435 protein-coding genes, 7 tRNA genes, 1 other RNA gene, 8 pseudogenes and 1 riboswitch (2 of these 452 cut by a window edge) are annotated in these 432,159 nt (G+C 68.3%); of the genes and pseudogenes, 210 read left to right on the forward strand and 241 right to left on the reverse strand.

Translation table 11 applies throughout. The features are described 5' to 3' along the window. Both ACY5J6_RS02595 and ACY5J6_RS02600 read left to right on the forward strand, forming a co-directional pair. On the forward strand, nucleotides 1-74 hold the 3' end of the coding sequence (locus ACY5J6_RS02595) for a hypothetical protein (protein WP_462845813.1). The gene continues 421 nt to the left of window position 1, outside the view; 74 of the gene's 495 nt are visible here — the last part of the coding sequence; its start codon lies beyond the left edge, outside the window; the stop codon is at nucleotides 72-74. 25 nt (nucleotides 75-99) lie between these two features. Then, nucleotides 100-714 carry a TetR/AcrR family transcriptional regulator gene (locus tag ACY5J6_RS02600; RefSeq protein ID WP_462845814.1) on the forward strand — a complete coding sequence of 205 codons (615 nt, stop codon included), beginning with the start codon at nucleotides 100-102 and terminating at the stop codon, nucleotides 712-714. 133 nt (nucleotides 715-847) lie between these two features. Here ACY5J6_RS02600 and uvrA read toward each other — a convergent pair whose 3' ends face one another. From uvrA to ACY5J6_RS02615, 3 genes are read right to left on the reverse strand one after another with little or no spacing between them, the layout of a single operon-like run. After that, entirely contained in the window at nucleotides 848-3,706 is a 2,859-nt protein-coding gene (uvrA, locus tag ACY5J6_RS02605) for an excinuclease ABC subunit UvrA (RefSeq protein WP_462845815.1), read from the reverse strand. Between the two features lie 40 nt (nucleotides 3,707-3,746). Further along, nucleotides 3,747-4,145 (reverse strand): type II toxin-antitoxin system VapC family toxin, encoded by a 399-nt coding sequence (locus ACY5J6_RS02610; RefSeq protein WP_462845816.1) that lies wholly within the window; start codon nucleotides 4,143-4,145, stop codon nucleotides 3,747-3,749. Next, nucleotides 4,130-4,360 (reverse strand): toxin-antitoxin system HicB family antitoxin, encoded by a 231-nt coding sequence (locus tag ACY5J6_RS02615; protein ID WP_462845817.1) that lies wholly within the window; start codon nucleotides 4,358-4,360, stop codon nucleotides 4,130-4,132. The genes ACY5J6_RS02610 and ACY5J6_RS02615 overlap by 16 nt, the downstream gene beginning before the upstream one ends. 30 nt (nucleotides 4,361-4,390) lie before the next feature. On the opposite strand from ACY5J6_RS02615, the gene ACY5J6_RS02620 reads away from it, so the two are divergent. Then, a complete protein-coding gene (locus tag ACY5J6_RS02620) occupies nucleotides 4,391-5,422 on the forward strand; it encodes an SIS domain-containing protein (protein WP_462845818.1) in 1,032 nt (343 codons plus the stop codon). A gap of 191 nt (nucleotides 5,423-5,613) precedes the next feature. Here ACY5J6_RS02620 and ACY5J6_RS02625 read toward each other — a convergent pair whose 3' ends face one another. Then, entirely contained in the window at nucleotides 5,614-5,943 is a 330-nt protein-coding gene (locus ACY5J6_RS02625) for a tRNA-binding protein (protein WP_462845819.1), read from the reverse strand. Nucleotides 5,944-5,987: 44 nt separating this feature from the next. After that, nucleotides 5,988-6,064: transfer RNA gene (locus ACY5J6_RS02630), tRNA-Ile, on the reverse strand. Nucleotides 6,065-6,131: 67 nt separating this feature from the next. Between ACY5J6_RS02630 and ACY5J6_RS02635 the strand changes: the two genes are divergently transcribed. Then, nucleotides 6,132-6,323, forward strand: coding sequence for a YgaP-like transmembrane domain (locus ACY5J6_RS02635; RefSeq protein ID WP_054638380.1), 192 nt, complete (start codon nucleotides 6,132-6,134; stop codon nucleotides 6,321-6,323). Continuing rightward, complete coding sequence (locus ACY5J6_RS02640) at nucleotides 6,320-6,844, forward strand: DUF402 domain-containing protein (RefSeq protein WP_462845820.1); 525 nt, start codon at nucleotides 6,320-6,322, stop codon at nucleotides 6,842-6,844. The genes ACY5J6_RS02635 and ACY5J6_RS02640 overlap by 4 nt, the downstream gene beginning before the upstream one ends. On the opposite strand, the gene ACY5J6_RS02645 is transcribed toward ACY5J6_RS02640, so the two are convergent. The 4 genes from ACY5J6_RS02645 to ACY5J6_RS02660 form a co-directional block, all read right to left on the reverse strand. Further along, the gene (locus tag ACY5J6_RS02645; protein WP_462845821.1) at nucleotides 6,841-7,860 is read right to left on the reverse strand and encodes a hypothetical protein; all 1,020 of its coding nucleotides are present in this window, start codon (nucleotides 7,858-7,860) and stop codon (nucleotides 6,841-6,843) included. The two genes, ACY5J6_RS02640 and ACY5J6_RS02645, sit on opposite strands and share 4 nt — an antisense overlap. A 52-nt stretch (nucleotides 7,861-7,912) precedes the next feature. Continuing rightward, nucleotides 7,913-8,455: a LabA-like NYN domain-containing protein gene (locus ACY5J6_RS02650; protein ID WP_462845822.1), complete on the reverse strand. Its 543-nt coding sequence runs from the start codon at nucleotides 8,453-8,455 to the stop codon at nucleotides 7,913-7,915. Between the two features lie 186 nt (nucleotides 8,456-8,641). Beyond that, the gene (locus ACY5J6_RS02655; protein ID WP_462845823.1) at nucleotides 8,642-9,649 is read right to left on the reverse strand and encodes an NAD(P)/FAD-dependent oxidoreductase; all 1,008 of its coding nucleotides are present in this window, start codon (nucleotides 9,647-9,649) and stop codon (nucleotides 8,642-8,644) included. Between the two features lie 91 nt (nucleotides 9,650-9,740). Beyond that, nucleotides 9,741-10,772, reverse strand: coding sequence for a zinc-binding dehydrogenase (locus ACY5J6_RS02660; protein WP_462845824.1), 1,032 nt, complete (start codon nucleotides 10,770-10,772; stop codon nucleotides 9,741-9,743). Between the two features lie 116 nt (nucleotides 10,773-10,888). Here ACY5J6_RS02660 and ACY5J6_RS02665 point away from each other — a divergent pair, with 116 nt between their 5' ends. The 9 genes from ACY5J6_RS02665 to ttuA all read left to right on the forward strand — a co-directional run bounded on the left by ACY5J6_RS02665 (nucleotide 10,889) and on the right by ttuA (nucleotide 20,083). Further along, nucleotides 10,889-12,637 (forward strand): ABC transporter substrate-binding protein, encoded by a 1,749-nt coding sequence (locus ACY5J6_RS02665; RefSeq protein ID WP_462845825.1) that lies wholly within the window; start codon nucleotides 10,889-10,891, stop codon nucleotides 12,635-12,637. A gap of 53 nt (nucleotides 12,638-12,690) precedes the next feature. Next, a complete protein-coding gene (locus tag ACY5J6_RS02670) occupies nucleotides 12,691-13,674 on the forward strand; it encodes an ABC transporter permease (RefSeq protein WP_462845826.1) in 984 nt (327 codons plus the stop codon). Between the two features lie 6 nt (nucleotides 13,675-13,680). Continuing rightward, the gene (locus ACY5J6_RS02675; RefSeq protein ID WP_462845827.1) at nucleotides 13,681-15,027 is read left to right on the forward strand and encodes an ABC transporter permease; all 1,347 of its coding nucleotides are present in this window, start codon (nucleotides 13,681-13,683) and stop codon (nucleotides 15,025-15,027) included. 72 nt (nucleotides 15,028-15,099) lie between these two features. Beyond that, nucleotides 15,100-16,119, forward strand: coding sequence for an ABC transporter ATP-binding protein (locus tag ACY5J6_RS02680; protein WP_462845828.1), 1,020 nt, complete (start codon nucleotides 15,100-15,102; stop codon nucleotides 16,117-16,119). Beyond that, nucleotides 16,116-17,099 carry a dipeptide ABC transporter ATP-binding protein gene (locus ACY5J6_RS02685; protein WP_054638025.1) on the forward strand — a complete coding sequence of 328 codons (984 nt, stop codon included), beginning with the start codon at nucleotides 16,116-16,118 and terminating at the stop codon, nucleotides 17,097-17,099. Before ACY5J6_RS02680 ends, ACY5J6_RS02685 begins: the two co-directional genes overlap by 4 nt. 70 nt (nucleotides 17,100-17,169) lie before the next feature. After that, nucleotides 17,170-17,796: an acetoin utilization AcuB family protein gene (locus ACY5J6_RS02690; protein ID WP_462845829.1), complete on the forward strand. Its 627-nt coding sequence runs from the start codon at nucleotides 17,170-17,172 to the stop codon at nucleotides 17,794-17,796. Continuing rightward, entirely contained in the window at nucleotides 17,790-18,917 is a 1,128-nt protein-coding gene (locus tag ACY5J6_RS02695; RefSeq protein ID WP_462845830.1) for an acetoin utilization protein AcuC, read from the forward strand. Before ACY5J6_RS02690 ends, ACY5J6_RS02695 begins: the two co-directional genes overlap by 7 nt. Nucleotides 18,918-18,921: 4 nt before the next feature. Next, a complete protein-coding gene (gene ttuB, locus ACY5J6_RS02700) occupies nucleotides 18,922-19,119 on the forward strand; it encodes a sulfur carrier protein TtuB (protein ID WP_143584795.1) in 198 nt (65 codons plus the stop codon). A gap of 1 nt (nucleotide 19,120) precedes the next feature. Then, complete coding sequence (ttuA, locus tag ACY5J6_RS02705; RefSeq protein ID WP_462845831.1) at nucleotides 19,121-20,083, forward strand: tRNA-5-methyluridine(54) 2-sulfurtransferase; 963 nt, start codon at nucleotides 19,121-19,123, stop codon at nucleotides 20,081-20,083. A 25-nt stretch (nucleotides 20,084-20,108) separates the two neighbouring features. Here ttuA and treS read toward each other — a convergent pair whose 3' ends face one another. The 3 genes from treS to otsA are packed head-to-tail and all read right to left on the reverse strand — an operon-like array spanning nucleotide 20,109 to nucleotide 25,060. Next, entirely contained in the window at nucleotides 20,109-23,006 is a 2,898-nt protein-coding gene (gene treS, locus ACY5J6_RS02710; protein WP_462845832.1) for a maltose alpha-D-glucosyltransferase, read from the reverse strand. Between the two features lie 3 nt (nucleotides 23,007-23,009). Continuing rightward, nucleotides 23,010-23,714, reverse strand: a complete 705-nt coding sequence (gene otsB, locus ACY5J6_RS02715) for a trehalose-phosphatase (protein ID WP_462845833.1) — start codon at nucleotides 23,712-23,714, stop codon at nucleotides 23,010-23,012. After that, nucleotides 23,711-25,060, reverse strand: coding sequence for an alpha,alpha-trehalose-phosphate synthase (UDP-forming) (otsA, locus tag ACY5J6_RS02720; protein WP_462845834.1), 1,350 nt, complete (start codon nucleotides 25,058-25,060; stop codon nucleotides 23,711-23,713). The genes otsB and otsA overlap by 4 nt, the downstream gene beginning before the upstream one ends. Before the next feature lie 217 nt (nucleotides 25,061-25,277). Between otsA and ACY5J6_RS02725 the strand changes: the two genes are divergently transcribed. The 6 genes from ACY5J6_RS02725 (at nucleotide 25,278) to ACY5J6_RS02750 (ending at nucleotide 31,405) form a co-directional block, all read left to right on the forward strand. Continuing rightward, nucleotides 25,278-26,282 carry an ABC transporter substrate-binding protein gene (locus ACY5J6_RS02725; protein WP_462841374.1) on the forward strand — a complete coding sequence of 335 codons (1,005 nt, stop codon included), beginning with the start codon at nucleotides 25,278-25,280 and terminating at the stop codon, nucleotides 26,280-26,282. A gap of 91 nt (nucleotides 26,283-26,373) precedes the next feature. Continuing rightward, nucleotides 26,374-27,219 carry an ABC transporter permease gene (locus tag ACY5J6_RS02730; RefSeq protein WP_462843132.1) on the forward strand — a complete coding sequence of 282 codons (846 nt, stop codon included), beginning with the start codon at nucleotides 26,374-26,376 and terminating at the stop codon, nucleotides 27,217-27,219. Then, nucleotides 27,216-28,436 (forward strand): quaternary amine ABC transporter ATP-binding protein, encoded by a 1,221-nt coding sequence (locus ACY5J6_RS02735; RefSeq protein WP_462841376.1) that lies wholly within the window; start codon nucleotides 27,216-27,218, stop codon nucleotides 28,434-28,436. Before ACY5J6_RS02730 ends, ACY5J6_RS02735 begins: the two co-directional genes overlap by 4 nt. Then, nucleotides 28,433-30,022, forward strand: coding sequence for an alpha-amylase family glycosyl hydrolase (locus tag ACY5J6_RS02740; RefSeq protein ID WP_462845835.1), 1,590 nt, complete (start codon nucleotides 28,433-28,435; stop codon nucleotides 30,020-30,022). Before ACY5J6_RS02735 ends, ACY5J6_RS02740 begins: the two co-directional genes overlap by 4 nt. 4 nt (nucleotides 30,023-30,026) lie before the next feature. Continuing rightward, complete coding sequence (locus ACY5J6_RS02745) at nucleotides 30,027-30,665, forward strand: class I SAM-dependent methyltransferase (RefSeq protein ID WP_462845836.1); 639 nt, start codon at nucleotides 30,027-30,029, stop codon at nucleotides 30,663-30,665. Next, nucleotides 30,656-31,405, forward strand: a complete 750-nt coding sequence (locus ACY5J6_RS02750) for a methyltransferase domain-containing protein (protein ID WP_462845838.1) — start codon at nucleotides 30,656-30,658, stop codon at nucleotides 31,403-31,405. Before ACY5J6_RS02745 ends, ACY5J6_RS02750 begins: the two co-directional genes overlap by 10 nt. 19 nt (nucleotides 31,406-31,424) lie before the next feature. Here the strand turns inward: ACY5J6_RS02750 and ACY5J6_RS02755 are convergent. Beyond that, a tRNA-Leu gene (locus ACY5J6_RS02755) sits at nucleotides 31,425-31,511 on the reverse strand. Further along, entirely contained in the window at nucleotides 31,490-32,821 is a 1,332-nt protein-coding gene (gene lnt / locus ACY5J6_RS02760; RefSeq protein ID WP_462845840.1) for an apolipoprotein N-acyltransferase, read from the reverse strand. The genes ACY5J6_RS02755 and lnt overlap by 22 nt, the downstream gene beginning before the upstream one ends. Nucleotides 32,822-32,890: 69 nt before the next feature. Between lnt and ACY5J6_RS02765 the strand changes: the two genes are divergently transcribed. Then, nucleotides 32,891-33,592 (forward strand): metallophosphoesterase family protein, encoded by a 702-nt coding sequence (locus ACY5J6_RS02765; RefSeq protein ID WP_462845841.1) that lies wholly within the window; start codon nucleotides 32,891-32,893, stop codon nucleotides 33,590-33,592. Here ACY5J6_RS02765 and queG read toward each other — a convergent pair. From queG to ACY5J6_RS02780, 3 genes are read right to left on the reverse strand one after another with little or no spacing between them, the layout of a single operon-like run. Next, complete coding sequence (gene queG, locus ACY5J6_RS02770; RefSeq protein ID WP_462845842.1) at nucleotides 33,503-34,639, reverse strand: tRNA epoxyqueuosine(34) reductase QueG; 1,137 nt, start codon at nucleotides 34,637-34,639, stop codon at nucleotides 33,503-33,505. The two genes, ACY5J6_RS02765 and queG, sit on opposite strands and share 90 nt — an antisense overlap. Further along, nucleotides 34,633-35,025 carry a type II toxin-antitoxin system VapC family toxin gene (locus ACY5J6_RS02775; protein ID WP_462845843.1) on the reverse strand — a complete coding sequence of 131 codons (393 nt, stop codon included), beginning with the start codon at nucleotides 35,023-35,025 and terminating at the stop codon, nucleotides 34,633-34,635. The genes queG and ACY5J6_RS02775 overlap by 7 nt, the downstream gene beginning before the upstream one ends. After that, the gene (locus ACY5J6_RS02780) at nucleotides 35,004-35,234 is read right to left on the reverse strand and encodes a type II toxin-antitoxin system Phd/YefM family antitoxin (RefSeq protein ID WP_462845844.1); all 231 of its coding nucleotides are present in this window, start codon (nucleotides 35,232-35,234) and stop codon (nucleotides 35,004-35,006) included. Before ACY5J6_RS02780 ends, ACY5J6_RS02775 begins: the two co-directional genes overlap by 22 nt. Before the next feature lie 52 nt (nucleotides 35,235-35,286). Between ACY5J6_RS02780 and ACY5J6_RS02785 the strand changes: the two genes are divergently transcribed. Genes ACY5J6_RS02785 through ACY5J6_RS02805 form a run of 5 tightly spaced genes read left to right on the forward strand, consistent with a single transcriptional unit; the run spans nucleotide 35,287 to nucleotide 38,557 of the window. Beyond that, nucleotides 35,287-36,285 carry a homoserine dehydrogenase gene (locus ACY5J6_RS02785; protein WP_462845845.1) on the forward strand — a complete coding sequence of 333 codons (999 nt, stop codon included), beginning with the start codon at nucleotides 35,287-35,289 and terminating at the stop codon, nucleotides 36,283-36,285. A gap of 4 nt (nucleotides 36,286-36,289) precedes the next feature. Continuing rightward, the gene (locus ACY5J6_RS02790) at nucleotides 36,290-36,853 is read left to right on the forward strand and encodes a Uma2 family endonuclease (protein ID WP_462845846.1); all 564 of its coding nucleotides are present in this window, start codon (nucleotides 36,290-36,292) and stop codon (nucleotides 36,851-36,853) included. A 31-nt stretch (nucleotides 36,854-36,884) separates the two neighbouring features. Then, nucleotides 36,885-37,940, forward strand: a complete 1,056-nt coding sequence (thrC, locus tag ACY5J6_RS02795) for a threonine synthase (protein WP_462845847.1) — start codon at nucleotides 36,885-36,887, stop codon at nucleotides 37,938-37,940. 12 nt (nucleotides 37,941-37,952) lie between these two features. Further along, nucleotides 37,953-38,261, forward strand: a complete 309-nt coding sequence (locus ACY5J6_RS02800; RefSeq protein ID WP_462845848.1) for a hypothetical protein — start codon at nucleotides 37,953-37,955, stop codon at nucleotides 38,259-38,261. Next, nucleotides 38,261-38,557 (forward strand): hypothetical protein, encoded by a 297-nt coding sequence (locus tag ACY5J6_RS02805; RefSeq protein WP_462845849.1) that lies wholly within the window; start codon nucleotides 38,261-38,263, stop codon nucleotides 38,555-38,557. Before ACY5J6_RS02800 ends, ACY5J6_RS02805 begins: the two co-directional genes overlap by 1 nt. Here the strand turns inward: ACY5J6_RS02805 and ACY5J6_RS02810 are convergent. Continuing rightward, complete coding sequence (locus ACY5J6_RS02810) at nucleotides 38,530-38,868, reverse strand: hypothetical protein (RefSeq protein ID WP_462845850.1); 339 nt, start codon at nucleotides 38,866-38,868, stop codon at nucleotides 38,530-38,532. The genes ACY5J6_RS02805 and ACY5J6_RS02810 overlap by 28 nt on opposite strands. Beyond that, nucleotides 38,861-40,291: an ATP cone domain-containing protein gene (locus tag ACY5J6_RS02815; RefSeq protein WP_462845851.1), complete on the reverse strand. Its 1,431-nt coding sequence runs from the start codon at nucleotides 40,289-40,291 to the stop codon at nucleotides 38,861-38,863. Before ACY5J6_RS02815 ends, ACY5J6_RS02810 begins: the two co-directional genes overlap by 8 nt. An 83-nt stretch (nucleotides 40,292-40,374) precedes the next feature. Here ACY5J6_RS02815 and ACY5J6_RS02820 point away from each other — a divergent pair. Both ACY5J6_RS02820 and ACY5J6_RS02825 read left to right on the forward strand, forming a co-directional pair. Continuing rightward, nucleotides 40,375-40,449: transfer RNA gene (locus ACY5J6_RS02820), tRNA-Cys, on the forward strand. Nucleotides 40,450-40,456: 7 nt separating this feature from the next. Then, nucleotides 40,457-40,533 (forward strand) — tRNA-Val (locus ACY5J6_RS02825). 30 nt (nucleotides 40,534-40,563) lie between these two features. Here the strand turns inward: ACY5J6_RS02825 and ACY5J6_RS02830 are convergent. Beyond that, nucleotides 40,564-40,776, reverse strand: a complete 213-nt coding sequence (locus ACY5J6_RS02830) for a CDGSH iron-sulfur domain-containing protein (protein ID WP_462845852.1) — start codon at nucleotides 40,774-40,776, stop codon at nucleotides 40,564-40,566. Nucleotides 40,777-40,831: 55 nt separating this feature from the next. Between ACY5J6_RS02830 and tilS the strand changes: the two genes are divergently transcribed. Next, the gene (tilS, locus tag ACY5J6_RS02835) at nucleotides 40,832-42,370 is read left to right on the forward strand and encodes a tRNA lysidine(34) synthetase TilS (protein ID WP_462846483.1); all 1,539 of its coding nucleotides are present in this window, start codon (nucleotides 40,832-40,834) and stop codon (nucleotides 42,368-42,370) included. Further along, nucleotides 42,349-42,440, forward strand: a tRNA-Ser gene (locus ACY5J6_RS02840). Before tilS ends, ACY5J6_RS02840 begins: the two co-directional genes overlap by 22 nt. Before the next feature lie 132 nt (nucleotides 42,441-42,572). On the opposite strand, the gene ACY5J6_RS02845 is transcribed toward ACY5J6_RS02840, so the two are convergent. Further along, entirely contained in the window at nucleotides 42,573-43,178 is a 606-nt protein-coding gene (locus ACY5J6_RS02845) for a YkgJ family cysteine cluster protein (RefSeq protein WP_462845853.1), read from the reverse strand. Further along, nucleotides 43,175-43,375 (reverse strand): hypothetical protein, encoded by a 201-nt coding sequence (locus tag ACY5J6_RS02850; protein ID WP_462845854.1) that lies wholly within the window; start codon nucleotides 43,373-43,375, stop codon nucleotides 43,175-43,177. The genes ACY5J6_RS02845 and ACY5J6_RS02850 overlap by 4 nt, the downstream gene beginning before the upstream one ends. 36 nt (nucleotides 43,376-43,411) lie before the next feature. Between ACY5J6_RS02850 and ACY5J6_RS02855 the strand changes: the two genes are divergently transcribed. After that, nucleotides 43,412-43,927, forward strand: a complete 516-nt coding sequence (locus ACY5J6_RS02855) for a DinB family protein (RefSeq protein WP_462845855.1) — start codon at nucleotides 43,412-43,414, stop codon at nucleotides 43,925-43,927. 9 nt (nucleotides 43,928-43,936) lie between these two features. Beyond that, on the forward strand, nucleotides 43,937-44,332 hold the full coding sequence (locus ACY5J6_RS02860) for a DUF3197 domain-containing protein (RefSeq protein WP_462845856.1): 396 nt from the start codon (nucleotides 43,937-43,939) through the stop codon (nucleotides 44,330-44,332). Here ACY5J6_RS02860 and ACY5J6_RS02865 read toward each other — a convergent pair. From ACY5J6_RS02865 to ACY5J6_RS02880, 4 genes are read right to left on the reverse strand one after another with little or no spacing between them, the layout of a single operon-like run. Continuing rightward, complete coding sequence (locus ACY5J6_RS02865) at nucleotides 44,329-45,186, reverse strand: hydroxymethylglutaryl-CoA lyase (RefSeq protein WP_462845857.1); 858 nt, start codon at nucleotides 45,184-45,186, stop codon at nucleotides 44,329-44,331. The genes ACY5J6_RS02860 and ACY5J6_RS02865 overlap by 4 nt on opposite strands. A gap of 9 nt (nucleotides 45,187-45,195) precedes the next feature. Then, complete coding sequence (locus ACY5J6_RS02870; protein ID WP_462845858.1) at nucleotides 45,196-46,857, reverse strand: acyl-CoA carboxylase subunit beta; 1,662 nt, start codon at nucleotides 46,855-46,857, stop codon at nucleotides 45,196-45,198. An 18-nt stretch (nucleotides 46,858-46,875) separates the two neighbouring features. Further along, nucleotides 46,876-47,361, reverse strand: coding sequence for a ribonuclease HI (rnhA, locus tag ACY5J6_RS02875; RefSeq protein ID WP_462845859.1), 486 nt, complete (start codon nucleotides 47,359-47,361; stop codon nucleotides 46,876-46,878). Nucleotides 47,362-47,375: 14 nt separating this feature from the next. Next, on the reverse strand, nucleotides 47,376-47,786 hold the full coding sequence (locus ACY5J6_RS02880; RefSeq protein ID WP_462845860.1) for a disulfide bond formation protein B: 411 nt from the start codon (nucleotides 47,784-47,786) through the stop codon (nucleotides 47,376-47,378). Between the two features lie 30 nt (nucleotides 47,787-47,816). Here ACY5J6_RS02880 and ACY5J6_RS02885 point away from each other — a divergent pair, with 30 nt between their 5' ends. Next, nucleotides 47,817-47,972, forward strand: coding sequence for a DUF5522 domain-containing protein (locus ACY5J6_RS02885; RefSeq protein WP_462845861.1), 156 nt, complete (start codon nucleotides 47,817-47,819; stop codon nucleotides 47,970-47,972). A 173-nt stretch (nucleotides 47,973-48,145) separates the two neighbouring features. Here ACY5J6_RS02885 and ftsY read toward each other — a convergent pair whose 3' ends face one another. Genes ftsY through gltX form a run of 3 tightly spaced genes read right to left on the reverse strand, consistent with a single transcriptional unit; the run spans nucleotide 48,146 to nucleotide 50,946 of the window. Continuing rightward, nucleotides 48,146-49,063, reverse strand: coding sequence for a signal recognition particle-docking protein FtsY (gene ftsY / locus ACY5J6_RS02890; RefSeq protein WP_462845862.1), 918 nt, complete (start codon nucleotides 49,061-49,063; stop codon nucleotides 48,146-48,148). A 3-nt stretch (nucleotides 49,064-49,066) separates the two neighbouring features. Continuing rightward, complete coding sequence (locus ACY5J6_RS02895) at nucleotides 49,067-49,507, reverse strand: hypothetical protein (RefSeq protein WP_462845863.1); 441 nt, start codon at nucleotides 49,505-49,507, stop codon at nucleotides 49,067-49,069. A 32-nt stretch (nucleotides 49,508-49,539) separates the two neighbouring features. Next, complete coding sequence (gene gltX, locus ACY5J6_RS02900) at nucleotides 49,540-50,946, reverse strand: glutamate--tRNA ligase (protein WP_462845864.1); 1,407 nt, start codon at nucleotides 50,944-50,946, stop codon at nucleotides 49,540-49,542. Between the two features lie 54 nt (nucleotides 50,947-51,000). Between gltX and lptB the strand changes: the two genes are divergently transcribed. Both lptB and ACY5J6_RS02910 read left to right on the forward strand, forming a co-directional pair. Further along, entirely contained in the window at nucleotides 51,001-51,729 is a 729-nt protein-coding gene (gene lptB / locus ACY5J6_RS02905; RefSeq protein ID WP_462845865.1) for an LPS export ABC transporter ATP-binding protein, read from the forward strand. Further along, a complete protein-coding gene (locus ACY5J6_RS02910) occupies nucleotides 51,726-53,117 on the forward strand; it encodes a DUF3084 domain-containing protein (protein ID WP_462845866.1) in 1,392 nt (463 codons plus the stop codon). The genes lptB and ACY5J6_RS02910 overlap by 4 nt, the downstream gene beginning before the upstream one ends. Here ACY5J6_RS02910 and prmC read toward each other — a convergent pair. From prmC to rpmH, 6 genes are read right to left on the reverse strand one after another with little or no spacing between them, the layout of a single operon-like run. Beyond that, nucleotides 53,025-53,882, reverse strand: a complete 858-nt coding sequence (gene prmC, locus ACY5J6_RS02915) for a peptide chain release factor N(5)-glutamine methyltransferase (protein WP_462845867.1) — start codon at nucleotides 53,880-53,882, stop codon at nucleotides 53,025-53,027. The genes ACY5J6_RS02910 and prmC overlap by 93 nt on opposite strands. Continuing rightward, complete coding sequence (locus ACY5J6_RS02920; RefSeq protein ID WP_462845868.1) at nucleotides 53,845-54,432, reverse strand: Jag family protein; 588 nt, start codon at nucleotides 54,430-54,432, stop codon at nucleotides 53,845-53,847. Before ACY5J6_RS02920 ends, prmC begins: the two co-directional genes overlap by 38 nt. Before the next feature lie 9 nt (nucleotides 54,433-54,441). Next, complete coding sequence (locus ACY5J6_RS02925; RefSeq protein ID WP_462845869.1) at nucleotides 54,442-55,734, reverse strand: YidC/Oxa1 family membrane protein insertase; 1,293 nt, start codon at nucleotides 55,732-55,734, stop codon at nucleotides 54,442-54,444. Beyond that, entirely contained in the window at nucleotides 55,731-55,979 is a 249-nt protein-coding gene (yidD, locus tag ACY5J6_RS02930) for a membrane protein insertion efficiency factor YidD (RefSeq protein ID WP_462845870.1), read from the reverse strand. The genes ACY5J6_RS02925 and yidD overlap by 4 nt, the downstream gene beginning before the upstream one ends. Nucleotides 55,980-55,984: 5 nt before the next feature. Further along, on the reverse strand, nucleotides 55,985-56,356 hold the full coding sequence (gene rnpA / locus ACY5J6_RS02935) for a ribonuclease P protein component (RefSeq protein WP_462846484.1): 372 nt from the start codon (nucleotides 56,354-56,356) through the stop codon (nucleotides 55,985-55,987). Further along, nucleotides 56,323-56,472 (reverse strand): 50S ribosomal protein L34, encoded by a 150-nt coding sequence (gene rpmH, locus ACY5J6_RS02940; RefSeq protein ID WP_011227941.1) that lies wholly within the window; start codon nucleotides 56,470-56,472, stop codon nucleotides 56,323-56,325. The genes rnpA and rpmH overlap by 34 nt, the downstream gene beginning before the upstream one ends. Nucleotides 56,473-56,635: 163 nt before the next feature. On the opposite strand from rpmH, the gene ACY5J6_RS02945 reads away from it, so the two are divergent. The 7 genes from ACY5J6_RS02945 to ACY5J6_RS02975 are packed head-to-tail and all read left to right on the forward strand — an operon-like array spanning nucleotide 56,636 to nucleotide 64,412. Next, nucleotides 56,636-57,397, forward strand: coding sequence for an ABC transporter ATP-binding protein (locus ACY5J6_RS02945; RefSeq protein ID WP_462845871.1), 762 nt, complete (start codon nucleotides 56,636-56,638; stop codon nucleotides 57,395-57,397). Continuing rightward, on the forward strand, nucleotides 57,394-59,328 hold the full coding sequence (locus ACY5J6_RS02950) for an AMP-binding protein (RefSeq protein WP_462845872.1): 1,935 nt from the start codon (nucleotides 57,394-57,396) through the stop codon (nucleotides 59,326-59,328). Before ACY5J6_RS02945 ends, ACY5J6_RS02950 begins: the two co-directional genes overlap by 4 nt. Beyond that, nucleotides 59,325-60,218: a branched-chain amino acid ABC transporter permease gene (locus ACY5J6_RS02955; RefSeq protein WP_462845873.1), complete on the forward strand. Its 894-nt coding sequence runs from the start codon at nucleotides 59,325-59,327 to the stop codon at nucleotides 60,216-60,218. Before ACY5J6_RS02950 ends, ACY5J6_RS02955 begins: the two co-directional genes overlap by 4 nt. Next, nucleotides 60,215-61,282, forward strand: coding sequence for a branched-chain amino acid ABC transporter permease (locus ACY5J6_RS02960; RefSeq protein WP_462845874.1), 1,068 nt, complete (start codon nucleotides 60,215-60,217; stop codon nucleotides 61,280-61,282). Before ACY5J6_RS02955 ends, ACY5J6_RS02960 begins: the two co-directional genes overlap by 4 nt. A gap of 39 nt (nucleotides 61,283-61,321) precedes the next feature. After that, nucleotides 61,322-62,524 (forward strand): ABC transporter substrate-binding protein, encoded by a 1,203-nt coding sequence (locus ACY5J6_RS02965; RefSeq protein ID WP_462845875.1) that lies wholly within the window; start codon nucleotides 61,322-61,324, stop codon nucleotides 62,522-62,524. A 47-nt stretch (nucleotides 62,525-62,571) separates the two neighbouring features. After that, the gene (locus tag ACY5J6_RS02970; protein WP_462845876.1) at nucleotides 62,572-63,405 is read left to right on the forward strand and encodes an ABC transporter ATP-binding protein; all 834 of its coding nucleotides are present in this window, start codon (nucleotides 62,572-62,574) and stop codon (nucleotides 63,403-63,405) included. Between the two features lie 56 nt (nucleotides 63,406-63,461). Continuing rightward, nucleotides 63,462-64,412: an RluA family pseudouridine synthase gene (locus ACY5J6_RS02975; protein ID WP_462845877.1), complete on the forward strand. Its 951-nt coding sequence runs from the start codon at nucleotides 63,462-63,464 to the stop codon at nucleotides 64,410-64,412. On the opposite strand, the gene ACY5J6_RS02980 is transcribed toward ACY5J6_RS02975, so the two are convergent. The 10 genes from ACY5J6_RS02980 to ACY5J6_RS03025 all read right to left on the reverse strand — a co-directional run bounded on the left by ACY5J6_RS02980 (nucleotide 64,399) and on the right by ACY5J6_RS03025 (nucleotide 73,066). Beyond that, complete coding sequence (locus ACY5J6_RS02980) at nucleotides 64,399-65,526, reverse strand: hypothetical protein (protein ID WP_462845878.1); 1,128 nt, start codon at nucleotides 65,524-65,526, stop codon at nucleotides 64,399-64,401. The genes ACY5J6_RS02975 and ACY5J6_RS02980 overlap by 14 nt on opposite strands. 27 nt (nucleotides 65,527-65,553) lie before the next feature. Further along, nucleotides 65,554-66,771 (reverse strand): 2-aminoadipate transaminase, encoded by a 1,218-nt coding sequence (gene lysN, locus ACY5J6_RS02985; RefSeq protein WP_462845879.1) that lies wholly within the window; start codon nucleotides 66,769-66,771, stop codon nucleotides 65,554-65,556. A gap of 30 nt (nucleotides 66,772-66,801) precedes the next feature. After that, nucleotides 66,802-67,932: a deoxyguanosinetriphosphate triphosphohydrolase gene (locus tag ACY5J6_RS02990; RefSeq protein WP_462845880.1), complete on the reverse strand. Its 1,131-nt coding sequence runs from the start codon at nucleotides 67,930-67,932 to the stop codon at nucleotides 66,802-66,804. Next, the gene (gene fabF / locus ACY5J6_RS02995) at nucleotides 67,933-69,159 is read right to left on the reverse strand and encodes a beta-ketoacyl-ACP synthase II (RefSeq protein ID WP_462845881.1); all 1,227 of its coding nucleotides are present in this window, start codon (nucleotides 69,157-69,159) and stop codon (nucleotides 67,933-67,935) included. Nucleotides 69,160-69,224: 65 nt separating this feature from the next. Continuing rightward, nucleotides 69,225-69,467 (reverse strand): acyl carrier protein, encoded by a 243-nt coding sequence (acpP, locus tag ACY5J6_RS03000; protein WP_054637896.1) that lies wholly within the window; start codon nucleotides 69,465-69,467, stop codon nucleotides 69,225-69,227. A 33-nt stretch (nucleotides 69,468-69,500) separates the two neighbouring features. Continuing rightward, nucleotides 69,501-70,238: a 3-oxoacyl-[acyl-carrier-protein] reductase gene (gene fabG / locus ACY5J6_RS03005; RefSeq protein WP_462845882.1), complete on the reverse strand. Its 738-nt coding sequence runs from the start codon at nucleotides 70,236-70,238 to the stop codon at nucleotides 69,501-69,503. After that, a complete protein-coding gene (gene fabD, locus ACY5J6_RS03010; RefSeq protein ID WP_462845883.1) occupies nucleotides 70,231-71,148 on the reverse strand; it encodes an ACP S-malonyltransferase in 918 nt (305 codons plus the stop codon). The genes fabG and fabD overlap by 8 nt, the downstream gene beginning before the upstream one ends. Continuing rightward, a complete protein-coding gene (locus ACY5J6_RS03015) occupies nucleotides 71,148-72,116 on the reverse strand; it encodes a beta-ketoacyl-ACP synthase III (protein ID WP_462845884.1) in 969 nt (322 codons plus the stop codon). Before ACY5J6_RS03015 ends, fabD begins: the two co-directional genes overlap by 1 nt. Nucleotides 72,117-72,286: 170 nt before the next feature. Further along, a complete protein-coding gene (rpmF, locus tag ACY5J6_RS03020; protein ID WP_014515146.1) occupies nucleotides 72,287-72,469 on the reverse strand; it encodes a 50S ribosomal protein L32 in 183 nt (60 codons plus the stop codon). A gap of 60 nt (nucleotides 72,470-72,529) precedes the next feature. Further along, entirely contained in the window at nucleotides 72,530-73,066 is a 537-nt protein-coding gene (locus ACY5J6_RS03025; protein ID WP_462845886.1) for a YceD family protein, read from the reverse strand. Between the two features lie 87 nt (nucleotides 73,067-73,153). Here ACY5J6_RS03025 and rocF point away from each other — a divergent pair, with 87 nt between their 5' ends. After that, nucleotides 73,154-74,020: an arginase gene (gene rocF / locus ACY5J6_RS03030; RefSeq protein WP_462845887.1), complete on the forward strand. Its 867-nt coding sequence runs from the start codon at nucleotides 73,154-73,156 to the stop codon at nucleotides 74,018-74,020. Between the two features lie 113 nt (nucleotides 74,021-74,133). Here rocF and ACY5J6_RS03035 read toward each other — a convergent pair whose 3' ends face one another. The 18 genes from ACY5J6_RS03035 to ACY5J6_RS03120 form a co-directional block, all read right to left on the reverse strand. Continuing rightward, a complete protein-coding gene (locus ACY5J6_RS03035; RefSeq protein WP_462845888.1) occupies nucleotides 74,134-74,520 on the reverse strand; it encodes a hypothetical protein in 387 nt (128 codons plus the stop codon). Between the two features lie 191 nt (nucleotides 74,521-74,711). After that, nucleotides 74,712-75,995, reverse strand: coding sequence for an NADH-quinone oxidoreductase subunit N (locus ACY5J6_RS03040; RefSeq protein ID WP_462845889.1), 1,284 nt, complete (start codon nucleotides 75,993-75,995; stop codon nucleotides 74,712-74,714). Then, nucleotides 75,992-77,401 (reverse strand): complex I subunit 4 family protein, encoded by a 1,410-nt coding sequence (locus tag ACY5J6_RS03045; RefSeq protein ID WP_462845890.1) that lies wholly within the window; start codon nucleotides 77,399-77,401, stop codon nucleotides 75,992-75,994. The genes ACY5J6_RS03040 and ACY5J6_RS03045 overlap by 4 nt, the downstream gene beginning before the upstream one ends. After that, the gene (gene nuoL / locus ACY5J6_RS03050; protein WP_462845891.1) at nucleotides 77,395-79,215 is read right to left on the reverse strand and encodes an NADH-quinone oxidoreductase subunit L; all 1,821 of its coding nucleotides are present in this window, start codon (nucleotides 79,213-79,215) and stop codon (nucleotides 77,395-77,397) included. Before nuoL ends, ACY5J6_RS03045 begins: the two co-directional genes overlap by 7 nt. Nucleotides 79,216-79,217: 2 nt before the next feature. Continuing rightward, nucleotides 79,218-79,505 carry an NADH-quinone oxidoreductase subunit NuoK gene (gene nuoK / locus ACY5J6_RS03055; RefSeq protein WP_462845892.1) on the reverse strand — a complete coding sequence of 96 codons (288 nt, stop codon included), beginning with the start codon at nucleotides 79,503-79,505 and terminating at the stop codon, nucleotides 79,218-79,220. After that, entirely contained in the window at nucleotides 79,502-80,035 is a 534-nt protein-coding gene (locus ACY5J6_RS03060; protein WP_462845893.1) for an NADH-quinone oxidoreductase subunit J family protein, read from the reverse strand. The genes nuoK and ACY5J6_RS03060 overlap by 4 nt, the downstream gene beginning before the upstream one ends. Further along, nucleotides 80,032-80,580 (reverse strand): NADH-quinone oxidoreductase subunit NuoI, encoded by a 549-nt coding sequence (gene nuoI, locus ACY5J6_RS03065; RefSeq protein ID WP_054637898.1) that lies wholly within the window; start codon nucleotides 80,578-80,580, stop codon nucleotides 80,032-80,034. Before nuoI ends, ACY5J6_RS03060 begins: the two co-directional genes overlap by 4 nt. Beyond that, nucleotides 80,577-81,641: an NADH-quinone oxidoreductase subunit NuoH gene (nuoH, locus tag ACY5J6_RS03070; protein ID WP_462846485.1), complete on the reverse strand. Its 1,065-nt coding sequence runs from the start codon at nucleotides 81,639-81,641 to the stop codon at nucleotides 80,577-80,579. Before nuoH ends, nuoI begins: the two co-directional genes overlap by 4 nt. A gap of 23 nt (nucleotides 81,642-81,664) precedes the next feature. Then, nucleotides 81,665-84,016 carry an NADH-quinone oxidoreductase subunit NuoG gene (gene nuoG / locus ACY5J6_RS03075; protein WP_462845894.1) on the reverse strand — a complete coding sequence of 784 codons (2,352 nt, stop codon included), beginning with the start codon at nucleotides 84,014-84,016 and terminating at the stop codon, nucleotides 81,665-81,667. Between the two features lies 1 nt (nucleotide 84,017). Then, on the reverse strand, nucleotides 84,018-85,331 hold the full coding sequence (nuoF, locus tag ACY5J6_RS03080) for an NADH-quinone oxidoreductase subunit NuoF (RefSeq protein ID WP_462845895.1): 1,314 nt from the start codon (nucleotides 85,329-85,331) through the stop codon (nucleotides 84,018-84,020). Next, complete coding sequence (nuoE, locus tag ACY5J6_RS03085; RefSeq protein WP_462845896.1) at nucleotides 85,328-85,873, reverse strand: NADH-quinone oxidoreductase subunit NuoE; 546 nt, start codon at nucleotides 85,871-85,873, stop codon at nucleotides 85,328-85,330. Before nuoE ends, nuoF begins: the two co-directional genes overlap by 4 nt. 9 nt (nucleotides 85,874-85,882) lie before the next feature. Beyond that, nucleotides 85,883-87,100 (reverse strand): NADH dehydrogenase (quinone) subunit D, encoded by a 1,218-nt coding sequence (gene nuoD / locus ACY5J6_RS03090; RefSeq protein WP_243092749.1) that lies wholly within the window; start codon nucleotides 87,098-87,100, stop codon nucleotides 85,883-85,885. Then, complete coding sequence (locus ACY5J6_RS03095) at nucleotides 87,097-87,717, reverse strand: NADH-quinone oxidoreductase subunit C (protein WP_462845897.1); 621 nt, start codon at nucleotides 87,715-87,717, stop codon at nucleotides 87,097-87,099. The genes nuoD and ACY5J6_RS03095 overlap by 4 nt, the downstream gene beginning before the upstream one ends. Before the next feature lie 3 nt (nucleotides 87,718-87,720). After that, on the reverse strand, nucleotides 87,721-88,266 hold the full coding sequence (locus tag ACY5J6_RS03100; RefSeq protein ID WP_462845898.1) for a NuoB/complex I 20 kDa subunit family protein: 546 nt from the start codon (nucleotides 88,264-88,266) through the stop codon (nucleotides 87,721-87,723). After that, a complete protein-coding gene (locus tag ACY5J6_RS03105; protein ID WP_462845899.1) occupies nucleotides 88,257-88,616 on the reverse strand; it encodes an NADH-quinone oxidoreductase subunit A in 360 nt (119 codons plus the stop codon). The genes ACY5J6_RS03100 and ACY5J6_RS03105 overlap by 10 nt, the downstream gene beginning before the upstream one ends. A 209-nt stretch (nucleotides 88,617-88,825) precedes the next feature. After that, nucleotides 88,826-89,668: a 16S rRNA (adenine(1518)-N(6)/adenine(1519)-N(6))-dimethyltransferase RsmA gene (gene rsmA, locus ACY5J6_RS03110; protein WP_462845900.1), complete on the reverse strand. Its 843-nt coding sequence runs from the start codon at nucleotides 89,666-89,668 to the stop codon at nucleotides 88,826-88,828. Next, the gene (locus tag ACY5J6_RS03115) at nucleotides 89,661-90,404 is read right to left on the reverse strand and encodes a metallophosphoesterase (protein WP_462845901.1); all 744 of its coding nucleotides are present in this window, start codon (nucleotides 90,402-90,404) and stop codon (nucleotides 89,661-89,663) included. The genes rsmA and ACY5J6_RS03115 overlap by 8 nt, the downstream gene beginning before the upstream one ends. Further along, nucleotides 90,401-91,051, reverse strand: coding sequence for a Rad52/Rad22 family DNA repair protein (locus tag ACY5J6_RS03120; RefSeq protein ID WP_462845902.1), 651 nt, complete (start codon nucleotides 91,049-91,051; stop codon nucleotides 90,401-90,403). Before ACY5J6_RS03120 ends, ACY5J6_RS03115 begins: the two co-directional genes overlap by 4 nt. 63 nt (nucleotides 91,052-91,114) lie before the next feature. Here ACY5J6_RS03120 and ACY5J6_RS03125 point away from each other — a divergent pair, with 63 nt between their 5' ends. Beyond that, nucleotides 91,115-91,453: a hypothetical protein gene (locus ACY5J6_RS03125; RefSeq protein ID WP_462845903.1), complete on the forward strand. Its 339-nt coding sequence runs from the start codon at nucleotides 91,115-91,117 to the stop codon at nucleotides 91,451-91,453. A gap of 37 nt (nucleotides 91,454-91,490) precedes the next feature. Continuing rightward, a tRNA-Ala gene (locus ACY5J6_RS03130) sits at nucleotides 91,491-91,566 on the forward strand. Nucleotides 91,567-91,607: 41 nt separating this feature from the next. Here ACY5J6_RS03130 and ACY5J6_RS03135 read toward each other — a convergent pair. The 4 genes from ACY5J6_RS03135 to ACY5J6_RS03150 form a co-directional block, all read right to left on the reverse strand. Beyond that, a complete protein-coding gene (locus tag ACY5J6_RS03135; protein ID WP_462845904.1) occupies nucleotides 91,608-92,777 on the reverse strand; it encodes a motility-associated ABC transporter substrate-binding family protein in 1,170 nt (389 codons plus the stop codon). 168 nt (nucleotides 92,778-92,945) lie between these two features. Then, nucleotides 92,946-94,832, reverse strand: coding sequence for a tetratricopeptide repeat protein (locus ACY5J6_RS03140; protein ID WP_462845905.1), 1,887 nt, complete (start codon nucleotides 94,830-94,832; stop codon nucleotides 92,946-92,948). A gap of 9 nt (nucleotides 94,833-94,841) precedes the next feature. Beyond that, nucleotides 94,842-95,546 (reverse strand): WecB/TagA/CpsF family glycosyltransferase, encoded by a 705-nt coding sequence (locus tag ACY5J6_RS03145; RefSeq protein WP_462845906.1) that lies wholly within the window; start codon nucleotides 95,544-95,546, stop codon nucleotides 94,842-94,844. After that, on the reverse strand, nucleotides 95,534-96,250 hold the full coding sequence (locus ACY5J6_RS03150) for a 2-phosphosulfolactate phosphatase (protein ID WP_462845907.1): 717 nt from the start codon (nucleotides 96,248-96,250) through the stop codon (nucleotides 95,534-95,536). Before ACY5J6_RS03150 ends, ACY5J6_RS03145 begins: the two co-directional genes overlap by 13 nt. 27 nt (nucleotides 96,251-96,277) lie before the next feature. Here ACY5J6_RS03150 and ACY5J6_RS03155 point away from each other — a divergent pair, with 27 nt between their 5' ends. Next, on the forward strand, nucleotides 96,278-97,213 hold the full coding sequence (locus tag ACY5J6_RS03155; RefSeq protein ID WP_462845908.1) for a thiamine-phosphate kinase: 936 nt from the start codon (nucleotides 96,278-96,280) through the stop codon (nucleotides 97,211-97,213). 149 nt (nucleotides 97,214-97,362) lie between these two features. Here ACY5J6_RS03155 and ACY5J6_RS03160 read toward each other — a convergent pair whose 3' ends face one another. Both ACY5J6_RS03160 and ACY5J6_RS03165 read right to left on the reverse strand, forming a co-directional pair. Continuing rightward, nucleotides 97,363-97,722, reverse strand: coding sequence for a nucleotidyltransferase domain-containing protein (locus ACY5J6_RS03160; protein ID WP_462845909.1), 360 nt, complete (start codon nucleotides 97,720-97,722; stop codon nucleotides 97,363-97,365). Next, the gene (locus ACY5J6_RS03165; protein ID WP_462845911.1) at nucleotides 97,679-98,059 is read right to left on the reverse strand and encodes a HEPN domain-containing protein; all 381 of its coding nucleotides are present in this window, start codon (nucleotides 98,057-98,059) and stop codon (nucleotides 97,679-97,681) included. The genes ACY5J6_RS03160 and ACY5J6_RS03165 overlap by 44 nt, the downstream gene beginning before the upstream one ends. Before the next feature lie 28 nt (nucleotides 98,060-98,087). On the opposite strand from ACY5J6_RS03165, the gene ACY5J6_RS03170 reads away from it, so the two are divergent. The 3 genes from ACY5J6_RS03170 to hisH are packed head-to-tail and all read left to right on the forward strand — an operon-like array spanning nucleotide 98,088 to nucleotide 100,352. Next, a complete protein-coding gene (locus ACY5J6_RS03170) occupies nucleotides 98,088-99,131 on the forward strand; it encodes a pyridoxal phosphate-dependent aminotransferase (RefSeq protein ID WP_462845912.1) in 1,044 nt (347 codons plus the stop codon). Beyond that, the gene (gene hisB / locus ACY5J6_RS03175) at nucleotides 99,124-99,708 is read left to right on the forward strand and encodes an imidazoleglycerol-phosphate dehydratase HisB (RefSeq protein WP_462845913.1); all 585 of its coding nucleotides are present in this window, start codon (nucleotides 99,124-99,126) and stop codon (nucleotides 99,706-99,708) included. Before ACY5J6_RS03170 ends, hisB begins: the two co-directional genes overlap by 8 nt. Nucleotides 99,709-99,755: 47 nt before the next feature. Further along, nucleotides 99,756-100,352, forward strand: a complete 597-nt coding sequence (gene hisH / locus ACY5J6_RS03180; RefSeq protein WP_462845914.1) for an imidazole glycerol phosphate synthase subunit HisH — start codon at nucleotides 99,756-99,758, stop codon at nucleotides 100,350-100,352. On the opposite strand, the gene ACY5J6_RS03185 is transcribed toward hisH, so the two are convergent. The 4 genes from ACY5J6_RS03185 to purE all read right to left on the reverse strand — a co-directional run bounded on the left by ACY5J6_RS03185 (nucleotide 100,323) and on the right by purE (nucleotide 104,303). Then, nucleotides 100,323-101,243 carry a carbohydrate kinase family protein gene (locus tag ACY5J6_RS03185; RefSeq protein WP_462845915.1) on the reverse strand — a complete coding sequence of 307 codons (921 nt, stop codon included), beginning with the start codon at nucleotides 101,241-101,243 and terminating at the stop codon, nucleotides 100,323-100,325. The genes hisH and ACY5J6_RS03185 overlap by 30 nt on opposite strands. Nucleotides 101,244-101,420: 177 nt before the next feature. After that, the gene (locus tag ACY5J6_RS03190; RefSeq protein ID WP_462845916.1) at nucleotides 101,421-102,557 is read right to left on the reverse strand and encodes a phenylacetate--CoA ligase family protein; all 1,137 of its coding nucleotides are present in this window, start codon (nucleotides 102,555-102,557) and stop codon (nucleotides 101,421-101,423) included. Nucleotides 102,558-102,714: 157 nt separating this feature from the next. Continuing rightward, complete coding sequence (locus ACY5J6_RS03195; protein WP_462845917.1) at nucleotides 102,715-103,812, reverse strand: 5-(carboxyamino)imidazole ribonucleotide synthase; 1,098 nt, start codon at nucleotides 103,810-103,812, stop codon at nucleotides 102,715-102,717. After that, nucleotides 103,809-104,303, reverse strand: coding sequence for a 5-(carboxyamino)imidazole ribonucleotide mutase (gene purE, locus ACY5J6_RS03200; protein ID WP_462845918.1), 495 nt, complete (start codon nucleotides 104,301-104,303; stop codon nucleotides 103,809-103,811). Before purE ends, ACY5J6_RS03195 begins: the two co-directional genes overlap by 4 nt. Nucleotides 104,304-104,349: 46 nt before the next feature. On the opposite strand from purE, the gene ACY5J6_RS03205 reads away from it, so the two are divergent. Continuing rightward, nucleotides 104,350-105,306, forward strand: a complete 957-nt coding sequence (locus ACY5J6_RS03205) for a sodium-dependent bicarbonate transport family permease (protein ID WP_462845919.1) — start codon at nucleotides 104,350-104,352, stop codon at nucleotides 105,304-105,306. A 2-nt stretch (nucleotides 105,307-105,308) separates the two neighbouring features. Continuing rightward, entirely contained in the window at nucleotides 105,309-105,611 is a 303-nt protein-coding gene (locus tag ACY5J6_RS03210; RefSeq protein WP_462843152.1) for a P-II family nitrogen regulator, read from the forward strand. A 116-nt stretch (nucleotides 105,612-105,727) separates the two neighbouring features. Here ACY5J6_RS03210 and ACY5J6_RS03215 read toward each other — a convergent pair whose 3' ends face one another. Beyond that, nucleotides 105,728-106,420: a TerC family protein gene (locus ACY5J6_RS03215; RefSeq protein WP_462845920.1), complete on the reverse strand. Its 693-nt coding sequence runs from the start codon at nucleotides 106,418-106,420 to the stop codon at nucleotides 105,728-105,730. A gap of 198 nt (nucleotides 106,421-106,618) precedes the next feature. Between ACY5J6_RS03215 and ACY5J6_RS03220 the strand changes: the two genes are divergently transcribed. The 8 genes from ACY5J6_RS03220 to gcvPB all read left to right on the forward strand — a co-directional run bounded on the left by ACY5J6_RS03220 (nucleotide 106,619) and on the right by gcvPB (nucleotide 115,667). Then, nucleotides 106,619-106,969 carry an iron-sulfur cluster assembly protein gene (locus ACY5J6_RS03220; RefSeq protein WP_054638126.1) on the forward strand — a complete coding sequence of 117 codons (351 nt, stop codon included), beginning with the start codon at nucleotides 106,619-106,621 and terminating at the stop codon, nucleotides 106,967-106,969. A 51-nt stretch (nucleotides 106,970-107,020) separates the two neighbouring features. After that, nucleotides 107,021-108,751 carry an NAD-dependent malic enzyme gene (locus ACY5J6_RS03225; RefSeq protein ID WP_462845921.1) on the forward strand — a complete coding sequence of 577 codons (1,731 nt, stop codon included), beginning with the start codon at nucleotides 107,021-107,023 and terminating at the stop codon, nucleotides 108,749-108,751. Between the two features lie 4 nt (nucleotides 108,752-108,755). Further along, the gene (locus ACY5J6_RS03230; RefSeq protein ID WP_462845922.1) at nucleotides 108,756-109,637 is read left to right on the forward strand and encodes a nuclease; all 882 of its coding nucleotides are present in this window, start codon (nucleotides 108,756-108,758) and stop codon (nucleotides 109,635-109,637) included. Beyond that, nucleotides 109,634-111,358: an ATP-binding protein gene (locus tag ACY5J6_RS03235; protein ID WP_462845923.1), complete on the forward strand. Its 1,725-nt coding sequence runs from the start codon at nucleotides 109,634-109,636 to the stop codon at nucleotides 111,356-111,358. The genes ACY5J6_RS03230 and ACY5J6_RS03235 overlap by 4 nt, the downstream gene beginning before the upstream one ends. Before the next feature lie 20 nt (nucleotides 111,359-111,378). Further along, nucleotides 111,379-112,428, forward strand: coding sequence for a glycine cleavage system aminomethyltransferase GcvT (gene gcvT / locus ACY5J6_RS03240; RefSeq protein ID WP_462845924.1), 1,050 nt, complete (start codon nucleotides 111,379-111,381; stop codon nucleotides 112,426-112,428). An 18-nt stretch (nucleotides 112,429-112,446) separates the two neighbouring features. Beyond that, nucleotides 112,447-112,833 carry a glycine cleavage system protein GcvH gene (gene gcvH, locus ACY5J6_RS03245; protein WP_347241293.1) on the forward strand — a complete coding sequence of 129 codons (387 nt, stop codon included), beginning with the start codon at nucleotides 112,447-112,449 and terminating at the stop codon, nucleotides 112,831-112,833. 96 nt (nucleotides 112,834-112,929) lie between these two features. Then, entirely contained in the window at nucleotides 112,930-114,246 is a 1,317-nt protein-coding gene (gcvPA, locus tag ACY5J6_RS03250) for an aminomethyl-transferring glycine dehydrogenase subunit GcvPA (protein ID WP_462845925.1), read from the forward strand. Continuing rightward, entirely contained in the window at nucleotides 114,243-115,667 is a 1,425-nt protein-coding gene (gcvPB, locus tag ACY5J6_RS03255) for an aminomethyl-transferring glycine dehydrogenase subunit GcvPB (protein WP_462845926.1), read from the forward strand. The genes gcvPA and gcvPB overlap by 4 nt, the downstream gene beginning before the upstream one ends. Before the next feature lie 48 nt (nucleotides 115,668-115,715). On the opposite strand, the gene ribF is transcribed toward gcvPB, so the two are convergent. The 3 genes from ribF to ACY5J6_RS03270 form a co-directional block, all read right to left on the reverse strand. Beyond that, entirely contained in the window at nucleotides 115,716-116,600 is an 885-nt protein-coding gene (gene ribF, locus ACY5J6_RS03260) for a riboflavin biosynthesis protein RibF (RefSeq protein WP_462845927.1), read from the reverse strand. Further along, a complete protein-coding gene (gene ndx4, locus ACY5J6_RS03265; protein ID WP_462845928.1) occupies nucleotides 116,578-117,066 on the reverse strand; it encodes an ADP-ribose pyrophosphatase Ndx4 in 489 nt (162 codons plus the stop codon). The genes ribF and ndx4 overlap by 23 nt, the downstream gene beginning before the upstream one ends. Nucleotides 117,067-117,150: 84 nt before the next feature. Continuing rightward, nucleotides 117,151-118,266, reverse strand: coding sequence for a hypothetical protein (locus ACY5J6_RS03270; protein WP_462845929.1), 1,116 nt, complete (start codon nucleotides 118,264-118,266; stop codon nucleotides 117,151-117,153). Nucleotides 118,267-118,506: 240 nt separating this feature from the next. On the opposite strand from ACY5J6_RS03270, the gene ACY5J6_RS03275 reads away from it, so the two are divergent. After that, nucleotides 118,507-119,016 carry a 2'-5' RNA ligase family protein gene (locus tag ACY5J6_RS03275; RefSeq protein ID WP_462845930.1) on the forward strand — a complete coding sequence of 170 codons (510 nt, stop codon included), beginning with the start codon at nucleotides 118,507-118,509 and terminating at the stop codon, nucleotides 119,014-119,016. On the opposite strand, the gene ACY5J6_RS03280 is transcribed toward ACY5J6_RS03275, so the two are convergent. The 5 genes from ACY5J6_RS03280 to ACY5J6_RS03300 all read right to left on the reverse strand — a co-directional run bounded on the left by ACY5J6_RS03280 (nucleotide 119,000) and on the right by ACY5J6_RS03300 (nucleotide 122,683). Continuing rightward, nucleotides 119,000-119,272: an EamA family transporter gene (locus ACY5J6_RS03280; RefSeq protein WP_462846486.1), complete on the reverse strand. Its 273-nt coding sequence runs from the start codon at nucleotides 119,270-119,272 to the stop codon at nucleotides 119,000-119,002. The genes ACY5J6_RS03275 and ACY5J6_RS03280 overlap by 17 nt on opposite strands. Before the next feature lie 24 nt (nucleotides 119,273-119,296). Then, the gene (locus tag ACY5J6_RS03285) at nucleotides 119,297-119,554 is read right to left on the reverse strand and encodes a hypothetical protein (protein ID WP_462845931.1); all 258 of its coding nucleotides are present in this window, start codon (nucleotides 119,552-119,554) and stop codon (nucleotides 119,297-119,299) included. A 38-nt stretch (nucleotides 119,555-119,592) separates the two neighbouring features. Continuing rightward, complete coding sequence (locus tag ACY5J6_RS03290) at nucleotides 119,593-119,928, reverse strand: hypothetical protein (RefSeq protein ID WP_462845932.1); 336 nt, start codon at nucleotides 119,926-119,928, stop codon at nucleotides 119,593-119,595. Nucleotides 119,929-120,212: 284 nt separating this feature from the next. After that, complete coding sequence (gene rpoD, locus ACY5J6_RS03295) at nucleotides 120,213-121,493, reverse strand: RNA polymerase sigma factor RpoD (RefSeq protein ID WP_462846487.1); 1,281 nt, start codon at nucleotides 121,491-121,493, stop codon at nucleotides 120,213-120,215. Nucleotides 121,494-121,537: 44 nt separating this feature from the next. Beyond that, nucleotides 121,538-122,683 carry a methyltransferase gene (locus ACY5J6_RS03300; protein WP_462845933.1) on the reverse strand — a complete coding sequence of 382 codons (1,146 nt, stop codon included), beginning with the start codon at nucleotides 122,681-122,683 and terminating at the stop codon, nucleotides 121,538-121,540. Between the two features lie 16 nt (nucleotides 122,684-122,699). Here ACY5J6_RS03300 and ACY5J6_RS03305 point away from each other — a divergent pair, with 16 nt between their 5' ends. From ACY5J6_RS03305 to ACY5J6_RS03345, 9 genes and pseudogenes are all read left to right on the forward strand, one after another. Continuing rightward, nucleotides 122,700-124,034, forward strand: a complete 1,335-nt coding sequence (locus tag ACY5J6_RS03305; RefSeq protein ID WP_462845934.1) for a hypothetical protein — start codon at nucleotides 122,700-122,702, stop codon at nucleotides 124,032-124,034. A gap of 708 nt (nucleotides 124,035-124,742) precedes the next feature. Then, entirely contained in the window at nucleotides 124,743-124,964 is a 222-nt protein-coding gene (locus tag ACY5J6_RS03310) for a hypothetical protein (protein WP_462844538.1), read from the forward strand. 549 nt (nucleotides 124,965-125,513) lie between these two features. Next, nucleotides 125,514-126,671: an IS256-like element ISTth5 family transposase gene (locus ACY5J6_RS03315; protein ID WP_462844881.1), complete on the forward strand. Its 1,158-nt coding sequence runs from the start codon at nucleotides 125,514-125,516 to the stop codon at nucleotides 126,669-126,671. Nucleotides 126,672-126,767: 96 nt separating this feature from the next. Continuing rightward, a pseudogene (locus tag ACY5J6_RS03320) lies at nucleotides 126,768-127,253 on the forward strand (hypothetical protein); the annotation flags it as partial. 747 nt (nucleotides 127,254-128,000) lie between these two features. Then, nucleotides 128,001-128,429 (forward strand): hypothetical protein, encoded by a 429-nt coding sequence (locus ACY5J6_RS03325; RefSeq protein WP_462845935.1) that lies wholly within the window; start codon nucleotides 128,001-128,003, stop codon nucleotides 128,427-128,429. Further along, nucleotides 128,426-129,370 (forward strand): zonular occludens toxin domain-containing protein, encoded by a 945-nt coding sequence (locus ACY5J6_RS03330; RefSeq protein WP_462845936.1) that lies wholly within the window; start codon nucleotides 128,426-128,428, stop codon nucleotides 129,368-129,370. The genes ACY5J6_RS03325 and ACY5J6_RS03330 overlap by 4 nt, the downstream gene beginning before the upstream one ends. A 321-nt stretch (nucleotides 129,371-129,691) precedes the next feature. Then, complete coding sequence (locus tag ACY5J6_RS03335) at nucleotides 129,692-130,561, forward strand: IS110 family RNA-guided transposase (protein WP_462846488.1); 870 nt, start codon at nucleotides 129,692-129,694, stop codon at nucleotides 130,559-130,561. A gap of 119 nt (nucleotides 130,562-130,680) precedes the next feature. Next, complete coding sequence (locus ACY5J6_RS03340) at nucleotides 130,681-131,898, forward strand: aspartate kinase (RefSeq protein ID WP_462845937.1); 1,218 nt, start codon at nucleotides 130,681-130,683, stop codon at nucleotides 131,896-131,898. Beyond that, a complete protein-coding gene (locus tag ACY5J6_RS03345; RefSeq protein ID WP_462845938.1) occupies nucleotides 131,898-132,371 on the forward strand; it encodes a phosphoribosyltransferase in 474 nt (157 codons plus the stop codon). The genes ACY5J6_RS03340 and ACY5J6_RS03345 overlap by 1 nt, the downstream gene beginning before the upstream one ends. Before the next feature lie 20 nt (nucleotides 132,372-132,391). Here ACY5J6_RS03345 and ACY5J6_RS03350 read toward each other — a convergent pair whose 3' ends face one another. From ACY5J6_RS03350 to ACY5J6_RS03375, 6 genes are all read right to left on the reverse strand, one after another. Then, nucleotides 132,392-133,375, reverse strand: coding sequence for a malate dehydrogenase (locus ACY5J6_RS03350; RefSeq protein ID WP_462845939.1), 984 nt, complete (start codon nucleotides 133,373-133,375; stop codon nucleotides 132,392-132,394). A gap of 40 nt (nucleotides 133,376-133,415) precedes the next feature. After that, nucleotides 133,416-135,143, reverse strand: coding sequence for a DNA primase (gene dnaG / locus ACY5J6_RS03355; protein ID WP_462845940.1), 1,728 nt, complete (start codon nucleotides 135,141-135,143; stop codon nucleotides 133,416-133,418). Beyond that, a complete protein-coding gene (locus ACY5J6_RS03360) occupies nucleotides 135,125-137,710 on the reverse strand; it encodes an adenylate/guanylate cyclase domain-containing protein (protein ID WP_462845941.1) in 2,586 nt (861 codons plus the stop codon). The genes dnaG and ACY5J6_RS03360 overlap by 19 nt, the downstream gene beginning before the upstream one ends. A 1-nt stretch (nucleotide 137,711) precedes the next feature. Then, nucleotides 137,712-138,122: a hypothetical protein gene (locus tag ACY5J6_RS03365; RefSeq protein WP_462845942.1), complete on the reverse strand. Its 411-nt coding sequence runs from the start codon at nucleotides 138,120-138,122 to the stop codon at nucleotides 137,712-137,714. A gap of 86 nt (nucleotides 138,123-138,208) precedes the next feature. Further along, complete coding sequence (locus ACY5J6_RS03370; RefSeq protein ID WP_462845943.1) at nucleotides 138,209-140,410, reverse strand: DEAD/DEAH box helicase; 2,202 nt, start codon at nucleotides 140,408-140,410, stop codon at nucleotides 138,209-138,211. A gap of 23 nt (nucleotides 140,411-140,433) precedes the next feature. Further along, nucleotides 140,434-141,057, reverse strand: a complete 624-nt coding sequence (locus ACY5J6_RS03375) for an N-acetyltransferase family protein (protein ID WP_462845944.1) — start codon at nucleotides 141,055-141,057, stop codon at nucleotides 140,434-140,436. 23 nt (nucleotides 141,058-141,080) lie between these two features. Between ACY5J6_RS03375 and ACY5J6_RS03380 the strand changes: the two genes are divergently transcribed. Continuing rightward, nucleotides 141,081-142,160 (forward strand): PIG-L deacetylase family protein, encoded by a 1,080-nt coding sequence (locus tag ACY5J6_RS03380; protein WP_462845945.1) that lies wholly within the window; start codon nucleotides 141,081-141,083, stop codon nucleotides 142,158-142,160. Here the strand turns inward: ACY5J6_RS03380 and scpB are convergent. Together scpB and ACY5J6_RS03390 are read right to left on the reverse strand one after the other, a co-directional pair. Further along, complete coding sequence (gene scpB / locus ACY5J6_RS03385) at nucleotides 142,107-142,634, reverse strand: SMC-Scp complex subunit ScpB (protein WP_462845946.1); 528 nt, start codon at nucleotides 142,632-142,634, stop codon at nucleotides 142,107-142,109. The two genes, ACY5J6_RS03380 and scpB, sit on opposite strands and share 54 nt — an antisense overlap. Nucleotides 142,635-142,637: 3 nt before the next feature. Then, nucleotides 142,638-143,225 carry an L-threonylcarbamoyladenylate synthase gene (locus tag ACY5J6_RS03390; RefSeq protein ID WP_462845947.1) on the reverse strand — a complete coding sequence of 196 codons (588 nt, stop codon included), beginning with the start codon at nucleotides 143,223-143,225 and terminating at the stop codon, nucleotides 142,638-142,640. Here ACY5J6_RS03390 and pilC point away from each other — a divergent pair. Further along, nucleotides 143,224-144,444: a type IV pilus assembly protein PilC gene (gene pilC / locus ACY5J6_RS03395; RefSeq protein ID WP_462845948.1), complete on the forward strand. Its 1,221-nt coding sequence runs from the start codon at nucleotides 143,224-143,226 to the stop codon at nucleotides 144,442-144,444. The genes ACY5J6_RS03390 and pilC overlap by 2 nt on opposite strands. On the opposite strand, the gene ACY5J6_RS03400 is transcribed toward pilC, so the two are convergent. After that, entirely contained in the window at nucleotides 144,419-144,871 is a 453-nt protein-coding gene (locus ACY5J6_RS03400; protein ID WP_462845949.1) for an EVE domain-containing protein, read from the reverse strand. The genes pilC and ACY5J6_RS03400 overlap by 26 nt on opposite strands. A 135-nt stretch (nucleotides 144,872-145,006) precedes the next feature. Between ACY5J6_RS03400 and ACY5J6_RS03405 the strand changes: the two genes are divergently transcribed. The 3 genes from ACY5J6_RS03405 to ACY5J6_RS03415 all read left to right on the forward strand — a co-directional run bounded on the left by ACY5J6_RS03405 (nucleotide 145,007) and on the right by ACY5J6_RS03415 (nucleotide 147,876). Then, nucleotides 145,007-145,402, forward strand: a complete 396-nt coding sequence (locus tag ACY5J6_RS03405) for a hypothetical protein (protein WP_462845950.1) — start codon at nucleotides 145,007-145,009, stop codon at nucleotides 145,400-145,402. A 9-nt stretch (nucleotides 145,403-145,411) separates the two neighbouring features. After that, nucleotides 145,412-146,767 carry an FAD-binding oxidoreductase gene (locus ACY5J6_RS03410; protein WP_462845951.1) on the forward strand — a complete coding sequence of 452 codons (1,356 nt, stop codon included), beginning with the start codon at nucleotides 145,412-145,414 and terminating at the stop codon, nucleotides 146,765-146,767. 161 nt (nucleotides 146,768-146,928) lie between these two features. Then, nucleotides 146,929-147,876, forward strand: coding sequence for a GGDEF domain-containing protein (locus ACY5J6_RS03415; RefSeq protein WP_462845952.1), 948 nt, complete (start codon nucleotides 146,929-146,931; stop codon nucleotides 147,874-147,876). Here the strand turns inward: ACY5J6_RS03415 and ACY5J6_RS03420 are convergent. The 9 genes from ACY5J6_RS03420 to ACY5J6_RS03460 all read right to left on the reverse strand — a co-directional run bounded on the left by ACY5J6_RS03420 (nucleotide 147,868) and on the right by ACY5J6_RS03460 (nucleotide 155,637). Further along, nucleotides 147,868-148,947, reverse strand: coding sequence for a prephenate dehydrogenase/arogenate dehydrogenase family protein (locus ACY5J6_RS03420; protein WP_462845953.1), 1,080 nt, complete (start codon nucleotides 148,945-148,947; stop codon nucleotides 147,868-147,870). The two genes, ACY5J6_RS03415 and ACY5J6_RS03420, sit on opposite strands and share 9 nt — an antisense overlap. After that, the gene (gene aroF / locus ACY5J6_RS03425) at nucleotides 148,944-149,978 is read right to left on the reverse strand and encodes a 3-deoxy-7-phosphoheptulonate synthase (protein ID WP_462845954.1); all 1,035 of its coding nucleotides are present in this window, start codon (nucleotides 149,976-149,978) and stop codon (nucleotides 148,944-148,946) included. Before aroF ends, ACY5J6_RS03420 begins: the two co-directional genes overlap by 4 nt. A gap of 140 nt (nucleotides 149,979-150,118) precedes the next feature. Further along, complete coding sequence (locus ACY5J6_RS03430; RefSeq protein WP_462845955.1) at nucleotides 150,119-150,892, reverse strand: VOC family protein; 774 nt, start codon at nucleotides 150,890-150,892, stop codon at nucleotides 150,119-150,121. 2 nt (nucleotides 150,893-150,894) lie between these two features. Next, a complete protein-coding gene (locus tag ACY5J6_RS03435; protein WP_462845957.1) occupies nucleotides 150,895-151,428 on the reverse strand; it encodes a YceI family protein in 534 nt (177 codons plus the stop codon). Nucleotides 151,429-151,492: 64 nt separating this feature from the next. After that, nucleotides 151,493-152,308: a menaquinone biosynthetic enzyme MqnA/MqnD family protein gene (locus tag ACY5J6_RS03440; RefSeq protein WP_462845959.1), complete on the reverse strand. Its 816-nt coding sequence runs from the start codon at nucleotides 152,306-152,308 to the stop codon at nucleotides 151,493-151,495. Nucleotides 152,309-152,351: 43 nt separating this feature from the next. After that, nucleotides 152,352-153,470 (reverse strand): aminofutalosine synthase MqnE, encoded by a 1,119-nt coding sequence (mqnE, locus tag ACY5J6_RS03445; protein WP_462845961.1) that lies wholly within the window; start codon nucleotides 153,468-153,470, stop codon nucleotides 152,352-152,354. Nucleotides 153,471-153,480: 10 nt separating this feature from the next. Beyond that, nucleotides 153,481-154,146 (reverse strand): hypothetical protein, encoded by a 666-nt coding sequence (locus ACY5J6_RS03450; RefSeq protein WP_462845962.1) that lies wholly within the window; start codon nucleotides 154,144-154,146, stop codon nucleotides 153,481-153,483. After that, nucleotides 154,147-154,593 (reverse strand): YqhA family protein, encoded by a 447-nt coding sequence (locus ACY5J6_RS03455; protein ID WP_462845963.1) that lies wholly within the window; start codon nucleotides 154,591-154,593, stop codon nucleotides 154,147-154,149. A gap of 9 nt (nucleotides 154,594-154,602) precedes the next feature. After that, nucleotides 154,603-155,637, reverse strand: a complete 1,035-nt coding sequence (locus tag ACY5J6_RS03460; protein ID WP_462845964.1) for a substrate-binding domain-containing protein — start codon at nucleotides 155,635-155,637, stop codon at nucleotides 154,603-154,605. 75 nt (nucleotides 155,638-155,712) lie between these two features. Here ACY5J6_RS03460 and ACY5J6_RS03465 point away from each other — a divergent pair, with 75 nt between their 5' ends. From ACY5J6_RS03465 to purD, 5 genes are read left to right on the forward strand one after another with little or no spacing between them, the layout of a single operon-like run. After that, complete coding sequence (locus ACY5J6_RS03465; RefSeq protein WP_462845965.1) at nucleotides 155,713-156,246, forward strand: glycerol-3-phosphate acyltransferase; 534 nt, start codon at nucleotides 155,713-155,715, stop codon at nucleotides 156,244-156,246. A 9-nt stretch (nucleotides 156,247-156,255) separates the two neighbouring features. Further along, nucleotides 156,256-157,050 (forward strand): fumarylacetoacetate hydrolase family protein, encoded by a 795-nt coding sequence (locus ACY5J6_RS03470; RefSeq protein WP_462845966.1) that lies wholly within the window; start codon nucleotides 156,256-156,258, stop codon nucleotides 157,048-157,050. After that, a complete protein-coding gene (locus ACY5J6_RS03475; RefSeq protein ID WP_462845967.1) occupies nucleotides 157,044-157,943 on the forward strand; it encodes an MBL fold metallo-hydrolase in 900 nt (299 codons plus the stop codon). The genes ACY5J6_RS03470 and ACY5J6_RS03475 overlap by 7 nt, the downstream gene beginning before the upstream one ends. Next, entirely contained in the window at nucleotides 157,944-158,837 is an 894-nt protein-coding gene (gene purN / locus ACY5J6_RS03480) for a phosphoribosylglycinamide formyltransferase (RefSeq protein ID WP_462845968.1), read from the forward strand. It abuts the gene before it with no gap. Next, nucleotides 158,834-160,087 (forward strand): phosphoribosylamine--glycine ligase, encoded by a 1,254-nt coding sequence (gene purD, locus ACY5J6_RS03485; protein ID WP_462845969.1) that lies wholly within the window; start codon nucleotides 158,834-158,836, stop codon nucleotides 160,085-160,087. The genes purN and purD overlap by 4 nt, the downstream gene beginning before the upstream one ends. On the opposite strand, the gene ACY5J6_RS03490 is transcribed toward purD, so the two are convergent. From ACY5J6_RS03490 to ACY5J6_RS03535, 10 genes are all read right to left on the reverse strand, one after another. After that, on the reverse strand, nucleotides 160,077-161,963 hold the full coding sequence (locus tag ACY5J6_RS03490) for a 3'-5' exonuclease (RefSeq protein WP_462845970.1): 1,887 nt from the start codon (nucleotides 161,961-161,963) through the stop codon (nucleotides 160,077-160,079). The two genes, purD and ACY5J6_RS03490, sit on opposite strands and share 11 nt — an antisense overlap. Then, nucleotides 161,960-162,313 carry a response regulator gene (locus ACY5J6_RS03495; protein ID WP_054638702.1) on the reverse strand — a complete coding sequence of 118 codons (354 nt, stop codon included), beginning with the start codon at nucleotides 162,311-162,313 and terminating at the stop codon, nucleotides 161,960-161,962. Before ACY5J6_RS03495 ends, ACY5J6_RS03490 begins: the two co-directional genes overlap by 4 nt. Then, nucleotides 162,237-164,774 (reverse strand): ATP-binding protein, encoded by a 2,538-nt coding sequence (locus ACY5J6_RS03500; protein ID WP_462845971.1) that lies wholly within the window; start codon nucleotides 164,772-164,774, stop codon nucleotides 162,237-162,239. The genes ACY5J6_RS03495 and ACY5J6_RS03500 overlap by 77 nt, the downstream gene beginning before the upstream one ends. After that, nucleotides 164,771-164,947 (reverse strand): hypothetical protein, encoded by a 177-nt coding sequence (locus tag ACY5J6_RS03505; protein WP_462845972.1) that lies wholly within the window; start codon nucleotides 164,945-164,947, stop codon nucleotides 164,771-164,773. The genes ACY5J6_RS03500 and ACY5J6_RS03505 overlap by 4 nt, the downstream gene beginning before the upstream one ends. Then, nucleotides 164,944-166,689: a DUF294 nucleotidyltransferase-like domain-containing protein gene (locus tag ACY5J6_RS03510; protein WP_462845973.1), complete on the reverse strand. Its 1,746-nt coding sequence runs from the start codon at nucleotides 166,687-166,689 to the stop codon at nucleotides 164,944-164,946. Before ACY5J6_RS03510 ends, ACY5J6_RS03505 begins: the two co-directional genes overlap by 4 nt. Next, entirely contained in the window at nucleotides 166,649-167,014 is a 366-nt protein-coding gene (locus tag ACY5J6_RS03515) for a hypothetical protein (RefSeq protein WP_462845975.1), read from the reverse strand. The genes ACY5J6_RS03510 and ACY5J6_RS03515 overlap by 41 nt, the downstream gene beginning before the upstream one ends. A 139-nt stretch (nucleotides 167,015-167,153) precedes the next feature. After that, a complete protein-coding gene (locus ACY5J6_RS03520; RefSeq protein ID WP_462845976.1) occupies nucleotides 167,154-168,896 on the reverse strand; it encodes a sodium:solute symporter family protein in 1,743 nt (580 codons plus the stop codon). A gap of 9 nt (nucleotides 168,897-168,905) precedes the next feature. Further along, entirely contained in the window at nucleotides 168,906-169,154 is a 249-nt protein-coding gene (locus ACY5J6_RS03525) for a DUF4212 domain-containing protein (protein WP_428719574.1), read from the reverse strand. 207 nt (nucleotides 169,155-169,361) lie between these two features. After that, nucleotides 169,362-171,245, reverse strand: a complete 1,884-nt coding sequence (locus ACY5J6_RS03530; protein WP_462845977.1) for an acetate--CoA ligase — start codon at nucleotides 171,243-171,245, stop codon at nucleotides 169,362-169,364. After that, entirely contained in the window at nucleotides 171,223-173,754 is a 2,532-nt protein-coding gene (locus tag ACY5J6_RS03535; RefSeq protein WP_462845978.1) for an AMP-binding protein, read from the reverse strand. The genes ACY5J6_RS03530 and ACY5J6_RS03535 overlap by 23 nt, the downstream gene beginning before the upstream one ends. Before the next feature lie 127 nt (nucleotides 173,755-173,881). Here ACY5J6_RS03535 and acs point away from each other — a divergent pair, with 127 nt between their 5' ends. After that, nucleotides 173,882-175,828 (forward strand): acetate--CoA ligase, encoded by a 1,947-nt coding sequence (gene acs / locus ACY5J6_RS03540; RefSeq protein WP_462845979.1) that lies wholly within the window; start codon nucleotides 173,882-173,884, stop codon nucleotides 175,826-175,828. Between the two features lie 28 nt (nucleotides 175,829-175,856). Here the strand turns inward: acs and ACY5J6_RS03545 are convergent, their stop codons facing one another. The 3 genes from ACY5J6_RS03545 to ACY5J6_RS03555 are packed head-to-tail and all read right to left on the reverse strand — an operon-like array spanning nucleotide 175,857 to nucleotide 177,944. After that, entirely contained in the window at nucleotides 175,857-176,243 is a 387-nt protein-coding gene (locus ACY5J6_RS03545) for a nuclear transport factor 2 family protein (protein ID WP_462845980.1), read from the reverse strand. 9 nt (nucleotides 176,244-176,252) lie between these two features. Beyond that, on the reverse strand, nucleotides 176,253-177,797 hold the full coding sequence (locus ACY5J6_RS03550) for an acyl-CoA mutase large subunit family protein (RefSeq protein WP_462845981.1): 1,545 nt from the start codon (nucleotides 177,795-177,797) through the stop codon (nucleotides 176,253-176,255). 9 nt (nucleotides 177,798-177,806) lie between these two features. Beyond that, on the reverse strand, nucleotides 177,807-177,944 hold the full coding sequence (locus tag ACY5J6_RS03555) for a hypothetical protein (RefSeq protein ID WP_462845983.1): 138 nt from the start codon (nucleotides 177,942-177,944) through the stop codon (nucleotides 177,807-177,809). Nucleotides 177,945-178,026: 82 nt separating this feature from the next. On the opposite strand from ACY5J6_RS03555, the gene ACY5J6_RS03560 reads away from it, so the two are divergent. From ACY5J6_RS03560 to ACY5J6_RS03600, 9 genes are read left to right on the forward strand one after another with little or no spacing between them, the layout of a single operon-like run. Then, nucleotides 178,027-178,332, forward strand: coding sequence for a winged helix-turn-helix transcriptional regulator (locus ACY5J6_RS03560; RefSeq protein WP_462845984.1), 306 nt, complete (start codon nucleotides 178,027-178,029; stop codon nucleotides 178,330-178,332). Continuing rightward, entirely contained in the window at nucleotides 178,329-179,132 is an 804-nt protein-coding gene (gene minD, locus ACY5J6_RS03565) for a septum site-determining protein MinD (RefSeq protein ID WP_462845985.1), read from the forward strand. The genes ACY5J6_RS03560 and minD overlap by 4 nt, the downstream gene beginning before the upstream one ends. Beyond that, the gene (minE, locus tag ACY5J6_RS03570; protein WP_462845986.1) at nucleotides 179,132-179,353 is read left to right on the forward strand and encodes a cell division topological specificity factor MinE; all 222 of its coding nucleotides are present in this window, start codon (nucleotides 179,132-179,134) and stop codon (nucleotides 179,351-179,353) included. Before minD ends, minE begins: the two co-directional genes overlap by 1 nt. Nucleotides 179,354-179,363: 10 nt before the next feature. Beyond that, on the forward strand, nucleotides 179,364-180,443 hold the full coding sequence (gene rodA, locus ACY5J6_RS03575; RefSeq protein ID WP_462845987.1) for a rod shape-determining protein RodA: 1,080 nt from the start codon (nucleotides 179,364-179,366) through the stop codon (nucleotides 180,441-180,443). 28 nt (nucleotides 180,444-180,471) lie between these two features. After that, nucleotides 180,472-181,542 (forward strand): ABC transporter ATP-binding protein, encoded by a 1,071-nt coding sequence (locus ACY5J6_RS03580; RefSeq protein ID WP_462845988.1) that lies wholly within the window; start codon nucleotides 180,472-180,474, stop codon nucleotides 181,540-181,542. Next, nucleotides 181,535-182,395 (forward strand): ABC transporter permease, encoded by an 861-nt coding sequence (locus tag ACY5J6_RS03585; protein WP_462845989.1) that lies wholly within the window; start codon nucleotides 181,535-181,537, stop codon nucleotides 182,393-182,395. Before ACY5J6_RS03580 ends, ACY5J6_RS03585 begins: the two co-directional genes overlap by 8 nt. After that, on the forward strand, nucleotides 182,392-183,171 hold the full coding sequence (locus ACY5J6_RS03590) for an ABC transporter permease (protein ID WP_462845990.1): 780 nt from the start codon (nucleotides 182,392-182,394) through the stop codon (nucleotides 183,169-183,171). The genes ACY5J6_RS03585 and ACY5J6_RS03590 overlap by 4 nt, the downstream gene beginning before the upstream one ends. After that, entirely contained in the window at nucleotides 183,168-184,223 is a 1,056-nt protein-coding gene (locus ACY5J6_RS03595) for a polyamine ABC transporter substrate-binding protein (RefSeq protein WP_462845992.1), read from the forward strand. The genes ACY5J6_RS03590 and ACY5J6_RS03595 overlap by 4 nt, the downstream gene beginning before the upstream one ends. Nucleotides 184,224-184,258: 35 nt before the next feature. Further along, complete coding sequence (locus ACY5J6_RS03600; protein ID WP_462845993.1) at nucleotides 184,259-184,636, forward strand: c-type cytochrome; 378 nt, start codon at nucleotides 184,259-184,261, stop codon at nucleotides 184,634-184,636. On the opposite strand, the gene ilvD is transcribed toward ACY5J6_RS03600, so the two are convergent. Genes ilvD through leuC form a run of 7 tightly spaced genes read right to left on the reverse strand, consistent with a single transcriptional unit; the run spans nucleotide 184,633 to nucleotide 191,156 of the window. After that, nucleotides 184,633-186,300 (reverse strand): dihydroxy-acid dehydratase, encoded by a 1,668-nt coding sequence (gene ilvD / locus ACY5J6_RS03605; RefSeq protein WP_462845994.1) that lies wholly within the window; start codon nucleotides 186,298-186,300, stop codon nucleotides 184,633-184,635. The genes ACY5J6_RS03600 and ilvD overlap by 4 nt on opposite strands. Then, the gene (locus ACY5J6_RS03610; protein ID WP_462845995.1) at nucleotides 186,297-187,031 is read right to left on the reverse strand and encodes an SDR family NAD(P)-dependent oxidoreductase; all 735 of its coding nucleotides are present in this window, start codon (nucleotides 187,029-187,031) and stop codon (nucleotides 186,297-186,299) included. The genes ilvD and ACY5J6_RS03610 overlap by 4 nt, the downstream gene beginning before the upstream one ends. Next, on the reverse strand, nucleotides 187,028-187,561 hold the full coding sequence (locus ACY5J6_RS03615; protein WP_462845996.1) for a Uma2 family endonuclease: 534 nt from the start codon (nucleotides 187,559-187,561) through the stop codon (nucleotides 187,028-187,030). Before ACY5J6_RS03615 ends, ACY5J6_RS03610 begins: the two co-directional genes overlap by 4 nt. Further along, nucleotides 187,558-188,091 (reverse strand): Uma2 family endonuclease, encoded by a 534-nt coding sequence (locus ACY5J6_RS03620; RefSeq protein WP_462845997.1) that lies wholly within the window; start codon nucleotides 188,089-188,091, stop codon nucleotides 187,558-187,560. The genes ACY5J6_RS03615 and ACY5J6_RS03620 overlap by 4 nt, the downstream gene beginning before the upstream one ends. A gap of 9 nt (nucleotides 188,092-188,100) precedes the next feature. Beyond that, the gene (gene leuB / locus ACY5J6_RS03625; RefSeq protein WP_462845998.1) at nucleotides 188,101-189,138 is read right to left on the reverse strand and encodes a 3-isopropylmalate dehydrogenase; all 1,038 of its coding nucleotides are present in this window, start codon (nucleotides 189,136-189,138) and stop codon (nucleotides 188,101-188,103) included. Next, entirely contained in the window at nucleotides 189,135-189,740 is a 606-nt protein-coding gene (gene leuD / locus ACY5J6_RS03630) for a 3-isopropylmalate dehydratase small subunit (RefSeq protein WP_462845999.1), read from the reverse strand. Before leuD ends, leuB begins: the two co-directional genes overlap by 4 nt. A 3-nt stretch (nucleotides 189,741-189,743) precedes the next feature. Next, nucleotides 189,744-191,156 (reverse strand): 3-isopropylmalate dehydratase large subunit, encoded by a 1,413-nt coding sequence (leuC, locus tag ACY5J6_RS03635; RefSeq protein ID WP_462846000.1) that lies wholly within the window; start codon nucleotides 191,154-191,156, stop codon nucleotides 189,744-189,746. 198 nt (nucleotides 191,157-191,354) lie between these two features. On the opposite strand from leuC, the gene ACY5J6_RS03640 reads away from it, so the two are divergent. From ACY5J6_RS03640 to greA, 4 genes are all read left to right on the forward strand, one after another. Continuing rightward, nucleotides 191,355-192,365, forward strand: coding sequence for a transposase (locus tag ACY5J6_RS03640; protein ID WP_462844384.1), 1,011 nt, complete (start codon nucleotides 191,355-191,357; stop codon nucleotides 192,363-192,365). Between the two features lie 111 nt (nucleotides 192,366-192,476). Next, nucleotides 192,477-194,369, forward strand: coding sequence for a chorismate-binding protein (locus ACY5J6_RS03645; protein ID WP_462846001.1), 1,893 nt, complete (start codon nucleotides 192,477-192,479; stop codon nucleotides 194,367-194,369). Next, nucleotides 194,366-195,112 (forward strand): aminotransferase class IV, encoded by a 747-nt coding sequence (locus tag ACY5J6_RS03650; RefSeq protein ID WP_462846002.1) that lies wholly within the window; start codon nucleotides 194,366-194,368, stop codon nucleotides 195,110-195,112. The genes ACY5J6_RS03645 and ACY5J6_RS03650 overlap by 4 nt, the downstream gene beginning before the upstream one ends. A gap of 57 nt (nucleotides 195,113-195,169) precedes the next feature. After that, nucleotides 195,170-195,640, forward strand: coding sequence for a transcription elongation factor GreA (gene greA, locus ACY5J6_RS03655; protein ID WP_462846003.1), 471 nt, complete (start codon nucleotides 195,170-195,172; stop codon nucleotides 195,638-195,640). Here greA and recO read toward each other — a convergent pair. Continuing rightward, nucleotides 195,627-196,292: a DNA repair protein RecO gene (recO, locus tag ACY5J6_RS03660; protein ID WP_462846004.1), complete on the reverse strand. Its 666-nt coding sequence runs from the start codon at nucleotides 196,290-196,292 to the stop codon at nucleotides 195,627-195,629. The two genes, greA and recO, sit on opposite strands and share 14 nt — an antisense overlap. A gap of 23 nt (nucleotides 196,293-196,315) precedes the next feature. Between recO and ACY5J6_RS03665 the strand changes: the two genes are divergently transcribed. The 6 genes from ACY5J6_RS03665 (at nucleotide 196,316) to queA (ending at nucleotide 202,280) form a co-directional block, all read left to right on the forward strand. Next, entirely contained in the window at nucleotides 196,316-196,546 is a 231-nt protein-coding gene (locus tag ACY5J6_RS03665) for a hypothetical protein (RefSeq protein ID WP_462846005.1), read from the forward strand. Between the two features lie 82 nt (nucleotides 196,547-196,628). Next, a complete protein-coding gene (locus tag ACY5J6_RS03670; protein WP_462846006.1) occupies nucleotides 196,629-197,132 on the forward strand; it encodes a DsrE family protein in 504 nt (167 codons plus the stop codon). A gap of 42 nt (nucleotides 197,133-197,174) precedes the next feature. Further along, entirely contained in the window at nucleotides 197,175-197,933 is a 759-nt protein-coding gene (locus ACY5J6_RS03675) for a TIGR00282 family metallophosphoesterase (protein ID WP_462846007.1), read from the forward strand. After that, nucleotides 197,930-200,503 (forward strand): phosphoenolpyruvate carboxylase, encoded by a 2,574-nt coding sequence (locus tag ACY5J6_RS03680; protein WP_462846008.1) that lies wholly within the window; start codon nucleotides 197,930-197,932, stop codon nucleotides 200,501-200,503. The genes ACY5J6_RS03675 and ACY5J6_RS03680 overlap by 4 nt, the downstream gene beginning before the upstream one ends. A 109-nt stretch (nucleotides 200,504-200,612) precedes the next feature. Continuing rightward, entirely contained in the window at nucleotides 200,613-201,152 is a 540-nt protein-coding gene (locus ACY5J6_RS03685) for an NYN domain-containing protein (protein ID WP_054638704.1), read from the forward strand. Between the two features lie 90 nt (nucleotides 201,153-201,242). Continuing rightward, on the forward strand, nucleotides 201,243-202,280 hold the full coding sequence (gene queA, locus ACY5J6_RS03690; RefSeq protein ID WP_462846009.1) for a tRNA preQ1(34) S-adenosylmethionine ribosyltransferase-isomerase QueA: 1,038 nt from the start codon (nucleotides 201,243-201,245) through the stop codon (nucleotides 202,278-202,280). Nucleotides 202,281-202,527: 247 nt separating this feature from the next. Here queA and mgtE read toward each other — a convergent pair whose 3' ends face one another. Beyond that, nucleotides 202,528-203,877: a magnesium transporter gene (gene mgtE / locus ACY5J6_RS03695; protein WP_462846010.1), complete on the reverse strand. Its 1,350-nt coding sequence runs from the start codon at nucleotides 203,875-203,877 to the stop codon at nucleotides 202,528-202,530. 207 nt (nucleotides 203,878-204,084) lie between these two features. On the opposite strand from mgtE, the gene ffh reads away from it, so the two are divergent. Together ffh and rpsP are read left to right on the forward strand one after the other, a co-directional pair. Next, nucleotides 204,085-205,377 carry a signal recognition particle protein gene (gene ffh, locus ACY5J6_RS03700; protein WP_462846011.1) on the forward strand — a complete coding sequence of 431 codons (1,293 nt, stop codon included), beginning with the start codon at nucleotides 204,085-204,087 and terminating at the stop codon, nucleotides 205,375-205,377. Nucleotides 205,378-205,384: 7 nt separating this feature from the next. Beyond that, the gene (gene rpsP, locus ACY5J6_RS03705; RefSeq protein ID WP_462846012.1) at nucleotides 205,385-205,639 is read left to right on the forward strand and encodes a 30S ribosomal protein S16; all 255 of its coding nucleotides are present in this window, start codon (nucleotides 205,385-205,387) and stop codon (nucleotides 205,637-205,639) included. 162 nt (nucleotides 205,640-205,801) lie between these two features. Here the strand turns inward: rpsP and ACY5J6_RS03710 are convergent, their stop codons facing one another. After that, on the reverse strand, nucleotides 205,802-208,267 hold the full coding sequence (locus ACY5J6_RS03710) for a BamA/OMP85 family outer membrane protein (RefSeq protein ID WP_462846013.1): 2,466 nt from the start codon (nucleotides 208,265-208,267) through the stop codon (nucleotides 205,802-205,804). Nucleotides 208,268-208,322: 55 nt separating this feature from the next. Between ACY5J6_RS03710 and ACY5J6_RS03715 the strand changes: the two genes are divergently transcribed. The 3 genes from ACY5J6_RS03715 to ACY5J6_RS03725 are packed head-to-tail and all read left to right on the forward strand — an operon-like array spanning nucleotide 208,323 to nucleotide 210,221. Further along, nucleotides 208,323-209,141, forward strand: a complete 819-nt coding sequence (locus ACY5J6_RS03715) for a purine-nucleoside phosphorylase (protein ID WP_462846014.1) — start codon at nucleotides 208,323-208,325, stop codon at nucleotides 209,139-209,141. Further along, nucleotides 209,141-209,764 carry a YggS family pyridoxal phosphate-dependent enzyme gene (locus tag ACY5J6_RS03720; RefSeq protein ID WP_462846015.1) on the forward strand — a complete coding sequence of 208 codons (624 nt, stop codon included), beginning with the start codon at nucleotides 209,141-209,143 and terminating at the stop codon, nucleotides 209,762-209,764. Before ACY5J6_RS03715 ends, ACY5J6_RS03720 begins: the two co-directional genes overlap by 1 nt. 7 nt (nucleotides 209,765-209,771) lie before the next feature. Next, complete coding sequence (locus ACY5J6_RS03725) at nucleotides 209,772-210,221, forward strand: DivIVA domain-containing protein (RefSeq protein WP_462846016.1); 450 nt, start codon at nucleotides 209,772-209,774, stop codon at nucleotides 210,219-210,221. On the opposite strand, the gene ACY5J6_RS03730 is transcribed toward ACY5J6_RS03725, so the two are convergent. Continuing rightward, nucleotides 210,185-210,763: a YdcF family protein gene (locus ACY5J6_RS03730; RefSeq protein ID WP_462846017.1), complete on the reverse strand. Its 579-nt coding sequence runs from the start codon at nucleotides 210,761-210,763 to the stop codon at nucleotides 210,185-210,187. The genes ACY5J6_RS03725 and ACY5J6_RS03730 overlap by 37 nt on opposite strands. A gap of 48 nt (nucleotides 210,764-210,811) precedes the next feature. On the opposite strand from ACY5J6_RS03730, the gene hflX reads away from it, so the two are divergent. Then, entirely contained in the window at nucleotides 210,812-212,461 is a 1,650-nt protein-coding gene (gene hflX / locus ACY5J6_RS03735) for a GTPase HflX (RefSeq protein ID WP_462846018.1), read from the forward strand. Here the strand turns inward: hflX and ACY5J6_RS03740 are convergent. Beyond that, a complete protein-coding gene (locus tag ACY5J6_RS03740; RefSeq protein WP_054638834.1) occupies nucleotides 212,449-212,715 on the reverse strand; it encodes an acylphosphatase in 267 nt (88 codons plus the stop codon). The genes hflX and ACY5J6_RS03740 overlap by 13 nt on opposite strands. Nucleotides 212,716-212,797: 82 nt before the next feature. Here ACY5J6_RS03740 and ACY5J6_RS03745 point away from each other — a divergent pair, with 82 nt between their 5' ends. The 9 genes from ACY5J6_RS03745 (at nucleotide 212,798) to ACY5J6_RS03785 (ending at nucleotide 228,228) form a co-directional block, all read left to right on the forward strand. After that, the gene (locus tag ACY5J6_RS03745; protein WP_462846019.1) at nucleotides 212,798-220,828 is read left to right on the forward strand and encodes a translocation/assembly module TamB domain-containing protein; all 8,031 of its coding nucleotides are present in this window, start codon (nucleotides 212,798-212,800) and stop codon (nucleotides 220,826-220,828) included. 12 nt (nucleotides 220,829-220,840) lie between these two features. Beyond that, nucleotides 220,841-221,872 carry an L-threonine 3-dehydrogenase gene (gene tdh / locus ACY5J6_RS03750; protein ID WP_462846020.1) on the forward strand — a complete coding sequence of 344 codons (1,032 nt, stop codon included), beginning with the start codon at nucleotides 220,841-220,843 and terminating at the stop codon, nucleotides 221,870-221,872. Between the two features lie 122 nt (nucleotides 221,873-221,994). Continuing rightward, a complete protein-coding gene (locus ACY5J6_RS03755) occupies nucleotides 221,995-223,053 on the forward strand; it encodes a hypothetical protein (RefSeq protein ID WP_462846021.1) in 1,059 nt (352 codons plus the stop codon). Nucleotides 223,054-223,182: 129 nt separating this feature from the next. Then, nucleotides 223,183-224,376 (forward strand): hypothetical protein, encoded by a 1,194-nt coding sequence (locus ACY5J6_RS03760; RefSeq protein ID WP_462846022.1) that lies wholly within the window; start codon nucleotides 223,183-223,185, stop codon nucleotides 224,374-224,376. An 80-nt stretch (nucleotides 224,377-224,456) separates the two neighbouring features. After that, nucleotides 224,457-225,029, forward strand: coding sequence for a hypothetical protein (locus tag ACY5J6_RS03765; protein ID WP_462846023.1), 573 nt, complete (start codon nucleotides 224,457-224,459; stop codon nucleotides 225,027-225,029). A 77-nt stretch (nucleotides 225,030-225,106) separates the two neighbouring features. Beyond that, nucleotides 225,107-226,168, forward strand: coding sequence for a PQQ-dependent sugar dehydrogenase (locus tag ACY5J6_RS03770; RefSeq protein WP_462846024.1), 1,062 nt, complete (start codon nucleotides 225,107-225,109; stop codon nucleotides 226,166-226,168). A 10-nt stretch (nucleotides 226,169-226,178) separates the two neighbouring features. Then, nucleotides 226,179-227,171: an S-methyl-5-thioribose-1-phosphate isomerase gene (gene mtnA / locus ACY5J6_RS03775; RefSeq protein ID WP_462846025.1), complete on the forward strand. Its 993-nt coding sequence runs from the start codon at nucleotides 226,179-226,181 to the stop codon at nucleotides 227,169-227,171. After that, on the forward strand, nucleotides 227,152-227,766 hold the full coding sequence (locus ACY5J6_RS03780) for a ComF family protein (RefSeq protein ID WP_462846026.1): 615 nt from the start codon (nucleotides 227,152-227,154) through the stop codon (nucleotides 227,764-227,766). The genes mtnA and ACY5J6_RS03780 overlap by 20 nt, the downstream gene beginning before the upstream one ends. A 57-nt stretch (nucleotides 227,767-227,823) precedes the next feature. Next, nucleotides 227,824-228,228 (forward strand): hypothetical protein, encoded by a 405-nt coding sequence (locus ACY5J6_RS03785; RefSeq protein ID WP_054638669.1) that lies wholly within the window; start codon nucleotides 227,824-227,826, stop codon nucleotides 228,226-228,228. On the opposite strand, the gene ACY5J6_RS03790 is transcribed toward ACY5J6_RS03785, so the two are convergent. Next, nucleotides 228,210-228,587 (reverse strand): zinc uptake transcriptional regulator, encoded by a 378-nt coding sequence (locus ACY5J6_RS03790; protein WP_054638668.1) that lies wholly within the window; start codon nucleotides 228,585-228,587, stop codon nucleotides 228,210-228,212. The two genes, ACY5J6_RS03785 and ACY5J6_RS03790, sit on opposite strands and share 19 nt — an antisense overlap. A gap of 58 nt (nucleotides 228,588-228,645) precedes the next feature. Between ACY5J6_RS03790 and ACY5J6_RS03795 the strand changes: the two genes are divergently transcribed. The 5 genes and pseudogenes from ACY5J6_RS03795 (at nucleotide 228,646) to ACY5J6_RS03815 (ending at nucleotide 235,189) form a co-directional block, all read left to right on the forward strand. Continuing rightward, nucleotides 228,646-229,668 carry a YibE/F family protein gene (locus tag ACY5J6_RS03795; RefSeq protein ID WP_462846027.1) on the forward strand — a complete coding sequence of 341 codons (1,023 nt, stop codon included), beginning with the start codon at nucleotides 228,646-228,648 and terminating at the stop codon, nucleotides 229,666-229,668. A 32-nt stretch (nucleotides 229,669-229,700) separates the two neighbouring features. After that, a complete protein-coding gene (locus ACY5J6_RS03800) occupies nucleotides 229,701-230,819 on the forward strand; it encodes a metallophosphoesterase family protein (protein WP_462846028.1) in 1,119 nt (372 codons plus the stop codon). Next, nucleotides 230,794-233,631 (forward strand): AAA family ATPase, encoded by a 2,838-nt coding sequence (locus tag ACY5J6_RS03805; RefSeq protein ID WP_462846029.1) that lies wholly within the window; start codon nucleotides 230,794-230,796, stop codon nucleotides 233,629-233,631. The genes ACY5J6_RS03800 and ACY5J6_RS03805 overlap by 26 nt, the downstream gene beginning before the upstream one ends. 98 nt (nucleotides 233,632-233,729) lie before the next feature. After that, nucleotides 233,730-234,107: a CBS domain-containing protein gene (locus tag ACY5J6_RS03810; RefSeq protein WP_462846030.1), complete on the forward strand. Its 378-nt coding sequence runs from the start codon at nucleotides 233,730-233,732 to the stop codon at nucleotides 234,105-234,107. Nucleotides 234,108-234,199: 92 nt separating this feature from the next. Beyond that, nucleotides 234,200-235,189, forward strand: a pseudogene (locus ACY5J6_RS03815) (pectin acetylesterase-family hydrolase). Here the strand turns inward: ACY5J6_RS03815 and ACY5J6_RS03820 are convergent. Together ACY5J6_RS03820 and recG are read right to left on the reverse strand one after the other, a co-directional pair. Then, the gene (locus tag ACY5J6_RS03820) at nucleotides 235,143-235,919 is read right to left on the reverse strand and encodes a hypothetical protein (RefSeq protein ID WP_462846031.1); all 777 of its coding nucleotides are present in this window, start codon (nucleotides 235,917-235,919) and stop codon (nucleotides 235,143-235,145) included. The pseudogene ACY5J6_RS03815 and the gene ACY5J6_RS03820 overlap by 47 nt on opposite strands. Next, complete coding sequence (gene recG / locus ACY5J6_RS03825; RefSeq protein WP_462846032.1) at nucleotides 235,919-238,219, reverse strand: ATP-dependent DNA helicase RecG; 2,301 nt, start codon at nucleotides 238,217-238,219, stop codon at nucleotides 235,919-235,921. The genes ACY5J6_RS03820 and recG overlap by 1 nt, the downstream gene beginning before the upstream one ends. Before the next feature lie 15 nt (nucleotides 238,220-238,234). On the opposite strand from recG, the gene ACY5J6_RS03830 reads away from it, so the two are divergent. The 5 genes from ACY5J6_RS03830 (at nucleotide 238,235) to malQ (ending at nucleotide 243,971) form a co-directional block, all read left to right on the forward strand. After that, the gene (locus ACY5J6_RS03830) at nucleotides 238,235-239,446 is read left to right on the forward strand and encodes a M16 family metallopeptidase (RefSeq protein WP_462846033.1); all 1,212 of its coding nucleotides are present in this window, start codon (nucleotides 238,235-238,237) and stop codon (nucleotides 239,444-239,446) included. Next, nucleotides 239,439-240,659: a M16 family metallopeptidase gene (locus tag ACY5J6_RS03835; RefSeq protein WP_462846034.1), complete on the forward strand. Its 1,221-nt coding sequence runs from the start codon at nucleotides 239,439-239,441 to the stop codon at nucleotides 240,657-240,659. Before ACY5J6_RS03830 ends, ACY5J6_RS03835 begins: the two co-directional genes overlap by 8 nt. Then, nucleotides 240,649-241,503: a DMT family transporter gene (locus ACY5J6_RS03840; protein ID WP_462846035.1), complete on the forward strand. Its 855-nt coding sequence runs from the start codon at nucleotides 240,649-240,651 to the stop codon at nucleotides 241,501-241,503. Before ACY5J6_RS03835 ends, ACY5J6_RS03840 begins: the two co-directional genes overlap by 11 nt. A gap of 20 nt (nucleotides 241,504-241,523) precedes the next feature. Then, on the forward strand, nucleotides 241,524-242,396 hold the full coding sequence (locus tag ACY5J6_RS03845; RefSeq protein ID WP_462846489.1) for a 3-hydroxyacyl-CoA dehydrogenase family protein: 873 nt from the start codon (nucleotides 241,524-241,526) through the stop codon (nucleotides 242,394-242,396). A gap of 72 nt (nucleotides 242,397-242,468) precedes the next feature. Next, the gene (gene malQ, locus ACY5J6_RS03850) at nucleotides 242,469-243,971 is read left to right on the forward strand and encodes a 4-alpha-glucanotransferase (RefSeq protein WP_462846036.1); all 1,503 of its coding nucleotides are present in this window, start codon (nucleotides 242,469-242,471) and stop codon (nucleotides 243,969-243,971) included. A gap of 139 nt (nucleotides 243,972-244,110) precedes the next feature. Here malQ and sucD read toward each other — a convergent pair whose 3' ends face one another. From sucD to ACY5J6_RS03875, 5 genes are read right to left on the reverse strand one after another with little or no spacing between them, the layout of a single operon-like run. Further along, entirely contained in the window at nucleotides 244,111-244,977 is an 867-nt protein-coding gene (gene sucD, locus ACY5J6_RS03855; RefSeq protein ID WP_462846037.1) for a succinate--CoA ligase subunit alpha, read from the reverse strand. After that, complete coding sequence (gene sucC / locus ACY5J6_RS03860; protein WP_462846038.1) at nucleotides 244,974-246,110, reverse strand: ADP-forming succinate--CoA ligase subunit beta; 1,137 nt, start codon at nucleotides 246,108-246,110, stop codon at nucleotides 244,974-244,976. The genes sucD and sucC overlap by 4 nt, the downstream gene beginning before the upstream one ends. Before the next feature lie 43 nt (nucleotides 246,111-246,153). Continuing rightward, nucleotides 246,154-247,161 (reverse strand): PIN domain-containing protein, encoded by a 1,008-nt coding sequence (locus ACY5J6_RS03865; protein WP_462846039.1) that lies wholly within the window; start codon nucleotides 247,159-247,161, stop codon nucleotides 246,154-246,156. Continuing rightward, on the reverse strand, nucleotides 247,158-248,438 hold the full coding sequence (radA, locus tag ACY5J6_RS03870) for a DNA repair protein RadA (RefSeq protein ID WP_462846040.1): 1,281 nt from the start codon (nucleotides 248,436-248,438) through the stop codon (nucleotides 247,158-247,160). The genes ACY5J6_RS03865 and radA overlap by 4 nt, the downstream gene beginning before the upstream one ends. Nucleotides 248,439-248,451: 13 nt before the next feature. Next, on the reverse strand, nucleotides 248,452-250,656 hold the full coding sequence (locus tag ACY5J6_RS03875) for an ATP-dependent Clp protease ATP-binding subunit (protein ID WP_462846041.1): 2,205 nt from the start codon (nucleotides 250,654-250,656) through the stop codon (nucleotides 248,452-248,454). Between the two features lie 288 nt (nucleotides 250,657-250,944). Between ACY5J6_RS03875 and ACY5J6_RS03880 the strand changes: the two genes are divergently transcribed. The 3 genes from ACY5J6_RS03880 (at nucleotide 250,945) to ACY5J6_RS03890 (ending at nucleotide 253,862) form a co-directional block, all read left to right on the forward strand. Continuing rightward, the gene (locus ACY5J6_RS03880; RefSeq protein WP_462846042.1) at nucleotides 250,945-252,462 is read left to right on the forward strand and encodes a glycine--tRNA ligase; all 1,518 of its coding nucleotides are present in this window, start codon (nucleotides 250,945-250,947) and stop codon (nucleotides 252,460-252,462) included. 213 nt (nucleotides 252,463-252,675) lie between these two features. Continuing rightward, on the forward strand, nucleotides 252,676-252,870 hold the full coding sequence (locus tag ACY5J6_RS03885) for a hypothetical protein (RefSeq protein ID WP_462846043.1): 195 nt from the start codon (nucleotides 252,676-252,678) through the stop codon (nucleotides 252,868-252,870). Beyond that, a complete protein-coding gene (locus tag ACY5J6_RS03890; protein WP_462846044.1) occupies nucleotides 252,867-253,862 on the forward strand; it encodes an aspartate-semialdehyde dehydrogenase in 996 nt (331 codons plus the stop codon). The genes ACY5J6_RS03885 and ACY5J6_RS03890 overlap by 4 nt, the downstream gene beginning before the upstream one ends. Here ACY5J6_RS03890 and ACY5J6_RS03895 read toward each other — a convergent pair. Further along, on the reverse strand, nucleotides 253,849-254,556 hold the full coding sequence (locus ACY5J6_RS03895) for a TlyA family RNA methyltransferase (RefSeq protein ID WP_462846045.1): 708 nt from the start codon (nucleotides 254,554-254,556) through the stop codon (nucleotides 253,849-253,851). The genes ACY5J6_RS03890 and ACY5J6_RS03895 overlap by 14 nt on opposite strands. Nucleotides 254,557-254,573: 17 nt before the next feature. Here ACY5J6_RS03895 and ACY5J6_RS03900 point away from each other — a divergent pair, with 17 nt between their 5' ends. Next, complete coding sequence (locus ACY5J6_RS03900) at nucleotides 254,574-254,885, forward strand: DUF3234 domain-containing protein (protein WP_462846046.1); 312 nt, start codon at nucleotides 254,574-254,576, stop codon at nucleotides 254,883-254,885. Further along, a complete protein-coding gene (locus ACY5J6_RS03905; protein ID WP_462846047.1) occupies nucleotides 254,878-255,306 on the forward strand; it encodes a hypothetical protein in 429 nt (142 codons plus the stop codon). The genes ACY5J6_RS03900 and ACY5J6_RS03905 overlap by 8 nt, the downstream gene beginning before the upstream one ends. 115 nt (nucleotides 255,307-255,421) lie before the next feature. Here ACY5J6_RS03905 and ACY5J6_RS03910 read toward each other — a convergent pair whose 3' ends face one another. Continuing rightward, the gene (locus tag ACY5J6_RS03910; RefSeq protein ID WP_462846048.1) at nucleotides 255,422-257,068 is read right to left on the reverse strand and encodes a glutamine--tRNA ligase/YqeY domain fusion protein; all 1,647 of its coding nucleotides are present in this window, start codon (nucleotides 257,066-257,068) and stop codon (nucleotides 255,422-255,424) included. Nucleotides 257,069-257,126: 58 nt separating this feature from the next. Then, on the reverse strand, nucleotides 257,127-257,888 hold the full coding sequence (locus ACY5J6_RS03915) for an enoyl-CoA hydratase/isomerase family protein (protein ID WP_462846049.1): 762 nt from the start codon (nucleotides 257,886-257,888) through the stop codon (nucleotides 257,127-257,129). Nucleotides 257,889-257,980: 92 nt separating this feature from the next. On the opposite strand from ACY5J6_RS03915, the gene infC reads away from it, so the two are divergent. The 6 genes from infC (at nucleotide 257,981) to mqnB (ending at nucleotide 261,995) form a co-directional block, all read left to right on the forward strand. Beyond that, on the forward strand, nucleotides 257,981-258,496 hold the full coding sequence (infC, locus tag ACY5J6_RS03920; RefSeq protein ID WP_462846490.1) for a translation initiation factor IF-3: 516 nt from the start codon (nucleotides 257,981-257,983) through the stop codon (nucleotides 258,494-258,496). 88 nt (nucleotides 258,497-258,584) lie between these two features. Then, nucleotides 258,585-258,782, forward strand: coding sequence for a 50S ribosomal protein L35 (gene rpmI / locus ACY5J6_RS03925; RefSeq protein ID WP_054638350.1), 198 nt, complete (start codon nucleotides 258,585-258,587; stop codon nucleotides 258,780-258,782). A gap of 10 nt (nucleotides 258,783-258,792) precedes the next feature. Continuing rightward, complete coding sequence (gene rplT / locus ACY5J6_RS03930) at nucleotides 258,793-259,149, forward strand: 50S ribosomal protein L20 (RefSeq protein WP_462846050.1); 357 nt, start codon at nucleotides 258,793-258,795, stop codon at nucleotides 259,147-259,149. Nucleotides 259,150-259,210: 61 nt separating this feature from the next. Then, nucleotides 259,211-259,675, forward strand: a complete 465-nt coding sequence (locus ACY5J6_RS03935; protein ID WP_462846491.1) for a COG2426 family protein — start codon at nucleotides 259,211-259,213, stop codon at nucleotides 259,673-259,675. Further along, a complete protein-coding gene (locus ACY5J6_RS03940) occupies nucleotides 259,672-261,330 on the forward strand; it encodes a glycerol-3-phosphate acyltransferase (RefSeq protein ID WP_462846051.1) in 1,659 nt (552 codons plus the stop codon). Before ACY5J6_RS03935 ends, ACY5J6_RS03940 begins: the two co-directional genes overlap by 4 nt. Continuing rightward, nucleotides 261,330-261,995 (forward strand): futalosine hydrolase, encoded by a 666-nt coding sequence (gene mqnB / locus ACY5J6_RS03945; RefSeq protein ID WP_462846052.1) that lies wholly within the window; start codon nucleotides 261,330-261,332, stop codon nucleotides 261,993-261,995. The genes ACY5J6_RS03940 and mqnB overlap by 1 nt, the downstream gene beginning before the upstream one ends. A 23-nt stretch (nucleotides 261,996-262,018) precedes the next feature. Here mqnB and ACY5J6_RS03950 read toward each other — a convergent pair whose 3' ends face one another. From ACY5J6_RS03950 to ACY5J6_RS03960, 3 genes are all read right to left on the reverse strand, one after another. Further along, complete coding sequence (locus ACY5J6_RS03950) at nucleotides 262,019-262,633, reverse strand: superoxide dismutase (protein ID WP_462846053.1); 615 nt, start codon at nucleotides 262,631-262,633, stop codon at nucleotides 262,019-262,021. A gap of 74 nt (nucleotides 262,634-262,707) precedes the next feature. Beyond that, on the reverse strand, nucleotides 262,708-264,108 hold the full coding sequence (fumC, locus tag ACY5J6_RS03955; RefSeq protein ID WP_462846054.1) for a class II fumarate hydratase: 1,401 nt from the start codon (nucleotides 264,106-264,108) through the stop codon (nucleotides 262,708-262,710). A gap of 21 nt (nucleotides 264,109-264,129) precedes the next feature. Continuing rightward, nucleotides 264,130-264,867 carry a TerC family protein gene (locus ACY5J6_RS03960; protein ID WP_462846055.1) on the reverse strand — a complete coding sequence of 246 codons (738 nt, stop codon included), beginning with the start codon at nucleotides 264,865-264,867 and terminating at the stop codon, nucleotides 264,130-264,132. A gap of 33 nt (nucleotides 264,868-264,900) precedes the next feature. On the opposite strand from ACY5J6_RS03960, the gene ACY5J6_RS03965 reads away from it, so the two are divergent. The 6 genes from ACY5J6_RS03965 (at nucleotide 264,901) to cimA (ending at nucleotide 272,436) form a co-directional block, all read left to right on the forward strand. Further along, nucleotides 264,901-265,881, forward strand: coding sequence for a YpdA family putative bacillithiol disulfide reductase (locus tag ACY5J6_RS03965; RefSeq protein ID WP_462846056.1), 981 nt, complete (start codon nucleotides 264,901-264,903; stop codon nucleotides 265,879-265,881). A gap of 152 nt (nucleotides 265,882-266,033) precedes the next feature. Continuing rightward, nucleotides 266,034-267,722, forward strand: coding sequence for a biosynthetic-type acetolactate synthase large subunit (gene ilvB / locus ACY5J6_RS03970; protein WP_462846057.1), 1,689 nt, complete (start codon nucleotides 266,034-266,036; stop codon nucleotides 267,720-267,722). Further along, nucleotides 267,719-268,231, forward strand: a complete 513-nt coding sequence (ilvN, locus tag ACY5J6_RS03975) for an acetolactate synthase small subunit (protein ID WP_462846058.1) — start codon at nucleotides 267,719-267,721, stop codon at nucleotides 268,229-268,231. Before ilvB ends, ilvN begins: the two co-directional genes overlap by 4 nt. After that, nucleotides 268,228-269,241 carry a ketol-acid reductoisomerase gene (gene ilvC, locus ACY5J6_RS03980; protein ID WP_462846059.1) on the forward strand — a complete coding sequence of 338 codons (1,014 nt, stop codon included), beginning with the start codon at nucleotides 268,228-268,230 and terminating at the stop codon, nucleotides 269,239-269,241. Before ilvN ends, ilvC begins: the two co-directional genes overlap by 4 nt. 54 nt (nucleotides 269,242-269,295) lie before the next feature. Further along, the gene (locus ACY5J6_RS03985; RefSeq protein ID WP_462846060.1) at nucleotides 269,296-270,858 is read left to right on the forward strand and encodes a 2-isopropylmalate synthase; all 1,563 of its coding nucleotides are present in this window, start codon (nucleotides 269,296-269,298) and stop codon (nucleotides 270,856-270,858) included. A 3-nt stretch (nucleotides 270,859-270,861) separates the two neighbouring features. Further along, complete coding sequence (cimA, locus tag ACY5J6_RS03990; RefSeq protein ID WP_462846061.1) at nucleotides 270,862-272,436, forward strand: citramalate synthase; 1,575 nt, start codon at nucleotides 270,862-270,864, stop codon at nucleotides 272,434-272,436. Here the strand turns inward: cimA and ACY5J6_RS03995 are convergent. Genes ACY5J6_RS03995 through ACY5J6_RS04005 form a run of 3 tightly spaced genes read right to left on the reverse strand, consistent with a single transcriptional unit; the run spans nucleotide 272,417 to nucleotide 274,720 of the window. Continuing rightward, entirely contained in the window at nucleotides 272,417-272,941 is a 525-nt protein-coding gene (locus ACY5J6_RS03995; protein WP_462846062.1) for a Uma2 family endonuclease, read from the reverse strand. The genes cimA and ACY5J6_RS03995 overlap by 20 nt on opposite strands. Before the next feature lie 7 nt (nucleotides 272,942-272,948). Beyond that, the gene (locus tag ACY5J6_RS04000) at nucleotides 272,949-273,725 is read right to left on the reverse strand and encodes an ABC transporter permease (RefSeq protein ID WP_462846063.1); all 777 of its coding nucleotides are present in this window, start codon (nucleotides 273,723-273,725) and stop codon (nucleotides 272,949-272,951) included. Beyond that, on the reverse strand, nucleotides 273,722-274,720 hold the full coding sequence (locus ACY5J6_RS04005) for an ABC transporter ATP-binding protein (RefSeq protein ID WP_462846064.1): 999 nt from the start codon (nucleotides 274,718-274,720) through the stop codon (nucleotides 273,722-273,724). The genes ACY5J6_RS04000 and ACY5J6_RS04005 overlap by 4 nt, the downstream gene beginning before the upstream one ends. A gap of 23 nt (nucleotides 274,721-274,743) precedes the next feature. On the opposite strand from ACY5J6_RS04005, the gene ACY5J6_RS04010 reads away from it, so the two are divergent. After that, nucleotides 274,744-275,517: an ABC transporter permease gene (locus ACY5J6_RS04010; protein ID WP_462846065.1), complete on the forward strand. Its 774-nt coding sequence runs from the start codon at nucleotides 274,744-274,746 to the stop codon at nucleotides 275,515-275,517. Between the two features lie 86 nt (nucleotides 275,518-275,603). Here ACY5J6_RS04010 and ACY5J6_RS04015 read toward each other — a convergent pair whose 3' ends face one another. From ACY5J6_RS04015 to ACY5J6_RS04030, 4 genes are read right to left on the reverse strand one after another with little or no spacing between them, the layout of a single operon-like run. After that, nucleotides 275,604-277,484: a DUF4900 domain-containing protein gene (locus ACY5J6_RS04015; protein ID WP_462846066.1), complete on the reverse strand. Its 1,881-nt coding sequence runs from the start codon at nucleotides 277,482-277,484 to the stop codon at nucleotides 275,604-275,606. 18 nt (nucleotides 277,485-277,502) lie between these two features. Then, a complete protein-coding gene (locus ACY5J6_RS04020) occupies nucleotides 277,503-278,423 on the reverse strand; it encodes a prepilin-type N-terminal cleavage/methylation domain-containing protein (protein WP_462846067.1) in 921 nt (306 codons plus the stop codon). Between the two features lie 11 nt (nucleotides 278,424-278,434). Then, nucleotides 278,435-278,920: a type IV pilus modification PilV family protein gene (locus ACY5J6_RS04025; protein WP_462846068.1), complete on the reverse strand. Its 486-nt coding sequence runs from the start codon at nucleotides 278,918-278,920 to the stop codon at nucleotides 278,435-278,437. Next, nucleotides 278,917-279,351, reverse strand: coding sequence for a prepilin-type N-terminal cleavage/methylation domain-containing protein (locus tag ACY5J6_RS04030; protein ID WP_462846069.1), 435 nt, complete (start codon nucleotides 279,349-279,351; stop codon nucleotides 278,917-278,919). The genes ACY5J6_RS04025 and ACY5J6_RS04030 overlap by 4 nt, the downstream gene beginning before the upstream one ends. A 79-nt stretch (nucleotides 279,352-279,430) precedes the next feature. On the opposite strand from ACY5J6_RS04030, the gene plsY reads away from it, so the two are divergent. Next, nucleotides 279,431-280,036, forward strand: a complete 606-nt coding sequence (gene plsY / locus ACY5J6_RS04035) for a glycerol-3-phosphate 1-O-acyltransferase PlsY (RefSeq protein WP_462846070.1) — start codon at nucleotides 279,431-279,433, stop codon at nucleotides 280,034-280,036. After that, on the forward strand, nucleotides 280,029-280,712 hold the full coding sequence (bshB1, locus tag ACY5J6_RS04040) for a bacillithiol biosynthesis deacetylase BshB1 (RefSeq protein WP_462846071.1): 684 nt from the start codon (nucleotides 280,029-280,031) through the stop codon (nucleotides 280,710-280,712). Before plsY ends, bshB1 begins: the two co-directional genes overlap by 8 nt. Nucleotides 280,713-280,911: 199 nt before the next feature. Here bshB1 and ACY5J6_RS04045 read toward each other — a convergent pair whose 3' ends face one another. Both ACY5J6_RS04045 and ACY5J6_RS04050 read right to left on the reverse strand, forming a co-directional pair. Further along, entirely contained in the window at nucleotides 280,912-281,529 is a 618-nt protein-coding gene (locus ACY5J6_RS04045; protein WP_462846072.1) for a uracil-DNA glycosylase, read from the reverse strand. Beyond that, nucleotides 281,526-281,894 carry a hypothetical protein gene (locus ACY5J6_RS04050; RefSeq protein WP_462846073.1) on the reverse strand — a complete coding sequence of 123 codons (369 nt, stop codon included), beginning with the start codon at nucleotides 281,892-281,894 and terminating at the stop codon, nucleotides 281,526-281,528. Before ACY5J6_RS04050 ends, ACY5J6_RS04045 begins: the two co-directional genes overlap by 4 nt. Before the next feature lie 79 nt (nucleotides 281,895-281,973). Here ACY5J6_RS04050 and ACY5J6_RS04055 point away from each other — a divergent pair, with 79 nt between their 5' ends. From ACY5J6_RS04055 to murJ, 9 genes are all read left to right on the forward strand, one after another. After that, a complete protein-coding gene (locus tag ACY5J6_RS04055; protein WP_462846074.1) occupies nucleotides 281,974-283,014 on the forward strand; it encodes a hypothetical protein in 1,041 nt (346 codons plus the stop codon). A 4-nt stretch (nucleotides 283,015-283,018) separates the two neighbouring features. Further along, entirely contained in the window at nucleotides 283,019-283,615 is a 597-nt protein-coding gene (locus tag ACY5J6_RS04060; protein ID WP_462846075.1) for a hypothetical protein, read from the forward strand. A gap of 7 nt (nucleotides 283,616-283,622) precedes the next feature. Next, nucleotides 283,623-284,861 (forward strand): histidinol dehydrogenase, encoded by a 1,239-nt coding sequence (hisD, locus tag ACY5J6_RS04065; protein ID WP_462846076.1) that lies wholly within the window; start codon nucleotides 283,623-283,625, stop codon nucleotides 284,859-284,861. After that, nucleotides 284,858-285,655: an ABC transporter substrate-binding protein gene (locus tag ACY5J6_RS04070; RefSeq protein WP_462846077.1), complete on the forward strand. Its 798-nt coding sequence runs from the start codon at nucleotides 284,858-284,860 to the stop codon at nucleotides 285,653-285,655. The genes hisD and ACY5J6_RS04070 overlap by 4 nt, the downstream gene beginning before the upstream one ends. A 35-nt stretch (nucleotides 285,656-285,690) precedes the next feature. Further along, on the forward strand, nucleotides 285,691-287,085 hold the full coding sequence (locus ACY5J6_RS04075; RefSeq protein WP_462846078.1) for a S8 family serine peptidase: 1,395 nt from the start codon (nucleotides 285,691-285,693) through the stop codon (nucleotides 287,083-287,085). A gap of 35 nt (nucleotides 287,086-287,120) precedes the next feature. Continuing rightward, nucleotides 287,121-288,275 carry an LCP family protein gene (locus ACY5J6_RS04080; RefSeq protein WP_462846079.1) on the forward strand — a complete coding sequence of 385 codons (1,155 nt, stop codon included), beginning with the start codon at nucleotides 287,121-287,123 and terminating at the stop codon, nucleotides 288,273-288,275. A 14-nt stretch (nucleotides 288,276-288,289) separates the two neighbouring features. Beyond that, nucleotides 288,290-288,377: transfer RNA gene (locus ACY5J6_RS04085), tRNA-Leu, on the forward strand. 41 nt (nucleotides 288,378-288,418) lie between these two features. Then, entirely contained in the window at nucleotides 288,419-289,489 is a 1,071-nt protein-coding gene (locus ACY5J6_RS04090; protein WP_462846080.1) for a PDDEXK family nuclease, read from the forward strand. Continuing rightward, complete coding sequence (murJ, locus tag ACY5J6_RS04095; protein ID WP_462846081.1) at nucleotides 289,479-290,963, forward strand: murein biosynthesis integral membrane protein MurJ; 1,485 nt, start codon at nucleotides 289,479-289,481, stop codon at nucleotides 290,961-290,963. Before ACY5J6_RS04090 ends, murJ begins: the two co-directional genes overlap by 11 nt. On the opposite strand, the gene ACY5J6_RS04100 is transcribed toward murJ, so the two are convergent. Further along, on the reverse strand, nucleotides 290,917-292,833 hold the full coding sequence (locus ACY5J6_RS04100) for a hypothetical protein (RefSeq protein WP_462846082.1): 1,917 nt from the start codon (nucleotides 292,831-292,833) through the stop codon (nucleotides 290,917-290,919). The two genes, murJ and ACY5J6_RS04100, sit on opposite strands and share 47 nt — an antisense overlap. Nucleotides 292,834-292,967: 134 nt before the next feature. On the opposite strand from ACY5J6_RS04100, the gene ACY5J6_RS04105 reads away from it, so the two are divergent. Further along, on the forward strand, nucleotides 292,968-293,885 hold the full coding sequence (locus tag ACY5J6_RS04105; protein ID WP_462846083.1) for an integrase core domain-containing protein: 918 nt from the start codon (nucleotides 292,968-292,970) through the stop codon (nucleotides 293,883-293,885). Nucleotides 293,886-294,620: 735 nt separating this feature from the next. Here ACY5J6_RS04105 and ACY5J6_RS04110 read toward each other — a convergent pair. Next, nucleotides 294,621-295,289: a glucosaminidase domain-containing protein gene (locus tag ACY5J6_RS04110; protein WP_462846084.1), complete on the reverse strand. Its 669-nt coding sequence runs from the start codon at nucleotides 295,287-295,289 to the stop codon at nucleotides 294,621-294,623. A gap of 104 nt (nucleotides 295,290-295,393) precedes the next feature. Between ACY5J6_RS04110 and ACY5J6_RS04115 the strand changes: the two genes are divergently transcribed. Next, nucleotides 295,394-296,551 (forward strand): IS256-like element ISTth5 family transposase, encoded by a 1,158-nt coding sequence (locus tag ACY5J6_RS04115; protein WP_462844881.1) that lies wholly within the window; start codon nucleotides 295,394-295,396, stop codon nucleotides 296,549-296,551. Nucleotides 296,552-296,628: 77 nt separating this feature from the next. Here ACY5J6_RS04115 and ACY5J6_RS04120 read toward each other — a convergent pair whose 3' ends face one another. From ACY5J6_RS04120 to ACY5J6_RS04185, 14 genes are all read right to left on the reverse strand, one after another. Next, on the reverse strand, nucleotides 296,629-297,099 hold the full coding sequence (locus ACY5J6_RS04120) for a hypothetical protein (RefSeq protein ID WP_462846085.1): 471 nt from the start codon (nucleotides 297,097-297,099) through the stop codon (nucleotides 296,629-296,631). Nucleotides 297,100-297,111: 12 nt separating this feature from the next. After that, nucleotides 297,112-297,423, reverse strand: coding sequence for a hypothetical protein (locus ACY5J6_RS04125; RefSeq protein WP_462846086.1), 312 nt, complete (start codon nucleotides 297,421-297,423; stop codon nucleotides 297,112-297,114). Further along, nucleotides 297,420-297,599: a hypothetical protein gene (locus tag ACY5J6_RS04130; RefSeq protein ID WP_462846087.1), complete on the reverse strand. Its 180-nt coding sequence runs from the start codon at nucleotides 297,597-297,599 to the stop codon at nucleotides 297,420-297,422. Before ACY5J6_RS04130 ends, ACY5J6_RS04125 begins: the two co-directional genes overlap by 4 nt. A gap of 462 nt (nucleotides 297,600-298,061) precedes the next feature. Further along, nucleotides 298,062-298,340, reverse strand: coding sequence for a hypothetical protein (locus ACY5J6_RS04135; protein ID WP_462846088.1), 279 nt, complete (start codon nucleotides 298,338-298,340; stop codon nucleotides 298,062-298,064). A 9-nt stretch (nucleotides 298,341-298,349) separates the two neighbouring features. Beyond that, nucleotides 298,350-299,153 (reverse strand): hypothetical protein, encoded by an 804-nt coding sequence (locus ACY5J6_RS04140; protein WP_462846089.1) that lies wholly within the window; start codon nucleotides 299,151-299,153, stop codon nucleotides 298,350-298,352. A 9-nt stretch (nucleotides 299,154-299,162) separates the two neighbouring features. Further along, nucleotides 299,163-299,711, reverse strand: a complete 549-nt coding sequence (locus ACY5J6_RS04145) for a hypothetical protein (protein ID WP_462846090.1) — start codon at nucleotides 299,709-299,711, stop codon at nucleotides 299,163-299,165. Between the two features lie 9 nt (nucleotides 299,712-299,720). Next, nucleotides 299,721-300,491 (reverse strand): hypothetical protein, encoded by a 771-nt coding sequence (locus ACY5J6_RS04150; protein ID WP_462846091.1) that lies wholly within the window; start codon nucleotides 300,489-300,491, stop codon nucleotides 299,721-299,723. Between the two features lie 14 nt (nucleotides 300,492-300,505). Further along, complete coding sequence (locus tag ACY5J6_RS04155) at nucleotides 300,506-301,051, reverse strand: hypothetical protein (RefSeq protein WP_462846093.1); 546 nt, start codon at nucleotides 301,049-301,051, stop codon at nucleotides 300,506-300,508. Then, nucleotides 301,021-301,731: a P-loop NTPase family protein gene (locus tag ACY5J6_RS04160; RefSeq protein WP_462846094.1), complete on the reverse strand. Its 711-nt coding sequence runs from the start codon at nucleotides 301,729-301,731 to the stop codon at nucleotides 301,021-301,023. The genes ACY5J6_RS04155 and ACY5J6_RS04160 overlap by 31 nt, the downstream gene beginning before the upstream one ends. Before the next feature lie 12 nt (nucleotides 301,732-301,743). Next, nucleotides 301,744-302,697, reverse strand: a complete 954-nt coding sequence (locus tag ACY5J6_RS04165) for a hypothetical protein (RefSeq protein WP_462846095.1) — start codon at nucleotides 302,695-302,697, stop codon at nucleotides 301,744-301,746. Further along, entirely contained in the window at nucleotides 302,697-303,095 is a 399-nt protein-coding gene (locus ACY5J6_RS04170; protein WP_462846096.1) for a hypothetical protein, read from the reverse strand. The genes ACY5J6_RS04165 and ACY5J6_RS04170 overlap by 1 nt, the downstream gene beginning before the upstream one ends. Before the next feature lie 4 nt (nucleotides 303,096-303,099). Then, nucleotides 303,100-303,264 carry a hypothetical protein gene (locus tag ACY5J6_RS04175; protein ID WP_462846097.1) on the reverse strand — a complete coding sequence of 55 codons (165 nt, stop codon included), beginning with the start codon at nucleotides 303,262-303,264 and terminating at the stop codon, nucleotides 303,100-303,102. A gap of 238 nt (nucleotides 303,265-303,502) precedes the next feature. Continuing rightward, the gene (locus ACY5J6_RS04180; protein ID WP_462846098.1) at nucleotides 303,503-303,850 is read right to left on the reverse strand and encodes a hypothetical protein; all 348 of its coding nucleotides are present in this window, start codon (nucleotides 303,848-303,850) and stop codon (nucleotides 303,503-303,505) included. Next, on the reverse strand, nucleotides 303,825-304,349 hold the full coding sequence (locus tag ACY5J6_RS04185; RefSeq protein ID WP_462846100.1) for a hypothetical protein: 525 nt from the start codon (nucleotides 304,347-304,349) through the stop codon (nucleotides 303,825-303,827). Before ACY5J6_RS04185 ends, ACY5J6_RS04180 begins: the two co-directional genes overlap by 26 nt. Nucleotides 304,350-304,562: 213 nt before the next feature. Between ACY5J6_RS04185 and ACY5J6_RS04190 the strand changes: the two genes are divergently transcribed. Then, on the forward strand, nucleotides 304,563-305,516 hold the full coding sequence (locus tag ACY5J6_RS04190; RefSeq protein ID WP_462845240.1) for an IS110 family RNA-guided transposase: 954 nt from the start codon (nucleotides 304,563-304,565) through the stop codon (nucleotides 305,514-305,516). A gap of 14 nt (nucleotides 305,517-305,530) precedes the next feature. On the opposite strand, the gene ACY5J6_RS04195 is transcribed toward ACY5J6_RS04190, so the two are convergent. Genes ACY5J6_RS04195 through ACY5J6_RS04235 form a run of 9 tightly spaced genes read right to left on the reverse strand, consistent with a single transcriptional unit; the run spans nucleotide 305,531 to nucleotide 312,913 of the window. Next, nucleotides 305,531-306,016, reverse strand: a complete 486-nt coding sequence (locus tag ACY5J6_RS04195; RefSeq protein WP_462846101.1) for a hypothetical protein — start codon at nucleotides 306,014-306,016, stop codon at nucleotides 305,531-305,533. Next, nucleotides 306,006-307,196 carry a hypothetical protein gene (locus ACY5J6_RS04200; RefSeq protein WP_462846102.1) on the reverse strand — a complete coding sequence of 397 codons (1,191 nt, stop codon included), beginning with the start codon at nucleotides 307,194-307,196 and terminating at the stop codon, nucleotides 306,006-306,008. Before ACY5J6_RS04200 ends, ACY5J6_RS04195 begins: the two co-directional genes overlap by 11 nt. A 30-nt stretch (nucleotides 307,197-307,226) precedes the next feature. Then, nucleotides 307,227-307,769: a tetratricopeptide repeat protein gene (locus tag ACY5J6_RS04205; RefSeq protein ID WP_462846104.1), complete on the reverse strand. Its 543-nt coding sequence runs from the start codon at nucleotides 307,767-307,769 to the stop codon at nucleotides 307,227-307,229. Then, on the reverse strand, nucleotides 307,756-309,657 hold the full coding sequence (locus ACY5J6_RS04210; protein WP_462846105.1) for an AMP-binding protein: 1,902 nt from the start codon (nucleotides 309,655-309,657) through the stop codon (nucleotides 307,756-307,758). The genes ACY5J6_RS04205 and ACY5J6_RS04210 overlap by 14 nt, the downstream gene beginning before the upstream one ends. A 1-nt stretch (nucleotide 309,658) precedes the next feature. Beyond that, on the reverse strand, nucleotides 309,659-310,474 hold the full coding sequence (locus ACY5J6_RS04215) for a serine/threonine-protein kinase (protein WP_462846106.1): 816 nt from the start codon (nucleotides 310,472-310,474) through the stop codon (nucleotides 309,659-309,661). Continuing rightward, nucleotides 310,467-311,141, reverse strand: a complete 675-nt coding sequence (locus tag ACY5J6_RS04220; protein ID WP_462846107.1) for a metal-dependent hydrolase — start codon at nucleotides 311,139-311,141, stop codon at nucleotides 310,467-310,469. Before ACY5J6_RS04220 ends, ACY5J6_RS04215 begins: the two co-directional genes overlap by 8 nt. A 20-nt stretch (nucleotides 311,142-311,161) precedes the next feature. Beyond that, nucleotides 311,162-311,533 (reverse strand): DUF3809 family protein, encoded by a 372-nt coding sequence (locus ACY5J6_RS04225; protein ID WP_462846108.1) that lies wholly within the window; start codon nucleotides 311,531-311,533, stop codon nucleotides 311,162-311,164. Then, nucleotides 311,530-311,739 carry a DUF3248 domain-containing protein gene (locus ACY5J6_RS04230; RefSeq protein ID WP_462846109.1) on the reverse strand — a complete coding sequence of 70 codons (210 nt, stop codon included), beginning with the start codon at nucleotides 311,737-311,739 and terminating at the stop codon, nucleotides 311,530-311,532. Before ACY5J6_RS04230 ends, ACY5J6_RS04225 begins: the two co-directional genes overlap by 4 nt. 28 nt (nucleotides 311,740-311,767) lie before the next feature. Next, nucleotides 311,768-312,913 carry a class I SAM-dependent rRNA methyltransferase gene (locus ACY5J6_RS04235; protein WP_462846110.1) on the reverse strand — a complete coding sequence of 382 codons (1,146 nt, stop codon included), beginning with the start codon at nucleotides 312,911-312,913 and terminating at the stop codon, nucleotides 311,768-311,770. Between the two features lie 101 nt (nucleotides 312,914-313,014). On the opposite strand from ACY5J6_RS04235, the gene ACY5J6_RS04240 reads away from it, so the two are divergent. The 9 genes from ACY5J6_RS04240 to atpD are packed head-to-tail and all read left to right on the forward strand — an operon-like array spanning nucleotide 313,015 to nucleotide 321,385. Beyond that, a complete protein-coding gene (locus tag ACY5J6_RS04240; protein ID WP_462846111.1) occupies nucleotides 313,015-313,329 on the forward strand; it encodes a V-type ATPase subunit subunit G family protein in 315 nt (104 codons plus the stop codon). Then, a complete protein-coding gene (locus ACY5J6_RS04245) occupies nucleotides 313,326-315,284 on the forward strand; it encodes a V-type ATP synthase subunit I (RefSeq protein WP_462846112.1) in 1,959 nt (652 codons plus the stop codon). Before ACY5J6_RS04240 ends, ACY5J6_RS04245 begins: the two co-directional genes overlap by 4 nt. A gap of 12 nt (nucleotides 315,285-315,296) precedes the next feature. Then, entirely contained in the window at nucleotides 315,297-315,596 is a 300-nt protein-coding gene (locus ACY5J6_RS04250; protein WP_462846113.1) for a F0F1 ATP synthase subunit C, read from the forward strand. Between the two features lie 55 nt (nucleotides 315,597-315,651). Then, nucleotides 315,652-316,218 carry a V-type ATP synthase subunit E gene (locus ACY5J6_RS04255; RefSeq protein WP_462846114.1) on the forward strand — a complete coding sequence of 189 codons (567 nt, stop codon included), beginning with the start codon at nucleotides 315,652-315,654 and terminating at the stop codon, nucleotides 316,216-316,218. A 3-nt stretch (nucleotides 316,219-316,221) separates the two neighbouring features. Beyond that, the gene (locus ACY5J6_RS04260) at nucleotides 316,222-317,193 is read left to right on the forward strand and encodes a V-type ATPase subunit (RefSeq protein WP_462846115.1); all 972 of its coding nucleotides are present in this window, start codon (nucleotides 316,222-316,224) and stop codon (nucleotides 317,191-317,193) included. Between the two features lie 2 nt (nucleotides 317,194-317,195). Further along, on the forward strand, nucleotides 317,196-317,510 hold the full coding sequence (atpF, locus tag ACY5J6_RS04265) for a V-type ATP synthase subunit F (protein WP_462846492.1): 315 nt from the start codon (nucleotides 317,196-317,198) through the stop codon (nucleotides 317,508-317,510). 12 nt (nucleotides 317,511-317,522) lie between these two features. Then, the gene (locus tag ACY5J6_RS04270) at nucleotides 317,523-319,259 is read left to right on the forward strand and encodes a V-type ATP synthase subunit A (RefSeq protein WP_462846116.1); all 1,737 of its coding nucleotides are present in this window, start codon (nucleotides 317,523-317,525) and stop codon (nucleotides 319,257-319,259) included. Between the two features lie 10 nt (nucleotides 319,260-319,269). Then, nucleotides 319,270-320,706 carry a V-type ATP synthase subunit B gene (locus ACY5J6_RS04275; RefSeq protein WP_462846117.1) on the forward strand — a complete coding sequence of 479 codons (1,437 nt, stop codon included), beginning with the start codon at nucleotides 319,270-319,272 and terminating at the stop codon, nucleotides 320,704-320,706. A 10-nt stretch (nucleotides 320,707-320,716) separates the two neighbouring features. Then, complete coding sequence (gene atpD / locus ACY5J6_RS04280; protein ID WP_054638202.1) at nucleotides 320,717-321,385, forward strand: V-type ATP synthase subunit D; 669 nt, start codon at nucleotides 320,717-320,719, stop codon at nucleotides 321,383-321,385. Between the two features lie 140 nt (nucleotides 321,386-321,525). Here atpD and acnA read toward each other — a convergent pair whose 3' ends face one another. The 7 genes from acnA to ACY5J6_RS04315 all read right to left on the reverse strand — a co-directional run bounded on the left by acnA (nucleotide 321,526) and on the right by ACY5J6_RS04315 (nucleotide 332,233). Continuing rightward, on the reverse strand, nucleotides 321,526-324,231 hold the full coding sequence (gene acnA / locus ACY5J6_RS04285; protein WP_462846118.1) for an aconitate hydratase AcnA: 2,706 nt from the start codon (nucleotides 324,229-324,231) through the stop codon (nucleotides 321,526-321,528). Between the two features lie 101 nt (nucleotides 324,232-324,332). Further along, nucleotides 324,333-325,091: an alpha/beta hydrolase gene (locus ACY5J6_RS04290; protein WP_462846119.1), complete on the reverse strand. Its 759-nt coding sequence runs from the start codon at nucleotides 325,089-325,091 to the stop codon at nucleotides 324,333-324,335. Nucleotides 325,092-325,094: 3 nt separating this feature from the next. Beyond that, the gene (locus ACY5J6_RS04295) at nucleotides 325,095-328,400 is read right to left on the reverse strand and encodes an efflux RND transporter permease subunit (protein WP_462846120.1); all 3,306 of its coding nucleotides are present in this window, start codon (nucleotides 328,398-328,400) and stop codon (nucleotides 325,095-325,097) included. Next, on the reverse strand, nucleotides 328,397-329,578 hold the full coding sequence (locus tag ACY5J6_RS04300; protein WP_462846121.1) for an efflux RND transporter periplasmic adaptor subunit: 1,182 nt from the start codon (nucleotides 329,576-329,578) through the stop codon (nucleotides 328,397-328,399). Before ACY5J6_RS04300 ends, ACY5J6_RS04295 begins: the two co-directional genes overlap by 4 nt. Before the next feature lie 3 nt (nucleotides 329,579-329,581). After that, a complete protein-coding gene (locus ACY5J6_RS04305) occupies nucleotides 329,582-330,547 on the reverse strand; it encodes a TolC family protein (RefSeq protein WP_462846122.1) in 966 nt (321 codons plus the stop codon). Beyond that, nucleotides 330,544-331,806 carry a TolC family protein gene (locus ACY5J6_RS04310; RefSeq protein WP_462846123.1) on the reverse strand — a complete coding sequence of 421 codons (1,263 nt, stop codon included), beginning with the start codon at nucleotides 331,804-331,806 and terminating at the stop codon, nucleotides 330,544-330,546. Before ACY5J6_RS04310 ends, ACY5J6_RS04305 begins: the two co-directional genes overlap by 4 nt. Continuing rightward, nucleotides 331,799-332,233 carry a MarR family winged helix-turn-helix transcriptional regulator gene (locus tag ACY5J6_RS04315; RefSeq protein WP_462846124.1) on the reverse strand — a complete coding sequence of 145 codons (435 nt, stop codon included), beginning with the start codon at nucleotides 332,231-332,233 and terminating at the stop codon, nucleotides 331,799-331,801. Before ACY5J6_RS04315 ends, ACY5J6_RS04310 begins: the two co-directional genes overlap by 8 nt. 77 nt (nucleotides 332,234-332,310) lie before the next feature. On the opposite strand from ACY5J6_RS04315, the gene ACY5J6_RS04320 reads away from it, so the two are divergent. Both ACY5J6_RS04320 and cdd read left to right on the forward strand, forming a co-directional pair. After that, complete coding sequence (locus tag ACY5J6_RS04320; protein WP_462846125.1) at nucleotides 332,311-333,633, forward strand: hemolysin family protein; 1,323 nt, start codon at nucleotides 332,311-332,313, stop codon at nucleotides 333,631-333,633. After that, on the forward strand, nucleotides 333,623-333,988 hold the full coding sequence (gene cdd, locus ACY5J6_RS04325; RefSeq protein WP_462846126.1) for a cytidine deaminase: 366 nt from the start codon (nucleotides 333,623-333,625) through the stop codon (nucleotides 333,986-333,988). The genes ACY5J6_RS04320 and cdd overlap by 11 nt, the downstream gene beginning before the upstream one ends. Here the strand turns inward: cdd and ACY5J6_RS04330 are convergent. The 3 genes from ACY5J6_RS04330 to ACY5J6_RS04340 are packed head-to-tail and all read right to left on the reverse strand — an operon-like array spanning nucleotide 333,985 to nucleotide 337,405. Next, complete coding sequence (locus ACY5J6_RS04330; protein WP_462846127.1) at nucleotides 333,985-334,659, reverse strand: hypothetical protein; 675 nt, start codon at nucleotides 334,657-334,659, stop codon at nucleotides 333,985-333,987. The genes cdd and ACY5J6_RS04330 overlap by 4 nt on opposite strands. Further along, a complete protein-coding gene (locus ACY5J6_RS04335) occupies nucleotides 334,647-335,498 on the reverse strand; it encodes a dihydrodipicolinate synthase family protein (RefSeq protein WP_462846128.1) in 852 nt (283 codons plus the stop codon). The genes ACY5J6_RS04330 and ACY5J6_RS04335 overlap by 13 nt, the downstream gene beginning before the upstream one ends. Then, nucleotides 335,495-337,405 (reverse strand): hypothetical protein, encoded by a 1,911-nt coding sequence (locus ACY5J6_RS04340; protein WP_462846129.1) that lies wholly within the window; start codon nucleotides 337,403-337,405, stop codon nucleotides 335,495-335,497. Before ACY5J6_RS04340 ends, ACY5J6_RS04335 begins: the two co-directional genes overlap by 4 nt. A 17-nt stretch (nucleotides 337,406-337,422) precedes the next feature. On the opposite strand from ACY5J6_RS04340, the gene sdaAB reads away from it, so the two are divergent. After that, on the forward strand, nucleotides 337,423-338,085 hold the full coding sequence (gene sdaAB, locus ACY5J6_RS04345) for an L-serine ammonia-lyase, iron-sulfur-dependent subunit beta (protein WP_462846130.1): 663 nt from the start codon (nucleotides 337,423-337,425) through the stop codon (nucleotides 338,083-338,085). A 71-nt stretch (nucleotides 338,086-338,156) separates the two neighbouring features. On the opposite strand, the gene ACY5J6_RS04350 is transcribed toward sdaAB, so the two are convergent. Both ACY5J6_RS04350 and lepA read right to left on the reverse strand, forming a co-directional pair. Beyond that, nucleotides 338,157-339,140 carry a sensor histidine kinase gene (locus ACY5J6_RS04350; RefSeq protein WP_462846131.1) on the reverse strand — a complete coding sequence of 328 codons (984 nt, stop codon included), beginning with the start codon at nucleotides 339,138-339,140 and terminating at the stop codon, nucleotides 338,157-338,159. Then, nucleotides 339,124-340,956 (reverse strand): translation elongation factor 4, encoded by a 1,833-nt coding sequence (lepA, locus tag ACY5J6_RS04355; protein ID WP_462846132.1) that lies wholly within the window; start codon nucleotides 340,954-340,956, stop codon nucleotides 339,124-339,126. Before lepA ends, ACY5J6_RS04350 begins: the two co-directional genes overlap by 17 nt. 50 nt (nucleotides 340,957-341,006) lie before the next feature. Between lepA and ACY5J6_RS04360 the strand changes: the two genes are divergently transcribed. The 5 genes and pseudogenes from ACY5J6_RS04360 (at nucleotide 341,007) to ACY5J6_RS04380 (ending at nucleotide 345,769) form a co-directional block, all read left to right on the forward strand. Continuing rightward, entirely contained in the window at nucleotides 341,007-341,945 is a 939-nt protein-coding gene (locus tag ACY5J6_RS04360) for a GGDEF domain-containing protein (RefSeq protein ID WP_462846133.1), read from the forward strand. A 48-nt stretch (nucleotides 341,946-341,993) separates the two neighbouring features. Further along, the gene (locus ACY5J6_RS04365) at nucleotides 341,994-343,106 is read left to right on the forward strand and encodes an acyl-CoA dehydrogenase family protein (protein WP_462846134.1); all 1,113 of its coding nucleotides are present in this window, start codon (nucleotides 341,994-341,996) and stop codon (nucleotides 343,104-343,106) included. Continuing rightward, entirely contained in the window at nucleotides 343,091-344,245 is a 1,155-nt protein-coding gene (locus ACY5J6_RS04370; RefSeq protein ID WP_462846135.1) for a thiolase family protein, read from the forward strand. Before ACY5J6_RS04365 ends, ACY5J6_RS04370 begins: the two co-directional genes overlap by 16 nt. Before the next feature lie 9 nt (nucleotides 344,246-344,254). Beyond that, nucleotides 344,255-344,983 carry an SDR family NAD(P)-dependent oxidoreductase gene (locus ACY5J6_RS04375; protein ID WP_462846136.1) on the forward strand — a complete coding sequence of 243 codons (729 nt, stop codon included), beginning with the start codon at nucleotides 344,255-344,257 and terminating at the stop codon, nucleotides 344,981-344,983. Then, a pseudogene (locus ACY5J6_RS04380) lies at nucleotides 344,955-345,769 on the forward strand (CoA transferase). Before ACY5J6_RS04375 ends, ACY5J6_RS04380 begins: the two are co-directional and overlap by 29 nt. Here the strand turns inward: ACY5J6_RS04380 and ACY5J6_RS04385 are convergent. From ACY5J6_RS04385 to ACY5J6_RS04435, 11 genes are read right to left on the reverse strand one after another with little or no spacing between them, the layout of a single operon-like run. Continuing rightward, a complete protein-coding gene (locus ACY5J6_RS04385) occupies nucleotides 345,766-346,521 on the reverse strand; it encodes a 3-hydroxybutyrate dehydrogenase (RefSeq protein WP_462846137.1) in 756 nt (251 codons plus the stop codon). The pseudogene ACY5J6_RS04380 and the gene ACY5J6_RS04385 overlap by 4 nt on opposite strands. Before the next feature lie 9 nt (nucleotides 346,522-346,530). Next, nucleotides 346,531-347,235 (reverse strand): ABC transporter ATP-binding protein, encoded by a 705-nt coding sequence (locus tag ACY5J6_RS04390; RefSeq protein WP_462846139.1) that lies wholly within the window; start codon nucleotides 347,233-347,235, stop codon nucleotides 346,531-346,533. Further along, nucleotides 347,232-347,957, reverse strand: a complete 726-nt coding sequence (locus ACY5J6_RS04395; RefSeq protein ID WP_462846140.1) for an ABC transporter ATP-binding protein — start codon at nucleotides 347,955-347,957, stop codon at nucleotides 347,232-347,234. The genes ACY5J6_RS04390 and ACY5J6_RS04395 overlap by 4 nt, the downstream gene beginning before the upstream one ends. Next, on the reverse strand, nucleotides 347,950-348,849 hold the full coding sequence (locus tag ACY5J6_RS04400) for a branched-chain amino acid ABC transporter permease (RefSeq protein ID WP_462846141.1): 900 nt from the start codon (nucleotides 348,847-348,849) through the stop codon (nucleotides 347,950-347,952). The genes ACY5J6_RS04395 and ACY5J6_RS04400 overlap by 8 nt, the downstream gene beginning before the upstream one ends. Continuing rightward, nucleotides 348,846-349,703: a branched-chain amino acid ABC transporter permease gene (locus ACY5J6_RS04405; protein WP_462846142.1), complete on the reverse strand. Its 858-nt coding sequence runs from the start codon at nucleotides 349,701-349,703 to the stop codon at nucleotides 348,846-348,848. Before ACY5J6_RS04405 ends, ACY5J6_RS04400 begins: the two co-directional genes overlap by 4 nt. A gap of 24 nt (nucleotides 349,704-349,727) precedes the next feature. Next, nucleotides 349,728-350,903 carry an ABC transporter substrate-binding protein gene (locus tag ACY5J6_RS04410; RefSeq protein ID WP_462846143.1) on the reverse strand — a complete coding sequence of 392 codons (1,176 nt, stop codon included), beginning with the start codon at nucleotides 350,901-350,903 and terminating at the stop codon, nucleotides 349,728-349,730. A 21-nt stretch (nucleotides 350,904-350,924) separates the two neighbouring features. Further along, entirely contained in the window at nucleotides 350,925-351,350 is a 426-nt protein-coding gene (locus ACY5J6_RS04415) for a MaoC family dehydratase (RefSeq protein ID WP_462846145.1), read from the reverse strand. Continuing rightward, nucleotides 351,347-352,078, reverse strand: coding sequence for an alpha/beta fold hydrolase (locus ACY5J6_RS04420; protein ID WP_462846147.1), 732 nt, complete (start codon nucleotides 352,076-352,078; stop codon nucleotides 351,347-351,349). The genes ACY5J6_RS04415 and ACY5J6_RS04420 overlap by 4 nt, the downstream gene beginning before the upstream one ends. Continuing rightward, nucleotides 352,071-352,844, reverse strand: a complete 774-nt coding sequence (locus ACY5J6_RS04425; RefSeq protein WP_462846149.1) for an alpha/beta fold hydrolase — start codon at nucleotides 352,842-352,844, stop codon at nucleotides 352,071-352,073. Before ACY5J6_RS04425 ends, ACY5J6_RS04420 begins: the two co-directional genes overlap by 8 nt. Continuing rightward, entirely contained in the window at nucleotides 352,831-354,309 is a 1,479-nt protein-coding gene (locus ACY5J6_RS04430; protein ID WP_462846151.1) for a class I adenylate-forming enzyme family protein, read from the reverse strand. The genes ACY5J6_RS04425 and ACY5J6_RS04430 overlap by 14 nt, the downstream gene beginning before the upstream one ends. After that, complete coding sequence (locus ACY5J6_RS04435; RefSeq protein WP_462846152.1) at nucleotides 354,302-355,309, reverse strand: 3-oxoacyl-ACP synthase; 1,008 nt, start codon at nucleotides 355,307-355,309, stop codon at nucleotides 354,302-354,304. Before ACY5J6_RS04435 ends, ACY5J6_RS04430 begins: the two co-directional genes overlap by 8 nt. Nucleotides 355,310-355,387: 78 nt before the next feature. Here ACY5J6_RS04435 and ACY5J6_RS04440 point away from each other — a divergent pair, with 78 nt between their 5' ends. Further along, nucleotides 355,388-357,997: a hypothetical protein gene (locus ACY5J6_RS04440; RefSeq protein ID WP_462846153.1), complete on the forward strand. Its 2,610-nt coding sequence runs from the start codon at nucleotides 355,388-355,390 to the stop codon at nucleotides 357,995-357,997. Nucleotides 357,998-358,105: 108 nt separating this feature from the next. Here the strand turns inward: ACY5J6_RS04440 and secD are convergent, their stop codons facing one another. The 6 genes from secD to rimP all read right to left on the reverse strand — a co-directional run bounded on the left by secD (nucleotide 358,106) and on the right by rimP (nucleotide 364,403). Further along, entirely contained in the window at nucleotides 358,106-360,313 is a 2,208-nt protein-coding gene (secD, locus tag ACY5J6_RS04445; RefSeq protein WP_462846154.1) for a protein translocase subunit SecD, read from the reverse strand. A gap of 199 nt (nucleotides 360,314-360,512) precedes the next feature. Next, nucleotides 360,513-360,806, reverse strand: a complete 294-nt coding sequence (locus tag ACY5J6_RS04450; protein ID WP_462846155.1) for a hypothetical protein — start codon at nucleotides 360,804-360,806, stop codon at nucleotides 360,513-360,515. Between the two features lie 46 nt (nucleotides 360,807-360,852). Continuing rightward, nucleotides 360,853-362,568: a translation initiation factor IF-2 gene (gene infB, locus ACY5J6_RS04455; RefSeq protein WP_462846156.1), complete on the reverse strand. Its 1,716-nt coding sequence runs from the start codon at nucleotides 362,566-362,568 to the stop codon at nucleotides 360,853-360,855. Then, nucleotides 362,537-362,812: a YlxR family protein gene (locus ACY5J6_RS04460; protein WP_462846157.1), complete on the reverse strand. Its 276-nt coding sequence runs from the start codon at nucleotides 362,810-362,812 to the stop codon at nucleotides 362,537-362,539. Before ACY5J6_RS04460 ends, infB begins: the two co-directional genes overlap by 32 nt. Beyond that, nucleotides 362,809-363,969: a transcription termination factor NusA gene (nusA, locus tag ACY5J6_RS04465; protein WP_462846158.1), complete on the reverse strand. Its 1,161-nt coding sequence runs from the start codon at nucleotides 363,967-363,969 to the stop codon at nucleotides 362,809-362,811. Before nusA ends, ACY5J6_RS04460 begins: the two co-directional genes overlap by 4 nt. A gap of 8 nt (nucleotides 363,970-363,977) precedes the next feature. Further along, entirely contained in the window at nucleotides 363,978-364,403 is a 426-nt protein-coding gene (gene rimP / locus ACY5J6_RS04470) for a ribosome maturation factor RimP (RefSeq protein ID WP_462846493.1), read from the reverse strand. 157 nt (nucleotides 364,404-364,560) lie between these two features. Between rimP and ssrA the strand changes: the two genes are divergently transcribed. The 7 genes from ssrA (at nucleotide 364,561) to ACY5J6_RS04505 (ending at nucleotide 371,721) form a co-directional block, all read left to right on the forward strand. Continuing rightward, nucleotides 364,561-364,934: a transfer-messenger RNA gene (gene ssrA, locus ACY5J6_RS04475) on the forward strand. Nucleotides 364,935-365,043: 109 nt separating this feature from the next. Continuing rightward, nucleotides 365,044-365,165: riboswitch (FMN riboswitch) on the forward strand. Between the two features lie 3 nt (nucleotides 365,166-365,168). After that, on the forward strand, nucleotides 365,169-366,302 hold the full coding sequence (gene ribD / locus ACY5J6_RS04480) for a bifunctional diaminohydroxyphosphoribosylaminopyrimidine deaminase/5-amino-6-(5-phosphoribosylamino)uracil reductase RibD (RefSeq protein ID WP_462846159.1): 1,134 nt from the start codon (nucleotides 365,169-365,171) through the stop codon (nucleotides 366,300-366,302). Continuing rightward, nucleotides 366,303-366,887 (forward strand): riboflavin synthase, encoded by a 585-nt coding sequence (locus ACY5J6_RS04485; protein ID WP_462846160.1) that lies wholly within the window; start codon nucleotides 366,303-366,305, stop codon nucleotides 366,885-366,887. It abuts the gene before it with no gap. Further along, nucleotides 366,887-368,086, forward strand: a complete 1,200-nt coding sequence (locus ACY5J6_RS04490; protein ID WP_462846161.1) for a bifunctional 3,4-dihydroxy-2-butanone-4-phosphate synthase/GTP cyclohydrolase II — start codon at nucleotides 366,887-366,889, stop codon at nucleotides 368,084-368,086. The genes ACY5J6_RS04485 and ACY5J6_RS04490 overlap by 1 nt, the downstream gene beginning before the upstream one ends. A 111-nt stretch (nucleotides 368,087-368,197) precedes the next feature. Continuing rightward, the gene (locus ACY5J6_RS04495; RefSeq protein WP_462846162.1) at nucleotides 368,198-370,336 is read left to right on the forward strand and encodes a VWA domain-containing protein; all 2,139 of its coding nucleotides are present in this window, start codon (nucleotides 368,198-368,200) and stop codon (nucleotides 370,334-370,336) included. A 23-nt stretch (nucleotides 370,337-370,359) separates the two neighbouring features. Beyond that, entirely contained in the window at nucleotides 370,360-371,277 is a 918-nt protein-coding gene (locus ACY5J6_RS04500; protein ID WP_462846163.1) for an MBL fold metallo-hydrolase, read from the forward strand. 90 nt (nucleotides 371,278-371,367) lie between these two features. Then, the gene (locus ACY5J6_RS04505) at nucleotides 371,368-371,721 is read left to right on the forward strand and encodes a hypothetical protein (RefSeq protein ID WP_462846164.1); all 354 of its coding nucleotides are present in this window, start codon (nucleotides 371,368-371,370) and stop codon (nucleotides 371,719-371,721) included. Here the strand turns inward: ACY5J6_RS04505 and ACY5J6_RS04510 are convergent. The 15 genes and pseudogenes from ACY5J6_RS04510 to ACY5J6_RS04580 all read right to left on the reverse strand — a co-directional run bounded on the left by ACY5J6_RS04510 (nucleotide 371,642) and on the right by ACY5J6_RS04580 (nucleotide 383,169). After that, complete coding sequence (locus ACY5J6_RS04510; RefSeq protein ID WP_462846165.1) at nucleotides 371,642-372,130, reverse strand: PaaI family thioesterase; 489 nt, start codon at nucleotides 372,128-372,130, stop codon at nucleotides 371,642-371,644. The genes ACY5J6_RS04505 and ACY5J6_RS04510 overlap by 80 nt on opposite strands. After that, nucleotides 372,127-372,555, reverse strand: a complete 429-nt coding sequence (locus ACY5J6_RS04515; RefSeq protein ID WP_462846166.1) for a cobalamin B12-binding domain-containing protein — start codon at nucleotides 372,553-372,555, stop codon at nucleotides 372,127-372,129. Before ACY5J6_RS04515 ends, ACY5J6_RS04510 begins: the two co-directional genes overlap by 4 nt. A gap of 10 nt (nucleotides 372,556-372,565) precedes the next feature. Beyond that, nucleotides 372,566-374,221, reverse strand: a complete 1,656-nt coding sequence (locus ACY5J6_RS04520) for an acyl-CoA mutase large subunit family protein (RefSeq protein ID WP_462846167.1) — start codon at nucleotides 374,219-374,221, stop codon at nucleotides 372,566-372,568. A gap of 98 nt (nucleotides 374,222-374,319) precedes the next feature. Continuing rightward, nucleotides 374,320-375,186 (reverse strand): cation diffusion facilitator family transporter, encoded by an 867-nt coding sequence (locus tag ACY5J6_RS04525; protein WP_462846168.1) that lies wholly within the window; start codon nucleotides 375,184-375,186, stop codon nucleotides 374,320-374,322. 205 nt (nucleotides 375,187-375,391) lie between these two features. Next, complete coding sequence (gene lysS / locus ACY5J6_RS04530) at nucleotides 375,392-376,864, reverse strand: lysine--tRNA ligase (protein ID WP_462846169.1); 1,473 nt, start codon at nucleotides 376,862-376,864, stop codon at nucleotides 375,392-375,394. Between the two features lies 1 nt (nucleotide 376,865). Further along, nucleotides 376,866-377,336: a GreA/GreB family elongation factor gene (locus ACY5J6_RS04535; RefSeq protein WP_462846170.1), complete on the reverse strand. Its 471-nt coding sequence runs from the start codon at nucleotides 377,334-377,336 to the stop codon at nucleotides 376,866-376,868. Nucleotides 377,337-377,400: 64 nt separating this feature from the next. Next, the gene (locus ACY5J6_RS04540; RefSeq protein ID WP_462846171.1) at nucleotides 377,401-377,763 is read right to left on the reverse strand and encodes a hypothetical protein; all 363 of its coding nucleotides are present in this window, start codon (nucleotides 377,761-377,763) and stop codon (nucleotides 377,401-377,403) included. 4 nt (nucleotides 377,764-377,767) lie between these two features. Then, nucleotides 377,768-378,166, reverse strand: a complete 399-nt coding sequence (locus tag ACY5J6_RS04545) for a diacylglycerol kinase (protein ID WP_462846172.1) — start codon at nucleotides 378,164-378,166, stop codon at nucleotides 377,768-377,770. After that, nucleotides 378,121-378,540 carry an rRNA maturation RNase YbeY gene (gene ybeY, locus ACY5J6_RS04550; protein ID WP_462846173.1) on the reverse strand — a complete coding sequence of 140 codons (420 nt, stop codon included), beginning with the start codon at nucleotides 378,538-378,540 and terminating at the stop codon, nucleotides 378,121-378,123. The genes ACY5J6_RS04545 and ybeY overlap by 46 nt, the downstream gene beginning before the upstream one ends. Then, a pseudogene (locus tag ACY5J6_RS04555) lies at nucleotides 378,497-378,817 on the reverse strand (PhoH family protein); the annotation flags it as partial. The pseudogene ACY5J6_RS04555 and the gene ybeY, both read right to left, overlap by 44 nt. Before the next feature lie 273 nt (nucleotides 378,818-379,090). After that, nucleotides 379,091-379,897, reverse strand: a pseudogene (locus tag ACY5J6_RS04560) (LAGLIDADG family homing endonuclease); the annotation flags it as partial. Beyond that, a pseudogene (locus ACY5J6_RS04565) lies at nucleotides 379,886-380,581 on the reverse strand (PhoH family protein); the annotation flags it as partial. The pseudogenes ACY5J6_RS04560 and ACY5J6_RS04565, both read right to left, overlap by 12 nt. After that, nucleotides 380,545-380,925, reverse strand: a complete 381-nt coding sequence (locus ACY5J6_RS04570) for a hypothetical protein (RefSeq protein WP_462846174.1) — start codon at nucleotides 380,923-380,925, stop codon at nucleotides 380,545-380,547. The gene ACY5J6_RS04570 and the pseudogene ACY5J6_RS04565, both read right to left, overlap by 37 nt. Next, complete coding sequence (floA, locus tag ACY5J6_RS04575) at nucleotides 380,922-381,899, reverse strand: flotillin-like protein FloA (RefSeq protein ID WP_462846175.1); 978 nt, start codon at nucleotides 381,897-381,899, stop codon at nucleotides 380,922-380,924. The genes ACY5J6_RS04570 and floA overlap by 4 nt, the downstream gene beginning before the upstream one ends. Nucleotide 381,900: 1 nt before the next feature. Next, on the reverse strand, nucleotides 381,901-383,169 hold the full coding sequence (locus ACY5J6_RS04580; protein ID WP_462846176.1) for an NfeD family protein: 1,269 nt from the start codon (nucleotides 383,167-383,169) through the stop codon (nucleotides 381,901-381,903). A gap of 131 nt (nucleotides 383,170-383,300) precedes the next feature. Between ACY5J6_RS04580 and aroE the strand changes: the two genes are divergently transcribed. The 8 genes from aroE (at nucleotide 383,301) to rnr (ending at nucleotide 392,950) form a co-directional block, all read left to right on the forward strand. Then, the gene (aroE, locus tag ACY5J6_RS04585) at nucleotides 383,301-384,098 is read left to right on the forward strand and encodes a shikimate dehydrogenase (protein ID WP_462846177.1); all 798 of its coding nucleotides are present in this window, start codon (nucleotides 383,301-383,303) and stop codon (nucleotides 384,096-384,098) included. After that, entirely contained in the window at nucleotides 384,095-384,670 is a 576-nt protein-coding gene (locus ACY5J6_RS04590; protein WP_462846178.1) for an IMPACT family protein, read from the forward strand. Before aroE ends, ACY5J6_RS04590 begins: the two co-directional genes overlap by 4 nt. Before the next feature lies 1 nt (nucleotide 384,671). Continuing rightward, nucleotides 384,672-387,176, forward strand: a complete 2,505-nt coding sequence (gene polA / locus ACY5J6_RS04595) for a DNA polymerase I (protein WP_462846179.1) — start codon at nucleotides 384,672-384,674, stop codon at nucleotides 387,174-387,176. Nucleotides 387,177-387,484: 308 nt separating this feature from the next. Continuing rightward, a complete protein-coding gene (gene glmM / locus ACY5J6_RS04600; RefSeq protein ID WP_462846180.1) occupies nucleotides 387,485-388,798 on the forward strand; it encodes a phosphoglucosamine mutase in 1,314 nt (437 codons plus the stop codon). Between the two features lie 9 nt (nucleotides 388,799-388,807). After that, a complete protein-coding gene (locus ACY5J6_RS04605) occupies nucleotides 388,808-389,095 on the forward strand; it encodes a ribosome-binding factor A (protein WP_462846181.1) in 288 nt (95 codons plus the stop codon). Further along, nucleotides 389,074-389,472: a YbgC/FadM family acyl-CoA thioesterase gene (locus ACY5J6_RS04610; RefSeq protein ID WP_054638705.1), complete on the forward strand. Its 399-nt coding sequence runs from the start codon at nucleotides 389,074-389,076 to the stop codon at nucleotides 389,470-389,472. Before ACY5J6_RS04605 ends, ACY5J6_RS04610 begins: the two co-directional genes overlap by 22 nt. A 9-nt stretch (nucleotides 389,473-389,481) precedes the next feature. Next, entirely contained in the window at nucleotides 389,482-390,726 is a 1,245-nt protein-coding gene (locus ACY5J6_RS04615) for an aspartate aminotransferase family protein (RefSeq protein WP_462846182.1), read from the forward strand. Between the two features lies 1 nt (nucleotide 390,727). Beyond that, a complete protein-coding gene (gene rnr / locus ACY5J6_RS04620; protein WP_462846183.1) occupies nucleotides 390,728-392,950 on the forward strand; it encodes a ribonuclease R in 2,223 nt (740 codons plus the stop codon). Here rnr and amrB read toward each other — a convergent pair. Together amrB and ACY5J6_RS04630 are read right to left on the reverse strand one after the other, a co-directional pair. Next, complete coding sequence (gene amrB, locus ACY5J6_RS04625; RefSeq protein WP_462846184.1) at nucleotides 392,947-394,059, reverse strand: AmmeMemoRadiSam system protein B; 1,113 nt, start codon at nucleotides 394,057-394,059, stop codon at nucleotides 392,947-392,949. The two genes, rnr and amrB, sit on opposite strands and share 4 nt — an antisense overlap. After that, nucleotides 394,013-395,308 (reverse strand): HD domain-containing protein, encoded by a 1,296-nt coding sequence (locus ACY5J6_RS04630; protein WP_462846494.1) that lies wholly within the window; start codon nucleotides 395,306-395,308, stop codon nucleotides 394,013-394,015. Before ACY5J6_RS04630 ends, amrB begins: the two co-directional genes overlap by 47 nt. Here ACY5J6_RS04630 and coaE point away from each other — a divergent pair, their 5' ends adjacent. Genes coaE through ACY5J6_RS04650 form a run of 4 tightly spaced genes read left to right on the forward strand, consistent with a single transcriptional unit; the run spans nucleotide 395,309 to nucleotide 397,594 of the window. Beyond that, nucleotides 395,309-395,914: a dephospho-CoA kinase gene (coaE, locus tag ACY5J6_RS04635; RefSeq protein WP_462846185.1), complete on the forward strand. Its 606-nt coding sequence runs from the start codon at nucleotides 395,309-395,311 to the stop codon at nucleotides 395,912-395,914. Nucleotides 395,915-395,918: 4 nt separating this feature from the next. Further along, the gene (locus ACY5J6_RS04640; protein WP_462846186.1) at nucleotides 395,919-396,611 is read left to right on the forward strand and encodes an SDR family oxidoreductase; all 693 of its coding nucleotides are present in this window, start codon (nucleotides 395,919-395,921) and stop codon (nucleotides 396,609-396,611) included. A 9-nt stretch (nucleotides 396,612-396,620) separates the two neighbouring features. Beyond that, on the forward strand, nucleotides 396,621-397,028 hold the full coding sequence (locus ACY5J6_RS04645) for a SufE family protein (protein ID WP_462846187.1): 408 nt from the start codon (nucleotides 396,621-396,623) through the stop codon (nucleotides 397,026-397,028). Nucleotides 397,029-397,033: 5 nt separating this feature from the next. Continuing rightward, nucleotides 397,034-397,594: a glycerol-3-phosphate acyltransferase gene (locus tag ACY5J6_RS04650; RefSeq protein WP_462846188.1), complete on the forward strand. Its 561-nt coding sequence runs from the start codon at nucleotides 397,034-397,036 to the stop codon at nucleotides 397,592-397,594. On the opposite strand, the gene ACY5J6_RS04655 is transcribed toward ACY5J6_RS04650, so the two are convergent. The 7 genes and pseudogenes from ACY5J6_RS04655 to ACY5J6_RS04685 all read right to left on the reverse strand — a co-directional run bounded on the left by ACY5J6_RS04655 (nucleotide 397,588) and on the right by ACY5J6_RS04685 (nucleotide 404,121). Further along, nucleotides 397,588-398,655, reverse strand: a complete 1,068-nt coding sequence (locus tag ACY5J6_RS04655) for a branched-chain amino acid ABC transporter permease (protein WP_462846189.1) — start codon at nucleotides 398,653-398,655, stop codon at nucleotides 397,588-397,590. The genes ACY5J6_RS04650 and ACY5J6_RS04655 overlap by 7 nt on opposite strands. A 1-nt stretch (nucleotide 398,656) precedes the next feature. Next, complete coding sequence (locus tag ACY5J6_RS04660; RefSeq protein WP_462846190.1) at nucleotides 398,657-400,510, reverse strand: AMP-binding protein; 1,854 nt, start codon at nucleotides 400,508-400,510, stop codon at nucleotides 398,657-398,659. A gap of 6 nt (nucleotides 400,511-400,516) precedes the next feature. Continuing rightward, nucleotides 400,517-400,744: an ABC transporter ATP-binding protein C-terminal domain-containing protein gene (locus tag ACY5J6_RS04665; protein ID WP_462841841.1), complete on the reverse strand. Its 228-nt coding sequence runs from the start codon at nucleotides 400,742-400,744 to the stop codon at nucleotides 400,517-400,519. A 6-nt stretch (nucleotides 400,745-400,750) separates the two neighbouring features. Further along, nucleotides 400,751-401,266, reverse strand: a pseudogene (locus tag ACY5J6_RS04670) (ATP-binding cassette domain-containing protein); the annotation flags it as partial. Next, nucleotides 401,257-402,033 (reverse strand): ABC transporter ATP-binding protein, encoded by a 777-nt coding sequence (locus ACY5J6_RS04675; RefSeq protein WP_462846191.1) that lies wholly within the window; start codon nucleotides 402,031-402,033, stop codon nucleotides 401,257-401,259. The gene ACY5J6_RS04675 and the pseudogene ACY5J6_RS04670, both read right to left, overlap by 10 nt. Further along, nucleotides 402,033-402,908, reverse strand: coding sequence for a branched-chain amino acid ABC transporter permease (locus ACY5J6_RS04680; RefSeq protein WP_462846192.1), 876 nt, complete (start codon nucleotides 402,906-402,908; stop codon nucleotides 402,033-402,035). The genes ACY5J6_RS04675 and ACY5J6_RS04680 overlap by 1 nt, the downstream gene beginning before the upstream one ends. Nucleotides 402,909-402,936: 28 nt before the next feature. Continuing rightward, nucleotides 402,937-404,121: an ABC transporter substrate-binding protein gene (locus ACY5J6_RS04685; RefSeq protein WP_462846193.1), complete on the reverse strand. Its 1,185-nt coding sequence runs from the start codon at nucleotides 404,119-404,121 to the stop codon at nucleotides 402,937-402,939. A gap of 83 nt (nucleotides 404,122-404,204) precedes the next feature. Between ACY5J6_RS04685 and ACY5J6_RS04690 the strand changes: the two genes are divergently transcribed. Next, nucleotides 404,205-405,629 carry a lyase family protein gene (locus tag ACY5J6_RS04690; protein WP_462846194.1) on the forward strand — a complete coding sequence of 475 codons (1,425 nt, stop codon included), beginning with the start codon at nucleotides 404,205-404,207 and terminating at the stop codon, nucleotides 405,627-405,629. A 9-nt stretch (nucleotides 405,630-405,638) separates the two neighbouring features. Here ACY5J6_RS04690 and ACY5J6_RS04695 read toward each other — a convergent pair. The 3 genes and pseudogenes from ACY5J6_RS04695 to ACY5J6_RS04705 form a co-directional block, all read right to left on the reverse strand. Then, a pseudogene (locus ACY5J6_RS04695) lies at nucleotides 405,639-406,565 on the reverse strand (SLAC1 family transporter); the annotation flags it as partial. A 24-nt stretch (nucleotides 406,566-406,589) separates the two neighbouring features. Next, entirely contained in the window at nucleotides 406,590-407,522 is a 933-nt protein-coding gene (locus ACY5J6_RS04700) for an SDR family oxidoreductase (protein ID WP_462846195.1), read from the reverse strand. Between the two features lie 90 nt (nucleotides 407,523-407,612). Continuing rightward, nucleotides 407,613-408,179, reverse strand: coding sequence for a thioredoxin family protein (locus tag ACY5J6_RS04705; protein ID WP_462846196.1), 567 nt, complete (start codon nucleotides 408,177-408,179; stop codon nucleotides 407,613-407,615). Between the two features lie 68 nt (nucleotides 408,180-408,247). Here ACY5J6_RS04705 and ACY5J6_RS04710 point away from each other — a divergent pair, with 68 nt between their 5' ends. The 3 genes from ACY5J6_RS04710 to ACY5J6_RS04720 are packed head-to-tail and all read left to right on the forward strand — an operon-like array spanning nucleotide 408,248 to nucleotide 411,557. Next, on the forward strand, nucleotides 408,248-410,662 hold the full coding sequence (locus ACY5J6_RS04710) for a cation-translocating P-type ATPase (protein WP_462846197.1): 2,415 nt from the start codon (nucleotides 408,248-408,250) through the stop codon (nucleotides 410,660-410,662). Then, nucleotides 410,659-411,117, forward strand: coding sequence for a CBS domain-containing protein (locus ACY5J6_RS04715; RefSeq protein WP_462846199.1), 459 nt, complete (start codon nucleotides 410,659-410,661; stop codon nucleotides 411,115-411,117). Before ACY5J6_RS04710 ends, ACY5J6_RS04715 begins: the two co-directional genes overlap by 4 nt. Continuing rightward, entirely contained in the window at nucleotides 411,114-411,557 is a 444-nt protein-coding gene (locus tag ACY5J6_RS04720) for a hypothetical protein (protein ID WP_462846201.1), read from the forward strand. The genes ACY5J6_RS04715 and ACY5J6_RS04720 overlap by 4 nt, the downstream gene beginning before the upstream one ends. On the opposite strand, the gene ACY5J6_RS04725 is transcribed toward ACY5J6_RS04720, so the two are convergent. From ACY5J6_RS04725 to mglB, 11 genes are all read right to left on the reverse strand, one after another. Further along, the gene (locus ACY5J6_RS04725; protein ID WP_462846203.1) at nucleotides 411,520-411,957 is read right to left on the reverse strand and encodes a universal stress protein; all 438 of its coding nucleotides are present in this window, start codon (nucleotides 411,955-411,957) and stop codon (nucleotides 411,520-411,522) included. The two genes, ACY5J6_RS04720 and ACY5J6_RS04725, sit on opposite strands and share 38 nt — an antisense overlap. A 3-nt stretch (nucleotides 411,958-411,960) precedes the next feature. Then, nucleotides 411,961-413,685 carry a ribonuclease J gene (locus ACY5J6_RS04730; RefSeq protein WP_462846204.1) on the reverse strand — a complete coding sequence of 575 codons (1,725 nt, stop codon included), beginning with the start codon at nucleotides 413,683-413,685 and terminating at the stop codon, nucleotides 411,961-411,963. Nucleotides 413,686-413,779: 94 nt separating this feature from the next. After that, a complete protein-coding gene (gene pnp / locus ACY5J6_RS04735; protein WP_462846205.1) occupies nucleotides 413,780-415,921 on the reverse strand; it encodes a polyribonucleotide nucleotidyltransferase in 2,142 nt (713 codons plus the stop codon). Nucleotides 415,922-415,979: 58 nt separating this feature from the next. After that, nucleotides 415,980-416,249 (reverse strand): 30S ribosomal protein S15, encoded by a 270-nt coding sequence (rpsO, locus tag ACY5J6_RS04740; protein ID WP_462846207.1) that lies wholly within the window; start codon nucleotides 416,247-416,249, stop codon nucleotides 415,980-415,982. A 69-nt stretch (nucleotides 416,250-416,318) separates the two neighbouring features. Continuing rightward, nucleotides 416,319-417,464, reverse strand: coding sequence for an MFS transporter (locus ACY5J6_RS04745; RefSeq protein ID WP_462846209.1), 1,146 nt, complete (start codon nucleotides 417,462-417,464; stop codon nucleotides 416,319-416,321). Continuing rightward, nucleotides 417,461-417,907: a hypothetical protein gene (locus ACY5J6_RS04750; protein ID WP_462846495.1), complete on the reverse strand. Its 447-nt coding sequence runs from the start codon at nucleotides 417,905-417,907 to the stop codon at nucleotides 417,461-417,463. The genes ACY5J6_RS04745 and ACY5J6_RS04750 overlap by 4 nt, the downstream gene beginning before the upstream one ends. 103 nt (nucleotides 417,908-418,010) lie before the next feature. After that, the gene (locus ACY5J6_RS04755; RefSeq protein WP_462846210.1) at nucleotides 418,011-419,699 is read right to left on the reverse strand and encodes a b(o/a)3-type cytochrome-c oxidase subunit 1; all 1,689 of its coding nucleotides are present in this window, start codon (nucleotides 419,697-419,699) and stop codon (nucleotides 418,011-418,013) included. 3 nt (nucleotides 419,700-419,702) lie between these two features. Next, nucleotides 419,703-420,209 carry a ba3-type cytochrome C oxidase subunit II gene (cbaB, locus tag ACY5J6_RS04760; RefSeq protein WP_462846211.1) on the reverse strand — a complete coding sequence of 169 codons (507 nt, stop codon included), beginning with the start codon at nucleotides 420,207-420,209 and terminating at the stop codon, nucleotides 419,703-419,705. Nucleotides 420,210-420,212: 3 nt separating this feature from the next. Further along, nucleotides 420,213-420,317, reverse strand: coding sequence for a cytochrome c oxidase subunit 2A (locus ACY5J6_RS04765; protein ID WP_054647186.1), 105 nt, complete (start codon nucleotides 420,315-420,317; stop codon nucleotides 420,213-420,215). A gap of 162 nt (nucleotides 420,318-420,479) precedes the next feature. After that, nucleotides 420,480-421,070, reverse strand: coding sequence for a GTPase MglA (gene mglA / locus ACY5J6_RS04770; RefSeq protein ID WP_054638379.1), 591 nt, complete (start codon nucleotides 421,068-421,070; stop codon nucleotides 420,480-420,482). Between the two features lies 1 nt (nucleotide 421,071). Beyond that, on the reverse strand, nucleotides 421,072-421,560 hold the full coding sequence (gene mglB, locus ACY5J6_RS04775; protein WP_462846212.1) for a GTPase-activating protein MglB: 489 nt from the start codon (nucleotides 421,558-421,560) through the stop codon (nucleotides 421,072-421,074). 17 nt (nucleotides 421,561-421,577) lie between these two features. Here mglB and ACY5J6_RS04780 point away from each other — a divergent pair, with 17 nt between their 5' ends. The 12 genes from ACY5J6_RS04780 (at nucleotide 421,578) to ACY5J6_RS04835 (ending at nucleotide 430,463) form a co-directional block, all read left to right on the forward strand. Next, complete coding sequence (locus tag ACY5J6_RS04780) at nucleotides 421,578-422,903, forward strand: M20/M25/M40 family metallo-hydrolase (RefSeq protein WP_462846214.1); 1,326 nt, start codon at nucleotides 421,578-421,580, stop codon at nucleotides 422,901-422,903. 86 nt (nucleotides 422,904-422,989) lie between these two features. Next, the gene (speB, locus tag ACY5J6_RS04785; protein ID WP_462846216.1) at nucleotides 422,990-423,871 is read left to right on the forward strand and encodes an agmatinase; all 882 of its coding nucleotides are present in this window, start codon (nucleotides 422,990-422,992) and stop codon (nucleotides 423,869-423,871) included. 28 nt (nucleotides 423,872-423,899) lie between these two features. Next, nucleotides 423,900-424,787 (forward strand): alpha/beta hydrolase family protein, encoded by an 888-nt coding sequence (locus tag ACY5J6_RS04790; RefSeq protein WP_462846217.1) that lies wholly within the window; start codon nucleotides 423,900-423,902, stop codon nucleotides 424,785-424,787. A gap of 10 nt (nucleotides 424,788-424,797) precedes the next feature. Next, entirely contained in the window at nucleotides 424,798-424,962 is a 165-nt protein-coding gene (locus ACY5J6_RS04795; protein WP_462846218.1) for a hypothetical protein, read from the forward strand. Between the two features lie 6 nt (nucleotides 424,963-424,968). Then, nucleotides 424,969-425,883, forward strand: a complete 915-nt coding sequence (locus tag ACY5J6_RS04800; RefSeq protein WP_462846220.1) for a quinate 5-dehydrogenase — start codon at nucleotides 424,969-424,971, stop codon at nucleotides 425,881-425,883. After that, nucleotides 425,880-426,434, forward strand: coding sequence for an elongation factor P (efp, locus tag ACY5J6_RS04805; RefSeq protein ID WP_462846222.1), 555 nt, complete (start codon nucleotides 425,880-425,882; stop codon nucleotides 426,432-426,434). The genes ACY5J6_RS04800 and efp overlap by 4 nt, the downstream gene beginning before the upstream one ends. A 136-nt stretch (nucleotides 426,435-426,570) precedes the next feature. Then, nucleotides 426,571-427,047 (forward strand): acetyl-CoA carboxylase biotin carboxyl carrier protein, encoded by a 477-nt coding sequence (accB, locus tag ACY5J6_RS04810; protein ID WP_462846224.1) that lies wholly within the window; start codon nucleotides 426,571-426,573, stop codon nucleotides 427,045-427,047. Further along, nucleotides 427,044-428,381 (forward strand): acetyl-CoA carboxylase biotin carboxylase subunit, encoded by a 1,338-nt coding sequence (accC, locus tag ACY5J6_RS04815; protein WP_462846225.1) that lies wholly within the window; start codon nucleotides 427,044-427,046, stop codon nucleotides 428,379-428,381. The genes accB and accC overlap by 4 nt, the downstream gene beginning before the upstream one ends. Before the next feature lie 12 nt (nucleotides 428,382-428,393). Beyond that, the gene (locus ACY5J6_RS04820) at nucleotides 428,394-428,723 is read left to right on the forward strand and encodes an Asp23/Gls24 family envelope stress response protein (protein ID WP_462846496.1); all 330 of its coding nucleotides are present in this window, start codon (nucleotides 428,394-428,396) and stop codon (nucleotides 428,721-428,723) included. Then, nucleotides 428,716-429,171 carry a transcription antitermination factor NusB gene (gene nusB / locus ACY5J6_RS04825; RefSeq protein ID WP_054638216.1) on the forward strand — a complete coding sequence of 152 codons (456 nt, stop codon included), beginning with the start codon at nucleotides 428,716-428,718 and terminating at the stop codon, nucleotides 429,169-429,171. The genes ACY5J6_RS04820 and nusB overlap by 8 nt, the downstream gene beginning before the upstream one ends. A 1-nt stretch (nucleotide 429,172) precedes the next feature. Continuing rightward, the gene (locus ACY5J6_RS04830; RefSeq protein ID WP_462846228.1) at nucleotides 429,173-430,024 is read left to right on the forward strand and encodes a bifunctional methylenetetrahydrofolate dehydrogenase/methenyltetrahydrofolate cyclohydrolase; all 852 of its coding nucleotides are present in this window, start codon (nucleotides 429,173-429,175) and stop codon (nucleotides 430,022-430,024) included. Beyond that, nucleotides 430,008-430,463 (forward strand): divergent PAP2 family protein, encoded by a 456-nt coding sequence (locus ACY5J6_RS04835; RefSeq protein WP_462846230.1) that lies wholly within the window; start codon nucleotides 430,008-430,010, stop codon nucleotides 430,461-430,463. Before ACY5J6_RS04830 ends, ACY5J6_RS04835 begins: the two co-directional genes overlap by 17 nt. Here ACY5J6_RS04835 and ACY5J6_RS04840 read toward each other — a convergent pair. Beyond that, entirely contained in the window at nucleotides 430,442-430,642 is a 201-nt protein-coding gene (locus tag ACY5J6_RS04840; RefSeq protein WP_462846232.1) for a hypothetical protein, read from the reverse strand. The genes ACY5J6_RS04835 and ACY5J6_RS04840 overlap by 22 nt on opposite strands. A 128-nt stretch (nucleotides 430,643-430,770) precedes the next feature. Between ACY5J6_RS04840 and ACY5J6_RS04845 the strand changes: the two genes are divergently transcribed. Further along, nucleotides 430,771-432,159, forward strand: the 5' portion of a protein-coding gene (locus ACY5J6_RS04845; RefSeq protein ID WP_462846234.1) for a (Fe-S)-binding protein. It continues 597 nt past the right edge of the window; 1,389 of the gene's 1,986 nt are visible here — the first part of the coding sequence; it begins with the start codon at nucleotides 430,771-430,773; its stop codon lies beyond the right edge, outside the window.

Here is a 432,159-nt window from a genome sequence, read left to right on the forward strand (position 1 = left end):
TCTACGCCACCCAAGGCGGCCTCGCCCTGCTCCCAGCCCTCTCGGACTGGGTCGGCAAAGCGATTGAGCTTTGAGTTTGTACGGCAGTACACTGACCCCATGAGCGTCCGGGAGTACCAGAAAAGGCGTCGCCGCGACCGGATCTTCCAGGCGGCCATGAGCCTCTTCCGCGAGCGCGGTTTTCAGGCCACCACGGCCACGGACATCGCCAAGGCCGCCCACGTTTCCCGGGGGACCTTTTTCAACTACTACCCTTACAAGGAGGCGGTCCTTCTGGACTACGGAAGCCTCCTCCTCTCCGGGCTCAGGGAGGAGGTGCGCCGCCGCCTGGCCCAGGGGATGGACCCTTTGGCGGTGCTCCGCTTCCTCCTTCAGGAGGTGGCCAAGGCCACCGAAGAGGAGAAGGACCTTCTCCTTCCCCTTCTCTACGAGCTCTTGAACCCCGACCCCATCCGGGCCAGGGCCGCCTTTGAGGCCCTCCCCTTGGGAGACCTCATCGCCGAGGTCCTCAGGCCCTTGCGGGAAAAGGGGGCGGTGCGCCAGGACCTCTCCTTGGAGCGCATGGGGCGCACCCTGGCCGACCTCTACTTCCTTTCCGCCCTGCGCTGGGCGGCCTACACGCCCCACCGAAGCCTCTCCGAGGAGCTGGAGAAGTCCCTTACCTTGGCCCTGGAGGGCATCCTCACCCGGAGCCCCCAGGGGGCCCGGGCCTGAGCCTTCGCCCTTCCTTTCCCCCGGTCTGGGCTTAAGTACCCCACCGCGGCGAAAGCCGCGGTGGGGGCCCCAAAAAAACCCTCTCCTAGCCCCGTTTCGGGCATCCCGTGTTGCGAAACCAACGTGCAGGCGCTTAGTTCGCCGCCACCTTTAGCCTCTTGGCGATCTCCGGGATCCGGGCCAGGAAGACGCCGGTGGGGCTTCCCGTGAGGGCCACCTCTTCCGGGGTCCCCTCGGCCACGATCTCCCCGCCCCGGTCCCCCCCTTCGGGGCCCAGGTCGATGACCCAGTCCGCGGTCTTCACCACGTCCAGGTTGTGCTCGATGACCACCACCGTGTTCCCCGCGTCCACCAGGCGGTGGAGGACCGAGAGGAGCTTGGCCACGTCGTCGAAGTGGAGGCCCGTGGTGGGCTCGTCCAGGATGTAGAGGGTGCGGCCCGTGGACTTGCGGCCGAGCTCCGTGGCCAGCTTGATCCGCTGCGCCTCGCCCCCCGAGAGGGTGGGGGAGGGCTGGCCCAGGCGCATGTACCCCAGGCCCACATCCACCATGAGCTGGAGCTTGCGGGCGATGGTGGGGACGTTCTGGAAGAAGTCCAGGGCTTCCTCGGCGGTCATGTCCAGGACGTCGGCGATGCTCTTCCCCCTGAGCTTCACCTCCAGGGTTTCCTTGTTGTAGCGCTTGCCCTTGCACACCTCGCAGGGCACATAGAGGTCGGGGAGAAAGAGCATCTCGATCCTCACCGTGCCGTCCCCGCCGCAGGCCTCGCACCGCCCCCCCTTCACGTTGAAGGAGAAGCGGCCCGGGCCGTAGCCCCTTTTCCTCGCCTCCGGGGTCTTGGCGAAGAGGTCGCGGATCTCGTCGAAGATGCCGGTGTAGGTGGCGGGGTTGGAGCGGGGGGTGCGGCCGATGGGGGACTGGTCGATCTCGATGACCTTGTCCAGGTGCTCCACCCCCTCCAGGCTCTCGTAGGCCCCCGGGGTGGCCTTGGCCCGCATGAGCCTTTGGGCCAAGGCGGCGTAGAGGACGTCGTGGACGAGGGTGCTCTTGCCGCTTCCCGAGGGGCCGGTCACGGCCACGAAGCGGCCCAGGGGAATCCTCAGGGTGACGTTTTTCAGGTTGTGTTCCCGGGCCCCCTTGAGCACGAGCCACTTGCCGTTGCCCTTGCGGCGCTCCTTGGGCACCGGGATCTTCTTCTCCCCCCGCAGGTAGGCGGCCGTGAGGCTGTGCTCACTCTTTAGGATTTCTTCCAGAGTACCCTCCGCCACCACCTCCCCCCCGTGGATCCCCGCCCCCGGCCCCATGTCCACGATCCAGTCCGCGGCCCGCATGGTCTCCTCGTCGTGCTCCACCACGATGAGGGTGTTCCCCAGGGCCTGAAGGCGCTTCAGGGTGGCGATGAGGCGCTGGTTGTCCCGGGGGTGGAGGCCGATGCTGGGCTCGTCCAGCACGTAGAGCACCCCGGTGAGGCCCGAGCCCACCTGGGTGGCCAGGCGGATCCTCTGGGCCTCCCCCCCGGAGAGGGTGTTGGCCGCCCGGTCCAGGGTGAGGTAGTCCAGGCCCACGTCCACCAGAAACCCCAGCCGCTCCACGATTTCCCGCAGGATGGGCTGGGCGATCTGGGCCTGGAAGGGGGGAAGCTTCTCCTCCAGGGTGCGGAAGAACTCCAGGGCCTCCCGCACGGGGAGCGCGGAGACCTCGGCGATGTTCTTGTCCGCCACCTTCACCGAGAGCACCTCCTTCTTGTACCGGGTGCCCCCGCAGACCGGGCAGGGCTTCAGGGACATGAAGGCCTCGAGGGCCTCCCTCACCCCCTCGGAGTCCGCCTCCTGGTAGCGCTTTTCCAGCCAGGGAATGACCCCCTCGTAGTGCACCTCCACCCGGAAGGTCTCCTTGCCCCCCCGGCGGAAGACCACCTCAAAGGGCTCCGGCAGCCCGTAGAGCACGGCCTTCTTTGCGGCCTCCGGCAGGTCCTTGAAGGGGGTCTTGAGGTCAAAGCCCAGGTGCTCGGCCAGGGCCCGGAGGCGGTCCCAGAGGTAGCTCCGCCCCGTGTCCCTCCCCCGGGACCAGGGGAGGATGGCCCCCTCGGCCAGGGAGAGCTCGGGGTTCACGATGAGGGCCGGGTCAAACTCCTGCTTGTACCCAAGGCCCGAGCAGGCGGGGCAGGCGCCGTAGGGGGCGTTGAAGGAGAAGACGCGGGGCTCCAGCTCCTCCAGGACCGAGCCGTGCTCGGGGCAGGCAAACTTCTCGGAGAAGAGCTCCTCCTCCCCGGTGTCCGGGAAGAGGACCCGCATGAGCCCTTCCCCCCGGAGGAGGGCGAGCTCCACCGCCTCGGCGATGCGGGGGCGTTCCTCCTCTCTGAGGGCCACCCGGTCGATGACCAGGTCTATGTCGTGCTTCTCGTACTTCTCCAGGTTGAGGCCCTGGGCTTCCTCTAAGAGGTAGATGACCCCGTCCACCCGCACCCGGGCGTAGCCCTCCTTCATGAGCTGCTGGAAGAGCTTCTTGTACTCCCCCTTCCTTCCCCGCACCAGGGGGGCCATGAGGACGGCCCGGGTGCCCGGGGGGCGCCTGAGGAGGCGGTCGGTGATCTCGCTGGCCGACTGCTTCTCTATGGGGCGGCCGCACTCGGGGCAGTAGGCCTGGCCCACGCGGGCGAAGAGGAGGCGCAGGTAGTCGTGGATCTCCGTCACCGTGCCCACGGTGGAGCGAGGGTTGTGGCTGGTGGTCTTCTGGTCAATGGAGATGGCGGGGGAGAGCCCCTCGATGCTTTCCACCTCGGGCTTGTCCATGACCCCGAGGAACTGCCGGGCGTAGCTGGAGAGGCTTTCCACGTAGCGCCTTTGCCCCTCGGCGTAGAGGGTGTCAAAGGCCAGGGTGCTTTTCCCCGACCCCGAGACCCCGGTGATCACGATGAACTTGCCCCGGGGGAGCTCGAGGCTGATGTTCTTGAGGTTGTGCTCCCTCGCGCCCCGGATGACGATGCGGTCCATCCGTGGAAGTATACCACCCCTCCGATAGAGGGAGTAGGGCCTAGAGGCGGAGGTGGATGAGGGGCACCTCGAGGCCGGGGGTTCGGGCGAGGGGACCGTCTGCGGTGAGTAGGGGGGCGGAAAGCCTTCGGGCCAGGGCCACGTAGAAGGCGTCGTAGGCGGAGATACGCCCCCTTAGGGCCCAGACCTCGGCGAGGAGGGGAAGAAGGTCCACCCGGCGGAGAGGCCATTGGGCCAGGTCCTCCACCGCCTCCCGGGCCCGCTCCTCGGAGAGCCTACCCGAGAGGACGGCCTTCCTGAGCACCGCCAGCACCTCGGCGTCCAGGAGGGCGGGCGCGAAGAGAAGGGCCCCTTTCACGAGGGCCTCCACCTGGAGACCCAAAGGGGTGCGAAGGAGGTACTCCGAGGCGGCGGAGGCGTCCACTACAAAGCGCTCCACCGCTCCTCCCGCGCCTCTTCCAAGAGCCGTGCCGTGGGGGTGCCGAGGTCGGTGGGGGCCCGGCCCCTTAGCCTCTCCTCCCACTCCGCTTCCGCCAAGGCCCGTTCCAGGGCCTTGAGGACGAAGGCGCTCAGGGTCATGCCCCGGGCGCCCGCCTGGCGGAGAAGGCGGGCCTTGAGTTCGGGGGGGATGTTCTTCACCTGGAGGGTGCTCATGGCATGATTTTAGCATGCTACTATGGGCTCATGGCCTCCTGGACCCTTCGGGAAGCCGGGGAAGCCCCTAGGGTGGTGGAGCGCCTCCTCCGGGAGAACGAGGCCGAGGTGCGAAGCCTCGCCCGGTTCCTCCGGCGGAGGCCCCCCGCCTTGGTCCTCACCGCCGCCCGGGGGAGCTCGGACCACGCCGCCCTCTTCGCCAAGTACCTCCTCGAGGCCCGCCTCCTCTGGCCCGTCCTCTCCCTGGCCCCTTCCGTCCTCACCCTCTACGGGGCGAGGCCTAGGGTGCCTTTCCCGAGCCTCCTCCTGGCCTATAGCCAAAGCGGGGAAAGCCCCGACGTGGTGGAGGCGGTGCGGGCCTACCGGGGGCTTGGGGTCCTCACCGTGGCCCTGGTCAACCGGGAGGAGAGCCCCTTGGCCGCCTCTGCCGAGGTGGTCCTCCCCCTCCACGCCGGGGAGGAGCGGGCGGTGGCGGCCACCAAGACCTTCCTCGCCATGCTGGCGGCCACGGTCCAGCTCCTCGCCCATCTCCTGGAGGAGCCCCGCCTGCGGGAGGCCCTTCCCGCCCTGCCGGAGGCCTTGGGGAGGGCCTTGGAGGTGGAGGGAAGCCTGGAGTACCTGGAGGAGGCGGAGAACCTCTTCGCCCTGGGGCGGGGCTTCACCTACCCGGTGGCCCTCGAGGCCGCCCTCAAGCTCAAGGAGGTGGCGGGCCTCCACGCCGAGGGCTTTTCCGCCGCCGAGTTCCTCCACGGGCCCCAGGCCCTCTTGGAGCCGGGCTTTCCCGTGCTGGCCTTGGTCCAGAAGGACGAGGCCTTAGAGGGGGTCCTGGCCACCCTGGGGGGCCTCGAGGCCAGGGGGGCCCACCTTCTGGTCCTTTCCCCCGAGCCCGAGGCCCTGGCCCTGGCCGACACCCCCTTGCGCCTCCCGGTGGCCTTGGCCCCGGAGTTTACCCCCCTCCTCCTCGCTCAGGGCTTTTATCCCCTGGCCGAGGCCCTGGCCCGGGCCCGGGGCCTGGACCCGGACCGCCCGCGCCACCTCACCAAGGTGACCCGCACCCGCTAAGCGCCTGCGCCTTGGTTTCGCAGCATGGGATGACCGAACCGGGGCTAGGGGGAAGCCCTTCTGGGGCCCCCACTACGGCGAAAGCCCTATACCCTTTTGGCGTGAATCTTTCGCCCAAACCCAAGTACGGAAGCCCTGCGGGCCTTTTTGACCGGGGCCCCCATGCTGGCTTGGGCCAGCATGGGGTGGTATTAAAAGACCTTGCCCCCCAGGGGCACCTCCCGTTCGGGGGCGAGGAGGACCACCCGCCCCGCCTCGTCCGGTACCCCCAGGACCAGCACCTCCGAGGGAAATCCCCCGATGACCCGGGTGCCCAGGTTCACCGCCGCCACCACCAGGCGGCCCTCGAGGTCTTCCGGGCGGTAGAGCTCGGTGATCTGGGCCGAGCTCGTCCTCACCCCCAGGGGGCCAAAGTCTATCCAGAGCTTGTAGCTGGGCTTCCTGGCTTTCTCGTGGGGCTCGGCCCGGAGCACCCGGCCTACCCTCAGGTCCAAGAGCCCGAAGGCCTGCAAAGGTTCCATGCCCTAAGTGTGCGGAAAGGGAAAGCCCCCGGCAAGGGGGCCTTTGGTGGGCCGTGCAGGACTTGAACCTGCAACCAACCGGTTATGAGCCGGCCGCTCTGACCCATTGAGCTAACGGCCCGCGCCGAAGGCTTATTGTAGCACAAGGGCTTGCCTGGGGGAGTATACTTTGGGCTAGGGGGTGAACCATGACGGTCAACGAGAGCACCACCGATCGGGTGATCCGCTTTGTCCTGGCCCTGGTCCTCTTCTACTTCGCCTTCCAGTCCGCTTCTCCCTGGAACTGGATCCTGGGCATCGTGGCGGTGATCCTCCTCTTCACCGCCATCACTGGCTTCTGCGCCCTCTACCGGCTTCTCGGCATCAGCACCAAACGGTGAGCTTCCCCGTGGCCCCCGGGGAGCGGGTACGGGTGGAGTTTTACAAGTTCCCCGGGGATAGGCTCCACTACTTTTGGGAGGCCCAGGCGGTGGAGGTGCGCCCCGAAGGGGTCCTCACCCTTCTCCCCCGGGGTGGGGTCTTTCACCATGCGGCCAAGGGGAAGCGCGTGGTTCTGGACCACGACGCCTTTGTGGCCTTCTTCCCTGGGGCCTGGTACTCCGGGGGGCCCGACGTGCGGGAGGGGCGGGTCCTGGAGTACTACTGGAACGTGCAGACCCCGGCGGAGTGGACGGGGGAGGGCTTTCGCCAGTACGACCTGGAGCTGGACGTGAGGTGCCGTGCCGACCACACCTGCCAGGTCTTTGACCGGGAGGAGTTTTTGGCCAAGCGGGCCCTTTACCCCAAGGCCTGGGTGGAGGAGGCGGAGAGGGCCGTGGAGGCTATCCTCCGCCACATGCGGGAGGGGCGTTGGCCGGTCCTGCCCCCGGGGGAGCCCCTCCCCTGGATGGAGCGGCTTTAGGGGCCTAGCTCGGGAACGGGGGAGGGGTGGGGCTCGGGGGTTCCCGGGCCCCAGGCCCTAAGGGGAAGGAGGCGGTGGTCCTGGGGGGCCCAGCGCCCTTCCAGGACCACCTGGTAGAGGAGGCCCTTGAAGAAGCCGTGGAAGCTGTCTTCCCAGGTCTCCAGGTTCTGGGCCCTAAGGGGGTAGTTGTGCCAGGCGGGGCCCAGGTAGTAAAGCCAGGGGTCTTCCAGGGGGCGGGTGTCCTCTTGGGGGAGGGCGAGGAGGGCGTTGAAGTAGCCCCGCAGGCGGCTTGCGGTGAAGAGCAGGTTGAGGTAAGGGTCTTTGAGCGCCTCCCGGGCCTCGGCCTCGGTGCGGGGGAAGGGCCGAAGCGGGTCCCAGGCGCCGAAGCGGAGGAGGCGGGCCTCCTGTTTGAGGGCGTCTTCCCAGCTCATCTGGGCCAGGCCCAGGGTACGGCTTAGAGGGGCCTGCCCTTGGGCGTCGGCCAGCCCCTCGGCCAGGGTGTCCGCCACCTCCCGCACCCCCCGGGAAAGGCCCAGGGCCTTGTCTCCCCCGTACTGCTCGTTGTCCACGATGGCCGCCAGCACCCCATAGGGCAGGCGCAGGGCGGAAGCGGCGGCCCGGATCTCGCGGGCGTGGGGCAGCACGTGGTGGGGTGCGGTGGGTAAGCCCTCCAGGTGGACGGGTTCCTTCCGCACCGCCTGGCCTATGGCCAGGATCCAGCGGTGGGCGGCCCTCAGGGCCTCTTCCGGATGGGCGAAGGCCGAGCGCTTGCCCGAAAGCTGGTTGCGTAGCTCCAGGCGGAGGAGGCGGTCGTAGGCCCGGGCGGCCTCCTCCCCCAGGAGGAGGTGAAGGCTGGCCTTCTGGCTCAGGTGCCAGGCCACCCAGGCCTCCCGCTCCTTAAGGGGGTAGGGGAGGAGGTCCCGGAGGCTTGGGGAGGGGGGCGGAGGGGGGGTTTGGGGCAGAGCCAGAAAGAGAAGGAGGAGGAGCATGAGGGCGGGCCAGGGGCCTAGGGGCATGGGCGAAGGACCTGCTTCCGTTGCGGTGTGGGCCTCCGCCAGGGCGGGGCGCCTAGGCGTCGGTCTCCCCCGCCGGGGGCATCTCCACCGTGGCCTCGAGGGGATACCCGGCGTAGGTGCGCCGCCCCCCCATGGTCCTTTCCAGCACCTCCCGCCACTCGGGGAGGTTCAGGAAGCGGTCGGCCTGGTTGCGCAGTTCCAGGTCGGCGAGCTCGTGGAGCCCCAGGAGGTAGAGTTCCTTGCCCAGGGCCCTTAAGGCTTGGAAGGTGTGCACCAGGTCCCCGGAGCCGCTGGCCACGATGGCCCGGTCCCAACGGGGGGCGGTGGTGAGGAGGTCCGTGGCCATCATGGCCTCAAAGCGGGCCTCCCCCCGCACCAGGCGGCTCCGCACCGTGTAGCCCATGAAGACCAGGGCGTCAATGAAGCGCTGTTGGCGCTCGTCTTCAGGGTCGGTGATGGGCACGTAGTAGAAGGCGTTGTAAAGCTGCTCGGGGGTGGCGAACTGGGTAATCACCCGCCGGTGGTCCACGTTCCAGCCCAGGCGCTTGGCCGCCTGGTACATGTAGGACCCGTCAATGAAAAGGGCAACCCGCATATGCCCCTATCTTAAGGAACCCTTCACCTTTCCGCCAGGGATGGAAGGGGAAAGGCCGCCCCTTCTCGAGCCTCTTGGCCCGCACCTTGGTCTTCGCCCAGGCCCAGGCGGGGCACCGGGCCCCCAAAAAGCCCTTTCCTAGCCCCCTTTCGGGCATCCCATGTCGCCAAACCAAAGTGCGGGCACTTAGGCGGGGGCCTTCTCCTCGCTCTTCTCCGAGGAGTGGCCGGGGTTCACCTTCAGGGCGGGGTTGGCGTAGGCGGCGGCGTGGTTGGCGGCGATGGCCGCTTCCCCGAAGCCCAAGACGATGAGGGGAAGCTTTCCAGGGTAGCTCACGATGTCCCCGCAGGCGTAGACCCCGGGGAGGTTGGTGGCCATGGTGGTGTCCACCTTGATCTTGTTCTTCTCCAGCTCCAAACCCCAGCCCGCCAGGGGGCCGAGCTTGGTGAGGTAGCCTGCGAGGATCAAGACGGCGTCCACCTCCAGCTCCACCTCCTCCTGGGTCTGGTTCTGGAAGATGACCGCTTTCCTCACCCAGGTCTCCCCTTCTATGCGCCGGACCTCGTAGGGGGTGAGGACCTTAAGGCGTCCTTCCTCGTGGGCTTTCATGAGCTCCTTGACGCTCGCCTCGTGGGCCCGGAACTGGGGCCTGCGGTGGATGAGGGTGATCTCCTGGGCGGTGTCCAGGAGGTTTAAGGCCCAGTCCACGGCGCTATCCCCCCCGCCCACGATGAGGACCCGCTTCCCCTGGAACTCGGCCTTGCTCCTCACGGCGTAGTAAACGCCCTTACCCTCCAGCTCCCTCTCCCCCGGGGCCCCTAGACGCCGGGGCTCAAAGGCCCCCACCCCGGCGGCGATGATCACCGCCTTGGCGGTGTAGGTGTTCCCCTGGGAGGTGGTGACCTTGAAGAGGTCCCCCTCCTTCTCCAGGGTCTCGGCCCGTTCCCCGAGGCTGTAGATGGGGTGAAAGGGGGCCACCTGCTCCACCAGGCCCTTCACCAGGTCCTTGGCGTAGACCTTGGGGAAGCCCGCCACGTCGTAGATGTACTTTTCCGGGTAGAGGGCCGATAACTGCCCCCCGGGCTCGGGCAGGGGGTCCAGGAAGCGGAAGGAAAGCCCCCGCATGCCCACGTAGAAGCCTGCGAAAAGCCCCGCAGGCCCAGCGCCGATGATGATCACGTCCGTGTGCTCCATGGCCGTCCTCCCTGCATTCTAAAGGCCCCATCCCGGCCAAAGGGAACGGGGTCTTTTGAAGGGACAAACCTCACGGCCCCGGGGGCCGCCTTCACCCCACCCTTAGGACCACCTTGCCGAAGACCCGCCTCTCCTCCAGGAGGCGGTGGCCCTCGGCGGCCTCCTCCAGGGGGAGGACCTGGCCCACCACGGGCTTAAGCTTCCCTTGCTCCACCAGGCGCAGGATGGGGAAGAGGCGGCTTTTGGAAGCCATGGTGGAGCCCAGGATGGAGAGCTGGCGGAAGAAGACGTGGGCGAAGGGCAGGGTGCCCTCGTATCCCGAGGAGGCCCCGGCGATGGCGATTTTGCCTCCGTTCGCCGTGGCCCGGATGACCCCTTCAAAGTACAAGGCCCCGGTGTGGTCCACCACCTTGTCGGCGCCCTTGCCCCCGGTGAGGCGGCGCACCTCCTTGGGCCAGTCGGGGTGGGTGTAGTTCACCACCTCGTCCGCCCCCAGCTCCCGGGCCTTCCTTAGCTTTTCCTCGGAGCCCGCCGTGGCGATGACCCTTCCCCCGAAGAGCTTGGCGATCTGGATGGCGGCTACGCTCACCCCGCTTCCCGCGGCCATCACCAAGACGTCGTCCCCCGGGCGCACCTTAAGCTTATCCACCACCATCTGCCAGGCGGTGAGGAAGGTGAGGGGGATGGCGGCGGCTTCCTCAAAGGAGAGGTTTGGGGGCTTGGGCAGGAGGTTGGCCTCGGGGACCACCAGGTATTCGGCGTAGGCGCCAAAGCGGTGCTCCCCCAGGATCTCGTAGCGGGAGCAGAGGTTGTCCTCCCCGGCCAGGCACCGCTCGCAGCGCCCGCAGGAAAGCCCGGGGTTCACCACCACCTCGTCCCCCGGGGCGAAGGCCTCCACCCCCGGCCCCACGGCGTCCACCACCCCGCTGGCGTCCGCCCCCAGGATATGGGGCAGGGGGAGCTTTGGGCTCGCCACCCCTTTTCGCACCCACACGTCCAGGTGGTTGAGGGCGGCGGCCTTGACCCGGATGCGCACCTCCTTGGGGCCGGGTTCCGGGGTGGGCACCTCGGCCGGCTTTAGGACCTCGGGGCCGCCTCTTGCTTCCATCACCACGGCTTTCATGGCGCCTCCTTATGCCAGGGATTTTCCCACGGGAGGCTTTCTGGGTCAACTCCTTGACAAGCTCCTGGGAAGACAGGTACCCTTACCCGCGTAGGAGCTTAAGAGGAGGCGCATCTATGAGAAAAGCCCTGGTGGTTTTTGGTCTTGCGGCCCTTTTGGGGGCGGCCAGCGCCCAGACCTTCGTCTGGCCGCAGAAGTGGACGGTGGCCAAGCCCTCCGAGGTGAAGCGGGGAGGGACGCTGAGGGCGGCGGTGATCTCGGACTACCGCACCTTCAACCCCTTTCTCACCGCCGAGTCGGGCAACGTGCCGGACCTTATCTCGGGCGCGCGGGGCCTGGTGACCCGGGACCCCACCACCGGGGACTGGATCCCCTACATGGCGGAGTCCTTCACCGTGAGCCCCAACAAGCTGGAGATCACCTTCAAGATCCGCAAGGGGATGAAGTGGTCGGACGGCCGGCCCATCACCGCCGACGACTGGATCACCACCTGGCGCATCCACACCGACAAGGCGGTGGGCTCCAACAGCTACGATTCCTTCTTCATCGACGGCAAGCCCATCGTCCTCAAGAAGCTTGACGACTACACCCTCCGCTTCATCTACCCCAAGACGGACGCCGAGGCCTTCGCCGTGGCGAGCTTTGAGCCTTGGCCCGCCCACGTCTTCGGCCCCGTCTACCAGAAGGAGGGGGCGGAGGGCATCAAGAAGATGTGGACCCTGAACGAGAAGCCGGAGAACATTGTCTCCGGCGGGCCCTGGCTTATTGAGAGCTACCGCCCCGGGGAGCGCCTGGTCCTGAAGCGCAACCCCGCCTTCGGGGAGTGGAACAAGGACGAGGCGGGCAACCCCCTCCCCTACCTGGACCGCTACGAGATCAAGATCGTGAAGGACACCAACGCCCAGCTGGCCGAGTTCTTGGCGGGGAACATTGACCTCATGGCCCCCTCCACCGTGGACCACATCTCCCAGGTCCGCCAGGCCATCCAGCAGGGCCGCTTGGACGCCACCATCAAGGTGAACGCCTCCCCCGTGGCCTCCAGCCAGTTCATGGTCTTCAACTGGAACAAGGCCTCCGATCCCTTCAAGCAAAGCCTCTTCCGCTCGGACAAGTTCCGCCGGGCCATGAGCCATCTGGTGAACCGCCAGGCGGTGATCGACATCGTCTACGGGGGCCTGGGCACCCCCATGTACTCCAGCGTCTACCCCGTGCTCACCCAGTGGATCAACCCCAAGGTGCCCAAGTACGAGTACGACCCCAAGCAGGCGGCGAAGCTCCTTTCCGAGCTCGGCTTCACCAAGAAGGATAAGGAAGGCTACCTGGTGGACTCCCAGGGCCGGAGGCTGGAGTTCAACCTGGCCACCAACGCCGGCAACGCCCAGCGGGAGCAGATCGCCAAGCTCATTGTGGACGAGGCCAAGAAGGTGGGGGTGAAGGTCAACTTCCAGGCCATAGACTTCAACACCCTGGTGGGCCAGCTCCTTTCCTCCGGCCCCGACCGGCCCTTTGACGCCATCATCATCGGCCTCTCCGGCGGTGGTCTGGATTGGCCCTTCGGCTCCAACGTGGTCCCCTGCAAGGGGAACCTGCACATGTGGAACAAGTCCGGCCAGTGCCTGGACCCCAGGGAGACCCAGCTGGACGCCCTCTACTCCCGCGGCCGCACGGAGCTGGATTTCAAGAAGCGGGTGGAGATCGGCTACCGCATGCAGGAGATTGAGGCAAGCCTCCTCCCCGTCATCTACATCGCCGGGCCCAACTACCACCCCGCCTGGAACAACCGCCTGGGCGGGGAACACCCCGACGCCATCATCAGCGCCATCTGGGGCCAGCGGGAAGTGGAACTCACCTTCATTAAGAAGTAGCCGGGTGCTGGGGGTCCCCGGGGCCCAAGGCCCCGGGGCCTCTTTGGGAAGCCATGACCGCTTACATCCTCAGGCGCATCCTTTACCTGATCCCCACCTTCTTTGGGGCCACCTTCCTGGCCTTCCTCATCATCCAGATGGCCCCCGGGGATTACCTGACCCAGCTGGAGCTGGACCCAAAGATCACCCCGGAGACCATCGCCCGCCTGCGGGCCCAGTTCGGCCTAGACCGGCCCGTCTACGAGCAGTACCTCCTTTGGATGAACAACCTCCTTCATCTGAATCTGGGCTATTCCTTCGCCTTTCAGGCGCCGGTCCTCGAGGTCATCTGGCCCCGGGTGGTGAACTCCATGGTCATCGTCATCCCCTCCACCCTCCTCCTGTACCTGGTGGCCATCCCCATCGGGGTCTACGGGGCGGTGCGCCAGTACTCCCTGGGGGACCGGGTTCTCTCTTTCATGGCCTACGTGGGCCTTTCCGTGCCCAGCTTCTTCCTGGCCTTAATCGCCATCTACCTCCTCCTCCAGATCAAGTTCCAGACAGGCACCCTCCTCTTCCCGGTCTCCGGCATGACCTCCACGGGCTTTGAGCAGATGCCCCGGCTTAGGCAAGTCTTGGACATCGCCTGGCACGCCGTGGTTCCCGTCCTGGTGGCCACGGCCAACGACATTGCCGGGCTTTCCCGGCTTATGCGGGGGCAGATGCTGGAGGTCCTCTCCCAGGACTACATCCGCACCGCCCGGGCCAAGGGGCTTTCCCAAAGGGTGGTCCTCTACAAGCACGCCTTCCGCAACGCCGTGATCCCCTTCGTGGCCACCCTGGGCGGGCTTCTTCCCGGGCTCATCTCCGGGGCGGGGTTCGTGGAGGTGGTCATGGCCTGGCCAGGCATCACCCCCTTTTTCCTGGACGCCATCGCCAACCAGGACCTTTACGTCATCGCCGGTTTCCTCACCGTGAGCCTGGTCCTCCTCATGATCGGCAACCTGGTCTCCGACCTGCTTCTGGCCTGGGTGGACCCCAGGATCCGCTACGAGTAAGGGGCTATGGGAACCATTACCCGTACGAACCCCGTCTTGCACCGCTTCCGCAAGCACCGCCTGGCGGTGTGGGGTGGGCGCATCCTCTTGGGGCTTTACCTGATGGCGGCCTTCGCTGGGTTTTTCAGCCCCTACGATCCCAACCACTACGAGCTCTACCCTCCCAAGGGTCACCACCCGCCCACCCGCATCCACCTCATAGACCCGGAAACGGGAAGGCTCACCCGCCCCTTCGTCTACACCACCAAGCGGAGCATTGACCCCGTGTCCTTGCAGCCCCGCTACGAAGAAGACCCGAGCCAGGGCAAGTTTTACCTCCGCTTCTTCGTGCGCACCCCGGACCAACCCTACACCGTTTTCAAGGTCTTCCGCTCCGACCTCCGCCTCTTCGGGGTGGACCCCCCGGGGAAGATCTTCCTGATGGGCACCGATAACTTCGGCCGCGACCTCTTTAGCCGGGTGGTCTATGGGGGCCAGGTGTCCCTGACCATCGGCATCCTCTCGGCCCTGGTCTCCTTTGCCCTGGGGCTTCTTTTGGGAGGGATCGCCGGGTATTTCTCGGGGCGCCCCTTCGCCCTTTCCCTGCCTCCTTCCCGGTGGCGGGGCCTGGGCCTTCTTCTGGGGCCCCTGGCCCTCCTCCTCTGGCTCGGAGTGGCCGCTTCGGCCCTCTTCCTCGCCTTCTCCTTTACCCGCCTAAGCCCCGGTGATGACCTTTTCTCCCGGGGGCTGGACTTCCTGGTGGTCTACCTCGGGGCCCTGGCGGCGGGGGCCATCCTCTATAGGCTCTTCCGGGAGCCCATCCGCCTGGACCCCGACGACCTCATCATGCGCACGGTGGAGATCATCGCCGCCATCCCTTCCCTTTTCCTCCTCATCTCCTTGCGGGCGGTCTTCCCCACCAACATCGACCCCCTCCTCACCTTCTACCTGGTGGTGGGGCTTTTGGGCTTCATCGGCTGGGGAGGGCTAGCCCGGGTGGTGCGGGGGATCGTGCTTTCCGTGAGGGAGATGGACTACGTGCAGGCGGCCCGGGCCCTGGGGGCCTCGGACGGGCGCATCATCGCCCGGCACGTGCTTCCCGCCACGGCCAGCTACGTGATCGTGAGCCTTTCCCTCACCATCCCGGGCTTTATCCTGGGGGAAAGCGGGCTTTCCTTCCTGGGCCTGGGGGTGACGGAGCCCTACACCAGCTGGGGGCTTCTCCTGCAGGCGGCGCAGCAGGGCGGCTTCGCCTCCTTCACCGACCGTCCCTGGGTGCTTTGGCCGGGGTTTTTCATCTTCCTCTCGGTGCTTTCCTGGAACTTCCTGGGCGATGGCCTGAGGGACGCCTTGGACCCCAGACGAAGGACCTAGGCCCTTCTCTTTTGACCGGGTATGGCGTATAACGGGTGAGGTGTCGTTGGGGCAGTGCCCGAAGGAGTGCACATGGACGAAAAGCGCTTGCTGGAGGTGAGAGACCTCAAGGTCCACTTCTTCACCGACGACGGGGTGGTGAAGGCGGTGGACGGGGTTTCCTTCCACGTGGACAAAGGGGAGACCCTGGCGGTGGTGGGGGAGTCGGGGAGCGGGAAGAGCGTGACTTCCCTGGCCATCATGCGTTTGATTCCCACGCCTCCTGGGCGGATTGTTGGGGGGGAGGTGCTTTTCCGCGGGAAGGACGGGCAGGTGCGGGACCTGACCCGGCTTTCCGAGGCGGAGATGCGGCGGATTCGCGGGAACGACATCGCCATGATCTTTCAGGAGCCCATGACCTCCCTGAACCCGGTGTACACGGTGGGGGACCAGATCGCCGAGGCCATCATGCTCCACCAGGGGAAAAGCCGTAAGGAGGCCATGGAGCTGGCGGCGCACATGCTGGATTTGGTGGGGATTCCCGAACCCAAGAAGCGGCTCGCCAACTACCCGCACCAGATGTCGGGGGGGATGCGCCAACGCGTGATGATCGCCATGGCGCTTTCCTGCAATCCCTCGCTCCTCATCGCCGACGAGCCCACCACGGCCTTGGACGTGACCATCCAGGCGCAGATTCTGGAGCTCATGAAGAAGCTCCAGGAGGAGATTGGGATGAGCATCCTCTTCATCACCCACAACCTGGGGGTGGTGGCGGAGATGGCGGACCGGGTGGTGGTGATGTACGCGGGGCGGGCGGTGGAGGAGGCGGAGGTGGTGCCGCTTTTTAAAGAGCCCTTGCACCCCTATACCCGTGGGCTTCTGCACTCGGTGCCGCGGCTGGACCTGGCGGCGGAGCGGAAGGAGCGGCTGGAGGCCATCCCTGGGAACGTGCCGAACCCCCTTTACCTTCCTTCCGGGTGCGCCTTCCACCCCCGGTGCAAACACTACGTGGAGGGGCTTTGCGACCGGGAGGTGCCGCCTTTGGAGGAGACGGGGGACGGGCGGCGGGTCAGGTGCGTGCGCTGGCGGGAGATCCGGGAGGTTAGGGCATGAAGGGGAACGGGGTTCTTGTGGAGGTCAAGGACCTTAAGAAGCACTTTCCCATCCGCGGGGGGGTGCTTTCCCGGGTGGTGGCCAGCGTCAAGGCGGTGGACGGGGTTTCCTTCGCCATCAAGAGGGGTGAGGTTCTGGGGCTGGTGGGGGAGTCGGGAAGCGGGAAGACCACGGTGGGCCGGACCCTTCTTCGCCTCATTGAGCCCACGGGGGGCCGGATCCTTTTTGAGGGGCAGGACATCACGGATATCCCCAAGAACGCCCTGAGGCCTTTCCGGCGGCGGATGCAGATCATCTTCCAGGACCCCTTCAGCTCCCTGAACCCGCGGATGACGGTGGGGGACATCATCGCCGAACCCCTCATCATCCACGGGATCGGTAAGACGCCCCAGGAGCGGGCGGAGAGGGTGGCGGAGCTTCTCAAGCTCGTGGGGCTATCCCCGGACCACATGCGCCGTTATCCCCACGAGTTTTCCGGAGGGCAGCGTCAGAGGATCGGGATCGCCCGGGCCTTGGCGGTGGCCCCGGACTTCATCGTGGCGGACGAGCCGGTTTCGGCCCTGGACGTGTCCATTCAGGCGCAGGTGGTGAACCTCCTCCAGGACCTGAAGGAGGAGCTTGGGCTTACCCTGCTTTTCATCGCCCACGATCTGGCGGTGGTGGAGTACATCTCGGACCGGGTGGCGGTGATGTACCTGGGGAAGGTGATGGAGCTGGCCCCTGCCCGGGAGCTTTACCGCAACCCCAAGCACCCCTACACGGAGGCGCTGCTTTCGGCGGTGCCCATCCCCGACCCCACGGTGAAGCGGGAGCGGATCGTGCTGGAGGGGGACATCCCCTCGCCCATCAACCCGCCCTCGGGGTGCGTTTTCCGCACGCGGTGCCGCTACGCCTTGCCCGAGTGCGCCCACACCGTGCCCGAGCTCAAGGAGGTGGCCCCGGGCCACTACAAGGCCTGCATCCGGGACGATATCCTCTGATACCACCCCCAACAAGGCGCGAGCGGTTAGGGCCCCGGAAGCCGGGGCCCTTTCGCCGTATACTGGGCCCATGCTGGTAAGGGACGTGATGAAAAGCCCCGTCCTCGCCGTGGGGCCCGAGGTGACCCTCGAGGACGCCTACCGCTTCCTCCTGGAAAGGGGGATCCGGCACCTCCCCGTGGTGGAGGAGGGGAGGCTTGTGGGCATCATCACCGACCGGGACATCCGCCTGGCCACGAGCCACCTGAACCCCAAGGGCCCCTGCCCCGGGTGCACGCGGGTGGGGGAGGTGATGACCCGGGAGGTGGTCACCGCCCACCCCTTAGACCCCGTGGAGGAGGCGGCCCGGGTGATGCGGGAGCGGAAGATCGGGTGCCTGCCGGTCCTGGAAGACGGCGCCCTGGTGGGCATCGTCACGGGGATTGACCTCTTGGACGCCCTCCTCCGGCTCACCGGGGTCACGGAGCCCTCGGGCCGCCTCGAGGTGCGCCTGCCCGACCGCCCTGGGGAGCTCGCCCGCCTCACGGGGTTTTTGGCGGGGCGCGGGGTGAACATCCACTCCCTCCTCTCCTACCCCGAGGGGGAGGAGGCCGTGCGGGCGGTGGTGCGGGTGAACACCCTGGAGACCCACCTCCTGGCGGAGGACCTGAGGCGGGAGGGGTTCGCGGTCCTCTGGCCCCCCAAAAAGCCATGGTGATCTACCGGGAGGAGTACCGCCTCTACAACTTCGGGCCCGGCCATCCCTTCAGCCCCGTCCGCCTGGAGATGCTCACCTCCCTCCTGGAGGCCCTCGGGGTGTGGCGGGCGCCCCTTAGCCCCCCCGAGGCCTCGAGGGAGGAGGTGCTCACGGTCCACTCCGAGCGCCTGGTGAAGCGGGTGGAGGCGGCAAGCCGGGGGGAGCTTCACCCCGACCTGGAGCACTACGGCCTGGGCACGGGGGACACCCCCGTCTTCCCCGGCATGGACCGGGCGGCCCGGATCCTGGTGGGGGGAACCTTGGAGGGGGCGCGGCGCATCCTCTCGGGGGAGAGGCGGGTCTTGCAGCTTGGGGGCGGCCTGCACCACGCCCAGTACGACCGCGCCTCGGGGTTTTGCGTCTACAACGACCTCTCCGTGGCCATCCGCCACCTCACCCGCTCCGGGCTCCGCGTGGCCTACCTGGACATAGACGTCCACCACGGGGACGGGGTCCAGTGGATCCACTACGAGGAGGGGGAGGTCCTCACCCTAAGCCTCCACGAGTCGGGCCGCTACCTCTTCCCGGGGACCGGGCACGTCCACGAGACGGGCCGGGGCGAAGGCCTGGGGAAAAAGCTCAACCTCCCCCTGGAGCCCTTCACCGAGGACGCAAGCTACCTCGAGGTCTTTGAGGCCCTGGTGCCCTGGGCCCTTAAGGCCTTCCGCCCCGACGTCCTCGTGGTCCAGGCGGGGGCGGACGCCCACCACCTGGACCCCTTGGCCGACCTCCTCCTCACCACCCGGGCCTACGAAAGGCTTTTCCGCCTGGTCCTGGAGTACGCCGAGGCCTACGCAGGGGGAAGGGTCCTCGTCGCCTTAGGGGGCGGGTACAGCCTGGACGGGACGGTGAGGGTCTGGGCCCTCCTCTACCACCTCTTCCACGGCCTTCCCCTGCCCGAGCGCCTTCCCGAGGGGTGGCTTAGGACCTGGGAGGCGCGGCTCGGCAAGCCCCTCACCCCCACCCTCCACGACCCCGAGGGGGCCTACCCGGAGATCCCGAGGAGAGGCGAGATAGAAAAGCGGAACCGCCTGACCTTGCAGCGCCTCACGGAGCTCGTGGCCCCCCACCTGCTACACTAGCGGGGTGAGGGTCGTTCTGCGCCTGCCCGAGCGCAAGGAGGTGGAGGTCAAGGGGAACCGGCCCCTGAGGGAGGTTCTTGAGGAGCTCGGCCTGAACCCGGAGACCGTGGTGGCGGTGCGGGGCGAGGAGCTCCTCACCCTGGAGGATGAGGTGCGCGAGGAGGACGCCATAGAGGTCCTCTCCGCCATCTCGGGAGGGTAGCGTGGTCTGCAAGGTCTGCGGCAACAAGGCCCAGGTGGAGATCAAGTCCCGGGGGCTCGCCCTCTGCCGGGAGCACTACCTGGACTGGTTCGTCAAGGAGACGGACAGGGCCATCCGCCGCCACCGGATGCTCTTCCCCGGGGAAAGGGTTCTGGTGGCGGTCTCGGGGGGGAAGGACTCCCTGGCCCTTTGGGACGTGCTCCACCGTTTGGGCTACGAAGCGGTGGGTCTCCACATCCATCTCGGCATCGGGGAGTACTCCAAGAGGAGCCTCGAGGTCACCCAGGCCTTCGCCCGGGAAAGGGGCCTGGAGCTATGGGTGGTGGACCTGAAGGAGGCCTACGGCTTCGGGGTCCCGGAGCTTTCCCGGCTTTCCGGGCGGGTGGCCTGCTCCGCCTGCGGCCTCTCCAAGCGCTACATCCTCAACCAGGTGGCGGTGGAGGAGGGCTTCCGCGTGGTGGCCACGGGGCACAACCTGGACGACGAGGCCGCCGTCCTCTTCGGGAACCTCCTGAACCCCCAGGAGGAGACCCTTTCCCGCCAGGGGCCCGTCCTCCCGGAAAAGCCCGGCCTCGCCGCCCGGGTCAAGCCCTTCTACCGCTTTAGCGAGAGGGAGGTCCTCTCCTACACCCTCCTTAGGGGGATCCGCTACCTCCACGAGGAGTGTCCGAACGCCAAGGGGGCGAAAAGCCTCCTCTACAAGGAGGCCCTGAACCTGGTGGAGCGGTCCATGCCCGGGGCCAAGCTCCGCTTCCTCGAGGGCTTCCTGGAGAAGATCCGGCCCCGCCTGGACATGGGCGAGGAGGTGGCCCTGAGGGAGTGCGAGCGGTGCGGCTACCCCACCACGGGGGCGGTGTGCGCCTTCTGCCGCATGTGGGACGCCGTCTACCGCCGGGCCAAGAAGCGCCGCCTCCTCTCCGAGGAAGCCGCCTTCCACCCCAAGACCCCCGTGGCCCGGGGCTGAAGGCCGCAAAAGGGCTACCGGGCGCCTAGGCTTTCCCGGCCTTGGCCTGCCAGCGCTCGTGGATGCGCTTGCGGGCGGGCCTCTCCTCCCGGTGGAGGTGCTCCACCGCTACCTCGGCCATGTGCCGCGTCCAGCCCGCCTCCTCCAGGGCCTCTTCAGGGAGGGCGGAGCGGTAGGCCTGGAGGAAGGCGGCGTGGAGGTAGTCGGCCACCTCTTCGGCGAAGGCCCAAAGCTCCGCCTCCAGGGCCTCGAGGGCGAGGTGCACGGCTCGCTCCACGTCGTAGGCTAGGCGGGCCAGGTCCTCTTCCACCTTGCCCCGCTTCTCCGCTCCCAGGGCCACGAGGTACACCTCCCCCTCCAGCTCCAGGAAGGCCCCGAGGCCGCGGCCTAGGAGGGGGTGGCCCCCCTCCTCCCCCTCCACCTCCCCAAGGGCCCGGTGGAGGAGGGCGAGGCGCACCCCGAGGAGGCGGACCAGGGCCTCGGTCTCGTGCAGGGTCCCGGGAAGGAGGCCTGGGGTCCCGGGGGCGTGCCCCCGAAGGCGGGGAAGGCTTTCCAGGAGCCGGACCTCCAGGGCGGCGAAGAGGTCCTGGGGGCGGCCCGGGCGGAGGCTTCCCGTGAGGGCGAGGGCCCTTCTGGAGGCGCCCCGCTCCCAGAAGAGGCCCCCTTCGGGCCGGAGGACCCAGGGGAGGTCCAGGCGGGAGAGGACCCGCTCCGTGCGGTCCAGGCCGCCGTCCTGGACGAGGCCGAGCTGGACCCAGACCCCCTCCCCTGCCGCGAGGCCTGGCCGGAGGAGGTCCACGGCCTCGGGCACGGGACCCGGGTGGCGGCCGCGGTAATAGGCCCGGAGGCTCCGCCCCTCAAACCCCTCCTTAAGGCGGGCGAGGAGGAGGTGGTAGAAGCCCGGGTCCAGGGAGAGCTCGTAGAAGTAGCCGGGCTGGCCGTGGGTGCGGGCGAAGAGGCCGGGGCCGTCCCGCCTTATGGGGGACCAGAGGAGGGGGAGGAAGACCTGGAGGGTCCTGTGGTTTTCCAGCTGGAGCAGGGCGAGGTAAAGGGGCGGGTCCTTCTGGAAGCGGAGGGCGTCCAGGAGGGCCACTTTTTGCGGCTTGAGGGCGAGCCAGCTCTTTTCCTTCAGGGCCTGGGCGAGGGCCTTTAAGAGCTCCTCCCGCCCCTTCTCGTGGACCAAGGTGTCCACCAGGAGGACCTCCGGCCCCCCGGGCATGTGGACCCGGGGCAGCTCGGCCTCCTCGGGGGCGGGCTCCTCGGCCCAGTCGGGGGAGGGGAGGTGGAGCACCGCCTCCACGGGCTTCAGGGCGAAGAGGGCGAAGCCATGGGGGCCCAGGGTCAGGCGGTAGCGCCCCTCCACCGGGGGGAAGGGGTGTTGCGAGAAGAGCTCCACGGGGACGAGGCTCTGGTAGGCCTCCAAGGGGAGGTCAAAGGCCTGGGTGTAGCGGGAGAGGTTGGCCACCACCAGGATCCGCTCCCCTTCGTGCTCCCTCAGGTAGGCGAGGACGCGCCGGTTCTCCACGGGAAGAAGGGTGAGGCTCCCCCGGCCGAAGATCTTGGCGTGCTGGTTCCTCAGGGCGAGAAGGCGGCGGTTGAAGCTCAGGAGGGAGTGGGGGTTTTCCCGCTGGGCTTCCACGTTGACGAAGTGGTAGCTGTAGGGCCCCTCGCTCACGGGGGGGAGGAAGAGGGCGTGGTAGGGGGCGCGGGAGAAGCCGGCGTTGCGGTCTTGGGACCACTGCATGGGGGTCCTGACCCCGTTCCGGTCCCCGAGGAAGGGGTTGTCCCCCATGCCGATCTCGTCCCCGTAGTAGACGATGGGGGTGCCCTTCAGGGTGAGGAGGAGGGCGGTGAGGAGCTCGTACCGCCTGCGGTCGCCCCCAAGGAGGGGCATGAGGCGGCGGCGGATCCCCAGGTTGATGCGGAACTTGGGGTCGGGGGCGTAGGCCTCGTACATGAACTCCCGCTCCTCCTCCGTGACCTTCTCCAGGGTGAGCTCGTCGTGGTTGCGGAGGAAGAGGGCCCACTGGGCGGTCTCGGGGATCCCCTCCGTCTCCTTGAGCATGGTTTCAATGGGCCCCCGGTCCTCCCGCCTTAGGGCCATAAAGATCCGGGGCATCAGGGGAAAGTTGTAGGCCATGTGGACCCCGTCCCCGTCCCCGAAGTAGGGGAGGGTCTCCTCCGGCCACATGTTGGCCTCGGCGAGGAGGATCTTCCCGGGGCCGTAGCGCTCCTCCAGGGCCTTCCTCAGGCGCTTCACCGCCTCTATGGTCTCGGGGAGGTTCTCGCAGGAGGTCCCTTCCCGCTCGTAGAGGTAGGGGATGGCGTCCAGGCGGAAGCCGTCCACCCCCAGGTCGGCCCAGAAGAACATGACCTGGTGGATGGCCTTCTCCACCTCGGGGTTGTCCCAGTTGAGGTCGGGCTGGTGCCAGTAGAAGCGGTGCCAGTAGTAGGCCTTGGCCACGGGGTCAAAGGTCCAGTTGGAGGTTTCAAAGTCCTTGAAGATGACCCGGACCCCCTTGTACTTCTCCGGGGTGTCGCTCCACACGTACCAGTCCCGCATGGGGCTTCCCGGCTTCCTCGCCTCCTGGAACCAGGGGTGGTCAATGGAGGTGTGGTTCAGGACGAGCTCAATGATCACCTTCATCCCCCGGCCGTGGGCCTCGTCCAGGAAGCGCTTGAAGTCCTCCAGGGTCCCGTGGACGGGGAGGATCTGGTAGTAGTCGGAGATGTCGTACCCGTCGTCCCTCAGGGGGGACTGGAAGAAGGGCATGAGCCAGAGGGTGTTGACCCCGAGTTCCTCCAGGTAGGGAAGCTTCCGCCTCAGGCCCTCAAAGTCCCCGTAGCCGTCGTTGTTGGCGTCAAAGAAGGAGCGGACGTGGAGCTGGTAGATCACCGCGTCCTTGTACCAGAGGGGGTCCACGGCCTAAAGGCTAGTGGGTTGGAGGTAGGTTTGCAAGTAGACCAGGACTTCCTCCACGTCCTTGAACCGGCCTTGGGCCGCCGTGGGGCCTTCCCCCACCTTGAAGGTGAGGCCCCGGCCCCTTAAGGCGAGAAAGGCGGCCTCGTCGGTGGTGTCGTCCCCAATGTAAATGGGGGTGTGGCCCGGGTGGCGCCCGAGAAGCCTGAGGACCGCTTGGCCCTTGTCCACCCCCTTGGGCTTGAGCTCCAGGACCTTCTTGCCGGGGAGGGCCTCGAGGCCCTGGGCCTCAAGGAGCCTCTCCACCGCCTTAAGCCAGGCCTCGAGGCAGGCCCGGGCCTTCTCCTCGTCCTCCGCCCCCCGGTAGTGCAGGGCCAGGGCGAAGCCCTTGTCCTCCACCCGTACCCCAGGGCAGGAGGGAAGCCTTTCCCGCAAGGGGCCAAGGTCCACGGGGAAGAGGGGCCGCACCTCCCCGAAGAGCACCCCTTCCTCCAGGCCGTGCCCCCCCACCACGGGAAGGCCCGGGAGGGGGAGGAGGGGCTCGAGGTCCCTCACCCTTCTTCCCGTGACCACGTAGACGGGGTGGCGCTCCATGAGGGCCCGGAGGACCCGGGGGGCCTCGGGGTGGGGGAAGGCCTCCTCGGGCCTTTGGGCGATGGGGGCCAGGGTGCCGTCGTAGTCCAGGAAGAAGAGGGGGTTTTCCGCCCTCATCCCTCCTCCAAGGAGGCGAGGAAGCGCTCCGCCCAGCCCTGCACGTCCAAGGCCTCAATGCGGGCCTTCAAGGCGGCAAGCCGTTCCCGCCGCTCCCCCCCGGGCATGCGTAAGGCCCGGTCTAAGGCCTGGGCCATCCCGTCCAGGTCGTAGGGGTTGACCAAAAGGGCCTCCTTCAGGTACTCCGCCGCCCCCGCCAGGTTGGAGAGGACCAGGACCCCGTCCTCCGTGGTGTAGGCGTACTCCATGGCCACCAGGTTCATTCCGTCCCTCAAGGGGGTGATGAGGGCCACGTCCGCCGCCCGGTAAAAGGCGGCGAGCTCCTGTTGGGTGTAGGTCTGGTAGAAGTAGCGGAGGGGCACCCAGTCCTCCCTGAGGAAGCTCCCCATGATCCGCCCCACCACCTCGTCCACCCGGCGCTTGAGCTCCCGGTAGGCGTGGACGCCGGTGCGGCTAGGGGTGGCGATCTGGAAGAAGGCCACCCGGCCCCGCCACTGGGGGTAAGACTGGAGGAGGCGTTCGTAGGCGAGGAGCCTTTCCAGGATCCCCTTGGTGTAGTCCAGCCGGTCCACCCCGAGGATGAGCCGCTCCGCCCCCGCGAGCCGCTTGAGGGCCCGGGCGTGGAGGCCGATGTGGGGGTCCTGGGCGAGCTCCCCGAAACGCCCCGTGTCTATCCCCAGGGGGTGGGCCTCCACCCGCACCCACCTTTCCCCCACCCGCACCCGGTTTTCCTCCACCCGGTAGCCGTAGTGGGCGGCGGTCCTCAGAAAGTTCTCCACGTACTCCGGGGTGTGGAAGCCGATGAGGTCGGCCCCCAGAACCCCCTCCACCAAGGCCCTGCCCCAGGGCAGAATGCGGAAGACCCCGCTGGAGGGCCAAGGGATGTGGAAAAAGAACCCGATCTTCGCCGGGATCCTCTCCCGGAGGAGGCGGGGAAGGAGGAGCAGGTGGTAGTCCTGGACGAAGACCGTGTCCCCCTCGCGGAAGACCTCGGCCACCCGCTCGGCGAAGCGGCGGTTGGCCCGCTGGTAGTCCTGGTAGAAGTCTCGCCTAAGCTCAACTCGTTCCAGAAAATAGTGGCAGAGGGGCCAGAGCACCCGGTTGGAGAACCCACCGTAGTAGCCCTGCCACTCCTTCTCCGGCAAGAAGACCTGCTCCAGGCGGACGTGGCTTTCCCGGGGGGTGGCGGCTTGGCCCTTCTCCCGCCATTCCCCGGCCGCCACCCACACCCCCTTGCGCCTTTCCAGGACCGGAAGCAGGGCGGTGGCGAGTCCGCCCACCGCGGGGACGAGCCCCTCGGGGGTCAGGCGGAAGGGCGCCCGGTTGGCCACGATGATGAGCCCCATGTTGTCTCCAGCATAGGCTTTGGTCGGGGGGAAGGGTTTTGATGAGAACAAAATAAAGTAGATTTACTCGTTTCTAACAAAAGCCTTAATCCCTATGACGAGGCCATAGGGTGCGCCCTGGATACCCCGCCAGAGGCCCGTAGGGATGAGCCTCGCCCGCGCCGATCCTCACCCTCGCTTTAAAGACCTTCATAAAGTGGGGTACGGAGGTGATAGCGTGCACAAAGCTTTCGTGACCTTGGCGCTTCTGGCCTTGGCGGGCCTGGGCCTGGCCCAGAAGTGCGAGACCAACCGGACCATCGTCTTCGCCGACTACGACTGGGAGAGCGCCCGGGTCCACAACCGCATCGCCCAGTTCATCCTGGAGAAGGGCTACGGGTGCAAGACCGACGCCCTTCCGGGCACGTCCATCCCCCTCATCACGGGCCTGGGTCGCGGGGACATTGACGTCTCCATGGAGATCTGGTACAACCTGAGCCGCGACGTCGTTGACCAGCTGGAAAGCGAGGGCAAGATCCAGCGCATCGGCGTCAACTTCCCCGACGCCGTTCAGGGCTGGTTCGTGCCCACCTACGTCATCAAGGGGGACGAGAAGCGGGGCATCAAGCCCATGGCCCCCGACCTCAAGTCGGTCTTTGACCTGCCCAAGTACAAGGACCTTTTCCGCGACCCCGAGGAGCCCAGCAAGGGCCGGTTCTACAACGGGGTGCTGGGCTGGTTCGCCGAGAAGGTGAACACCAAGAAGCTCAAGGCTTACGGCCTGGATCAGTATTACACCAACTTCCGCCCCGGCACCTCGGACGCCCTGGTGGCGGCCATCGCCTCCGCCTACGAGCGGGGCCGGCCTATCCTCTTCTACTACTGGGGACCCACCTGGGTTTTGGGCAAGTACGACCTCACCATGCTGGAGGAGCCGCCCTACGACCCCGAGGTGTGGAACGCGCTCATTGAGCAGGAGAACCCCACCCGCGCCTGCGCCTACCCCTTGGAGACCGTCTACATCGCGGTGAACACCCGCCTCATCAAGGAGGCGCCCTCCGTGGTGGAGTTCCTGAAGCAGTACCGCACCTCCAACGAGCTCACCAGCAAGCTCCTCGCCTACATGCAGGACAACCGGGCGAGCGAGGAGGAGACCGCCCGCTACTTCCTGCGCCACTACCAGGACGTCTGGACGAAGTGGGTGCCCGCCGAGGTGGCGGAGCGGGTGAAGAAGGCCCTCTAGGCGGGGGCCTGGGTTAGGGGCGGGGCCCTTGGGGCCCTGCCCTTTCCCTGCGGAGAGCGTTAATCTGGTCCTTTAGAGAGGAGTAAGGCTTATGGAAATACCGCTTGGCGAATGGATCAACGTCTTCATCACCTGGCTGGTCCGGAACTACGGGGACTTCTTTGAGAGCCTCTCCAACGCCCTCCTCCAGTTCATCCTGGCCTTTGAGGGCTTCTTTCGGAGCCTCTCCTGGCCTTGGGTGGCGGGGGTGGCCGCGCTTCTCGGGTGGCTTTTCACCCGGAGGGCGTTCTTCGCCCTGGGGATGGGCTTCGCCGTGTGGCTGATAGAGGGCCTGGGCCTTTGGGACAAGGGGATGCAGACCCTGGCCTTGGTCCTGGCCTCCGTGGTCATCTCCGTGGCCCTGGGGCTCCCCTTGGGGATCCTCATGGGGCGGAGCGACCGCTTCCGCGGCGTCATGCTTCCCATCCTGGACGCCATGCAGACCATGCCCAGCTTCGTCTACCTGATCCCGGCCCTCCTCCTCTTCGGGCTTGGGAAGGTGCCCGCCCTCATCGCCACCGTGATCTACGCCGTGCCGCCCATGATCCGCCTCACGGACCTGGGCCTGAGGCTCGTGAGCCGGGAGGTGGTGGAGGCGGCGGAGGCCTTCGGGGCCACCTCGTGGCAGCGGCTCTTTAAGGTGGAGCTTCCCCTGGCTCTCCCCAACCTCATGGCGGGGGTGAACCAGACGACCATGATGGCCCTGGCCATGGTCGTCATCGCCTCCATGATCGGGGCCCGGGGCCTGGGGGAGGAGGTGCTCCTCGGCATCCAGCGGCTGGACGTGGGTAGGGGCGCGGAGGCCGGCGTGGCCATCGTGGCCCTGGCCATCGTCATGGACCGCCTGACCCAGGCGGCGGGCCAACGGGTGATGCGCCGCTACCGGGAGGAGGCATGAGCTACATCCGCATAGAGGGCGTTTACAAGATCTTCGGGCCCCGGGCGAAGGAGGTCCTCGAGGAGGTCCGCCGGGGGGGCAGGAAGGACGAGATCTTTCAGAAGACCCGGCACGTGGTGGGCCTGAAGAACGTCAACCTGGAGATCCATCAGGGGGAGCTTTTCGTCATCATGGGGCTTTCCGGCTCCGGGAAGTCCACGCTTTTGCGCGTGGTGAACCGCCTCATTGAGCCCACGGCGGGCCGGGTCTACGTGGGGGAAACCGAGGTCACGGCCTTGAAGCGCCGGGACCTCCTTCGCTTCCGCCAGGAGACCTTCGGCATGGTCTTCCAGCACTTCGCCCTGCTGCCCCACCGCACCGTGCTGCAGAACGTGGCCTTTCCCCTGGAGCTCAAGGGGGTCCCGAGGAAGGAGCGGGAGGAGCGGGCCCGGGTGTGGCTGGAGCGGGTGGGGCTGGCGGGTTACGAGCAGAACTACCCGGTGCAGCTTTCCGGCGGGCAGAAGCAGCGGGTGGGCCTCGCCCGGGCCCTTTGCGCCGACCCGCCCGTCCTTCTCATGGACGAGGCCTTTAGCGCTTTGGACCCCTTGATCCGCCGGGAGATGCAGGACGAGCTCCTCCGCCTCCAGGGGGAGCTGAAGAAGACCATCCTCTTCGTCACCCACGACCTGGACGAGGCCCTCCGCATCGGCGACCGCATCGCCATCATGAAGGACGGCGAGGTGGTCCAGGTGGGGGCCCCGGAGGAGATCCTCGCCCGCCCGGCCAACGAGTACGTGGCCGCCTTCGTGGAGGGGGTGAACCCGGCCATGGTCTACCGGGTGGAGGGGCTCATGCGGGAGGCGGTCACGGTCACCCTGGGCCGGGAGGGCCTGCGGGCCGCCTTGCGCAAGATGGGGCAGGCGGGGGTTTCCTCCGCCTACGTGGTGGACCGGAACCGGCGCTTCCTCGGGGTCGTACGCGCCGAGGTCCTGGCCGAGGCCCTGAAGAAGGGGGACGGCCAGGACCTCACCCCCTACCTCGAGCCCCTGCCCACCCTCCGGCCGGACCAGACCCTGGAGGAGGCCCTGCCCTTCTTCAGCGAGACTCCCTTGCCCCTCCCCGTGGTGGACGGGGAGGGGAGGCTCCTCGGCATCGTGACCCGGGGGAGGCTGCTCGCCGCCCTGGCGGGCCGCTACACGCCGGAGGTGCCCCAAAGCGGTGTAGACTCTGGGCCATGAGCTGGTGGCAAAGGGCGGTCATCTACCAGGTCTACCCCCGGAGCTTCCAGGACACCAACGGGGACGGGGTGGGGGACCTGGAGGGGGTGCGCAGGCGGCTTCCCTACCTCAAGTCCTTGGGGGTGGACGCCCTTTGGCTTTCCCCCTTCTACAAGAGCCCCATGAAGGACTTCGGCTACGACGTGGCCGACTACTGCGACGTGGACCCCGTCTTCGGGACCCTGGAGGACTTTGACCGCCTCCTAGGGGAGGCCCACGCCCTGGGGCTTAGGGTCCTCGTGGACCTGGTGCCGAACCACACCTCGGACCAGCACCCCTGGTTTTTGGAGTCCCGCGCCTCCCGCAATAGCCCCAAGCGGGACTGGTACGTCTGGAAAGACCCCGCTCCGGACGGCGGCCCTCCCAACAACTGGCAGAGCTTCTTTGGCGGCCCCGCCTGGACCCTGGACGAAAGGACGGGCCAGTACTACCTGCACCAGTTCCTCCCCGAGCAGCCCGACCTCAACTGGCGCAACCCCGAGGTGCGGGAGGCCATCAAGGAGGTCATGCGCTTCTGGCTTAGGCGGGGGGTGGACGGCTTCCGGGTGGACGTGCTCTGGCTTTTGGCGGAGGACCTGCTCTTGCGGGACGAGCCCGGCAACCCCGAATGGCGCCCGGGGATGTGGGACCGGGGCCGCCACCTCCACGTCTTCACCGAGGACCAGCCCGAGACCTACGCCTACGTGCGGGAGATGCGCCAGGTCCTGGACGAGTTCTCCGAGTCCGGGAGGGAGCGGGTGATGGTGGGGGAGATCTACCTGCCCTTGCCCCGCCTGGTGCGCTACTACGCCGCTGGGTGCCACCTGCCCTTCAACTTCAGCCTCGTCACCGAGGGGCTTTCCGACTGGCGGCCCGAGAACCTGGCCCGGATCGTGGAGACCTACGAGAGCCTCCTCACCCGCTGGGACTGGCCCAACTGGGTCCTCGGCAACCACGACCAGCCCCGCCTCGCCTCCCGCCTGGGGGAGAGGGGGGCCCGGGTTGCGGCCATGCTCCTCTTTACCCTGAGGGGCACCCCCACCTGGTACTATGGGGACGAGCTCGCCCTGCCCAACGGCCTCATCCCCCCGGAGAAGGTGCAGGACCCCGCGGCCCTGAGGCAGAGGGACCGGGAGCCCACCGCCTACCACACCCTGGGCCGGGACCCCGAGCGGACGCCCATGCCCTGGGACGCCTCCCCTTACGGGGGGTTTTCCACGGTGGAGCCCTGGCTTCCCCTGAACCCCGACTACCGGACGCGGAACGTGGCCGCCCAGGAGCAAGACCCCCGCTCCATGCTCCACCTGGTGCGTCGCCTCATCGCCTTGAGGAAGGACCCCGACCTTCTCTACGGGGCCTACCGCACCTACCGGGCGGGGGAGGGGGTCTACGCCTACCTCCGGGGGGAGGGGTGGCTTTTGGCCCTGAACCTCACGGAGAAGGAGAGGTCCCTGGAACTGCCGCGCGGGGGGAGGGTAGCCCTTTCCACCCACCTGGACCGGGAGGAGAGGGTGGGGGAGAGGCTTCTTTTGCGGCCCGAGGAGGGCGTGGCGGTGCGGCTAGACTAGGGGCGTGGACCCCTTCGCTTCCCTGGCCGAGGCTTACGAGTCTTGGTACGAGACCCCCTTGGGGGCTTTCGTCATCGCCGAGGAGGAGCGGGCCCTAAGGGGGCTTCTTCCCGAGGGGAGAAGCCTCCTGGAGGTGGAGGCGGGAACAGGCTACTGGCTTAGGCGGCTTCCCTACCCGAAGAAGGTGGGGGTGGAGCCCTCCGAGGCTATGCTCGCCGTGGGCAGGAGGCGGGCGCCCGAGGCCACCTGGGTGCGGGCTCGAGGCGAGGCCCTCCCCTTTCCCGGGGAGAGCTTTGACGTGGTCCTCCTCTTCACCGCCCTGGAGTTCGTGGAGGACGTGGAGCGGGTCCTCCTGGAGGCCCGGCGCGTCCTCCGCCCGGGCGGGGCCCTTTTGGTGGGGATTCTGGAGGCCCTCTCCCCCTGGGCCGCCCTCTACCGGAGGCTCGGGGAGAGGGGCGTCCTCCCCTGGGCCCGGGCCCGCTTCCTCGCCCGGGAGGACCTGAAGGCCCTCCTGGGACCCCCGGAAGCGGAGGGGGAAGCGGTGTTTCTCGCCCCCGAGGCTAAGCCTCCTTACAAGGAGGCCGACCGGGCGGGAAGGCGCGCCGGCAACCGCCCCGCCCTATACTTGGGAAGATGGCGGTGAAGGCCCTCTTCGCCCTTTACCCCCTCCTGCAGGGGGACTACAGGGCGGTGGAGAAAGCCCTCCTGGCCCTGGAGGAAAGCGGGGCCAGCTACCGCGTCTTCCCCACCCACTCGGAGGTTTCCGGAAGGGAGGAGGAGGTCTTCCTCACCCTGCAAAGGGCCTTTGAGAAGGCGGCGGAGGAGGGGCCTTTGGTGATGTGGGCCCTCTTCACCAACGCCTGCGAGGCCCAGGACCCCTTCCGCAAGGAGGAAAGGCTTAGGCGCTTTCCTCCCCTGGAGATCGCCCGCAAGGCCTTGGAGGGCCTCGAGGCGAAAAGCGTTTTGGACATCGGCACCGGCACCGGGGTCTTCGCCGAGGCCTTCGCCGCCTTGGGCCTCTTCGCCGTGGGGCTGGACCCCAGGGCGGACCGCCTGGAGGCGGCCCGGGCCAAGGTGAAGGAGGCCAGGTTCGTGGAGGGGCGGGCCGAGGCCCTGCCCTTCCCTGGGGGGAGCTTTGACCTCGCCTTTTTTGGCCTCGCCCTCCACCACCTGGACCCCGTTCCCGCCCTCCGGGAGGCCTCCCGGGTGGCGAGGAGGGTGGCCGTCTTGGAGTGGCCTTACCGGGAGGAGGAGGTGGGCCCGCCCCTTGGGCGGAGGCTCTCCTTGGAAGCCCTGGAGGGCCTCTTCCGGGAGGCTTTGGGAAGCCCGCCCCGCTTCTTGGTGGCGGAAGGCTACGTCCTCGCCCTTTGGGACAAGGAATAAGGCCCCTTTCGGGGCCCCTTGGTGCCGGGGGCGGGACTCGAACCCACACGTCCTTGCGGACAGCAGATTTTGAGTCTGCCGCGTCTACCGATTCCGCCACCCCGGCGGACGCACCCTAAGGATAAGGCCAAGGAGGAAGATGGTCAACGCCAGGCCCACCGCCCAGTCTCCCAGGCGCGCGTAGGGGGTGAGGCCCGTCCTTAAGGCGTAAGGGGCGAGGAGGAAGCCCTCTTGGTGGGCCGGGATTTCCGCCACCACCCGGCCGAAGGGGTCAATGCTTGCGGTGATCCCGTCGTTTCCCGCCCTAAGGAGCCAGCGCCCCGTTTCCACCGCCCTTAAGCGTCCCAGGGCGAAGTGCTGCCTGCCCCCGAAGGAGGGGCCGAACCAGGCGTCGTTGGTGAGGAGGACGAGGACCCTGGCCCCTTCCCGCGCCAGGCCTCGGGCCACGGAGGGAAAGACGGACTCGTAGCAGATGAGGACGCCGTAGGGCCCAATGGGGGCCACCTTCTCCCCGGGGGTGCGGTCGGCGAGGTCCCCAAGCCCCATGGCCCGGAAGAAGAAGGCGTAGACCCCGCCCAGAGCCACCCGGAAGGGAAAGCGCTCCCCGAAGGGGACGAGGCGGGTCTTGTCGTAGTGGCCAAGGACCCCGCCCTCCCGGTAGAGCACCGCCCGGTTGGGGCCGAAGAGGTTGAGGCCGGTGAGGAGGGGGCGGCCCTGGAGGAGGGCCTCCGCCTCTTGGGGGATCCGCCACACCGCGGTCTCGGGCCAGACCACGAGGTCCGCCTCGGGGTGGGCCTTTAGGCCGGCCTCCGTGAGCCTCAGGTAGACCCTTTCGTCCAGCTCCCCCTGGAACTTCCTTAAGGGGTTGATGTTCCCCTGGACCAAGAGGGCCTTTCCCTCGGGCCTGGCCTCGGGGAGGGGAAGGAGCCAGAGGAGGGCCCAGGGGAGGAGGACCCAAGGCCGCCTCGCCCATAGGCCCCAGGACACGAAGAGGACGAGGAGGGAGAGGAGGTAGACCCCGCCCCAGGCGGCGAGGATGCGGCCCGGGGCCTCCACCAGGGCATAGCCCAGAAACCCCCAGGGGAAGGCGAGCTCCCCTTGCTCCGTGAGCCACTCCAGGAGGACCCACCCCCCAATGCGCATGGGGGCATTGGGGGTGAGGGCGAAGAGGAGGCCGAAGGAGAGGGCCTTGACGAGGACGAGGGGCAGAAAGGGCACCGCCCCCCAGGGCCCGAAGTTCTGGGCGAAGCTCTGCGGGAGCCAGACCAGGTGAAGCCCCCAAAACCCGAGGCCCGCAAAGAACCCTTCCCGGAAGCCCCCTTTGAGGAGGAAGGCGAGGACGAAGGGGGCGAGGAAGCCCAGGGGGAAGGGGGGTAGGGTGAGGGCGAGGAGGAGGCCCAGGAGGAAGGCCCACACCCCTCCACCATAAGGTTTCCCCGGTCGCTTTTCACCGGGTTTCGGCGTCGGAGGTGGGAGAATGGACCCATGCGCCTCGGGGTTCTCTCGGACATCCACGCCAACCTGCCCGCCCTCGAGGCCGCCCTGGAGGCCCTACGGGCCGAAGGGGTGGACGAGATCCTGGTCCTCGGGGACCTGGTGGGCTACGGGCCCCACCCTAGGCAGGTGATCCACCGGATCTGGGAGGAAGGGCTTCCTGCCATCGCCGGGGCCTGGGACCTAAGGGTGGCCTACCCCTTCCCCGGGCCCCTGCCCGAGGGGGTGGGTAGGGCCACCCTGGAGTGGACCCGAAGCCAGCTTGGGGAGAAAGAGCTCGCCTACCTGCGCAGCCTCAGGCTCTCCCACCGCAGGGCCTATGGGGGGAGGCGCCTGGTGGCCTTCCACGGAAAGCCGGGAAACCCCGAGGCCCAGGTGGACCTTCTGGGGGAGGCCAGGGAGTTCCTGACCCTCTTGGAGCGCTACGGGGCGGAGGTCCTCCTCCTCGGGGGGCGGCACCTGCCCCTGGCCCGGCGGGTGGGGAGGGGGATGGTGGCGGACCCGGGGAGCGTGGGCCTAAGCCTCGCCGGGGAGCACGGGGCGGACGTCATGGTGCTGGACACGGAAACCCTCGAGGCCCGCTTCCTCAAGGTGCCCTACGACCTAGGTCCCCTCCTCTTTGACCTCAGGGCCTGGGGCCTCCCTCCCGTCCTGGAGCAGGTGTACCGCTTCGGGCGCTTCCAAAAGGAGTAGGGCTTCCCTCCGGACCTGGGGGTCGGGGTCCTTCAGGAAGGGGTCCAGGGGTTTCCCCATGGACTGGAGGCCCATTAGGGCGGTGCGCCGCACCAGGGGGCTGGGGTCCCTTGTCGCCTCCAGGAAGAGGGCCTCCCCCAGGCCCAGGTTGAAGAGGACGACGAGGGCGTTCCGGGCCATGCGGGCCCTTCCCGCCCGGAGGAAGGCGGTGCCCGCGTACTTCCTCCCGAAGGCCCGCCCCGAGAAGTGGAAGAAGTCCAGAAGGTCCGGGTGGGCGAGCTCGGGCTCGGGCCTTAAGGCCTTCCAGACCTTGCCGAACCGCTCCCAGGGGCAGGCCTCCCCGCAGAGGTCGCAGCCGAAAAGCCACTCCCCCACCCCCTTCCAAAGCCCCGGGGGGATGGGCCCCTTGTGCTCAATGGTGAGGTAGCTCACGCAGGTGCGGGCGTCCAGGGTGCCGTCCCCGAGGAGGGCTTCCGTGGGGCAGGCGGAAAGGCAGCGCACACAGCGGCCGCAGCGGCTAGGGTGGAGGGGGGCGGCCTCCACCTCCAGGGGGGTGAGGAGGACGCCGATAAAGGCGTGGACCCCGAAGGCCTGGGAGAGGAAGTAGCCGCTTTTTCCGATCCAGCCCGACCCGGAGAGGGCGGCGAGGGTCCTTTCGGGAAGGGGCCCGTGGTCCACGTAGCCCTTGGCCTCGAGGCCCAGGCCCCGCGCCGTCTCCTCCAGGGCCTTCAGCGCCTCCCCCAGGACCAGGTGGTAGTCCCGGGTCCAGGCGTAGCGGGCCACCCGGCCCACCCGCAGGCCCCCCCCGGGGACGCCGGGGTCGGGGTAGGCGTAAGGGGCGAAGAGGAGGAGGGCACTCCTCGCCCAGGGGAAGCGCTTTCTCGGTTGGAAGCGCTCTGGGGACTCCAGGTAGGCCATCCCCCCGTGGCGGCCCGCCTCTAGCCACGCCCGGTGGCGGGCCTCGGCCTTTTGGGGCAGGTCCAGGGGGGCCCAGGCGAAGAGGAGGCCGAGCTCCCGCGCCCGTTCCTCCAGGAGGTCCTTCACCACAGGGTCTCCACGCCGAAGGCGTGGAAGGCGCGGTCGGTGGTGAGGAGGACGAGGCCTTCCACCAGGCTCTGGGCGGCCAGGATGCGGTCAAAAAGGTCCTGGCGCTCCCCGGGAAGCCTTCCCGCCAGGAGGGCGTGGGCAAGCCTTATGGGAAGCTCCTCGGCCCCCAGGCGGGAGAGGTGGCCTTCCAGACCCTCCAAGACCGCCTCGGCGCCGGAAAGCTTGCCTAGGCGGTGCTTGGTGGCCATCTCCCAGGCGCTGGCCGAGGAGACGAGGAGGGGGGTGTCGGGGTCCTCCAGAAGCGACCGGACCCTAGGGCTCAGCCGCCCGGGTTCCGTGAGGGCCCAGACGAGGACGTGGGTGTCTAGGAGGTAGCGCCTTCCCACAGGGCGAGCTCCTCCTCGGGAAGCGGTTCAAAGAAGCTCTCGGGAAGCCTCCCCGGGACAAACCCCAGGGGGCGCTTCCCCTTGCGGTAGGGGACGAGCCTGGCCACGGGGGTTTTGCCCCTCAGGATCACCACTTCCTCCCCCTCTTCCACGGCCTTCAGGAGGCCGGAGAGGTGGGTCTTGGCCTGGTGCACGGTGAAGGCCTTCACGGACTTAGCTTAGCGAGCTTAGCTAACAAAGCGCAAGGGGTATAATCCCCCCATGGAGGCCTTAAAGATCGCCCTCTTGGGGGGCGGCACCGTGGGGAGTGCCTTCTATAGCCTTGTTCTGGAGAGAGGGGAGGAGCTTTCCGCCTTCGGGGTAACCCCCCGGTTCCTCGGCGTCTTGGTGCGGGACCCGAAGAAGCCCAGGGCCATCCCCCAGGAGCTCCTTCGCGCCGAGCCCTTTGACCTCCTGGAGGCCGATGTGGTGGTGGAGGCCATGGGGGGGGTGGAGGCGCCCCTTAGGCTCGTCCTTCCCGCCCTCGAGGCCGGCATCCCCCTCATCACCGCCAACAAGGCCCTCCTCGCCGAGGCCTGGGACCGCCTCCGCTCCTTCGCCGAGGAGGGGCTCATCTACCACGAGGCGAGCGTCATGGCGGGCACCCCCGCCCTCTCCTTCCTGGAAACCTTGAGGGGGAGCGAGCCCTTGGAGCTCCACGGCATCCTGAACGGCACCACCCTCTACATCCTCCAGGAGATGGAGCGGGGCCGGACCTACGCCGAGGCCCTTCTTGAGGCCCAGCGCCTGGGCTACGCCGAGGCCGACCCCACCCTGGACGTGGAGGGGATAGACGCCGCCCACAAGCTCACCCTCCTCGCCCGGCTCCTGGTGGACCCCGGCTTCCCCTTCGCCGGGGTGGAGGCCCAGGGCATCGCCCGCCTCACCCCAGAGGCCCTGCGGGAGGCCGAGGCCCGGGGGGAAAGGGTGCGCCTCGTGGCGAGCCTCTTCGGAGAAGGGGGGAGGTGGCGGGCGGTGGTGGCCCCAAGGCGCCTTCCCCAGGACCACCCCTTGGCAGGGGCCCGGGGAAACGCCCTCTGGGTCAGGACGCGGCCCTTGGGGGAGGCCTTCGTCACGGGGCCAGGGGCGGGGGGCGGGGCCACGGCCAGCGGGCTTTTCGCCGACCTCCTCCGCTTCCTCTCCGGGGCCCCGGGGCACCTGCCCGCGCCCCGGCCGAGGCCCCCCTTGGAAGAAGGAAGCCCCTGGCCGGGGGTAGAATGAGGGCGTGCCCCTTCTGGACCTTCTGCGCCCCGTGAGCGATGAGGAGCTCCGCCTCCTTTCCGAGAGAAACCCGGGCTGGCAGTTTGAGCGCTTGGCCGACGGGAGGCTCATCGTGTCCCCCACGGGCGGGGAAAGCGGGCGGATCAGCGCCGCCGTCCTAGGACAGCTTTACCGGTGGAACGAGGCGCGGGGCCTGGGGGTGGTCTTTGACGCCTCCACGGGGTTCAAACTCCCCGACGGTTCGGTCCTCGCCCCGGACGCCGCTTTCCTCCTGGGCGAGAGGTGGCAGGCCCTCTCCCAAGAAGCGCGGGAAGGGTTTCCTCCCCTGGCCCCGGACGCGGTGTTTGAGGTGCGCTCCAGAAGCCAGGGCCTCGAGGAGCTTCGGGAGAAGGCGGCCTGGTACCTGGCGAACGGGGTGCGCCTCGTGGTCCTCCTGGACCCTTACCTTCACCGGGTGGAGGTCTTCCGCCCGGGAGGGGTGGAGGGCCACCAGGGACCGGAACGGGTGCCCTTAGACCCCGAGCTTCCCGGTTTTGTCTTGGAAACCCGGGGCCTTTTCCTCCCTTGACGGCGAGGCCTTAAGGCCGGAGCATGGGGCCATGCGGCTTCCCCTCATAGAGCGCTACCGGGACCTCCTCCCGGTCTCGGAGAAAACGCCGGTCGTAAGCCTCCTCGAGGGCTCCACCCCCCTCATCCCCCTGAAGGGGCCGGAGGAGGCCAGGAGGAAGGGCATCCGCCTCTACGCCAAGTACGAGGGCCTGAACCCCACGGGAAGCTTCAAGGACCGGGGCATGACCCTCGCCGTCTCCAAGGCGGTGGAGGCTGGGGCGAAGGCCATCGCCTGCGCCAGCACCGGAAACACCGCCGCCAGCGCCGCCGCCTACGCCGCCAGGGCCGGGATTTTGGCCATCGTGGTCCTCCCCGCGGGGTACGTGGCCTTGGGCAAGGTGGCCCAGAGCCTGGTGCACGGGGCGAGGATCGTCCAGGTGGAGGGGAACTTTGACGACGCCCTGCGCCTCACCCAAAGGCTCACGGAGGCCTTCCCCGTGGCCCTGGTGAACTCCGTGAACCCCCACCGCCTGGAGGGCCAGAAGACCCTGGCCTTTGAGGTGGTGGACGAGCTCGGCGACGCCCCCCACTACCACGCCCTTCCTGTGGGGAACGCGGGGAACATCACCGCCCACTGGATGGGCTACAAGGAATACCGCGCCCTGGGGAAGGCCAGGAGGCTTCCCAGGATGCTCGGCTTCCAGGCGGCGGGGGCGGCCCCCTTGGTCCTGGGCCGCCCGGTGGAGCGCCCCGAGACCCTCGCCACCGCCATCCGCATCGGAAACCCCGCCAGCTGGCAAGGGGCCATCCGGGCCAAGGAGGAGTCGGGGGGGCTCATAGAGGCGGTGACGGACGAGGAAATCCTCTTCGCCTACCGCTACCTGGCCCGGGAGGAAGGGATCTTCTGCGAGCCCGCCAGCGCCGCCGCCATGGCGGGGATCTTCAAGCTGCTGCGGGAGGGTAGGCTTGAGCCGGAAAGCACCGTGGTCCTCACCCTCACCGGCCATGGCCTCAAGGACCCGGCCACCGCCGAGAGGGTGGCCGAGCTTGCCCCACCCGTGCCCGCCCGCCTCGAGGCGGTGGCCGCGGCCGCCGGGCTTTTGTGATAGCCTTGGGGCATGGCCGAGCGCGCCCGAAAGAAAGTCCCCGAGCCTTTTCCCGGGGCCTACTACCTGGCCGGGGCCATCACCGTGGCCCTCATGCTCCTCTTCCTGGCCCTGGGGGCGAGCCTTCCCCCGGGGGTGGCGGGGTTTCTCGTGGCCTTCGTCCTGGGCCTCACGGTGAGCCCCAGGTACGTGCCCTTTTTTCTGGTGGCCGGGGTCTTCTCGGCGGTCATGGGCTTTTTGGGGCGGGAGCCCCAGGTGGCCTGGGGGGGCGTGGCCCTGGTCCTCTCCCAGCTGCTGGTGGCCCGCTTCGTGAAGGCGTGATGGACCCCAACCGCTTGGCCCAGGCCCTTTCCCTCCTCGGGGTGGCGGGGTACGTGTACTTCCTCTGGCTTCGCCCCAACCCGGAGGGCATCGCCCTGGCCCTGGGCCTGGCCCTGGGGGGAGCGGGCCTGGCCTACGGGGAGAGGCCCTTCCCCGTGCCCCTCTTCCTCGGGCTTCTGGCCCTTTACCTCCTCCTCCAGGCCTTCTTCGGCCACCCCCTCCACGCCCTGCTGGGAGGGGCCGTGGGCCTGGGGCTGCCCTACCTGGCCTACCGCCTGCGGAAGCCCGCCAGGTAAAGGAGGGCTCCCAGGAGCAGGCCTTCCCCCATGGCGGGGAGGTAAAGGGCGAGCTCCCTTAGGTCCAGGTGCAGGTAGAGGAGAAGGGCCCAGGGGGTGAGGGCCCAGGCGAGGCCCGGCCTCCCGTAGCCCGCCGCCAGGAATAGGCCCGCTCCCAGGCCCCGCAGATAGGCCAGCCACCCCGAGCCCCACTGGTTTTGGTAAACGAACCACAGAACGTTGAGCCACACCCCCAGGGCCCAGAGGGGGAGGCGCTTTTCCAGCCGGAAGGCGAGGGCCAGGAGGAGGGGGAAGGCCAGGGCCTCAAGCACGGGCCACCCCCGGGCTTTGGGCCTCGAGGTAGGCCACCAGCACCTCCAGGGCCTTTTCCACCGCCTCGTCTAGGTCCTCCCCGGGGATGACGGGGGTCCCTTCCTCCTGGGCCAGGCGGAGGAGGTGGTCCTGGATGAGGCGGATCTCGGGGAAGTGCCGCAGGTACTTTTCCTGGGGGCGGGCGTGAGCCGTCTCCCGGTCCCGCAGGAGAAAGCGGTCCCGATGGAGCTTCTCGTCGTGGAGGACCACCAGCATGGGCACGGTGAGGACCCTTTCCCGGTGGGGGTGGTCCAGGTAGCGGGGCACCACGTGGACCCCTTCCAGGACGATGGAGGTGCCCTCCAGGGCGCTCCGCTCCTGGATCGCCCTAAGGCCCACCGCCACCCGGGCCACCTGGTCCAAAAACCCCCTCAGGACCCGGGCCTCGTGGCTCTCCTGGGTGAGGAGGCTTGGGGTGAGGGCCTTCCAGGCCTCAAAGGTGGAGAGGTGGAGGGTGGGGAGGAGGTCCTGGGAGAGGCTCGCCCGGAAGACCTCCCGCACCGCGTCGGAGGGCACGATGTGGGTGATGCCGAGCCGGTAGGCCAGGGCCGAGGCCAGGACGCTCTTCCCCACCCCCGTGACCCCTCCGATGAGGATGTGAACCGGCCGGGCGCTCCTCCGGAGGCTCCGCAGGAGAAGGTAGCGGCGGGCCTCTTCCTCCCCCACCTCCTTGAGGAGGGCCTGGTACACCCGTTCCCTGAGCTCCGTGCGCCCCACCACCCGCCTGCCCTCCTGGCGCAGGGCCCCCTCCATCTCCCGGGCCAGACGGTAGGCCTGCTCCGGGGAGAGGCCGATGCCCATGAGGGACTGGGCCAGGATGCCCTTGGAAAAGGGCATGCGGGGCTCGCCCCCCTCCTCCTCCACGAAGAGCTCCCCGGCGAAGGCCTGGCGCTCCAGGTAGCGCCTTCCCGCGCCCTTGCCCTTGGCCCGGGCCACCTCCTCCGCCACCACCTGCTCCAGGCGGCGGGCGGAGATCCTGCGCACCCCCTCTTCCCTCAGTCGGCGCTCCACCGCCTTGGCCAGGGCGTGGGCCTCCTTCAGGGGAAGCCCGGCTTCCTCCAGGCTCTGGGCCAGGAGCCCTTTGGAAAAGGGCCTCTGCCGCTTTCCTCGTAGGACGAGGATCTCTTCAAAGGGGAGGGTCTGCCGGGAGAGCCTTTCCGCCACCCCCTGGCCCAGGGCCTTGGCCACCTCCTCCAGGAAGACCTGCCGCAGGGCCTTGGGCCCCACCTCCTTGCGCCCTTCCTCCTTGAGGCGCTCCTCCACGGTGTGGGCCACGGCCTGGGCGGCCTCGAGGGGCACCCCTAAAGGCAGGAGGGCCTCCACCAAAAGCCCCTTGGAAAGGGGCCAGCGGCCCCGCCTTAGGCGCACGAAGACCTCGCCCATTGCCCCGCATCATAGCATTTCCCGCTTGGGAAAGGGCTTTCCTTGACAGGGCTCCTTTACCGTGTTACCATACCTTACGGCTTGGCGCCGTAGCCAAGGGGTAAGGCAGAGGTCTGCAAAACCTCCATTCGCCGGTTCGAATCCGGCCGGCGCCTCCAGAGGCAAGGGCGCGTAGCTCAGGTGGCCAGAGCACTACCTTGACACGGTAGGGGTCGGTGGTTCAAGTCCACTCGCGCCCACCAGGAAGCCCCGGGAATCCCGGGGCCTTGCCTTTACTGGACTTCTATCTGGATTTCCCCTGCCTCGGCCTGGAACCCCAGGGTCTTGTGGGTGCCGTCGCAAAAGGGCTTCTTATGGGAACCGCCACAGCGGCAAAGGGCCAGGTTACCCTTGGGCAGGGGGATTTCCTCCCCGCCAAGGCGCACCTTGGTTCCCGGGGGGAACTCCACCACGTAGGGTCCGTTTTCCCGAAAGCGGATCCGCATGCCCCCAGTATAGGGGTAGACTGGCCCCGTGGGGGGCCCGCCCTGGGGCTACGGAATGGTGGAGGCCTTTAAGCTAGAGCCCGCCTTCAGGGAGCGTCTAGACCGGCTCGCCCCCAAAGACCCCTTGGTCCTGGCCGTCTCGGGGGGCGGGGACTCGGTGGCCCTGGCCCACCTGGTCCGGCGGGCCGGGCGGAGGGCGGTGGTGGCCCACCTGGACCACGGCCTCCGCCCCGACAGCCCCGAGGACCTGGCCTTCGTGCGGGCCCTTTCGGAGAGGCTCGGTTTTCCCTTCTTCGCCGAGCGGGTGGAGGTGGGAAGGATCGCCGAGAGGCGGGGGGAGAACCTCGAGGCCCTGGCCCGGGAGGTGCGCTACGCCTTTTTGCACCGGGTGGCCAAGGAGGTGGGGGCCAAGGCCATCCTCACCGCCCACACCCTGGACGACCAGGCGGAAACCCTCCTCCTCAAGCTCCTCCAGGGCACGGCCAGGGGTCTTGGCATCCGGGAGAAGGAGGGGCTTCTGGCCCGCCCCCTCCTCCCCTTTCCCCGGGAGGACCTAAGGGCCTACCTCGAGGCCCTGGGGGAGGCCTGGCGGGAGGACCCCAGCAACCAGGACCTCTCCCTGGACCGGAACTACCTGCGCCTGGTGGTCTTCCCCCTCCTCCTGGAGCGCTTTCCCCGGGCCCGGGAGGCCTTCTTCCGCTTCGCCCAGGTGCGGGAGGCCGAGGACGCCCTCCTGGAGCGGGAGGCCCGGGCCCGCCTCCTTCCTGACCCCCGCTTTTTCGTCCCCGCCTACCGGGCGCCCCCCCTCCTCCACGCCCCCGAGGCCCTGCGCCACCGGGCCTTGCGCCAGGTGTTGGAGGCCTTGGACCTCCGCCCAGAACAGCGGCTCGTCCTCCTCCTGGAGGAGGCCCTAAAGGGGAAGGCCAGCACCCTTCCCGGCGGGTACACCGCCCGCAGGCAGGGGGGGACGCTTTTCCTCATCCCCCCCACCCCCAAGGTGCCCCTCCCCCCGGGCTTCCGCCGGGCGGCGCCCGGGGACTACCTGGCCCTGCCCTTCGGAAGGAAGCGCCTGGTGGAGTTCCTGGCGGAGAGGGGGGTGCCGAGGGAGCTCAGGCCCCTCTGGCCCGTGCGGGGGGAGGGGAAGAGGGTGGAGGAGGTCTTGGGCTTCTTCCCGCCCTCTGAGGAAGCCCAGCTCATGGGGCTCGCCCTGGAGGAGGCCAGGAGGGCCTTCGCCGAGGGGGAGGTGCCCGTGGGGGCCGTGCTGGTGGTGGGGGAGGAGGTCCACGCCGCCCACAACCGGGTGGAGGCCACGGGGGACCCCACGGCCCACGCGGAGATGCTCCTCCTCCGGAAGCTGGGCCCGGGGGCTCGAGGCGGGAGGCTTTACGTCACCCTGGAGCCCTGCCGCATGTGCCACCACGCCCTCCTCGAGGCCGGGGTGGAGGTGGTCTACGGAACGGAGAACCTCAAGGAAGGGGCCCTCACCCGCTTCGGGGACGGGCGGGGAATGGCGGGTGGCGTGCGGGAAGGGGAGTGTGCTAAGCTTTTAAGGGACTTCTTCGCCCGGCTCAGGGAGGGGTGCCGGAGCGGTTGAACGGGCCGGTCTCGAAAACCGGTAGGCCCCGCCAGGGGCCTCGCGGGTTCGAATCCCGCCCCCTCCGCCAAAGGGCGGCCTTCGGGCCGCCTCTTGCTTCGCACCTCTTTGGCGTGAATCCTTCGCCCAAGCCCAGGTACGGAAGCCCCGCGGGCCTTTTGGCCGGGGCCCCCATGCTGGCTTGGGCCAGCATGGGGTGGTATCACACCACCTGGTACCCCCACCTCCCCCCCAGGACCCCCAAGGCCTCCAGGGCCTTCTCCACCCTCTGCCGCTCCTCGGGGAGGCCCTGGAGGAGGAGGTAGAGGAGGCCGGCAAGCTCCCCCAGGAGGAGGAAGCCGTACCGCCTCTTCTCCTCCTCCCAGAGGGCCTCCATGCGCAGGCGGGCCATGCGCCAGGGCACGGGGAGGAAGTGGCCTTTGGGGGCCCTGGCCTCGGGGAGGCAGAGGTCGGGGCTTCCCGCGGTGAGCAGGCCCCGGCAGGCCAGGGGCCTATAGGGGTAGACCCCGCACAAGTTCCCCTCCAGGAGGGGGCAGGGGGTGCGGCCTTGGAAGAAGCGGCTTGGGAAGAGGGGGTCGTCCTTGCCCTGGCGCAGGAGGGCGAGCCGCCTCGGGCCTTCCTCCAGGAGGCGGGCCTTCTGGGCGGGGGTGAGGTGGGGGAGGAGGGCCAGGGCCTCGAGGCGGCTTAGGGTTACCCAGCCGAAGCAGCAGGCGGAGCACCCCGCCCGGCAGGAGGGCTTCAGCCCCTTCCTCTCCAGGTAGTCGGCGAGGTCCCGGTCAAAGCTCCGGTAGGCTTCCTCCACCCTCATCGGCGCTGGCGGTAAACCCCCCGCCTGGGGTCAAAGGGGCAGGCGCGGACGGCCACGCGGGGGCAAAAGCGCTGGTAACGGGCCACCTGTGCCGCCAAGGCCCGGGGGAGGCCGCAGGCGGGGCAGGCCCTGGCGGACCTCCGCCGAAGGAGGAAGGGGAGGGGCAGGAGGGCGAGGAGGAGGATCAGGCCTTCCATCCTTACCCAGTCTAGGGGTTGGGGTAGCATGGGAGTATGCCCGCGCCCTTTCTGGAGCCCCTGGTGCCGGGGGTGCCCCCGGCGGTCTCGGCCTGGATCCAGGGCCTAAAGGAGGTGTCCCTGCACCTGGAAAGGTGGGCCTTTGACCTCCCCGAGGAAGGTTTTTGGTGGCGGCCCAGGGAGGGGGCGAACCCCATCGGCGGCCTGGTGCGCCACATCGCGGGGAGCTCCCTGCGCCTGGCCCACTACGCCTTAGGCCTGGAGTTGCCCGAGTGGGCGAGGAAGGGGAGGGAGTGGGAGCTTTTGGGCGAGCCGGAGCCCAAGGAGGCGGTGGTGGCCCGCTTCCACGAGGCCTGGGAGGCCCTCCTTCCCGCCCTCCGGGAGCTCGAGGAGGAGGACCTGGGGAAGCCCGTCCTCGTGGGGAGCCAGGGGGTGGAGGCCCCCCGGGCCCACGTCCTCCACCACCTGGTGGAGCACGCCCAGCACCACGCCGGGCAGGTGATCTACGCCCGGAAGCTCCTGGGGAGTTTTGCCCCTACCCCGGGGGAATAAGATGGAGGCATGGAACGCGTGGGCATGCGCGCCGCGCCCCGGGTGAGCCTCGAGGCCCTGAAGGCGGCCCTGGGCGGGGTGAAGCTTTCCGAGACCCAGGTCTACCTCATCACCGACTGGCAGGACCGAAGGGATAAGGCCCGCTACGCCCTCCTCCTCCATGGAGGCAAAAAGGACCTCCTGGTGCCCGACGCCTTCGGGCCCGCCTTCCCCGGGGGGGAGGAGGCCCTTTCCGAGCTGGTGGGCCTGCTCCTGGAACGGGGGGCCCGGAGGTTCTACGAGGCCGTGGTCTCCCCGGGGGAGCTCACCGCCCTCCTGGGCTACCCCACGGAGGAGGTGCTCAAGCGGGTGAACGCCATCGCCAACCCCACGGACCCCGGGATCTACCTCAAGCGGGCGGCCTAGGCGTAAAGGGCCCTAAGCCTCGCCGCCTCCTCCGCCAGCTGAGGGAGGTGGTTTAGGTCCACCCCCGTGGCCAAGCCCTTCTTCTCCAGATAGGGGAGGACCACCTCGGTGGGGAGGTTCCCCACCAGCTCGTCCCCGGCGAAGGGGCACCCCCCTACCCCGGCCAGGGCCCCTTCCAGCCAGGCGATCCCGGCCTCCAAGACCGCCTCCACCTTTTTTGGCACCCCCTCGGGCCGGGCGTGGAGGTGGGCCCCTAAGCCCTCGGGGCCAAAGCGTTCCACGGCGGCCTTCAGGACCTCGAGGATGCGCCTTGCGTCCGCCACCCCGTAGGTGTCGGCGAGGGCGATCTCCCGCACGCCGAGGGCCTTGAGCCTGGCGAGGGCCTCGAGGACGGCCTCCACGCTCCAGGGGTCCCCGTAGGGGTTGCCGAAGGCCATGGAGAGGTAGACCACGAGGCCGAGCCTCCCCTGGGTCCTTTCCACCATGGCCTCCACCAGAGGCCAGGACTCCTCCAGGGAGCGGTTGGTGTTTTTGCGCTGGAAGGTCTCGGAAAGGGAGAAGGGGTAGCCCACGTGGGTGAGGTTGGGGGCGGAAAGGGCCCTTTCCAGGCCCTTTTCGTTGGCCACGATGGCGAGGTAGGTGCGCCCTTCCGGGGGCGGGAGGGCCTTAAGCACCTCCTCGGCGTCCGCCATCTGGGGCACCCACCTGGGGGAGACGAAGCTCGTGAGGTCCAGGTGGCGGAAGCCCGCTTCCAGAAGCCTTTTTAGGAAGGCCACCTTCTCCTGGGTGGGGATGAAGCGGGAAAACCCCTGCCAGGCGTCCCTGGGGCACTCCACCCACTTGGCCTCGGCCACCTTTCCCCCCTACACCTGGAAGACCCCCACCCGGAAGGGCTCCCGCTCGGGGTTCAGGGCGCAGGCCTCGAGGGCCTTGATGAGCCACTTCCGGGTCTCGTGGGGGAAGATGACGGCGTCCACCCAGAGCCTGGCGGCGGCGTACCGGGGGTCCAGGGTCTCCTCGTAGCGGCCCTTGATGCGCTCGTAAAGCTCCCTTAGCTCCTCGTCCGAGGGCTCCTGGCCTTGGCGCTTTAGCTTCTCCACCTCCAGCTCCAGAAGGGTCTTCGCCGCCTGGGCCCCGCCCATCACCGCGTACTTGGCGCTGGGCCAGGCGAAGAGGAAGCGGGGGGCGTAGGCCTTGCCCGAAAGGGCGTAGTTCCCCGCCCCGAAGGACCCCCCGAGGATCAGGGTGATCTTGGGCACCACCGAGTTAGAAACGGCGTTCACCAGCTTGGCTCCCCGCCTGATGATCCCCGCCTGCTCCGACTCCTTGCCCACCATGAAGCCCGTGACGTCCTGGAGGAAGAGGAGGGGGATATTCATCTGGTTGACCTCGAGGATGAACCGGGCCGCCTTGTCCGCCGCCTCGGCGTAGATGACCCCCCCCACCTCAATCCGCCCCCGCTTCTTGAGGACGAGGCGCTGGTTCCCCACGATGCCCACCGGGTACCCCCCGATCCGGGCGAAGCCCGTGACCAGGGTCTCGCCGTACCCCCCCTTGTGCTCCAGAAACTCCGAGCCGTCCACGATCCGGGCGATCACCTCCCGGAGGTCGTAGGGGCGGGAGCCATCGGGGGAGACCAGGCCGTAGAGGTCCTCCACGGGGTAGAGGGGCTCCCTGGGCGCCTTGCGCCCTTCCGCCCAAGGGGCGAGGCGGGGGGGCGGGTAGAGGGCGGCGAGCTCCCGGATGCGCTCCAAAGCCGCCTCGTCCGTGGGCTCGTAGAAGTCCACCGTCCCCGAGACCTCGTGGTGCATCCTCGCCCCCCCGAGCTCCTCGGAGGTGACCTCCTGGCCGATGGCCGCCTTCACCAGGGCGGGGCCCGCCAGGTAGAGGCCGCTCCCCTCGGTCATGATCAGGACATCGGTCATCACGGGCAGGTAGGCCCCCCCGGCCACGCAGTTCCCCATGATGGCGGAGATCTGGGGGATTCCCAGGGCGGACATGCGGGCGTTCAGGTAGAAGATGCGGCCGAAGTCGTCCTGGTCGGGGAAGACCTCGTCCTGAAGGGGGAGGAAGACCCCGGCGGAGTCCACCAGGTAGACCGTGGGGATGCGGTTTTCCAGGGCGATGGTCTGGGCCCGGATCACCTTCTTGGCGGTGATGGGGAAGAAGGCCCCGGCCTTCACCGTGGCGTCGTTGGCGACGATCATCCAGTCCCGCCCCGCGATGCGGCCGATCCCCGCCACCACCCCCCCCGCCGGGGCCCCGCCCCACTCCTCGTACATCCCCCACCCGGCGAAGGCCATGAGCTCGTAGAACTCCGTGCCGGGGTCTATGAGCCTCTGGATGCGCTCCCTGGCGGTGAGGCGGCCCTTTTTGTGCTGCCGCTCTATGGCCTTGGGGCCCCCTCCCTGGCGCACCCTTTCCAGGCTCTCCCTGAAGTCCCGCACCAGGGCCACCCAGGCGTCCTTGTTGGCCTTGAAGGTGGGGCTTTCCCGGTCCTCGGGGCGCAGGGCGGTTTCCAGCATGGCCCGATTATAACGCTTTTATGCCTCTTCGTGGAAAAGCGTGGGGGCCTGGGGCGGGCAGGGCACCTTGGCCTGGGCCCGGGCCTGGCGCCTGGCCTCCCGGTCCACCCGCTCGTTCTCCGGGTGGCCGGCGTGCCCCTTCACGAAGCGGAAGCGCACCCGGTGGGGGGCCATGGCGAGGAGGAGGGCTTCCCAGAGGTCGCGGTTTTTCACCGGCTTGCCCTCCGCCGTGCGCCAGCCCCTTTTTTGCCAGCTTTCCAGCCAGCCCTCGGTGAAGGCCTTCTTGAGGTAGTGGCTGTCGGTGTGGAGGTCCACCTGGCAGGGCTCCTCGAGGGCCTTTAGGCCCTCTATGGCCGCCTTGAGCTCCATGCGGTTGTTGGTGGTGCAGGGCTCCCCGCCGGAGAGGAGCTTTTCCTGGGCGTCAAAGCGGAGGAGGGCCGCCCACCCCCCGGGGCCGGGGTTGCCCAGGCAAGCCCCGTCGGTGAAGAGGTCTACCCGCTTCATGCCGGGCCCCCGGGTCAGGAAAGCCTGCGGGCCTCCTTGGACAGGAGGACCATGCTTAAGGCGATGAGGAGGAAGGCGATGAGGGCCTGCAAGGGAATGGGGAACTGGGGGATGTATTCCGTGCTGCAGGGTACGGGAGGCTTGCAGGCCAGGGTGAAGAGGTCGGGGAAGCGCTGTTCCAGGAGGTGGAGGGTGCTGAGGCTCCCGCCCATCAGGGAAAGGGCCAGGCTGTAAGGCCAGACCCCGAAGTCCTGCCGCCATAAGGCCATGGCCAGCAGAACCGCCTGGGGGTACATGAAGATCCGCTGGTACCAGCAGAGCTCGCAGGGCAGGAAGAGCCGCACCTCCGAGTAGTAGAGGCTCCCCAAGGTGGCCACCAGGGCCACCGCCCAGGCGAAGGCGAGGAGGAGGGAGGCACGCTGCATCGGGAAGAGCATACCCCTAAACTGGAGGCCATGGAGGAGGGAGCGCCTCAGGACCTCAAAGAGGGGGAGGACTTTTACCGGGAGGAGGGGCGGGTGGTCTTCACCGAGGCCTACCACCGCAAACGGGGCTACTGTTGCGGCTCTGGGTGCCGCCACTGCCCCTGGAGGGAGGAGGAAAGGGGTTAATACCACCCCATGCTGGCCCAAGCCAGCATGGGGGCCCCGGTCAAAAAGGCCCGCAGGGCTTCCGTACACGGGCTTAGGCGAAGGATTCACGCCAAAGGGGCATAAGTACCCCAAAGGGCCCGCTCCTGGCCCTGTTTCGGGTGTCCCATGTTGCGAAGGCAACGTGCGGGCGCTTAGGCCTCGAGAAGGGCCTCCACGAAGGCCTCGGGATCGAAGGGCTGGAGGTCTTCCGGGCCTTCCCCCACCCCGATGAACCGGATGGGCACCTTCAGGGTGCGCACGATGGGGATGAGGACCCCGCCCTTGGCGGTCCCGTCCAGCTTGGTGACGATGACCCCGGTGAGGCCCACGGCCTCGTGGAAGCGCCTGGCCTGCTCCAGGCCGTTTTGGCCGGTGACCGCGTCCAGCACCAGCCACACCTCCCCCGGCTCCCCGAGGTCGGCCTTGGCGATGGCCCGCTTCACCTTCTTCAGCTCCTCCATGAGGCCCTGCTTGGTGTGGAGCCTCCCGGCGGTGTCCACCAGGAGGAGGTCAAGGCCCCTGGCCTTCCTGGCCTGGGTGGCGTCAAAGGCGAGGGCGGCGGGGTCCGCTCCCTCGGGGCCCTGGATCACCGGGATTCCCAGGCGCTTCCCCCACTCGGCGAGCTGGGCGCTGCCGGCGGCCCGGAAGGTGTCCCCGGCGCAGAAGAGGACCTTCTTGCCCAGGCCCTGGTAGAGGCGGCCCAGCTTGGCGATGGTGGTGGTCTTGCCCACCCCGTTCACCCCCACCACCAGGATCACGTGGCCCTTGGGCTCTACCGCCTTCGGGGTTTGGGGGCGGAAGCCCAGCTTCCTCAAGGTGGCCCGCCGCTCCTCCGGTTCCAGCATCTGGACGAGCTTTTCCTTCACCGCCTCCTTCAGGTCCTTGCGGTCCGAGGCCCGCACCTCGGCCAGGAGCTCCTCGGTGGCCTCGAGGCCCACGTCGGCGGCGAGGAGGGCCATCTCCAGCTCCTCCAGCACCTCCTCGGGGTTGCCGCCCCAGGGGATGGCCTTAAGGAGCTTCTCCCGGGTCTTGGCAAGGCCCGCTTTCAGGCGATCGAAGAAGCCGGCCATCCCCTAGCGGAAGTTCACCCCCAAGGCCAGGCGCCAGACCTTGGGGAACTGGGCGAAGCCGTAGACGTAGGTGCCCTCGGCGAAGAGGCCGGTGTAGGGGTCCAGGAGCCCTTCCAGCCCTAGGCTGAAGCTCACCCCCAAGGTGGGCACCGGCCCCAGGAGGCCGCTTAAGCCCCCGCCGAAGTAGGGTAGGGTCCCGGCGAGGGTGGGGTCGTACTGGCCCAGGTCCGGTTTAAAGAGGAGGCTGGCCTCCAGGGCCACCCCGGGAGCCTCCGGGGAGAGCTCCGCCAGAAGGCGGCCCGAGAGGTTTTGCCGCAGGCGGTTTTCCACCCCGGCCCCGAAGGTGAGGCCCAGCCCTTCCCCGTAGCCAAAGCGCATCCCGATGGCGCTTTGGGCGCTGGCCAAGCCCAGGAGTAGGGTGAGGGAGAGGAGAAGCCGCTTCATCCCCTCCAGTATACGCGGGCTTGCGGCCTTTTTCACGAGAGGACCCGCTCCAGCCGGGCAAGGGCCCGCTCCTTTCCCAAAAGGGCCAGGATCTCAAAAAGCCCCGGGGTTTCCAGGCTCCCCGTGAGGGCGGCCCGGAGGGGTTGGGCCACTTGGCCGAGCTTTAGGCCCTTCTCCGCCGCGAAGCCCCGGAGTAGGGCCTCGAGGGCGGCCTCGCTCCACTCCTCCTGGGCCTTTAGGCGGGGGTAGAGCTCCTGGAGAACGGGAAGCCCTTCCTGAAGCTTGGCCAGGGCCTTCTCCGAGATGGGGTAGTCCTCGGCGAAGAAGTAGCGGGCCTTCTCGGGGAGCTCCTTCAGGGTGTCCAACCGGGGGCGCATGAGCTCCACCGCCCGCCGCAGGTAGGCCTCGTCGGGCCAGGCCAGGCCCGCTTCCCTCAGAAAAGGCTTCACCCTCTCGGCCACCTCCTCCAGGGAGAGCACCTCCCGGAGGTACTTCCCGTTCATCCAGCGGAGCTTCTCCAGGTCAAAGACCGGCCCTCCCAAGGAGACCCTCTCCCAGGTGAAGGCTTCTATGAACTCCTCCAGGGTGAAGATCTCCCGCCCGTCGGGCATGGAGAAGCCCATGAGGCACAGGTAGTTCCTAAGGGCCTCGGGAAGAAACCCCTCCGCCTTGTACCAGTCCAAGGAGGTGTGGCTCTTGCGCTTGGAGATCTTGGTCTTGTCGGGGTTGCGCAGGAGGGGCATGTGGTAAAACCGGGGCACCTCCCAGCCGAAGGCCCGGTAGAGGAGGACGTGGATGGGGGTGGAGACCAGCCACTCCTCGGCCCGGATCACGTCCGTGACCCCCATGAGGCGGTCGTCCACCACGTTGGCCAGGTGGTAGGTGGGGTAGCCGTCGGACTTCAGGAGGACCACGTCGGGGATCTCCCCGTTGTCGTAGACCACCACCCCGCGAAGCTCGTCCTTGACCTCGGTGGTCCCGGGGCGGGGGACTTTGAGGCGGATCACGTGGGGCTCGCCCCGCCTCGCCCGCTCCTCGGCCTCCTCGGGGGGAATGGACCGGGCCCTGCCGTCGTAGCCTCCCTTCTCCTTGCGGATCCTTTCCAGCTCCTCTGGGGTCTCAAAGGCCCGGTAGGCCCACCCTCGCCTCAAGAGCTCCTCGGCGTGCCTTTGGTAGAGGGGAAGCCTTTCCGACTGCCGGTAGGGCCCGTGGGGGCCGCCGATGTCGGGTCCCTCGTCGTAGGTGAGGCCGAGCCACTTTAGGGCGGCGAGGATCCTTTCCTCAGCCCCGGGGACGTAGCGCGCCCGGTCCGTGTCCTCTATGCGTACGATAAAGCGCCCCCCGTTTTTTCTGGCCCAGGCGTAGTTGAAAAGGGCGATGTAGGCCGTGCCCACGTGGGGGTCTCCCGTGGGGCTTGGGGCGATGCGGGTCACCACCATACCGTGCCCATTATCTCACCCAGGCCTAAAGGTTGGGCCTTAGGCTTGGGGGTAATGGACGGCGAGCTCTTGGCCCAGGGTTTGAGGAAGCGCTTCGGCCCCAAGGAGGTGGTGCGGGGGGTGGACCTCCACCTGAGGCGGGGGGAGATCGTGGCCCTCTTCGGCCCCAACGGGGCGGGGAAGACCACCACCTTCTACATGGTGGTGGGCTTCATCAAGCCCACGGCGGGGCGGATCTTCCTCAAAGGGCAGGAGATCGGCCGCCTGCCCATGTACAAGAGGGCCCGGCTGGGCCTCGGCTACCTTCCCCAGGAGCCCAGCGCCTTCCGGCGCATGACGGTGTGGGAGAACCTCCTGGCTATCCTGGAGTTCCAGCCCCTTTCCAAAAGGGAGCGGCTGGAGAAGGCCAAGGCCCTTCTGGAGGAGCTGGCCATCTACCACCTCAAAGACCGCATGGCCTACGCCCTTTCCGGGGGGGAAAGGAGGCGGCTGGAGATGGCCCGGGCCCTGGCCACCGACCCTGACTTCATCCTCCTGGACGAGCCCTTTACCGGGGTGGACCCAAAGAACGTCAAGGAGATCCAGAAGGTCATCGCCGAGCTCCGGGAAAGGCGGGGGGTGGGGGTCTTCATCACCGACCACGCCGTGCGGGAAACCCTGGCCATCACCGACCGGGTCTACGTGATGTACGACGGCCAGATCCTCTTCCACGGGGACCCGGAGACCTTCGCCAAGGACCAGGGGGTGCGGCGGCACTACCTGGGCGAGGACTACGAGCTGTGACCTTTTGGGCCCTCCTTACCCTCATTCTCCTCCTTGCAGCCCTGGTGGCCTACCTGGGGGACAGGGTGGCCAAGTGGGCGGGGAAGCGCCACTACCGCCTTTTGGGCCTCAGGCCCCGGCAGACGGCCACCCTGGTGGCGGTGTTCACCGGGGTGGGAATCGCCCTCTTCAGCTACCTGGGCTTCCTCCTGGTCTTCCGCGAGGCCCGGGAGACCATCCTGGAGGCCGAGGCCGTCCGCCAAGAAAGGGACCGGCTTAAGGAGGAGCGGGAGGCCCTGCTTCGCGCCAAGGAGGCCCTGGAGGCGGAAAGCGCCCGGGCCCTGGCCGAGGTGACGGCCCTAAGGGAGGACCGGAAAGAGCTGGCCCGGGCCCTGGGGGAGGCGGAGGCCCTGAGGAGGCGCCTCGAGGCCGAGGTGGCGGCCCTGGAGGCCCAGGTGGCGGCTCTGGAAGGGGAAAAGCAAAGGCTTACGGCCCTCCTGGGGGAAAGGGAAAAGGCTCTGGGGGAGAAGGAAGGGCTCCTCCGGGAAAGAAGCCAAGCCCTAAAGGCCCTGGAGGCGCGCCTCCAGGGGCTCAAGGAGGAAGGGCGGAGGGCGGAGGCGGAGCGGGACCGGCTTGGGAGGGAGAAGGCCCGCCTCGAGGCCGACTTGGCCCTCCTGCAGGCCAGGCTGGCGGAGGTCCAGAAGGAGCGCCAGGCCTTAAAGGCCGAGGCCGAAGCGGCGCGGGCCCGCCTGGAGGAGACCCGGGCCGAGCTCCACCGGGCGGAGGAGCGGGTGCGGGCCCTTCTGCAGCAGGCGGAGGTGCTCCAGGGGGAAAGGAGCCAGCTTTCGGCCCGCCTGGTCCGCCTGAGCCAAGGGCTTTACCTGGGGGAGGTCCGCCTGGGGGCCGAGGAAGGACGGGTGGCCCTGGAGCGGGCGGCGGAGCGCCGGGCCCTTTTGCAGGGCTTCCGGGGGGTGGAGCTCCTCCTGGAGAAGGAGGTGCGGGGGCCGGGGGTGGCGGTCCTGGAGGGAACGGGTTACCGGGAGGGGCAGCTTCTGGTGCGGGTGCGCTTCTACCCGGAGAGGAAGGCTTTTGCCGCCCGGGAGGTCCTGGCCAGCGCCACCTTTCGCCTCTCTGCCCCCGCCCGCCACCGGGAGGCGCTGGAGAACCTGGGGGAGGAGGCCCGCAAAAGGCTTTTAGAGGCAGGCTTCCCTCCGGAGTACGCCACCTTTCCCTCCCCCGAGGAGCTGGCCCGGGGCCTGGCCCTCCTGGAGGGGAGGAAGGGGGTGGTGCGGGTGGGGGTGGTGGCCGTCCAGGACCTACGGACCAGCGAGCGGCCCCTTCTCACCTACGAGCTCCTCGGCGGGCCTCCGGGCCCGGAGGTACCGGTCCCGACCCGCGAGGTCCGGTAGCACCTCCACCTCCTCCCAGCCCCCCTCCCGAAGCTCCTCCCCCAGGAGGCGGGCGTTCTCCGGGGCGAGCTCCAAGAGGAGGAAGCCCCCGGGCCTAAGGGCAAAAAAGGCCTCCCGGCTCAAGGGACGGGCCACGGAAAGGCCCTCAGGGCCCGCGTAGAGGGCCATGGGGTCTTCAAAGGAGAGCTCCTTGGGGGCCACCTCCCGGTAGGCCTCGGGCAGGTAGGGGGGGTTGGACACCACCAGGTCCAGGTCCTTAAGCCCCCCGGTCAGGGAGGAGGGGAGGCAGACCACGGAAAGCCCCAGGCGCCGGGCGTTCTCCTGGGCCAGGGCCAGGGCCTTGGGGTCCACCTCGGTGGCGTAGACCTCCGCTTCGGGCAGGTGCCGCTTCAGGGCCAGGGCGATGGCCCCCGTGCCCGTGCCCACGTCCAGGATGCGGGGCCTGGGAGGGAGGGGAAGGCTTAGGGCCAGCTCCACCAGGCCCTCCGTCTCCGGCCGGGGGATGAGCACGCCCTCGGCCACCTTCAAGGGCAGGCCGAAGAACTCCACCTCCCCCAGGAGGTACTGGAGGGGGTAGCCGGAGAGGCGCTTGGCCAGAAGCTCCCAGGCCCTTCCCTCGCTTCCCGGGGGCGGGGGTTCCTTGAGCCTGAGGAAAAGGGCTTTGCGGGGAAGGCCCGTGGCCAGGGCGAGAAGGTCCCAGGCCTCGCCCTTGGGGAGGCCCGCGGCCTCAAGCCTCCCTTCCAGTTCCCGGAGGAGCCTTATCACGGGGGTAGACCACCACGTGCCGCTCCTCCCCCTCCCCCTGGCTTTCCGTGGTGACCTTGGGGTGGTTTTTGAGGAGCATGTGCACGATGCGCCGCTCCGAGGGGCGCATAGGGGGGAGGGGCAGGGGCTCGCCCGTGAGCTCCACGGTGAGGGCGGCCTCCTCGGCCAGCTTGCGGATCTTCTCTTCTTGGCGCCTGCGGTAGCCGGCGGCGTCCAGCACCACCCGGTACTCCCCGCCAAAGTGCTTGGCCAGGACCACCCCGGCCAGGTACTCCACCGCCTTCAGGGTCCGCCCCTCCTTGCCGATGAAGCGGCCCAGGTCCCCGCCCTTCACCTCGGCCTTCAGGAGGTTGCCCTCCTGGCGCACCTCCACGTGGTGGGCCGGGTCCAGGCGCAGCAAAAGCCCCACCAGGAAGGCCTCTAGGACCTCCTTGGGGCCCTTGGGCTTCTCCTCCTTCCCCGCCTCCTTGAGCTCCACCTCCACCGGGGCCTCCTCCAGTACCCCGAGGTCGGCGAGGAGGTCGTCGATGTTCCTTTTCTTCTCGTCCATAAGCCCAGTTTACGCCGCCACCGGCTTCAGGCTCTTGTTGATGAGCCACTGCTGGAAGAGCCCGATGAGGTTGGAGAGCACCCAGTAGAGGGTGACCCCGGAGGGGAACTGCAGGACCAGGAAGATGAAGATGAGGTTCATGAAGAGGCTTTGGCGGATGAGGTCCTTGTTGCCGTGGGCGGAGAGCCAGGTGGAGAGGAAGGTGGTGGCCACGTAGAGGGCCGGGAGGACGTAGAAGGGGTCGGGAAGGGCGAGGTCGGGGATCCAGAGGAGGCCCTGGCCAAACTCGTAGTTGGCGATGACCTTCCAGAGGATGAAGAGGATGGGCATCTGGATGAAGAGGGGCAGGCATCCGGCCGCCGGGTTCACCCGGTGCTCCTGGTAGAGCTTCATGGTGGCCTCCGCCCGCTTGTTGGGGTCGTCCTTGTACTTCTCGTTGATCTTCTGGATGAGGGGTTGGAGGCGTTGCATCTCCGCCATGCTCTTGAACTGCTGGTGCATGAGAGGCCAGAGGAGGAGGCGGACCACCAGGGTGAGGAAGAGGATGGCCAGGCCCCAGCTTCCCGTGTAGCGGAAGGCCGTTTCCATGAGCCAGAGAAGACCCAGGGAGAGCTCTCCCCAGAGGTTGGGGGTGAAGAGGCCGGGCAGGGAGAGGAGGCCCTCCACGTGGAAGCGGACCAGCTCGTTCTGGCCCCCGTAGACCTTCAGGGCCTCCCCCGGATGGAGGAAGACCTCCCCCTCCTTCCCCAGGAGCTTGGCCCCGAAGGGTTTTTCGGCGAAGGCCACCAGGGCGTAGCCCGCCTTGGGCCGGGTCTGCCAGGCCAGGTAGCGGGCCTGGCCTTCTCCGCTGGGCAGGGGTTCCTTTTGGCCTTCCAGGAGGATCTTGGGGGTGCCCTGGGGGGCGAGTTTTAGGGTGAGGGGGAAGTCGGCGGCCACCTCCACGGTGTACCGTCCCTTGGCGATGCGGTAGGTGAGGGTGCCTGGAGGCCCCTGAAAGCGGGCCACGAGGCGGCCGTCCTCCACTTGGAACTCCGCCTTTACCGGGCGGAAGCCCAGGGGAGAGAGAAGGGGGCCGCCGGCCCCGAGGCTTGGGGCCCGGGTGTGGTCGCCGATCTGGGTGCCCTTGTAGGTCTTCACGTACCAGCCCACCACCTGGCCCTGGGCGTCAAAGGCTATGTCCATGAGGTTGGTGACGGCCAGCTTTTCCGGCCTGCCGTCCCCGTTGACGTCCAGGTCCTTGAAGGTGGCTTCCAGGGCCAAGGCGGGCACCAGGAGCAGGCAAAGGGCGAGGAACCGCCTCATCGGGCCCCCTCCTTCCCCCGCCTGGGCGGGAAGACCAGGGGCACCGGGTCCAGCCCCCCGGGGTGAAGGGGGTGGCACCGGAGGAGGCGCCTTGCCGCCAGGTAGCTACCCCAGAAGGCCCCGTGCCGTTCCAGGGCCTCGAGGGCGTAGGCCGAGCAGGTGGGGTGAAAGCGGCACGTCCTGGGCTTTAGGGGGGAGAGGAAGCGCCGGTAGGCCTTCACCAAAAGGATCAGGAAGCCACGCACGCCGCCTATTGTACCAGGCCGCTTTTCCTTAAGGCGCGCACCACGTCCTGGAAGAGGGCGGCGAAGTCCGCCTCCCGGGCCTCGGGGCTGGCCACCAGGAGGAGATGGGCCTTGGGGAGGTGGAGGCGGCGGAGGACCTCCCTAAGCCGCCTCTTGATGCGGTTGCGCACCACCGCCTTGCCCACCTTCTTGGAGACCACGATGCCCACCCGGACCTCCGGTGCGGGGAGCCACTTGACGCTCACGTACTTCCCCCGCCCCGCCCTTCCCTGGCGCAGGCGCCGGAAGGCCCGGTCGCCCTTTAGGGAAAGGAGCTTGCCCCCCGGGCCGGGGGGCTTGGGGCCTAGCGCTTCCGCACCGCGGGCGTGAGGCGCCAGCGGCCTTTCTGCCGCCTGCGCTTCAGCACCTTCCTGCCGCCTGGGGTCCGCATGCGGGCCCGGAAGCCGTGGGTCTTGGCCCGCTTCCTCCGGTTGGGCTGCCAGGTCCTTTTCATCCATTTCCCTCCCTGGGGCCCTTGGCCCCCAATACCCTAAAGAGTGTAGCACAAGGGAAGGGGAACCTGGTCTAACGGTTTTTTGCAGATAGGCAGCCTGGCGTTGACAGCCCCCGTCCCGTTCCCCTATACTCCCCGGTAAACGGTCGTTAGGGAGGGACCCGTGGCCCAACTGGCGGTGGAGAACATCACCCTAACCTTTGGCGGCGTGGCGGCCCTTTCGGGGGTCTCCCTACAGGTGACCCAAGGGGAGCTGGTCTCGGTGATCGGGCCCAACGGGGCGGGGAAGACGAGCCTCCTAAACTGCATCTCCGGCTTCTACCACCCGGAGCGAGGACGCATCCTCTTTGAGGGGCAGGACATCACCCGCTCGAGCCCCCACGAGATCACCCGGCGGGGGATCGCCCGCGCCTTCCAGAACATAGAGCTTTTCTCTGGCCTCACCCTGATGGAAAACCTCATGCTGGCCCGGCACACCCACCTGGCCTATGGCCTCCTTGCCGCCGGGGTCTTTTACGGCAGGGCCCTGGAGAAGGAGGTGGAGAACCGCCGGGCGGTGGAGGAGGTCATCGACTTCATGGAGCTGGAGCCCTACCGCAAGGCCCTGGTGGGGAACCTCCCCTACGGGGTGAGGAAGCGGGTGGAGGTGGCCCGGGCCCTGGCCCTTTCCCCCAGGCTCCTCCTCCTGGACGAGCCCATGGCGGGGATGACCCTGGAGGAGAAGGAGGACATGGTGCGCTTCATCCTGGAGATCCGGGCCCGGGGCACCACGGTCATCCTCATTGAGCACGACCTGGGGGTGGTCATGGACATCTCCGACCGGGTCTACGTCCTGGACTTCGGCCAGGTCATCGCCGAAGGCCGGCCCGAGGAGGTGGCGAGGAACCCCAGGGTGCAGGAGGCCTACCTGGGGGTGGAGGCGTGAAGGCCTTAAGACCCTCCTACGAGATGAAGCGCTACACCCTGCCCCAGCTCCTCAGGCTCCGAGCGGAGCACGAGGGGGACCGGGTGGCCTTAAGGGAGAAGGACTACGGCATCTGGAACGAGGTCACCTACGCCCAGTATTACGAGAAGGTCCTCCTCTTCGCCCACGGCCTCCTCTCCTTGAGCTTTGGGCCGGGGGAAAGGCTCGCCGTCATTGCCGACAACATTCCCGAGTGGCTCTACGCGGAGCTTGGGGCCCAGGCGGTGCGGGGCATCAGCGTGGGGGTCTACCAGAGTAGCCTCCCCCCCGAGATCGCCTACATGCTCCAGTACACGGGGGCCAGCGTGGTCCTCGCCGAGGACCAGGAGCAGGTGGACAAGCTCTACGAGATCCGGAAGGAGATCCCCCACGTGCGCCACGTGATCTACGAGGACGAGAAGGGGATGCGGGGCTACAAGGACCCCTGGCTCCTCTCCTTCGCCGAGGTCCTGGAGCGGGGGCGGGAGCACCGGAGGAAGCACCCGGACGCCGTGGAGAGGCTCCTCCTCGAGGCCAGCCCGGAGGAGGTCTGCCACCTTTCCTCCACCTCGGGGACCACGGGCAGACCCAAGGCGGCCATGCTCCGCCACCGCAACCTGATCCACATGGGGGTGGCCCTGCAGGAGGTGGACCCCCTCCTGCCCACGGACGACTACCTTTCCTTCCTGCCCCTGGCCTGGATCGGGGAGCAGATGATGTCCGTGGCCATGGCCCTCACCGGGGGGTTCGCCGTGAACTTCCCCGAGGCGGTGGAAACCGCCCTGCAGGACCTCAAGGAGATCGGCCCCCACGTGATGTTCAGCCCCCCCCGGGTCTGGGAAAGCATCCAGAGCCAGATCTGGGTGCGGATCTCGGAAAGCTACGCCTTCAACCGCTTCGTCTACGAGAGGCTCCTTAGGGTGGGCTACCGGGCGGCGGAGTACCGCATGCGGGGAAGGCCCATGCCCTTAGGGCTCCGCCTCGCCTACTGGCTCTCCGACCAGGTCCTCTTCAAGCCCTTAAGGGACCAGTTCGGCTTCCTCCGCCTCCGGCGGGCCTACACGGGGGGCGCCGCCTTGGGGCCCGATGTCTTCCGCTTCTTCCACGCCATCGGGGTCAACCTCAAGCAGATCTACGGCCAGACGGAGATCATCGGCATCGCCTTCGTCCACCGGGATGGGGACGTGCGCCACGACACCGTGGGCCTGCCCATCCCCGGCACCGAGGTGAGGATCAGCGAGGAGGGGGAGATCCTCCTCCGCTCCGACGCGGTCTCTGCTGGGTACTGGGAAAGGCCCGAGGCCACCGCCGAGACCTTCCGGGACGGCTGGCTCCACACCGGGGATGCGGGCTACCTCACGGAGGACGGGCACCTGGTGGTCATCGACCGCCTCTCCGACGTGATGCGCACCGAGAGGGGCACCGCCTTCAGCCCCCAGTTTGTGGAGAACAAGCTCAAGTTCTCCCCCTACATCAAGGAGGCCGTGGTCTTCGGGGACCGGAAGCCCTATCTGGCCGCCTTCCTCAACATAGACCCTCAGACCGTGGGCAAGTGGGCCGAGGACCGGGGCCTGGCCTACACCACCTACCTGGACCTCTCCCTGAAGCCCGAGGTGGCCGAGCTCATCCGCAAGGAGGTGGAGAAGGTGAACAAGGAGCTTCCCGAGGAGCTTAGGATCCGGCGCTTCGTCCTCCTCTATAAGCTTCTGGACGCCGACGACGAGGAGCTCACCCGCACGGGCAAGGTGCGGCGGGGGCACATCGCCAAAAAGTACGCCCCCCTGGTGGAGGCCCTCTACTCGGGGGCCAAGGAGGTGGAGGTGGAGGCGGAGTACCGCTACCAGGACGGCACCGTCCAGCGGGTGCGGGCCGGGGTGCCGGTGTGGGACCTGGAAGAGGGGGTGCTGGCGTGAGCTTCTTCCTACAGCTTTTCTTCTCCGGGGTGGTCCTGGGGCTGGTCTACGCCCTCGCCGCCTTGGGGTTTGTCCTCATCTACAAGGCGAGCCGGGTGGTGAACTTCGCCCAGGGGCAGTTCATCGCCATCGGGGCCTTTTTGGCCTACTGGGCCATGACGGCCCTGGGCGCCCCCTTTTTGCTGGCGGCGGCCTTGGCCCTGGCCTTAACCGCCCTCTTGGGCTTCGGGGTGGAGCGGGTGTTCCTGAAGCGCATGGTGGGGCAGCCCATCATCTCCGTCATCATGGCCACCATTGGCCTGGCCTCCTTGCTGGACGGGCTTATCCACCTCACCCCCTTTGGGGCGGGGAACTTCAGCTACCCCAGCTTCCTCCCCGCAGGGGGGGTGAGCCTTCTTGGGGTGCAGGTTTCCTACGCCCAGCTTCTGGCCATGGCCTTTACCCTGGGCTTTCTCGCCCTCTTCACCTGGTTCTTCCAGCGCTCCACCCTGGGCATCGCCATGCGCTCGGTGGCCGATGACCAGATGGCGGCCATGAGCCTCGGGGTTTCCGTGGAGCGGGTCTTCGCCTTGGCCTGGGCGGCCGCCGGGCTCACGGCGGCGGCGGCGGGGATGGTGGTGGGCACCATCTCCGGCCTTAACCTGGACGGGCTGGTGCACATCGGCCTTAGGGTTTTCCCCGTGGTGATCCTGGGGGGGCTGGACTCCGTTCCCGGAGCGGTGGTGGCGGGCATTTTGATCGGTGTTTTGGAAAACCTGGCGGCGGGCTACCTGGACCCCTTTGTGCCCGGGGGGGGTACCCGGGACGTCTTCCCCTTCCTGGTCCTCCTCTTGGTCCTCTGGTTTAAGCCCCACGGCCTTTTCGGCACGGAGGAGATCGAGCGCGTATGAGGAACCCTTGGGCGCAGACCGGCAACTACCGCACCAGCTACCGGCAGGACACCAGCCTCTTCGCCACCCACCGGGAGCTGGTTTCCCTGCTCCTCTTTCTGGCCTTTCTCCTGGTTCTTCTCCAGTTCCTTTCCCGCACCCAGGTGTTTATCCTGGACCTCATCCTGGTGTACAGCGTGGCGGTCCTGGGCCTCAACATCACCACCGGGTACGCCGGGCTCATCAACATCGGCCAGGCGGCCTTCATGGGGGTGGGGGCGTACACCGCAGCCCTTCTCGCCCCCCAGGGCCTGCCCTTTTGGCTGGTGATCCCCATAGGGGGCCTGGTGGCGGCCTTCTTCGGCTTCCTGGTGGGCATCCCCAGCCTCAGGGTGAAGCACCTCTACCTGGCCCTGGCCACCCTGGCCTTCCAGGTGGTCTTTGAGTGGGCGGTGGGGCACGCGCCCCTTCTCAAGCAGGGGGGGGCCATGGACATGCCCCGGGCGAGCCTTCTGGGCTACGAGGCGGGCTTTCGCAACCACTTCCACTTCTGGTACTACGTGGCCTTTTCCGTCCTGGTTCTCCTTGCCGTCTTTTGGCGGAACCTCTTGCGCACCCGCTACGGAAGGGCTTTGGTGGCCGTGCGGGACAACGACCGGGCGGCGGACGCCATGGGCATGGACCCGGGGCGCACCAAGCTCTTCGCCTTCGCCTTGGGCGCCTTCTACGCCGGGGTGGCGGGGGTGCTCTACGCCTACCTCTCCCGGGCGGTGGTGATAGAGGACTACACCTTCGCCGTCTCCATCAAGCTCCTGGCCATGGCCATCGTGGGTGGGCTTGGGACCCTGGTGGGAAGCTTCCTCGGGCCCGCCTTCTTGGAGCTCCTGGACGTGAACATGGAGGCCCTTTCCAACCTCATCAAGGCCCTGGGCTTCAGCGTGGCCGGGGTGGACGTGGCGAGCGCCCTAAGGCCCCTGGCCTTCGGCCTCGTCATCGTCCTTTTCCTGGTGTTTGAGCCCAGGGGGCTTTACAACTGGTGGCGTCTGGTGCGAAGCTACTTCCGCACCTGGCCCTTCAAGTACTAGGCAACTCCCCGTGCGGGGTTAGCGAAGGGAGGGAAGCGTATGAGGAGGACACTGGTAGGCATAGCGGCGGTTTTAGGGTTGGCCATGGGCCAGCAGCAGGTGACCCTCTTCTGGTCGGGGGCCATCACCGGGCCCACCTCGGACGCGGGGGCCCCTTACGGGGCGGCGGTGGAGGACTACTGCAAGTACGCCAACGAGCGGAAGCTGGTGCCGGGGGTGGTGTTCAACTGCGTGGTGCGGGACGACCAGTACAACAACGCCAACACCCAGCGCTTCTTTGAGGAGGCGGTGGACCGCTTCAAGATCCCCCTTTTCCTCTCCTACGCCACCGGGGCCAACCTGCAGCTCAAGGCCCTGATCCAGGAGCTCAAAATCCCCACCATTCCCGCCTCCATGCATGTGGAGCTCATCGATCCCCCTAACAACGATTACTTCTTCATCCCCACCTCCACCTACTCCGAGCAGGTGGTGGCCCTTCTGGAGTACATCGCCAAGGAGAAGAAGGGGGCCAAGGTGGCTCTGGTGGTGAACCCCTCCCCCTTCGGCCGGGCCCCGGTGGCGGACGCCAGGAAGGCCGCTCAGCAGCTTGGCCTGCAGATCGTGGACGTGCAGGAGGTGGGCTCGGGCAACCTGGACAACACCGCCCTGCTCAAGCGCTTTGAGCAGGCGGGGGTGGAGTACATCATCCACCAGAACGTGGCCGGCCCCGTGGCCAACATCCTCAAGGACGCCAAGCGCCTGGGCTTGGACAAGAAGTTCAAGCAGCTCGGGGCCCACTACACGGGTGGCCCCGACCTCATCAAGCTGGCGGGGGACGCGGCGGAGGGCTTCCTCTGGGCCACCAGCTTCTACATGTACCACGAGGACGCTCCGGGCATCCGCCTGCAGAAGGAGCTGGCCCAAAAGTACGGCCGTCCTCAGGCCATCGCCGAGAGCACCAACTACACCAACGGGATGCTGGCGGCGGCCATCGCTGTGGAGGCCGTCCGCCGGGCACAGGAGCGCTTCAAGCGGGTGAACAACGAGACGGTCTACCAGGCCATTATCGGCATGAACGGGCCCAATGCCTTCAAGCCGGGCTTCGCCGTCTCCACCAAGCAGGGTATTGAGATTGACTTCACCAAGAGCGAGCACACCGGGGCGGAGGGCCTCCGGATCCTCGAGGCCAAGGGGGGCCGTTTCGTGCCCATCACCGAGCCCTTCACCTCGGCCCTCTTCCGCAAGGTGCATTACGGCAAATAGCCCTCTCTCTGGGGCCCGGGACGCCCCGGGCCCCCTTTTCCTAGGCCATGGACACCCTGAACCCCACCCGCCCGGAGGACCTCGGTCCCATTCTCCTTTTGGTCAACAACATCGAGGTGGTCTACCACGACATCATCCAGGTGCTCCGCGGGGTCTCCCTCAAGGTCCCCGAAGGAAGGATCACCGCCCTCTTGGGCCCTAACGGGGCGGGGAAGACCACCACCTTAAGGGCCATCTCCGGCCTCCTCCTCCCCGAGGACGGGGAGGTGGTGCGGGGGGAGATCCTTTACCGGGGAAGGCCCATCCAAAACCGCCCCCCTGAGGAGATCGTCAAGGAGGGCATCGTGCAGGTGCTGGAGGGCCGGAGGGTCTTCAAGCACCTCACGGTGGAGGAAAACCTCAAGGTGGGGACCCTGACCCAGGGAAGCCGGCGTCTCAAGGAGGAGCTGGAGCGCATCTACCGCTACTTCCCCCGCCTGGCCGACCTCAGGCACCGGCTCGCGGGGTACTGTTCGGGCGGGGAGCAGCAGATGATCGCCATCGGGCGGGCCCTTCTCGCCAGGCCCCGGCTTCTCCTCCTGGACGAGCCCTCTTTGGGCCTTGCCCCCCTCCTCGTGCGGGAGATCTTTGACATCGTGGCTCGGGTGAACGCCGAGGAGGGGGTTACGGTGCTCGTGGTGGAGCAGAACGCCCGGATGGCCCTTTCCGTGGCCCACTACGGCTACATCATGGAGACGGGGAGGATCGTCTTGGAGGGGGACCGGGACAGCCTCCTGGAAAACCCCGACGTGCAGGAGTTTTACCTGGGGGTGGCCAAGGGAGGGGGGCGGAAGAGCTTCAAGGAGGTCAAGGCCTACAAGCGCAGGAAGCGGTTCATGTAGGGCGGGGCGTTCGGGAGGAAGCGGCCGCTGGCCCAGCCCGCTTCCGGGTGGGTATCATGGGGAGCGTGGTGCGCTTCCGCAAGGAGGGTCTTCGCCTGGACCAGGCCGTGGCCGAGGCCTTGGGGGTGAGCCGGGCCCGGGCCCAGGCTTGGATCGCCCAGGGCCGGGTGCGGGTGGGGGAGAAGGTGGTCTCCAAGCCCGCCTACCGCCTCAAGGGGGAGGAGGTGGTGGTGGCCCCCCCCGAGGAAAAGCCCTGGGTGGCGCCGGAGGACCTGGCCTTGCCCGTCCTCTACGAGGACGAGGACATGCTGGTTCTCAACAAACCCCCGGGCCTCCTCACCCACCCTGCCCCTGGGGTCTACACCGGCACGGTGGTGAACGCCCTTCTAGGCCGCTACTTTCCCCTGGAGGGGGCCATCGCCTCGGCCTTGCGGCCTGAGCTTTTTCGCCCCGGCATCGTCCACCGCCTGGACAAGGACACCAGCGGCGTCTTGGTGGTGGCCAAGCACCCGGGGGCCCTCGAGGCCCTCTCCCGGGCCTTCCGCGACCGCTTGGTGATGAAGCGCTACCTGGCCCTCACCGAGGGCCACCCCAGGGAGGGTACCCTCATCGCCCCCATCGGCCGCCACCCCGTGGAACGGCACAAGATGGACGTGGGGGGCATCGCCCCCCGCTACGCCGAGACGGACTTCGCCCTCCTGGCGGTTTCCGGCCCCTACGCCCTGGTGGAGGCCAGGCCCCACACGGGGCGCACCCACCAGATCCGGGTCCACCTCAAGCACCTCAAAGCCCCTATCCTGGGGGACGAGGTCTACGGGCGTAAAAGCCCCCATATTTCCCGCCAGGCCCTCCACGCCTACGAGCTTCGCCTTCCCCACCCCCGCACGGGGCGGATTCTGGAGTTCCTTGCCCCCGTGCCCCGGGACATGGTGGAGGCCTGGGAGGCCCTGGGGGGGAAGTGGCCGGAGATGCTAAGAAGGGAAGAGTTGACGTCTAAGGCAGAGTAAAGAGGTTGTCTTCGTATTCTACGCGGAAGGTTCCCGGAGGCAGGTTGAGCAGTACCAAGAGGTCCCGGATTTTCTTGCGTATGCGTTCCGCCGATAGGTGGACAAACAGGAATTCGCCAGACGCCAAGGGTTTGTAGGCACTGGCCTCATAGGGTTTCCCGTCCTTCTTGCGCCGGTCAAGTCTGGAAGCCACGATGTCCTTCTGTTTGCGTAATTCCTCCAAAATGTCACTTTGGCCTGTTTGTTCCAAAGCTTCTACCAGTGATGCGTAAAAATCGCGCCAACTGCGTATGGTATAGATAGGTTCCTCGTTGAGCCAGATACGCAAGCTTGGATGATCTGCCTCCGCTGGAGAACCCGTATGCCTGGTCAGAGCTTGCCTGAAAACGGTCAAAAAAGGCGGTAGGGAACTTGCAAGGGGTGTGGCCACGCCTAACAATCGGTGTACCAAGCGGTCAAAGTGGGCCAACGCCAATTCCTGCTCATTGACGTTTAGCTCCTTTTCAATCGCTTTTCGTAGGCCTTTTTCGTTGCGCTGATAGCCTTCGTCTAACACCGCTCTTAGCTTGTGCTCAATTTGGGTAAGACTCTGCTGAGTTTCTATTTCCTTCCGAATGTCCTCAACAATGCGAGCGAGTTTTGATGGCGCTTCCTTTGTTTCCCAAAAATCACGTTTGAGAGTGCGCTCCAAGTATCGGCTGGAAGAAGGGTTATCTAGCTCAAAGAGAAGGGAGCGTTTGTCGGGGGCCTTTGCCTGCAGGGTGTTGTCGAAAAACTCCCATTGCTTGCCGGTGGTGAGAATGGCCCACCGAATGTTTTGGGCATTCGCGTAGTTGACCACCTGGGTTCTGTCTTCGTTGGTGGGGGTGCGATCCAGCGCTTTTACTTCCAATACTATGAGCGGAGTGTTTCGTACAGACAAGATGTAGTCGGGGCGATACCCTTTTGCTGAAGCGTCCTGCGCGATGACTTCGTAAGGGTTCCAAATGTTCCATCCGAGGGCCTGAAGTAGGCGAAGGATAATGGCCTGAGCTGTTTGGGCTTCATTTAACCCTTTCCAACGCTCGAGATGGACTACCAACTCTTGAATCACCTCGGAAACCTGAGCACTCATTTGCTCTCATTTTACAAGCGAAGCAGGCTAAGCTAGCGGGGTGCTTGGATGCTGTAGGGACGCTATTAGTCCCTTCAGGGCTTTACCCAGGCGCCGCACGCCCTCCGCGATCCCCTCCCGGTCCAGGGTGGCGTAGGAGAGCCTTAGGGTGTTCTCCCCGCCCCCATTGGCAAAGAAAGGACTTCCCGGCACGAAGGCCACGTTCTCCTCGAGGGCCTTTCGGAAAAGGGCCTCGGCGGAAAGGCCCTTGGGGAGCTCCATCCAGACGAACATCCCCCCCTTGGGCCGGGTGTAGCGCACCTCCTTGGGCACCTCCCGGTCCAGGGCCTCCAGCATGGCCTCCGCCTTTTCCCGGTAGACCCGGCGCACCCGTTCCAGGCGCTCGGGGAAGCCCTCCTTCACCAGCTCGTGGACCAGCATCTGGTTGAGCATGGGGGTGTGGAGGTCGGCCCCCTGCTTGGCCTGGACCAGCTTCTGCAGGGCCTCCGGGTGGGCCACGGCGAAGGCCACGCGGAGCCCGGGGGAGAGGACCTTGGAGAAGCTCCCGAGGTAGATGACCCCGGGGTAGCCCGCCTCCCGGGCGAGCTCAAAGAGGCTTGGGAGGCGCCCCTCCCCGAAGTAGAGCTCCCGGTAGGCGTCGTCCTCCACCACCACGAGGCCCCGCTCCATGGCCCTCTCCAAAAGCCTCTCCCGGGCGGCAAGGGGCGTGAGGCCTCCCGTGGGGTTCTGGAAGGAGGGGATGAGGTAGAGGAAGCGGGGGCGCTCACGCTTTAGGATCTCTTCCAGGGCGTCTAGGTCCGGGCCTGCCTCCCCCGCGGGCACGGTGAGGAAGCGGGGGCCGTAGGCCCGGAAGGCCTGGATGGCCCCCAGGTAGCTGGGGGCCTCCAGGAGGAGGGGGCTTCCCTCGTCCAGGAAGACCTTGCCGAGAAGGTCCAGGCCCTGCTGGCTTCCCGTGGTGATGAGGACCTCCTCCGGGGCCACCCCGAGCCATTCCGCCACGAAGGCCCTTAAGGGAAAGTAACCCTCGGTGGGGCCGTACTGCAGGGCCACATGCCCCTTTTCCCGGAGGATCCTGACCGAAAGCTCCGCCGCCTCCTCCTTGGGGAAAAGCTCGGGGGCCGGAAGCCCCCCGGCGAAGCTCAGGATCCCGGGGCGCTGGGTGAGCTTAAGGAGCTCGCGGATGGTGGAGGCCTGGAGGCGCTCCGCTCGCTGGCCAAAAAGGGTACTCCAGTCCAGGGTTTTCACCTCACCATCTTACCCCTGGGCCCAAGGCCCTCAGGGAAAGAGCTTACGGTAGGCCTCGAGGGCGTAGCGGTCGGTCATCCCCGCCAGGTAGTCGCACACCGCCCGCTCCAGCCCCTCTTCCGGTAGCCGCCTTTGCACCCCTTTGGGGAGGAGCCGGGGGTCTTGGGTGTAGGTGCGAAAGAGTTCCTCCAGGACGGTTTCCGCCTTGCGCCTTTCCCTCAAGACCTCGGGGTGGCGGTAGAGCCTCTCCATGAGGAAGGCCTTGAGCTCCCGGTGGGCCTTCTCCGCCTCGGGGGAAAGGGCGGCGAGGCGCCTTGGGTGGCGGCGCACGGCCTCGGCGCTTTCTACCCCCGCCGCCTCCACCTGCCGATGGGTGGCCAGGATGGCCTCGGTGATGAGGTAGCCCAAGAGCTGGCGCACCAGGACCCTCCGCCCAAGCTCGTCAAGCCTTTCCAGGTCCAGGCCTTCCTCCCGGGCCAGGTCCTGGAGGAGGGGGACCTCGGCGAGCTCCCCCGGGCTTAGGAGCCCCGCGCGCAGGCCGTCGTCCAGGTCGTGGGCGGCGTAGGCGATGGCGTCGGAGAGGTCCACCACCTGGGCCTCGAGGGTCCCCTGCCCCTCGTAGAGGGGCTTGAAGCCTGGGCTGTAAGGGGTCTCGTGGGTGGCGATGCCCTCCAGGACCTCGTAGGTGAGGTTGAGGCCCTTGAAGCCCGGGTAGCGCTCCTCCAGCTGGGTGAGGATGCGCAGGGCCTGGGCGTTGTGCTCAAACCCCCCGTGGTCCCGCATGAGCTCGTCCAGGATCCGCTCCCCGGTGTGGCCGAAGGGAGGGTGGCCCAGGTCGTGGGAGAGGGCGATGGCCTCGGTGAGGTCCTCGTTGAGGCCTAGGGCGCGGGCGATGGACCGGGAGACCTGGGCCACCTCCAGGGTGTGGGTGAGGCGGGTGCGGTAGTAGTCCCCGGCCCAGTTGGGGAAGACCTGGGTCTTGTACTCCAGGCGGCGGAAGGCGGTGGTGTGGAGGATCCGGTCCCGGTCCTTCTGGTAGGGGGTGCGGTAGGAGGACTCGGGCTCGGGGTGGGCCCGCCCCCGGGTGTCCCGCGCCTTCTGGGCGTAGGGGGCGAGGCGGCCTGCCTCCAGCTCCAGAAGCCTTTCCCGGGGGAAGAGCATCTAGACCCTTTTGAAGAGGAGGACGGCGTTTTGCCCGCCGAAGGCGAAGGAGTTGGAAAGGGCGTAGTCCACCTTGGCCTCCCGGGGCTCGGGGACGAAGTCCAGGTCCAGCTCGGGGTCGGGGTCCTCGAGGTTGATGGTGGGGGGGATGACCCCGTGGTAGAGGGCCTGCACCGTGGCGATGGCCTCCACCGCCCCCGCCGCCCCCAGGAGGTGGCCGATCATGCTCTTGGTGCTGGAGACCATGAGCTTTTTGGCGTGCTCCCCGAAGACCCGCTTGATGGCCAGAACCTCCGCCCGGTCCCCCACGGGGGTGGAGGTGCCGTGGGCGTTGATGTAGCCCACGGCCTCCCTGGGAATCCCCGCGTCCTTCAGAGCCCTTTCCATGGCCAAAGCCGCTCCCCGGCCCTCGGGGTGGGGCTCGGTGATGTGGTGGGCGTCGGCGCTCCGGCCAAAGCCCATGAGCTCGGCGTAGATCCGGGCGCCCCGCCTCTTGGCGTGCTCGTAGGCTTCCAGGACCAAGACCCCGGCCCCCTCCCCCATGACGAACCCGTCCCGGCTTAGGGTGAAGGGGCGGCTCGCCTTGGTGGGCTCCTCGTTCCGGGTGGAAAGCGCCCGCATCACTGCGAAAGCGCCCACGGCCATGGGGGTGATGGCGGCCTCCGTCCCCCCGGCCAGGACGAGGTCGGCCTCCCCCAGCTGGATCATGCGCATGGCGTTTCCCAGGGCGTCCGAGCCCGTGGCGCAGGCGGTGACGGCGGTGGAGGAGGGCCCCATGAAGCCGTAGCGCATGGCGATGTGGGCCGAGGCCATGTTGGCGATCATCATGGGGATGAAGAAGGGGCTGATGCGGTTCGGGCCCCGCTCCAGGAAGACCTTGCTCTGGGCCTCCCAGGTTTCCATCCCGCCGATGCCCGTGCCCACCAGGGTGCCTACCCGTTCGGGGTCCAGCTCCTCGGGCCTTAGCCCCGCGTCCTCCAGGGCCAGGTGGGCGGCGATGAGGGCGTATTGGACGAAGCGGTCCAGGCGCCTGAGCTCCTTCCGGTCCAGGTAGGCCCCGGGGTCCACGTCCACCTCGGCGGCGATGCGCACCGGGAGGGCCGAGGCGTCAAAGCGGGTGATGGGCCTGACCCCGCTTTGGCCCGCGAGCTGGGCCTTGTGGAAGGCCTCCTGCCCCACGCCGATGGGGGTGAGGGCGCCTAGGCCGGTGACCACCACGCGTCGCATGGGGGTAGTATACCCGGGAAAAGGGAAGGCGGGGCTGCTTGCGCCCCACCCTTGCTCCCCATCCGCTAGCCCAGCTTGGCCTTGATGTACTCCACCGCGTCCTTGACGGTGCGGATCTTCTCGGCCTCCTCGTCGGAGATCTCCAGGCCGAACTCGTCCTCCAGGCCCATGATGAGCTCCACGGTGTCCAGGCTGTCGGCCCCCAGGTCCTCGATGAAGCGGGCCTCGAGGGTCACCTTGCCCGGTTCCACCTGGAGCTTGTCCGCGATAACCGCCTTGACCTTTTCAAAGATTTCCTGCTCCGTCATGGGAAACCTCCCTTTGGGATTTTAGCACCCCCTTTAGTGGGGGGTAAGCCCCCCGTCCACGCAGAGGGTTTGGCCGTTGATGTAGCCCGCCTTCTCCGAGACGAGGAAGGCCACGGCCTCGGCCACCTCCTCCGGGCGGCCGAAGCGCCCGGCGGGGATCTCTTTCAGGTAGGCCTCCTTGACCTCCTGGGGAAGCCTCTCCGTCATCTCCGTTTGGATGAACCCCGGGGCCACGGCGTTCACCGTGATGCCCCTTTGGGCGTACTCCCTGGCCACCGCCCGGGTGAAGCCGATGAGCCCCGCCTTGGAGGCCACGTAGTTGGCCTGGCCCGGGTTGCCCAGGATCCCCACCACGCTGGTGATGTTCACGATGCGCCCGAAGCGGGCCTTCATCATGAGCTTCACCGCCTCCCGGGTGGTGCGGAAGACGGCGGAGAGGTTGGCCTCCAAAACGGCCTCCCAGTCCTCGTCCTTCATGCGCACCAGGAGGGTGTCCCGGGTGATGCCGGCGTTGTTCACCAGGGTGTCCAAGCCCCCCAGGACCTCGGCGGCCTGGTGGACCAGGGCCGTGGCCGCCTCGGCCTCCAGCAGGTTGGCCTCGAGGACCGCCACCAGGGGGCTTCCCCGCTTCCTCGCTTCCTCCGCCACCTCCAGGGCCTTCTCCCGGTTCTGGCCGTAGTGGATGGCCAGGGCGAAGCCGTCCTCCGCAAGCCTTAAGGCGATGGCCCGTCCGATGCCGCGGCTGGCTCCGGTGATGAGGGCTTTACGCATGCGCCACCTCCAAGGCTTTCCTTAGGCTATCCGGGTCCTGGACGCTCAAGGCCTCTGCCTCCGTCAGGGTGCGGAGGACGAGGCCTTTGAGCACCTCCCCGCTTCCGAACTCCAAAAAGCGCCTTAGCCCCTTGGCCTCCATGTCCTTGAGGATCTCCACCCAGCGCACCGGGGCGGTGATCTGCTCCAGGAGGAGTTCCCGGATCCTCTCCGGGTCCTCCTCGGGCCTCGCCGTCACGTTGGAGTACACCGGAAACCGGGGTTTTCTGAGGGCGACCTGGGCCAGGTCTTGGGCGAGCCTTTCTTGGGCCTTGGCCATAAGGGAGGAATGGAAGGGAGCGGAAACGGGGAGGAAGACCACCCGGGCCCGCCTCTCCTTGAGCCTTTCCGCCGCCCGCTCCACCGCCTCCTTCCGCCCCGAGATCACCGTCTGTTCCGGGGCGTTGAGGTTGGCGATCTCCACCCCCTTAAGGTCCTCCAGGACCTTTTGGATCTCCTCCAGGGGAAGCTTCAGCACCGCGGCCATGGCCCCTTCCCCCACGGGGACGGCCTCCTGCATGTACCGGCCCCTAAGGCGCACGAGCCTTAAGGCGTCTTCCAGCTCCAGGGTGCCCGCGGCCACGTGGGCCGTCCACTCCCCTAAGGAGTGGCCTGCGGCGAGGGCAGGGGGCTTCCCGCCCGCCTCCAGGAAGGCCCGGTAGGCGGCGTAGCCTGCGGCGAGGAGGGCGGGCTGCTGGTTCTCCGTGAGGGTGAGGGCCTCCTCGGGGCCCTCCCACATGAGCTCGAGGAGGCCGGGGAGGGCGGCTTCGGCCCGGTCCAGGACCTCCTTGGCGGCGGGGGAGGCCTCGTAGAGGGCCCTGCCCATCCCCACTCGGTGGGAGCCCTGCCCGGGGAAGAGGGCGGCGTACATCAGGCACCCCCCCAGGTGAGGACGGCGGCGGCCCAGGTGAGCCCCGCCCCGAAGGAGACCAGAAGGACGTGGTCTCCCTCCCGGATCCGCCCCGCGTCCACCGCCTCCTTGAGGGCCAAGGGGATGGAGGCCGTGGAGGTGTTGCCGTAGCGGTCCACGTTCACCGCCACCCTTTCCCAGGGGAGGCCCAGGCGCTCCCGGGCGGCGTCGATGATCCTGAGGTTCGCCTGGTGGGGGACGAAGAGGCGGATGTCCTCGGGGGTGAGGCCCGCCTTCTCTATGGCCTCGAGGGTGGCGGTGTTCATCACCCGCACGGCGAACTTGAAGACCTCCCGCCCGTTCATGTGGAGGCGGTTTTGCATGGAGGTGCCGTCGGGAAGCCTCGGGGCCACGCAGGCGTGGAAGAGCTCCTTGGCCCCGGTGCCGTCCGCCCCTAGGACGAAGGAGCGGAAGCCGTACCCCTCCCGCACCCTGCCCACCACCGCGGCCCCGCCCCCATCGCCGAAGAGGACGGCGGTGGCGCGGTCGTTCCAGTCCAGGATCTTGGAAAGGGCCTCCGCTCCCACGGCGAGCACCTTCCGGGCCAGGCCCGCCTCCACCAGGGCGTGGGCCTGGGCCAGGGCGTAGATCCACCCGGGGCAGCCTGCCAGGAGGTCGTAGGCGAAGGCCTGAAGGCCGAAGCGGGCCTGCACCAGGGCGGCGGTGTCGGGGAAGAGGGCGTCCGGGGTGTTGGTGGCCACGATGACGGCGTCCACCCCTTCCAGGGCGCCGGGGTGCCTCCTTTGGAGGTCCTCCACCGCCTTAAAGGCCAGGTCCGAGGTGTACTCGTCCTCTGCGGCGATGCGCCTTTCCTTGATCCCGGTGCGGGTCACGATCCACTCGTCGGAGGTGTCCAGGTAGGCCTCAAACTCCTCGTTTTTCATGACCCTCTCGGGAACGTAAGCCCCCAGGGCCAGGATGCCGCTCATGCCTGACCTCCCGTCATGGGCCCCACTATACCTAGTGGGCCGGAAAAAGGGAAAGCCCCGGGGGCCGGGCCCTCGGAATAGGGTGAACCTTCTGCCGAAGCTGGGGCGTGGAAGCCTTGTGGGCCTTTTTTACCAGGCCCCCCATGCTGGCTTGGGCCAGCATGGGGGTATCAGACCTCCAGAACCTTCCGCCCATCGTAGTAGCCGCACTCTGGGCAGACGGTATGAGGGGGCCTCATCGCCTTGCACTCCGGGCAGGGGACCAGGGTGGGGGGGGTGAGGGCGTGGTGGCTCCTGCGGGCATCGCGCCGCGCCTTAGAGGTCTTCTTCTTGGGTACTGGGTGCTTGGCCATCTCCCATCCTCCGCGCGGGGCCTTGGGCCCCGCTAAACCCTTGGCAGTATAGCAGAAGGGCTAGAGTTCGGGAAGGAGGTTCTTGAGGGCCAGGAGGGGATGGGGGGTCTCCACCTCGTGGCCGCAGTCCACCAGGTTGCGGTCGGCCCCGCACACCGGGCAAAGCCCCTTGCACCCTTCCTCGCAGAGCACGGTGAAGGGCATCTCCGTGACGAAGGCCTCGGTGAGAAAGGGCAGAAGATCCAGGTCGGGCTCGCCGAAGGCGTAATACTCGTCCTCGTCCTCCTCGTGGAAGACCACCTCGGGAAGGCCCGGCTCGTAGCGGAGCATGTGCTGGAAGTGGGCCTGCACGTGGGTGGGGGTGGGCTTGAGGCAACGGCGGCACTCCATGTACACCACCCCTTCCACCTCTCCGGAAAGCCAGTACTCGTTCCCCCCCACGGAGGAAACGGCCACCTTCCAGGTGGCCTCCTTGGCTAGGGGGAACCGCTCCTCCCCCACCTGGAAGGCCTCCTCCACCACCCCCGAGGCGCGGGCGGTGCCCCCTTCCTTCAAAAGCCTGGCCAGGTTAATGCTCACCACCTTGCCGTGATCCATCCTTACAAGTATAGCGCGGAGGCCCCCGTTTTCCTAGGGCATAAACTTCCCGAGCAACGCATAGGGCTTTTTGCTACCCTCAGGCCCATGGAGCGCGTGGCCGTCTTGGGCATACCCATGGACCTTGGGGCGGGAAGGCGCGGCGTGGACATGGGGCCTTCTGCCCTGCGCTACGCCCGGCTTCTGGAGGGGCTGGAGGCCCTGGGGCTTTTCGTGGAGGACCTGGGGGACGTGCGGGTTCCCCTGGCCGAGACCCTGCGGGAAAAAAGGGGGCCCTACCTGGAGGAGATCCGCCAAGCGGCCCAGGAGCTCCAAGACCGGCTTAAGGCGTTGCCCGAGGGGGTGTTCCCCATCCTCCTCGGGGGGGACCACTCCCTTTCCATGGGCTCGGTCTCCGGGGTGGCCAGGGGGCGGACGGGGGTCATCTGGGTGGACGCCCACGCCGACTTCAACACCCCCGAGACCAGCCCCTCGGGCAACATCCACGGCATGCCCTTGGCGGTGCTTTGCGGCCTGGGCCACCCGCGGCTCACCGAAGCCTTCCGGGCGGTGAACCCAGAAGACGTGGTGCTGATCGGGGTGCGGAGCCTGGATCCGGGGGAGAAGCGCCTCCTTATGGAGATGGGGGTCCGGGTGTACACCATGCACGAGGTGGACCGCCTGGGGATCGCCCGCATCGCCGAGGAGGCCCTGGCCTACCTCGAGGGGCTTCCCCTGCACGTTTCCCTGGACGCCGATGTCCTGGACCCCACCCTGGCCCCGGGGGTGGGCACCCCGGTGCCCGGGGGGCTCACCTACCGGGAGGCCCACCTCCTCATGGAGGTGCTGGCCCAGTCGGGGCGGGTGCGAAGCCTGGACCTGGTGGAGGTGAACCCCATCCTGGACGAGAAGAACCGCACGGCGGAGATGATGGTGGGGCTTGCCTTGAGCCTTCTCGGGAAGCGGATCCTCTAATACCGCCCCGTGCAGGCCCAGGCCAGCATGGGGGCTCCGACAAAAGGCTCCTGGAAGGGTTCACGCCACCAGGGCTCGGAGCCCCCACCGCGGCTTTCGCCGCGGTGGGGTGCTTAGCCCTGGGGAAGCCCCTGGCGGACCCTCCTCCCCAGGGCGAGGCCCTGGGCGAAGGCCCCTTGCAAGGAGGGGTAGGGGGGAAGGCGCCTGCGGTGCAGGAGGGGCTCGAGGGCCTCCCGGGCCCACTCGCTCACCAGGAGGGGAAAGTCCAGACCCGTTTCCAGGAAGTACGCCTCCGCCTCCCGCCAGGCCCCCTCGAGGCGGCGGAAGAGGGCCTCGGGGTCCCGGGGGGGCGGGGCCTCGGGCCAGAGGAAGCCGCTGGCCACGCCGAGAAGCCAGCTTCCCCTGAGCTCCCGGCGCCACCCCTGGGCCCCCAGGCGCACGTAGGCCAGGGGGTCCCTGCGCAAAAGGGCCTTAGGGAGATGGGCCAGGGGATCTTCCATGGACTTGCCTCCACTTTAGGCCCCGGTGCCCTCCAAGGGCAAGGGGGGCCACAGGGCCCCCACTTGTAAACTGTTTCCTTCGGCCCGTCATACCCCTTTGGCGTGAATCCTTCGCCCAAGCCCAGGTACGGAAGCCCTGCCGGCCTTTTTGGCCGGGCCCCCATGCTGGCGCAAGCCAGCATGGGGTGGCCTTACCGCCCCGCCGCCAACGCGGGAAGAACGCTTCCCGGCAAGAGGCCCAGAAGGAGGAGGACCAAGGCCGCCAGGAGGGCCACGCTCCGGGCCAGGGGGTGGGGCCTGGCCTCGGCCTCTCCCCGCCCGAAGACGGCAAGCCCCAGGGCCAGGTAGTAGTAGGCGCTTACCGCGCTGGTGACCAGGGCCAGGACCAGAAGCCCCCACTGCCCCGCCTTGGCGGCTTCGGTGAAGACCAGGTACTTGCCCCAGAAGCCCGCCAGGGGCGGGAGGCCCAGGAGGGAAAGGGCGGCCAGAAAGAGGGCCAGGCCCAGCAGGGGGTCCCGGTGGAAGAGCCCCCGGAGGGCCTCCAGGGGGACCTGGTCAGGGGAGAGCTCCGAGAGCACGGCGAAGGCCAGGCCGGTGGCCAGGACGTAGGTGAGGAGGTAGAAGCCCAGGGCCTGGGCGTTCCCGGTGTAGAGGGCCAGGGCCATGTACCCGGCGTGGGCGATGGAGCTGTAGGCGAGAAGCCTTTTGGTTTCCTTCTGGACCAAGGCGGCCAGGTTCCCCACCACCACGGAAAGGGCGATGAGGAGGGCCAAGGCGTCGGGGGCCCCGGGGGCCACCACCCGGAGAAGGGCGGCGAAGGCCGCGGCCTTCACCGAGGTGGCCATGAAGAGGACCACCGGGGTGGGGCTTCCCTGGTAGACATCGGGGGTCCAGAAGTGGAAGGGGGCGAGGGCCACCTTAAATCCCAGTCCCACCAGGAGGAGGCCCAGGGCCAGGGTGTAGAGGGGCCCCTCCCCGGGGGTGCCCGCCAGGAGGCTTCCCGTGGCCCCGTAGTGCAAAGCCGCCCCGTAGAGGAAGAAGGCGGCGGCCAAGGCGCCCAGGAGGAAGTACTTGAGGGCGGCCTCGAGGCCCTGCCCCCTCCTCCAGGTGGCCAGGGCGTAGAGGGGGAGGGAGAGGGCCTCCAGGGCCACCAGCATCAGGATGAGGTTCCTGGTGGAGGCCAGGAGGTGCATCCCCAAGGCGGCATAGAGCACCAGGAGGTAAAACTCAAACCGCCCGCTTCGCACCAGGCCCACCGTCCACAAAGCCCCCAGGAGGGCCAGGAGGGTGAAGGTCTGGGAGAGGCCGTCCACCTGGTAGGGCCCAAAGGCGAAGGGCCTCCCCCAGGTGGCGAGGAGGGAGAGGAGGGCAAGGCTTAAGCCCAGGATGGTGAGCCGCTTGAAGAGGGCCGCGGACACGAAGAAACCCAGGAGGGTGAGGGCCACCGAGAACAGGGCGAAGACCAAGAGGGTCATGCGCCACCTCCGAGGATCTTGGCGAAGGCCTCCGCTAGGGGCCTAAGGCCCTGGAGGAAGTACCCGGGGAAAACCCCCATGAGGATCAAGGCCGCCACCACGAGGAGGGCGAAGCCCCACTCTCCGGCCTTCAGGTCCTCCACGGGCCGGACCTCCGCTTCCCAGAAGGCCTTCTGGAAGGCGGTGAGGGCGTAGGCCGCGGAGGCGATCACCGAGAGGAAGGCCAAAGCGGCGAGCCAGGGACTGGCCTTGTAGGTCCCGAGGAGGGTTAGAAACTCCCCGGGGAAGCCGGAAAGCCCAGGAAGCCCCACCATGGCGAGGAAGAGGAAAAGGGAGAGGGCGGCCAGGCCCGGGGCACTCTGGGCCAGGCCGCGGTAGCGCCCGATCTCCAGGGTGCCCGTCCGCTCGTAGAGCCTTCCCGCAAGGAGGAAAAGCCCCCCGGTGTAGACGCCGCTGGCCGCAAGGAGGTAAAGGCCCCCTAAGGCCCCCTCCGGCGTGCCCGAGAAGACCCCTAAGGCCGCCACCCCCATGTGGGAAACCCCGGCGTAGGCCAGGAGGGTCTTGAAGTCCTTGGCGGCGAAGGCCACCCAGGCCCCGTAGAGGGCGGAGAGGGCGGCGAGGAAGAGGAGGAGGCCCTGGACCTGGGCGAAGCCCTCGGGAGCCAGGGGGATGGCGTAGCGGAAGAAGGCGAAGACCCCCACCTTGTAGAGGGTGCCGAGGGCGTCGGCGAGGCCCGAGGGGTGGTTCTCCTGGTGGAAGAGGGGGAGCCAGGCGTGGAGGGGGAAGAGGGGCGTTTTGATGGCGAAGGCCAGGGCGAAGCCCAAAAACACCCAGAAGGCGGCTGGTCCCTGGACGGGGTGGGCCAGGAGGTCTTGGAGGAGGAAGCTCGGGCTCCCCCCCAGGGCCTTCGCCGCCAGGATGGCCGCCAGCATGGGCAGGCTCCCGGCCAGGGTGAAGAGAAGGAAGGTGTAAAGGGCCCGGAGGCGCCCTTCCCCCCCGTGGAGGAGGAGCATGAGGAGGGCGGGGATCAGGGCGGCCTCAAAGAAGAGGTAGAAGACCACCAGGTCCTGAGCGGCGAAGAGGCCTAAGAGGAGCCCCTCCATGAGGAGGGCGAGGCCCAGGAAACGCCCCTCCACCCTCGCCACCAGGGCCCCCAGGAAGACGGTGAGGGCGATGGTGAGGAAGAAGAGGGCGGAAAGCCCGTCCAGGCCGAAGGCCCAGTACACCCCCGCCCCGGGGAGGAGGGGAGCCTGGAAGGCGTGGGCCACCCCGCCCGGGTGGGTGAGGAAGAGGTAGAGGTGGAGGAGGAAGGAGAGCCCCGCCCCCAAAACCCCGAGGGCCCGGGGCAGGCCCAGGAGGAGCAGGGCCCCGAAGACCACCGGTAGAAGGACCGCCAGGACTACCACCGCATCACCCCCAGAAGCAGAAGCGCGCCCAGCACGAAGAGCAGGGCGTAAAGCCTGAGGTAGCCGGTCTGCAAGCGGGCGAGGCCCTGCCCTAGATTCCGCGCTGCCCCGCCCAGGCCGAGGTAGCCGCTTAGGAGGCCCCGGTCCCCGTAGAAGAGGGCTTCGGCCAGGGCCTTCAAGGGGTTGACCAGGAGGGCGTTGTAGATCTGGTCCACGTAAAAGCCCTCTCGGCTCCAGGCCTCAAAGGCCAGGTACCAGGCGGGAAGGGCTTTCCTTTGGAAGAAGGTGTAGCCGAACCAGAGCCCAAAGACCGCCACCGCCGCCGAGAGGGCGAGGAGGCCCCACTCCGCCCCCAGGGAGAGGTGGTGGGCTTCCACCTCCGCCAAGGCCGGCTTCAGGAAAGGCTCCAGGAGGTTGGGCAGGGGGTGGGGCAGGGCCAGGTAGCCGGCGAGGACCGCCCCTAAGGCCAGGAGGTGGTTGGGCCAGAGCATCACCGCCGGGGCCTCGTGGGGGTGGTGGTGGCCCCTCTCCTCCCCCAGGAAGACCATAACGAACCAGCGCATGGCGTACATGGCCGTGAGAGCCGCCACCAGGAGCGCCCCCACGTAGAACCCCACCCCCCCGAAGGGGTAGGTGAGGGTGGCGGCGAGGATGGCGTCCTTGGACCAGAAGCCGGAAAGCAGGGGGAGGCCCCCCAGGGCCAGGGCCCCGATGAGGGCGTGGTAGCGGGTTTGGGGGAGGTGCTTCCAGAGCCCCCCCATCTTGCGCACGTCCTGCTCGCCCCCCAGGGCGTGGATCACGCTCCCCGAGGCCAGGAAGAGGAGGGCCTTGAAGAAGGCGTGGGTGAAGACGTGGAAGAGGGCGGCCCAATAGGCTCCCACCCCCGCCGCCAGGAACATGTACCCGAGCTGGCTGATGGTGGAGTAGGCGACGATCTTCTTGATATCGTTTTGGCCGAAGGCGGAAAGGGCCCCGTAGGCCGCGGTGAGGAGCCCCATCACGGCGATGGCGTAGGAGACGTCGGGGAGGGCGCTGTAGAGGAAGGAGCTCCGGGCGATGAGGTAGACCCCCGCCGTCACCATGGTGGCCGCGTGGATCAGGGCGGAGACGGGGGTGGGGCCGGCCATGGCGTCGGGGAGCCAGACCATGAGGGGTACCTGGGCGCTTTTCCCCACCGCTCCCAGGAAGAGGAGGAAGCCCGCCAGGGCCAAGAGGCCGGGGTTCTTCAGGGGGCCTTCCAGGGCCTCTTTGAGCTCGCCGATGGAGAGGGTGCCGTAGAGGGCCCAGAGGATGGCCATGCCCAGCATGAAGCCCAGGTCGCCGATGCGGTTCACGATGAAGGCCTTGCGGGCGCTATCGGCGTACTGGGCGTTCTTGTACCAGAAGCCGATGAGGAGGAAGCTCGCCAGGCCCACCCCCTCCCAGCCGATGAACATCACCGGGTAGCTGTCGGCCAGGACCAGGGTGAGCATCATGGCGATGAAGAGGTTGAAGTAGGCGAAGAAGCGGCTGTAGCCGGGGTCCCCCCCCATGTAGCCTATGGCGTAGACGTGGATGAGGAAGCCCACCCCGGTGACGATGAGGAGCATGAAGCCGGAGAGGTTGTCCAGAAGGAGGCTGAAGGGGATGCCGGGAAGCCACTCCGCTTCAAAACGGGCCCCGCCCGAGAGGAGAAGCCCCACCCCCAGGAGGAAGGAGGCGAGGACGAGCCCCGAGGCCAGGACCCCGGGGAGGGGTTCCCGCATCCTTTTGCCGAAAAGCCCCAGGAGGGCGAAGCCCAAGAGGGGCAGGAGGATGGTGGAAAGGAGCGCCATGTTCACCCCCTAAGCTCGGAGAGGTCGTCCACCGCGGTGCTTTCCCGGTGGCGGAAGATGGCCACGATGAGCCCCAGGCCCACGGCCACCTCGGCGGCGGCGATGGCGATGACCACGAGGGCGGCCACCTGGCCCTCGAGCCCAAAGGCCCGGGCGAAGCCCACCAAGGAGAGGTTGGCGGCGTTGAGCATGAGCTCTATGGAGAGGAAGACCAAGATGGCGGTCCTCCGGGTGAGGACCCCGTAGACCCCGAGGGCGAAGAGGAGGGCGGAGGCCAAGAGGAAGCTCACCGCGCCACCTCCTTTTCCCGCCCTTCCCGGGGAAGGGCGTCCAAGGGACGGGAAGGCTGGACCAGGGCCACGGCCACCACCGTGGCGGCCATGAGGAGGAAGCCCACGGCCAGGAGCACGAAAAGCCAATCCCCGTAGAGGAGGGGCCCCAAGGCCTGGGGAAGCCCGCCCTTAAGGTCCTGGGTGAAGGCGAGGTTCAGGCCCCAAAGCCCCGAAAGGAGCATCCCCGCCACCCCTAAGGCGAGGAGGGCCGCCAGGGGCTTGGAGCGCACCAGGGGGTCAAAGCCCACCTCCCCCTGGGCGGCGAAGAGGAGCATGATGACGAAGAGGAAGAGGACCACGATGGCCCCGGCGTAGACGATGATCTGAATGAGGCCCAGGAAGCGGGCGTCCAGGGCGATGTAGACCCCGGCGAGGACCAGAAAGTTCAGGATGAGGGCCAAGGCGGCGTGGATGGCGTTCCTAAGGGTGACCACCAGCATCCCGCTTGCGAGGAGCAGGGCCACCGCTAGGCCTTCTAGGAGGCTCACGGCTTCCTCCTTTCCGTGGGGGCTTGGAAGCCCTCCAGCTCGGGGCGGACGTAGGGCACCACGTAGCCGGGCTTGACCGCCTTGCCGGTGATCTTGGCCTCCCGGCGCTGGGGCTTGGTGCCCACCACGTCCACCAGCATGTCCTCCTTGCCGTAGACGAGGTCGGAGTACTGGTAGTCCGCCATCTCAAAGTCGTACCCCAAGACGATGGCCCCCGTGGGGCAGGCCTCCTCGCAGAGGCCGCAGAAGATGCACCGGAGCATGTTGATCTCGTAGACCTTGGCGTACCGCTCCCCCGCGGAGACCGGGTTTTCCGGGTCGTTTTCCGCCGGCTCCACGTAGATGGCGTAGGCGGGGCAGGCGGCGGCGCAGAGGGAGCAGCCGATGCACTTCTCTAGGCCGTTCGGGTGCCGGGTGAGGACGTGCCGCCCGTGGAAGCGGGGCTTGAGGGCCACGGGGGCCTCGGGGTAGGGGACGGTCACCGGCTTGGAGAAGAGGTACTTGAGGGTGATGCCGAGGCTTTGGGCGAGGGCTTTGAGGGTCATGCGCCACCTCCTTTGCGGGCGGGCTTAGGGGAGTAGAGGACCGCTCCGAGAAGCCCCAGGAAGCTCAGGGCGGAGAGGTAGAGGAGGTAGGTCCTGGGGAGGTCCAGGGCCACCACGAGGGCGGTGACGAGGAACCAGAGGAGGGCCACCGGGAAGAGGAAGCCCCAGCCGAAGCGGAGGAGCTGGTCGTAGCGGAGCCGGAACCAGGTGGCCCGGATCCAGATGAAGAGGAAGAGGAAGAAGGCGATTTTGAGGAACATCCAGAGGTAGGGGACCTCGAGGACGGGCATGGTCCAGCCCCCCAGGAAGAGGGTGGGGATGAGGGCGCTGGCGGTGATGAAGTGGATGTACTCGGTCATCTGGAAGAGGGCCCACTTGATGGAGCTGTACTCGGTGTGGTAGCCCCCCACCAGCTCCTGCTCCGCCTCGGGGAGGTCAAAGGGGGTGCGGGCGGCCTCGGCCAGGGCGGCGATGGCGTAGATCAGGAAGGCGGGGAAGGCGTAGAGGAAGAGCCAGCCGTTTTCCTTCTGCCAGTTCACGATGTCGTTCAGGTTGAGGCTCCCCACCAGGAGCACCGGGGAGAGGAGGGCGATGCCGAGGCCAAGCTCGTAGGAGATGAGGCTCGCCGAGGAGCGAAGGGACCCTAGGAGGCTGTACTTGCTTCCCGAGGCCCAGCCTGCCAGGAAGATGCCGTAGATGGCCATCTCGCTCACGGCGAAGAGGTAGAGGAGGCCCAGGTCCAGGTTCAGCACCCAAGGTTGGTAGCCGAAGAAGCTTCCCGGCGGGCCGAAGGGGATGGCCCCGAAGGCCAGAAGGGCGAAGACCACGCCGATGAGGGGGGCCAGCACGAAGAGGGTCTTGTCGGCCCGCTCCACCACCAGGTCTTCCTTGAAGATGCTCTTGATGGCGTCGGCGATGGGCTGGAAGAGGCCCCAAGGCCCCACCCGGTTGGGCCCCATGCGCACCTGGAAGCGGGCGAGGAGCCTGCGCTCCACTAGGGTCATGAAGGCGAAGGCGGTGAGGAGGCCCACCACCACCAGAAAGGCCTTCAAGGCCACCATCCAATAGGGGTCCAGGGGGTAGTTCACGCTTCACCTCCTGCGGGAACCAGAACCCGGCCTTCCAAGAGGCGCCCGGCGGCGGCCCCCAGGCCCGAGAGGTAGAGGAACCCCTTGGGGAGGTCCTCCCGGTGGACCACCCGGGCCTTCACCCGGCCCAAGGGGGTTTCCACCTCCACCCGGGCCCCCTCGGGGAGGGCCTCGGACCTGGCGGTCTCCGGGTGGGCCCAAAGCTCGGGGCTTGCCGCCTCTTGGGCCTTGCCCACGGCCTGGTGGGCCTTCCACATGCTGGGCCGGAGGTAGAGCCCGCCCCCTTGGGGCCTGGGTCTCAGGGCCCGGGTACGGAAGGAAAGGAGGCCCATGGCCTCCGGCGCCTTGCGGGACCTAAGCTCCCGCTCGGCCTCGAGGTGGAGGCGGAAGGGGGGCTTCACCCCCAGGGCCTCGGCCAGGAGGGCCAGGACCTGGAGGGCGCCCTCCGCCTCCCCGTTTTCCACGGGGGCCGGGGAAAGGGCGAGGACCCGGCCCTCCAGGTTCACGAGGTGCCCCCGCTTCTCGTAGAAGGTGGGGGCGGGGAAGACCACGTGGGCGTAGCGCTCCGCCAGGGGGTGGAGGTGGCTTAGGTGCAGGGCCACGAAGCGCTTGCCCTTTAGGGCCTCTTCCGGGGGCACGAAGCCGTAGTAAGCGTAAAGCGCTCCGGGCTCGTCCCAGGAGGCCCCCTTCTCCCCCGGCCAGACCCCCATGGCCTCGAGGCCCCGGGCGTTGGCCGCCGGGGTCATGGCGAGGACCTTGGCCCCCTTGCGCTCGGCGAGAAGCCGGGCCCTTTCCGCGGCCACGGTGTCCTGGAGAACCGAGGCCCCGAGGAGGAGCACCGGGCTTTGCGCCTTCTCCCAGGCCTCCTTGGCCTTGCGCGCCGCCTCGCTCCCTTCCTTCTCCCCCAGGAGGGCGAGGAGGAGCTCCCGCTCCTCCCCGGGCCTGTGGACCTCGTGGAGGGCGGCCCACCGCATGAGGGGGGCGCGGTAGGGGGCGAAGAGGGCCATCTTGTCCGTGCGGCGGGGCATCCTTTCCTTGATCTGCAGGTCGGCGAAGGGGGTGCCGTGGTTATAGCGGTGGGGGGGCTTGAGGCCCCGCACGAACTCGGAAAGCCTCAGGTGGAGGATGGGGGCCTCCTCCGTGGGGTCGCCGAGGACCAGGGCGAAGTCCGCCTGGAGGAGGTCCTCCAGGGTGGCCGCCGGGAAGAGGCTCGCCGGGGCGGCGGTGCGGCCCTGGAAGTCCAGGTGGGGGGTCTTGAGGGCCTTGGCGAGCTCGGAGGCCATGAGGCCCTCCTCGAGGGTGGCGTCGTGGGCCAGGTAAAGCCCCACCTCCTCGCCCCTCGCCTCCTTAAGCCCCTCCTTCAGGGCCTGGAAGGCTTCCTCCCAGGTGGCCTCCACGAGCCTCCCCTCTTTCCGCACTAAGGGGGTCTTGAGGCGGTCCTGGTCCGCCCACTCGTGCCCGAAGCGGCCCGCGTCGCAAAGCCAGATCTCGTTGACCTCGGGGACCTCACGGGCCCGCACCCTGAGAAGCTCGCCGCTACGGGTGTCGGCGGTGATCCCGCACCCCACGGGGCAGAGGGCGCAATGGGTGGGGGTCTCCTCCATCTCCCAGTTCCGGGCGCGGAAGCGGGCGGTGAGGTCCAGAAGGGCTCCCACCGGGCAGATGTCGGTGATGTTTCCGGAGAAGCCCGAGGGGAGGCCGAAGTCCAGGGTGCCGATGAAGGTGTGCACCCCCCGCTCAATGAAGTCCAGGACCTCGTCCCCGGGGACCTCCTCAAAGTAGCGCACGCACCGCTTGCAGTGGATGCACCGTTCCCGGTCCAGGATGACGAAGGGAGAGAGGGGGTGGTGCTTGTCCACGTGGCGGCGGGTGAACTCAAAGCGGGTGTAGACGGGCAAGGAAAGGGGATCCTTCTGGTAGTACTTCTCGTAGAGCCCGTACTCCACGGTGCGGTCCTGGAGCTCGCAGGCCCCGCCCTTGTCGCAGGTGGGGCAGTCCAGGGGGTGGTTGAGGAGGGTGAACTCCACCATCCCCGCCTGGGCCTCCCGCACGGCGTCCGAGAGGGTGTCCACCACCATCCCGTCCGCCACGGCGGTGACGCAGCTTGCGGCGAGCTTGGGTTGCCACTGGATCTCGGGCTCGCCCCTTTCGTTGAGGAGAGGCTTCCCGTCGGGGCCTTTTTTGGGGAGGCCGATCCTGACCAGGCACATGCGGCAGGCCCCGATGGGGGAGAGGTGCTTTTCCGAGCAAAAGAGGGGAACGTCGTACCCCGCGTGGAAGACCGCGTCCATGACGCTCGTCCCCGGGGGCACCTCCACCGTGCGGTCGTTCACCTTGACCCTTACCATGTCACCTCCAAAGGGAAGGCCTGGGCACGGGGCGTTTCTCCCGCGCCAGGGCCAGGTACTGGTCCTTGAAGTGCTTCAACGAGCCCTTCACCGGCCACACCGCCGCGTCCGCCAAGGGGCAGAAGCTCCGGCCTTCGATGAGGGGGAGGAGGGCCTCCAGGTTCTCCACGTCCTTTTCCTCCCCCTGGCCGGTGCCGATCTTGGCGAAGAGGTTCACCATGAACCCCGCCACGCCCTCGCGGCAAGGGGTGCACTTGCCGCAGGACTCGTGGGCGTAGAAGCGGGTGACGTTCCACATGGCGTCCACCATGCTCACCCGCTCGGGGATGAGGATCACGCCCCCCGTCCCCAGCATGGAGCCCTGGGCCTGGAGGTGCTCGTAGCTCATGGGGGTGTCCAGGACCTCCTCGGTGAAGGGCAAAGGCGGGGTGGAGGACCCCCCGGGGATGATGGCCTGGATGGGTTCCAAAGGCCCGCCCGCCCACTCGTAGATGAGCTCGCGGAAGGTGGTGCCCATGGGGAGCTCGTACACCCCGGGGCGCTTCACCGGCCCCGAGACCTGGTAGAGCTTCATCCCCTTGGACCCCTCCGTGCCCATGCTGGCGAACCAGTCGGCACCCCGTTCCAGGATGGGCACCACGGAGGCCAGGGTCTCCACGTTGTTGATGGTGGTGGGCTTGCCCCAGAGGCCCGACTGGGCGGGGAAGGGGGGCTTGAGGCGGGGGTTGGCCCTGAGGCCCTCCAGGGAGTTCATGAGGGCGGTCTCCTCCCCGCAGATGTAGGCCCCGGCCCCCCGGTGGACGTGGAGGTCAAAGGAGAAGTCCGTGCCGAAGAGGTTCTTCCCCAGGTAGCCCCGGGCCCGGGCCTCCTTGATGGCGGCCTCCAAACGGTCCGCCGCCCTGCGGTACTCCCCGCGGACGTAGATGTACCCCACCGTGGCCCCGATGGCGTACCCCGCGAGGATCATGCCCTCCAAGAGGAGGTGGGGGACGTCCTCCAGGATGTAGCGGTCTTTGAAGCTCCCGGGCTCGGACTCGTCGGCGTTGCAGATGAGGTAGTGCTGCTTCCCGTCCTTGGGCATGAAGCTCCACTTGAGCCCCGTGGGGAAGCCCGCCCCGCCCCGGCCCCGTAGCCCCGAGCGCTTCACCTCCTCGATGACCTCGTCCGGGGTCTTCTCCTTGAGGACCCGCTTCGCCGTCTCGTACCCCCCGTGCCGGAGGTAGTAGTCCAGGGTCCAGGACCCCTCCTTTCCCACGTGGGCGTAGAGGGTTCTTTCAAACCTGGGGTCCAGTCCGGAGACGATGGGTCCGGTCATACCTCCACCTCGTGCACGTGGTGGCCGCACTTGCCGGGAAGCTCAATCTCCTCAAGCCGCTTCCCCGCCCTAAGGCCTGCGAGGAGGGCCTCAAGCCTCGCCCGGGTCACGCACTCCACGTAGGGCTCGTCGTTCACCTGGATCACGGGGGCGGTGTGGCAGCTTCCCAGGCACTCCACCTTCTGCACGCTGAAAAGCCCGTCCGGGGTCACCTCCCCGGGGCCGATGCCCAAGGTCTCGGTGAGGTAGTCCCAAAGCTCGTCCGCCCCGGCGAGCTTGCAGCTTAAGGTGGCGCAGACCTGGAGGTGGTATCTGCCGGTGGGCACGAACTGGTAGTAGGAGTAGAAGCTCGCCACCCCCATGACCTCCGTGGGGGTGGTGCCCACCAGGCGGGCGATCTCCTCTACCCGTTCGGGGCGGATCCAGCCCTCCTCCTGCTGCACCCGCCTTAAAAGGGGCATGATGGCCGCCCGCCGCCCCTCGGGCGGGTACTTGGCGAAGGTTTCCTCCAGGAAGTCCTGCTTGTCGTCAAAGAAGCCCATCTTCCCTCCTTAGCGGTCCACGTCGCCCATGACCGGGTCCAGGCTGGCGATGATGGCCACCAGGTCCGGCACCTGCTCGCCTTTGGAGGCGTAGGGCAGGCTTTGCAGGTTGACAAAGCTGGGGGCCCGCACCTTCACCCGGTAGGGCATGCTTCCGCCGTCGGAAACGATGTAGTAGCCGAGCTCCCCCCGGGCCGACTCCGTGGGGACGTACACCTCGCCCTTGGGGGGGTGGAAGCCTTCGGTGTAGTGCTTGAAGTGGTAGATGACCGCCTCCATGGAGGTTTCCAGGAGGTGGCGGGGGGGTGGGGTGATCTGGGGGTTGGGGTCGCGGACGGGCCCGGGCTCGAGGCGCTCCAGGGCCTGCCGGATGATCTTCACCGACTCCCGCATCTCCCGGATGCGGATGATCATCCGGTCAAACACGTCCCCATGCTCGCCCAGGGGCACGTCAAACTGGTAGGTCTCGTACCCGGCGTAGGGGTAGGCCTTCCGCACGTCGTAGTTCACCCCGCTCGCCCGCAAGGAGCCCCCGGTGAGGCCCAGGTTGATGGCCACCTCGGGGGGGATCACCCCCACGCCCCGCGCCCTTTCGTAGAAGATGGGGCTTTCGGCGAAGAGGGCCTCGTACTCGTCAATGCGGTGGGGCATGACCTCCAGGAACTTCTTGAGCTCGGGGACGAACTCCTCGGGCAGGTCCTCCTTGACCCCGCCGATGCGGATGTAGTTGTGGTGGAAGCGTTGGCCCGTGACCCACTCAAAGAGGTCCAGGATGGTTTCCCGCTCGCGGAAGGCGTAGAAGAAGGGGGTGAGGGCCCCGAGGTCCAAAAGGCCCGTGCCCAGGAAGACCAAGTGGCTCGCCAGGCGGGAAAGCTCGTTGAGGATGATGCGGATGGTCTGGGCCCGAGGGGGGACCACCGCCCCCACCAGCTTCTCCACCGCCAGGGCGTAGGCCAGGTCGTGGGCAAAGGAGTGGAGGTAGTCCATCCGGGGCGTATACGTGATGACCTGCGTATACGTCCGGTTCTCCATGTTCTTCTCAAAGCCCGTGTGGAGGTAGCCGATGTGGGGGACGAGGTCCAAGACCTCCTCGCCCGAGAGCGTCACCACCACCCGCAAGACCCCGTGGGTGGAGGGGTGCTGCGGGCCCACGTTCAGGGTCATGACCTCGGTGCGGAGCTCTTTGGGCTCCTCCAGGGTTTCCACCGGGTCCAGGTAGTCCTTCATTTGACCTCCTTGGCCTTGGTCAGGTCGGCCCAAAGGGACCGGTAGCCCTTGCGGCTACCCCCCTTGTAGAGGGTGAGGCCGGGGTTCTTGCCGGTGATGGCCGCCCGGAACTCGCTCGGCACGATGAAGCGCCCCTCGCGGAAGAGGGTGGGGGTTTCCCCCAGGGGGAAGTCCTTGCGCAAGGGGTGGCCCTCGAGGTCCTCCGGGGTGAGGATCTTGCGCAGGTCGGGGTGCCCCTCAAAGACGATGCCGAACATGTCGTAGACCTCCCTTTCCAGGAAGTTGGCGCTCCCCCAGAGGTCGGTCACCGTGGGCAGCCTGGGGTCCTTCTCCGGCACGTAGACCCGGACGAAGAAGCGGCTCCCATCCCCGTCCTTCCACCCCGGCAGGGAGACGAGCTCGTAGACCACGGCGAAGCGCTCGGGGCGGGGGTCGGGGTATTCCAGGTAGTCTATGCCCACGATGTCCGCCAGGTAGTTGAAGCCCATCTCCTTGTACCGGGCCATCTCCCCTTTGAAGGCCTCGCGGGGCAGGACCACCCAGAGGTTGCCGAGGCCGTTGTCCTCCACGGGGTAGCCCTTGGCCCGGGCCTCCTCCAAGACGCGCTCAAGCCGCATGCCTCACCCCCTCGCGCGCTTCCAGGCGGCCACAGGCGGAAGCTTGCGGCCGCTTTCGTCGTAGGCCTGGCCCCGTACCTTCTTCTGGAGCTGCATCACCGCATAGATCAGGGCCTCGGGCCTCGGGGGGCAGCCGGGGACGTAGACGTCCACGGGCACCACCGAGTCCACGTTCTGCACGATGGCGTAGTTGTTGAACATCCCGCCCGAGCTGGCGCAGGCCCCCATGGAGATCACCCACTTGGGGTCGGGCATCTGCTCCCAGACCCGGCGCATCACCGGGGCCATCTTCTTGGAGAGCCTCCCGGCCACGATCATCACGTCCGCCTGGCGGGGGCTTGCCCGGAAGACCTCGCTGCCGAAGCGGGCGAGGTCGTTGCGGGCGTCGGTGGAGGCCATCATCTCGATGGCGCAGCAGGCGAGGCCGAAGGTGGCAGGCCACAGGGAGTTGCTCCGGCCCCAGGCCACGAGCTTCTCCAGGGTGGTGAAGAGGATCCCCTCCCTTTCCAGCTCCTGAACGTCCCGCTCAAAGAAGTCCTTCAGTGCCACCGCATCACCCCCTTCCACCACTCGTAGAGGAAGCCCACGAAGAGGAGCAGGGTGAAGCCCAAGGCTCCCCAGAACCCATAGAGGCCAAGCCCCCCTGCGCTCACCGCGTAGGGCCAGAGGAAGGCCACCTCCACGTCGAAGAGGATGAAGAGCATGGCCACCACGTAGAAGTGGACGGGAAAGCGCTTCACCTCCCCGGCGGGGTCGTTCCCCGACTCGTAGGGCATGAGCTTGGCCCGTCCCGGCTTCTTGGGGCCCAGGACGGCCCCCACCGCCAAGGCGGCCACCCCGATGAAGAGGGCCACCCCCAGGTAGATCAGGATGTTCACGTACTCCGCTATGGGCGCCAAGGTACCCTCCTTTCGTGCCTCTCTTCACGAGCGGGGTCCCCTAAACCCCCAAGGACCCGCCCAGGTTCCTGCCCATCTTACTACCCCATCCCCGGGACAAAGGGGTAGGGCTACACCGTGAGGGGGGGCTATTGGTGTAACCCGCTTTCTTATGGGAAAGGCGCCCCTACACCCCGGTGTAGGCAATACCCCTTTGGCGAACAAGGGCCCTACGGGTCTTTTTTACCGGGGCCAGCATGGGGTGGTATAAGGGCTTCCCGCAGGCGGCGGAAGCCCTCGAGGTCCAGCTCCTCGGCCCGCACCTCCTGGGGAAGGTCCAGGGCCGCCAGGGCCTCCGCCACCCTTTCCCTGGGGTAGCCCGCGGCGGTGAGGGCGTTTAAGAGGGTCTTGCGCCGCTTGGAGAAGGCGGCCTCTATGAGGGCGAAAAGGTTGGGGTCGTCGGGAACCCCCCTAGGGGTGAGGCGCACCAGGCTGCTCCACACCTTGGGCGGGGGGAAGAAGGCCCCCGGGGGAAGGTCGAAAAGCCTCTCCGCCTGGGCGTGGTGGGCCACCCGGAGGGAGAGGAGGCCGTAGGCCGGGGTCTTGGGCCTGGCGGTCATGCGCTCGGCCACCTCCTTCTGCACCAGGAAGACCAGGCGGGCGAAGCGCCCGGTCTTGAGGAGCCTGGTGACCAGGGGGGTGGCGATGCGGTAGGGCAGGTTGGCCACCAGGAGGCTTCCCTCCGGCACCTCCTCCCAAGGGTAGAAGAGGGCGTCCTGGAAGACGAGGCGCACGGGGAGGCCCGCCAGGGTCTCCTCCAGAAGGGGCTTCAGGCGCAGATCCTTTTCTATGGCCGTGACCTCCGCCCCGGCCTGGGCCAGGGCCCGGGTGAGGACGCCCAGGCCCGGCCCCACTTCGAAGACCGGGCCAGCGAGGGGCCGGGCCGCCTCCACGATGCGGCGGAGGTGGGCCTCCGAGACCAGGAAGTTCTGGCCGAAGCGCTTGTCGGCAAAGAGGCCGTGGCGGGCCAGGAGTTCCCGCACCGCCTTGGGGGAGGTGAGGGGGTTAGTCATAAAGGCGCTTCACCCGGGGGACGAGGGGCTCTTCTTCTGGGACAAGCTCCAGGTATTCCCCCAGGTCCAGGGCGTCGATCAGGGCGAACCGCTCCTTGAGGAGCACGCCCTCCTTCATGGGCACGTGCCCGTACACCCCAAAGCGGTAGCCCATGCGCTCCACGTAGTCGGGGGTGCGGAACCACCAGGTCTTGGGCTCGCTCTGGGCGTAGAAGAGATCGTCGTACTCCTGGAGCCAGGGCACGGGGCCCACGTGGGCGAAGTGCACCCCCTCTAGCACCAGTTCCCGGGGGAAGGAGGCCATCCAGCGCTTCAGCCCCTCGGGCAGGGGCTTGCCCCCCCGCTCGGGGTGGAACTCCAGGTGCTGGAGGTGGCGGTTGCCCAGGATGGGGTCTCCTTTTAGCGCAGCCTCGTCGTGGTTGCCCAGGAGAATGGTCACGTGGCCTTCCGCTTCCTCCTGGAACCCTTTCAGGCGGAATAGCTCGCGGATCTGGGCCCCGGCGGCCAGGCGGAGGTGGGTGGGGTCTTCGGGGTCGTAGGGGGAAAGCCCGGTGAGGCGCTCGTAGTCCCGGAGGGTCTTGGGGTGGACCAGGTCGCCCAGGAGGACCAGGTGCACCTCCCCCGTCCGCAGGGCCGCCGTGGGGCGGAGGTGGGCGTCGGCCAGCCCCTCGGCCTTGAGGAGGCGCCAAAGGGCGGGGAAGTTGCCGTGGAGGTCCCCAACCGCGATGACCCTCATCCCTTGAGGAGCTTCCGAAGCTCCCCGTAAAGGCTCCGGGTTTCCTCGGGGGTCTTGCCGTAGCCGCCGTACTTGGTGATGATCCGGGCCGCCTCTTTCCCCAGGCCCTTTTCCTTCAGCCTTTCCAAAAGCTGATCGATGAGGCGGTAGGCCTCGGGCTTTTCCTCTTCCGGGGCGGTTTCGGGGAGGCCCTCCCCCTCGCCTTCGGGGAGGCTTGGGGGGGTGAAGCGGCCCTTCTCGGGGTCGTAGTCCACCCACTGCTTCTCCAGGCGGTAGAGGTACCGCCCCACGCCGAACTTCACCGCCGCCCGCTTTAGGGCATCGGAGAAGGCGGCCTTCAGGGAGTCCCCTTCCCCCACGTCCTCCTTGGTGACCTCGAGGACGGTGAGGCGGCACCTCACCTCCACCACCCGCTCGCGGCGCTCTCCTCGCTCGTCCTTCACCGTCCTTTCCGCATCGGCCAGCACCTCGTAGGCGTCGTGCCAGCCCTCGGGGCCCACCACCTTGTCCAGCCGGTCCAGTACAGTGCGGGCGTCCACGTAGGGGACCACGAGGGCGCGCCGTTTGTCCCGGGAAAGGGCCTCTATGCGCCACTGCACCTCCCCTTTGGGGAAGGGTTCGGCTAGCTTGCGCCAGACTTCGTCCATAGGTCCAAGTTTACTTTAGCCTTTTCTCACCCTAAAGCCCCCCAAGGAAGGGAAACTGGGAACATGAAGCGCTGGCTCTGGTTGCTGCCCTTTTTGGCCCTGGCCTGGGCCCTCGAGGTTCGCCTCACCGCCACCTTGGCCTTTGACCTTTTCCCCCAGGCGGTGGTGGTGGAGCGGGTGGCCGAGCCCCAGGGGATGGTGGTGGTCTACAGCTACTCCCGGCCGGAAGCCATCTTCCGCTACCATGACGAGGACCTCCGCCGCCGGGGCTGGGTGCGGGTGAAGTACGAGGTGAAAAAGAACGAGTGGAAGGCGGAGTACCGCAAGGGCAAGGCCAAGGCCACCCTCTCGGTCAAGGACAAGAAGGGCCGGGTGGAGGTGCGCCTTAAGGAAGGGGACTAGACAAGGCCCGGGCCCCTTGCTACCCTAAGGGGCGCGTGGGGCCGTGGCGCAGTTGGGAGCGCGCCTGAATCGCACTCAGGAGGTCACGGGTTCGAGTCCCGTCGGCTCCACCAGAAGGCCTCCCGCCCTGGGGCGGGAGGCCTAGGCTTCTTCCCTAGTAGCCCGTGGAAGAGCGGGGGTTCAGGAGGGGGACCAGGCTCTGAGGGGCGACGACCACCCGCTGGGGCCCTGTGTAGTTGAGAGGCAGGGGGGTGGTGTCTATGGTGGCCACCGCCGAGAGGACCTTGCTGTTGGTGGAGTCGTAGTAGAGAGGATAGTCGTTGGGCCCGGGCACCAGCACCGAGGAGCAGGCGATGGTCACGTTGGTCATGCCCTGGGTGATCTGATGGGGCCGCAGGGAGGCCTGGGGCAGCGTGTTGTAGCCGCAGTCCACCGCCTGGCCGGTGTTGGTCATCACCGCTCCCATCTTGCCCAGGAAGTCGTTTTCCAAGGTGATGGCGTCGTAGTAGCCCTGCCACTCGCCCACGAAGACCACGCGCCCCCCTTCATCGGCGAACTGCTTAAAGACGTTGATTTCGGCGTTGGTGAAGGTCTGGCGCGGGTTCCAGAGGAAGACCACCTTGACCTCAGGGGCTAAGGCGGTGATGGAACCCTGGGTGGAGTTCAGCTCCTCGATGGTGAAGCCCTCCCCCTGGATCGTTCCCCGGAAGGTGCTCAGGCTGCTGTCGCTACACTCCCCGGTCCCGCCGCAGGTGGAGTTGCGTCCCCGGTCAAAGAGCACCTTGGTGCCCGCGCCCCTGGGGCCCGAGGTGGCGTAGCTCACCAGGTTGCGGGCCATGAGCTGGTTGTTGGGGTTGCTCATGCCGGTGTTGTCAAAGGGGTTGATGTCGTTGAAGACCACGATGTCCTTCCCGGGCGGGGGTGGGGCGTTCTTGCAGGGCTGCACCTTGTACTCCAGCTGGCCCTGGACCTCGGCGAAGCTGTAGCTGGGGGTTAAGAGAAAGGCGTGGCCGGCCACCTGCAGGGTGTCCCCAGGGTTGGCGCCTAGGTCGGTCAGGGAAAAGGCGTAGGTAAAGCTGTCCACGTAAGGGTCGTGCACCGCTTGAGCAGGGAAGGTCCAGAAGCCTCCCGGGGCGGTGGTGCCTGCGTAGGCGTGGCTTTCCGTGAGCTGATAGGGGGAGTTGCCGGAAAGCCGCACGAAGAGGGTGTCGGCGGTGTTCCAGACCATCAGGCCTCCGTAGGAACCCATAGGGGCCTTGGCCACCTCTCCACAGGCCTGGGCCGGGTCGCCCCCGGCGTCGTCCCGGGGGCCTGGGACCACCATGTTGGGTTTAACGCCCTGGGGGCTGGAACAAGCTCCCAGCACCGCCACCAAAATCCACGCGCTCCAATGCCAATACCGAGAAATACCCATGCGAATCTGCCTCCCATCCGGTCTAATGAGACCAGGGTTAGTGTAAGCGCTTGGGGGCGTTACGGAGGCGTTACCCCGTTACGGGCCGAGGAGCCACTCTACGAAGGCGTTCACCACGTCGTTCTCCGCGAGGAGCTCGGGGGTTTCCAGAACCGCCAGGTAGAAGGCCCGGACGAGGTCTGGGGGCGGGTCCCTCAGAAGCTCCTGGACGCTTTTCCCAGGGTAAGGCCCTTTGTCCAGGGGGGTGGTCAGGCGGGGGGCGGTGGCCAGGGGGGCGGCCTCCTTCAGGGCCTCCAGGGTCCTTTCCAGGAGGAGGCGCTCCCCGTCCATCCCCAAGGCCTCCTTGGGGGTGAGGAGGGGGTTTCCCGAAAGATCCCGCGCCTCCAGGCCCAGGGCGTAGAGCCTGCGGGCGAGGCTTTCCGGGCCCACCTCCAGGGGAAGGAGGGCCTGGGCCTTCCCGTAGCGCACCTCGAGGGTGTACCTGCCCTCCTCCGGCAGGGTCACGGCGGGGGCCACCTCCTCCAGGGCCGCCGTGAGGGGGGGAAAGCCCAGGGGCTTGGACTCCTGGGCCACCAGGTTCCCTTCCCGCCACAGGAGGGTTTCCAGGGCCTCCCTGCCCAGGTAGGGGGTGCCCTCCAGGCGCACCACGGGGAAGACCGCTTCCCCCTTGCGGAAGGGCCGGGCGTCTTGGCCTTCGGGGATAAGGGTGAGCCTCAGGACCTGGAGGCGCACCTGAGGGGCCTCGAGGCGGGCCAGGGCCCTCCGGGCGGCGAAGGCGGCGGGGTGCCCCGGGTAGCCCTGCAGGAAGGCTCGGTAAAGCTCCTTTGCGGCGAGCCCCGCCCGCTCGGAGAGGTAGGCCCGGAAGAAGAGGGTGAGGGGTTCTTTCCTCCCTTCCAGGTCCTTCAGGGCTTCCCGGAAGTCCTCGCCCTCGTCCAGCCTGAGCGCCCGGTCGTAGGCGGCCTTGGCCCCGAGGAACTCCCCGTAGATGGCCTTGAAGAGGCCCAGGTTGTAGTAGGCGGTGGCGTTGGGGCTCAGGCGCACCGCCCTCTCCGAGGCCTGGATGGCCCGGGGGAGGTCCCCGGTGAGGTAGTAGGCCCAGCCCAGGTTGGTCCAGTAGAGCCAGTGGTCGGGGCGGAGGGCGAGGGCCTTGAGGAGGGCCTCCTTGGCCTCCTCCCCCTTGCCTTCCTGGAAGGCGGCGAAGCTCACCTCCTCCCAGGCCAGGGGAAGCTCGGGGAAGGCCTCCGCCAGCCTCCTCGCCGAGGCCTTCCAGCGCTCGTCCTCCAGGGCCCGGAAGAGGAGGTGGGCGGCGGTCCTTTCCACCACGTCCCCTTCCTCCATGGCTCCCGCCAAGGCCAGGGCCTCCTCCCTTTTTCCCTCGGCGAGGAGGCGGAAGGCCTCGTAGGCCCGGGGAAGCTTCCCCTGCCAGAGGAGGAGGAGCTTCTGGGGGAGGAGCCCCTCAAGAAGCCCGCTTCCCCGGCCTTCCTTCAGGTCCAGGGCCGATCGGTGCAGGGGGTCGGGGTCTTCCCCCTGGGCCAGGGCGCGAAGCCTTTCCTCCGGGAGGCCGGGGGTGGGGAGGGGGGAGAGCCTCGGGGCCAGCCCCTTGCCCTGGAGCCAGAGCCAGGCGAGCTCCGGGGTCTTGAAGAGCCGCTCCTCGGAGCCGTCTTCCCGGGCGAGGACGAGCCTGAGGCCCCCCTTCTCCTCCCTACCGAGGAGCACCCAGTCCGCCCCCGTGGCCGCCCGGGCGAGCCGGGCCCCTGCCTTGGTGTAGAGCCCCCCGGCGAGCTCGTAGCTTCCCCGCCAGGGGAGGTCGGGGAGGAGGAGGGCGAGGAGGGTGGGGGGTGGGGCTTTTAGCCCTTGGGCGAAGGCCTGGGCGAGGCTATACCCCTTGGGCCCCTCAAAGGGCAGGACGAGGCCCTGGGCGAGGGCGAGGCCGAGAAGCCAAAGGCCTGCGAGAAGGCGCCGCATGGGTCTACTTTAGCGCTTCTCCTTGAGCACCAGGTAAGCGAAGCGGAAAAGCCTGGGGGCCCTCCGCCAGCGCTTGGGGTCCAGGCCCACCCGGAGGAGCCACTCCAGGCCCAGGCGCTGCGCCCAGAGGGGCGGGCGCCGGGCCTCCCCCGCCAGGACGTCCAGGGTGCCCCCTACCCCCATGGCCACCCGCGCTCCCAGGTGGGGCTTGTGGCGGTGGATGAAGGTTTCCTGCCTTTCCCCCATGCCCACCAGGAGGAGGTCGGGGGCCTTTTGGCCGATCTGGGCCACCACCGGCTCCTCCTCCTGGAAGTAGCCGTGGTGGAGGCCCACCACCACGCCCCCCAGGCGTTCCACCTCCCGGGCGGCCCGCTCCGCCACCCCCGGCTTTCCCCCGAGGAGGTAGACCCGGACCCCGGGAAACCGGCGGAGGAGGGCGAGGGTGAGGTCGATCCCCGTGACCCGCTCCGTGAGGGCGGCCCCGCAGAGCCTGCGGGCGGCCCAGAGGATCCCCACCCCGTCCGGGGTGACGAGTTCGGCCTCGAGGACGGCCCGCCGCAGGGCCTCATCCTCCTGGGCCCGCACGGCGATTTCCGGGTTTAGGGTGACCACCTGGTGGGTCCTGGGCTCCTGGAGGAAGCCCCCGATGCGCCCTAAGGCCTCCTCCATGTTCACGGGGTCCAAGGGAAGTCCGAGAAGGGTCAGGCGCTCCATGCCACGAACCTTTGGGCGTAGCGGTCCTGGGTGAGGCCGAAGGCGGCCTTGGGGAAGAAGCGGACCTCGGCCAGCCTCGGCACCACGGGGTCCACCCCGATGAGGCTGGCCCGGGCCAGCTCCTCGGTGCGGCCCTGGCGGTGGAGGACCTGGCCCTCGGGGCTTTGGAAGAGGGCCTCTTGGGGGTCGGGGAAGGCCTTGAGGAGGGCGGTGGCCAGGGAAGGGGGGGCTTCGGGGGAGAGCCTCCGCTTGAGGAATCCGGTGGCCACCACCGCCGAAAGGAGAGGCTCGGGAGCCCCGGCCGGGCGCAGGGTGAGGCCGGAAAGGCCCTTGGCCAGGGCTAGGGCCGCCTTGGCGTTGCGGAGGTTGGCCACGTAGGCCTCCTTTTCCTGGGGAAGGAGGCTCCCGTTGAGGACAGGGGCCACCAGAATGGCGCTTTTCCCCCGAACCTCCGTCCTTTCCAGGTCCACCAGGGAAAGCCTCCCGTGAAACCCCTCCGGGGGGAAGCCTTCCACCTCCCCCAGGAGCAGGGCCTCCCCGCCCAGCTCCTCGGCGAGAAGCCGGGCCACCTTGGGCCCGGGGGCGACCCAGACCTCCTTGGCCCCCTGGGCCAGGAGGAAGGTGAGGACGCTTCCTGCGGGCAGGACCTCGAGGAGGAAAAGGGGGCCCGCTATGGGCCTCAGGCACAGGTCAACCCGGCACACCCCGCCATGATACCCTAGCCTGGGCGTATGCGGCTTAGGGACCTGGGCGAGCGGGCGCTTTTGCGGCGCCTCGCCCCCCTGGGTTACCCCGAGGAGGCACCCCTGCCCCCCGGGGACGACGCCGGGGGGGTGTGGGTAGAGGGGAGGGCCTGGCTCCTCAAGACCGACGGCTTCCTCTACCGGGAGGTGGCCCTGAAGGGCATGGGCCCCTTTGAGGTGGGGTTTAGGGGGGTGGCGGCCACGGCCTCGGACCTCCTCGCCAAGATGGGGCGGCCCTTGGGCTTCACCTTGGGCCTTTTCCTGCCCGAGGACCTGGAGGAGGGCTTCGTCTTGGAGCTCGTGCGGGGGGCGGCGGAGGCGGCAAAGCGGCTTGGGGCCTTCCTCCTCGGGGGGGACACGAACCGGGGGAGGGAGGTGGCCCTCACCGTCTCCGGCTACGCCCTGGCGGAGGCCCCCCTGCCCCGGAAGGCCCGCCCCGGGGACCTCCTCTACCTCGCCGGGGACCGGTGGGGCAGGACGGGGGCGGCCATAAGGGCCCACTACGAGGGGCGCTCTCTAGAGGGTTTCCCCGAGATCCAAAGGGCCGCCTTCTACCCCCTGCCGCGCCTCGGGCTCCTCGCCCTCGCCGGCCTCCTGCGGGGAAGCCTGGATTCCTCCGATGGCCTGGCCGAGACCCTGTGGCAGCTTGCGGAGCTTGGGGTGCGGGTGGAGCTGGAAAGCCTCCCCCTCTACCCGGATGTTTTGGCCTTCGCAGGGAGCGAGGAAAAGGCTTTGGAGCTCGTCCTCTACGGGGGCGAGGAGTTTGAGGCGGTCCTGGTGGTGCCCCAGGAAGGGGCGGCCGCGGTGGAGGCGAGGGCCAGGGCCCAGGGGCTTCCCCTCTTCCGGGCGGGGAGGGTGGTGGCGGGGGAAGGGGTCTACCTCCGGGGGACGCCCCTTCCCCGGAAGGGGTACACCCACTTCTGATACCCCTTTGGCGTGAATCCTTCGCCCAAGCCCAGGTACGGAAGCCCTGCGGGCCTTTTGGGCCGGGGCCCCCATGCTGGCGCAAGCCAGCATGGGGTGGTATGAAGCGCCTCCCACCGCCTGCCCCTGGAGCGGGTGGTCCTCTGGCGTTAGGGAGGGGGGAGGAGCCAGCGGGTTTCCTCCCAGAGGACCCGGGCCAGGCGGGGGCTTCTTTGGGACAGGCCTTTCCACTCCTCGAGGGTGTAGACCAGGGCCTCCGCAGGCACGGGAAGCTCCTCTAGGGGAAGCCCCAGGGGGCGCTTCCAGGGGGGGAGGGGGGAGTGCGCCACCAGGAGGAGGAGGTCCAGGTCGCTCCCCACCCCCGCCTCTCCCCGGGCGTAGGAGCCGAAGTAGCCCGCGGCCACGAGTCCGGGGATGGGGTGGCGGGAAAGCCAGGCCTTCAGGGCCTTCTCCACCTCTTCCCGGCTAGGCCATCTGAGCACGGACGAACCCAAGGATCTCACGGGCATAGCCTATGGCCTCCTCGCTCTGCAGGGGTCCGTAGTGCTCCGCCGAAGGCCCCTCGGGGAAGGCGTCGGGGTAGCGGGTGGGGATATAGAGTCCATCCAGATAGCGGGCCTTTTCCACCAGCTCCTGGGGAACCGGAAGGGGAAGCTCCTTCAGGAGCCGGGCCACGAGGTGCCCCCAGGCCTCCTGGCCCAGGTGGAGGTGGAGGGCCTTCACCGCCTTCTCGGCCGCTTGCTGGGCGGCGAAGCAGGCCCACTCGTGCCTCCCGGCGTTCCGGGCGATCTCGGCCATCTCCAGGTCCTTCTCCGCCTGGAGGAGCCAGTCCCGGGCCCGGTTCATGCCCTGAGTTTACCGCTATACTCGGGGCATGCGGGCCTTCAAGGCGCACCTCCGGGGCCTCGCCCCTTACCCCTATAAAAAGGAAGAGGCCCCGGTGAAGCTGGACCAAAACGAAAGCCCCTTTGACCTCCCCGGGGAGCTCAAGGAGGAGGCCCTGGGGCGCCTTAGGGCCATCCCCTGGAACCGCTACCCGGAGATCCATGCGGAAAGCCTGCGAAAGAGGCTTTCCGCCCTTCTGGACTGGCCCGAGGAGGGGATCGTCCCCGCCCCCGGCTCCAACCTCCTGATCCTCGCCCTGAGCCTGGCGGCGGAGGAGGTCCTGGACCTTAGGCCCTCCTTCCCCCATTACGCCCACGCCGCCCAGGTGGCGGGGACGCCCTACCGGGCGGTGCCCCTGGAGGAAGGGTTCGCCCTTCCCTTGGAGGCCCTTCTCGCCGCCTTTAGGGGCGGGGTCCTCTTCCTCCCCAACCCCCACGCCCCCACGGGGGCCCTCTTCCCGGAGGAGGTCCTCTGGGCCCTGGCGGAAAGGGCCAGGGAGGTGGGGGGGCTTTTGGTGGTGGACGAGGCCTACCGGGAGTTCGCCGGGACGGACTTCCGCTTCCTCGCCCGGGAAAACCCCCACGTGGTCCTGCTTCGCACCTTCTCCAAGGCCTTTTCCTTGGGAGGTATCCGGGCGGGCTACCTCCTGGCCTCTCCCGAGGTGGCGGGGGTGGTGCGGGAGGTGCTTCCCCCCTTCGTGCTCCCCGCCCATACCGGGGCCGTCCTGGAGGTGGTCTTGGAAAACCCGGGCTACGTGGAGAAGGTGGTGGAGGAGGTGGTGCGGGAGCGGGAGAGAACCTATAGGGAGCTCCTCCGCCACCCCACCTGGCGCCCTTACCCGAGCCGCGCCAACTTCCTCCTCGTGAGGACCCCGGACGCGGGGGAGGCCTTCCGCCACCTCCTCTCCCAGGGCGTCCTGGTGCGCAGGCAGGACCGCTACCCGGGGCTAGAGGGGTGCTTCCGGGTGACCGTGGGCCGGAGGGAGGAGATGGACGCCTTCCTCAGGGCGGCCTTCGGGGTGGCCTATGCGTGAGGCCACGGTGGAAAGGGCCACGGCCGAGACCTGGGTGCGGCTCCGCCTCGGCCTGGACGGACCCACCGGGGGGAAGGTGGACACGGGCCTCCCCTTCCTGGACCACATGCTTCTCCAGCTCCAGCGCCACGGCCACTTCCTCCTGGAGGTGGAGGCCAAGGGGGACCTCGAGGTGGACGTGCACCACCTGGTGGAGGACGTGGGCATCGCCCTGGGGATGGCCCTGAGGGAGGCCCTGGGGGACGGGGCGGGTCTGGAGCGGTACGCTGAGGCCTTCGCCCCCATGGACGAGACCCTGGTGCTCTGCGTCTTGGACCTTTCGGGAAGGCCCCACCTGGAGTACCGCCCCGAGGAATGGCCCGTGGTGGGGGAGGCCGGGGGGGTGAACCACTACCACCTGCGGGAGTTCCTGCGGGGCCTGGTGAACCACGGGAGGCTTACCCTCCACCTGAGGCTCCTTTCGGGAAGGGAGGCGCACCACGTGGTGGAGGCGGGCTTCAAGGCCCTGGCCCGGGCCCTCCACCGGGCGACCCGCATTACCGGGGAGGGGCTTCCCAGCACCAAGGGGGTGCTTTGACCCCATCCTGGCTTGCGCCGGCATGGGGGCTCAAGCGGTGGGTGAAGATGAAGGCGCTGCTTATTGACTACGGCTCGGGGAACCTTAGGAGTGCCGCCAAGGCCCTGGAGGCGGCGGGGTTTTCGGTGGCGGTTTCCGCCGACCCCGAGGCCTACCCGGAGGCGGACCTCCTCGTCCTCCCCGGGCAGGGCCACTTCGGCCAGGTGATGCGGGCCTTCCGGAGGAGCGGTTTCCTGGAGCGGGTCCTCCGCCACCTGGAAAGGGGCCTTCCCTTCCTGGGGATCTGCGTGGGGATGCAGGTCCTCTACGAGGGGAGCGAGGAGGCCCCCGGGGTGGAGGGCTTGGGCCTTTTCCCGGGAGAGGTGCGGCGCTTTCCCGCAGGCCGGGTCCCCCAGATGGGGTGGAACGTCTTGGAGTTCGGCGGGGCCTTCGCCCCCCTCACGGGGCGCCACTTCTACTTCGCCAACTCTTATTACGGCCCCCTCACCCCCCACTCCCTGGGAACGGGGGCGTACGAGGGCACCCCCTTCACCGCCCTCCTCGCCAAGGAAAACCTCCTCGCTCCCCAGTTCCACCCCGAGAAGAGCGGGAGGGCGGGCCTGGCCTTTTTGGCCCTAGCCCGCCGCTACTTCCAGGTCCTCTAGGGTGACGAGCCGCCCCTGGGCCCCCAGGCCCGTGGCGGCCAGGGCCCCCGCCAGGTTGGCGAGGCGGCCCGCTTCCTGGGGCTTTTTCCCTTGCAGAAGGGCGTGGGCGAAGGCGGCGGTGTAGGCGTCCCCGGCCCCGGTGGAGTCCACGATGTCCTCCATGGGGAAGGGCTCCAAGAGCTCCTCTCCCTCGGGGGTGACCACGATGGACCCCATGGCCCCCACCTTGATGGCCAGGCGGTGGAAGCCTTCCTTCCGAAGCCGCTCCACCCCCTCGGAAAGGGAGGTGGCTCCCGTGAGGGCCAAAAGCTCGTTCTGGTTCATCAGAAGCCAGCTGACCCCCCTCAGGTGCTTCAAGAGTTCCCCCCCGGCCGCCCGCACCGCCCCCGTGCCCAGATCGGCGAAGATGGGCATCTCCCGCTTTCTGGCGGCCTCGAGGACCTCCACCGCATAGCTCCGGGAGGGCCCCCCCACCAGGGCGTAGGCGGAGAGGACCACGGCGTCCGCCTGGTCCAGGAAGCGGGGTTTGAAGAGGGAGGGGTCCAGGTGGCGGCTCGCTCCTTCGGCGCTCACCATGGCCCTCTCCCCCCCGGGCACCACCAGGATGAGGACGGAGCTCGTGGTGTGCTCCGGGTCCTCCTGGAGGTGGCGGAGGTCCACCCCCACCTCCCGCACCCGGCTTAGGGCCAGCTCGGCGAAAGGGTCCTTTCCCACCCGGCCCGCCAGGAAGACCCGGTGGCCGAGGCTCGCCAACTGGGCGGCCAGGGTACCTCCCGCCCCTCCGGGTTTCATGAGCGCCCTTCGGGCGGGGAGCTCCTCCCCGGGCTCGGGTATGCGCTCCACGAAGAAAAGCAGGTCCACGGAAACATCGCCCACCACGAAAAACCGCATCTTTCCCCCTTTCCAGGTAAAGGCTTTTGCCCTCACTATACCGCAAGGGCCTCGTGGCTTTGCCCCCAAGCTTACCGCCCCAGGATGAGAGAAACATAACAAGGCCCCGGCCCGGGGCCTAAGCGCCCGCACCTCCGTTTCGTGCCCGGGAGAAGGCCCTTCTGGGGTCCCCGCCGCTTAGAACCTCCGGTCCACCACCAGCCCCCCTTCCAGGGTCTCCACCAGTTCGGCCTCGTCCACCCGGAGGCCCGTGGCCTTCTGGATGGCCTCAAAGAGGCCGGGGGGGACCTTTTCCGCCTTGAGGCGCAGCACCAGCTTGTCCGTGCCCTCCAGCTTCCGCTCCACCACCACCTGGAACCCCTTGGGCTCCAGGCCGAAGCCTGCCAGGAGAGGGGCGAGCTCCGTGGGGTAGAGCTTGACCCCCTTCACCTTCACCATCTGGTCCGTGCGGCCGAAGACCCCTCGGGGGAGCACGGTGAGGCCCTCCCGCCTTTCGGCGATGGCCAAGTCCCCGGTGCGGAAGCGCACCATGGGCATGAGGGTGCGGCTTAAGGCGGTGACCACCAGCTCCCCCTTTTCCCCGTCCGCCACGGGGCTTAAGGTCTCCGGGTCCAGCACCTCCAAAAGGGCCATCTCCGGGATCTCCCAGAGCCCGTCCTTCTCCATCCGCTCCCCGGCCACGATGCCCAGCTCGCTGGTGCCGTAGGCGTCCAGGGCCACGCTCCCCAGGGCCTCCTCCACCCGCTCCCGGAAGCCCGGCACCGAGGTGAAGGGCTCCCCTCCCGCCAAAAGGAGGGGGAAGCGCCCTCCCGCCTGCCCCACCTTCAGGGCGAAGGAGGGGTTGGTGACCAGGACGTCAAAGCCGTAGAGCCGGCCGATCTCGGCGATGCGGGCCGCCTCCCCGGGGCCGTGGGGGAGGACCATGTTCCCCGCCCGCCAGAGGGCCTGGTGGAAGAGCCACCCCCCGGCGAAGACGTGGTAGCTGAAGGCCACCAGCACCTTCTTGCCCACGAGGCCGAGCCTTTTGTAGTGCTCCGCCAGGGCCTCGGCCTGGTAGTGGAGGTCCTCCTGGGAAAGGTACTCGGGCATCCAGCCCAGGGCGGGGCTTGGGGTGAGGTGCATGAGGCTCGCCCCTTCGGGGGGCCTGGGGTTTTCCCTGAGGAAGGCCACCCACTCCTCCCGGGTGGTGAGGGGCAGGGAGGGGAGGTCCTTTAAGGTGAGCTTCTCCGGGTCTATTCCCTGGAGTTTCTCCGCGTAGACGGGGTGGGCTTGGGCCTTTCGGATCACTTCCCTTAGCCTGGCCGTGCGGTCCATGCCGTACCTCCTTGGGCGGGAGGATTATACCCCTTTTTAAGTGCCCGCACGTTGTTTTCGCAACATGGGACACCCGAAACAGGGTGAGGAGAAGGCTCTTTTGGGGGCCCCCGCCGCGGCGAAAGCCGCGGTGGGGTACTTAACCCATGGATGCTCTTCACCAGGGCAACCCGGGAACCAGATGGGAAAGCCGGGAAAGCCCCTCTTCTAGGGCCGGGAAGCCATCCCGCCTCAGGGTGATGTGCCCCACCTTGCGCCCGGGGCGCACCGCCTTGCCGTACCAGTGGAGGTGGGCCCCTTCCACCTTCAAGACCTCGGCGAAGGGGGGCCTATGCCCGATGAGGTTCACCATGGCGCTTTGGCCCCTGGGGGCGGTGCTCCCCAGGGGAAGGCCAAGGAGGGCCCGGAGGTGGTTTTGGAACTGGCTCGTCTCCGCTCCTTCTATCGTCCAGTGGCCGGAGTTGTGCACCCGGGGGGCCATCTCGTTGAAGAGGAGCTCCTCCCCCAGCTGGAAGAACTCCAGGGCGAGGACGCCCACGTAGTCCAGGGCCTCGAGGGCCTTCTGGGCGTAGGCCTCCGCCTTTCTCTGCAGGGCTCCCGAGGCCCCGGGGGCCGGGGCCAGGGAGAGGCGGAGGATCCCCCCCCGGTGGCGGTTTTCCACCAGGGGGTAGAAGGCCACCTCCCCCATCCGGCTCCGCACGGCGAGGAGGGAGACCTCCCGGTCAAAGGGGACAAAGCCCTCGAGGAGAAGCCCCCTGCCCCCCAGGGCCTTCAGGGCCTCTAGGGCCTCTTCCTCCTTGCGCGCCAGGGCCTGCCCCTTGCCGTCGTAGCCGCCCCGCCTGGTCTTGAGGAGGGCGGGAAGGCCCACCCGCCCTAGGCCTTCTTCCAGGTCCTTGGGCCCGTCCACGGGGTGGAAGGCCGGGGTGGGAACGCCTAGGGCCTGGAAGAAGCGCTTCTCCGAGAGGCGGTCCTGGGCCACCTCCAGGGCCTTCGCCGGGGGATAAAGGGGAAGCCTCTCCGCCAGGAAGCGGGCCGCCTCCACGGGGACGTTCTCAAACTCGTAGGTGGCGAGGGCAAGCCCCTCGGCGAAGCGCGAGAGGGCCCCTTCGTCCAGGAACTCCCCCACCACGAGCTCCCCCACCTGCCCGGCGCAGGCCTCGGGGGAAGGGTCCAGGAAGCGAAAGGAAAGCCCCAGGGGATAGCCCGCGAGGGCCAGCATCCGCCCCAGTTGCCCCCCGCCCAGGATCCCGATCACGCCTCCTCCCTGGGGTCGGGGTGGGCGAGGACGGCCTCGGTTTGGGCCTTGCGGTAGGCCTCGAGGCGCTCCCTCACCTCGGGGTATTTGAGGCCCAGGATGCTCGCGGCAAGCAGAGCGGCGTTCACCGCTCCTGCTTTCCCGATGGCCAGGGTGCCCACCGGGACCCCAGCGGGCATCTGGACGATGGAGAGGAGGGAGTCCAGCCCCTTTAGGGCCCGGCTTTCCACCGGCACCCCCAGGACGGGCAAGGCGGTGTGGGCCGCGGTCATGCCGGGGAGGTGGGCCGCCCCCCCGGCCCCGGCGATGATCACCTGGAGCCCCCTCGCTTCGGCGGTCTTGGCGTACTCCGCCATGAGGTCCGGGGTGCGGTGGGCGGAGACCACGCGCACCTCGTAGGGGATGCCCAGGGCCTCGAGGGTCTCCGCCGCGTGGCGCATGGTCTCCCAGTCGGAGCGGGAGCCCATGATGAGGCCTACCAACGGCGCCATCGTACCGGATTGTAAAAGCCCCTCCTGGGGTTGTAAAGGTAGGGGGATGGACACCTTGGAGCTTCTTCGCCTTAACCTCCTTTCCCCCATGGTCCTGGCCTTCTTCCTGGGGGCCTTAGCCCGGTGGCTCAAGAGCGATCTCGCCTTTCCCGAGGCCCTCTACACCGCCCTTTCCATCTACCTCCTCTTCGCCATCGGCTTTAAGGGCGGGGTGGAGCTTTCCCACACGCCTTTGGCCGTGGTGCTCCTGCCCGCCCTCTTCACCCTGGCCCTCGGGCTTTTCCGGCCCTTCCCCGCCTACCTCCTCGCCCGGCGGTTCCTTAGGGTGGGACGGGAGGACGCGGCCGCCCTCGCGGCCCACTACGGCTCCGTCTCCGCCGTCACCTTCCTCGCCGCCCTCACCTTCGCCCAGGCCGTGGGGGACGCCCCTCCCGGGTTCATGCCCACCCTGGTGGCCCTCCTGGAGGTGCCGGGGATCGTGGTGGCCCTCCTCCTCGCCAAGCGAAAGGAAGGGCGCCTGGGGGAGGCGTTGCACGAGGTCCTCACCGGCAAAAGCGTGGTCCTCCTCCTCGGAGGTCTTTTCATCGGCCTCCTTTCGGGCGAGGAGGGGATGAAGAAGGTGGAGGCCTTTTTCGTGGAGCCCTTCCAGGGGGCCCTTACCCTCTTTCTCCTGGACCTCGGGATGGTGGCGGCCTCGAGGCTTTCCGTCTTGCGGCAGGTAGGCCTTCGCCTCGTCCTCTTCGGGGTGGGCCTCGCCCTTTTCCACGGGGCCTTGGGGGTGTACCTGGGCCTCCTCGCGGGCCTCGGGGTAGGGGGGGGCACGGTGCTTGGGGCCATGGCGGCAAGCAGTAGCTACATCGCCGCCCCCGCCGCCGTGCGCATCGCCCTTCCCGAGGCGAACCCCAGTTTGTACCTCACGGCGAGCCTCGCCGTCACCTTCCCCTTTAACCTGATCCTGGGCGTCCCCCTCTACCACGCCTTGGCGGTCTTTTGGGGAGGTTAGGTATGGACCTGGTGCCGCTGAAACTGGTCACCATCGTGGCGGAAAGCCTCCTGGAGAAGAGGCTGGTGGAAGAGATCAAGCGCCTGGGGGCCAAGGGCTACACCATCACCCCGGCCCGGGGGGAGGGTTCCCGGGGGATAAGGAGCGTGGACTGGGAGGGGCAGAACATCCGCCTGGAGACCATCGTGAGCGAGGAAGTGGCCCTGAGGATTCTGCAAAGGCTTCAGGAAGAGTACTTTCCCCACTACGCCGTCATCGCCTACGTGGAGAATGTCTGGGTTGTCCGCGGGGAGAAGTACGTGTGATGCCACCCCTACCCGGTGCAGGAGAGGCGCCGGGAGAGGAGAAGCCCCAGGCCCCAAAGAGGAGGGGCGTGAGGGTGCGCACCCCCCAATGAAGGGGGCGAGGAGGACGAGGGCGTTCATGCGGGGGCGGGTTTGCGGGTGGCCCAGAGGCTGCCCAGGAGGAGGACGGCGAGGAGGAAGAGGCTAAAGGCCTCCTTGCTAAGCCCCAGGGCGAGCTCGGGGCGGTGGAGGACCTCCTTGGCGAGCTTGTCCCACCCCCCCACGGCGAGCTTCGCCCCGGCGAGGCCCACCACCAGGTAGGCCAGGTGCTTGAACCGGGGGTAGCGGTCCAGAAGGGAGACCACGAGGCTCGCCAGCATCCTGAGGGCGAGGATCCCCAGGAAGACCCCGGTGTAGATGACCCAAAGCTTGTCGGAGACGGCCACGGCCACCAGCACCGAGTCCACGGCGAAGGCCAGGTCCATGAGCTCCACCTGGGCCACCACCTTCCAGAACTGGGCCGCGCTCACCTCCAAGGGCGGGGGGGCGTGGGCCTTCTCGGGCCTCAGGAAGTGCTTGAGGGCGATGTAGAGGAGGTAGGCCGCCCCCAGGGCCTGCACCCACCAGAGCTTGATGACCAAGGCGGCGAAGAGGAGGGCGAGGCCCCGGAGGATGTACGCCCCCAGGATGCCGTAGAAGAGGGCCTTTCGCCTCAGGTGCGCGGGGAGCTTTTGGACGATAACCCCCAGTATGAGGGCGTTGTCCGCCGAGAGGATCACCTCCAGGGCGACAAGCGTCAGGATGGCCGAAAGGGCGCCCGTGAGTTCCATGCCTTACCTCCCAAAAGAAAAGGCCACCGCCTTTAGCGGTGGTCTTGCCCGGACCCCTCCGGGTCCCCGGCCTCCCGGGGCCTCGAGGCCCGTCCTGACGGGAGGCCGGTTTGGGGCTACTCCCCAACCGGGACCAGTATACGCCAAAGGTGGGCGGGAGGGGGGCGGGGCCCGGGGCCTTTGGCTATACTTGGGGGCATGGACGAGGTGCGAAAGGAGGAAGCGGCCCCGGCGTTGCCCACCAAGGAGCAGGTCCTCGAGGCCCTGAAGGTGGTCTACGACCCCGAGATCCCGGTGAACATCGTGGACCTGGGCCTGGTCTACGACGTGGAGGTCCACGAGAACGGCGTGGTGGACATCACCATGACCCTCACCGCCATCGGCTGCCCGGCCCAGGACGTGGTGAAGGCCGACGCCGAGATGGCCGTGATGCGCCTGCCCGGGGTACAGGGGGTGAACGTGGAGTTCGTCTGGACCCCGCCCTGGACCCCCGCCAAGATGACCGAGGAGGGCAAGCGCATGATGCGCATGTTCGGCTTCAACGTGTAGGGGGTCGTTTTTCCCCTGGCGCCCTCCCTTGGGCCGTGGGAGAATAGGCCCATGCCGGTTAGCCGCTATTACGACGTCAAGCGGGACGAGAAGGGCGAGCGCTACCTGGAACCCTACGTCACGGGGTTTTTGCTCCTTAGGCTTCCCCTCCTCAACAAGGGCACGGCCTTCACCGAGGAGGAGCGCCGGGCCCTAGGCTTAGAAGGCCTTCTCCCTCCCCACGTCAACACCCTGGAGGAGCAGAAGGAAAGGGTCTACCGCCGCTACCGCCTCCAGACCTCCCCTCTGGAAAAGCACATTTACCTGCGCCACCTGCAGGACCGGAACGAGGTCCTCTTCTACGCCCTCTTGGTGGACCACCTAGAGGAGATGCTCCCCATCCTCTACACCCCCACGGTGGGGGAGGCGGTGCGGGAGTTCTCCCACATCTACCGCTATCCCCGGGGTTTCACCGCCAGCACCCGGAACATCGACCGCATAGAGGAGGCCCTCCAGAACGTGCCCCTGGAGGAGGTGCGCCTCATCGTGGCCACGGACTCCTCGGCCATCCTGGGGATCGGCGACCAGGGCTACGGGGGGATGGCCATCAGCATCGGCAAGCTCACCCTGTACACCGCCGTGGGCGGGGTGGGCCCCGACAAGACCCTCCCCGTGGAGCTGGACGTGGGCACCGACCGGGAGGACCTCCTCAAGGACCCCCTCTACCTTGGGGTGCGGCACAAGCGCCTTAAGGGGGAGGCCTACTACCGCTTCCTGGACCGCTTCGTGGAGGCGGTGAAGCGGCGCTACCCCAAGGTCCTCATCCAGTGGGAGGATTTCTCCAAGGAGGCGGCCTTCAACGTCTTGGAGCGCTACCGCAAGGTGGTTCCCTCCTTCAACGACGACATCCAGGGCACGGGGGCGGTGGCCCTGGCCGGGGTCCTTTCCGCCTGCCGCCTGAAGGGGGAGAGGCTTTCGGAGCAGGTGGTGGTGGTCTACGGGGCGGGGGCCGGGGGGATCGGGGTGGCCTGGGCCCTGGTGGAGGGGATGAGGCGGGAGGGCCTCTCCGAGGAGGAGGCCAGGGCCCGGGTCCTCGTCCTGGACTCCAAGGGGCTTTTGGTGGAGGGTCGGCCCATGGAGGACTACAAAAAGCCCTACGCCCAGAAGCCCGGGCGCCTCGAGGGCTGGCGCTTCGCGGGAGCCTACCCCAACCTTCTAGAGACCGTGGAGAACGCCCGGGCCACGGTGCTCCTGGGCCTTTCCGGCCAGGGGGGGAGCTTCACCGAGCCCGTGGTGCGGGCCATGCTGGAAAACGCTCCCCGCCCGGTGATCTTTCCCCTCTCCAACCCCACCTCGGCCACGGAGGCCCTTCCCGACGACCTCGTCTACTGGACGGAAGGCCAAGCCCTGGTGGCCGCTGGAAGCCCCTTCCCCCCGGTGGGCTTCAAGGGGCGGACCATTCCCGTCGGCCAGGGGAACAACGCCTTCGTCTTCCCCGGGCTTGGCCTGGGGGCGGTGCTCGCCCGGGCCCGGGAGGTGACGGACGGGATGGTCCTCGAGGCCGCCTACGCCCTTTACGACTACACCGCCATGCACTTCCCCGACCTCCTTTACCCCCCTGTGGCCCGCATGCGGGAGGTCTCCCCCTACGTGGCCGCCCGGGTCATGCAGAAGGCCCTGGAGGAGGGGGTGGCGGAGGAGGAAAGGATCCAGGGCCTCTCCTTCAAGGGCCTCTTGGAGTTCGTGCGGAGCCGCTTCTGGGAGCCCAGGTACCTGCCCTACCGCCCGGCCCCGGTAATCTAGGGGCATGGCCTGGCGCCTCTTGAGCCTCGAGCCCGCCCGCTTCCAGGAGGACCCCCCCTCTTCCCCGGAGCCCCAGACCTTCCACCCCCTGGAGGAGCCCTGGGAGGCCAAGGGGGGAAGGAAGGTCCCCTGGCCCGAGCGCCTCTACTTCGTGGACGGGAAGGAACGGGCCGAGGCCCTGGTGGGCCAGGGCCCCCGCCTGGCCCTTTTGGGTTGCGTGGCCGCCGGGGTGGTGGTGCGGAAGGGGGGGAGGGTGGACCTGGGGGAGGTCCGGGTCCGCCGCGTGGGGGTGGGGCTGGAGGAGGTCCTCGGCGTGGGGGAGCTCCTCTACGAGCCCGTGCCGGCCTTGGGGGAGGGCCTGGAAGGGCTCCAGGCGGGGCTTAGGGCGGCTCGGGAGGCCCTGGAGCGGGAGGTGGCCCAGGGGCTTAAGGGGGGGCTTCTCGTGGTGGACGGCCCCGTGCGCCTCTTCCGGGAAGGACCCCTCCTCGGCTACATCAAGACCCACTGGGTCCGCTACCTGCCCAAGGAGCGGGAGGCCCTCCTCGAGGCCTTAGCCCCGGGGGAGCGCACCCCCGCCTTCCGCGTCCACCGGAAGGGGCTGGAGCTCGCAAGCTGGTATGTGCGCCTGCCTCTGCCCCCGGAGGGGCTCCGCCCCCCCTTGGCGGGGCTTTTGCGGGTGGAGACGCCCCTTTCCGGCCCTTTCCTGGAGCTTGCCGACCTCTCCTTGGGGCTTTTCCCTGCCTTGGCCTCCCACCCGGTGAAGGACCCCAGGGCCCCCCAGAACCTTCTGCCCGTGGGGGGGCTGGAGCGGGAGCTTTCCCGCAGGATGGGCAGGCCCGAGGTGGTGGGCCGCGTGCTGGCGAGGTACTTGGGAGGTGGAAGGTGAAGCGCATCGGCGTGGTCTTGGGAAGGCGGGAAGCCACCCCCCTGGAGTTCTGGGTGGGGGTGGAGGGAGAGGGGCTTTTGCGCCTGGACGACCTGGTGGTGGTGGAGGGCTTCCACCCCCAGGTGGGCCGGGTGCGCTACTTCGGCATGGTGGACCACGTGGCCAAGGTCCACGAGGGGGAGGGCTTTGACACCGACACCTTCCTCGCGGTGGAGGGAAAGATCCCCGTGAGCCTGGCCTACGTGGCCCACGTGAGCGTGACCCGCATCCTCCCCGAAGAGTTCTTCCCCCCTGACCCGGGCTCCCCGGTGTACCTGGCCCAGGGAGAGGACCTGGAGCTGGCCCTCTACTACGAGGCCATGCGAAACCAGAGGGGCAGCACCAAGCTCCCCGCAGGGCTTTTAAAAAACGGGGAGGTGGCCTACCTCAACCTGGAGTTCCTAAACGGGGTCAAGGGCGGGCACGTGAACATCTCCGGCATCAGCGGGATAGCGGCCAAGACCAGCTACGCCACCTTTCTCCTCAAAAGCCTTCTGGAAAGCGGGGTCCTGGAGGACGCCCACCAGGCCAAGGTCCTCCTCTTCAACGTCAAGGGGGAGGACCTCTTCTTCCTGGATAAGCCCAACGCCCGCCTCACCGAGGAGGCGCGAAAGGTCTACGGGAGGCTCGGCCTCCCCGCCACCCCTTTCCAGAGCGTCGCCTTCCTGGCCCCGCCCAGGAAGGACGGATACGTGCCCGACCTGGAGACCCGCCTCGAGGGGGTCAAGGCCTACCACTGGGACCTGGTCCAGTTCTGCCAAAGGGGGCTCCTCCCCTTCCTTTTCGCCGACCGGGGCCTCATGACCAACCTGGGGTTTCTGGTCCAGCACCTCACGGAGAAGCTCCGGCGCCTCGCCGAGGGGCAGAAGGGCCCCCACCTCCTGGTGGAGGACTGGCCGGGGGGGGAGCTTCCCGAGGGGATGGGCTTTGACCAGCTGGGGAAGGTCCGCCTCAAGAGCTTCTCCGACCTGGTGCGCTACCTGGAGCACAAGCTCCTGGGCCCCGAGACCGGGGAGGGGGAAGGGGATAGGACCTGGACCGCCCGCCAGGCCAAGGGGACCCTGGAGGCCTTCGTCCGGCGCCTGCGCTCCAGCGTGGAGAACGTGGGCCACCTCGTCCGTGGCGACCGCTTGGGAACCCCTCCGGACCCCTTGCGCGGGGAACAGGTCCACGTGGTGGACCTGGCGAAGCTTTCCCCCCAGGCGCAGATGTTCGTGGTGGGAAGCCTCCTCAAGGACCTCTTTGAGAAGAAGGAACGGGGCCAGTACCGGGGAAAGGTCTTCATCGTCCTGGACGAGCTCAACAAGTACGCTCCCCGGGAAGAGGAAAGCCCCATCAAGGACGTCCTTTTGGACATCGCCGAAAGGGGGCGCTCCTTGGGGGTCATCCTCATCGGGGCCCAGCAGACGGCCAGCGAGGTGGAGCGCCGGGTGGTGGCCAACGCCGCCATCCGGGTGGTGGGCCGCCTGGACGCCGCCGAGGCGGAGCGCCCCGAGTACCGCTACCTTCCCACCTCCTTCCGCCAACGGGCCCTCATGCTCCCCCAGGGGGCGGTGATCCTCCACCAGCCCGAGATCCCCGTTCCCCTCCTGGTCCACTTCCCCTTCCCCGCCTGGGCCACCAAGCGGGAGGAGGTCCTGGAGGACAACTCCGCCGAGGCCCTTAGGCGGGAGCTTTTTTGAAGGGGTAGGATGGGCTTGCCATGAAGGAGACCCCTCTTTACCGGGCCCACCTGCGCCACGGGGGGCGTATGGTGGACTTCGCCGGCTACCTCCTTCCCCTCCAGTACACCTCCATCGTGGAAGAGCACCTGGCCGTGCGCCGGGCGGCCGGGGTTTTTGACGTGAGCCACATGGGGGAGTTTTTGGTCCGGGGGGAGGAGGCTTTGGCCTTCCTCCAGTGGGCCACGGCCAACGACGCAGGCAAGCTCAAGGTGGGAAGGGCCCAGTACTCCATGCTCCCGAACCCAAGGGGCGGGTTGGTGGACGATATCTACCTCTACCGCCTGGGAGAAGGGGAGTACCTCGTGGTGGTGAACGCCGCCAACATCGCCAAGGACCTCGCCCACCTCCAGGCCTTGGCCCAGGGGTTCAAGGTGGAGCTCCTGGACGTTTCCGAAAGGACCGCCCTCCTCGCCCTCCAGGGCCCCAAGGCGGCCGCCCTCCTCCAGGGGCTTACCGATCAGGACCTTTCCCAGAAGCGGAAGAACGACGTGTTTTCCGCCCGGGTGGCGGGCCGGCCTGCCCGCCTCGCCCGCACGGGGTACACGGGGGAGGACGGGTTTGAGCTTTTCCTGGCCCCGGAGGACGCCGAAGCCGTCTTTGAGGCCCTCCTCGAGGCGGGGGCGAGGCCTTGTGGCCTTGGGGCCCGGGACACCTTGCGGCTCGAGGCGGGCTTCCCCCTCTACGGCCACGAGCTCACCGAGGAGACCAACCCCCTCTGCACCCCCTGGGCCTGGGTGGTGAAGAAGGAGAAGGACTTCCTGGGCAAGGAGGCCATGCTCTCCCAGACCTGCCGGGAGAGGCTCGTGGGCCTGGTGCTGGAGACGGGCATCCCCCGGGAGGGCTATAGGGTGCTTTCCGGGGAGCGCCCCGTGGGCCGGGTGACCAGCGGGGGGTACTCGCCCTTGCTGCAGAAGGGCATCGCCCTGGCCTACGTGGAGGAGGGGGCGGAGGGGCCCTTGCTGGTGGAGGTCCGGGGCCGGGCGGTCCCCGCCCTCCTTAGCCCCCTCCCCTTTGTGCCGCTAAAATAGCGGGGGTTAGGAGGCGCTATGGACATACCCAAGGACCGCTTTTATACCAAGACCCACGAGTGGGCCCTGCCCGAAGGGGACACGGTGCTCGTCGGCATCACCGACTACGCCCAAGACGCCCTCGGCGACGTGGTCTACGTGGAGCTACCCGAGGTGGGCCGGGCGGTGGAGCAGGGGGAGGCGGTGGCGGTGGTGGAAAGCGTGAAGACCGCCTCCGACATCTACGCCCCCGTGGCCGGGGAGGTGGTGGAGGTGAACCCTGCCCTGGAGAAGAACCCCGAGCTCATCAACCAGGACCCTTACGGGGAGGGCTGGATCTTCCGCCTCAAGCCCCGGAACATGGCCGACCTGGACGGGCTTCTGGACGCAGGAGGCTACCAGGCGGCCCTGGAAGCCGAGGCATGAGGCCCGAGGGCCCGAGCCTCGCCCCCGCCTTGGGGCGGGAGGGCCCTCTGTAGCCCCGGGGCAAATGGCCCTGGGGTTTTGCCTAAGGATGGAAGCATGGACTACACGCCCCACACGGAGGAAGAGATCCGGGAGATGCTCAGGCGGGTGGGGGCGGAGCGCTTGGAGGACCTTTTCGCCCACCTGCCCAAGGAGGTCCTGAACCCCCCCATAGACCTTCCCGAGCCCCTGCCCGAGTGGAAGGTTCTGGAGGAGCTGAGGCGCCTCGCCGCCCAAAACCTTCCCGCCCACAAGGCCTTCCTGGGGGGCGGGGTGAGGAGCCACCACGTCCCCCCTGTGGTCCAGGCCCTGGCCTCTAGGGGCGAGTTCCTCACCGCCTACACCCCCTACCAGCCCGAGGTGAGCCAGGGGGTCCTGCAGGCCACCTTTGAGTACCAGACCATGATCGCCGAGCTCACGGGGCTGGAGATCGCCAACGCCTCCATGTACGACGGGGCCACGGCCCTGGCCGAGGGGGTCCTCCTCGCCCTCAGGGAGACGGGGAGGATGGGGGTTTTGGTCTCCCAGGGGGTCCACCCCGAGTACCGCGCGGTGCTTCGGGCCTACCTCGAGGCCGTGGGGGCCAAGCTTTTGACCCTCCCCCTGGAAGGGGGGAGGACCCCCCTCCCTGAGGTGGGGGAGGAGGTGGGGGCGGTGGTGGTCCAGAACCCCAACTTCCTGGGGGCCCTGGAGGACCTTGGGCCCTTCGCCCAGGCCGCCCACGGCGCGGGGGCCCTCCTCGTGGCCGTGGCCGACCCCCTCTCCTTGGGGGTGCTCAAGCCCCCGGGGGCCTATGGGGCGGACATCGCCGTGGGGGACGGGCAGGTTCTCGGCCTCCCCATGGGCTTCGGCGGCCCCCACTTCGGCTTTCTCGCCACCAAAAAGGCCTTCGTGCGCCAGCTTCCGGGAAGGCTCGTCTCCGAGACCGTGGACGTGGAGGGAAGGCGGGGCTTCATCCTCACCCTCCAGGCCCGGGAGCAGTACATCCGCAGGGCCAAGGCCAAGAGCAACATCACCACCAACGCCCAGCTCACCGCCCTCATGGGGGCCATGTACCTCGCGGCCTTGGGGCCTGAGGGGCTTAGGGAGGTGGCCCTGAAGAGCGTGGAGATGGCCCATAAGCTTCACGCCCTCCTCCTGGAGGTCCCGGGGGTCAAGCCCTTCACCCCCAAGCCCTTCTTCAACGAGTTCGCCCTGGCCCTTCCCAAGGAACCGGAGGCAGTGCGGCAGGCCTTGGCGAAGCGGGGCTTCCACGGGGCCACCCCGGTGCCCAGGGAGTACGGGGAGAACCTCGCCCTCTTCGCCGCCACCGAGCTCCACGAGGAGGAGGACCTCCTGGCCTTCCGGGAGGCCCTTAGGGAGGTTTTGGCATGAGCTTTCCCCTGATCTTTGAACGGAGCCGGAAGGGAAGGCGCGGCCTCAGGCTGGTGAAGGCGGCGCCCAAGGCGGAGGACCTGATCCCCAAGGAACACCTGCGGGAGGTCCCGCCCCGCCTCCCCGAGGTGGACGAGCTCACCCTGGTGCGCCACTACACCGGGCTTTCCCGCCGCCAGGTGGGGGTGGACACCACCTTCTACCCCTTGGGCTCCTGCACCATGAAGTACAACCCCAAGCTCCACGAGGAGGCGGCGCAGCTCTTTGCCGACCTCCACCCCTACCAGGACCCGAGGACGGCCCAGGGGGCCTTGCGGCTCATGTGGGAGCTCGGGGAGTACCTCAAGGCCCTCACGGGCATGGACGCCATCACCTTAGAGCCCGCCGCCGGGGCCCACGGGGAGCTCACGGGGATCCTGATCATCCGCGCCTACCACGAGGACCGGGGGGAGGGAAAGACGAGGCGGGTGGTCCTGGTCCCCGACTCGGCCCACGGTTCCAACCCCGCCACCGCCAGCATGGCGGGCTACCAGGTGCGGGAGATCCCCTCGGGGCCTGAGGGGGAGGTGGACCTCGAGGCCCTAAAGCGCGAGCTCGGCCCCCACGTGGCCGCCCTCATGCTCACGAACCCCAACACCCTGGGCCTCTTTGAACGGCGCATCCTGGAGATCTCCCGGCTCTGCAAGGAGGCGGGGGTGCAGCTCTACTACGACGGGGCCAACCTGAACGCCATCATGGGCTGGGCGAGGCCCGGCGACATGGGCTTTGACGTGGTCCACCTGAACCTCCACAAGACCTTCACCGTGCCCCACGGCGGGGGCGGGCCCGGCTCGGGCCCCGTGGGGGTGAAGGCCCACCTCGCCCCCTACCTCCCCGTGCCCTTGGTGGCCAAGGGGGAGGAGGGCTTCTACCTGGACTTTGACCTCCCCAAGAGCATCGGCCGGGTGCGGAGCTTCTACGGGAACTTCCTGGCCTTGGTGCGGGCCTGGGCCTACATCCGCACCCTGGGGCTTCCGGGGTTTAAGAAGGCCGCGGCCCTCGCCGTCCTCAACGCCCGCTACCTGAAGGAGCTCCTCAAGGAGAAGGGCTACCGGGTGCCCTACGACGGGCCCTCCATGCACGAGTTCGTGGCCCAGCCCCCCCAGGGCTTCCGCGCCCTGGACCTCGCCAAGGGGCTTTTGGAGCTCGGCTTCCATCCCCCCACGGTCTACTTCCCTCTGATCGTCAAGGAGGCCCTCATGGTGGAGCCCACGGAGACCGAGGCCAAGGAGACCCTCGAGGCCTTCGCCGAGGCCATGGGGGAGCTTTTAAAAAAGCCCAAGGAGTGGCTGGAAAACGCCCCCTACTCCACCCCGGTCCGCCGCCTGGACGAGCTTCGCGCCAACAAGCACCCCAAGCTCACCCACTTTGACGAGGGCTAAACCCCTTGCCGGGGCCCCCATGCCGGCTTGGGCCGGTATGGGGTGGGCCTAAAGCCCGAAGTAGGCCCGGGCCGCCTCCACGTCCCGGGCGATCTGCTCCTTTAGGGCCTCGAGGGAGGGGAAACGCCTCTCCTCCCGGAGGCGCTTGAGGAAGCGCACCCGCGCTTCCTCCCCGTAAAGCTCCCCGACGAAGCCCAAAAGGTGCACCTCTAAACGCCGTTCCTCCCCTCCCAGGGTGGGCCTCGTGCCCACGTTGGCCACCCCCTTGTAGCGCCCGAAGGCCCCTTCGGCCTCCACGGCGAAGACCCCGGGAGGAAGGACCTTCAAGGGGTGGACGGCGAGGTTGGCCGTGGGGAAGCCAAGCCGCCTTCCCATCTTGTCCCCCTCCACCACCACCCCGTAGGCCCCGTAGGGGCGGCCCAGGAGGTGGCGGGCTTCCTCCACCCGCCCTTCTTGCAGAAGGGTGCGAATGCGGCTGCTCTTCACCGCCTCCCCCCCGAGGCTTAGAAGGGGAACGACCCGGGTGGGGGCTACCCTCTCCAAGGCCTCCGGGCCCCCCGCCCGGCCCCGGCCGAAGCGGAAGTCCTCCCCCACGTAGATCCGGCTCGCCCCTAAGGCCCTTAGGTCCTCCAGAAAGGCCTCGGGGGGCCTCCTGGCGAACTCCTCGTTGAAGGGCACGGCCAGGATGAGCTCCACCCCCACCTCCTTTAGGGCCTCCACCTTCTCGGTGAGGTCCATGAGGAACCCTTCCCCCCGGGTGAAGACCTTGGTGGGGGGGTCAAAGGTGTAGACGAGGAGGGGCTCCTTTAGGGCCTTAGCCTCGGCGAGGGCCTGGCGCAGGAGGAACCGGTGGCCCAGGTGGACCCCGTCAAAGGAGCCCACGGCCACCACCTTGGGGCCTTTGGGGACGTCAGCGACCTCGGAGAAAAGCATGGTAATAGAGGACCCCCACGAGCCCCGTGGCCGAGAACTCCACCTCCCCCCGCTGGTGACGCTCTAAGGCCTCTTCTGGGCGCATCCAGAGCACTTCTATGGCCTCGTCCTCGTCGGGGTGAGCCTCCACCTCCTTGAGGTTTTCCGCGAGAAAGACGTGGGTCTTCTCGTCGGTGAAGCCGGGGGAGACGAAGTAGCTGAAGAGGTAGGTGAGGTCCCCGCTAAGGCCCGTTTCCTCGGCGAGCTCCCTCCTCGCCGCCTCCAAGGGGTCCTCCCCGGGTTCTATGAGCCCCGCCGGGATCTCCAAGGGGGCGAGGCCCACCGCGGGGCGCATCTGGCGCACGAAGAGCATCCGGCTCTCCTTTAGGGCGATGACGGCCACGGCCGGCTTGTGCTCCACGATCTCGTAGCGGCCTTCCAGGGCCAGGTTGAGGATCCGGCCCCGGTAGAGGTAGGTGCGTTCCACGCCCCCATGTTATCCCCAGCCGGGTGCGGGGAGCGGCGCGAAAACCCCCGGGGCGGGGTGGCCCCGGGGGCCTTTCCGCTTCCTTTACTGAAGCGCGTTCAAGGTGGCCAGGAGGACCTGGCGGGTGTAGGTGGGGTTGTGAACGCCCTTGGAGCCGTCGTTCTGGATCAGGAGGTAGTTCCAGGCGGCCCGCACCACGGGGTCTTTGGTGGGGAAGACGGGCTGGCCCTTCTCGTCCTTGATGTCCGCAAGCTGGCTGTAAAGCTCGGTGCCGTCGGTGAGGGTCATCTTAAAGGCGATCTGCCCGGCGATGGAGAGGATCTCCACCCGATAGACGGGCGCCTTCACCGGGGTGTTGGGGGTGAACTGGCCGTTCTGCGGGTTGTAGGCCCGCACCGTCTTGATCCGGTCCCGCACCGCCAGCACCCGGGCGTTCGCCTTAGCCCGCACCAGGGAGAGGAGGTGTTCGGTGTTCTCCTGGACCATCTCCTGGGTGTATTTGGCCCCGTGGCAGGAGGCGCAGAGGTTTTCCGGCGCCTTGAAGGTGTGGCTGGTGTACTCGCCGGTGCCCGCCAGGCTCATGTGGCAGGTGGAGCAGGCGTTCCCGGTGAAGAAGGCGTGGGGGTTGGGCCACTCCTTGGTGTCGTCCACGAAGAAGGCGTTCTTGCCCAGGATCACGTCCCCTTGGCTCGAGGCGTGGGGGTAGGTGTAGCGCCCGGGGTCCTCGGCGTTCCAGGTGATGCGGCCGTTGCGGGAGTTGTGGCAGGTGATGCACAGGGCGGCGTTGCCCACGGCGGTGGCCTTGAAGCCGGAGGGGAGCATGGGGGTATCGTGGACCAGACGCAGGTCCCCGTCCTCGTCGTGGCAGGTCTGGCAGGTGATGGGCTTCACCTGGGCCTGGGTGAGGCCCAGGCTCCTCAGGTACTCCACGGTGGCGGGCTTGCCGTCAGGGCCCACCAGGTTGCCCGGGTTTCCCTTCTTCAGCTGATCCAGCCAGGCCAGAAAGCCCTGCTGGCTGTGGCAGCGGGCGCAGTGGGCGGCGGCTTCCCCTCGAGCCTCCACGGTGGCCACCGAGAGGGTCTTTTCTCCCATGATCCCGTTGTTGTGGGCGCTTTGTTCCCACTCCTTCTGGATGGCCTCCTTGCTGGAAAAGGCCACCATGAGGCTTAGGGCCAGGAGGGCCAAAAGAGCCTTTTTCATACGGGCCACCTCCTTACAAGGCCACTTCACACCCCTATGACCGCTTGTGTCAGTAAAATGTCCCGTGGGCTGCTTCTATATAAAGTCCGTCCGCTGCTTTCACAACGGCGTGGAGGATTTTGGGCGGTCCCGCCCCAGGAAAGGGCTTTGACCTAGGGTTTCCGGTGGCCGTGGCCACGGGTGGGCGGCCGACAAAAAGATAAGGATCGTTCTAAAATAGATTCCAGGTATACTGGCGGCGTGTACGGGGTTTTGGTCTGGCCTCCCGAGGACCTGCGGGTCTTTTTAGAAGGCTTGCAGGCCCAGCATGGGGTGAAGGGCTTCGGCCCGCCCCACCTCAACCTCCGCCAACCCTTTGAATGGCCTTACGAGGAGGAGGCCTTGCGGATCGCCGTGGCGGGGATTCTCCGAGGGCACCCCCCCTTTCGGGTCCGCCTCGGCCGGTGGGGGTACTTTCCCCAGGGAGTGGTGTACCTGAGGGCCTACGGGGGGGGAGCTTTCGCCCGGCTTTACCACGCCCTCGAGCCCCTGGCCCCTCCCCTTAAGGAGATAGAGGGCCCCAGCTACCTGCCCCACCTCACCCTGGCCCTGGGGGTGGGGGAGGAGGAGGCCAGGCGCCTTCTGGAGCTTTTGCCCCCGCCTCCCCGGGGTTCCTTTCTGGTAAAGGAGGCCGCCTTGGTCAAGAGCGACGAGGAAGGGGACCTGGTGGAGGTGGCCCGCTTTCCCTTGGGGCCTAGCCCAGGGCGATGAGGGCCATGGCCAGAGGGCTCAGGCCCACCCCGAGAATCCGTCCCTGGGAAAGCCTTTCCTGCAGCACGAACCAGGCCAGGAGGACCGTGAAGAGGGGGTAGAAGGAGGAGAGGACCGCCGCCACGTCCAGCCGCCCGGCCTGGGCGGCGAGGAGGAAGAAGAGGTTTCCCCCGGCGTCCCCCAGGCCCGCCAGGGGGACCCAAGGGGCCTCGAGCCTTCCAGGCCAGGGCTTGGCCCTGAGGGCGGCGGGGAGGATGAGGAGGAGGGCGGTGAGCTTGGCCTAGGCGGCGGGGTAGAAGAGCCCCTCCACCCGGTCCATAAGGGCATAGAACCCGCCGAAGCCAAGGCCCGCCAGGAGAGCCAGGGCCAGGTTTCCCGGAGGGGCCCGGCCCTCGGGGCGGGAGACGAGCCAGACCGCCCAAAGGCCGAGTCCCATGCCCAGGGCGGGGAAGGGGCCCGGCCACCCCTCGAGGAAACCCCCCAGAACCACGGGGAGCGCCGCCCCTACCACCCCCGCTACTGGGGCGGCGAGGCCCATCTTCCCTTGGGCCAGGGCCCGGTAGAAGGCGAGGAGGCCTAAGTGCCCGCACCTTGGTTTCGCAACATGGGTTGCCCGAAATAAGGCTCGGCAGGGCTCTTTTGGGGCCCCCGCTCTGGCGCAAGCCAGAGCGGGGTACTTAATGCCCCGGAGGCCCCACCCAAAAGGGCGAAGGGGAGATCCCGCCCTTTGGGCGTTTCCCCGAAGGCCAGGGCCAGGAGGAGGAAGAGGAGAAGGCCGATGCCGGAGACCCAAAGGACCACCGCCTGGGGGTGGGCCCGGCGGGAGGCCATGCCGCCGCCGAAGTCCCCGGCCCCCCAGGTGAGGGCGGAGAGGAGGCCGAAGCTTAGGGTGAGGAGGAGGCTTGCGTCCATGCCAGCACCCACCTAAAGGAGCGCCCGCCCCAGGGCCAGAGCGGGCGAGGTTAAGGAAGGCTCATACCCCTTTGGGTGCATCCTTTGTCCAAGCCCAGGCGTGGAGGCTTCCACCGGGGCCCCCAAAGAGCCTTCTCCCATCCCTGGTTCGGGCACCTGGCGCAAGCCACCATGGGATGGCATTAAGTACCCCACCGCGGCTTTCGCCGCGGCGGGGACCCCAAAAAAGCCCTCTCCTAGCCTTATCTCGGGCATCCTATGTCGCGAAACCAAAGTGCGGGCACTTAGTCTAGGAAATCCCGGAGCTTCCGTGTGCGGGACTCGTGGTACTTGAGCTTCCGGAGAGCCTTGTTCTCGATCTGCCGGATCCTTTCCCGGGTCACGCCGAAGTAGGCCCCCACCTCCTCCAGGGTGTGCTCCCGCCCGTCGATGAGCCCTTTCCGGAGCTTCAGGACCATGGCCTCCCGTTCGGAGAGTTTGGAGAGGGCCTTTTCCAGCTCTTCGGCGAGGAGGCTCTGGGCGGCGGCCTCCACGGGGGAGGGCAGGTTCTCGTCGGGGATGAAGTCCCCGTAGAAGCTGTCCTTCTCGTCGCCGATGGGGGTTTCCAGGGAAACGGGCTCCTGGGCGATCTTGAGGGTTTCCTCCACCCGCTTGGCGTCCCAGCCCGGCCCCATGGCCTCGGCGATCTCCTCGTAGGTGGGCTCCCGGCCCAGCTCCTGCTGTAGCTGGCGTGCGGTGCGGGAGAGCTTGTTGATGGTCTCCACCATGTGCACCGGGATGCGGATGGTGCGGGCCTGGTCGGCGATGGCCCGGTTGATGGCCTGCCGGATCCACCAGGTGGCGTAGGTGGAGAACTTGAAGCGCCGCTTGTACTCAAACTTCTCCACGGCCCGGATGAGGCCCTGGTTGCCCTCCTGGATAAGGTCCAGGAAGGAGAGCCCCCGGCCCGTGTACTTCTTGGCGATGGAGACCACGAGCCGGAGGTTGGCCTCGATGAGGTGTTGCCTCGCCGCTTCTCCCTCCCGGGCGATGTGCAGGTAGCGCTTGAGCTCCTTGGGGAGGCTTTTGAGCTTCTGGTCCACCTCCTCTATGGTCTTGGGGTCCAGCCGCTCCTTCAGGCCCGGGATTTGCTGGATGCGGGCCGCGCCCAGGATCTTGGCCCGGACCACCTCCCGGATGAGGTCGGCGTCCATCCCCGTGGCCTCGGAGAGCTTCTTGATGGCCTCCATCCCCTCCTCCACCTTCCTGGCCAGCTCGATCTCCTCCTCCAGGGTGAGGAGGGGCACCTGGCCGATCTCGTGCAGGTACTGGCGCACGGGGTCGGAGGTGGACACCTTGGGGAGGGCCAGCTCCTCCTCTTCCTCAAAGAGCCCCTCTCCCTCCCCCGCAAGAAGCTCGTCCGCTTCCAGGTCCAAGGGGTCTTCCAGGGCCAGGTCCCCTTCGGCCTCCAAGAGCTCGGGGTCGGGTTCGGGGAGGTCGGCTAGGTCCGCATCTCCGAGCCCTAAAGCCTCTGGGGCTTCGGCCTCGAGGGCCTCCCCTGACGGGGAAGCGGTAGGCTCCGCCACCGGTTCCTGGGTCTTGGTCTCGGCTTTGCTCTTCTTCTTGGCCTTCAAGGCTCTCCTCCCTCCTTCGTGGCGAAAAGCACCTTGTACTCCCTCACCAGGGTCGGCGAGGCGATCCTCAGGGTCTTGAAGTTACCGAAGCGCGCCTCCAGCAGGGGCTCGTACTTGAGAAAGGGGTTAGCCACCAGAAAAAACCCACCGCCCGGTTTTAACCGGGCCGCCGCCGCTTCCACGAAGGCTTGGGCCACATCCAGGATGACCGCGCCCCCCACGTGAAAGGGGGGGTTCGTCACTATGATGTCAAACCGCGCCCCTTCCGTCAAGGCCTCGTCCACGTCCGAGTGGAGGACCGAGGCCCGGAGCCCGTTGGCCCTAAGGCTTTCCTCCAAGGAAAGCACCGAGCCCCAGTCGTCCTCCACCGCCGTAACCTCTCCTCCCAGGTGGGCGAGGGGCAGGGTGAGGGCTCCATAGCCCGCTCCCAGGTCCAAGACGCTTCTCCCCTTTAGGTCTCCCACCTCCCCCTTCAGGGCCTCGAGGAGGAGGAGGGAGGCGGGGTCCACCTTGCCCGCCGAGAAGACCCCGGGGAGGTGGCGGAAGGTGAACTCCCGGTCCAGAAGGCGGGCCTTAAAGGTGTGCCAGAGGGGAGGAAGGGGCGGGGCCTCCTTCTCCTTCTCCAGGAGGGCCACCCGGTAGGGGCCTTCCCGCCGCACCACCTCCCCGTAGCCGAGGAGCCTTCGGGCCTCCTTGAAGTAGCGCTCAAACCCCTTGTTCTTGTCCCCCGCCAGGTAGGCCCGGCCCCCTATCCTTAGGGCGCGGGCAGCGGCCACGAGGCTGGCCTCCACATAGCGGCTTCCCCGCCCCGCAGGGAGGGCCAGGACCACCAGGTCGTAGGCCCCTTCCTCGGCTTCCCAGGGAAGGGCCAGGCGGGCTTTGAGGCTGCTTGCCAGGAGGCAGCGGAGGGCCGCCCGGGAGGTTTCCAGGCGCTCCACCTCCATGCTGCCTTCCAGGGGAAGGCTTCCCCACCCCACCCCGGGGTTGAGGTCCAGGGCCCTCCTTCCGAAGGGGGCCACGCTCTTCTGGAGGAGCCCATACACCGGGTCCCGGAAGCCTTTAGCCCCCGGCTTCACGTAAAGCACCCCCCCGGGCCGGGGCAGGGGGGTGAGGCGGTGGTACTCCGCTAGGGTCAGGCCCACGCCCTTCCAGACTATTATGCCTTTGATGAGCCGGGTATTAGGGCATGGGCTAGATACGCTGGTGGTTAACTTTTACTGGGCTGAGGGTGCGTATCAGTTGCCCGAGGGCTTCTCCGAGAAGCTTGATTTGCTCAAGGATCAGTTCAGGCTTAACCCGGAAGAGGCCATCTTCTGGGGTATTGACGCTTATTTGCCCATTCCTAACCCGGCGTTGGAAGGTGTTCTGTATGAGGCGTGCTTGGTCCGCCCCACGCGTCATTATCCCTGGCAACTCTCCTTCGGGGCTAACGCCCTCTTGATTAGCCTCTCGGCGGTCAAGGAGTCTACTCAGCGGCGTGGCTTCCCGGCGGTGCGGGTGGAGTTCACCGGGCGCTTCATGATGTATGCCCGGCGTGATGCTCAGGCTGTGGTCTCGTGGCTCTTGGAGGCCCTGCAAAATCTGACGGGCTCACGTCCTCAGCGGGTGCAGGTTTCCCGTGCTGACCTTTTTGTGGACGTGGAGGTTGAGCCTGGCGCTTTCTGCATTGAGGATGTGGGCCGCTTCACGTCTAGGGCTCGGGTTCGCGGTCTCTACTCCCTGGGCGGGGAGGCGGCGGGCTCCGCCCCCGCCCCCGCCCAGGAAGGGGGGCCCATGAGTAACACGCCCCCCGCTACCTCGGTGAGGGTCCCTCCCTCCTGGGAGGAGGGTCCTGAGCGGGTGGCGGTATACCTGCGTGGTCGTGAGTGGTCTGGTTTTACCTTCGGTCGTGGTCCCCTCATGGCTCGGGTCTACTCCAAGACCCTAGAGGCGAAGGTCAAGCCTTTGACGGCCACACTTCTGAAGGCGTATGAGGAGGCTCATGGTCCCATCACTGGGGAGGTTGTGCGGGTGGAGTTCCAAATGACCCCAGAAGTCCTTTCGGAGATGGTAGTTCCTGGTGATGGTTCTGATGTTCGGGATTGGGACACGTTTCTGTGGGCCGTGCCCTCTATTTGGGCTTATCTGACTCGGTACTGGTTGGTGTTGCGGGCTAAGGACCACGGCTATACCCGCATGCGTGATGCTCCTGTGGACCCTCTTTGGGTTCTCGTTCAGGAAGCCTTTCAGGAAGGGGGTGAGACTCCTGTAGTGAGGGAAAAGCGGCTGGGCGCGGTGGATGTGGTGGCGCTTGCTAAGCAAGCGTTAGGCGCGTTCATGACGGCTAAGGTTGTAGCTGGCATTTCGGCTTCCTTTCAGGCCGTCTGGCGGGCGTTCTTCCGCCACTTGGGTGTGGAGGATGGCTGGTTGATTTACAAGCAGGCTGAGGCTAGGAAGTTGGCTAAGTTCGGTCTGATGCCTGATGCGTACAGGTACGGGGGTGTTCCGGCATGAGGCAAGTCCTGGTTCTTGGTGTCTCGGAGTTCACTCGGAAGGATGGCACTAAGGGTGCTCGGGTGGTGGTTGCTTCTACTCCCCGCAACCCTAACGCTCGGGGTCTAGCGGCGGCGGAGCTTGAAGCTCTCCCTGAGGTTGTTGACTCCTTCAAGGTCTTGCCCGCGTTGTACCGCCTCGAGGTGGATATCCCTGTGGCGAATGGGTTTGGTGGGCGTGCTAATGAGGTTCGCCCTGTTGTCGTGGGTGCTCAGTTCATTTCTGAGCTTGTTCCTGCTCGTAAGGAGGTGAAGCAGTCTTGATTCTGGACTCCGCCTATCTCCATGAGGTTCTGAAGGCTCTTGCCTTTGCCCTCGGGCTGATAGGCGGGCTCCTCCTGGGCGGTGATTGGTAATGAGTCCTGAAGTGTGGTTTGGTTGGGTTCTCGGTTTCACCGTGGTCCCCTACTCCCTCTTGGCGGCCTGGAAATACATGGGCCATCTATACCGGGGGTTCTGATGTGGCAGTGCGCTAAGTGCGGCCTTCTCTACACCTTTGCGCCCCCTGGTGCCTGCGTGATTTGTGGGGGTGATGTGTGGATTACCGTGAGGTTTTCGAGGCCTTCTGGTGGGGACTTGGGGCCGGTTTGGTTGCCTCGTTTCTCCGCAATATTCTCCGGCGACTCTAGGGACAATCGGGGCATGAGCCCCGTGGTGGTCCAGAAAGGAGGTGAGTTTCGTGCTTAGGCGGTATCTGCCCTTTGGCCTTACCCTCCTGGCTCTTGCTCTGGCTCAGGCTGAGGGTGGCGACATCTCCTTTGATGCTAGTGCCATTGCCACCAGGGTTCTCAGCTACCTGGGTGTTATTGTGGGTGCTGGTGTCCTGGTGCTCGGCACTACCATCGGCGTTGCGGCTGCGTGGCGCTACGCTAAGCGTTACCTGAAGGGGTAGTCCCATGCCTCGGGCCCTCCTGCTCCTAGTGGTGCTTGCCCTCCTGGGGGTGGGAGGGCCCTCCTCATATGCTCAATCTCATTTCAAGGACGCTATCAAGAGGGCAGTTCAGGGGAGTACCCTTGAAGAGGTTATAGCTTGGTCCGATGCTCAGTTTGCTAAGAAGGCCGCTGTAGGTCGCTACGTGCGTTGGGGCGGTACCATTATTCTGGGTGCTGCTCTGGTCTATACTGCCCTAGACTGGTTTTATAATGAGATGAGGTCCCAGACTGGCACGCCCTTGGATGACCTTTATCGTCCGTTGGACCGCATAGGTTATGTTGCGAATTCCTTTTCGTGTTCGCTCCGGGGTAACTATGTCGATGGGTATTGGTATTGTCCAAACTGTGCTCATCAGTGGGGTCGGTATTACTCCGATTTTAGTTGTCAGAATCTTGCTTCTATAGCTCAGTACTGGTTGCAAGAGGCGCCTGTTTGGTAGCGTTGCGAATCTTGTGTAAGCCCGCCTAAGCGAAAGGGGGTACCTGTGAGGGAGACAGGAGGTACCCCATGCACGACTTTAGCATTGACCGGAGCTGGCTGGATGAAGTCGTCAGGGAAGCCGTCAAGCAAGCGCTGGAAACGGTGATGGAGTTGGAACGCGAGGTTTTCCTAGCGGAGTGGGGCGGAAAGAAGAACGGGTACTACGAGCGTGGCTTGGTCACCAAACACGGTCCGGTGCGCCTGCGGGTGCCCAGGGAGCGGGATGGCCGCTTCCACACCGCTCTGTTCGCTCCCTACCGACGCCGGATGGAAGACCTTGAGGCTTTTGCCCTGGCCATGTACGCCGCCGGCATCTCCACGCGAAAGGTGGGCGAGGTCCTTGGGTATCTGCTGGGTGGGACCTACAGCGCCAGCACCATCAGTCGCATTGCAGAGGGAGTGCTACCCAGGCTGGAGGCTTTCAGGAAGCGCCCTCTTAAGCCGCGCTACGCCTTCGTCTACCTGGACGCTTTATTCGTCAAGGTGTTCCAGGAAAACGAAGGTGTAGCCACCGAGGCCGCCTACCTGGCCCTGGGCATCACCGAGGAAGGTTACCGGGAAGTTCTTGGATTTTGGCTTTTGCCCACGGAGTCAAGCACGGGCTGGGGCGACCTGCTCCTTGAGCTCAAGGAGCGAGGGCTCGAAGAGGTGCTGCTTTTCATCACCGATGAACTGCCGGGAGTCGAGACTGCGATCAAGCGCGTCTACCCCAGAGCCCACTGGCAGCTCTGCACCGTGCACAAGCTGCGTTCCACCCTGCGGCGGGTGCGCAGGAAGGATCAGGATGCGGTGCTTCGGGACCTCTCGTCCATCGTCCGGGCGTCCGATCGGAACGAAGCCTTAAAGGCGCTGAATAGCTTCAGGGGTCGCTGGGCCGATAAGTACCCTCAGGTGGTGGCAAGTTGGATTCAGCACTCTGCGGCTTTGCTGCGCTTCTTCGACTACCCTAAGGCTCTGCAGCCGGTGATCAAGAGCACCAACCTGCTTGAGCGAATGATCAAGGAGGTTAAGCGGACCACCAAGACCCGGGACAACACCTTTCCCACGCCCGACGCCGTACTCAAGCTGATCTACTTCGTGGCCGAGCGATACGAGGCGCAGTTTCAGACGAGAAAGCTCCGGGGCTTCCAGCAGGCAGAGGATGAGATCCGTGCTATCTTCAATCTCAGATACCCCCAGGCTTAGGTGGGGGCGTACACAAAATTCGGGACACTACCGCCTGTTTGGTTTGCGTATCGTTTTTCTAACTTTGACCCTTCGGCTTATGATTGGCGCTTGCAGATGCTTTCTGATGGCTTCCGCATAGATATTTACCCGAAGCGTCGTACTCTCCAAGAGATACTTCAATCTTCTCCCGAGGCTCGGCAGGCTTTGAGGGACCAGGTGGTGGCTCCCTACATTGAGGCTCACCCTATAGGCAGTCCCGCTAACCCTTACCCTGGCGTTCAGCTTCAGCCTGTCCCTAACCCTAATCAGTGGACCGATAACCCCTTTACCCGCCCTGATATTGATACTGATGGGGACGGTTGGCCTGACCCTGTGGAGTGGCGTGAGGCCAATAGGCGGGGTGTCCCCTGGCCTGACCTAATCAATAACCCCGAGGCGTATCCTGACCCTGACGCTGACCCTGATGAAGATGGGTTTCCTAACTGGCAGGAGATTCAGGTAGGTACTGACCCCTATGATGCCTCTTCTCGTCCGTCTCCTCGTTCCCCTGTCGATCCGTGGGTGGATACCGATGGAGATGGATACCCCGATAGGCAGGAGATTGCCGAGGGGACTGACCCTAATGATGCTTCTAGCCACCCTGACCCTGCTACTACTCCTCCTGAGCAAAAGCCCGAGGAACAGCCTGATTCTTGGCCTGGTGGCCCTCCTCCTGGGCGCATTGCTCCTGTTCAGTTGCCTGAGATTGAGGTTCCCGAGCGTGAGCGCCTTCCTGAGTGGGATAGGCAGAATCCCATTGCTGAGGCGTGGAAGGAAGAAGTTCTCCAAAGGGTTGAGCAGAAGTTGGGGCAGATACGGGATGTTCTCTCTGACCGTTTCCCCTTTGCTCTGGTTCTTCGGGTAGGTCCCCGTGTTCAAACCGAGTCGTCCCCGTGCGCATTCCAGGCTAATCTGGAAGGCATAGGTGTTCTCAATGTGGACATTTGTTCCACTCCGGTCTGGCAGATGATGGCCGGGTTCCGCCCCGTTCTGGCGGCGGGCCTCTGGCTCGCCGTGGCCTTCGCCCTCCTCCGGAGGTCCCTGGATGTGCAGAAGTGAAAGCCTTCACGAGCCATTCTTCCCGCGCCCGTCCCCGCTTCCGGGGTTTGGGGGCGGGCCGGGGCCCCGTCAAGGGCCTTGGCCCCGGAGGGCCGCCCCGTCCCATCGCGCACGTTTTCCGCACGGCGAGAGGACGGGTTTGCACATGCGAGAGGGGCGGCCCGGAGGGGTGCGAAGCACCCTTGACGGGGTGGCCCGCCCCCTACAATGTCTGTGCGGGATGGGCGCGGGAAGGTGGGGAGGTAGCCTATGGGTGCGCTGATTAGTGGGCTTCTGGACCTTCTCCAGTGGCTGGCGGGCACGTTTGGGTCCCTCGCCACCTGGCTGGTGGATACGGTTAGGGCCGTAGCTACCTTCTTCCTCCAGGCCCTTCAGTGGGTTCTGAACACCCTCTGGAATCTGGGCCTCGAGGTTCTGCTTTGGCTGGTTAGGGGTGTTTTCTGGCTCCTCGGCCATATTGTGGATGTTCTCCTGAGCGTGCTTTTGGTCTTGGCTCGTTTGCTCCCTCAGGTTCCCTCTTCCTGGACCTTTTTTGATACCGTCATCATTCCGGCCTATAACGTGGCTAATCAGATTTTGCCCATTAGTGAAGCTCTCGCTATAGGTGGCATCTGGCTGTCCTTCTACGGTCTTATGGCTCTCTGGCGCGTCATCACGTTCATCCGGGGTGGCAGGTGATTGAGGCGTACATAGGCATTCCGGGTTCGGGGAAGTCCTACATGCTGGTTCTCAAGGGCCTTGAGGCTCTGAAGCGGGGCCGTCTCGTTCACGCTAACTTCGGCTTCATCCGGGAGAACGTCTATTTCTGGCTCCGCAAGCGCGCTGGGCTAGACCATAGGGAAGCTGTCCTCCGTACTGACCTAATCCGTGAGATCCGGGACTATTCCGAGCTTCTGAACGTCCATGACGGCGTTCTCCTTTTTGATGAGGCGCATATGTGGTTGCCCTCCCGTCAGTTTGACCTTATCCCCGTGGAAGTCATTGCCTTTTGGTCTCAGCACCGGAAGGTGGGCGTTGATGTCTACCTGGCTACTCAACGGTATGGCTCGGTGGACGCTATAGTCCGCGACTTGGTTGCCTATGTCTACTGGGCTCGGCCTGCTCCCCTTTCTCTTCAGCTTCTTCTGCGCCCGTGGGCTCGCGGTCGGAAGATTCTCCGCTATACTGCGGTCATGGATGAGTCCTTGGGCATGATGCAAAGACAAACAAAGACCATTTGGGAGGGCATAAGTCGCAATATGGTGGTCATCCTGGACCCTCTCGCCGCTTCTTGCTACGATACCTACGCTATCTTTGAGCCCCCCATAGTGCGCCTTCAACGTGAGTTGGATCCCAAAAAGAGGGCCATTTTTGACCGCATGGGATTGGTCTGGGACGCTTCTAAGGTCCGTGGTCGGCGGGATGTGCCTCGGGCTGTGGACGGCCTCCCCTACCTGACCATGCAAGACATGGCTATTGCCTACCGGGAGGGCCGTTCTCCCTATGAGCTTTTGCGCCAAAAGTGGCAAGATTGGTTAAGCTCTTTGCGTGGGCCTTCTCCTGCTTCTGCTTCTGGTCATTCTGGTTCTCCTTCTGAGCCTGAGGTATGGGACTGGTCCCGCTTCGCGTGGGGTGGCTAGGTGCCCTAGGTGTGGCATGCCTCACCGTCTGGCCCTTCAGGTGCGTGAGCATAGGCGCTTCTGCCCTTATGTGGCTTCTAGGGAATGTCCCTATGACCCCCGGCGTGGCCTCTATCGTCAGCGGCGATAGAATGGACTCTGGGGCAGGTGGAGGCCGTCCCGTATCCTGGCCTGTTGGGTCGTCTTCCAGACTGGCCTTTCCCCGTGCGGCATAGTAGTTGGCCCTTGGTGGTCGCTTGGGAGAGTGCATAGGGGGGCCTGCCCCGTTATCCTTTGTGTGTGGTCTTCGTTGGCGTGGATGTGAGTGCTCGCCGTTTGGACGTGGCCCTGGGTTCCGAGGTCCTTCAGTTCCCTAATCCCGAGGGCATTCCTGACCTGCTTCGTCGGCTTCCTCCTGGGGCCATAGTGGGCTTCGAGGCTACGGGGGTCTATGGTCGCCCTCTAGCCTATGCCCTTCATCGCTCGGGCTTCAAGGTCTACTTGCTCAACCCTCTGGCAGTGAAGAGCTATGCCCGGTCCCTCCTTCGCCGTGCCAAGACTGACCGGGCTGACGCTCGCCTAATCGCTCGCTTCTTGGCTGAGCGGCATGCTGACCTTGAGCCGTATGAGCCTACTAAGGACGTGCTCTATCAGGTGGGCCTTCTGGTCCGCTTCGCTCGTGGACTGGTCGCTCAGCGCGTGGCCGTTCTCAACCGCTTGCATGCCTGGCAGTATGCCTGGCCTGAGGGCCTGGGGTTGGTTGAGCGGGTTCCCGAGGCTCTGGCTTCTCTTCGGGAGGAGGTTGAGGGCATGGCGCTTTCTCTGCTCAGGACTGACCCCGAGGCGTGGAGGCACTTTCAGGCTCTTCAGACCCTGCCCGGCATAGGTTCTTCCATAGCCCTCACCATCCTGGCTTATTCTGGGGACCTTCGCCGCTTCCGTTCTGCCCGTGCATATGCCGCTTATACCGGGCTGACTCCGAGGGTGCACCAGTCGGGTCAGTTGCCTGAGCGGGCTACCATTTCCCGCATGGGTCCTGCTCCTCTTCGAGGGGCTTTCTGGATGGCGGCCCTTCACGCTAGTCGTGTGGACCCCTACGCTTCTCTGGTAGCCCGTTTGCTTCAGTCCGGCAAGCCCAAGAAGCATGCGATTACTGCTGTCGCCAATAGGCTGGCTCGTGCGGCCTGGGCGGTGGTAGTCCGGTGTACCTAGGGATGGCTAGGTGGGGTGCTTGACAAGTCGGGGGTTGGGAGGATACGGGGCTTGGGGAGGAAGGGCAAATGTGCTAATATTCCCTTTCAAACCGCCCCTGGGCGGGGAAGGAGGGAAGCGTGGCCCTGGTGGTTCAAAAGTACGGCGGCACCTCGGTGGGAGATCTGGAGCGGATCCATAAAGTAGCCCAGCGCATCGCCCACTACCGGGAGAAGGGGCACCAGCTTGCGGTGGTGGTCTCGGCCATGGGCCACACCACCGACGAGCTCATCGCCTTGGCCAAGCGGGTGAACCCCAGACCGCCCTTCCGCGAGCTTGACCTCCTCACCACCACCGGGGAGCAGGTCTCCGTGGCCCTCCTTTCCATGCAGCTTTGGGCCATGGGCATCCCGGCCAAAGGCTTCGTCCAGCACCAGATCGGCATCACCACCGACGGCCGCTACGGGGACGCCCGCATCCTGGAGGTGGACCCGAGGCGCATCCGGGAGGCCCTGGACCAGGGCTTCGTGGCGGTGATCGCCGGCTTCATGGGGACCACGGAAGAGGGGGAGATCACCACCTTGGGCCGGGGGGGGTCGGACACCACCGCCGTGGCCATCGCCGCCGCCCTGGGGGCCAAGGAGTGCGAGATCTACACGGACACCGAAGGGGTCTACACCACGGACCCCCACCTCATCCCCGAGGCCAGGAAGCTAGAGGTCATCGGCTACGACCAGATGCTGGAGATGGCCGCCTTGGGGGCCAGGGTCCTCCACCCCCGGGCGGTCTACTACGCCAAGCGCTACGGGGTGGTCCTTCACGTGCGCTCTAGCTTCTCCTACAACCCCGGTACCCTGGTAAAGGAGGTGGCTATGGAAATGGGCAAGACGGTGACGGGGGCGGCTTTGGACCTGGACCACGCCCAGATCGGACTCGTGGGCATACCGGACCAGCCGGGCATCGCCGCCAAGGTCTTCCAGGCCCTGGCCGATCGGGGCATCGCCGTGGACATGATCATCCAGGGGGTACCCGGCCACGACCCCTCGAGGCAGCAGATGGCCTTTACGGTGAAGAAGGACTTCGCCCAGGAAGCCCTGGAGGCCTTAGAGCCCGTCCTCTCGGAGATCGGGGGCGAGGCGGTGCTGAGGCCCGACATCGCCAAGGTGTCCATCGTGGGGGTGGGCCTGGCCTCGGCCCCGGAGATCCCCGCCAGGATGTTCCAGGCGGTGGCCTCCGTGGGGGCCAACATCGAGATGATCGCCACCAGCGAGGTGCGCATCTCGGTGATCGTCCCTGAGAGGTACGCCGAGGCCGCCCTAAGGGCCGTCCACCAGGCCTTTGAGCTGGACAGGCCCTGATGGAGCGGGTTTTTCTCTCCTGGGAGGACCTCCTCGGCCTGGTGCGCCGCCTGGCCCTCGCCCTCCTGGGTGAGGAGTTTGACCTGCTTTTGGGCATTGCCCGTGGCGGCCTGATCCCCACCGCCCTCCTGGCCCAGGCCCTTTCCCTGCGGGAGATCCTCACGGCGGCGGTAATGTTTTACGAGGAAGAGGCCACCCTGCCCGAGCCCGTCTTCCTGCAGTTTCCCCCGGACCCCCTGCTCTTCGGCAAGCGGGTCTTGGTGGTGGACGACGTCTGGGACTCGGGGCGCACGGCCTTCGCCGTGAAGGCCCGGGTGCGGCAGGCGGGAGGGGTTCCCCGGGTGGCCACCCTCCACTTCAAGCCGGGGCGGAACCGGGTGCCGGACCGCCCGGACTTTTACGCCGAGGAGACCGAGGCCTGGGTGGTTTACCCTTGGGCCCCGGAGGCCTGGTGGGGAAAGGGCCCCGCTTAGGGGCCCCACCCTGACGGGGTTCAGATCAGCCCCAGGGCCTTCACCTGCTCCATCTCCTCCAGAAGCTCCTTTGTGGTGATCTCCATGCGCTTCCGGGCGAACTCGCCCACTTCCAGGCCCTCCACGATCCGGTAGCTTCCCCCTTTGGCGGTTACGGGGAAGGAGTAGACGATCCCCTCGGGGATGCCGTACTCCCCCTGGGAGGGGACGGCCATGGAGACCCAGTCCCCCTCCGGGGTGCCCAGGGCCCAGTCGCGGATGTGCTCTATGGCGGCGTTGGCGGCGCTGGCGGCGCTAGAAGCCCCCCGGGCCTGGATGATGGCCGCGCCCCGCCCCGCCACGGTGGGGATGAAGGTCTTCTCGTACCACTCCATGTCCACCAGCTCCAGGGCGGGTTTGCCGTCCACCTCGGCGTGGAAGAGATCGGGGAACATGGTGGAGGAGTGGTTGCCCCAGACCGTGATGCGGCGGATGCGGTCCACAGCGACCCCCGTCTTCTTGGCGAGCTGGGCCTTGGCCCGGTTGTGGTCCAGGCGGGTCATGGCGGTGAAATTCCTCGGGTTCAGGCCCGGGGCGTTCTTGTAGGCGATGAGGGCGTTGGTGTTGGCGGGGTTGCCCACCACCAGCACCTTCACCTCCTTCTTGGCCACCTCGGCCAGGGCCCGGCCCTGCTCGGTGAAGATCCTGCCGTTGGTCTCCAGGAGGTCCCGCCGCTCCATGCCCGCTTTCCTGGGAGCCGCCCCCACCAGAAGGGCGTAGTCGGCGTCCCTGAAGGCCACCTTGGGGTCGTCGCTGGCCTCTATCCCCGTCAGGAGGGGAAAGGCGCAGTCCTCCAGCTCCATGATGACCCCCTCCAGGGCTCTCATGGCCTGGGGGATCTCCAGAAGCTGCAGGATCACGGGCTGATCCTTGTCCAGCATCTCTCCCGCGGCGATGCGGAAGAGGAGGCTGTAGCCGATCTGGCCTGCGGCGCCGGTCACCGCCACGCGAACAGGGCTTTTCATCCTCTACCTCCCTTGGGCCTACGCCCAGAGCATTTTACCCCTAGAGGCCTCGGTAGATGCGCCTCTCCGCCTCTATGGCTTGGTCCAGCTCCTGAATCTCCCGTAAAAGCTCCAGGCTAGGGCTTTGTTGCAGAAGCTCCTTCAGCTTGGCTCGCCTTTCCAGGTAATAGGCCTCCCGCAGGCGGGCCAGGGCCTTTTCCGTCACCTCGGGGAGGCGGGCCTCCTCCACCTCGGGGGCCATCATGAGCCGCTCAAAGAGGATACCCCCGGCCTCCTTGCGGCTTAGAACCTGGCGCAGGTAGTCCTTGCGGGGCTCCTTTCGGGCGAGCTCTAAGAACTCCCCCAGGAGGGAGCCTTCCGGAGGCCAGACGTGGTCGGATACGTAGAGCACCCAGTCCAAGAGGCGCTCCTGGGGGAGGGAGAGGAGGAGGGCGATGATGTCCAGCTCCAGGAGAAGGGCGCGGTTTTTGGGCTCGGCCTTGGGGGGCGGGGGCGGGGGGGGCTTGCCCCGGCGGCGGCTTCGGAGGTACTCGTCCAGCTCCTTTGGGGAGAGGCCCAGGCGTTCCACCACCAGGGCCTTGAGCCTTTCCGCCACGGGGTCGAAGGGCTCGGGGGAGAGCATCCTGGGGGTGAGGGTTTCCAGGACCTTCCGCTTGTGTTCGGGGCGGGAAAGGTCCAGGCCCCTCACCGCCTCCTGGAAGCGGAACTCCACCTCGGGGAGGGCTACCTCCAGGGCCCGTTGGAAGAGGGCGGGGCCCTCGGGGTGGAGGAGAAGCTCCCCGGGGTCCTTGGCGGGGAGGCGCACGGCGTAAAAGAGGAACTGCCGGGCCATCTCCAGGTCCAGGCTCTGCAGGGTGGCCTTTTGCCCGGCCTCGTCGGCGTCAAAGGCCAAGTAGACCTCCCGCACCTCCTGGGCCTTGAGGAGCCGGGCCTGCTCCTCGGAAAGCCCCGAGCCCAAGACGGCCACGGTCTCGGGGAAGCCCATCTGGTGGAGGGCGATGGCGTCAAAAAGCCCCTCCACCACGATGGCCCGCCCCTCCCGTAGGTGGGCTTTGGCCTCGGGGTAGGCGAAGAGCACCTCCCGCTTGCGGAAGAGGGGGGTTTCCGGGGAGTTCAGGTACTTGGGAAGCTCGTCCCCCAAGGCCCTTCCCGTGAAGGCCACGATGCGCCCCAGGTGGTCCTTGATGGGGAAGGTGATGCGGTGGCGGAAGCGGTCAAAGAAGCGCCCGTCCCGTTCCGCCAGTACCCCCGCCTTGAGGCCCTCCTCCGGGCTTACCCCGTGGCGGGCGAGGTAGGCGAGGAGGCCTTCCGCCTTGGGGGGGGCGTAGCCCAGGCCAAAGCGGGAGAGGCTTTCCGGGGTGAGGCCCCGCCCCTCCAGGTACGCCCGGGCCTCCGGATGGGCGGCAAGCCCCTCTTGGAAGTAGGCCTGGGCCAGCTTGAGGACCTGCAAAAGCTCTTTGCGGGGCCCGGGGCCTCCCCGCCTTGCGAGTTCCACCCCGGCCTCCTCCGCCAGGCGCTCCAGGGCGGCCTGGAAGTCCAGGCCCTCTATCCTCTCCACGAAGGCGATGAGGTCGCCCCCGGCCTTGCAGCCGAAGCAGTGGAAGAGGCCCTTCTCCTCGTCCACGTAGAAGGAGGGGGTCCTCTCCTGGTGAAAGGGGCAAAGCCCCTTCCAACGCCCGCGGCCCGCGGGCTTCAGGGCCACGTAGCGGGAAACCACCTCCTTCAGGGAGAGGCGGCGTTTGATGGCCTCTATGGCCTCCCCGTCCATGCTCCCCTCCGCCTACGCCAAAGCTGGCGGACCCACCTTCCCAGCATACCGTACCCCCGGAGGTCAAGGGGTTCTTCCCCCGCCAAGGCCGCCTTCCAGGAGGCCGTGAGGGGCACCGAGGGGGCGAAGCCCAGGAGGTGGTCCACCCGTTCCCCCTCTTCCAGGAGGAGCTGGGCCCGGAGGAGCCGGGCCACCTCCAGGTGGACCAGGAAGCCGGTGCGTTGGGTCTGGTAGAGGAGGTGCTGGGAGAGCACCCGGGCCTTTTGGGGGCTTTGGGGCCAGTGGTAGAGGGCCAGGGAGGTGAGGGCCAGGTGGTGCACGTAGGGGTTGGAAAGCCGCCTGGCCTCCCGGAGGGCTTCCTTCAGAAAGGGCTTGGGGTTTTGTCCCCAAAGCCAGCGGTGGTGGGCCAGGGCCAGAAGGGCCAGACCCCGGCCGTCCTGGTGCTTTCGGGCCTCCTCCAGGAGGTGCTCCTGGAGCCTTCCCTTTAGGGTCCAGGCGGTGAGGAGGGCGGCGGCGAGCCAGGGGTGGGGGGTTTCTCGGTAGGCGGCCTCCCCCTCGGCCAGGGCCTCCTCCAGGCGGCCCGTTTCCATGAGGAGGCGGAGCCGGGTGGCGTGGAAGCGGGCCTGGGCCTCGAGGTCCCCCTCCTCCTTGGCCTCCAGGAGGGCCTCGGCCTCTTCGTAGCGCCCCAGGTCCATGAGGAGGCCCGCCTTCAGGCTCCGCCCGTGGAGCCTCAAGGCGGGAGGGGCCTGGGGAGGCAAGGCCTCCAGGACCTCCAGGGCCTGCCGGGGCTGGAAGGCCCGCCAGAAGGCTCCCGCCAGGGCCAGGCGGGCCTGGGCTTCCTCCAGGGGGTAGGGCTTGAGCCCCGGAAGCAGGGGAAGGAGCGCCCAAGGCCCTTGGGCCGCCTTGAAGGCTTGGAGCACCGGGTCCTGGGAGCGGGGGCCTCCCGGGGCCTCCTCGGCCAGGCCCAAGGAGGCCAGGACGTCCTGGCGCTCCGCTTCCAGGAACTCCCGCAAGGAGGGGTCGGCCTCCAGGGCCTTCCCGTAGAGGGGAAGGGCCTCTTCCGGGTGGCCTTTCCGCCAGGCTTCCTGGGCCAGGAGGCGGTAGACGTGGGCGGCCTTGCGGGCCTCCCCCGCCCCTTGGAGGTGGTGGGCCATGGCCAGGAGGTCGCCCTTCTGCCTTAGGAGGTCCGCGGCTTCCCGGTGCCAGGCCCGCGCCTTCTCCTCGGGCATCAGGGTTCGGGCGGCCCGGGCCACCTCGGGGAGGGGTCTTCCCCCTTGCAACAGGCCCTCCCGCTCCAACCGCTCCCGGGAGAAGCGCCCCACCAGGGCTTCCAGGACCTCTTCCGGGACCCCTCCCAGCACCCCCCAGGCCAGGAGGGCCTGGCGCTCCCGGGCGGGCAGGGCGTCCAGGGCGGGCTGGAGGGCGAGGAGGAGGGGTTCCTTGGGGCCGGGGAGGGCCAGGGTGGGGGCGAAGAGGGGCGTGCGGCTTTCCGCCAGAAGGAGGAGGCGGGGAAAGGGGTGGGGGAGGAGCCGGGCCAGGGTGGGGTCAGGGCAGTGCAGGTCCTTCAGGACCAGGAGGAGGGGCCCGGGCAGGCGCAAGAGCACCCGCCGCCAGGCCTCGAGGATGGCCCCTTCCAGGGCTTCCCGGCTCCAGGAGGGCCTTGGGGCCAGCCCCAGGCTGTAGCGCCAGGCCAAGGCGAGCCCCTCCGGGAGCCCCGCCCGTTCCACCACGGCTTCGGGCGCTCCCAAGGCCCTTTCCACCGCTTCCCGCAGGCTGGCCCGAAGGGGGGTTTCCGGGCCCATGCGCTCCAGGACCACCACCGGGAAGGGGAAGGGTTCCTCGAGGAGGCTTTCCAGGAGGAGGGTCTTGCCGCTTCCCGGGGGGCCCACCAGGTTGAGGCGGCCGGGAGGCCGGGCCAAGGCCTGGCGGAGTTGGGCCAAAAGGGCTCTCCCCTCCGGGCCTAGGTCGGGGCGCACCCGGTGGACCCGGGCCACCTCCACCCTTCCCAGGCCCTTGACCTCCATGGGGCCTAGGGGCTCGGCCTCGGTGCCGGGGGCCAGGGCCAGGGTGGCGGCGTCGGTGAGGACCTCGCCGGGGGCGGCCAACTTGCTCAGCCGTTCCGCCAGGACCACCGGGGGGCCCACGGCGGTGGGTTCCCCCGCCTGGCCGCTTCCCAAAGGGGCCCAGAGGGTGAGGCCGCTCGCCACCCCCGCCCGGGCGGGGAAGGGGGAGGCGGCCACCATCTCCAGGGCGGCCCCCAAGGCCCGCCAAGGTTCCCGCCCCCTGGCCCTGGGGGCCCCGAAGAGGACCAGGATCCCGTCCCCCAGGAAGCGGTGGACGAAGCCCCCGTGGGCCCGGGCCACCCGGGCGGCCTCCTCCAGGGCCCCCTGGAGGCGCTGGTAGGCCGGGGCCAGGCCCTCCCGGAAGCCCTCGCTGGAGGCCACCAGGTCAAAGAAGACCACGCTCACGTGGCGCCGTTCCTCGGGCAGGAGGGCTTCCAAGGCCCGGCCGCAGGCCATGCAGAACCGGGCCTCGGGGGGGTTTTTCTGCCCGCAGGCGCAGCGCATCTCACTCCCGGAAGAGCATCAAAGGAGGCCAGAGGAGGACCTCGGCCTCCTGGGGCAAGGGGGCTTCCCCGTAGACCAGCACGGGCACAGGAGCCTCCAGGAGGTAAAACCCCTCCCCCAGGGCTTCTGCCCTCCCCCCCAGGCGGTAGGTGGGGCCTTCCCGCCGCAGAAAAGGCCTCCCTTCCAGGGGTTGGACCTCCCGCGCCACCCCGTGGAGAAGGGCCTTTACCCGGCCCGCGGGGGCCGGGAGGGCTCCCCGGTCAAAGGCGTAGACCAAATGCTCCCCGTAAAGGACCTCCACCAGGGGGCTTCCCCAAGGCTCGGGGAAGAGGTGGACCTCGAAGGCGTGGGCCTGGAAGCGCTGGTAAAAGGCCTCGGGGCTTTCCTCTATGGCCCGCTTTGGGCCGGTCATGGGTAAAAGTCTACGCGCCCAGGCCGGGATCTCGCAACATGGGGTACCCGAACCAGGGCTTGGGGGCCCCCGCCGCGGTGGGGTACCTAGTGCACCGCCCGGGCCGGGAGGGAGAGGGCGAGGTGGGCGGCCAGGAGGAGGGCGGCCTCCTTGTCCAGGTACTGGTTGCCGTTGCCGCACTTGGGGGAGAGGACACACCGGGGGCACCCTTCCTCGCAGGGGCAGGCCTTGAGGAGTTCCAAGGCGGCCCGAAGCCACTCCGGGAAGCGCCGGGCGGCGGCCCGGACGTAGCCCACGCCGCCCGGGTAGCCGTCGTAGATGAACACCGTGGGCCCTCCCCCCGAGGGCAGAGGCCTGGGGTAAAAGGGATAGGAAAACCCCCCGATGTCCTGCCTCTCCGCCAGCACGAAGAGGGGAAGGAGGCCGATCAGGGCGTGCTCCAGGGCGTGGATCCCCCCGGGGACCCGATGGAGGGGGACCACCTCCTTGGGGTGAAACCAGAGGGCCTCGGTGGGGAAGGCGATCTCGGGCAGGTCCAGGGGCACCTCTTCCAGGACGCTCCCCGTGAAGAAGCGCTTCTTCACGTAGCCCACCACCCGTTCCCGCAGGACCACCTGGCCCACGAAGACCCCGTGGCCCACGGGCTCCCCCGAGAGCACCTCCAGGTCGGTTGCCGCCCGCGGCTCGGTGTAGTAGTCCTCCAGGGCGGGCAACAGCCAGATCTCCCGCCTAAGGGGGTCGTGGTTGCGCACCAGGTAGCTTTCCCCCTGGTGCAGGTAGATGGCCCCGGGGTGGGCCTCCCAGTAGGCCTGGCGCTCGTCCAGGTGGCCCAGCACCTCCCCTTCAGGGCCCCTCAGGGTGAAGGTCGCCCCCAGGCCCCGGAGGCCGATCTCCCGGTGGGGGTGCCTTTTTTGCGTGTAGTAGAGCCCGTCCTTCTCCTTGAGCTCCTTGAGGGCCTCCGGGCAGCGGACCTCTTCCCGCCGGAGGGGCCATTCCCAGGCGGCGGCGTGGAGGTGGAGGGGGCAGAGGACGGGGTTTTGGGGGTCGGCCACGGCCTCCTCCGGGGGAGTTTGCAGGAGGAGGTGGGGGCGGTGGAGGAAGTACTCGTCCAGGGGGTCTTCCCGGGGGATGAAGACCACCAAGGCCCGCCTTTCTCCCCGGCCGGCCCGCCCCGCCCGTTGCCAGAAGCCCGCCACCGAGCCCGGGTAGCCCACGAGCACCACGGCGTCCAGCTCCCCGATGTCCACCCCGAGCTCCAGGGCGCTGGTGGAGACCAGGACCCGCACCTCTCCCCGCTTCAGGGCCTCCTCCAGCCTCCTCCGGTCCTTGGCGGTGTAGCCCGCCCGGTAGGGGCGCACCCCGGGGTGGGCAGCGTAGCGGGCGATGAGCTCGGCGCTTTTGCGGGAGTTGGCGAAGACCAGGGCCCTGAGGCCCCCTTCCGCCAGGGTCCTGGCCAGGTAGGCGGCCTCGAGGAGGGCGCTCCTTCGCCTTTCCCCTTTGCGGTCCAGGGGCTTGGGCAGGAGGACGAGGAGCTCCCTTTCGGAGCGGGCCACCTCCTCCCGAAGCTCCACGAAGGGGAGGCCGGTGAGGGTTTCGGCGTGGGCCTTGGGGTTTTGGATGGTGGCGCTGGCGGCGATGACCTGGGGGCTCGCCCCGTAGCGGCGGGCCAGGCGCAGGAGGCGGAAGAGGACCAGGGCCACGTGGGTGCCGAATACTCCCCGGTAGGCGTGGAGCTCGTCCAGGACCAGGTAGCGGAGACGGGAGAGGAAGGAGGCCCACTCCCCGTGCCGGGGAAGGAGGCCGAAGTGGAGCATGTCCGGGTTGGAGAGGAGGACGAGCCCCCGTTCCCGGGCCGCCTTGCGGGTGGGCCCGGGGGTGTCCCCGTCGTAGGGGAAGACGCCTTCCAGGCCCAGGGTCTGGGCCATGGCCTTAAGGCGCCTCAGCTGGTCGTGGGCCAGGGCCTTGGTGGGGAAGAGGAGGAGGCTGGTTCCTCCTTCCAAGGCCGCCTCGAGCACGGGCACCTGGAAGACCAGGCTCTTCCCGGCGGCGGTGGAGTAGGCCATGACCACGTTCTTCCCGGCTTCCACCTCCTTGAGGGCCGCCACCTGGTGGGCGAAGGGCGAAAGCCCCAAGGCCCGGACCACCTCGGCGAAGGCCCCCTGGTAGGGGGCTGGCCTGGGGGGGTTCTGGGGGAGGAGGCGGGCGAAGACGATCCGCCCCCGGAACTCCTCCTCCGCCTCCAGCCACTCCCGGTAGCTGGAGAACCCCCGAAGCGCTTCGGGCAGCACCCCCTCATTATGACGCCGTCCCCCTAAACCTCCCTCACCCACACCTCGTGGACCAGGGGGCGGCCCAGGTAGGGGGCCCAAAAGGGGCTTGCCCGCTTGGCGTAAACCCGGAAGCCTAGGCTCCTATAGAGCCCGCGGGCTGCCCGGTTGGCCCGAGTGGTGGAAAGCTGCACCCCCCTGACCCCTTTTGCCCTTAAACACTCCAAGAAAGCGGCCAGGAGGGTCCTGCCGAGGCCGCGCCCTTGGGCCTTGGGGTCCACGGCGATGTGGAGGTGGGCGGGGTAGGCCTTCCGTGGGGCCTTGGGCCCCGGGAAGAGGAGGAGGCGGAGGAGGTAGCGGAGGTGGGGAAGCCTGGGGCCGTAGCCCCCCAGGAGGAAGCGCAGGAGAACCCCCGGCAACCGGGCAAGGAGGGCCAGGGCCAGGGGGAGGAGGGCGCAGGCCCCCAGGATGTACCCCACCACCTGGCCCCCCTCCTCGGCCACCAGGGAGCAGCACCCGGCCCTCAGGTAGGGGGCCACGAAAAGCTCGCCCCAGAGGGCCTCGCTGGGGAAAACCCCAGACCCTTCCCGGCCCAGGAGGAGGGTCTTGTGGGAGAGGCGGGCGATGGCGGGCAGGTCCTCCGGGCGGGCCGGGCGCAGGGTGGGCACGCCTCCAGTTTAGAATGGCCTCCGTGCGCCGCCTGGCCCCGTGGCAGTGGCTTCTTCTCTTGCTCCTCCTTTACCTGGGGGTGGGGGAGGCCCTGAGGCTGTGGCTGGGGCTCCTATGGACCGAGCGCTTGCTGGTGATCCTGGCGGCCTTGGGGGTCTGGGCCTTCATCAACGGCCGTTTCCTCTTCGCCTCCTACCACGCCCTCTTCTCCGCGGCTCGGGTGCGCCGCCTGCCCCTCTTTCCGGAGCCTGGGCAGGGGGAGCACCTTCTGGTCCTGGCCCCCCATCCCGACGACGAGGTGCTGGCGGCGGCGGGGCTCATGCGCCGCACCTGGGAGCGGGGGGGACGGGTGAGCGTGGTCTACCTCACCTCGGGGGACGCCTTTGACCTGGCGGCGGGAAGCCCCCTTCCCTCCCAGGAGGCCATGCGCCGCCTGGCCCTGAGGCGGATGGTGGAGGCCTGGCGGGGCCTCGAGGCCTTAGGCCTTCCCCGAGAGAGCGCCTATTTTCTGGGCTTTCCGGACCAGGGGCTTTTCGCCCTCTTCACCACCCACTACTACCTGGCCTACGAGAGCCCCTACACGGGCCTCAAGGCCGTGGCCTACCCGGGGTGCTACCGCCTTGGGCTTCCCTACACGGGAAAGGCCCTGGAGGCCACCTTGGTGGAGCTTCTGGAGCGCCTTAGGCCCACCCGGATCCTCCTGCCGAGCCCCCTGGACGCCCACCGGGACCACCAGGCCACGGCCTACTTCGGCATGCAGGCGGCGGCCTTTTTGGGCCTCGAGGGCCGCCTGGAGTACTACCTCATCCACGGGGGCTACCAGTACCCCTTGCCCAAGGGCCTCCACCCGAGGCTTCCCCTCTATCCCCCGCCCAGGGGGCGGGGGCTTCCCTGGCGCCGCTTCCCCCTCACCGAGGGGGAGGTGGGCCTCAAGGAGAGGGCCATCCGCGCCCACAGGAGCCAGATGCGGCTTCTTTCCCGTTTCCTCTTGGCCTTCGTGCGGCAGAACGAGCTCTTTAGCCCCCTGCCCGTTCCCGCCAAGGAGGCCCTAGCCCCGGAGGAGGAGGGGTGGGCCCTCCTCGAGGGGCGGGAGGTCCTCTAGGCTCTCCAGGCCGAAGACCTCCAGGAAGCGTTCCGTGGTGCCGTAGAGCTTGGGGCGGCCGGGGGACTCCTTCTCCCCCACCACCCGGATAAGGCCCCGCTCCAGGAGGCTTTCCAGGACCCCTTCCACGCTCTTTCCCCGCATGGCCTCCAGCTCCGCCCGGGCAACGGGCTGGTGGTAGGCGATGAGGGCCAGGACCTCCAGGGCTGCCTTGGAGAGGCGGGGCGGGGTGGGTTTGAGGACCCTTTCCACCACCGGGAGTACCTTTTCGTGCACCAAAAGCCGCCACCCCCCCGCCACCCGCTCCAGGGCCACGCCCAGGTGGCCGGCCTCGAGGTCCTTCTCCAGGGCCTCGAGGGCGCGGAGGAGGGCCTCCTCGGGGTGGCCCAGGGCCTTGAGCTCCTTGAGGCGCACAGGCCTCCCGGCGGCGAAGAGCACCGCCAGGATCTCTGCCTTCAAGCCGGGCCCTTCCATGGGCTAGGCAAGGTAGGGGAGGAGGGCCTCCTTGGGAATGGCCCCTTCCCTCAAGACTTCCCCGGTGCGCAGGTCCACCACGCTGGAGGCCAGGCCCCCCGCCTCTCCCGGGAAGACGAAGTCCACGGGGAAGGTCCGGGCCTCGGCCTCGCTTCTCACCGGGGGTTCGCCGCTTTTATTTAGGCTGGTGGCGGCGGCGTGCCCCCCTACCCGGCGGAGGAGCTCCCGCAGGAGGTCGTGGGCGGGCATCCTGAGGCCCACGGAGCCGTCTTGGCTGATCCAGGGGGGGATGCCCTTCCCCGGGACCACCACGGTGAGCCCCCCCGGCCAGAAGATCCCTGCCAGGCGCAAAAACTTCTCTTTCAGGAGGCCGAGGTCCACAAGCTTTAGGGCGCTTTCTAGGTCCGCCACCAGCACCTGAAGGGGCTTGTCCTCGAGCCTACCCTTGACCTCGTAGATCCTCTTGCAGGCGGCCTCGTCCTCCATGAGGGCCAACACCCCCCAGACCGTGTCCGTGGGGAAGGCCACCAAACCCCCTCCCTTAAGGGCCTCGGCCCCTTTGGCCAGGGCTTCCTGGTATACTGCTACCATGCCGGTTTACCAGTATAAGGCCCGCGACCGTCAGGGCCGCCTGGTGGAGGCCACCATTGAGGCCGAGGACCTGCGCACCGCCGCCAGGCTCCTCCGCGACCGGGGCCTCTTCGTGGCCGAGATCAAGGAGCCTGGGCGGGGCCTGCAGGCCGAGGTGCGCCTTCCCGTTTTGGAGCGGGGTCCTGGCCTTCGGGACCTCGCCATCTTCTCCCGGCAGCTCGCCACCATGCTGGGGGCGGGCCTCACCCTCCTCCAGTCCCTGGCCATCCTGGAGCGGCAGACGGAGAACAAGAAGTTCCGGGAGATCCTCAAGCAGGTGCGCACGGACATAGAAGGGGGCACGGCCTTCTCCGACGCTCTCGCCAAGCACAAGCTCTTCTCCCGCCTCTACGTGAACCTGGTGCGGGCCGGGGAGACCTCGGGCGGCCTGGACCTCATCCTGGACCGGCTGGCGAGCTTTCTGGAGAAGGAGCTGGAGCTAAGGGGCAAGATCCGAAGCGCCATGACCTACCCGGTCATCGTCTTCGTCTTCGCCGTGGGCGTGGCCTACTTCCTCCTCACGGGGATTGTGCCCCAGTTCGCCCAGATCCTCACCGATCTCGGCTCGGAGCTTCCCCTCCTCACCCGCTTTCTCATCGCCCTCTCCGACTTCTTGCGGGCGGCTACCCTGCCCCTTCTTCTCCTTTTTGTGGTCCTCTTCTTCGCCTACCGCTGGTACTACGGCACCCCCCAGGGGCGGAGGGTCATCGACCGCATCAAGCTCAGGGTGCCGGTGTTCGGCAACCTCAACCGCAAGACCGCCGTGGCCCGCTTCTCCCGCACCCTGGCCCTCCTCCTCACAAGCGGGGTGAACATCGTGGAGGCCCTGGACATCACCAAGGGGACGGCGGGCAACAGCGTGGTGGAGGAGATCGTGGAAGGGGCCAAGCTGAAGATCCAGCAGGGTGACCCCTTGAACCTCACCCTGGCCCAGCACCCCTTCGTCTTCCCCCCCATGGTGAGCTCCATGGTGGCCATCGGCGAGGAGACGGGGGCTTTGGACACCTTGCTTTCCAAGATCGCCGACTTTTACGAGCGGGAGGTGGACGAAGCGGTGGCCAGCCTCACCGCGGCCATTGAGCCCCTCATGATCATCTTCCTGGGGGTCATCGTGGGCATGATCGTGGCCGGGATGTTCCTGCCCCTCTTCAAGATCATCGGGACCCTCTCCGCGCAATAAGCCTCTCCGCCACCTCGGGGGGAACCGGCATCACGGAAAGCCGGTTTCCCCTCCGCACCAGGGGGTGGTCTGGGGGAAAGAGGGTTTTGAGCTCGGCCAGGGGGATGAGGGACCATTTCTCCACGAAGGCCACCTCCACCGTATACCAGCGGGGCTTCGCCGGCGTGGCCTTGGGGTCGTAGTAGGGGCTTTCCGGGTCAAACTGGGTGGGGTCGGGGAGGAGGGTGCGTACCACCCGGCAAAGCCCGGCGATCCCCGGGGGGGTGGTGCCCGAGTGGTAGAAGAAGCAGAGGTCGCCCTCTTTCATCTGCATCAGGTAGTTCCGGGCCTGGTAGTTCCGCACCCCGTCCCAGATGGCCCGGCCTTCCCGCTCCAGGTCTTCGATGCCGTACACCTGGGGTTCGGACTTGAGGAGCCAGTAGGCCATGCTTCGCAGTCTAAAGGCGGATTTACTCGCTTCCAACTTCCCAGGGCCATGAAGGAGTCTATGGTTGGAAGTATGCGTAGCTTAGGGCTTTGGGGAATCGGCCTCTTGCTCGCTGCCTGTACCCTGACGGTGGAGGTGCGCTTACCTTACCGGATTAGCCGCTTGGAGACGCAGCCCACCTACTGCGCGCAAGGGAACACCCAGCTGGATTACCGCCTCGCCCTAGAGGGCTGGGTGGACGGGCTTTGGTTTTACTGGGTTCCCGATGGGACCTCCCCTTCCGCGGCCTTGGCGGAGGAAACCTTCTACCTGAAGGGACCTTTCTCCGGCCCCGAGGTCCGGGGCTTCCTCACGGTGAGCCCCGAGGGCCGGGTGCTGGGGGGGGTTGCGGTGCAGGGCGTCAGGGTGGAGCCTCTGCCCGACAGGCGCCTTTGGGTCCGGGGGGTGCGGGACGGCGTCTTGGGGCCTTATGTGGGCGCCGTTAACGTGGTGAGGCCCGATTCCACGTTCTTTTGCGACCCTTCTTGGTAGGCTAAGCCCATGGCGCTTTCCCGGGCCCAAGGGATTCTGGACGAGCTCAAGGCGCTCTTCGGCCCCCGGGCCCTCCTCTCCCGCCCCGAGAAGGAGGTCTACCGCTACGACGCCATCCTGGTAGGGGAGGCTCCTCTAGCGGTGGTCCTGCCCGAGACCCGGGAGGAAGTGGCCTTCTTGGTCCGCCTGGCCCGGCGGCGCGGGGTGGCGCTGGTGCCCCGGGGGGCGGGAAGCGGCCTCTCCGGCGGGGCGGTCCCGGAGGAGGGGGCCATCGTGGTGGCCTTCACCCGCATGACCCGCCTCGAGGTGGACCCTCACACCCAGACGGCCTGGGCCGAGCCCGGGGTGACCACGGCCCGGGTCTCCGAAGCGGCGAGGCCCTACGGCCTCTTCTACCCCCCGGACCCCGCCTCTTACCGCACCAGCACCCTGGGAGGGAACCTGGCGGAGAACGCCGGGGGGCCTCTCTGCTTTAAGTACGGGGTCACCGGGGACTACGTGCTGGAGCTGGAGTGGGTGGACGGCGAGGGAGAGGTCCAGCGTCAGGGGCGCGCCGCCTACGACCTCCCGGGGCTCCTCATCGGCTCGGAGGGGACCTTGGGCCTGGTGACGGGGGCGAGGCTCCGCCTTCTCCCCTTGCCCCGGTACCGGGCCACCCTCCTGGCCCACTTCCCCGGGGTGGAGCCCCTGGCCGAGGCGGTCTCCGAGGCGGTGGCCTTGGGGGCCGTGCCGGCCCGCATGGAGTTCATGGACCCGGCCTGCGCGGGCGCCGTGGAGGACTACCTGAGGATGGGCCTTCCCCGGGGCCGGGCCCTTCTTTTGGTGGAAACGGACGGGGACGAGCCGGAGCTCGTGGAGGAGGAGCTTTCCCTGGTGGAAGCGAGCGCCCGACGCCATGGGGCCGAGGTGGTCCGCGCGGGAACCGAGGCGGAGGCCGAGGCCCTGTGGCGGGCCAGGCGGGCGGTGAGCCCTGCCCTGGGCCGTATCCGCCCCAAGCGGGTGAACGAGGACATCGCCGTGCCCCGCTCGGCCCTGCCCCAGGTGGTGCGGGAGATCGAGGCCTTGGGAAAGGCCTTCGGCCTCGTGGTGGTGCAGTTTGGCCACATCGGGGACGGGAACCTCCACCCCAACATCCTCTTTGACCCCAGGAGGGAAAGCGAGGAGAGGGTCTTTGAGCTCGCCCACGAGATCGCCCGGGTGGCGCTAAGGCATGGGGGGGTGCTCTCCGGGGAGCACGGCATCGGACTCATGAAGCGGGACTTCATGCTGGAGGCGGTGGACCCCGAGACCCTGGGGGCGCTCCACCGGGTCAAGGAGGCGCTGGACCCCCTGGGCCTCTTCAACCCGGGCAAGGTTTTGCCCTAAATACCCCGCTCTGGCGAAAGCCAGAGCGGGGGCCCCACCCTAAGTACCCCAAAAGCTCTCTCCTAGCCCTATTTCGGGCATCCCGGGTTGCGAAACCCACGTGCGGGCACCGAGGGTTGCTTTTCACGCGCCTTTCACCGCCAGGGGAAGAGAATGGAAACATGGAAGGGCTTTACCGGGCCCTTTACCTGCTTGCCTGGATAGGCCTTCCCCTGGGCGTGGGCCTCCAGCTCCTGGCCCGCCCTCCCAGGGGCTGGGAAAGCTGGGCCTACCCCCTTTTCGGCCTCCTCTTTCTGGCGGCCCTTAGGTGGGGGCCCAAGGGGGCGCCCCGCTTGCTGGTCCATGCCCTGGGGTGCTACTTCCTCTTTGAGATGGCGCGGGTCCGGGAGGCCTGGTGGGTGGTGGGCTTCTGGTCGCCCTCCTTGTACCTGCTTTCCGCCTTTGCCTATCCCTTACCCTGGGCCCTCCTCGCGGGCGCTTTCTGGGGAGGAGCTTTGGCCCTCTTCCCGCTCTGGCTGGGGCACGGGGAAGGGGTCATTTACGGCCACTTCGCCCTGAGCCAGCCCGTTCTTCTGGCCTTGGCCCTCCTCCTCGCCCGCTTCCGGGAGCTTTACGGCCAGGCCCGCTTTTGGAAGGAGCAGGCCCTCACCGACCCCCTCACCGGCCTCCCCAACCGCCGGGCCCTGGAGATGGCCTTGGAGCGGGAGGCGGCCCGGGTGGAACGGGGGGAGGAGCCCTTTAGCCTGGTGCTTCTGGACCTGGACGATTTCAAGAGGGTGAACGACGAGAAGGGCCACCCGGAGGGGGACAGGCTCCTTAAGGAGGTGGGGCGCTACCTGGTGGGCCACGTGCGCAAGGGGGATCTGGTGGGGCGGTGGGGAGGCGAGGAGTTCGCCCTCCTCCTGCCGAAAACCCATGGAGAGCAGGCAGCGCGCTTGGCGGAAAGGCTTCGGGAGGGCCTAAAGGGCCTGGGGGTCACGGCGAGCCTCGGGGTGGCCACCTATGGGGGGGACCTTGCGGACCTCTACCGCCGGGCGGACCAGGCCCTCTACCGGGCCAAGGAAGGGGGCAAGGACCGGGTGGTCCGGTCCACCGCGGAGCTAGGGTAGGCGGTAGCCCGCCTCCTGGAGCACCGCCCTCGCCCGTTCCTTTTCCTCCCGGGTGGCGAAGGAGAGGCGGAGGGCCCCCGCGGCCTCCCGGATGGTGAGGACCTCGATGTCCTTGATGTTCACCCCGGCCTCGCCGAGGGCGGTGGCCACGCGGGCGATCTCCCCGGGGCGGTCCGGCATCTGGACCACGAGGTCGTGCATCTCGGGGAGGAGGCTTCTGCGCACGATGGGGAGGCTGTCCCGGGTGCGCTTGGCCTCCTCCGCCGCCTGAAGCAGGCCTTCGGGCTCGTCCAGGAGGCCTTCCAGCTCCAGGAGAACGCCTCTAAGCTCCTCTATGGCCTCCTTCAGGGCCTCCTTGTTCTCCACCACCATGTCCCGGCTCATCCTGGGGGACCCGGAGGCCACCCGGGTGAGGTCGCGGAAGCCCCCCGCCGCCAGGAAGATGAGGAGGTCCCGATGGGGGCTTCGCGCCACCATGCGGTTTAGGGCGAGGGCCAGGAGGTAGGGGAGGTGGGAGACGCGGGCCACCAGCTCGTCGTGGAGGAGGGGGGGGACCTCGAGGGGGTAGGCCCCCAGGGCCTCCACCAGCTGGCGCACCCCTTCCTTGGCCTTAGGGCTCGTCCTCTCCGTGGGGGTGAGGACCCAGACGGCGTTCTCTAGAAGCCCCGCGTGGGCGTTTTCCACCCCCGCCCGTTCGCTTCCCGCCATGGGGTGCCCCCCCAGGTAGTGGGGGAGGAGGCCTTCCAAGAGGGCCACCACCTTCCCCTTGACGCTTCCTACGTCGGTCCAGAGGCTCTCCGGGTGGGCCCAGGGGGCGAGGGCCTTCCCCAGCTCGGCTAGCGCCCCCACGGGGGCGGCCAGGACCCCCAGGGAAAGCTCCCCCACCCAGGGGCCCACCTCGGTGTGCACCCGGTCGGCCACGCCCAGGAAGAGGGCCTTCTCCAGGGCCCTAGGGTCTTGGTCATAGGCGTGAACCTCCTCGGCCAGGAAGCGTTCCTTAAGCCCTAGGGCCACGCTTCCCCCAAGGAGGCCCACGCCGAAGACGCCCACCTTGCCGAAAAGGGGCTTCATCCCAGGACGGGGGTGGAGAGGGTCTTGTCCAGGGCGGCCACCAGGCGGCGCACCTGGTCCATGAGCCTGGCGAACTCGTGCTCGTGGAGCTGTTGGGCGGCGTCGGAGAGGGCCTTTTCTGGCTCGGGGTGGGTTTCCACGATGAGGCCGTCGGCCCCGGCGGCGAGCCCCGCCAAGGCCAAGGGGATGACCCAGTCCCTCTTGCCCGCCGGGTGGGAGGGGTCTATCCAGACCGGGAGGTGGGTCCAGCTCTTGAGGACGGGCACGGCGGAGACGTCCAGGGTGAAGCGGGTGGCCTTCTCAAAGGTGCGGATGCCGCGCTCCACCAGGATGACCCGCATGTTGCCCCGGGAGAGGACGTACTCCGCGCTCATGAGGAACTCCTCCAGGGCCATGCTCATCCCCCGCTTGAGGAGGACGGGCTTGCCCACCTCGCCCACCGCCTGGAGGAGGGGGAAGTTCTGGGCGTTCCTGGCCCCGATCTGGAGGACGTCGGCGTACTCGGCCACGAGCTCCACCTGATCCGGGGAGAGGACCTCGGTGACGATGGGGAGGCCCGTTTCCCTTCTGGCCTCGGCGAGGATCTTTAGGCCCTCCACTCCCAGGCCCTGGAAGGCGTAGGGGCTCGTGCGCGGCTTGAAGGCCCCGCCCCGGAGCATGTGGGCCCCATGGGCCTTCACGTAGCGGGCGGCCCTAAGGGTCTGCTCATGGGACTCCACTCCACAGGGCCCTGCCGCCACCATCACGTGGCCGCCCCCGGTTCTCCCTGTGGGGAACTCCAGGACCGTGGGGAAGGGCTGGACCTCGAGGCTCGCCAGCTTCCAGGGCTTGGAGATGGGGATGACCTCGGCCACCCCGGGAAGGGCCCGGAAGTGCTCCATGAGCTCGGGGGTGGGCCCCCGGCCGATGGCCCCCACCAGGGTGGTCTCCACGCCCCAGGAGACGTGGGGCCGGTAGCCCACCTTCTCTATTTCCCGGACGACCTCCTGAAGCTCCTCCTCCGTGTGCCCCCGCTTCATCACGATCAGCATGGCTTCCCTCCTAAAAGCTTTGGGCGCCCCCTTTGGGGGGCGCCCTTTGTGCGGTATGGCCTACGCGCACCGCAGGGCGCCCCCGGCGGGGTAATAAAAGCCGAAGTAGCGCCCTAGGGTCCGCATAGTTGGCCTAGAGTCTAAAGGGAGGGAGGGGGCTCCGTCAAGACCCGGGCCGAGGCCCCGGTGGGGTCGGGGTACTCCCCGGGAGGCGCGCCGGGAGGGGCGAGGAGGGTGTAGCCCAAAAGCCCCGTGGCCCCAGGGGGCGCCTTCCGTCTTCCCGCCCAGGTGTTGGCCCCCACGTGGTGGTGGTAGCCGTCCCAGGCGAAGAAGAGGGCCCCGGGGTAGGTGCGCAAGGTCACCTCCATGCCGAGCTTGCCGCGGAAAAAAGCCTCCGCCTCGGCCAGGTCTTCCACGTGCAGGTGGATGTGCCCGAGGAGGGTTTCCGGGGGGAGGGGGGTGGGGTCCGGGTTTTCCGCGAGGAGCCCCTCCAGGTTCAGGGGCGCCGTGAACATGAGGGGGCCCTTGGGCCACGCTTCCTTGGGGCGGTCCCGGTAGAGCTCCAGGCCGTTCCCCTCGAGGTCGCGGAAGTAGAGGGCCTCCGAGACCCCGTGGTCCGCCGCCCCCTCGAAGTGGACCCCCGCTTCCAAGAGCCTGCGGAAAACGCCGGCGAGGGCCTTGCGGTGGGGCAGGAGGAGGGCGAAGTGGTAGAGGCCCACGGAGGGGTAGGGCCTCGAGGGGGCCGCAGGGTCGTGAAGAAGCTCCAGGAGGAAGCCCTTCCCTTCGGGGAAAAGCCGATAGCGGGGCGAGTCGGCCTCCACCTTTAGGCCCAGGAGGTCCCGGTAGAAGAAGAGGGTGGCTTCCAGGTCCTTGACCCTTAGGCTCAAGGAAAGAAGCCGCCGGGGAAAGGCCATTACTATGCCACCGCCTCCTTGGCCTTCACCGCCTGGGTGTCCACGCTGAAGCGCACCTCCTCGCCCACGAGAAGCCCCCCGGTCTCCAGGGGCATGTTCCAGGTGAGGCCGAAGTCCTTCCGGTTCAGCTTCCCCTCAAAGTGGGCGGCGATGCGCTCGTTCCCCCAGGGGTCCTTCGCGGGGCCATGGGTTTCCACCTCAAAGGCGAGAGGCCGGGTCACGCCCCGGATGGTGACCTCCCCTTCCACCCGGTAGCGGCCCTCCCCCAGGGGGGTGATCTTCTCGCTCCTGAAGACGATCTCCGGGTGGTTGGCCACGTCCAGGAAGTCCGGGGAGCGCAGGTGGTTGTCCCGGTCGGCTACGCCGGTGTGGATGCTGGCCGCGTCCAGCCGGGCCTCCACCCGGATGGGCTTCCCAGTCTCGTCGGTTTCCACGTACCCCTCCTTGAGGCCCACCGTCCCCCTCACCGTGGCGATCACCATATGCCGTACCGCGAACTCCACGCTGGTGTGGGCAGGGTCCAGGTTCCAACGCATGGTCTACCTCCTTGGGCCAAAGGCCCAAGGCTACGTTACTTCAATCGCTATGAAATGTCAATCGCTATTCGGGATAGTAGAGGGGCCGAAAGGGAAGCCCTAAGGCCTCGGCGAAGGCGTGGAGGCCCAGGCGGTCGGGTTCCTCCAGGTGGTAGCGGAAGTTCCAGAGGTAGTGCTCCATGAGGGCGGGGTGGACCCCAAGCCTTTCCGCCTCCCCCCGGGCCACCTCCCCTAACCGGGCCAAGCCTTCCCGCCTGGCCCGCCTTAGGGCCCGGACCAGGGCCTTGGGGGGCGGGTTTTCCTTCCGGTAGGCCCAGACGGCGAAGACGAAGGGGAGGCGGGTCTTTTGGAACCAGAGGACGGAGAGGTCGGTGACCTGGACCCCGCCCAGGCGGGTGGGGAGGGCGTGGGGGGTTTCGGGGAGCCCGGGGAGGAGGGCGGCGTACGCCTGGATGGCCTGGTCGCCGATGAGGAGCACCCCATCGTAAGCGGAAAGGAGTTCCAGTCCCCCCCTCACCTCCTGGTAATGGGGATAGACGCCCTGCTCTTCAAGAAGAAGCTTGAGGAGGGCCACGCTGGTGGCGCTTTCCGTGGTGAGGGCCACCCGCTTTAGGTCCCTTAAGGGCGGGCGGTGGAAGAGGTTCACGGAGTACACCGGCCCGAGCACCGCCACGGAAAAGTCCGGCAGGAGGCCCAAGGCCTCCTGGTGCCGGAGGTAAGCGTAACTGGAGGCTAGGGAAAGGTCCAGCTTCCCCTCCAGAAGCCAGGCGTTGAGGGCGGTGGGGGAGGCGTGGACCACCGAGAACCCTTCCGGCCTAAGGAAGCGGACCAGGGGAGCCACGTTGGCGTAGGGGGGAAAGCCCACCCGCAGCGCCCTCATTCCCTCTTCCCCCCAAGCCTTTCCCCCGGCCTGGCGGGTGGCCTCAGGCCTCCACCCGGTCCCAAAGGCGCACCTCCCGGTAGAGGGCGTCCCGCTCCACGGGGATGCGCCCCGCCATGAGGATGATCTGGGCGAGCTCCCGCTTGGTGAGGCCCTGGGGCGTGGGGCTTCCCGCCATGTGGACGATCCTCTCCTCAATCAGGGTGCCGTCCACGTCCGTGACCCCCCAGTCCAAGGAGACCTGGGCGAGCTCAGGGGTTAAGGTGGCCCAGTACCCCTTGATGTGGGGGAAGTTGTCCAGGTAAAGCCGGGCCACGGCCAGGTTCCTGAGGTCGTCCAGCCCCGTGGTGAACTCCCTCTTGCCGAGCTCCCGGGCTAGCTGGTTCCCGTCGGGCTGGAAGGCCAGGGGGATGAAGCTCATGAAGCCCCCGGTCTCGTCCTGGAGGCGGCGGAGGCGGTCCATGTGGTCCAGGCGCTCCCCCAGGGTCTCTATGTGCCCGTAGAGCATGGTGGCGTTGGTGGGGATGCCGAGCTCGTGGGCGGTGCGGTGGATCTCCAGCCACCCTTCCGCCGAGACCTTGGCCCGGGCGATCTTCTTGCGCACCCTCTCGGCGAAGATCTCCGCCCCGCCTCCCGGCATGGCGTCCAGGCCCGCCTCCTTTAGGGCCTTTAGGACCTCCCGGTAGGGTAGGCGGGCGATCTTGGAGAAGTGGTGGATCTCCGCCGCGGTCCAGGCCTTCACCTGGACCCCGGGGAAGTTCTCCTTCAGGGCCCGCACCAGGTCCAGGTAGTAGGAGAAGGGCCTTTTGGGGTGGTGGCCCGCCGTGAGGTGAATTTCCGTGAGCCCCGGCTGGTAGCGCGCCCTGATCCAGGCCACCACCTCGTCCACGTCCCAATCCCAGGCCCCTTCCTCGCCGAAACGCCTTTGGAAGGCGCAGAAGGTGCACCCCACGTAGCAGATGTTGGTCTGGGAGACGCGGATGGAGTGGACGAAGTAGGTCTTGTGCCCGTGCTTCCGCTCCCGCACCAGGTTGGCCAGACGCATGAGGGTGGGGAGGTCCTGGGTCTCGTAGAGCACGAGGCCGTCCTCAAAGGAAAGCCTTTGCCCTTCCATCACCTTCTCGGCGATGGGGAGGAGGCGGGGGTCCCGGATCCCTCTCACGCCCCGGAGTCTACTCCCCCCGGAGGCGAAGGACCAGGGCCTCCACCTCTTTTTGCCTCCCCCCCACGCTTCTTTCCGGCAGGAGGTTCCGGAGGTAGCGGTCGGTGAGGAGGAGGTCCACGTAGGGGTAGACCGTGGCCGCCATGACCGCGTCCAGGAGGTCGGAGGGGCGGGGCTTACGGTGGGGGTCGGTGGCCATGCGGGCCAGGAGGTGGGCAAGGAGCCGCACGAAGGGCACTTCCCTAAGGCCGGTGCGTGAGCGGACTTCCCGCAGGGCCAGGTCAAAGGCTTCCCCGTAGGGGAGCCCGCGGAGGCTTTCGGGAAGCCCCTGGAAGGGGGAGAGGTCCGCCGGGATCTCCCAGCTTCCCTCCCGGAAGAGGAGGTCTTCCCGGTAAAGCCCCCTCTCCTGCCTTACCGCCACCTCCAACCAGGGCCGGACCCAGTAGCCGCCCGAGAGGGCGGCGAAGACCGCCTTGAGGGCGGGGAGGAGGTAGCCCGCCTTCTCCTCGGGGCCCCTTTGGGGAAAGAGGGTCTCCAGGACGTGGAAGGGGCTTGGAGGGGCGATGGCCCTCCCCTTGAGGACAAGAAAGAGCCTTCCGAAGGCCTCGTGCCCCCTTTGCCCCAGGAGGTGCTTGGCCATGCGGCTGGCGTGGTTTTGGTCCAGGTAGACCAGCACCTACTCCTTGGCCCGCGCCAGCCACAAGGCGGCGCTTAGGAGGGCCACCCCTCCGGCGAAGAGGAGGAAGTCCAGGGCCCCTTGGGGCTTGAAGGCCAGGGCCTTCTCAAAGAACTTCACCACCAGGATCATGACGATCACCTGGCCCAGCTTGTTCTTGAGGTCGGCCAGGCTTTCCACCGCCAAGACGTTGTCCAAGGGCACTTCCAGCTTGCCGATGAAGAGCTCAAAGAGGCCCACACTGAAGATGAGGAAGACGGCGGAGAGGAGGGCCAGGTCCACGGCCCCCACCAGGGCGGGGAGGGCGGCCTCGAGGCCCTGCCCCAGGGCGGAAACGGCCTCCCATAGGGCGTGCCAGGAGAAGTAGAGGGCCCCGAGGAGGAGGCCCACCACCGGCAGGGCCACGATCCAGCGCGCCAGGTTGGTCAGGGAGTTCCAGAGGTTCATGGGAGGATTCTAGGGCACGTAGGGGGCGGGGCCCGGGGTCAGGGTGGAGGTCCTTTCCACCAGGATGGGCTCAAAGCGCACCTCCCGGGGGGCTCCGGCGTAGCCCTGCATCCTCTCCAGGAGGAGCTGGGCCGCCCGGGCTCCCATGGCCTCCACGGGCTGGGCGATGGTGGAAAGCCCCACCTCCTCGGCGAAGGGGTGGCCGTCAAAGCCCAGGACCCGCACGTCCTTTCCCGGGGTGAGGCCGAGGCGCTGGGCCTCCTCCAAGACCCCCAGGGCCACCTGGTCCGCCCCGGCGAAGACGTTGAGGGGCGGGGAGGCCTTTTCCAGGAAGTGGCGCAGGGCGAGCCGCCCCCCCTCCTGGGAAAGGCGGGTGACGTAGAGGTGGTCCTCCGGGAAGGGGCGGCCCGCCTCCTTTAGGGCCTCCCCAAAGCCCGCCATGCGCTCGGCGAAGACGGTGCGGCGGAAGGCCCGGTCGGGCTCCTCCTCCACCTTGATGGCGAAGATGGCCCCAGGGAAGCGGGCGAGGTAGGCCCCGGCCAGCCTGCCCCCCAGGAAGTTGTCCAGGTAGACCGAGTCGTACCGGGGGTTTTGCGCGTCCACCAGGACCACGGGGCGGTCGGTGGGGAGGCGGCCTTCCTCGAAGTGCTCCGTGAGGTCGTAGGAGGCGAGGATGAGGCCGTCGGTGAGGTAGGCCAGGGTGGAGCTCTCCAGGTAGCGCTTGAGCCGGCCCTGGGAGAGGATGGGGAAGAGGGCCAGGTCGTAGCGCTTTTCCAGGAGGACCCCCTCGAGGCCCTCTATGAGCCTGCGGTAAAACTCCGTGGCCACGAAGGGCAGGAGGACGCTTACCGTGTAGCTCCGACCCCCGGCGATCCTGCGGGCGTGGGGGTTGGGGGTGTAGCCCAGCTCCTCCATGGCCCTAAGGACCCGGGCCCGGGTCTCGGGGCGCACCGCCGGGTGGTTGTTGAGGACCCGGCTCACCGTGCCCAGGCCCACCCCTGCCCGGGCGGCCACCTCGTGGATGGTGGGTTGCTTCTTCCTCATGGCGTGTGGAAGCGCTTCATGGAAACTTCCATTCTCAGGATACTCCAGGGTCCCGGCCTTTGCAAGAATGGGGGCATGGCCTACCTCCTCCTGGCCTACCTCCTGGGCTCCTTGGTGGGGGGGCTCCTCTTCTTCCCCGAGGTGCGGGAGAAGGACCTTCCCGGAGGTTCGGGGGTCTTCCGCCGCAAGGGTCCGCGGGCCGCCTTACTGGTGGTCCTCTTTGACCTGGGGAAGGGGGTTTTGGCGGCCCTCCTCACCCCCGAGGCCCTTCGCCCCTTTGCGGGGGCGGCCTTGGTGGCGGGCCACAACTGGCCCCTTTTCTTCCGTTTCCGGGGAGGCGGGGGGATCGCCCCCTCCTTGGGCTTCTTCTTGGCCTGGTTTCCCCGAGAGACCCTCTGGGCCACGGCTTTTGGCCTTTTTGTGGCGGGGGCCTACCACCTCCTCTACTGGCGGAGGAGGCGGAGGGGGATCTACCCCATCCCCTTCGGGGCCCTCTTCGGCTACTTGGCCCTTTTCCTCCTGGCCCCGGCCGAGGGCCGGCTGGGGGCGCTTTGGGTAGCGGGGGTGGTCCTCCTCCGGGGGCTGCAAATCCTTCTGGGAAGATGGTAGCTTTAGGGCATGAAGATCCTGCGCTTCAACGAGGGCCGCTGGGGAATTCTGGAAGGGGAGCTGGTCTTGGAGACGGACGCTCCCGGGGGTAACCCCACGGGCAGGCGGTACGACCTGGCCTCGGTGCGCCTCCTGGCGCCCGCCACCCCCAGCAAGATCGTCTGCGTGGGGCGGAACTATAAGGGGCACATCCGGGAGATGGGGCACGACTTCGGGGAAGACCTGCCCCAGGAGCCGGGGCTTTTCCTGAAGGCGCCCAACGCCCTGGCCCACCCCGCCAACCCCCGGGACCCCGGGAACACGGGGGACGCCGTGCCCTACCCCTTCTTTACCCAGGAGCTCCACTACGAGGGGGAGCTCGCCGTGATCATCGGGGACCGGATGCGGAACGTCCCCCCCGAAAAGGCCCTGGACCACGTTCTGGGCTACACCATCGCCGTGGACATCACCGCCCGGGACGCCCAGAAGAAGGACCTGCAGTGGGTCCGGGCCAAGAGCGCCGACAAGTTCCTCCCCTTGGGCCCTTGGATGGAAACCGACCTAGATCCCCAGGACACCTGGGTGCGCACCTACATCAACGGGGAGCTCCGCCAGGAGGGGCACACTTCCCAGATGATCTTCAGCGTGGCGGAGATCCTTTCCTACATCTCCAGCTTCATGACCCTCGAGCCCCTGGACGTGGTCCTCACCGGCACCCCCGAGGGCGTGGGGGCGCTGGGCCCCGGGGACCGGATTGAGGTGGCGGTGGAGGGCATCGGCACCCTCCACACCCGCATCGGCCCCAAGGAGGAGAGGCCGTGGTAGAGGTCTTGGATCTCGGCTTCCAGAAAGCGGAAGGGGTCATCGCCAGCTTCCTCCTCAGGACGGAGGAAGGCCCCCTCCTCATAGAGACGGGCCCCGAGAGCACCTATCCCCGTCTGGTTTCCGCCCTCCGGGAGCGGGGGGTGGCCCCCGAGGAGGTGCGCCACGTCTTCGTGACCCACATCCACCTGGACCATGCGGGGGCCGCCTGGCGGTTGGCGGAGCTTGGGGCCACGGTCTACGTCCACCCCAAAGGTGCCCCTCACCTGGTGGACCCCTCGAGGCTTCTGGCCTCCGCCGAGCGCATCTACGGGGCCATGCTCAGGCCCCTTTGGGGGGAGCTGAGGGCCATCCCCCAGGGGAGGGTGCGGGTCCTGGCCGACGGGGAAGGGGTGGAGGTGGGCGGGGTGAGGGTGCAGGCCCTGGAAACCCTGGGCCACGCGGGCCACCACCACGCCTACCTGGTGGGGGGCTTCCTCTTCGCCGGGGACATCGCCGGGGTGCGCATCGCCCCGGGGCCCGTCCTTCCCCCCACGCCGCCCCCGGACATCCACCTGGAGAGCTGGTACGCCTCCTTGGACCGCCTCCTGGCCTTGCGCCCCGAGGTCCTTTACCTCACCCACTTCGGGGCCTATAGGGACGTGGAGTCCCACCTCCAGGCCCTTAGGGAGGTCCTGGAGGCCTGGGCGGGCTGGGTGCTCCACCGCCTAAAGGAAGGGCTTTCCGAGGAGGAGATGACCCGGCGCTTTGAGGCCTACTGGCGGGAGGGCTTGAGGAGGGCGGGGGTGGACGAGGCGGGCATGCGCCTCTACGAGCTCGCCGACCCCCCCTACATGAACCTCCAGGGCTTGGTGCGCTACTGGCGGAAGCACCACCCCGAGGCCTTGGAGGGGTAGATGGTCTGGCCCTTTCCCCTGGGCCGGAAGGCCCGGATGGCGGTCTTCGCCTCGGGGCGGGGGACGAACCTCGAGGCCCTCCTCCAGGCCTTCCCCCAGGGGCACCCCTTGGGGGAGGTGGTCCTGGTGGTCTCGGACAACCCCCAGGCCTTGGCCCTGGAGCGGGCGCGAAGGCGGGGGGTAGAGGCCCTGGCCCTCCCCTGGAGGGGGCGGAGGGCCTTTGAGGCCGAGGCCTTGGGGCTCCTCGAGGAGAGGAGGGTGGACCTCGTCCTCCTGGCGGGCTTCATGCGCCTCCTCTCCCCGGGGTTCGTGGAAGTCTGGTACGGCCGCCTCCTCAACATCCACCCCTCCCTCCTCCCCGACTACCCCGGGCTTGGCGTCCACCGGAGGGTCTTGGAGGCGGGGGAGAAGGAGACCGGCTCCACGGTGCACTTCGTGGACCAGGGGATGGACACCGGGCCCATCCTCCTCCAAGGGCGGGTACCCGTCCTGCCCGGGGACACGGAGGCGGTCCTCGAGGCCCGGGTCCTCCACCTGGAGCACCGCCTCTACCCCCGGGCCGTGGCCCTCCTCCTCCTGGGCCTTGCCTTTCCCCCGCCCGAGGGGCTTCCGGGCCTTTTGGGAGAGGAGGCGGCGCGGGCTTTCCAGGCCCTTTCCCCCCGGGAGAAGCCCCTTTACCTCCGGGCCTGGGCCCTCCTTAGGGCCTGGGGAAAGGAGGCCCTGGCGGGCCCCGCCTTCTTGGGCCAGGGAGGGGAGTGGGGCAGGGGGGCCTTTCTCGCGGCCCACCTCCTGGCCCAGGACCACCCGGCCCTGAGGGCCGAGGTGGCCTCCCTCCCGGAGGCGGTGCGCCGGGAGGTGGAGGCCAGCCTCCACCGGGTAGAATCCTCCCTATGAGGGTCCTGGTGGTGGGAAGCGGGGGGCGGGAGCACGCCCTCCTCTGGAAGGCGGCGCAAAGCCCGCAGGTAGAGAGGCTTTACGCCGCCCCCGGCAACGCCGGCATGGCGGCCCTGGCCGAGCTCGTCCCCTGGAACGGGGAGGTGGAGGCCCTGGCGGACTGGGCCCTGGCGGAGGGGATAGACCTCACCCTGGTGGGACCGGAAGCGCCCCTGGTGGAGGGCATCGCCGACGCCTTCCAGGCCCGGGGCCTCTTGGTCTTCGGACCCACGCAGAGGGCGGCCATGATCGAGGGCTCCAAGGCCTTCGCCAAGGGCCTCATGGAGCGCTACGGCATCCCCACGGCGCGCTATAGGGTCTTCCAGGAGCCCCTCGAGGCCCTGGAGTACCTGGAGGAGGTGGGGGCGCCCATCGTGGTGAAGGACTCAGGCCTGGCGGCGGGGAAGGGGGTCACGGTGGCCTTGGACCTCCACCAGGCCAAGCAGGCGGTGATCAACCTCCTCTCCGGCCCCGAGGGCGGGGAGGTGGTCATCGAGGAGTACCTGGAGGGGGAGGAGGCCACGGTTCTGGCCCTCACCGACGGAAAGACCCTCCTCCCCCTCCTTCCCTCCCAGGACCACAAGCGCCTCCTGGACGGGGACCAGGGCCCCATGACCGGGGGGATGGGGGCGGTGGCCCCTTACCCCATGGACCCGGAGACCCTAAGGCGGGTGGAGGAGGAGATCCTCTGGCCCCTCGTCCGGGGACTGGAGGCCGAGGGGGTGGTCTACCGAGGGGTGGTCTACGCCGGCCTCATGCTCACCCGGGAAGGCCCCAAGGTCCTGGAGTTCAACGCCCGCTTCGGCGACCCCGAGGCCCAGGCCCTCCTCCCCCTCCTGGAGAACGACCTGGTGGATCTGGCCCTCAAGGTGGCCGAGGGGCGGCTTGGGGGGACGAGGCTTTCCTGGAAGGAAGGGGCTTCGGCCTGCGTGGTCCTGGCCGCCCCGGGCTACCCCGAAAGCCCCAGGAAGGGAATCCCCCTCCACCTGCCCGAGCCTCCGGAAGGGGTTTTGGTCTTCCACGCCGGTACCCGGAAGGAGGGGGAAAGGCTCGTGAGCGCCGGGGGACGGGTCCTGAACGTGGTGGGCCTGGGGAAGGACCTGGGAGAGGCTTTGGAGCGGGCCTACGCCTTCCTCCCCCGGGTGGGCTTTCCCGGGGCGGTGTACCGGAGGGATATCGGCCGGAGGGCCCTCGCCCGCCTCAGTACTTAAGCCTGGCCAAGGGGAGCTTCTCGCAGGCGCCGAGGACCGACCCCAGGGTGCCGAGGCCCTTTTCCTTGAGGAGAGGGAGCATCCGCACGAAGACCTCGGCGGTCATGAGGGCGTCCCCCAAGGCGGTGTGCCGCCCTAGGACGGGCACCCCGAAGCGCTCCGCCAGGGTCTCCAGGCGGCGGTCCGGAAGGTCGGGGAAGAGGAGGTGGGCGAGGAGGAGGGTGTCCACCAGGGGGGGGTGGTCTATCCCCGCCCGCTTGAGGAAGGCCATGTCAAAGGCCCCGTTGTGGGCGAGGAGGACGGTGTCCTCTATGAAGGCCCGGAAGGCGGGCAGGACCTCTTCCAGCCGGGGCTTCCCCCGGAGCATCTCCCAGGTGAGGCCGTGGATCTCCTGGGAGGCCTTGGGGATGGGGCGGCCCGGGTCCACCAAGGCCTCAAAGACCTCGTGGCGGAGGACCCGCCTTCCCAGGACGTGCACTCCCCCCAGGGCGAGGATGGCGTCTTTGGCCGGGTCCAGGCCCGTGGTTTCCAGGTCAAAGGCGGTGTAAAGCAGGCCCTCCAGGGGGGCTTCCTCCAGGGCCTCGGGGACCTGGAGGAGGGAGAGGTCAAAGACCTCGGCCCGGGGCGGGGGGCCCTCGGGCAGGGAGAGCCTCGGGGCCTTGCGGGCGGGCAGGAGGAGGTGGAGGCGGCTTCCCTCGGCCCAAAGGCTTCCCCCGGCCTTCTCCACCGCCTCCTTGAGGAGGGGGTGGGGTGGGGGAGCGGGGTGGGGGAAGGCGAGGGTGAGGTGGAGGAGGCCGCCTTCCCCTTCCGCCTTGAGGAAGACCTCTTCGTTTTCCCTCAGGGTGGCGGCCAGGCCCTGGGCCAGGGCGTAGGTGTCCGCCCGGACCAGGAGGCTTCTGGCCTCCTCCCCCAGGGCCAAGCCGGGATGGACCCCCGCCTCCCGCTCCAGGGCCTGGGAGAGGAGGGCCAAAAGGTCCTCCGCCAGGACCTCCGCCACCTCCGAGGGGGGCTTGAGGTCCTGGAGGAGCTGGGCCAGCTCCAGGGCCGCTTCCCGGGCGGCTTGGGCCAGGGGGCGGGCCTCCTGGGCCTCGGCTTCCAGGAGTTCCACCAGGGCCTTTAACCCGGCCAGTTTGTCCTTCAGGCGGTGGAGGGTAGCCTCCGCCAGGCCCCCCTCTCCCGGGGGTTCTTCCAGGATCACCAAGAAGCCCTCCTCTCCTTGGAGGGGCAGGGCCCTAAGGGCCAGGGGCCCTGCCCGGGTCTGGGCGAGGAAGCGCTCCCCCGGAAGCCCCAGAGCGTGGACCAAAAGCCCCCGGTCCAGGAGGGCGAAGAGGCTTTTCCCCACCCCCAAGCCTTCCCCCAGAAGCCGCCGCGCCGGAGGGTTGTAAAGCATCACCTGGCCCTTGGGGTTAGCCAGGACCACCCCTTGGGGCAGGTGGCCGATGAGGGCGGAAAGCACGCCCCGTTCCCGTTCCAGGAGGGCCTTGGCCTCGGTCACCCGGGCGGCCACCTCCTTTTCCAGGGCGGACTTTTCCTGGGCCAGGCGCTGAATGAGGCGGGCCAGGGCCTGAAGCTCCAAGGGGCCCCTTAGGGGAAGGCGGTGGCCGGGGTTGGCCAGGAGGGCCTGGGCCTCCTGCCCCAGGGCCCGGGTGGCCGCCAGGTAGCCCAGGAAAAGGGGGTGGAGCAGGGCGGCCAGGGCCATGAGGAAGAGGAGGAGGGCGAAGAGGAGCAGGGGAAGCTTTTCCCGGGCCAGGCGGGAAAGCTCCCGGGCCAGGGCCTCCTCCCCCTGGAGGAGAAGGAAGAGGCTTAGCCCCACGGTGCCGCCCAGGAGTAACAACCCCAGGAGCAGGGCCCCGAGGAAGCGGAGGGCGTCTTTCATCCTAGAAGCTCCTCCACCTTGCCCAGGAGTTCCTGGATGCCGAAGGGTTTGGCCATGAAGGCCTCGGCTCCCAGGGCCTTGGCCTTGGCCTGGTCGGCCTCCCGGTTCCTGGCGGTGAGGATGAGGACCTTGGGCCTACGGGGAAGCTTTTGGATGCGTTCCAGGACGTCAAAGCCGTCCAGACCAGGGAGCATGAGGTCCAGGACCACCAGGTCCGGGGGGAGGGCTTCCAGGCGGGCCAGGGCTTCCTCCCCCGTGCGGGCCAGGGCCACCTCATGCCCCGCCTTCTTCAGGAGAAACTCCAGAGGGATCAGGATGCTTTCCTCGTCGTCCACCACCAGGATCCGCACGGTCCACCTCCAAGGGCAGGGCGAAGGCGAAAAGGGCCCCCTCTCCTTCCTCTAGCCAGATCCGCCCTCCCAGGGCCTCCACGAGCCTTCGGGCCAGGAAAAGGCCCAGCCCCGTGCCCCCGGCGAAGCTCTGGAAGGGCTCAAAGATCCGGGACCGCAAGGCCTCGGGCACCCCGGGGCCGTCGTCTTCCACCCGGAAGAGGGCCTCCCCGTCCCTTTGGCCAAGCTCCAGGCGCACGAGGCTTCGGGCATGGCGTAGGGCGTTGTGGAGGAGGTTCAGGAGGACCTGGAGCACCCGGTCCCGGTCGGTGAGGGCCTGGACCTCCTCCAGGTGGGCCTCCATTTTAACCCCCCTTTCCCGGGCCAGGGGCTCGGCCAAGGCCAGGGCTTCCTCGGCCAGGGCCTTCAGGTCCGTGGGCTTTGGGCGGAGGGGGAGGCCCCCTTGCAGGCGGGTGTAGGCCAGGACCTCCTCCACCAGGCGGGAAAGGCGCAGGGTTTCCTTGGCCAAAAGCTCCGTGAAGCGGCGGCGCTCCTCCTCGGGGAGGTCGGGGTGGGCTTTTAGGATCTCCGCCAGGGCCCGCACCGAGGTGAGGGGGGTCTTGAACTCGTGGGCCACGGCCCAAAGAAGCTCGTCCTTGGCCTGGTCCAGGGCTTTGAGCCGCTCGTAGGCCTCGGCGAGCTCCCTCCTGGCCTCCTCCAGGGCCTTGGCGTAGGCCCGCACCTCCTTGGACTCCCGGGCCGCCTCCAAGAGGGCCTCCGGAGGGGCCTCCCGGGTGACGGAGAGGAGGAGGAGCCGGGCCGTGGCCGGCCCCACCGCCCCCGCCAGGAGGGCCTCGGCCCGGGCCGCCGCCTCGGGGCCGGAGAGGCCCTGGGCCTCCTGTCGGAAGGCCTCCTCCGCCTCGAGGCCCAGCACCCGCCGGAGGAGGGCGGCCAGCTCCTCCACTTCCCCCGTGCGCCCCTCCCTGGGGGCGGCCCCCCGGGTGAGGAGGGAGACCCCCAGGGTCAGGCCCAGGTTCAGGAGGAGGCTGGCTAAAAAGCCGTGGGTGATGGGGTCCAACCCCCTTACCCCCAGAAGCCCCTCGGGGTGGAGGAGGGGGTGGGGGCCTTGGAGGAAGGCCTGGGGAAGCCAGCCCGAACGGGCCAGGGCGGGGAGGAAAAGGGTGTAGGCCCAGAGGGCCATGCCCCCCAGAAGGCCCGCCAGGGCTCCTTGGGCCGTGGCCCCTTTCCAGTAAAGGCCCAGGAGGGCGGGAGGGGCGAGCTGGGCCACCGCCACAAAGGAGAGGAGGCCCATCCCCACCAGGGCGTAGGCCTCCCCCGCCAGGCGGAAGTAGAGGTAGGCGAGGAGCATCACCGCCAGGATGGCCAGCCTGCGCCATAAGAGGAGGCTTCCCAAGGCGCGGAAGCGGAGGAGCAAAGGGGAGAGCAGGTGGTTGGAGACGAGGATGGAAAGGGCCAGCCCTTCCACCACCACCATGGCCGTGGCGGCGGAGACCCCACCTAAGAAGGCCAGGAGGGCCAGGGGAGGACCCGCCTCCAGGGCCAGCCCCAGGACGTAGAGGTCGGGGTCTTCCTGGGGAAGGGAGAGCCGTCCCCAAAGGGCCAGGGGCACCACCGGCAGGTTGATGAGGAAGAGGTAGAGGGGGAAGGCCCAGGCGGCGTGGGAAAGGTGCCTGGGGTCCACGTTTTCCACCACGCTCACGTGGAACTGCCGGGGCAGGAACAAAAAGGCCAAGCCCGAGAGGACCACCAGGGCGCCCCAGGCCAGGTGGCCGGAAAACCCCTCCGGGGGGAGGAGCAAGGGGAGGAGGTCGGGCCGGGAGAGGGCCTTGGGGAAGGGGTTTCCCAGGAGGAGGAGGACCGCGGCCCCCGCCAGGAGGAAGGCGAAAAGCTTGACCAAGGACTCAAAGGCCACCGCCAGCACCAGGCCCTGGTGCCGCTCCGAGGGGTCCAGGCGGCGGGTGCCGAAGAGGACGGCGAAGAGGGCCAGGAGGAGGGCCGTGGGCAAGGCCACGTCCTGCAGAGGGGCCCTTTCCCCGCTCAGGAAGAGGAAGGCCTGGGCGATGGCCTTGAGCTGGAGGGCGAGGTAGGGGAGAAGGCCCACCGCCAGAAAGCCCGCCGCCAGGCTTCCCAAGAGGGGGTGGCCGTAGCGGAGGAAGAGGTAATCCGCCCAGGAGGTGAGGCGGTGGGCCCGGGCCAGCTCCAGTAGCCTGCCGTGAAGGAAAGGCCAGAGGAGGAGGACCAGGGTGGGCCCCAGGTAGATGGGCAGAAAGCCCGCCCCTTGGGTGGCGGCCCGGCCCACGCTCCCGAAGAAGGTCCAGGCGGTGGCGTAAACCGCCAGGGAAAGGGCGTAGACCCAAGGCCCCTGGGCCCGGGCCCGGCCCCGCCCTTCCCCCCAAAGGGCCACCAGGAAGAGGAGGCCCAGGTAGAGGAAGAGGCTTAAGAGGAGCAGGGGGGGGCTCATGGTCTATGGAAGAGGAGGTAGGCCAGGAGGACCACCAGGCCCCAGGCCCCAAAGAGGTAGAGGTAAAGGGAAGGAAGCCCAAAGGGGCCTTGGGGCCGCGGGGAGAAAAGCTCCAGGGGCAGGAGGAAGAGCAAAAGGGCCAGCAGGAAGAGGGCAAAGGCCTTTTGCCTCATCGCAGCTGGAAGCGGCTTGCGGTGCTTTCCTGGATCTCCTGGATGGCCCGGAAGCCCTCCAGGGCCTGTCGCTTTTCCCCTGGGCTTAAGGCCGCCCAGAGTACCCGGTTGCCGATGGCCTCCCCTTTCTGCCAGGCGAGGAGCTGGTGCTTGAGCCGGAGGTGGAAGAAGAAGCGGAAGGCCTCGGCCAGGCGCCCGGCTCCCTCGGGGCTTAGGCTGGACCCCTCCGCCGCCTTGAGCCTTTCCAGGGTGCCCCGGGCGGGGCTTCCCGCCAGGAGGGCGTAAAGCCGGGCCAAGGAGACGACGGGGGCCAGGGCCGAGCGCTTGAGATCCACAAAGCCCTCCTCCGTGCGCACCCGGCCAAAGAGGCCCAGGGGCGGGCGGAAGGCCAGGGCCGCCTGGGCCAGGTGGTAGAGGAAGACGCCCCTTTGGCTGCCCTCCAGGACCGCCTCCTCCAGGGGCCTTAGGGAGAGTTCCCCCGCCACCCCCCGGAAGTCAAAGAAGATCTGGGTCTCCAGGAGGGCCTGGGGCTCGGGGGCCTCCATCCAACGGCGAAAGGTTTCCAGCCAAGCGGGGAGGGGAAGGCGCCAGCGGGTGGCCATGTACCCTCCCCTGCACTCGGGGATGCCCGCCCGGAGGAGCCCCCCCACCACCCGCTCCGCCAGGGCTTGGAAGTAGGCCTCGTGCCCCCCTTCCCCGAGGACCAGGGCGTTGTCCTGGTCGGTGAGGAGGGCCTGCTCCCGGCGGCCTTCCGAGCCGAAGACCATGAAGCTGTAGGCCACGGGGGGCGGCCCCAGGGCGGCCTCGGCCTCCTTTACCAGGCGGCGGATGAGGGCGTCGTTCAAGGAGGCCACCACCCGGCCCACCTCCACCCCCTCGAGGCCCCGAGCGAAGAGCCCCTCCACCAACCGGGCCACCTCCTCGGCGTAGCGCTCCAGATCCAGGCGTTCTATGCGCCTCAGGAGCAGGAGGGGGCTTTGGGCCTGGTGGAGGACCAGGTCGGTGTGGGTGACCACCCCCACCACCTTCTCCCCCTCCAGGAGGGGCAGGTGGTGGATCCCCCGTTCCACCATGGCCGCCACCGCCTCGTAGATGGGGGTGTTGGCGGGGAGGGCGAAGAGCGGGGCGGTCCTCACCTCGGCCACGGGGGTGGTGGGGGGACGGCCCTCGGCCAGCACCCGGTTTCTCAGGTCCCGGTCGGTGAGGATGCCCAAAGGGCTCCCCTCCACCAGGAGGCTGGAAACCCCTTCCTCCCGCATCCTTAAGGCCGCCTCCTGGACGCTGGCCGAGGGTGCGATGAAGACGGGCGGGCGCCTGACCAGCCTGCCCACCGGGCTGAAGAGGGAAAGGTCGGGGGCCGCCCGGAGCCGTACCCGGTCCGCCAGGCCCTGGCCGAAGAAGCGGGCGGCCTCGGGGAAAAGGAGGAGCTTCCGGAAGGTCCCTTCGGGAAAGACCAGGAGCCGCACCGGGGTCTTGGCCACCACGCTGAAGGCGGGGGGTTCCCCGGAAAGGAGGGAGGGGAAGCCGAAAAACGCCCCGGCCTCGAGGGTCCCCACCTCCTCCTCTCCGTCCAGCAGGGCCATCTGCCCTTCCAGCACCAGGTAGAGGGCCGAAGCCGCGGCCCCGCCCTGCTCCAGAAGGCGGGCGCCCGCGGGGTGTACCTCTTCCCAGGCTTCCCGGAGGAGGGCTTCCCGCGCCTTTTCAGGAAGGGCGCTCAGGGGCGGTACCGTCCTGGGGTCCATAGGCGGGGGTGAGCCAGGCCAGGAGGGGGACGAGGAGGTGGAGGGCCACCTGGGCCTGGAGCAGGAGCATGAGGCCGATTCCCAGCATGAAGGCTGGGGGGAGGAGGATAAAAAGCCGCACCACCCGGCCAAGCCCCAGGGGCGGAAGGGGCCAGAGGCGGTGGTAGAGCACCCCAAGCCCCACCCCCAGGCCCGCTCCCAGGGCGATGTGGAAGAGGGTCCTGGGGGTGGGAAAGGGAAGGCCCAGGAGGTAGTGGCCGCTCAGGTAGAAGCCGAAGAGGAGAAGGAGGCTTCCCAGATAAAACCTAAGGTAGAGAAGGGCCATGGGCTGTTCTCAGTATAGGTGTCCGCACCTGGGTTTCGCAACGCGGGATGCCCGCACCAGGGCTGAACCAGGCCCCCACCGCGGCCAAAGCCGCGGTGGGGTATTACCCCACGCTGGCGCAAGCCAGCATGGGGTGGTATTAGTGCTCCGCCGCCCTACCTGCCCCCTTGGGGATACGGATATCCTCCACCAGGCGCTGGATGTGCTCCGGAGGCGGAGGCGTGGCCCGGGAGACCAGGTAGGCCACCAGGAAGTTGAGGAGCATGCCGATGACCCCCACGCCCTCGGCGCTGATGCCGAAGAGGTTGGGGATCACCGGGGCAGGAGCCCCGAAGATCTGGGGGGCGCGCATCATCCCGATCATGGTGGCGGTGAAGATGAGCCCCACCAGGATGCCGGCGATGGCCCCCTCGCGGTTCATGCGCTTGTCGAAGATGCCTAGCAGGATGGCGGGAAAGAGGCTGGAGGCCGCCAGGCCAAAGGCGAAGGCCACCACCTGGGCCACGAAGCCCGGCGGGTTGATGCCGAAGTAGCCCGCCAGGATCACCGCCAGAAGGATGACGATGCGGCCCGCCAGGAGGCGCTGGGCCTCGGTGGCGTTGGGCCGGAAGATGCGGTAGTAGATGTCGTGGGAGATGGCGCTGGACATGGCCAGGAGCAGGCCGGCCGCCGTGGAGAGGGCCGCCGCCAGACCGCCCGCCGCCACCAGGGCGATCACCCAAGGGGCCAGGCGGGCCACCTCCGGCGTGGAGAGGACGATGATGTCGTTGTCAATGTGGATCTCGTTCTTGCTCTTCTCGTCGGGGGTGTTGAAGTCGGGCCGGCCCCCCTTCAGGGCGAAGGCCCGCCCCGGGGCGAAGGTCACCTTCCCGTCCCCGTCCTTGTCCACGAAGGCCAGGAGCTTGGTCTTCTCCCACTTGGCCACCCAGTCGATCTGGCGCACCTCCTCCAGGGTCTTCCCGTTCAGGGTGGAGATCAGGTTGTAGCGGGCGAAGGCCGCCAGGGCCGGGGCGGTGGTGTAGAGAAGGGCGATGAAGAGGAGGGCCCACCCCGCCGAGTAGCGGGCTGAGCGCACGTCGGGCACGGTGTAGAAGCGGATGATCACGTGGGGGAGGCCGGCGGTGCCCACCATCAAGGCCAGGGTGATGGCCAGGATGTCGATCATGGGCTTGCCCTGGAAGGGCTTGGTGTACTCGGTGAAGCCCAGGTCCACCTGGATCTGGTTCAGGCGCTGGACCAGGTCGCTAAAGGTGAAGGCCAGCTGGGGGATGGGGTTGCCCGTGAGGACGTTGGCGATGGCGATGGCCGGGATCAGGTAGGCGATGATGAGCACCGTGTACTGGGCCACCTGGGTCCAGGTGATGCCCTTCATGCCCCCCAGCACGGCGAAGAAGGCCACCACCGCCACCCCGATGATGACCCCGGTGGCGATGTCCACCTGCAGGAAGCGGCTGAAGACGATGCCCACGCCCCGCATCTGCCCCGCCACGTAGGTGAGGGAGATGAAGATGGTGGCGATGGCGGCCACCGCCCGGGCGGTGTTGGAGTAGTAGCGGTCCCCGATGAAGTCGGGCACGGTGTACTTGCCGTACTTCCTGAGGTAGGGGGCGAGGAGGAGGGCCAAGAGCACGTACCCCCCCGTCCAGCCCATGAGGTAGACCGCCCCGTCGTACCCCATGGAGGAGATGAGGCCCGCCATGGAGATGAAGCTGGCGGCGGACATCCAGTCGGCGGCGGTGGCGGCCCCGTTGGCGATGGCGGGCACCCCTCGGCCCGCCACGTAGAACCCGGCGGTCTCCCGCACCCTCGAGGCGTACCCGATGTAGATGTAAAGGGCGAAGGTGAGGCCCACAAGGAGATAGGTCCAAGCTTCAACGCTCATGGTCGCCTCCTATTCGTGCACGTCGTACTGCCGGTCCAACTGGTCCATCTTCCAAGCGTAGTAGAAGATGAGGACCACGAAAACGTAGATGCTCCCCTGTTGGGCGAACCAGAAGCCCAAGGGAAGCCCCCCCAGGCGGATGCCGTTCAGGGGCTCCACCAGGAGGATGCCAAAGACGTAGGAAACCAAGGCCCATACGATGAGAAGGTTGCGAATGAGGGACGTGTTGGCCTTCCAGTATGCCTCCAGCTTCTCCATAGCTCCCTCCCCCGCGTGGGAAACGCCCGTAGCGCTCCCCAAGGACGCCTTCCCTCGCGGTTGGCGGTCATCTTAGGGAGGGATGAGGAACCTGTCAAGAAACCTTGGCTTTGCGGGCATGCGCAAAAGGAGGGGTTTTCCCTAAAGGCCCCGGGCCGCCAAACCAGACCCCCACCCTGGCCAGGGTGGGGGGCGCTGGGAGGCGGTCTACTCCTCCAAGGTGGAGAGGTCCCCGGGGTCCTTGCCCAGCTCCTTGGCCTTGAGAAGGCGCCTCAGGATCTTCCCCGAGCGGGTCTTGGGGAGCTTGTCCAGGAAGACCACCTCCTGGGGCGTGGCGATGGGCCCGAGCTCCCGGCGCACGTGCTGGATGAGGGCCTCCTTCAGTTCCTCCGAGGGCCTTTGCCCAAGCCTCAGGACCACGAAGGCCTTGATGGCCTCCCCCTTCAGGGGGTCGGGGACGCCGATGACCGCGGCCTCGGCCACGGCGGGATGGGAGACCAGGGCGCTTTCCACGTCGGCGGTCCCGATGCGGTGCCCGGCCACGTTCAAGACGTCGTCCGCCCGCCCCAAGACGCTGAAGTAGCCCTCCTCGTCCCTGCTCGCCACGTCCCCGGCGGCGTAGACCCCTCCCGGCACCTCCCGCCAGTACTGGAGGTAGCGCTCGTGGTTCCCCCAGACGGTGCGCATCATGTGGGGGAAAGGCCGCTTGAGGACGAGGAGGCCGCCCTGCCCAGGGGGCACGGGCCTTCCCTCCTCGTCCACCACCTCCGCCTCCACCCCGGGAAGGGCCACCCCGGCGAAGCCGGGCTTGGCGGGGAGGGCGAGGGGGGTGCCCAGGGTGGGGCCGCCGAGCTCCGTCTGCCACCAGTTGTCGGCCACGAAGCCCCGCCTGCCCCCGTCCACCAGGTGCTGGTAGGCCCATTTGAGGGCCTCGGGGTTTAAGGGCTCCCCGGCCACGGCCAAAAGGCGCAGGGAGGAGAGGTCGTGCTTCCTGGGCCACTCGGGGCCGAAGCGCATGAACATCCGCACCGCCGTGGGGGCGGTGAACATCACGTTCACCCGGTACCGCTCCACCGCCTGCCAGAAGGCCCCGGGGTCGGGGTGGTCGGGGGCCCCTTCCCGGAGGACGGAGGTCACCCCTTCCAGAAGCGGGGCGTAGACGATGTAGGAGTGGCCCACGATCCAGCCGATGTCGCTGGTAGCCCAGAAGACGTCCTCGTCCTTCACGTCAAAGAAGGTGCGCAGGTGGTAGGTGGTGCCCACCATGTACCCCCCGTGGACGTGGACCACGCCCTTGGGCTTCCCCGTGGAGCCGGAGGTGTAGAGGATGAAGAGGGGGTGCTCGGCCTCCACCATCTCCGCCCGGGCCTCGGGGGGGCTACCCCAAAGGAGCTCGTGAAAGTCGTAATGCCCTTCGGGGAGCTCCGCCTTATAAGCCCGCTGGAACCAGACCACCTTCAGGGGTAGGTCCCGGATGGCCTCCTCGGCGATGCTCCGCAGGTCCACCCCCTTGCCCCGGCGAAAGCTCACGTCCCCGGCGATGAGCACCTTGGCCCCGGCGTCCAGGATGCGCTCGCGGAGAGCCCCCACCCCAAGCCCGGCGTAGACCACGCTGTGGATGGCGCCGAGGTAGGCGGTGGCCAGCATGGCGAGGACCCCTTCCAGGGTGAGGGGCATGTAGACCACCACCCGGTCCCCCTTCTGCACCCCAAGCCGCCTAAGCCCCGTGGCCAGGCGGCGCACCCGGTCCAGAAGCTCCCCGTAGGTGAGCTTTTCCTCCCGCCCGTCCTCGGCGAGGTAGAGGAGGGCCACCTTGTTCCTGAGGCCCCTTTCCACGTTCCGCTCCAGGGCGTTGTAGACGGCGTTGGTGGTGCCGCCCAGGAACCAGCGGTGCTCGGGGAGGTCCCACTCCAGGACCTTCTCAAAGGGCTTTTCCCAGTAGAAGCGCCGCGCCCACGCTCCCCAGAAGCCCTCGGGGTCCTCGAGGCTTCGCCGGTACTCCGCCCAGAAGTCCTTGAGGTTGGCCCCTTGCCGCAGGGCCTCGGGGGCCCAAAGCCTTTCCTCGCCTTTAAGGAGCTTTTCCACCGCCATACCCTTCCTCCAGTCCCGAGGTGTCCCCCGGGTCCATGCCCAGAAGCTCCGCTTTCAAAAGCCGCCTCAGGATCTTGCCGCTGCGGGTGCGGGGGAGGCTTTCGGTGAAGAGGACCCTAGGCGGCGGCAAGGGTCCAAGGTGGCGGAGGAGGTGGGCCTTGAGCTTTTCCGCCAAGAGGGGTTTGAGTTCCTCGGGCACCTCCCTTTTGGGCACCACGAAGACCACGATCTCCTCCCCCTCCTCCCCCGGCACCCCCACGGCCGCCGCCTCGGCCACCTGGGGGTGGGTGAGGAGGGCGGCCTCCACCTCGGCGGTGCCCAGCCTGGCCTCCCCCACCTTGATGACCTCGTCGCTGCGGCCCAGGATGCGGAAATACCCCTCTTCGTCCATGGCGGCCAGGTCCCCCGTCCAGTAGAGCCCCCCTTGCCAAGGGCTCTCCCCGCCCAGGAGGCCCACCATCTGGGCGGGCCCCGTGCGCAGGAGGACCAGGTGCCCCTTCTCCCCTGGGGGCAGGATCCGGCCCTCCCCGTCCACCACCCGGGCCTCCACCCCGGGCAGGGGCACCCCCACGTACCCCGGCTTGGCGGGAAGGGGGAGAGGGGTGGCCAGGGCCGGGGCCCCCAGCTCCGTCTGCCACCAGTTGTCCAGGGGCCAGGCCAGGTGTTCCCGGGTCCAGCGCCACACCTCGGGGGCCAAGGCCTCCCCCACGCTCCCCACCAGGCGGAGCCCCGTGGGCCTGGCCTCCCCGTGGCGGCGGAGGGTGCGGAGGAAGGTGGGGGAGGTGAGGAGGAGGTCCACCCCCAGGCGCTTTAGGCGCTCGTAGAAAGCGGCGGGGCTCGGGTGGTCGGGGCGGTCCTCCAGGAGGAGGCTGGTCCCGCCAAGGAAGAGGGGCGCGTAGAGGCCGAAGGAGTGCCCCACCACCCAGAAGAGGTCGGCGGTGGTGTGGAAGACCTCCCCGGGCTTCAGGTCAAAGAGGTGGCGCAGGGCCCAGGCCACCCCCACCATGTACCCCCCGTGGCCGTGGAGGACCCCCTTGGGGGTGCCGGTGGAGCCGGAGGTGTAGAGGAGGAAAAGGGGGTGGTTTGCGGGGACGGGCCGGGCCTCCTCGGGCCTGCCCTCCGTGGCCCGTTCCAGGAACTCCGTGGTGCCCCGGGGGTGCCAGAGGACGGGCAGGTCCAGCCCGGAAAGGGCCGCCTCCACCACGGGGCGCAAGGGGACGAGCTGCCCCCGGCGGTAGTAGCCATCGGCGGCGATCAAAAGCCGGGCCTGGCAGGCGAGAAGGCGCGCCCTTAGGGCCTCGGGGCCCAGGCCCACGGGCAGGGCCACGTGCACCGCTCCCAGGCGGGCCAGGGCGAGAAGGCTTAGGGCGGCCTCGAGGCCGGTGGGCAGGTACAGGGCCACCCGGTCCCCCTCGCCCACCCCCAGGGCTTTCAGGACCCCGGCCAGGCGGGCGGAGAGGTCCCAAAGCTCCCGGTAGGTCCACTTGGCGAGGCTCCCCTCCCCGTCCAGGGTGAGGAGGGCCACCTGCTGGGCCCTTTCCGGCAGGTGGCGGTCCAGGGCGTTCAGGGCAGCGTTGGTGAGGCCGCCCACGAACCAGGCGCGCCCTTCGGGGTCGTAGGCCCGCTCCCAGGGCCTTTCCCAGGCGAAGGTGCGGGCCCATTCTCCAAAGAAGCCCTCGGGGTCCTCGAGGCTGTGCCGGTAGGCCTCCTGGAAGTCCTTTAGGTTGGCTTGGGCCACCAAGGCCCGAGGGGCCTCCACCGTCTCCTCTGGAGCGTGGACCTCCACCGGGGGCGGCAGGGGGGGAGGCTCCGGGGGCGGCAGATGGGGGGAGACCTGGGCCACCTCCGAGAGGGCCCGGGCCAGGCGGCTGAAGGCGAAGGGAAAGCGCCGCGCGGGCACCACCACCCCCAAGGCCCCGAGGAGCTCCCCCTTGGGGCCGAAGAGAGGGGCGGCCAGGGCGGAAAGCCCAGGGGCATACTCCTCCATCTCCACCGCTAGGCCCGACTCCCGCACCCGCTTGAGCTCCTCCTCCAGGGCCAGGGGCTCGGTGAGGGTGTAGGGGGTACGGGGGCGCAAGGGGGGGAGGGGCAGGGCCCCGTAGGCCAGGAAGACCTTGCCCAGGGCCAGGGCGTGGGCTTCTTCCGGCAGGACCTCCCCCAGGGGGTGGGGCTGGCCCTGCCGCCCCCGGGTTTTGAGCCGCACCCCTTCCGGGGTGGGAAGGGCCAGGTAGCACCGCTCCCGGGTGCGTAGGTAGAGCTCCTCCAAAGCCTCCTCCAGAGGAGAAGTTTGGGCCAGGACGGGCTTGGCCTTGCCCAGGCGGTAGCCCCGTTCCGTCTTCACGGCGAAGCCCTCCTCGGCTAGGCTGTTGAGGAGGGCGTAGGCGCTGGAGAGGCTTTTCCCCAGGAGGCGGGCCACCTCCTTGACCTCCACCCCCTCGGGGTGCTCGGCCAAGTAGGCGAGGATGCGCAAGGCGGCCTGGACCGTGGAAAGGCTCCGCTTCCTGGCCATTTGCGTCCATCTTCCGCAGGGGCCGCCTCCCCTGTCAAGAAACGGGGGGTTTGGCACATGGTGAAAAACCCCCGGTTTCTTGACCCCTGGGGAGGGCCCCTCTATCCTCAAGAGCAAAGGAGGGGGTATGGACCGGATCGAAGGCGTTCTTAAGGAAGAGCGGGTGTTCTACCCCAGCGAGGCCTTCCGCAAGCAGGCCCACATCGGGAGCGAGGAGGAGTACGAGAGGCTGTACCGGGAGAGCCTTCAGGACCCCGAGGGCTTCTGGGGACGGGTGGCCTCGGAGCTCCACTGGTTTGAGCCCTGGCAGAAGGTCCTGGAGGGGGACCTGCCCCACCCCAAGTGGTTCGTGGGGGGGAAGACCAACCTCGCCTACAACGCCCTGGACCGGCACGTGAGGACCTGGCGCCGCAACAAGGCGGCCCTCATTTGGGAGGGGGAGCCGGGGGAGGAGCGGGTTCTCACCTATTACGACCTCTGGCGCGAGGTGCAGAAGTTCGCCAACGTCCTCAAGCGCCTGGGGGTGAAGAAGGGCGACCGGGTCACCATCTACCTCCCCATGATCCCCGAGGCGGCCATCGCCATGCTGGCCTGCGCCCGCATCGGGGCGGTGCACTCCGTGGTCTTTGGGGGCTTTTCCGCTAACGCCCTGGCCGAGCGCATCAAGGACGCCGAGGCCAAGGTGCTCATCACCGCCGACGGGGGCTTCCGCCGCGGTGGCATCGTGCCCCTCAAGCAGAACGCCGACGAGGCCCTAAAGGACGCCCAGAGCGTGGAGCACGTGGTGGTGGTGCGCCGCACCGGGGAGGAGGTCCCCTGGACCCCCGGGCGGGACCACTGGTGGCACGAGCTCATGGAGGCCGCCTTCGATCGGTGCGAGGCGGAGCCCATGGAGGCGGAGGAGCCCCTCTTCATCCTCTACACCTCCGGCTCCACGGGGAAGCCCAAGGGGGTGTTGCACACCACGGGCGGCTACATGACCTACGTCTACTACACCACCAAGCTGGTCTTTGACCTCAAGGACGAAGACGTCTACTGGTGCACCGCCGACGTGGGCTGGATCACGGGGCACTCCTACGTGGTCTACGGGCCCCTCTTGAACGGGGCCACCACCCTGATGTACGAGGGGGCCCCCAACTGGCCCGAGCCCGACCGCTTCTGGCGGATCGTGGACAAGTACGGGGTCACCATCTTCTACACCGCCCCCACCGCCATCCGCAGCTTCATGAAGTGGGGGGAGGGGTGGCCCCTCAAGCACCGCCTGGACACCCTGAGGCTCCTCGGCACCGTGGGCGAGCCCATCAATCCCGAGGCCTGGCTCTGGTACTACAACGTCATCGGCAAGGGCCGCTGCCCCATCGTGGACACCTGGTGGCAGACGGAGACCGGGGGCATCATGATCACCACCCTGCCCGGGGCCCACGCCATGAAGCCGGGACACGCCGGGAAGCCCTTCTTCGGGGTAAAGCCGGAGATTCTGGACAGCGAGCACCGCCCGGTGGAGAACCCCGACGAGGGCGGCCACCTCTGCATCACTCGCCCCTGGCCCAGCATGCTCCGCACCGTTTGGGGCGACCCCGAGCGCTTCCTGAAGCAGTACTTCAGCCAGCACCCCGGGGTCTACTTCACCGGGGACGGGGCCCGTCGGGACAAGGACGGCTACTACCTCATCCAGGGCCGGGTGGACGACGTGCTGAACGTGGCCGGGCACCGCCTGGGCACCATGGAGATCGAGTCCGCCCTGGTGGCCCACCCCGCCGTGGCCGAGGCGGCGGTGGTGGGCAGGCCCGATCCCGTGAAGGGGGAGGCCATCGTGGCCTTCGTGACCCTGAAGGAGGGGTACGCTCCCTCCGAGGCCCTAAGGGGCGAGCTCAAGGCCCACGTGGCCAAGGTCATCGGTCCCATCGCCCGTCCCGACGAGGTGCGCTTCACCGACGCCTTGCCCAAGACCCGCTCGGGCAAGATCATGCGCCGCCTCCTCCGGCAGATCGCCGCCGGGGAGCAGGAGATCAAGGGGGATACCTCCACCCTCGAGGACCGCTCCGTGGTGGAGCGGCTGAAGCAGGGCTCTTAGGCCCCACGAAGGCCCCGGCGGGGTGGCCTTACCCCGCCGGGCTCTTGTGCACGTGCACCACCTTCCACCCCTCGGGGAAGCGCACCGCTACCCGGCTCTCGTTCACCGCCCGGTGCCTGAGGCCCCCCTCCTCCTCCACGGTGAGGAGGAGGGTGTAGCTGAAGATGGCCACGTCCCCGTAGCGCTGAAGGCGCTTTTCCAGGAGGTCCAGGCGGTAAGGCCTTCCCCCCGTGGCCCAGTTCTTCTCCACCATGAAGCGGTGGAAGGGGAGGCCGTCCAAGCGGTGGGGGGTCACGAACCACTCGTAGAGGGAAAGCTCCTCGTGGGTGGTGGCCTCGTACGTGGCCCAGTCGCCCTCGTAGATGCTCCTCAGGTGCCTCTCCAAAAAGCCCCAGAGCTCGGCTTCGCCTTCCATGGGCTTCTCCTAGCGGGGGGGCTGGTACTCGCCCCACTCCTCCCTAAGAACCCCGCAGACCTCCCCCAGGGTGGCCCGGCGCCGGAAGGCCTCCAGCACGTGGGGGAAGAGGTTCTCCTGGCCCCTGGCCGCCTCCCTTAGCCGTTCCAGGCCCACCCGTACGCTTTCCCCGTCCCGCCTGGCCTTGAACTCGGCGAGCTCCCGCTTGCGCCTCTCGTGGAGCTCGGGGTCAATCCGCTGCACGGGGACGGGCTCGTTGAGGGGGCTATGGGGGTCAAAGAAGCGGTTCACCCCCACGATCACCCTCTTGCCCTCCTCCACCTCCTTTTGGAACTGCCAGGCGGACTCCTCGAGGGCCCTCTGGAAGTAGCCCGCTTCCACGGCCGCCACCGCCCCTCCCAGGGCGTCGATCTCCCGCAGGATTCTTTCCGCCTCCTGTTCCAGCTTGTCCGTGAGGTGCTCCACGTAGAAGCTCCCCCCCAAGGGGTCTATGGCCCGGGTGACCCCGCTCTCGTAGGCCAGGATCTGCTGGGTGCGGAGGGCCAGGAGGGCGCTCTTCTCCGTGGGCAGGCCCAGGGCCTCGTCGTAGGCGTTGGTGTGGAGGCTCTGCGTGCCCCCGAGCACCGCCGCCAGGGCCTGGTAGGCGGTGCGCACCACGTTGTTCAGGGGCTCCTGCGCCGTGAGGGTGGAGCCCCCGGTCTGGGTGTGGAAGCGGAGCATCCAGCTTCTCGGGTCCTTGGCCCCGAACTCCTCCCGCATGATCCGGGCCCAAAGGCGCCTTGCCGCCCGGAACTTGGCGGCCTCCTCAAAGATGTCCCCGTGGGCGGCGAAGAAGAAGGAAAGCCTTGGGGCGAAGCGGTCCACCTCGAGGCCCCGCTCCAGGGCGGCCCGCACGTAGGCCTTGGCGTCCGCCAGGGTGAAGGCGATCTCCTGGGCGGCGGTGGACCCGGCCTCGCGGATGTGGTAGCCGGAGATGCTGATGGTGTTCCACCGGGGGACGTGCGCGGCGCAGAACTCAAAGATGTCGGTCACGAGGCGCATGGAGGGCCCCGGGGGGTAGATGTAGGTCCCCCGGGCGAAGTACTCCTTGAGGATGTCGTTTTGCACCGTGCCCGAGACCTTGTCCCAGGAGACCCCCTGCGCCTCGGCCACCAGGAGGTAGAGGGCCAGGAGCATCATGGCCGGGGCGTTGATGGTCATGCTGGTGGAGACCCGGTCCAGGGGGATGCCGTCAAAGAGCTTCTGCATGTCCTCCAGGGTGGCGATGGACACCCCCACCCGCCCCACCTCCCCCACGCCCATGGGGTGGTCGGGGTCCAGGCCGAGCTGGGTGGGGAGGTCAAAGGCCACGCTGAGGCCCGTCTGGCCCTGGGAGAGGAGGTAGCGGTAGCGGGCGTTGGACTCCTCGGCGGTGGAGAAGCCCGCGTACTGGCGCATGGTCCAAGGCCTTTCCAGGTACATCCGGGGGTAGATGCCCCGGGTGAAGGGGTACTCCCCCGGGCGGCCCAGCTTCTCCTGGTAGCCCTCCGGCAGGGACTCAAAGAGGCCTTCCATGCCTTAGTTTTACAGGAAAAACCGGAGGAGCAGGATAAAGGCGAAGAGGACCCCCAGGAGGAGGAAGAGGGGAGGGAGGAGGAGGCTGTAGGCCGCCAGGACCAGGGCCAGGAAGTCCTTCCAGTCGGGCTTGGGCTCCCCCTTCACGCCCTACAGAATAGACCGCCCCGCTCCCCGGGGCAATCCTTCCCGCTTCCCCTCTTTCTAGCCCTTTTGATAGCATTGGCCCATGGCCCTCTCCAAAAACGCCCGGAAGGTGCTCAAGGTCATGGCCCGCAGGGGGGCCCCGGAGGTCCTCTTCGCCCTGGGCCGGGGGCCTTCCCGCTTTTCCGACCTCCAGGCCGTTTTGCTCCTCTCCCCCCGCACCCTGGCGGAGAGGCTTCGGGAGTTCCACGCCCTGGGCTTCGTGGAGCGGCGGGCTTTCCCGGAGGTGCCGCCTCGGGTAGAATACACCTTGACGGCGAAGGGGAAGCGGGTCTTGGATTTTTTTCGGGATTTGGAGGCGATATTGGACGCACAGGAGGTAAAGCGGTGAAAGCGCGCGCCATCGTGGTGACTTCGGGCAAAGGGGGGGTGGGCAAGACCACCACCACCGCCAACCTGGGGGCGGCCCTGGCCAAGCTGGGGGAGAAGGTGGCGGTGATAGACGTGGACGTGGGCCTCCGCAACCTGGACGTGGTGATGGGCCTCGAGGGGCGGGTGGTCTTTGACCTCATCGACGTCTTGGAGGGAAGGGCCAAGCCCCGGCAGGCCCTCATCCGGGACAAGCGGGTGGAAAACCTCTACCTCCTTCCCGCCTCCCAGACCAAGGACAAGGAGGCCCTGGACCCCGAGCGCTTCCGCAACCTCGTCCGGCACCTCCTCGCCGAGGAGGGGTTTGACCGGGTGCTCATAGACTCCCCGGCCGGGATCGAGAAGGGCTTCCAGACGGCGGCCACCCCGGCGGAAGGGGCCTTGGTGGTGGTGAACCCCGAGGTGTCTAGCGTCCGGGACGCCGACCGCATCATCGGCCTTCTGGAGGCCCGGGAGATCCGGGAGAACTACCTGGTCATCAACCGCCTGCGGCCCAGGATGGTGGCCCGGGGGGACATGCTCTCCGTGGAGGACGTGGTGGAGATTTTGGGCCTGAAGCCCATCGGCATCATCCCCGAGGACGAGCAGGTCCTCATCTCCACCAACCAAGGGGAGCCCTTGGTCCTTAGAGGCAACGGCCCCGCCGCCCAGGCCTTCATGGACACCGCCCGGCGCCTCCTGGGGGAGGAGGTGCCCTTCCGCGCCCTCGAGGACGCCCAGGGCCTCCTGGGGGTGTTGAAGAGGCTCTTCGGAGGTCGCTGATGTGGTGGCGCAAGAAGAGCAAGGAAAAGGCCAAGGAGCGCTTGAAGCTCGTTCTGGCCTACGACCGGGCTAGGCTTTCCCCGGGTCTAGTGGAAAACCTCAAGAAGGACCTCCTGGAGGTCCTGCGCCGCTACTTCCCCGCCCAGGAGGAGGGCCTTTCCGTGGCCTTGGAGGAACGGGGGGAGAAGATGGTCTTGATGGCCGACATCCCCCTCAAGTGAGGCGCCCCAGGTGACCCTAAGGCGGCCCAACCTCCTGGCCTACGACTGGGGCCTGGCCCTCCTGGCCCTGGTCCTCACCCTCTTGGGCCTCTATAACCTGCGAAGCGCCGCCCCCGACCCCGGTCTCCTTCCCCGACAGGTGGCGGCCTTTCTCCTGGGGCTGGCCCTAGGGGTGGGGGTCCAGTTCCTTTCCCGCCGCACGGTCTTCGCCCTGGCCTACCCCCTCTACGCCCTTTCCCTGGCCCTTTTGGTCCTGGTCCTCCTGGTGGGCCGGGAGATCAACGGGGCCAGGGCCTGGTTCGTGGTGGGGCCCCTGCAGTTCCAGCCCCTGGAGGTGGCCAAACTGGGGCTGGTCCTGGCCCTGGCCCGCCTTCTGGAGAACCGCCCCGTCCGCCGGGTTTGGGACTACTTCCTTCCCGGCCTCCTCACCCTGCCCGTGGTGGCCCTTCTCCTGCTCCAGCCCGACCTGGGAGGCTCCCTGGTGGTCCTCTTTGGGGCCTTCGCGGTCCTTTGGGTCCGCGGCCTGCCCGGAAGGCACCTCTTGGTGGGCGCCTTGGCCCTGGCCCTACTGGTGCCCACCGTGGTCTGGCCGAGCCTCAAGCCCTACCAGCGGGAGCGGGTGCTCATCGTCTTGGACCCCTACCGGGACCCCTTGGGCCAGGGGTTTCAGGTGATCCAGTCCACCATCGCCATCGGCTCGGGGGGACTCTTGGGCAAAGGGTACGGCCAGGGCACCCAGACCCAGCTGGGCTTCGTGCCCTTCCGCCACACGGATTTCGTCTTCGCCGTCTGGGCGGAGGAGTGGGGTTTCGTGGGGGTGGTGGCCCTCCTCGGCCTTTACGCCCTCCTTCTCCTGCGCCTCTTCGCCCTGGCCCTGGAGTGTCCCCGCCTGGCCGACCGCCTCTTCCTCGCCGGGGTGGGGGGGATGCTGGGCTTCCAGGTGGTGGTGAACCAGGGGGTGGCCCTGGGGGTGATGCCCGTGACCGGCCTGACCCTGCCCCTCTTTTCCTATGGGGGATCCAGCCTGGTGGCCACCCTCTTCTCCCTGGGCCTGGTGCTTCTGGTCCACCGGGACCGGGCCGTTCCCTAGAGGCCCAGGGTTATATAAACTGGGCCCCGTGGCCAGGGACGTCTTGGTGCGCCTCCTTGGGGTGCGGAAGGCCTACGGGGGGGTGGTGGCCTTGGAGGGGGTGGACCTCGAGGTCCATAGGGGCGAGTTCTTCAGCCTCCTCGGGCCCTCGGGTTGCGGCAAGACCACCCTCTTAAGGCTCCTCGCCGGCTTTGAAACCCCGGACGCGGGCCGCATAGAGATCGGGGGGCGGGACATGGCCGGGGTGCCCCCCTATGGGCGCCCCGTGAACACCGTCTTCCAGAACTACGCCCTCTTCCCCCACATGACCGTAGAGGCCAACATCGCCTTCGGGCTCCGCATGAAGGGCCTTCCCCCGGAGGCCGTCCGGGAGAAGGTGGCCTGGGCTTTGGAGCTGGTGGACCTCCTCGGCCTGGAGAAGCGCTATCCCCGGGAGCTTTCCGGGGGGCAGAAGCAGCGGGTGGCCCTGGCCCGGGCCCTGGTGCTGGAGCCGGAGGTGCTCCTCCTGGACGAGCCCCTCTCCGCCTTGGACGCCAGGCTCCGCCAGGAGCTTCGGGTGGAGCTCATGCAGATCCAGAGGCGGCTTGGCACCACCTTCATCTTCGTCACCCACGACCAGGAGGAGGCCTTGGTCATGTCGGACCGCATCGCCGTGATGCGCTCCGGGCGCATCGTGCAGGTGGGCCTTCCCGATGAGGTCTACGAGCGCCCCAAAAACCGCTTCGTGGCCGAGTTCCTGGGCCGCTTCAACTTCCTTCCCGCAAGGCCCCACCCCTTGGGAGCGGAAACTCCCTTGGGGCCCTTGCGCCTCCGGTCCCCTTTGGAGGGGGAGGCCCTTTTGGGGATCCGCCCGGAGAAAATCCGCCTCTACCCCGTGGGAAACGGCCTTCCCGCCCGGGAGAACCTGGTGCGGGCGGTGGTGGAAGAGATCGTCTACACGGGGGCCGAGAACCAGTACTACCTGCGGGCAGGGGGGATGCGGCTTCTGGCCTACACCTTGAACCAGGACCTCCAGGAGCCGGGGGCCGAGGAGTTTACCTACGGGGAGGAGGTTTTGTGCTACCTTCCCCCAGAGAACCTGGTGGTGCTCCATGAATGAGGCGGCTACCCCGTGGCAGCGGTTCTTCCGGGTGCTGGTCACCGTAGGCCCGGGGGGGCTTTGGCTCTTTCTCTTTGTCCTCCTCCCCACCCTCCTGGTCCTCCTGGCCTCCTTGATGAGCCGGGGGCCCTACGGGGAGCTTCAGGGGCCCTTGACCCTTAGGAACTACCTGAGGCTTTTGGAGCCCCCTTACCTCGAGGCCTTCGCCCAGAGCCTCGGGATAGGGGCCCTGGCCACCCTCTTCTCCGCCCTTCTGGGCTACCCCCTGGCCTTTTACCTCGCCCGCCACCCCCGGCGGGACCTCCTTCTCCTTTTCCTCCTCCTTCCCTTCTTCACCAACTTCCTCATCCGGGTCTACGCCTGGCTGGTCCTCCTGCAGCGGGAAGGGGTGGCGAACGCCCTTCTGCAGGCCTTCGGCCTTGGCCCCTTCACCCTTTACCCCTCCTTCTTCGCCGTGCTCCTGGCCACGGTCTACACCTTCCTGCCCTTTTTCGTGCTTCCGGTCTACGCCAGCGTGGAACGGGTGGACTGGCAGCTTTTGGAAGCGGCCTACGACCTTGGGGCAAGGCCCGTTAGGGCCTTCCTCCACGCCGTGCTTCCCCAGACCTACCCGGGGCTCTTTGCGGGAAGCGTCCTGGTCTTCATCCCGGCCATGGGCACCTTCGTGGTGGCCGACCTTCTGGGGGCGGGGCGGGTGGTCCTCATCGGCAACCTCATCCAGCAGCAGTTCGGCGTTACCCGGGACTGGGCCTTCGGGGCGGCCTTGAGCGTCTTCCTCATGGCCTTCGTCCTCCTAAGCCTCTACCTCTACGCCCGCCTCCAGGGGGAAAGGGGGCTTGAGGATCTGGTATGAGGCGGCTTCTCTCCCTCCACGCCCTGTTGGTCTATGCCTTCCTTTACCTCCCCATCCTGGTCATCGTGGCCCTCTCCTTCAACGAGAGCCGCAGGGGGGTTCGCTTCACCGGCTTCACCCTGAAGTGGTACCAGGGCCTCTTCCAGGACCCCAGGGTTTTGGAGTACTTCGCCAACACCCTTCTTGTGGCCTCGGTCTCCACCCTGGTCTCCACGGTCCTCGGGACCCTCCTCGCCTTGGGCCTGGTGCGCTACCGCTTCCTCGGGAAGGGCTTTTTGCGCTACCTCCTCTACGTCCCCGTGGTGGTGCCCGACGTGGTCATGGGGGTTTCCCTCCTCCTCCTCTTCGCCTTCTCCCGGGAGCTTTGGGGCTTTCCAAGGCTTTCCCTCCTCACGGTGGTCCTCGGGCACATCACCTTCCAGGTGGCCTTCGTGACCCTGGTGGTGCGCTCCCGGCTCCTCCTTTTGGACCCCGCCCTGGAGGAGGCCGCCCGGGACCTGGGGGCGAGGGGCTTCCAGACCTTTTGGTATGTGACCCTCCCCCTGGCCTGGCCGGGGGTGGCGGCGGGGGCGCTCCTCGCCCTCACCCTTTCCCTGGACGACTTCGTGGTCACCTTCTTCACCGCGGGGCCCGGGGCCACCACCTTGCCCCTTTACATCTACTCCAGCGTGAAGCTGGGGGTAAGCCCCAAGGTCCACGCCCTCTCCACCCTCATCGTGGGGCTTAGCGCCTTTTTCCTGGCTTTAGGGTATGCTCTCAGCCGGAGGAGGGTATGAGGCGGATCGGAGCCTTGCTCCTGGCGGTAGCCCTGGCGCTCCTGGGGTGGCTTCTCTTTCGCCCTAAGGCCCCTTCGGGCGCGGGCACCCTTTACTTCCTCAACTGGGCCGACTACATCCCCGAGGAGCTTGTCCGGAAGTTTGAGCGGGAGACGGGGGCCAAGGTGGTCCTGGACACCTTTGAGTCCCCCGAGGCCATGCTGGCCAAGCTCAAGGCGGGGGCGGACCGGGAGTTCTCCCTGGTGGTGGCCCCGGACTACTACGTCCTGCAGATGGCCCGGGACGGGCTCCTCGCCCCCTTGGACAAGGGGAGGCTGAAGAACCTCGCCCACCTGGACCCCTTCTTCCTGGACCCACCCTACGACCCCGGCCTGCAGCATTCCGTGCCCTACCTCTGGGGCACCACGGGGATCGCCTACCGGGAGGACCTGGTGAAGGGCACGGTGGACTCCTATGCCGCCTTCTTTGACCCGGGCCGCCAGGTGGGCCCTTTTCTCCTCCTGGACGAGATGCGGGAGACCATCGGGGCGGCCCTTAGGTACCTGGGCTACTCGGTGAACACCACCGACCCCCTTGCCCTGGAGAAGGCCAAGGAACTCCTCCTCGCCGCCAAGGGGCGCTCCGTGGGCTTCGCCGGGGGGGTGGAGGCCCTGAACCGCATCCTGGCGGGGGACGCCGCCCTAAGCCTCGCCTACTCAGGGGACGTCCTTCAGGCCCGGGGGGAGGACGAACGCCTCCGCTACGCCCTGGCCAAGGAGGGGGGAACGCTTTGGACGGACGCCATGGTGGTGCTGAAGCGGGGCCCGGCCCAGGAGCTGGCCTACCGCTTCATTGACTTTCTCTTGGAGCCGGAAAACGCCGCTACCCTGGCGGCGTACACCCGCTACGCCACCCCCGTGGCCCAGGCCATCCCCCTCCTGCCCGAGGAGATGCGCCAGGACCCCACCGTCTTTCCACCAGAGGAGGTGCGCGCCAAGCTGGAGTACCTCAAGGACCTGGGGCCGGACATCGCCCTTTACGACCGGGTCTGGACCGAGGTGAAGGCCCGCTAAAGAGGCCCCGGGCATAAGGGGTCTATACTGGAGCCATGAAGCGGGCCCTCCTCTTCCTCCTCTTGGGGCTTCCGGCCTTCGCCCAAGGGGTGGAGGGGCTTTGGGCCAGGACCTGCGCCCAGTGCCACGGGGACAGGGCCCAAGGGGTGAAACCCTACCCCGGCCTCCAGGGGGCCCTTCCCCTCTTCGCCACCCTCGAGGGGCGGCGCTACCTGGTCCTGGTGGTCCTCTACGGGAAAAAGGGGGAGGCGGGCCTGATGCCTGGCTTCGCCCAGCTTAAGGACGAGGAGCTGGCCGCCCTCCTCAACCACCTCATGGCCCTCCTCAAGGCTAAGGGGGAGCCCTTCAGGCCCGAGGACATCAAGAAGGAGCGGGGCCAGAACCTGGCCCCGGACCGGATCCCAAGGCCCTAGAGGGGGTCTTCCAATACGGCCCCCTCGTCCGCCTGGCGCACCAGGGCGGCGTAGCGGGCGAAGAGGCCGTGGGTGAAGGCGGGGGGGCGGGGTTGCCAGCGGGCCTTCCGCCTTTCCAGCTCCTCCTCGGGAAGGAGGACCTCCAGGAGGCGGCCTTCCACGTCAATCCGGATGCGGTCGCCCTCTTCCAAAAGGGCGATGGGCCCGCCCACGAAGGCCTCGGGGGCGATGTGGCCGATCATGAGGCCGCGGGTGCCCCCGGAGAAGCGGCCGTCGGTGAGGAGGGCCACCTCGGGCCCAAGCCCCTCCCCCACGATGGCGCTGGTCACCGAGAGCATCTCGGGCATCCCCGGCGCCCCCTTGGGCCCCACGTAGCGGATGACCACCACGTCCCCGGGCCGGATCTCCCCCTTCAGGACCTTCTCCATGGCCGCCTCCTCGGAGTCAAAGACCCGGGCCGGGCCCTCAAAATAGGTGCGCTCCGTCCCCGCGAGCTTGAGGACGGCGCCTTGAGGGGCGAGGTTCCCCTTGAGCACCACGAGGCCCCCGTGGGGTTTTAGGGCCTTCCCCACGGGGAAGACCACCCTCTGCCCCTCCTTTTCCCGGTAGGCCCTTTCCACCTCCTCCGCCAGGGTGCGGCCCGTGAGGGTCTTTTCCTCCCCGTATAAAAGCCCCGCCTCCAAAAGCCGCTTGAAGACGAGGGCCGTCCCCCCGGCTTCATACAGCTCCCAGGCGGTGTAGGTGCCCCAGGGCCTGAGGTCGGCGATCACCGGGGTCTTGCGGGAGATCCGGTCAAAGTCGTCCAGGCTGAGCTCCACCCCCGCCTCCTTGGCCAGGGCGAGGAGGTGAAGGACGGCGTTGGTGCTCCCCCCCGTGGCGGCCACGGCGGCGATGGCGTTGAGGAAGCCCTTCCGGGTGAGGAAGTCCTTGGGCTTCCAGTCGCGCTCTATGGCCCAGGCGAGGATCCGCCCCGCCTCCTTGGTGGCCCGCTCCTTTTCGGGGTGGACGGCGGGGATGGCGTTGTAGCCCACGGGGGAGAGGCCCAAGGCCTCGAGGGCCATGGCCATGGTGTTGGCGGTGTACTGGCCGCCGCAGGCCCCGGGGCCGGGGATGGCCCGGCGCTCAATCTCCAAAAGCTCTTCCTCGCCGATCTTCCCGGCGGCCCTTTGCCCCACCGCCTCAAAGACCTCCACGATGGTGAGCTTCCGGCCCCGCCACTCTCCCGGGGCGATGGTTCCCCCGTAGAGGACCATGCCGGGGACGCCGCTGCGGATCACCCCCATGGCCCCCCCGGGGATGGTCTTGTCGCAGGCGGAGAGGGCCACCATGCCGTCGTAGAGGTAGCCCTGGGCGATGAGCTCCACGCTGTCGGCGATGACCTCGCGGCTTACCAGGCTTGCCCGCATGCCGGGGGTGCCCATGCTGATGCCGTCGGAGATGGCGGGGGCCCCGAACTCAAAGGGGACAAGCCCCGCCTCCTTGAGCCCGGCCTTGAGGTGGAGGGCGAGGCTTCGCAGGTGGAAGTTGCAGGGCATGCCGTCGGTGAAGGTGTTCACCACCCCCACGAATGGCCTTCCGAAGTCCTCGTCCCCCACCCCCACCGCCCGGAGCATGCTGCGGGCGGGGGCCTGCTGCAGTCCCTTCTTGATCCGGTCTGACCTCATGCGTCCCTCCAGGTGGCGATCCTTCCGTGGAAGGCCCTGGCCTTGGGGAGAAGCCGCACCAGGGCCTTGGCGGCCTCCTCCGGCGTGAGGAGACGCCCCTCTTCCTTGTAACCCCTAAAGACCCGGTGGAGCACGCCCGCGGCGCTCCCCTGGGCCTCCCGGGCCTGGCGCTGCATCTCCGTCTCCACCACCCCGGGGCGGAAGACGAAGCAGGTGACCTCCGGGGCCTCGGCGGCGAGCTGCCTGGCCAGGTGCTCCTCCGCCGCCTTGGTCACGGCGTAGGCCCCGATGCCCGGCAGGTTGCTCTCCGCCGCCCCCGAGCCCAGGTACACCGCGAGGCCCTCCCCTTGGCGCCTGAGGACGGGGTAGGCGAAGCGGGCGAGCTGGTAGCCGGCGAGGAGGTTGGCCTCGAGGACCTCCAGGAAAAGCTCCTCCGCCAGCTCAAAGAGGAGGGGCCCCGGGTGGAGGACCCCGGCGTTGTGGATGTAGCCCTGGAAGTTCCCCAAGGCCTCGGCCCGCTCCACCAAGGCGTGGGCCACCTCCGCTTTCCCCGCGCTTCCCGCCACGTAGGCCACCCTCGCTCCCAGGGCCTGGACCTCCTCGGCCACCGCCCGCAAGGGGCCTTCCGAGCGGGCGTTGAGCACCAGGTCAAAGCCCTCCTTGGCGAGGGCCAAAGCCAGGGCCTTCCCGATGCCCCGGCTCGCCCCGGTGAGGATCAGGGTCTTTCTCATAGAAGCTCCTCCGTGGGGATCGCCACGCCCTGGAAGGCGAGCCCGGCCCCAGGGCCCAGGGCCTCCACCTCTTGGTAGGCCTCCCCCTCGGGCTTCCGGTGGACCAGGACCCTCCTCCCCTCGAGGTCCACCACCCAGACTTCGGGGACCCCGGCTTGGGCGTAGAGGGGGAGCTTCACCTGGAGGTCGTAGCGCAGGGAGGTGTCAGCCACCTCCACCACCAAGAGGGCGTCCCGTCCCTGGGGCAGCTCCTCCTCGTAAAAGTCGGGCCGGGGCTTAAGGAGGGCGAGGTCGGGGTAAAGCTCCGACTCCCCCACCACCAGGGGGCTTTGCACGAAGAGGATGGCCTTTTGGGGCACAAGGGGGCCGAAGAGGGCGGTGAGCTTGGCCACCTTGGCGGCGTGGCGTTTTCCGATGGGGCTCATCTCTACCAGGTCTCCTTCCACGAGCTCCAGCCTTAGGTCCTCCGGGAAGACCCCGGCCTCCACCATGCGGTGGAACTCTTCCAGGGAAACCTTGTGGCGGGTCACGGCAGGACCTCCTTGACCGGCACCTTCAGCGAGAGGACCGAAAGCTCCCCGTCCTCGAGGGCCTCCGCCTCCCGGTAACCCTCTCCCTCGGGATGGCGGAAGATGCGCACCTTCTCCCGCACCAGGTCCACCACCCAGACCTCGGGTATCCCCGCTTGGGCGTAGAGGGGGAGCTTCACCTTGAGGTCGTGGTCCAGGCTGGTCTCGGCCACCTCCACCACCAAGAGGGCGTCCTTGGCCTCAGGTAGGCGGTCGCGGTACCGGGTCCTCGGGGGCTTAAGGAGGGCGAGGTCCGGATAGACCTCGGTGTCCGGGAAAAGCACCAGGGGGTTTTGCACCGAGAGCACGCTTTGATCCCGTAGGGCGCTCAAGAGGTCCACGAGGGTGTTCAGGACGTAGGCATGCCGCTTTCCAATGGGGCTCAGCTCCACCACCTCCCCCCGGATGAGCTCCACCCGGTCGTCCTCCCCCAGGATGCCCGCCTCGGCCATGCGGTGGAAGTCCTCGGCGCTGAAGCGGTGCCGGATCATACCCCCATCTTAGGCCAGGTGGCGGAGGACCGTGGCCGTGAAGGCCTCCGTGCCCGCGCTTCCCCCGAGGTCCGGGGGCGGGGTCTCCAGGAGGGCCTTGGCCACGGCATCTTCCACCTTGCGGGCGAGCTCCACCAGGCCGAAGGCGTGTTCCAGCATCAAGGCGGCGGAGAGGATGGCCGCCGTGGGGTTGGCGAGGCCTTTGCCGGCGATGTCGGGGGCGGAGCCGTGCACGGGCTCAAAGACCGGGGTGCCCCTTCCCAAGGAGGCGGAGGGGAGGAGGCCCAAGGACCCCGGGAGGACGCTCGCCAGGTCCGAGAGGATGTCCCCGAAGAGGTTCCCCGTGACCACCACGTCAAAGCGGGCCGGGTTCTTGACCAGGTGCATGGCCATGGCGTCCACGTACTGGTGCTCCAGGGCGACGTCGGGGTAGCCCCGCCCCACCTCTTCCACGGTCTTGCGCCAGAACTCCCCCACCTCCAGCACGTTCGCCTTGTCCACGCTCACCACGCGCTTCCTGCGCTTCCTCGCCGCCTCGAAGGCCACCTTGGCCACCCGCTCCACCTCGGGCTTGCTGTAGCGCTCCGTGTTCCAGGCCTCGGCCTCCGACATCCCCCGGGGCTCGCCGAAGTAGATCCCCCCGGTGAGCTCCCGGACGATGAGGACGTCCACCCCCCGGGCGATCTCCTCCTTCAGGGGGGAAAGCCTTTCCAGCCCGGGGAAGACCTTGGCCGGGCGGAGGTTGGCGAAGAGGTCCTGGCTTTTCCTTAGGGCCAAAAGCCCCGTCTCCGGGCGGATCCTCCGGGGAAGGGCGTCCCACTTGGGCCCCCCCACGCTTCCCAGAAGCACTGCCTCCGCCTCCTCCACGCCCTTTTGCGTGGGCTCGGGGAAGGGCTCCCCGAACCGGTCTATGGCCTCTCCCCCGAAGGGGAAGACCTCGTAGGCGAGGCCCAGGCCCTCGGCCTCGTCCAGGGCCCTCAGGACCCTCAGGGCGGCCTCGGTGACCTCGGGGCCGATCCCGTCCCCGGGAAGCACCGCCACCTTCATTCCGCCCTCCTGGGGTAGGGGAGCTTCTGGTCAAAGGCGTCCAGAAGCTCTCCGGCCTCCAGAAGTTCCCCGATGGGGTCCCAAAGCCCCTCCACCAGGGCCTCCCGGGCCTCTTCCCGGAGGAAGAGGGGGGCTACCCGGTCCCCGAAGCGCACCTCCTTCTGCACCAGGTCTATCTCCACCTCCACTTCCGGGTTCTCCTCCACGGCCTGGAAGAGGACCGCCAGGTCCTCAGGGGCCAGGCTCACGCAGGGGAGGCCGATGGCGGTGGCGTTGCCGAAGAAGATCTCGGCGAAGCTCTCCCCGATGATGGCCCGGAAGCCTGCCCGCTTGATGGCCTGGGGCGCGTGCTCGCGGCTAGAGCCGGAGCCGAAGCCCGACTCCACCAAGAGGATCGTGGCCCCCCGGTAGCGGGGGTCGTTTAAGGGGTGGGGCTTGGGGTTCCCCTTTTCGTCAAAGCGCTCGTCGTAGAAGAGGTACTGCCCCAGGCCCTCGAAGGTGAGGGCCTTCATGAAGCGGGCGGGGATGATGCGGTCGGTGTCGATGTCCTCGCCCCTAAGGGGCACGGCCCTTCCCCGGATCACGGTGAACTTCTCCAGCATGGCTTACCTCCCGATCCCGAAGACTTCCCGGGCGTCGGCGATCTCCCCGGCCACGGCCGCCGCCGCCACCATGAGGGGGCTCATGAGGACGGTGCGGCCCCTGGGGCTTCCCATGCGTCCCTTGTAGTTCCGGTTGGAGCTCGAGGCGGCGAGCTCGTCCCCTTCCAGGCGGTCCGGGTTCATGGCCAGGCACATGGAGCAGCCGGGCATCCGCCACGCAAACCCCGCCTCGCGGAAGACCTCGGCGATCCCCTCTTCCTCGGCCTTCCTCGCCACCCACTCCGAGCCCGGCACCACCAGGGCCCGCACCCCCTTCTTCACCTTGTGCCCCTTAAGGTGGCGGGCCACCTCCCTGAGGTCGGAAAGCCTGGCGTTGGTGCAGCTTCCGATGAAGGCCACCTGCACGGGCACCCCCTTGATGGGCTGGCCAGGCCTAAAGCCCATGTAGGCCAAGGCCTCCTCGGCCACGGGGCGCTCCTCCTCGGGAAGCTCCTCCAGGAGGGGAATCCTGCCGTCAATGGGGATGGCCTGCCCCGGGGTGATGCCCCAGGTGACCGTGGGGGCGATCTCCTCGGCGCGGAAGGTGACCACGTCGTCGTAGGGGGCGTCGGGGTCGGAGCGGAGGGCGAGCCACCGTCTCTTGGCCTCCTCCCACTCGGGCCCCTTGGGGACGTAGGGGCGGCCCTCGAGGTACTGGAAGGTGGTCTCGTCGGGGTTCACGTAGCCCACCCGGGCCCCGCCCTCAATGGACATGTTGCAGAGGGTCATGCGGCTTTCCATGTCCATGGCCTCCACGGCGCTTCCCCCGTACTCGTAGGCGTAGCCCAGGCCCCCCTTCACCCCCAGGTGGCGGATGATGTGGAGGATCACGTCCTTGGCGTAGACCCCGGGGGCAAGCCTCCCCTCCACGTTGATCCGCCGCACCTTGAGCTTCTGGGCGGCCAGGGTCTGGGTGGCGAGGACGTCCCGCACCTGGCTGGTGCCGATGCCGAAGGCCACGGCCCCGAAGGCCCCGTGGGTGGAGGTGTGGGAGTCCCCGCAGGCGATGGTTATCCCGGGCTGGGTGAGGCCGAGCTGGGGCCCGATGACGTGGACGATGCCCTGGTCCCCGCTCCCCAGGTCAAAGAAGGTGATGCCGTGCTCCCTTGTGTTCGCCCTGAGGGCCTCCAGCATGCTCTGGGCCAGGGGGTCCTGGAAGGGCTCGGTGCGGTCGTGGGTGGGGACGATGTGGTCCACGGTGGCGAAGGTGCGGTGGGGGTAGCGTACCCGAAGGCCCAGGTCCCGAAGCATCCCGAAGGCCTGGGGGCTCGTGACCTCGTGGAGGAGGTGGAGGTCTATGAAGAGCTGGCTCTGGCCGTTTCGGAGCTTCCTCACCTCGTGGGCTTCCCAGACCTTCTCGTAGAGCGTTTTTCCCATTCTCTCCCTCCCTATGCAAAACCCCCCGGGGTTTGGGGCCCGGGGGCAGGCGGCAAAGCCTTTCCCTAAACCGGGCCTGCCCGGCTTAGGCGTAGTAGGACGCTCCGCCGCATTGGCCCTTAGCCTAAGGGGAAGCGCCCTTTCCGGTCAAGGCCCCTATACCTGGCCTCCCCCTTTTGGTTCGGACATCATGTAGGCATGAGGAGGTTACCCTTTGAGCCAGAGGCTTTGAGGCCCTTTGTGAGCCCTTTGCTGGACCCGTGGCTTTGGCGGTGGGAAGACAAGGTGGCCCGTTTGCTGTGGTCCATCCTGGCCTCGGGCTCGGCTCGGAAGAGCGACTGGGCCAGGGCTTACCGGGAGGAGGCCAAGGAGGAGGCCAACTACAAGGCGATAGACCGCCTCTTGCCCCTCTTGGAGCCCAAGCGCTACCTCCTGCGGCTTCTGGACCCCAAGACGCCCTTTCTCCTGGTGGACCCCACGGAGGTCCCCCGTCCCCAGGCCAGGCGCACCCCCTACGTGGGACGGCTTTCCGATGGCAAGACCCTGGGTTTTTGGGCGGTGGTCTTTGCCCAGCCTTACGGGGGCCGGGCGGTGCCGGTGTACGTGGGGAGCTACTGGGAGGGGAAGGGGGAGGGGAGGAACCGGACCTGGGAGGGACTGGTGGAGGAGGTGGTGGAGTACGTGGAGGAGGGGACGGTGTGGGTGTTTGACCGGGAGTTTTCCTTCGGGGGGTGGCTGGAGGCCCTGGAGCGGTGGGGGGTGAGGTACGCGGTGCGGTTGAACCTGGGGACGAGGCCCAGGCTTTTGTGGCGTGGGGAGCGGCTTATTCCCTGGGTGGACCGGGGTCGGGAGGTGAGGTACGAGGGGGTGTGGTACCGGGGTGAGGTGGAGGTGAACCTGGTGGGGGTGTGGCGGGAGGGGATGAGGGAGCCCCTTTGGGTGATGGGGAACCTTCCCCCGGAGGAGCTTTTGCGGGTCTACGAGGAGCGGATGAAGATTGAGGAGGGGTTTAGGGACCTGAAGGGGCACCTGGGGTTGGGTGGGGTGATGAGCAAGGGATGGGAGGCCATGGAGAAGACCCTGGCCCTGGTGGCCTTGGCTTACGGGGTAGGGTTGATGGTGGGGGAGGAGGCGCGGGGGCGCCTGAAAGGGGGGGCTCAAAGGGGAGGCGGAAGTGGGGGGCTTACTCCGGGCTCTTTGTCCTCTTGAGGCAGCCGGTGCGCTTTTCCCCAGAGGAGTGGGTAGACATCCTGCGCCGCGCCCTGGAAGCCTGGCTGCAAAGGTTGTTCCCTACCCCCGTTTCCCCCGGGCAGGGGGCAGATGTCCGAACCTAAAGGTGGAGCTCAGCCCTATACTGCTAACGTGCTTGGCCTTTACCATGCGGCCCGGGCCCTGGGGCTAAAACCCGCCCTCCTGGAGTCCTTGGGGCCGAGGACGCCCTTCTCCCAGCTTTCCCTTCTGGGCCTCAGGCCCAGGCACCGCCTCGAGGTCCTGGAGGGGCGGCTCTACCTGGACGGGCGGCAGGTGGGGGAGGCCTTGGAGGTCTTCTCCTACCTGGAAAAGGGCCTGGGCAGAGGGTTCTTTCCCGCCTGGATCGGGTTTTTCGCCTACGAGTTCGCCCGCCACCTGGGCCTTCCCACCCGCAAGCCCCTTCCCGGCCTCCCCGAGGCGGCCTTTTACTACTACCCCGAGGGCTTCGCCCTCCTCTCGGGGAGGCTCGTGGAAAGGCCCTCCTTCCCTTTGCGGCCCAGGCCCTATCCCCTTCCTCCCTTGCCCCCTCACCCCCTGGTTTCCGACTTCCCCCGGGAGGCCTTCCTGGAGGGGGTGCGGGAGGTCCAGGAGAGGATCCGCGCCGGGGTGGTCTACCAGGTGAACCTCTCCCACCGCTTCCGCCTCCTGGGGGCGGTGGATCCCCTGGCCCTCTACGCCCGGATCCGCCTCCAGAACCCTTCTCCCTTCATGGGGCTCCTGGAGGGGGAGGGGTGGGCGGTGGTCTCGGGGAGCCCCGAGCGCCTCTTCCAAAGGGTGGGGAAGAGGCTTCTGGCCCGGCCCATCGCCGGCACCAGGCCCCGGGGGAGGACCCCGGAGGAGGACCGCCTCCTGGAGGCAGAGCTCCTCTCCTCCCCCAAGGAGCGGGCCGAGCACGCCATGCTGGTGGACCTGGTGCGCAACGACCTGGCCCGGGTGGCCAGGCCCGGCAGCGTGCGGGTGCGGGAGCTTTACACGGTGGAACGCTACGCCCACGTGATGCACCTGGTTTCCGAGGTGGAGGCCTACGCTGAAGCCCCTCTGGGGAGGGTTTTCCCCGCCCTCTTCCCCGGGGGGACCATCACCGGGGCGCCCAAGGGCACCGCCATGGAGGCCATCCGGGACCTCGAGCCCGTTCCCCGGGGGGCCTACACGGGAAGCCTGGGCTACGTCTCGGGGAGGGGGGCGGACTTCAACATCCTCATCCGTTCCTTCCAGAAGGTGGGGGAGGAGGTGCTCTTCTCCGCCGGAGCGGGGGTGGTGATCGCCTCGCACCCCGAGCGGGAGTACGAGGAAACCCTCCACAAGGCGGAAAGCCTCCTCCTCGCCCTGGAGAGGGGAAGGCCGGGAAGGCCCCCCGAGCCCCCGAGAAGGCGGGCCTCCTGGAACCCGCCCCCTCCTCCCCTGTACAGGCGGGCCCGGGTCCTCTTCCTGGAAAACCGGGACTCCTTCAGCCACAACCTGGTGGACTACCTCCGGACCTTGGGGGCTGAGGTCGTGGTGGTGGACCAGGAGGAGGCCCCCGGGTTTTCCGGCTTTACCCACCTGGTGGTGGGGCCCGGGCCCAAGGACCCCTTCACCGCCGGGCGGGTGTTGGAGTGGACGGAAAGGGCCCTTGGGGAGGGGCTTCCCCTCCTCGGGGTCTGCCTGGGCCACCAGGCTTTGGGGGTGGTGTTGGGGGCGGAGCTTTACCGGGAGGACCCCGTTCACGGGGAGGGGCACGCCATCTTCCACACCGGGGAGGCCCTCTTCGCGGGGATTCCCAGCCCGGCCCCCTTCGCCCGCTACCACTCCCTGGCCCTGAGGCGGCTGCCCTCAGGGGCGCGCCTCCTCGCTTGGACGGAAGGGGGTGTGCCCATGGCCCTTTGGGACGGGAAGAAGGCCTTTGGGGTGCAGTTCCACCCGGAAAGCCTCCTTTCCCCTTGGGGGATGCGCCTTCTGGCCAACTTTTTGGAGGTGGCATGAAGCGGGTCTTGCATAACGGGCTTCCCTTCGCCGAACCCCTTCCCGAGAGCTTGCTTTACCACGGGGTGAGCGTCTTCACCACCCTCCGGGTGGAAAGGGGGGAACCCCTTTGGCTCGAGGCCCACCTCCACCGCCTCCGCCGCCACGCCCTGGCCCTGGGGCTCCCTTACCCGGGGGACGAGGCCTTCCTCGAGGACCTCGAGGCCCTCCTCCGGGCCTTTCCCGAGGCCCCCTGCCTCCGCCTCCGCCTCACCGTGGGGGAGGGGGTGCGGCTCGCCGAGGCCAGGCCCTACACTCCCTTGCCCCCTTCCCTCTACCGGGAGGGGGTGCGGGTGAGGTTCACCCCCTTCCGCGTCCACCCCGACCTCGCCCGCTACAAGACCGGGAACTACCTCCCCTACCGCCTGGCCATGGCGGAGGCGAAAAGGGAAGGGGCCTTTGAGGGGTTGCTTCTGGACGCCTTCGGCCACGTGGTGGACGGGAGCCGCACCAGCCCCCTCCTCTTCCGGGAGGGCACCCTGTACCTTTTGGAGGGGGGGTTGGAGGGCCTTACCCGGGAGAGGGTGGCGGAGGCCGCCCAGGCCCTGGGCTTCCGGGTGGAGCGGGGCTTTTTCCGGCCGGGGGAGCTTTGGGGCCACCTCCTCCTCGCAGGGAGCGGGGTGGGCCTCCTGCCCGTGGGAAGGCCCCCTGAGGAGCTGCTTCCTCTCATAAAACGCTTCCTCCCCGCCTGCTATACTGAATAGCGGTACCGCCAGCCCAAGGCCTTTGGGCTGGTGTCCCCTTTTACGCAGGAGGGAGGCATGAAAAAGCCCGTCTACTTGACCCCGGAAGGCTACCGGCGCCTTCAGGAGGAGCTTCACCACCTCAAGACCACCAAGCGGCAGGAGATCTCCGCCGACTTTGAGCAAGCCCTGGAGGAGGGCGACCTCCGGGAGAACGCCGGATACGACGAGGCCCGGCGGGCCATGTGGCAGAACGAGGCCCGCATCGCCCAGCTGGAGGACCTCCTGGCCCGGGCGGTGGTGGTGGAGGGCAACGGCTCCTACGACCAGGTGGCCCTAGGCTGCCAGGTGGAGCTGGAGACGGAATCGGGGGAACGGCTTTCCTTGGCCATCGTGGGGAGCCACGAGGCCGACATCTTCAGCGGGAAGATCTCCGACGAGTCCCCCTTGGGCCAGGCCCTTTTGGGCAAGAAGGTGGGGGACGTGGTGGAGATCAGGGGCAAGAAGGGGGCCCAGGTCTACACCATCCTGGAGATCAAGCCCCTATAGCCTCCGCCGAGAGGAGGGGCCCCAGGGCCTCCTGGGCGTGGGCTTTCAAGGCCTGCAAAAGCCTTTCCAGAGGGGCCTCTTCCAGGTAGGGCAGGGCTTCCCCTCCGGGGAGGTGGAGGACGGCCCGCAGGGCCTCCACCCCCTTTTCCCCCAGGTAAACCCCCTTCTCCCCCAGGCGGCCCCCGGAGAGGAAGAGGCCCGGCCCCAGGAGGTTGGGGGCCACCCCCCCCGCCTTCATCACCCGCCAGCCCGCCCAGACCAGGGGGAGGAGGGGGTTCTCGTGCTTGGCGATGCCCCGGAGGCCGGAGACGAAGACCGGGTAGATCCGGGGGGCGGCCTCGGGAGAGGCCAGGCGGTAGGCCAGCTCGGCGAGGAAGGAAGCCAGGAGGAAGCGGCGGGGCTCCTCCAGGCCGTGGAGGCGGCCCACCAGCTCCGCCTGGGTCAAGGTGGGCAGGCCCTCGCCTTTGGCGTAGAGCTGGAAGCGCACGTGGTGGAAGAGGGAAAGCCGGCCCGTCCGCCCCGTGGGCCTCTGCCCCTTCCTGGCGAGGGCCTCGAGGCTCCCCCTGGGGGTGAGGAAGCGGAGGAGGAGGTCCCCTTGGGGAAGGGCCTTGCGGCCCACCACGATGCCCTCCTCGAGGCGGTAACGTTCCACCTTCTCTAGTGTATGCTTAAGCCATGGAGCGCACGCTGAGGGACGCCTTGGAATGGGTGGTGCTTGGTCTTTTGGTGGTGGTGGGGGTGCTCCTCCTCCTTTGGGTGGGGGGCTGGGTCTTCACCTTCTTGGGCCGGGTTCTCCTCGGCCTTTCCGGGCTCGTGGCCACCCTCCTCAAGTACGCCATTCCCGTTCTCCTCATCGCCGCCATAGGGTATGGGGTGTTTTACCTCCTGCAGAAGCGGCAGGCCTGAGGCGGCCCTCCAGGGGTGGCGTAAACCCTTGACAGGGTTGGGCTGAGCCCTATATCCTCCCTCCTAAGCCCGGGAGGAGAACATGGACAGGAGGCTTTTGCTCAAACTGGGTGCGGCCTTGGGGGCGGGTTCGTTTCTCAGGGCCCAGGCCAACGAGCGGGTGGAGTATAAGGAGTTTAAGAAGGAGACCCCCATCGCCGTGGTCTACCACCTGGACTTCGGGGACCCGGGCCGCTTCGGCCAAATGCTCACCAACATCGGCAACCACCTCTCCGTCTACGACAACGACCCCTTCAAGATCAAGATCGTGGTGGTGGCCCACGGGGCGGGGGTTCAGTTCTTCCTGAAAGACCTGGAGGGCACCCCTTGGGCCCAGGCCCAGTACGACCGGGAGGCCCTCTTCGCCCGGGTGCGCCAGCTGGCCCAGATGGGGGTGGAGTACTACCTTTGCGAGATCACCTTCGCCCGCAACAATATTCCCAAGGACAAGCTCCGCTCCGAGGACTTCCTCAAGTGGGTCCCCTCGGGGGTGGGGGCTTTGGGGGAACTCCAAGCCAGGGGGTACGCCTACATCAAGGTGGGTTAAAAGCCGCAAGGGGCTTGGCGGGTGGGGGCATATAATGCCCCCATGCGGCTTCTCTTCATCGGGGACGTGATGGCCGAGCCTGGCCTCCGGGCGGTGAGCCTCCACCTCCCGGACATCCGCCACCGCTACGACCTGGTCATCGCCAACGGGGAAAACGCCGCCAAGGGCAAGGGCTTAGACCGGAGGAGCTACCGCCTCCTCCGGGAAGCGGGGGTGGACCTCGTTTCCCTGGGCAACCACGCCTGGGACCACAAGGAGGTCTACGAGCTTTTGGAAAAGGAGCCCATCGTGCGGCCCCTCAACTACCCCCCGGGCACCCCGGGAAAGGGGTACTGGCGCCTCGAGGCCGCCGGGGAAAGCCTGCTTTTCACCCAGGTGATGGGCCGGGTCTTCATGGACCCCCTGGACGATCCCTTCCGCGCCCTGGACACCCTCCTCGCCGGGGAGCGGGCGGACTACGTGGTGGTGGAGGTCCACGCCGAGGCCACCAGCGAGAAGATGGCCCTGGCCCACTACCTGGACGGGCGGGTCTCGGCGGTCCTCGGCACCCACACCCACGTCCCCACCCTGGACGCCGCCCCCCTGCCCAAGGGGACCCTGTACCAGACCGACGTGGGCATGACCGGGACCTACCGCTCCATCATCGGGGGGGAGGTGGAGACCTTCCTGGCCCGCTTCCTCACGGGCCGCCCCCAGCCCTTCCGCGCTGCCCAGGGAAGGGCGCGCTTCCACGCCACGGAGCTCGTCTTTGAGGGGGGAAGGCCCCTTTCCATAAGCCCTTACGTGTGGGAAGAGCCGTGAAGGAGCCCTTTCATCTCCTCCGCGCCGAGGTGGACCTCCTGGGCCGCCTCCTGGGGGAGGCCATCCGCACCCTTTCGGGGGAGCGGTTCTTCGCCCTGGTGGAGGAGGTGCGCCTTCTGGCCAAGGCCCGCCGCCAGGGGGATGAGGCGGCGGGGGAGGCGCTTCTGGCCCGGGTGCGGGGGCTTTCCACCGAGGAGGCCGAGGCCTTGGTGCGGGCCTTCACCCACTACTTCCACCTGGTGAACCTGGCGGAGGAGCGCCACCGGGTGCGGGTGAACCGCCTAAGGGCCCAGGCCGAGACCCTGGAGGCCCCGAGGCCCGAGGGCTTCCTGGCCTTGGCCAAGGCGCTCAAGGAGCGGGGGCTTTCCCTGGAGGAGGCCGAGGCCCACCTGAACCGCCTGGAACTCCTCCTCACCTTCACCGCCCACCCCACGGAGACCCGGCGCCGCACCCTGCGGCATCACCTGGAGGCCCTGCAGAAGGAGCTGGAGGCGGGGGACAGGGAGAGGCTTGCCGCCCGGGTGGCCCTCCTCTACGCCACCGAGGAGGTGCGCAAGGCCCGGCCCAGCGTGGAGGACGAGATCAAGGGGGGGCTCTACTACCTGCCCACCACCCTCTGGGAGGCGGTGCCCCGGGTGGTGGCGGGCCTCGAGGCCGCCCTGGAACGGGTCTACGGGAAAAGGCCCCGCCTGAAAAGCCCCGTGCGCTTCAGGAGCTGGATCGGCGGCGACCGGGACGGCAACCCCTTCGTCACCCCCGAGGTCACCGCCTTCGCCGGCCGCTACGCCCGGGAGGTGGCCCAGAGGAAGCTCCTCGAGGCCTTGGAAGGCCTGGTGCGGGACCTTTCCCTCTCCGGGGCCAGGGTGCCCGTTCCCCGGGAGGTGCAAGAGGGCGGCCAGGGGGTGGAGCGCTTCCCGGGGGAGCCCTACCGGCGCTACTTCGCCGCCCTTTACCAGAGGCTTGCGGCCGGGGAGGCCACCCTGGAGGAGGTGGAACGGGCCCTCCGGGTGGCGGCGGCGGGGCTTGCGCCTTTGGGCCTTGGGAGGGTGGTGGAAAGCTTCCTCCGTCCCCTGGAGGCCCGCCTTTCCGCCTTCGGCCTGGAGCTCGCTCCCCTGGACCTTCGGGAGGAGTCGGGAAGGCTTTTGGAGGCCGTAGCCGAGCTCCTCCGGGTGGGCGGGGTCCACCCCGATTTCCTTGCCCTTTCCCCGGAGGAGCAGGAGGGCCTCCTTACCCAGGAGCTCAAGACCGCAAGGCCCCTCCTCCCCGTGGGGGAGGCGCCAAAGGGGGAGGCCCTGAGGGTGGCCCTCGAGGCCTTCCGGGCCTGGCGGGACAAGGGGGCCCACGTGGTCTCCATGACCCACCACCCCGCCGACCTCCTGGCCGTTTTCCTCCTGGCCCGGGAGGTGGGGCTTTACCGACCGGGGAAGCCCCTCCCCTTGGACGTGGTCCCCCTCTTCGAGACCCTGGAGGACCTGAGGCGGGCCCCCGGGGTGCTCCGCCGCCTCCTGCAGAACCCCGTCTTCCGGGCCCACGCCCAGGGGCGGGGCGGGGTGGAGGTGATGATCGGCTACTCCGACTCCAACAAGGACGCGGGCTTCCTCATGGCCAACCTGGCCCTCTACGAGGCCCAGGAGGCCTTGAGCCGGGTGGGGGAGGAGGCGGGGCTTCCGGTCTTCTTCTTCCACGGCCGGGGCACCTCCACGGCTCGAGGCGGGGGCCCCGCAGGCCGGGCCATCGCCAGCCTCCCGCCCAAAAGCGTGGGCTGCCGCCTCCGCCTCACGGAGCAGGGGGAGGCCTTGGCGGACCACTACGGCCACCCCGAGCTCGCCGTGCGCCACCTGGAGCAGCTCCTCTTCCACTTCGCCCAGGCCGCCCTGGGGGACGGGGTGGAGCCCAAACCCCTTTGGCGGGAGGCCCTCTGGGAGGCCGGGGAGAGGAGCACGGAGGGCTACCGGGCCCTCCTGGAGGAGGAGGGGTTCTTCCCTTTCTTCGAGGCCCTGACGCCCATCAGGGAGCTCGGGGAGCTTCCCATCGCCAGCCGCCCCGTGTACCGCCACGGCCGGGTGCGGGACATCCGGGACCTCAGGGCCATCCCCTGGGTCATGGCCTGGACCCAGGTGCGCCTCCTCCTCCCCGGCTGGTACGGGCTTTCCGCCCTGGGAAGCCTTCCCTTGGACCTTCTGCGGGAGATGTACCGGGGGTGGCCCTTCTTCGCCACCACCCTGGAGAGCGCCGCCATGGCCCTGGCCAAGGCCGACCTGGGGGTGGCCCGCCTGTACCTCTCTCTGGTGCCCGAGAACCTCCACGGCCTTTTCCACCGCATCGCCCGGGAGTACGAGGCCACGAGGGCCCTCCTCGAGGCCATCTTCCAGGCCCCTTTGCTCCACAACCAAAAGACCCTGGAGCGGCAGATCGGCCTCAGGAACCCCTACGTGGACCCCATCAACATCGTGCAGGTGGAGCTTCTGCGCCGCTACCGGGCCCCTGGGGGGAGGGAGGACGAGGGGCTTAGGCGGGCCCTCCTCCTCTCCCTCCTGGGGGTGGCGGCGGGCCTCAGGAACGCGGGGTAATACCACCCCATGCTGGCCCAAGCCAGCATGGGGGCCCCGGCCCAAAAGGCCCGCAGGGCTTCCGTACCTGGGCTTGGGTTCACGCCAAAGGGGTATAAGATGGGGTCCGATGGAACTCCTCGGCCACCACCAGGACCAGCGGGTTGGGGTCTTCGTGGACACCCAGAACCTCTACCACTCCGCCCGGGACTACTACGAGCGGAACGTGAACTTTGAGAGCCTTCTGCGCTACGCCGTGGGGGGAAGGCGCCTGGTGCGGGCCACCGCCTACGTGGTGGAGAAGGAGGGGGACACCTCCGCCTGGCCCTTCATCTACAAGCTTTCCACCATCGGCTACCGGGTGCGGCGCATGTACCTCACGGTGAAGGAGCTGGGGGAGGGGGGAAAGCCCATCTACGAGGGGAACTGGGACATGGGCATCGCCGCCGACATGGTGCGCCTCATGCCCTACCTGGACGTGGTGGTCCTGGGAAGCGGGGACGGGGACTTCGTGGAGATCCTCGAGGTCCTGATGGAGCGGGGCATACGGGTGGAGGTCATCGCCTTCCGGGAGACCACGGCCCAGAAGCTCATCGATGCCGTGGACCGCTTCACCCATCTGCCCGAGATCCCTAACCCCTTCATGGAGCCCCGGTCGTCCGAGCGCTAATGCCCCATGCTGGCCCAAGCCGGCATGGGGGCCCCCGCAGGGCCTCCGCGCCTGGGCTTGGGCGAAGGATTCACGCCAAAGGGGTATAGCATGGAAGGTTTGGAGACCTACGACTACTTTCTTCCCCCTGAGCGGATCGCCCAGGAAGGGGTGGAGCCCCGGGACCTGGCCCGGATGATGGTGGTCTACCGGGAAGGCCCCTTCCGGGTGGAGCACAGGAGGGTGCGGGACCTGCCCGAGTTCCTTCGCTCCGGGGACGTCCTGGTCTTCAACGAGAGCAAGGTGATCCCGGCAAGGCTTTTGGCGAGGAAGCCCACGGGGGGCCACGTGGAGGTCCTCCTGGTGCGGGAGCGCTCCTTAGGGCTTTGGGAAGCCCTCCTGGGCCCGGCGAGGAAGGCACCTCCCGGCACGAGGCTCCTCTTCCTCTCCCCCAAGGGCCTGGCCCCGGTCCCGGGCCTCGAGGCGGAGGTGGTGGGGGTGGAGCCCGATGGGGTGCGCCTCCTTCGCTTCCACGGCGACCTCCTGGCCCACCTGGAGGAGGTGGGGGAGGTCCCCCTTCCCCCCTACATCCAGGCCAAGGTCCCCATGGAGCGCTACCAGACGGTCTACGCCAAGCGCCCGGGGTCCGTGGCCGCCCCCACCGCCGGGCTCCACTTCACCCCGGAGCTTCTGGAGAAGCTACGGGAAATGGGGGTGGAGCTCCGCTTCCTCACCCTCCACGTGGGCCCCGGCACCTTCCGCCCGGTGAAGGGGGACCCCGAGCGGCACGAGATGCACCCCGAGCCCTACGCGATCCCCGAGGAGGTGGCGGAGGCCATCAACCGGGCCAAGGGGGAGGGGCGGCGGGTCGTCGCCGTGGGGACCACGGTGGTCCGGGCCCTGGAGAGCGCCTACCGGGAAGGGGAGGGGGTGGTGGCGGGCAAGGGGGAGACGAGGCTTTTCATCCGCCCCCCCTACGCCTTTAAGGTGATAGACGCCCTCTTCACCAACTTCCACCTGCCCCGCTCCACCCTCCTCATGCTGGTGGCCGCTTTTTTGGGGCGCGAGCGCACCCTAAAGGCCTACCGCCTGGCCGTGGCCGAGGGCTACCGCTTCTATTCCTTAGGGGACGCCATGCTCATCTTGTAGAGGGCGAGGGCCAGGGCCTCTATCTTCAAGTGAAGGACCTTGAGCTAAGTGCCCGCACTTTGGTTTCGCAACATGGGACACCCGAAAGAGGGTCCGGAGAAGGCGCTTTTGGGGCCCCCGCCGCGGCGAAAGCCGCGGTGGGGTACTTATACCCCTTTGGCGCGAACCCTTCGTCCAAGGCCAGGCGTAGAGGCCTTGCGGGATCGTTTGTACCGGGGCCCCATGCTGAGGCCAGCATGGGGTGGTTTCATACCGCCTCCAGAAGCAGACGGGCCACGGAGAGGTAGATGAGGAGGCCCGTGACGTCCGAGAGGGTGGCCACGAGGGGGTTGGACACCAAGGCCGGGTCCACGCCGAGCCGCCTCAGGAGGAAGGGGAGCAAGGCCCCCACCAGGTTGGCGAAGAAGACGATGAGGACCAAGGACACGCCCACCACGGGAAGGAGGAGGGATTGCCCGTCCCAGTAGACCTTGCCCAGGAGGAGGAGGCCCAGGGTGAGGCCGAGGAGGAGGCCCACCCCCACCTCCTTGAGGAAGACCCGCCGCCAGTCCTTGAGGTCCAGGTCCCGGGTGGCCAGGGCGCGGATGATGAGGGTGGCGGACTGGTTGCCGGTGTTCCCCCCGGTGCCTAAGAGGACAGGGACGTAGAAGGCCAGGGCGGTCACGGCCTCGAGGACGCCCTCAAACCCCTGGAGGATGGAGCTGGTGATCATCCCCGTGAGGATCAGGATCACCAGCCACCTGACCCGGGCGAGCCACAGGGCCACGGGGCTCGCCTGGCTGTAGACCAGGTCGGGCACGTCCACGGCCCCCAGCTTGTGGATGTCCTCCGTGGCCTCGGCCTCCAGCACGTCCAGGACGTCGTCCACGGTGACGATACCCACCAGGCGGCCTTCCTCGTCCACCACCGGCAGCACCGTGAAGTCGTAGTCGGCCATGAGGCGGGCCACCTCCTCCTGGTCCGTGTCCGTGCGCACGTAGACCACCCTGGGGTTCAGGATCTCCGCCACCTTGGTCCTGGGGTCGGCCACGATGAGGTCCCTTAGGGAGAGCACCCCCTTGAGGCGGCCCTTTTCGTCCACCACGTAGAGGTAGTAGATGGTCTCGGCGTCGGGGGCGGCCCGGCGCAGGAAGCGGAGGACCTCCTCCACGGTCATCCCCTCCCGCACCGCCACGTACTCCGGGGTCATGAGGCCGCCGGCCTCGTCCTCCTCGTACTGGGTGAGCTCCTCCACCTCGGCCCGGGTCTTGGGGTCCAGGACCTCCTTGAGCCTTCGGGCAAGCCCGGGGTCCTCCTCTTCCACCGCCTGCAGGGCGTCGGCCAGGTCGTCCAGGGAAAGCTCCTCCAAAAGCTCCTGCACCCGCCAGGGGGGGAGGGTTTTGAGGTACTCCGCCTGGGCCTCGGGGGGAAGGTTGGCGAAGACCTCCGCCGCCTTCTCCTTGGGGAGAAGGGTGAGGAGGACGTAGCGGTGCTCCCCCTTGAGATCGTCCCAGAGGGAGAGGAGGTCCTGGGGGTGGACTTCTTCCAGGAGGCGTTTTAGGGTCAAGGTGTCGCCTTCTTCCAGGGCTTGGAGCAGGGGGGAAAGAGCGGTCTCCACGGGCGGCCTCCTTTCTCGCCGAAGGCCGCCCGAAGGCGGCCTTCAGGGCCTGGGACTCGAGGGCAACGCCTCTCGCATACCTTTTCTAGCCTAGGGGGAAGGGGCCTTCCCGTCAACCACGCCCACTAGAAATGTGCGAAAAATTGCGGTTGACACGCTCAAGGGGCGTGCCCTATCCTGAAGCCCGGCCTTAGGGCCAGGAGGGGCATGTTCGGAAAGCTTTCGGCGCGACTGCAAGAGGCCATAGACCGGCTCCGCGGCCGGGGGCGGATCTCCGAGGAGGACCTGAGCGCCACCCTGCGGGAGATCCGCCGGGCCCTCATGGACGCCGACGTCCACCTGGAGGTGGCCCGGGACTTTGTGGAGAGGGTGCGGGAAAGGGCCCTGGGCCAGAAGGTCCTGGAGAGCCTGACCCCCGCCCAGGTGATCCTGGCCACCGTCTACGAGGCCTTGAAGGAGGCCCTGGGGGGCGAGGTCCAAAGGCCCCTTCTCAAGGACCAAAGCCTCTGGTTCCTGGTGGGGCTTCAGGGCTCCGGCAAGACCACCACCGCCGCCAAGCTCGCCCTCCACTACAAGGGCAAGGGGCGCCGTCCCCTCCTGGTGGCCGCCGACACCCAGCGCCCCGCCGCCCGGGAGCAGCTCAGGCGCTTGGGGGAGAGGATCGGGGTGCCGGTCCTGGAGGTGCGGGACGGGGAGCCCCCCGAGTCCATCCGCCGCCGGGTGGAGGAGGAGGTTAGGCTCGGGGTCCGGGACCTGGTCCTGGTGGACACCGCAGGCCGCCTGCAGATAGACGAGCCCCTCATGGAGGAGCTCGTCCGGCTTAAGGGCGCCCTGCGCCCTGATGAAGTCCTCCTGGTCCTGGACGCCATGACCGGCCAGGAGGCCCTCTCCGTGGCCCGGGCCTTTGACGAGAAGGTGGGGGTCACGGGCCTCATCCTCACCAAGCTGGACGGCGACGCCCGGGGCGGGGCGGCCCTCTCCGCCCGGCACGTCACCGGGAAGCCCATCTACTTCGCCGGGGTCTCCGAGAAGCCCGAGGGCCTGGAGCCCTTCTACCCCGACCGCCTGGCGAGCCGCATCCTGGGCATGGGGGACGTGGCCACCCTGGCGGAGCGGGTGCGGGAGGCGGGCCTCGAGGCCGAGGCCCCCAAAGCGGCCAAGGAGCTCACCCTGGAGGACTTCCTCAAGCAGATGCAGAACCTCAAGCGCCTGGGGTCCTTCTCCGAGATCCTGGGGATGCTCCCCGGGGTGCCCCGGGGGCCTCAGGTGGACGACCGGGCCCTGAAGCGCATGGAGGCCATAGTCCTTTCCATGACCCCCGAGGAGCGCAAGAACCCCCGCATCCTCAACGCCTCGAGGCGCAAGCGCATCGCTCGGGGAAGCGGCACCACCGTGCAGGAGCTCAACCGCCTCATCAAGGCGTTTGAGGAGGCCAAGGCCCTGGTGAAGTCCCTGGAAAAGCAAAAGGGCCGGGGACTCATGGGAATCTTCAGGAGGTAGGAACGGCATGGTCAAGATCAGGCTCTCTCGGTTCGGTTCCAAGCGCAACCCTCACTACCGCATCGTGGTTACCGACGCCCGCAGGAAGCGGGACGGGGCTTACCTGGAAAAGATCGGCTACTACGATCCCCGCAAGACCACCCCGGACTGGCTCAAGGTGGATGTGGAGCGGGCCCGCTACTGGCTTTCCGTGGGGGCCCAGCCCACGGATACCGCCCGGAGGCTTCTCCGGCAGGCAGGGGTCTTCCGGCAGGAGGGCTAATACCACCCCTTGGACCCGCATGGGGCCCCCACCGCGGCGAAAGCCGCGGTGGGGTACTTATACCACCCCATGCTGGCGCAAGCCAGCATGGGGGGCCCCGGTCAAAAAGGCCCGCAGGGCTTCCGTACTTGGGCTTGGGCGAAGGATTCACGCAAAGGGGTATTAGAACATGGGCCCGATGCGGAAGTGGAGCCTCCCCGCGGGGCTTTCTGGGCTGAAGGCGTAGTCCAGCCGGAGGGAGGGGAGGAGGGCCCCGAAGACGTCCAGGTCCAGCTGGAAGCCGATCCCCGCACCCCACTTCACCCCCCCGGTGTTGTCGGCGAGGCCCAGGTCGGCGAAGAGGACGCCGTAGAGGTTGGTCCCCCCTTGGGGGGAGAGGCGGAAGTCGTAGCGGTACTCCAGGCTCCCCGTGGCGAAGGAGAGCCCCCCGTACTTGCGGTCCTCGTAGCCCCGGAGGAGGAAGGCCTCGGCCCCGCCCCCGGAGAGGTAGAAGCGCTCGCTTTCCGGGGGGAAGCCCAAGAGGGTGCCGGCGGAGAGGCGGAAGGCCAGGGCCTGGCGTTTCTCCGGGTCCAGGCCGAAGTAGGTCTTGCCCGTGGCCACCAAGGGCACGAAGAAGCTCCGGCCCCCCGTGTCGGGCAGGGAGAGGCCGAGGCCGGTGGCGAGGCTCGCCTCGTAGCCCTGGGTGCGGAAGCGGGGGTCGTCCACCTCCAGGTAGGCCAAGGTGGTGTCCAGGCGGACCGTCCAGCCGGGGGTGGGAAGGAGGCTTTGGGCCAGGGAGGGGTTCTTGTAGCCGGTGCCGTCGCAGTACTTGGGACTCGTGGTATCGGTCACGCTGGGGTCGCAAGGGGCGTTGGGGTCGTAGACCTCCAGGAGGAAGGTGGAACGCCGGGCGGAAAGCCCCAAGGAGAGGCGCAGGTTTTCCAGCTCCTTGGAGAAGGGCCGGGAAAAGCTAAGGCCAAAGCCCGTGCGGCGCTCCGTGTACTCCCAGCCGGTGTCGGTGGTGCCCTGGAGGAGCTTGTTGTTGCCGATGGGGGTGGAGAAGGCGCTTAAGGCGAGGCCCGTGCGCACCTCCTTCAGGTCGGCGAAATCCAGGTAAAGCCAGGGAATGGTGTAGCCCAGGGAGAGGGAAAGGTTGTCCCGGGCGTCGTTTTGGACGAAGGCCAGGTCCAGGATCACCTGGTGGGCGAGGCCAAAGAGGTTGGTCTCCTTGAAGGAGACGCTTCCCGACCACCCCTCGAGGGAGCTCCAACCGAGGGCGGGCTGGAAGAGGCCCGTCCTGGCCTCCTTGAGGCCCAGGACCACCACCACCTCCCCCGGCTTCTCCCCGGGGGCCAGGGAGACCCGGGGCGGCTCGGCCAGAAGCCCCGTGGCCAGGAGGCGGGCCATGGCCTTCCGGAGCTCGAGGACGCTGAAGAGGGAGCCCGGCTTGGGAAGCTCCCTGAGGATCACCTCCTCCTGGGTGCGGTGGTCCCCCTGCCACTCCAGGCGGTAGCCCGCCACCTTGAGCTCCACCACCTCGAGGCGGTACACCCCGTTTTGGAAGCCGTAGCGCACGTCGGCCACCTCGTAGCCCTTCTCCTGGTAGAAGCTTGCGATGCGCCGGGCGTCCTCCTGGGCCAGGAGGGGGGTGTAGACCTCCCCGGGCTTCAGGCGGAGGAGGCCGAGGAGGGTTTCCGTGGGGAGGGCCGTGTTCCCGGCCACCTCCACCCGCTCGATCCTTCCCCCCTCGGGTCCTGGGGAGAGGCGCACCACCACCTGGTCCCCTTCGGGGAGGAGGCTGAAGTCCACCACCCGGGAAAGCCTCCGGGAAAGGGCCTGGACCCCTTCCAGGAGGCGGGGATAGTTCAGGTAATCCCCGGGCTTCAAGGGGAAGTCCCCCAGGTCCAGGCCTTCCCCCTCCACCCGAGCCACCTTGAGCTCCCGCACCCGCACGGTGAGGACCCCTCCTTCCAGGGCGCTTCCCTGAGGGTCGGGGCCGCTAAAGCGGTAGCCCGCCTCCTCGTAGCGGCTGGCCATGGCCTTTAGAGCCTCCTGGTACTTGGCGAAGTCAAAGGGGCCCTTGAGGGGGTCTAAAAGCCTTAGAAGCTCCCCTTCGGGGAGGAGGCTTACCCCCTGGAGGCGGACCTCCTTCACCTCGGGGGCCTCCGCCACCCGGAAGGCGAGGGCCATCCTTCCCCCCACCTCCTTGGCCTCCACCTCCACCTTGGGGGTGAAGGGGAAGCCGTTTTGCCGGAAGGCCTGGGCCAGGGCCTGGGCGGCCTCCTGGGCCTTCACGGGGTTGTAGGTGGCCTCCTTGCCGATGGCGAAGTTCTCCTCCAGGAAGCGCAGGAGGGCTTCCTGGGGGAAGGCCTTGGCCTCCACCTTGACCTCGGCGATGGGAGGGTAGGGGACGAGGCGCACCCTCAGGACCTCCCCTTCCAAGCGCACCTCCACCTCCCGGAAGTAGCCCGTGGCCAAAAGGGCCTTGCGGGCGGCCTCGAGGTCCTTTGGCTCGTCCCCTTCCCCGAAGGGCAGGGCGGCCCGGGCCAGGGCCTGGAGCACGGGGTCGCCCCCTTCCACGACCACTTCCTTCAGGGGGGCGGCCAGGGCCAGAAGACCCAAAAGGGCAAAGGCCAAAAGGCGTTTCATGGCCAAGAGCTTACCCAAGGGGCGTGAAGGGGGGGTGAGAGTAGAATGCGGGGGTATGGGGGTTTACGAGAAGATCCAGGAGGCCGTGGCGGCCATCCGGTCTAGAACCGACTTCCTCCCCGAGGTGGCGGTGGTCCTGGGGTCGGGCCTGGGGCCTTTGGCCGAGGAGGTGGAGAAGGTGGCGGAGATCCCCTACGGGGAGATCCCCCACTTCCCCCTCTCCACCGCCCCGGGGCACGCGGGGAGGCTCGTCCTGGGGCACCTGGAGGGCAAGCGGGTCCTGGTCTACCAGGGCCGGGTCCACTACTACGAGGGCTACTCCGCCGAGGAGGTGGTCTTCCCGGCGCGGGTGGGGTTTTTCCTGGGCGCCAGGACCTTCCTCCTTACCTCGGCGGCGGGGGGCCTCAACCCCCGCTTCCGGGCGGGAGGCATCATGCTCCACCTGGACTACCTCAACTTCGCCGGGGCGAACCCCCTAAGGGGCCCGAACGACGAGCGTCTTGGCCCCCGCTTCCCCGTGATGTTTGAGGCCTACGACCCGGGGCTCATAGAGCTCGCCCGCAAGGTGGCCCGCAGGCAGGACCTCCACCTCTTTGAGGGGGTTTACGCCTGGTTCATGGGGCCAAGCTTCGCCAGCCGGGCCGAGCTTCGCATGCTTCGGGAGCTCGGGGCGGACGCCATCGGCATGTCCACCGTGCCCGAGGTCATCGCCCTCCGCCACCTGGGGGCCAGGGTCCTGGGGCTTTCCACCATCACCGACATGGCGGTGCCGGAAAGGGAGCACCACGCCACCGAGGAGGAGGTCCTGGAGGTGGCGGCCAGGACGGGCCCCGTTTTCCGCCGCTTCGTGCGGGGGATTTTGGCCGAGCTCTGATGGGGCTTCTCCAGGTCCTGGAACGTATAGAAAAGGCCTGCCGCCGCGCGGGCCGGAGGCCTGAAGAGGTCCGCCTGGTGGCGGTGACCAAGGGGCGCTCGGTGGAGGAAATCCAGGAGAAGGTCCTGGCCTACGGCGCCTTCCCCTTGGGGGAGAGCCGGGTCCAGGAGGCCCTGAAGAAGATGGAGCAACTCCAGGCGGAGTGGCACCTCGTCGGCCACCTGCAGCGCAACAAGGCCAAGTTCGCCCCCCGCTTCGCCCTCGTCCACTCCCTGGACTCCTTGCCCTTGGCCGAGGCCTTGGTGAAGGCGGGAACTAGGCTTAAGGTCCTGGTGGAGGTGAACCTGGGCCGGGAGCCCCAGAAGCACGGGGTCTTGGAGGAGGACCTTCCCGAGCTCCTCCCCCGCCTACGGGAGATGCCCCGCCTCGAGGTCCTGGGCCTCATGACCGTGCCCCCCATCGGCCCCGAGGCGGTGGTTCGCCCCCTTTTCCGCAGGCTTTCGGAGCTTGCCGACCGCTATGGCCTGCCCGAGCGCTCCATGGGCATGTCCGACGATTACGAGTGGGCGGTGGAGGAGGGGGCTACCCTGGTGCGTGTGGGCCGGGCCCTTTTTGTAGACTGAGGGGCGCATGGACCTTACCCCCTTGGACGTCCGCTACCAGGAGTTCCCCACGGGGTTTCGCGGCTACCGGAAGGAGGCGGTGCGGGCCTACCTGGCCCGGGTGGCCGAGGTGATGGAGGGCCTCATCGGGGAGAACGAGGCCTTGAAGGAGCGCCTTAAGGGCCTGGAGGAGGAGGTGGCCCGCCTAAAGGAAGCCGAGGGGGAGCTGAAGCGGGCGGTGGTGGCCGCAGAGAAGATCGCCCGCGAGCTCAAGGCCCAGGCGGAGCGGGAGGCGGAGCTCATCCGCAAGGAGGCCTTAGCGGCCAAAGAGCAGGTCTTGCGGGAGGCCGCCGAGGAGCTTAGGCGCCTCCGGGGGGAGATAGAGCGGGCCAGGCAGGAGAAGGCCCTCTTCCTCTCCCAGTTTCAGGCCCTCCTGCAGGGCTACCTGGACTCCTTGGAGCGCCTGGCCAAGGAGTGATGCCAAGCCTGGGCCGGGAAGGGGTTCTGTCCCTTGGGGAAGGGCCTGAAGCCCAGGTAGAGCCAGAGGCGGTAAAGGGCCTCCCTGAGCCAGTAGCCCGGGGGGTACTCCCCCCCCACCCCGTAGCCCTCCGCCGAAAGGCCCAAGGCGCGGGCCAGGAAAAGGGCCCGCGGCAGGTGGGGAGCGTCGGTGACCAGGAGGACCCGGCCCCGGAGAAAGGGCTTGAGGAAGAGCAGGTTCTCGTAGGTGGACTGGCTTTGGGTTTCGCAGAGGAGGGCTTCCTGGGGGATGCCCCTTTCCCGGAGGTAGCGGCACCCCACCTCCCCTTCGCTATACCGGTCCCCCGCGGCCTTCCCCCCGGCCACGGCGATTCCCGAGGCGAGGCCCTTTTGGTAAAGGGCCAAGGCGGCCTGAAGCCGCCGCTCCAAGGCCGGGGAGGGGTGGCCGCCGTACTGGGCCGCCCCCAGGACCACGATCCAGGCGTAGGGTTCCTGGCCCCAGGCTAAAGGGAGCAAGAGGGCGAGGAAGGCGAGGCCCCGCACGCCCCCCACTCTACGGCAGAAGGGCTTCTTTGGTATACTGAGAGGGCATTGGAGAAGATCTACGGCAAGACGGAGGGGCTCAGGAAGAGCGACCTTAAAAGGCTTTCCAACCTTTACCGCAGGCGGCTGCCGCCGGAGCGGGTTTTGACCCCGGAGCTCGCCCAGACCCTGGCGGGGTTATCCCAGGAGATCCACCGGCCCATCGCCCTCCTCCTGGACCGGGGGGGCCGGGTGGTGCGGGTGGGGGTAGGGGACGCCAAGGACCTCCCCATCCCTGAAGGGGCGAGGGCGGAGAGGCGGCTTTCCGGCTTCCGCCTCCTCCACACCCACCTCTCTCCCGGTGGGCTTTCCCGTCCCGACCTTTCCGTCCTCTTCCTCCACCGCCTAGACAGCCTGGCGGCCTTGGAGGTGGAAGGGGGCCAGCCCACCACCTTGCACCTGGCCTTCCTTTCGCCTCCCAAGGCGGCGGAGGAGGACTGGCGCACCCTCCCTCCCAGGCCTTACTTCCAGTACCTGGACCTGGACCTAAAGGCCGAGGTGGAGGCCCTGGAGGAGGAGCTTTCCCGCCAGGCCCGGGTGCGGGAGGTGTTGGACGGCAGCGGGGAGAGGGCCATCCTGGTGGGGGTGGACACCGGGGAAGGCCCCGAGGCCGAGGCCGCCCTTAAGGAGCTGGCCGAGCTCACCCGCACCGCCGGGGGGGTGCCGGTGAAGCGGGTCCTGGTCTTCCGGCCGAGCCTGGACCCCCGGTACCTGGTGGGCCTGGGAAAGCTGGAGGAGCTGAAAAGCCTCGCCTACCACGAAAACGCCGCCACCCTCATCTTCGGCCTGGAGCTTTCCCCGGTCCAGGCCCGGGAGATCGAGAGGGCCACGGGGCTTAAGGTTCTGGACCGGACCCAGCTCATCCTGGACATCTTCGCCCTCCACGCCAAGACCCCCGAGGCCCAGGCCCAGGTGGAGCTAGCCCAACTCAAGTACCTCCTCCCCCGCCTGGTGGGAAAGGGGAAGGAGATGAGCCGCCTAGGGGGCGGGATCGGCACCCGGGGCCCGGGGGAGACCAAGCTGGAGGTGGGCCGGAGGCGCCTTCAGGAGCGCATCGCCCACCTCGCCCGCAGGCTGGAGGCGTACGCCCGAAGGCGCGAGGAGGCCCGTCGGCAGAGGAAGCGCCGGGGGGTGCCCCTCATCGCCGTGGTGGGCTACACCAACGCCGGCAAGACCACCCTCCTCCAGGCCCTGGCCCGGGGCGGGGAGCCGGGGGAGGACAAGCTCTTCGCCACCTTGCGGCCCCTCACCCGTAGGGGGTTCCTGCCCGGGATAGGGGAGGTGCTCTTCACCGACACCGTGGGCTTCATCCGCCACATGCCGGAGGAGCTTCTCACCGCCTTCCGGGCCACCCTCGAGGAGGTGCGGGAGGCGGACCTTCTGCTCCACGTCCTAGACGCCTCGGAAGAGGGGGCTTTGGAGCGGCACCGGGTGGTGCGGGACCTCCTCGCCGAGCTGGGCGTGGAGGCCCCCGTGGTCCTCGCCCTGAACAAGGCGGACCGGGCGGCGCCCTACGACCTTTACTTCCTCGAGGAGCGCCTGGGAGGGGTTCCGGTTTCGGCGGTGAAGGGCACGGGGCTTAAGGCGCTCAAGGAGGCCCTGGCCGAGGCCCTCCTGGCCTCGGGGGTGAGGCCCCAGGCCTGGGCTCAGTACACGTAGAAGCCCTTGAGCCCCGTTTCCTCGGCCCACTGGACCTCCACCCCCTCCACCCGGGCCAGGCGGGGGCCTTGCTTCAGGTGGTGGAGGAAGGCCTCCAGGGCTTCCTTGGGGCCTTCCGCCACCACCTCCACCCGGCCATCGGGGAGGTTTTCCGCGTAGCCGGAAAGCCCCAGCTCCAAGGCCTTCTTTTGGGCGAAGGCCCGGTACCCCACCCCTTGCACCCTTCCCTTGACCAAGGCCACCAGGCGCGGCATGGGCCTCTTATACCACCCCAGGTGGGCTTGCGCGAGGGGTTGCCACGCGGTTTTCATCTCCCTTCCCTATGCTTGAGGAAGGATGCGGCGGGGTCTTCTCCTCGGGCTTTTGGGCGTGGCCCTTTTCCTCCTCCTGGCCTGGCCGCCCTTCCTCCGGGGGGTGGTGGGATGGGCCCTACCCCGTCTGGGCTGGGAGGGCCGGGTGGGGGAGGTGCGGGGGCACCTCCTCTTCGGCCTGCGCCTGAAGGGGGTGGACCTCGAGGGGCAGGGCCTGGCCCTGAAGGCCCAGGAGGTGGACCTGGCCTACGACCTTTGGGGCCTTTTCCGGAAGGAGCTCCCCCTCTCCTTAAGCCTTAAGGGGGCGCGGGTCTTCCCCACCTGGGAGGCCTTGATCCCGGAGAGGCCGGGCCCACCCCCCGCCCTGCGGGTGGTCTTCCGCTCCTTAAGGCTTCAGGACACCGAGGTGGAGCTTCCCCAGGGGAAGCGCCTCTTCCTCCCTCCCTTGCGCCTCACCCTCCTCGGAGAAAACCCCTACCGCTTCCTGGCTAGGCTTCCCGGGGGGAGCTTCCAGGGGGAGGCCAAGGCCCTTTCCCGGGACCTCTCCGCCTGGGAGGTGGCCTTCCAGGGGGAGGTGCGGGGGCTTAGCTTCTTCTACCCCGGGCTAAAGGGGGGGCGCCTCCGGGGAGCCTTGCGGGTGGGGGCTTCGGGCCTCCAGGGCCAGGCCCAGGTGGCGGGAGGGGCGGTGGAGGTGGTGGGCTTTTCCCTCACCGGTCTCCAGGGGGAGGTGGTCCTAAAGGGAGGCCAGGTGGTGGCGGGGCTTGCGGGGGTGGGCCTCCAGGGGCCCCTCCGGGCCCAGGTCCAGGTGGACCTGGAGGCTTCCCGTTACCGCTTCCAGGTGGAAGGCCGCCCCCAGCTTCCCGCCCTCGCCCGGCACTTCGGCCTTTCCCTCCCCGTGGAGGGGGACGGGGCCCTTTGGCTTAGGGGGGAGGGGTGGGAGGCCCTCCGGCTCACGGGGGGCTTCCAGGGGGAGGGGAGGCTTCTGGGGGAGCCCTTCCGCCACCGGGGAAGGCTTTCCTTTGACCGGACCTTCGCTCTGGAGGCCGGGGCCGAGGGCCGGCTTTGGGACCGCACCTACGACCTGTCCTTGGACCTTAGGGGTGGGGGCTACCGCCTGCGGTACCGGGACTCCCGGGGGAGCGCCCTCGGGCTTTCCGGGGAGGGGGGCCGGGTCCGGGGGGAGGGCCAGGCCGCCTGGCCTAGGCCCCTGGAGGGCCTGGCGAGGGTGGCCTTCCGGGGGGAGAGGGGGCGGTGGTGGCTTGGGGTGCGAAGCCCGGGGGTCCGCCTTCCCCTTTTCCCACCCCTGGACCTCTCGGGGGGGGTGGCGGGGGAAGGAGGCCGGGTGCGGGGGGCCCTGGGGCCTTTGGCCCTGGAGGGCGCCTGGGAGGACCTGGGCCTTTCCTTGCGCCCCGTTTCCCTGGTGGTGGGGCGCCTCGAGGGCCGAGGCCGCCTAAGGGGAGGCCGCCTCCAGGCCGACCTCCGCTACGCCTCCCCTTACGCCGCCTTTCCCCTTTCCCTGCGCCAGGAGGGGGCGGGTTTTCGCCTGTATAGCCCCTACGGGGAGGGAAGTTACCGGGGAGGGGCCCTGGCCCTGAGGCTTAAGGGGCTTCCCATCCGGGCCCTGGACACCCTGGCCCTTTCCGGGGAGGCCCTGTACCGGGAGGGGGCCCTTTCGGGAAGGCTCCGCCTGGCGGGGCGCTACCTGGACCTGGAAGGAAGCCTCCGCCGCCTGGGGGCGGACCTTAAGGGGCGCCTCCACACCCCCTTGGGGGAGCTTCCCCTTTCCGGGCGCTACGAGCTTGGGGAGGGGCTCCTCCTCCGGGGCCAGGGGCTCACCCTCACCTATAGGGAGGCCCTGCGCCTTAGGGGGGAAGCGGCCCTGGGGCCTTGGGCCTTGCGGGCGGACATGGTGTTTGACCAGGGTTTTTCTGGCTCGGCCTGGGTGCGGGGGCCCTACGGGCTGGGGGGCCTCCTCCTGGGGGAGGGCAGGCGGCTTCTCCTCAGGCTTTCGGGGCCCGTGGAGGGGGAAGGGGAGGTCTTCCCCGAGGTCCGGGTGCGGGGCCGGCTGGCCCCGCCCCTTCCCCAGGGGCTCGCCCTTCCTCCCCTGGCCTTCCGCCTGGAGGGAGGGGTCCTGGACCTCCCCGGGGTGGGGCGGGTGGCCTTTCCCCAGGGGACCTTCCGCCTGGCCCTTCCCTTCCGCTACCGGGGGGAGGAGGGGAGGCTTTGGGGGGAGGGGGACCTAAAGGGGGGTACCCTCCGCCTGGAGACCCGGTACGGGGCCCTGGAGGGCAGGGGGCCCTGGGGGAGCTTGGCCCTCGCCGGGGAGGGGGAGGTGCCCTTTCTTGGGCCCTGGCGCTTCCAGGGAAGGGCGGACCTCCGGAGCCTCCGCTACGGGGGAGAGGCGGTCTGGCCCCGGGCGGCCTTCCGCCTGGACCTGGCCGGGGAAGGCCTGAAAGGGCGCCTCCTGGGCCAGGCCCCGGGGCTTCGGGTCCTGGGCGGCTACGGGGAAGGGCTGGCCCTGCTCCTCGGGGCGGAGGGGTACGACCTCTCTCCCTTGGGCCTTCCCCTAAAGGCCTGGGGCACCTGGGGGACGAAGGGGGGAAGGCTTCGGCTGGAAAGCCCCTATGGGGAAGCCCTCCTCGTGGGGGAAGAGCTTCTTGAGGCCAGGGTGCGCCTCCTCGGCCCCTATCTGGAAGGGGAAGGGGAGGTTTCCCCTTCGGGGGCCTCTTTGGCCTTCCGCGCCCATTACCGGCAAGGGGGCGTGGCGGTGGAGGCCCGGGGGGAGGGGGGCGGGCCCTGGGAGGCGCTGCGCTTCCGGCTCGGGGGAGAGGCCCAGGTTCCCTACCTGAGGCCCCTCCCCTTCCAGGGGGAGGTCTGGACCGGGGGCGGGGTGGGCTACCGCCTCCAAGGGCCGGTGTCCCTGGAAGGGGAGGGGAGGCGGTACCGGGGAAGCCTGGACCTGCCCGTGGCCTTCCTGGGCAGGGAAGGGAGGATTTCGGGAAGATTCCAAGGGGAGGGGCTCCGCCTCCAGGGGGAAGGGGAGGGGGTGTGGGCCGGGCTTCCCTTCGCCTTCCGGGGAGGGTACGGGGAGGGCTTTTCCCTAAGCCTCCGCTACGAGGGGGGCGAGGTGGCCTTGCGCGGGGAGGAGGTGGCCCTGGGCCTAGGGGAGGTGGCCCCCCTGGCCAAGGCCCTGGGGGTTCCCCTGGAGGGCAGGGTGGAGGCCCGGGTTTCCTTGCGGGGCGAGGGGGAGGGAAGGGCTTTCCTGCGCTACGGCCAAGAGGCCCTGGAGGCCACCTACCGGGGGCCGGTTCTGGAGGTTTTCCTGCCGGGAAGGGATGTGGGCCTCGCCTGGAACTGGAGGACGGGGGAGGTCCGGGGCCTGGGGGGGCTACAGGGGGAGGGCTCCTTGCGCTTTACGGGCTTCCCCCAGGGAGAGGCGGCGGGGCGGTTCGCCTACCGGGGCCTCGAGGTGACCCTTTCGGGGCCCCTGGAGGCCTTGGACCTTCGCGCCCGCTACGCCGGGGCGTCCTTGGGGGAAACCCTTGTCGCCCTCCGGGTGGACCTGCCCGCCCTCAAGGGGGAAGGGGAGGTACGCCACGCCTCGGGCTACGCCCAGGGCCAGGCCCGGCTTTCCTGGCAGGGGAGCCGCTACCTCCTGGAGGGCCGGCTCACGACCCTCCGGTACCTGAAGCAGGAGGGCCCCTTCTGGCTTAAGGGCGAGGGGGGCCGGGTGGAGGCCCGCTGGGAGGCGCCCCTGGCCTTGGGCGCCCTCTACGAGGGGGGCTTGCGCCTTTGGGCCAAGGGGGTGGGGGAGGCCCTGGGCCTTAAGGTGGCGGCCAACCTGGCCTACGGGCCCGAGGGGTACCGGGGCACCCTGGAGGCCAAGGGAAGAGGCCTGGCCCTCTTGGCGGAAGGGAAGGGGCCCCTGAGGCTTCGCCTCGAGGGCCAAGGCCTGCCGGGGAGGCTGGAGGCGGGGGCTACCCTGGAGGGCTTACGCCTCTTGGGGGAGGCCCGGTACGCCCACGTCCTGGGCCAGGCCCGCCTCGAGGCCGTGGCCCGCTTCTCGGGAAGCCTCCCCCAGGTGGAGGCGGAAGGGGAGGGGGCCCTGGTGGGACAGGGGGACAGGCTCCCCTTCCGCTTCGCCTACCGCCCGCAAGGGGCCTGGGACCTCAGGGCCTTGGAGGCGATGGGGGAGGCCGAGGGGTTTCGCCTCGCCCTCAAAGGGGGGCACCTTGCCCTGAGGTTGCACCGCGACCTCACGCCCTTCGGCCTGCCCGCCCGCCTCGAGGCCCAGGGGGAAGGCCCCTGGGACGGACCCCTCCGGGTGGCCTTGGAGGGCAAGGAGGGGAGGATGGCCGGGGAGGTGCGGCTTTGGCCCCTCAGGGCGGAGCTTTCCGGGGAGGTCCTGGGGGAGGCCTTGGCCCTCCGCTACGGGGAGGGGCTTGCCCTCACCTTCCTCGGCCCCCACCTCCAGGGGGAGGCCCGCTACCGGGGGGAGCTTTCCGGCGCCCTGGCCCTCCGCTACCCCTTGCCAGGGGGAGGGCTTAGGGGAAGGGTGGACCTGGGGCAGGGCGGCTTGGGCCTTGAGGGGGAAGGGGCCTGGAGGGGGAGGGTGGAGGGGCGCTTCTGCCTGCCCCCGCCCCTTGGGCCCTGCCCGGGGCTTAGGGCGGAGCTTTGGGGAGGCCTCGCCTACGGGGAGGCGGCCTTTAGCGGGAGCTACCGCTACACCGCCCGGGAGGGCTACCTGGGGGAGGTGGAAGGGGAGGGCGGGGTGGCTACCCCTTACGGGGGCCTCCGCCTTCGGGGGCGGGGCCCGGGCCTGGACCTAGAGGGGGAGGGCCTGCCCCTGACCGGGAGGCTGGACCTCTTTCCCCTCCGCCTGGCCTACCGTTACGGGGGCCCCTTGCCCCGGGGCCTGGGGGAGCTTTTCGCCGAGGGGGTCTACCCCGGGGCCTGGCTTTCCGGGAGGTACCGCCTGGGGGAGGTGGGGCTTCGCCTTACGGGGCTTCCCGGCTTCCGGGTGGCCCTGGAGGGGGAGGGGGTGAGGGGGGAGGTGGGGCCGCAAGGGGTTTCCCTGGTCCTCTCGGGCTTCCGCTACGGGCCTTTGGCCTTCACGGGGAAGGCCCAGGGGCCTTGGGCGGAGGTGGCCCTGGAGGGGGCCCTTTCCGCCTTTGGGCGGGAGGCCAGGGCCACGGGGACCTGGGGAAGGGAAGGCCTGCGCCTGGCCTTCCAGGGGGACCTGGAGGGGGAGGTGGGCTGGCGGGAGGCCTGGGCGGGGAGGCTCTCCTTCCGGGAGGGGTGGGTGGCCCTCTTTGGCCAGGGGGTCCCGGAGCTTAGGGGGGAGGTCCTGGGAGAGGAGGTAGGCCTCCTCTGGCCCCGGCTTACCGTGGGAGGGCTTTGGCTGGACCTGGCGGCGCGGGAGGCCGGTGGTGCGGCCCGGCTCCTTTCCCGCCTGCTCCCGGGGGGGGTGGAGGCCCGAGGGGAGGGGAAGAGCCTTCGCTTCGCCTACCGCCTTCCGGGTCTTGGGCTTCCCCTGGAGGGCGGTCTAGACCTCGAGGCCCTGGCCTTTTCCCTCTCCAGCCCGGAAGGGGAAGGGGCCTTGCGCTACGCCGGGGGAAGGGTGGAAGGGAGGCTTTCCCTCGGCGTTTTCGGCCTCACCCTGGTCCTGGAGGGGAAAGGGGACCGGGTGGGCCTTTGGGGGGAGCATCCCGCCTACCCCTGGTGGGCGGCGGGGGCGGGGGGTCTGGAGGGCGAGGTGGAGCTTGGGGGCGCCTACCGCCTCCGCTACCGGGCGGGCCCCCAGACCCTGGCCTTGGAGGGAAGGCTCCTGGAGGCCACCTTGCGGGCGGAGGGGCCTTACCTCTTCGGGCTTCTCCGGTACCCGGCGGGGGGGGACCTGCGCCTGGACCTTCCCCTTCCCCCCCTGGAAAGCCGCTTCCAGGGCCGGATAGGGGGGGAAGGCTACGGGGTGGAGGGGACCCTGGTGGGGGGCGTGGGGCGGATCCAGGTCCAGGGACGGCTTCTCCCCTTGGAGGGGGAGCTTTCCCTGGAGGAGGCCGCTCTGGAGGACTTCCTGGGCCGCTACGCCCCTTACCTCAAGGGAAGGGTTTCCGGGAGGCTGGCCCTTCGGGGGCTGGAGGCCCAGGGCCAGGTGCAGGGCCGGGTGGAGGCGGGGGGGGCCTCCCTGCCCCTCCGCTTCCAGGGGGCCTTGGGGCCGGGGCTTGTGCGGGGGGAGGGGAGGCTTGGGGAAACCCCCTTCCGGCTGGGCCTCGAGGCGGGGCGGCTGGACCTAAGGGCCTCCCCCCGGGCCTTCCCCCTGCACTTCTTCCTTCAGGCGGTGGCGGGGCCGCTGGAGGGGGAGGCCTACTGGACGGGGGAGGTTCGCCTCCGCCTTCCCCTATCCGAGCCCCTTTCGGGGGAGGGGGTGCTGGTGGGGGAGAGCCTGGTCTTCCAGGGAGGGGGGGACGAGCTTAAGGGCCGGGCCGCCCTCCGTTACCAGGGGAGGCGGCTTTACGTGGACTACCTGCGCCTCTCGGGCAAGGGCACCTGGGAGGGCGAGGGGTACTGGAGCCCGGAGGGGAGCGACCTGCGGCTGGCGTTGCGGGACACGGTCTTCACCCCCGTGCTCCAGGTGGTGCCCGCCCTCAAGCCCTACCGGCCCGAGGCTTCGGGAACCCTCCTGGCCGAGCTGAAGCGGGACGGTTTCCGGCTCGCCTTCCAGGACTTCCGCTTCCGCTTAGGGCCTGTGGCGGGCTACCTGCCGAAGGGGCTTCTGGCCCTGAACGGGGGGGCCGAGGCGGAAGGGGAACTCCTCTTGAACGCCCCCTTCCCGGGCCGGGCGCGGCTCGGCCTCACGGGAAGCCTTGCCGACTTCCGCGTCACCGCCCAAGGCGCGGTCTCCCTCCCCGGGCTCAAGGAGGACACCCCCGCCCAGGTGGTCTTCCGCTACCCCGGCTACGGGGTAGAGGTCCGCCTGGGGGAGGCCGAGGCCCAGGGCACCCTCTTCCCCTTGCGCCTCGCCGGGTACGGCCGCCTTCCCCTGTACTACCCCCGGTACTACCTACAAGAGGGCCTTCTGGACGTGAAGAGCTTCTTCCTCTACGAGGAGAGGGGCGCCTACCACCTCACGGGGAACGCCGAGGTGGTAAGGGCCCGCCTGGCCCTGCCCGAGGGGGGCCAGCGCCAGCTCCAGGAGGGGGTGGCGGTGGGAGGGGGCCAGGCCTCCTTGCCCCTCTTCTTTGACGACGTGCGCCTCTATGCGGAAAGGGGCGTCCTGGTCCAGGAGAGCCTGGCCCAGGGGGAGCTGAAGGGAGAGGTCTACCTGGGCGGGACGTACCAGGACCCCTTCCTCACCGGGGAGGTCCAGGCCCTCTGGGGAAACTTCCGGCTCTGGGAAAGCCTCTTCGTCCTGGACCCCGCCTCTAGCCTCCTCCGTTTCCAGCCGGACCGGGGCATCCTTCCGGAGTTCGCCCTAAGGGCCCAGGCGGAAACCCGGGGCTACAAGGTGTTCCTGGAGGCCAAGGGGGAGTTCCTCCGGGAAGGGGGCCGGGTCAAGGTGCGCCTCGAGCCCCGCTTCACCTCCGAGCCTTCCCTCGCGGAGCCCGAGATCTACGCCCTCCTCACCCTGGGGACCCCGGACGTGGGCCGCCTTGCGGAAACCCTGCCCCAGGCGGCCCTGGGGGCGGCCCTGGAGAACCTGGTGCTGGGCCAGTTGGAGCGGGAGCTCTCCCGGGCATTGGGGCTGGACCGGTTCCAGGTGGAGGTGCCCGCCATCCAGGGGGGGAGCCTGGAGGAGACCCGCTTTTCCGTGGGCAAGTACCTGACCCCGGAGCTCTTTCTGGGGTACCAGGTGGACCTGCGGGGGGAGCAGACCTTTTCCGCCGAGTACCGGGCGGACGGGATCACCTTCACCCTCTCCTCCTCCTTCGGGCAGGGGCTCCTTTCCCGCCTGGCCTTCGGCCTGGGCTACGACCTCACGGACGCCCTTTCCCTGACCCTCACCCTGGAGACGGGGGACGACACCCGCTTCAGCGTGGGCGCGGCCTACCGGTGGTAGTATGGCCCCGGTATGCGCGCCTTGGCCAAGCTGGCCCCCGAGGAGGGCCTAACCCTGGTGGACCGCCCCGCGCCCGAGCCGGGCCCCGGGGAGGTCCTGGTGCGGGTGGAGGCGGCGAGCATCTGCGGCACCGACCTCCACATCTGGAAGTGGGACGCCTGGGCCCGGGGGAGGATCAGGCCCCCCCTCGTCACCGGGCACGAGTTCAGCGGGGTGGTGGAGGCCGTGGGCCCCGGGGTGAAGCGCCCCCAGGTGGGGGACCACGTGAGCCTGGAAAGCCACATCGTCTGCCACGCCTGCCCCGCCTGCCGCACGGGGAACTACCACGTCTGCCTGAACACCCAGATCCTCGGCGTGGACCGGGACGGGGGCTTCGCCGAGTACGCCCTCGTGCCGGCGGAAAACGCCTGGGTGAACCCCAAGGACCTCCCCTTTGAGGTGGCGGCCATCCTCGAGCCCTTCGGCAACGCCGTGCACACCGTCTACGCGGGAAGCGGGGTCTCGGGGAAGAGCGTCCTCATCACGGGGGCGGGGCCCATCGGCCTCATGGCGGCCATGGTGGCCCGGGCGAGCGGGGCCGGGCCCATCCTGGTCTCCGACCCGAACCCCTACCGCCTGGCCTTCGCCAAGCCCTACGCCGACCGGCTGGTGAACCCCTTGGAGGAGGACCTCCTGGAGGTGGTGCGCCGGGTGACGGGAAGCGGGGTGGAGGTGCTTTTGGAGTTCAGCGGAAACGAGGCCGCCATCCACCAGGGCCTCATGGCCCTCATCCCTGGGGGGGAGGCGAGGATCCTTGGCATCCCCTCGGACCCCATCCGCTTTGACCTCGCCGGGGAGCTCGTCATGCGGGGGATCACCGCCTTCGGCATCGCCGGGCGGAGGCTTTGGCAGACCTGGATGCAGGGCACCGCCTTGGTCTACTCGGGGAGGGTGGACCTTACGCTCCTCATCACCCACCGCCTGCCCTTGAGCCGCTACCGCGAGGCCTTCGGCCTCCTGGCCTCGGGCCAGGCGGTGAAGGTGATCCTGGACCCCAGGGCCTGAGGCCGCCTTTTTCGGGTCAGGGGAGAGGGGGGGTGGCCCCCCCTCCCCCGTTAAGGTTTTTGTAAGCCCCCCTGAGGAGGATGGGAGTAGGGACCCCAGGGGTCCCGGAAAGGAGGCAGCGCATGAGCGGCAAGCGGCTTTGGCTTTTGGCGGGCCTCGCCCTCCTCCTCACGGCCTGCGGCGGTGGCGGCTCGAACCCTTCTTTCACCCTCTCCTCAGGTTTCGTGTACCAGGTTTCCGGGGACGGGAGCGTTCTGGTTGGGGGCGCTAACGTGGAAGGCGTTCGCAAACCCATGGTCTGGCGGATCAACGCCGCCTCCTTATCCCCAGGCTTCTACTGGCTGAGTGCGGTTGCCCAGCAGACCACGGTTCTGGACACGGGCGTTCCCAGTGCCCCGTACGGGGAGGCGCGGGGGGTCACCGCCGATGGCCAGGTGGCGTGCGGGTACGGCAGCGTGTCCACCAACGCTTCGTCGGGGGACAGGGCCCTGGCCTGGAACTTGACCACCAACCAAGCTATCCCTCTTCCTGATGATCCTAGTGGCGGGAACGTGGCTTACGCTTGCGCCAAGAGGGGAAGCGACGTCTACATCGTGGGCCGGGTGTATCCAAACGTTCCTACGCCTACCATCTGGAAGAACTACGCCATCTGGCATCAAAACACCAGCGTTTCTTATGGCATCTTCCACGACATCACCCCGGACGCCAGCCGGGCCTCGGTCCAGTTAACGTACCGGGGATGGGTCTACGACCTGAACAACAATCAGTACAACCAGCTGATCTCCTCCATCGGCGGGGCCTACTGGAGCCGGATCTCCCCCGACGGACAGGCCGTGGCCTTCTCGGACAGCAACTCCTACCCCGCCGCTAAGGTGTGGTACGGGGGCAACGTCTACAGCGTCGGCATGGGCTTCGGTGCCGTGCGGGTTAGGAACGGGGTGGCCTACGTCTTCGGGGGAAGCTCGGATGGGCTCAACGCCGTTCGCTGGCGCAGCGATACCCAGTCGCTGGAGAACTTAAACACCGTCTTCGCCGGCGTGTTGCCGCAGGGCGTTACCCTTAAGACTGTCTCTGCCGTGAGCCTTGACAACCGGGTCATCGTGGGCACCGCCCGCAACCCCAACACCAACCAGGACGAGCCCTTCGTCCTTGTAGGCGATCCCTTCCAGGCCTCTCCGTGACCTTGCCTGTAGGCTTTGGGATGGATTCTCAGCCTTCCCGCGCTCCCGGGTTTGGACCCTGTGGGGAAAGCCGACCCGGGAGCGGGGGTTCCCTTGCGTGCGGTTACGAGGATGCCGAAGGGAGGGTCTATGGGTACCGTGTTGGCCGCGGTCTGGTGGTCCGCCTGCGCTAGCCTGGCCCTGGCGCAGGACCTCCTCCAGGAGCCTGCGTCTCCCGGGGGCGCCCCGGGGCTTCCCCTTTCCCTCCTCGCCCTGGGCTACCTCCTCCTCTTCCTCTTCGCCCGCACATATCTCATCGCCTGCCCCTCCCGGGCCCTGGCCCGGGCCCAGCTCCTGGGGCTCTGCGCCGAGCACGTGAAAGGGAGGGAAGAGGGGCAGAGGCAGGAGGGGGATCAGGAAAAGGGGGACGCCCGGGAGGACATCAAAGAGTGCCTCCAAAAGGCCCGGGATCTCCTGGAAGGGCGGGGCTTCTTGGGCCGGATTGGGGTTCTTCTTTCCCTATTCCTCTGGAACGGCAAGCGGGAGATGGCCGCCTGGGCCCTGATGCACCGGGCCGAGCGGCGGGCGGCGGCCCTGATGAGTGACGAGGAGGTGAGGGCCCGCCTCGTGCGGGGTTTGGGGGAGCTTGGGGTTTTCTCCGGGGAAGAAAAGGCGTTTTGGGAAAAACAGCTAAAGTGTGCCCTAGGCATGGAGGACCGGGGTCAGAAGGCACAGGAATCCCCTTCTGATTGCCAAAAGCTGGGACCTGAGGGGCAAAGGGCCCTCCTGGAGGAGTTTTTGGCCGCCCTCTACGATGCCCGGGACACGTACTACGCCCGGCTCCTCACCCTGCACAACAAGGCGGCCTGGCTTCTCCTGGTGGGGCTTGGCCTGGCGTGGGCTCTGGGGTCCTTCGCTCCCGGGCTTCCCAACGGGCTAAGCCTGGGGACGGCGCTTCTTCTGGGTTTCCTCGGGGGGCTCCTCTCCCGGCTCTTCCGAGTGGTGGCCACGAAAGAGCTTCCCACCGACTACGGGGCCTACTGGGTGCCCCTCTTTCTGGCCCCGGTGCTGGGGGCCTTGGGGGCGGTGGGGGGATACCTGGTCTTCTGGGCCCTGGTGGAGGCCCGGGTCTTGGGGGAGGGGCTAAAGGCCCTCCTCAGCCCGCCCGCCGCCTACGGGCTCCTGGTGGCCCTGGGGTTCTCGGAGAGCCTGCTTAAGGGACTCACGGAGAGGCTGGAGGAGCGGGCCCTGAAGCAGGAGGACCAGGGCAAGGGGAAGCCCAAGGGAGATGGGGGCGGGAAGGGAGACCAAGGGGAACCGAAGGACCAGCCGGCCCGGCGTTGAGGGGGGCGGTTAAGGTTTTTGTAAGCCCCCCTGAGGAGGATGGGAGTAGGGACCCTAGGGGTCCCGGAAAGGAGGTAAGGATGCGTAAGGGCAAGGGATACGGGTCTTGGGCTAAAGGCTGGCTCTGGGCAGGTCTTCTTTTAGGGGTCGCCGCCTGCAGCGCGCCCTTCAACTACGAGATCAACGTCTTGGACTACGCGGCCCTCTCGGGCACCTTCGCGGTGGGGCAGGGGGGGATCAACCCCAACCCCAAGACGGTGGGCCCCGTGGAGATCCGCTACACCCCCGACCCCCGGGTGAACCTCACGGGGGTCGCCCTGGACTACAAGGTGTGCTTCGCCTCGGAGACGCCGGGGGCGAGCTTCCAGGGGAGCGTGGTCTACACCGCCTACCTGGGCGGGGATGCGGAGGCGCTCTTCCAGGAGGCCAACAAGCTGGCCGAGGGCGAGAAGGATATCTCGGGCATCTCCACGGGGGAGGTCTGCGCGGAAGGGCAGGCCCAGGCCACGGCGGCCCAGGTCCAGGCTTTGCAGAGCGGCATCTTCTACGTGGGGGCCAAGATCTCCGGGAACGCCACCAGCGGCCAAGAGGCCACGGTGCGCTACCGCGCTGAGCGCTTCCTCCTCCGGCTTTCCGGGACGGTGCGCCCGTAGGGGCCTTCTTTGGGAACGTGGGCCCCGCCCTTGGGGCGGGGCCTGGCCTTGGGGTAGCCTCTCCCCAAGGAGGGGCCATGCTGAGCCGCAGGCGGCTTCTTTTGGGGCTTTTGGGCCTGGGGCTTTCCCGGGCCCAGGGGCTAAAGGCCGAGGAGGTGGTGGGGGGCCTCGAGGTCCCCTGGGCCCTGGCCTTCCTGCCGGACGGGGGGATGCTCATCTCGGAGAGGCCCGGGAGGGTCCGGCTCTTTAGGGAGGGGAGGCTTTCCACCTACGCCGAGCTATCCGTCTACCATAGGGGGGAGTCTGGGCTTTTGGGCCTCGCCCTCCACCCAAGGTTTCCCCGGGAGCCCTACGTCTACGCCTACCGCACGGTGGAGGAGGGGGGCCTGAGGAACCAGGTGGTGCGCCTTAGGCACCTGGGGGAGAGGGGGGTCTTGGACCGGGTGGTCCTGGACGGCATCCCCGCCCGGCCCCACGGCCTCCACTCGGGGGGGCGCATCGCCTTCGGCCCCGATGGCATGCTTTACGTGACCACGGGGGAGGTGTACGAGCGGGAGCTCGCCCAGGACCTGGCCTCCTTGGGCGGGAAGGTCCTAAGGGTCACCCCGGAAGGGGAGCCCGCCCCGGGAAACCCCTTCCTGGGGCGAAGGGGGGCGAGGCCCGAGGTGTACAGCCTCGGCCACCGCAACCCCCAGGGGCTTGCCTGGCACCCAAGGACCGGGGAGCTCTTCCTGAGCGAGCACGGGCCGAGCGGGGAGCAGGGCTTTGGCCAGGATGAGGTGAACGTGGTCGTCCCCGGGGGGAACTACGGCTGGCCGAGGGTGGTGGGGAGGGGGAACGACCCCCGGTACCGGGACCCCCTCTACGTGTGGCCGGAGGGCTTCCCTCCCGGGAACCTCGCCTTCTTCCGGGGGGACCTCTACGTGGCGGGCCTCCGGGGGCAGGCCCTCCTCAGGCTCGTCCTCGAGGGGGAAAGGGGCCGCTGGCGGGTTTCGCGGGTGGAGACCGCCCTTTCCGGCTTCGGCCGCCTCCGGGAGGTGCGGGTGGGTCCGGACGGGGCCCTTTACGTCACCACCTCCAACCGGGACGGCAGGGGAGGGGCGCGCCCCGGGGACGACCGGGTGCTCCGCCTGGCGTAGACTGGGCCTCGTGGAGCGGGTCTTGCCCTTCCGCTTTGACGAGAAAGAGGGGGTCTTCTGGCTTCTGGACCAAAGAAGGCTTCCCCTGGAGGAGGTCTGGGTCCCCGTGCGCACCGCCAAGGGGGTGGCCGAGGCCATAAGGGCCATGGTGGTGCGGGGGGCCCCGGCCATCGGGGTTTCGGCGGCCTTCGGCATGGTGCTCGCCCACCTCCGGGGGGAGGACCTGGAGGAGGCCGAGGGCCTCCTAAGGCAAAGCCGCCCCACGGCGGTGAACCTCTTCCACGCCCTGGACCGGATGCGCCGCCACCTCGGGGACCTAAAGGGAAGCCTCGAGGAGGCCAAGGCCCTCTGGCGCGAGGTGGAGGAGACCGAGAGGGCCATAAGCCGCCACGGGGCGAGGCTCCTCAGGGGCCAGGTCCTCACCCACTGCAACACGGGGCCCTTGGCCACGGGGGGCTTCGGCACCGCCCTGGGGGCCATCCTCGAGGCCCACCGCCAAGGGCGGGTCACCCACGTCTGGGTGGACGAGACCCGGCCCTACCTCCAAGGGGCCCGCCTCACCGCCTTTGAGCTCATGAAGGCGGGGGTCCCCGCCACCCTCATCGCCGACAACATGGCGGGGTTCCTCATGGCCCAGGGAAGGGTGGACGCGGTCATCGTGGGGGTGGACCGCATGGCCTTAAACGGGGACTTCGCCAACAAGATCGGCACCTACGCCCTGGCGGTGTTGGCCCACCACCACGGCATCCCCTTCTACGCCGCCCTGCCCCTTTCCTCCGTGGACCCAAGCCTCCCAAGCGGGGAGGGCATCCCCATTGAGGAGCGCCCCCCCGAGGAGGTGCTGGAGCTGAAGGGCGCGCGCCTCGCCCCCCCGGGTTTTCCCGCTTACCACCCGGCCTTTGACCTGACCCCCCACCGCTACCTCACCGGCATCGTCACGGAGAAAGGGGTCCTCTACCCCCCCTTTGACGAGGCGCTGAGGGATGCCCTGGGCCTTTCTTGAGGGGCTTCTTGGGCACGCCTGCCCGGGGTGCGGGGGGAGGCTGGACCGGCCCCTGCTCTGCGCCTCCTGCCGGGCGGGGCTTAGGGCCCAGGTTTTGGGGGAGGTGGTCTACTTGGGGCTTTACGGCCGGGTGGGGGGGCTGGCGCGGGCCCTCAAGTACGGCCGGCGCTTCGGTCTCGCCCCTCTTCTGGCCCTTCCCCTGGCGGAAGGGGTGAGGGAGGCGGGCTGGGCCCTCCACGGGGTCACGGCGGTGCCCACCCTTCTCCCCCGGCTTCTCCTCCGAGGGTATAACCCCCCCGAGCTCCTCGCCCGGGAGGTGGCCCGCCTCCTCGGCCTCCCCTACCGGAGAGCCCTTCGCCGGGTGCGCTACGCTCCCAGCCAGCCCACCCGGGGCCGGGCCCGCCACCGCCTCCCGGAGGACCTCTTCGCCCCGGCCCTTAGGGTGGAGGGGGCCTGGCTTCTTTTGGACGACGTCCTCACCAGCGGAGCCACCTTCCTGAGGGCCAAGGAGGCCCTCCAGAGGGCGGGAGCGAGCCGGGTCTACGGGGCCTTTATTGCCGTGCGGGACCCCGGGGCCCTGGGGCCTTACCGGTAGGGGGCACATTTCCCCCGGAGGGTTTTCCCTAAACTGGGGCGTAAGGGGGTGGTTCCCTTGAAGAAGCCCCGCCTCCGCCGCCTCCCGGACCTCCTTCCCCACCTCAAAGAGGGCCGCTACCGTCTGGGCCCCCACGTGGCCCGGCACATGCTCCAGGAGGGCTTCACGGAGCTGGACGTCCTCCGGGCCCTGGAGTGGGGGAGGGAGCTCGCCATCTACCCCGAGGACCAGAGGATGCTCGTCCTGGGCTACATGGTCTTTCCCCCGAGGCTAAAGCTTCCCCTGCACGTGGTCCTGGAATACGCCACCCCCCGCCAGGTGGACATCGTCACCGCCTTCATCCCTAAGGACCCTTACCGGGTCTACTCCAGGAGACGGCTTGCCGCCATCCTGCGCTTTGACGGGGCCTTGGAGGAGGTGCGCTGGACCAAGCCCTTGGCCCTCTACCCCGCCTGGGAATAGCACCCGGGACAGCGGCCGTAAACCGTGACCTCGTGGGCCTCGGCCTGGAAGCCCGGGGGCAGATGGGCGAGGGTCAGGTCGCACCCCAAAAGCTCGTACACCCGGCCGCAGACCCGGCAGAGGAAGTGGTGGTGGTGGGCCTGGCCCGCCCGCTCGTACCTAGGGGGTTCCCCGGGCAGGGCCACGGGGACCAGAAAGCCCTCTTCCTGGAGATTCTTCAAGTTGCGGTAGACGGTGGCCAGGCCCAGGGAGGGCACTTTCCTGCGGGCGAGCTCCAGCACCTCCTGGGGAGAGAGGGGGCGGTCGGTTTCCAGGAAGACTTCCCGGATGGCCCGCCGCTGCCGGGTGGAGCGCTCCATGCCCAATAGGATACCTACCTGAGAAGAAATTTTCATCCTCCTGCGATACAGTTGTCCCATGCGTTTCCTTGTGGCCCTGCTTTTCGTCCTAGGCCTCTTCCCCGCCTTGGCCCAGGGGGCCGGGGAGTACCTCCTCGGGCGCATCCTCGCCCTGGATCTGGAGAAGGGCGTGGCCCGGGTGAGGGTTCAAGGAGAGGTGCGGGAAGCCCTTTTGCCCACCGATGGGGGCGGGTTCAGGGAGGGTATGCGGGTGGTTCTTTACCGGGAAGGAGGGAGGCTTTACGTCACCGAGCCCGACCGGATGCCCGGGCTCCTCGCCCTCTTGGGCCTCTTCGCCTTGGTGGCGGCCCTCCTGGGCCGCGCCAAGGGGGTGCGGGGGCTTCTTGGCACCCTTCTGAGCCTCTTGGTGGTGGTCTACCTCGTGGTGCCCCGGGTGGCCTCCGGGGGGAACCCCCTCGTCTACGCCCTTCTGGGTAGCCTGGGGGTGCTCCTTTTCACCGTTTACCTGGTCCACGGGGTGAACCGCAAAACCACCGCGGCCCTTCTCGGCACCCTGGGCGCCGTGGCCTTTGTCCTCCTCCTGAGCGCCCTTTTCGTCCGGGCCATGGGCTTCACCGGGCTGGCCTCGGAGGAAGCCCTCCTCCTCCGCCAGTGGGGCGGGGTGGACCTCCTCTCCCTCTTCCTGGCCGGGGTGGTGGTGGGGGCCCTGGGGGCCCTCACCGACGTGAGCGTGACCCAGGCGGCGGTGGTCCAGGCCCTAAGCCACGCCAACCCCCGTTATGGCCTACGGGAGCTTTACCGGAGGGGGATGGAGGTGGGCTACGACCACATCGGAAGCCTGGTGAACACCCTGGTCCTGGCCTACGCCGCGGGCTCCTTACCCCTCTTCCTCCTCCTCACCAAGGACCCCACCCCCTTGCGCTTCCTCCTGAACACCGAGCCCTTCGCCGCCGAGATCGCCGCCATGGTCCTGGGCTCCTTGGGGCTTCTTTGGGCGGTGCCCCTCACCACCCTCGTGGCGGCCTGGTTCTTCCAGGGGGGGAAGGGGGAGGCCCCCGAGGACCAGGGGCATGTTCACTAGGCCCTCCACCGCGGCTTAACTACAATGGGGGCGTGCGCTTATTGCATACCGCCGACTGGCATTTGGGAAAGGTGTTGAAGGGCGTAGACCGCACCCCCGAGATCGGGGAGGCCCTGAAGGGCCTTTTGGAAATCGTTCGCCAGGAGCGGGTGGACCTGGTGGTGGTGGCGGGGGACCTCTTCGACCGGCCCCAGGTCTCCGCCGAGGCCGAGGCCTACGCCGTGGAGTTCTTCCTCCGCCTCAAGGAGCTTGGGGTGCCCGCCTTGGTCATCGCCGGAAACCACGACCCCAAGGAGCGCCTCGAGGCCCTCTCCCCCCTCCTGGCCCTGGCGGGGGCCGTGGTGCGGGGAAGGCCCCTGTTTCGGGAGGAGGGGGGGGTGGTGGAGGAGTTTGCCGCGGCCCTCCTTCCCTTCGTGTCCGAGAGGGTCCTGGTGAAGCGGGTGTGGCAGGAGGCGGAGGAGCGCCACCGCACCTACGCCGAGGCCATGCGGCGGGTCCTGGCCAACCTGGAAAGCCCCCTGATGCTGGCCCACTTCGCCCTGGAAGGGGTGCGGCCCGGGGGCGGGGAGTTCTACTTCCACCTTGCCGGAAGCTACGCGGTGCCCGCCTCGGCCTTGCCCCTGGGGGCCCGCTACCTGGCCCTGGGGCACATCCACCGGCAGCAGCAGGTCTCGGAAGCCCCTCTGGCTTGGTATTCGGGAAGCCTGGTGCAGCTGGACTTCGGCGAGGGGGAGGAGGCGGAAAGGGGGGCGCTTCTCGTGGAGCTTCCCCCCTCGGGGCCCCCTAGGGTCCACCCCATCCGGGAGCGCTGGGGCAAGCCCCTCAAGACCTTCCGCCTGAAGAAGGAGGAGCTGGACGGGAGGTTTTCGGAGATGGAGCGCTTTCCCGGCTACCTGCGCCTGGTGGTGGAGGGGAGGCTTTCCCCGGCGGAAAAGGAAGGGTTTTACCGGGCCCTTCCCCATCTCCTGGCCTTGGAGGCCGCCTCGGAGCTGGCCATGGAGGAGAGGGCGGAGGATGGGGCAGAGCTCGGCCTCGTGGAGGCCTACGGGCGGTACCTGGAGGAGAAGGGACAGAGGGAGGAGGCCCTTCCCGGGCTCTTGGAGCGGGTTCTGAGGGAGGTGGAGCGTGAGGCCCTGGAAGCTGGAGCTTGAAGGCTTCGGCCCCTACCGGGAAAGGCAGGAGGTGGACTTCTCCGAGGTGGAGCTTTTCGCCATCACCGGCCCCACGGGCAGCGGGAAGAGCACCCTTCTGGACGCCATCGCCTTCGCCCTTTACGGGCGGGTACCCAGGGTGGGGCGAAGCGTCAAAGACCTCGTCCACCCCGCCAGGAGCGAGGCCCGGGTCCGCCTCACCTTCGCCGTGGGGGAAAGGCTCTACCGGGTGGAGCGGGTGCGGGGGAAGAGGAGCGAGGCCCGGCTTTTTGAGCTCGGGGCCGAGGAGAGGCTTCTTCCCCTGGAGACCGTGGAGGGGGTGAACCGCGCCCTGGAAGGGCTTTTGGGCCTTTCCTACGAGGCCTTCACCCGGGCCCTCCTCCTGCCCCAGGGGGAGTTCGACCGCTTCCTCAAGGGGGAGGCCAAGGAGAGGCGGCAGCTTCTCATGGACCTCTTTGAGCTCTCGCGCCTGGAGAGGGCCAGGGAGAAGGCCGTCCAGGAGCGGGACCGGCTCAGAGGGGAAAGGGACCGCCTGGAGGGGGAGCTTTCCTCCCTGGCCGGGGCCACGCAGGAGGCCCTGGAGGCCTTGGAAGGGGAGCTGGAGGTCCTCAGGCGGGAGGAAGACCGCCTGCAGCGGGAGAGAAAGGAGCGGAAAAGGGCCCTTGAGGAGGCGGAGGCCCTTCTGGAGAAGATTCGGGAAAAAACCCAGCTGGAGGTGCGAAGGGCCCGCCTCGAGGCCGAGTCAAAGGAGATAGAAACCCTCCGCCAACACCTGGCCCGGTCCGAGGAGGCGGCGCGGGCCCTGCCCCTTTGGGAGCGGTACCACAGGTGGGCGGAGGCCCTGCGGAAGACCGAGGAGGAGATGGCCCAGGCCGAAAGGCGCCTGGAGGACCTGAGGGCCCAGGTCCAGGCTCTGGCCTTTGACCCCCAAGCCTTGGAGGAGGCCCGGGAGAGGCTTCGCCAGGACCAGGAGCTGAGGGGCCTCGAGGGCCTCTGGAAGCGGGTGGCCCCCTCCTTCCCGGGAGGCCCACCCCGCCACCCCTCTCCCCGCCTGGACCCCCTGGCCCTGGAGGCCCTTCTGGAGGAGGAGGCCCGTCTGCAAACCTCCTTGCAGGAGCTCCGGCGCCTCGCCGAGCGGGAGGAGGCCTTGAAGGAGGCCCAGGAAGCCCTGGGAAGGCTGGAGGAAGAGGGCAGGGCCCAGCGGGAGGAGGTGGAGGGCCTGCGGGTGCGCCTAAAGGGGGCCTGGGCCCACCGCCTGGCCCAGGTGGAGGCGGCCCTCGCCGCCTTGGAAGGGGAGGAAGGGGCCCTGCGGGAGGCCCTGGAGGCCCTGCGGGAGGAGGAGCGCCGCCTGGGGCTTCTCGCCTACCACGACCTCCTCCGCCCCGGGGAGCCTTGCCCCCTCTGCGGCGGGGTGGTCCACCGCCTCCCGGAGAGGCCCCCCGCCAAGGACCTGGAGGGGGAGAGGAGGGGGCTTTTGGAGCGCCTGGGGGAGGTGGAGCGCGGGCGGGGCGCTCTCCTCGCCGAGAAGGGGTCCTTGGAAGAAAGGCTGGGAGAGGTCCGGCCCGAACCCCTCCCCGAGGACCCCAGGGCCCTGGAAGGGAAGCTGAAGGAGGCGGAGGAACGGCTTGCCGCCTTACGGGAGGCCTACAAGGAAAGGAGGGGCCAGGTGCAGGCCCTGGCGGAGGAGGTCCAGGCCTCGAGGAAACGGGTGGCCGAGGAGGGCCTGGGCGACCTTGGGGAGGTGGAGCGAAGGTTTTCCGCCCTCCAGGAGGAGAAGGCCCGCCTGGCGGCGGGGCTTTACGGGTATCTAGAGGGGAAGACCGGCGGCCTGGGGGTGGAGCGGTACCTGAGGGACCTGGAAGCCAGGGTCAAGGACCTGGAGGCCAAGGAGAAGAGGCTAAAGGACTTGGAGGAAACCATCCACCGGGTCCAAAGCACCCTCTTTGGCCTTCAGGCCCAAAAGGAGACGCAGGCCCAGGCCCTGGAGGAGGCCCAGGCCGCGGTGCAGGGCCTCATGCCCGAGGAGGAGGCCAAGGCCCTCGCCCTCTCCCCCGAGGCCAAAGGGGCTTTGGAGAAGAAGGTCCAGGCCCACGAGAAGGAGTGGGCCGAGGTGGAGATGGGTTTAGGGAAGCTCTCCCACCTTCCCCCCCTCTCCCTCCACGAGGCCGAGGCCCGGGTGAGGGAGTTCCGGGAGGGCCTTCGGGCGGTGGAGGAAAGGCTCCAAGAGCTGGGCAGGGAGATCGGCGCCAAGGAGGCCCGGGTGGAAAGCCTGCGGGAAGACCTTAGGCGCAAGCGGGACCTCGAGGCCCGCCTGGCGGAGGTGGGGCAGGAGGTGGCCCTCTGGGAAAAGCTGGCCTGGGACCTCCAGGGAAACAACTTCCCCGCCTACCTCCTGGGCTTCAGGCAGCGGCACCTGGTGGAGCGGGCCGATGGGCTTCTCTCCACCCTTTCCGGAGGGCGGTACCGCCTGCGCATCCAGGAAGACGAGTACTGGGTCCTGGACCTCTGGACCGAGGCCGAGCGCCCGGTGAAGACCCTCTCCGGGGGGGAGAGCTTTCTTGCGAGCCTGGCCCTGGCCCTGGCCCTCTCCGAGGAGCTTTCCCGGGGGCGCCTTGGGGCGCTTTTCCTGGACGAGGGCTTCGGCACCCTGGACCCCGAGGCCCTGGAGCAGGTGGCGGGGATCCTCGAGGCCCTCCCCACCCGGGGGCGTCTGGTGGGCATCGTGACCCACGTGGAGGCCCTGGCGGAACGGCTTCCCGCCCGCCTCCGGGTGCGCAAGCACCCCTCGGGAAGCCGGGTGGAATGGGTCTAGACCCGGGGCGTTTGTCCCTGGCGGGCCCCTACCCCGAGGAGGTATCCTTTTCTTCGCCCATAAGTCCTTTCCACGGCTCACGGGCGAGGAGGTGCGCCGTGAAAAAGGCCAAGGACATCATGTCCACCGAGGTGGTGATGATCCAGGGCTCGGCTACGGTGAAGGAGGCCGTCAACCTCATGAAGGAGACGGGCCTTAGGGCCCTCATCGTGGACCGCCGCCACGAGGAGGACGCCTACGGCATCGTCACCGAGACGGATATCGTCTACAAGGTCATCGCCTACGGCAAGGACCCGAGCACCGTCCAGGTTCACGAGATCATGACCAAGCCGGTGATCCCCGTGAACCCGGACCTGGGGGTGGAGTACGTGGCCCGCCTCTTCGCCAACACCGGCATCCGCCGCGCCCCGGTGATCCAGGGGGAGGTCCTGGGCATCGTTTCGGTGACGGATATCCTCCGCAAGGCCGTCTTCTGAGGAGGGTTCCACGGGACCCCGGGGGATCCGCCCCGGGGCTTTTTCTTGACCTGGTATAAGAACCTTCTTAAAATGGCGGCGGAGGTGAAAAGATGAAGCGGCTTATCGCCCTAGCGCTCCTCTTTACCCTGGCCCTGGCCCAGGGTCTCGAGGCCTTCTGGAAGGCGGTGGAGGTGCCCGGGGGGGTCTGCGCGGACGGCTCTCCTTACCGCTTTTACGTGAGCCCCGGGGACCCCAGGAAGGTGGTCATTGACTTCCAGGGGGGCGGGGCCTGCTGGGACCAGGCCACCTGCGGCCCGGAAAGCCGCGCCTACCGCAAGCGGGTGGACGTGCAGGAGCTCTACCTCGCCCAGGGCATTTACAACCGGATGAGCGTGGCCAACCCCTTCTTCGGCTGGACCCACGTCTTCGTCCCCTACTGCACGGGGGACCTCCACGTGGGCCGGGCCACGGTGGACTACGGGGGCTTCAAGGTCCACCACCAGGAGGCCAGGAACGCCCAGGCCGCTCTGGAGTACGTCTTCCGCAACCACACGAGCCCCGAGCGGGTCTTCGTCACGGGGTGCAGCGCCGGGGCCTACGGGGCGGTGCTTTGGGCGGACAAGATCCTCGCCACCTACAAAAACGCCCAGATCGCGGTCTGCGGCGACGCCGGGGTGGGGGTGGTCACGGGGGACTTCCCGGGCTTTACCGTTTGGAACCCGCGTCTCCCCGAGCTTCCCGGCCTTTCCTCCCCGCCCAAGGTCTCGGAGATCTACCGCGCCCTGGCCTAGGCCTACCCCAAGGCGGTCCTCGCCCAGTACACCACCCTTTTGGACGGAACCCAGATCTACTTCTATGCCCTCATGAAGAAGGAGGCCGCCCCCAGCGAGGCCACGGCCCGGGAGTGGGCTACGGAGGCCCAAAGGGCGGTCCTAGCTCCCGCCTCGGAGGCCAACTACACCTACTACCTCGCCCCGGGAAGCCAGCACTGCATCCTCCCCCGGCCCGAGCTCTACACCCTGAAGGTGGGGGAGGTGAGCTTCCTGGACTGGCTCAAGGGCCTTGCCGAGGGGAAGACGCCCCCCCGGGTGAGGCCTTGAGGCCGAAGCCCCGGAACCACTCCCTGAGCTCCGGGTAGCGCTCCACGAGGAGGCGGTGCCCCCGCTTCCGGTCCAGGGGGGCCGCCTCCAGGAGGGCTAGGAGGAGCCCGTCGCCGTCCTTCTTCCAAAGGGCCTGGGCCATAAGGGTGAACCGGGCCTGGAACCACAAGGCCCCCTCGAGGCCCCCCCGGCGCCGCTCGTAGTCGGAAAGCCGCCTTTTCTCCGGGGCGAGCCGGGCGAGGTGCCGGCTCCAGGCGAGGAGGGTTTCCGCGAGGTCCGGCCGGGCCCTTCGCAGCCCCAGGAGGAAGAGGTAGTTGGCCACGAACTCGTCCAGCCACCTGGCCCCGGTGCGGAGCCTCCAGGCCACCTGGACGGCGTGGGCGTACTCGTGGCCCAGGTTGAGGTCCAAAAAGGCCGGGATCTCCCCCGGCGGTGGGCCCAGGGGAAGAAGGATCTCCCGCAGGCGGTGGAGGAGCCTTTCGGGGTAGGCGAGGGGGGCGTAGACGGAAAGCCCCTCCGGCCCCGCGTGCTGGAAGGGGAGGCCGTAGGGGTAGGGGAGCCTCGCCCGCCAGTCCCTTTCCGAGAGGACGAAGAGGCGCACCGGGGGGAGGGGGGCGTAGCGGACGTAGACCTCCCTCAGGGAGAGAAGATAGTCCTGGAGGGCCTTGGCCCTGAGGGCCCCGCCCTCGGAGAAGAAGGCGGGGAGGTGGGGGTGGGGGAGAGCCCGCATCAGATCACTTCCCGGAAGCCCACCCGCTCCGCCTGGGCCCTGAGCTGCTCCTTGAGGGCCCGGTGCTCGAGGAGGTCCAGGGTGGGGTCCTTGTCCACGATGGCCTTGGCCAAGGCCCGGGCCTTCTCAATGATCCCCGTGTCCTCGGCGAGGTCGCCGAGCTTGAGCTCAGGGTAGCCCGACTGCCGCGTGCCGCGAAGCTCCCCAGGGCCCCTGAGCTTCAGGTCCATCTCGGCGATGTAGAAGCCGTCCGTGGACTCCTCCAGGACCTTAAGGCGCTTCAGGGTTTTCTGGCCCGCCTCTCCCGCGATGAAGACGGCGTAGCCCTGAAGCCCCCCCCGCCCCACCCGGCCCCTGAGCTGGTGGAGTTGGGCGAGGCCGAAGCGCTCGGCGTTCTCCACGATCATGAGGGTGGCCTTGGGGATGTCCACCCCCACCTCCACCACCGTGGTGGAGACCAGAAGGTCGTAGTCCCCGCGCCGAAAGGCCTCCATGACCTCGTCCTTCTCCCGGGGGGGCATCCTCCCGTGGAGGAGGGCCAGGCGCACCCCGGGGAGGAGGCCTTTAAGCTCCTCGTAGAGGGTGGTGGCCGCCCGGAGGTCCAGCTCCTCGCTCTCCTCGATGGCCGGGGCCACCACGAAGACCTGGTGGCCCTTTCGCACCTCCTCCCGGGCGAAGGCGTAGGCCTGGAGGCGGAGGCGGTGGGGGAGGACCTTGGTCTTCACCGGGACGCGTCCTGGGGGCATCTCGTCCAGGACGCTCACCTCGAGGTCCCCGTAGAGGGTTAGGGCCAAGGAGCGGGGGATGGGGGTGGCGGACATGACGAGGACGTCCGGCGGCGCCTTGGCCAGCTTGAGGAGGGCCCGCCGCTGCAAGACCCCGAAGCGGTGCTCCTCGTCCACCACGGCGAGGCCCAGGTCCCTAAAGCCCATCCCCTCCTGGATGAGGGCGTGGGTGCCCACGGCCACCTGGGCCTCCCCCGAGAGGAGCCGGGCCGTGGCGGCCTCCTTCTCCTTGGCTGTCATGGAGCCCAAAAGGAGCTCCACCCTCACCCCCAGGGGAAAGAGGTAGCGGGTGAGGTTCTGGTAGTGCTGCTTGGCCAGGATCTCCGTGGGGGCCATGAGGGCCCCCTGGGCCCCGTTTTGGGCGGCGAGGAAGAGGGCGAAGGCCGCCACCACCGTCTTCCCCGAGCCCACGTCCCCCTGGAGGAGGCGGGCCATCTGGCGAGGGCTTCGCATGTCCTGGGCGATCTCCTCCATGACCCTCTCCTGGGCCTTGGTGAGGGGGAAGGGGAGGGCCTTCCTGAAGGCCTCCACCCAGGCCTCCTCCACCCGGAAGCTCCGGCCGAGGACCATTCCTCCCGCCTCCAGGAGGGCCTTGAGCTCCAGGAGGAGGTACTCGTCAAACTTGAGGCGGAGGAGGGCCCGCTTCAGGGCCTCCTCGTCCTCGGGGAAGTGGATGGCCTTCAGGGCCTCGAGGTAGGGCATGAGGCCGAGGTCCTCCCGGTAGGCCTCCAGGGGGTCGGGGAGGGGGAGGGCGAGCTCCAGGGCCCGGTGGACGGTGCGCCGGAGGAAGGCCTGGCTCACCCCCTCCTTGGCGGGGTAGATGGGGACGATGCGCCCGGTGGAGAGGGACTCGGTGCCCTCGTCCTCAAAGTGCTCCACGTAGAGCTGGACCCCGCTGCGCCGCCCCACCCTCCCGGTGACGATGAGGGTGGCCCCCTCTTCGATCTGGGAGAGGACCCAGGGCTGGTTGAACCAGACCAGGGTGATGCGCCACCCCCAGGCGTCCTGGGCCTTCACCTGGACGAGCTGCATCCCCTTCCTGGGGGTCTTGACGAGCTCCTTGGCGAGGACCTTCACGGAGAGGGTGGCCTTCTGCCCTTCCTCCAGAAAGCGCACCCCGGGGAGGGCCCGTCGGTCCTCGTAGCGGCGGGGGTAGTGGTGGAGAACGTCCCGCACCGTGCGCAGGCCGAGCTCGGCGAGCTTCCTCCGGCTTTGCGGGGGGGCGAGGAGGTGGGCGGGATCGGAAGGGGCGAGCCTCCTGGGGGGGGCCTGGGGGGAGGGGCTTTGGCCCTCCAGGAGGCGGAGGGCCTCCTGCAAGACCCGCTTCCGCTCTTCCGGAGGCTTTTCCCCGTAGCCCCGGAAGAGCTCCAGGAGCTTGGGGAAGGGGCGGGCGAGGTTTTGCACCAAGGCCTCGAGGCCCCCCACCACCACCCGGTCCCGGGCCCCGTCCTTGAGCTCCCGGAGAAGGGGCTTGAGGAGCCTGGCCTTGAGCTCCTCTTGCGTCACGCCTTCCATGATACCCTTAGGCCTGTGAGCCGCGTGGAGCGCCTACCCAACGGCCTGGTGGTGGCCCTGGAGGAGCGGGACTTTCCCGGGGTCGCCTTCCAGCTTCTGGTCCCCGCCGGGGCGGTGAACGACCCCGAGGGGATGGAGGGGGCGGCCGCCCTCCTCGAGGGGTGGCTCTGGAAGGGGGCGGGGGACCTGGACACCAGGGCCCTGGCCCAGGCCCTGGACGCCCTGGGGGTGCGGCGGAGTAGCGGGGCGGGCCTGGAGTACACCGCCTTCACCGCCGCCTTCCTCCCCGAGGTCCTGGAGGAGGTCTTCCGCCTCTACGCCCTCCTCCTCACGAGGCCCCGCCTTCCCGAGGAGGGCCTGGAGGCGGTCCGGTCCGTGGCCCTGCAGGCCCTCCTCTCCCTGGAGGACCAGCCCGCGAGGAAGCTCCTTTCTGAGCTTCGCCGCCAGGTCTTCCGCTCCCCCCACGGGCGCGAGCCCGTGGGCCGGGAGGAGGACCTTAAGGGGGCAAGGGCCGAGGCCCTGAAGGCGGACTACCGGAGGCGCTACACCCCCAAGGGGGCCATCCTCGCCGTGGCGGGAGGGGTGTCCTGGGAGAGGCTTCGCGCCGCCCTCGAGCCCTTCCTCGCCTGGGAGGGGGAGGAGGCCTTTTACCCCGCCCCGGAGCTCTCCGAGCCCCACCGCTTCGTCCTCAGGAGGCCCACGGCCCAGGTGCAGATCGGCCTCGCCTACCCCGACGTGGGCCCCGAGGACCCGGGCTTCTACGCCGCGAGGCTCGCCCTGGAGGTCCTCTCCGGGGGGATGTCTAGCCGCCTTTTCACCGAGGTGCGGGAGAAAAGGGGCCTGGTCTACGCCGTTTCGGCCTTCCCCGCCGGGGTCAAGGGCCGGGGCCTCCTCATGGCCTACGCCGGGACCACCAAGGAGCGGGCGAAGACCACCCTGGGGGTGATGCTCGCCGAAATGGAGCGCTTGGCCGAGGGGGTCACGGAGGAGGAGCTTTCCCGGGCCAAGGTGGGCCTGAAGACCGCCCTGGTGATGGCGGACGAGTCCGTTAGGAGCCGCGCCGCCTCCATGGCCCGGGACCTCTACATGCTGGGGAGGGTGCGCTCCCTTTCCGAGATTGAGGCCGCCATTGAGGGGACGAGCCTCGAGGCGGTGAACGCCTTCCTAAAGGCCCACCCCTACCGGGACCCCTGGGTGGGGCTTTTGGGGGAGGTGGAGGATGTTTAGGGAAGCCGAGCTCAGAAACGGCCTACGGGTCATCGCCGAGGTGGTCCCGGGGGCGCGGAGCGTGGCCCTGGGCTACTTCGTGAAAACGGGGGCCCGGGACGAGGCGAGGGAGGAGAGCGGGGTGAGCCACTTCCTGGAGCACATGGTCTTCAAGGGCCCCGAGGACATGGACGCCCTCGCTGTGAACCGGGCCTTTGACCGGATGGGGGCCCAGTACAACGCCTTCACCTCCGAGGAGGCCACGGTCTACTACGGGGCGGTGCTTCCCGAGTTCGCCTACGACCTCCTCGGCCTCTTCTCCAAGCTCATGCGCCCCGCCCTCCGGGAGGAGGACTTCCAGACGGAAAAGCAGGTGATCCTGGAGGAGATCGCCCGCTACCAGGACCGCCCGGGCTTCATGGCTTATGAATGGGCCCGCGCCCGCTTCTTCGGGGGCCACCCCTTGGGGAACAGCGTCCTGGGGACGCGGGAGAGCATCGCCGCCCTCACCCAGGAGGGAATGGCGGCCTACCACAGGAGGCGCTACCTGCCTAAGAACATGGTCCTCGCCGCCACAGGGCGGGTGGACTTTGACCGCCTCCTCGCCGAGGCCGAGCGCCTCACCGAGGCCTGGCCTGAGGGCGAGGCGGAAAGAGCCTACCCGCCCTTAGTGCCCGCCTTCGGGGTGGAGGAGCGCCCCTACGAGAAGGCCCGGGCCCTCTACCTGGTGGCCCTCTTTCCCGGCTTTGCCTACCAGGAGGAGGCCCGCTTCCCCGGCCAGGTCCTCGCCCACCTCCTGGGGGAGGAGGGCTCGGGAAGGCTCCACTTCGCCCTGGTGGACAAGGGCCTGGCGGAAGCGGCCTCCGTCGGGCACGAGGAGGCCGACCAGGCGGGGTTCTTCCACGCCTACGTCCAGGCGGACCCCGCCCACAAGGAGGCGGTGCTTTCTGCCCTCCGGGAGGAGCTTGACCGCCTCCACAAGGAGGGGGTCACGGAGGAGGAGGTGGAGAGGGCCAAGACCCCCCTCGCCACGGGCCTCGTCTTCGCCGGGGAGACCCCCATGCAGCGGCTTTTCCACCTGGGGATGGAGTACCTCTACACCGGCCGCTACCTTTCCCTGGAGGAGGTGAAGGCCAGGGTCCAGAGGGTTTCGGCGCGGGAGGTGAACGGCCTTTTGGAGCGGGGCTTCCTGGAAAAGGGGCTTTACTACCTGGTCCTTCCCCATGGAGCCTAAGGCCCTAGGGGCGGCCCTCCTCACCGTCCTCTTCTGGGCGAGCGCCTTCGCCGGGATCCGGGCGGGGCTTGTGGGCCTAAGTCCCGGCCACCTCGTCCTCCTCCGCTTCCTGGTGGCGGGGGCCGTCCTCCTCCTCTACGCCCTCTTGCGGGGGCTTCCTCCCCCGAGGCGGGAGGACCTTCCCCGCCTCTTCCTCCTGGGGTTCTTGGGCATCACCCTCTACCACGCCGCCTTGGTCTACGGGGAGCTTACGGTGAGCGCGGGGGCGGCGAGCCTGCTCATCGCCACGGGGCCCGTCTTCACCGCCCTCCTCTCCCACCTCTTCCTGGGGGAAAGGCTCGGGAGGCGGGGGGTCTTGGGCTTCGGCCTCGCCTTCTTGGGCTCCGCCCTCATCGCCTTCGGGGAGGGGGGTGGGGTGGGGCTTAGCCCCGGGGCCCTCCTCGTCCTCCTCGCCGCCCTCTCCACTTCTTTTTACTTCGTCCTGCAAAAGCCCCTCTTCGGCCGCTACAAGAGCGAGGAGATGACCGTCTACACCCTGCTTCTCGGCACCCTGCCCCTCCTCGTCTTCCTCCCGGGGCTTCCCGAGGCCATGGGGACGGCGCCGAGGCCCGCACTCCTCTCCGCGTTTTACCTCGGGGTCTTCCCCGGGGCCTTGGCCTACCTCACCTGGACCTACGCCCTCTCCCGCACCCCGGCCTCCCGCCTCTCCTCCTTCCTCTACCTCTCCCCGGTCCTGGCCCTCCTCATCGCCTACCTCTGGCTCGGGGAGGTGCCCTCCCCCCTCTCCCTCCTGGGCGGGGGGGTTGCCCTCCTCGGGGTCCTCCTGGTGAACCTCAGGGCGTAGAATGGGCCGGGGTGAAGGCCATGGAGGTCAAGCGGATCGGCGTGGTGGGCGCGGGGCAGATGGGAAGCGGCATCGCCCAGGTGGCGGCGAACGCCGGCTACCAGGTGGTCCTGGTGGACGTGGCGGAAAGTTTCCTGGAAAGGGGCCTCGCCGCCATAAGGCGCTCTTTGGTCAAGTTCCTGGAGAAGGGAAAGATCACCCAGGAGGCCTACGAAGAGGCCCTGGGGCGGATCTGGACGAGCCTGAGCCTCGAGGACCTCAAAGACGCCGACCTCATCGTGGAGGCCATCGTGGAGGACGAGGGAGAGAAGCGGAGGCTCTTTGAGCGCCTGGGGGCCCTGGCCAAGCCCGAGGCCATCCTCGCGAGCAACACCAGCTCCATCCCCATCACCGCCCTCGCCCGCTACTCGGGGCGTCCGGAGCGCTTCATCGGCATGCACTTCTTCAACCCCGTGCCCCTCATGAAGCTCGTGGAGGTGATCCGGGGGGAGCTCACCTCCGAGGCCACCCGGGACACCGTGGTGGAGGTGGCGAGGCGCATGGGGAAGACCCCCCTGGAGGTCCAGGACTACCCCGGCTTCGTCTCCAACCGCCTCCTCATGCCCATGATCAACGAGGCCATGGAGGCCCTGCGGGAAGGGGTGGCCACCAAGGAGGCCATTGACGGCATCATGCGCCTGGGGATGAACCACCCCATGGGGCCCCTGGAGCTCGCCGACTTCATCGGCCTGGACACCTGCCTGGCCATCATGGAGGTCCTCCACCGGGGCTTCGGGGACGACAAGTACCGGCCCTCCCCCCTCCTTCGCCGCATGGTGCAGGCGGGGCTTTTGGGCCGCAAGGTGGGCCGGGGCTTTTACACTTACGACGAGAAGGGAAACAAGGTGGGCTGAGGACCCCGCGCGGGGGCCCCGAAAGCGCTTCGCTCTGGAAACTCTTCCAAGCCCCGGGGGTATACTGGGGCCATGGAGCTTCCCCGCGCCTATGGCCTCCTCCTCCACCCCACGAGCCTCCCCGGTCCCTACGGCGTGGGCGTCCTGGGGGAGGAGGCCCGGGACTTCCTCCGCTTCCTGCGGGAGGCGGGGGGACGGTACTGGCAGGTCCTCCCCCTGGGCCCCACGGGCTATGGCGACTCCCCTTACCAGTCCTTCAGCGCCTTCGCCGGGAACCCCTACCTCGTAGACCTGAGGCCCCTTGCGGAGCGGGGCTACCTGCGCCTCGAGGACCCCGGCTTCCCCCAGGGCCGGGTGGACTACGGCCTCCTCTACGCCTGGAAGTGGCCCGCCCTGAAGGAGGCCTTCCGGGGCTTCCGGGAGAAGGCCCCCCCGGAGGAGCGGGAAGACTTCGCCCGCTTCCAGGCGGAGGAGGCTTACTGGTTGGGGGACTACGCCCTCTTCATGGCCCTCAAAGGCCGGCATGGGGGGCTTCCCTGGAACCGGTGGCCCCTCCCCCTGAGGAAGCGGGAGGCGAAGGCCCTAAAGGAGGCGGAGGAGGCCTTGGCGGAGGAGGTGGCCTTCCACGCCTTCACCCAGTGGCTCTTCTTCCGCCAGTGGGGGGCCCTGAAGGCGGAGGCCGAGGCTTTGGGCCTCAGGATCATCGGGGACATGCCCATCTTCGTGGCCGAGGACTCCGCCGAGGTCTGGGCCCATCCCGAGTGGTTTCACCTGGACGAGGAGGGCCGCCCCACGGTGGTGGCCGGGGTGCCCCCCGACTACTTCTCGGAAACTGGCCAGCGCTGGGGTAACCCCCTTTACCGCTGGGACGTTCTGGAGCAGGAGGGATTCTCCTTCTGGATCCGCCGCCTGGAAAAAGCCCTGGAGCTATTCCACTTAGTGCGCATAGACCACTTCCGCGGCTTTGAGGCCTACTGGGAGATCCCCGCCAGTTGCCCCACGGCGGTGGAGGGGCGCTGGGTCAAGGCCCCGGGGGAGAAGCTCTTCCAGAAGATCCAGGAGTTCTTCGGCGAGGTGCCCATCCTGGCTGAGGACCTGGGGGTCATCACCCCCGAGGTGGAGGCCCTGCGCGACCGCTTCGGCCTTCCCGGGATGAAGGTGTTGCAGTTCGCCTTTGACGACGGGATGGAAAACCCCTTCCTCCCCCACAACTACCCCGCCCACGGCCGGGTGGTGGTTTACACCGGCACCCACGACAACGACACCACCCTGGGCTGGTACCGCACGGCCACCCCCCACGAAAGGGCCTTCCTGGAGCGTTACCTGGCGGACTGGGGGATTTTCTTCCAGGAGGAGGCGGAGGTGCCCTGGGCCCTGATGCGCCTGGGGATGGCCTCCGTGGCCCGGCTTGCCGTCTACCCGGTGCAGGACGTCCTCTCCTTGGGCAGCGAGGCCCGGATGAACTACCCGGGAAGGCCCTCGGGGAACTGGGCCTGGCGGCTCCTTCCGGGAGGGCTTACCCCGGAGCACGGGAAGAGGCTCAGGGCCATGGCCGAGGCCACGGGCCGGATATGATACCACCCCATGCTGGCGCAAGCCAGCATGGGGGCCCCGGTCAAAAAGGCCCGCAGGGCTTCCGTACTTGGGCTTAGGCGAAGGATTCACGCCAAAGGGGTACGAGCCCCCCGAAGGGGGCTCGGAAGGGTTCTGGGCCCTAGCCCAGGGCCTTTTTCACCAGCTCCACGATCTCGTCAATGGTGTCGGCCACGGGGATGCCCGCCTCGGCGAAGGCCTTAAGCTTGGACTCCGGCGTGCCCACGTTGCCCATGATGATGGCTCCGGCGTGGCCCATGCGCTTTCCCTTGGGGGCGGAGCGGCCCCCGATGAAGCCCACCACGGGCTTCTTCATGTGGTCCTTCACCCACGCCGCCGCCTCCTCCTCGTCGGAGCCGCCGATCTCCCCGATGAGCACCACGGCCTCGGTCTCCGGGTCCTCGTTGAAGAGGGGAAGGAGGTCCTTGAAGGTGGTGCCGATGACGGGGTCGCCCCCTATCCCTACGGTGGTGGTGGTGCCGAGCCCCGCTTGGGAGAGGGCGGCCGCGGCCTCGTAGGTGAGGGTGCCGGAGCGGCTGATGAGGCCCACCTTTCCCCGCTTGAAGACGTGGCCCGGCATGATGCCGATCTTGGTCTCCTCGGCGCTGATGATCCCCGGGCAGTTCCCTCCGATGAGGCGGGAGCCCAGGGCCTTGATCTCCTCCACGGCCCGCACCATGTCCAGGGTGGGGATGCCCTCGGTGATGAGGACGACGAGGGGGATCCCGGCGTGGGCGGCTTCCAGGGCGGCGTCCGCCGCCATGGGGGCGGGCACGAAGATGATGGAGGCGTCCACCTCGTGGTTCGCCACCGCCTCCTTCACCGTGTCGTACACCGGCACCCCCAGGACCTCACTCCCTCCCTTGCCCGGGGTGACCCCGGCCACGATCTTGGTGCCGTAGGAAAGCATCTGCTGGGTGTGGAACTGCCCTTCCCGGCCGGTGATGCCCTGGACCAGGACCCGGGTCTCGCGGTTCACCAGGATCACGCCGCACCTCCCACCATGGCCACGATGGCCTTGGCCGCCTCGAGGGACGTGGGGTACATGTAGATGGGCTTCCCCTCCAAAAGCTTCTTGGCCTCCTCCTCGGCGGTGCCCGCCACCCGCATCACCACGGGCTTGGTGAGGAGGCCCTCCTCCAGGGCGCGGATCACCCCCTTGGCCACCTCGTCCGCCCGGGTGATGCCCCCGAAGATGTTGATGAAGACCCCCTTGACGTCAGGGTCCTTGAGGACGACCTTGAGGGCGTTGTAAACCACCTCCGCCTTGGCCCCGCCGCCGATGTCCAGGAAGTTGGCGGGCCTGCCCCCTACCCGGTTCACCAGGTCCAGGGTGTACATCACGAGGCCCGCCCCGTTGCCGATGATGCCGATGTTGCCGTCAAGCTTCACGTAAGCGAAGCCGTAGTTGCTGGCCTCCACCTCCAGGGGGTGCTCGGCCTCCACCTCCCTGAGCTCGGCGAGGTCGGGGTGGCGGAAGAGGGCGTTGTCGTCCAGGACGATCTTGGCGTCGGCGGCGACGATTTGGCCGTCCGTGGTCACCACCAGGGGGTTGATCTCGGCGATGGAGGCGTCCACGCCCTCGTAGGCCCGGTAGAGGGCCACCAGGACCTGGGCGAGCTTGTTGAGGTTGCCTTCAAGCCCCGCCCGCTTCGCCATCTCCCGGGCCTCAAAGGGGCGGAACCCCTTGTGGGGGTCAATCCAGAACTTGTGGATGGCCTCAGGGTTTCTGGCGGCCACCTCCTCGATGTCCACGCCCCCCTCCTTGGAGAGCATGAGGACCACCCGCTTCTTGGCGCGGTCCAGGATGAGGCCCGCGTAGTACTCCTTGGCGATGTCCACCGCCTCGGCCACCAGGACCTTCTTCACGGTGAGGCCCTTGATGTTCATCCCCAGGATGGCCTGGGCCTTTTCGTAGGCCTCCTGGGGGGTGTCGGCGAGCTTCACTCCCCCCGCCTTGCCTCTCCCCCCCACGTGCACCTGGGCCTTGATGACCACCCGCTTGCCGAACTCCTCGGCGATTCTCTTCGCCTCGTCCGGGGTGTAGGCCACCTTGCCGGGCGGCACGGGCACCCCGTAGCGGGCCAGGATCTCCTTGGCTTGATACTCGTGCAGGTTCAAGCTCCACCTCCTTGGCCGGCCAAGGCCAGGAGGCATTATACCTTCAGGCCTCTGCGGCGGGCCGGGCGAAGAAGAGGCGGCCCACCTGGGTCTGGATGGCCTGGGTGATGACCACCTCCACCTCCTGGCCCCGGTAGCGGATGCCCCCGTCCACCACCACCATGGAGCCGTCCTCCAGGTAGCCCACCCCCTGGTGGGGCTCCTTGCCCTCCTTGAGGATGTGGAGCCTCAGGGTGTCCCCCACCTGGAGCTGGGGGCGAAGGGCCTGGGCCAGGGCCTGGACCGACAGGGCCTTCACCCCGTAGATCCGAGCCATCTGCAAAAGGGCGAGGTCGTTGCTGACCAGGGCCGCCCCCAGGTCCCGGGCCAGGAAGAGGAGCTTCTCGTCCACGCTCTCCCCCTTTGGGGCTTCCTCCACCACCTCCAGGGGGAGGTGCTCCTTCAGCCTCTCCAGGGCCTCGAGGCCCCGCCTTCCCTTGGCCCGCTTCAGGGCGTCGGGGCTGTCGGCGAAGTGCTGGAGCTCCTTCAGGACGAAGTGGGGCACGTAGAGGGGGCCTTCCAAGAAACCCGTGGCCGCCACCTCGGCGAGGCGCCCGTCCACCAGGACGCTGGTGTCCAGCACCTTGCCCCCCTGGGGGCGGCGTTCCCTTTGGGGGGGGCGGAGGTACTCCTTGTACCCCAGGGCCAGGTAGGCGAAGAGGCCTACCAGGAAGAGGGCCAGAAGGAGGCTGTGGTAGGGGCTGAAGCCCGGCACCTGGGAAAGGAGGCTGGTGAGGAGCACGGTGAGGAGGAGGCCCAGGGTGGCCCCCAGGGTGAGGGCCACCGGCACCTCGGGGGGGAGGGCCCGCAGGCGGGCCAGGCGCCTCTCCAGGAAGGCCTCCAGCCGGGGGGCCAGGAGGACCCCGCTCAGGAAGCCCGCCGTAGCCAGATAGAGGCGGTTCAGGGAGAGGAAGCCGGCGGAGCGGGGGAGGAGGCCCAGGCCCTCCAGGGCCACCGCCCCCTGGTAGCCCACAAGGGCGAAGAGGAGGTAGAGGAAAAGACGCCCGTTCATCCCAGGTACCGCTCCACCGCTTCCCCCAGGCTTCGGGTGTTGCCGGGGTGCAGGAAGCGGGCGAAGCCCGCCCGCTCCCCCTCCCGAAGCCGCCTCTCCAGTCCGGTGACGCTCCGCACCTCTCCCAGAAGCCCTACCTCCCCCACGGCCGCCAGGTCCTGGGGCAGGGGCCTTCCCACCACCGCAGAATACACCGCCAGGGCCACGGCCAGGTCCAGCCCGGGGTCCAAGACCTTAAGCCCCCCGGCCAGGTTCACGTAGACGTCCAGGTTGGCCAGGGGCAGGCCAAGCCGCCTTTCCAGCACCGCCAGGACCATGTCCACCCGCCTGGCCTCCAGCCCCTGGACCACCCGGCGGGGGGCGGGGAAGGGAGTCTTGGCGGCCAGGGCCTGGACCTCGAGGGCCAAAGCCCGTTCCCCCGCCAGGGCCAGGGCGATGGCGCTCCCCGGCACCCCCAAAGGCCTCTCCAGGAGGAAGGCCTCCGAGGGGTTTTTCACCTCCAGCAGCCCCTCCTCCTCCATGCGGAAGACCCCGAGCTCCCCCACGGGGCCGAAGCGGTTCTTGGCGCTCCTTAAGACCCGGTAGACCCCAGCGGTCTCCAGGTAGAGGGTGGCGTCCACGGCGTGCTCCACGCTCTTGGGCCCCGCCACCACCCCCTCCTTGGTCACGTGCCCCACCAGGACCACCGCGGCCCCGCTTTCCTTGGCGAAGCGCACGAAGGCGGAGGTGGCCTCACGCACCGCCACCAGGCTCCCGGGGCTTCCTCCGGCCTCTATGGTCTGGATGGAGTCCACAAAGAGGGCCTCGGGGGGCTCCCGCTCCAGGAGGTGGAGGAGGGGTTCCAACCGGGTCTCCCGGAGGAGGAGGAGGTCCTTCACCCCAAGGCGCCGGGCCCGCAGCTTGATCTGGGCCGGGGACTCCTCTCCCGCCAGGTAGTAGACCCGCTCCGGCATGGCCTTGGCCATCTCCAGGAGGAGGGTGCTCTTGCCCACCCCGGGCTCCCCCCCCAGGAGGACCACCTCCCCCGGCACGAACCCCCCGCCCAGCACCCGATCCACCTCGGAAAGCCCCGAGGAGAAGCGGCGCTCCTCCCTTTCGTCCACCTGGGAGAGGGGCAGGAGGGTGGCCGGGCTTCCTGGCCTCTCCTTGCGGGGGGGGTCCGGAAGGGCCTCCTGGAAGCTTCCCCAGGCCCCGCACCCCGGGCACCGTCCCAGAGGCTTCGGGGTGCGGTAGCCGCACTCCACGCAGACGTAGCTGGCCTTCTCCTGCCTCCTCACGCCGGGGGGTGCTTCACACCAGGAACTCCTCCACCTCGTGGAAGGCCAGGTGCCCGTCCTCCACGTTCACGTAGAGGCGGCCCGCCGGCTTCTTGAGGAGGGCCAGGGAAAGGGGGTCCTCGATGCGCTCGCGGATGACCCCCCGGATGGCCCGGGCGCTCCCCGTCTTGGGGGCCTGCTCCACCACGAAGCGGGCCACCTCGGGAGCGAAGACCACCTCTATATCCCGGCCCTTCAACTCCCTTTGGATCTCCTCCAGCATGAGCCGGGCCACCTGGACCAGCTCCTCCTCGGTGAGGGGGCGGAAGCGGATCACCTCGTCCAGGCGGTCCAAGAACTCCGGGGTGAAGAGGGCCTTCAAGGGGGACTCGGTGTCCACCTCCTTGGAGGTGAAGCCGATGGCCGGCCCCACGTTGTAGCCGGTGTTGGAGGTCATGATGAGGATCACCCGGCGGAAGTCCACGGTGCGCCCCATGCCGTCGGTGAGGCGGCCCTCGTCCAGGACCTGGAGGAAGGTGTTGTAGATGTCGGGGTGGGCCTTCTCGATCTCGTCCAGGAGGACCACGCTGAAGGGTTGCCGCCGCACGGCCTCGGTGAGGCGGCCCCCCTGCTCGTAGCCCACGTACCCCGGTGGGGCGCCGATGAGCTTGGAGATGGAGTGAGGCTCCTGGAACTCGGACATGTCAAAGCGGATGAGGGCCCTCTCCGAGCCGAAGAGGACCTCGGCCAGGGCCTTGGCCAGCTGGGTCTTGCCTACCCCGCTTTGGCCCACGAAGAGGAAGCTCGCCGCCACCCGCGTCCTCCCCCCGAGGCCCACCCGGGCCCGGCGGAGGGCGCTGGCCAGGGCGCGGATGGCCTCCTCCTGGCCCACCACCCGCTTCCTCAGCTCCTCCTCCAGGTGCATGAGCTTCTGGTCGTCCTTGTCGTCCACGTAGACCCCGCCCCAGGAGTCCACCACCGCCTCGATGTCCTCCCGGGTGACGATGGGGGTGCCGTCCTCCTCCTCGGCCACGGGGAGGCCCAGGGAGGCGTTCAGGCGCACCCTCGAGGCCGCCTCGTCGATGAGGTCGATGGCCTTGTCGGGGAAGTTGCGCCCGGGAAGGGAGCGGATACCGATCTTTACGGAAAGCTCCAGGATCTCGTCGGGGATGATCACCCCGTGGTGGGCCTCGTAGCGGGGGCGGAGGCCTTTTAGGATCTCCAGCGTCTCCTCCGGGGAGGGCTCGAGGACGATCACCGGTTGGAAGCGCCTCTCCAGGGCGGCGTCCTTCTCTATGTAGCGGTGGTACTCCCCGGTGGTGGTGGCCCCGATGACCTGGATCTCCCCCCGGGCCAGGGCGGGCTTCAGGATGTTGGCGGCGTCCAGGGTGCCCTCCGCCCCGCCCGCCCCGATCAGGGTGTGGAGCTCGTCGATGAAGGCGATGACCTTGGCGTTTTTGAGCTCCTCGATGATCTGGCGCAGGCGCTCTTCAAACTCGCCGCGGTACTTGGTCCCCGCCACCACCCCGGCCAGGTCGATGGCCACCACCCGGGCCCCCTTGAGGATGGGGGGGACCCGGCCCTCCACGATGGCCTGGGCCAGGCCTTCCACGATGGCCGTCTTGCCCACCCCGGGATCGCCGATGAGCACGGGGTTGTTCTTGGTGCGGCGGGCCAGGATCTGGATCACCCGGTTGATCTCCTCCTGTCTGCCGATCACCGGGTCCAGCCTCCCCTCCCGGGCCTCCTTGGTGAGGTCGCGGCCGTACTCGTCCAGGAAGGGGGTGTTCACCGGCTTTTCCCGCTCGCGCCCCTCGGCCATGGAGAGGATGCGCCAACGGATGGCGTCCACGTCCTTGGCGAAGTGGCTGAGGATGCGGTAGGCGATCCCGTCCCCCTCGCGGATGATGCCCAGGAGGATGTGCTCGGTGCCGATGACGGGGGCCCCCATGTTGCGGGCCTCGGCGCTGGCCAGCTCCATCACCCGCCGGGCCCTAGGGGTGATGGCGGGGGGTTCCCCGGTGCGGCTTCCCTCACCCCGCCCCACCAGCTCCTCCACCATGCGGCGCATGGCCTCGAGGCTCGCCCCGTACTCCTGGAGGATGCGGGCCGCCGTGCCCCCCTCGCGCATCAGGCCCAGGAGGAGGTGCTCTGGGCCGATCATGGAGTGGCCTAAACGGCTCCCCTCCTCCCTTGCGTAGTGAAAAACCAGCCTGGCGCGATCGTCGTACCTGTTCATGCTCCCCTCTACCTCACATTCTAGCCTAACCCCCCTCCCCTTGGGGGTTTGCGCCCGGGCTCACCTTGGCCCCTTGGGCATGCGTCCTTCCTCCAGGCCCAGTGCGGGTCTTTGTACGGGACCCCACGCTAAGTGCCCCACCGCGGCGGGGGCCCCAAAGGAGCCTTCTCCTCACCCTGTTTCGGGCGTCCCAGGTTGCGAAAACAACGTGCGGGCACTTATTGGGCCAGCATGGGGTGGTATAAGATGCCCTCTAACCGGGGGCCCTCGCCCCCCTAGGGAGGAAGAATGCCAGCGAGCACCCTCGAGGAACTGGTGGCGCTTTGCAAGCGGCGTGGGTTTATCTTCCAGGGCTCGGAGATCTACGGGGGCCTCCAGGGCACCTACGATTACGGGCCCTTAGGGGTGGAGCTGAAGAACAACCTGAAGCAAGCCTGGTGGCGCAGAAACGTCTACGAGCGGGACGACATGGAGGGTCTGGACGCCAGCGTCCTCACCCACCGCCTGGTCCTCCACTACTCCGGGCACGAGGCCACCTTCGCCGACCCCATGGTGGACAACCGCCTCTCCAAGAAGCGCTACCGCCTGGACCACCTTCTGAAGGACCAGCCCGAGGAGGTCCTCGGGCGGCTTTACCGGGCCATGGAGGTGGAAGGGGGCCTCCACGCCCTGGTCCAGGCCATGATGCGGGCTCCGGAAAGGGCCGGGGGGGCCATGACCGCCGCCGGGGTCATAGACCCCGCCACGGGGGAGCCTGGGGACTGGACCCCGCCCCGCTACTTCAACATGATGTTCAAGACCTACGTGGGCCCTGTGGAGGAGGAGGCCGCCTTGGCCTACCTCCGCCCGGAGACCGCCCAGGGCATCTTCGTCAACTTCAAGAACGTCCTGGACGCCACGAGCCGCAAGCTTCCCTTCGGCATCGCCCAGATCGGCAAGGCCTTCCGCAACGAGATCACCCCCAGGAACTTTATCTTCCGGGTGCGGGAGTTTGAGCAGATGGAGATCGAGTACTTCGTCCGCCCGGGGGAGGACGAGTACTGGCACCGCTACTGGGTGGAGGAGCGCCTCAAGTGGTGGCAGGAGATGGGCCTAAGCCGGGAGAACCTCGTCCCCTACGAGCAGCCCCCAGAGGAGCTCGCCCACTACGCCAAGGCCACCGTGGACATCCTCTACCGCTTCCCCCACGGCCTGGAGGAGCTCGAGGGCATCGCCAACCGCACGGACTTTGACCTGGGGAGCCACACCAAGGACCAGGAGGCCCTGGGGGTCACCGCCCGGGTCCTCAGGAACGAGCACTCCACCCAGCGCCTCGCCTACCGCGACCCCGAGACGGGGAAGTGGTTCGTGCCCTACGTGATAGAGCCCTCCGCCGGGGTGGACCGGGGGGTTTTGGCCCTCCTCGCCGAGGCCTTCACCCGGGAGGAGCTTCCCAGTGGGGAAGAGCGCATCGTCCTCAAGCTCAAGCCCCAGCTCGCCCCCATCAAGGTGGCGGTGATCCCCCTGGTGAAGAACCGCCCGGAGATCACCGAGTACGCCAAGCGCCTCAAGGCGAGGCTTCTTTCCTTGGGCCTTGGGCGGGTGCTCTACGAGGACACCGGCAACATCGGCAAGGCCTACCGCCGCCACGACGAGGTGGGCACGCCCTTCGCCGTCACCGTGGACTACGATACCCTCGGCCAGAGCAAGGACGGCACCACCAGGCTCAAGGACACGGTCACGGTGCGGGACCGGGACACCATGGAGCAGATAAGGCTCCACGTGGACGAGCTGGAGGGCTTCCTTCGGGAGAGGCTTAGGTGGTAAGCTATAGGCATCTTCGCGGGGCGCCTTGGGCAGGAACAAGCAGCTTCGCAAGCGGCTGGAAGGATTGGAATACCAAATCCTTCAGCATCACCGGAGGATTAGGGAGGAGCTGGAAAGGGCTAACCCCGACTGGGGGTTGATTGGAAAGTGGGAAAGGGAGATCCAGGCATGGGAAGGGGAACGAAGGTGGCTACTCCGCAGGTTGAGAAGGTAGTGGGCCTACCTGACCCCATCTGGCAGGAGTTCTTTGAGGAGGTGGACCGCCTCAAGGCAGTGTACCAAAGGCTGAAGGAGGCTCCTCCGGAAGCGCGAAGCGCCTTGGAGGAGGAGGTCCTCCATAGCCTCACCCACCTCTGGGCCCACACCCGGGTCATGTGGGAAGAGCTAGAGCTTACGGAGGACGCATGAGGGTGGCCGTGGTGGGGGCCACGGGGGCCGTGGGGCGGGAGATCCTCAAGGTCCTCGAGGCCCGGAACTTTCCCCTAAGCGAGCTCAGGCTTTACGCCTCTCCCCGCTCCGCTGGGATGCGCCTCGTTTTCCGGGGCGAGGAGATCCCCGTGGAGCCCTTGCCCGAGGGGCCTCTCCCTGTGGACCTGGTGCTGGCGAGCGCCGGGGGGGCCATCTCCAAGGCCAAGGCCTTGGTCTGGGCCGAGGGCGGGGCCCTGGTCATAGACAACTCCAGCGCCTGGCGCTACGAGCCCTGGGTCCCCCTGGTGGTGCCCGAGGTGAACCGGGAGAAGATCTTCCAGCACCGCGGCCTCATCGCCAACCCCAACTGCACCACGGCCATCCTGGCCATGGCCCTGTGGCCCTTGCACCGGGCCTTCCAGGCCAAGCGGGTCATCGTGGCCACCTACCAGGCGGCTTCAGGGGCCGGGGCCAAGGCCATGGAGGAGCTCCTTACCGAGACCCACCGCTTCCTCCACGGGGAAGCGCCGGGGGCGGAGGCCTTCGCCCATCCCCTCCCCTTCAACGTCATCCCTCACATAGACTCTTTCCAGGAAAATGGCTACACCCGCGAGGAGATGAAGGTGGTCTGGGAGACCCACAAGATCTTCGGGGACGAATCCATAAAGATCAGCGCCACGGCGGTGCGGGTGCCCACCCTAAGGGCCCACGCCGAGGCGGTGAGCGTGGAGTTCGCCCGCCCCGTGACCCCGGAGGCGGCCCGGGAGGTCCTCAAGGAGGCCCCGGGGGTGGAGGTGGTGGACGAGCCCCAGGCCAAGCGCTACCCCATGCCCCTCACCGCGAGCGGCAAGTGGGAGGTGGAGGTGGGAAGGATCCGGAAAAGCCTCGCCTTTGAGAACGGCCTGGACTTCTTCGTGGTGGGGGACCAGCTCTTGAAGGGGGCCGCCTTAAACGCCGTGCAGATCGCCGAGGAGTGGCTTAAGGGCGCCTGAGCCAAAGCCAGTACTCCAGGTTCCCCTCCTTGCCCGGGAGGGGGCTTTCCCTTTCCCCCAGGACCTGGAAGCCCAGCTCCCTGGCCTTTTCCCGCACCCGCCTTAGGGCCTCCCGCCGCTTGGCCTCCTCCCGCACCACCCCCTTGTGGGCCCCGGGGCCCAGCTCAAACTGGGGCTTCACCAGGACCAAAGCCTCTCCCCTGGGCTTGAGGAGCTCCAGGACCTTGGGGAGGAGGAGGGTGGAGGAGATGAAGGAAACGTCCATCACCACCAGGTCCACGGGCTCCGGCAGGACCAGGGTGCGGGCGTCCTCTTCCTCCAGGGCCACCACCCGGGGGTCTTCCCGCAGGCGGGGGTGGAGCTGGCCCTTGCCCACGTCCACGGCGTAGACCCGCCTCGCCCCTCGCTCCAAAAGGACCTGGGTGAACCCCCCGGTGCTCGCCCCCAGGTCGGCAGCGACCTTGCCCCTGGGCTCCACGGGGAAGGCGGCAAGGGCTCCGAGGAGCTTATAGGCCCCCCGGCCCACGTAGCGCTCCTCCGCTAGAAGCTCCACAGCGGCGCCCTCGGGCACGGGGTGGGCGGGCTTTTGCACCACCTTTCCCCCCACCCGCACCTTGCCCTCCTGGATCAGGCGCTTGGCCTTCTCCCGGCTTTCCACCAGGCCCCGTTCCACCAGGTAGCGGTCCAGGCGCACGAGGGTATTATGCTTCCGTGGAGCCGGAGCTTTCCGGTACCTGGTACGTGCTGGAGGGGGAGCCCGGGGAGCACCTGGTGGTGGAGGCCTTGGGGGAGAGGCTTTCCGGGATCTGGACGAGCCGGGAGCTGGCCGAGGCCTTCCTGGCCCACCACCCCCACCTGGGGATGCGGGTGAGCTCCTTGGAGAGCCCGGCCCTGAAGGAGGCCTTTTTGAGGGCCCTCGGGATGCTCCAGGTGGAGGCGGTCATGGTGGACTACCGCCCCGGGACCCACCGGGCGCAGGTGGCCAAGGTGGAGGACCTTCTCAAGGAGGTGCGGCGTGGGTAGGGTTTTGGCGGCGCTTTTTTTGGTCTTGGCCTTCGGCGTGGCCCAGCGGGCCGAGGTCAGCGTGGGTAGCCCCTTCGGCCTCCAAGGGGGGCTGCGCTTCCCCCTCGTTCCCCTTCTCTTGGACGGGCGGGCCTACGGGGGGGTGGGCCTCGAGGCCATGGGGGGCGGGGTGGACCTCCTCCTCAAGCTCCCCCTCACCGACCTCTACCTGGGCCTGGGGGGCTTCTACGGCACGGGCCCCGGCCTCACCTTCCCCCAGGAGGGGCGGGGCCAGGGGGGCGTGCGGGGGATCTTGGGCACCTGGCTCAACCTCCCCCTGCCCCTCCTTGGGGTCTACCTCGAGGCCCAGCCCGTCTACTACCTGAGCCCGGTCCGATCCTTCGGCCTGGGCCTGGCCTTGGGCCTGAGCGTGGGGCTTTAAAGCCACCCCATGCCGGCCTTGGCCGACATGGGGGCTCCGGCGGGGCCAAAAGCCAGCGAGGGGACTCCGGCAAAAAGCCCTGGCGGGGATGTTCGGCGGCGGCCGGATGAGCGAATCAGACCCTATAACCCTCTTTTAGGGGCACGATGCGGTTCATCACCAGGGCCACGGGCCTCGAGTCCACGGGGTCCCGCCAGAAGTAGCCCAGGCGCTCCAGCTGGTAGCGGGTGTCCTCGGGGTCCTGGGCCACGCTCGGCTCGAGGAAGCCCCGCTTCACCACAAGGGCCTCGGGGTTGAGGTTCTGCAGGAAGTCCCCCCCCTCCTCCGGGTCCTTGGTGCGGAAGAGCCTGCCGTAGAGCCGGAACTCCACGGGGAGGGCGTGGCGGGCGGAGACCCAGTGGATCACCCCCTTGGGCCTGATACCGTCCTCGGGGTTCGCCCCCAGGGTGCCGGGGACGATCCGGGCCTTGAGGAGCCTCACCTCGCCCCCCTCCTCCACCACGTCCTCAAGCTCAATGACGTAGGCGTGCCTTAGGCGCACCCTTTGCCCCGGGGCGAGGCGCTTCCAGCCCTTGGGGGGGTGGAGGCTAAAGTCCGTGCGCTCGATGTAGAGCTCCGGGGAGAAGGGGAGGGGGCGGCTTCCCTCCTTGGGGATGTCCCGGGGCCAGTAGGGGGCTTCTATCCACTCCTCCCCCTCGTAGTTGGTGAGGACCACCCTCAGGGGGTCCACCACGCCTAAGACCCTGGGGGCGATGGGGTTCAGGTCGTCCCGCACCACCTCCTCAAAGAGGTCCATCTCTATCTGGGCCTCGTTGCGGGAGATCCCCGTCTTGCGCACGAACTCCACGATGGCCTCGGGCCTCACCCCCCTCCGCTTCAGGCCCCTCAGGGTGGGGAGCCTAGGGTCGTCCCAGCCCGAGACGTACCCCCCTTCCACCAGCTTGATGAGCTTCCTCTTGGAGAGCACGGTGTGGCTCAGGTCCAGCCGGGCGAACTCGTACTGGTGGGGCCTGGGGGAGGTGGGAAGCCCGCACTTCCCCTTAAGGTTCTCAATGACCCAGTCGTAGATGGCGCGGTTGTTCTCAAACTCCAGGGTGCAAAGGGAGTGGGTGACCCCCTCGACGAAGTCCTCCATGGGGTGGGCGAAGTCGTACATGGGGTAGATGACCCATTTGTCCCCGGCGTGGTAGTGGGGGGCGTGGACGATGCGGTAGAGCACGGGGTCGCGGAGCTTGAAGTTGGGGTGGGCGGGGTCGATCTTGGCCCTTAGGACCCGGCTTCCCGTGGGGAACTCCCCCCGGCGCATCCTCTCAAAGAGCTCCAGGTTCTCCTCCACGCTCCTTTCCCGATAAGGGCTTGGCTTCCCCTGGGCCCTTAGGGCGCTCATCTCCTCCTCGGGGAGGTCGTCCACGTAGGCCTTGCCCTCCTGGATGAGGACCAAGGCACACTGGTACATGGTCTCAAAGTAGTCCGAGGCGTAGAGGACCCGGGCGGGCCGGAAGCCCAGCCAGCGCACGTCCTCCTCAATGGCCCGGGCGTACTCCTCCTTCTCCGTCTCGGGGTTGGTGTCGTCAAAGCGCAGGTTGCACTCCCCGCCGTAGTCCTGGGCCAGGCCGAAGTTGAGGACGATGCTCCGGGCGTGGCCGATGTGGAGGTAGCCGTTGGGCTCCGGGGGAAAGCGGGTGACGAGCTTGGCGTACTTCCCCTCCTTGAGGTCCCGCTCCACGATCTCGGTGATGAAGCACTCGGGGACGAGGCCCATAAGAGCAGTTTACGGGGGAAGCCTAGGAGCTGCACCTGGCCGGGTCCTTTTGGGGCACTTAAAACCGGGGCGGCCGCTTTTCAAAGAAGGCCCGGATGCCCTCCTTCAGGTCGCCCGTCTCCCGCACCCAGGCGTTGGCCAGGGCGGCCAGGCGGAAGCCGTCCTCGAGGCCCATCCCCGGAAGGGCCAAAAGGAGCTCCTTGGTGAGGCGAAGGGAAGTGGGGGCGTTCTTCGCCACCTCCTCCGCCAAGGCCACCGCCTCCTCCAGGGCTTTTCCGGGAGGGGCGATGCGGTTTATAAGGCCCAGGGCCTTGGCCTCCCTTGCCTCCACGAGCCTCCCCGTGAGGAGGAGGTCCTTGGCGGCCTTTTCCCCCACGGCCCGCACCAGGATCACCGAGACCAAGGCGGCCACGAAGCCGATCTTCACCTCGGTGTAGCCCAGCTTCGCCTCCTCGTCCATGACCACCAGGTCGCAGGCGGTGGCGAGCCCCGCCCCCCCGGCCACCGCCGGGCCGTTCACCGCGGCCACCGTGGGCTTAGGGTAGGTGTAGAGCCGGTGGAAGAGGCGCATGAGGGAGAGGGAGTGGCGGTAGTTCTCCTCGGCCCCGAGCTCCGTGACCCGTTCCAAAAAGGCCAGGTCCGCCCCGGCGCTGAAGGCCGTGCCCCTTCCCGTGAGGACCACGGCCCGCACCTCGGGGTCCTCCTCCAGAGCCTCCAGGGCCCGGAGGAGCCCCTCCACCATCCCCGGGGAGAGGGGGTTGCGCCGCTCGGGATCGTTGAGGAAGAGGGTGGCCACGCGGCCTCTTTCCACCTGGACCATGCCCCCATTGTAGCCGAGGGCCTTTTCCTGCTACACTCCCCTTAGCCCGCAAACTCCGGCGAGAAGGCTTGGCGGGCTAGGAGGTGGTGTAGATAAAGGAGTACCTGACCAACGAACGCATCCGCGCCAAACAGGTGAGGGTTATCGGCCCCGATGGGCAGCAGCTCGGCATCATGGACACCCGGGAGGCCTTGCGCCTGGCCCAGGAGCAGGACCTGGACCTGGTCCTGGTGGGCCCCACCGCCGATCCGCCCGTGGCCCGGATCATGGACTACTCCAAGTGGCGCTACGAGCAGCAGGTGGCGGAAAAGGAGGCCCGGAAGAAGGCCAAGCGCACCGAGGTGAAGTCCATCAAGTTCCGGGTAAAGATCGACGAGCACGACTATAAGACCAAGCTGGGCCATATCAAGCGCTTCCTGGAGGAGGGGCACAAGGTCAAGGTGACCATCATGTTCCGGGGGCGGGAGATGGCCCACCCCGAGCTGGGGGAGAGGCTTTTAGAGCGGGTGGCCGAGGACCTTAAGGGGATGGCGGTGGTGGAGATGAAGCCCGAGATCCTCGGCCGGGATATGAACATGCTCCTGGCCCCGGCCAAGGTATCGGCCTAGACCGAAACCGCCTCCTCTGGTATAGTGGGAAGGCTTTGGGGAGCACCCAAGACCCCTTCGGGGGCGCTTCCCAGGGCGGAGGAAAGGTATGCCCAAGATGAAGACCCATAAGGGCGCCAAGAAGCGGGTCAAGGTGACCGCTTCGGGCAAGGTGGTGGCCATGAAGACGGGCAAGCGGCACCTCAACTGGCACAAGTCGGGCAAGGAGATCCGTCAGAAGGGGCGGAAGTTCGTCCTGGCCAAGCCCGAGGCGGAGCGCATCAAGCTCCTCCTCCCCTACGAGTAGGAGGTAGAGGATGCCGCGCGCCAAAACCGGATTCGTCCGCCGCAGGAGGCACAAGAAGATCCTGAAGCTCGCCAAGGGGTACTGGGGCCTGCGCTCCAAGAGCTTCCGCAAGGCCCGGGAAACCCTCTTCGCCGCGGGCAACTACGCCTACGCCCACCGCAAGCAGAAGAAGCGGGAGTTCCGCAAGCTCTGGATCGTGCGCATCAACGCCGCCTGCCGTCAGCACGGGATGAACTACTCTAGCTTCATGAATGGCCTCAAGAGGGCGGGCATCGCCCTGGACCGCAAGGTCCTGGCCGACCTGGCGGTGCGGGAGCCCCAGGCCTTCGCCGAGCTGGTGGAGCGGGCCAAGGCGGCCCGGGCTTGAGGGCCGGGGAAAGGGCGCCGGGCGGGGCTCCGGCGCCTTTTCCCATAAGAGGATGGGCGTGATCCCGCCGCAACTCTACGTCCTCCTGGTGGCGGCCCTTCCGGTGGTGGAGCTTAGGGGGGCCATTCCCCTGGGGGTGGCCCTGGGGCTTTCCCTTTGGGAGGCCTTTTTCCTGGGCCTCCTGGGCAACCTGCTGGTGGCTCCCTTGGCCCTGGCCCTCCTCCCTTGGGTCCTGGGCCTCGCCACCCGGGTTCCCCTCCTGGCGCGGGCCTGGGGGGCCCTCGAGGCCCGGGTCCGGCTTAGGGGGGAGGAGCAGGTCCAGCGCCTGGGGGCTTTGGGCCTTTTCCTCTTCGTGGCCGTGCCCCTTCCCGGCACCGGGGCCTGGAGCGGGAGCCTTTTGGCCGTGGTCCTGGGCCTTAGGCGGCGCTACGCCCTTCTGGCCATCTCCTTGGGGGTGGTGGCCGCCGGAGGCCTGGTCCTCCTCCTCACCGGGGGGGCGGTGGCCGGGCTAAACTACCTGCGATGACCGCCCTTCTTCCCTTCGCCTACCTCTTGGGGGCGCTGCCTTTCGGGTACTGGCTGGCCAGGCGGCGCGGGGTGGACCTGCGCACGGCAAGCCCCTACACCCTGGGCCTGGAAAGCGCCCTTAGGCGCCTGGGCCTAGGCCTCCTTCTCCTCTCCTTCCTCCTGGACTTCCTCAAGGGCTACCTACCCCTTCTTGTGGGGCGGGCTTTGGGGCTGGACCTCGCCGGCCTTCTCGCCTTGGGGGTGGCGGCCTACCTCGGCCACCTCTACCCCCTCTTCTTCCGGGACCCCTGGCCCCTAAGGGCCAAGGGGGCGGGGGTGCTTCTTGGCGTGCTTTCCGGCCTTCCCCTCCCGCCCGCCCTGGGCCTCGTCCCCGTGGCCTTGGGCCTTGTCCTCTACGCCCTCACGGGCTACGCCTCCTTGGCCGCCTTGGGGCTTCCCCTGGGGCTTTTAGGGGCGATGCTCTTTGGAGGCTTTGGCCTTCCCGAAAGGATGCTCGCCCTCGCCCTCTTTCTCCTTGCCCTCTGGCGCTACAAGGAGAACCTGGGGCGGATCCTCGAGGGCACCGAGCCCAAGCTCGGGGAGCCCCTGCCCCTCCCCTCGGAAAAGCAGGTGGTCTGCGCCTTCCTCATCCACCCCCTGACCCTGGAGGACTTCTGGCAGAGCCCACGCTTCCGCTGGCTTAGGCCCCTGGTGCGCCTGGGCCTCCTTAAGCAGGAGTGGATGGAGCGCCTCGCCGAGCGCTTCCGCCCCATGAAGGTGGGGGAGGTGCGGGGGGTGCGGACGGCGGACGGGCGGGAGGTCCTATGCCACCTGATCTCCGCCCCCCTCCTTCCCCACCAGATCAAGGCCAAGCCCGAGCTCGCCGTGCGGAGAGCCATCCAAGGGGCGCGGCTCGCCAAGGAGCTCGGGGCCACGGTGGTGGGCCTCGGGGCCTTCTGGAGCGTGGTGGGGGAGAAGGGAAAGGCGGTGCAGGAGGCGGTGCCGGGCATTGAGGTGACGAACGGCGGCGCCTACACCGCGGGCACCGTCCGCGCGGCCATCCCCAAGATCCTCGCCCACTTCGCCCAAAGCGGCAAGGACCTGAAGGGGACCACGGCGGCCGTGGTGGGGGCGAACGGGGTGGTGGCCTTCGGCATCGCCCGCCAGATCGCCCCCTTGGTGGGGCGGCTCATCCTGGTGGGGCGGGACCTAAAGCGCCTGGAAAAGGCGGCGGAGAGCCTCAGGAAGAACCTGGAAAGGAAAGGCGAGGCCCCCGAGATCCTGGCCACCACGGAGATCGCCGCCATACGGGAGGCCGACCTGGTCTTCACCGCCACCAGCGACCCCGCCCCCGTGATCTACCCCGAGCACGTCAAACCCGGGGCCTGGATCTACGACGAGGGGGTCCCCCCCGACGTCCACCCCTCCGTCAGGGAGGTGCCGGGGGTTAGGGTCATCCCCGGGGGGGTGGTGCGGCTTCCCGGGGAGGCCAGGGCCACCCTGGACCTCCACTTCGGGGCCCCCGACCAGGTCCCCGCCTGCCTCGCCGAGACCATGATCCTGGCGGCGGAGGAGGCCTTTGACCGGAAAAGCCTCGGGGGCGAGGTCAGGGCGGAGAACGTCCAGTTCTTCGTGGAGCGGGCCGAGGCCCTGGGGTTCAGGGTGGTGGAGTAGTGTGGCTCCTCCTTTCCCCTACCCGCCTCGAGGCCCCCTTTTTGCAGGGGGAGCCCTTCGCCTTCCTGGCCTGGAGGGGCCTTAAGGGGCCGGGCTTCGTCTACCTGGAGACGGGGATCGGCAAGGTGAACGCCGCTATGGCCCTCGCGGCCTACGCCGCCCGAAACCCCGTGGAAAAGGCCCTCCTCTTCGGCCTCGCCGGGGCCTACCCCGGGGGGCCTCCTCTGGGGGAGGCGGTCTTGGTGGGGGAGGAGGTGGAGGCGGACTTGGGCCTTAGGGAGGGGCTTGAGCCGTTGGGCTTTCCCGCCTTGGCCCTCGGGGAAAGGCGCTACTTCAACCGCTTCCCCTTGGACCCCGGCCTCACCGGGGAGCTCGCCCAGAGGCTTGGCCTGAAGGTGGCGGTGGGCCTCACCCGGGACCTGGTCTCGGAGACCCTCGAGGAGGCCCTGGCCTTGGCCCAGCGGTGGGGGGCCTCCTTGGAGAACATGGAGGGGGCGGCCTTCGCCCGGGCCTGCCTGGCCTTGGGGGTGCGGGGGGCGGAGCTTAGGGCCATCTCCAACCCCGCCGGGGCGCGGAATAGGGAGGCATGGCGGACCCGGGAGGCGGTCGCCGCCCTCGCCGGGGTTGTGGGGCGCCTCCTCGCTACGGAAAAAGGGCCCCCGTAGGGGCCCCGGGTTGCGGTCCCCGCCTAGGCCTGTTGGAAGAACGCCTCGGCCACGTCCCAGTTGAGGACGTTCCAGATGGCCTGGAGGTAATCCGCCCTGCGGTTCTGGTACTTGAGGTAGTAGGCGTGCTCCCAGACGTCGATGCCCACGATGGGGGTGAAGCCCTCCATCACGGGGTTGTCCTGGTTGGGGGTGGAGAGGACGTGGAGCTTGCCGAAGGGGTCCTTCACGAGCCAGGCCCAGCCCGAGCCGAACCGGCCCATGGCCGCCTGGGTGAGCTTCTCCTTGAGGGCCTGGAAGCCCCCAAACTGCTCGTCAATGGCCCTCTTCAGCTCCCCCACGGGCTCCTTGGCGCCTCCTGGGGTGAGGAGCTTCCAAAAGAGGCTGTGGTTCAGGTGGCCGCCCCCGTTGTTGCGCACGGCGGTCTGGATCTCGGCGGGGAGGGCGGCGAGGTGCCTCAGGAGGACCTCCACCTCCACCCCGTGCAGGTAGGGGTGCTTCTCCAGGGCGGCGTTGAGGTTATTCACGTAGGCCCCGTGGTGCTTCTGGTGGTGGATCTCCATGGTCTGGGCGTCGATGTGGGGCTCGAGGGCCTGGTAGGGGTAGCCCAGGTCAGGAAGCTTGAACGGGTACGGCATACTTCACCTCCGCCCCCCACTATAAAGGAGGCCACCCCCGGGGGAGTGGCCTTTCTCACAAAGCCCCGCGCCGCCTACGCCTCCTCGTGGGGTTTGGCGAGCCTCATGGGGACCACGATGCGGTCAAACTCCTCCTCCGTGAGGTAGCCGAGCTCGAGGGCCGCCTGCTTCAGGGTCTTCTTCTCCTTGAGGGCCTTCTTGACGATCTCCGCCGCCTTGTCGTAGCCGATGGCCTTGTTGAGGGCGGTGGCCAGCATGGGGTTCTTTTGCAGGTGTTCCTCGATGCGCTCCAGGTTGGGCTCAATCCCCTTGGCCAGGTGCTCGTTGAAGGACTCCATGGCCTCGGCGAGGAGCCGGATGGACTCCAGGGCGGCGTCGGCCATCACCGGCTTGTAGACGTTGAGCTGGAAGTTGCCCTGGCTCCCGGCGAAGGCCACGGCGTGGTCGTTGCCAAAGACCCGCACCACCACCATGGTGAGGGCCTCCACCTGGGTGGGGTTCACCTTCCCGGGCATGATGGAAGACCCGGGCTCGTTGGCGGGGATGAAGATCTCCCCGATGCCCCCGTAGGGCCCCGAGGCCAGCCAGCGGACGTCGTTGCCGATCTTCATCAGGGCCCCGGCCAGGGTGCGGAGGGCCCCCATGACGAAGACCAGCTCGTCGTGGGCGGCCAAAGCGGCGAAGCGGTTTTCCGCCACCCTAAAGGGAAGCCCCGTCTCCTCCGCCAGGTACTTGGCCACCAGTTCTCCGAAGCGGGGGTGGGCGTTTAGGCCCGTTCCCACGGCGGTGCCCCCGATGGCCAGGTGGTAGAGCCCCTTCTCCGCCTCTCTCACCATGGCCAAGGTGTTCCCGAGCTGGGCAGCCCAGCTTCCTACCTCCTGGCCCAGGGTGATGGGCACGGCGTCCATGAGGTGGGTGCGGCCGATCTTGACGATGCCGTCAAAGGCCTGGGCCTTTTCCTCCAAGGTGGCGATCAGGCCTTCCGCCGCCGGGTAGAGCCTTTGGTGGAGGGCCAGGGCCACGGCCACGTACATGGCGGTGGGGAAGGTGTCGTTGGAGCTCTGCCCCCGGTTCACGTGGTCGTTGGGGTGGACGTACTTGCTCCCCAGGGGCTTTCCCAGGATCTCCGAGGCCCGGTTGGCGATGACCTCGTTGACGTTCATGTTGGTCTGGGTGCCGCTTCCCGTCTGGAAGACCACCAGGGGGAAGTGGTCGTCCAGCTTCCCCTGGACCACCTCCTCCGCCGCCTGGAGGATGGCCTGGGCGATCTCCTCGGGAAGCTCCCCCAGCTCCAGGTTGGCTCTGGCGGCGGCTTTCTTCAGCATCCCGTAGGCCCGGATGACCTCCAGGGGCATGCGGAAGCGCCAGGCCCCGATCCGGAAATGCTCTAGGGAACGCTGGGTCTGCGCGCCCCAGTACCTGTCTGCCGGCACCCGCACCTCGCCCATGGTGTCCCGCTCCATCCGGTATTCCATAAGCCACCTCCCGCCCCGATTTTATTCCTCGTAGGGGTCGTGGAGCCTCACCGGGCTTCCCCGAAGGCCCGCCCTGAGGTTCAGCCACTCCACGAAGACGGCGAAGCCCATGGCGAAGTACACGTAGCCCTTGGGGATGTGGACCCCCGTGCCCTCCGCCACCAGGGTGAAGCCCACGAGGAGGAGGAAGCTTAGGGCCAGCATCTTCACCGTGGGGTGCCGGTTCACGAAGGCGTAGATGCCCTTGGAGGCCAGGAGCATGATGCCCACCGAGATCAGGATGGCCGCCACCATCACCCCCACAAGGCGGCTGAGGCCCACGGCGGTGATGACGGAGTCTATGGAAAAGACGATGTCCAAGAGGAGTACCTGGGCGATGACGCTGGAAAAGCTCGGGGCCACCCTTTTTACCGCATGGCCGGGCTCCCCTTCCAGCCTTTCGTGGATCTCCTTCACCGCCTTGTAGATGAGGAAGAGTCCCCCGGCGATGAGGACCAGGTCCTTGCCCGTGACCTCGTGCCCCAAGAGGGCGAAGAGGGGCTTTTTCAGGGCCATGATCCAGGCGATGGAGAGGAGGAAGAGGATGCGGGTGAGGGCCGCCAGGGAGAGGCCCACCACCCGGGCCCGGTCCTGCTCCTCCTGGGGGAGCTTGGAGGCCAGGATGCTGATGAAGATCACGTTGTCCACGCCCAGGACCACTTCCAGCGCCGTGAGGGTGACCAGGGCCACCCAGACCTCGGGGTTGGTGAGCCAGTCCATGGGAAGAAGTTTACAAGTTGCTAGACTCAGGGCATGGTGGACGTTCTGGTGGTGGGGGCGGGACCGGTGGGGCTTTGTGCGGCCCTGTGGGCCAAGCGGCTCGGCCTTTCCCACCTGGTCCTGGACCGGGGCACGGTGGCGGAGACCCTCTACCGCTTTCCCCGGGACATGGTCTTCTTCTCCGAGGCCAAGAACATCGAGATCGGGGGCCACCCCCTGGTCTCCCAGGGCCCCAAGCCCACCCGCAAGGAGGCCCTTCTTTACTACCAAAGGGTGGCGGAGCGGGAGGGGCTAAATATCCTCACCTACACCGAGGTCCTGGGCATCCGGGGCCAGGAAGGGGAGTTCCAGGTCCTGGCCAAAGACCGCCAGGGGGAGAAGGTCTTCCCGGCCCGGTACGTGGTGGTGGCCACGGGCTACTTTGGGAACCCCAACCGCCTGGGCGTCCCCGGGGAGGGGCTTCCCCAAGTCCGCCACGGCTACGAGGAGGCGGCGGCCTTCTTCGGGAGACGGGTGGCCGTGGTGGGGGGGTCCAACTCGGCGGTGGAGGCGGCCTTGGACCTCTACCGCAGCGGGGCCAAGGTCGCCCTCGTCCACCGGGGGAAGTGGGTCCGGCCCTCGGTGAAGTACTGGCTCCTCCCCGACTTTGAAAACCGGGTGAAGGAGGGGAGCATCGAGGCGGTGATGGAAGCGGAGGTGGAGGCCATCACCGAAGAGGGCCTCTGGCTCAGGCGGCCTTCGGGACGGGAGTTCCTCCCTGCGGACTTCGTGCTGGTCCAGATCGGCTACCGGGCGGAAGACCGCCTGCTTAAGGAGGCGGGGGTGGCCTACGAGGGGGAGAGGCCTTGGCTTTCCCCGGAGTGGGAGACCTCCGTCCCCGGCCTCTTCGCCGTGGGCTCCTGCGCCTATGGGCCGGACACCCGCTCCGTCTTCATAGAAAACGGCCGGGAGCACGCTCGCGCCGCCCTCACCGCCCTCGCCGCCCGGGTGCGGGGCTTGACACCGAGGCCGTAAGGGGGCTATCCTTAGCGGCAAGATGCGTTCCGGGCTCACCCTATCCCTAGGCCTAGCCCTAATCGTAGGGCCGGCGGGGGGTAGGGTGTAGCGCTTTTGCGCATCCACAAACCCCCCGGAAACCCCGGGGGGTTTTGGTTTAGGAGGGGAGAATGAAGGGAGCAGAGGCACTCTTAAAGGCGCTGGAGCGGGAAGGGGTGGAGGTGATCTTCGGCCACCCGGGCGGGGCCATCATGCCCACCTACGACGCCCTTTACGACAGCACGATCCGCCACGTCCTGGTGCGGCACGAGCAGGGCGGGGTGCACGCCGCCACCGCCTACGCCCGGGCCTCGGGCCGGGTGGGGGTGGTGATGGCCACCTCGGGCCCCGGAGCCCTGAACCTGGTCACGGGCCTGGCGGATGCCATGATGGACTCCACCCCGGTGGTGGCCATCACCGGGAACGTCCCCCGGGCCTTGATCGGCACCGACGCCTTCCAGGAGGCGGACGTCACCGGGGTCACCATGCCCATCACCAAGCACAACTACCTGGTCCAGGACGTGAACGAGATCCCCCGCGTCGTCAAGGAGGCTTTCCACATCGCCTCCACGGGAAGGCCGGGCCCGGTGCTCATCGACATCCCCAAGGACGTGCAGCTTGCGGAGTTCACGGGAAGCTTTGAGGTGGAGCTGGACCTCCCCGGGTACAAGCCCACCTTAAGGGGCCACCCCAAGCAGATAGAGCGGGCCCTGGACGCCCTGGAGAAGGCGGAGCGCCCCATCCTCATGGTGGGGGGCGGGACGCAGCACGCCCACGCCGAGCTCCTCACCTTCGCCGAGAAGACGGGCCTGCCGGTGATCACCACCTTGATGGGCCTCGGGGCCTTCCCCGGGAACCATCCCTTGTGGCTTGGGATGCCGGGGATGCACGGCACCGTGGCCGCCAACCGGGCCATCCACCACGCGGACGTGATCCTCGCCATCGGCCTCCGCTTTGACGACCGGGTGACGGGCAAGGTCTCCCGCTTCGCCCCCCACGCCCACACCATCATCCACGTGGACATAGACCCCGCCGAGATCGGCAAGGTGGTGCGCACCCACATCCCCATCGTGGGGGACTCGAGGCTGGTCCTCAGGGAGCTCCTCAAGGGGGTGAAGCCCCTTAAGCTCGCCGGCTGGTGGCGGGAGCTGGAGGAGTGGCGCACCCGCTACCCCTTGCGCTTCAAGCCCAAACCTCACCTGCAGAGCCAGGAGGTGATCCGGGCTTTCCACGAGGCCACGGGGGGGAACGCCATCGTCACCACCGGGGTGGGGCAGCACCAGATGTTCGCCGCCCAGTTCTTCCCCGTGACCAGGCCCAGGAGCTTCCTCACCAGTGGGGGCCTCGGCACCATGGGGGTAGGGCTTCCCTTCGCCATCGGGGCCAAGATCGCCCGCCCCGAGGAGCTGGTCATCGACTTCGATGGGGACGGCTCCTTCCAGATGACCCTGCAGGAGCTGGCCACGGTGGTGAAGTACAAGCTGGACGTGAAGGTGGTCATCCTGAACAACGGCTACCTGGGCATGGTGCGCCAGTGGCAGGACCTCTTCCACGCCCGGCGCTATAGCGAGGTGTACCTGGCGGACTCCAACCCCGACTTCGCCCGCTTGGCCGAGGCCTACGGGATCAAGGGGGTGAGGGTGGAAAGGAAGGAGGACCTCATGAAGGGCGTGGAGGCGGTGCTTTCCGCCTCCGGCCCCGTGGTGGCCGAGTTCAAGGTCTACCACGAGGAAGGGGTCTTCCCCATGATCCCCGCCGGGGGCGCCGCCGAGGACATGATCCTAGAGCACCCCGCCGAGCGGGAGGAGGTGGAGGCGTGAGGCACGTCATCTCGGTGCTTGTGCAGGACCACCCCCGGGTTTTGAACCGCATCACCGGTCTCTTCGCCCGTCGGGGCTTCAACCTGGAAAGCCTCGCCGTGGGTACCACCCACCAGCCGGGCCTTTCCCGCATCAGCCTGGTGGTCACGGGGGACGACCACACCCTGGAGCAGGTGGAGAAGCAGCTGAACCGGCTCGTGGAGGTGCTGAAGGTCACGGACCACACCGAGCCCCACGTGGAGCGGGAGCTTTGCCTGGTGAAGGTCCACGTGGCGGGGGTGGAGGAGCGCTTGGCGGTGAAGGACATCCAGGAGGCCTTCCGGGCCCGGGTGGTGGACGTGGCCCAGAGGAGCCTCATCCTGGAGCTCACCGGCGACTCCAAGAAGGTAGACTCCTTCATCGAGGCCCTGAGGCCTTACGGGATCCTCGAGGTCATGCGCACCGGCGCCGTGGCCATGAGCCGCGGGGAGAGGACCCTTAAGGTCAGGGAAAAACGGGAGGCGGTATGAAGATCTACTACGAACACGACGCGGACCTTGGCTTCATCCTAGGCAAGAAGGTGGCGGTCTTGGGTTTCGGCTCCCAGGGGCACGCCCACGCCCTGAACCTCAAGGACTCGGGGGTGGACGTGCGGGTAGGCCTGCGCAGGGGGTCTAAGAGCTGGGAGAAGGCGGAGGCCACGGGGCTTAGGGTCCTTCCCGTGGCCGAGGCGGTGCGGGAGGCCGACATCGTCATGGTCCTCCTCCCCGACGAGAAGCAGGCCCAGGTCTACCGGGAGGAGGTGGAGCCCAACCTCAAGGAGGGCGGGGCCTTGGCCTTCGCCCACGGCTTCAACATCCACTTCGGCCAGATCAAGCCCCGCAAGGACCTGGACGTCTGGATGGTGGCCCCCAAGGGCCCAGGCCACCTGGTGCGCTCGGAGTACCAAAAGGGAAGCGGGGTCCCGGCCCTCGTGGCCGTGCACCAGGACGCCTCTGGCTCGGCCTTCCCCACCGCTTTGGCCTACGCCAAGGCCATCGGGGCGGCCCGGGCCGGGGTCATCGCCACCACCTTCAAGGACGAGACGGAGACCGACCTCTTCGGGGAGCAGGCGGTCTTGTGCGGGGGGCTCACCCGGCTCATCCAGGCGGGGTTTGAGACCCTGGTGGAGGCGGGCTACCCCCCGGAGATGGCCTACTTTGAGACCGTCCACGAGGTGAAGCTCATCGTGGACCTCATCTACGAGGCGGGGCTAAAGGGCATGCGCTACTCCATCTCCAACACAGCGGAGTACGGGGACTACACCCGTGGGGAGATGGCCGTGCCCCTGGAGGAGACCAAGCGCCGCATGCGGGAGATCCTCCGCCAGGTCCAGACGGGGGAGTTCGCCCGGGAGTGGATGCTGGAGAACCAGGCCGGGACTCCCGTTTTGGAGGCCAACCGCAAGCGCTGGGCGGCCCACCCCATCGAGGAGGTGGGCTCGAGGCTTCGCGCCATGATGCCCTTCCTGAAGGCCAGGGTATTGGAGGAGGTAGGCTAGAGGCGCTTTGGGGGCCCCTTTGGGGGCCCCTTGGGTTTTGGGAGGTGAAGGAAGATGGAAAAGGAGCGGCACATCCGGATCTTTGACACCACGCTCAGGGACGGGGAGCAAAGCCCAGGGGTAGCCCTTTCTCTGGACCAGAAGCTGGAGATCGCCCAGGCCCTGGCCCGGCTCAACGTAGACATCATCGAGGCGGGCTTCCCCGTATCGGGGCCCTTGGAGTTTGAGGCGGTAAGGCGCATCGCCACCGAGGTCAAGGGCCCCGTCATCGCCGCCCTCGCCCGCACCCATACCCTGGACATCGACCAGGCGGCCAAGGCCCTAGAGGGAGCGGAAAAGCCCCGGATCCACGTCTTCACCTCGGCCTCCAAGGTCCACCTGCAGTACATGCTGAAGAAAACGGAGGAGGAGGTCCTGGAGATGGCGGACAAGATGGTCCGCTACGCCAAGCGCTACGTGGACGACGTGGAGTTTTCCGCCCAGGACGTGATGCGGGCGGACTGGGACTTCGTGAAGAGGCTCTACGAGGTGGCCGTGGAGGCCGGGGCCACCACCATCAACATCCCCGACACCACGGGCTACGGCACCCCGGAGGAGTACGGGGCCCTCATCCGCAGGATCCGCGACGAGGTGGTGCGGGGGCGGGACGTGGTCATCTCCACCCACACCCACGACGACCTGGGCCTGGCCACGGCCAACGCCCTGGCGGGGGTGCTGAACGGGGCGGGCCAGGTGGAGTGCACCATCAACGGCATCGGGGAGCGGGCGGGGAACACCGCCCTCGAAGAGGTGGTCATGGCCCTTTACGTGCGCCGGGACTTCTACCGGGCCTACACCCAGGTGAACACCCGGGAGATCTACCGGGTAAGCCGCCTGGTGGAGCGCTACACGGGGATGCCCGTTCCCCCCAACAAGGCCATCGTGGGGGACAACGCCTTCGCGCATGAATCCGGCATCCACCAGGACGGGGTCCTCAAGCACCGCTCCACCTACGAGATCATGGACGCCGAGCTCATCGGCAGGCGCCCCGCCGTGCTGGTCCTCGGCAAGCACTCGGGCCGGGCCGCCTTCAAGAAGGCCCTCGAGGACCTGGGCTACCGGGACCTCCCCGAGGAAGAGCTGAAGAAGCTCTTCGCCCGCTTCAAGGAGATCGCCGAGAAGAAGGGGCCCCTCTCCGCCGAGGAGCTCCAGGCCTTGGTGGAAAGCGAAAGGGAGCCCGCCTCCCATTTCTTCCAGCTGGAGCACGTCCAGTTCTTCTCCGGCTCCGGCCTCCTGCCCACCGCCACGGTGAAGGTGAAGACCCCGGAAGGGGAAAGGCTCGCCACCCACACCGGGGACGGCCCCGTGGACGCCGTGTACAAGGCCATCCAGGAGGCCATCGGCCTGAGGCCGGAGCTGGAGCTTTACCGGGTGGAGGCCATCACGGGGAGCACCGAGGCCTTGGGCCAGGTGACGGTGCGCCTTAGGCTTGGGGAGCTTCAGGCCGTGGGGGTGGGGGTCTCCCCGGACATCATCGAGGCCAGCGCCCTGGCCTTCCTGGACGCCGCCGGGAAGCTGGCCTCGGGCCGGGCCACCCGCCACCCGCCCTCCATTGAGGAGGTCCACCGCGGGGTTTAGGCCATGGTGGAGATCCTGGACACCACCTTAAGGGACGGCACCCAGGGAGAGGGGGTAAGCCTCTCCGTGGACGACAAGGTGGCCATCGCCAGGCGCCTCGCCGCCTTCGGGATCCACCTCATCGAGGGGGGCTGGCCCGGCTCCAACCCCAAGGACGCCGAGTTCTTCCAGCGCATGAAGGGGGTGGACCTGGGGGCGGCGAGACTTGCGGCCTTCGGGGCCACGAGGAGGAAGGGCCTCGCCCCCGAGGAAGACCCCTCGGTCCTCGCCCTTTTGGAGGCGGAGACCCCCGTGGTGGTCCTCTTCGGCAAGAGCTGGACCCTCCACGTCCTCGAGGCCCTGGAGACCTCCTTGGAGGAGAACCTCCGCATGATTGAGGAGACGGTGGCCTTCTTCGCCCAGAGGGGAAAGCGGGTGGTGTACGACGCCGAGCACTTCTTTGACGGCTACAAGGAAGACCCCGCCTACGCCCTCGCCACCCTGGAGGCCGCCTTCAGGGGCGGGGCCGACACCTTGGTGCTTTGCGACACCAACGGGGGGAGCCTCCCCGAGGAGGTCTACGCCATCACCAAGGCCGTGGTGGAGCGCTTTCCCGGGGTCCAGGTGGGCATCCACCCCCACAACGACGCCGAGCTCGCCGTGGCCAACGCCCTGGCGGCGGTGCGGGCCGGGGCCACCCACGTCCAGGGGACCATCAACGGCTATGGGGAGCGGTGCGGCAACCTCAACCTCACCAGCTTCCTTCCCACCCTGGTCTTCAAGTACAAGATCCCCGCCCTCCCCCCGGAGAGGCTAAAGGAGCTCAGGGAGGTTTCCCACTTCGTGGACGAAAGGGCCAACCTCACCCCCAACCGCCGCGCCCCCTACGTGGGGGAGGCGGCCTTCGCCCACAAGGCCGGGGTGCACGTCTCTGCCGTCCTCAAGAACCCCCGCACCTACGAGCACCTCCCCCCGGAGTGGGTGGGGAACCAGAGGCGGTTTTTGGTCTCGGACGTCTCGGGCCGCTCCAACCTCCTCGCCAAGCTCCAGGAGCTCGGGGTGGACCTCTCCAAGGAGGAGGCCAGGCGCCTTCTAGAGGAGGTCAAGGCCCTGGAGTACGAGGGCTACGCCTTTGAGGGGGCGGAGGCGAGCTTCTACCTCCTCGCCCACCGCATGAGGGGCGGGGCCCTCCCTTTCAGCGTGGAGGGCTTCTCCGTCTTCGTCCACGGGAGGGGCCTCACCACCGCCTGGGCCGAGGCCACGGTGCGGGTTAGGGTGGGGGAGAGCCTCCAGCACACCGCCGCGGAAAGCCCCTTCGGGCCCGTGTCCGCCCTGGACCGGGCCTTCCGTAAGGCGGTCTTGCAGTTTTACCCGGAGCTTTCCGAGGTGGAGCTCACGGACTACAAGGTGCGGATCCTCTCCGGCCAAGAGGCGGGGACAAACTCCGGGGTGCGGGTGATGGTGGAGATGCGGCGGGGGGAGGAGCGCTTCGGCACCGTGGGGGCCAGCGAGAACATCCTCGAGGCCTCCCTCAAGGCCCTCACCGATGGGTACGCCTACGCCCTGCTCTACCCGGTGGCTACGCCCAGGGAAGCCTGACCTCGGGGAAGAGGGCGGGGCTTACCTCCTCCTCGGGGGAGAGGAGCCGGATCTCCCGGTAGCGGCCGCCCCGGGGGTCGCGGTGGACTTCCAGGAGGTTCTCCTTGAGGTTCACGAGCCAGACCTCGGGGATGCCTGCCTCGGCGTAGAGGGGAAGCTTCACCTCCCGGTCAAACTCCAAGGAGGTGTCGGCCACCTCCACGAGGAGGAGGACGTCCTCCGGGGTGGGGAGGCGGTCCTGGTAGCGTTCCAAGGGCGGCTTGAGCGCCATGAGGTCGGGCTCGGGCTCCGAGTCCTCGGAGAGCCTTAGAGGGGACTGGACCAGGACCACCGCTTTACCTTTAAGGGCCTCCTGAAGCCTCGCGTCCAGCTGGGCTACCTTGTGCACGTGCTTGGGTCCGATGGGGCTCATCCGGTAAACCTCCCCCTTAAGGAGCTCCACGTGGGGTACCCCCTGGAAGGCCCGCTCAAACTCCTCTACCCGGAAGCGGTAGCGGGTGGCCATGCCTCCATTATGCCCCGTGGCCGGAGTAGCGCTTGAGGCCGAGCCGCCAGAGCAGGCGGGAAAGCCCGAGGAAGAAGAGGCCCCAAAGGAGCATGACCCCAAGCCCGGGGAAGAGGCTCGCCTCCTGCCCGGCGAGGAGGGCGGCGGGGAGGTAGACCAGGTAGGGGAAGGGGGTGAGGAGGGCGAGGCTTCTCAGGGGTTCGGGGAAGACCTCGAGGGGGGCGATGGTCCCCGAGAGGAAGAGGTAGAGGAGGAAGAAGACCTCCTCCACGCTGGAGGCCCTTTCGGTCCAGAAGGTGAGCATGGCGGTGGCGTACTGCATGGTGTAGCGGAGGAGGAAGGCGAGGAGGGTGAGGAGAAGGCCGAGGAGGAAGGTCCCGGGCTCCGGCAAAAAGCGGGCCTCGGGGAAAAGCCCGAAGAAGAGGAGGGTGAGGAGCACCACGAAGGGAAGCCGGGCGAGCCTTTCTGCCACGTGGGCCGCCAAGTGGTCCAAGAAGGGGTCCAGGGGCCTGAGGAGCCTGAAGGAAAGCCTCCCCTCCACCACGTCCCGCTCAAACTCCCACACCACCCAGACCACCGTGGCCTGGCGCACCAGGAAGACCATGAGGAAGTAGCGGGCGAACTCCCCCGGGCTTAGGGGGAACTCCCCGCCCCTTGCGGCCTCGGTCCAGACCCCCATGAGGATCAGGGGGAGCGCCCCCGCCAGGGCCCAGAGGAAGAGCTCCGCCCGGTACTCCAGCATGTAGGCCAGGTAGACGGCGAGGAGGACCCGGGCCTTCCTCATACCGGCTCCTTGGGGCTTTGGAAGACCTTGGCGATGACCTCCTCCAAAGGGGGCTCCCGGACCTCGAGGTCCTCCACGGGAAGCCTCTTTAGGATCTCCGCCACCCTCTCCGTGAGCCTTTCCCGGGGCACAAGAAGCCGCGCCTCCCGCCCTTCCACCTCCCGCACCTCCCCGAAGGGTAAAAGGGCCTCCCGGGGAAGGGGGTTTCCCAGGGTGAGGCGCACCTCCCTGTAAGGGGCGAAGCGCTCTAGGAGGCCCTCCAGGGCTCCGTCGTAGAGGAGCTTGCCCTGGTGGATCACCAAAACGCGGGGGCAGAGGGCGGCGATGTCCGCCATGTAGTGGCTGGTGAGGAGGACCGTGGCCCCATAGCGGCGGTTGTACTCCCGGACGAACTCCCGCACCGCCACCTGGGCGTTCACGTCCAGGCCCAGGGTGGGCTCGTCCAGGAAGAGCACTTGGGGGCGGTGGAGGAGGGCGGCCAAAAGCTCCGCCTTCATCCTCTCCCCTAAGGAGAGCTTGCGCACGGGCTGGTGGAGCTTTTCCGTGAGGGAGAGCATCTCGGCAAGCTCCAGGACCCGCTTTTTGAACTCGGGCTCGGGGATCTCGTAGATGGCGGCGTTGAGGCGGAGGGAGTCCATGGCGGGGAGGTCCCAGATGAGCTGCTGCTTGTTGCCCATGACCAGGGTGATCTTCCTGAGGAAGGCCTTCTCCCTCCTCCAGGGCACGTGCCCCGCCACCAGGGCCTTGCCCCTCGTGGGGTGGACGAGGCCGGTGAGCATCTTGAGGGTGGTGGTCTTGCCCGCCCCGTTGGGGCCCAAAAACCCCACCACCTCCCCGGGGTGGATTCTGAAGGACACCCCCTCCACCGCCCGCACCACCTGGTACTGCCGCAAGAGGAAGTGGCGCAGGGTGCCGAGAAGGGTCTCCTCCTTCCGGGCCACCCGGTAGTGCCGGGTGAGGTCTTCCGCTACCACCATGGGGCTTGCGCCCGCCATGCCCCCAAGTCTACCCTGGGAGGGTGCGCTACCTCCGGGTTTTGCGCCTCTTTTTCCTCACCTCCTTGGCGGCGGAGATGGAGTACCGGGCGAACTTCTACCTGGGCCTCCTTTCCTCCTTCCTCACCCTCCTCGGGGCCCTCTTCGGCCTTCTCCTCCTCTACCAGGGAGGGTATAGGCCGGGGGGATGGGGGCTGGAGGAGGCCCTTCTGGTCCTCTCCGCCTTCACCCTGCTTCAGGGCCTCGCCAGCACCCTCCTCGCCCCCAACCTCAACAAGATCGTGGAGCACGTGCAGCAGGGGACCCTGGACTTCGTCCTCCTGAAGCCCATAGACCCCCAGTTCTGGCTCTCCTTGCGGGCTTTCTCCCCCTGGGGCCTGGGGGACTTCCTCTTGGGCCTCGGCCTCCTCCTTTACGCCGGGGCCCGTCTGGGCTTAGGCGCCTTGGACTACGCCCTATTCGCCCTTTACCTCATCCTGGGAAGCCTCATGCTCTACAGCCTCTGGTTCCTCCTGGCCACCACCAGCATCTGGTTCGTGAAGATCTACAACGTCACCGAGGTCCTGCGGGGGCTTCTGGAGGCGGGGCGGTTTCCCGTGGGGAGCTACCCCGCCCTTTACCGGGTCTTCTTCACCTTCGTGGTGCCCGTGGCCTTCCTCACCACCGTGCCCGCGGAGGTGGCCTTGGGAAGGGGGGAGGCCCCCCTCCTCGCCTTCCTCCTCGCCCTCCTCCTCTTGGCCCTCGCCCGAGGCTTCTTCTGCCTGGCCCTTAGGAGCTACACCTCGGCGAGCAGCTGAACGCCCTGGGTCGCTTCTGGGTGAACAACCCTTTTTAGGCGAACCCTAGCGTCGGTTGGGTCCGGGGAACGCATTTAGCTTCTCCCTCAGTAGACTTGCTCCCGTTGCCCATAGCTGAAAACACTCACGCTGGTTACCCGGTCCTGCCTGATGGTGGGAAAGAAGGGCGGGGCAAGACCCCGGAGGAAGCGGCGATCGTAGGTAAAAGCGCGGCCGTAGCCCGTCTGGTTGGTCCCGGTTTGAGCGTTGAAGGTTCCAAAGGCCCCGTAGTAGTACTCGATGATTCCCCCAAGGAGGTAAACGGAGCCTTTCTCGGGGATACTATCGTAGTTCTCCACGCCCACGATTCCCCGGGCGCTCATAAGGGTAGCGTGTATGTGAAGGTTCCTGGGAGCATTGCGACTGATCCAAATGTTCCCATTTTGGCTGTAGACCCCGAGGACGTTCCGAACACTCAGGTTGTCGCAGGTGGGCGGGGCCACAGTGCCATCGGGTCTGCGTGTGGGCACGCCGGAGCAGGGGGGGGATTCGTACTTGAGGTCGTTGCCGATCTTGACATCGCCCGAGGCCGCCACAGTGATCTGGGCGAACTCCGCCAAGGCCGGGGGGGCGGAAGTGGGGTCGGTGGCGTTGGCTCGGTCGGGGCCCTGTAGGTTCTGGATCCTTCCTCCAGTAAAAATGACGCCGTTGAAGCGCACAGGGTTGCCGTTCCTTAGAACTTGTTGCCAAGAGGATCCGGAACCTCTCTGGTAAAGGACGCCATCCTCCCCGTAGCGGTAGGTTTCAGAGGAGGTCCTACTGCACTGGGGATTGTTGCAGTAGGTTACCTCTATGTATTGGTATTTGGTGACCCCAATAGGTAGGGGAAGGGTGCAGGGTACTTCCATCCCCGTGGTGTCGTTTACGCACCTACGCGAGAGTCGAAGACTTTGGATGTCATTCTGGTAATAAAGGCCGTTAGCCCTTGCGGCTGCCTCCTGGTCCTGATTGTTTTGGGGGAGGGGAATGAAGCTTGCGCTCCAGTCTACTCCGGCGGTGAACTCGGGGGCGTGGGTGCCGTAGGAGTTGGTGTAGGAGGGCTGGCTGGCGTTGGGCTGCATGTTCCCGGCGAGGACGAAGCCTTGGCCATAAAAGTAGGCCCCCGGCCGGGTCTGGCCCTGGCAAGAGGCTGTGCTGGGGTTGGTGCACCCTGCGCTGGTCACCTCTCCCCCGAACCAAGGCTTGCGGTAAAAGCGGAAGTGCTGGTTGGTGTGTACGGGGCCGTCAAAGAGGGTGCGATCGGTAAACCAGACATCGGTGCCATCTGGCAGGGTATGGATGTTGGTGAAGAGGGCGTACCGGGCGAAGCTGGAGCGGCCCACGGTGAAACGGTACTCCCCTTGAAGGAGGATATTACGCTTGTACTGGCCCATGGAGGCTTCCGCCACCATGACGAAGGGCAGGGCGTAGGTTTGGCTGGTGGCGGTCCCCGCCCCCGTTCTAGGGCTTCCCTCCACGAAGCGGCCCGGGGGCAAGCGGAGGTTACCCGGCAGGGGAGTGCCGCAGGCCTGGGTGGTGAGGTAGACCCGGAGCCGCACTACGGCGGTTGAGCTGGTGGGAGCCAGGTTGACCCCGCACAGAAGTGGGTCCAGCTGCCCTTGGAGTTGCTGGGCAAGCCCCGAAAGGCCTTGAGCCACCAGTACAGGGTCTGGTGTGGGGCCCTGAGTGTTGCCCCCGTACGCCCAGGCGTCGGTAGAGCTTGCGGTCTGTTTCACCAAGGCGTCCAGTTTCGTCCTTCCCGTGGTGCTGAGGAAGTTCCCCCCCACGTTGGCGGCGCCCCTGGCTAGCATGAGCGTCTGGACGATGGCCTGGTCCTGGCCGCTGTGGCGGATTTCCCCCAGGGCGCGCAGGAAGATCAGGGTTCCGATGCCCGAGATTACCACAAGCGTAGCCAAGGCGAGAACGATGGCGATGCCCTTGCTCTTCATGATCCCTCCTCCTGATCCTTAGCGGCATGGCAGGATGCGCCTTGCTTGGTACTGGGCGTTTGAGCTCAGCTCCACCTGGCTCGTGTAGGTGCGGGAGAACCTCCGGCCGCGGGAGAGGAAGCTCGCTTCCAGGGTGACGGAAAGCCTCCTCAAGCTGTAAACCTTTCCCGTGGTGACCTGGGTCACCTGGTAAGGAGGAGCGCCGGAGGGGTTGGAGAAGTCGTAGCTCGTGGTGTAATTGCCTCCAGAAGGGTCTGTCACTGTGTCGCCGAAGGCCGCTTCGTAAACGTAGTGGAGTTCAAAGCGGTCAAGTTCAAAGGCCACGGGTACCTCGCCACCTCCCCCCTCCCTGTAGACCAGTTGTCGGCCTAGGGGATCGTAGCGGAAGCCCAGGGTGCGCACCCGGAAAAGCAGGGTGTTCGGGGTGTAGTCAATGGTGTTGCCGCACCCGGCATGGACCACGTGCCAGCGGTTGGGCTCTCCTCCCACAGGGTTGACCTCGGTCACCGGGAGAATCACGCCATCACCAGCGTTGTTGACCATGAGGACGAAGTCCCCGCGGGCGATGCCAAGTTGAGTAAGGTTGGGGGTCAGGGCTACGATCTTGGCCTCTGCGGCTTGCTTGAAGCTATTATTGCTCCCGCTGTCGTGGGGAAGTACCGGGTAGCCTGCCCCGCCCTCAATGAGGGCGAAAGAGATGCTTCCCCTGCCGCTCGGGTAGGGGGTGGAGGCGATGCCCCCAAGAACGGCGCTCCGGAGATCCTGACTGAAGACCTCCACGATGCGCCTCAGCTTCGCCTGGGCGCTCACGGTAGCGTCTAGGTCCGATCGGCTCTGCATAAACTGCACCACGCCCCCGTAAGCCAAGGCCAAAACCGTGCTCAGGATAGCCAGGGCCAGCAGAAGCTCCAAAAGCGTCAAACCACGACCCTTGCGCATGCGAGCCTCCTTTAGTTGATTCCGGGAAGAAGCGGTGCGCTGGGGGTCCCGGAAAGGGGCGAAGAAGCGTAGGTGAGTGCCTCTGTGCAGTGCTCCTTGCCCGCTTGACGCCAGCACACCTGGATGCGGTACTCGTTTACCGCAACCCCGAGGTTGCTTGCCCATGATGGGGTGCCGAGGTTTTCAATGCTTACCCGATAAAGGTCTGGGTTAGCGAAATGGACTTCCCTGGGTAGGTCTGGAAAAACCTGTCTTAACGTGCCGTAGTCATAGGTGAGGTAACTAGGGGGAAGTAGGCTTGTTTCTCCGCCTACAATTCTGCGCCCAACGTAGTTGAGGATCTGCACCGCCTGGGTACGGGCTCCGGAGGCGGAGGTTTGCCGAAGACTGGTGATCAGCGTGGTGTTGAGTGCAACCAGCACCAGGCTCAGGATGGCGAGGGCTACCAAAACCTCCACGAGGGTAAGGCCTTTGGCTGAGAAGGATCTTGTTCTCATGGCTCCACCTTTACTTCCCCGATAAGCGAGATCACGTATGTGTAGCTCCTGGAGTCCAAGCTAACCCTGAAGCGAAGGGGCTGGGTGGGGTTGTTTCCGGTTGCGTCCACCACTTTGCCCGGGGGGGTTAGCCGTGCGACTACACCTGTCGGCAGGTCCAGCGATACTCCTTGCGGTACCTCTAGGATGCGCAAGGTCCGGGCTCCATCCCTGATTTCCAGTCGGTTTCCCGTAAAAACCACATCCAAAAGCGCGCCCCGGCTAGCGGCCTCGGTGGCCCCCTGCCAAAAAAAACCCTGCAAGGAGCGGAGAAAAGCCGCTTGCTCCTGACCTCTTAAGGTCTTCCGACCGTTGAAGACCGCTATGGCAAAGATAACGAGGAGGAGCCCGACCACAACCAAAAGCTCTATCAGGGTCATCCCCTTGCGCATGCCCGCCTCCCTAATAGGGAGGGTACCCCTAACCAAGCATTCCCCGCATCCCCCAAATGGGGGGGTAGAATGGCCTGGCATGTGGGCGGCACTTCTGGTTTTTCTTCTGGCCTACTTCTTCGGCTCCGTGCCCGCCGGGGTCCTGGTGGCCCGCACGTATGGGGTGGACCTGCGCCAGGTGGGCTCGGGGAACATCGGCGCCACCAACGTCCTGCGCGCCCTGGGCTGGGGCCCGGCTTTAGTGGTGGCCTTCTTTGACGTCTTCAAGGGGGGGATCGCCGTCCTCGTGGCCCGGGCCTTCGGCCTTTCCGGCTGGATGCTGGGCGGGGTGGCCCTCATGGCGGTCCTGGGGCACAACTACTCGCTCTTCCTCCGCTTCCGGGGGGGGAAGGGGGTGGCCACCAGCTTCGGCACCCTCCTCTTCCTGGACCCCGTCTTGGCCCTCTGGACCTTTCCCATCGGGGTGAGCGTGATGCTCCTCACCCGCTACGTCTCCGCGGGGAGCATGGCCGGTGGGGTGGCGGCCTTCGTCCTTTCCCTGGCCCTGGGAAGGCCCCTTTGGGAGGTGGCCACGGTCCTCCTCATGGCCCTCCTCATCTTCTGGACCCACCGGGAGAACCTCAAGCGCCTCCAGGAAGGGACGGAAAGGCGTTTGGGGGAGCGGGTGGAGGTGAGGGATGCTTGACCTTTTGGTCGTCGCCCCCCACCCCGACGACGGGGAGCTGGGCTGCGGGGGAACTCTGGCCCGGGCCAAGGCGGAGGGGCTTTCCACGGGGATTCTGGACCTCACCCGGGGGGAGATGGGCACCAAGGGCACCCCGGAGGAGCGGCAAAGGGAGGTGGCCGAGGCGAGCCGCATCCTGGGGCTGGACTATAGGGGCAACCTCGAGCTTCCCGACGGGGGGCTTGCCGACATCCCCGAGCAGAGGCTCCTTCTGGCGGGAGCCCTTAGGCGGCTTAGGCCCCGGATCGTCCTCGCCCCCCTCGAGGCCGACCGCCACCCCGACCACACCGCCGCAAGCCGCCTCGCCGTGGCCGCGGTCCACCTGGCGGGCCTGAGGAAGGCCCCCTTGGAGGGGGAGCCCTTCCGGGTGGAAAGGCTTTTCTTCTACCCGGGGAACCACCCCTTCGCCCCGAGTTTCCTGGTGAAGATCTCCGCCTTCATAGACCAGTGGGAGGCCGCGGTCCTGGCCTACCGGAGCCAGTTTTCGGGGGAGGCGGCAAGCGAGACCGTGGGGCCCAAGGGGGTGGAGGCCCGCAAGGCCATGCGCCGCTACTTTGGGAACTACCTGGGGGTGGACTACGCCGAGCCCTTCGTGAGCCCCCTTCCCCTCCTCGCCACCCCCTGGGGACGGGCCTAAGTACCCCACCGCGGCTTTCGCCGCGGCGGGGGCCCCAAAAGCCCTCTCTTGGCCCCATTTCAGGCATCCCATGTCGCGAAACCAAAGTGTGGGCACTTAATACCACCCCATGCCGGCTTGCGCCATGGGGGCCCCGGTACAAAAGGCCTGCGGGGCCTCCGCGCCTTGGCTTCGCAACATACCCGAAATGGGGCCAGGATTAGAAAAGAGGCTCCTGGCTCACCGCCTTCACCGGGCGGCCTTCTTTGGGCGGGAGGCTTTCCAGGGCCCGCTTCACCTCTTGGATGTCCAGCCAGGTGAGGTGCTTGGGGCTTCCCGGGGCGCGGCTTGGGTTTCTGAGGAGGTAGGCGGGATGGAACATGGGGAAGACCCGGATGCCGTGCCACTCGTGCCACTTTCCCCGGACCTTGGTGATGGGGACCTTCTCCCCCAGGAAGAACTCGGCCGCCACCGCCCCCAGGGGGACGATGATCTGGGGGGCGACGAGCTCAATCTGCTTCACCAGCCACTTGTCCGTGCAGATCTTGGCCTCGTCGGGCAGGGGGGCGCGGTTTTGTGGGGGGCGGCACTTGACGATGTTGGTGATGTAGACCTCCTCCCGGGGGATGCCCGCGGCCTCGAGGATGCGGTTCAGAAGCTGCCCCGCCTTGCCCACGAAGGGGCGCCCTGTCTTGTCCTCCTCTTCCCCAGGGCCTTCCCCCACGAACATCAGCCGGGCATCGGGGTTCCCCTCCCCGAAGACCACCTGGGTGCGCCCTTCCGCCAGCCGGCAGGCGGTGCAGGCCTTGGCCTGGGCCTCCAGGAGCTCGAGGGTCATTGCAGGGGCTTCCGGGCCTTGCGGGCTTCCCGCCTCGCCTTGGGGTCCAGGCCGATCATGAGGAAGAAGTTCTCCAGGGCGTTCTCCTGGCCCTTGATCTCGGGGTACTGGTCCTCCGGGGTGCCGGTGACGAAGGGCAGGGATTTGTAGAGTTCCAGGGCGTACCGCACCACGGCCTCCGGGCCCTCGGCCTCGGCCACCTCCGCCAGCTTGGCGTAGACCTCCCGCCTGGCTTCGGCGTGGCGGCGGAAGGCTTCGGGGTTAGGCGTCTCCGGCGCCCGGAGGACGTCCTGCTTGGCGATGCGGCGGTAGTGCTTCAAGCCCCGAACGATCTCCTCCGTGGTCAAGGTGATTTTGAACTCCATCCCCGCTCCTTTCCGGCCTTAGGGCCTACCTGTGGCAGATTATAAGCCTCCTCACGGGGGCGTGAATATACTTGGGGAGATGGAGGTTTTGGGCAACTATTGGTTGCGGCGCATTCTCGCCCGTATTGGAACCCTTACCGCTTACGAGGGGCAGGACACCCGCACAGGCATGCCCGTGCTGATCCTGAAGGGGGCCGAGGGCAAGCCCCTGGAGGGGGAAGGGCTTCTGGCCCTCCTGGAGACCCTTCCGGAGGAAGGGGCCTGGGTCTTGGAGTGGCCCCTGGGGGCGGTGCCCATGGTCCAGTACCTGGGGGTGGCGGACCCGGAACGCCTGGCCCACTGGGTGGAGGCCCTGGCCCGGGTCCTTGGGCGCCTGGGGCGGGAAGGGGTGGAGGTGGCCCCCGTGCCCGAGCTTTGCCTGGTGAAGGGGAAGCGGGTCTGGCTTGGGGGGGCAGGCCTTGAGGCCCTTTCCGGCGCCCCCGAGAAGGCCTTGGTCGCCCTGGCCCGGGCCCTGAGCGCCGACTGGCAGGCCTTTCCCTTGCGGGAGACCCTGGAGGCCCTGGAGGCGGGAAAGGCCCGGCTGGAGGACCTCCTTTTCCAGGAGGCCCCGCCCCCAAAACCTCTCCCCGAGGAGCCGGCCCACAAGCGCCTTCCCGTGGAGCCCGCCGAGGAGCCTCCCCCACCTCCGCCCCCGGCCCCGGAGGAGGGAAAGGCCCCAAGCCGCCCCCGGGTCATCCGCATCGAGGAGAGGGAAGACCCCCCTTTCCCCGTGGTGGAGCCCAAAAGGCCCTCGAGGGGGCGCCGGGGACTGCTTTGGGGCCTCCTCCTGCTTCTCGCCTTGGGCCTGGGCTTCTTCCTCAACCGGCCCCGATCCCCTTCCTCCCAGGGGTACGTGATGGAGTTCCGCACCGACCCGCCCACGGAGAAGGCCGAGGTGGTCCTTTTGGAGGTCCCGGAGGGTTCCCGCATGGCCCCCGGGCGGGTCCTCCTCACCGCCCCCGGCCGGGTGGAGTTTGACCAAAAGGGGGTGTACCGCCTGAGGATCCGCGTGCCGGGGCGGGACCCGGTGGACTACCTCCTGGAGGTGCCGGGCCCTCCCCTCACCATCAAGGTACGCTAGGGCCATGACCGAGCGCCCTGCCACCTACCTCTACCGCTACCACTTCGCCGGGGAGAAGGCGGGGGAGGGGCGGCTGGAGGTCCGCCCTCAGGGGGAGGGGGCCAAGGCCACCCTGGTGGCCGAGGTGAGCCTGCCCTTTTCCCGCACCCGCCAGCGCTGGCAGACGGAAACCGATGGGCAGGGGTTTTCCCGCTACTTCTCCGAGCGGGTGGAGGCCAGGGAGGCCCGGGTCTTCACCGTGGAGCGCCTGGAGGAGGAGGGCCTGGTCCTGGTCACCCAGGGGAAGGAAAGCCTGGCCCTGCCCTACCTGGTGCCCTACCATGACCCCCTTTCCCTCCTCCTCGCCCTGCCCCGGCTTTCCCTGGAGCCCGGGGAGGTGGCGCGCTTCCCCATGCCGGGGGGGCGGGCTTACGTGGAGCGCCTGCCCGACCTCGAGGTGGAGGGGAGGGTGCGCCGGCACTTCCGCCTCCGCCCGGGCCTCACCCTGGTCCAGGTGGAGGAGGGCCTTCCCGTGCGCTTGGCCCAGCAGGTGGGGGACCACGTGTTTGAGGCGGTGCTGGAGGGCGTGGAGGAGCCCAAGCGGCGCCGCCGCTGGGTATAGTAAGGCCATGATCTACCGCGCGGAGGAGGTACGGGAGCGCTTCGCCCGGCGGGGCCTGGCCTTCGACCCCACGGTGGAGGAGATCGTCCGGGGGATCCTCGAGGCCGTGCGGGAGGAGGGGGACGCCGCCTTGGACCGCCTGAGCCTGGACCTGGACGGCCACCCCGTGGAGGAGATTCCCAAAAGGGCCTGGCGGGAGGCCTACGAGGACCTGGAGGAGGAGCTTCGGGACGCCCTGGAAACGGCCAGGGAGCGCATAGAGGCCTTCTACCGGGAGGAGGCCCGGGGCGGCTTCCTCCGGGCGGAGGAGGGCGGGGTCCTGGGCCAGCTGGTGCGCCCCCTTTCCCGGGTGGGGGTGTACGTGCCCGGGGGGAGCGCCCCTCTCCTTTCCAGCCTCCTCATGACCGTGGTGCCCGCCAAGGTGGCCGGGGTGGGGGAGGTCATCGTGGCGAGCCCCCCCAAGGTCCACCCCGGCGTCCTGGCCGCCGCCTGGGTGGCGGGGGCCGACCGCCTCTTCGCCATGGGGGGGGCCCAGGCCATCGCCGCCCTGGCCTACGGCACCGCGCGCGTGCCCCGGGTGGACAAGATCGTGGGCCCGGGCAACGCCTACGTGGTGGCGGCCAAGCGGCAGGTCTTCGGGGTGGTGGGCCTGGACGGCCTCGCCGGGCCCACGGAGACCCTCATCATCGCCGACGGCTCCGCCTCCCCCAGGCTCCTCGCCGCCGACCTCCTGGCCCAGGCGGAGCACGGCCCCGACTCCGAGCCCTGGCTCCTCTCCCCGGACCGGGCCCTGTTGGAAAGGGTGGAGGCCGAGCTTTTCCGCCAGCTCCAGGACCTTCCCCGGGCGGAGATCGCCAAAAGGGCCCTGGAGCGGGGCGGTCTGGTGCACACCCGGGACCTGGAGGAGGCCTTGGAGCTGGCCAACCTCTACGCCCCCGAGCACCTCTGCCTGGCCCTGGCCGATCCCCTCCCCTGGCTTGGCCGGGTGCAGAACGCCGGGGGCGTCTTCCTGGGGGAGGGAAGCCCGGAGGCCCTGGGGGACTACATCGCCGGCCCTAGCCACGTGATGCCCACCTCGGGCACGGCCCGCTTCCAGGGAGGCCTGGCGGTGCGGGACTTCCTCAAGGTGATTCCCGTGATGGGGCTTTCGGAGGGGGCCGTGCGCCTCTTGGCCGAGAAGGGGGCCCTCCTGGCCCGGGCGGAGGGCCTCGAGGGCCACGCCCGCTCCCTGGACCTCCGGCGATGAGGCTCTTCCACGAGCTCTTAGGGCCTTTGGAGCTTCCCGACCGCTTCTTGCGCATCGTCTCCCTGGCCCCGAACCTCACCGACGCCCTCTTCGCCCTGGGGCTGGGGGAGAGGCTCGTGGGCCGGAGCGCCTTCTGCCACCGCCCGGCCCCCGTCCTCGCCCTCCCCGTGGTGGCCTCCTACACCAAGACCCGCTTGGAGCTTCTAAGGAGCCTTAGGCCCGACCTCGTCCTCCTCTCCACCGGGGTGCAGCGGGAGCAGGCCCTTAGGCTCAAGGAGGAGGGCTTTCCCGTCTACGCCGTGCCCCTCCCCACGAGCCCCTACGGCATCCTGGAAAACCTCTCCACCCTGGGCCACCTCCTGGACCTGGAGGAGAAGGCCGCCGAGCTCGCCCACGGGCTCGCCCTGCGCTACGCCGCCTTAAAGGGCCGCTTTTCCCTCCGGGTCTACTTTGAGATGGACCTGGGCGGGCCCATCACCGTGGGCCGGGGGAGCTATATCGCCCAGGCCCTTTTGCACATGGGCCTCGAGCCCATCTTCCTGGACGTGCCCCAGGCCTACTTCGCGCCGGACCTGGAGGAGGTGAGGCGGAAAGCCCCGGACCTCTTTCTCTACGAGCCCAAGCCCTGGGGGAAGAACCCCCTGGAGAAGGCCAAGGCCCTGGCCCGGGAAAGGGGCTGGGACTTCCCCGTGGCGGCCACGGACGGGGACGAGCTCGCCCACTACGGGCCCATGTTCTTCGGCTTCCTGGAGAAGCTCGCCCAAAGGGTGGAGGAAACCTTAGGCCAGGCTTAAGGCGGGGCCTGGGGGGGCGGCGTATAGTGGAGGCCATGAAGCGCCTACTTCTCGGGGCCCTTTTCCTCTCCACGGCCCTTCTCCTCACCGCCTGCCCCCAAACCCCGCCGCCCCCCCCTTCCGCTTCTTGCACGCCGACCCCCCAGGGCCTTGCTCCGCAAGGTCTTCCGCCCGAGCCCCAGGGCCTAGGGGATTTCTCGGCTCCCCACGTGCCGGGAGAGCTCCTGGTCCTCCCCGGCGGGATCACCCCCCAGGCCCTCGCCGGCCGCGTGGAGGGGGTGGCGCTCGCGGGGAGCCTTCCTGGAGGCTTCCTCCGCGTCCGGGTTTCCCCGGGCGAGGAGGCGGCGAAGGCGGCGGCCCTCCTCCGGGCCGGGGCCCGGTGGGTGCAGCCCAACTACCTCTACCGCCCCCTCTTCACCCCCAACGACCCCCTGTATTCCGCAAGCCCGCTGGACGCCTCGAGGCTCCAGCCCTACTACCAGGCCATCCGCCTGGAGGCGGCTTGGGACCTCTTGGGTCCCCTCAGCTACACCCCGGTGGTGGCCGTCCTGGACACCGCCTTCAACCCGGGCCATCCCGACCTCCAGCCTAGCCTCCTCCCGGGGCGGAACCTCACCCTGGACGGCCTGGGCCCGGAGGACCTGAGCCCGTCCCCACCCCCCCAGGGGTGCGCCTATCCGGCTGGCGAGGCCGACCACGGCCAGGGGGTGGCGGGGCTGGTGGCGGCCGTGGCCGACAACAATCGGGGGATCCCCGGGGTGGGCCTGAACCGGGTGAAGGTCCTTCCCCTCAAGGTCTTCTACTGGGTGGGGGGAAGCTACTCCTCCACTTCGGACGTCCTCGCGAGCGCCCTCCGCTACGCCGCCGACCAGGGGGCCGCCGTGGCCAACCTCAGCCTGGGGACCTCCACGTCCCTGGACAGGGTGGTGCAGGATGCCGTGAGCTACGCCCTCTCCAAGGGTACCCTTCCCGTGGCCTCCTCGGGGAATGCGGGCACCGATGGCCTCTACTACCCGGCGGCCTACCCTGGGGTGTTGGCCGTGGGTTCCGCCAAGCTAGACGGGACTCGTTCCGATTTCTCTAACTACTCCACCCAGCCTACGGACCTGGTGCTGGCGGCGGCGGGGAACAGGAACCCGCCTCAGACCCTCTGGTCCTTGGCCCTCGGGCAGAACTACCCCTATTACCAGACCCTCGGCGCCTACGCCAAGTGGGCTGGCACCTCCTTCGCCGCGCCCCAGGCCAGCGCCTTGGCCGCGCTATACGTGGCCAAGTACTACGCCCGCTACGGCCGAGGGCCGAGCCCCGACCAGATCCGCCTCTGCCTGACCCGGACCGCCTCCAACGGGGACAGCTACGATCCCCAGACCGGCTACGGCCTCCTTCGGGCCGACCGGGTGATGACGGACACCACCTACTGCTTCCCCTAATCCACTTCACCCGGGAAGGGGTAGACTAAGCCCCCGTGCGGCGTGTTCTCCTCGGTCTATTCCTTCTCCTCCTTGCGGCCTTGGCCCTCTGGGCCTACCCCCTCCTGGGCCCCGCGGTACGCCAGGGGGCCCTTCCCTCCCGGGAGGGCTTGAGCGCGCCCCTCACCCTTTTGGTCTACGGCTCGAGCCCCGAGTACGCGGGCTACCACAAAAGGGCCCCGGAGCGCTTCCGGGGCCTCGCCGACACCATCCTTCTCGTGCGTCTGGACCCCCAGGCGAACCGGGTGGTGGTCCTCTCCGTTCCCCGGGACGTCTGGGTGGACCTGCCGGGCTTTGGCTGGCACAAGGTGAACGCCGCAAGCCCTCTGGGGGGCCCCGAACTCATGAAGGAGGCCGTGGCCCAGATCGCGGGGGTGCGTCCCGAGCGCTACGTGGTGGTGAGCCTCGAGGCCCTGCGGAAGGCGGTGGACGCCCTGGGCGGGGTTCGGGTCTGCGTGGAGAAGCCCATGCGCTATGTGGACACCGCCGCCGGGCTCCGCATAGACCTGAAGCCGGGCTGCCAGGTGCTGAAGGGAGAGGAGGCCGAGGGGTACCTGCGCTTCCGCAAGGACGCCCTGGGGGACATCGGGCGGGTGCAGCGGCAGCAGGCCTTCTTCCACGCCCTAAAGGAACAGCTCCTCTCCCCGGCGGGCCTCCTCCGCCTGCCCCGGGCGGTGGCGGCGGTGGAGCCCTACGTGAGGAGCGACCTGACCCGGGAGGAGCGGGGGGCCGTCTTGGGCTTCGCTCTGAAGCGGCCGGAGCTGGTGAGCCTTCTCCTTCCCGGGCGGTTTGGGGGTGGGGGCTGGGAGGTGGACCGGGAGGCCTTGCGCGCCCTCCTGGAAGCCTACTTCGGGCAGGGGGCCCTCCCGGGGGAGGCGGCCCTGGAGGGCCGGCGGGTGGCCCTGGTCTACGGCCCGGGGCAGGAGGCCTTGGCGGAAAGGGTACGGGAGAAGCTCCGCCAGATGGGCCTAAGGACCCTTCTCCATCCCCTGGACCTGCCCCCTTCCCGCACCGAGGTGCTGGAAAACGGCCCCGGGCTCCTGGCCAAGGCCTTGGGCGAGGCCTTGGGGGTCCCTTACCGCGTTTCGGGAGAGGCGGTCCTGGGGGCGGACCTCACCTTGAGGCTTGGCGGGGAGGTTTCCTTTGAGTAGCATGGGAAGCGCCCGCCGGGGTGGCGGAACGGTAGACGCTGCGGACTTAAAATCCGCTGGGGGGTTACCCCCGTACGGGTTCGAGTCCCGTCCCCGGCACCAGAAGGCCCTGGGAAGACCGGGGCCTTTCCCTTGGACTTGCTATGCTTGAGGGCGTGGGCGTGATCACCCGGTATTTGGAACGGGTTATGGCCCAGGCCCGGTACGACCTTTTGGGCCCAGGCCGCTACGTGGGGGAGCTTCCCGAGCAGGGCCTCCGGGTGGAGGCCTCCCACCTCGAGGCTGCCCGGGAGGCCCTGAGGGAGGCCCTGGAGGCCTGGCTTTTGGGGGCTTTGCGCTCGGGGGCGGTGCCTTCGGGCCTGGAGGGGGAGGAGGACCCCTTGCGGGCGCGCTTCTTCGCCCTGGCGGGGGAGATGTGGCGGCTTTTCCAGGAGGCCTCCGGGGCGGCCAGGCCTCCCCTCGACAGGGCGCCGGAGGTCCCGAAGCCCAAGAAGCCCGCCTCCTTGGAGGAGTGGCTCCAGGGCCTGGGGATCCAGGTGGTGCGGAAGCCTCAGGAGGAAGAGGAGAAGGAAAAGGTCCTCACCCGCTTGGCCCTCTTCCTGGGGGACCGCTACCCTAGCCTGGAGAAGCTCTACGAGCGTTTGAAGCAAAGCCTTTCCACCAAGCGCCAGTTTGAGCTTTCCCTGACCGAGGCCTCCCAGGAGGAGATCGCCAACTCCACCCAGTTCTGCACCATGCTCAAGCAGTACGCCCTCCTCACCTCCTACCACTACAAGAGCGAGGACCGGCGCCTCCGGGCCAAGGCCAGCACCGAGGGCTGGGTCCAGAACTTCCTCACCGGGGGCTGGCTGGAGCGGTACGTGGCCGAGCGGCTCAGGAAGTACCTCCGCTCCAAAAACCTGCCCCACGAGGTGGCCATGGGCTACCAGGTGACCCTCCCCGGCGGGGAGGCCATGGAGCTAGACGTCTTGGTGCGGGTGGGGGAGCGGGTCTATTGGTTTGAGGCCAAGACCGGGGAGTTCCAGGCCCACATCGCCAAGTACGCCGGGCTCAAGAAGGTGCTCGGCCTTTCCCAGAGGGAGAGCTTCCTGGTCCTTTTGGGCATGGACAAGGCCCGGGCCAAGGAGCTTTCCGCCCTCCACGGGCTCACGGTGGTGAACCAGGCGAACTTCCTCGAGGTCTTCCAGGAGGCGCTGGAAGGCCATGCTCCGTAAGGTCCTCCTGGTCATGGGGGGGACCCTGGCCTCGAGGGTCTTAGGCCTCGTGCGCCAGGCGGTCTTCAACGCCCTCTACCCCGATGCCCTCAAGGACGCCTTCAACGTGGCCTACCGGGTACCGAACCTCCTAAGGGAGCTCCTGGCGGAAGGGGCGGTGCAAAACGCCCTCATTCCCCTTCTCAAGGCCCTCCCCCCGGAGGAAGCCCAGGCTTTCTCCCGCCGCTTCGCCGCCTTTCTCCTCGGGGTGAACCTCTTGGTCCTGGGCTTGGGCTACCTCCTCGCCCCCTTTGTGGCGGGGCTTCTCGTGGCCGAGGGAAGCCACCTCCGCACCCCCGAGGCCTTTGCCCAGGTGGTCTGGCTCACCCGGCTTCTCCTTCCCTTCCTCCTCGGCCTCTCCATGGCCGCCCTCTTCTCGGCCTTCCTCCAGGCGGAGGAGCGCTTTCTGCCCTACGCCCTGGGGCCCGTGGCCTTCAACCTGGTGGCCATCGGCCTCATGGCCCTCTTCCCCGGGGACCCCACGGCCTTGGGCCTTTCCGTGAGCCTAGGGGGGCTTCTCCAGGCCCTGGTCCAGCTTCCCTTCCTCCGGGGCTTCCGCCTGGAGGGGCGCTGGCACCCGGCCTTCCTCCCCGCCCTCCTCCGCATGGGGCCCTTCGCCTTCACCACCTCCCTCCGGCAGTTTTTGAACCTGGTCCTCACCAACATCCTCACCCGCTACCCGCCCGCAGCGGTCACGGGGTTTTACAACGCCGAGGTGGTGTTCCAGATGGTCCTGGGCCTCTTCGCCACCAGCCCCGCCATCGCCCTCTTCCCCCGCATGAGCACCTTGAAGGGGGAGGACCTGGGGCGCTTCCTCCGGGGCCCCTTCCAGCGCCTGAGCTTGGTCCTCGCCCTTCTTGGCGGGCTTCTCACGGGCCTCGCCCCCTTCGCGGTGGTCCTCCTCTTCGGCCTCTTCGGGCCCCTCACCCCAGAGAACCGGGCCTATAGCGCGGAGGTGCTTGCCGCCCTCGGGCTCGCCGTGCTCCCCTGGGGGGTGAACACCCTCTTCCTGCGGGGGCTTTACGCCCTGGGGAAGGTGCGGGAAGCGGTCACGGCCAGCGCCCTGGTGTTCCTCCTGAACACCCTGGGCTACTGGCTCCTGAGGGATGCGGGGCTTTTCCTTCTCAACCTCTCCACCGCCTTGGCGGGGTACCTGGGCCTCTTCCTCTACCTCTTCCGGCTGGAGCGGGAGGGGGTGGGGGTGGGGTACGTGCCCCCCTACCTGTTGCGCGCTGCCCTGGCGGGGCTTCTGGCGGCGGTGCCCGGGCTCCTTTTGGGGAACCTCTTCCCGAGTTCCTCCCCCCGGGAAGCCCTCCTTCCCCTCCTCCTGGGGGGCTTAGGGGGTGGGGCGCTCTTCCTGCTTGCCGCCTGGGCCCTGGGCCTTCCCCTCAAGGCCCTCGCCAAAGGTCTTTTAGGCGGTAATAGAGGGGTTTGAGCCGCAAGGAGAAGGCGGGGGCTTCCCAGGGGGTCCAGGCGAAGCGGAGGGGCTTCCCCCTTTCCAGGAGGAGGCCGATGCCCTCTATGGGGAGGGGTTCGGGGACATACCAGGCGGTGGGGCGGCTCGGGTCGGTGACGAGGAGCATCCCCCAGGGAAGGCGAAGCTCCAGAAGCCCTTCGGGCCCCAGGGCGTAGTCGGCGGTGGGGTCGCGGGCCACCAAGGGGTCCTGGCCCCTTTTCAGCGCTCCCAGCTCGTAGGTCTTGCGGGGGTAGTCGGTGCCGTCCCGGCCCGTGCGTCGGCGGTTGGGCTCCAGGACGAAGGGGACGAAGGGGCCCTCGCCGGGCTTGGTGAAGCCCCGGAAGTGGAGGAACTCCGTCCCCGGAAGGCCGTGGGAAAGCTCCTTGTAGGGGTAGTACCCCTTTTCCACGAGGAGCCTTCCCCCTTCAGGGCTGATTTCCAGGGAAAACTCCGCCCCGAAGCCCTGGGCCACCGGGACCCCTCCCGGAACCGTGTCCAGGTAGACCTTCAGAGGGAGGGGGCCCCGGTAGAGGAGCCAGAGGTACTCGGGGTCGGCGTGGGCCTTCAGGAAACGCCCCTCCTCCTGGAGGAGGAAGGGCACGTTTTCCCACTCCTCGGGGTTGCCGTCCAAGCGGAAAGCCTCCTTGGCGGTGGCGGCGAGAAGCCCGTAGTTCTCCTCGGCGTCCAGGAGGTTGTGCCAAAGGGGGTCCCGCTCGGGGGGGTATTCCAGGTCCATGAAGAGCCAGTTCTTCTTGAACCACTCGTCCATAAAGGCAAAGACCAGGGTTCCGGCCAGGCCAGCCGCTTCCACCTCCTGGACGAGCTGGGCGTCTATGGCCGCCTGGGCTTCCTCAGAGTGGCCCCCGTGGTGGAAGCCCTGGGCCTGGAAGTGGGCGAGACCCCGGCTGCTCGGGACCCCGGTTTCCCCGATGAGGACGGGCTGGTCCCCGTGGTGTCGCTTCAGGTCCTGGAGGTAGCCGAAGTAGTTGGAGGGGCCGAAGGGCCCCAGGGCTTTGCGGTAGGTAGGGTCTAGGTTCATGAAGTCGGGGTAGTAAGGGTAGGCGTGGTAGTTGGCGAAGGTGGTGAAGGGGCTTCCCGGGGTAGGCCGAATCTTGGTCATGTCCAGGCTCACCTGGTCGTTGTTGTACTCCTTGACCGCTTCCTCCGGGACCTGCTCCCCCTTTGCCCGCCTCAGGGCCACCTCCTCTTCCCGGGTGCTTTCCGTGGGGTGGTGGAGGGGGTCTAGGGTGGGCCAGTTGGACACGGAAAGGGGCCTGGCGGTGCCGTAGGCCTCCCACTCGTACTGGGCCAGGCGGTCCAGGACCTCGGCGAGGTAAGCCTCAAAGGGGCTCGCCCCAGGCAGGGCCTCTACGAAGCGGCCCCGGTAGGCCCGCCCCGGGTGGCGCTCGTTGTAGGCGGCCACGGAGTAGGGCTCAAACTCCCGCCCCACCAAGAGGCCCAGGGTCCAAGGGGAGACGTCGGCGGTGTAGTCCCCGTGGGCGTGGCCTGGGCGGGGCGGGCGGCGGAGGTTGCCGTGGAGGGCGTCCAGGACCTCCCGCCCTTCCAGGAGGAACTTTTCCAGGAAGGCGCCTTCCCAGTCCCCGTAGCCCTCCTCCTCGGGGAGTTCCGTCCAGACGCCCTGGAAGAGGTAGAGGGGCCTTTGGGGGTGGGTGCGGTTGTAGCCCAAAAGCGCCTGGTAGAAGGCGGGGGGCAGAAGGGTGTAGACCCGGAGGGCATTGGCCCCCATGCCTCCTAAAAGCTCCAGCCAGGCCCGGTAGAGCCATAGCGCCTCGGGGAACTCCGCGGGGAAGCGCCCCGGGAGGGCCACCCCTAGGTTCGCCCCCCGCACCTGGAAGTGTGTTTTCCGTTGAGTTCGCGAACGGTACCCTAACTTCACTTTAGCATGGACTAACGGGTATGCAAGCCCCCCGTGATATGAAACGTGGGAGTTGCCCCTCGCATGGGCACCGCCCGAGGGCCCCTATGAATCGCTTGGCCCACGTCCAGCTTGCCAGGCACCGGTTGAAGATGGTCCTGGCCCGCCAGGAAGGGCGAAGTTTTCGTGAGGTAGCCGCGAAGCATGGGGTCAGCGTCAGCACCGCGTGGAAGTGGATCAAGCGGTATGAGGAGGAGCGCTCGTTTGAAGCCCTATACAACCGCCCCAACGCTCCAAAACGTGGCCGCGCCCGTACGGACTTGGACGCCAAGGTGAAGGAGCTGTGGGAGAAGGGCCTTCGCGGGGCGAGGCTCAAGCGGGCCCTGGAAAAGGAGGGACTGAAAGCCTCCCACACGGCCATTTACCACGCCTTAGAGCGGCTAGGGCTCCACACCCCTCGGGCCCAGGGACCGCGAAAGCGGAAGGATATAACCCTGCCCATGGGTTGGGTTCAGGCGGATGTCTTGTATGTCCACGCCGAGGGCCCCTACCAGTTCACCGCGGTGGAGGCGGCCACCCGCTTGCTGTTCGCGCGGATTTACCCCGAGGTCACACCCCAGGCCGCCGTAGACTTCATTGACCGGGCTCTGGCCTTCTTCCCCCTCCCGGTGAAGGTGTGGGCCACCGACCACGGGCCGGAATGGACCTACGCCGCCCTGAGTCACGTTTACCGGGAGCACCCGGTAGAGCGATTCTTGCGGGAAAGGGGGATTCAGCAGGTCCTAATCCCCATCGGCACCCCCCGGTACAACGGCAGGGTGGAAAGGGCCCACCGCACGGCGCGGGAGGAGTTTTACTCTTGGGCCCATGACGAGGCGCCGGGGCTTTTCGTATCCTGGCTCAAGGTCTACAACGAACGCCGGGAGCACATGGCCCTGGGCTGGAAGACTCCGAAGGCTAGGGCGGAAGAGCTGTTGGGCCGGCCCGTGGTGCTGGACTACTCCTTGGCCGGGCCCGACCCCTAGGTTAAGCCTGGGTAAAAGCTTTCCCACGTTACGTGGGTATGATGGAGGTATGAGGCAGGCTGGCCTATCCCTCTTGGTGGGCATAGGCATTGGGCTGACCGCGGCCTTTTTGCTGGTGGCCCACGACCGGAGCCAAAGGGCGGTGGAGGCGCTGGGCAAGGCCTACGAAACTTCGGTGCCGAAGGGGGAGACGCCGGTGGTGCAGGCGTTGCCCTTGGAGAACCCGCCTCAGGTATCCGCGGGATCCCCGGGGATCCCCGCGGCCCAGCAAGAGGTGGCTAATCCCGTTCAGGACGAAAACTCTTCCAACGCCCCCCTCTGGGCCTCCCAGGATACCCCCCCTGCTCCTGCGAGCGCCCCCGAGGGCACCTCGAGGGCGGCCTCGGGGGAGGGCACCTCGAGGGCGGTGCCGTTCCTCGGGGTGAGGTGTGAGAACGGCTATATCACGGGCTTATGGCCGAACGGCCCTTTTGATTTTGCAAGCGCTCACGTTCGGCCTGAACATGTCTATGACTTTCCGTTAGGTGGGCCGGGATCTTGGCTCCTCTATGCGGTTGCCATCGGAAACGTCCCTCAAGAGCAAGCGTGCAAGAGCCTAAAGAACGATGTTCTAACCTCTGAACCAGGCACCATTCTTACTATCCGTGTTGTTGCCGACTATGATGGGCGAACTGGTTATTACGCATTTCGGGTGAGGCTTACTTCCCGGCCTACCGAGGCGGCAGATGAATGGTTTTAGGTGGGCACCAAGGCGGCTATATCTGGTCTAAGCCGCCAAAAGTTTACTGGGACATCGTAGCGGTAAAGCTGGTGCATAAGAATCAGGTTGCGAATCTTAGAGGTGTATTTCCGAGATCTAGGATCCTTGGGCAACGAGTTATAGTTCCACAAGGCTTCGGATGCAAGAAAAGCATCCCAGTTCTTTCGGTTAGTTAGGGCCTTGGCAATAGACCCATCATCGGCCTTAAACTTAAAGACGAGGCGATAAAACCGCAAAGCCCAATCTAAAATGCTGTCGTAAGCCGAGGAATACTTGCGGAAGTATGGACAAGGCTCATTGACGGGCCTAAAAACTGCTACCCAGTCCACTTCAAGCCACTCTTGCGAACTAGCCTGAGGCCTGGGTTTTCCACTAGAATCACATCCCGCTTTAAACCCAAATAGGTTGTTCAAATCCCGGTACATGCCCGATGTGCCCCACCCTGTTTCATGAATGGCCTGGGCGATCCCCACGCTTGCGGGTATCCCCGTCAGCACCTGCACCTGCCTGGCCAGAGGAGCGATCTTGAGGATAAAGGCCCTCCGGCTGGGATCCTTGGGCAGGGCAGGGTTATCGGGCAGAACGTTGGGGTCAAAGGGTCCCTGGTTCGCGTTGGGGTCAAAGGGTTTTTGGTTCGTTCCCATGTCCTTCCTCCTGGGATAGGGGAGAAGGGTGGGTAGCGTTGCGAATCTTGTGTAAGCCCGCCTAAGCGAAAGGGGGTACCTGTGAGGGAGACAGGAGGTACCCCATGCACGACTTTAGCATTGACCGGAGCTGGCTGGATGAAGTCGTCAGGGAAGCCGTCAAGCAAGCGCTGGAAACGGTGATGGAGTTGGAACGCGAGGTTTTCCTAGCGGAGTGGGGCGGAAAGAAGAACGGGTACTACGAGCGTGGCTTGGTCACCAAACACGGTCCGGTGCGCCTGCGGGTGCCCAGGGAGCGGGATGGCCGCTTCCACACCGCTCTGTTCGCTCCCTACCGACGCCGGATGGAAGACCTTGAGGCTTTTGCCCTGGCCATGTACGCCGCCGGCATCTCCACGCGAAAGGTGGGCGAGGTCCTTGGGTATCTGCTGGGTGGGACCTACAGCGCCAGCACCATCAGTCGCATTGCAGAGGGAGTGCTACCCAGGCTGGAGGCTTTCAGGAAGCGCCCTCTTAAGCCGCGCTACGCCTTCGTCTACCTGGACGCTTTATTCGTCAAGGTGTTCCAGGAAAACGAAGGTGTAGCCACCGAGGCCGCCTACCTGGCCCTGGGCATCACCGAGGAAGGTTACCGGGAAGTTCTTGGATTTTGGCTTTTGCCCACGGAGTCAAGCACGGGCTGGGGCGACCTGCTCCTTGAGCTCAAGGAGCGAGGGCTCGAAGAGGTGCTGCTTTTCATCACCGATGAACTGCCGGGAGTCGAGACTGCGATCAAGCGCGTCTACCCCAGAGCCCACTGGCAGCTCTGCACCGTGCACAAGCTGCGTTCCACCCTGCGGCGGGTGCGCAGGAAGGATCAGGATGCGGTGCTTCGGGACCTCTCGTCCATCGTCCGGGCGTCCGATCGGAACGAAGCCTTAAAGGCGCTGAATAGCTTCAGGGGTCGCTGGGCCGATAAGTACCCTCAGGTGGTGGCAAGTTGGATTCAGCACTCTGCGGCTTTGCTGCGCTTCTTCGACTACCCTAAGGCTCTGCAGCCGGTGATCAAGAGCACCAACCTGCTTGAGCGAATGATCAAGGAGGTTAAGCGGACCACCAAGACCCGGGACAACACCTTTCCCACGCCCGACGCCGTACTCAAGCTGATCTACTTCGTGGCCGAGCGATACGAGGCGCAGTTTCAGACGAGAAAGCTCCGGGGCTTCCAGCAGGCAGAGGATGAGATCCGTGCTATCTTCAATCTCAGATACCCCCAGGCTTAGGTGGGGGCGTACACAAAATTCGGGACACTACCGAAGGGTGGCCAGCATTACCATAGTTAGGCCACCAGCAAACGTGCTTAGGAGTTTATGTATCCCCGAATGGGCTTGGGCCATATCACTTGAACTTCATCGAAACAAAAAGGGGCCGTCACTATAGGGTTGATAGAGAAAAGAGGTATTTTCTGGTTTTCCCAATCCGCACGAATCATGAAGCGCAACTCCTCTTTGCTTTTTGAGTTCCGCAAGACCAAAATGATGTCTGGTTCAGTAACAAATGGCTGATTGACATCAATAAAAGCGTTCCACAGTAGCGCGTCAAACAAAGGCTCTTGGGACAGAATCAGCGTATCCTCGTCCGAAAGCACGGCATAGATCGCTCCCCAATACCCTGCCAAAATCCCAAATCCGTCATCTATTCTACCAAAACGTGGTGCCCTTCGTACTGTGGTAAATGAGTTGATGGGCACTGGTTTAGTGTTACAGGTTGTGGAGTAGGCCAGGCCGGTAGCGTAAAGAATAGCGTAAAGAGAGGTGTCTTCCGTCATCATTTTTACCTCCTGTCACGCAAAGGTTTCCTGCTGGTAGTAGGCCTGCTTGTGGGCGTTGATGAGGCCCTGACGGCTGAGGATGAAGACGAACACCTCTATGGTCAGGCGAAAGATGGCTTCCCTGAGGGCCGGCGGGAAGCTGAGCAAGACCCCCTTTTCCTGGGCCCACTTGGAGAGGGCTTCCAGGACGGCCCGGGCCTTGTCCTCCCCGGTGCCGCCGCTTTGTTCCGCGGCCAGGATGAGCCGTTGGGCCAGGTCCACGAACTCCTTGGCGTAGGCGCCAAAGAGGAGGTTCAGCGCCATTTTGAGCAAAAACGTGTTCATGTGTCCCTCCCTTCCAGCTTGGTGCTGATCTGCATCAGGATCTCCGACATGCGGTTCAGGGTCTCGGTGTTCTTGTTGATGGCCGATCGGTACTGGGGAATCTCCACCAGCAGGAGCCAGATGATGACCGCGAAGGAGCCCAGCTCCTTCACCGCGGTGATCATGGCGGGATCCATGTCTACCCCCTCGTGATCACGCCCGTCACCAGGCCACACCGGATCTGCCAGCTCATGAGGGTCTCCCCCGGCAACCGCGGGCAGGGAGCGGGGCCCGTTTGCGGTGGGGGTGGAAGGGGAGTGGATCCCCCGGAGGGCGGTGGGGGTGGCGGGCTAACCGGCCAAGCATCCACCACCACCTTAGGCTGGGTTTGGCCACCTCCCTTACACCCGCACGGGGACGGGGGGACGGGAGCCGGCGTAGTGGGCGTGGTGGGGCCTTCCAAGGGCAAGGGTTCAGAAAGGCCTAACGGGGTGATGGCGGTCTCGCTCCCGCCATAACCCGCCCGGTAGACCGCGAGCTGGGGATGGAAGCTGACCGGGGCCATGGGGTAGCGGTGCCGCCACCAGTAGAGGAGGAGCCCCCCCACCACCGCCCCCCCGAGGGCGTAGACCCAGGGATTGGCCTGCTTCTTCGCCATATCACACCCACGCGGTCACCAGGTCCGAGACCCCGGTGACGTCCTGGCCCACTTGGGTCACGGGCGGAAGGGGCGCCGGGGGCGTGGCCACGGGGTAGATCGGCGTCCCCTGGTCCGGCGCGTAGACCGTGGGGGCCAGCCGGAACTTCTGGAGAAGCCAGGTTGCCCCTACCCGGTCCGAAAGGTCCGGGTTCACGCGGTGCAGAAGGTAGGCCCCTCCCAGGACGGCCACCGCCCCGAGGGCCCCCCACTTCAGGTACTCCTTGGTGGTCTCGCTCATGCGCACCTCCTAAAGCCAAAGGTCGCCTATGGCGTTGCCGATGGAGAAGTCCGTGCTGTCCCCGCCCCACGCGAAGAGGTCCGAGTCCCCGCCCCACGTCTGGTCCAAGGCGTTGCCGATGGAGAAGTCCGGGGCGGGAACGGGTTCAATGGAAGGCCCGTAGTCCACCACGGGCTGGGGTTCATAGAGCGGGTCATTGTAGCCCTTCTCCGAGGCCAGCCAGTCCGTATAGCCGGGCAGGCTTTGGTTGTCCTGTCCCAGGACGGGCTGGGGCTGGGGTGGGGGCACCAGATCCGCCACCGTGGCGATACCCCGGGCCACCGCCCCCGTCAGTGCCCCCACCACGGGGTTCAGGAAGCCCACGATGGGGGCCAGGGCTCCCACGATCTGGGCCCCCCGCCGGAGGTCGTCCGGGGAGACGTAGACGGGCTCGGGGTTCAGGTCCGAGGTGATCTCGTCCGTGGTGGCGGGGACGTCCGGCTCCAAGATGGGGTCGGGGCGGGGCTCCCGGGGCACCGCGATGTTCGGTATGCCCGGAAGGGGTTGGGGCGAAGGGGAAGGGGATGGGGGTTGGGCTATGACGGGCTGGGGCCGCACGGGCTGGGGTTGCGGGGCCGGGGCGGTGGTCTGGTTGCTCGGGGCCGGGGCGGGCCCGGTGGAAGCGGCGAGGGCCACCGCGCTCCGGGAGGTGAGGCCCCCACCCCAGGCCGCGGCCACCCGGGGGCCGTACCGCTCCTGGCGGTAGCGCTCATACCCCAGGTACAGGACGGCCCCGCCGGCTAAACCCAGGGCGGCGTAGATCCAAGGCCTCACGGGCACCTCCTAAAGCCACCCGGCGTAGCTTCCCACCGGGGCGGTGTAGTCATAGCCGAAGTCCCAGGAGGAGGGGCTATCCGTCCCCAACCAGGACCCCCCTTCGGAAAAGTCGGACGGCGTGGTGGTGTAGCTCTGAGAAAGGGGGTCCCAGTAGTAGTCCGTGGTCCCCAGGGAGGCGTCCGGGGCCGGGGCGGTGGAGCCCCCGCCGAAGAGCCCCCCGATCTGCCCGAAGAGGTTGCCGATGGCGTTGATGCCGCTGATAATCTGGTCTATCCCAGAAAGGCCCTGCTGGATCTGGGGCTGGTTCTGCTGGTACCAGCCCATCACCGGCCCGGGCTGGACCGGGTAAGCCGGGGGCAGGCCGGGCCAGGCGGGCTGGGAGGGGATGGTGGGCTGGGCCGGCTGAGGAGGGGACTGAAGGGAAGCCGCCCCACCGCCCCCGTGCTGGATGGGGATGGTCACCACCTGGTTCTTCTTCCAGGCCTGGTAGGCCAGGTAGGCGGCCACGCCCCCGCCCAGCCCCAGGAAAAGGTAAAGGAGTTCGCGGTCCTTCATTTCCACCTCCTACACCCTGGCCAAGGCGGCATCGGCCAGGGCCATGGCCTGGTCCGTGGTGAGGGGCCGCCGGAGGTCGCGGGAAAGCTGACGCACGTAGGTGTTGACGTCCCAGGACAGCACCGGAAGCTCTAGGGTCACCACCGTGACGGAAAACGAGGCGTTTTGCGCCCGGCCCTCGTCCACCAGGCCCTGGACCACCACCTGGAGGTAGCGGTCCTGGAAGGCCGCGGCCCCCCGCTCCAGGCGGATCACCTTCTCCCGGTCATCGTGGTCAATGCCGTTTAGGCGGAAGAGGTCCACCTGGAGGATGTCCTTCCGCACCCCGGTTTCCCTGCGGGTCACCCGGAGCTTGGCCAGGCCCTGGGCGGGATACCAGAGAAGGCGGAGGTCGTAGGGAAAGGTGGGGCCGTGGATCTCCACCCTCCGGGTCAGGCCGTCCTGGGTGAAGCCCACCACCCCGTAGTAGCCCGCGGGCGGGGTGGCGGGATGCCCCACGAAGACGGGGTACTCCTGCAAGGTGTTTTTGTCCAGCAAAAGGATGCCCCCTGTCGGCAGCTCAGGCACCCGCACCCCGGGCACCGGAAGCGTGATGATGTCCCCATCGCTGCTCACGGTGAAATCGGCCTGGGCCCGCACCCGGGCGAAGAGCCGGACCCCTGCCCGGTACTCCTCCACCGTGAGGGGGGGCACCTTGCGCTCGGCGATCACGTACTCCCCCTGGCCCACGGGCTCGGTGCTCGGGGTGAAGTCGTTGGCGGTGAGTAGGGTTCGGCGCATGACTGACCACCTCCTCAGCGCCGCATCCGCCTGGCCAAGGCCCGGCCCAGGGCCGCCGCCCGGCGCTGGGCCTCGGCCAGGGTCAGGATGTCCAGGTCTATGGCGAACATGCTCAGGCCGGGGTTGCTGGCGTCCCAGTCAATCCTCACCCGGGCGTTCACCTCCACCAGGAGCTTTTCCCCTTCGCGGATGGCGAAGGGCCGCCGGCCCAGGGAGGGGAAGTAGACCACCAGGGAGCTGTTTTTGCGGTTGTCAATCTGGTCGGTGTAGGGCAGGCGCTTCCAGGGCCCGTAGACCGCCTTGCCGATGGGCACCGGGAGGCTTTCCGCCCCCGCCCCCTGCAGGCTGATCCGGAGCTTGGTGTCGTCCGGGAACTCGTTGCCGTCCACGTCGTAAAGCTTCAGGACCAGCTTCTCCTGGGGGTCCACCAAGAAGACCATGTCCCGGGGCGGCTGGATCACCAGGATGGGGGTATACACATCCTGGTAGGTGGGCTGGCCGGGGTCCACCGGGACGTTCTTGTACCGCGTCACGTATGGGCTGTACTTGTTGATCTCCATCCTTCACCTCCTATGCCAACGCCCAAAGGCTCTGGGCGTCCACGTTTGGGTAAAAACCAAACCTCCTTCTTCTCCACGTCCACCAAAAAACGCTCCCCTACCCCGAGGCGCTGTAGGCGCTCCTGGTAGGGCATGAGTTCCGGGGCCACCCGGAAAAGGTGCTCCTGGGCCACCTTGGAGGAGAGGCGATGGGCCACGATGACGTTGGCCTGCTCCCGGGCGGGCATGGATAGGCGCTGAGGGGCCTGGGAGATAAAGAGCATGTCCCCGTGGCGGTGGCGGATCCCCAGGATCAGCCGCTCAAACTCCCGGCTGGCCCCGTGCAGAGGTAGGAAGAGGTGAGCCTCGTCCAAAACGATCAGCCCATGGTCCACGTCCCCCTTCCACACCCTGAGGGCCAGGGCGTCCAGGGCCTCCCGGACGTCTTCCTGGGCCCAGCCCACGAACTCCACGAAAGCCCGCCGGAAGGAAAGGACGCTCTCCCAGTCCAGCCGGCCCACGCTCTCCCGCGTGGCCCGGATCCAGACCCCCTTCCACTTCCGGATCCACGCCCCCCAGTCCGGGAACATGGACAGGACCAGGATCCGCTTCTTCCGGGGCACGTAGAGGGCCGCCACCTCCCGGGCGGTGGTGCTCTTTCCCGTGCCCGAATCCCCCACGATGAGCCACCTACGGTTCATCCCGATCATGCTTCACCTCGGGGCAGGGGGGATGGCGGGGATGTACCCCGCCGACATGCGGATGGCCCGGGCTAGCCGGCCCGCGATGCGCTCGGGGAGGGCGAAGTGGGGGTTCTGGGCCATCTGGCTCAGGGTCTTGGCGTCCACCTCCCCGTCCAGGTAGTTGAGCCAAACGCCGTGGACGGCCACGGGCCGCCCGTTTGGGCCCAGGATGGCGGGCTTGTCGGGCCTGAGGAAGTCCAAGCGGATGCCCCCGTGGTCTATCCCGTCCGAGAGGGTCTTGTGGAAGTAGATGTCCTCGGGGGGGATGCCGTTGGGGTTGCCGAAGAGGGTGGGCTCTTTCCAGAGGTCCACCACCCCCGCGTAGGCCCGCCCGTCCCCGCCGTCCTTGAAGGCCCCCTGCACCTCCTTGCCCAGGAACTGAGCCATGGAGAGGCTTTCCTGGGCCACGGTCTTGGCCCGGGGGGTGGCGTTCGGGACGTCCTGGGCCACGCCGGTGACCACCGCCCCCCGGAGCCGGGCGTGGAGGGCCGCGGACGAGAGGGTCACCACGAAGGGCTTCTTCCCCTGCTGGGCCAGGTCGTTGATCTTCTGCAGGCGGGCATAGTAGCCCCCCACGGTGGAAAGGTCCACCACCGGGATGGGGTTGCCCTGGGCCAGGTAGTAGGCCACCATCCCGGCCAGCTTCTGGTTGGCCTTGGTGTTGCCCCCGGCCAAGGAGGGGTTCAGCACCACGGTGAAGTAGGGGTCCTTGGGGGCGTCGTCCCCCCCTCCCCCACCCCCGCCGGCGTTCCCGCTTCCCGAGTTCTTAGGAGGCTGTAGGCGTTTGATCCAGGCGCTGGCCACCGGGGCCGCGGCCAGGGCTACCCAGCCCGCGGCCAGCATGATGGGGATCATGGCGGCCACGTACAGGGGCTCCACCAGCTCGCTGGCCCCCTGGGTCAACCGCTTCATGAGCTTGGGCATCACTCACCTCCCCAAAGGGGGCGGTCCGGGGTCATGCGGAAGTCCGGGTCCACCCCCGCCTCCTCTTCCTTGGCCTCCTTCCCCTCCCCTAGCCGGGCCAGGGCCAGGCCCAGCACCCCGGACCCCACCAAGAAGCCGGTGCCCAGGAGGAGGCTCTGGGCCGGGGAGAGGCTGGCGGCCCCGAGGCGGGCGGCGTAGTGGGCCAGGGCCTCCTCGTAGCCGATGGCGGAAAGCAGGGCCCCCACCACGGGGTGGTTCACCGCCGCCCGGACGCGCTCCTCCCGGTCCGGGGGGGCGAAGGCCGCGAAGAGGTCGGCCACGAAGCCCTGGATCTGGGCCGCGGTGAGGAAGGGGATGGCCTTTTCCTCTCCCCCTACCGGGGCCCCGATGGGGTCCACCAGGTCAGGCCCAGAGGAAGGGCTGGGTGAGCCGTTCGTATAGGTCGGGGAGTTCTCCATACTCCATCACCTCCGCGTTCCCCACTTCGCCCGCCACCTCGGGACGGGGCTGGGGAGCGGGGGTAGGCGCTTTGGCCTTGGGGCGAAGGGCCAGGAAAACGAGGGCCACCGCCCCGGCCCCCAGCAGGAAAAGGGGAAGCAGGGGGGTCCGGGGCGATGGAAGGGAGGTAGGAGGCTCACGCTCGGGTTGGGGCTCAGGGGCCCTGGGCCGCTCGGCCACGATCCGCGCGATGGGATCTACCGCCGCTTCCGAAACCGGCCCTTGGAGTCCCGGGGCGGAAGCCGGCGCCGCCGCCGATGGTGCCGGTGCCTGGGCATCTGTCACCTCCTTTTCCAGGTCCAGTAGGTCAGCGATCCGCATTAGACTCACCCTGCCCCACCTTTTCTGGAATGTCAACCACGTAACGTGGAAAACGCCGTACCCCAAGCTTTTCCAGGATGATGCCCAGGGCCACCACCCGCGCGGCCCGGCCCGGGCCGATCCCGGGGATGGCCATCAGCTCCTCCACGTCCAGCTCGGGGATGCGGGCCAGGTCCCCCCCGCACAGGGTGAGCACCTCCCGCGCCGCCTCCCGTCCGTCCCCGGCCTCTCCCGGCGCCGTGAGCAGGACCCCGAGAAGGGCCTCCTCGGAAGCCTCAATCTCCGGGTTCCGCCGGCGCGTAGCCCGCTCAATCCACCGCCGTGGGTTGATCATGCTTCCTCCCCCATTCCGCCGCATGGCCCATGTCGTGCCACGCCAGTTTCGCCTTCCAGCCACCCCGGCCTCCCCGCGTTTCCAGCACCGCGATCACCTTGGCCTCGGGGAAGGTCTCCACGAAGGTGGGCAGAGAAGCCAGGGCGTGCTCCACCGCTTGCTTGGCCCGCGCTTTTTGGCCCTTGCCCATAGGGATAGGCCCCACGAAGAGCCGGGCCGAAACGGTATGCTCGGTGGGCCGGCCTTGGGGGAAGGGAGCGTCCATGCGACCGGACAGCCTCACTTCCGCCAGGGCCAGAGCCGTTTCCGCCCGAATGGTGTAGTAGAAGGTGTGGCCGATCCACGTCACCGCCCCGTTCTCCACCCGCACGCTGGCCAGGTACTGGCCGGTCACGTAGGTCCGTTCCAGCTCCGACAGGCCCCGGTGAATCCGCTCCACGGGCAGGTACGGGGCGAGGTGAATGGTGTCCGTTTCCAGGGCGAAAGCGTAGCTATCCACGCCTTCCGACCTAGACCGGTCGTATGTATCTTGCCCCCTGAGGGAGGCCCTACCGCTCCGGTCGCCGGGCCACCACGCCCGCGGGATTGATGGGTAGCCACCCGCCCCGGCCTCCCCGCCGCACAGTATCCCGGTCGTCAAAGACCGCATCCACATGGAAGGCCCACGGGGCCGGGTGGCCACCTCCCTCAGTCTACCCAAGGGAGAAAGACCATGCTCTGCGCAGGTATTGACGTCAGCAAGCCCCACCTGGACCTGGCCCTAGTCTCCGGCACCGCCAAGCCCATCCGCTTCCGCTTCCCCAACACCCCTGAAGGCCGCCAAGCCCTCCTCGCCGCCCTCGCCCACCTCCGCCCCGCCTGGGTGGCCCTGGAGCCCACCGGCGCCTACCACCTCCCCCTCCTCAAGCTCCTGGCGGAGAAGGGCCTCCAGGTGGCCCTGGTCAACCCCTACCACCTGGCCGCCTTCCGCCGGGCCGCGGGAGAGCGCCACAAGACCGACCGCCAGGACGCCCTCCTCCTCGCCCACTACGCCCGGGTCTACCGGGAAAGCCTCCGGGCCTACACCCTCCCCCCAGAAGCCCTCCAGGAGCTCAAGGCCCTGGTGGGCTACCGGGAGGATTTGGCCGGGCGGGAGCGGGCCATCCTCAACCAGCTGGAGGCGGCGGAATGGGCGGGGAGCAAGGAGGTCCTCGCCCTCCTCCAGAGGGAGCTGGCGTGCGTGAAGGGGCTCCTTGGGGAGGTGGAGGCCAGGGTCCAGGCCCTCCTCGCCGCCCTCCCCGAGGCGGAGGTGCTGATGGGCCTGCCCGGGGTGGGGCCCCAGGTGGCGGCGGCGGTGCTGGCCCTCCTGCCCCCGGAGCTTTGGGGCCGGGCGAAGAGGGCGGCCTCCTACGCGGGGCTCATCCCTGAGCGGGAGGAGTCGGGAAAGAGCGTGGAGAGGAGCCGCCTCTCCAAGAAAGGGCCTCCCCTCTTGCGGCGGAAGCTGTACATGGGGGCCCTGGTGGCGGTGCGCCATGACCCGGAGATGCGGGCCTTCTACCACCGCCTGCTCTCGCGGGGAAAAACGAAGAAGCAGGCGCTGGTGGCCGTGGCCCACAAGCTCCTCAGGCGGATGATGGGGAGGCTCAGGGAGTACTACGCCGCTCGGTTAGCCCAGGGGGTGGCTTGACGCTCAAGACAGTATCAAGCCCGATAGCCCAGGGCCTTTAACCGGGCCCGTATCTCCTCCAGAAGGGGGGTATCCGTGGGGGAATCCGAAGGGGCTGGGCAGGCAAAGCCCTCCTGCCCAGGGTTCTCGTCGGTCTCGGGGCCGGCGCCCTGGGCAGCGAATCCCGGGGAGGGTTCAGCCGGCTGGCACACCGCCACCAGGTAGGCCCGTGGCCCCTGGGGCCTAGGCGTCTTCCCGTACCGCCTCTCGGGGCCGGCCACGATGGAGAGGCCCATGCGCCGGGCCAGGGCCTCCAGTTCCCGCGGGTCCTCCTCCCCCTTAGGCCGCCGGATGGCCAGGATCACCCGCCCGCCCTGGCCCTTCACGAACACCTGCACCCGGTCCTTGGGGGAGGTGGGGATGGCCTCCCGTACCACCCTGCCAGGCTGGTTCAGGGCCTCTTCCACCATGGCCCGCAGGACCCCCTCCAGGGGGGCCAGGTTCACCCGGTCAAGCCGCATGCCCCACCCCCGCGCGGAAGCCCTGGGTAAAGGCCATGAGGTCCAGGAAGCCCTCCCGCTTGAGGAAGGCCGTGAGCCAGGCCGCGGGGTTCCGCACCCCCGAGGCTTCCTCAAGGACGAGGAGGCCCCGCTCCAGGATGGCCAAGGGGGTCCGGGTCCCAAGGAGGAGCCCCTTCAGGACCGTCCAGGCCACCTTCCGCCACCAGTCCAGGTTCCGCCCGTCCCGAAGCCGCGAGGCCAAGGCCCGGGCCAGTTTTTCCACCCAGAGAGGCCGCTCGGACCGGGCGGGGAGGGTCAGAGCGGCAATATAGGTAACGAGGGGGTTTTTGAGGCGGGATAACGTGGACCTTCCCAGGGGGATCACCAGGGACCACACCCTCTCTTGCATTAAGGGAGCCTCTTCTCTATATTGCCGCTCTGCGGTTTGGGCCTCGGTCAGGCCCAGGCGGATGTCCGCCGGAAGGTCACGAAGGGGTAGGCTGAAAACCTCCCGGTCCGGGCCCCTCACCGCTTCTCCCTTCCGCACCGGGGCCAGGCGCACCCGCAGGATTACTCCGGCGATGCGCCACGTATCTCCTACCTTCACCCTCAGAATCCGGTAGCCCACCCACCGGCGCACCTCGGGGTCCTTGAGCCACCGTTCCACGCTGTCCCGGGAGACTCCCAGGGCCCGGGCCAAAACCCAGATGGGGGCGAAGATCAGCATGGACCGCTCTGTAGGGCCCACCCGGTGGTAGAGGGCCAGGGCTAGGAGAAGGACCACTAAGCTGCCGGGGCCGGCCCGCCGCCCGTAGCGGGGGGTCTCGCTCCACAAGGGGGCCTTCCCCCCGGCCCGCCGGTAAAGAGCCAACGCCTTCCGCTTGGCGCTGTCCCAGGCCGCCCCCTCGGGCTTAGACCCCTCCATGGCCTTTCTAATGCCGGCCTCTTTCCAGGCTTGGAGGATGGCGCCGGGAGAAGGGGCGGCCTCGGGGGAGGGCACCTCGAGGGCGGCCTCGGGGGGAGTGGGAGAAGGAGGCTCCGCCGGAGCGGAAGGGGGGGAGGGGGCCTCCGAGACACCCTCCCCCTCTTGGCGGGCGCTGAACAGCCCCATGAGGCGTTCAGCCCATGCCAGGTTCCCTGACCGGATCGCCTTCTCTACCAGGGCCCTTTGAAAGGGCGTGAGGCCTTCCAACCCGTCCATGGCATCCCCTTTCGGGTAGCCGTTCGCGGACTAGGCGGAAAGCACACCCCGCACCTGGAAGGGCTTGCCTTCCACCCAGAAATGCCCCCCTTCCGCCCGGAAGGGGGGCGGGGCCTTGCGGGGCTTGGGGGCGGGTGGGGAAGGGGGAGGGAGGGCACGGAGGACGGGCTCGGCGTCCCCGTAGCCCTGCCGGAGCGCCTCCTCCAGGGCGCTTCTTGCCCCCTCGAGGTCCCCTGCGGCCCTGAGGGCCAGCCCGAAGCCAAAGAGGGCCTCCGCCCCACCCCGAAGCGTCCCCACCAGGCGGGAGAAGGCGTAGAGGGCCTCCTCCGCTCTTCCCAGGCGGTAGTGGGCGAAGCCCGAAAGGAGGAGGGCTTCCTCCGGGGGGTCGTAGCCCGAAAGGAGGGGCTTAAGGCGGGCCAGGGTTCCTGCCATGTCTCCCCGGGCGTAGAGGGCGCAGGCCTCCTCCAGGGGGAAGGCGAGGTGCCCCGCCGGGGCCTTGGCCCCCAGCCCCTGTGGCGAAACCCACGCGTGGACGCCTAGGCCTAGGAGGAGAAGGAGGCTAAGCCCCCGCATTCCCCAGCTCCCGGATGGCCTCCACCGCCTCCGGGTTCTCCAGGGCGGAGAGGTCCCCGGGGTCCTGGCCCAGGTAAGCGGCCCGGATCACCCGGCGCATCACCTTGGCGTTGCGGGTCTTGGGCAGGTCGGGGACGAAGAGGACCCGTTCCGGCCTTAGGGGCTTTCCCAGGGCCTCGGCCACCCGCTCCGCCACCTCCTCGGCCAGGGCCTCCGAGGGGGTAAAACCGGGCTTCAGAGCGGCGAAGAGGACGATGGCCTCCCCCTTCACCGGGTGGGGCACCCCGATGGCGGCGGCCTCCCTCAGGGCGGGGTGGCGGGTGGCGGCGGTCTCCACCTCGGCGGGGCCCACCCTTTTCCCCGCCACCTTCAGGGTGTCGTCGGAGCGGCCCAGGATGAAGAAGTGCCCCTCCTCGTCCTGGAGGGCCAGGTCCCCGTGGACCCAGACCCCGGGGACCTTCTGGAAGTAGGTCTCCAGGTAGCGGGCCTCGTCCTGCCAGAAGCCTCGGGTCATCCCCGGCCAAGGGGCGAGGACGGCGAGCTCCCCCGCCTTGCCCACCGCGGGCCTTCCCTCCTCGTCCAAGACGGCGGCCTTTATGCCGGGCACGGCGGTGTTGAACCCCATGGGCTTGATGGGCCTCACCAGGACGTTCCCCAGGATGCCCCCCGAGACCTCGGTGCCCCCCGAGTAGTTCACGATGGGAAGCCGTTCCTTGCCCACCACCCGGAAGAACCAGAGGTAGGCCTCGAGGTTCCAGGGCTCTCCCGTGGAGCCGAGGACCCTCAAGGAGGAGAGGTCGTGGGCCTCCACGGGGGCCTCGCCGTGGGGGATGAGGGCCCGCACCAGGGTGGGGGAGAGGCCTAAGTGGGTGAGGCGGTGGGCCGAGACCATCCGCCAGAGGCGGTCCGGGCCCGGGTAGTCCGGCGCCCCGTCGTAGAGGAAGACGGTGGCCCCGAGGATGAGGCCTCCCAGGATGGCCCAGGGCCCCATCATCCAGCCGAGGTCGGTGAACCAGAAGAGGCGGTCTTCCTCCCGGAGGTCAAAGAGGAGGGCGAGGTCCAAGGCGGCCTTCAGGGGGAAGCCCGCGTGGTAGTGGACTGTGCCCTTGGGGCGGCCCGTGGTGCCGGAGGTGTAGATGAGCATGAAGGGGTCCATGCCCTCCATCTCCTCCGGGGAAGAGGCCTCCCCCGAGAGGTCCCGGTAGTCCGCCTCCCCCGCTTCCAGGGGAAGCCCCAGGCGGCGCACCACCAGGAGGCCTTCCGTTCCCGAAAGCTCCCGGGCCTTGCGGGCCTCGGGAAGGAGCGCCACCTTCCTTCCCCGCCTGAGGAAGCCGTCCTGGGTGGCGAGGAGCCTGGCCCCCGCGTCCTTTAGCCGGACGCTCGCCGCCTCGGCGGCGTAGCCGGAGAAGATGGGGATGGCCAGGGCCCCGAGCCAGGCCGTGGCCAGGAGGAGGACGGCGGCCTCGAGCCCCATAGGCATCCAAAGCCCCACCCGGTCCCCCCGCTTCACCCCTAAGGCCTTAAGCCCCGCCGCCACCCGGGCCACCTCGGCCCTTAGCTCGCCGTAGCTCAGGGCGCGGACCTGGTCGTCCTCGGTCTCGTGGAGGAGGGCGGTCCTTTGGGGGTCGTGGCGGAGGCAGGCCTCCACCAGGTTGAGCCTCCCCCCCACGAAGAAGCGGGGGAAGGGAAACCCTCCTTCCATGACCCGGGCGTAGGGGTGGCGCCAGGGGAGGCCGAGGTGGGCGAAGAACTGGTGGTAGAAGTCCTCGGCTTCCTCCACGCTGTAGCGGTAGAAGGGCCCGTAGTCTTCAAAGCCCAGGGCCTCCATGAAGCGGTAGAGCCGGGTGGCCCGGGCGTCCTCGAGGTTGGGGTACCAGACGGGTTCCATCTCACTTCCTCCACAGGCCTGGGCGCTTCGGCCTTTCCGGGGGCTTGCCGGGGGGTTCTTTGAGCGCCTTTAAAAACTCCTCCACGCCCAGGCGCTCCTCGGGCCTTTTGAGGAGGAGGCGCCGCAGGGCCCGGTCCAGGTAGGGGGGTAGGCCGGTGGGGGGTGGGGGGAGGAAGAGGTGGGCGTTCCGGAGCTCCTCCAGGGTCTCGCCCCGGAAGGGCCGCCTGCCCGTGAGGAGCTCGTAGGCCATCACCCCGAAGCTGTAGGCGTCGCTCTTGGGGCTGGGGGAGGCGCCCAGAAAGAGCTCGGGGGCCAGGTAGTGGGGGCTGCCGGCGAACTCCTGGGTCCGGTCCTCCGGGGTCCTCACGGTGCCGAGGTCCCCCAGCTTGTAAACCCCCTCCCCCACGAACACGTTGGAGGGCTTCACGTCCTGGTGCACCAGGCCCCGGCGGTGCAGAAAGAGGAGGGCTTCCCCCACCTCCACCAGGGCCTTCACCGCCTTCTCCCGCGGGAGGGGGGCTTTCAGGAGGCGGTCCTCCAGGGTGCCCCCGGGGAGGTACTCCAGGGCCAAAAAGGCCTCCTCCCCAAAGGGCACGCCCGCCAGCCCCCGCACCAGGTGGGGGTGCCGGAGGGAGAGGGAAAAGGAGACCTCCCGGGCAAAGCGCTCCGAAAGCCTCGAGTCCCGGCGCACCTCCTTGCGGGGGAGCTTCAGGGCCACGGCCTCTCCGGAGGGGCTTCGGGCCAGGTAGACCTGGGCGGTCTGCCCGAGGCCCAAAAGCATCTCCAGGCGGAAGTCCTTGCGCCTCAGGCTAGTCAAGGACCAGCACCTCTCCGGGCCTCAGGGCGTGGCCCTCCACGCCCTTTTCCCCCGCCTTCTTGGCGAAGGCTTCCCCGTCTTGCCGGATGGGGGGGAAGGTGTTGTAGTGGATGGGTACCACCTTCTTGGGCTTGAGGAGCTCCAGGGCCTTCAGGGCGTCCTCGGGGCCCATGGTGAAGTGGTCGCCGATGGGGAGGAGGGCGAGGTCCAGCCCCATCTCCCCGATGAGGCGCATGTCGGAGAAGAGGGCGGTGTCCCCGGCGTGGTAGATGCGCTTGCCCCCAAGCTCCACCACCACCCCCATGGGCATGCCCCCGTAGGTGCCGTCGGGGAAGCTGGAGGAGTGCCAGGCGGGGGTCCACTTGAGCCAGCCCCCCTCAAAGCGGTAGGTGCCCCCCAGGTTCATGGGGACGCTCTTGGCCCCGTGCTTCTCGGCGTAGGTGGCGATCTCAAAGGTGGAGACCACCACCCCCCCCTTCTTGGAGAGGGCCACGGCGTCCCCGAAATGGTCCCCGTGGGCGTGGGTCACCAGGATGAGGTCGGCCTGGACCGCCTCCACCCCCAAGGCGGCCGTGGGGTTTCCGGTGAGGAAGGGGTCTATGACGATCCGGGTCTTGCCGTGGGTGAGCAGGACCGCCGAGTGGCCCAGATAGCGTACCTCCACCATACCTGCCTCCTTGGCTGCCACTATACCCCGAGGCCGGCCTTCTGGGAAAGGGTCTTTTCCAGCTTCAGGGCGAAGATGGCCTCCACCAGGCGGAGGAAGGCCCGCTCCCCCCAGGTCTTGCCTTCGGGCAGGGCCAGCTCCACCTCCAAGACCAGGAGAAGGTCGTTCCCTTGGGACCTGGCCTCCCCCGAGACCCGGAGGGAAGGGGGGGGAAGGGGGAGGGGCTTGAGCCTTTGGCCCTCGAGGCGGCTTCGGAAGGGCAGCACCAGCTCGCCCAAGGCCGGGTTCTCCTGGCGGAGAAGGCCCCGAAGGCCGCCTTCTTCCCAGGAAAGCTCCAGGGGAAGCCCCTGGGGAAGGTGGCCGTTGAGGTGGAGCTGGAGCCGCACCTTCATCCTTCCACCCACTCCACCCGCACGCGGCCTTCCTGGGCCAGGCGGGCCACCTCCTGGTCGGGGAGGTTGATGAGCCGGGGAAGCTCCCGAAAACGGGGCGTGGCCGAGGCCAGCCCCACCCGCACCACCAGCACCTCCTCCTCCTCCGCTCGGCCGATGCGCCAGACCAGGTGCTGGCCCAGGGCTTCCAAGAGATCCTTCTCCACGCCCTTAGTCTACCCCCGGGAGGGGGGATCAGAGCACTTCCAGCAGGGCGAACTTCAGGTAGTGGGTTTCCGGGTGGTTGAGGAGGACGGGGTGGTCAAAGGGCTGGCCCCGTTTTTCCAGGACCCGGAGGGCGCGGCGGGCGTCCTGGGCCGCCTCCAGGAGCATCTGGTAGAAGAGGGGCTCGGTCATGTGGTGGCTGCAGCTCGCCGTGGCCAGGATCCCCCCCTCCTTCAGGAGCTTGAGGGCCCGGAGGTTGATCTCCTTGTAGGCGCGGTAGGCCCGCTCCAGGTCCTTCTTGCCCTTGGCGAAGGCCGGGGGGTCCAGGACCACCAGGTCAAAGCGCTCCCCCGCCTTTTCCAGGCTCCGCAGGAGGTCAAAGGCGTTGGCCTCGAGGGTCTTCAGGCGGAGGCCGTTCAGCCTGGCGTTTTCCTCCGCTTTGGCCAGGGCTTCCTTGGAGCTGTCCACGGCCAGCACCTCCTGAAACCCCAAGGCCAGGTGCAAGGCGAAGCCCCCGGCGTAGCTGAAGACGTCCAGGGCCCTTTCTCCCCGGAATCTCTCCATGAGGAGGCGGTTTTCCCGCTGGTCCAGGAAGGCCCCGGTCTTCTGCCCCTCCCCCAGGTCCACCAGGTAGCGCACCCCTCCCTCCCGCACCGCCACCCGGCCCGGCACCTCCCCGTGGAGGGGCTTCACGTAGAGGGGAAGCCCCTCCAGCTCCCGGGCCTTGGCGTCGTTTTTGGCCAGGACGCTTTGGGCGTAGGGCTTGAGCCTCCGGGCCACCTCGAGCAGGAGGCCTTCCCAGGCGTAGGCCGTGGCCTGGACCACCGCGTGGCCGGCGTAGTAGTCCACCACCAGCCCCGGGAGGAAGTCCCCCTCGGCGTGGGCCAGGCGGAAGCCGCCTTCGGGCTCCCGTTCCAGGGCCTCTTGGCGGCGCTTCAAGGCCCTTTCCAGGTTGTCCAGAAGGGCCTCGGTGGGGTCATGGCTGGGCCGGAAGCGGAAGGCCCGCACCGCGAGGTCGCTCCCCGGGTTGTAGAGGGCCAGGGCCAGGAAGCGCTTGCCCCAGTAGACGGGGAAAAGCCCTGGGGCCTCGGGCCCAAGGACCACGTCCCGGCGGAACACCCAAAGGTGGCGGGAAAGGAGCCTTTCCGCCCCGCGTTCGTTGACGAGAATCCGCACCGCTTAAGTATACTTAAGCGGGGTCGGTTGACGTTTGCCCCGGAAGCCGGTAGCCTAACCGGTAGGCGCGCTTTGCGCATCTTTTCACATAAGGAGGGGCGATGGGAGGCCTGGGACTTATCAAAAGCCTAGCGGAGAAGGAGCGGGAGCTCCTCGCCCGCCTCGAGGCCGCCAAGAAGGAGGCGGAGGAGCTTGTGGCGCGGGCCGAGGCCGAGGCCAAGGCCCTTCTGGAGGAGGCCGAGGCCAAGGCCCAGGCCCTGGAGGCCGAGTACCGCGAGAAGGAGGCCCGGGAGACCGAGGCCCTTCTGGCCCGCTTCCGGGCCCAAGCGGAGGCCGAGGCCCAGGCGGTGCGGGAGAAGGCCAGGGCCCGCCTGGAGGAGGCGGTGGCCTTGGTCCTCCAGGGGGTCTTGCCGTGATCGCCCCCATGGAGAAGCTGGTCCTGGCCGGGCCCAAGGGCCGCGCCAGGGAGCTTCTCCAAAGCCTGCAGCAGGCGGGGGTGGTTCACCTGGAGACCCTCCGGGCGGAGGACCTTTCCGAGTACAGGCTTTCCCCGGAGGAGCGAGAGGAGCTCAGGCGCTGGGAGGCCGTGGCGGCGGGGGCGGAGCACGCCCTGGCCCTCCTAGGCCGGGAAGCGGAGCCCGCAAGGCCCTTCCCCGACGGCCTCGAGGCCGCCGAAAAGGCCCTCGCTCCCCTCCAGGCCCACGCCGAGGGGCTTTCCCGGCAGAAAGGGGAGCTTTTGGAGGAGCTCTCCCTGGCGGAGGCCTACCTGGAACCCCTGGAGAAGCTCTCCTCCCTGGCCCACGGCCTGGACCAAAGCCCCTTCTTCCGCCTCTTTCCCTTCCTCCTCGGCGAGAAGGAGCTTCCCCTGGTGGAGGAGGGGTTGAAGAAGGCTTTGGAAGACCGCTTCCTCTTGGCCACGGAGCCCTTTGGCAAGGGGCTCGCCGCCCTTTTGGTGGTCCACCGCAAGGACCAGGAGGCCGCCAAGGCCGCCCTTTCCCGGCTGGGCCTGGCCGAGCTCCGCCTGCCCGGGGCCTACGCCGACCTTCCCCTCTCCCAGGCGGCCAGGCGCCTCAGGGAGCGGGCCGAGGCCGCCCCCAGGGAGCTTTCCGAGGTGCGCCAGGCCCTTTATAGGCTCGCCCAGGAGGCCCATTCCACCTTGCAGAGCCTCTGGACCCGGGCCAAGGACGAGGTGGCCCGGCTCAAGGCCCTGGAGGAGCTGGCCTCCGGGCGGTTCGGCTTCGCCCTCCTGGGCTACGTCCCCGTGAAGGCCAAGCCCAAGGTGGAGGAGGCCCTCGCCCGGCACAAGGAGGGCGTGGTCTACGCCTTTGAGCCCGTGGACGAGCACCACGAGGCGGACCGGATTCCCGTGGCCCTGGACAACCCCCCTTGGGTCAAGCCCTTTGAGCTTTTGGTGAGCTTCCTGAACACCCCCAGGTACGGCTCCATTGACCCCACCCCCGTGGTCCCCGTCTTCTTCCCCTTCTGGTTCGGGATGATCGTGGGGGACATCGGCTACGCCCTCCTCTTCTACCTGGTGGGGCGCTGGCTTTCCGGGTACGTGAAGCGGAACGAGCCTTTGGTCATAGACCTCTTCGCCCTCAGGCTCAAGCCCCCGGTCATCGGCAGGCTGGTCTACATCCTGAACTGGATGGTCTTCTGGACGGTGGTCTGGGGCGTGATCTACGGGGAGTTCTTCGGCACCTTCCTGGAGCACCTCGGGGTCTTCGGCACGCCGGAGCACCCCGGGCTCATCCCCATTCTCATCCCCCGTATAGACACCGCCAAGACCGCCAACCTCCTCATCCTCCTCTCCGTGGCCTTCGGGGTGGTCATGGTCTTCTGGGGGCTGGCCCTGCGGGCCTACCTGGGCCTCAAGCACCACCACATGGCCCACTTCTGGGAAGGGGTGGGGTACCTGGGTGGGCTTTCGGGCATCCTGGCCCTGGCCGCCTCCTACCTCGGCAACCTCCAGGCGGGCTGGCTTTCCGCTTCCATGTACCTCGGGTTCGGGGTCTTTCTGCTTGCGGTCCTCATGAGCCGGATCTGGCTCATGCTGCCGGAGATCTTCACCCAGGCGGGGCACATCCTCTCCCACATCCGTATCTACGCCGTGGGGGCGGCGGGGGGGATCCTCGCGGGCCTCCTCACCGACGTGGGCTTCGCCATGGCGGAGCGGCTTGGGCTTTTGGGCGCGCTCCTGGGCCTTTTGGTGGCGGGGGTCTTGCACCTCCTCATCCTCCTCCTCACCACCCTGGGGCACATGCTCCAGCCCATCCGTTTGATCTGGGTGGAGTTCTTCACCAAGTTCGGTTTCTACGAGGAGAACGGCAGGCCATACCGGCCGTTCAAAAGCGTCCGCGAGACGCAGTAGGGAGGGAAAGAGATGAAGAAGCTTTTGGTGCTCCTTTTGGTAGCGGTGTTCGGTGCGTTGGCCTTGGCGGCGGAGGAAGGGGCGGCTTCCGGGGGTCTGGACCGGGGCCTCATCGCCGTGGGCATGGGCCTGGCGGTGGGCCTAGCCGCCCTGGGCACGGGCGTGGCCCAGGCCCGCATCGGCGCGGCGGGCGTGGGGGCCATCGCCGAGGACCGGGGCAACTTCGGCACCGCCCTCATCTTCCTCCTCCTGCCCGAGACCCTGGTGATCTTCGGCCTGCTCATCGCCTTCATCCTCAACGGCAAGCTCTAAGCGGTCCTCGGGGCCAGGCCCCAAAGGGGCTTGGCCCTTTTCCTAAGGAGGCGAGATGTCCAAACTGGAAGCCATTCTGAGCCAGGAGGTGGAGGCGGAGATCCGCTCCTTCCTGGAAGAGGCCAAGGCCAGGGCGGAAGGCCTACGCAAGGAGGCGGAGGCCAAGGCGGAGGCCCTCCTCCAGGGGCGGAGGCGGGCCCTGGAGGCCCAGTTCCAGGCCGCTTTGCGCCGGGCGGAAAGCGCCGGGGAGCTCCTTCTGGCCACCGCCCGCACCCAGGCCAAGGGGGAGGTGCTCCGGGCGGTGAGGGCCAAGGCGGAGGAGGCCCTAAGGGCCCTTCCCGGGAAGCCCGAGTGGCCCGAGGTCCTTAGGAAGCTGGCCGAGGAAGCCCTCCTGGCCCTATCCGAGCCCGAGGCCCTGGTCTCCCACCCGGAGAACCTGCCCCACTTGGAGCCCTTGGCCCGGGAGCGGGGCCTGAGGCTTCAGGCCGACCCGGGCTTGCGCCTGGGGGTACGGGTTCTGGGCCGGGGGGGCAGGACCCAGGTGGAAAACGCCCTGGAAAGCCGCCTGGAGCGGGCGTGGGACGCCCTTTCTTCCCAGGTGGCCCAGGTCCTTTGGGGCTAGGCCATGGCGGATGACTTCGGTTACCTCAACGCCCGGGTGCGGGCCCGGCGGGCCACCCTCCTCAAGGAGGGCTTCTTCCAGGAGGCCCTGGACCTTTCCTTCCCCGACTTCCTGCGCCTCCTCTCGGAGAGCGTCTATGGGGGGGAGCTTTCCGGGCAGGGGTTGCCCGAGGTGGACCGGGCCATCGCCCGCACCCAGGAGAGGTTCCTTTCGGACCTGCCCCGGCTGGTGACGGGGGAGGCCCGGGAGGCGGTTCGGCTCCTTCTCCTGCGCCAGGACCTTCACAACCTCCAGGCCCTCCTGCGGGCCAAGGCCCTGGGCCGCCCCTTTGAGGAGGTGCCCCTCCTTCCCGGGACCCTGAAGGAGGGGCTCTGGCGGCAGGCCTACGAGGCCCAGGACGCCGCCGGCGTGGCCCAGGTCCTCTCCCTTCCCGGCCACCCCCTGGCCCGGGCCCTGCGGGGGGTGCTGCGGGAGACCCAGGACCTGGCCCGGGTGGAGGCGCTCCTGGCCAAGCGCTTCTTCGAGGGGGTGGTGAAGGGGGCCAAGGCCATGGAGGAGCCCGCCCTGCGGGACTACCTGGCCCTCGAGGTGGACGCCGAGAACCTGCGCACCGCCTTCAAGCTCCGGGGCCAGGAGGTGGCCCCGGAGGCGGTCTTCATCCGGGGCGGGCGCTTTTTGGACAGGGTGCGCTTCGCTCGGCTTCTAGAAGGGGATTACGCCGTTTTGGACGAGCTTTCCGGCACTCCCCTCGCCGGGCTTTCCGGGGTGCGGGAGGCGGCGGAGCTGGAGAGGCGCCTAAGGTGCCTCCTCCTCAAGGAGGCCAAGTGGGGAAGCGCCGACCCCTTGGGGGCGGGGCTGGTCCTGGCCTACGTGAAGGAGCGGGAGTGGGAGGCCATGCGCCTCAGGCTCCTCGCCCGGCGGGCCTACTTCGGCCTGCCCCGGGCCCAGGTGGAGGAGGAGGTGGTCTGCCCATGAGGATCGCGGTGATCGCCGACCCCGAGGCGGCCCAGGGCTTCCGGCTGGCGGGCCTCGAGGCCCACGCCGCCCGCACCCCGGAAGAGGCCAAGGCCCGCCTGGAGGAGCTGGTGCAACGGGGGGGGTACGCCCTGGTGGCCGTGGACGGGGGGCTCCTGCCCGAGCCCGAGCGGGCGGTGGAAAGGCTCATGCGGGGGAAGGACCTCCCGGTCCTTTTGCCCATCGCGGGGCTAAAGGAGGCCTTCCAGGGGCAGGATGTGGAAGGCTACATGCGCGAGCTGGTGAAGAGGACCATCGGCTTCGACATCAAGCTGTAGAATGGAGGGAAGATGATCCAAGGGGTGATCCAGAAGATCGCGGGCCCGGCGGTGATCGCCAAGGGGATGCTGGGGGCCCGCATGTACGACATCTGCAAGGTGGGCCACGAGGGCCTGGTGGGGGAGATCATCCGCCTGGACGGGGACACGGCCTTCGTCCAGGTTTACGAGGACACCTCCGGCCTCAAGGTGGGGGAGCCCGTGGTCTCCACGGGGCTACCCTTGGCGGTGGAACTCGGCCCCGGGATGCTCAACGGCATCTACGACGGCATCCAGCGCCCCCTGGAACGCATCCAGGAGAAGACCGGCATCTACATCACCCGGGGGGTGGTGGTGCACGCCCTGGACCGGGAGAAGCGCTGGGCCTGGACCCCCAGGGTGAAGCCTGGGGACGAGGTGCGGGGGGGCATGGTCCTGGGCACCGTGCCCGAGTTCGGCTTTACCCACAAGATCCTCGTGCCCCCCGATGTGAAGGGCCGGGTCAAGGAGGTGAAGCCCGCCGGGGAGTACACCGTGGAGGAGCCGGTGGTGGTCCTCGAGGACGGCACCGAGCTCAAGATGTACCACACCTGGCCCGTGCGCCGGGCGAGGCCCGTGCAAAGGAAGCTGGACCCCAACACCCCCTTCCTCACGGGGATGCGCATCCTGGACGTCCTCTTCCCCGTGGCCATGGGGGGCACCGCCGCCATCCCCGGGCCCTTCGGGAGCGGCAAGACCGTGACCCAGCAGTCCCTGGCCAAGTGGTCCAACGCCGACGTGGTGGTCTACGTGGGCTGCGGGGAGCGGGGGAACGAGATGACGGACGTGCTGGTGGAGTTCCCCGAGCTCACCGACCCCAAGACCGGGGGACCCCTCATGCACCGCACGGTGCTCATCGCCAACACCTCCAACATGCCCGTGGCCGCCCGCGAGGCCAGCATCTACGTGGGGGTGACCATCGCCGAGTACTTCCGCGACCAGGGCTTCTCCGTGGCCCTCATGGCCGACTCCACCAGCCGCTGGGCCGAAGCCCTGCGCGAGATCTCTAGCCGCCTCGAGGAGATGCCCGCCGAGGAGGGCTACCCGCCCTACCTCGCCGCCCGGCTCGCCGCCTTCTACGAGCGCTCGGGCAAGGTCATCACCCTGGGCGGTGAGGAGGGGGCGGTGACCATCGTGGGGGCCGTCTCCCCTCCGGGCGGCGACATGTCCGAGCCCGTGACCCAGTCCACCTTGCGCATCGTGGGGGCCTTCTGGCGGCTTGACGCTTCCCTGGCCTTCCGCCGCCACTTCCCGGCCATCAACTGGAACGGCTCCTACAGCCTCTTCACCCCGGCCCTGGACCCCTGGTACCGGGAGAACGTGGCCGAGGACTACCCCGAGCTCCGCGACACCATCTCCGAGCTTCTCCAGCGGGAGGCGGGCCTCCAGGAGATCGTCCAGCTGGTGGGGCCGGACGCCCTCCAGGACGCCGAGCGCCTCATCATCGAGGTGGGGCGCATCATCCGGGAAGACTTCCTGCAGCAGAACGCCTACCACGAGGTGGACGCCTACTGCTCCATGAGGAAGGCCTACGGCATCATGAAGATGATCCTCTCCTTCTACAAGGAGGCGGAGGCGGCCATCAAGCGGGGGGTTTCCATCGACGAGGTCCTCCAGCTTCCCGTGGTGGAGCGCATCGGCCGCGCCCGCTACGTGGACGAGGAGGCCTTCCCCGGCTACTTTGAGGAGGCCATGAGGGAGATCCAGGGGGCCTTCAAGGCCCTGGCCTAGGGAGGAAAGCATGGACCTCTTGAAGAAGGAGTACACCGGCGTCACCTACATCTCGGGGCCCCTGCTCTTCGTGGAGAACGCCAAGGACCTGGCCTACGGGGCCATCGTGGATATCCGGGACGGCACGGGCCGGGTGCGCGGCGGGCAGGTGATCGAGGTCTCCGAGGAGTACGCGGTCATCCAGGTCTTTGAGGAGACCACGGGCCTGGACCTCGCCACCACCAGCGTGAGCCTGGTGGAGGACGTGGCCCGGCTTGGGGTTTCCAAGGAGATGCTGGGCCGCCGCTTCAACGGCATCGGCAAGCCCATCGACGGCCTGCCCCCCATCACCCCGGAGAAGCGCCTGCCCATCGTGGGCCTGCCCCTGAACCCGGTGGCCCGCAGGAAGCCCGAGGAGTTCATCCAGACGGGCATCTCCACCATCGACGTGATGAACACCCTGGTCCGGGGGCAGAAGCTCCCCATCTTCTCCGGCTCGGGCCTTCCCGCCAACGAGATCGCCGCCCAGATCGCCCGCCAGGCCACGGTGCGCCCCGACCTCTCCGGGGAGGGGGAGAAGGAGGAGCCCTTCGCCGTGGTCTTCGCCGCCATGGGGATCACGCAAAGGGAGCTCTCCTACTTCATCCAGGAGTTTGAGCGCACCGGGGCCCTAAGCCGCTCCGTTCTCTTCCTGAACAAGGCGGACGACCCCACCATTGAGCGCATCCTCACCCCCCGCATGGCCCTCACCGTGGCCGAGTACCTGGCCTTTGAGCACGACTACCACGTGCTGGTCATCCTCACGGACATGACCAACTACTGCGAGGCCTTGCGGGAGATCGGCGCAAGCCGCGAGGAGATCCCCGGGCGCCGCGGCTACCCCGGCTACATGTACACCGACCTGGCCACCATCTACGAACGGGCCGGGGTGGTGCAGGGGAAGAAGGGCTCGGTCACCCAGATCCCCATCCTCTCCATGCCCGACGACGACCGCACCCACCCCATCCCCGACCTCACGGGCTACATCACCGAGGGGCAGATCCAGCTCTCCCGGGAGCTCCACCGCAAGGGCATCTACCCGCCCATCGACCCCTTGCCCTCCCTCTCCCGCCTCATGAACAACGGCGTGGGCAAGGGCAAGACCCGGGAGGACCACAAGCAGGTCTCCGACCAGCTCTACTCGGCCTACGCCAACGGGGTGGACATCCGGAAGCTGGTGGCCATCATCGGTGAGGACGCCCTCACGGAGAACGACCGGCGCTACCTGCAGTTCGCCGACGCCTTTGAGCGGCACTTCATCAACCAGGGCCAGCAGAACCGTTCCATTGAGGAGAGCCTCCAGATCGCCTGGGCCCTCCTCTCCATGCTCCCGCAGGGCGAGCTCAAGCGCATCTCCAAGGACCACATCGGCAAGTACTACGGCCAGAAGCTGGAGGAGATCTGGGGCGCGCCCCAGGCCCTGGACTAAGGGGGGGTAGATGAGCCAGGTGAGCCCCACCCGGATGAACCTTCTGCAGAGGCGGGGGCAGCTCCGCCTGGCGCAGAAGGGGGTGGACCTCCTGAAGAAGAAACGGGACGCCCTGGTGGCCGAGTTCTTCGGCCTGGTGCGGGAGGCCATGGAGGCGAGGAAGGCCCTGAACCAAGCCGCCCAGGAGGCCTACACCGCCCTCCTTCTGGCCCAGGCCTTTGACGGCCCCGAGAGCGTGGCCGGGGCGGCTTTGGGCGTGCCCCTTCTGGAGGGGGTGGAGGCGGAGGTGGAGAACGTCTGGGGGAGCAAGGTGCCGAGGCTCAGGGCCGCCTTCCCCGATGGGGCCCTGCTTTCCCCCGTGGGCACCCCGGCCTACACCCTCGAGGCCAGCCGGGCTTTCCGCCGCTACGCCGAGGCCCTGATCCAGGTGGCCAACACCGAGACCCGCCTGAAGAAGATCGGCGAGGAGATCAAGAAGACCACCCGGCGGGTGAACGCCCTGGAACAGGTGGTGATCCCCGGGATCCGCGGCCAGATTCGCTTCATCCAGCAGGTCCTGGAGCAGCGGGAGAGGGAGGACACCTTCCGCCTGAAGCGCATCAAGGGCAAGATCGAGGCCCGGGAGGCCGAGGAAGGGGGCCGTCCCAACCCCGCCTTGGAAATCGGGGCGGGCCTTTAATACCACCCCATGCTGGCCCAAGCCAGCATGGGGGCCCCGAAAAAGAACGCCCACAGAGCCCTTGCCTCGGCTTGGGCGAAGGGTTCACGCCCAAGGGGAGCCTCCCCCCGGGAAGCCCCGGGGGGAAGGATTTTCGGGGGCTACCCGGCCTTGGCCTCCTCGAGGATGCGGAGGAGGACGGTTTGGAGGATGCCCCCGTTCCGGTAGTAGTCCACCTCCACCTGGGTGTCCAGGCGGGCCAGGGCCTGGAAGCGGATCTCGGTGCCGTCCTCCTTGCGGGCCACCACCTCCACGATCTTCCTGGGCTTTAGGTCTTCCAGGCCCAGGATGTCGTAGACCTCGTACCCCGTGAGGCCCAGGGTCTCCCGGTTCTCTCCGGGCAGGAACTCCAGGGGCAGAACGCCCATCCCCACGAGGTTGGAGCGGTGGATGCGCTCGTAGCTTTCCGCCAGGACCGCCTTCACCCCCAGGAGGTAGGTGCCCTTGGCGGCCCAGTCGCGGCTAGAGCCGGTGCCGTACTCCTTCCCGGCGATGACGAGAAGGGGCGTGCCCTCGGTCTTGTAGCGCATGGCCACGTTGTAGACGAAGTCCACCTCCCCCTCGGGGAGCTTCTTGGCGTAGCCGCCCTCAATGCCCTCCAGCATGAGGTTCTTGGTGCGGATGTTGGCGAAGGTGCCCCGCATCATCACCTCGTGGTTGCCGCGCCGGGAGCCGTAGGAGTTGAAGTCCTCCGGCTTCACCCCCTTGCTGATGAGGTACTGCCCGGCGGGGCTCTTCACGGGGATGGCCCCGGCGGGGGAGATGTGGTCCGTGGTCACCGAGTCGCCGAGGACGAGGAGGGCCCTGGCCCCCCGGATGTTTCCCACCTTCCCCTGGCCCAGGTCCTCAAAGAAGGGCGGGTTCTGGATGTAGGTGCTCTCGGGGTCCCACTGGTAGAGCTCCCCCGTGGGGGCGGGCAGGGCCTGCCAGCGCTCGTCTCCCTCGAAGACCTTGCTGTACTCCTTCTTGAAGAGCTCGGGGTCAAGGGTCTTCCGGATGGCCTCCTGGATCTCCGCCATGGAGGGCCAGATGTCCTTGAGGTAGACGGGCTTGCCGTTGGGGTCAAAGCCCAAGGGCTCCGTGGTGAAGTCGATGTCCATGCGGCCCGCCAGGGCGTAGGCCACCACCAGCATGGGGCTCGCCAGGTAGTTGGCCTTCACGTGGGGGTTGATGCGGCCCTCGAAGTTGCGGTTGCCGGAGAGGACGGCGGCCACCACCAGGTCCCCTTCCTCCACCGCCTTGGCGATGTCCTCCGGCAGGGGGCCGGAGTTGCCGATGCAGGTGGTGCACCCGTAGCCCACCACGTGGAAGCGCAGGGCCTCGAGGAAGGGGAGGAGCCCGCTCATCTCCAGGTAGTCCGTCACCACCTTGGAGCCGGGGGCCAGGGAGGTCTTCACCCAGGGCTTGGTGTCCAGGCCCGCCTCCACCGCCTTCTTGGCGAGAAGCCCCGCCCCCAGCATCACCGAGGGGTTGGAGGTGTTGGTGCAGCTGGTGATGGCGGCGATGACCACGGAGCCGTGGGTGAGCTCAAACTCCTCGTCCTGCCGCTTCACCAGGACCTTTCGCCCAGGCCGGTCCTCGGAAAGCCCGAAGCCCCGCTCCTTCACGGGCTTGGTGAGGTGGGCGAGGAAGCTCTTCTTGACCTCCTTGAGGGGCACCCGGTCCTGGGGGCGCTTGGGGCCCGCCAGGGAGGGCTCCACCGCGCTTAGGTCCAGCTCCAGGTGCTCGGAGTACTGGACCTTGGCCTCGGCCTCGGGGGTGCGGAAGAGGCCCACGGCCTTGGTGTAGGCCTCCACCAGCTCCACCTGTTCCTCGGGGCGGCCGGTGAGGCGGAGGTAGTTCAGAGTCTCCTCGTCCACGGGGAAGAAGCCCATGGTGGCCCCGTACTCGGGGGCCATGTTGGCGATGGTGGCCCGGTCGGCCAGGGAGAGCTTGGCCACCCCAGGGCCATAGAACTCCACGAACTTGCCCACCACCCCGTGCTTGCGCAGGATCTCGGTGATGGTGAGGACCAGGTCGGTGGCCGTGGCCCCCTCGGGGAGTTCCCCATAGAGCTTGAAGCCCACCACCCGGGGGGCCAGCATGTAGTAAGGCTGGCCCAGCATCACCGCCTCGGCCTCAATGCCCCCCACGCCCCACCCCAGGACGCCCAGGCCGTTCACCATGGTGGTGTGGCTGTCGGTACCCACCAGGCTATCCGGGAAGGCCAGGGTGAGCCCGTTGCGCTTCTCGGTCATGACCACCTTGGCCAGGTACTCCAGGTTCACCTGGTGGACGATGCCCGTGCCCGGGGGCACCACCCGGAAGTTCTCCAGGGCCTGCTGGCCCCACTTGAGGAGGAGGTAGCGCTCCTTGTTCCTCTCGTACTCCTTCTCCACGTTGTAGAAGAAGGCGTAGGCGGTGCCGAAGGCGTCCACCTGCACCGAGTGGTCGATGACCAGGTCGGCGGGCACCACGGGGTTGATGCGCCTGGGGTCCCCGCCCCGCTTGGCCACGGCGTCCCGCATGGCCGCCAGGTCCACCACCGCTGGCACCCCGGTGAAGTCCTGGAGGATGACCCGGGCGAGCTTCAGGGGCACGTTGATCTCCCCGGGGTCGGGCCGCCAGCGGGCCAGGGCCTCTATGTCCTCCCGGGTCACCTGGTAGCCGTCCTCGTGGCGGAGTAGGCTTTCCAGCATCACGCGGATGGAGAAGGGGAGGCGACTTACCTCCGCCAGGCCCTTCCTCTCCAGCTCTTGGAGGTCGTAATAGCCGTAGGTGCCGCTTTTCGTGGTCAGGGTTTTCAGGGTTTGGAAGCTGTCCTTCATGCTCCACTCCTTTCCCTTCCCCCTGGGGGCAAAGGGAGGCGCGCTTTGGACTTTTGGGGGAAGCTCCTTCCGAGGGGGGGCGCCCGCCCCGGCGTCTTCCACTATAGCACCTGCGAAAGGGGCTCGCCCAGAGGGGCGTCCCAGCCCAGGCCTTCCAGGAAGAGGAGGACCTCCTCGGCCACTTCCCGGAAGAGGTCCTCCCGGGGCCTTTGGGGGGGATTGTCCCTCCGCTGGGGACCGTAGGCCCCGAAGCCCGCGTGGTTGAGCCCCTCCACGAAGACCACCCGGGCGTTCTTGGGGAGCCTTTTCGCCTTCTGCCGGGCTTCCTCCGGGGGGAGAAGGCCGTCTAGGGTGCCGTAGAGGGCCAGGGTGGGGAAGGCTTCCCGGGAGAGGTCCGCCTCGGGGTAGGCGGCGAAGAGGACGAGGGGAAGCCCTTCCCGGGCCGCCACCTCCGCCGCCACCACCCCGCCCAGGCTGTGCCCGCCCACCGCCAAGGGGAGGTTGGGGTGGGCCCTCCCGGCCTCGAGGGCCCGCTCCTTCCCCAGGAGGGCGATGCCCTGGGGCACCTTGAGGAGGACCACCCCGTACCCCGCCTCCACCAGGGGGGCGAGGACAGGGGCGTAGGCCGGGGGGTCCACCCGCGCCCCGGGGTAGAAGGCGAAGAGGGCCTTGGGGGCTTTGGGGAAGAGCTCCAGGCCGTAGGGCGCTTCCTTCGGGGCCAGGCCCGCCCGGCCTAGGTAGCCCTGGACCCAGGCCTCCGCCCGGTAGGGGCGGAAGAGGTAAAAGGCGGCGCCCACCAGGGCCCCTCCCAGGGCCAGGGCCAGGAGGAAGAGGAGAAGGAGGAGGCGCTTGGCGGCCATGCCTCACCTCAAGAGGGCTTCCTTGACCCTGGCCCGCCCCCTCTCCAAGGCGTAGAAGGCGGCGGGCACCACGAAGAGGGTGAGGAGGGTGGAGGAGAGGAGCCCGCCCAGGATGATCACCCCCAGGGGCCGCCGGTACTCCGCCCCTTCCCCGGTGCCCAGGAGGAGGGGGAGGCTGATGATGAGCACGGTCAGGGTGGTCATGAGGATGGGCCTTAGCCTGAGCCTTGCCGCCTCCACCAGGGCCACCTGGAGGGGCATCTCCTCCATCCGGCGCACGGCGAAGTCCAGGAGGAGGATGGCGTTTTTGGTGACCAGGCCGATGAGCATCACCACCCCCAGGACGCTGATCACGTCCAGGCCCGTGCCCAGGAGGTAGGTGAGCCAAAGGGCCCCCACCAGGGCCAAGGGCACGGGGAGGAGGAGGTAGAGGGGGTAGCGCCAGGCGTTGAACTGGCTGGCGATGACCAGGTAGTTGAGCGCCAGGGCCAGGAGGAAGGCCAGGGGGGCAAGGCGGGCGAGCTCCCCGGTGAAGCTCCCCAGGCCCGTGGCCAGAAGCTCCACCCCATCCCCCAAAAGCCCCTTTTCCGCAAGCTCCCGCTCTAGCTCCTGCTGGATTTGGAAGGCTCCCGGGGCCCCGGGGCGCAGGTTGAGGTTGATCCCGGCGGCGTAGGCCTGGTTGCGGCGGGAGATGAGGGTGGGCCCCGGCCTCTCGGCGAAGCCTCCCAGGCTCCCGAGGGGCAGGAAGGCCTGGAGGGCGGGAGCGTAGACGGGGAGGGAGAGGAGGTCGGCCTCGCCCCCTAAGCGCAAGGGGTCGGCCTGGACCACCACGGGGAACTCCTCCCCGCTCCTCCTCGCCGTGGCCGCCTGGGCCCCCGAGAGGTAAAGCCTCAGGGCCTGGGCCACGTCCTGGGGGGTGAGGCCGGTGCCGGAGAGCCGGGCCGGATCCGGCACGAAGACCCTTTCCCGCTGGGTGGCCTCGAGGGTGCTCTTCACGCTCAGGACGTAGGGCTTCTTGGCGATCTCCTCCACGATCTCCGCCGCCCGCTTTTCCAGAAGGGCGCGGTCCGGGCTCACCAGGAAGAACTGCAGGTCGGCGTCCCCGGCCTCGGGGCCGGTCTGGGCCAGGACGCGGAGGTCCGCCCCCGGGAAGTCCTTAAGCGCCTCCTTGCCCTCTCGGTTGAAGGCCTCGGTGAGGGCGAAGATGTCCTCCCGCTCCCCCTTGGGCTTGAGCGCGATCTGGAGCTGGACCCTCGAGGGGTCCCCCACCTGGGCTCCCCCGGTGGCGCTGGCCCCCACGGTGGTCACCACCCGGGCCACGGCGGGGTGGGCCAGGAAGTGGGTTTCCAGGGCCCGGGCCGCCCGGTCGGACACGGCAAGGGGGGTGTCCTTGGGGAGGAGGAGGGTGGCGGTGAGGACCCCGGTGTCCGAGCGGGGGGTGAAGTTGAAGGGGATCCGGGGCAGGATGGGGAAGACGGAGAGGAAGGCCAGGGCCGCCGCCCCGAGCACCAGGTAGGGCCGGGCCAGGGCCCTTTGCAAGGCCTTGGCGTAGGCCCCGGTGAGGCGCTCCAAGGCCCCTTCCGCCCCCTGGTGGAGGAGGCGGGCCAGGGCCCCGAAGAGGTCCAGGAGGAGGCGGCCCAGGTAGCGCCCAAGGCCGAGGAGGGCGGGGTAGAGGAGGAGGAAGGGGAGGTAAAAGGGGCTTTGGCGGTAAAGGAAAAGGGCCAGGAGGAGGCCGAAGGCCAGCCCCAGGGCGGTGCGGAAGCCCCGGCGGTACGCCCAGGAGAGGTCCTGGGGGAGGAGGAGGGCGGCCTTAAGGGCCTCCCTCAGGGCGGGGGGTTCGGGGTCGGGGAAGTAGGCCAGGCGCACCGTGAGGAAGAGGAGGGCCTCGAGCCAGCTCACCGCGATGGCCGCCGCCATGCCCAGGCCGAACTGCTGGAAGATCTGGCCGATGAGCCCGGGGAGGAAGCTGATGGGCAGGAAGACGGCGAGGAGGCTTAGGGTGGCCGCGGCCACGGCCACGCTCACCTCGCTCGCCCCCTTGAGCACCGCCTCCTTGAGGCCAAGTCCCATCCGGCGGTAGCGGTCGATGTTCTCCGCCACCACGATGGAGTCGTCCACCACGATGCCCACCGCCACGGTGAGGGCGAGGAGGCTGATGAGGTTGTAGGTGAAGCCCAAAAGCCCGAAGAGGAGGATGGCCCCCGAGAGGGTGATGGGGATGGCCAGGATGACGGAGAAGACGGAGTTGAGCTTGCCCAGGAAGACCAGGACCACCAAGGACACGGCCAAGGCCGCCAAAAAGGCCTCCCGCACCGTGTCCAAAACCGCCGCCCGGATGAACCGGGTGGAGTCCAGGGCCACCTCGGCCCGGTACCCCGGAGGCAGGGGGATGGCCTCCAGGGCCCGCTTCACCCCGTCGGCCACGGCCACGGCGTTGGCGTCGGGGGTCTTGACCACGGCCAGGAGCACCGCCGGCTTGCCGTTTAGGCGGTTCAGGGTGGTGGGGGCCTCGCTTTCCTCCACCACCCGGGCCACGTCCCCCACCCGGAGGCCCCGGGAGGCGTCCAGGAGAAGGTCCGCCACCTCCTCCGCCCTTGCGGGGGTGGAGCGCAGGGTGTAGACCAGGCGCTTCTCCCCTTCCCTAAGGGTGCCCAGGGGGAGGTTCAGGGCCGAGGCGCTTATGGCCTGGACCACCTGCCCTGGGGCCACCCCCAGGGCCTGGAGGCGGTCCGGGTCCAGGTAGACCTTGATGGCCCGCCTGGGGGCCCCGGTGAGGCGGATGTCCGCCACCCCGGGCACCAGCTGGAGCCTGGGCTTCAGGGTGCGCTCGGCGTAGCGGAGGACCCGGGACAGGTCCTCCCCGGGGGCCTCGAGGGCCAGGTAGAGGATGGGGCTCGCCGAGGGGTCAAACTTCTGCACCACCGGGGCCGAGGCGTCCTTGGGGAGGGCGCCGCGGGCCGCGGCCACCTTCTGGCTCACCTCCACCGCCGCCTGGTCCACGTTCACCCCCTGCCGGAACTGGAGGAAGACCAGGCTGAAGCCCTCGGTGGAGCTGGACCCCAGGGTGTCCAGGCCGCTTAGGGTGGAAAGGGCGTCCTCCAGGGGTTTAGAGACCTGCTCCGCCACCTCCTCGGGGCCCGCCCCGGGGTAGCTGGTGGAGACCGCCACCACGGGCACGCTGAACCGAGGCAGAAGCTCCACCCCAAGCCCAAGGCCCAAAAGGAGCCCTACCAGCACCAGCCCCACGAAGATGGCGGTGGCGAAGACGAAGCGCTCCACGAAGAAGGCCACCAGGGGGTTTTCCCTCACCGCACCACCTCCACCAGGTCCCCTTCCCTAAGCCCTTCGGGCAAGGGGTGGACCACCAGGGCTCCCTCGGGAAGGCCTTCCACCGCCACCCGGTCCCCTTCCTGGGCCAGAAGCCGCACCTCCTGCCGCCTGGCCTTTCCTCCCTCCACCCGGTAGACGAAGGCCTTGCCCTCCTCGGCCCTTAGGGCCCCCGCGGGGAGGAGCACGCCTTCGGCCAAGCGTTCCCGGTAGCGCACCTCCGCCGGGCCCGGGGTGAGGGGGACTTGGGGCTTCAGCACCACCTCCACCAGCCGGCTCTGCCCCGGCAGGTCGGTCTTGCGGAGAAGGCGGGCCGCCGCCTCCTTGCCGTTTTGCCGCAAGCGGAAGGGGGTTTCCGGGGTCAGGGCCGCCGCCTGGTCGGGGGGCAGGTAGACCTTGGCCAGGAGGCTTTCCGTGGTGGCCAGGCGGAAGGCCCGGCTTCCCGTGCCCAGGAACTCCCCCTCCTTGGCGTAGACCTCCACCACCTCCCCGGCGAAGGGGGCCCGCACCACGCTCTCCCTCAGGTTCCGCTCCGCCTGGCGCACCTGGAGGCGGGCGGCCTCCACCTGGAGCCTGAGGAGGCGGAGGTCGTCCTCCCTTTCCAGGCGGGCCAGGGCCTCCTTGGCGTTCTCGTAGGCCCCTTGCGCCTGCCGGTACTGGGCCTCGAGGGCCTTCAGGTCCAAGGGGGCCAGGGCCCCGGCCTCCAGGAGGGCCTTCCCCTCCTGGTAGCGCCTCTCGGCCGATTGGAGCTGGGCCTCCGCCGCCCTGAGTTGGGCCTCCAGGGCGGCCCGGCTTCCCGCCAGCTGGCTCTTGCTTCGCTCCAGGTTGGCCTCGGCCTGGGCCAGGGCCAGGCGGGCCTGGCCCAGGGCCTCCTGGAAGGGGGCGGGGTCCAGAAACACCACCCCCTCCCCCGCCCTCACCCGGCTTCCCGGGGGCAGGGTGCGAACTACCCGCCCGGCGGCCCCCGCGGCCACCAGGCTGTCCTTTTCCGCCTGTAGGGTGGCGGAGGCCTTGGCCTCCCGCTCCAGCACCCCCCGCTTGGCCTCCACCGCCCGGACCTGGACCCGGAGAGGGCCTTCCTGGGCGGGGCCTGGGGCCTCGGCCTTCTTGGGGGCGCAGGCGAAGAGGAGGAGGGGCAAGAGGAGGAAGAGGCGCCGCATGCTTCACCTCGAGGCCAGAAGGCCGTAGTAGGCCTTCAGGTAAGCGTGCTTGGCCTGCTCCCAGGAAAGCTCCGCCTGCAGGAGGGAAAGCTCCTGCTGGAGGAGGCCCAGGCGGCTGGTGAGGCCCGCCCGGAAGCGCTTCTCCTCGGCGGCGTACCGCTCCTTGGCCGCCCGGTAGGCCTCCTCCGCCGCCTTCACCCCCTTAAGAAGGGGGGCGAGCTGGGCCTGGCGGGCCTGGAGGCCCACCTTGAGGGAGCGCTCCAGGTTGTCCAGGTTGGTGCCGAGGGACCGGATCTGGTCCTCCAAAGCCTCCAGGTCCTTTTTGGCGGCGAAGCTTTCGTCCAGAAGCCCCCGCTGGAAGCGGAGAAGCTCCAAAGACTGCCGGAGTTGCAGGAGGTCGGCGTGCTGGGCCAGGAGGCTCTGCCAAAGCCCCTCCTCGGGAAGCGGCGGAAGGGCCTCCACGGGCTTGGGCTCCCAGGGGCCCACCAGGTTTTCCAGGGCGGCCTGGGCGCTATCCCGACCCCTTTGGGCCAGCTCCAGGTTTTTCCGGGCCTCCAGCACCCGGTTCTGGGCCTCCAGGAGGTCCAAGGAGGTGGCCCCGCCCCCCTTGGCCCGCACCTCGGCGGCCTTGAGGGAAAGCTCCGCCACCTCCAGGGCCTTTTCCGCCAGGGCCACCTGGAGCCTGGCCTCCAGGGCCTGGGCGTAGGCGGAGACCACCTCGCTTTCCGCCTGGGCCAGGGCGCGGCCGAGGCGGGCTTCCGCCAGGGCCAGGGCCTGCCGGGCCTGGAGCTCGGAGAGGGGGGTGAGGAGGGGGTCTTGGAGGAGGCGGGCCAGGTCCTTGGCTTTGGCCTCCACCTCCAGGCGGGCCAGGGCCACGCCCGCCGCCTCCTGGGCCTTCTTCAGGGCCTCGGGAAGGGGTTGGGCCAAGGCGGGGGCCAGCAGGAAAAGGATAAACAGGGTTTTCCTCATGGTTGAACCTCCAAGAGTTCGCCGTAAAGCTGGTATAGCTCCATTCGCTTGTTCAGGAGGTCGCTTTGCGCCTGCAGGAGGCCGAGCTCCGCCTGCAAAAGGTCGAGCTCCGCCTGCAGGAGGGCCAGCGGGCTTTCCAGGCCCAACTCCAGGCGCTTCCGGGTCTCCTCCAGGGCTTTTTCCTGGGAATCCTTCCTTAGACGGGCCAGGGCCAGGTTGGCCTCGGCGCTTTGAAGGGCGCTCTTCAGGGTTTCCTCCTGGAGCCGGGCCTGCTCCTCCGCCGCCCTTAGGGCCGCCTCCGCCCCCTGGAGCTGGGCCCGGGCGGCCTCGAGGCCCGAGAGGAGCCCGGGGGAGAGGGTGAGGGAGAGGGAGAGCCGGAGCTCCTCCTGGGTGCGGTAGCTGCCTGTCCCCGGGACCTGGGTGGGGGGACGGGGAGGGTCGTTGCGGGTATAGGAGAGGGTGGGCTGGAGGGTGCGGCTTCCCAGGCTTAGGGCCAGGGTGTCGTTCCCCGAGGGGTAGAGGAGGTAGCTGGCCTGCGCTTGGGGAAGGAGGTTCCGGAGGGCGCTTTGGTAGGAGATCTCCGCCTCCAGGACCGCAAGCTTGGCCTCCTCCACCGCCAGGTAAGCCCCTCCCTTGGGCGGGGGGATTTCCGGCAGGGGCTTCGTGAGGTCTAGGAGGCCCTCCGCCGCCCTCTTGGCCAGGTCCACCCCCTGCCTGGCCTCCTCCAGGCGGGCCTCCGCCTCCTTCAGGTTGAGCTCCGCTTCCCGCAGTTCCTTGGGGCTTGCCTGGCGCTTCCTGCTGGCCTCCAGGGCCCTTTGGGCCAGCTCCAGGGCCTTTTGGGCGATCTTCTCCCCCAGGAGGGCCTGCCGGTAGCGGCCGTAGGCGGCCACCGCCTGGGCCTGCAGGGCGGAGAGGGTGCGGCGGTAGCCTAGCTCGGCCCGTCTCAGGGCGATCCGGGCCCGTTCCCGCCCATCGGCCACCTCCCCAAAGGGGAAGGGGGTGAGGGAGAGGGAAAGGGTGAGGCTTCCCGTGGTGGGGGGAAGGCTTCCGCAAAGGGCCTCCGGGGTGCACTGGTACCCCAGGCGGGCGTAGCCACCTTGGAGGTTCAGGGCCAAGGGGGCCTCCTGGGCTTCCAGGGCTTTCCTGGCCGCCTCCAGGTAGGCCGCCCCTTGCCGGGCCAGGGGGTGGTCCTGGAGGGGGGCCAGGGCCCCTTGGGCCAGGGCGGGGGCCAGGAGGAAGGGGAGGAGGGCTTTACGCATCCTCCCCTCCCGTGAGCTTCCGCAGGAGGTCGCGGAAGAGGAGGAGCTCAGGGGCTTCCAGGCGGGCCAGGCGCCGGCCGAAGAGGGAAAGCCAGGCGGCCTCGAGCCTCCTCGCCACCTCCAGGCCCCTCTGGGTGAGGCGGAGGTGGACCCGCCTGCGGTCCAAGGGGTCCAGCTCCCGGGCCAGGAGACCCCCTTCCTCCAGGGAGGCCAGGAGGTGGGAGACCTGGGAGGGCTGGACCTCCAGGTGCTCCGCCAGGCGGGAAGGGGCGCTGACCCCTCCTTTCACCAGGCGCAGGACCTCGGCCTGCAAGAGGGAGAGGCCCTCTTGGGCGAAGGCCTCCTTGGCCTGGGCCAGGAGGAGGCGCATGAGGGTGTAGCCCAGCTGGGAAAGCTCTTGCACCAGGGGGGCAGGGGGTCCGTTCATACCCTTCAACTATACACAAACCTAAAGGGCAAAACGGGGGCTGGGCCACCCTTTCGTGTACAATGGCGAAAGGTGATATGGACAGACCTCCCAGTCGGTGGCTCTTCCTCCTGCCCTTCGGCTCCCTAGCCCTGGCCCAGTCCCCAACGCCAAGCCCCCTGGAAATCCTCTCTCTGGCCGGCCTCCTCTTCCTTTCCGCCGCCTTCTCCGCCAGCGAGACCGCCTTCACCGCCCTTTACCCCTGGAAGCTCAAGGAGCTGGCCGAGGCCAAAGGCGGGCCCTTCCGCCTCCTGGCCCAGGACATCACCCGCTTCCTCACCACCATCCTGGTGGGCAACAACCTGGTGAACATCGCCGCCACCGCCCTGGTGACGGAGCTCGCCACGGAAGCCTTCGGCTCGGCGGGGGTGGGGGTGGCCACCGGGGTCATGACCTTCCTCATCCTCTTCTTCGGCGAGATCACCCCCAAGTCCTTGGCGGTGCACCATGCGGTGGCCGTGGCCCGGGTGGCGGCCTGGCCCATTTACTTCCTCTCCGTCCTCCTCTACCCCGTGGGCCGTTTTTTTAGCTTCGTTTCGGGGACCCTCCTTCGCCTCTTGGGCCTCGAGCCCCGGGATGCTTCCCTGGTCTCGGAGGAGGAGCTCAAGCTCATCCTGGCGGGGGCGGAGGAGGCGGGCACCATCGAGGCCCAGGAGGAGGAGATGATCCACTCCATCCTGGAGCTGGAGGAGACCCCGGTGCGGGAGATCATGACCCCCCGGGTGGAGATGGTGGCCATAGAGGCCGAGGCCACCCTGGAGGACTTCCTCCACCTCTTCCGCGAGCACCGCTACAGCCGGGTGCCCGTCTACCGGGAGAGCGTGGACCACATCGTGGGGGTGGCCTACGCCCAGGACCTCCTCACCTACTACTGCGAGGAGGACCTGAAGCGGCGCACCGTGGCCTCCATCGCCCACCCCCCCTACTTCGTCCCCGAGAACATGGACGCCTGGACCCTCCTCAAGGAGCTCAGGCGCCGCAAGGTGCACCTGGCCATCGTGGTGGACGAGTTCGGGGGCACGGCGGGCCTCGTGACCCTGGAGGACGTCATGGAGGAGATCGTGGGGGAGATCTACGACGAGACCGACGAGCCCGAGGACGCTCCCATCAAGCGCCTCCCCGACGGGACCCTTTCCATCCAGGCCCAGACCCCCATAGACGAGGTCTCCGAGGCCTTGGGGGTGGAGCTCCCCGAGGGGGAGTACGACACCCTCTCCGGCTTCCTCTACGAGCAGTTCGGGCGCATCCCCAGCGTGGGGGAGAGCGTGGCCTGGCAGGGCTTCCGCTTCGTGGTGGAGAGCGCCGACCAAAGGCGGATAGAGCGGGTGCGGGTGGAGCGGCTGGTGGAGCATGGGGATTAAGGAGATCCTGAAGGCCCACGTGGGGCGGGCCTACGCCCCCTATTCGGGGTTTCCCGTGGTGGCCCTGGTGGAAGCGGAAGGGGAGGCGTTCCTCGGGGTCAACGTGGAAAACGCCTCCTTCCCCCTCTCCCAGTGCGCCGAACGGAACGCCGTGGCGGCCATGGTCCTGGCGGGCAAAAGGCGGCTAGAACGGGTGCACATCTATAGCCCCAAGGGCCCCGTCCCCCCGTGCGGGGGGTGCCGGCAGGTCCTCATGGAGTTCGGGGGGCCCGAGGTGGAGGTGGTCCTCCACGGGCCCGAGGAGGAGGTGCGCACCACCTTGGGGGCCCTCCTCCCCCTGGCCTTCCGCCTCTAGAGGTCCAGGACCAGGGTCTGGCTGAGGAAGCCGGGGACCTCGAGGCGAAGCTCCAGCCGTCCCCTTCCCCTTTCCGGCCCCGGCCTCAGGCCCACCGCCTGGACCCTCGCCTCCCCCCTCGCCGGGAGGTCCGCCCGCACGGAAAGGCGTTGCCCCAAAAGCACCAGGGTACCCTCGGCCCGGAGGGGGAAGGGGTTAGGGTTTTCCAGGAAGAGGTTCACCCCGGCCCGGCGCACCCTTACGGGCTCTAAGGGGAAGGCGAGGCGGGCCTTGAAGAAGGCGAGGTCCTGGCCCAGGGTCCGGCCCTCCAGGGCCACCTCCACCCCTTCCGGGGAGAGGAGGGCTTGGGCCGTGGCCAAGGCCTCCTTGGGCGTGAGGCGCACCGGGAGAAGGGCCTCCTTCTTTCCGGGAGGCAGGCTGAGGTCCAAGGGCACCGCCACCTCCCCCACCCGGAGCCGCGCCCCGAAGGCCGCGAGGGGGAGGGGGAAGGGGTTGGGGTTGTGGAAGGCCACCCGCACCTCCAAAAGGAGGGCGGGTTCGGGGGAAAGCTCCAGGCCCCTAAGCTCCGCCCCCAGGTAGCGGGCCTCGGGAGGCAGGGGCCTTGGGGCGCAGGCGGCGAGGGCCAGAAGGCCCAGGAGGAGAAGCCCAAGCCTTCGCGCTAGAGAACCCATCCTTCCTCCTTGAGGCCCTCCAGCACGGGGAGGAACCTCTCCCAAAGGGGGCTTTCCGCCGGGTAGGGGGGTCTGGGGTAGCCCGCGGGCAGGCCCAGGTGCCGGAGGGCCTGCTTGAGGAGGGGCACGCCCCCTTTGGCCAGGAGGTCCCCTAGGGGAAAGAGCTTCTTTTGCAGGGCCTGGGCCTCCGCCAGCCGCCCCGAGCGGAAGTGTTCCAGAAGGGCGCGGTAGGCCCGGGGGGCGAGGTTGGCCGCCGCCAGGATCCCCCCTTCCGCCCCCAGGGCCAGGGCGCCGAGGAAGGTGGGGGCGTGGCCCGTGTAGACCCGGAAATCCCTCAGGCGGGCCTGGTAGAAGGCGATCCGGCTTAGGTCCCCGCTGGAGTCCTTGACGCCCTGGATCTGGGGGTGCCGGGCCAGGGCCTCCACCGCCTCGAGGGGCAGGTCCACCTTGGTGTTCTGGGGCACGTGGTAGAGGAAAAGGGGCATCCTCTCCGCCATGGCCTGGTAGTAGCGGAGGAGCCCCTCCCCGAGGCTTCCGTGGTAGTAGCGGGGCGGGGTGGCGAGGAGGGCCATGGCCCCTGCCTCCTTCGCCTCCATGAGGGCCCCTTCCGCCTGGGCCAGGGTCTCTTCCATGAGGCCCACGAGGAAGGGCTTTCTGGGCCTAAGGGCCCGGAGGCCCCGGGCCCGTTCCTCCGGGGTAAGGTGGACCCCTTCCCCGTTGGAGCCGTAGACGAGGAGGCCGTCCACCAGGGGTTCCAAAGCCTCGGCCAAGGCGCGGAAGGCCCCCGTGTCCAGGCGGCCTTCCCGGTCGAAGGGGGTGGGGATGGGGGGCAGGATCATGGTAACCTCCTCCAGGAGCCTATCAGGAAAAGGAGGTGAAGGGCATAGGCCAAAAGGAGAAACCCAGGGCCCTGGCCCTGGAGGAGCCTTAGGAGGCCGAAGGCGGCGAGGAGGAGGAGGAGGAGGCCAAGCCCCCCGGAAAAGCCCAGGCTTCCCGGCACCAAAAGGCGCACCCCCAGGGCCCAGGAGGGGGGAGGTTCCTTCCTGCGCCGGGGGAGAAGGAAGGTCAGGAGGTGGTAGAGGAGGAGCAGGAAAAAGCCCAGGGCCGCCCAGGGCCGGGCCCTTTCCGGCAGGGGAAGGGGAAGCTGGCCTACCCCTTTGAGGAAGTCTTCCCGCAGATGGAAGAACTCCACCCGAAGCAAAGCGGCGTAGAGGGTGCGGAGGCTAGGCCCTGGCTCCCGCCCGCCCCAGGGGTCCTCCCCCAGGCCCAGGGCGGAGCGGATGGGGCCGTCAAAGGGGGCCTTGGCGTAGGCCTGGGGGAGGCCCGTTTCCCCTAAGGCCAAGGCGAAGGGGAGGCTCGCTCCCTCCAGAAGCCCTTTGGCCTCCTTGGGGTTTTCCGGGAGGAGGGCGTAGCCCAAAAAGGCCTTCACCTCGGGCAGAGGGGGCTGTTCCCGAAGCCAGGCCTGGGCCTCGAGGGTGCGCACGGTGCCCCGGTCCAGGGGGGGAAGGGCGAGGGCGGCGCGGGCGCGCTGGTCCAGGCCGTACAGGAGCCCCGCCCCGCCCAAGAGGAGGAGGAGGGCGAAGGCCAGGACCCTTTCCCCCAGGCTGGCGTAGGCCAGGCTCAGGTGGCGGAGGCGCAGGAGGGGGTGGCGGAGGTACCCCCCGAGGAAGCCTCCCAGCGCCTTGAGGTCCTGGAGCTGGGCCGGGAGGTAGTAGAGGAGGAGGTAGGCCAGGAGGGCCAGGTAGGCCAGGCCCAGGACGTAGAGCCCCTGGGGTAGGAAGGAGAGGTCCGGGGGCCTCCAGGCCTGGAGGTATTTGACGGCCTCCCGCAGCCTTAGGGCCCTGGCGGGCTGGCCTTGGGCCTCGAGGGCCTCCGCCCGCTCCAGGAAAAAGTCCAGCGAGCCCGGGAAAAGCGGGGTGTAGCGAAGGAGGGCCTCGGTGAGCCGCCAGGACTTTTCCGGGTCCTGGGCGCTTAGGGCGCGGGCGGCTTCGGCCATGCGCCGCACCCCTTCCTGGCCGAAGAAGAGCTCGGGGCGGTGCCCCCGGGCCCTTAGGTCCTCCCCGTAGGCCTGGAGGTCCTCCGGGCTCAGGGCCTCGGGAGGAAGGGTCCAGTAGGCGAAGTAAGGCCAGGGCCTCGGAGGCTTCAGGGCTTCCAGGAGGGGCTTTAGGGACTTCAGGTCCTCCTCGGTGCCGGCGAAGGGCAGGGGGGGGAAGGGAAGGGGCAGGGTCCGGTCCCCCACCAGCAAGGCCTCGGGCCCCGGGCGCAGGGCCACCACCCGGGCGGGGGCGAAGTGGAAGCGGACCTCCTCCCGCTTTAGGCCGGCCTCCACCACCAAAAGCCCCTGGGCCACAAAGACCCGGTCCCCTTCCACCAGGGGGCCGAGCCAGGGGCCTTCCGGCAGGGAGAGCCGCCCCCAGGGGAGTTCCAGACCCCCCTCCACGAGCCTGGGCTGGACCGGGGCCAAAGCGGTGAAACGCCCCTCCAGCGCCCCCGAGGGCAGGGAAAGGCGCACCCGGTACTCCCCGGGGGCCTCGGGGGTGAAGGGAAGGCGGAAGCCCCCTTCCTGGGCCTCCACCTCCCAGGTGGCGGTTCCCTGGGGCCCTTGGACCTCCAGGGGGAAGCGGCCCTGGGGCAGGTCTTTGCCCTCCAGGAAGAGGGCCTCCCCCACCCGGGCGGTCTCCGGCAGGAGGAGGGTCTGGCCTAGAGCGGAAAGCCCCAGGAAGGCCAAGGCGATCCAGCGGCGCATGGGGTTATTCTACCGGTATGGGGCTTCTGGACATGATCGGTCCGGTGATGGTGGGGCCTTCCTCCAGCCACACGGCGGGGGCCTGCCGCCTGGCCCTCCTCGCCCGCCACCTCCTGGGGGAAAAGCCCAAGCGGGTGGAGTTCGGCCTCCACGGTTCCTTCGCCAAGACCGGCCGGGGCCACGGCACCCACCTGGCCTTGGCCGCCGGGGTCTTAGGCCTCCGGCCCGACGACGAGCGTCTTAAGGAGAGCCTGGCCCTGGCGGAAAGGGAAGGGGTGGAGGTGGTCTTCAAGGAGGTGGAGCTTGGGGATGTGCACCCCAACACCGTGCGCATGGTGTTGGAGGGGGAGAAGGAGCGCCTCACCGTCACGGGGAGTTCCCTGGGCGGGGGCGTGGTGCGGGTTTTTGAGGTGGACGGGTTTGAGGTGCGCATCACCGGCGCCGCCCCCACCCTGGTGGTGAAGAACGTGGATACCCCCGGGGTGGTGGCCCGGGTGGCCCGCATCCTGGCGGACGACGAGGTGAACATCGCCCACCTCACGGTAAGCCGCAAGAAGAAGGGCGGAGAGGCCATGATGAGCCTGGAGATGGACCGCCCCCTTTCCGCCAAACCCCTGGAGTATTTGGAGTACCTCTCCTACATCCTCTGGGTGCGGCAGATCCCCCCGGTTATGGACTGATTTTGGCGTGAACCCCTCGCCCAAGCCCAGGCGTGAGGGCTCATGCTGGCTTGGGCCAGCATGGGGTGGTATTAAAGGGCGGTGGCCGGGGGGAGCTCCAGGCGCAAGGAGGCCCCGCCCCAGGGGCTTGGGCCGGAGGCGAGCCGCCCCCCGTGGGCCTCGGCCACCTTCTTGGCGGTGTAAAGGCCGAGGCCTGAGCTTCCCCGGGGACCCTCTCCTTGGCGGAAGGGCCGGGCCAGGGCTTCCAGGGACAGGGGGAGGCCTTCGCCGTCGTCTTCCACCTGTAAAGCCCCCTCCTCCACCCGCACCCGCACCCGGCTTTTGGCGTGGCGCAGGGCGTTCTCCAGGAGGTTGGCCAGGGCCCTTTCCACGAGAAGCCTCTCCCCCCGGGCAAGCCCCGCCCCTTCCACCTCCAAGTGAAGCCCCCGCCTTCTGGCCTCCTCGCGGTAGCGTAGGAGGAGGTCCTCGGCCAGGGCGCGGAGGTTCAGGGTTTCCCTCTGGGGTGCGCGGGCCTCGAGGCGGGCGAGGGCGAGGAGGTTCTCCGTCAGGCGGTAGCCCCGGGCGAGCTCCTCCCTGAGGGCGCGGAGGAGGGCCACGCGCCGCTCCTTCCCCAGGTGGTCCGCCCTCTCCAGGTAGTCCAAAAGGCGCAGGGCGGAAAGGAGGGGGGTCTTGAGGTCGTGGGCCAGGGCGGCATACAGGGCCTCCCGGGCCTCGAGAAGCTCCTTGAGCCGGGCGAGGAGCTCGGAAAACCGGGCCCGGAGGAGGGCGATCTCCCCCGGAGGGGGCTCCTTGGGGGCGGGGAGGCGGAGGGCCTCCAGGGGTCCCTCCTTCAAGGAGAGGTAGGCCAGGGCCCGGGTGAGCTCCTCCAGGGGCCTGAGGAGGCTTTTGGCCAGGAAGTAGCCCACGAGGCCCGAGAGGAGGGCGAGGAGAAAAAGCCAGAGGAGGAGGGGAGGCCAGGGGCCTTCCCCCAGGGCCCCCAGGGTGAGGGCCAGGACCAGGTTGGGCAGGAAGGCGAGGAGGGCGATGACCAGGGCGAGCCTAGCCCTTAGGCTCATCGCGACCCGCCGAGAGCACCGCCAGGAAGGCCTCCTGGGGCACCTCCACCTTGCCGATGGCCTTCAGCCGCTTCTTCCCTTCCTTCTGCTTCTCCAGAAGCTTCTTCTTCCGGGTCACGTCCCCGCCGTAGCACTTGGCGAGGACGTCCTTCCTTAGGGCCTTCACCGTGGCCCGGGCGATGATCTTCCCCCCGATGGCCGCCTGGATGGGCACCTCAAAGAGCTGCCTGGGGATGACCTCGGCGAGCTTGTCCACCATGGCCCGGGCCATGGCGTAGGCCTTCTCCCGGTGGGCGATGAAGGTGAGGGCGTCCACGGGCTCCCCGTGCACCAGGACGTTCACCTTCACCAGGTCCCCGGGGCGGTAGCCCGCCTGCTCGTAGTCCATGGAGGCGTAGCCCCGGGAGAGGCTTTTTAGGCGGTCGTGGAAGTCGTAGAGGATCTCGGCGAAGGGGGCCTCGTAGACCAGCTCCACCCGCTTCTGGGCCCCGGGGAGGTAGGTCATGTTGAGGAGCCTGCCCCGCTTCTCCTGGAGGAGCTGCATGAGGCTCCCCACGTACTCCTCGGGGGTGAAGAGGGTGAGCTTCACGTAGGGCTCGAGGACCTCCTCCACCCGGGTGGGGTCGGGGAGGTCGGCGGGGTTGTGGATCTCCAGCTCTTCCCCGCTTTTGAGCCGCACCTTGTAGACCACGCTCGGGGCGGTGGCGATGAGCTCTAGGCCGAACTCCCTCTCCAGCCTCTCCTGGACGATCTCGGCGTGAAGAAGCCCGAGGAAGCCGCAGCGGAAGCCGAAGCCCAAGGCGGTGGAGGACTCGGGCTCAAAGGTGAGGGCGGCGTCGTTGAGCTTGAGCTTTTCCAGGGCGTCCCGGAGCTTCCCGTAGTCCCCGGACTCCACCGGGTAAAGCCCGGCGAAGACCACGGGCTTGGCCGGGCGGAAGCCGGGGTAGGGGGAGGGGGTGGGGCGGTCCGCCAGGGTGAGGGTGTCCCCCACCTGGACGTCGTGGATGTCCCGGATGGCGGCCACGAGCCACCCCACCTCCCCAGCCACGAGTTCCTCCGTGGGCATGAGGCCCTGGGGGGTGAAGACCCCCACCTTGTCCACGGTGAACTCCTTGCCCGTGGAATAGACCTGGATCCGGTCCCCGGGCCGCACCCTCCCCTCAAAGAGGCGGAGGTAGGGGATCACCCCCTGGTAGGCGTCGTAGACGGAGTCAAAGATGAGGGCCTTAAGGGGGGCCTCGGGGTCCCCCTTGGGAGGCGGGATGCGCTTCACGATGGCCTCGAGGATCTCCTCCACGCCCTCCCCCGTCTTCCCCGAGGCGAAGATGGCCTCGTCGGCGGGGAGGCCCAGGACCTCCTCCACCTCCAGGGCCACCTCCAGGGGGCGGGCGTTGGGGAGGTCGATTTTGTTGATCACCGGGATGATCACGTGCCCGTGCTCCAAGGCCATGTAGAACTTGGCCAGGGTTTCCGCCTCCACGCCTTGGCTGGCGTCCACCACCAAAAGCACCCCCTCCACCGCCGCCAGGGCCCGGGAGACCTCGTAGGTGAAGTCCACGTGCCCCGGGGTGTCAATGAGGTGGAGGACGTACTCCTCCCCGTCTTTAGCCCGGTACCTCACCCGCACCGCGCTGGCCTTGATGGTGATGCCCCGCTCCCTCTCCAGCTCCAGGGAGTCCAGAAACTGCTCCCGCATCTCCCGGTCGCTCACCGCGTGGGTGAGCTCCAGGATGCGGTCGGCCAGGGTGGACTTCCCGTGGTCCACGTGGGCGATGATGGAGAAGTTGCGGATGCGGCGGATGTCCATCCTTTTCATCCTCCGGGCTTCCCTGGGCAAAGTCAAGCGGCCCCGGGTTAGACTAGGGCATGGCCCAGGAAGTGGGGGTCTGGCCGGCGTTGTGTCGCCTCTACTGGCGCTTGGCCCTGGCGCCCGCGGTCTGGTGGCCCGTGGTCTACTTTTACGGTGGGCCGGTGATGGTGGGGGGAACGGCCCTCTACTGGGGGGGGTTGGGGCTTGCGTACCTCTGGGCCAGGCGAGGCGGCCAGGAAAGGCTTGCGGTGGCCCTGCACCTGGGGGTGGCCCTTTTCACCGCCCTCCTGGCTTTGGTGAGCCCACCGGAAATGGTGGCCCGGGGGCTTCCGGAGGGAGCCTGGCGCCTCGGGGTCATGGCCTTTTACACCGTGGGGGCCTACGCCTTGGCCGCTTTCGCGGGCTGGCCGGGGCTGGCCTTGGGGCTGGCCTGCGCCCTCCTGGCCCCTTGGCCCCAGGTGGAGACCCGCTTCCTCCTGGCGGGGAGCACCCTTCTCGCCAGCGTGGGAGGGCTTAGCGTGGGGGCCCTGGTGGGCCGCCTCGAGGCCCTCCAGCGGATCATCCACACCGAGTCCCTCACCGACCCCCTCACCGGTCTCGCCAACCGCCGCTCTTTGGAGCGGGACTTCCCTCGCTTTCAAGCCCTGGCGGCCAGGGAGGGGCTTTCCCTGGTCCTTTCCCTGTGGGATCTGGACGGCCTCAAGGCCATCAACGACCGGGAAGGGCACGCGGCGGGGGATGCCCACCTCCTCCGCTTCGCCCGGACCCTGCGGGAGGAGGTGCGGCAAGGGGACGCCCTTTTCCGCATCGGCGGGGATGAGTTCGTGGGCCTTCACCTGGGGCTTGTGGACGGGGCTTCCCTGGAGGAGAGGGTACACGCCCGCTTCCCGCCGGTGTCGGTGGGCTTCGCCTCGGGAGAGGGGTGGGAGCTGGCCCGGGTCCTCGAGGCCGCCGACCGGGCCATGTACGGCAAAAAGGGAAGCCTGGGGGGGTAGCTTGCGGGCCCTCCCTCGTGGGGGTAGACTCCCCCTGGAGGCCCCGCCATGGAACAGGCCATCCAGGAGCTCGCCCGACGCTTCGCCCGGGAAAGGGTCCTGCCCGAGGCCTCCCGGTGGGACCGGGAGGCCCGCTTTCCCCGGGAGCTTTTCCGGGAGGCTGCGGCCTTGGGCTTTCCCGTTTTGGCGGTGCCGGAGGAGCTTGGGGGGGTGGGGCTTGGCCCCAGGGCCTTGGTCCTGGTGGCGGAGGAGCTGGCCTATGCCTGCCCGGGGGTGGCCGCCGCCCTCCTCCTTAACAACCTGGTGGCCGACGCCCTCCTCCTCTCGGGAAGCCCCTATGCCCGCACCTTCCTTCCCCGCCTCAAGGAAGAGGTGGCCTCCTATGCCCTCACCGAGCCCCATGCCGGCTCCGACGTGGCCGCCCTCCGCACCCGGGCGGAAAAGGTGCCGGGCGGATACCGCCTCCACGGGCGCAAGACCTGGATTAGCCATGCCCCAGAAGCCTCTTTTTTCGTGGTCTTCGCTAAGGTGGCGGAGGGCCGGGAAGGGATCGCCGCCTTCCTGGTGGAGCGGGGGACGGGGGTGGAGGTAGGGCCTCCTTTGCCCAAGCTGGGGCAGAAGGCCTCGGTGGCGGCGGAGGTGTACCTGGACGGCGTCTTGGTGCCCGAGGAGGGCTTGATCGCCCGGGAAGGTTTCCTCTTGGCCATGCGGGTCTTCAACCGTTCCCGGCCCATGGTGGCCGCCTTGGCCGTAGGCCTCTTGCGAAGGGCCTTGGACGAGGCCTTGGCCTACGCCCAGACCCGGGAGGCCTTCGGCAGTCCCCTATGGGCCCACCAGGGGGTGGGGTTTAAGCTGGCGGAGATGGCCATGGACCTGGAGGCGGCCCGGCTCCTCACGGAGAAGGCGGCCGGGTTGGCGGAAAGGGGGGAGGAGAACGCCCTAGAGGCGGCCATGGCCAAGGCCTTCGCCGCGGACGCCTGCGTGCGGGGAGTCTCGGAGGCCCTTCAGGTCTTCGGGGGCAACGGCTACTCCGAGGAGTACCCCATGGCCAAGCTCTACCGGGACGCCAAGGTCCTGCAGATCTACGAGGGGACCTCGGAGATCCAGCGGGTCATCGTGCTGCGGGAACTGGTGAGGAGGGGAAGATGGGAGAGCCGGTGATCCTCGAGGCGGTACGCACCCCCATCGGCAAGAGGAACGGGGCCCTTAGGGCGTGGCGGCCCGATGCCCTCTACGCCAAGGTCCTGGATGCCCTCCTGGAGCGTACGGGCATAGACCCCGGCCTCATCGGGGACGTGGTCACGGGGTGCGTGACCCAGGTGGGGGAGCAGGGGGCGAACGTGGGGCGGCTTGGGGTGCTCCTCTCCAGGCTTCCCAAGGAGGTCCCCGCGGTGAGCCTCAACCGCATGTGCGGCTCCGGCCAGCAGGCGGTCCACTTCGCTGCCCAGGCCATCGCCGCGGGCGACCTGGACTTCGCCATCGCCGGCGGGGTGGAGAGCATGACCCGGGTGCCCATGTTCTCGGACATCGGCGGGGGCTTCCACACCCTGAACCCCGAGCTTGGGAAGAGGTACGAGCTCGTCCACCAGGGGGAAAGCGCCGAGCGGATCGCCGAGCGCTACGGGTTTTGCCGCGAGGAGCTGGACGAGTGGGGCTACCTCTCCCACAAGCGGGCGGCCCGGGCCACGGAGGAGGGGCGGTTTGCTGCCCAGATCCTCCCCCTGGAGGGGCTGGACGCCGAGGGAAGGCCCTTCCTCCTCACCCGCGACGAGGGGGTCCGCCCCGATGTGGACTACGAGAAGATGCTCGCCCTGAAGCCCGTCTTCCGGGAAAACGGGGTGGTGACGGCGGGGAACTCCAGCCAGATCTCCGACGGCGCCGCGGCCCTTCTCCTCGGGGACCGGGAAAAGGCCCTGGCCTTGGGCCTAAGGCCCAGGGCCCGCTTCCGCGCCCGGGTGGTGGTGGCGGGGGACCCCACCCTGCAGCTTCTGGAGGTCGTCCCGGCGGCGAGGGAGGCCCTGAGGCGCGCGGGGCTCTCCTTGCGGGACGTGGACGTCATAGAGGTCAACGAGGCCTTCGCCAGCGTGGTCCTGGCCTTCTTGCGGGAGCTTGGGGCGGACCCCGAGCGGGTGAACCCGAACGGGGGGGCCATCGCCCACGGGCATCCCTTGGGGGCCACGGGGGCCGTGCTCATGACCAAGCTCCTCCACGAGCTTGAGCGCCGGGGGGGCGAGTTCGGTCTCCAGGTGATGTGCATCGGCCACGGCCAGGCCACGGCCACGGTGATCCAGAGGCTATAGGAGGGATTGATGGAGCGGAGCGCCTTGGTGACGGGCGGGGCCTCGGGGCTCGGGCGGGCGGCGGCCCTGGCCTTGAAGGCGAGGGGCTACCGGGTGGTGGTCCTGGACCTCAAGCGGGGGGAGGAGGACCTGGTCTACGTAGAAGGGGACGTGACCCGGGAGGAGGACGTGGCTCAGGCGGTGGCGAGGGCCCAGGAGGAAGCCCCCCTCTTTGCCGTGGTCCAGGCCGCCGGAATCGGCCTCGCCGAGAAGATCCTGGGCCGGGAAGGCCCCCACGACCTGGCGCGCTTCCGCCGGGTTCTGGAGGTGAACCTCCTCGGCACCTTCAACGTCTTGCGCCTCGCCGCCTGGGCCATGCGGGAAAACCCTCCCGATGCCGAGGGCCAAAGAGGGGTGATCGTGAACACGGCGAGCGTAGCCGCCTTTGAGGGGCAGATCGGCCAGGCGGCCTACGCGGCGAGCAAGGGGGGCGTGGTGGCCCTCACCCTGCCCGCAGCCCGGGAGCTTGCCGAGTGGGGGATCCGGGTGGTGACCCTCGCCCCGGGCCTCTTTGACACCCCCCTCCTCCAGGGGCTTCCGGAAAAGGCCAAGGCCTCCCTGGCGGCCCAGGTCCCTTTTCCCCCGAGGCTCGGCCGCCCCGAGGAGTACGCCGCCCTCGTCCTCCACACCCTGGAAAACCCCATGCTGAACGGGGAGGTGATCCGGTTGGATGGCGCCCTCCGCATGGCCCCCCGGTAAGGTCTTGGACCTCACCCGGCTTCTGCCCGGGCCTTTGGCGGGAAGGCTCCTCTTGGAGATGCTTTCCCGTCCTCAAGGTGGAGTCCCCTAGAGGCCCTGGTTCCCGAGGCCTACCGCTTTTTGAGCGAAGGCAAGGAGGTCCTCCGCCTGGACCTGAAGGCAAAGGAGGGGAGGGCGCGGCTTCTGGCCCTGGTGGAGGAGGCGGCCGTCCTCCTGGAGTCCAACCGCCCGGGGGCGATGGAGAGGCTCGGCCTGGGGCCCGAAGCGCTTCTGGCCGAGAACCCCCGCCTGGTCTACCTCCGCCTCCGGGGCTATAAGGACGCCCCCGACCCCGGCCACGACCTCACCTACCTGGCCGAGGCGGGGCTTTTGGGCCGTTTCCCCTGGCGGGCCTTCCAGTTCGCCGACCTGGCGGGGGCCTACGCCCTGGCCCTCGCCGCCCTCAAGGGCCTCTTCCTGGGGGGCGGGTTCTACGAGGTGGCCCTCGCCCAGGCGGTGAAGTCCGTGGCCTATCCCTCCATTCCCTTCCTGGACGGCTCGGTCCTCTGCTACGGGGTCTACCGGGCGAGGGAGGGGGAGGTGGCCTTGGCGGCCCTCGAGCCCCACCTCTGGGCCCGCTTCTGCTGGAAGGCGGGGCTTCCCGGGCTCCTGGAAGCCGCCTTTAGCCCGGCCCGGGAGGAAAACCCCCTCTACGGGGCCCTCTGCGCCTTCTTCGCCCAAAGGCCCGCCCAGGCCTGGGAGGCCTGGGCCAGGGAGGAGGGCCTCCCCCTTAGGGCCGTCCGTTAGCGGGCCGTCCAGCCCAGGTCTATGGGGAAGACGGCCCCGGTGATGGCGCTGGCCTTCTCCGAGGCCAGGAAGAGGGCGAGCTCGGCCACCTCTTCGGGCTCTATGAGGCGCTTGATGGCCGCCTGGGCCAGGAAGACCTTCTCCGCCACCTCCTCGGGGGGGATCCCCAGGGTCTTGGTCTGGTCCTGGATCTGGCCCTCCACCAGGGGGGTGCGGACGTAAGCGGGGGCGATGGCGTTCGCCGTGACGCCATAAGGCCCGGCCTCGAGGGCCACCGTCTTCGTGAGGCCGATGAGGCCGTGCTTGGCCGAGATGTAGGCGCTTTTAAAGGGGCTCGCCACCAGGCCGTGGATGCTGGCAATGTTCAGGATCCGGCCCCAGCCCCTGCGCTTCATCCCGGGGAGGAGGGCTTGGGTGAGCTGGAAGGGGGCGGTGAGCATCACCTGGAGCATCCGCTGCCAGACCTCCAGGGGGAACTCCTCCACGGGGGCGATGTGCTGGAAGCCGGCGTTGTTCACCAGGACGTCCACGCCCATGGCCGCCGCCTCCTTGCCCAGGGCCTCCACCTCTTTGGGGTCGGCGAGGTCCGCCTGGAGGAAGACCCCGGAAAGTTCCTCGGCGAGCCTCGAGGCGTCCCGCACGTCGTGGACCAGAACCCTCGCCCCCTCTCGGGCGAAGGCCCTCGCCATGGTGAGGCCGATGCCGCTTCCCGCGCCGGTGACCAGGACCGTCCTTCCCGAAAAACCTCCCATATGGGCCTCCTACAGGCTAAGGTACGCCTCCCGCACCCTCGAGTCCTGGGCCAGGGCCTGGGCGGGGCCTTCCAGGACCACGCGGCCGTGCTCCAGGACGTAGCCCCTTTCCGCCACCTCTAGGGAGAGGGCCACGTTCTGCTCCACGAGGAGCACCCCTACCCCCCTGCGGGCCACCTCCTTCAGGGCCAGGAGCACCTCCTCGGCAAGCCTAGGGGAAAGCCCCAAGGAAGGCTCGTCCACCAGGAGGATCCGGGGAAAGCCCATGAGGGCCCGGCCGATGGCGAGCATCTGCTGCTCCCCTCCGGAGAGCGTCCCCGCAAGCTGCCGCCTGCGCTCAAGGAGCCGGGGAAATAGGGCGTAGACCCGCTCGTACCCCTCCTTCTCCCGCCCGGGGGCGAGAAAGGCGGCCCCGAGCCTCAGGTTCTCCTCCACGGTCATGAGGGGGAAAAGCTGCCTCCCCTCAGGGACGTGGCCGAGACCCATCCGGGCCCTCCTTGCCGGGGAAAGGCCCCTAAGGTCCTTTCCGCCCAGGAGGACGCCGCCTTTCCAGGGGCGGAGGAGGCCCGAGAGGGCGCGGAGGAGGGTGGTCTTGCCCGCGCCGTTCGCCCCGAGGAGGGCCACGAGCTCCCCTGCTTCCACCTCCAGGCCCACCCCGAAGAGGACCTGGGCCTTGCCGTAGCCGGTTTCCAGGGCCTGGACCTCCAGCCTCATGCCCGCCTCCCCAGATAGGCCTCCCGCACCCCTTGCTCTCGGGCCACCTCCTCGTAGGGTCCCTCGGCGATCTTCTCCCCGTGGTCCAGGACCACCACCCGGTCGGCCAGGGCCTTGACCACGGGCATCAGGTGCTCAATGAAGAGGATGGAGACCCCGCTATTCCGGACCCTCCGGATCAGCCCCACCGCCTCCTGGGCCTCCTTGGGCCTTAGGCCCGCCATGACCTCGTCCAGGAGGAGGACCTTGGGCTTCGTGGCCAGGGCACGGGCGAGCTCTAGGCGCTTGTCCTCGAGCAGGGTGAGCTCCGAGGCCAAGGCCTCGGCCCTGGGGGCGAGCCCGGTGAGCTCCAGCACCTGGTCCACCCAGGCCTCCGCCTCCTGCTTGGAAGTTTTTGGCTTGCCGAAGAGGGCCCCCACCAGGAGGTTTTCCCGCACCGTGAGCTCGGGCAAGGGCTCCACGATCTGGAAGGCCCGGCCCAGGCCCCGGTGGGTGCGGGCCTCGGGGGGAAGGCGGGTGACGTCTTCTCCCAGGAGGAGGACCCTTCCGGAATCGGGGCGGAGGAGGCCGGAGATCACGTTGAGGAGGGTGCTCTTTCCCGCCCCGTTGGGGCCGATGACCGCGAGGATCTCCCCCTCCTCCAGGTAAAGGCTCACCTCCTTGAGGGCCTGGAGGCCGAGGAAGCGCTTGCTGACCCCTTGGACCTCGAGGACCCTAGCCACGCCGCCCTCCCAGAAGCCCGAGGAGGCCCTTGGGCAGGAAGAGGATGGCGAGGACCAGGAGCGCCCCGTACACCACCAGGTAGCCCTCCTGGATCCAAAGCCGCAAGGCCTGCTCCAGCCCCACCAGGACCACCCCACCCAAGAGGGGCCCCAAGGTGGTGTAGAGGCCCCCGAAGATGGGGATCACCAGGGCCTCCACCGCCCGGGCCAGGCTGAAGGCCTCGTAGGGGCTTAGGAAGAGGGCCTTCACGGCGTACACCCCACCGGTAAGCCCGGCCACCAGGCTTCCCAAGAAGAGGGAGAGGAGCTTCACCCGCACCACCCGTACCCCCAGGACCCGGGCCACCGCCTCCGACTGGCGGCAGGCGGCCTGGGCCAAGCGGAAGGGGCTTTTCTCCGCCCAGAGGCTCAGGGCCACCGCCAGGGCGAGGACGGCGAAGGCCAGGTAGTAGCCCGCCAAGGGCAGGCCGCCCCCGAAGGGCGGGGGCACGGGGAGGCCGATGGGCCCGCCCGTGAAGGGGAGCTTTAGGGCCAGGGTGCGGAGGACCTCGCTGAAAGCCAGGCTGGCAATGGCGAAGTAGAGGCCGTGGAGCCTCAGGGTCACCGAGCCCAGGAGGAGGGCGCCGAGCCCGGCGAGGAGGGCACCCAGGGCCAGGGCGGGGAGGGTGCCCAGGTGGGGGAGGAGGAGGCCCGTGCCGTAGGCCCCGAGGCCGAAGAAGGCCCCGTGGGCGAGGGAGAGCTGGCCCGTCCTCGCCACCAGGTCCCAGGAGAGGGCCAAGGCGGTGAAGAGGAGGACGAAAAGCCCCACGTCCAGGAGGAAGGCCCGCCACACCCCCAAGGGGAGAAAGGGGAGGAGGGCGAAGAGGAGGAGGAAGGCGAAAACCCCCCTCATGCCGCCCTCCAGGCCCGGCCCACCAGGGCCAGGAAGAGCACCAGGAAGAAGACGGCCTCCACCAGCCCCCCGCCCCCGGGGACGTAGGTGCTCACCAGGGCCTCGGCCAGGGCCAGGACCAAAGCCGCCGGGATTACCCCCTTAAGGTTCCCGAGCCCCGCCAAGGCCACGATGGCGAAGGACTTCAGGGTGAAAAGGAAGCCCACCGTGGGGCTGGCGTAGAGCATCACCGAGAGCATCACCCCCGCGGCCCCGGCCAGGGCGGCCGAGAGGCCGAAGGCCAGGAGGTAGACCGCCTCCGCCTCTATCCCTAAAAGCCCCGGGGCCAGGCGGTTCTGGGCCACGGCCCGCACCGCAAGCCCCAGGCGGCTTCGGGTGAGGAAGGCCTGCAGGAGGAGAAGGAGGGCCAGGGAGAGGAGGAAGGCCCCGAGGGGCACCGCCCCCAGGAAGAAGGGGCCCAGGGCGAGGGTGGCCGCCTGGTAGGGCGGGGCCACCACCCGGGTGTCCGCCCCGAAGAGGAGGAGGGCCAGGTTCTGCAGGAAGACGGAGAGGCCGAAGGTGAGGAGCATCTGGTTGAGCTCCGGGGCCCTGAGCACCGGGCGGATCAGGCCGTGGTAGGTCAAGGCGCCCACCAGGAAGGCGGCCAGGAAGGCGAGGCCCAGGGAAAGGAGGGGGTCCACGCCGCGGAAGGCGAAGAGCAGGTAGGAGAGGTAGGCCCCGAGCATGAGGAACTCCCCGTGGGCGAAGTTGACGATGCCCACCACCCCCAGGGAGAGGGCGAGGCCCGTGGCCACCAGGGCGTAGACCCCGGCCATCAGCACGCCGTTGAGAAGGGTCTGGGCGAAAAGCTCCATGCGTTTCTCCCTGGGGGGCGGGCCTTACCGCAGGTAGTACTCCCCGGGGTAGCGGAGGGGAACGCTGGCCTTCTCCTTGGGGAAGACGGGCCTACGGGTCCCCTGGATGTACTGGAACTGGAGCCAGATCTCGGGGCCGAAGCCCTGGTACCGGGTCTTCCCCGTGTCCGAGGGCTTGAAGCTGAGCCTGCCGAAGGGGGTACCCATGTTTAATGTGGCCAGGGCCTCGGCGATGCGGTTCTTGTCGGCGCTTCCCGCCCGCTCCGCCGCCAAGGCCAGGCTCTTGGCGATGACGTAGCCCATGGGGGCCATGTACTCCTCCGTCACCTCCCCGTACTTTTTCCGGTAGGCCTCCACGAAGCGGCGGGACTCGAGGCTGGAGAGGGTGGGAAGCCAGGCGGTCATGCCCGCCACGTCCTGGGAGAGGGGGTTCTTCTCAAAGCCCACGGGCCAGGAGGGCGGGGCCCCGTAGATGAGCTTGGGCTTAAGCCCCACCTGCCGGGCCTGGGCGGCGATGGGCAGGGCGTCCACATCGTAGCCGATCCAGTAGAGGATGTCGGGCTGGAAGGCCCGGAAGCGGGTGAGGATGGGGGTGAACTGGCCGCTTCCCGTCTTGTAGGGCTCGGCCTGGACCTCGTACCCCAGCTTCTTGAGCTGCTCCTGGTAGACCTTGATCCCGGCGGAGCCGAAGGGCCCGTCCTCGTAGAGGATGGCCACCTTCTTCGCCCCGTGCTCCCGGTTTAGGTACTGGAAGAACTGGAGGGCGGCGGCCACGTTGTGGTAGTCCCAGGGGTGGTAGTGGAAGAAGAGGGGGTAGCCCTCAAAGGCCTGCTCCACCACGGAGCTCGCCGCGCCGATGGCCAGGAAGAGGGGGCCGTACTGCTTCACGGGGCCGGAGAGGGCAAAGGTGACCCCGCTCGCCAGGCCCCCGATGACGAGGTCCACCCGGTCCACGGTCATGAGCTTGGTGAAGGCGGGGACGGCCTTGCTGGGATCGGTGCCGTCGTCCACCACCACCAGCTCCATCCGCACCTTGCCCCCCGCGTTCGCCTCGTCGGCAGCGAGCTGGATGCCGTTTAGGGCCGCCTTCCCCGCCACGGCCGAGGGGCCCGAGAGGGGGAGGATGACCCCCACCTTGAGCGGCGTCTGGGCCCAAGCCGCGCCGAGCACGAGCGCCAATCCCACCAGAAGTTTTTTCATCGCCTACCTCCTTATCTTCACCTAGGGCGCTAGGCCCTCAGGTTCCTCGTAGAGCACCACCGCCTCGCCCTCAATCACCCGCTCCCCGCGCTCGTTCTCGCAGAAAGTTTCCAGGGTGAGGACATACCCCCCTTTTTCCCGCTCCCGCACCGCCTTGACGATGGCGGTGGCGGTGACGGTGTCCCCCAGGTAGGTGGGCTTCAGGAAGCGGAGGGTCTGGGAGAGGTAGATGGCCCCCACCCCGGGGAGCTTGGTGCCGATCACCGTGGAGATGAGGCCCGCCACCAGGATCCCCTGGGCGATGCGGCCGCCGAAGCGGCTTCGCTTGGCGTAGGCCTCGTCCACGTGGAGGGGGTTGGTGTCCCCCACCGCCCCCACGAAGAGGGCCACGTGGGCCTCGGAGAGGGTCTGGGTGTAGCTCGCCCGGTCGCCGACTCGGAACCTCATCCCGCCACCTCCTCCAGAAAGCCTTCCAGGATGGCCTTGAGAAGCCCGGGGTTCTCCAGGTTCAAGGAGTGGCCCACCCCTTCCAGGACCCGAAGCTTCCCCTGGGGGAAGAAGCGGGCCGTGGCCTCGGCCATTTCCCGGGAGATCAAGGGGTCTAGGGCCCCGTAGAGGACGAGGACCGGCCCCTCGTAGGCCCGGCCTGCCCGCCAGAGGGCGAGGGCCCGGGCGTTTCCCTTGTAGTGGGCGGGATGCATTCTCTGGGCGCAGTCCACGAGCTCGCCGAACCAGGGGGGCCTTTGGGTGGGGGCCATAGCGGTGAGGGCCTGTTCCAGGGCCTCCCGGTTTTCCCGGTAAGACTCCAGGATAGGGTAGTAGGCCTCCGGGGTAAAGAGGCCCGAAGGGGGAGCGGCGTTGATGAGGACAAGCCCCCTCGTCCCCTCGCCCGCCGCCTCCATGGCCACCGCCCCGCCCAGGGAGTGGCCCACGAGGATGGCCTCCTCCGCCCCCAGCTCCCGCAGGAAGTCCCGCAGGGCCTGGGCGTAGGCAGGGATGGAGGGCGTGAAGCCCTGGGGGGCGGGGCTTTCCCCGAAGCCCGGGAGGTCCGGGGCGAGGAGCCTTGCCCCTTGGGGAGGGTCCTCGAGGAGGCCCCGCCACCACTCCTTGCAGGCGAAGTTGCCGTGAACGAGCACCACGGGCGTGCCGCTTCCCGCTTCCAGATACCTAAGCATACACCTCCTCCAAAAAGGCGCGAACGGCCTGGGCGAAGGCCAGGGGGGCCTCGAGGGGGGCGGCGTGCCCCGCGGGGAGGGGTTCTAGCCTCGCCCTCAGGGCCTCCGCCAGGTCCAGGGCGTAGGCCTTGGGGAAGAGCAGGTCTTCCGTGCCGTAGAGGACCAGGGCGGGGAGGGCGAGGGCCTTAAGGCGGGGCCTTAAGTCCTCCAGGGCGAGGAAGCCCAGAAGGAGCCTTTCCTGGGCGGTTTTCGTGGGCGCCTGGGCGGCGAGGCCTCTTAGCCCCTCCTCGGCGAGAAGCTCGGGGTGGGCCTCCAGGAAGCTCCTGCCGAAGACCCAGGGGAGGGCCACCCGGAGGCGCAAGGCCGTGCCCCCGGCCCGGAGGGCGTGGAGCCAGCTTTCCACCTTGGCCCGGAGGGCGGCGTCCAGGTAGGGGGTGGTGCAGGCGAGGACCAGGGCCCGGACCCGCTCCGGGGCGCGAAGGGCCAGGGTCATGGCCACGATACCCCCGTTGGAAAGCCCCACCAGAACGGCCTCCTTCCAGCGCAACCGGTCCAGGAGGTCCAGGAGGTCCTCGGCGTGGGCCTCGGGGGTGTAGGCCCCTTCCGGGGCCTCGCTTTCCCCCTGGCCCCGCATGTCGTAGCGGAGGAGGGTGAACCCCGTGAGGTGGGGAAGGACGGGGTCCCAGCTCTCCAGGCGCTGGAAGATCCCGTTCAGAAGCACCACGGGGGGGCCTTCCCCTTCCAGGCGGTGCCTAAGCTTGGCCATACCGTTCCTCCCAAAGCCTCTTCAAGGCCTCCTTCTGCACCTTGCCCGGCCCCGTCTTGGGGAGCTCCTCCAGGAAGACCAGGTGCTTGGGCACCTTGTATCCGGCGAGGCGCTCCCTGAGGAAGGTCCTTAAGGTCTCGGCCGGGACCGGCTCGCGGAGCACCACGAAGGCCGCCCCCACCTCGCCCCACCGGGGGTCGGGCACCCCCACCACCGCCGCCTCCTTCACCGCCGGGTGGTCGTAGAGGACCCGCTCCACCTCCACCGGGTAGACGTTCTCCCCGCCGGAGATGAACATCTCCTTCCTCCGGCCCACGATGTAGAACCTCCCCCCCTCGTCCCGGTAGGCCAGGTCCCCGGTCCTAAGCCAAAGCCTCTCCCCGTCCCAGACGAAGACCTTTTCGTTCTCCTCCGCGCGGCGGAAGTAGCCCTTCATCACCACGCTCCCCGCAAGCCAAAGCTCCCCGGCTTCCCCCACCCCCGCCTCCTTCCCGTCCTCCCGCACCAGCCGGGCCCAGAGGTGGGGCATGGGCCGGCCCACGCTCTCCGGGTAGCCCTCGGCCTCCTCCAGCTCAAAGGTGAAGCAGTTCACGCCGCACTCCGTGAGGCCGTACCCCTGCTTGAAGCGCACCCCCCGCTTGCGGAAGGCCTCCCGCACGGGGGTGGGGCAGGGGGCCCCGCCGGAGATGGCGAAGCGCACCGAGGAGAGGTCCGTTGCCGCGAAGGCCTGGGCCTCGAGGAGCATCTGGTACATGGTGGGGACCAGGAAGAGGACGGTGGGCCGGTGGAGGCGCACGAGCTCCAGGTACTCCTCGGCGCGGAAGCGCTCCTCCACCACCACCTGGGCCCCTAGGTAGAGGAGAGGGGTGGCGAGGGCGTTGAGGGCGGCGTGGAACATGGGGGTGGCGAGGATGTACCGTTCCTCCCGGGAAAGGCCCCAGGCGAAGGCGGTCTCCAGGGCGTTTACCAGAAGCTGGCGGTAGGGGAGGAGGGCCCCCTTGGGCAGCCCCGTGGTCCCCCCGGTGAAGAGGAGGAGGGCGGGGTCTTCCAGGTCCACCCGCACCTCCTCGGGGGCCTCCTCCCCCTCCAGGAGGGCCTCGAGGGGGAGCGCCCCCGGGTCCAGGGCCAGGGCCACCTCCTGGAACCCTTCCCCGTAGAAGAGCGCCTTGGACCCGGTGTAGGCGTGGAGGGCCTGGAGCTCGGGGAGGCTTAGGCGGTGGTTGAAGGGGGTGAGGATGTGGCCGAGGAGGGGCCCGGCGAAGAGGAGGTCCAGATAGGCGGGGTGGTTCCAGGCGATGAGCCCCACCCGGTCCCCCTTGGTTACCCCCAGGCCCCGCAGGAACCCGGCCGCCTTCCTGGCCCTTTGGTAGAGCTCCCCGTAGGTGAGCCAGGTGCCGCGGAACCAGAGGGCAGGCCTTTTGGGGTGGTAGGCGGCGAGGCGGCCGAGCCAGTTGGGGTTAAGCATCCAGCCCTCCTTCCAAGCGCAAAACGGCGGCCCCGTAGAAGTACCCCACCCCGGCCGCCGCCAGGGCCACCAGGCTCCCTTCCTTGAGCCTTCCCTCCCGCCAGGCCAGCCTCAGGGAGAGGATGGGATCCAGCTGGCCCAGGTGCCCAAAGCGCTCCAGGTAGATGGACTGGGCCCCGGAGAGGCCGAGCCCCTGGAGCACCGCATGGTGGGCGGAGCGCTTCATGTGGAGGAGGGCCAGGTAGTCCAGGTCGGCCTCGGTGTAGCCCGCCTCCGCCAGGGCCTCCCGGATGACCTCGAGGAAGCTCGGGATGGAGGTGGCGTCCAGCCTCCGCTTCATCCCTTCGGGGTCCTCCACCCGCAGGCGGTACTGGGAGAGGTTCTCCGGGGTGAGGGGGGCCCGGGTCCCCCCCACGGGCACCTTCACCGAAAGGGCCAGCTCGGGGTCCATGCGGTGGGCGAGGCCCAAAAGCTTAAGGCCAGGGCCTTCCCGGGTGAGGACCGCCGCGGCCCCCCCTGCGGCCAGGTCGTAGAGGAAGCGGGCATGGGGGTCCTGGTAGTCCACCAGGTCGCCGTTGCGGTAGCCCCCCGCCACCAGGACCACCCCCACCTCCTTCCGGGTGGCGAAGAGCCCCCGGGCCACATCGAGGGCCCCGAGGAAGGAGGCACACTTCTGGTTCAGGTCCATGCCCTTGGCCCGGGAGGCCCCCACCTTTAGGGCCAGGTAGGGGGCGGTGGCCCAGACGGGGTAGTCCTTGTGCTCCTCCACGATGGAGACCACCCAGTCCACCGCTTCCCCGGGGAGGGCCGCCTTCCTCAGGGCTTCCTTCGCGGCCCAGGCGGCCATCTCCGCCGGGTGGTCCTCGGGGCCGGGAATGGGTTTCTCCAGAATCCCCAGCTTTTCCCGCACCACCTCCGGGGGCAGGCCGGAAAGGGCGGCCACCTCTTCCGCCGTCATCCGTCCCTCGGGCAGGTAGACCCCTAGGCTCCGCACGAACATCTGCCTTCAGGGTAGAGGGGGGGTGTTACACGCCCGTTACACGGGTGAGGGTCTGCTCCCCGGAGGATAATGGGGAAAATGCCCTACCCCATCCCCCCTTCCCGGCTCCTTCCCCCCCGCACCGCCCGCGAGGTGCGCCGCCTGCGGCCCTTGCGCCTTATGGAGGAGGCTTTTAGCAGAAGCCCGGGGGTGGTTCTGGCGGCGGGGGCAGGGTACGGGAAGACCAGCCTGGCCGCCGAGCTCCCCGGGGTTTACGTAGCCCTGGCCGAGGAGGCCAAGGACCCCGCTGTGTTCCTCTGGCACCTCCTCGCCGCCTATCGGGGCCGGGTGGCCCTGGAGGAGGCGGCGGCCCTTTTGGAAGCCGGGGCCTGGCCCCGCGCCCTGGAGGTCTTCCTGGAGGCCCTCGCCCCCTTGGGGGCCCACTACCTGGTCCTGGACGAGGCCCACCGGGCGGAAAGCCCGGGGGTGGTGCGGGTGTTGCAGGGGCTCTTGCGCCTGCCCTCCCTGCGCCTCCTCCTCCTTTCCCGAAGAGCCGCCCCTTTCGCCTTCCTCACGGTGTTCTCCGAAAAGGAGCTCGCCTTTGACCCGGAGGAGGCCTGCGCCCTGGCCAAGGCCCTGGCCCCGGAGGTGCCCGCCTTTGAGGTGGAGAGGGCCCTTTCCCTGGTGCGGGGCTGGCCTTTGGGCCTCCGGGTGCTCCTTCTGGCCATGCGCCGGGGGCTCAAGCCGGAGCTGGCCCTGGAGAGCGGGGAGGGCCTCCTGGCCTACCTGGCCTACGGCCTTCCCCAGGGGCTTTTGGAGCGGGCGGCCCGGCTGGCCCTCCTCGGCGAGGTGGCCGAGGAGGAGGCCCAGGACCTCCTGCCCTATGCCGAGGATCTCCTCTTGGAAAGGAAGGAGGGAAGGCTGGCCTTCCACCCCTTGGTGCGGAGCGCCCTCAAGGCCCTTCTGCCGGAGGCGGAAGCCCGGGCCCTTTTGGCGGAGGCCGCCCAGGGGGCCCTCCTCCGGGGCGAGGGGGTGCGGGCGGCGGAGTTCTTGCTGGAGGCGGGCCGCTTCGGCCACGCCGCCGACCTCCTCCTGCGGGAAGGGCAGGCCTGGCTGGAACGGGGCCTCACCTACACCGTGCTGCGCCTGCTTGCCCATCTCCCCCAGGGTGTGCGGCAAGGGAGGAGGGGGCTTCTTGTCCTCGAGGCCGAGGCCCTGCGCCAGGCCGGGAGGTACCAGGAGGCCGAGGCCGCCTACCACCAGGCCCTCGAGGCCGGGGAGGAGAGGGCCTACCTCGGCCTCGTCCGCCTCTTCCTGGACACGGTGGAACCCGCCCGGGCCAGGCCCTACCTGGAGGAGGCCCTGCGCCGCTTCCCCGGGGAGGCCGAACCCCTTCTCGCGGAAAACCTCCTCAACGAGGGCCGGCCCCAGGAGGCCAGCGCCCTGGGCCTTTCGGGCCCCCGGGTCCTCCTGCGCCAGGGGAGGCCCGAGGAGGCCTTGGCCTTCCTCCAAGGGGTGAAGGATCCCGGCCTCCACCGCCCTCCGCAAAACCACCGGGAAGGAAGCCTCCTCCGGGCCCTTCTGGAGTGCGTGGCCGGGGACGCCGAGGAGGGCTTGCGCTGGGCGGAAAGGGGGCGCTTTGAGGCCGAGGTTTTGGGCAGCCCCTTCGGCGTGAGCCTGGCGGAGGCCCGCCGGGGGCACGCCCTTTTGGCCTTGGACCGCCGGCAGGAGGCAGAGGCCGCCTACCGGGCGGCTTTGGCCTTGGCCGAGGGGGGACCGGCCCGGCTCCAGGTGGAGGCCCTAGGGGGTCTGGCGGCCTTGGGTTACCGGGAGGCCTACGGGGAGATGGTGCGCCTGGCCCGGGCCTCGGGGGACCTCTGGGTGGAGGGCTTCCTGACCCTGGTGGTGGCCCTGGCCTGGCTCAGGCGGGGGGAGGCCTTTCCCCTCCCTCCCTTAGAGCTCCTGGATCCCTTCCTTCGGGAGGTGGCCGAGGCCTACCCCTTCGCCGACGGCTGGGAGGGCCTCCTGGCCCGCTACCCCTTCCTGGCCGGGCGTACCCTCTTCGCCCCCCCGCTTTCCCGGGTGCGCCGGGCCCTCTGGCGTCTAGGCCGGCTTGGGGTGCCCTACCACCCGGGGGTGCGGGTGGAAATCCGGGCTCTGGGAGGGTTTTCCGTCAGGGTGGAGGGACGGCCCGTCCGCTTCCGGCGGGAGAAGGCCCGGCTTCTTCTGGCCCTCCTGACCCTCAGGGATTGGGAGAAGGACGACCTCCTCGAGGCCTTGGAGGTCACCCCGGGGGAGTTCCGCGTCCTCTGGTGGGAGGTGGTGAGCGCCCTGGAACCTGGCCGCCCCAAGGGGGTAGCCCCTTACTTCCTCCGCACCCGTCCCTATGGGCTTTCCCAGGAGGCCCCCGAGCTCTACCTGGACCTCCAAGACCCTAAGGCGCCCCTAGCACCCCCTTACGCCGGCCTGGACCACCCTCTTCTGGATGAGGAGTCCCGGGCCTGGCTGGAGGAGCGGCGGCGGGCCCTGCTCCAGAGCCCCCACCCCGAGGACTGGCTTCGGGCCTTGCGCCTGGACCCCCTGGACGAGAAGACCCTCCTGCGCCTTAAGGGGACGCCCGCCTACGAGGAGGGCCTCCGCCTGCACCAAAAAGCCCTGGAGGAGCTTGGCCTTGGGCGCAGGGTTCAGGCCGAGAAAGGCCGCCCCTAAGCGCCTGCGCTTATGGGGTGCCCGAACCAGGGCCGGGAGAAGGCGTTTTGGGGGCCCCCACCGCGGCGAAGGCCGCGGTGGGGTGCTTAGGAGGGGTGGGCTCGAGCCTTAGGCGGCCTTCTGGTCCCGCCGTTTTCGCATCTGTTTCCAGAAAACCACCAGGGCGCTCACCACGTAGATGGAGCTGTAGGTCCCCACGAAGATGCCCACGAAGATGGCCAGAGCGAAGTCCCGGAGGACGCTTCCCCCCAGGAAGAGGAGGGCGAGGATGGGGAGAAGGGTGGTGAGGCTGGTCATCACCGTGCGGGAGAGGGTCTGGTTGATGGAGCGGTTGACGAGCTCGGCGTAAGGAAGCCCCCGGAGGAGCTTCTGGTTTTCCCGGATGCGGTCCGAGACCACGATGGAATCGTTGATGGAATAGCCCACCACGGTGAGGAGGGCGGCGATGGTGGGGATGGAGAACTCCAGGCCCAAAAGGCTATACATCCCCGCCACGATGGCCACGTCGTGGGCCACGGCCAGGACGCTGGCCACCCCGAAGGTCCAGTCAAAGCGGAAGGCCACGTAGATGAGGATGAGCCCGAGCCCCACCAAAACCGCCATGAGGGCGTTCTGCCTTAGCTCCGAACCGATGGCCGGCCCCACGGTCTCCGAGGTGAGGACGAGGGCCTTGAGCTCCGAGGAGAAGAGCCGCTCCAGCTCCAGGCGCTTTTCGTCCGAAAGGGGAGGCAGCTTGACGGAAAACTCCTTGGCGAGGGCGGTGGGGGCCTGGACCTCGGTGATCACCGCTTCCTTGGCGGGGAAGCCCTTTTCCTCCAGGAAGCGCCGGAGGGTGTCCACCTTCACCTCGGGACCCACCCTTAGGGTGAGGGCGGTGCCCCCGGTGAAGTCGATGGAGTAGTTGAAGCCCTTGCTGAGGACGGCCCCCGCCGCCAGAACCGCCAGGAGGAGGGTAGCCACGGTGACGTACCGGGCGGGACCCATGAAGTTGAAGCGGGGGTCCACCAGCCACATGGGGGGGCGGATCTCCCCCCGGTCCGCCAGGCGCTCCAGGAGGTAGCGGCTGAAGACCAGGTTGGAGAAGACGCTGGCCAGCACCCCGATGGCCAGGATCACGGCGAAGCCCCGCACGGGGCCCGTGGCGTACTGGTAGAGGGCGGCGGCCGCCAGGAGGTGGGCGATGTTTACGTCCAGGATGGTGAGGGTGGAGTGCCGGAAGCCCTCGGGGATGGCCTGGCGGAACTTTTTCCCGGCCCTTAGCTCCTCCTTGATCCGTTCAAAGGAGAGCACGTTTCCGTCCACCGCCGCTCCCAGGGTGAGCACCAGGCCGGCGATGCCGGGGAGGGTCAGGGTGGCCCCGAGGCCCGAGAGGAGGCCCAGGATGAGGGCCGAGGTGTAGATCAGGCCCAAAGAGGCCACGAGCCCCAGGTGGAGGCCGTAGTAGGCGAAGATGAGGAGGAAGATGGCCAGGGTGCCGATGAGGGCGGAGCGGATCCCCGCCTGGATGGCGTCTTGGCCCAGGGTGGGGCCGATGGCCCGGATCTCCACCACCTTGAGGGGGACGGGCAGGGCGCCCGAACGGAGGACGAGGGCGATCTCGCTGGCCTCCTCCAGGCCCGAAAGCCCTTCTATGACCGCCTGCCCCCCGGTGATGGCCTGGCGGATCACGGGGGCGGTGTAGACCTTGCCGTCCAAGACGATGGCGAGCCGCTTGCCCACGTTGGCCCGGGTCACCTCCTCAAACTTCTTGGCCCCCTCCGGGGTGAAGGTGAGGGAGACCTGAGGGCGGCCGAACTGGTCAAAGACCGCCCGGGCGTCGGCCAGGTCCGCCCCCGTGAGAAGGGGAGGGCCGAGGTCTTCCGGCTTGATGAGGTCTTTCTCCAGGTCCTCCCGCTTCAGGCGGGGGTTTTCCCGGAGGGCCTGGTTGATCTGGGCCACGGTGGTGCCCGTGGCCCCCTCCTTGAGGATGCGGAACTCCAGCACCGCCCGCTGGCCGATGAGCTTCAGGGCCCGGTCCTGGTCCGCCTGGGAGAGGCCCGGAAGCTCCACCACGATGCGCTTCTGGCCCTGGATCTGGATGAGGGGCTCGGCCACCCCCAGGGCGTTGATGCGGTTTTCCAGGACGGCCCGGGCCTTTTCCAGGTCGTCAGGGGTGGGGTTTTCCACGGCGGCCTCGAGGAGGATGCGCAACCCCCCCTTGAGGTCCAACCCGAGCTTGATCTTGGGCTCCTGGGGGGCCCAGGGCTTCCAGACCAGGAGCAAAGCCCCCAGGAAGAGGGCGAGGAGGGAGAGTCCTGTGGTCCACTTTCGGTTCATCACCAGCTCCTTTTCGTCCCGGCACAAGCGGGGCAGAAACGGACCCGCTGGGCCTTAGCTAGATGCTCTTCTTGGCCTAGTACCTTTGGAAGCCTTCCAACCGGAGCGGGGCGCTTGCGTGCCCGCCGCAACATGGGATACCCGAGATGGGGGTCCTGCGGATCGTTTTTACCGGGGCCCCCATGCGGGCGCCATGGTATTAGCCCCCCTCCAGCTGCAGACGGCGGAAGAGGAGGTAAAGGGGCCTCCCGGGGGTGGGGGCGGCGGGGGGAGAGGGGGCGAGAGCCTGGGCCTTGGGGGCCTGGGTGGGGCTCCTTTCCGCCCTGGCGGGCAGGAGGGGGAGAGGGAGGGAAGGGGTGCGGTCCTCCTTGAGGACCACCGCCACGCTCCCCGAAGCCAGGCCCGCCTCCTCCTTGGCCCGGGGGGAGGGGAGGAGCACCCCCTGGAGGAGGAGGGCCAAGGCCCCCAAAAGGGCCGCGCCTCCCCGAATCACACCCCATGTTTTCCCAGGCTTGGCCACGGCGATACCGCCCTTTCCCCTAGGCGGGCACCTCCACAAGCTGGAAGGCCTCCACGATGTCCCCTTCCTGGAACTCGTCAAAGCCCTCGAGGCCCAGGCCGCACTCGTACCCCTGGGCCACCTCCCGCACGTCCTCCTTGAAACGCTTGAGGCTTCCGATGCGGCCTTTCCAGATCTCCTGCCCCTTGCGCAGCACCCGCACCTCGGCGTTCCGGGGGATCCGGCCCTGGAGGACCATGCACCCCGCCACCTGCTTGCCCGTGGGCAGGCGGAAGACGGCCCGCACCTCGGCCCGGCCCAGGACCTCCTCCTTGTACTGGGGCTCCTTCTTTCCCTTCACCATGCTCCGGACCTCGTCGATGAGGTCGTAGATGATGCGGAAGGTCTTGAGGAGGACCCCCTTTTCCTCGGCCTTCTTCTTCACCGCGCCCGGGGGGTTGACCCCGAAGGCCAAAATGGCCGCTCCCGCCGTCTGGGCTAAGAGGACGTCCGACTCGGTGGGGGCGCCCACCTGGGCCAGGAGCACGTGGATCTTCACGTCCTCGGTGCTCTCCCGGGCCAGGATGTGCTGGATGGCCTCGAGGGAGCCCTGGGTGTCGGCCCGGAGGATGAGGTGGACCTCCTTCTTCCCCTCCTCCTGCAGGTTCCGCAAAAGGTCGGCCATGGTCTTGGGGCGGCGCTCCTTTTCCGCCTCCTCCTTGGCCCTCCTTTCCTCCCTCCGCTCCTCGGCGATCTCCTTGGCGGCCTCGAGGTCCGGCACCCACTCCACCACATCCCCGGCGTGGGGGAGCTCCTGGAAGCCCAGGACCTGGACCGCGCTTCCCGGCCCCGCCTCCTTCCGCTGGTGGCCGTCGGCGTCCATCATGGCCCGGATGCGCCCAAAGACCTCCCCGGCCACCACGTAGTCCCCCACGCGGAAGGTCCCTTCCTGCACCAGCATGTTGGCGATGACCCCGGCCTGCTTGTCCAGCTTGGACTCCAGGATCACCCCTTTGGGCTCGGCGTTGGGGTCGGCCCGGTAGTCCTCCAGCTCGGCCAAGAGGAGGATCATCTCCAGGAGGTCCTGCACCCCCTGGCCCGTCTTGGCGCTGATGGGCACCACGATAGCGTCGCCGCCGTACTCCTCGGGGACGAAGCCCCGCTCCATAAGCTGGCGCTTCACCTTTTCGGGGTCGGCCTGGGGCAGGTCGATTTTGTTGATGGCGAAGATGAGCTTGGCCCCGGCCGCCTTGGCGTGGGCGATGGCCTCGTCCGTCTGGGGCATGATGCCGTCGTCGGCGGCGATGACGATAATGGCGATGTCCGCCACCCTGGCTCCCCGCTGCCTTATGGTGGTGAAGGCCTCGTGCCCGGGGGTGTCGATGAAGACCACGGTTCCCCCGGGGGTCTTCACCTCAAAGGCCCCCACGTGCTGGGTGATCCCCCCCGCCTCCTTCTCGGCGATGCGGCTTTTGCGGAGGTAATCCAGGAGGGTGGTCTTCCCGTGGTCCACGTGGCCCATGATGACCACCACGGGAGGGCGCCTTGGGAGGCTTTTCCGGCGCTCTTCCTCGGCCAGCTTCTCCTGGAGCCCCCGTTGCTCCTTGACGAGCTCCCGCACCGCCTCCGCGTCCTCCTCGCTCAGGGTGGAGGCGTGGGACTTGTAGGGCACCCCCATCTGGTCCAGGAGCTCCAAAAGCTCCTCGTTTTTCATGCCCAGCTCTTTAGCCAGCTGGTAGATGCGTATTTTGGCCATCCTTACCTCCTAACTGGGCCAAAAGGGCTTCGGAAAGCGCCTTGGCCCGGCCTCCGGCGAAGCGCCGGAGCTTTTTCTCCGTCCAGCACTCCGGGTTGTCGGGGCAGACGTAGGCCCCCCGGCCCGGGAGCTTGCCGCTGGGGTCCAGCTGGAACCCGGTTTCCGTGAGCAGGATGCGAAGAAGCTCCCCCTTGGGCCGCCTCTTTCGGCAGGCCACGCACATGCGCAGGGGAACGTGCCTCATCCGAGGTCCCGGAAGAGCTTCTCGAACTCCTCCTTGGCCCGGCTTGGGGCCTCCGCCTCCTCCTGGGCGGCCTTGCGGATGGCCTCGTCCAGGTCGGAGATCTCCGCCTCCTCAAAGTGGATGTCGTAGCCGGTGAGCTTGGAGGCCAGGCGGACGTTTTGGCCGCCGGTGCCGATGGCCAGGGAGTGCTGGTCCTTGGTGACCTTCACCTTGGCCTTCTTGGCCTCGGGGTCCAGCTCGATGGAGCCCACCTGGGCGGGGGAGAGGGCGTTCTTGATGAACTCCTTGGGGTCCTTGGACCAGAGGATGATGTCCACCTTCTCCCGGCCCAGCTCGGCGGAGACCGCCTGGATCCTTTGCCCCTTGTGGCCGATGCAGGCCCCGATGGGGTCCACGTTGGGGTTGTGGCTCATCACCGCCACCTTGCTCCGCCGCCCCGGCTCCCGGGCCACGGCCTTGATCTCCACGATGCCCTCGGCGATCTCGGGCACCTCCTGCTTCAGGAGGTGCTTCAAAAGCTCCTCGTGGGCCCGGCTCACGATGAGGGAGGGGCCCTTGGCGGAGCGGTCCACCTTCTTGAGGTAGACCTTGAGGCGCTGCCCGGGGTAGTAGCGCTCGGTGGGGATCTGCTCGCTCTTGGGCAGGTAGGCCTCCCCTCGGCCCAGGTCCACGAAGACGTTCCCCCGGTTGTCCACCCGGGTCACCACCCCGGTGAGGACCTGGCCCTCCTTGTCCTTGTACTCGTTGAAGATGCGGTTGCGTTCCGACTCCTTGAGGCGCTGGGTGAGGATCTGCCGCAGGTCCTGGATGGCCATGCGGGAAAGGCCCTCGGGGTCAATGGGAAACTCCATCTCGTCCCCCACCTGGACCTCGGGGTCGTACTCCAGGGCCTCGGCCAGGGCGATCTCCTTGTCGGGGTCCTCCACCTTCTCCACCACCCGGCGGACCTCCACCATCTCGATGCGGCCCGTCTGGGGGTCGATGTAGACGTCCACCTCGGGCCCCTTTCCGGCGTCTACCTCCTCCTTTTTGTACCCTTTTTGTCTTTTTATGTAGGCCTTGCGCAGGGCTTCCTTGAAGGCCTCGAGGATCTCCTCGGTGCTTACGCCCCGTTCCAGGGCCAGCTGCTGCATGGCTTGTACGAAATCCCGGTTCATCCTTCCTCCTATCTCGGCTCCTCGGGCCACTCGGCGAGGTTGGCGCGGAAGGTGCCGATCCTAAGGCGCTTCTCCTCCTGTCCCACCTGGAAGACCACCTCGTCCTCCTCCACCCGGAGGATGCGCCCCACGAACCCCCCGGGCCCCGGCACCTTGGCCTTAAGGCCCTGGAAGCGCTCAAAGTGGCGGCGGGTGAAGAGGGGCCTTCGGGGCCCGGGGGACTCCACCAGGAGGCGGTAGCTTCCCGGGATGGGGTCTTCCCGGTCCAGGACCGCCTCTATGGCGCGGCTTGCCGCTTCCAGCTCGGCCACGCGGATGGGCCGCTCGTCCTTGCGCTCCAGCCGCACCAAGACCTCCCCAGGGGCTTCCTTGACCTCCAGGACCTCGAGGTCCAGGGGCTCCACCGCCTCTTCCACCAACCGCCAAAGGTCCACGGGCACCTCCCCACCTCCCTTCACAAAGGAAGGGTGGGCTTCCACCCACCCCCCTCCCTTGGGAGCACTGCCGCCAGTTTACACCCAAGGGCCCCTTGACTACAACCCCTTTAGTCTGGTACACTCAAGCTTGCCGGTCCGAACCCGGCCCACACATGGGGGTGAACGGTCTCGACGGGGGTCGCCGAAGGCGTGGCGGCGCGCCGAGGTGCGGGTGGCCTCGTAGGTACGCCCAAAAGGGCGTGACCGTAAAAACCCGCAACGGCATAACTGCCAACACCAACTACGCCCTCGCGGCTTAATGACCGCGACCCCGCCCGGTAGCCCTGCCGGGGGCTCACCGGAAGCGGGGACAAAAACCCGGCTAGCCCTGGGCAAGGCCCCGTAGCCCTAGGCGAAACCCAAGCGGGGCTTGCTCCTGGTCGCCCGTCCGCGGGCTAAGCCAGGAGGACTTCCAAAACGCGGACTACGCGCGTAGAAGCCCGCCGTAGGGACTTTCGGACGGGGGTTCAACTCCCCCCACCTCCACCAGAAGGGGGCGCCTTCGGGCGCCCCCCTCCTTTTGCCGGTGGGCGCGGGACGGTGTCCTGGGGACATCCCTACTTCCCTAGACCTGCTAAAGTGAGGCTGGTGCCTTGAGCACCTCCTTCGGGGCGGGGTGGAAGTCCCCACCGGCGGTGAAAGCCCGCGAAGCCCCTAAAGGGGCCCGACCCGGTGGAATTCCGGGGCCGACGGTGAAAGTCCGGATGGGAGAAGGAGGGCCACTTGCGCGACCTGGACGAGCGCTTTTTGCGTAGAGCCCTGCAGCTGGCCGAGCGCGCCCGGGGCCACACGAGCCCAAACCCCCTGGTGGGGGCGGTGCTGGTGAGGGAAGGCCGGATCGTGGGCGAGGGGTTCCATCCCCGGGCGGGGGAGCCCCACGCCGAGGTCTTCGCCCTCCAGCAGGCGGGGGAGCTTGCCCGGGGGGCCACGGCCTACGTGACCCTCGAGCCCTGCGACCACTTCGGGCGCACCCCGCCCTGCTCCCTGGCCCTCCTCCAGGCGGGGGTTTCCCGGGTGGTGGTGGCGGCCCGGGAGGAAAATCCCGTGGCCAAGGGGGGGCTGGAGCGCCTGCGGGCGGGAGGGGTCCAGGTGGAGGTGGGCCTTTTGGAGGCCGAGGCCCGGGCCCAGAACGAGGCCTTCTTCACCGCCAAGCGGAAGGGCCTGCCCTTCCTCCTCCTCAAGGCGGCCCTCACCCTGGACGGCAAGGTGGCCGCCCTCTCCGGGGACGCCCGCTGGATCTCCTCGGAGGCGAGCCGCCGGGTGGCCCACGCCTACCGGCAATGGCTTCCCGCCGTGATGGTGGGGGTGGGGACGGTCCTCCAGGACGACCCCGCCCTCACCGTGCGGGAACCCGACTTCCGCCCCTTTCCCCTCATGGTGGAGCCCCCGCCCCTCCGCGACCCCCTCAAGGTGGTTCTGGACACCGAGGCCCGCACCCCCCCCATGGCCCGCCTCTTCCGGAAGGGCCCCAGGGGGGAGCCCGCCCGGGTCCTGGTCTTCGTGGGGGAGGGGGCCCCGAGGGCGCGGGTTTCGGCCCTGGAGGAGGCGGGGGCCCGGGTGGTGGCCCTCCCTCGGGAGGGGGGGCGGGTGGACCCGGAAAGGGCCCTCGCCTTCCTCCTGGAGGAGGGGGTGGACGGGGTGCTCCTGGAGGGGGGGCCGAGACTTGCCGGGGCCTTTCTGGAAAGGGGCCTGGTGGACAAGCTCACCCTCTTCCTCGCCCCCCGGATCCTGGGGGAGGGGAGGGGGCTTGCCGAGGGCTTCAGGGTGGAGCGGGTGGCGGAGGCCCTCCGCCTTCGCCTTGCCCGCAGGGAGTGGCTGGGGGAGGACCTCTGGCTCGAGGCCTACCCGGAGGGATAAATGTTCACGGGACTCGTGGAGGAAACGGGGGAGATCCTGAAGGTGGAGGAAGGGCCCTTCCTCCGGGTCTACATCGCCGCCCGGAAGGTGCTGGAGGACCTTAAGGTGGGGGACTCCGTGGCCGTGGACGGGGCCTGCCTCACGGCGGTGGCGGTGGAGGAGGGGGGCTTTTGGGTGGAGCTCGCCCAGGAGACCCGGCGCCGCACCGCCCCCACCTGGCGGGTGGGGCACAGGCCCAACCTGGAGCGGGCCCTGAAGGTGGGGGACAGGCTTGGGGGGCACTTCGTCACCGGGCACGTGGACGGGGTGGCGAGGCTTTGGGAGGTCCGCGAGGCCCCGGGGGCCAAGGACTTCTACTTCCTCCCCCCCAAGGCGCTCGCCCCCTACATCGCCGAGAAGGGGAGCGTGGCCCTAAACGGGGTCTCCCTCACGGTGGCGGGGCTTCTCGGGGAGGCCTTCTGGGTGACCCTCATCCCCCACACCCTCGAGGTGACCAACCTGGGGAGGCTTCGGGTGGGGGACGGGGTGAACCTCGAGGTGGACCTCATCGCCCGTTACGTGGTCAGGCTTCTTGGGAGAGCGTGATGGAAGGGATCGCCAGCGTCAAGGAACTTCTGGAGGAGCTAAGGGCGGGCCGCCCCGTGATCCTGGTGGACGACGAGGACCGGGAGAACGAGGGCGACCTCATCATGGCGGCGGAGCACGTGACCCCGGAGTGGGTGAACTTCATGCTCAAGGAGTGCCGGGGCCTCCTCTGCGTGGCCCTCACGGAGGAAAGGGCCAGGGCCCTGGACCTCCCCCTCATGGTGGAAAGGAACCAGGACCCCCAGGGGACCCGCTTCACCGTGAGCGTGGACGCCCGGGGCACCACCACGGGGATCAGCGCCTTTGAGCGGGCGGCCACCATCAGGCTCCTCGCCGACCCCGAGGCCACGGCCCAGGACTTCCGCCGCCCGGGGCACGTCTTCCCCCTGGTGGCCAGGCCGGGCGGGGTCTTGCGCCGCGCCGGGCACACCGAGGCCACGGTGGACCTGTTGCGCCTCGCCGGCCTCACCCCGGTGGGGAGCCTCATCGAGATCCTCAAGGAGGACGGCACCATGGCCCGCCTGCCGGACCTCCTGGCCTTCGCCCGAAGGCACGGCCTCAGGGTGGGCACCATCGCCGACCTCATCCGCTACCGCCTGGAGAAGGGGGACCTCTACGTGAGGCGCGAGGCGGAGGCCCTCCTTCCCACCCGCTTCGGGGAGTTCCGCATCCTGGGCTACCGGGATACCCTCACGGGGGAGGAGCACGCCGCCTTGGTCATGGGAAGCTGGGACCCCGAGGAGCCCGTCCTCGTGCGCATGCACTCCGAGTGCCTCACCGGGGACGCCCTCCACTCCCTGCGGTGCGACTGCGGCTTCCAGCGGGACCTGGCCCTGCAGAGGATCGCCGAGGAGGGGAAGGGGGTCCTGGTCTACCTGAGGCAGGAGGGGCGGGGGATCGGCCTCGTGAACAAGATCAAGGCCTACCACCTCCAGGACCAGGGGCTGGACACGGTGGAGGCCAACCTGGCCCTGGGGTTCCCCCCGGACCTCCGGGACTACGGGGTGGGGGCCCAGATCCTCTACGACCTCGGGGTGCGGAAGATGCGCCTCCTCACCAACAACCCGCGCAAGGTCCGGGCCCTCTCCGGCTTCGGCATAGAGATCGTGGAGCGCATCCCCCTTAGGGCCGGGGACAACCCCCACAACGAGCGCTACCTCCAGGCCAAGAAGGAGAAGCTCGGGCACTGGATGGACTGAGTACCCCACCGCGGCTTTCGCCGCGGCGGGGGCCCCAAAAGAGCCTTCTCCTCACCCTGTTTCGGGCGTCCTATGTCGCGAAAACGACGTGCGGGCCCTTAGCATGGGGGCATGCCCCAGCGCCTCGGGCTTCTGAGGGCCGCCCTCCTCCTGCTCCTCTTCCTCGCCTTTCTGGACCCCAGATGGCCTTTGCCGGGCCGGGTGGTCTACCTCCTGGACTACTCCCCCTCGGCCCGGGAGGCGGTCTTCGCCTTGGCCTCGAGGCTTCCCAAGGACGGGGTCTACGTGGCCTTCGCCGAGCGGGCTGCCACCCTGCCCTCGCCCACGGCGAGAAGGCTGGACCTCGGGGAGGGGACGGACCTCCGGGAGGCCTACAAGGAGGCGCTCCGCCACCGGCCAAGCCGGGCGGTCCTGGTCTCCGACGGGCTTTTGGAGCCTATCCCTCCGCCCTTTCCCCTGGACGCCCTTTACGTCCCTCCAAGGCCTTACGTGGCGGTGCGGCTCGTCCCCCCGGCCTACCCCCTCTACGGGGAGACGGTGGGGATGGGGGTGGTGCTGGAAGCCCCCGTGCCCGCGGAGGCCAGGCTTCGGGTGGAAGGGCCTGGGGGGGTCCTAGAACGGGCTTTGAGGGTGGAGGGGAGGAAGGCCCTCGTCTACACCTTCCCCCTCACGGAGAAGGCGGCGGTGCGGGCGGTGGCGGAAGGTCCTTGGGGAAGGAGCGAGGCGGAGGTGGAGGTGGCCCCCGCCGACCGGGCGAAGGCCCTGGTGCTGGGCGACCCGGCCACGGCCCGCTACCTCGAGGCCCAGGGCTTCCAGGTGGAGGAGGGCTTCAGGCTTCCCCTGGAGGCGGACCTGGTGGTGGTGGGCGTGGGGGTTTTGGACCTTCCCGAGGGCGCCCCCGAGGCCCTAAGGGGCTTCCTCCGCCAAGGAGGTGGCCTCCTCTTCACCGCCACCCCCAAGGGCCTCTTCTTCGGGGGGTGGGACCGGGCGCTCCCCGAGGAGCTTCCCCTGAAGCCTTTGGGCCGGGAGGGGGCGGCCTTGGTCCTGGTCCTGGACGTCTCGGGGAGCATGGAGGGGGAGAAGCTTTCCATGGCGGTGGCCGGGGCCTTGGCCCTGGTGGAAAGCGCCGCCCCCGAGGACCGCCTGGGGGTGGTGGTCTTCTCCTCGAGCCACCGGGTCCTCTTTCCCCCAAGGCCCATGACCGCCCAGGCCAAGAAGGAGGCGGCAAGCCTCCTCCTCTCCCTAAGGGCGGGGGGCGGGACGGTCCTCGGGGGGGCCTTCCGGGAGGCGGTGCGCCTCCTAAAGGGGGTGCCGGGGGAGCGGAAGGCGGTCCTGGTCCTCACCGACGGCCTCATCGCCGACGCCAAGGGGCCCATCCTGGACCTGGCCCAGGCCTCCGGGGTGGAGGTGAGCGCCCTGGCCCTGGGCCCCGACGCCGACGCCCCCTTCTTGGAGGAGCTCGCCCGGAGGGGAGGGGGGCGGTTTTACCGGGCCTCTTCCCCCAGGGAACTCCCCCGCCTCTTCCTGCGGGAGGGGCAGGAGGTCTTCCGGGGGGAGGGCTTGGAGGGGCGGTTTCCCCTGGAGGCCCGGCCCCACCCCCTCACGGAGGGCTTCCGCTTCCCCCCCCTTTCCGTCCTCCTCCCGGCGCGGGCCGAGCCTTGGGCCGAGGTCCTCCTCCTTAGCGGCGAGCGGGCCGTCCTCGCCATCGGGGAGCGGGGGGAGGGGAGGGTGGCGGCCTTGGCCACGGACCTCTCCCGCTCCTGGCGGGACTTCCCCGAGGCCTCGGCCTTCCTCGGGGGGCTTGCCCGCTGGCTCGTGGGGGCCCGGCAGGGCCTGGCCCTTTACGCCTACCCCGAGGAGGGGGGGGTGCGGGTGGTCCTCCTGGGGCGGCTGGAGCGCCCCTCGGTGCTGGCCGGGGGAAAGGAGGTGCCCCCGGTGCCCGTGGGGCCCCTGCGGTACGAGTTCCGCCTCGAGGAGGCGGGGGTTCTCCTGGACGGGGAGCGCCGCCTCCCCCTCACCCTTCCCCTTCCCGGGGAGTGGACGCCCCGGGACGGGAAGGCCCTTCTCAGGGCCTTGGCCGAGGGGAGCGAAGGCAGGCTCCTGGGCCCGGAGGAGCTCCCGCAAGGGGCCCGGGCGGCCCTTCCCCTGAGGCCCTACCTCCTGGGCCTCGCCCTCCTCCTTTTCCTGGCCGAGCGGGCCCTCGAGGCCCGGCGGAACCAGAGCACAATGGGGGAGGGCCCCTTGGGCTAACCTGACTTTCCAAGGGGGTTGCTATGGACCGCAGGCGGTTTATCCAGGGTACCGGGCTTCTTTGGGCTTTGAGCGCCTTTGCCCCCGGCCTGGGCCAGAGGGGCGTTCCCAGGGGGGTGAACGGGGGTGGGTTCTACCGCTTCAAGGTGGGGGAGGTCACCGCCGTCGTTCTTTCCGACGGCCAGTCGGCCCCGGGGCCCCTCCTCCCCAACTTTGGGGCCAACCCCGAGCTCCAGGAGGCCTTCCGCCAGGCCCTTGTGGAAAACTTCCTGGACCCCGCGGCCACCCGCAACAACTTCAACCCCGTCCTCCTGGACCTGGGGGAGGCGCGGCTTCTGGTGGATACGGGAAGGGGAGGGGCCTCGGGGGGGAGGCTTCTTGCCCACCTGGAGCTCGCCGGCTACACCCCCGAGGACATCACCCACGTCTTCCTCACCCACGGCCACCCGGACCACATCGGGGGCCTGGTGGACGAGGGAGGGAGGCCGGTTTTTAGCAAGGCGGTCCACCTCATGGGGGAGGTGGACCTGGACTACTGGCTCAAAAACCCCACCCAGGCGGTTTCCCGGGCCCTGGTGCCCCTGAAAGAGCGCATCCGCCCCGTGAAGGACGGGGAGGAGGTCCTCCCCGGGGTGCGGGCGGTGGCCTCCTTCGGGCACACCCCGGGGCACATGAGCCTCGAGGTCCTCTCCCAGGGCAAGAGGCTCTTCCTCTTTGGGGACGCCGCCGGGCACCACATCCTTTCCCTGCGCTTCCCCCAGGCTTACCTGGGCTTTGACATGGACAAGGAGCAGGTGGTGCGCACCCGGGCCCGGCTCTTCCAAAAGGTGGCCGAGGAGAAAAGCCTCGTCACCGCCTACCACTTCCCCTGGCCCGCCCTGGGCCACATCCGGCGGGCGGGGGAGGGGTACGAGTTCGTGCCGGCCTTCTTTGAGTTCTAAGGCTTCCCATGTTCATTCCCCACTCTACTTCCCGGTAAAGGGGTCTAGACTGCTCCCATGCTCAACTAGGACGACGAGCTGGAACGCCGCATGGCCCCGCTCGTGGCCAAGCGGGAGGAGGAAAACCGCAAGATCGCCGAGCTAAGGGAGAAGCTTGACCGGGCCTCCTCGGAGATCTTGCGCCTCCGCTACTACCTGCAAAGGCTCGAGGAGGAAAACCGCCGCCTAGCCCAGGAGGTTAGGGCGGCCCTCCTGGGGCGGGCCTGGGACCCGGCGAGGCTTTCGGAGGTGCGGCAGATCCTCGAGGAGGCCTGGCTGGAGCTGGTCCTCCACGCCTCTCCCCAGGCGGACAAGCTGGAGGCCCTCATCCGGGGCCTGGAGCGCCTCCTTGCCGACCGAACCCCTCCCCGATCTGAACGAGAACCGCCTCCCCCCGCACCGTGAGGACCCCTTCGGCGTAGAGCTCGGTCTCCACCACCACCTTTTTCCCCTTCACCTCCTGGGCCCGGCCCAGGAGGAGGAGTTCCGGTCCCAGGGGCGTGGGCTTGAGGAAGTCCACCTTGAGGCTGGCGGTGACGAAGCGCAAGGGGGTTTCTTCCAGGGAAAGGCCCTCCGCCTGGGCCTTGGCCGCGGCCGCGGTGGCGGTGGAGTGGCAGTCCACCAGGGAGGCGAGAAGCCCCCCGTAGACGAAGCCGGGGATGGCGGTGTGGTGGGGCAAGGGGGTGAAGCGGGTCTCGCTCTGCCCCCTCTCGGGGTGCCAGTAGGTCTGGATGTGGAGGCCGTGGGCGTTCAGGTAGCCGCACCCGTAGCAGTGGGCCCACTCCGGGGGGTAGTAGAGCTGGATGGCCTTCATGCGAGCCCCTGGGCCTTCCAGCGCTCCGGCACCGCCTGCCTCAGGAAGTCCACGATCTCCTGGGTGCTGGTCCCGGGGCCGAAGACGGCGGCCACCCCCAGCGCCTTCAGCTTGGGCACGTCCTCGTCGGGGATGATCCCCCCGCCGAAGAGGAGGATGTCCGAGGCCCCCTCTTCCTCCAGAAGCCGCTTCACCTCGCGGAAGTAGTGCATGTGGGCCCCGGAGAGGATGGAGAGGCCGATGGCGTCCACGTCCTCCTGGATGGCGGCGGAGACGATCATCTCCGGGGTCTGGCGGAGCCCGGTGTAGATCACCTCCATCCCCGCGTCCCTCAGGGCCCGGGCCACCACCTTGGCCCCGCGGTCGTGCCCGTCCAGGCCCGGCTTGGCGATGAGCACGCGTATGCGCCGATCCACGCCCTGCATCTTACCCCTCCTACACGTAGGCCGGCTCCTGGTAGGTGCCGTAGACCTCCCGAAGCACGTCCATCATCTCCCCCAGGGTGCAGTAGGCCAGGGCGCACTCCACGAAGTGGGGCATGGTGTTCTGCCCCTCCACCGCGGCCCGCCTAAGGCCATCTAGGGCCTCCTCCACCCGCTTGGGGTCGCGTTCCCGCCGCACCCGGGCGAGGCGCTCCGCCTGGACCCTTTCCACCTCGGGGTCCACGAGCTGGATGGGCACCTTCAGGGGGATCTCGTCGGTGAAGGCGTTCACCCCCACGATGATCCGCTCCTTGCGCTCCACCTCCTGCTGGTAGCGGTAGCTGGCCTCGGCGAGCTCCCGGAGGAAGTACCCCTCCTCAATGGCCCGCACCACGCCCCCCATGCGGCGGATCTCCTCAATGATCTCCATGGCCTGCCGCTCCATCTCGTCGGTGAGCCACTCCACGTAGTAGCTCCCCGCCAGGGGGTCAATGGTGTGGGTGACCCCGGTCTCGTAGGCGATGATCTGCTGGGTGCGGAGGGCGATGGTGGCGCTCTCCTCCGTGGGCAGGGCCAGGGCCTCGTCGTAGGCGTCGGTGTGGAGGCTGTTCGTGCCGCCGAGGACCGCCGCCAGGGCCTGGATGGCCACCCGGGCGATGTTGTTCAGGGGCTGCTGCGCGGTGAGGGAGACCCCGGCGGTCTGGGCGTGGGTGCGGAGCATCCAGCTCTGGGGGTTCTTGGCTTTGTAGCGGTAGCGCATCTCCTTGGCCCAGATGCGCCGGGCCGCGCGGAACTTGGCGATCTCCTCAAAGAAGTCGTTGTGGACGTCAAAGAAGAAGCTGATCCGGGGGGCGAACTCGTCAATGTCCAGGCCCCGCTTGAGGGCGGCCTCCACGTACTCAAAGCCGTCCGCCAGGGTCCAGGCGAGCTCCTGGACCGCCGTGGAGCCCGCCTCCCGGATGTGGTAGCCGGAGACGGAGATGAAGTTCCACTTGGGGACGTTCTTGGGCCCCCACTCAAAGGTGTCTATCACCAGCTTCACGCTGGGCTCGGGGGGGAAGATGAACTCCTTCTGGGCGATGAACTCCTTGAGGATGTCGTTTTGGATCGTGCCCCCGAGCTTCTTCCAGTCGTAGCCCCGCTTCTTGGCCACCGCCAGGTACATGGCCCAGATGGCGTTGGCGGGGCTGTTGATGGTCATGGAGGTGGTGACCTGCTCGAGGTTGATCCCTTCAAAGAGGATCTCCATGTCGGCGAGGCTAGAGACCGCCACCCCGCACTTCCCCACCTCCCCCTTGGAGAGGGGGTGGTCGGAGTCGTAGCCCATGAGGGTGGGGAGGTCAAAGGCCACGCTGAGGCCCGTCTGCCCCGCCTTTAGGAGCTTCTTGAAGCGCTCGTTCGTCTGCTCGGCGGTGCCGAAGCCGGCGAACATGCGCATGGTCCAGAGCTTGGACCGGTACATGGAGCCGTAGACCCCCCGGGTGTAGGGGAACTCCCCGGGGAAGCCCCGCTTCTCCTCGTACTCCGGGTCCAGAACGCCGATGTCCTCCGGGGTGTAGAGGGGCTCGGGGGCGATATTGGAGAGGGTGCGGTGGGCCACGGGCCTCTCCGGCATCTTCTCCAGGCTCTTTTGGTAGGTTTCCCTGAGCCAGTCGTGTTTCTTGCGCATGGGCCCTCCTTTGCCCCTCAGTGTACGCTTTTTCGCCGGTGGGGAAAAGAGCGTCATGCCATGCCGGGATGAGGTCCCGGCAGGCCCTCCGGCGGGGTTTACGCCTGGCGCTCGCTTTCCGGCTCCACGTGAATGGTGACGCTGAGCCCGGGGATTTCCTCTTCCAGGGCCCTTTCCAGCCGGTCGCAAAGGCGGTGGGCCTCGGCCACGGAGGTTGCCCCGGGCACCACCAGGTGGAACTCCAAGAAGGCCCGGTGGCCGGCTTTGCGGGTCTTGAGGTCGTGGACCTCCAGGGCCTTTCCCCCAAGCTCCCGGGCGATCACCTCCTGGATGCGGGCCACCTCCTCCGGGGAAAGGCCGGCGTCCATCAGCCCCCCCACCGAGTCCCGGACCAGGCGGAAGCCCATGAGGAGGATGTTCCCCGCCACCAGGAGGGCCAGAAGGGGGTCCAGGACCCAAAACCCCGTGAGCCCGGCCAGGCCCACCCCCAGGAGGACCCCCACCGAGGTGAGGACGTCGGAAAGGACGTGGTAGCCGTCCGCCACCAGGGCCGGGGACCGGTGGAGCCGCCCCCCTTGGATGAGGTGGTAGGCCAGGAGGCCGTTGGCCCCGGAGGCCAGGAGGCTCACCAAAAGCCCCGGGCCCAAGCCCTCGAGGGGCACCGGCCGGAAAAGGCGGGGCAGGGCCTCCCGGGCGATGAGGAGGGCGGCCAGGACCACCAGCACCCCTTCCAAAACCGCCGAGAAGTACTCCGCTTTGGTGTGGCCAAAGGGGTGGGTGGCGTCCGGGGGCTTGTGGGCCAGGCGGATGGCGAAGAGGGCCAAAAGGGCGGCGGCCACGTTGACGATGGACTCCAGGGCGTCGGAGAGGAGGGCCACCGACCCCGTGAGGAGGTAGGCCAGGACCTTCAGGCCCAGGACCAAAAGGGCCACCAGAAGGCTAAGGCGGGCGCTGCGCTCGGCCACTCATACCACCCCATGCGGGCCCAAGCTAAGTACCCCGCCGCGGCGAAAGCCGCGGCGGGGGCCCCAAAAGAGCCCTCTCCTGGCCCTATTTCGGGTATTCTGCGTTGCGAAGCCGAGGCGCAGGCACTTAGCATGGGGGCCCCGGTCAAAAAGGCCTCCACGCCTGAGCTTGGGCGAGGGATTCACGATGACCTTCCTTCCCGGCTTACTCGAGCTCCTCCTGCCCTTTCCTGGGCTTCATTAGGGGGAAGAGGAGGACGTCCCTTAGAGAGGGCTGGTCGGTGAGGAGCATGGTGAGGCGGTCTATCCCAAGCCCCAGGCCCGCCGCCGGGGGCATGCCGAGCTCCAGGGCCAGGAGGAAGTCCTCGTCGGGCTCGGGGGCTTCCTCGTCCCCTTCCTTGCGGCGCCTGGCCTGCTCCAGGAAGCGCTCCCTTTGGTCCAGGGGGTCGTTGAGCTCGGAATAGGCGGGGGCGAGCTCCATCCCCCCGGCGAAGAGGTCCCAGCGCTCGGTGAGCCCGGGCTTCTCCCGGTGCCGTTTGGCCAGGGGGCTGATGGCCAGGGGGAAGTCAAAGACAAAGGTGGGGTCCTGAAGCTCCGGCTCCACGTAGATCCCGAAGAGCTTGTCCAAAAGCTTGTAGCTCGGCACCTGGGCGAGCTCAGGGTGGTGGGCGTCGGCCCAAAGCCTAAGGCGCTCCAGGTCCAGGGGGTCAAAGGGGAGGCCCGCCTTCTCCTTGAGGACCTCCACGAAGGAGAGGCGCTTGAAGGGCGGCTTGAAGTTCAGCACCCGCCCCTGGTAGGGAACCTCGTAGCTTCCGAAAAGGTGGTGGACCAGGCCGGAGAGGAGCTCCTCCACCAAAAGGGCCATGTCCTGGTAGTCGGCGTAGGCCCAGTAGGCCTCCAGCATGGTGAACTCGGGGTTGTGGTTGTGGTCTATGCCCTCGTTGCGGAAGACCCGGCCGATCTCGTAAACCTTCTCGTACCCTCCCACCAGAAGGCGCTTGAGGTAGAGCTCCAAGGAAATGCGCAGGAAGAACTCGTCGTCCAGGGCGTGGTGGTAGGTCTTGAAGGGCCTGGCCTCCGCCCCGCCGGTGGTGGCCTGGAGGACGGGGGTCTCCACCTCCAAGAAGCCCTTCTCCTCAAAGAAGCGCCGGATGTAGCGGACGATGGCCGAGCGCCTGCGGAAGACCTCCCGCACCTCGGGGTTGACGATGAGGTCCAGGTAGCGCTGGCGGTAGCGGACCTCCTTGTCCTTGAGGCCGTGCCACTTGTCCGGGAGGGGGTGGAGGGCCTTCACCAGGGGGGTCCAGGAGAGGACCTTCACCGTGACCTCCCCGGTCTTGGTGGTGAAGAGCGTCCCCTCCACCCCCAGGATGTCCCCCACGTCCAGCTTCTTGAGGAGCTCGTAGTGGGGGGTGAGGTCCTTCTGGAAGTAGAGCTGGATCCGCCCCGTCTCGTCCAGGAGGTGGGCGAAGGTGACCTTGCCCATGCGCCTCAGGGCCAGGAGGCGCCCCGCCAGGGCCACCCTTTCGGGCCACTCCTGCTCGGGGGAGGCCCCTTCCTTGGCCTTCAGGATCTCCTGGGCGTGATGGGTCTTGGGGAAGCGGTAGGGGTAGGGGGGGAAGCCCGCCTCCACCAGGGCTTCCAGGTTCAGGAGGCGTTGGCGCGTCTGCTCGTTCATCTTAGCCGTGGACCGCCACCACGCGGAACTCCTTCTTGCCCTTGGGCGTTTCCAAGGAAAGGACGTCGCCCACCCGGTGGCCCAGGAGGGCCCGGCCCATGGGGGAGGCGTCGGAGATCTTCATGGGGGTCTCCAGGACGCTGGCCTCGGCAGGGGAGACCACCTGCACGGAAAGGCGCTCCCCGGTGGCGGGGTCCTCCAGCTCCACCACCGAGCCCAGGCCGATGACCTCCCCTGCGGTTTCCTCCAGGATCACCGCCCGGGAGAGGACGTCCTCCAGGGAGTCGATCCGGGCCTCAATGCGGGCCTTCTCCTGCTTGGCCGCTTCCAGCCCCGAGTCGTCGTAGTCGTCGGAGGACTCCATGAGCTCCTGCAGGATCTGGGTGGCCTCCTGGAGGCGCTTCCTTTCCAGCTCCAGCTGTTGCATGAGCCGCTCGTAGCCGGCCTTGGTCAGCTTTACCTCGCGCGCCATAGCTCACCTCGTAAGTCATGGAGGCCGGCCTCCTGCCGACCTCCTTGGCCCAAGGGCCCCTTTCTCAGGTGAGTATACCCCGAAGGAGGATTTCCCTCAAACGCTCGGGCTCCGCCCGGCTGGCGCAGGCCTCGGTGTCCTGGCAGAGGACCAGGTAGCGCAGGTGGGTCTCCCTGCCCCCCACGGGGTGGCGGAAAAAGCCCAGGGCGCTCCCCGAGAGGTGGCGGCGGCAGGCCTCGCACACCTGGGGCCCCCCCACGTGCCCGGGGAGGGGCTCGAGGGCCAGGCGGAGCTCGGGGGGGCCCTTCTCCACGATCACCACCCGGCCCTCCTCGTCCCGGTAGTAGAGAATCTCCCCTAAGGGGAGGAGGTCAGGGGAGGTGCCTGGAAAGAGCTCCAGGATCATCTCCCGCTCTTCGTGGTCCATGCCCCTAGCTTAGTCCAAACCGAGCGAGAAGGGGGGGGAGGAAGAGGTATAGGCCCAGGAGGAAGGCCAGGAAGCTGGCCACCAACACCGCCGCCGCGGCGGTGTCCTTGGCCCGCTTGGCCAGGGGGTGGTAAATGGGGCTTGCCAGGTCGGTGAGGGCCTCGAGGGCGGTGTTCACAAGCTCCAGGGAGAGGACCAAGGCGGCGAGGACGAGGATGGGGGCCAGGTCCACCCCAAGCCACAGGGCGAGCCCCAGGGCCAAAACCCCCAGGAGGACCTCTATGCGGAAGTTCCGCTGGACCCGCCAGGCGTAGGCCAGGCCCTCCCAGGCGAAGGCGAAGGAGCGGAAGACCCCCTTTAGAGGGCGAGGATCCTCTCTTGGACGCGGCGGAACCCCTCCCAATCCTCCTCCTTCTGGTGGTCGTGCCCGAGGAGATGCCAGAGGCCGTGGGCGGCTAGGACCAGCACCTCCTCCTCCAGGGAGGCCCCCCGGGCCTCCGCCTGCCTCCTGGCGGTGTCCAGGCTGATCCAGATGTCCCCCAGGTGGGGGGGCACGAAGGGGTCCCCGGGCTCGTAGTGGGGGAAAGAGAGGACGTCCGTGGCCGCATCCTCCCCCCACCACGCCCGCTTGAGGGCCCGGAGGCGGCGGTCCCCGGTGAGGATCACCGTGACCGCCTTGTCCCCCACCCCGAGCTCCCCCATGAGCCCCTCTAGGGCCCGGCGAAGCCTCGGCCTAAGCCCCCTCGGGGGCCTTTTGTTGGCCACGATCTCCACCACGCTCGGCCTCCTCGTAGGCCTTGATGATGCGGGCCACCAGGGGGTGGCGCACCACGTCGGACTCCTTGAAGTAGACGAAGGCGATGCCCTCGATGCCCTTGAGGATGCGGGTGGCCTCCACGAGGCCCGACTTTTGCTGCTTGGGCAGGTCGATCTGGGTCACGTCCCCGGTGATGACCATCTTGGAGGAGAAGCCCATGCGGGTGAGGAACATCTTCATCTGCTCGGGGGTGGTGTTCTGGGCCTCGTCCAGGATGATGAAGGCGTCGTTGAGGGTGTTGTGGGTAAGGATGAAGTCCTCGGTCACGTAGAGGCCGTCGGGGCTGGCCACCGTGATGCACGCCGCCTCCGCTTCCCCGGCGGGCTCAATGGCCTCCACGAAGCGCATGGGACGTATTCCTCCCGCTTGCTCGTAGACCGCCGCCTTCCGGGCCAAGCGGAAGGGGGAAAGGCCCGGGGGAAGGCGGATGTCCAGGACGTGGCTGTCGGCCCGGTGGGGCACGGCCCGGCCGCGGGCTAAGCCTGGGCGCAGGCGGTGTTGCGGCCGCACCCGGTGGTACGCCACGCCGCCCAAGGAGCGGACCAGGAAGGCCACGTCCTGGGCCAGGCGGGGGGAGGAGGTGGAGAGCTGGACCCGCGCCCTCCGCCCCGCCTGGACATGAACGCTGCCGTCGGCGTCCAAAAGCCCTTGGAGCACGGCCAACCGCACGTCCCACGCGTTCCAGAGGTACGCTTCCGGCACGAAGCGCTCGCCGGAGCGCGTTCCCCAGAGGCCTAAGGCCTGGAGGGCGGCGCTCACCGGGTTGAGGTTTTTCCCTCCCTTGAAACCCAGGGTCAAGGCGTAGTCCACACCGCCCTTGGAGACCACCCTCACCCCCTGAAGCCGGGCGGCGAGGGCTTCCTTAAGCTCGGGGTCGCCGGTGGAGAAGCTCGGCGTGCTGCTGCCCGTAAGGCACCCATCCCCAAGGAGGAGTCCCAAAGCGTAGGGGTCCAAGGGAACGGGGCGCCGGGGAAACTCCACGGGGGCCTGGAGCAAGGGGATCTCGTAGCGGTGCTGGTGGTGCAGGCGGAGGTTATCCCGCATCTCCTCTGTGGTCACTAGGCGGGGAGGGCGCCTTCGCCTCCGGTCCCAAGGGGTGAGGACGGCCCAAAGGTGGTCGGCCGTGGCCCGGGTTTCCACGCCGTCGCTAAAGCGGACCCGGTAGATGGGCTTGACCCCTTGGGGGTGGACGGCCACCACCATCACCGGTACGCCATAGGCCCCCACCACCCAGTCCCCCGGCTGAAGGCTCCCGATGGGGCGGAAGCCTTCGGGGGTGAGCACCGGCGTGTCCACGGGCTGGGCCCTGCCCCGCATGAAGGCCAAGGGCGCCACCTCAATGATTCCAGATTGAAGGTACTGCTCAAACCGCTCGGCATCGATCATGTCGAAGAGGGCGTCGTAGAGGGGCCTGAGGTAGGGGTCCACCTTGGCCTGGATGTCCCCGGGGAGGAAGCCCAGCTTCTCCCCGGCTTCCACGGCGGGCCGGGTGAGGACGATGCGCTTCACCTTGCGGGCCCTGAGGTGGCTCACCGCCATGGCCACGGCCAGGTAGGTCTTGCCCGTCCCGGCGGGGCCGATGCCGAAGGTGATGTCGTGCCGGGCGATGGCCTCCACGTAGCGCCTCTGCCCCGGGGTCTTGGGGCGGAGGCGGCCGGGGAGGGAGAGCTCGGCCTGGGGGGTGGTGGCCTGGTAAAGCCCTTCCCCTTCCAGGGCCAGGGCCACCGCCTGCTCCAGGGTGGGCTCGTCCAGCTCCGCCCCTTGCCGCAGGAGGGCCAGGAGGTCCCGGAGGGCCCTTTCCGCCTTTCCCACCGCTTCCTGGTCCCCCAGAAGCTCCACCGCCTCCCCCCGGGCCACGAGCCTCAGGCGGTCGCCGAAGGCCTCCTTGAGGAGGGCCCGGAGCTTCTTCAGGTTCCGGTCGGCCTGGCCCAGGAAGGCCAGGGCCTCCTCGGACCTCAGGGGGATCACCACCCTTTGGGCTTCTTCAGGATCTCGTGCCATATCACCCCTTTGAGCAGGCTTTGGCGGTCGGTGGTCAGAAGCCTCCTCGCCCCTTTGGCCCTGGGGGCTTCCTCGGGGGCCTCCTCGCGGAAGCGGACCTCCAAGGGGGTGCGTTCAGGGGAGGGGAGGCCCTCGAGGCTCCCTCCCTCTTCCCGTCGGGGCTCGAGGGGAGGGGGCGGGGGCTTGGGCCGGGCCTTGGGCCGGGGTTGGGGTTTGGGAGGGGGCAGGTCCTCGGGGAAACCCGGGGGGGTGGGAGGAGCCCCCCGGCGGGAGAGGCCCTGGAGGGCGGGCAGCACCACGAAGAAGAGGAGGAAAAGGAGGCCTAAGAGGTCGTCCAGGCTCATTCCTCACCCTCGGGCTTGGCCGCCCGGCTGATGGACTCCCGCATGTCGGTGTCGGCCTCGATGTTTTTCAGGCGGTAGTAGTCCATGACCCCCAGGTTCCCCTTCCTCAAGGCCTCGGCCAGGGCCAGGGGCACCTGGGCCTGGGCCTCCACCAGCTTGGCCCGCATGGCCTCCACCAGGGCCCGGTTCTCCTGCTCGGCGGCCACCGCCATGGCTCGGCGCTCCTCGGCCTTGGCCTGGGCGATCTTCTTGTCCGCCTCCGCCTGGTCGATCTGGAGCTGGGCACCGATGTTCTTGCCCACGTCCACGTCGGCGATGTCCACGGAGAGGATCTCAAAGGCGGTGCCCGCGTCCAGCCCCTTCTCCAGCACGGTCTTGGAGATGCGGTCGGGGTTTTCCAGGACCTCCTTGTGGGAGTTGGCGCTGCCGATGGTGGTGACGATGCCTTCCCCCACCCGGGCGATGATGGTCTCCTCCCCCGCCCCGCCCACCAGGCGGTCGATGTTGGCCCGCACCGTGACCCGGGCGGTGGCGAGGAGCTGGATCCCGTCCTTGGCCACGGCGGCCACCATGGGGGTCTGGATCACCTTGGGGTTCACGCTGACCCGCACCGCCTCCAGGACGTCCCGGCCCGCCAGGTCTATGGCCGCCGCCCGGTCGAAGGTGAGCTTGATCCCCGCCTTGTCGGCGGCGATGAGGGCGTCCACCACCCGGTCCACGTTGCCCCCGGCCAGGTAGTGGGCCTCGAGGCGGTCCAACCTCACGTCCAGCCCCGCCTTGGTGGCCTTGATGAGGGGGTAGATGATCTTGGCCGGGGGGACGCGCCTTAAGCGCATGGCCACCAGGGTGAGGAGGGGGACCCTGACCCCGGCCGCCCAGGCGGAGATCCAAAGCCCTACCGGGATAAAGCTGAAGAAGAGGAAAACCAGGACGAGAACGACAAAGGCCAGAAAGAGCACGCCAAGTCCTTCCATATCACGCCTCCACAGGTTCCACCACCACCGTGGGCCCCCGCACCTCCACCACCCGGATGGCGGTGCCCTTGGGGATGAAGCCCCGGTTGGCCACCACGTCCACGCGCTTGGCCCCGAAGCGGGCCACCCCTCCCGGCCTCAGGTCCGTGAGGGCGGTGCCCACCATGCCCACCTCCACCTCCTCCAGGGTGGCGTGGGCCTCGATGGCGCTTTCCAGCACCAAGGCCCGGGCGGGCCTGGTCCTCGGCAGGTAGCGGAAGACCACGAGGAGGCCCAGGCCCAGGGCGATCACGGCGATGGCCATCACCAGGAGGGCGTTTTCCCCGAAGGTGAAGTAGACCGAGGCCAGGATGCTCCCCACGCCCAAGGCCCCGGCGATGCCGAAGCCCGGGAAGAGGAAGGCCTCGGCCAACAGAAGCCCCACCCCTAAGAAGAAGAGGAGGAGTTCAAAGGCCCCGGAAAGCCCCGCAAGCCACCCCCCGGCGAAGTAAAGGGCGAGGAAGGCCAGGCCCAAGGCCCCCATGACCCCAAAGCCCGGGGTGAAGAGCTCCAGGAGGAGGAAAAGAAGCCCCAAGGCGAGGAGGAGCCCGGCCACGGCGGAGCTGGTGAGGAAGCGGGCCACCTGGACCCGGGGGCCGGGCTCGAGGCGGATGGTCTCCGGGGCGAAGCCCGCCTGCCGCAGGGCCTCGGGGAGGCTTCCCGCCTTGGAGTCCGCCACCTTCAGCTCCACCGCCTTGTCGGCGGAAAGGGTCAGGGGCTCCCCCTTGGCGGATAGCCCCGGGACCTCGAGGCTCGGGTCCACCATGGCCTCGGCGAGCTCCACGGGCCTTCCCCTTGCCTCGGCCACGGCCCGGAACTTCCCCTTGAGGGCGGAGATCACCTTTTGGTCCGCGGCCTGGGGCTCCTGGAGGGGCAGGGCCACCACGGGGAGGGCGGCCCCGATCTCCGAGCCCGGGAGCATGGCGATCTGCCTGCAGGAAAGGGCGATGAGGGCCCCGGCCGAGAAGGCGTTTTGCACCACGGCCAGGGTGGGGAGGGGGGTTTGGAGGATGCGGTCGGAGATGCGGATGGCGGCGTCCACCCGTCCCCCGGGGGTGTCGATGAGGAAGGCCACGCCGCTGGCCCCTTCCCGTTCCGCCCGGGCGAGGGCCTGCTCCACGAAGACCGCCAAGGCGGGGTCTATCTCCCCCTGGATGGGGATGAGAAAGGTCTTCCCCAGGGCCAGGGGAAGGAGGAAGGCGAGGGCCAAAAGCCTTTTCACCGTCCCCATTCTATAGGTTTTCCCGGGCCTTGGGTGCCCTGGGCCACGCTAAGTACCCCCCCGCGGTGGGGGCCCCAAAAGGAGTTAGGTAAAGGCCTCCCTGGTGCAGAACCCAGACGCTGGCGCTTATCCTTAGGAGGATGCTGCGCTTCGCCGTCCTGGGCCACCCCGTGGCCCACTCCTTTTCCCCGGCCATGCACGCCTTCGCCCTGGAAAGCCTGGGGCTTCAGGGAAGCTACGAGACCCTGGAGACCCCCCTGGAGGCCCTTCCAGAGCGCCTAGAGGAGGTGCGCCGGGCCTTCCGGGGGGTCAACCTCACCCTCCCCCTGAAGGAGGCGGCCCTGGCGCACCTGGACTGGGTCTCCCCCGAGGCCCAAAGGATCGGGGCGGTAAACACGGTGCTCCAGGTGGAGGGGCGGCTTTTCGGCTTCAACACCGACGCCCCGGGCTTCCTCGAGGCCCTAAGGGCGGGGGGCATTCCCCTGAAGGGCCCCGCCCTGGTGCTGGGGGCGGGGGGTGCGGGGCGGGCCGTGGCCTTCGCCCTGAAGGAAGCGGGGCTTGAGGTCTGGGTCTGGAACCGCACCCCGGAAAGGGCCCTCGCCCTGGCGGAGGAGTTCGGCCTAAGGGCCGTGCCCCTGGAGAAGGCGAAGGAGGCCCGGCTCCTCGTGAACGCCACCCGGGTGGGCCTGGGGGACCCCCAAGCTACCCCCCTCCCGGCGGAGCTCTTCCCGGAGGAAGGGGCGGCGGTGGACCTCGTCTACCGCCCCCTCTGGACCCGGTTCCTGCGGGAGGCCGAGGAAAAGGGCCTTCAGGTCCAGACCGGGCTTCCCATGCTGGCCTGGCAGGGGGCCTTGGCCTTCCGCATCTGGACGGGCCTCCTCCCGGACCCCTTGGGCATGGAGGAGGCGGCCCGCCGGGCCTTGGAAGGGGAAGCGTGAGCCTCACCCTGGCGGACAAGGTGGTCTACGAGGAGGAGATCCAAAAAAGCCGCTTCATCGCCAAGGCGGCCCCCGTGGCCTCGGAGGAGGAGGCCCTGGAGTTCCTGAAGGCCCACCGGGAGCCCGAGGCCACCCACAACCCCTACGCCTACAAGATCGGCCCCCTCTACCGCTTCTTTGACGACGGGGAGCCCTCGGGCACCGCGGGCAGGCCCATCCTCCACGCCATAGAGGCCCAGGGCCTGGACCGGGTGGCGGTCCTGGTGGTGCGCTACTTCGGCGGGGTGAAGCTCGGGGCCGGGGGGCTGGTGCGGGCCTACGGCGGCGTGGCGGCGGAGGCGCTGAGGCGGGCGCCCAAGGTCCCCTTGGTGGAGCGGGTGGGGCTTGCCTTCCTCGTGCCCTTTGCCGAGGTGGGGCGGGTCCACGCCCTCCTTCAGGCCCGCGCCCTAAAGGCCGAGGAGACCTACACCCCGGAGGGCGTGCGCTTTGCCCTCCTGCTTCCTGAGCCCGAGCGGGAAGCCTTTCTTAAAGCCCTCCTGGACGCCACCCGGGGGCGGGCGGCCCTGGAGTAGCATGGAGGCGATTCTTCCCCTCTTCCAACCCCAAGGCCGGGTCCTTCTGGTGGACGGCCATCACCTGGCCTACCGCACCTTCTTCGCCCTAAAGGGCCTCACCACCAGCCGGGGCGAACCGGTGCAGGCGGTCTACGGCTTCGCCAAAAGCCTCCTCAAGGCCCTGAAGGAGGACGGGTACAAGGCCGTCTTCGTGGTCTTTGACGCCAAGGCCCCCTCCTTCCGCCACCAGGCCTACGAGGCCTACAAGGCGGGGAGGGCCCCGGCCCCGGAGGACTTTCCCCGGCAGCTCGCCCTCATCAAGGAGCTGGTGGACCTCCTGGGCCTCACCCGCCTCGAGGCCCCCGGCTACGAGGCCGACGACGTCCTGGCGAGTCTGGCCAAGAAGGCGGAAAAGGAGGGGTACGAGGTGCGCATCCTCACCGCTGACCGGGACCTTTACCAGCTGGTCTCCCACCGCATCGCCGTCCTCCACCCCGAGGGCCACCTCATCACCCCGGAGTGGCTTTGGGAGAAGTACGGCCTCAGGCCGGAGCAGTGGGTGGACTTCCGCGCCCTCGTGGGGGACCCCTCCGACAACCTCCCCGGGGTGAAGGGGATCGGGGAGAAGACCGCCCTCAAGCTCCTCAAGGAGTGGGGCAGCCTGGAAAACCTCCTCAAGAACCTGGACCGGGTGAAGCCGGAAAGCGTCCGGGAGAAGATCCAAACCCGCCTAGAAGACCTAAAGCTCTCCCTGGAGCTCTCCCGGGTGCGCGCCGACCTTCCCCTGGAGGTGGACTTTCAAGGGCCCAAGGAGCCTGACCGGGAGGGGCTTAGGGCCTTTTTGGAGAGGCTGGAGTTCGGCAGCCTTCTCCACGAGTTCGGCCTCCTGGAGGCCCCCGCCCCCCTGGAGGAGGCCCCCTGGCCTCCGCCCGAGGGGGCCTTCGTGGGCTTCCTCCTCTCCCGCCCCGAGCCCATGTGGGCCGAGCTTCGGGCCCTGGCCGCCTGCAAGGAGGGCCGGGTGCACCGGGCAGGGGACCCCTTGGCGGGGCTTAGGGACCTCAAGGAGGTCCGGGGCCTCCTCGCCAAGGACCTCGCCGTCTTGGCCTTGAGGGAGGGGCTGGACCTCCCGCCTTCGGACGACCCCATGCTCCTCGCCTACCTCCTGGACCCCTCCAACACCACCCCCGAGGGGGTGGCGCGGCGCTACGGGGGGGAGTGGACGGAGGACGCCGCCCACCGGGCCCTACTCGCCGAAAGGCTCCAGCAAAACCTCCTGGAGCGCCTTAAAGGCGAGGAGAAGCTCCTATGGCTCTACCGGGAGGTGGAAAAGCCCCTCTCCCGGGTCCTGGCCCACATGGAGGCCACCGGGGTACGGCTGGACGTGGCCTACCTGCAGGCCCTTTCCCTGGAGCTCGAGGGGGAGATAAGGCGCCTCGAGGAGGAGGTCTTCCGCCTGGCGGGCCACCCCTTTAACCTGAACTCCCGGGACCAGCTGGAGCGGGTCCTCTTTGACGAGCTCGGCCTTCCCGCCATCGGCAAGACGGAGAAGACCGGCAAGCGCTCCACCAGCGCCGCGGTGCTGGAGGCCCTACGGGAAGCCCACCCCATCGTGGAGAAGATCCTCCAGCACCGGGAGCTCACCAAGCTCAAGAACACCTATGTGGACCCCCTCCCGGGCCTCGTCCACCCGAGGACGGGCCGCCTCCACACCCGCTTCAACCAGACGGCCACGGCCACGGGAAGGCTTTCTAGCTCCGACCCCAACCTGCAGAACATCCCCGTGCGTACCCCCCTGGGCCAGCGGATCCGCCGGGCCTTCGTGGCCGAGGAGGGATGGGTGCTGGTGGCCCTGGACTATAGCCAAATAGAGCTCCGGGTCCTCGCCCACCTCTCCGGGGACGAGAACCTGATCAGGGTCTTCCAGGAGGGGAAGGACATCCACACCCAGACCGCAAGCTGGATGTTCGGCGTTCCCCCGGAGGCCGTAGACCCCCTGATGCGCCGGGCGGCCAAGACGGTGAACTTCGGCGTCCTCTACGGCATGTCCGCCCACCGGCTCTCCCAGGAGCTTGCCATCCCCTACGAGGAGGCGGTGGCCTTCATCGAGCGCTACTTCCAGAGCTTCCCCAAGGTGCGGGCCTGGATAGAAAAGACCCTGGAGGAGGGGAGGGAGCGGGGCTACGTGGAGACCCTCTTCGGCAGGAGGCGCTACGTGCCCGACCTCAACGCCCGGGTGAAGAGCGTCCGGGAGGCCGCGGAGCGCATGGCCTTCAACATGCCCGTCCAGGGCACCGCCGCCGACCTCATGAAGCTCGCCATGGTGAAGCTCTTCCCCCGCCTGAAGGAAGGGGGGGCCCGGATGCTCCTCCAGGTCCACGACGAGCTCCTCCTGGAAGCTCCCAAAGGCCGGGCCGAGGAGGTGGCCGCCCTGGCCAAGGAGGTCATGGAGGGAGCCTTTCCCCTCGCCGTGCCCCTGGAGGTGGAGGTGGGGATGGGGAAGGACTGGCTTTCGGCCAAGGAGTAGGGGTTGGCTCCGAAGCTTAAAGAAAGGCCAGGGGGTTTTCCCGGAGGAAGGTTTCCAGGGGAATGCCCCCTGGGCCCAGGAGAAGGCCCTTCCCCCCGAAGGCCTGGGTGAAGGCTTCCAGGCCCTTGGTTCTCTTTGAGGGGGCGCTTTTGACCTCCAGGGCCAGGAGGCGCTTTCCCTTTTTCGGGGGATTTTGCTCAGCACGCTGAGTATTTTTGCTCAGTGTACTGAGTAAATCAGGGCCTAGGCCCCGGTGGAGGGCTTGCCCCACCCGCCCCAGGGGCCCTGGCCCTGGTATAGTGGCCCCCGTGAGGCGCTACTTCGGCACCGACGGGGTGCGGGGGGAGGCGGGAAAGCCCCCCTTGACCCCGGAGTTCGTCCTAAAGCTCGGCCAGGCGGCGGGGGCCTATTTCCGGGCCCAGGAGGCCAAACCCGTGGTCCTCCTCGCCAAGGACACCCGGGAGTCCTCGGACCTATTGGAGGCCGCCCTGGCGGCGGGGCTTATGAGCCAGGGGGTCAGGGTGGAGCACCTGGGGGTCCTCCCCACCCCGGGGGTGGCCCACCTCACCAAGGCCCTCAGGGCCACGGCGGGGGCGGTGATCTCGGCGAGCCACAACCCCTACCAGGACAACGGCATCAAGTTCTTCGGGCCCACGGGGGAGAAGCTTCCCGACGAGGCGGAGGAGGAGATAGAGCGCCTTCTCCTGGAAGACCACCCCACCCGGGGGATCGGCACCGTGGGGGACTTCCGGGAGGCGGAGCGGCTTTACCTGGACTTCCTCCTGGCCCACGCTCCGGACCTCACGGGGCTAAAGATCGGCCTGGACCTCGCCCACGGGGCCACCTACCGCATCGGCCCCAAGCTCTTCCAGAGGGCGGGGGCCGAGGTCATGGCCTTCTTCAACACCCCGGACGGCAGGAACATCAACCGGGCCTGCGGCTCCACCCACCCCGAGGCCCTGGCCCGCTTCGTGGTGGAGCTCGGGCTGGACCTGGGCCTGGCCTTTGACGGGGACGGGGACCGGGTGCAGTTCGTGGACCGCAAGGGGCGCCTCTTCCACGGGGACCACGTCCTCTACCTCGCCGCCTTGGCCTTTGGGGAAAAGGGCGTGGTGGGGACGGTGATGAGCAACATGGGCCTCGAGGTGGCCCTAAGGGAGCGGGGCCTCGCCTTCCACCGGGCGGCGGTGGGGGACCGGTACGTCCTGGAGAAGCTCAAGGAGACGGGCCTCGCCTTGGGAGGGGAGCCCTCGGGGCACGTGATCTTCCTCCGCCACCACACCACGGGGGACGGCCTCCTCACCGCCCTCCTCACCCTGAAGGCCCTAAGGGCCCTGGGCGGGGATCTCGCCGACTGGTACGAGGCGCTTCCCCTCTACCCCCAGGTGCTCCTCAACGTGCGGGTTTCCGACAAGGCCAGGGTGATGGCGGACCCGAGGCTTGGGGAGGCCCTCCGGGAGGCCGAGGCCCGCCTGGGGGGGAGGGGCCGGGTGAACGTCCGCCCCTCGGGGACCGAGCCCCTCATCCGGGTGATGGTGGAGGCGGAGGAGGGGGCGGAGGAGGTGGCCCGGGGGCTCGCCGAGGTGGTGGCCTCCTTGGACCGGGGGCAGGGGCCGGGGTAGGATGGGGACGTGAGCTACGGGAAGGCCCACCTCGAGGAAAGGCTCCTTCGGGCCCTGGCCGAGGCCGTGGGGGAGCTCGAGGACCCGAGGCTTTTCCTCCTCACGGTGGAGGCGGTGCGCCTCTCCCCGGATGGCCGGGTGCTTTCCGTCTACGTGGAGGCCTTCCGGGAGGAGGAGAGGGCCCTAGAGGCCCTGCGCCACGCAAAGAGGCGGCTTCTTGCCGCCCTGGCCAAGAGGGTGCGCCTGCGCCACCTGCCCAGGCTGGAGTTCTTGCCGTGGAAAGCGTTACCCGCATAAAGGTCCGCTACGCCGAGACCGACCAGATGGGGGTGGTCCACCACTCGGTCTACGCCGTCTACCTCGAGGCCGCCCGGGTGGACTTCCTGGAGCGGGCCGGGCTTCCCTACCACCGGGTGGAGGCGAGGGGGGTCTATTTCCCCGTGGTGGAGCTTGGCCTCACCTTCCGCGCCCCGGCCCGCTTCGGGGAGGAGGTGGAGGTCAGGACCCGCCTCGCGGAGCTCTCCTCCCGGGCCCTCCTCTTCCGCTACCGGGTGGAGCGGGAAGGGGTCCTTTTGGCCGAGGGCTTCACCCGCCACCTCTGCCAGGTGGGGGGGAGGGCGGCCCGCATCCCGGAGGAGATCCACCGGGCCTTGAGCGTGCTACACTTAGGGTAGCATTGGGGCATGGACTTGGACGCCTTCGCGCTCTTTGAACGCCACATCAACCCCGGCCTCGCGGGCCTTCTCCGCTTCACCGGCCTTGACCGGGTGGAGTCCCACGCCGAAGGCCCCTACGTCTGGGACACGGAGGGCAGGCGCTACCTGGACTTCCTGGGCCTCTACGGCACCCTGAACCTGGGCCACCGCCACCCCAAGGTGGTGGAGGCGGTGAAGCGGCAGCTTGACCGCATGCCCATGTCCGTGCGGGTCCTGGTTTCCGAGCCCACGGCCCGGCTTGCCGCAAGGCTCGCCGAGATTACCCCCGAGGGCCTGGAGATGGTCTTCTTCGGCAACTCGGGGGCCGAGGCGGTGGAGGCGGCCATCAAGCTGGCCCGGGCTTACACCGGCAAGCCCGGCATCGTCACCACCCAAGGAGGGTTCCACGGCAAGACCATGGGGGCGCTTTCCCTCACCCCCAAGCCCGAGTACCAGGACCCCGCAAGGCCCCTCCTCCCCGGCGTCAAGGTGGTGCCCTATGGGGACCTAAAGGCCTTGGAGGCGGCCATAGACGAGGACACGGCGGCGGTGATCGTGGAGCCCATCCAGGGGGAAGGGGGGATCCGGGTGCCCCCCGAGGGGTACCTAAGGGGCGTGCGGGAGCTTACCCGGGAAAAGGGCGTCCTCATGATCGCCGACGAGGTGCAGACCGGCCTCGGCCGTACGGGAAGGCTCTTCGGGGTGGACTGGGAGGGGGTTTCCCCGGACCTCATGACCCTGGCCAAGGCCCTGGGGGGCGGGGTGATGCCCATCGGGGCCTGCGTGGGGAGGAGGGAGGTCTTTGAGGTCTTCAAGAATAACCCCCTCTTCCACTCCTCCACCTTCGGGGGGAACCCTCTGGCGGCGGCGGCGGCCCTCGCGGCCATTGAGGTGACCCTGGAGGAGGACCTCCCGGGCCGGGCCCTGGAGCTCGGCGGGTACCTGATGGAGGGCCTAAAGGCCCTGAAGGGGCGCTTCCCCCACCTCATAGAGGACGTGCGCGGCCGGGGGCTCATGCTGGGGGTGGAGTTCACGGACGCCGACATCGGCGCCCTGGCGGTGGCGGAGATGGCGGAAAGGGGCGTCCTCACCGCCTTCGGGCTGAATAACCCCAAGGTGGTCCGCCTCGAGCCCCCCCTGATCATCGGCAAGGAGCACGTGGACGAGGCCCTCGCCGCCTTCTCGGAGGCCCTTGAGGCCACGGAAAAGGCCCTCGAGGGCCTTCTAGGATAGAATGCAGGAAACGCTGCTGGAGTTTTTCAAAAAGACCGGGAAGCCCCACCGACTCGAGGAGATCCTTCACCGCTTTGGACTTTCCAAGAAGGAGGCCAAGGGCTACCTGGGAGCCCTGGTGCGGGAAGGCCTCCTGGAGAAAAGGGGAAGCCGCTACTTCCTCCCCCAAAGGGTCCAGGGGCCCATCAGCCTCCACCGGGACGGGTACGGCTTCGTCCGCCTCTCCGAGGGGGACCTCTTCATCCCCCCGGGCTACACGGGGGACGCTTGGCCGGGCGACCTGGTGGAGGCCCGCCTCATGCCCCCGGGGCGGGACGGGAGGCCTTGGGGGGCGGTGGAGCGGGTCCTCAAGCGGGCCCGGGATCGGGTGGTGGGAAGGCTGGACTTCCGCAAGGGGTACGCCGTCCTCCTCCCCGACGAGCCCGGGCTCCCTGAACTCAGGCTCCTTCCTAAGGGGCTGGAGGGCCTAAAGCGAGGAAGCCGCATCGTGGCGGAGGTCCACTACGGCAAGCGCCCCTACGGGGAGTTTTTGGCGTACCTGGGGGAGGGGGAGGCCCCCGAGACGGAGACGGAGGCCGTCATCGCCAAGTACGGCCTCCGCGCCCAGTTCCCCGAGGAGGTCTTGAGGGAGGCCGAGGCCATTCCTCTGCAAATCCCCGAGGAGGAGCTTAGGCGGCGGGAGGACTTCAGGGGCCTTCGGGTCTTCACCATAGACGGGGTGGACGCCAAGGACTTTGACGACGCCATCCACGTGGAGCGCCTGCCCAAGGGCTACCGCATCGGGGTCCACATCGCCGACGTCTCCCACTACGTCAAGGAGGGGAGCCTCCTGGACCAGGAGGCCTTCCTAAGGGGCACCAGCGTCTACCTCCCGGGGCGGGTCCTCCCCATGCTTCCCGAGAGGCTTTCCAACGGGGTCTGCTCCTTGAAGCCGGGGGAGGACCGCCTGGTCCTCTCCGTTTTGGTGGACCTCACGGAGGACCTGAAGGTCAAGCGGGTGCGCTTCGCTGAAGGGGTCATAAGGAGCGTGGCCCGCCTTACCTACACCGAGGTGGAGGCCTTCGCCGAGGGGTTTGGCCTTTCCGAGGAGCACGCCTTCCTGGCCGAGGACCTCTCCCTTCTCCTGGAGCTCACCCAGAGGATGCGGAAGAAGCGCCTGGAAGAGGGGGCTTTGGACTTCAGCTTTCCCGAGGTGAAGGTGGAGGTGGAGGAGGGGGTGCTCCACCTCATCCCCCAGGCGGAGCCCAGGGCCAGGAGCCTCATCGAGGAGCTCATGCTCCTCGCCAACCGCCTGGTGGCCGAGCACCTGGTGAGGAAGGGGCTTCCCGCCCTCTACCGGGTGCACGAGGAGCCCTTAGAGGAGGCCTACGAGAAGCTCCGCCTGGCCTTGGCCCGGCTGGGCTACGCCCTCCCCGAGAAGGTCTCCTCCAAGGCCCTGCAACGGGTGCTCCTGGAGGCCAAGGGCCGCCCGGAGGAGCCCGTGGTGGCGGGCCTGGTCCTGCGCTCCCTGCGGCTTGCCCGCTACGCCGCCGAGAACCTGGGCCACTTTGGCCTGGCCATGGAGCACTACCTGCACTTCACGAGCCCCATCCGCCGCTACCCGGACCTGGTGGTCCACCGGGTGCTTCGGGCCGCCCTGAGGCGCACCCTTACGGAGAGGCGGAAGGAGCGCTGGGTGAAGGAGTTCCCCGCCATCGCCGACCACGCCTCGGAGATGGAGCGGAAGGCGGAGGCCGCCGAGCGGGAGCTCACCAAGTACTACATGGCCAAGTGGGCCGAGCTCCACCTGGGGGAGCGCTTTTTGGGGAAGGTCACCGGGGTGGCGAGCTTCGGGGCCTTCGTGACCCTACCTAACGGGGTGGAGGGGCTGGTGCGCCTCGAGGCCTTGGGGCCTTACACCTACAGCGAGGAGGCCCTGGCCCTTCTGGGCCCCAAGGGGAAGCGGATCCGCCTGGGGGACGAGATGGAGGTGGTCATCCTCCGCAGCGACCCCAGGCTCCGGCAGGTAGATCTGGTGCCCTATGTGGAAGAGGCTTCCACGAAGCCCAAGGGAAAGGAGGTGGACATGCGCAAGGTGGTAGGACCCCCTAAGGACAAGGCCCGGGACACCCGCCCCGAGCGGGCCACGGTGCACAGCGTCTATTTCGGCGAGTGGGCCCCCAAGGAGGCCCGGGAGGAAAACCGCCCGGTGAGAACCCGGGCCCGCAGGAAGCGGCGCCGCTAGAGGGCCAGGGTCCCCGCCCCCACGGCGCTCAGGGTGGGGGCCTCGAGGTCCAGGCGGTGGGCCAGGACCTTCCCCTTCCTTCCCCGGAGGAGGGGGAGGAGGCTTCCCACCACCTCCACCCCGTCTATGCGGGTGGGGTTGGCCCCGAGGAAGGCCAGGGCGGCCTCCGGCTCCCCTTCCGCAATCCTTTGCAAAAAGCCCAGGTCCCGCCTCCTCGCCTCCTCCGCCAGGGGGCGGGTGAGGGGAGGGTCGCCGAAGCGGGGTCCCACGTGGGAGAGGTCCACGGCGAGGACCAAGAGGCCCGGGAAGTCCCGCATCGCCGCCTTCAGGGCCTCCCCGAGCTCCGGGCTTCGCCTCCCCACCAGGAGGGGGAGGACCTTGGCCTCGGGGAACCGCCCCTTCAGGAAGAGGAGGGGAAGCTCCAGGCTGTGCTCCTCCCGGAAGGCCAGGGGGGTGTTGAAGAGCTCAAAGGGAAGGAGGGCGTCCAGGGCCTGAAGGGCGGAAAGGTCCGGCAGGGCGGGGCCAAAGGGGGTCTGGAAGGGCACGGGGAGGGCGGCGGCCCCCTCCTTAAGCGGCCTGTGGGCGACCCCCACCAAATAGATGCGCTCGGGGGGCGGGGTCTTTTCCAGGACGGCCAGGGCCGCCCCGTAGACCTCGGGGACGCGGGAGGGCTCCAGGTGGGGCATGAGGAGGACCCGGGCTTCTTCGCCTTCCCCCGGGTGGCTCGCCCGGAAGGCCTCGAGGAAGGCCCGGGCCTCCCGCTCGCCCTCTGGGTAGGAGAGCCCGGCGAGGCGCATGGGCCGCTCCCGCCTTAGTCTTTCTTCCTCCTCCCTAAGCCTCGCCTCCACCTCCTCCGTGAGGAGGAGGCCCGCCTCCTCCAGGGCCTTCGCCAGGTCTTCCAGCTCCTTCCTCGGCACCAGGACCCCGTGGCGCTTGAACACCTCCTCCTGCACCTCCTCCAGGGTCCTCCCCTCCATGAGGGAGAGGAGGAGGAGCCCCCCTTCCGTGAGGGCCAGGGGCTTCTCGTAGACCCCGTAGGGGTCGGAGACCAGAAAGCCCCCCTCAATGGGGGTGATCTGGGGTTCCCGAAGCCTGAGCCTCCCTTCCACCCCTCCAATATAGGAGAAAGGCCCGGGCCTCCTCCTTGGTCCCCACCCGGCCCTCCGCCTGGGCCTCGAGGAGGGCCTGTAGGGCCCTTCCCACCTCGGGGCCTTCCCGGAGGCCCAGGAGGGCCATCACCTCCTCCCCGGAGAGGAGGGGCCTTTGCGGAAGGGGTTCTTGGAGGGCCTCCTGGTAGCTCCCCAGCACCTCCCAGGCCTCCCTTTCCACGCCCCTCGTGGCCAGGCGGTCCGCCGCCATCAGGTAGACCAGGTCGGGGAGGAGGTCCTGGCGCCTCAGGAAGAAGCGGCGCAGGGCCTTCCTCTCCTCGGGGAGGCGGTCCATGTGGCGGCGCACCAGGCCCGCCGCCCGCTCCACCGTCTCCTTGGGAAAGCGGAGCCAGGAAAGGGCGGAGCGGGCGATCTCCGCCCCCACCTCGGCGTGGCCCAGGAAGCGGAAGCGGCCCACCTCGAGGTCAAAGCGGCGGGTAAGGGGCTTGCCCACGTCGTGGTAGAGGGCGGCGAGGCGGGTCTCCAGGGGGGCCTCGGGCCAAAGCCAGAGGAGGTGGAAGACCACGCTTAGGGTGTGCTCCCAGGCCGTCAGGTGGTGCACCCCCCCCTGCTCCAGGCCCACGAGGAGGGCGAGCTCGGGGAGGTAGACCCCAAGGAGCCCCACCCTTTGCAAAAGGCGGAGGCCGAAGGCCGCCCTGGGGGAGAGGAGGAGCCGCGCAAGCTCTTCCCTCACCCGCTCCCGCGCGGGGAGGGCCTCGGGGTGGGCCTGGAGGAAGCGGGCGTGGCGGGCGAGGGCCCTTTGGCTTTCCTTAGGGAGCCCAAGCCCCAAAGAGGCGGCGAGGCGCACCCCCCGGAGGCTTCGCAGGTGGTCCTGGTAGAGGTTCTCCTCCCGCAGGGGGACCAGGACCCGCCTTCTCAGGTCCTCCTCCACCCCCCTTAGGCCGAAGACCGCCCCCCCCTTCCAGAAGAGGGCGTTCATCCGGTAGTCCCGCCGGAGGAGGTCCTCCTCTGGGCTTCCTTCCAAGGGGGTGAAGTCCAGGGTCCTCCCTCCCAGCACCAGGCGGTAGTGGCCCCGTTTGGGGTCCAGGGGAAAGAGGCTTCCCCCGAGGCGCCTTTGCGCCTCCCGAGCCGCCTTTTCCGGGTCAAGGGCGGCGTAGTCCAGGTCCTTTGGCCTCCTCCCCAGGAGGAGGTCCCGCACCGCCCCGCCCACGGGGAAGGCGTCCTTGGGGGTATAAAAGGGGAAGTCCATATGGGCCACGAGGCGAAGCACCCCATCATTATCGGCATCACCGGGAACATCGGCAGCGGCAAGAGCACCGTGGCCGCCCTCCTCAGGGCCTGGGGCTACCCCGTCTTGGACCTGGACGAGCTCGCCGCCCGGGCCCGGGAGAACCAGGAGGAGGAGCTGAAGCGCCTCTTCCCCGAGGCGGTGGTGGGGGGGAGGCTGGACCGGAGGGCCCTCGGCCGGTTAGTCTTTTCCGACCCGGGGAGGCTCAAGGCCCTCGAGGCCGTGGTCCACCCGGAGGTAAGGCGGCTTCTTATGGAGGAGCTTTCCCGCCTCCAGGCCCCCCTGGTCTTTCTGGAGATCCCCCTCCTCTTTGAGAAGGGGTGGGAGGGGAGGCTCCACGGGACCATCCTGGTGGCGGCCCCCTTGGAGGAGCGGGTGAGGCGGGCGATGGCGCGCTCGGGGCTATCCCGGGAGGAGGTCCTGGCCCGGGAGCGGGCCCAGATGCCCGAGGAGGAGAAGCGCAAGCGGGCCACCTGGGTCCTGGAGAACCGGGGAAGCCTGGAGGAGCTTCGGGAAGGGTTGCGAGGCCTCCTTGCGGAGATCCGGGCCCGTTTTGGGCTATCCTGAACCCATGCGCGCCGTGCTCATCTCGGGGGCGAGCCGGGGCATCGGGGAGGCCATCGCCCGGCTCCTCCACGCCCACGGTTACCCGGTGGGGCTTCTGGCCCGGGACGAGGCGAGGCTAAAGGCCCTGGCGGCGGAGCTCGGGGAAGGGGCGCTGGCCCTCCCCGCCGACGTGCGCCGGGCGGAGGACTGGGAAAGGGCCGTGGCCCAAATGGAAAGGGCCTTTGGTGGGCTTTTCGCCCTGGTGAACAACGCCGGCATCGGCCTCATGAAGCCCGTATCCGAGCTTTCCGAGGCCGAGCTTAGGGAGGTCTTGGAGGTGAACCTGGTGGGCCCCTTTTTGGGGCTGAAGGCGGCCCTCCCCGCCCTTCTCCGCGCCCGCGGGGTGGTGGTGAACGTCGCCAGCCTGGCGGGGAAGAACCCCTTTAAGGGTGGGGCCGCTTACAACGCCAGCAAGTTCGGCCTCCTCGGGCTCATGGGAGCCGCCATGCTGGAGCTGCGCGACCAGGGGGTGCGCGTGGTGAACATCCTGCCGGGTTCGGTGGACACGGGGTTCGCGGGGAATGCTCCAGGCGCTTCTTGGAAACTCGCCCCGGAGGACGTGGCCCAGGCGGTGCGCTTCGCCCTGGAGATGCCGGAAAGGGCCTTGGTGAGCGAGATGGAGCTTCGGCCCACCCACGTGGCGGCCAAGGTAGGGTAGCCTTAGGCCATGGGCCTGCCCCCTAGGCTGCAAGCGGCCTTGGACCTCATCCGCTCCCTTCCCCGGGAGCTTAAGACCGAGGTCCTCCTGGATTACGCCAAGAAGGTACCCCCGCCCCCTCCGGGGGTGGAGCTGGAGCGGGTCCACGAGTGCCAGACCCCCTTCTTCCTCCGGGCGGAGGTGGAAGGGGGAAGGGTGCGCCTCCACTTCATGGTGCCCGAGGAGGCCCCCACGGTGAGGGCCTTCGCCGGCCTCTTGAAGGAGGGCCTCGAGGGGGAGCCCCCGGAGGCGGTGCTCTCCGTGCCCCCCACCTTCTACCAGGGGGCGGGGCTGGAGGAGCTCCTCACCCCCTTGCGCCTCCGGGGCCTCGAGGCCGCCCTCCTGCGCCTGCAGGACCAGGTGCGCCGGGCCTTGTGAGCCCCATGGACCCCTTGGCCGCCCTCCCTTCCTTCCTGGCGGGCTACTTCCTGGGAAGCCTCCCCGTGGCCTTCTGGTTTGGGGCCCTCCGGGGCAAGGACCTCCTGCGGGAGGGCTCCGGCCATCCCGGGGCCCTGAACGCCTACCGGATTCTGGGCCCGGTGCCGGGCCTCTTGGTCCTTTTCCTGGACGTGTTCAAGGGGGTCTTGGCGGTGGCCCTGGGGGAAGGGGTGGCCGGGGACCCCTTGGGGGGGCTCTGGGGGGGTGGGGGGGCGGTGTGGGGCCACGCCTTCTCCTTCTGGCTCGGCTTCCGGGGCGGGAAAGCCCTGGCCCCGGCGGCCGGGGTCCTCCTGGCCGTGGACCCCAGGCTCTTTTTCCTGGCCCTCTCCCTTTTCGCCCTCCTGTACCTCCTTTCCCGCAGGCCTTACCGGGCGGCCCTGGCGGTGGCCCTCGCCCTTCCCCTCCTGGCCGCCCTCCTCTGGAGGACCCCCTTCCACCTCTCCTTCGGCCTCCTGGTGGGCCTTCCGGTGGCCTTCCGCCACCTCGAGGACGGGAACCGTCAGTAGGGAAGGGGCCAGGTGCGGAAGTAGTTCCGGACCCTCCCCCAAAGCCCCACCAGGCCCAAAGGCTCCAGGATGAGGAAGACCAGGATCAGGAGGCCGAAGACCACGTTGCGCCAGGCGGCCAGGGTGGCGGCGTACTGGGGGCCCAGGGTGCCCACCAGGCTGTTGAGCACCTCGGGGATGAGGAGGACGAAGAAGGCTCCCAGAACCGCCCCCAGGACCGTCCCCGCCCCGCCCACGATGACCATGGCCAGGTACTGGATGCTCACCGAGAGGGGAAAGTACTCCGGGGTCACCGCCTTGTAGAGCTGGGCGAGAAGCCCCCCCGCTACCCCGGCGTAGAAGGCGGAGAGGGCGAAGGCGAAAAGCTTCACCCGGGTGAGGTCCACCCCCGCCACCCGGGCGGAGAGGTCGTTGTCCCGCACGGCCATGAAGGCCCGCCCGGCCCGGGTCATGAGGAGGCGCTTGCCGTAGGAGAAGAGGGGGAGGGCGAAGAGGAGGACCAGGTACCAGAGCTTTTCCGGGGTGTCCAGGCTTAGGCCCAGGACCTCAGGGGGAGGGAGGGTCCGGCCCCGGATCCCCCCCGTGACCGCCTCCCAGGTCTTGAAGGCGTAGTCCGCCAGGAACTGGAAGGCCAGGGTGGCGATGGCCAGGTACACCCCCTTGATCCTCAGGGAGGGGAGGCCGAGGAGAAGCCCCAAAAAGGCGGCGATCCCTCCTCCCAGGAGGACGCCCAGGGGGGCCAGGGGGCCCGTGAGGTGGCTTGCGGCGTAGGCCCCCACCCCCATGAAGGCGGCGTGGCCTAAGGAGATCTGCCCCGCCCCCCCCACCAGGAGGTGGAGGCCCAGGGCGGAGAGGGCCCCGATGGCCACCAGGGTGGCCACGTACATGGGGTAGGGGCCGAGGAGGAGGGGGAGGAGGAGGAGCAGGAGGAGGAAGGCGTAGAGGGCGAGGCGGCCCAAGGGGGTGCTGGCGTAGGCCTCGTCCTCCCGGTAGGTCTCCCGCACCGCCCGGGCGAAGCGCAGGCTAAAGGCGTCGGTGAGGCGCTTGGAGAGGGCGAACATCTCAGACCTCCTGGACCTCGAGGGTGGCCTCCAGCCTGCCCTCCCCCTCGAGGTAGCGGATGGGCAGGGCCACCTCCACCCGGCCCCCTTCCCCGTAGAGGGCCCGGATCACCGGCCCGTAGCGGGCCTCCACGATCTGGCGGCGGACCTTGCGCGTGCGGGTGATCTCCTCGTCGTCGGGGTGGAGCTCCTTGGGCAGAAGGGCAAAGCGGCGGATCCTGAGCTTCTCGGGAAGGGTCTCGTTCACCATGCGGATCTCCTCGGCGATCAGGGCGCGCACCTCGGGGCGCTCCGTGAGGGAGAGGTAGGTGGTGAAGGGGAGGCCCCGCCTCCTGGCCCAGTTCTGGACGTTTTCCGGGTCAAGCTCTACGAGGGCGGTGACGAAGGGCCTCCCGTGGCCGAGCACGATGGCCTCCCGGATGTAGGGGGAGTACTTCAGGCGGTTTTCCAAAAACTGGGGGGCGAAGCGGGTTCCGTCCTCCAGCGCCCCCACCTCCTTCACCCGCCCCAGGATCACCAAATGCCCCCGCTCGTCAAAGAAGCCCGCGTCCCCCGTGCGGAAGAAGCCGTCCTCGGTGAAGCTCTCCCGGGTGGCCTTTTCCCCCTTGAAGTAGCCCTGGAAGACCTGGGGGCCCCGTACCTGGATCTCCCCTTCCTCGCCGACGCGCACCTCCGTGCCGGGAAGAGGGGGGCCCACGGTCTCCGGGGGGGCGTCCCCGGTGGCGTGGGCGGTGGTGGCGGCGGCGGTCTCCGACTGGCCGTAGACCTGCCGGATGTCCAGGCCCAGGGCGCGGAAGAAGGTGAAGACCTCGGGCCCCAAGGGCGCCCCGCCGGTGACGGCGATGCGGCAGGCGGCGAGGCCGAGCCTGGCCCTTAAGGGCCTGGCGATGAGGGGGTAGAAGAGGGCCCGCTTGAGGTTGAGCCAGACCCCTACCCTTTCCCCCCTGAACTCCCGGCTCGCCCCCTCCAGAAGCGCTCCCATCCCGGCCCGGTAGAAGAAGGCCTTGATGGGGTCGGCGTCCGCCATCCGGCTTTGGATGAAGCTCGCCATCTCCTCCCAAAGCCTGGGCGGGGCCAGGAAGAAGTCGGGCTGGACCTCCTTGAGGTCCTCCCGCAACGTGGTGGGGTCCTCGGGGAAGTGGACGGTGGAGCCCTCCACCAGGCCCTGCACCACGGTGAGCATCTGCTCCCCGATCCAGGGAAGGGGCAGGTAGCTAAAGACCCAGGCCCCCTTCTGGAAGCCCAGGGCCTTCCCCACCGCCTCGTGCCCGGCGAGGAGGTTTTGGTGGGAGAGCATGGCGAGCTTGCTCCGCCCCGTGGTGCCCGAGGTGGGGGCGAGGAGGGCGGTCTCCTCCGGGCGCCGCCGCTTCAGGGCCTCCTCCCCCACCTTGGGGTCGCCGAAGGCCTGGCTGAAGCGCCTGACCTTCCCCCGGAAGTGCCGGCTCATCCCCGCCTCCTCCCACACCAGGACGAAGTCCACCAGGTGGAGGTGGGGGTAGACCTTGTCCAGCTGCTCCTCGTCGGAGACCACGATGCCCCTCGCCCCGGTGAACTCCAGGAAGTAGCCCACCTCCTCGGGCATGGCGTCGGCGTAGATGCCCATGGGAAGGGCTCCGAGGACCTGGGCGGCGAGCTCCGCCTCCACCCACTCGGGGGCGTTGTGGCCGAGGATGGCGAGGACCTCGCCCTCTTTAAGGCCCAGGGCGGAAAGCCCCCCGGCGAGGCTTAAGACCCGCCCCAGAAGCTCCCCCCAGGAGGTCTTCTGCCAGACGCCAAGCCGCTTCACCCGGAGGGCCGGGGCCTCGGGGCGCTCCTTGGCGTGCCGATGGAGGTATTCCAGAAGGGTTCCCCGCATATTCCCTCACGCCTGGCCCAGGTAGGCCTCCACCACCTTGGGGTCCTTGCGCACCCCCTCGGGGGGGCCGTAGTAGAGGACCTCCCCGTAGGAGAGGACCAGGACCCGGTCGGAAAGCTCCAAGACGGCCCTTAGGTCGTGCTCCACCCAAAGGAGGGTCACCCCCCACTCCTCCCGGGCGTCCAGGAGGAAGCGGGCCAGGTCCTGCTTCTCCTCCAGGGCGAGGCCCGCCATGGGCTCGTCCAGGAGGAGGAGCTTGGGCCGGCCCGCGAGGGCCCGGGCCACCTCCACCCGCTTCTGCAGGCCATAAGGGAGCATCCCCGCCGGGGCGTGGCGGAAGGGGGAGAGGTGGAGGTAGTCCAGAACCTCCTCGGCCCAGGCCCTTAAGCGCCACTCCTTCTCCACCCTGGGAAGGAGGAGGGGGTAGGTGGAGAGGGCGAGCTCCGCCCCCAGCTTGACGTTGTCCAAAACGCTCATCCCCCGGAAGATCTCCAGGCCCTGGAAGGTGCGCCCCAGCCCCATGCGGGCCCTCTCCTGGGGGCTTTTCCCCTTCAGGTTTTGGCCCAGGAAGGCCACCTCTCCCTTATCCGGCTCGTACACCCCGGAGAGGACGTTTAAGAGGGTGGTCTTCCCGGCGCCGTTCGGGCCGATCACGGCGAAGAACTCCCCCTCCGCCACGGAGAACTCCACCCCCGAGAGGGCCTTCACCCCCTTGAAGGAGAGGTGGAGGTTTTGGACCTCGAGGATCACACCCACCGTTTCCTCCTCCGGTAGCGCCTGGCCTGGCGGAAGCCCACCTCCTCCTTGCCCAGGTAGAACTCCATCACGTCCTGGTCCTCCATGGCCTCCTTGGCGCTCCCCTCAAAGACCACGCGGCCCCTTTCCAGGACGTACACCCGGTCCACGACGCCGAGGGCGGCCCGGGCGTTCTGCTCCACGAGAAGGAGGGAGAGCCCCTTTTCCCGCCTCAGGGCGTCCAGGGTCCGCATCACCTCCTCCACCAGCTTGGGGGCGAGGCCCAAAGAGGGCTCGTCCACCACGAGAAGCCTCGGCCTTGTGAGGAGGGCCATGCCCAAAAGGAGCATCTGCTGCTCGCCCCCCGAGAGGTAGCCCGCCTGCTCGCGGCGGCGCTCGTAGAGCCGGGGAAAGCGGGCGAAGACCTCCTCCATCCTCTCCTTGAGCTCCCTTGGGGGGAGGCGGTGGCCGGCGGCCACCAGGTTCTCCACCGGGGTCAGGTAGCGGAAGAGGGGGCGGCCCTCGAGGACGGCGGTGAGGCCCATCCGGGAGATCCGCACCGGGTCCAGGTGGGTGGCCTCCCGGCCGAAGAGCCGCACCTTTCCGTCCAAGACCCGGCCCTCAAACTTGGGGAGAAGGCCGGCCATGGCCCTGACCAGGGAGCTTTTCCCGGCCCCGTTCGGGCCCAGGAGGGCCACGGCCTCCCCCTCCCTCACCTCCAGGGAGACCCCGTCCAGGGCCAGGATCACCCCCCGGTAGACCACCTTGAGGTTCTCCACGGAAAGCATCACACCCTCTCGATCTGGCGCTCGCCGAAGAGGCCGTAGGGCCTCACGAGGAGGACGAGGAGGACCACCACGAAGGGAAGCGCCTCGGTGAAGCCCGGGAGGTAGGCCTCCAGGTAGCGCTGGGAGAGGGCCTCGAGGACCCCCAGCAAAAACCCCGCCGCCAAGGCCCCGCCCACGGCGTCCAGCCCCCCCAGGATGGCCACGGGGAAGACCTTGAGGCCAAAGAAAACCAGGTTGTACCCCACCCCGCTCCCCACGGCGAGGAGGGCCCCGGCTAAGGTGGCGAGGAGGGCGGAAAGCCCCCAGACCCCGGCCAGGATCCGGGCCGTGGGGATGCCCAGGGCCAAGGCCGCCACCTCCCGCTCGGAGATGGCCCGCACCAAGACCCCGTAGCGGCTTTTCCTGAGGAACCAGAGGAGGCCAAGCCCCAGGAGGAGGGCGAGAAGCAGGCTCCACACCGCCCGGGAGGGGACGAAGACGCCCCCCGCCTCAAAGCCCAAGTCGGGGAGGCTTCCCGGGAGGTACTTGAGGTCCGGCCCCCAGAGGAGCTGCACCCCCCCGTCCAGGGCCGCCGCCAGCCCGATGGTGGCCATGATCACCGCCACCACGCTCCGGCCAAGAAGCGGCCGCACGAAGCCCCGCTCCACCAGGACCCCGAAGAGGAAGGCCAGGGGCAGGGCGGCGAGGAGGGCCAAGGGCAGGGGGAGGAGGAGGGCGAAGGTGTAGGTGAGGTAGGCCCCCACCAGGAGGAACTCCCCGATGGCGAAGTTCACCACGCTGGTGGCCCGGAAGACCAACACAAACCCCAGGGCCAGGAGGCCGTAAAGGGCCCCGTTGGCCAGGCCGCCGATGAGGTAGGGCAGGAGGTCGGACAAGGGTGCCTCCGGCTGCCGAAGAGGGGGTCTAGGCCAGCTTGAGCCAGTCGGTGATGGCGTTGAACCGCCCGTCCTTGACGCTCGCCCGGTAGAGCTTGGTGTAGGGGATGCGGTGGTTCACGAACTGGAAGCCCCGCGTTAGGCCCAGGGCGTTGTAGTCCCCGATCTTCTCCAGGTACTCCACCACCCCGGCCCGGGTGAGCTTCCCCGCCTGGGCGGCGCGGCGCATGGCCTCGGCCACCCCCAGGACCACCGCCAGGCTACCCATGTAGTAGGTGGGGCGGTAGGAGGTGTCCCGGCCCTTCTTCTGGCGGAACTTCCGCATCTCGTCCACCGCCGGCACCAAGGTGTCGTACCAGTAGGGGTTGTGGTAGGTGACGGTGAAGCCCTCGGCGGCGGGCCCCGCCCGCTGGATGAGGACGAGCTCGGCGGAGTAGTAGGTGCCCATGAACTGGGCCCTAAGCCCTTGCTCCCTTGCGGTCCTAAGGATGAGGGGCTCGGCGGAGAGGGCGTAGCCCTGGAGGAGGACGAAGTCGGGGTTGGCCCGGCGGAGATTGAGGACGATGGGGGTGGCGTCGGTGAAGGCGGGCGGGGTCACCTCCTCGTGCACCACCTCCATGCCCAGGGCCTTGGCCCTTTCCTTGGCGTAGGGGATGGGGTCGCGGCCGAACTCGGTGTTGGAGTAGACCAAGGCGATCCGGGCCTTGCCCTTCTGCAGGCGCACCTGGCGCAGCAGGGCCTCCATCATGTCGTTGTAGGTGGGGCCGAAGACAAAGATGGTGGGGTACTTCTCGGGGTCGGCCAGCTCGCTGGCGAAGCTCGTGGCCGAGTAGGGGAGGCCGATCCGGGCGATCTCCGGGGCCAGGGCCTTGGAGAGGCCGGTGGAGTCCCCGTAGACGAAGAGGAGCTCCTCGGGCCGTTCCCGGGAGAGGACCCGGTTGAAGGCGGCCGTGCCCTTGGCCACGTCGTAGCCCGTGTCCTCCACGATGAGCTCCAGCTTCCGCCCGGCGATCCCCCCCAGGACCTCGTTCACGTAGTCCACCCCGTCCACGAACCCCTCCCGCCCGGCGTTGCCGGCGAAGGCGAAGGGGCCGGTGAGGGGGAGGAGGATGGCGAGCTTCACGGGCCTCGCCTGGGCGCTGGCGAAATAGGGCATGCCCAAAGCCGCCAAGGATCCTACGCCTAGCCTCTGCAGAAATTCCCTACGCTTCATGTTTGCCTCCTTCCAGGTTGACTTGGTACAAAGCTAACACGCCCCTCGCCTTTTGGCAAGCCTGGGCCCCGTAGGATGAAGGCATGCGCTGGCACGGGGTCTTTCGCCGCTTTGTCCTGGCCCGCCACTACCGCTTCGCCCGGGAGGCCTTGGTGCCCCACTTCTTCGACGCCCTCACCGCCTACGCCCTGGAGCTTTCCCGCCTGGGCCTGCCCCACGCCAGGGAGGCCGTGGCCGCGCTAAGGGAACTCCGCACCCTCCCCCTCCCCAGCTTCACGGGGGAGGTGGAGGACGTGTTCTTCTCCATCCAGGCCCAGCTTGCCGAGCACTGGGGGGAGGAGGTGGCGGGAGTGGTGCGCCGGGGGCTTTCCCGCAACGACCTGGACCTCACCGTCTTCCGCGCCTACCTGCGCGACCGGACCCTGGCCCTCCTCGCCGATCTCCTCCGCTTGCGGCAGGCGGTCCTCCGCCAGGCGGAGGGAAACCGGGGGGTGGTGGTGGTCCTCTCCACCCACCACCGCCCGGCCCAGCCCTCCACCCTGGACCACTACCTCCTCGGGGTGGAGGCCCTCCTCTTTCGGGACACGGAGCGGCTTTTCCGGGCCCTTTCCACCCTGAACCGCTCCCCCTTGGGGGCGAGCGCCCTGGCGGGGGCCCCGTACCCGGTGGACCGCCTTCGCTTGGCCCGCCTCCTGGGCTTTGAAGGGCCGGTGGAGAACACCTTGGACGCCGTGGCCGCAGGGGATTACGCCCTGGAGCTGGCCTCGGCCCTGGCGGGCCTCGGGGCGAGCTTGAGCCGCTTCCTCACGGACCTTCTGGCCTTTGCCGCCCGGGAGGCTTTCGGGGTGGGGGAGGGGCTTTCCCAAGGGTCCAGCTTCATGCCCCAGAAGCACAACCCCGTGGTCTTGGAGCACGCCCGCATCTACGCTGGCCGGCTCCTTGGGGGGTACGCCCCCTTGGCCCTCCTCAACCACAACACCCCCTTCACCGACCTCAACGACCACTCCACCGGGGTCCTGGAGCCCCTTGCCGAGATGCTCTTCGTGGCCGAGGCGGCGGTGGAGCTCACCCGGGTGGCCTTGGAGGAGGGGGGGTTTCTTCCCGACCGCCTCCTGGCGGAGTTTTCCCCCGAGGTCCTGGCCTCGGAGGCGGTGGACCTCCTGGTGCGCAAAGGGGTTTCCCTCCCCGAGGCCTACCGCCGGGTGCGGGGGGCCCTCCCGGGGCTCAGGCCGGAGCTTTTGGGGGTGGAGCGGGAGGAGCTTTTGGCCTGGATGGACCTCGAGGCCTTCTTCGCCCGGCGGGAGGTCCTGGGGGGCGTGGGGCCTAAGACCCGGGCTGAGGCCCTTTCCCGGGCCAAGAAGCGGCTCAAGAGCGACCGGAAGGCCCTAGCGGACCTCAGGGCGCGGGTTCGCCTGAGCCGCCGCTGGCTTCAGGACCTCCAGCCGGAGGAAGGCCAGGAGGGTGCGGAGGAGGAGGGGCAGGTAGAAGGAAAGCAGCACCAGGAATAGCCCCCAGGAGAGGAGGGCGAAGACCTGGCTCCCAAGCCCCTCGGCCAGGGCCCGGGTGCCCAGGGTGAAGGCGGCCAGGGGAAAGACCAGCCCCCAAAGCCCCGGCTGAAACGCCAGGCGCACCCGGTGGAGGAGGAGGTTTTCCAGGAGGAGGGCCATGGCCAGGGCGAACCACCAGCCGCCCAGGCCCCAAAGGGCGGCCCCCAGGAGGTGGAAGCCCTCGAGGCTTCCCCGGTAGAGCCCCGCCTCCCGGGCCCCTCCGAGGAGGGAAAGGGGGGCCAGGATGCCCACCCCCACCGGGGCCAGGCCGATGAAGAGGGAGGGCACCAGCTCGGGGGCGGGGCGCTCGTGGGCGTAGAGGCGGCCGAAGAGGGTGGCCCCCACCCAGAGGAAGAGGACGAACCCGAGCCCCAGGAACATGAGGAGCCAGAAGTAGGCCTCCCGGGCCCAGGGACCCAGGAGGGGGAGGAGGGGCCCCCCCGCCAGGGGCACCACGATGGCCGAGACCGGGGGGATGAACCAGGTGCCGTTGGCCGCCTCGAAGGGGAGGCGCATCCGGGTGAAGACCAGGTAGCCGAGGAGGAGGCTGGTCAAGAGCGTCAGGGGCGCCCCTAGGGCGAAGAGGAGGAGGGCCAGGCCCGTCCACCCCGCCGCTTTCAGGCTGGCCAGGCCGAAGAGGAGGAAGGCCAGGGGGAAGGTGGCGTAAAGCTGGGAGAGCAGGGGGTGGTGGAGCTCCTGCCAGATCTGGCCGGGGTGGCCTAGAAGCTTTGCCAGGAAGAAGGCTAGGCTTAGGGCGAAGAGGAAGCCGGTGAGGGCGTGGGCCAGGAGGGCCAGGGCAGGGAACCCAAAGGCCTTGAGGGCCAGGGCCACCCCGCTTCCCCCCATGACGGCGGCGAACCAGGCGGGGTTGAAGAAACGCGCGCTCATGAGGTCCATTGTGGGATACCGGGGTGGGGTAGGTCAACGCCCCCGGAAGTGGTCCACGGTGAGGCGGATGCCTTCCCTGAACCCCACCTTGGGCCGCCATCCGTGGGCCATGAGCTTTAGCGGGGAGAGGATGCTCCTTTCCAGGTCCCCGGGGCGCGGAGGGGCGGGGAGGACCTCGGGGGCCTGCCCCGCGGCCTCGGCCACCGCCTCTAGGACCTCCTTCGTGGTGTGCCCCTCCCCGGTCCCCACGTTGTACACCCCTTCCAGGGAGAAGAGGGCGAGGGCGTGGGCTTCGGCCACGTCCCCCACGTAGACGTAATCCCGCACGCACCCCTCGTCCCCCGGGGTCTTGCGGGCGTAGAGGGTCACGGGCAAGCCCTTTAGGACCCGCTCGGCGAAGATGGCCACCACCCCCGCCTCCCCGTGGGGGTCCTGCCTCGGCCCGTAGACGTTCCCGTAGCGCAGGGAGACCCACTTGAGGGCGTAGCTTTGCCCGTAGACGGCCAGGTAGTGCTCAAAGGCCGCCTTGCTGGCGGCGTAGGGGCTTTTGGGGCGGGGGGGCCAGGTCTCCTCGGCCCTTTCCCCCTCGGGCACCTCCCCGTAGATGGCCCCGCCCGTGGAGGCGAAGACCAGCTTCTCCACGCCGAACTTCCGGCAGGCCTCCAGGAGGTTCATCCCCCCCAGGAGGTTCACCTGGAAGTCCAGAAGGGGGTTTTCCACGCTCACCTTCACCGAGGCCTGGGCCGCCTGGTGGGAGACGTGGGTGGGGCGGAACTCCCTAAAGGTCCGCTCCACCCCCTCCTGGTCCCTCAGGTCCACCTGGAAAAAGGGGACGCCTTTGGGCACGTTTTCCCGCTTGCCCGTGGAGAGGTTGTCCAGGACCGCCACCTCCACCCCCCGGGCGAGGAGGTCTTCCACGATGTGGCTCCCGATGAAACCGGCGCCGCCTGTGACCAGAACGCGCATAAAAACCCCCGGGCCAAAGCCCGGGGCCAGTTTACCATCGCCCCGTCTGCGGCGTGCCCTCACGACCTGAGGCGGGGCCTTTGGCGCCGATCAGCCGATCTTGACCTCCGGCTCGTTCCCGGGCCTCCACTTGATGGTGCAGCCGATGGCGGGGGCCTCCTTGAGGGGGGGTTCTTTGCCCTGGAGGAGGGCTTCTATGGCCGCCTCGAGGTCGTGGCTTCGCACCTCTTCCGGGAACTTGGGGCTGTCGTTCACCCGGCCGTGGTAGCGGAGAAGCCGCCTCTCGTCAAAAAGGAAGACCTCCGGGGTGCGCAGGGCGCGGTAGGCCTTGGCCACCTCCTGGGTCTCGTCCAGGAGGTAGGGGAAGAAGATGCCGTGCTCCTGGGCGAAGGCCACCATCCCCTCGGGGCTATCCTCGGGGTACTTTTCGTAGTCGTTGGGGTTGATGCCCACGAAGGCCACCTTGCCCCGGTACTTCTCCGCCAGGGCCACGAGCTCGCCGATGGAGCCCTTCACGTAGGGGCAGTGGTTGCACATGAAGACCACGGCCAAGAGGGGCTCTTGGAACTGGGAAAGCCGGTAGCGCCCGCCCCTGGGGTCGGGAAGCTCGGCGTCAATCAGGGGGCTTTCCAAGGGAAGCTCGGGGTACTGGAGCATGGGTCCAAGATACCAGGGAGGGTTCCTTCGGGACAAGGGCCCTGGGCGGGCTCGGGTATCCTGGGGCCGTGCTGGGGCTCACCTCGGAGGAGGCCAAAAGAAGGCTTCAGGCGCACGGACCCAACGCCCTTCCCGAGCGCCCGCCCGAGCCTTTCCCCCGCAAGTTTTTCCGCCAGTTTCAAAGCCCCCTCATCTACATCCTCCTCTTCGCCCTCCTGGTGGACCTCCTTCTCTGGCTCCATGAGGGGGCGCGGGGCGTGCCCCTGGAATCCTTGGCCATCCTGGCCATCCTGCTCCTCAACGCCCTCCTGGGGGCCTTCCAGGAGAAGCGCTCCGAGGAGGCCTTGAGGAGGCTCAAAGCCCTGGCCGAGCCCTTCGCCTGGGTGCTCCGGGACGGGGAGTTCCGCCGCCTGCCCTCCCGGGAGATCGTCCCGGGGGACGTGGTGCGCCTCGAGGCCGGGGACCGGGTCCCCGCCGACGGCCGCCTCCTGGAGGCGGGCGGGGTCCTGGTGGACGAGAGCGTCCTCACCGGGGAAAGCGTCCCCCAGGAGAAGGGGGTGGGGGATGAGGCCTTCGCCGGGACCCTTCTCGTGCGGGGCCGGGCCCTTTTGGGGGTGACCCGCACAGGGACGCAAAGCGCCATGGGCCGGATCGCCCACCTCCTCTCTGGGATGGAGGAGGAGAAGACCCCTCTGGAGCGCCGCCTCCACGCCTTCGGACACCGGGTGGCCCGCCTGGTCCTACTCCTGGCCCTGGCCCTCCTCCTCCTGGGCTTCCTGGTGGAGGGGTTTTCCGCCAAGGTGGTCCTCTTCGCCGTGGCCCTGGCGGTGGCCGCCGTCCCCGAGGGGCTTCCCGCCGTCCTCACCCTGGCTTTGGCCCTGGGGGTGGAAAGGATGGCCCGCCGTGAGGCGGTGGTGCGGCGCCTTGCCGCGGTGGAGGCGTTGGGGAGCGTCACCGTCATCGCCACCGACAAGACCGGTACCCTCACGGAAAACCGCATGGAGGTCCAGGAGCTCTTGGGCCAAGACCCCCACCGGGCTCTCCTCGCCATGGCCCTCTGCAACGACGCCGACCCCACCACGGGGGCGGGGGACCCCTTGGAGCTCGGCCTTCTCCGCTACGCCAGCCGCTTTCTGGACATAGAAGGGGTGCGGCGGGAACACCCTCGCCTCTCCGAGCGCCCCTTTGACAGCGCCTGGAAGTTCATGCGGGTCACCACCCCCGTGGGGAGCTTCCTCAAGGGGGCCCCGGAGGCCCTCATCCCCCGCCTGGCCCTCCCCCAGGAGGAGAAGGCGAGGCTTCTTGAGGAGGCCGAGGCCCACGCCGCCCGGGGCTTCCGCCTCCTGGCCCTGGCCTTCGGGGAGGGGGAGCGGGAGGAGGGCCTGGAGTTCCTGGGCTTCGTCCTCCTCCTGGACCCGCCCCGCCCCGAGGTGCCCGAGGCCGTGGCCCGGGTCCTGAAGGCCGGGGTCAGGGTGGTGATGGTCACCGGGGACCACCCGGCCACCGCCCTCGCCGTGGCCCGGAGGGTGGGGATCCCGGCGGAGGTAGTGGCCACCGGGGAGGAGATCGGGGAGCTTTCCGACGAGGAGCTCCTCGAGGTGGACGTCTTCGCCCGGGTCCGCCCCGAGGACAAGCTCCGCATCGTGGAGGCCCTGCAGAAGGCGGGGGAGGTGGTGGTCATGACCGGGGACGGGGTGAACGACGCCCCGGCCCTCAAGCGGGCGGACGTGGGCGTGGCCATGGGGGTGAGGGGCTCGGACGTGGCCCGGGAGGTGGCGGACCTGGTGCTTCTGGACGACAACTTCGCCACCATCGTGGCCGCCGTAGAGGAGGGGCGGAGCATCTACGAGAACATCCAAAAGTTCCTCCGCTTCCTCTTTTCCACCAACCTCTCCGAGGTCCTGGTGGTGGCCTTGGGAATGGTCTTCGCCGCCCTTTGGGGCCTCCGCGACGAGGCCGGCCACCTTCTCCTTCCCCTAACCGCCGTGCAGATCCTCTGGATCAACCTGGTCACCGACGGCCTGCCCGCCTTGGCCCTGGCCCTGGACCGGAACCCCGGGGTCCTCTCCCGCCCCCCTAGGCCCAAGGAGAGCCCCCTCCTGGACCCGCCCTCGGTGCGCTTCGTCCTCCTCACGGGGAGCGTGAAGGGGGGGATCGCCCTCCTCCTCCTCGCCCTTCTCCCGGGCCTGGTGGGCCTTAAGGGGGCCCAGAGCGCCACCTTCCACTTCATGGCCATCGGCCAGCTCTTCTTCGCCTACGCCGCCCGGCACACCCACCTGAGGCCCCTCCCCAACCCCTACCTGCACGGGGCGGTGGTCCTGGGGGTGGCGGTCCAGGTGCTCGTGGGCGCCCTTTTCCCCGGGGCCCTGGAGGCCGTCCCCCTCCCCATGGGGGCCTGGCTTGGGGTGCTTTTGGCGGCCCTTTTCGCCTGGGGCTTGGCGGAGGCTGTGGACCGGGTAGTCTGGCGTAAGGAGGGAAGATGAAGGCGCTCAAGGCCAAGGACGTGATGGTGAGCCCGGCGGTGGGCGTCCCTTTGGGGACGAGCCTCGAGGCGGCGGCGAGGCTCATGCTGGAGAAGGGCATCGGTAGCCTCCTGGTGGTGGACGAGGGGGGCCGGCTTCAGGGCATCCTCACGGAGACGGACTTCCTCAAGGAGAGGGGCATCCCCTTCTCCACCTTCCGGGCCCCCATGCTCCTCGGGCGCTTCTTGGACGGGGGGCAGCTGGAGCGCCTTCTGGAGGAGGCCCGCACCACCAAGGTGGAGGAGATCATGTCCAGCCCGGTGCACGCCGTGGGTCCCGAGGAGCCCCTAAAACGGGTTCTGGACCTCATGCTCACCTACGACATCAACCACGTGCCCGTGGTGGACAAAGAGGGTAGGCCCATGGGCATCGTCTCCCGCTTTGACCTGGTGAGGCTCCTTTCCCAGCGGGCATGACCGCCCTAGCGTTTTTGGCGGTGGCCCTCTTGGTGGTGCTGGCGGGCCAGCGGGTGGCCTTCTACGGGGACGCCTTAGCGGAGAAGCGGGGCTGGGTGGGGCTCATCCGGGTGGCCGCCACCACCTCCTTGCCGGAGCTTTTCACCGGGACCAGCGCCGCCCGGCTCGGGGCCTTTGACCTGGCGGTGGGCAACCTCTTCAACGCCCTCGTCCTGGCCTGGGACGACCTCCTGTACCCGGGCGCCCTCTTCCACCAGGCAGGGGAGAGCCACCTGGGGGCGGTCCTGGTGGCCCTGGCCACGTACGGCGTGCTCCTGGTGGGGATGAGCTGGACAAGCTCGCCGTCCTCTCCTGGGACACCCTGGCCCTCCTTGCCCTCTACCTGGTGGGCCTCTTCTGGCTTTACGCCCTGCGGTAGGGCACCAGGAGCACGGGCTTAGGGCTTCTACGGGCCACCTCCCGGGCCACGCTCCCCAAGAGGAGCCCGTCCAGTCCCGTGCGCCCGTGGGTGCCCAGGACCACGAGATCGTGCTTCTCCGCCTCCCTCAGGATGACCTCCGCCGCCAGGCCCTCCAGCAGGTGGGCCTCAAAGGGCACCCCCATCTCCTCGGCCAGGCGCGTGGCTTGGTCCAAGGCGGCGAGGCCCGCTTGGCGCAGGTCCTCCAGGAGCTCCCGGTAGTAGGGGAGGGTTTCGGGGCCCAATAGGAGCGAGCCCAAGGGTTCCAGGACGTAGAGAAAGGCCACCCTGGCCTTCAGGGCCTGGGCTAGGCGAAGGCCTTCCCGCACCCCCGCCTCCGCCGCCTCGCTCCCGTCGGTGGGTAGCAGGAGGGTCCGGTACATCCCTCACCCCTCTATGACCACGGGCAGGATCATGGGGTCGCGGCCCGTGGCCTTCTTCAGGAACTTCTTCACCGGGTAGTAGATGTCGTCCCGGATGCGCTCCAGGGGCTTCTTTTCCCGCACCCCGTTTTTCAGGGCCTCGAGGGCCATGCGCCGCACCTCCCCAAGGAGCTTTTCCCCCGCCTTGACGAAGCCCCGGGAGATGACCTCCACCACGGGCTCCTCGTCGGCCAAGGCGGTGATGACCACCAAGCCCTCCTCGGCCATGTGGCGGCGGTCCGCCAGGATCTCCTCGGTGATGTCCCCCACCCCCAGGCCGTCCACGTAAAGCACCCCGTGGGGCACCTCCCCCACCTTCTCGAAGGTCTCCCGGGTGAGGCGGTAAAGGGCCCCGTTCTCCCCGATGAGGGTCTTCTCGGGGGGGTGGCTCATGGACTCGGCCAGCCACTTGAAGTTGGTCTGGTGCCGCACCTCCCCGTGCCACGGCAGGAAGAAGCGGGGGGTGGTGAGGTTGAGGATGAGCTTCAGCTCCTCCTGGGAGGCGTGGCCCGAGGCGTGGACCTTGTAGGTGGGGGGGTAGAGGACGTAGGCCCCCAAGGCGTAGAGGCGGTTGATGACCCGGTTCACCGCCTCCTCGTTCCCGGGGATGGGGCTAGAGGAGAGGATCACCGTGTCCCCGGGTTTGATGGCCATGCGGGCGTGCCCCTCGAAGGCCAGGCGGTGGAGCACGGACATGGGCTGGCCCTGGCTCCCCGTGGCCAGGATGAGGACCTGGTGGTCGGGGAGGTCCATGACCTCCTCGAGGGTGTAGAGGCGGTCCTTCACCTTGAGGTAGCCGAGTTCCAGGGCGATGCGGCTGAACTTCAGCATGCTCCGCCCCTCCATGGCCACCTTGCGCCCGTACTTCTCCGCCGCCCAGATCACCGACTGGATGCGGTGGATGTGGCTGGCGAAGGTGGTGACGAAAACCCTTCCTGGGGCGCGGCCGATGACCCGGTCCAGCTCCTTGGCGATCTCCGCTTCGCTAGGGGTATAGCCCGGGCGCTCGGCGTTGGTGGCGTCGGCGATGAGGAGCAGAACCCCTTCCGCCCCCGCCTGGGCCACCTTGGCCAGGTGGGAGACCTTCCCGTCAATGGGGGTGGGGTCCAGCTTGAAGTCCCCGGTGTGGACGACGGTGCCAATGGGGGTGCGGATCACCACCCCGGAGTTGTCGGGGATGGAGTGGGTCATCCGGAATAGATCCAGGGTGAAGTAACGGCCCACCTGGATGCGGTCGTCGGGGGAGATCTCCTTGAGGTTGAAGTGCCCTGGCCTTAGGCCAAACTCCTCCAGCTTTCCCCGAAGAAGCCCCAGGGTGAGCCTCGCCCCGTAGATGGGCACCGGGCTCTCCTTCCCGAAGACCATGGGGAGGAGGAAGGGAAGCCCCCCGATGTGGTCCTCGTGCCCGTGGGTCAGGACCCAGCCCTTGATCTGGTGGCGGTGCTCTATGAGGAAGTCCACCCGGGGGATGAGGAGATCCACCCCGGGCATCCCCTCGTCGGGGAAGGCGAGACCCCCGTCCAGGACGAAGATCTCGTCCCGGTAGCGGAAGATGGTGATGTTTTTGCCGATCTCTCCCATCCCCCCCAAGGGGATGATCTCCACGGCTTCCTGGCCCCCCCCCTGGGGCAGGGCCTCCTGCGGCCGGCGGCGCCGCCTCTTCCTGGGTTTGCGCTCTGGGTTTTCCATGTGCCTCCTTCCTCCCGGCCGGGCCGGGATCTTCCGCTAAACGCTGCCAGGGCTAAGGGCCCGCGCCCCATCCCCACCTTGGCGCTCCATGGAGCTAGCGCCGCCTCGGGGGGATCTTGCCCTCCAGCTCGGGCCGGATCAGGTCTATCTTCCCCTTCTCGTCTATGCGGTGGACCTTGACCTTGATCACGTCCCCCACCTTGAGGTGGTCCTCCACCCGCTCCACGCGGCCCGGGGCGATCTGGCTGATGTGGAGAAGCCCCTCCGTGCCGGGGAAGAGGCTGATGAAGGCCCCGAAGGGGGTGATCTTGGTGACGGTGCCCTCGTAGACCTCGCCCACCTTGGCCTCGCGGGTGAGGTCCTCTATGCGCTTCTTGGCCTTTTCCGCCGCCTCGAGGTCGCTGGAGTAGATGCGCACCGTCCCGTCCTCCTCTATGTCCACCTCCACCCCGAGCTCCTCCAGGGCGCGCACGTTCTTGCCCCCGGGCCCGATGACCAGGCCGATCTTCTCCACGGGGACCTTGAGGGTGAGGATTCGGGGGGCGAAGGGCTTGAGCTCGGGCCGGGGGGCGGGGAGGACCGATTCCATCAGGTCCAGGATCTTCAGCCTCGCCTCCCGGGCCTGGAGGAGGGCTTCCTTCAGGACCTCCCGGGGAAGTCCCCCCACCTTGTTGTCCATCTGCAGGGCGGTAACCCCTTTGCGGGTCCCCGCTACCTTGAAGTCCATGTCGCCGAGGGCGTCCTCGAGGCCCAGGATGTCCGTGAGGATCACCGCCCGGTCCTCCTCCCACACGAGCCCCATGGCCACCCCGGCCACGGGGGCCCTTATGGGCACCCCGGCGTCCATGAGGGCCAGGCACCCGGCGCAGACCGTGGCCATGGAGCTAGAGCCGTTGGACTCCAGGACGTCCCCCACCACCCGGATGGTGTAGGGGAAGGCCTCCTCTGGAGGAAGCACCGCCTTCAGGGCCCGCTTGGCCAAATTTCCGTGCCCCACCTCCCGGCGGGACACCCCCCGGAGGCGCTTCACCTCCCCCGTGGAGAAGGGGGGGAAGTTGTAGTGGACCAGGAAGGGGTCGGTCTCGTCGATGCCTAGGTCGTCGATGATCTGCTCGTCCCGGCCCGTGCCCAAGGTGACGGTGCCCAGCACCTGGGTCTCCCCCCGGGTGAAGACAGCGGAGCCGTGGGCCCGGGGCAGGACGTCCACCTCGATCCAGATGGGCCTTAGGTCCTTAGGCCCACGGCCGTCCGCCCGCCTGCCCTCCTCGAGGACCAGCCGCCGGAGCTCCTTCCGCACCACCTCGTCAAAGGCGCTCTCGTAGAGGGGCTTTTTGCCCTCGTCCGGGGTGCCGTCTTCCCCCTTGGGCAACGCCTCGGCGATCAGGGCCTCGGCGAAGGCCGCAAGGGCCCGGCTCCTCTCCCCCTTGCTGGCCGTCTGGAGCACCTGGGAGAGGCCCCGCTCCAGGGCCAGGCGGTAGAAGGCTTCCTTTTCCTCCTCGGAAAGGGCTTCGGGCGGGGTCCAGGCCATCTTGGGCTTGGCGAGCTCCCGGGCCATGGCCTCCTGAAGCTCCAGGATGGGCTGCATCTCCCGGTGGGCGAACTCCAGGGCCTGGACCAGAAGCTCCTCGTCCACCTCCCCTGCTCCCGCCTCCACCATGAGGATGGCGTCCCGGCTTCCTGCCACCACCAGGTCCAGCTGGCTTTCCTCCAGCTCCTGTAGGGTGGGGTTCAGGACCAGCTGTCCCCCGAGGAGCCCCACCCTCACGGCGGCGATGGGGCCCTCCCAGGGGATGTCGGAAAGCAGGAGGGCGGCGCTGGCCGCCGTGGGGCCCAGGATGTCCGGGGGGTTTTTCTGGTCGGCGGAGAGCACCGTGACGATCACCTGGACCTCGTGGCGGAAGCCCTTGGGGAAAAGGGGCCTGATGGGCCGGTCCGTCATGCGGGCCGAGAGGATGGCCTTCTCCCCGGGGCGCCCCTCCCGGCGCATGAAGCTTCCCGGGATCTTCCCCACGGCGTAGTGCCGCTCCTCAAACTCCACCGTGAGGGGGAGGAAGTCGGCGGCCACCGGCTCCTCCGAGGCTTGGGCCGTGGCCAGGACCACCGTGTCCCCGTAGCGGACCAGGACCGAGCCCGCGGCCTGCTTGGCGTACTTTCCCGTTTCCAGAATGAGCTTGCGCCCGGCTACCTCGGTCTCGTAGCGGCGGGCCTGGGGTGTGTTAGGTGTGGCTTCTGGCATGGCGTTCCTCAAAGGAAAGGCGGAGCCCTAAGGCCCCGCCCCCGACCTATTTCCCAGTTTACTTCCTGAGCCCCAACTTCTCAACCAGGGCCCGGTAGCGCTCCGGGTCCTCCCGCTCCAGGTAGCGAAGGAGCCTCCGGCGCTGACCCACCATCATCAGAAGGCCGCGGTGGGAGTGGTAGTCGTGCTTGTGGGCCTTGAGGTGCTCGGAGAGGCGGTTGATGCGCAGGGTGAGAAGGGCCACCTGCACCTCGGTGCTTCCCGTGTCCCCGGGGAAACGGGCGAACTCCTGGATGATCTTCTGCTTCCCTTCTTTGCTGATGGGCATCTTTTCCTCCGTCAGGGGGGAAGGCGCGAAGGCCCCTTCCTCCTCAAAGGCGGGCTTCCCCCGCCAGACCTAAGCATAGGGAGCCTGGGCCTTCCCGTCAACCAGGAAGAGGAGGAGGGCCAAGAGGGCCAGGCCCGCCCCTACCCCAAAGGCCCACTGGGCCCCTAAGGCCTGCCAGAGGAGGCCAAAGAGGAGGCTTGCCGGGAGGAGGAGGAGCCCCATGAGGGTGTGGTAGAGGCCGATGGCGCTGGCCTTCTCCCCCTCGGGGACCAGGGTGGCCAGGTAGGCCCGGTTCGCCCCCTCAAAGGCCGCCGAGTAGAGGGCGTAGAGGAGAAGGAAGGCCACCCCTTGGGCGGGGCTTTGCGCCAGGGCGAAGCCCAGGTAGACCAGGGCGTAGAGGCCATAGCCCAGGGCCACCACCCGCCCCAGGCCCACCCGGTCCGCCAGGCTCCCCAGGGGGTAGGCCAGGAGGGCGTAGGCCAGGTTGTAGAGGGTGTAGGCCAGGGTCACCTGGCCCTCCGAGAGGCCCAGGTCCTTGAGGCGCAGGAGCAGGAAGGCGTTGGAGGAGAGGGCCAGGGTGAAGAGGCCGGAGACCCAAAGGAAGCGGCGGTAGCCCAGGCCCATGCGGGTGAGGCGCAAGGGGGGGAGGGCCTTGGGGGGCCTTGTGGCCTCCCTCAGCCGGAGAAGAAGGAGAAAGGCCAGGAAGGCGGGCACCGCCGAGAGCCAGAACACCCCCCGCACCCCCACCAGGGGCAGGAGGAGGAAGGCGAGGAAGGGGCCCAAGGTGGCCCCCAGGGTGTCCAGGCCCCGATGGAGGCCGTAGGCCCGGCCCAGGGCCTCTTTGGGAACGCTCTCCGCGATCAGGGCGTCCCGGGGAGCCGTCCTCAGGCCCTTCCCCGTGCGGTCCAGAAAGCGGTAGAGGAGGACGTGCAGAGGGCTCGTGGCCAGGGCGAGGATGGGGCGGAAGAGGGCGGGAAGGCCGTAACCCAGGAGCAAAAAGGGACGCCTCCGGCCCAGGCGGTCGGAAAGCCTCCCCCCCACCACCTTGAAGAGGCTGGCGGTGGCCTCCGCCACCCCCTCCACCAGCCCGATCGCCCCGGCCCCCGCCCCCAGGCCCGAGAGGAAGAGGGGCAGAAGGGGGTAGACCATCTCGCTGGCCACGTCCATGAGGAAGCTCACCAAGCCCAGCAGGTAGACCAAAGGGGGGAGCCTCACGGGCGGTACCTCCAGAAAAGCCAAAGCAGAAAGGGCTCGGGCAGGACCATGAGCAGGGAAAGGGGGTCCAGGGGCGCCGGGGAGAGAAAGGCCAGGCCCACCGGCGTGGCGAAGGGGAGAGGCAGGGTGCGGGTGAGGAGGAAGAGGAGCAGGAAGACCAGGGAAAGCCCCACGCCCACCCGCCACACCAGGGGGGCGAAGGGGGGGTCCTGGTCAGGGTACATGAAGCGGAGGACCATAAGCCCCAGGGCGTAGGTGACCTTCAGGGCCAGGAGGGCCAGGAAGAGCTGGCCGTAGAAGTAGTACTCGCTCACCAGCCCGTACCTCACCGCCTCGGCCTCGGAGACCCCCAGGGCGCTTCCGCAAAGCCCCTGGCCGAGCTCTCGGGAGAGGCCAAGCCCCAGGAACTGGAGCAGGAAAGGGGCGAGGGAAAGCCCCACCATCCAGGAAAGACCGGGTCCGGGGACGAAGGCCACCCTAAAAGCTTTTCCCCTTCTGGGACAAAGGTCAAGGGCCAGGAATCCCTGGCCCTTGACCGAGGGTGGCCTACCAGAGCCGCATCCCCGGCACGGGGTGGAGGTTGCTGAAAAGCTGCACCAGGGTGGGCCCGTAGGCCAGGACCACCAGGACCACCGCCACGGCGAACCAGAAGCCGATGCGGTCCATGGCCTGGACGAGCCTCCGGTCCTCGGGGCCGGAGAGGACCTCGGCGAAGGGCACGGGGGCTTCGGCGAGCTCCGGCCGGCGCTCCCTGCCCAGGAGGACGCTGAAAAGCCCGTAGATGAAGAGAAGCAGGGCCACCAGGAGGACGATGCCCGCCAGGACGTTGAAGACCATGGGCATGGCGGCCTGGGGGTAGGCGTCGGGCACCTGGGCGATGTGGGCCCTCCGGGGCACGTTGAGGAGGCCCGCCCAGTGGAGGCCCACGGCCATGAGCATCATCCCGAGGAACCAGAGCCACACCACCGCCAGGCCGAGCCGCCTTTGGGCGTCGGAGATGGGCTTCCCCGTGAGGTTGGGGATGAGCCACCACAGGGAGCCCATGGCGGTGAGGGTCACGAAGCTCGCCACCTGGAGGTGGAAGTGGCCCGGGATCCAGGCGGTGTTGTGGACCACGTAGTCCAGGGTGAAGCTGGCGTTCACGATGCCCCCGGCGCCCCCGGGGATGAAGCCGATGAGGCCCAGGACCGGGGCCACGAAGGCGGGGTTGTCCCAGGGGAGGGCCCGGATCCAGCCCAAGAGTCCCTTGCCCCCCCGCATCCGGCCGGCGAGCTCGAGGCTCGCCGCCACGGTGAAGGCGGTCATGAGGCTCGGCACCGCCACGAAGAGGGTGAGGATGGAGTGGATCATCTTCCAGGTGGGGTCAATCCCAGGGTCGGCGAACTGGTGGTGGAACCCCACCGGGGTGGAGAGGAGAAGGAAGAGGAGGAAGGCCAGGCGGGCCATAGGGTCGGAGACGAGCTTCCCCCCGGCCTGCTTGGGCAGGACGGTGTAGATGATGGCGTAGGCGGGCAGGAGCCAGAAGTAGACGATGGGGTGGCCCGTCCACCAGAAGAGGGTGCGGGCGAGGAGGGGGTCCACCCCCTGGATAAGGCCAAAGGACCAGGGCAGGAGGAAGAGGACGGCCTCCAGCACGAGCCCGATGGAGGCGATGAACCACATGAGCCAGAAGACCACGGCCAGGTAGGTGGCGAGGGGGGTCACCTTGCCCGGGTTCCCTGCCTTCCAGCGCCGCCACAGGTCCAGGACGAGGTAGATGCTCACCCAGCTGGAGAGGACGAAGACGCTCGCCCCCAGGTAGAAGGCCCAGTGCCCCTTAAGGGGCGGGTAGAAGGTGTAAAGCACCGTGGCCTCGTTGGCGAGGAGGGGCAGGGCGGCCACCAAAAGCCCAAGGAAGGCCATCCACCAGGAGAGCCACATGAGGCCCATGTTGGGCCGCATGTTCAGCTCCCTAGCGGGCAGGTAGACCATGATGGCCTGGGCGAAGAGCTGGGTGAAGACGATGGCGTTCAGGACCCCGTGCAGGGTCAGGCCCTGGTAGTAGGACTGGACAAAGGGGAGAAGGCGCTTCAAGAGGGGATAGGCGTCCACGTTCCCGTAGTTCAGGGCCTGGAAGGGGCCGAAGAGGCTTCCTATGATGACCGCCAGGAAGCCCAGCACCAGGAAGTAGAGGGTGGCCTTCTTTTCCGGATAGGCCTCGTAGATCCGGCCGATCTCACCGCTACGCACCGCCATGGCTCACTCCTTCACCACGATCTTGCCGAACATGTTCTGGTGGCCTAAGCCGCAGTACTGGTTGCAGATGATGCGGTACTCGCCCGCCTTCTTGAAGGTGTAGCGCACGGTGGAGACCTCGCCCGGGAGCACCTCCACGTTGATGTTGGTGCCCTCCACGTGGAAGCCGTGGATCACGTCGGGGCTGGTGATCTTGAAGACGATCTCCGCTCCTTTAGGCACCTCAATGGGGTTGGGCTGGTAGCCGAAGGCGAAGGCCAGGACGTAGACCGTGTACTGGTTGGGACCGGTCTCCACCACCGCCTGGGCGGGGTCGGCCCAGGGGCCCTCGGCGCGCACCTTGGTGGGGTCCACCCGCTCCAGCTTCCCCGCGGGGATCACCCCGGCGGTGTGGGTGGCCAGGGTGTAGGCGATGAGGGCGATGAAGACCACCAGCATGGCCAAGGAGAAGGCCAACCACCCCTTCTCGTACGCCAGGATCGCCTTGTGGGCTTTGTGCTCCTCCACCATACCCTACCCCCTAGCGAAGAAGAGCGCGTATACCCCCAGCCAAAAGACCAGGATGGTGAGGGTAAGAACCAGTATCACTCCCATGGCGCCGACCGGTTTTTCTTCCATACCCTTCCTCCCTACGGCGGGTTGCCGTATACGCTGCCCATAGTAGCGAAGGTGGGGGAAAAGTGAGAAGTACATTTGTCCCTGCTCATAAGGGCAGTACGGGGTGGGGGTAAGGGGACGCCCCGGGGGAAGCCCTTGGGGGCCCCCGCCGCGGTGGGGTGCTTAAGCCCCGCTCCCCACCCGGGTCAGGACCAGGCGGCTCACCTCTTTTAGGGTTTCAAAGACCCCCTTGCCCTCGGTGGCCACCGCTTCGAACACGGGGAAGCGGCCCTCGGGGTCCACCACCGCCCGCACCATCTCCACGGGGAGGGCATCGGGAAGGTCCCGCTTGTTCACCTGGAGGACCACGGGGAGGTCTTCTATCTTCAGGCCATACTCCGCCAGGTTTTCCCGCATGTTGCGCATGCTTTCGGCGTTGGCCCTGAGGCGGCCCGGCGCGGAGTCGGCCACGAAGACGATGCCGTCCACCCCCCTCAGGATGAGCTTGCGGCTGGCGTTGTAGAACACCTGGCCCGGCACGGTGTAGAGGTGGAAGCGGGTCTTAAACCCCTTGACCTCCCCCAGGTCCAGGGGCAGGAAGTCAAAGAAGAGGGTGCGCTCGTCCTCCGTGGCCAAGGAGACCATCTCCCCCTTGCGGCCTTCAGGGATCTTGCCGTAGATCCACTTGAGGTTGGTGGTCTTTCCGGAAAGCCCGGGGCCGTAGTAGACAATCTTGAAGTTGATCTCGCGGTTGGCGAAGTTGATGGTGCTCATGCTAGCTCAGGAGGTCGTCCAGGAGGGCCTTGGCCTTTTCGCGGTACTCCGTGTCCAGGCTGACCTTGGGCGGGTGGGCCAGGGCCTCCTCGGCCAACCGGGCCAGGGCCTCCGCCGCCCGCTTGCCGTAGAGCTTCACCTTGCCCAGGGGAGCGCTCTCGTCGAAGATGAGGAGCAGGAGGGCGTGCTCCCCCGCCTCGTCCACGTAAAGGCCCATGCGCTCCCCCTGGAGGACCTGCTCCTGGAAGCGGGCCTCCCCCAGGAGCTTGGCCAGGGCCTGGGTGGCGGCGGCGTTGCCCGCCACCAGGGTGGCGAGGGAGTCTAGGGGCGGGGGCTTGGGGGCCCAGAGGGCTTCCTTGTGGACCAGCACGAACCCCTTGCGGTCCACCAGAAGGCCGTAGCGGGCCCCGGTTTCCCGGAGGGTCTCCTCCAGCACCCGGAGGGCCTCCTCGTAGAGGGCCCCGTAGAGGACCAGGGAGGGTTCCACCATAGTATGCTCAGTCTACCATGGAGGCCTTTCTTGCGGAGGCGCGGGCGCTCCTTGCGGAGCTGGTGGCCATTCCCTCGGTGAGCGCCGAGGGAAGGGGGCTAAGGGAGGGGGCGGAGAAGGTAGCCGGGGTCCTGGAGGACCTGGGGCTAACCCCTGAGCTGCACGAGGGGTACGGCCCTCCTGTGGTCTACGCCGAGGGCGGGGAAGGGGAGAGGTCCCTCCTCTTCTACAACCACTACGACGTCCAACCCCCGGACCCCTTGGAGCTTTGGGACACGGACCCCTTCGTCCTCGCCGAGCGGGAAGGGGCCTGGTGGGGCCGGGGCAGCCACGACGACAAGGGGGAGCTGGTGGCCCGGGTGGTGGCCCTGAAGCTCTTCCGAAAGAAGCACGGCTTCCTCCCCCGGGTGAAGTTCGTGGTGGAGGGGGAGGAGGAGGTGGGTAGCCCCCACCTCGAGGCCTACGTGGCGGACAAGCGGGACCGCTTGAAGGCCGAGGCCATCCTCTGGGAGGCGGGAGGCGTGGACGCCAAGGGCAGGCCCTACCTCTACGCCGGGCTCAAGGGCATCGTGGCCCTGGAGCTTAGGGTGCGGACGGCGGCCTTTGACCTCCACTCCTCCTACGGGGCGGTGGTGGAAAACCCCATCTACCGCTTGAGCCGCGCCCTGGCCTCCCTTCGGGACGAGGAGGGAGGGGTCCTGATCCCGGGCTTCTACGCCAAGGTGCGCCCCCTCACCCCCTTGGAGATGGAGGTCTTGGCCGAAGTCCCGGACGAGTCGGAGGCCCTTAAGGAGGCCTTTGGCGTCCGGGACTTCCTGGGCGGGGCGAGAAGCCTGGACTTCAACCAGCGCCTTTACGCCGAGCCCTGCGTCAACTTCAATGGCTTCCACGCGGGCTACGGGGGCCCCGGGTCCAAGACGGTGCTCCCCGCGGAGGCCCGGGCCAAGCTGGACTTCCGCCTGGTGCCCGACCAGGACCCGGAGGAGATCCCCGCCCTCCTCCGGGCCCACCTCGAGGCCCAGGGCTTCCACGACGTGGAGGTGGTGGTCCTGGAGAAGGGGGAAAAGCCGGCCCGCTCCGACCTCGCCCACCCCTTCGTGGGCCTGGCGCGGCGGGCCTTGGAGGAGGCCTTCGGAAAAAGGGCCGTCCTCTACCCCAACATGGCGGGCTCGGGGCCCATGCACCCTTTCCTCCACCACCTTCATGCCCCGGCGGTGGGCCTCGGGGTGGGTTACCCGGGAAGCCGGGTGCACAGCCCCAACGAGCACATCCGCATCCGGGACTTTGAACGGGGGGTGCGGGCCATCCTGCGCCTTTTGGAGCTTTTCTTCCTGGGCCGCTAGGGGCTCCCCGAAACAGTCTCCCCACGGCCCCAACCTGGGCACCCCGTGTTGCGAAACCCAAGCGCGGGCGCTTAGGCTTGGGGGGTATGCGCCTGGCCTTCGGTGAGCGGGACACCCCCTACGAGGAGGCGCGGGTCGTCGTCCTGCCCGTGCCCTACGACCTTTCCCTCTCCTTCCTCCCGGGAGCCCGGAGGGGCCCCGAGGCCATCCTCCTCGCCAGCCGGGAGCTGGAACCCTTCCTCCTGGAGCTCGAGGTGGCCCCGGAGGAGGTGGGGATCCACGCGGCCGAGCCCGTCCCCTGGGTGGCGGGGATGGCCGAGGAAAGCCACCGCCTGATCCGGGAGGAGGCCCTAAAGCACCTACGGGCGGGGAAGTGGGTGGTGGCCTTGGGCGGGGACCATTCCGTCACCCACCCCCTGGTCCGGGCCCACTGGGAGGCCCTGGGGGAGTTCTCCCTCCTCCACGTGGACGCCCACGCCGACCTCTACCCGGAGTGGCAGGGCTCGGTCTACTCCCACGCCTCGCCCTTCTACCGCCTTCTCCAAGAGGGCTTCCCCCTGGTGCAGGTGGGGATCCGGGCCATGGACCAGGACTCCCTGCGCCTGGCCCGGGAGAAGGGCGTGGCCCTCTTCCCCGCCCACCGGGTCCACCGGGAAGGGCTTCCCCTGGAGGAGATCCTTTCCGCCCTGGGGAAGCGGGTCTACATCAGCCTGGACTTTGACGCCCTGGACCCCTCGGCGATGCCCAGCGTGGGCACGCCCCTTCCCGGGGGGCTTTCCTACCGCCAGGTGGTGGACCTCTTGGAGGCCGTCTTCCGCGAGAAGGAGGTGGTGGGGATGGACTTCGTGGAGCTTTCCCCCAACGGCCAGTTCCACGCCGAGATGACCGCGGCCCAGCTCGTCTACCACGCCATCGGCCTGAAAGGGCTTCAGGCGGGCTGGCTTTCCCGGGAGGCGGACCACATTTAGCCCGGGGGTTTCCCCTTAGCCTGGGGGCATGCGCCTCGGGCTTTGCCTTTCCTTCCTCCTCCTTTCGGCCCTGGCCCAGGTCCTTACCCTCCCTGAACTCCGGGCGCGGGCCTACGGGGAGGGAGGGTTTCGCGTGGAAAGGGTCCTCGAGGAGAGGCCGGCCTTCACCCGGGTCCAGTTCTCCCACCTTTCGGACGGCCTCCGGGTCCACGGCTTCGCCAACCTGCCCAAAGGGAAAGGGCCTTTCCCGGTGGTGGTGGTCCTCCACGGCTACGTGGAGCCGAGCCGCTACCGCCTCCTCGCCTACACCACCCCCTACGCCGACTTCCTGGCGGAAAGGGGCTACCTCGTCCTCCACCCCAACTACCGGGGCCACCCCCCTTCCGAGGGCGCGCCCGCCCAAGGCCTCCGCCACGCCTACGCCGTGGACGTGCTGAACCTCCTCGCCGAGGTGCGAAGGGGCGCCTTCCCCCAGGCGGACCCCACCCGCATCGCCCTCTTCGGCCACTCCATGGGGGGCGGCGTCGCCCAGATCGTGAGCCTGGTGGACCCCGGCCTTAGGGGCGTGGTCCTCTACGGGAGCATGAGCGGGGACGAAAGGCGGAACCTGGAGCGCATCCGCTACTGGTCCGGGGGAAGCCGGGGACAGGAGCTTTTCGCCCTTTCCCCGGGAGTCCTCCGCCAGGCCTCGGCCTGGACCTACCTGGCGGAGCTTTCCGTGCCCCTGAGCGTCCACCACGGCGCCCGGGACGCCCAGGTGCCCCCGGAGTGGTCTTGGGAGCTCTGCCGCCGGCTCAAGGCCTTGAAGAAGCCCGTGGAGTGCTTCAGTTACCCCGGGGGGCACCTCTTACGGGGGGCGGTGGACCAGGTCTTCCGTGGGAGGGCCCTCTCCTTTCTCCAGCGGGTCTTGCGCTAGGCTTTAGGGGATGGCGGCCTTTTTGGCGAACCTTCCCGCCCTCTTCCTGGCCCTGGCCTTCGGGGCGGCGATCTTTGGCGTGCTGGCCAAACTTCTTGGGGCCAAGAGGGTCTGGCCCTTCTTCGCCTCGGCCCTCTTGCTTTTGCTTCTCGCCCTCTTCTTCCGGGTAGAATAGCCTCTCGTGGCCAAGCGCGTGGTCTCCGTTTCCCTGGGGTCAAGCCGCCGCGACTCCGTGGCCGAGGTGGAGGTCCTGGGGGAGAAGATCGTCTTGGAGAGGCGGGGTACCGACGGGGACTTCCAGGCGGCCCTCTGCCTCATCCGGGAGCTGGACGGGAAGGTGGAGGCCATCGGCCTCGGGGGGATTGACCTCTACCTGGTGGCGGGGGGGCGGCGCTACACCATAAGGGACGCCCGAAGGCTCAAGGAGGCCGCCAGGAAGACGCCGGTGGTGGACGGCTCGGGCCTCAAGCACACCCTGGAGCGGCAGGCGGTCTTGGCCCTCTCCTCCCTCTTTGACTGGAAGAACACCCGGGTTCTCCTGCCCTCGGCGGTGGACCGGTTCGGCCTGGCCGAGGCCCTGGACCAGGTGGGGGCCCGGGTGCTCTATGGGGATTTCCTCTTCGCCCTGGGGCTTCCCATTCCCCTTTACTCCCTTTCCCTCTTGCAGAAGCTCGCCTACCTGCTCCTTCCCCTCTTCACCCAGCTCCCCTTTGGCCTCTTTTACCCCACGGGGAAAAAGCAGGAGGAACGGGTGGTGGACTGGCGGAGCCGCTACTACCTCTGGGCCGACCTGGTGGCCGGGGACTGGCACTACCTCAAGCGGTATATGCCTGACCGGATGCAGGGCAAAAGCGTCCTCACCAACACCACCACCGAGGAGGACGTGGCCTTTCTCAGGGAACGGGGGGTGAAGTACCTCATCACCACCACCCCGAGGCTACAGGGCCGCAGCTTCGGCACCAACGTCATGGAAGCCCTCCTGGTGGCCCTGGCCGGGCGGGAGCTTGGGGAAGAGGATTACGTTCGGTATATTGACCAACTGGGGCTGAAGCCCCAGGTTTTGGACCTGGAAAGAGTCCAACCGGAGGAAGCATGATCAGCGTGACCGATCTCCGCCCTGGCACCAAGGTGAAGATGGACGGCGGCCTTTGGGAGTGCGTGGAGTACCAGCACCAGAAGCTGGGCCGTGGGGGGGCCAAGGTGGTGGCCAAGTTCAAGAACCTGGAGACCGGGGCCACCGTGGAGCGTACCTTCAACTCCGGGGAGAAGCTCGAGGACATCTACGTGGAGACGCGGGAGCTCCAGTACCTGTACCCCGACGGCGAGGACCTGGTCTTCATGGACCTGGAGACCTACGAGCAGTTCCACGTGCCCAAGAGCCGAGTGGAGGCGGCCCGCTTCCTCAAGGAGGGGATGACCGTCCTGGGGGACATGTACGAGGGCCGGCCCCTGAAGATCTCCCCCCCCACGGTGGTGGAACTCAGGATCGTGGACACCCCTCCCGGGGTGCGGGGGGACACGGTCTCCGGCGGCTCCAAGCCCGCCACCCTGGAAACGGGGGCCGTGGTCCAGGTGCCCCTCTTCGTGGAGCCCGGGGAGGTCATCAAGGTGGACACCCGCACCGGCGAGTACGTGGGCCGGGCCTGACGGCGTGGCCCGGAGGGGTTCCAGGCTATGGGGGGCCTGGTGCGTGGGCTTTCTTTCCTGACGGTTTTTTGACCGGGTGTAAGAAGGTGTGGGCCCCGGCGCCCTTCGGGTATGCTTGGTGCCACGAGGAGGACCTATGACGCCCAAGGAGCTCAAGCAGATCCTACAGGCCCTGGTGGAGCACGGGGTAAGCGAGCTTACCCTGGAAACCCCGGATTACAAGCTCACCGTGCGCCGGGGAGGGGAGGTGCCGGTGGTGGCCGTGCCCCAGGTAGCCCTTCCTGCCCCCTTGCCCGCTACACCTCCGGCCCCCGAGCCTGCCCCTTCCCCGGCCAAGGAGGCCCCCGCTAAGACCGAGGAGGAGTGCGCCGGGTGCGTGGAGGTCCGGGCCCCCATCGTGGGCACCTTCTACCGGGCCCCGGCCCCCGACGCCCCCCCTTACGTGAAGGAGGGGGACCGGGTGGAGAAGGGCCAGGTCCTCTGCATCATCGAGGCCATGAAGCTCATGAACGAGATCGAGTCCGAGGTTTCGGGCATCGTCAAGAAGATCCTGGTCCAGAACGGGGAGCCCGTGGAGTACGGCCAGCCCCTCTTCCTCATCCAGCCGGTATGAAGAAGGTCCTGATCGCCAACCGGGGCGAGATCGCCCTGAGGATCCTCCGGGCGGCCCGGGAGCTCGGGATCAAGACGGTGGTGGCCCACTCCACCGCCGACGAGAAGAGCCTGCCCGTCCTGCTCGCCGACGAGGCCATCTGCATCGGCCCGCCCCCTTCGGGGCAGAGCTACCTCAACATTCCCAACCTCCTCTCGGCGGCCATCGTCACCGGGGCCGACGCCATCCACCCCGGGTACGGCTTCCTGGCGGAAAACGCCACCTTCGCCGAGATGTGCCGGGAGCATGGCATCACCTTCATCGGCCCCACGCCGGAGAACATGAAGGCCCTGGGGGACAAGGCCACGGCGAGGAAGGTGGCCCGGGAGGCGGGGGTGCCCACGGTGCCCGGGACCGACGAGCTTGGGAGCGTGGAGGAGGCCAAGCGGGCCGCCTTGGAGATCGGCTACCCCGTGATCCTCAAGGCGAGCGCGGGGGGCGGAGGCCGGGGGATGCGGGTGGTCCACACGGAGGAGGAGCTGGAGCGGGCGGTGCTCCAGGCCCAGGAGGAGGCCCGGGCCGCCTTCGGGAATCCGGCCGTCTACCTGGAGAAGTACATCGAGGAGCCCAAGCACATAGAGATCCAGGTCCTGGGGGACGGGGAGCGGGTGGTGCACCTGTGGGAAAGGGACTGCTCCATCCAGCGCCGCCACCAGAAGCTTTTGGAGGAGGCCCCAAGCCTCCTTCCCGAGGAGACCCGCCGGGCCATCGCCGAGGCGGCGAGGAGGCTTGCCGAGCACGTGGGGTACGTCTCCGCTGGCACCCTGGAGTTTCTCGTGGACAAGGAGGGAAACTTCTACTTCATCGAGATGAATACCCGCATCCAGGTGGAGCACCCCGTCACGGAGCTCGTCACGGGCATTGACCTGGTGCAGGCCCAGTTCCGCATCGCCCAGGGGGAGAAGCTCTGGCTTAAGCAGGAGGAGATCCAGGTCCGGGGGCACGCCATAGAGGTCCGGGTGAACGCCGAGGACCCGGAGAGGGGCTTCAGGCCCTCCATCGGCAAGGTGGAGACCCTCCTCTTCCCCGGGGGGCCGGGGGTGCGGGTGGACAGCCACCTCTACGCCGGCTACCAGATCCCGCCCCACTACGACAGCCTCATCGCCAAGATCCTCGCCTGGGCCCCCACCCGGGAGGAGGCCATCCGGCGTATGGAGCGGGCCCTCTCCGAGACGGTGATCGAGGGGCCAGGCCTCAAGACCACCATCCCCTTCCACCAGAAGGTCCTCCAGAACGCCTTCTTCCGCCGGGGGGCGGTCTACACCAACTTCGTGGCCCGGCGCATGGAGATGTAGACTGGACGTGTGATGGTGGACTACGAGATCAGCGACCACGCCCTCGAGGGCCTGGTGGTCCACGCCCTCTCGGGCCTTCAGGGGGTGCGGCTCCTGGAGGCGCCTCCCCGCTCCTTGGGGGAGGTGTTCCGCCGCATGAGGCCCGTGAAGGTGGAGCGCTCCCCGGAGGGGCTTTCCGTGGAGCTCGTCCTTTCCGTGGACTACGGGCTGAGCATCCCCGAGGTGGCCCGGGAGGTGCAAAAGGCCGTGGCCGAGTCCCTCTTCCTGGCTACGGGGGAAAAGGTCAGGGCGGTGAACCTCACCGTGGCCCAGGTGGTCTACCGCCCGGAGGACCATGCGTAGGCGGGCTCGGGAACTGGCCATGCGGGCCCTCTTCGCCCACACCCAGGGGGGCGTGGACCTGGAGGAGGCCCTCCGCCACGCCCTGGAGGAGATGGGCGGGGAGGACGACCCCTACGGGGACCCCTTGGACGAGGAGGGGGTGGCCTTCGCCCGCAGGCTCCTTTTCGGCTACAAGGCCCACCAGGAGGAGGTGGACCGCCTCCTGAAGGAGACCGTGGAGGGATGGGACTTCGGCCAGATGTCCAAGACCGACCTCACCGTGCTCCGCCTCGCCGCCTACGAGATGCTTTACGAGCCCACCCCTTTCGCCCCCCTCATAGAGGTGGCGGTGAAGATCGCCAAGCGCTACGGGGGCGAGCACTCCGGGGCCTTTGTGAACGGGGTTTTGGGCCGCCTCTTCCGCCGCATCCAGGAGGGGGAGGTGAGGGCGGCCCCCAAGGAGGACTAGGATGGTGAGCGCACGGGTTCTATCCGGCCACGAGGTGGCCCAGGCGGTGTACGCCGAGCTTAAGGCCAAACTGGCTTCCCTCCCCTTCGTCCCTTCCTTGCGGGTGATCCGGCTTGGGGAGGACCCGGCCTCGGTGTCCTACGTGCGCCTCAAGGACAAGAAGGCGCGGGAGCTGGGCCTTAGGAGCCAGGTGGAGGTCTACCCCGAGGACTTCCCGGAGGAGGCCCTTTTGGAGCGCATCGCCCTCCTCAACGCCGATCCCGAGGTGGACGGCGTGTTGGTGCAGCTTCCCCTGCCTCCCCACATCCGCGCCGAGCGGGTCCTCGAGGCCCTCCACCCCTTGAAGGACGTGGACGGCTTCCACCCCCTCAACGTGGGGCGGCTTTGGAGCGGGGGCGAGGGGCTTTTCCCCTGCACCCCCTTGGGGGTGGTCCGCCTCCTCAAGCACTACGGGGTGGACCTCAAGGGGAAGGAAGTGGTGGTGGTGGGGCGGTCCAACATCGTGGGCAAGCCCCTGGCGGGCCTGCTCCTTAGGGAGGACGCCACGGTGACCCTGGCCCACTCCAAGACCCAAGACCTCCCCGCCCTCACCCGGCGGGCGGAGATCCTGGTGGTGGCCGTGGGAAGGCCCCACCTGGTGAGGAGGGACTGGGTGCGGCCGGGGGCCATGGTGGTGGACGTGGGGGTAAACCGGGTGGAGGGGAGGCTTCTAGGGGATGTCCACCCCGAGGTGGCCGAGGTGGCCTCCGCCCTCACCCCCGTGCCTGGGGGCGTGGGGCCCATGACCGTGGCCATGCTCATGTGGAACACCCTCAAGGCGGCCCTCCTCAGGCGGCATGGAGCTTCTCTCTAACGCCATCTTCTGGACGGCCCTTCTGGCCAACTTCCTGGCCCAGACCCTGAAGCTTTTCCTCTACTACCGCCTCGAGGGCCGCTTCCAGTGGGAACGCTTCCTGGAAACCGGGGGCATGCCCAGCTCCCACTCGGCCACGGTGAGCGCCCTGGCGGTGAGCGTGGGCCTGAGGGAGGGGTTTGACAGCGCCCTCTTCGCCGTGGCCGCCGTCTTCGCCCTCATCGTCATGTACGACGCCACGGGCATCCGCCGGGCGGCGGGCCTCCACGCCCAGCTCCTCAACCAGCTGGTGCAGGAGCTGCAGAAGCTGGTGGAACGGGGCTTCGCCCAGGAGCCCCTGAAGGAGCTTTTGGGCCACACCTACCTGGAGGTCCTGGTGGGGGCCCTCCTGGGGCTTCTGGTGGCCCTTTCGGCCCACTACCTTTTCCCCGCCTGGTAGAAGGCCGGGGTCTGGCCCAGGAGAAATACGACCAGGCCCAGGGCGGGGGAGAGGAAGAAGGCGAAGAAGCCCAGGAAAAGGGCCACAACCAGGGGCAAGAGGGGTTTTTTGAAGCGGTGGAAGATGAAGAGGTTCAAAAGCCCGAAGAAGGCGAGGACCAAAAGGGCGGCCGTTTCCACGGGGGGCCATTCTACGCCCTCGTGCCACCCCATGGGGGCCCCGGTACCACGCCCTGGCCTTGGCGAAGGGTTCACGCCATCTCGGGGAAATGGGGTAAACTTTTACCGGGTATAAGGAGGTGGCGTCCATGCTCACCTTGCCGGAGAGAATCCTCTTTCTCCTCCTTGCGGCCGGAAGCCTCTACTACGCCTACACGGGCTTTCGGCAGGTCTATCGGGCCATAAGGCGGGGGCGGCCCGAGGAGCGCTTTGACCGCCTGCCCGAGCGGGTCGGAAGGGCCCTCTGGCTCACCCTCACCCAGCAGACGGTCTTCAAGAGGAGGCCCCTCGTCTCCCTCCTCCACGCCTTGGTCTTCTACGGCTTCGTCTACTACCTCCTCGTGAACCTCGTGGACTTCTTGGAGGGCTTCTTCGGCCTCCACGCCCGGGGAGGGATTTGGAGCCCTTACAACCTCGTGGCCGACCTCCTCACCTTTCTGATCCTCGTGGGGATCCTGGGGCTGATGCTCAGGCGCTACCTCCTCGCCCCCCAGGACTTCACCTGGAACCCCAAGGTCCCCCTGCACGAAGGGGTGCGCCAGGGCATTCCCCGGGACTCGGCCATCGTGGGGGCCTTCATCGCCTTCCACGTGGGAAGCCGCCTCCTCTCCAAGGCTTTCCAGCTTGCGGGTGAAGGCCCGGACCCCTTCCAGCCCGTGGCGAGCGCCCTCGGCGGGGCGCTTTCCGGCCTTTCCCCCGCCCTCCTCGCCTTCGGGGAGCACTTCTTCTGGTGGGGCGCCCTGGGCTCCATCCTCCTCTTCCTCCCCTACTTCCCCCGCTCCAAGCACATCCACCTCTTCATGGCCCCCATCAACCTGGCCTTTCGCAAGGAGGTTCCGGGGGCCCTCCTTCCCCTGGACTTGGAGAAGGAGGAGGAGAAGTTCGGGGCGGAAAAGCTGGAGGACTTCTCCTGGAAACGCCTTCTTGACGCCTACGCCTGCATCATGTGCAACCGCTGCCAGGAGGCCTGCCCCGCCTACACCACGGGAAAGGCCCTCTCTCCGGCCGCCATCCTCATCTCCGAGCGCTACGAGCTGAACGGGATCCTCCAGGACTTCGCCCAGGGGAAGGAAAGCCCCAGGCCCCTCATGGACTTCGCCCTGAACGAGGAGGCCCTCTGGGCCTGCACCACCTGCATGGCCTGCGTGGAGGTCTGCCCCGTGGGCAACGAGCCCATGCTCCACATCCTGGACGTGCGCCGGGCCAAGGTCCTGATGGAAGGAGAGTTCCCCCAGGAGCTCAACAACGCCTTCCGGGGGATGGAGCGCTCCGGCAACCCCTGGGGCCTCGGCCAGGACAAGCGCCTGGACTGGGCGGAAGGGCTCAACGTCCCCACCGTGGAGGAGAAGCCCCACCCCGAGGTCCTCTACTGGGTGGGGTGCGCCCCAAGCTACGATCCCCGGGCCCAGAGGATCGCCCGCAGCATGGTGGAGATCCTGAACGCCAGCGGCGTGGACTGGGCGGTTTTGGGTAAGCGG

It is taken from the genome of Thermus sp. H19.2, from assembly GCF_054979525.1.

Bases quoted from the DNA above. Each gene is read 5' to 3' on its own strand.
- nuoD (WP_243092749.1), bottom strand. From the start codon at position 87,100: ATGAAGGACTACCTGGACCCGGTGGAAACCCTGGAGGAGCCCAAAGAG.
- ACY5J6_RS03995 (WP_462846062.1), bottom strand. From the start codon at position 272,941: ATGGCCACCCGCTACCGCTTCCGGGTAGAGGAGTTTGAGCGGGCCTTC.
- rplT (WP_462846050.1), top strand. From the start codon at position 258,793: ATGCCGCGCGCCAAAACCGGATTCGTCCGCCGCAGGAGGCACAAGAAG.
- ACY5J6_RS02980 (WP_462845878.1), bottom strand. From the start codon at position 65,526: ATGAGTGCTCAGGTTTCCGAGGTGATTCAAGAGTTGGTAGTCCATCTC.
- uvrA (WP_462845815.1), bottom strand. From the start codon at position 3,706: ATGGACCGCATCGTCATCCGGGGCGCGAGGGAGCACAACCTCAAGAAC.
- ACY5J6_RS03025 (WP_462845886.1), bottom strand. From the start codon at position 73,066: ATGGATCACGGCAAGGTGGTGAGCATTAACCTGGCCAGGCTTTTGAAG.
- mglA (WP_054638379.1), bottom strand. From the start codon at position 421,070: ATGAGCACCATCAACTTCGCCAACCGCGAGATCAACTTCAAGATTGTC.
- ACY5J6_RS04165 (WP_462846095.1), bottom strand. From the start codon at position 302,697: ATGCCCAAGCTCATGAAGCGGTTGACCCAGGGGGCCAGCGAGCTGGTG.
- ACY5J6_RS02740 (WP_462845835.1), top strand. From the start codon at position 28,433: ATGAGCTGGTGGCAAAGGGCGGTCATCTACCAGGTCTACCCCCGGAGC.
- bshB1 (WP_462846071.1), top strand. From the start codon at position 280,029: ATGCTTGACCTTTTGGTCGTCGCCCCCCACCCCGACGACGGGGAGCTG.
- ACY5J6_RS04725 (WP_462846203.1), bottom strand. From the start codon at position 411,957: ATGTACCGGACCCTCCTGCTACCCACCGACGGGAGCGAGGCGGCGGAG.
- ACY5J6_RS03755 (WP_462846021.1), top strand. From the start codon at position 221,995: ATGAGCGGCAAGCGGCTTTGGCTTTTGGCGGGCCTCGCCCTCCTCCTC.
- lysS (WP_462846169.1), bottom strand. From the start codon at position 376,864: ATGAACGAGCAGACGCGCCAACGCCTCCTGAACCTGGAAGCCCTGGTG.
- ACY5J6_RS04130 (WP_462846087.1), bottom strand. From the start codon at position 297,599: ATGGATCCCGCCATGATCACCGCGGTGAAGGAGCTGGGCTCCTTCGCG.
- ACY5J6_RS04290 (WP_462846119.1), bottom strand. From the start codon at position 325,091: ATGGCCGCCAAGCGCCTCCTCCTTCTCCTCTTCCTCCTGGCCCTGGCC.
- pilC (WP_462845948.1), top strand. From the start codon at position 143,224: ATGCCGGTTTACCAGTATAAGGCCCGCGACCGTCAGGGCCGCCTGGTG.
- ACY5J6_RS02675 (WP_462845827.1), top strand. From the start codon at position 13,681: ATGGGAACCATTACCCGTACGAACCCCGTCTTGCACCGCTTCCGCAAG.
- ACY5J6_RS04510 (WP_462846165.1), bottom strand. From the start codon at position 372,130: ATGAAGGCCATCCAGCTCTACTACCCCCCGGAGTGGGCCCACTGCTAC.
- accC (WP_462846225.1), top strand. From the start codon at position 427,044: ATGAAGAAGGTCCTGATCGCCAACCGGGGCGAGATCGCCCTGAGGATC.
- ACY5J6_RS02800 (WP_462845848.1), top strand. From the start codon at position 37,953: ATGGCCGAGCGCGCCCGAAAGAAAGTCCCCGAGCCTTTTCCCGGGGCC.
- ACY5J6_RS04495 (WP_462846162.1), top strand. From the start codon at position 368,198: ATGCCCCAGCGCCTCGGGCTTCTGAGGGCCGCCCTCCTCCTGCTCCTC.
- ACY5J6_RS03535 (WP_462845978.1), bottom strand. From the start codon at position 173,754: ATGGCCAGGAAGCGGAGCCTTTCCACGGTCCAGGCCGCCTTGCGCATC.
- ACY5J6_RS03505 (WP_462845972.1), bottom strand. From the start codon at position 164,947: ATGAGGCAAAAGGCCTTTGCCCTCTTCCTGCTGGCCCTTTTGCTCTTC.
- ACY5J6_RS04655 (WP_462846189.1), bottom strand. From the start codon at position 398,655: ATGTTCGCCCTCTCCAAGCGCCTCACCGACGCCTTTAGCCTGCGCTTC.
- rpmF (WP_014515146.1), bottom strand. From the start codon at position 72,469: ATGGCCAAGCACCCAGTACCCAAGAAGAAGACCTCTAAGGCGCGGCGC.
- fabF (WP_462845881.1), bottom strand. From the start codon at position 69,159: ATGCGACGCGTGGTGGTCACCGGCCTAGGCGCCCTCACCCCCATCGGC.
- purD (WP_462845969.1), top strand. From the start codon at position 158,834: ATGAGGGTCCTGGTGGTGGGAAGCGGGGGGCGGGAGCACGCCCTCCTC.
- ACY5J6_RS04205 (WP_462846104.1), bottom strand. From the start codon at position 307,769: ATGCGGGGGCTTAGCCTCCTTCTCCTCCTAGGCCTAGGCGTCCACGCG.
- ACY5J6_RS03940 (WP_462846051.1), top strand. From the start codon at position 259,672: ATGACCGCCCTTCTTCCCTTCGCCTACCTCTTGGGGGCGCTGCCTTTC.
- ACY5J6_RS04370 (WP_462846135.1), top strand. From the start codon at position 343,091: ATGGGAGAGCCGGTGATCCTCGAGGCGGTACGCACCCCCATCGGCAAG.
- tdh (WP_462846020.1), top strand. From the start codon at position 220,841: ATGCGCGCCTTGGCCAAGCTGGCCCCCGAGGAGGGCCTAACCCTGGTG.
- ACY5J6_RS04440 (WP_462846153.1), top strand. From the start codon at position 355,388: ATGCCCTACCCCATCCCCCCTTCCCGGCTCCTTCCCCCCCGCACCGCC.
- ACY5J6_RS02975 (WP_462845877.1), top strand. From the start codon at position 63,462: ATGGGGAGCGTGGTGCGCTTCCGCAAGGAGGGTCTTCGCCTGGACCAG.
- ACY5J6_RS04820 (WP_462846496.1), top strand. From the start codon at position 428,394: ATGGTGGACTACGAGATCAGCGACCACGCCCTCGAGGGCCTGGTGGTC.
- ACY5J6_RS04645 (WP_462846187.1), top strand. From the start codon at position 396,621: ATGGGCCTGCCCCCTAGGCTGCAAGCGGCCTTGGACCTCATCCGCTCC.
- aroF (WP_462845954.1), bottom strand. From the start codon at position 149,978: ATGCTGATCGTGATGAAGCGGGGGCACACGGAGGAGGAGCTTCAGGAG.
- ACY5J6_RS03585 (WP_462845989.1), top strand. From the start codon at position 181,535: ATGAATGAGGCGGCTACCCCGTGGCAGCGGTTCTTCCGGGTGCTGGTC.
- ACY5J6_RS03470 (WP_462845966.1), top strand. From the start codon at position 156,256: ATGAAGATCCTGCGCTTCAACGAGGGCCGCTGGGGAATTCTGGAAGGG.
- ACY5J6_RS03665 (WP_462846005.1), top strand. From the start codon at position 196,316: ATGGAGCGCACGCTGAGGGACGCCTTGGAATGGGTGGTGCTTGGTCTT.
- ACY5J6_RS04500 (WP_462846163.1), top strand. From the start codon at position 370,360: ATGGACCGCAGGCGGTTTATCCAGGGTACCGGGCTTCTTTGGGCTTTG.
- ACY5J6_RS04125 (WP_462846086.1), bottom strand. From the start codon at position 297,423: ATGAACACGTTTTTGCTCAAAATGGCGCTGAACCTCCTCTTTGGCGCC.
- ACY5J6_RS03035 (WP_462845888.1), bottom strand. From the start codon at position 74,520: ATGGAAGATCCCCTGGCCCATCTCCCTAAGGCCCTTTTGCGCAGGGAC.
- ACY5J6_RS03910 (WP_462846048.1), bottom strand. From the start codon at position 257,068: ATGGGCCTCGTCCCCGAGTGCTTCATCACCGAGATCGTGGAGCGGGAC.
- ACY5J6_RS03770 (WP_462846024.1), top strand. From the start codon at position 225,107: ATGCTGAGCCGCAGGCGGCTTCTTTTGGGGCTTTTGGGCCTGGGGCTT.
- ACY5J6_RS03365 (WP_462845942.1), bottom strand. From the start codon at position 138,122: ATGACCGGCCCAAAGCGGGCCATAGAGGAAAGCCCCGAGGCCTTTTAC.
- recG (WP_462846032.1), bottom strand. From the start codon at position 238,219: ATGGAAGGCGTGACGCAAGAGGAGCTCAAGGCCAGGCTCCTCAAGCCC.
- cdd (WP_462846126.1), top strand. From the start codon at position 333,623: ATGGGGATTAAGGAGATCCTGAAGGCCCACGTGGGGCGGGCCTACGCC.
- ACY5J6_RS03400 (WP_462845949.1), bottom strand. From the start codon at position 144,871: ATGGCCTACTGGCTCCTCAAGTCCGAACCCCAGGTGTACGGCATCGAA.
- secD (WP_462846154.1), bottom strand. From the start codon at position 360,313: ATGAACCGAAAGTGGACCACAGGACTCTCCCTCCTCGCCCTCTTCCTG.
- ACY5J6_RS03760 (WP_462846022.1), top strand. From the start codon at position 223,183: ATGGGTACCGTGTTGGCCGCGGTCTGGTGGTCCGCCTGCGCTAGCCTG.
- ACY5J6_RS03880 (WP_462846042.1), top strand. From the start codon at position 250,945: ATGCCAGCGAGCACCCTCGAGGAACTGGTGGCGCTTTGCAAGCGGCGT.
- otsA (WP_462845834.1), bottom strand. From the start codon at position 25,060: ATGGGGCTCATCATCGTGGCCAACCGGGCGCCCTTCCGCCTGACCCCC.
- ACY5J6_RS03520 (WP_462845976.1), bottom strand. From the start codon at position 168,896: ATGAGCGTTGAAGCTTGGACCTATCTCCTTGTGGGCCTCACCTTCGCC.
- ACY5J6_RS03325 (WP_462845935.1), top strand. From the start codon at position 128,001: ATGGGTGCGCTGATTAGTGGGCTTCTGGACCTTCTCCAGTGGCTGGCG.
- ACY5J6_RS04425 (WP_462846149.1), bottom strand. From the start codon at position 352,844: ATGGCCAAGCTTAGGCACCGCCTGGAAGGGGAAGGCCCCCCCGTGGTG.
- ACY5J6_RS04070 (WP_462846077.1), top strand. From the start codon at position 284,858: ATGAGGCTCTTCCACGAGCTCTTAGGGCCTTTGGAGCTTCCCGACCGC.
- ACY5J6_RS04360 (WP_462846133.1), top strand. From the start codon at position 341,007: ATGGCCCAGGAAGTGGGGGTCTGGCCGGCGTTGTGTCGCCTCTACTGG.
- ACY5J6_RS03515 (WP_462845975.1), bottom strand. From the start codon at position 167,014: ATGGCCCTTCTCTACCTTAGGTTTTATCTGGGAAGCCTCCTTCTCCTC.
- nusA (WP_462846158.1), bottom strand. From the start codon at position 363,969: ATGAACCGGGATTTCGTACAAGCCATGCAGCAGCTGGCCCTGGAACGG.
- ACY5J6_RS02625 (WP_462845819.1), bottom strand. From the start codon at position 5,943: ATGGAACCTTTGCAGGCCTTCGGGCTCTTGGACCTGAGGGTAGGCCGG.
- ACY5J6_RS03345 (WP_462845938.1), top strand. From the start codon at position 131,898: ATGGAGCGGGTTTTTCTCTCCTGGGAGGACCTCCTCGGCCTGGTGCGC.
- ACY5J6_RS04720 (WP_462846201.1), top strand. From the start codon at position 411,114: ATGACCGCCCTAGCGTTTTTGGCGGTGGCCCTCTTGGTGGTGCTGGCG.
- aroE (WP_462846177.1), top strand. From the start codon at position 383,301: ATGCTGCGCTTCGCCGTCCTGGGCCACCCCGTGGCCCACTCCTTTTCC.
- ACY5J6_RS04160 (WP_462846094.1), bottom strand. From the start codon at position 301,731: ATGAACCGTAGGTGGCTCATCGTGGGGGATTCGGGCACGGGAAAGAGC.
- ACY5J6_RS03285 (WP_462845931.1), bottom strand. From the start codon at position 119,554: ATGGGCCTCGCCGCCCCAGTAGCGGGGGTGGTAGGGGCGGCGCTCCCC.
- ACY5J6_RS03115 (WP_462845901.1), bottom strand. From the start codon at position 90,404: ATGAGGGTCATCGCGGTTGGGGACCTCCACGGCAACTTCCCCGCCCTT.
- ACY5J6_RS04685 (WP_462846193.1), bottom strand. From the start codon at position 404,121: ATGAAGCGTAGGGAATTTCTGCAGAGGCTAGGCGTAGGATCCTTGGCG.
- ACY5J6_RS04505 (WP_462846164.1), top strand. From the start codon at position 371,368: ATGGCCCCGCTCGTGGCCAAGCGGGAGGAGGAAAACCGCAAGATCGCC.
- gcvH (WP_347241293.1), top strand. From the start codon at position 112,447: ATGGACATACCCAAGGACCGCTTTTATACCAAGACCCACGAGTGGGCC.
- ACY5J6_RS02895 (WP_462845863.1), bottom strand. From the start codon at position 49,507: ATGAAGCGGCTTCTCCTCTCCCTCACCCTACTCCTGGGCTTGGCCAGC.
- ACY5J6_RS02815 (WP_462845851.1), bottom strand. From the start codon at position 40,291: ATGGGCGAGGTCTTCGTGCGCCTAAGGCGGGGCCGCTGGCCCCTTTCC.
- ACY5J6_RS02920 (WP_462845868.1), bottom strand. From the start codon at position 54,432: ATGGACGAGAAGAAAAGGAACATCGACGACCTCCTCGCCGACCTCGGG.
- rnhA (WP_462845859.1), bottom strand. From the start codon at position 47,361: ATGAAGCGGGTAGACCTCTTCACCGACGGGGCTTGCCTGGGCAACCCC.
- ACY5J6_RS03645 (WP_462846001.1), top strand. From the start codon at position 192,477: ATGTCCGAACCTAAAGGTGGAGCTCAGCCCTATACTGCTAACGTGCTT.
- ACY5J6_RS04385 (WP_462846137.1), bottom strand. From the start codon at position 346,521: ATGGGAGGTTTTTCGGGAAGGACGGTCCTGGTCACCGGCGCGGGAAGC.
- ACY5J6_RS04225 (WP_462846108.1), bottom strand. From the start codon at position 311,533: ATGAAGGTGCGGCTCCAGCTCCACCTCAACGGCCACCTTCCCCAGGGG.
- ACY5J6_RS03220 (WP_054638126.1), top strand. From the start codon at position 106,619: ATGGACGAGGTGCGAAAGGAGGAAGCGGCCCCGGCGTTGCCCACCAAG.
- hisB (WP_462845913.1), top strand. From the start codon at position 99,124: ATGCGTGAGGCCACGGTGGAAAGGGCCACGGCCGAGACCTGGGTGCGG.
- ACY5J6_RS04025 (WP_462846068.1), bottom strand. From the start codon at position 278,920: ATGAGAACAAGATCCTTCTCAGCCAAAGGCCTTACCCTCGTGGAGGTT.
- rpmH (WP_011227941.1), bottom strand. From the start codon at position 56,472: ATGAAAAGGACCTGGCAGCCCAACCGGAGGAAGCGGGCCAAGACCCAC.
- cimA (WP_462846061.1), top strand. From the start codon at position 270,862: ATGGTGGAGATCCTGGACACCACCTTAAGGGACGGCACCCAGGGAGAG.
- ACY5J6_RS03670 (WP_462846006.1), top strand. From the start codon at position 196,629: ATGGACAGGAGGCTTTTGCTCAAACTGGGTGCGGCCTTGGGGGCGGGT.
- ACY5J6_RS04220 (WP_462846107.1), bottom strand. From the start codon at position 311,141: ATGGTGGAGGTACGCTATCTGGGCCACTCGGCGGTCCTGCTCACCCAC.
- ilvB (WP_462846057.1), top strand. From the start codon at position 266,034: ATGAAGGGAGCAGAGGCACTCTTAAAGGCGCTGGAGCGGGAAGGGGTG.
- ACY5J6_RS04700 (WP_462846195.1), bottom strand. From the start codon at position 407,522: ATGCGCGTTCTGGTCACAGGCGGCGCCGGTTTCATCGGGAGCCACATC.
- ACY5J6_RS03290 (WP_462845932.1), bottom strand. From the start codon at position 119,928: ATGGACGCAAGCCTCCTCCTCACCCTAAGCTTCGGCCTCCTCTCCGCC.
- ACY5J6_RS03095 (WP_462845897.1), bottom strand. From the start codon at position 87,717: ATGCGGCTTGAGCGCGTCTTGGAGGAGGCCCGGGCCAAGGGCTACCCC.
- ACY5J6_RS03890 (WP_462846044.1), top strand. From the start codon at position 252,867: ATGAGGGTGGCCGTGGTGGGGGCCACGGGGGCCGTGGGGCGGGAGATC.
- ACY5J6_RS02685 (WP_054638025.1), top strand. From the start codon at position 16,116: ATGAAGGGGAACGGGGTTCTTGTGGAGGTCAAGGACCTTAAGAAGCAC.
- ACY5J6_RS04050 (WP_462846073.1), bottom strand. From the start codon at position 281,894: ATGGAGTTCAAAATCACCTTGACCACGGAGGAGATCGTTCGGGGCTTG.
- greA (WP_462846003.1), top strand. From the start codon at position 195,170: ATGAAAAAGCCCGTCTACTTGACCCCGGAAGGCTACCGGCGCCTTCAG.
- ACY5J6_RS04350 (WP_462846131.1), bottom strand. From the start codon at position 339,140: ATGAGCCTAAGGGCTAGGCTCGCCCTGGTCATCGCCCTCCTCGCCTTC.
- ACY5J6_RS04780 (WP_462846214.1), top strand. From the start codon at position 421,578: ATGGAGGCCTTTCTTGCGGAGGCGCGGGCGCTCCTTGCGGAGCTGGTG.
- ACY5J6_RS03270 (WP_462845929.1), bottom strand. From the start codon at position 118,266: ATGAAAAAGGCTCTTTTGGCCCTCCTGGCCCTAAGCCTCATGGTGGCC.
- ACY5J6_RS04030 (WP_462846069.1), bottom strand. From the start codon at position 279,351: ATGCGCAAGGGGATGACCCTGATAGAGCTTTTGGTTGTGGTCGGGCTC.
- ACY5J6_RS02670 (WP_462845826.1), top strand. From the start codon at position 12,691: ATGACCGCTTACATCCTCAGGCGCATCCTTTACCTGATCCCCACCTTC.
- ACY5J6_RS04415 (WP_462846145.1), bottom strand. From the start codon at position 351,350: ATGAGGTTCCGAGTCGGCGACCGGGCGAGCTACACCCAGACCCTCTCC.
- ACY5J6_RS04000 (WP_462846063.1), bottom strand. From the start codon at position 273,725: ATGAGGAAGGCCCGGGTCCTCCTCGCCGTCTACCTGGCCTACATGCTG.
- ACY5J6_RS04570 (WP_462846174.1), bottom strand. From the start codon at position 380,925: ATGAGCCTGGACGACCTCTTAGGCCTCCTTTTCCTCCTCTTCTTCGTG.
- ACY5J6_RS03600 (WP_462845993.1), top strand. From the start codon at position 184,259: ATGAAGCGGGCCCTCCTCTTCCTCCTCTTGGGGCTTCCGGCCTTCGCC.
- ACY5J6_RS04435 (WP_462846152.1), bottom strand. From the start codon at position 355,309: ATGTTCGTGCGGAGCCTAGGGGTCTACCTGCCCGAGGGACGGATGACG.
- ACY5J6_RS04540 (WP_462846171.1), bottom strand. From the start codon at position 377,763: ATGGACCACGAAGAGCGGGAGATGATCCTGGAGCTCTTTCCAGGCACC.
- gcvT (WP_462845924.1), top strand. From the start codon at position 111,379: ATGAAGGAGACCCCTCTTTACCGGGCCCACCTGCGCCACGGGGGGCGT.
- fabD (WP_462845883.1), bottom strand. From the start codon at position 71,148: ATGTACGCCGCCCTCTTCCCCGGGCAGGGCTCCCACCGAGTGGGGATG.
- ACY5J6_RS04675 (WP_462846191.1), bottom strand. From the start codon at position 402,033: ATGCTTTCCGTGGAGAACCTCAAGGTGGTCTACCGGGGGGTGATCCTG.
- ACY5J6_RS03415 (WP_462845952.1), top strand. From the start codon at position 146,929: ATGGAAGGGCTTTACCGGGCCCTTTACCTGCTTGCCTGGATAGGCCTT.
- ACY5J6_RS03170 (WP_462845912.1), top strand. From the start codon at position 98,088: ATGCGGGCCTTCAAGGCGCACCTCCGGGGCCTCGCCCCTTACCCCTAT.
- nuoL (WP_462845891.1), bottom strand. From the start codon at position 79,215: ATGGCGCTCCTTTCCACCATCCTCCTGCCCCTCTTGGGCTTCGCCCTC.
- ACY5J6_RS02750 (WP_462845838.1), top strand. From the start codon at position 30,656: ATGGCGGTGAAGGCCCTCTTCGCCCTTTACCCCCTCCTGCAGGGGGAC.
- ACY5J6_RS02830 (WP_462845852.1), bottom strand. From the start codon at position 40,776: ATGCGGATCCGCTTTCGGGAAAACGGACCCTACGTGGTGGAGTTCCCC.
- ACY5J6_RS03305 (WP_462845934.1), top strand. From the start codon at position 122,700: ATGCCTTTGATGAGCCGGGTATTAGGGCATGGGCTAGATACGCTGGTG.
- ACY5J6_RS03525 (WP_428719574.1), bottom strand. From the start codon at position 169,154: ATGGAGAAGCTGGAGGCATACTGGAAGGCCAACACGTCCCTCATTCGC.
- ACY5J6_RS03500 (WP_462845971.1), bottom strand. From the start codon at position 164,774: ATGAGCCCCCCCCTGCTCCTCTTAAGCCTCTTCCTCTACCTGGGCCTC.
- ACY5J6_RS04790 (WP_462846217.1), top strand. From the start codon at position 423,900: ATGCGCCTCGGGCTTTGCCTTTCCTTCCTCCTCCTTTCGGCCCTGGCC.
- ACY5J6_RS04135 (WP_462846088.1), bottom strand. From the start codon at position 298,340: ATGAGCGAGACCACCAAGGAGTACCTGAAGTGGGGGGCCCTCGGGGCG.
- ACY5J6_RS03725 (WP_462846016.1), top strand. From the start codon at position 209,772: ATGGACCTTACCCCCTTGGACGTCCGCTACCAGGAGTTCCCCACGGGG.
- ACY5J6_RS02765 (WP_462845841.1), top strand. From the start codon at position 32,891: ATGCGCCTCGGGGTTCTCTCGGACATCCACGCCAACCTGCCCGCCCTC.
- ACY5J6_RS04090 (WP_462846080.1), top strand. From the start codon at position 288,419: ATGCTTGAGGGCGTGGGCGTGATCACCCGGTATTTGGAACGGGTTATG.
- atpD (WP_054638202.1), top strand. From the start codon at position 320,717: ATGAGCCAGGTGAGCCCCACCCGGATGAACCTTCTGCAGAGGCGGGGG.
- leuC (WP_462846000.1), bottom strand. From the start codon at position 191,156: ATGGGAAAAACGCTCTACGAGAAGGTCTGGGAAGCCCACGAGGTGAGG.
- ACY5J6_RS04045 (WP_462846072.1), bottom strand. From the start codon at position 281,529: ATGACCCTCGAGCTCCTGGAGGCCCAGGCCAAGGCCTGCACCGCCTGC.
- ACY5J6_RS02845 (WP_462845853.1), bottom strand. From the start codon at position 43,178: ATGAGGGTGGAGGAAGCCTACCGGAGCTTTGACCGGGACCTCGCCGAC.
- ACY5J6_RS03315 (WP_462844881.1), top strand. From the start codon at position 125,514: ATGCACGACTTTAGCATTGACCGGAGCTGGCTGGATGAAGTCGTCAGG.
- ACY5J6_RS03765 (WP_462846023.1), top strand. From the start codon at position 224,457: ATGCGTAAGGGCAAGGGATACGGGTCTTGGGCTAAAGGCTGGCTCTGG.
- purN (WP_462845968.1), top strand. From the start codon at position 157,944: ATGGTCTGGCCCTTTCCCCTGGGCCGGAAGGCCCGGATGGCGGTCTTC.
- ACY5J6_RS02805 (WP_462845849.1), top strand. From the start codon at position 38,261: ATGGACCCCAACCGCTTGGCCCAGGCCCTTTCCCTCCTCGGGGTGGCG.
- ACY5J6_RS02970 (WP_462845876.1), top strand. From the start codon at position 62,572: ATGGACACCCTGAACCCCACCCGCCCGGAGGACCTCGGTCCCATTCTC.
- fumC (WP_462846054.1), bottom strand. From the start codon at position 264,108: ATGGAATACCGGATGGAGCGGGACACCATGGGCGAGGTGCGGGTGCCG.
- ACY5J6_RS04640 (WP_462846186.1), top strand. From the start codon at position 395,919: ATGCGCGCCGTGCTCATCTCGGGGGCGAGCCGGGGCATCGGGGAGGCC.
- ACY5J6_RS03790 (WP_054638668.1), bottom strand. From the start codon at position 228,587: ATGGAGCGCTCCACCCGGCAGCGGCGGGCCATCCGGGAAGTCTTCCTG.
- lptB (WP_462845865.1), top strand. From the start codon at position 51,001: ATGGACGGCGAGCTCTTGGCCCAGGGTTTGAGGAAGCGCTTCGGCCCC.
- dnaG (WP_462845940.1), bottom strand. From the start codon at position 135,143: ATGGACGGGGAGGCCATAGAGGCCATCAAACGCCGCCTCTCCCTGAAG.
- ACY5J6_RS04630 (WP_462846494.1), bottom strand. From the start codon at position 395,308: ATGGACTTCCCCTTTTATACCCCCAAGGACGCCTTCCCCGTGGGCGGG.
- ACY5J6_RS03740 (WP_054638834.1), bottom strand. From the start codon at position 212,715: ATGCCGCGCCTGGTGGCCTTGGTCAAGGGAAGGGTGCAAGGGGTGGGG.
- nuoG (WP_462845894.1), bottom strand. From the start codon at position 84,016: ATGGTAAGGGTCAAGGTGAACGACCGCACGGTGGAGGTGCCCCCGGGG.
- ACY5J6_RS04055 (WP_462846074.1), top strand. From the start codon at position 281,974: ATGGAGGTTTTGGGCAACTATTGGTTGCGGCGCATTCTCGCCCGTATT.
- ACY5J6_RS04375 (WP_462846136.1), top strand. From the start codon at position 344,255: ATGGAGCGGAGCGCCTTGGTGACGGGCGGGGCCTCGGGGCTCGGGCGG.
- nuoH (WP_462846485.1), bottom strand. From the start codon at position 81,641: ATGGTGGCCTTGAAGGCCTTTCTGGTGGTGGTGGGCCTCCTCACCGCC.
- speB (WP_462846216.1), top strand. From the start codon at position 422,990: ATGCGCCTGGCCTTCGGTGAGCGGGACACCCCCTACGAGGAGGCGCGG.
- ACY5J6_RS04105 (WP_462846083.1), top strand. From the start codon at position 292,968: ATGAATCGCTTGGCCCACGTCCAGCTTGCCAGGCACCGGTTGAAGATG.
- ACY5J6_RS03595 (WP_462845992.1), top strand. From the start codon at position 183,168: ATGAGGCGGATCGGAGCCTTGCTCCTGGCGGTAGCCCTGGCGCTCCTG.
- ACY5J6_RS04015 (WP_462846066.1), bottom strand. From the start codon at position 277,484: ATGAAGAGCAAGGGCATCGCCATCGTTCTCGCCTTGGCTACGCTTGTG.
- ACY5J6_RS04260 (WP_462846115.1), top strand. From the start codon at position 316,222: ATGGCGGATGACTTCGGTTACCTCAACGCCCGGGTGCGGGCCCGGCGG.
- ACY5J6_RS03230 (WP_462845922.1), top strand. From the start codon at position 108,756: ATGGCCTGGCGCCTCTTGAGCCTCGAGCCCGCCCGCTTCCAGGAGGAC.
- ACY5J6_RS02925 (WP_462845869.1), bottom strand. From the start codon at position 55,734: ATGAGGCGGTTCCTCGCCCTTTGCCTGCTCCTGGTGCCCGCCTTGGCC.
- ACY5J6_RS03675 (WP_462846007.1), top strand. From the start codon at position 197,175: ATGCGGCTTCTCTTCATCGGGGACGTGATGGCCGAGCCTGGCCTCCGG.
- plsY (WP_462846070.1), top strand. From the start codon at position 279,431: ATGTGGGCGGCACTTCTGGTTTTTCTTCTGGCCTACTTCTTCGGCTCC.
- ACY5J6_RS04515 (WP_462846166.1), bottom strand. From the start codon at position 372,555: ATGCAGGGCGTGGATCGGCGCATACGCGTGCTCATCGCCAAGCCGGGC.
- otsB (WP_462845833.1), bottom strand. From the start codon at position 23,714: ATGAGGGCGGAAAACCCCCTCTTCTTCCTGGACTACGACGGCACCCTG.
- ACY5J6_RS03545 (WP_462845980.1), bottom strand. From the start codon at position 176,243: ATGGAAGGCGAAGCCGAGCTCTGGGGCTTTTTGGAGAGGCACCTGAGG.
- ACY5J6_RS03795 (WP_462846027.1), top strand. From the start codon at position 228,646: ATGCGTTTCCTTGTGGCCCTGCTTTTCGTCCTAGGCCTCTTCCCCGCC.
- ACY5J6_RS02695 (WP_462845830.1), top strand. From the start codon at position 17,790: ATGGTGATCTACCGGGAGGAGTACCGCCTCTACAACTTCGGGCCCGGC.
- ACY5J6_RS03430 (WP_462845955.1), bottom strand. From the start codon at position 150,892: ATGGCCTTTCCCCGGCGGCTTCTTTCCTTGAGCCTAAGGGTCAAGGAC.
- ACY5J6_RS03435 (WP_462845957.1), bottom strand. From the start codon at position 151,428: ATGCGTTGGAACCTGGACCCTGCCCACACCAGCGTGGAGTTCGCGGTA.
- ACY5J6_RS03530 (WP_462845977.1), bottom strand. From the start codon at position 171,245: ATGGCGGTGGAAAAGCTCCTTAAAGGCGAGGAAAGGCTTTGGGCCCCC.
- pnp (WP_462846205.1), bottom strand. From the start codon at position 415,921: ATGCCAGAAGCCACACCTAACACACCCCAGGCCCGCCGCTACGAGACC.
- accB (WP_462846224.1), top strand. From the start codon at position 426,571: ATGACGCCCAAGGAGCTCAAGCAGATCCTACAGGCCCTGGTGGAGCAC.
- ACY5J6_RS03410 (WP_462845951.1), top strand. From the start codon at position 145,412: ATGGCGCTTTCCCGGGCCCAAGGGATTCTGGACGAGCTCAAGGCGCTC.
- ACY5J6_RS04305 (WP_462846122.1), bottom strand. From the start codon at position 330,547: ATGAGGAAAACCCTGTTTATCCTTTTCCTGCTGGCCCCCGCCTTGGCC.
- rnr (WP_462846183.1), top strand. From the start codon at position 390,728: ATGCAGGAAACGCTGCTGGAGTTTTTCAAAAAGACCGGGAAGCCCCAC.
- ACY5J6_RS02645 (WP_462845821.1), bottom strand. From the start codon at position 7,860: ATGCCCCTAGGCCCCTGGCCCGCCCTCATGCTCCTCCTCCTTCTCTTT.
- ACY5J6_RS04255 (WP_462846114.1), top strand. From the start codon at position 315,652: ATGTCCAAACTGGAAGCCATTCTGAGCCAGGAGGTGGAGGCGGAGATC.
- ACY5J6_RS04650 (WP_462846188.1), top strand. From the start codon at position 397,034: ATGGACCCCTTGGCCGCCCTCCCTTCCTTCCTGGCGGGCTACTTCCTG.
- ACY5J6_RS03820 (WP_462846031.1), bottom strand. From the start codon at position 235,919: ATGCGGGCTCTCCCCCACCCCCACCTCCCCGCCTTCTTCTCCGAGGGC.
- ACY5J6_RS02615 (WP_462845817.1), bottom strand. From the start codon at position 4,360: ATGAGCACCCTCCAGGTGAAGAACATCCCCCCCGAACTCAAGGCCCGC.
- ACY5J6_RS02735 (WP_462841376.1), top strand. From the start codon at position 27,216: ATGAGCTACATCCGCATAGAGGGCGTTTACAAGATCTTCGGGCCCCGG.
- nuoI (WP_054637898.1), bottom strand. From the start codon at position 80,580: ATGACCCTCAAAGCCCTCGCCCAAAGCCTCGGCATCACCCTCAAGTAC.
- ACY5J6_RS03610 (WP_462845995.1), bottom strand. From the start codon at position 187,031: ATGAGAAAGACCCTGATCCTCACCGGGGCGAGCCGGGGCATCGGGAAG.
- ACY5J6_RS03160 (WP_462845909.1), bottom strand. From the start codon at position 97,722: ATGCCCGTGAGATCCTTGGGTTCGTCCGTGCTCAGATGGCCTAGCCGG.
- ACY5J6_RS03710 (WP_462846013.1), bottom strand. From the start codon at position 208,267: ATGAAACGCCTTTTGGCCTTTGCCCTTTTGGGTCTTCTGGCCCTGGCC.
- ACY5J6_RS03210 (WP_462843152.1), top strand. From the start codon at position 105,309: ATGGACCTGGTGCCGCTGAAACTGGTCACCATCGTGGCGGAAAGCCTC.
- ACY5J6_RS03125 (WP_462845903.1), top strand. From the start codon at position 91,115: ATGAAGCGCTGGCTCTGGTTGCTGCCCTTTTTGGCCCTGGCCTGGGCC.
- rpsP (WP_462846012.1), top strand. From the start codon at position 205,385: ATGGTCAAGATCAGGCTCTCTCGGTTCGGTTCCAAGCGCAACCCTCAC.
- ACY5J6_RS03215 (WP_462845920.1), bottom strand. From the start codon at position 106,420: ATGGAACTCACGGGCGCCCTTTCGGCCATCCTGACGCTTGTCGCCCTG.
- ACY5J6_RS03490 (WP_462845970.1), bottom strand. From the start codon at position 161,963: ATGAAAGACGCCCTCCGCTTCCTCGGGGCCCTGCTCCTGGGGTTGTTA.
- ACY5J6_RS02785 (WP_462845845.1), top strand. From the start codon at position 35,287: ATGGAGGCCTTAAAGATCGCCCTCTTGGGGGGCGGCACCGTGGGGAGT.
- ACY5J6_RS02855 (WP_462845855.1), top strand. From the start codon at position 43,412: ATGCCCGCGCCCTTTCTGGAGCCCCTGGTGCCGGGGGTGCCCCCGGCG.
- ACY5J6_RS04020 (WP_462846067.1), bottom strand. From the start codon at position 278,423: ATGCGCAAGGGTCGTGGTTTGACGCTTTTGGAGCTTCTGCTGGCCCTG.
- ACY5J6_RS04520 (WP_462846167.1), bottom strand. From the start codon at position 374,221: ATGCGCAAGAAACACGACTGGCTCAGGGAAACCTACCAAAAGAGCCTG.
- ftsY (WP_462845862.1), bottom strand. From the start codon at position 49,063: ATGGCCGGCTTCTTCGATCGCCTGAAAGCGGGCCTTGCCAAGACCCGG.
- ACY5J6_RS03190 (WP_462845916.1), bottom strand. From the start codon at position 102,557: ATGGACCGCACGGCCAGGCTAAGGGAAGTGATCCGAAAGGCCCAAGCC.
- ACY5J6_RS02690 (WP_462845829.1), top strand. From the start codon at position 17,170: ATGCTGGTAAGGGACGTGATGAAAAGCCCCGTCCTCGCCGTGGGGCCC.
- efp (WP_462846222.1), top strand. From the start codon at position 425,880: ATGATCAGCGTGACCGATCTCCGCCCTGGCACCAAGGTGAAGATGGAC.
- ACY5J6_RS04200 (WP_462846102.1), bottom strand. From the start codon at position 307,196: ATGGACGGGTTGGAAGGCCTCACGCCCTTTCAAAGGGCCCTGGTAGAG.
- ACY5J6_RS04615 (WP_462846182.1), top strand. From the start codon at position 389,482: ATGGACTTGGACGCCTTCGCGCTCTTTGAACGCCACATCAACCCCGGC.
- leuB (WP_462845998.1), bottom strand. From the start codon at position 189,138: ATGAAGGTGGCGGTGCTTCCCGGGGACGGGATCGGCCCCGAGGTCACC.
- ACY5J6_RS04460 (WP_462846157.1), bottom strand. From the start codon at position 362,812: ATGAGGCACGTTCCCCTGCGCATGTGCGTGGCCTGCCGAAAGAGGCGG.
- ACY5J6_RS02965 (WP_462845875.1), top strand. From the start codon at position 61,322: ATGAGGAGGACACTGGTAGGCATAGCGGCGGTTTTAGGGTTGGCCATG.
- ACY5J6_RS04750 (WP_462846495.1), bottom strand. From the start codon at position 417,907: ATGGTGGGGCTTTCCCTCGCCCCTTTCCTGCTCCAGTTCCTGGGGCTT.
- ACY5J6_RS03155 (WP_462845908.1), top strand. From the start codon at position 96,278: ATGCGGCTTAGGGACCTGGGCGAGCGGGCGCTTTTGCGGCGCCTCGCC.
- ACY5J6_RS03985 (WP_462846060.1), top strand. From the start codon at position 269,296: ATGGAAAAGGAGCGGCACATCCGGATCTTTGACACCACGCTCAGGGAC.
- ACY5J6_RS04330 (WP_462846127.1), bottom strand. From the start codon at position 334,659: ATGGGTTCTCTAGCGCGAAGGCTTGGGCTTCTCCTCCTGGGCCTTCTG.
- ACY5J6_RS02850 (WP_462845854.1), bottom strand. From the start codon at position 43,375: ATGGAAGGCCTGATCCTCCTCCTCGCCCTCCTGCCCCTCCCCTTCCTC.
- ACY5J6_RS04690 (WP_462846194.1), top strand. From the start codon at position 404,205: ATGCGCTGGCACGGGGTCTTTCGCCGCTTTGTCCTGGCCCGCCACTAC.
- queA (WP_462846009.1), top strand. From the start codon at position 201,243: ATGGAAGGTTTGGAGACCTACGACTACTTTCTTCCCCCTGAGCGGATC.
- ACY5J6_RS03140 (WP_462845905.1), bottom strand. From the start codon at position 94,832: ATGCGGCGCCTTCTCGCAGGCCTTTGGCTTCTCGGCCTCGCCCTCGCC.
- ACY5J6_RS04400 (WP_462846141.1), bottom strand. From the start codon at position 348,849: ATGAGGGGGGTTTTCGCCTTCCTCCTCCTCTTCGCCCTCCTCCCCTTT.
- ACY5J6_RS04155 (WP_462846093.1), bottom strand. From the start codon at position 301,051: ATGGAGATCAACAAGTACAGCCCATACGTGACGCGGTACAAGAACGTC.
- ACY5J6_RS02635 (WP_054638380.1), top strand. From the start codon at position 6,132: ATGACGGTCAACGAGAGCACCACCGATCGGGTGATCCGCTTTGTCCTG.
- ACY5J6_RS04150 (WP_462846091.1), bottom strand. From the start codon at position 300,491: ATGCGCCGAACCCTACTCACCGCCAACGACTTCACCCCGAGCACCGAG.
- hisD (WP_462846076.1), top strand. From the start codon at position 283,623: ATGATCTACCGCGCGGAGGAGGTACGGGAGCGCTTCGCCCGGCGGGGC.
- ACY5J6_RS03550 (WP_462845981.1), bottom strand. From the start codon at position 177,797: ATGGAAGGCCTCTTTGAGTCCCTGCCGGAGGGCTACCAGGAGAAGCTG.
- ACY5J6_RS04715 (WP_462846199.1), top strand. From the start codon at position 410,659: ATGAAGGCGCTCAAGGCCAAGGACGTGATGGTGAGCCCGGCGGTGGGC.
- ACY5J6_RS03225 (WP_462845921.1), top strand. From the start codon at position 107,021: ATGCCGGTTAGCCGCTATTACGACGTCAAGCGGGACGAGAAGGGCGAG.
- ACY5J6_RS02665 (WP_462845825.1), top strand. From the start codon at position 10,889: ATGAGAAAAGCCCTGGTGGTTTTTGGTCTTGCGGCCCTTTTGGGGGCG.
- ACY5J6_RS04005 (WP_462846064.1), bottom strand. From the start codon at position 274,720: ATGGCGGGCGCAAGCCCCATGGTGGTAGCGGAAGACCTCACCCGGCAC.
- ACY5J6_RS03460 (WP_462845964.1), bottom strand. From the start codon at position 155,637: ATGAGGAAGAAGCAACCCACCATCCACGAGGTGGCCGCCCGGGCAGGG.
- acs (WP_462845979.1), top strand. From the start codon at position 173,882: ATGGACCGGATCGAAGGCGTTCTTAAGGAAGAGCGGGTGTTCTACCCC.
- ACY5J6_RS03560 (WP_462845984.1), top strand. From the start codon at position 178,027: ATGGCCCTCTCCAAAAACGCCCGGAAGGTGCTCAAGGTCATGGCCCGC.
- ACY5J6_RS04390 (WP_462846139.1), bottom strand. From the start codon at position 347,235: ATGAGGCTGGAGGTCCAGGCCCTGGAAACCGGCTACGGCAAGGCCCAG.
- ACY5J6_RS03510 (WP_462845973.1), bottom strand. From the start codon at position 166,689: ATGGACCCCAGGACGGTACCGCCCCTGAGCGCCCTTCCTGAAAAGGCG.
- ACY5J6_RS04210 (WP_462846105.1), bottom strand. From the start codon at position 309,657: ATGGAACCCGTCTGGTACCCCAACCTCGAGGACGCCCGGGCCACCCGG.
- ACY5J6_RS04410 (WP_462846143.1), bottom strand. From the start codon at position 350,903: ATGAAAAAACTTCTGGTGGGATTGGCGCTCGTGCTCGGCGCGGCTTGG.
- ACY5J6_RS04250 (WP_462846113.1), top strand. From the start codon at position 315,297: ATGAAGAAGCTTTTGGTGCTCCTTTTGGTAGCGGTGTTCGGTGCGTTG.
- scpB (WP_462845946.1), bottom strand. From the start codon at position 142,634: ATGGAAGGGCCCGGCTTGAAGGCAGAGATCCTGGCGGTGCTCTTCGCC.
- purE (WP_462845918.1), bottom strand. From the start codon at position 104,303: ATGGCGCCGTTGGTAGGCCTCATCATGGGCTCCCGCTCCGACTGGGAG.
- ACY5J6_RS03015 (WP_462845884.1), bottom strand. From the start codon at position 72,116: ATGAGCGGCATCCTGGCCCTGGGGGCTTACGTTCCCGAGAGGGTCATG.
- ACY5J6_RS04835 (WP_462846230.1), top strand. From the start codon at position 430,008: ATGGAGCTTCTCTCTAACGCCATCTTCTGGACGGCCCTTCTGGCCAAC.
- ACY5J6_RS04145 (WP_462846090.1), bottom strand. From the start codon at position 299,711: ATGAAGGACCGCGAACTCCTTTACCTTTTCCTGGGGCTGGGCGGGGGC.
- ACY5J6_RS04365 (WP_462846134.1), top strand. From the start codon at position 341,994: ATGGAACAGGCCATCCAGGAGCTCGCCCGACGCTTCGCCCGGGAAAGG.
- ACY5J6_RS04755 (WP_462846210.1), bottom strand. From the start codon at position 419,699: ATGGCGGTGCGTAGCGGTGAGATCGGCCGGATCTACGAGGCCTATCCG.
- ACY5J6_RS04430 (WP_462846151.1), bottom strand. From the start codon at position 354,309: ATGCTTAACCCCAACTGGCTCGGCCGCCTCGCCGCCTACCACCCCAAA.
- ACY5J6_RS04300 (WP_462846121.1), bottom strand. From the start codon at position 329,578: ATGCGGCGCCTCTTCCTCCTCTTGCCCCTCCTCCTCTTCGCCTGCGCC.
- ACY5J6_RS04120 (WP_462846085.1), bottom strand. From the start codon at position 297,099: ATGATGACGGAAGACACCTCTCTTTACGCTATTCTTTACGCTACCGGC.
- ACY5J6_RS04075 (WP_462846078.1), top strand. From the start codon at position 285,691: ATGAAGCGCCTACTTCTCGGGGCCCTTTTCCTCTCCACGGCCCTTCTC.
- ACY5J6_RS03040 (WP_462845889.1), bottom strand. From the start codon at position 75,995: ATGACCCTCTTGGTCTTCGCCCTGTTCTCGGTGGCCCTCACCCTCCTG.
- ACY5J6_RS03135 (WP_462845904.1), bottom strand. From the start codon at position 92,777: ATGGTGGTCCCAGGCCCCCGGGACGACGCCGGGGGCGACCCGGCCCAG.
- ACY5J6_RS04730 (WP_462846204.1), bottom strand. From the start codon at position 413,685: ATGGAAAACCCAGAGCGCAAACCCAGGAAGAGGCGGCGCCGCCGGCCG.
- ACY5J6_RS03865 (WP_462846039.1), bottom strand. From the start codon at position 247,161: ATGAACGGGCGTCTTTTCCTCTACCTCCTCTTCGCCCTTGTGGGCTAC.
- ACY5J6_RS03165 (WP_462845911.1), bottom strand. From the start codon at position 98,059: ATGAACCGGGCCCGGGACTGGCTCCTCCAGGCGGAGAAGGACCTGGAG.
- rpsO (WP_462846207.1), bottom strand. From the start codon at position 416,249: ATGCCCATCAGCAAAGAAGGGAAGCAGAAGATCATCCAGGAGTTCGCC.
- ACY5J6_RS03350 (WP_462845939.1), bottom strand. From the start codon at position 133,375: ATGAAAAGCCCTGTTCGCGTGGCGGTGACCGGCGCCGCAGGCCAGATC.
- acnA (WP_462846118.1), bottom strand. From the start codon at position 324,231: ATGAAGGACAGCTTCCAAACCCTGAAAACCCTGACCACGAAAAGCGGC.
- ACY5J6_RS03780 (WP_462846026.1), top strand. From the start codon at position 227,152: ATGCCCTGGGCCTTTCTTGAGGGGCTTCTTGGGCACGCCTGCCCGGGG.
- ACY5J6_RS04705 (WP_462846196.1), bottom strand. From the start codon at position 408,179: ATGCTCCAGTACCCCGAGCTTCCCTTGGAAAGCCCCCTGATTGACGCC.
- ACY5J6_RS04115 (WP_462844881.1), top strand. From the start codon at position 295,394: ATGCACGACTTTAGCATTGACCGGAGCTGGCTGGATGAAGTCGTCAGG.
- ACY5J6_RS03145 (WP_462845906.1), bottom strand. From the start codon at position 95,546: ATGGAGCGCCTGACCCTTCTCGGACTTCCCTTGGACCCCGTGAACATG.
- ACY5J6_RS03685 (WP_054638704.1), top strand. From the start codon at position 200,613: ATGGAACTCCTCGGCCACCACCAGGACCAGCGGGTTGGGGTCTTCGTG.
- ACY5J6_RS04420 (WP_462846147.1), bottom strand. From the start codon at position 352,078: ATGCTTAGGTATCTGGAAGCGGGAAGCGGCACGCCCGTGGTGCTCGTT.
- ACY5J6_RS02620 (WP_462845818.1), top strand. From the start codon at position 4,391: ATGGCCTCCTGGACCCTTCGGGAAGCCGGGGAAGCCCCTAGGGTGGTG.
- ACY5J6_RS04310 (WP_462846123.1), bottom strand. From the start codon at position 331,806: ATGCGTAAAGCCCTCCTCCCCTTCCTCCTGGCCCCCGCCCTGGCCCAA.
- ACY5J6_RS04490 (WP_462846161.1), top strand. From the start codon at position 366,887: ATGGAAGGGATCGCCAGCGTCAAGGAACTTCTGGAGGAGCTAAGGGCG.
- ACY5J6_RS02880 (WP_462845860.1), bottom strand. From the start codon at position 47,786: ATGCAGCGTGCCTCCCTCCTCCTCGCCTTCGCCTGGGCGGTGGCCCTG.
- ACY5J6_RS03120 (WP_462845902.1), bottom strand. From the start codon at position 91,051: ATGGACGAAGTCTGGCGCAAGCTAGCCGAACCCTTCCCCAAAGGGGAG.
- tilS (WP_462846483.1), top strand. From the start codon at position 40,832: ATGGTGGAGGCCTTTAAGCTAGAGCCCGCCTTCAGGGAGCGTCTAGAC.
- ACY5J6_RS03640 (WP_462844384.1), top strand. From the start codon at position 191,355: ATGAGGAGGTTACCCTTTGAGCCAGAGGCTTTGAGGCCCTTTGTGAGC.
- gcvPA (WP_462845925.1), top strand. From the start codon at position 112,930: ATGGACTACACGCCCCACACGGAGGAAGAGATCCGGGAGATGCTCAGG.
- ACY5J6_RS04665 (WP_462841841.1), bottom strand. From the start codon at position 400,744: ATGGCGGGCCTCGCCCTGGAGGAGAAGCAGGACCTGGCCCGCTTCCTC.
- ilvC (WP_462846059.1), top strand. From the start codon at position 268,228: ATGAAGATCTACTACGAACACGACGCGGACCTTGGCTTCATCCTAGGC.
- ACY5J6_RS02730 (WP_462843132.1), top strand. From the start codon at position 26,374: ATGGAAATACCGCTTGGCGAATGGATCAACGTCTTCATCACCTGGCTG.
- ACY5J6_RS02660 (WP_462845824.1), bottom strand. From the start codon at position 10,772: ATGAAAGCCGTGGTGATGGAAGCAAGAGGCGGCCCCGAGGTCCTAAAG.
- nusB (WP_054638216.1), top strand. From the start codon at position 428,716: ATGCGTAGGCGGGCTCGGGAACTGGCCATGCGGGCCCTCTTCGCCCAC.
- ilvD (WP_462845994.1), bottom strand. From the start codon at position 186,300: ATGAGGTCAGACCGGATCAAGAAGGGACTGCAGCAGGCCCCCGCCCGC.
- fabG (WP_462845882.1), bottom strand. From the start codon at position 70,238: ATGCGTAAAGCCCTCATCACCGGAGCCAGCCGCGGCATCGGACGGGCC.
- ACY5J6_RS04580 (WP_462846176.1), bottom strand. From the start codon at position 383,169: ATGGGGACGGTGAAAAGGCTTTTGGCCCTCGCCTTCCTCCTTCCCCTG.
- sdaAB (WP_462846130.1), top strand. From the start codon at position 337,423: ATGGGGCTTCTGGACATGATCGGTCCGGTGATGGTGGGGCCTTCCTCC.
- ACY5J6_RS04110 (WP_462846084.1), bottom strand. From the start codon at position 295,289: ATGGGAACGAACCAAAAACCCTTTGACCCCAACGCGAACCAGGGACCC.
- ACY5J6_RS03465 (WP_462845965.1), top strand. From the start codon at position 155,713: ATGGCCTACCTCCTCCTGGCCTACCTCCTGGGCTCCTTGGTGGGGGGG.
- thrC (WP_462845847.1), top strand. From the start codon at position 36,885: ATGCGGCTTCCCCTCATAGAGCGCTACCGGGACCTCCTCCCGGTCTCG.
- ACY5J6_RS02870 (WP_462845858.1), bottom strand. From the start codon at position 46,857: ATGCTGGAAACCGCCCTGCGCCCCGAGGACCGGGAAAGCCCCACCTTC.
- leuD (WP_462845999.1), bottom strand. From the start codon at position 189,740: ATGCTGGAGAAGTTCACCGTGATCCGGGGAAGGGCCGTGCCCCTTAGG.
- ACY5J6_RS04275 (WP_462846117.1), top strand. From the start codon at position 319,270: ATGGACCTCTTGAAGAAGGAGTACACCGGCGTCACCTACATCTCGGGG.
- ACY5J6_RS03205 (WP_462845919.1), top strand. From the start codon at position 104,350: ATGGACACCTTGGAGCTTCTTCGCCTTAACCTCCTTTCCCCCATGGTC.
- ACY5J6_RS04795 (WP_462846218.1), top strand. From the start codon at position 424,798: ATGGCGGCCTTTTTGGCGAACCTTCCCGCCCTCTTCCTGGCCCTGGCC.
- rocF (WP_462845887.1), top strand. From the start codon at position 73,154: ATGGAGCGCGTGGCCGTCTTGGGCATACCCATGGACCTTGGGGCGGGA.
- ACY5J6_RS04405 (WP_462846142.1), bottom strand. From the start codon at position 349,703: ATGGAGCTTTTCGCCCAGACCCTTCTCAACGGCGTGCTGATGGCCGGG.
- ribF (WP_462845927.1), bottom strand. From the start codon at position 116,600: ATGCTTTTCTCCGAGGTCGCTGACGTCCCCAAAGGCCCCAAGGTGGTG.
- gcvPB (WP_462845926.1), top strand. From the start codon at position 114,243: ATGAGCTTTCCCCTGATCTTTGAACGGAGCCGGAAGGGAAGGCGCGGC.
- ACY5J6_RS03650 (WP_462846002.1), top strand. From the start codon at position 194,366: ATGAAGCGGGTCTTGCATAACGGGCTTCCCTTCGCCGAACCCCTTCCC.
- ACY5J6_RS02885 (WP_462845861.1), top strand. From the start codon at position 47,817: ATGGAGGAGGGAGCGCCTCAGGACCTCAAAGAGGGGGAGGACTTTTAC.
- cbaB (WP_462846211.1), bottom strand. From the start codon at position 420,209: ATGGTGGAGGAGCACAAAGCCCACAAGGCGATCCTGGCGTACGAGAAG.
- ACY5J6_RS03845 (WP_462846489.1), top strand. From the start codon at position 241,524: ATGGAGGTCAAGCGGATCGGCGTGGTGGGCGCGGGGCAGATGGGAAGC.
- ACY5J6_RS04240 (WP_462846111.1), top strand. From the start codon at position 313,015: ATGGGAGGCCTGGGACTTATCAAAAGCCTAGCGGAGAAGGAGCGGGAG.
- gltX (WP_462845864.1), bottom strand. From the start codon at position 50,946: ATGGTGGTGACCCGCATCGCCCCAAGCCCCACGGGAGACCCCCACGTG.
- acpP (WP_054637896.1), bottom strand. From the start codon at position 69,467: ATGACGGAGCAGGAAATCTTTGAAAAGGTCAAGGCGGTTATCGCGGAC.
- ACY5J6_RS04340 (WP_462846129.1), bottom strand. From the start codon at position 337,405: ATGCGCCGCTGGATCGCCTTGGCCTTCCTGGGGCTTTCCGCTCTAGGC.
- nuoF (WP_462845895.1), bottom strand. From the start codon at position 85,331: ATGACCGGACCCATCGTCTCCGGACTGGACCCCAGGTTTGAAAGAACC.
- ACY5J6_RS03960 (WP_462846055.1), bottom strand. From the start codon at position 264,867: ATGGACTGGCTCACCAACCCCGAGGTCTGGGTGGCCCTGGTCACCCTC.
- coaE (WP_462846185.1), top strand. From the start codon at position 395,309: ATGGGCCACGAGGCGAAGCACCCCATCATTATCGGCATCACCGGGAAC.
- ffh (WP_462846011.1), top strand. From the start codon at position 204,085: ATGTTCGGAAAGCTTTCGGCGCGACTGCAAGAGGCCATAGACCGGCTC.
- ACY5J6_RS03420 (WP_462845953.1), bottom strand. From the start codon at position 148,947: ATGAAGCCCCTTTTCGGCAAGGTGGGCGTCTTCGGCGTGGGCCTCCTT.
- ACY5J6_RS04270 (WP_462846116.1), top strand. From the start codon at position 317,523: ATGATCCAAGGGGTGATCCAGAAGATCGCGGGCCCGGCGGTGATCGCC.
- ACY5J6_RS02860 (WP_462845856.1), top strand. From the start codon at position 43,937: ATGGAACGCGTGGGCATGCGCGCCGCGCCCCGGGTGAGCCTCGAGGCC.
- ACY5J6_RS02960 (WP_462845874.1), top strand. From the start codon at position 60,215: ATGAGGAACCCTTGGGCGCAGACCGGCAACTACCGCACCAGCTACCGG.
- ACY5J6_RS03835 (WP_462846034.1), top strand. From the start codon at position 239,439: ATGTTTAGGGAAGCCGAGCTCAGAAACGGCCTACGGGTCATCGCCGAG.
- ACY5J6_RS04830 (WP_462846228.1), top strand. From the start codon at position 429,173: ATGGTGAGCGCACGGGTTCTATCCGGCCACGAGGTGGCCCAGGCGGTG.
- ACY5J6_RS02650 (WP_462845822.1), bottom strand. From the start codon at position 8,455: ATGCGGGTTGCCCTTTTCATTGACGGGTCCTACATGTACCAGGCGGCC.
- lepA (WP_462846132.1), bottom strand. From the start codon at position 340,956: ATGAAAAGGATGGACATCCGCCGCATCCGCAACTTCTCCATCATCGCC.
- rpmI (WP_054638350.1), top strand. From the start codon at position 258,585: ATGCCCAAGATGAAGACCCATAAGGGCGCCAAGAAGCGGGTCAAGGTG.
- nuoE (WP_462845896.1), bottom strand. From the start codon at position 85,873: ATGGGCTTCTTTGACGACAAGCAGGACTTCCTGGAGGAAACCTTCGCC.
- ACY5J6_RS04195 (WP_462846101.1), bottom strand. From the start codon at position 306,016: ATGCGGCTTGACCGGGTGAACCTGGCCCCCCTGGAGGGGGTCCTGCGG.
- ACY5J6_RS04320 (WP_462846125.1), top strand. From the start codon at position 332,311: ATGGACAGACCTCCCAGTCGGTGGCTCTTCCTCCTGCCCTTCGGCTCC.
- ACY5J6_RS03745 (WP_462846019.1), top strand. From the start codon at position 212,798: ATGCGGCGGGGTCTTCTCCTCGGGCTTTTGGGCGTGGCCCTTTTCCTC.
- ACY5J6_RS03965 (WP_462846056.1), top strand. From the start codon at position 264,901: ATGGTGGACGTTCTGGTGGTGGGGGCGGGACCGGTGGGGCTTTGTGCG.
- ACY5J6_RS03720 (WP_462846015.1), top strand. From the start codon at position 209,141: ATGGGGCTTCTCCAGGTCCTGGAACGTATAGAAAAGGCCTGCCGCCGC.
- mglB (WP_462846212.1), bottom strand. From the start codon at position 421,560: ATGGTGGAACCCTCCCTGGTCCTCTACGGGGCCCTCTACGAGGAGGCC.
- ACY5J6_RS02680 (WP_462845828.1), top strand. From the start codon at position 15,100: ATGGACGAAAAGCGCTTGCTGGAGGTGAGAGACCTCAAGGTCCACTTC.
- ACY5J6_RS03915 (WP_462846049.1), bottom strand. From the start codon at position 257,888: ATGGTCCAGGTGGAAAGAGGCCGCGTGGCCACCCTCTTCCTCAACGAT.
- ACY5J6_RS04180 (WP_462846098.1), bottom strand. From the start codon at position 303,850: ATGATCAACCCACGGCGGTGGATTGAGCGGGCTACGCGCCGGCGGAAC.
- ACY5J6_RS04765 (WP_054647186.1), bottom strand. From the start codon at position 420,317: ATGGAAGAAAAACCGGTCGGCGCCATGGGAGTGATACTGGTTCTTACC.
- malQ (WP_462846036.1), top strand. From the start codon at position 242,469: ATGGAGCTTCCCCGCGCCTATGGCCTCCTCCTCCACCCCACGAGCCTC.
- ACY5J6_RS04190 (WP_462845240.1), top strand. From the start codon at position 304,563: ATGCTCTGCGCAGGTATTGACGTCAGCAAGCCCCACCTGGACCTGGCC.
- ACY5J6_RS03360 (WP_462845941.1), bottom strand. From the start codon at position 137,710: ATGCGCTGCGCCTGCGGGCAGAAAAACCCCCCCGAGGCCCGGTTCTGC.
- ACY5J6_RS04660 (WP_462846190.1), bottom strand. From the start codon at position 400,510: ATGCGGGGAACCCTTCTGGAATACCTCCATCGGCACGCCAAGGAGCGC.
- infB (WP_462846156.1), bottom strand. From the start codon at position 362,568: ATGGCCAAAATACGCATCTACCAGCTGGCTAAAGAGCTGGGCATGAAA.
- ACY5J6_RS02990 (WP_462845880.1), bottom strand. From the start codon at position 67,932: ATGCTCTTCCCCCGGGAAAGGCTTCTGGAGCTGGAGGCAGGCCGCCTC.
- ACY5J6_RS04335 (WP_462846128.1), bottom strand. From the start codon at position 335,498: ATGATCCTGCCCCCCATCCCCACCCCCTTCGACCGGGAAGGCCGCCTG.
- ACY5J6_RS03185 (WP_462845915.1), bottom strand. From the start codon at position 101,243: ATGCGGTTTTTCGTGGTGGGCGATGTTTCCGTGGACCTGCTTTTCTTC.
- ACY5J6_RS03590 (WP_462845990.1), top strand. From the start codon at position 182,392: ATGAGGCGGCTTCTCTCCCTCCACGCCCTGTTGGTCTATGCCTTCCTT.
- ACY5J6_RS04060 (WP_462846075.1), top strand. From the start codon at position 283,019: ATGACCGAGCGCCCTGCCACCTACCTCTACCGCTACCACTTCGCCGGG.
- ACY5J6_RS04315 (WP_462846124.1), bottom strand. From the start codon at position 332,233: ATGAACGGACCCCCTGCCCCCCTGGTGCAAGAGCTTTCCCAGCTGGGC.
- ACY5J6_RS03840 (WP_462846035.1), top strand. From the start codon at position 240,649: ATGGAGCCTAAGGCCCTAGGGGCGGCCCTCCTCACCGTCCTCTTCTGG.
- ACY5J6_RS03950 (WP_462846053.1), bottom strand. From the start codon at position 262,633: ATGCCGTACCCGTTCAAGCTTCCTGACCTGGGCTACCCCTACCAGGCC.
- floA (WP_462846175.1), bottom strand. From the start codon at position 381,899: ATGGAAGGACTTGGCGTGCTCTTTCTGGCCTTTGTCGTTCTCGTCCTG.
- ACY5J6_RS03620 (WP_462845997.1), bottom strand. From the start codon at position 188,091: ATGATCCGGCACCGCTTCAGCGCCGAGGACTTCCACCGCATGGCCGAG.
- ACY5J6_RS02600 (WP_462845814.1), top strand. From the start codon at position 100: ATGAGCGTCCGGGAGTACCAGAAAAGGCGTCGCCGCGACCGGATCTTC.
- ACY5J6_RS03390 (WP_462845947.1), bottom strand. From the start codon at position 143,225: ATGGTAGCAGTATACCAGGAAGCCCTGGCCAAAGGGGCCGAGGCCCTT.
- hisH (WP_462845914.1), top strand. From the start codon at position 99,756: ATGAAGGCGCTGCTTATTGACTACGGCTCGGGGAACCTTAGGAGTGCC.
- ACY5J6_RS03440 (WP_462845959.1), bottom strand. From the start codon at position 152,308: ATGAGGGCGCTGCGGGTGGGCTTTCCCCCCTACGCCAACGTGGCTCCC.
- rsmA (WP_462845900.1), bottom strand. From the start codon at position 89,668: ATGACTAACCCCCTCACCTCCCCCAAGGCGGTGCGGGAACTCCTGGCC.
- ACY5J6_RS04535 (WP_462846170.1), bottom strand. From the start codon at position 377,336: ATGGCGCGCGAGGTAAAGCTGACCAAGGCCGGCTACGAGCGGCTCATG.
- murJ (WP_462846081.1), top strand. From the start codon at position 289,479: ATGCTCCGTAAGGTCCTCCTGGTCATGGGGGGGACCCTGGCCTCGAGG.
- ACY5J6_RS03455 (WP_462845963.1), bottom strand. From the start codon at position 154,593: ATGAACCTCTGGAACTCCCTGACCAACCTGGCGCGCTGGATCGTGGCC.
- polA (WP_462846179.1), top strand. From the start codon at position 384,672: ATGGAGGCGATTCTTCCCCTCTTCCAACCCCAAGGCCGGGTCCTTCTG.
- minE (WP_462845986.1), top strand. From the start codon at position 179,132: ATGTGGTGGCGCAAGAAGAGCAAGGAAAAGGCCAAGGAGCGCTTGAAG.
- ACY5J6_RS02655 (WP_462845823.1), bottom strand. From the start codon at position 9,649: ATGGAGCACACGGACGTGATCATCATCGGCGCTGGGCCTGCGGGGCTT.
- ACY5J6_RS04485 (WP_462846160.1), top strand. From the start codon at position 366,303: ATGTTCACGGGACTCGTGGAGGAAACGGGGGAGATCCTGAAGGTGGAG.
- ACY5J6_RS03875 (WP_462846041.1), bottom strand. From the start codon at position 250,656: ATGAACAGGTACGACGATCGCGCCAGGCTGGTTTTTCACTACGCAAGG.
- ACY5J6_RS03715 (WP_462846014.1), top strand. From the start codon at position 208,323: ATGGGGGTTTACGAGAAGATCCAGGAGGCCGTGGCGGCCATCCGGTCT.